The organism is Kitasatospora dryopteridis (assembly GCF_050749075.1).
In the GTDB taxonomy this organism is placed as follows: Bacteria; Actinomycetota; Actinomycetes; order Streptomycetales; family Streptomycetaceae; genus Kitasatospora.
The window spans coordinates 4,678,504-5,133,741 of the sequence record NZ_CP192749.1 but is presented as its reverse complement, the minus strand read 5'-3'; the positions used below and the strand labels follow the sequence as shown (position 1 = coordinate 5,133,741).

Genomic DNA, 455,238 nt, shown 5'->3' with positions numbered 1-455,238 from the left:
TGCTGCAGAAGGCCGACCCGCTGGCCCGCGCCGCCCAGTGCCCGCCGGAGACCGCCTCGGTCGTGCACACCTCCGACTACACCTGGGGCGACGCCGACTGGATGGCCCGGCGGGCCGGCACCGTGCACCACCAGGCACCCATGTCGGTGTACGAGCTCCACCTGGCCTCCTGGCGGCCGGACCTGACGAGTTACCGCGAGATCGCCGAGGTGCTGCCCGGCTACCTGGCCGGCCTGGGCTTCACCCATGTCGAGTTCATGCCGGTGATGGAGCACCCGTTCGGCGGCTCCTGGGGCTACCAGGTCACCGGCTTCTACGCGCCGACCGCCCGGCTCGGCGGCCCGGACGACTTCAAGTACCTGGTCGACGCCCTGCACCGGGCCGGCATCGGCGTGATCGTCGACTGGGTGCCCGCGCACTTCCCCAAGGACGGCTTCGGCCTCGCCCGCTTCGACGGCGAGCCGCTGTACGAGCCCGCCGACCCGCTGCGCGCCGAGCACCCCGACTGGGGCACCCTGGAGTTCGACTACGGCCGCACCGAGGTCCGCAACTTCCTGGTCGCCAACGCGGTGTACTGGTGCGAGGAGTTCCACGTCGACGGCCTGCGGGTGGACGCCGTCGCCTCCATGCTCTACCTCGACTACTCCCGCGAGAGCGGCGCCTGGTCGCCGAACGCATTCGGCGGCCGGGAGAACCTCGACGCCGCCTCCTTCCTTCAGGAGATGAACGCAACGGTCTACCGCCGCTGCCCCGGCGTGCTCACCATCGCGGAGGAGTCCACCGCCTGGGACGGCGTCACCCGGCCCACCGACAGCGGCGGCCTCGGCTTCGGCCTCAAGTGGAACATGGGCTGGATGCACGACTCGCTGGTGTACATGTCCAAGGACCCGGTGCACCGCAAGTACCACCACAACGAGATGACCTTCTCGATGGTGTACGCCTACTCGGAGAACTACATCCTGCCGATCTCGCACGACGAGGTGGTGCACGGCAAGCAGGCGCTGGTCTCCAAGATGCCCGGCGACTGGTGGCAGCAGCGCGCCAACCACCGGGCGTACCTCGGCTTCATGTGGGCCCACCCCGGCAAGCAGCTGCTCTTCATGGGCCAGGAGTTCGCCCAGGGCGCCGAGTGGGACCACGAGCACGGCCCGCAGTGGTGGGTGCTCGGCGACGACTGGCCGGCCGCCGCCGAGCACCTCGGCGTGCAGCGGCTGGTGGGCGACCTCAACCGCACCTACCGGGACACCCCGGCGCTGTGGGAGCAGGACACCACCCCGGACGGCTTCCGCTGGCTGGACGGCGGCGCGGCCGACGACAACGTGCTCTCCTTCGTCCGGTACGCGGCCGACGGCACCCCGCTGGTCGCGGTCTGCAACTTCTCCCCGGTGGTCCGGCACGGCTTCCGGGTCGGCCTGCCGGAGCTGCCCGGCACCGACCAGCTGTGGGAGGAGGCGCTGAACACCGACGCCGAGGAGTACGGCGGCAGCGGCACCGGCAACTCCCACCCGGTCAAGGCCGAGGCCACCGGCTGGAACGGCCAGAACCGCAGCGCCGAACTGGTGCTTCCGCCACTCTCCACCGTGTGGCTCCGCCCCAGCTGAAGGCAGTAGTACCCACCCAGGGCCGCCCCGGACACCTCCGGGGCGGCCCTTCGTACGCCGAGATGCAAGGGCACCCCCGCCCCGAGCCACAGAGCCCGGAGGCGAGCGGGCGACACCCGCCCCGAGCCACAGGGCCCGCCGGTGCCGAAAGTGAGGAGCGCGGGAGCGCAGCGACGGAGCATGGGGGCACCTCCCGGCCGCCAGGCTGGGGGAGACCGTCGGCGCCGGGTCAGGAGGGCCCGGAGGCGAGCGGGCGACAGAACAGCGGCGAGCGGGCGAGTGCGAGCCACCGGATGTGCCCGGGTAAGGTCAACATTGACCGCTTCCCGGACGGCAGGACGGAGTGAGCCGCGTGGCGCGCAGCGTGTACGTGACCGGTATCGGCCGGGGGGACGGCCGGCAGGCCGTCGAACTCGGGGTCATGGAACTGCTCACCCGCCAGGTGGACACCGTCGGTGTGTTCCGCCCGCTGGTGCACACGGGCGCCCCCGGCGAGACCGGCTCCGACCACGTCGTCGAGCTGCTCCGTGCCCGCTACCGGGTCGACCTGCCGGTGGCGGACCTGTACGGCCTCGGCTACGAGGAGGCCGCCGCCCTGCAGGCCGCGCAGGGCCAGGACGAGCTGGTGTCGGTGCTGGTCGACCGGTTCCGGGCGGTGGAGCGGCGCTGCCAGGCGGTGCTGGTGCTCGGCACCGACTTCGCCGGCACCAACATCCCGGACGAGCTGGCCTTCAACGCCCGGCTCGCCAACGAGTTCGGCGCCTGGGTGCTGCCCGTGGTCGGCGGCCAGGACGAGGACGCGCACGCGGTGGTCGCCGAGGTCCGCAACGCGCACCGGGCGTACACCGACCTCGGCTGCTCGACCCTGGCGATGATCGCCAACCGGGTGGCCCCCTCGGCCAAGCAGCAGATCCAGCGCACGCTGACCGAGAAGCTGCCGGTGCCCGTCCACGTGATCCCCGAGGAGCCGGCGCTGTCGGCGCCGACCGTGGCGCAGCTGGTCGAGGCGACCGGTGCGGAGGTGCTGCTGGGCGACGCGGCGGGCCTGGCCCGGGACGTGCGCTCCTTCGTGTTCGGCGGTGCGATGCTGCCGACGTTCCTGGACGCGCTGACCGAGGGCGCCCTGGTGGTCACCCCGGGCGACCGGGCGGACCTGCTGATCGGTTCGCTGGCGGCGCACGCGGCGGGGGCGCCGCCGATCGCCGGCGTGCTGCTCACCCTCGGGCAGCATCCCGGGCCGAACGTGATGGCGCTGGCCTCCCGGCTCGCGCCGGGCACGCCGGTCGCGGTGGTGCCGGAGGGCAGCTGGCTGACCGCGGCGGCGCTCACCCATCTGGAGGGCCGGATCGGGCCGGACAGCCAGCGGAAGGCCGAGATAGCCCTCGGTCTGTTCGAACTCCACGTGGACACCGCCGAGTTGACCAAGCGAATAGAGCTCGGCAGGTCCGAGCGGGTCACTCCGATGATGTTCGAGCACGCGCTGCTGGAGCGGGCCCGCTCGCAGCGCCGGCACATCGTGCTGCCGGAGGGCACCGAGGAGCGGGTGCTGCGGGCCTCCGAGGTGCTGCTGCGCCGCAACATCTGCGATCTCACCCTGCTCGGCGAGCCCGATACGGTGCTCCGCCGGGCGGCCTCGCTCGGCATCGAGCTGCCGCACCCCGAGGAGGCCGCCGACCGGTCCCGGCTGCGGATCGTCGACCCGGCCACCAGCCCGCTGCGGGAGGGCTTCGGCGAGCTGTACGCGAAGCTGCGCGCGCACAAGGGCATGACGGTGGAACGGGCACTGGACGTGGTCACCGACGTCTCGTACTTCGGCACGCTGATGGTGCAGGAGGGGCTGGCCGACGGCATGGTCTCCGGCGCGGTGCACTCCACCGCGGCGACGATCCGCCCGGCGTTCGAGGTGATCAAGACGTCCCCGGGGGCGGCGATCGTCTCCTCGGTGTTCTTCATGTGCCTGGCGGACCGGGTGCTGGTGTACGGCGACTGCGCGGTCAACCCGGACCCGGACGCCCAGCAGCTGGCCGACATCGCGATCCAGTCCGCGGAGACGGCCGCCCAGTTCGGGGTGGAGCCGCGAGTGGCGATGCTCTCCTACTCCACCGGCACCTCCGGTTCGGGCGCGGACGTGGACAAGGTCCGGGAGGCGACGGAGATCGTCCGCCGGGAGCGGCCGGACATCCTGGTGGAGGGCCCGATCCAGTACGACGCCGCGGTCGACCCGCTGGTCGCCGCGACCAAGCTGCCGGGCTCCACGGTGGCGGGCCGGGCCACCGTGCTGGTCTTCCCGGACCTCAACACCGGCAACAACACGTACAAGGCGGTGCAGCGCTCGGCGGGCGCGGTGGCGGTCGGGCCGGTGCTGCAGGGCCTGCGCAAGCCGGTCAACGACCTGTCGCGCGGCGCCCTCGTCGAGGACATCGTCAACACCGTCGCGATCACCGCCATCCAGTCGCAGCGCCCCGCCGAAGGAGCCGAACAGTGACCGAAGGGACTCTGGTCCTCGTCCTGAACGCGGGGTCCTCCTCCGTGAAGTACCAGCTGATCGACATGCTGGACGGCTCCCGCCCGGCGGCCGGGCTGGTCGAGCGGATCGGCGAGGCGAACGGCCGGCTGGTGCACACCCCGGCCGCCGGGGAGCGGCGCGAGCGGCTGGAGGTGTTCGCCGACCACACCGCGGCCCTGGCGGCCGTCGCCGAGGAGCTGGCGGCCGACGGCCTGGGCCTGGACTCGCCCGGGATCGCCGCGATCGGGCACCGGGTCGTCCACGGTGGGCAGCGGTTCACCGCGCCGACGCTGATCACCGACGAGGTGGTCGCCGAGATCCACCGACTGATCCCGGTCGCGCCGCTGCACAACCCGGCCAACATCATCGGCATCGAGGTGGCCCGCGGGCTGCGGCCGGACCTGCCGCAGGTCGCCGTCTTCGACACCGCCTTCCACGCGACCGTCCCGGAGGCCGCGGCCCGCTACGCGATCGACCGGAAGACGGCCGACGAGCACCGGGTGCGCCGGTACGGCTTCCACGGCACCTCGCACCAGTACGTCTCGCGGGCGACCGCCCGGCTGCTCGGCCGCGACCCGGCCGAGCTGAACGTGATCGTGCTGCATCTGGGCAACGGCGCGTCCGCCTCGGCGGTGGCCGGCGGGGTCTGCGTGGAGACGTCCATGGGGCTGACGCCGCTGGAGGGCCTGGTGATGGGCACCCGTTCCGGTGACGCGGACCCCGGGCTGGTCTTCCACCTGCACCGGGTGGGCGGCCTGACGATCGATGAGATCGACGACCTGCTGAACCGCCGCAGCGGCCTGCTCGGCCTGTGCGGGGACAACGACATGCGCGAGGTGCTGCGCCGGGCCGGCGAGGGCGACGAGGAGGCCCGGCTGGCCTTCGACACGTACGTGCACCGGCTGCGCAAGTACATCGGCGCGTACTTCGCGGTGCTGGGCCGGGTGGACGCGATCGCCTTCACCGCGGGGGTGGGCGAGAACGCGGCGCCCGTCCGGGAGGCGGCCTGTGCGGGGCTGTCGGCGCTGGGCATCGAGGTGGACCCGGCGCTGAACGCGGTGCGCTCCGGTGCGGCCCGGGTGATCTCGCCGGCACTCTCCCGGGTGACGGTCGCGGTGGTGCCCACCGACGAGGAGCTGGAGATCGCCAGGCAGGCCTTCGCCCTGGTGCACGACAGCATTTGAGATGACAACCCGTCAGCGTCCCACCCCTCGGGATGGTTCGTTGGCGATTCCTCCCGATTCGGACGCAATGCACCGATAACTCGAACGGATAGACTGACGGATATGCGCCGAGCGAAAATTGTCTGCACCCTGGGTCCGGCCACGGACTCCTACGAACAGCTGAAGGCCATCGTCGAAGCGGGCATGAACGTCGCCCGACTCAACATGAGCCACGGCTCCCACGCGGAGCACGAGGAGCGGTACCGCAAGGTCCGCCAGGTGTCCGAGGACACCGGCCGCACCATCGGTGTGCTGGCCGACCTGCAGGGCCCGAAGATCCGGCTGGCCACCTTCGCCAACGGACCGGTGACCGTCGACAACGGCGACACCTTCACCATCACCACCGAGGATGTGCCCGGGGACCAGCACATCTGCGGCACCACCTACAAGGGCCTGCCCGGCGACGTGAAGCCCGGCGACCCGATCCTGATCAACGACGGCGTCATCGCCCTGGAGGTCGTCAGCGTCGACGGCCCGCGGGTGAAGACCGTGGTGGTCGAGGGCGGCGTGCTCTCGAACAACAAGGGCATCAACCTGCCCGGCGCGGCCGTCAACGTGCCCGCCCTCTCCGAGAAGGACAAGGACGACCTCCGGTTCGCCCTGCAGATGGGCGTCGACATGGTCGCGCTGTCCTTCGTCCGCAACGCCGCCGACATCGACGACGTGCACAAGGTCATGGACGAGGTCGGCATCCGCGTGCCGGTCATCGCCAAGATCGAGAAGCCGCAGGCCGTCGAGGCGATGGAGGAGATCGTCCTCGCCTTCGACGCGATCATGGTGGCCCGTGGCGACCTCGCCGTCGAGTACCCGCTGGAGCGGGTGCCGCTGGTGCAGAAGCAGCTGATCACCCTGGCCCGCCGCAACGCCAAGCCGGTCATCGTCGCCACCCAGATGATGGAGTCGATGATCCACGCCTCGCGCCCGACCCGCGCCGAGGTCTCGGACGTCGCCAACGCCATCCTCGACGGTGCGGACGCGGTCATGCTGTCCGCCGAGTCCAGCGTCGGCAAGTACCCGGTCGAGACGGTCAAGACCATGAGCCGGATCGCCGAGAAGGCCGAGGAGGAGCTGCTCTCGCAGGGCCTCCAGCCGCTGAACCCGGGCCGCAAGCCGCGCACCCAGAGCGGCTCCATCGCCCGCGCCGCGTGCGAGCTGGGCGACTTCCTCAACGGCAAGGCGCTGGTCGCGTTCACCAAGTCCGGCGACACCGCCCGCCGGCTGTCCCGCTACCGCTCGCCGATCCCGGTGATCGCGTTCACCCCGGACGCCTCCACCCGCGCCCAGCTCTCGCTGAGCTGGGGCGTCGAGGCGTACGTGACCGAGCAGGTCGAGACCACCGACGAGATGGTGCAGCAGGTCGACCGCGAGCTGCTGCGGATGAACCGCCTCGCCGAGGGCGACACCGTGATCGTCACCGCCGGCTCGCCCCCCGGCATCCCCGGCAACACCAACATGGTCCAGGTCCACCACCTGGGCAGCCGCGACCGCCACTGACACCCGGCGCACACCGCCCGACGCCCGCGGGGCGGCCCCTCCTCCTCGGAGGAGGGGCCGCCCCGCGGTGTTCCACCGGGAGACCGGCAGGTCCCGGACCGGCGGCACCACCGGTCGGCGGACCCCCGTTCCCGGTTGTCCGGTCCCGCGAAAGCCGGCGGCCCGGCCGGTGCTCCGGCCGGGCCGCCGACTGCGACGGGGTGGGGCTCAGCCCTCGTAGGGCTGGTCGTCGTTGAAGAGGTGCATGCCCGGGATCTTCAGCGTGCCGCCGAACTGGCCGGCCTGGACGGCCTTGGCCTTGTCCAGCGTGATGTCGAGCGGGATGGGCACGGTGCCGATCAGGTCCCACAGCCACTTGGGCAGGGTGTCCGGGGTGAGGGTGATCTCGCCCAGGTCGATCGGGATCGGCAGGCCGTAGATCGCCGAGAGGTGCCCGGAGAGGCTCTCCACGTACATGGTGATCGGGCCGTTGCGCATGGTCGAGGTGGTGCCGGGCGCGGCCTGCACGTGGAAGGTCTTGCCCTTCACCTCGATCGTCGACATGTCCAGGTCGCCGATGTCCACCGAGGCGGTGGTGAACTTCAGGACGCGCTTGGAGCCGGTCGGCGTCTTCACGTCGTACACGCCGTTGAACACCGAGCCGTGCAGGGCCAGCTTGCTGGAGCGCAGCGTCCAGTTCTGCTCCGGCACGACGTGCCCGGTCGGCGCCGCCAGGGCCTTCTCCTTGCTGGTGTCCACCAGGCAGTTGGGGCCGGTGGCGGACGGCGAGGGGGTGGCCGAGGGCTTCGCGGCCGGCGCGGAGGCCGGGGCGGAGGCCGGGGCGGAGGTCTCGGCGCGCGGCGCCACGGCCGTGGCGGACGTGGTCGGGTGAGCGGTCGGCGCCGGCGTGGTGGCCGGCGTGGTGGCCGACGCAGTGGCCGCCGTGGTGGCGGTCGGCGTCGGCGTGGACACCGCGGTCGGCTTCGTCGGGTGGAAGATGCCGTCCAGGATGTCGCCGATCAGGTCGCGGGGGGCCGCGCCGACCGGGGCGGCGGACGTGGCCGTCGCGCTCGGGGCGGGCTGCACCGCGGTGTTCGGCTTGGCCGCGGTGGCCGTGGCCGTCGGCACCGGCAGCTTCACCGTCGACGGCGAGGCCGTGGCGGTGGGCTTCTTGGCCGCGGTGGCCGTGCTCGACGGCGCCGGCAGCACCTTGATCTCGCTCTTGGGGACGGGCGTCTCCTCGAGCACGGTGTCCGGCGCGCTGGCGCAGGCCTTGTCGCTCTGGGTGTCGGCCACGGCGAGCGTGGTCGGGGTGTAGGCGGCACCGACCAGCATGGCGGTGGGCACGGCGGCGATCGCCATGACCCGGCCGCGGATGCGGGTGCGGACACCCACTCTGGGGGCTGCGTGGCGCGGCCCCGGCACGGCTGCGGTGGTGGGCTCGTCCCGCTCGGTCACCGCGGCTCCCCCGGATCGGCGGCGGGTGCCGCACTGTCGGCGGCGTTCTCGGGCGTCTGCTGGGCCGGCAGGAGGGGCTGGGTGGTCTCGGCCGGCGCCTCGGCGGTGTACTCGGCCGTCGCGTCGGCGGCGGGCACGGCCTCGGCGGCAGGCACGGCCTCGGCCGCGGGAACGGGCTTGAGCGGCGCCCAGGCCATCAGCAGACCGCCGGCGACCAGGCCGAGGATCAGGCCGAAGCCGAAGCCGCCCAGGTTGGAGACCGGGATGGAGATCAGCGAGAGCAGCGTGGTCGCCACACCGCAGAAGATCCGCACCAGCGGCTGGAACCACGCGGTGAGGCCGAGGCAGATCATCAGGACGCCGATGATCAGCGAGCCGGCACCCGCGGTGGTGGCCATCGACACCGTCATGCCGCTGAGGTTGAGCTTGGCGTACGGGAAGTACAGGATGGGCAGGCCGGCGATCATGGCCAGCAGGCCGCCCCAGAAGGGCCGAGAGCGGCGCCAGGCACGGAACCGCATCCGAAGGTTGATTCCGCCGTCTTGCTCGGGCCACGCCTGGGCAGTTGCGCTGGACACGATGCAACTCCTCGATGGTTCGCTGCGAGGTGGAGAGAACTCCTGAGCTGCGGCCGGGAGGGGGCGTGGGCCCCGCTCCCGGCCGCGGGAGATCCGTCGTCACGGCGCACCGTGCGGTGCGCCGTCAGACGAGGATCAGTAGCACTCCTTGCCGTTGCCGTCGTTGCCGACGTACAGCTTCAGGTCCAGGCCGTTCAGCTTGAAGGTGCCCGCCGAGGTGGCCCAGGCGGTCTGCTTCACGTTGGTCAGGTGCGCCTTGGGGGCGGCCTGCGCGAAGCCCAGCGGGCCGGACGGCTTGCCGGTGCCCAGCGCGCTCTTCCAGTTGGCGGTCGCCTCGCCCTTCAGGGTGGAGGCGTCCTGGCCGATGTTGATGTCGGTGAACTCGGCGTCGGCAGACAGCTGGTCGAGGTCGATCAGCAGGTTCTTCGCGGAGACCTGCTTGTTGACGTCGTCGCTCTTGCCGGCCTCCAGGCGCAGCGTCACCTTCGGCAGCTTCAGGCCGAGCAGCGAGGGCTCGCTGACCACGGACTGGCACATGCCCTTGATGGTGGCCGAGTCGAAGGCCGAGATGGCGACCGCGTGCGGGGTGCCGTTGGTCTCGACGTCGAAGGAGCCGAACTGGGCGAAGTTCTCGCCCTGGAGGTCCTCGGCGGTGACCTTGAAGCGCTGGCCGGACACGTTGAACGAGGCGGCGAGGGCGTTGTTGGCAAGAGCGACGCCGATCGCAGCGGTCGCGGCGATGCCCGGCACCATGGCGACGCCGAAGCGCTTCCAGCTGGTCTTGCCGAAAGTCTGGGACATGCGTGTCCTCCTTCTAGGACGTACATCTCCGGCCGCGTCCCGCGTGTCGAGCACCGGGCCGCGCCTGGGATGGGAGAGAGCTACGTCCTCGGTAGCGGAGAGCGCCAGGGCGTCGTGGGCCGACGGACATGGCGATCACCCCCGAGCGACAACCGGCGACCACGCGGCTGCGCGGTCGCAGAAAGGACAGGAACCGCGTGTGGGATCTGCGGCTACCCCCCTGCCCTCAACCGCCGACCGGGGCCGGCGGTTACCCGATGGGGATTCCCTCGAAGGGACCGGGCGTGGCCGATCGTGCTGGAATCCCGGGCGAAGCACAAGGGGTCGATTACTGACGGGTAATCCAACAACAGATGCCATTGATCATGGAATCGAAGGTTTGACTACCCTGCGTGACATCAGCTGGGGACAGTGCCGACGCAACCCGCAGGAAACACCGCTGAAACACCGCGGCCGGTCACATGGCGTGACCGGCCGCGAGGCGTTGTCAAGATTTGATTAAGCTCTACGAAATCTCCCGGAATGTCGCCAAATCCCCAGCGACACCGCAGGTCACACAGCGTGCCACCGACGACGCGTCAGAACAGCACCCGGGCCAGCGCACTGCGCGCCGCCATCACCCGCGGATCGTCCGGGCCGATCACCTCGAAGAGCTCCAGCAGCCGCAGCCGGGCGGTGTCCCGGTCCTCGCCGGCCGTCCGCCCGACGGTGTCGACCAGGCGCCCGAAGGCGTCCTCGACGTGGCCGCCGACGAGATCCAGGTCGGCCGCGCGCAGCTGCGCCTCGACGTCCTTCGGATCGGCGGCCGCCGCCGACCGCACCTGCTGCGGGTCGATGCCCTCGACCCGCTGCAGCAGCTGCGCCTGGGCCAGGCCCAGCTTGGCCTCGGTGTTGCCGGGCTGGTCGACCAGCACGTTCTGGTACGCCCGGACGGCACCGCCCAGGTCACCGCGGTCGAGCGCGTCGTGCGCGGCCTCCAGCGCCGGGTCGGACGGCACCCGCGGTGCTGCCGGGGCCTCGCCGCCCGCACCGGCCGCCAGGCCGGTGATGCCGAAGCGCTGCTCGGCGACGGCGATCAGCTGGTCCAGGATCTTGCGGACGTTGGCCTCGTTCTCGGCGCCCTGGAACAGCGGGACGAGCTGGCCCGCCACCACCGCCATCACCGCGGGGATGCCCTGGATGCCGAACTGCTGGGCGATCAGCTGGTTGGCGTCGACATCGATCTTGGCGAGCACGATCCGGCCGGCGTACTCCTCGGCGAGGCGCTCCAGGATCGGACTGAGCTGCTTGCACGGGCCGCACCACTCGGCCCAGAAGTCGACCACCACCGGCACCTCGGCCGAGCGCTGGACGACCTCGGCCTCGAAGGTGTCCTCGGTGACGTCGAGGACGAGCTGGGACGGCGCGGGTGCGGGGTCGCCGCCGGCCGCTGCCTGGCGGGCCCTTTCGGCCCTGGCCTGCTCGGCCTTCTGGGCGGCCTCGCCGGCCGCCTTGACCGCGGCGAGGTCGACCGCTCCACGCAGGGCGGCGCTGTTGAGACGCGAATTCCGTGACTGCATGGCACCATCCTCCCCCGTCCGCGCGGGTGACGGGCGCCAACCGGCCGGAAACCTCGCCGAGCCGTCGCGCCGACGCCACCCGCCCGTGCGACGGGGGCTGCCTCCCGGTGTAGCCGCTGCCGGCGCGAATCCCCATTCGCGCCCCGCACCGGCCCGATCCCATGGGCCCGGCGCGTGGTTGCCGCTCTTTCGCTACGAGTCGTAGCGTATCTGCTTCCCGGGCCGGTCCCGCAAGACCCCCTCCGCACTCCGGGACGTGAGCTGCCCCACTTTCCGGGGGGCGGTAGCTGGTGACCACGGCCTTCGCTCGCTACCGTTACCCGGTCCAACCAAGTTACCCACCGGTAAACCAGCTAGGAGGCTCGGTGGCCCCCACCACCCAGCAGCCTGCTGCCCCGGACGGCACCGCCCTCCCGCGCGGCAAGGGCCGTCCCCGCAGCGCTGCCGCCGACCGGGCGATCCTCGACGCGACCCGTGAAGCCCTCGCCGAACTCGGCTGGGGCGGCCTCACCATGGGCGACGTCGCCACCCGCGCCGGAGTCGCCAAGACCACCCTCTACCGGCGCTGGCCGTCCAAGAACGAACTCGTGGTCGACGCCGTCGCCAGCCTCTTCGACGAACTGGAGATGGCCGACCTCGGCAGCCTGCGGGCCGACATCGCCGCCACCGTCGCCCAGTTCGCCGACCTGCTCGCCCGGCCCGAGTCGCAGGCCGCCCTGATGGCGCTGTTCGCCGAGGGCAGCCGGGACCCGCTGCTGCGGCGGCGCATCCGCGAACGGATCGTCGACCCGCAGAAGCACCTCGTACGGACCGGGCGGGCCAACGCCCAGGCCCGCGGGGAGCTCCGCTCGGACCAGGACGAGGCGGCCGCCTGCGAGGAGATCGACCTCGTCTTCGACATGATCGCGGGCGCCGTCGAGCACCGCCTCCTCGTCGCCGGCGAACCCATCACCCCGCGCTGGCTCGACCGCTTCACCACCCTCATGCTCAGCGCCCTCGTCGGCCTCGACACCTGAACCCGCCCCCCACGGCCGACCACAGGGGGCGCGGGGGCTTCTTCGGCTAGAAAGCCGCAGGTTCGCGGTAGACGCCCCACTCGGTGCGGAGGGTGTTGCAGATCTCGCCCAGGGTGGCTTCGGCACGGACGGCCCGCAGCATCGGCGGAATCATGTTCGCGCCGGACCGCGCGGCGGCCAGCACGGCGGCCAGGCCGGCCCCGACCGCGGCGTCGTCCCGGGCCGCCCTGCGGGCGCGGAGCACGCGCACCTGCTCCCGCTCGACCTCGTGGCCGACCCGGAGGATCTCCAGCTCCGGGGTCACGGACTTCGGGTGGCAGTTGACGCCGACGACCCGCTTGTCGCCCTCCTCCAGGGACTGCTGGTACCGGAAGGCGGCCTCGGCGATCTCGCCGGTGAAGAAGCCCTCCTCGATGCCCCGCAGGATGCCGGAGGTCATCGGGCCGATCGTGTGGTCGGCCGAGCCCCTGTCCAGGATGTGCCGGAAGATCTCCTCGGCCTGCGCCTCGATCCGGTCGGTGAGCGCCTCCACGTACCAGGAGCCGCCGAGCGGGTCGGCGACGTTCGCGACGCCGGTCTCCTCCATCAGGACCTGCTGGGTCCGCAGGGCGATCTCGGCGGCCTGCTCCGAGGGCAGCGCCAGGGTCTCGTCCAGGGCGTTGGTGTGCAGCGAGTTGGTGCCGCCGAGGACGGCGGACAGCGCCTCGACGGCGGTGCGCACCACGTTGTTGTACGGCTGCTGCGCGGTGAGCGAGACGCCGGCGGTCTGGGTGTGGAAGCGCAGCCACTGGGCCCGGTCGGTCCGGGCGCCGTACCGCTCGCGCATCCAGCGGGCCCAGATCCGGCGGGCGGCGCGGAACTTGGCGATCTCCTCGAAGAAGTCGAGGTGGGCGTCGAAGAAGAAGGAGAGGCCGGGCGCGAAGGCGTCGACGTCGAGGCCGCGGGAGAGGCCGAGTTCGACGTAGGCGAAGCCGTCGGCGAGGGTGTAGGCGAGCTCCTGGGCGGCCGTGGCCCCGGCCTCGCGGATGTGGTAGCCGGAGACGGAGAGCGGCTTGTAGGCGGGGACGCCCTGCGCGCAGTACTCCATGAGGTCGCCGATCAGGCGCAGGTGCGGCTCGGGGGCGAAGAGCCACTCCTTCTGCGCGATGTACTCCTTGAAGATGTCGGTCTGCAGGGTGCCGTTGAGGACGGCCGGGTCGACGCCCTGGCGCTCGGCGGCGACGAGGTACATGCAGAAGATCGGGACGGCCGGGCCGCTGATCGTCATGGAGGTGGTGACGCCGCCGAGCGGGATGCCGTCGAAGAGGACGTCCATGTCCGCGGCGGAGTCGACGGCGACGCCGCAGTGGCCGACCTCGCCGAGCGACTTGGCGTCGTCGGAGTCGTAGCCCATGAGGGTGGGCATGTCGAAGGCCACCGAGAGGCCGCCGCCGCCGACCCCCAGGATCATCCGGTAGCGCTCGTTGGTCTGCCGGGCGTTGCCGAAGCCGGCGAACTGCCGGACGGTCCAGGTGCGGCCCCGGTAGCCGGTGGGGTGCAGGCCGCGGGTGTAGGGGTACTCGCCGGGCCACCCGATGCGTTCGAAGCCCTCGTAGGGCTGTCCGGCGGGCGGGCCGTAGACCGGCTCCACCCCGTCGCCGGACAGGGTGGTGAAGTCGGCGTCGCGTTTGCGGGCCCTGTCGTACCGCTGCTGCCAGCGCAGGCGGCCGGCCTCGATCTCCTCGGCGTCCATCGGCTGCGGGCTCCACTCCGTGCGGCCGCCGCGGTCGGGCCGGCGGCTCTGCCAGGGTGCCCACCAATTTACTCGGACGTCCTACTATCCGTCGACGGCGCGCCGCCGGACCCTCCCGGTTCGGCCCCGGGAACGCAGAAAGCCCCTCCCCGGGCGGGGAGGGGCTCGTCGCAGAGGCGGACGGAGGAATCAGGCGGAGACCGGCTCCGGGGTCTCGATCAGCGGGGCGACGTCGCGGGAGACGCGGCGCTCCACGAAGAACACGGCGGTCGGGATCGTGCCGGCCAGCAGCACCCAGGCCAGCTTGCCCATCGGCCACTTCGCCTTGGTGCCCAGGTCGAAGGCGAGCACCAGGTAGACCACGTAGAGCCAGCCGTGCGCGATGCCGACGGCGCTGGTGAAGCCGCTCGCCCCCGAGATGTCCAGCACGTACTTGGCGATCACGCCCACGGTCAGCAGGATCAGCAGGACGCCGGTGATGTAGGCCAGCGCCCGGTATCGGGTCAGCACGCTCTGCTTCATACCGACGAGGGTAACCGCAGGCAACGGCGGCTCCGGCCGCACCCCCGCCGGACGCACCGGCCGGGTCAGGCGCCGCCGCCCTCCGCGGGCGGGGAGAAGTCGCCGGCCGCCACCCGGAGCGGGCGGAGCAGCTCGAAGACCTGGTGGCACTGGTCGGCGTCGTAGCCCTCCAGGCCGAAGTCGACGGCCATCAGTTCGCGGGTGGCCTGCTCGACCACGTCGCGGCCGCGGTCGGTGATCGCGGCGAGGACGCCGCGGCCGTCGGCGGGGTTGGGGCGGCGGGCGACCAGCCCGTCCCGCTCCAGGCGGTCGACGGTGTTGGTGACGCTCGTCGGGTGCACCATGAGCCGCTCGCCGATCTTGGAGAGCGGCAGTTGGCCGGTCCGGCTGAAGGTGAGCAGCACCAGGGCCTCGTAGCGGGCGAAGGTGAGGCCGTACGGCTTCACCACGGCGTCCACCCGGGACAGCAGGATCTGGTGGGCGCGCATCACCGAGGTGATCGCCGCCATGGACGGGACGCCGCCCCAGCGGCGGGTCCAGAGCTCGTCCGCACGGGCGATCGGGTCGAAGTCGAGGGCGAGGGGCTTGGGCACACCCCCACCGTACCGGCGCGCCGGGAACGGGGTAGCAGGTGTCCACGATGGTGGACAAGGGCACCTTCTGGCGGGATCACGCCAAGCGTTTTCTGGTCCGTACCAGGGCTTTCGCGGCCCGAAATGTCGCCGCAACAATCAAGCTGACGGCCGTAGTTGACGCTGAAAGGCCGTCATTTCGGCTTCGTGCGTGCGAAAACGACCGATCGGACGGGCGATTTACACCAATAGCGAGCTTTGAGGTGCGGAGTCCGGATGGCGAGTGGTGGCCAACTCCCGGCACAGACCTGTCATTTCACGATCTCCATTGTCATGCTTCTGGCCAGCTTCGTTCGACCCGCCGAGCCCCCACCCCTCCGGCGGATGTCACAGACCGCACGAAGCAGCACGTCCGCGCCCGTTCCGCCCCAGCAGGCACTAACCCCGGTGCCCCGGGACGCGGCGCCACCGCGCACACGCGGTTGATCGGAAGGAACCCGTACGTGAAGCGAAAGCTGGCACTCGGAGCCGCCCTCTCTGCGTCGGCGGTCCTCGCCGGCGCCATCCAGGTCAGCGCCCAGGCCGCCCCGGCCCCGGCCGCCCAGGCCGCGCCCGGCGAGCAGCGCGCCGCCCTCATCGCACAGGCCGGCACCGAGGCTCCGTCCGCGGCCCGCACCCTCGGCCTCGGCGGCCAGGAGTCCCTGGTCGTCAAGGACGCCGTGGTCGACGCCGACGGCACCCGCCACGTGCGCTACGAGCGCACCTTCGCCGGCCTGCCGGTGCTCGGCGGCGACCTGGTCGTCCACCAGGACGCCAAGGGCTCGGTCAAGTCCGTCGACCGGGCCGTGAAGGGCTCGATCGCCCCCGCCTCGCTCACCCCGAAGCTCTCCGCCGGCCAGGCCGCCGCCAAGGCGCACGGCGCCGTCGCGGCCACCGTCGGCGTCGCCAAGGACGCCGACGAGCCGGCGCTCGCCTCGGTCGCCGCCCCGGCCAACGGCCGGCTGGTCGTCTGGGCCGCCTCGGGCACCCCCCGCCTCGCCTACCAGACCACCGTCGAGGGCATGCGCGCGGACGGCACCCCGTCCCGCCAGCTGCTGGTCACCGACGCCTCCACCGGTGCGGTGCTCTCCACCCACGAGCAGGTGCAGACCGCCAACGCGGCCGGCACCGGCAAGGGCGTGTTCGTCGGCTCCGTGGCGCTGACCACCAACTACACGGGCTCGACGTACCAGCTGAAGGACGCCACCCGCGGCGGCCAGTACACGACCACGCTGAACAACAAGACCAACGGCGCCGGCACCCTGCTGACCGACGCGGACAACGCCTGGGGCACCGGCCTGGTCTCCAGCAGCCAGTCCGCCGCCGTGGACGCCCAGTACGGCGCCGCCGCCACCTGGGACTTCTACAAGAACACCTTCAACCGCCTCGGCATCAAGAACAACGGTGTCGGCGCCTACAGCCGCGTCCACTACGGCCGGAACTACGTCAACGCGTTCTGGGACGACTCCTGCTTCTGCATGACGTACGGCGACGGTGCGAGCAACACCCACCCGCTGACCGAGCTGGACGTGGCCGGCCACGAGATGAGCCACGGCGTCACCGCCAACACCGCCGGCCTGAACTACTCGGGCGAGTCCGGCGGCCTCAACGAGGCCACCAGCGACATCTTCGGCACCGGCGTGGAGTTCTACGCCAACCTCGCCTCCGACAAGCCGGACTACCTCATCGGCGAGCTCATCAACATCAACGGCGACGGCACCCCGCTGCGCTACATGGACAAGCCCTCCAAGGACGGCGGCTCGGCCGACTACTGGTCCTCCTCGGTCGGCTCCCTGGACGTGCACTACTCGTCCGGCGTCGGCAACCACTTCTTCTACCTGCTGGCCGAGGGCAGCGGCGCGAAGACCATCAACGGCGTCAGCTACAACTCGCCGACCTACAACGGCTCCACCGTCACCGGCATCGGCCGCGACAAGGCCCTGCAGGTCTGGTACCGGGCGCTGAGCGTCTACATGACCTCGACCACCAACTACAAGGGCGCGCGCACCGCGACCCTGAACGCGGCCGCGGACCTCTACGGCAGCGCCTCCCCCGAGTACGCCCAGGTTGCCGCTGCCTGGGCCGCGGTGAACGTCAGCTGACGCACCGCGGGCGATGAACGCAGCAGCCGGGCCCTCCGGAGGGGAGGCCCGGCTGCTGTCCGTTCCGGCCGTGCGCCGCCCGGTGCCGGGCGGCGCACGGGGGGCAGGTGCACGGAAGGCGGCAGAAATACGCCAACTCTTGTCGCAGACCTGTCATTTGACGACCGATCTTGTCATGCTTCCTTCCAGCTTCGTACGGCCCGGCCGGCCACCCCAACCGGTCCGGTGCCGCATGACCGCACGGAGCAGCACGTCAGCGCTCGTTCCGCCCCAGTCGGCGCCGGACCCGGTGCCCCGGAGCGAGGCGCGACCGCGCACACGCGGTTGATCCGGAAGGAACCCGTACGTGAAGCGAAAGCTTGCCATCGGCGCCGTCCTCTCCAGCTCTGCCCTGCTGGCCGGCGCGATCCAGGTCGCCGCCGGCACCGCCCAGGCCTCGCCCGCCCCCGTCGCCGCGCAGCAGCGGGCCGCCCTGATCGCCCAGGCCGGCGCCGAGGCCCCCGCCACCGCCCGCGCCCTCGGCCTCGCCGGCCAGGAGCAGCTGGTCGCCACGGACGCGATCGTGGACGCGGACGGCACCCGCCACCTGCGCTTCGACCGCACCTTCGCCGGGCTGCCGGTGATCGGCGGCGACGTCGTCGTCCACCGGGACGCCAAGGGTGCCGTGAAGTCCGTGGACCGCGCGGTGCAGGGCTCGGTCGCACCCGCCTCGCTCGCCCCGAAGCTCTCCGCCGGCCAGGCCGCCGCCAAGGCGCACGACGCCGTCGCGGCCACCGTCGGCACCGCCCCGGACGCCGACGAGCCGGCGCTGACCTCGGTCGGCGCGGCCTCCGGCGCCGAGCTGGTGGTGTGGGCCGCCTCGGGCGCGCCCCGCCTGGCCCACCGGACGACCGTCGAGGGCATGCGCGCGGACGGCACCCCGAGCAGCCGACTGGTCGTCACCGACGCCGCGACCGGTGCGGTGCTCTCCTCGGAGGAGCAGATCCGCACCTCCAACGCGACCGGCAGCGGCAAGGGCGTCTACGTCGGCTCGGTCACGCTGACCACCAACTACACCGGTTCCACGTACCAGTTGAAGGACAACACGCGCGGCGGGCAGTACACCGTCGACAAGAACGGGACGCTCTACACGGACGCCGACAACGTGTGGGGCAACGGCAGCGCCTCCAACGGGCAGTCCGCGGCGGTGGACGCCCAGTACGGCGCGGCGGCCACCTGGGACTTCTACAAGAACACCTTCGGCCGCAACGGCATCAAGAACAACGGCGTCGGCGCCTACAGCAAGGTCCACTACGGCAACAACTACGTCAACGCGTTCTGGAGCGACAGCTGCTTCTGCATGACGTACGGCGACGGCTCCGGCAACACCCACCCGCTGACCGCGATCGACGTGGCCGGCCACGAGATGACCCACGGCGTCACCTCCAACACCGCGCGGCTCAACTACTCGGGCGAGTCCGGCGGCCTCAACGAGGCCACCAGCGACATCTTCGGCACCATGGTCGAGTTCTACGCCAACCTGTCGGTGGACACCCCGGACTACCTGATCGGCGAGCGGCTGAACCTGAACGGCAACGGCACCCCGCTGCGCTACATGGACAAGCCCTCCAAGGACGGCGCCTCGGCGGACTACTGGTCCTCCACGGTCGGCAACAAGGACGTCCACTACTCGTCCGGCGTCGCCAACCACTTCTTCTACCTGCTGGCCGAGGGCAGCGGCGCGAAGACCATCAACGGCGTCAGCTACAACTCGCCGACCTCCAACGGCTCGACGGTCACCGGCATCGGCCGGGCCAAGGCGGCGCAGATCTGGTACCGGGCGCTGACCGTCTACATGACCTCGACCACCAACTACAAGGGCGCCCGCACCGCGACGCTCAACGCGGCCAAGGACCTCTACGGCAGCACCTCCACCGAGTACAGCCGGGTGGCGGCGGCGTGGAGCGCGGTCAACGTCAACTGACCCGCCCCGCACGCGCGACGGCCGGGCTCCCCTCGCGGGGGGCCCGGCCGTCGGGTTTCCGGCCGTGTTCCGGGGAGGTCAGGCCGCGGCGGCGGCCGCCGGCACCTCGCCGCGCTCCTCCTTGGCGAGCATCCGCTCGGCGAAGAAGCCGCCGGTCGGCAGCACCGAGAGGACGAACAGCACGATGCCGCGCTTGGCGTCCCAGCGCTGCTGCTGCCAGGCCAGGGCGAGGAAGACCACGTACAGCACGAACAGGCCGCCGTGGATCGCGCCCATCACCGGCACCGCGTTGAACTCGGTGGTCCGCTTGAGCACCGAGCAGACGAGCAGCAGCAGGAAGGACAGGCCCTCCGGGCCGGACACGAGTCGCAGGCGGTGGACGGCAGGGCTGGTCTTCACGGGTCACCTCGGGGGGAATCGGCGAGTGAGCTCGTGAACGCGATCACAAGCCTCGTTCATTATCACCGACCGAACACCCGCGCCGTGGCCGGGGTGGCCGGTGCCACGGCGGGCGGCCCTATCCTGCTGCGGCACGGCCCGGCGTCCGGGCCGACCGACCACGGGGGTGGACATGTTCCGCATCGACTGGAACCGCCGGACCTGCTCGCGGCGCGGGCACATCACCTACGCGCCCGACGAGACCGACCTGCGCGACCGCCTGCACGCGCACACCGCGCTCGGCGACGCCTGGCGCTGCCTGCGCTGCGGGGACTTCGCGCTCGGCACGCCGCACGGCTCCGGCCCGGCCGACGAGGCTCCGCTGGTGCCCCGCGGCAAGGCCCTGAGGGACCTCTTCATCCTGCGCTTCCTCGCCGTCGAGCGGGCGCTGCGCGGCCTGCTGATCCTGGTGGTCGCCTGGGGCGTGTGGAAGTTCTCGAACAGCCAGGACGCGGTGCGCCGGATCTTCGACGAGAACCTCTCCGTCTTCCGCCCGGTCACCGAGCACTTCCACTGGGACCTGGAGCACTCGCCGATCGTCGACACCATCCGCAGGACCTTCGAGTACAAGCACAGCACGCTGCTGATCGTGGCCGGCGCGCTGGTGCTGTACGCGCTGGTCGAGATCGTCGAGGCGGCCGGCCTGTGGGTGGGCGCCCGCTGGGCCGAGTACCTGACGGTGGTGGCGACGGCGGCCTTCCTGCCGCTGGAGGTGTACGAGCTCACCGAGCACGTCAGCGCCCTGAAGATCGGCACGCTGGTGCTGAACGTCCTCGCGGTGCTGTGGATCATGCTGTCCAAGCGGCTGTTCGGCCTGCGCGGGGGCGTGGCCGCCTTCGAGGCGGAGAAGCACTCGGCCTCGCTGCTGGAGGTGGAGCTCGCCGCGGGCACCGCGCCCGGGCAGCACCCGGCCCCGGCCCTCTGACCCGGCCGTCTGACCCGGTGTGATTTGTCGCAGGTCGGTACCAGAGGCCCGCGCCCTCTCCCGGGTGCGGGCCTCTGCCGCTACATTCGCCCGGTGGCACAGTTTCGACTCCAGGGCTCCAAGGTGCTCGCCGTAGACATGGCGGGCGATTCGGTGAAGGCCCGTAACGGCACCATGGTGGCCTACACGGGCCAGATGAACTTCAAGAAGATGTCCGGCGGCGGTGACGGCCTGCGGGGCATGGTCACGCGTCGGCTGACGGGTGAGCAGATGGAGGTCATGGAGGTGAAGGGGCAGGGCACCTGCTACTTCGCCGACCGGGCCACCGAGGTCAACCTGGTGCGGCTGAACGGCGAGACGCTCTACGTCGAGTCGGAAAACCTGCTCTGCACCGAGGCGACCCTGCACACCGGCACCAGCTTCACCGGCCTCAACGGCATGGCGTCCGGCAACGGCCTGTTCACCACCAAGGTCGAGGGCCACGGCTGGGCCGCGCTCACCTCCAAGGGTCCGGCGATCATCCTGCGGGTCTCCCAGGGCATGCCGCTGCGGGTCGACCCTGGCGCGTACGTGGCGCACACCGGGAACCTCAGCCGCAACCTCAAGTCGGGCGCCGGCTGGACGACGATCATCGGCGAGGGCGGCGGCGAGGCCATGCAGGTCGAGTTCTCCGGCGAGGGCCTGGTCTACGTGCAGCCGTCCGAGAAGATGACCTTCGGGGGCGACGTCTGATGCCGTTCACCAAGATCAACAACAAGATGGTCGAGGCGAAGATCATGCCCGGCCAGCGGGTCTTCAGCCAGCGCGGCTCGATGCTCGCCTACACCGGCGAGGTCAGCTTCACGCCCAACGTGATGGGCGGCCAGGGCGGCGTCATGTCGATGATCGGACGCCGGGTGGCCAACGAGGACACCCCGCTGATGACCGTCGAGGGCCAGGGCAGCGTGATGTTCGGCCACGGCGGCCACAACATCCACGTCATCGAGCTCACCGGCGACGCGCTGTTCGTCGAGGCGGACCGGCTGCTCGCCTTCGACGGCACCCTGCAGCAGTCCACCATGTTCATGGGCCAGCAGGGCGGCGTGATGGGCATGGTCCGCGGTCAGGTGACCGGCCAGGGCCTGTTCACCACCCAGCTGACCGGGCAGGGCTCGGTCGCGGTGATGGCCCACGGCGGCGTCATCGAGCTGCCGATCGGCCCCGGCCAGCCGGTGCACGTCGACCCGCAGGCGTACGTGGCCCACCGCGGCCAGGTGACCAACAAGCTGTCCACCGCCCTGGGCTGGCGCGACATGATCGGCCGCGGCTCCGGCGAGGCCTTCCAGCTGGAGCTGTCCGGGCACGGTGTGGTCTACGTGCAGGCGAGCGAGGAGAAGCTCTGATGTCCTACCCGCCTCAGCAGCCCTACGGGCAGCCGTACGGCCAGCCCCAGCCCGGCCAGCCCTACCAGCAGCCTGGCTACCCGCCGCCCGGCCAGCCCTACCCGCCGCAGGGACAGCCGTACCCGCCGCAGGGGCAGCCGCAGCCCGGCTACCAGCAGGCCTACCAGCCGACCCAGGCCGGCCAGCCGTACCCGCCGCAGGGCCAGCCCTACCCGGCCCCGCCGCAGGGCAACTTCGGCGCACCGCTGCCGCAGAACGGCGGCGAGGGCCCGGTCGTGCACGACGCCATGAGCCTGCCGGCCAACGACAACGTCAACCCCTACGCCTTCTCGGTCGACCTCAACGGCGCCTACTACCTGCAGAAGGGCAAGATGATCGCCTACTACGGCGACATGCGCTTCTCGGGCATCGGACGCGGCGTCATCGACCAGATGCTGGAGCGGAACTTCAACTCCCCGCTGCACGCGTCCGACTGGGTCGTCGCCGAGGGCCGCGGCAAGCTGCTGCTCGCCGACCGGGCCTTCGACCTCAACTCGTACGACCTGGAGGAGGGCAACCTCACCGTCCGCTCCGGCAACCTGCTGGCCTTCGAGCCCACCCTGAAGCTCAAGCAGTCGATCATCCCGGGCTTCCTGACCCTGATCGGCACCGGCAAGTTCGTGGCCGCCTCCAACGGCCCCGTCCACTTCGTCGAGCCGCCCATCCGGGTGGACCCGCAGGCCCTCGTCGGCTGGGCCGACTGCCCTGCGCCCTGCCACCACTACGATCACGGCTACATGCACGGCCTGATCGGCGGCCTGCGGCACCTGACCGGGCTCGGCGGCGCCTCCGGCGAGGAGCACCAGTTCGAGTTCATCGGGGCCGGCCAGGTCCTGCTGCAGTCGACCGAGACCCTGATGGCCGAGCGCTCGGTCGGCGTGGTGCACGCCGAGGCCGGCGTCCCCGGCAGCGGGGTGCCGCACCAGCCGGGCGTGCACGGCGGCGGGCAGCAGCTGCCCAACGTCAACATCCCGGGCCTGGGCAACCTCGGCGACCTCGGCCGGAGGTTCGGCCTCTGAACCGGTGAGCGCCGTGCGGCTGGATTCGTAAACTTGTACAACATTTAACAAGCACGGCTATGCTTGGGGCATGGACACGCACGTCACCGACGCCCCCGCCGTCTCCTCCTCGGCCACCGCGGAGGAGACGCCGTGGCTGAGCACCCGCGAGCAGCAGTTCTGGCGAGCCCACCTGGAGGTGAGCAAGCTGCTCGAGTACCAGCTCAGCCGCGAACTCCAGCCGCACAACCTCGCCATCAACGACTACGAGATCCTCGTGGTCCTCTCCGAGGCGCCCGAGCGCCGGATGCGGATGACCGACCTCGCGACCGCCACCCTGCAGTCGAAGAGCCGGCTCTCGCACCAGATCACCCGCATGGAGGGCGCCGGGCTGGTGCTGCGGCAGGAGTGCCCCGGTGACCGCCGCGGCCTCTTCGCCCACCTCACCGACCAGGGCTGGGAGACGCTCCAGAAGGTCGCGCCGGACCACGTCCGCAGTGTCCGCTCCCACTTCGTCGACCGCTTCACCCCCGAGCAGATCGACGCCCTCTACGAGGCCCTCGCCCCGGTCGCCGACCACCTGAGAGCCCTCCGCGGGCGCGCCTGAACCAGCCCCTCCGGGGCGGAACGGACAGGGCGACTTGCCCGCTACTCGCTGCTCTCGGTGAGGCCGGCGACGAGGCGGTCGGCGGCGCCGTAGGGGTCGAGTTCGCCGGCGGCGACCCGGGCGGCGAGGCCGGCGAGGTGGCGGTCGCCGCGGAGGTCGCCGATCCGGGCGCGGAGGGCGGCGAGTGCGATCGCCTCGATCTCCTCCGCGGCGCGCCGGGTCCGCCGGGCCTGCAGCTCCCCCGTCTCGGCCAGCCAGGTGCGGTGCTTCTCCAGGGCCTCGACGACCTCGTCCACGCCCTCGCCGCGGGCGGCGACGGTCTTGACGATGGGCGGCCGCCAGTCCCCAGGCTCGCGGGCCTCGCCGAGGCCGAGCATGTGGTTGAGCTCGCGGGCGGTGGCGTCGGCGCCGTCCCGGTCGGCCTTGTTGACGACGAAGACGTCGCCGATCTCGAGGATGCCGGCCTTGGCGGCCTGGATGCCGTCGCCCATGCCGGGGGCGAGCAGGACGACGGTGGTGTCGGCCTGGGCGGCGACCTCGACCTCGGACTGGCCGACGCCGACGGTCTCCACGAAGATCACGTCGCAGCCGGCGCCGTCCAGCACCCGCAGGGCCTGCGGTGCGGTCCAGGAGAGCCCGCCGAGGTGGCCCCGGGTGGCCATGGAGCGGATGAACACCTCGGGGTCGGTGGCGTGGTCCTGCATCCGGACGCGGTCGCCGAGCAGGGCGCCGCCGGAGAACGGCGAGGACGGGTCGACCGCGAGCACGCCGACGCGCTTGCCGAGCCGGCGGTACGCGGAGACCAGCGCGGAGGTCGAGGTGGACTTGCCGACGCCGGGCGAGCCGGTGAGGCCGACGGTGTACGCGTTGCCGGTGTGGGGGGCGAGGGCCGCCATGGCCTCACGGAGCTGGGGGGCGGCGTTCTCCACCAGCGAGATCAGCCGGGCCACGGCCCGCGGGCGTCCCGCACGGGCCTGCTCGACCAGCGTCGCCACATCGACCATGAAGGTTCTTCTCCTCGATCCGAAGCGGGGGCGCACCGCGTGGGTTCTCCACGCCGTGCGCCCCCGACGGTCACGCCGAAAGGTCAGCCCTGGGCGGGGACCTTGATGATCAGGGCGTCGCCCTGGCCGCCGCCGCCGCAGAGCGCGGCCGCGCCGGTGCCGCCGCCGCGGCGCTGGAGCTCGAGGGCCAGGTGGAGGACGAGGCGGGCGCCGGACATGCCGATCGGGTGGCCGAGGGCGATGGCGCCGCCGTTGACGTTGACCTTCTCGTCGGTGACGCCGAGGTCCTTCATGGACTGGTGGGCGACGGCGGCGAAGGCCTCGTTGATCTCGATCAGGTCGAGGTCGGCGACGGTCAGGCCGTCCTTGGCGAGGGCGTGGGCGATCGCGTTGGACGGCTGCGACTGCAGCGAGTTGTCCGGGCCGGCCACGTTGCCGTGGGCGCCGATCTCGGCGATCCAGGCGAGGCCCAGCTCCTCGGCCTTGGCCTTGCTCATCACGACGACGGCGGCGGCGCCGTCGGAGATCTGCGAGGCGGAGCCGGCGGTGATGGTGCCGTCCTTGGTGAAGGCCGGGCGCAGCTTGCCGAGGGTCTCGACGGTGGTCTCGCCGCGGATGCCCTCGTCCTGGCTGAAGAGGACGGGCTCGCCGCGGCGCTGCGGGATCTCGACCGGGACGATCTCGGCGTCGAAGATGCCGTTCTTCTGGGCGGCGGCGGCGCGCTGGTGCGAGGCGGCGGCGATCGCGTCCTGCACGTCGCGGGCGATGCCGAGGCGGGTGTTGTGGTTCTCGGTGGACTCGCCCATCGGGATGTTCTCGTACGCGTCGGTGAGGCCGTCGTACGCCATGGCGTCGAGCATCTCGATCGCGCCGTACTTGAAGCCCTCGCGGGACTTCGGCAGCAGGTGCGGGGCGTTGGTCATGGACTCCTGGCCGCCGGCGACGACGACGTCGAACTCGCCGGCGCGGATCAGCTGGTCGGCGAGGGCGATGGCGTCCAGGCCGGAGAGGCAGACCTTGTTGATGGTCAGCGCCGGGACGCTCATCGGGATGCCGGCCTTGACGGCGGCCTGGCGGGCCGGGATCTGGCCTGCGCCGGCCTGCAGCACCTGGCCCATGATCACGTACTGGACCTGGTCGCCGGTGATGCCCGCGCGCTCCACGGCGGCCTTGATGGCGATACCGCCGAGGTCTGCACCGGAGAAGCCCTTGAGCGAGCCGAGCAGGCGGCCCATCGGGGTGCGTGCACCCGCGACGATCACAGAAGTAGTCATGAGACGAGCCCCTTCGCGCGTCAGGCATGAGGGTGGGGGGATGCGGCTCAATGTACTGACACGTAACCCGTGCGTCACCGGCGCAAGGGTGTGATCAGCGGCACTGTCACCCCCCAGTGAACACCGTGCCATCGGGGAGGCGTCGGATTCCGGCCGAAGTACGGCCGTCCCGGGGGCGTGTGAGCAGGCTCGCACCCTCGGTGGTGGCCAAGGCTCGGCCCGATGCGCTGCACTGGTGCCACCCTCGTCGACTCCCACCTTGGAGGCCACCGCCGTGCTGACCCGTATCGACCACATCGGCATCGCCTGCTTCGACCTCGACAAGACCGTCGAGTTCTACCGCGCGACGTACGGCTTCGAGGTCTTCCACAGCGAGGTCAACGAGGAGCAGGGCGTCCGCGAGGCCATGCTGAAGATCAACGACACCGGTGACGGCGGTGCGTCCTACCTGCAGCTGCTGGAGCCGACCCGCGAGGACTCGACGGTCGCCAAGTGGCTCGCCAAGAACGGCGAGGGCGTGCACCACATCGCGTTCGGCACCGCGGACGTGGACGGCGACGCCGCGGACATCCGCGCCAAGGGCGTCCGGGTGCTGTACGACGAGCCGCGGATCGGCTCGATGGGCTCGCGGATCACCTTCCTGCACCCCAAGGACTGCGGCGGTGTGCTGACCGAGCTGGTGACCTCGGCCGGCTCGGAGCACTGAGCCCGGACGGAAGCGGAGGGGGTCGTACCGCAACGGCCCCCTTCCCGACCCGCCGGTAACCTCGGAAAACCTCCACTCGGCCATTCCGCTGCAAGCCGGGCACACTACAATGCCCAAGTGCGCCGGAGCTCCGGGAAGGACCGGTCCGAGGGGCACGGCCGAAGGCGGGAACGGACGGGGCGACCCGACTGCTCCCACCGCAGGGGAGTCCATTGAGCGGGCACGGCTGAACAGTCGCAGGTCGGATCTGTCACCATTCTCCACTAGGCAAGAGTTCGCCCAGGAGTCCACTCGGACGGGGGAACGCGGCACGGCCGCGCACCACCGGCCCGGCGGACTCCGACCGCGGCAGGTGCCGCGGCTGCAAGGACCAGTCGGTCCGGCCCCCAGGACAGGGAGAGGGGCGCCGGCACGGCCGGGTCGAGGACGCGACCAGGAGATGGATGGGACCGCGGAGTGCGGGGCTACGACCGCTACGAGGTTGAGGATCACCTCTCCAAGTTCGAGGCCGAGATGGATCGGACTCGCAAAGAGCGTGACAAGACCATCCAGCATGCCGAGGACCTCGCCTATCAGGTGGAGGTGCTCCGGGCCAAGCTGCACGAGGCCCGGCGGCAGCTGGCTCAGCCGCGTGCCTTCGACTCCGTCTCGGGCCAGGCCGAGCAGCTGCTCCGCACCGCCGAGATGCAGGCCGAGCAGCTCCGCGCCGACGCCGAGCGCCAGCTGCGCGAGTCCCAGGCGGCCACCCAGCGCCTGATGGCCGAGGCCGCCGAGCGCACCGCCCGCCTGGAGTCCGAGTTCGCCGCCCGGCGCCACCAGCTGGAGGAGGAGCTCAACGAGTTCCGCCGCTCCGCCGAGCGCCACGTCAAGGAGAACGTCTCCTGGGCGGAGCAGACCCGGGCCGGCACCGAGCAGGAGGCCCAGCGCCTGCTCCAGGACGCCCGCATCGAGGCCGAGCGGATGATGGCCGCGGCCCGTGCCGAGGCCACCGCCCTCGCCGACCAGGCCCGCGCCCAGACCGCCGCCGACGTCGACGCCGCCCGCGGCGAGGCCCAGGCCGCCGCCGAGGCCGCCCTGCACCGCGCCCAGACCGACGCCGAGCGGCTGCTGCGCGCCGCCTCCGAGCAGGCCCAGCAGGCCAGCGCCCAGGCCGAGGAGCTCCGCGGCAGCGCCGCCAACGAGGCCCAGCAGCAGCTCGCCCAGGCGCACGCCGCCGCCGAGCGCCGCCTCGCCGCCGCCCAGGCCGAGATCGGCGAACTCAAGCGGCAGGCCCTGGAGGACCAGGAGCGCGCCGAGGCCGCCCTCGGCCGCGCCCAGGCCGAGATCGAACGGCTCCGCGCCGAGGCCCTCGCCGAGGCGGAGCGCGCCCGGCAGGAGGCCGCCGACCAGCTGGCCGCCGCCCGCGACGCCGCCGAGCGCCTGCAGACCGAGGCCGCGGCCGCGGCCTCGCAGCGGGTCGCCGACGGCGAGGCCGCCAGCGAGCAGCGCTCGCTCACCGCCAAGGCCGAGATCGCCAAGATGGTGGCAGCCGCCACCAAGGAGGCCGACCTCATCAAGGCCGCCGCCGCGACCGCCCAGGCCGAGGCCGACGCCGCCAAGGCGGCCGCCGCCGAGGAGAGCGAGCGGCTGCGCGCCACCGCCGAGTCCGTCGCCGCCGAGCTGAAGGCCGAGGCCGAGGCCGCCATCGCCGACCTGCGGGCCGAGGCCGAGGGCGAGGTCGCCGCGCTCCGCGCCGAGGCCGAGGCCGCCGCCCAGACGCTGCGCGTGGAGGCCGAGGAGCGCGGCCGCACCGACGGCGCGAAGGACGCCGCCGTCCACCTCGCCAAGGCCGCCCGCCGGGCCGAGGAGGTGCTCGCCCGGGCCACCCGGGACGCCGACACCACCCGCGAGGAGGCCGCCGCCGAGGCCGAGCGCGTCCGCACCGGCGCCGCCGCCGAGGCCGAGCGGCTGCGCGAGCAGGCGATGGCCGCGGTCGAGGAGGCCCAGAACGCCGCCCTCGACGACGCCGCCTCCATCCGCGAGCAGATGGAGCGGATGCACGAGGAGGCCGCCCGGCTGCGCGCCGAGGCGGAGGAGCTGCGCGCCCAGGCCGCGGCCGAGGCCGACCGGGTGCGCAGCGACGCCCGCCGCCAGGCGGTCGTGCAGATAGAGGAGTCGGCCAAGAGCGCCGAGGAACTGCTCACCCGCGCCAAGAAGGACGCGGACGAGCTGCGGGCCAGCGCCGCCAACGACACCGAGCGGCTGCGCGCCGAGGCCAAGGACCAGGCGCTCGCCACCCAGGGCCGCGCCGAGCAGACCCTCGCCCGCGCCCGGACGGAGGCCGAGAAGCTCCTCGACGCCGCCGACCAGCAGGCCCAGGACGCGCTTGCCGCCGCCCGGGCCACCGCGGCCGACCACCGCACCACCGCCGAGCGGGAGACCGCCGAGCTGCGCCGCGAGGCCGCCGAGGACGTCCGCCGGATGCGCGCCGACGCCGAGGAGGCCGCGCAGGCCCGGCAGGCCGAGGCCGAGGAGGCCGCGCAGGCCCGGCAGGCCGAGGCCGAGGAGGCCGCCGGGGCGGTCCGCGCCGAGGCCGCCGCCGACGCCGAGCGCGAGCGGGCGGAGGCCACCGCGGAGGCGGAGTCCGTCCGCGCCGGGGCCGAGGCCGCCGCCGAGGCGCTGCGGGAGGAGAGCCGCCGCGAGCGGGAGGCCGCCTCCGACGGCCTGCGCCGCGAGCAGCAGGAGACCGCCGAGCAGCTGGCCGCCGCCCGTGCCTCCCGGGAGGCCGCCGAGCGCGAGGCCGCCGAGCTCACCATCCGTACCGCGGCCGAGACGGCCGCCGTGCGGGACGCCGCCGAGGCCGAGGCCGGGCAGTTGCGCACCGAGGCCGCGGAGGCCCTCGCCGCCGCCCGCGAGCAGGCCGACACGCTGGCCGCGGACGCCGTCGAGCAGTTGGAGAAGGCCCGTACCGAGGCCGAGGAGACGCTCCGCAAGGCCCGCGACGAGGCCGGTGCGCTGACCGCGGGCGCCGAGGAGGAGGCCGCGGCCGTCCGCCAGTCGGTGGCCGGCCTGCACGAGGCCGCATCGAAGCAGATCGCCGAGCTGAAGGCCGCCGCCGAGCGCGACGCCGCCGAGGTCCGCGAGCTCGCCGACCGGGAGACCGCGGAACTGCGCGAGCGGATCGCCGCCGAGGTCGCCGCCGAGCGGGAGGCCGTCGCCGCGGAGATCGAGCGGCTGCGCGCCGAGGCCGCCGCCTTCGACACCGCCCTGCGCCGGGAGGCGGAGACCGAGCGGGCCGCCGCGAAGGAGTTCGCCGAGCAGCACCGTGCCGAGGCCGAGGCCGAGGTGCGCCGCACCCTCGCCGACGCCGAGGAGCGGGCCGGTGCCGCGGTCGCGGAGGCCGAGGAGTTCGCCGCGGCGCTGCGCACCGAGGCGGAGGAGTACGCCCTCGCCACCCGGAAGCTCGCGGACGACTACGACGCGTCCACCCGCAGCCGGGCCGACGCCTACGACATCGAACTCCGCGAGGCCGCCGAGCACTTCGACCGCGCCACCCGCGAGCAGGCCACCTCCGTGCTGGAGAAGGCCTTCACCGACGCCGAGCAGCTCGGCGAGGAGGCGCAGACCACCGCGCTGGCGACCACCGCGGCCGCCGAGGAGCAGGCCGACGCGATGGTGGCCGCGGCCCGCAAGGAGGCCGAGCGGCTGGTCGCGTCCGGCGAGGCCGCGGGCCAGGCCGAGGTCGAGAAGGCCCGGTCGGACGCGGACGCGCTGCTCTCCGAGGCCCGCCGGGACTCGACGGCGATCCGTGACCGTGCCCAGGAGCTGCGCGAGCGCACCGACGCCGAGATCGAGGCGCTGCACGAGCGGGCCCGCAAGGAGAACGCGCAGGCCATGAAGTCGGCCGGCGAGCGGGTGGACGCGCTGGTGACGGCCGCCCAGGAGCAGCTGACCGAGGCCGAGGACCAGGCGGTGGCCACCGTCGCGGAGGCGGAGGAGCGGGCGGCGAAGCTGGTCGCGGCCGCCGAGGAGCGGGCGTCCGAGCTCACCTCGGAGGCGTCCGCGGAGGCCAGCAAGGTCCGGATCGCGGCCGTCCGCAAGGCCGAGGGCCTGCTCAAGGGCGCCGAGCAGAAGCTCGCCGACTCCACCGACCGCGCCGAGCGGCTGATCGAGAAGGCCGAGGCCAAGCTCGCCTCCACCGAGGAGGAGGCCGACCGCAAGCTGGAGGAGGCCTCCGCCGAGGCCGAGAAGCGGCTGGCGAAGGCCGACGAGTCGGCGTCGGAGCAGCTGCGGCTGGCCGAGGAGGAGGCCGAGCGGGTGCTCGCCGAGGCCCGGGCCGAGGCCAAGCGGATCACCGACGAGGGCCGTCGGGAGCTGGACGAGCTGGTGCGCCGGCGCAAGGACATCAACACCGAGATCTCCAGGGTGCAGGACGTCCTCTCCGCGCTGGAGGCCTTCGAGGCGCCGTCGCCGGTGCAGCAGGCCAACGGGGGAAGCAGTGTCAAGAAGGACGGGCCCCGCGCCGGAGCCGGTGTGGGCGCCCAGCGGTCCGCGGGCAGCCGCCCCGGAAACCCGCCACCCGATTGAGCGGACATTGTCCGCGAAGCATCGGCATTTCGCCGATGACACACCGATAACGTGTCAGGATTCCCTCAACCATCTCAGCGGTCTGACGACAGGAAGCCCAACATCCCATGAGCGACAGTCACTCCCCCCACGGCTTCGACCTGGTGCGCCGTGGGTACGAGCGCGCCCAGGTCGACGAGCGGATCACCAAGCTGGTGGCCGACCGTGACAGCGCGCTGGCCCGCATCGGTGCGCTGGAGAAGCGCATCGAGGAGCTGCACCTGGAGACCCAGACCGCGCAGGCGGCGGTGACCGAGGCGGAGCCCTCGTACGCCGGCCTCGGCGCCCGGGTGGAGAAGATCCTCCGTCTCGCCGAGGAGGAGGCGAAGGACCTCCGCGACGAGGCGCACCGCGCCGCGGAGCAGCACCGCGAGCTGGCCGAGGCCGCCGCCCAGCAGGTCCGCACCGAGGCGGAGAACTACGCCAAGGACCGCAAGGCGAAGGCCGAGGACGAGGGCCTGCGGATCGTCGACAAGGCGAAGAGCGACGCGGCGCAGCTGCGGGCCGAGGCCAACAAGGACGCGCAGAACAAGCGCGAGGAGGCGGACGCCCTCTTCGAGGAGACCCGCACCAAGGCCGCGCAGGCCGCCCTGGAGTTCGAGACCAACCTGGCCAAGCGCCGCGAGCAGTCCGAGCGCGACCTGGCGGCCCGTCAGGCCAAGGCGGAGAAGCGCCTCGCCGAGATCGAGCACCGCGCCGAGCAGCTCCGCCTGGAGGCGGAGAAGCTGCGCACCGACGCCGAGCGCCGGGCCCGCCAGACGGTGGAGACCGCGCAGCGCCAGGCCGAGGACATCGTGGCCGACGCCAACGCCAAGGCCGACCGCGTCCGCAGCGAGTCCGAGCGCGAGCTGGCGGCGCTGACCAACCGCCGCGACTCGATCAACGCGCAGCTGACCAACGTGCGCGAGATGCTCGCCACGCTGACGGGTGCGGCCGTGGCCGCGGCCGGCTCGCCGTCCGACGACATGGGCCTGCCCGTCCAGCAGTCGCGCTGACGCACGTGCCGTGAGCCGGCCCCCGCCCCACCGGGCGGGGGCCGGTTCGCTGTTCACCGGCCGGTCGACGGACCGTCAGTCCGAATCCGAGCGCCCGTCGCCGCGGCCGCGGGAGGCTGATCGGCCATGCGACTCACCCGTACCGCCGTGCTCGCGGCGGCCGCCCTGGCCCTCACCGCCCCCGTCTGTGCCACCGCCACCGCGGCGGAGCCGCCCGTGCCGCGGCACGACGGCGCCTGGACGTACCGCTCCCCCGCCCCGATCGGCGGCGGGTTCGCGCTCGGCGGCTTCAGCGACCTCTTCCCCGCCGACTCCTCGGGCCGCGAGTTCTGGACGGTCACCGACCGCGGACCGAACGCGGACGCCCCGGCGGACACCGACAAGATCTTCCTGAAGCCGGACTTCACCCCGCAGGTCCTGCGCATCCGCCTCGCCCGCGACGGCGGCATCGAGGTCCTGCGCCGCATCCCGCTGCGCGTGCCGCACGGGCAGACCGACCCGGTCACCGGCACCCGTTTCCTGACCGGCCTGCCGCCCGCCGCGCTGACCGCCGAGCGCCCGGTGGACATCGCCGGCAAGGTGCTGCCGAACGACCCGTACGGGCTCGACGGCGAGGGCCTGGTGCGGCTGCCGGACGGCTCGTTCTGGATCAGCAGCGAGTACGGCTCCGGCCTGCTGCACTTCTCCGCGCGGGGCGTGCTGGACACCGTCCTGGTGCCGGCCGGTTCGGCGTACACGGCGCCCGGGGTGCGGGTGCTGCCGATCCTGCCCGCCGTGGAGGCCAAGCAGAAGAACAACAAGGGCCTGGAGGGCCTGACCGTCTCCGCCGACGGCCGCACGCTGTACGCGGCGCAGCAGACGCAGCTGTCCAACCCGGACTCCAGGGCGGCGAAGAAGTCACTGGTGCAGCGGGTGTTCCGGATCGACGTCTCGCGGACCCCGCGGGTGACCGGCGAGTTCGCCTACGCCCGGGAGGCGGACAGTGCGACCGACGGCGGCTGGTCGACCTCGGCGATCGCCTGGCTGGGCCGGGACCGGCTGCTGGTGGAGGAGCGGGACGCGGTACGGCCGACCGTCCACACCCGGCTGTTCGAGGTGGACTTCCGCTCGGCGACCGACCTGCACGGCACCCGCTGGGACGACCCGGCGACCGTGCCGGCGCTGGAGCTCGACCCGTCGGCGGTGGTGCCGGGGACCAAGCGGCTGGTGTTCGACGCGGCTGCGGCGGGCCTGGCCAACGGCAAGATCGAGGGGATCGCGGTGCGGCCGGCGCAGCGCGGTGCGGTGGAGCTGTTCCTGGTCGGGGACAACGACTTCGGCGTGGAGGCGGTGAAGGACGGCGCGGTGGTGCCGAACAACGCACCGGGCCGGGTCGACCGCTACACCCTGCCGGCGGGCACGGTCTCGCTGTCCCGCCGCTGAGCCTCGGCAGACCCCGGGCGGGTCGTCAGAGGCGATCGGGAACCACGTGAGGGGCGCGGGGAACTGTGCGAATCGGGAGAGACGGCGCCGCGCCTCCCGTCCCGCGCAGTTCCCCGCGCCCCCGTGGGGGGCGACCCCGCGCGGCTCAGCGGACGCGCTTGAGCAGGTCGCGGACGGCCGCGTTGAAGGTCTCCGGCGCCTCCAGTGAACTGAGGTGGCCGACTGCGGGGATGACGGTGAGTTCGGCGTCCGGCAGGGCCTCGGCCATCAGCCGGGCCTCGCCGAGCGGGGTGACGGCGTCCGCCTCGCCGACGATGACGGCGGCCGGGACGGTGACCTTGCGCAGCACGTCCAGGGAGTCGCCGCGGGCGGCCATTGCGCGCTGGGCCCAGGCGACGGCGTGCGGCGGGGCCTCGGCGATCATCGCCCGGACGTGGGCGACCAGCGACGGGTCGGTGGCGGGCCCGAGCAGGCCGTCCTCGATCTTCTCGTCGGCGAGGATCCGGACGCTCTCCCGGGCCTCGACGGCGCGGGCGATCCGCTCGCGGTTGGCGCGGGCCTGCTCGGTGTCGGGGGTGGCCTTGGTGTCGGCGAGCACCAGGCCCGAGAGCCGGTCGCGGTGGCGGCGGGCGAAGGCCATCGCCGCGTAGCCGCCCATGGAGAGGCCGCCGACGACGGCCTTCTCCAGCCCGGCGGCGTCCAGCAGCCGGGCGACGTCGTCGGCGACCGCGTCGAGCGAGGGCTCGTCCTCGCCGAGCGGGGCGGCGCCGAAGCCGCGCTGGTCGGGGACGATCACCCGGGCGGATTCGCCGGCCGGGCCGGGCAGCCGCTCCAGCTGGCAGGCCCACATCCGGGCGGAGAGCGGGAAGGCGTGCAGCAGGACGATCGGGGTCCCGGTGCCGTTCTCTTGCGCGGCCGGCGCGCTGGGGAGGCTCATGCAGCCACCGTATTGCGGCTCGCCGAGGGGGCGCAGCCACCGCAACCGTATGTCCTTTTTGTCATAGCCTGGCGAGGACTGAGGGAGCGGGAATGATCGAGCTGCACGATCTGACGAAACGCTACGGCGACACCTTGGCCGTGGACGGACTGAGCTTCCAGGTCCCGCGGGGCGTGGTCACCGGCTTCCTCGGGCCGAACGGCGCCGGCAAGTCCACGACGATGCGGATGATCCTCGACCTCGACCGCCCGACGGCCGGCCGGGTCACCCTGGACGGCCGGCGGTACGGGCAGCTCTCCGAACCGCTCACCTACATCGGCGCACTGCTGGAGGCGAAGGCCGTCCACCCGGGCCGCACCGCCCGCGACCACCTGCTGTGGATGGCCCAGAGCAACCGGCTGCCCCGGCACCGGGTGGACGAGGTGCTCGAACTGGTGGGTCTGAGCGCGGTGGCCCGCAAGCGGGCCCGCGGGTTCTCGCTGGGCATGAGCCAGCGCCTCGGGATCGCCTCGGCGCTGCTGGGCGACCCGGAGATCCTGATGTTCGACGAGCCGGTGAACGGGCTCGACCCGGAGGGCATCGTCTGGATCCGCACCCTGATGAAGGGCATGGCGGCGGAGGGCCGCACGGTGTTCGTCTCCTCCCACCTGATGAGCGAGATGGCGCTGACCGCCGACCACCTGGTGGTGATCGGCCGCGGGCGGCTGCTCGCGGACCTGCCGATGGCCGACTTCATCAAGCAGAACTCCCGCTCGGCGGTGCGGGTCCGCACCCCGCAGCCGGAGATGCTGCTGGACGCGCTGCACCGGGCGGGCGTCGGCGCCGAGCCCGGCCCGGACGGCTCGTGGGAGGTCCCGGACGGCGACCTCGCGTTCCTCGGCGAACTCGCCGCCGAGCACCGGATCACCCTGCACGAGCTGAGTCCGCAACAGGCCTCCCTGGAGGAGGCGTTCATGCAGATGACCGCGGAGTCGGTGGAGTACCGGGTCGGCTCGGGCGAGGGCGGGCGGGACCGCCCCGCGGTCGGCCCGGCGGGCGCGGCACGGGCGGCCGCACCGGCACGGGCCTGGGGCTCCGACTGGCAGGCCCGCAAGCAGAAGGAGAACTGAGATGGCCGCCTTCCCCGCGATCCTGCAGTCCGAGTGGACGAAGCTGCGCAGCGTCCGCTCCACGCTGTGGACGCTCGGCCTGGCCTTCGTGGTGACCCTCGGCCTCGGTGCGCTGATCAGCGTCCTCGCCAACAACAACTTCGAGGACTTCGCGCCCGAGGGCTCGCCGTTCGACGCCACCGGGACGTCCTTCGCGGGGATCATCCTGGGCGAGATCGCCATGGTGGTGTTCGGGGTGCTGGCGGTCGGCAACGAGTACAGCAGCGGCATGATCCGGGTGTCGCTGGCGGCCGTGCCGCAGCGGGCCACCCTGCTGGCCGGGAAGTTCGCGGTGATCGGCGCGGTGGCGTTCGCGGTGGCGCTGGTGACCGTCTTCGTCACCTTCTTCACCGGCCAGGCGCTGCTCGGCGGCCACAGCACCTCGCTGGGCGAACCGCACGTGCTGCGGGCGGTGTTCGGGGCGGCCGGCTACCTGACGATGATCTGCCTGTTCTCGGCCGGGGTCACCGCGATGCTGCACAACCAGACGCTGGCGCTCGGCGTCCTGGTGCCGTTCTTCTTCCTGCTGTCGCCGATCCTGGGCGCCGTGCCCAAGGTGAAGACGGTGGCGCACTACTTCCCGGACTACGCGGGCCAGCGGATGCTGCTGGTCTACCAGGAGTCCGGGCAGCCGTACGGGCCGGGGCAGGGCTTCCTGATCTGCCTCGCCTGGACGCTGGCCGCGTTGGGCGGCGGCGTCCTCGTGCTGCGCAGCCGGGACGCCTGAGGGAGCCTCCGGGCGGCGGTCAGTGCCGGGGGGCGTTGCGGCCGCGCTGGATGCCGGCGCCGCGGCGCTCCCTGGCCCCCCAGCAGGCGCGGTGCCAGTGCCGCCGGTCCTCGACCCCCTGGCCGTAGTCGGGCCAGGCGACCACGTGGCCGACCCCGGGCGGGATCTCCTGGTCGCACCCGGGGCAGCGGTAGAACCGGCCGGGGGCGCCGGCGACCGTCTGCACGACCCAGTCCTCGCCGCGGTAGCTCTCGGTGCGGCGCAGCCCGCCGAACGGGGCCGCCGGGGCGTCCTCGCGGTCGGTGGAGCTCTTCACACGATTGCGACGCGGGGACACGCCGAACCACCTCTCGACAGGGCACGGGGACCCCTCCAGGGTACGGGCCGACGCGCCGCCGAATGTGCCCGTATCACGAGATCGACAGGCTCTCTGGTGTTTTGGGTGAGATACACCCGATCTCCTGGGAAATTGGTGAAACCGCGTGCCTTTGGCACATGACATCGGCTACTCACGAGGTGAGACAGCGGGGTTCGTAGTCCCTGCGGGCCCCCGAGGAGGCACCCGATGACCAAGACCAGCCGACGGCCCGACACCGGCACGCCCCTGGGAGCGGGCGGCGCACCCGAACCGGGCACCGCCCTGCTCCCCCGCCCGGCGGCGACCGACCGGATCGCGGTCGGCGCGTTCCTGCTCTCCGCCCAGTTCCCGGGGCAGGGCCACGCCGAGGTGCTGACGCGCACGGTGGACGCGTCCGTCGCCGCGGAGCGGGCCGGGCTGGACGCGGTCTGGCTCGCGGAGCACCACTTCGTGCCGTACGGCATCTGCCCGGACGCCGCGACGCTGGCCGCGCTGCTGCTCGGGCGCACCCGCCGGATCGGCGTCGGCACGGCGGTCAGCGTGCTCTCCACGGCCCACCCGGTGGCCCTCGGCGAGCGGGCGGCGCTGCTGCACCTGACCTCGGGCGGGCGGTTCACGCTGGGCGTGGGCCGCGGCGGCCCGTGGATCGACCTGGACGTCTTCGGCACCGGCCTGGAGGCCTTCGAGTCCGGCTTCCCGGAGCGCCTCGACCTGCTGCTGCGCTGGCTGAACGGCACCCGGGTCGGCGCCGACGGGCCGCAGTTCTCCTTCCCCGAGGTCGCCGTGGTGCCGCGGGCCGGCGAGCCCGCCCGCCCGGGCCTCGCCGACTGGCTCGGCCTCGGCCGCCCGGGGCCCGACGCCGACCCGCTGCGGAACTTCCCCCGGCAGCGCCAGGAGCTCGGCGAGCAGCCGCAGTCCGGCCCGCCGGTGGTCGTCGCCTGCACCTCGCCGACGGGGGTGCGGACGGCCGCCGAGCGCGGCCTGCCGATGCTGCTCGGCATGCACTCCGGCGACGAGGACAAGCAGCAGATGCTGGCCGCCTACCGGGAGGCCTGGAGAGCCTGCGGGCGCGGCGAGGAGCAGCTGGCCCGGGTGGAGCGGGAGCACGTGGCGGCGGGCGTCGTCCAGGTCGGGGACCGCACCACGGCGGCCCGGGCGAGCCTGCTGAGGGCCATGCCGGGCTGGTTCGAGTACGGGCTCGGGGCGCACCGCACCGTCGACGGCCGGGAGCGCCGGATGCGCGACCCGCACGCCTACACCGAGCTGCTGTGCGACCTGCACGCCGTGGGCACGCCGCGGCTCTGCGCCGACCGGCTGCTGGCCACCGCCGAGCGCACCGGCATCCGCCGCTTCGCCCTGCTCGCCGAGGGCTCCGGCGACCGCGAGGCCACCCTGCACAACATCGAGCGCCTCGGCGCGGAGGTCCTCCCGGAGCTGGAGTAGGACGCGCCGCGGGGCCGGCCGGGGGTGCTCCCCCGGCCGGCCCCGCGGGCGGCGTCAGCAGTCGCGCAGTTCCGGCGACTGGTTGAGCAGCTGGGCCCGCACGGACGTGAAGCGCCGGTAGCGCTCCTCGTTCTCCGCGGACGGGGCGAAGACCGCCACCCGGTGGCAGTTCTGGAACGCCAACTGCACGCCGAAGTGCCGCTGGAGGGCTCCCCGGATCGCGTCGCTGGCCATCGCGCGCAGCAGCTGGCCGCGGGCCTGCTCGCTGGGCGGCGGGACGTGGTTGTCGGCGAAGTCGGTGCCGTCGACCTTCGTCTGGGCGACCAGCGAGCTGATCAGCTCCCAGGCGTACGGGAGGGAGGTACGGACGCAGTCGACGAACTCCCTCTCGTCGACCTCGCCTCTCTCGGCCTTCTCGAGCAGGGCCGGTGAGACGTCGAGCGACATTGGGTTCTCCTCTCGCGGTCCACCGCGGCGCGGCCCGCCGGGGTGGTCTTGCGGTCGTGCTCGGTCGGTGCAGTCGTGCTCGGTTCGTGCGCGCGGACGGACCGCCCCGCCGCCGGTCTGACGGCCGGTCGGCGCGACGGTCGGTCGAGCCGCCCCCGAGATGCCCGGAACGGGCGCCGCGGGGGCGTGGGTGACGGTGGACGGGTGGCACCCGGGCGCACAACCGGCGCGCGGGCGTGCGCCGGCGCGTCAGCGTGCGGTCGCGCAGGGCGACGGACGCTCACACCAGGGTGACAGGCGATTGCTCAGTGCGACTGCGGATTGCGTCGAATACCATCGGAATCGGTGCCGAAGCAGCCAGATTGGCCGGATCGTGTCGGACCGTTCATCGCGAAGTCTCCGTCCCCGTGGGCGGCGACCGGCCGGCGGCGCCGGGCGGAGGCCGCGTGCACGGCGTGTGACCGTGCGGACACCATGGTTCGCCGAATCCGCGATCCCTTCACCCCGTCCCCCCGGAATCGCATCAACTGGCCCCAGTGGGCTAGCGTGGTCGACCGTGCGTCTCGTAATTGCCCGCTGCTCCGTCGACTATGCCGGACGGCTCTCCGCCCACCTCCCGTCCGCCACCCGCCTCATCCTGGTGAAGGCCGACGGGAGCGTCAGCATCCACGCCGACGACCGTGCCTACAAGCCGCTCAACTGGATGTCGCCGCCCTGCACGCTCAAGGAGGCCGACGGCACCTGGACGGTCGTCAACAAGGCCGGCGAGAAGCTGATCATCTCCCTGGAGGAGGTGCTGCACGACTCCTCGCACGACCTCGGCGTCGACCCCGGTCTGGTCAAGGACGGCGTCGAGGCGCACCTCCAGGAGCTCCTCGCCGACCGCATGGAGGTGCTCGGCAGCGGCTGGTCGCTGATCCGCCGCGAGTACCCGACCGCGATCGGCCCGGTCGACATCCTCTGCCGTGACTCGGACGGCGCCACGGTCGCCGTCGAGATCAAGCGGCGCGGCGAGATCGACGGCGTCGAGCAGCTCACCCGCTACCTCGAACTCCTCAACCGGGACCCGCTGCTGGCCCCGGTCAAGGGCGTCTTCGCCGCCCAGGAGATCAAGCCGCAGGCCCGCGTGCTCGCCACCGACCGCGGCATCGGCTGCGTGGTGCTCGACTACGACGAGCTCCGCGGCATCGACGACGACAAGCTCAAGCTCTTCTAGGCACTCCGAACGCGGTACGGGCACCCCTCGGAACGCGAGGGGTGCCCGTACCGCCTCGGCAACACCCCTACGGGACCGACGGGGACTCGCTGCCCGACGGGCTGGAGCTCGGCGAACCGGTCGGGGCCGGGCTCGTGGACGCGCTGGCGCTCGGCTTCGGCGTGGTCGGCGCGGTCGTGGTGCCGGTCGGGGTCGACGGGCGGGTGGGCTGGCCCGGGGTCGCGGTACCGGACTTGGTCGAGGTCGGCTTCCTGCTGCCGCTCGCGCTCGCCGAGGCACTCGCCGAGTCGGAGGCCGAGGCCGAGGGGCTGTCGGACGGGCTCCCGCCGGGTGCGGGCGCAGTGGCGCTGCCGCTGTTGAACGGGAAGTCGGCGCCGGAGGAACCGTCGTCGACCGAGGTGCCGGGCAGCGTCCGACCCGGATCCGCGGAGTCGTCCCCGCCCGTGCCGAGCCCGACCGCGGCGCCGATCACGCCCAGGGCGACCACCGCGGCCGCCGCGGCGACCACCGCACGCCGGGCCTCGCCGGCCCGCGGGGAGCCGGCCAGCCGCCAAGGCGCCCGCGCGATGGCCCGGATGACGGGCCGTCGGCCCACCGGCGCGAGTTCCTGCCCGCCGGCCGGCAGCTGCCGGGCCTCGGACTTGAGCAGGTCGAGCATCCGCCGTCCGGCCGCCCCCGTCCGCGGGTCGCCGAACGCGGCCCGCAGGGCGACCGCCGACTCCAGCTCCGCCAGCGCCCGCTGGTCGGCGCGGGTGCACAGCGCCAGCACCCCGAGCTCGTGGTGGAACCACGCCTCCTCCCCGGTGGCGCGCAGCGCCCTGGCGGCCTCCAGGCCGAGCTTGAGGACGCGCTCCCACGCCCCCCAGCGCAGCGACAGGGCGAGTGCCGGGGCGGCGGCCCTGGCCAGCCGCAGCACGGCCTCCGGGCGGTCCGCGGCGCGGTCGGCCAGCAGGGCGCCGACGACGACCTCGGCCTCGGCGGCGATCTGTTCGGTGGTGACCGAGCCGTGCCCGACCCACCAGGAGAAGTGCTCGGCGGCGCCGTACGCGACGGTGCCCGGCTCGAAGCGGCCGGCGAGGAGTTCCTCGACGCCGGTGGTGAGCCGGTGGTGGCCGCCGACCGAGACGGCGAGTCCGGCGTCGACGAGTTCGCGCAGGGCGCTCTCGCCGAGGCCGACGTCGATCAGGGCGGGCAGGTGCGGGGCGGTGGGGCACTCGCCGCCGAGCGCGAGCGACAGCCGCAGGACGGCCTGCGCGGGCTCGCTGAGCCCCTCGGCGAGCCGGACGGCCGGCGCCGCGCTCTCCGCGACGGTCGGCAGCGGCACGGTGCGCCGCAGTTCGCCCTCGAGGACCGCCGGGTCGTCCGGCTCCTCGATCTCCTTGACCAGGCCGAAGACGTGGTTGCGGTCCTCCTGGGCGGCGACCAGGGTGTCCACCGCGAGGTCGCGCTGACGCAGCAGGGCGGCGGCCTGGACGAAGCGCAGCGGCAGGCCCTCGGACTCGAACCAGAGGTCGACGGCCCAGGCCCGTTCGGCCTCGTCGAGCTGACGGCCCGCCAGGCGGCCCGCGAGGGCGAGGCAGGCGGACTTGGCGAGGCCGGCCACCGGGTGGTCCTCCAGCCGGGTGCCCGGCGGCAGCAGCGGGCTGCCGGGGGGCACGGTCACCAGGAAGGCGCAGTCCGGTGCGGCGTCGAGGAGGTCGTTCAGCTCGTCGGTGTCGACGTCGAGGTCGTCGATGACGACGACGGCGCCGACCTGGGCGAGCAGGGCGGCCGCGGTGCGGCTGTCCGGCCGGTAGTCCGGCGCGTGGTGGGTGGCGGCGAAGAGGTCCTGCAGGATGTCGGCGCCGGTGCGGCGGTGGCCGCTGAGCCGGACGACGCCGTCGGGGGCGATGCCGTCCGCGGCGTCGGCGACGGCGGCGAGCAGGGTGCTGCGGCCGGAGCCGGACTGGCCGACGAGCCGGACGGATCGGCCCTCGGAGAGCATCGCGACGAGTCGCCGGATGTCGTCCTCGCGGTCCAGCAGCGGGAGGTCGGCGGGGGCGCTGCCGAGGGCGAGCGGGCCGACGGCGGGGCTGGGGCCGAGTTCGGGGCGGCCCTGGCGGCGGTCGCGGGCGCGGCGGGGTTCCGGCCGCCAGCCCTCGGGGCACGGGCGCGCCTCGGAGCCGTCCGGGCCCCCGACGGCCAGCAGCAGGTCTCCGGAGACGACCTCGCCGGTGCGGGGGCGTACGCCTTCCTGCCCGAATTCACCGGTCGGCTGTCCCACGTTCCTGCTCCGCCCCATGGTGGGCCGCCGGAATCGGTGCCGGCGGCGCGTCGGACCGGCCGCACTGCGGGCCGTGGGCCCGCGCAGCCGTGCTTGTGAGCGCAGACTTTTCCACACTCGCCGCGCGCAGCACAGACCGGTACCCCGAAGTAGCTTCCGGGGGCGGGCGGGGTCAGGCGGTGGGCAGGGCCAGCGGGCCGGCCGGCAGGGTGCCGAGGGCGGGCAGGCTGGTGCCGTAGGCGTCCGGGACGGTGCCCTCGACGGCGAGGATGCGGTGCAGGCGGGTGGCGACCAGCAGGCGCTGCAGCTGGGCGGGGACGTGCCGCAGGACGAGGCGGCGGCCGATCCGGCCGGCCCGCCGGTGGGTGCCCATGATGACGCCGAGGCCGGTGGCGTCCCAGAACTCCAGGCGGCCGAGGTCGAGCACCAGGTCGCCCTTGCCGCCGTCGACGGCGGCGTGCAGGACGGCCCGCGCGTCGGCGGCGCTGCGCACGTCGAGCCGGCCCTCGATGGCCAGGCCGCTGTGGTCGCCGGTGATGCGCACGCTCTCCTCCTCCGCTCGCCGTTCGGGTGTTCCGGGGCCCGGGCCGGGCGGGCGTCGTGTCGTGGACGCCGCGCGCCGGGGGCCGCGCCGGTCTCCCCCTCGTCTGACGGTCAACCAACTCCGCAGGTTGCTCCCCTTCGGCGGAGTCCGGGCCAACTTCACCCGTCCGAGGGAATATACGCAGGAACTCCCCATACCTACGCTCGATTACCGCCCAAATCACCCGTCTGCGGCAGCATCGTGAGCAAACTCACCCACGCGGGTGCGCCGTTGTGAGGGCCGGGTCACACGGTGGGCCGCACGCTCTCGGGGGCGTGCGGCACACCGGTGTCCGCGGGCGGTTGCGGTCAGCCCTCGTACGGGTAGAAGCCGCGGCCGCTCTTGCGGCCGAGGTCGCCGGCGGTGACCATGCGGGCCATGATCTCCGGGGCGGCGAACTTCTCGTCCTGGGTCTCCGCGTAGATGTTGCGGGCGGCGTGCAGCAGGATGTCGACGCCGGTGAGGTCGGCGGTCTGCAGCGGGCCCATCGGGTGGCCGAAGCCGAGGCGGCAGGCGGTGTCGATGTCCTCGGCGGTGGCGACGCCCGACTCGTAGAGCTTGGCGGCCTCGACGACCAGGGCGGTGATCAGGCGGGTGGTGATGAAGCCGGCCACGTCGCGGTTGACGACCACGACCTCCTTGCCGACGCCCTCGGCGTAGGCACGGGCGGCGGCCAGCGTCTCGTCGCTGGTCTTGTAGCCGCGCACCAGCTCCACCAGGCGCATCAGCGGCACCGGGGAGAAGAAGTGCACGCCGACGACACTCTCCGGGCGGGAGGTGGCGGCGGCGATCCGGGTGATCGGGATGGCGGAGGTGTTGGAGGCGAGCACCGCGCCGTCCTTGGCGATCTTGTCGAGCTCGCGGAAGACACCCTCCTTGACCTCGAGCTTCTCGAAGACCGCCTCGACCACGATGTCCGCGTCGCCGACCGCGCCGAGGTCGGTGGTGGTGGTGATCCGGCCGAGCGCCGCCTCCGCCTCCTCGGCGGTCATCCGGCCCTTGGCGGTGAACTTCTCGTACGAGGCCCGGATGCCGTCGAGGCCGCGCTGCAGCGCCGCCTCGGTGACGTCCCGCAGCACCACCGGGTGCCCGGCCTGCGCCGAGACCTGGGCGATACCGGCGCCCATCAGGCCCGCGCCGATCACGGCGATCCGCTGGGTGGGTGCGTTGCTCATGGCTTGGTCTCCCGAGTGATGGTCCCGCCCTGGCAACCGGGGCCCGGGCGTCTGGCTGAGGGCGGCCCGGGGCAGGGTCACCCCCCGGAGCCGCGCCGCTCACGGCCCGGACTCTAATGCCCTCGGGCCCTCCGTGGTGAGAATGTGAAGTGTGATCTGTACCCGACGGCGGAGGGGTTTGGCCCAATGACCGCGGTGCACCCGCTGCTGGCCCTCCTGATCGGCCTGGGGCTGACCGGAGTGCTGGTGCTGCTGCTGCGCTGGACGTACGGGCGCGGCCACTCGCTGGTGGCCCGCCGCCCGCACACCGGCAACCCGGACGAGTACGGGCTGCTGGTGAGCGTCGCGGCCCCGGCGGACGCCTCCGAGGCGCGGCGGATGTCCGCGCTGCTGACCGCCGAGGGCGTGCGGCACACCCTGGTGGAGACGAGCGCCGGGCCGCGGCTGATGGTGTGGCCGGACGACTCCGCGAAGGCCCGCGAGGCGCTGGACCGCCGCTGACGCGCCGTCATGGTGCCTGCGCACGGCGGCAACGGGCCCATGGCGGGCTTCGGCGGGCCCGTGCGCGGCCTCGGATCAGCCGGCGGGCAGGATGCCGAGCTCCTGGGCCAGAACGGCCGCCTGGACCCGGCTGCGCAGCGCGAGCTTGGCGAGGATCCGGCTGACGTGCGTCTTGGTGGTGCCCTCGGCCATGCCGAGCCGTTCGGCGATCTGGGCGTTGGAGAGCCCGGCGCCGAGGCAGGCCAGCACCTCGTGCTCGCGGGCGGTGAGCTCGGCGACGGCCGCCCTGGCCTCCGCCGTGGCGGAGCGGGCGGGCCGGGCGAAGGCGGAGATCAGCCGCCGGGTGACGGAGGGGGCGAGCATGCCGTCGCCGCGGGCCACCGTGCGGATGCCGTCGATCAGGCCCTCGGCGTCGACGTCCTTGAGCAGGAAGCCGGCCGCGCCGGCGCGCAGCGCGCCGTAGACGTAGTCGTCGAGGTCGAAGGTGGTGAGCACCAGCACGTGGGCGGCGTCGGCGGCGACCACCCGCCGGGTGGCCTCCACGCCGTCCAGCCGGGGCATCTGAATGTCCATCAGGACGACGTCGGGCCTGAGTTCCAGGGCGAGGCGGACGGCCTCCTCGCCGTCCGCGGCCTCGCCGGCCACCTCGATGCCCGGCTCCGCGCGCAGGATCATCACCAGGGCGGCCCGTACCGCCGCCTGGTCCTCCGCGACCAGCACCCGGATGGTCATCCGTCCGTCCCCCTCGTCTCGCGCGGCAGCACCGCCCGTACCCGCCAGCGGCCGCCCTGCGGCCCCGCGTCGAAGTCGCCGCCCAGCAGCTGTGCGCGCTCCCCCATGCCGACCAGCCCGGCCCCGGCGCCCTGCAGCGCCCGGCCGGCGCCCTCACGGTACGGGCTGTCCACCGCGATCACCACGTCCGCCGGACGGTAGTCGACGGTGAGCCGCACGGTGCCGGGCGCGGCGTGCTTCACCGCGTTGGTCAGCGACTCCTGGACGATCCGGTAGGCCGCGAGTTCCAGCGGGGCGGGCAGCTCGCCCGGTTCGCCCGACTGGGCGGCCTCGAAGGCCAGCCCGGCGTCCCGGCCGGCGTCCCTGGCCCGGCCGATCAGCGCGTCCAGTGCGGAGAGCCGCGGCGCGGCGTACGAGCCGTCGGCGTGCTCGCCGCCGGAGAGCGGCCCGGGTGCGGCGCCGCGGCGGAGCAGGCCGATCATGCGGCGCATCTCGGCCAGGCCCTGGACGCTGTTCTCCCGGATCACGGCCAGTGCGGCCACCACCGGGTCGTCCTCGGGGACCTGCCGGCGGCGGGCCACCGACTGCGCGCCGGTGGCGTGGATGGCGACGGCCGACAGGTGGTTGGCGATGACGTCGTGCAGTTCGCGGGCCATCCGGGCGCGTTCGGCGGTGACCGCGGCCCGGCGGTCGAGCTCGGCGAGGAGCGCGGTCTGCTCGGCGCGCAGCCGCTCGGTCTCGGCGCGGTCCTGGTGGCGGCGGAGCAGGTCGGCCGTCCACACCGGGGCGAGGAAGACCAGCCCGCAGAAGCCCGCCACCAGCAGCGCGTCGGGCACGTCGCGGTACACCAGGGTGAGGCCGGAGAGCACCAGGGTGGTGGCGCCGCCGGTGAGGTGCAGGACCTTCGCCATCCGCGGCGGCCCGTAGAGCACCGCCGCGTACAGCAGGTCGGTGTACATCACGACGGTGGCGAGGACGGAGCCGGCGAAGATGCAGGCGGCGAAGACCAGGCCGCCGAGCGAGGCCGTCCAGATGGTGCGGGTGCGCCGGAACAGCTCCAGCACGGCCATCGCCAGCAGTGGCAGCGCCGCCACCCAGCGGGGGATGCTGCTGCTGTTGTCGTAGGCGCCGAAGGCGATCAGCAGCAGGCCGCCGAGCAGCCCGGCGAGGGCGATCGCGGCGTCGTGCCGGCGCGGGGTGAGGGTCACGGCGCCATCCCACCATCCCTCCGCCGCACCCGGGCCTGCCTTCCGGAGGAGCCGCCGGTACATCGAAGGTCTCATGCGGGATCGCCCCCGGCGACGACGAGGCGGGTCCCCGCGCGCGGCAGGCTGGGGACATGGTTTCCCTGATCGTGGCCGGCGAGGTCGGCTTCTGGGTGGTGCTCGCCGCGGCGCTGGCCGCACGGTACGTGCTGCACCTGCGCCGGGTCAGCACCGGCCTGCTGGTGCTGCTGCCGGTGGTGGACCTGGTGATCCTGGCCGCCACCGTGGCGGACCTGCGGGGCGGCGCGACCGCGGACTGGACGCACGGGCTGGCCGCCAGCTACGTCGGCTTCTCGGTGGCGTACGGCCACTACCTGGTGCGGTGGGCGGACGGCCACGCCGCCCACCGGCTGGCCGGCGCCCCGAAACCGGCCGGGCCGCCGAAGTACGGTTCGGCGCGGGCCGCCCACGAGTGGCGGATGTTCGCCCGCACGGTGGTCGCGTCGGCGCTGACCGTGGCCCTGGTCTTCGCCGTGCAGCGGCTGGTCGGTGACGCCCCGCGCACCGAGGGCCTCGACCCGTGGTACCCGCGGATGGCCCTGGTGGTCGGCATCAACCTGCTGATCGCCGGCAGCTACACCGTCTTCCCCAAGCGCGAGCCGGAGCACCGCACGGCACAGTAGCCCCCGTCAAAGGCACATGAGCAAACCGTCAGGGGCGCGGGGAACTGCGCAATTCGGATGCGGGCCGTCACACGTGTCGTGATTGGCCCATGCCTGCCCGTCGTGCTACCCGCACCCGGACTGCGCAGTTCCCCGCGCTTTGTGCGAAGGCCCGCGGCTAGCGGTTCTCGCCGGGTACCCAGAGGACGTCGCCGATCTCCTTGTTGGCCGTCCGGGCGAGGATGAACAGCAGGTCGGAGAGCCGGTTGAGGTACTTCGCGGTGAGCGGGTTGACGGAGTCACCGTGCACGTCGATCGCGGCCCAGGTGGAGCGCTCGGCCCGGCGGACGACGGTGCAGGCGAGGTGCAGGTGGGCGGCGCCGGGGGTGCCGCCGGGGAGGATGAAGCTGCGGAGCTTCTCCAGGGCGGCCAGGTAGTGGTCGCAGTCGGCCTCGAGCTTGTCGATGTAGCCCTGCTCGACCCGCAGCGGCGGGTAGGCGGGGTTCTCCACGACCGGGGTGGCCAGGTCCGCGCCGACGTCGAAGAGGTCGTTCTGGATGCGGGTGAGCACGGCGACCAGGCCGTCCGGCAGGGCGCCTGCGGCGATGGCGACGCCGATCGCGGCGTTGGCCTCGTTGGTGTCGGCGTACGCGATCAGCCGCGGGTCGGTCTTGGTGGTGCGGCTCATGTCGCCGAGGGCGGTCGTGCCGTCGTCGCCGGTGCGGGTGTAGATGCGCGTCAGGTTCACCATGGCCGCAGCCTAGCGCCGACGCGGAGCCGTTGTTAGGCGGTGTTAACCAGCCCACACGGGGTCACGCGACGTTGCCCCTCCCCCACCCCTTCGGGCGGGGGTGCCCCCATCCCGAGGGTCCGTCGCTACGCGACGTTGACCCTCTGGCCGGGCGGGGCGGCCTCGAGCCAGGCGAGGAAGCCGGTGAGGGCGTCCTCGCTCATGGCGAGCTCCAGCGGGGCGCCGTTGTGCAGACATCGCAGCACGACCGAGCCGGAGAGCAGGGCGAGCTCCTCCTGGCCCTCGGGATAGCGGCGGCCGAGCACCTCGATCTCGGTGCGCGGGAGCACCCGGCGCGGGCGGGGAGCATAGGAGAAGACGCGGAACCATTCGATGGAGTCGCCGCTGTACCGCCCGATACCGAAAACCCACCCCTTGCCGTCGGTCGCGTGGACCGGGGCCGGGGTGGGTTGGCCGTTCTCGTCGAGGTCGGGCTGCGTGGAGGCGTCCGCCGGCATTTTGAGCCGGAAACTGCAGTCGAACGTGCCGCCTACTCGCTGGATGACGCGGCGGCGTACCGCGAACGCCATCAGTCCGACCACGGCCGCGGCCACGATCGCCGCGCACACCACAAGGGCGAGGACCATGCTCACCGACCTCCTCGCTCCTGCGTCCCCGTGACGACCGGGTCACGGCCGCCTTTTCCTACCAACTGATACGACAGTCCCGGGGTCACGCTTCCGCGTCCCCGGGACCGTCGGTCGACCCCGCTGTCAGGGTCCGGTGCTCAGGCGTGGGCCTTGAGGCCGCGCGTGGCCGCCAGGCGGACCTCGGCGCGCCGCTCGGCGTGCGCGTCCAGCTCCGACTGCGCGTTCTCCAGCGCGCGCTGGGCACGGGCGACGTCGATCTCGTCCGCCAGCTCGGCCACCTCGGCGAGGATGGAGAGCTTGTTGTCGGCGAAGGAGATGAAGCCGCCGTGCACCGCGGCGAGGACAGTCCCGCCGTCGGTGGTGCGGATGGTGACCGGACCGGTCTCCAGCACGCTCAGCACCGGGGTGTGACCGGGCATGATGCCGGTGTCACCGGAGGCCGTACGGGCGACAACGATGGTGGCCGCACCGGACCACACCTTGCGGTCGGCTGCGACCAGCTCGACGTGCAGCTCAGCCAACGTGGGCTCCTAGGCTCTTGAAACCGCCGATTTCTCGATGGTTTCGGTAAGAATAACGGGCCCGTCCCCCTGTCATGAAACCAGGGACACGGAGATGACCGGAATCACAGCCGCTGTGCGCCGTGAGGGGTGGCCCCCGGAAGACGGGGACCACCCCTCACGGTCACTCGGCCGTCACGTCGGCCTGATTACTTCTTCGCCAGCTCGGCAGCGTTCTTCTCGAGGTCCTCGATGCCACCGCACATGAAGAAGGCCTGCTCCGGGACGGAGTCGTACTTGCCGTCCGCGATCGCGTTGAAGGCCTCGATGGTCTCCGACAGCGGCACGGTCGAGCCGTCGACGCCGGTGAACTGCTTCGCCACGTAGGTGTTCTGCGAGAGGAAGCGCTCGATGCGGCGGGCGCGGTGGACGGTGATCTTGTCCTCCTCGCTCAGCTCGTCGATACCGAGGATCGCGATGATGTCCTGGAGGTCCTTGTACTTCTGCAGGATGCCCTTGACGCGGATGGCCGTGTCGTAGTGGTCCTGCGCGATGTAGCGCGGGTCCAGGATGCGGGACGTCGAGTCCAGCGGGTCGACCGCCGGGTAGATGCCCTTCTCCGAGATCGGGCGCGACAGAACGGTGGTCGCGTCCAGGTGGGCGAAGGTGGTCGCCGGCGCCGGGTCGGTCAGGTCGTCCGCGGGGACGTAGATCGCCTGCATCGAGGTGATCGAGTGACCGCGGGTCGAGGTGATGCGCTCCTGCAGGAGGCCCATCTCGTCGGCCAGGTTCGGCTGGTAACCCACCGCGGAGGGCATACGGCCGAGCAGGGTCGACACCTCGGAACCGGCCTGGGTGAACCGGAAGATGTTGTCGATGAAGAGGAGCACGTCCTGCTTCTCGACGTCGCGGAAGTACTCCGCCATGGTCAGCGCGGAGAGCGCGACGCGCAGACGGGTGCCCGGCGGCTCGTCCATCTGGCCGAAGACCAGCGCGGTCTTGTCCAGAACGCCCGAGTCCACCATCTCGTGGATCAGGTCGTTGCCCTCACGGGTGCGCTCGCCGACGCCGGCGAACACCGACACACCACCGAAGTTCTCGGCGACGCGGTAGATCATCTCCTGGATCAGAACGGTCTTGCCGACACCGGCACCACCGAACAGACCGATCTTGCCACCCGTGACGTACGGGGTGAGCAGGTCGATGACCTTGATGCCGGTCTCGAACATCTCGGTCTTCGACTCGAGGTCCTTGAAGTCCGGAGCCTTGCGGTGGATCGGCCAGCGGGTCGTGACCTGGGCCTCGAACTCCGCCTTGTCGGTGTTCAGCACCTCACCGAGGGCGTTGAACACCTTGCCCTTGGTGATCTGGCCGACCGGCACGGAGATGGCTGCACCGGTGTCGGACACCTCCGCACCGCGGACGAGACCGTCGGTCGGCTGCATCGAGATGCCGCGGACCAGGCCGTCGCCGAGGTGCTGGGCGACCTCGAGGGTCAGGATCTTCTTGCCCGTGCCGTCGGGGTTGTCCACCTCGACGTGCAGGGCGTTGAACATGTCCGGAATCGCGTCGACGGGGAACTCCACGTCGACGACCGGGCCGATGACCCGCGCGACGCGGCCCGTCGCCGTGGTCGGCTCAACAGTGGTGGTCATACTCATTCGCTCCCGCGGCTCGCGTCAGCGAGCGCGTTGGCGCCACCGACGATCTCGCTGATTTCCTGGGTGATCTCGGCCTGACGGGCCGAGTTGGCAAGCCGCGTGAGCGACTTGATGAGCTCTCCCGCGTTGTCGGTCGCGCTCTTCATCGCGCGCCGACGGGCGGCGTGCTCCGAAGCGGCCGACTGCAGCAGCGCGTTGTAGATCCGGCTCTCGACGTACCGCGGCAGCAGCGCGTCCAGTACGCCCTCCGCCGACGGCTCGAAGTCGTACAGCGGGAAGATCTCGTGCTTGGCCTTGGACTCGTCGCTGAGCTCGACCTCGTCCAGCTTCAGCGGCAGCAGTCGGGCGTCGACCGCCGTCTGCGTCAGCATCGACTCGAACTTCGTCGAGACCAGGTGGAGCTCGTCCACGCCGCCGGTCTCCGCGGTGAACGCCTCGATGAGGTCGCCCGCAACGGTCTTGGCGTCACCGTAGGTCGGCTTGTCCGAGAAGCCCGTCCACGACCCCGCAACCTCAAGGCTACGGAAGTTGTAGTACGAGACGCCCTTGCGGCCGACGATGTAGGTCACCACGTCCTTGCCCTCGTCGCGAAGCTTCGCGCTGAGCGCGATGGCCTGCTTGATGGCGTTGGTCGAGTAGCCGCCGGCCAGACCGCGGTCCGCCGTGATCAGCAGGACGGCGGCCCTGGTGGCCTGCGGGTTCTCGGTGGTGAGCGGGTGCTTGGCGTTGGACCGGGTGGCCACCGCCGTCACCGCCCGGGTGAGCTCATCGGCGTACGGAGTGGAGGCTGCCACCGCGCGCTGCGCCTTGACGATGCGCGACGCGGAGATCATCTCCATCGCCTTGGTGATCTTCTTCGTCGCGGTGACAGAGCGGATCCGGCGCTTGTAGACCCGAAGCTGTGCTCCCATTGGGTCGTTACGTCCTTTCCCTCGTTACCGGACTCAGGCCTGCTCGGACAGGAGCTTGCCGTCAGCCGTGGTGTAGCCCTGCTTGAAGCCCTCGATCGCGCTGGTCAGCGCGTCGATGGTGCCGTCCTCGAGCTTCTGGGTCTCGACGATGCCGGCGAGGATGCCCTTGTGCTCCAGGCGCAGGTGGTCCAGGAACTCGCGCTCGAAGCGGCGGATCTCGGCGACCGGGACGTCGTCCAGCTTGCCGGTGGTGCCGGCCCAGATGGAAACGACCTGCTCCTCGACCGGGAACGGCTGGTACTGGCCCTGCTTCAGCAGCTCGACCATGCGCGCACCGCGCTCCAGCTGGGCCTTGGAGGCCGGGTCCAGGTCGGAACCGAAGGCGGCGAACGCCTCCAGCTCGCGGTACTGGGCCAGGTCCAGGCGCAGACGGCCGGCGACCGACTTCATGGCCTTGATCTGGGCGGAGCCACCGACGCGGGAGACCGAGATGCCGACGTTCACGGCCGGGCGGATGCCGGCGTTGAACAGGTCGGACTCCAGGAAGCACTGGCCGTCGGTGATGGAGATGACGTTGGTCGGGATGTACGCCGAGACGTCGTTGGCCTTGGTCTCGATGATCGGCAGACCGGTCATCGAGCCGGCGCCCAGCTCGTCGGAGAGCTTGGCGCAGCGCTCCAGCAGGCGGGAGTGCAGGTAGAAGACGTCACCCGGGTAGGCCTCGCGGCCCGGCGGGCGGCGCAGCAGCAGGGAGACGGAGCGGTAGGCCTCGGCCTGCTTCGACAGGTCGTCGAAGATGATCAGGACGTGCTTGCCGTCGTACATCCACTCCTGGCCGATGGCGGAGCCGGTGTACGGGGCGAGGTACTTGAAGCCGGCCGGGTCGGAGGCGGGAGCAGCCACGATGGTGGTGTACTCCAGCGCGCCGGCCTCCTCCAGGGCGCCGCGGACGGACGCGATGGTGGAGCCCTTCTGGCCGATGGCGACGTAGATGCAGCGGACCTGCTTCTTCGGGTCGCCGGAGCGCCAGTTGTCGCGCTGGTTGATGATCGTGTCGATCGCGACCGCGGTCTTGCCGGTCTGGCGGTCGCCGATGATCAGCTGGCGCTGGCCGCGGCCGATCGGGGTCATCGCGTCGATGGCCTTGATGCCGGTCTGCATCGGCTCGTGGACCGACTTGCGGACCATGACGCCGGGGGCCTGCAGCTCCAGGGCGCGGCGGCCGGTGGAGGCGATCTCGCCCAGGCCGTCGATCGGGTTGCCCAGCGGGTCCACGACGCGGCCGAGGTAGCCCTCGCCGACCGGGACGGAGAGGACCTCGCCGGTGCGCTGCACCGTCTGGCCCTCCTCGATGCCCGAGAACTCACCGAGGATGACGACACCGATCTCGCGGGTGTCGAGGTTCAGCGCGAGGCCGAGGGTGCCGTCCTCGAACTTCAGCAGCTCGTTGGCCATGACCGAGGGGAGACCCTCGACCTTGGCGATACCGTCCATGGCCTCGGTGACCGTGCCGACCTCTTCACGCGAGGCGGCGTCCGGCTGGTACGACTGGACAAAGTCGGCCAGCGCGTCCCGGATCTCCTCCGGACGGATCGTAAGCTCCGCCATCAGGCTTCCCTGCTCTCCTAGTTTGCGATCCTCGGCCCGCCATTGAGGGCCGCAAGTGCTCGACTCTCGGCCGGGTCGGGGTGAACCGGCCGTACGTTTTGCCGGTCCACTCGGTGTGAACCGACGCCCGACCGAGGGTCGGATGATGCTCTTCTTCGGTCAGCCTTCGAGGCCCTGACGAGCGCCCTCGAGGCGGCTCGCCACCGTGCCGTCGATGACCTCGTCGCCGATCTGCACCTTCACGCCGCCGACGACCTCGGGGTCGACGTCGATGTTCAGGTGGACCTGCCTGCCGTACAGGCCGGCCAGGGCGGCGGACAGCCGCTCCTTCTGCCGGTCCGACAGCGGCACGGCGCTGGTGACCAGGGCCACCACGCGGCCGCGCCGGGCGGCAGCGAGCTTGGAGTAGGACTCGAGGCCCTGCTCCAGGCTACGGCCACGCGGGGCGGTGACCAGGGAGACGACCAGGCGGACGGTGCCCGCGTTGGCGCGGCCGCCGAGCAGCTTCTTGACCAGGGCCGCCTTGGCGGCGGCGTCGGCCTTGGGCTCGGTGAGCGCGGCGCGCAGCTCGTGGGAGCCCGCGACGACCCGGCCGAACCGGAACAGCTCGTCCTCGACGTCGTCGAGGGCGCCGGCCTTGTCGGCGGCGATGACCTCGGCGTACGCGGAGAGCTCCTCCACCGCGTCGACCAGGTCGCGCGCACCGGACCAGCGGGACCGGACGAGGCCGGAGACCAGGTCGACCGTCTCACCGGAGACCTGGCCCGACAGCAGCGTGCCGACGAACTGGGCCTTGTCCTGGCCCGACCGCGAGGGGTCGGTCAGCACGCGGCGCAGCGAGACCTCGCGGTCCAGCAGTGCCGTGACGGCGGCGAGCTCCTCGGCGAGCTTGGCCGCGTCCACCGAGGTGTTGTCGGTCAGGCTCTCGAGGTTCTCCCGGCCGGCGGCCAGGGCCTCACGGCTGGCGCCGATCACTTGGCACCCGCCGAGGAGGCGGCCTTGGCCTCGAGCTCGTCGAGGAAGCGGTCGATCACGCCGCTCTGCCGGGCGTGCTCCTCGAGGGACTCACCCACGATGCGGGACGCCAGCTGGGAGGCCAGCGAGCCCACGTCCTGGCGCAGGGCGGCAGTCGCCTGCTTCTTGTCGGCCTCGATCTGGGCGTGACCGGCGGCGACGACGGCCTCGCGCTGACGCTGGCCCTCCTCGCGCATCTCGGCCACCAGGGCAGCGCCCTGCTCACGGGCGTGCTCGGTGATCCGAGCGGCCTCGTGACGCGCCTCGGCGAGCTCGGCGCGGTACTGCTCCAGCAGGGCCTGGGCCTCGGCCTGAGCAGCCTCCGCACGCTCCATGCCGCCCTCGATGGCGTCACGACGCTCCTGCAGCACCTTCTCGATGCTGGGGAGGAGCTTCTTGCCGAGGAAGCCGAAGACGATGAAGAAGCAGAGCAGGCCGATGATGACCTCGGGCCACGCGGGAAGGAGCGGGTTCATCTGCTCCTCTTCCGCGAGGAAGACCACGGGGTTCATATCTGAACCTTTCGTCGAAACGGGCTACCGGTGTGCCGGAAATTACTTGCCGAACACGAACGGCATGACGATGCCGATGAGCGCGAGCGCCTCGGTCAGCGCGAAGCCGATGAACATGTTGGAGCGGATCAGGCCGGCAGCCTCGGGCTGACGGGCCATCGCCTGCACGCCGTTACCGAAGATCAGACCGACACCGATGCCGGGGCCGATCGCGGCGAGGCCGTAGCCGACGGAAGCGATGGAACCGGTGACCTCAGCGAGAGCGGACATCTCAGCTAATCCTTTGCGGGATGGAATACCGGTGGGTGTTGGCCACCGGGAGTTCGGGGGCGCAGCCTGGGGCTGCGGTGCTCAGTGCGCCTCTTCGAGGGCACCGGCGATGTAGCTGCTGGCGAGCATCACGAAGATGTAGGCCTGCAGGAACTGGACCAGCAGCTCGAAGGCGGTGAGGCCGACGGCCACCACGAAGGAGGCGCTGCCGTAGAGGGCGCCGAGGCTCGGGCTGAGCAGGTACCAGGAGGCGACCGAGAACATGACGATCAGCAGGTGGCCGGCGAACATGTTCGCGAAGGCTCGGACCGCCAGGGTGAAGGGGCGGACGAAGATGTTCGAGAAGAACTCGATCGGCACCAGGATGAACATGACCCAGCCGGGGATGCCGGACGGCCAGCAGAGGTTCTTCAGACCGCCGACGAAGCCGTGCTTCTGGAAGGTCAGGCCCATGTAGGTCAGCCACACGACGAGCGCGAGGCCGGCCGGGTACGCGATGCGCGCCGTCACCGGGAACTGGGCGAAGGGGATGATGGACATGATGTTCATCACCCAGACGAAGAAGAACATCGAGACCAGCATCGGGACGTACTTCTCGCCCTTCTTGCCGATCGTCTCCAGCACGATGCTGCGCTTGACGAAGTCGTAGCCGATCTCGCCGACGAGCTGCAGCTTGCCGGGGAGCAGCTTCGGCTTGGCGAAGGCGGCCCAGAAGAAGGCGACCACCAGCAGGGCCACGATGATCGACAGGAGCATCGGCTTGGTGAAGTCGACGCTGCCGATGGTGAAGATCGGCTTGAAGTCGAACTCGTTCAGGCCAGGAGCGGGGAACCCGCAGCCAGCGTCACTGAAGTGGCAACTGCCAGAGGCGAGCAGCGCGGATTCAGTACCCACCACGGACTCCTTCGTCATGACGCATGGTTACGGCAACCTCGGTGTGTCGGCGCGGCGCGGGGCCACGGAGCGGCACTGGAACTTGTTGGATTTCTCGCGGACCCTGCACGGCGCGTATCCCTGCCGCGGGATCTTCGAAGACTTCGGGGAGTCGGGGGGCGATCCGTCCGATGATCGGAGAGACCCGGCCACATCTCGTACTCCGCCGTTGGGACGGACGATAGCAGCCCGTCAGGAGGGCATAAACACCGCCCCCCTCGCGAGGGGGACAGCCCGCCCCACTCACGGTTGACGCCCCGATTTGGGCTTGTCGTCCCGGGATTCGGGGTCGACGTAGTAGATCTTGGCCTTCATCGCACCGCGCACCTGGAAGCCCGTCCAGATCAGCGCGCAGCCGAGCAGCGTGAAGCCGAAGACCTTGGTGTCGAAGAGGGTGGTGTGCTTGAACACCGCCAGGACGACCGCGACCAGCAGGATCTGCGTCGTGTAGACGAGCAGCGCGGCTGCCATCATGATCTGCGGGTTGTTCCTGGTGAGCCGGTCGAGTGCGACCTGGCCGAAGCTGAAGAACGCCATCACCAGCAGCGTTGCGAAGACTGCGCCGATCAGTCCCTTGGCCCCCACGACCGCGAAGGCGATCACAGCGGCAATCAGGCCGGCGACCGCAGTGGGGATTGCGGCGCCTCGGATGATCCGGGCGTCGTGGGACGGCATGTCGGCAACTCCGGCGGCATGTCGGCAACGGGGGACTGGCATTTGGGGGTGTGCGGCGGTGACACCGCACCGGGAACCACAGCCGCAGGCCGGCCGCTGGACGGCGAGCCCGTCGAGGAGACCGACCGGGGGCGGGAGGACTCCACCCGTCAGGTCTTTCGGCGTGCTCTCGGTACTCGTGAACGGTATCACAAACTATTTGATGAGAGCTTTACCATGAACGTGTGGCACCTGTCACACCAATGGCCCAAGGGTGCCGCCGACCGGGTGAGCCCTCCCCGCGGGGATCTTGACGGAACGTCAGCCGTCCGTGGAGGGTGTCAGCCCTTGGCCCGGCTGCGCGGGCCGACCGCGGTGGCACCGCTGCCGATCCGGCTGAGCAGCGCCTTGTCCTTGGCGGAGAGCTCGGCCATCGCGGGGGCCCCGGTCTCCGCCTCCTCGGCGGCGGGTTCCGCGGCCGCGGCGGCCTCCACGGCGGCGGCCGGATCGGCGACGGGCTCCTCCGCCCGGCCCTTGCGGTAGCGGGGCGGCACGATGGCCTGCACGGCCCGCGGGGCGTGCGGGCGGAAGCGCGGCATCAGCAGCACCACCAGGCCGACCAGGCAGAGCCCGGCGAAGGCCAGCACCACGGTGCGGCCGGTGTTGGCGACCGAGAAGGCCACCGTGCCGAAGGCGATCAGCGCGGCCCAGAAGTACATGATCAGCACGGCCCGGCTGTGCGAGTGGCCCACCTGGAGCAGCCGGTGGTGCAGGTGCTGCTTGTCGGCGGCGAACGGCGACTTCCCGGCCCAGGTGCGGCGGACGACGGCGAGCAGCAGGTCGGCCAGCGGCAGTGCGATGACGGTCAGCGGCAGCAGCAGCGGGATGTAGATCGGCACCAGGGCGTGGACGGTGGCGGTCTGCGACCCGGTGACGGCGGTGACCAGGTCGGGGTCCACGCGGCCGGTGATCGAGATGGCGGCGACGGCCAGCATCAGGCCGAGCATCATCGAGCCGGAGTCGCCCATGAAGATCCGGGCGGGGTGCAGGTTGTGCGGCAGGAAGCCCAGGCACATGCCGATGAGGACGGCGCTGAACAGCACGGCGGGCGCGGCGTCGTTGACCCCGTAGCCGATCCACAGCCGGTACGAGTAGAGGAAGAACGCCATCGCGGCGATGCAGACCATGCCGGCCGCGAGGCCGTCCAGGCCGTCGATGAAGTTCACCGCGTTGACCATGACGACGACCAGCGCGACGGAGATGATCATGCCCTGGGTCGGGGTGACGGCGACCGGGCCGACGCCGGGCACCGGGATCGAGATGACCGTCACGCCCTGCCAGACCATGACGCCGGCGGCGATCATCTGGCCGCCCAGCTTCACCAGGGCGTCGACGCCCCACTTGTCGTCCAGCACGCCCAGGATCCACATGATCCCGGCGCCGGCGAGCAGAGCCCGGATGTCCGCGCTCTGGATGAACAGCCGACCGATGTTGGTCAATTGGGAGGCGACCAGCAGGCCCGCGCAGAGCCCGCCGAACATCGCGATGCCGCCGAGCCGGGGGGTGGGCTCGCGGCGGCGAGAGAGAGAGAGAGAGAGAGAGAGAGAGAGAGAGAGAGAGAGGGGGGGAGAGAGAGAGAGAGAGAGAGAGAGAGGGGGGGGGAGAGAGGGGGGGGGGGGGGGGGAGAGGGGGAGAGAGGGGGGGGGGGGGGGGGGGAGAGGGGGAAAAAAAAAAAAAAAAAAAAAAAAAAAAAAAAAAAAAAAAAAAAAAAAAAAAAAAAAAAAAAAAAAAAAAAAAAAAAAAAAAAAAAAAAAAAAAAAAAAAAAAAAAAAAAAAAAAAAAAAAAAAAAAAAAAAAAAAAAAAGAGAGAGAGAGAGAGAGAGAGAGAGAGAGAGAGAGAGAGAGAGAGAGAGAGAGAGAGAGAGAGAGAGAGAGAGAGAGAGAGAGAGAGAGAGAGAGAGAGAGAGAGAGAGAGAGAGAGAGAGAGAGAGAGAGAGAGAGAGAGAGAGAGAGAGAGAGAGAGAGAGAGAGAGAGAGAGAGAGAGAGAGAGAGAGAGAGAGAGAGAGAGAGAGAGAGAGAGAGAGAGAGAGAGAGAGAGAGAGAGAGAGAGAGAGAGAGAGAGAGAGAGAGAGAGAGAGAGAGAGAGAGAGAGAGAGAGAGAGAGAGAGAGAGAGAGAGAGAGAGAGAGAGAGAGAGAGAGAGAGAGAGAGAGAGAGAGAGAGAGAGAGAGAGAGAGAGAGAGAGAGAGAGAGAGAGAGAGAGAGAGAGAGAGAGAGAGAGAGAGAGAGAGAGAGAGAGAGAGAGAGAGAGAGAGAGAGAGAGAGAGAGAGAGAGAGAGAGAGAGAGAGAGAGAGAGAGAGAGAGAGAGAGAGAGAGAGAGAGAGAGAGAGAGAGAGAGAGAGAGAGAGAGAGAGAGAGAGAGAGAGAGAGAGAGAGAGAGAGAGAGAGAGAGAGAGAGAGAGAGAGAGAGAGAGAGAGAGAGAGAGAGAGAGAGAGAGAGAGAGAGAGAGAGAGAGAGAGAGAGAGAGAGAGAGAGAGAGAGAGAGAGAGAGAGAGAGAGAGAGAGAGAGAGAGAGAGAGAGAGAGAGAGAGAGAGAGAGAGAGAGAGAGAGAGAGAGAGAGAGAGAGAGAGAGAGAGAGAGAGAGAGAGAGAGAGAGAGAGAGAGAGAGAGAGAGAGAGAGAGAGAGAGAGAGAGAGAGAGAGAGAGAGAGAGAGAGAGAGAGAGAGAGAGAGAGAGAGAGAGAGAGAGAGAGAGAGAGAGAGAGAGAGAGAGAGAGAGAGAGAGAGAGAGAGAGAGAGAGAGAGAGGGGTGACGGCGACCGGGCCGACGCCGGGCACCGGGATCGAGATGACCGTCACGCCCTGCCAGACCATGACGCCGGCGGCGATCATCTGGCCGCCCAGCTTCACCAGGGCGTCGACGCCCCACTTGTCGTCCAGCACGCCCAGGATCCACATGATCCCGGCGCCGGCGAGCAGAGCCCGGATGTCCGCGCTCTGGATGAACAGCCGACCGATGTTGGTCAATTGGGAGGCGACCAGCAGGCCCGCGCAGAGCCCGCCGAACATCGCGATGCCGCCGAGCCGGGGGGTGGGCTCGCGGTGCACGTCACGCGCCCGCACCGCGGGCATGGCACCCGCCGCGATCGCGAACTTCCGCACCGGGCTGACCAGCAGGTACGTCACCGCCGCCGTGACGAAGAGCACCAGCAGATACTCACGCACCACTGGCCTCCTGCATCACGGTCCGACGGATGAGTACGGAGCGTACTCCCGGGAGAGTTCGGGGTTCGAGGTGCGTCGCCACGGTCACACCTTATTGAGTCGGACGAGAAGTGTGTGCACCGCGGTTCTCCTCCACGGCCCGCCGGCTCCCTGTGCGGCTCAGCGGCGGCCCGCGAACTCCCTGGCCAGCGCGCGCACCCGCTCGGAGATCCGGGGCTGCGGCCCGCTCCGCAGCAGGTCGCCGATCAGCCCCCCGACCTCGGCGAGCTCGGCCGGCCCCATGCCCTGGGCGGCCGCGGCGCCGGTGCCCAGCCGGATGCCGGAGGCCTCGGCGGCCGGTGCGGGGTCGAACGGCAGCGCGCACTTGCCGAGCATCAGCCCGGCCGCCGCACAGCGCCGCTCGGCCTCGATGCCGCTCACACCGAGCGGGCTGACGTCGGCGGTGACCAGATGGGTGTCGGTGCCGCCGGTCATCGGCCGCACACCGTGCTCGGCCAGCGCCCCGGCAAGGGCCCGGGCGCCGTCGACGGCCCGCCGCACGTACGCCGCGAAGCCCTCGCCGGAGGCCTCGGCGAGCGCCACCGCCTTGCCGGCCACCTCGTTCATGGCGGCCCCGCCCTGGGTGAACGGGAAGACCGCGCGGTCCACCCGGTCGGCGAGCTCCACCGTGCACAGCAGCATGCCGCCGCGCGGCCCGCGCAGCAGCTTGTGGGTGGCGGCGACGGTGACGTCCGCGTACGGCACCGGGGAGGGCGCCAGGCCCGCCGCGACCAGCCCGGTGATCTGCGCGGCCGAGGCGATCAGGTAGGCGTCGACGTCGTCGGCGACCGTGCGGAAGCCCTCCCAGTCGACGTGCCGCGGGTAGGAGATGCCGCCGGCGATGATCGCCTTGGGGCGGTGCCGGCGGGCGAGGTCGCGGACCTGCTCCATGTCGATCCGGCCGTCCTCCTCGCGCACGCCGTAGCCGACGAACTCGAACCACCGGCCGGAGAAGTTGGACCGCGAACCGCAGCTGAGGTGGCCGCCGTGCTCCAGCGACATCGCGAGCACCGTGTCGCCGGGCCGCAGCAGCGCCGCGTAGGCCGCGAGCATCGCCGAAGTCGCCGACCTGGGCTGGACGTTGGCGTGCGGGGCGGCGAACAGCTGGCGGGCCCGGTCGACCGCGAGCAGCTCCGCGGTGTCGGCCAGCGCGCAGCCGGTGTGGTGGCGGCGGCCCGGGTAGCCCTCGGCGTACTTGTCGATCAGCGGCCCGCCGAGTGCGGCCAGCACGGCCGGGCTGGTGACGTTCTCGCCCGCCAGCAGCTGGAGGCTCTCCGCCCGCCGCTCGGCCTCGGCGGACAGCAGGTCGGCCAGCAGCGGATCGGCCCTGCGGAGCGCCTCCGAGGCCTCCCAGTGCCGCCCGCCGGCGGGGGGAGCGTCGGTCTCGGTCGGGCCGTGCACGGTGGGGGTGACGGACATGGCGCAGCTCCCGGAAGCGGCGGTCAGATCCCTCCAGCGTAGGTCGGGGCCGTCTGGGCGGCCCGTCCGCGCGCGGCGGCGTGCCGCCGTCAGGGATGCTGCACTCTGCGAGCACCCGGCATGCACGGTTTCTCCACCCTATCCCCCACAATCCCCCACGGCCGCCGCACGCCCCACAGGGCCCGCGGACGCCGCACACGCCCACCCCGTCCCCGTACGCCCCGCAGGACGCCGCTCAGAGGCGTCCGTGCACCCCGGTCAGGGCGGTCACCACGGGGTCGAGGGCGTCGAATATCTCCTCGCCGCAGTTGCGGAACATGCCGATCGGCGCACCGTACGGGTCGTCCACCTCGTCCGACTCCGGCGAGGACGCCAGCAGCCAGCCGCGCAGCGCGGCGGCGGCCCGCACCAGGGCGCGGGCCCGCTCGGGCAGCTGCACGCCGCCGCGCGGGTCGGGCAGGGTGCCGGGGTCGATCCGGCGCACCAGCCGGGTGAACTCCTTGAGCGTGAAGGTGCGCAGGCCCGCCGCGTGGCCCATGGAGATCACCTGGGCGCGGTGGTCGAGGGTCGCGGTGAGCACCAGGTCGGCGTCGATCACGTGCTCGTCCAGCAGCTCGCGGCCGGCGAAGCCGGCGCTGTCCACGCCGTACTCGCCGAGCACGGTGGCGGCGTGCGCCTCCATCGGGGCGCCCTCGTGGCCCCAGGTGCCGGCGCTCTCCACCACGAAGCGGCGGGAGGCGGCGCCGAGCCTGGCGTCCAGCTCGTGCCGGGTGAGCCGCTCGGCGATCGGCGAGCGGCACACGTTCCCGGTGCAGACGAAGAGGATGCGGAAGGTGTCGGCCGGACGCGGCACGGCCGCCCGGTACGGGGCGGCCGCGAACCGGGCCGGGCCGGGGCCCGCGGCGTACAGCGACGCAGCGGTCAACTGCCGGCCTCCAGGTCCGGGACGACCTCCCTCAGCTGCTCGACGCTGATCGCGCCCGCCCGCAGCACGACGGGGGTCTTGCCGGTGACGTCGACGATGGTGGAGGCCGTGGCGTGGTCCGCGCGGCCGCCGTCCAGGTAGACCGAGACGGCGTCGCCGAGCTGGCCCTGCGCCTCGTCGCAGGTCGCGGGCGAGGGGCCGCCGGTCTTGTTGGCGCTGGAGACGGCGAGCGGTCCGGTGGTGTTCAGCAGCTCCAGGGCGACCGGGTGCAGCGGCATCCGCACGGCGACGGTGCCGCGGGTCTCGCCGAGGTCCCAGCGCAGCGAGGGCTGGTGCCGGGCGACCAGGGTCAGCCCGCCCGGCCAGAAGGCGTCGACGAGCTCCCAGGCCTGCTCGGAGAAGTCGGTGACCAGGCCGTGCAGGGTGGTCGGGGAGCCGACGAGGACCGGGGAGGGCATGTTGCGGCCGCGTCCCTTGGCGTCCAGCAGGGCACCCACCGCCTCCGGGGAGAAGGCGTCGGCGCCGATGCCGTACAGGGTGTCGGTCGGCATCACGACCAGCTCGCCGCGGCGGATCGCCGAGGCGGCCTCGCGCAGCCCGGTGGCGCGGTCCCCGGTATCGGCACAGTCGTAGCGGCGGCTCATCGGTGCGGTCCCCTTCCGAAGTTCACGGCGAAGTCACGAAGTCACGAGATCACTGGCCGGCCGGCCCCGCGGCGCCGTTCGGGCCGCGGTGCACCGGGTCGGCCTGCTTCACAGCGACGCCCGGCGGGCGGTCGTGAAGCGCGGACGGTTGTTGAGGTCGCGGTGGTCGGCGGCGTCCGTCCAGCCGCCGTCCTCGTTGAAGATCCACGGCACCTGGCCGCCCTGGGTGTCGGCGTGCTCCACGACGACCGCGCCGCCGGGGCGCAGCAGCCGGGCGGCGACCCGCTCGATGCCGCGGATGGCGTGGAGGCCGTCCTCGCCGGAGAACAGCGACATCTGCGGGTCGTGGTCGCGGGCCTCGGGCGCCACGTACTCCCACTCGGTGAGCGGGATGTAGGGCGGGTTGCTGATGACCAGGTCGAAGCGGCCGTCCCAGGCGTGCTCGCCCTCGAAGGCGCGGGTGGCGTCGCCCTCGTGCAGGACGACCCGGGCGCGGTCGGGGCTGGCGGCCACGTTGCGGCGGGTGTAGGCGAGCGCGCCCTCGTCCAGCTCGAAGGCGTGCACGGTGGAGCGCGGCAGCTCCTGGGCGAGGGCGAGCGCGATGGCGCCCGAGCCGGTGCACAGGTCGACGACCAGCGGCTCGGCGACGTCCATGTCGCGGACGGCGTTTATGGCCCACTCGACGACCGTCTCGGTCTCCGGCCTGGGCACGAAGACGCCGGGGCCGACCTCGAGCTCCAGGTAGCGGAAGAACGCCCGTCCGGTGATGTGCTGGAGCGGCTCACGGGCCTCGCGACGGGAGACGGCCTCCCAGTACCGGGCGTCGAAGTCGGCGTCCGGCACGGTGTGCAGCTGGCTGCGCTTGACGCCGTGGATGTGCGCCGCGAGTTCCTCGGCGTCGAAGCGCGGCGACGGCACACCGGCCGCGGCCAACCGCTGGGTGGCCTGCGCCACCTCGGCGAGCAGCAGGTTCATCCGATCACACCTCTGACTTCTCGGACGACGGGCTCGGTACTCAGTTCTCCTGGGCGGCTGCCAGCTTGGCCGCTGCATCGGCGTCCACGCAGGACTGGATCACCGCGGCCAGGTCGCCGTCCAGCACCTGGTCCAGGTTGTAGGACTTGAAGCCGGTGCGGTGGTCGGAGATGCGGTTCTCCGGGAAGTTGTAGGTGCGGATGCGCTCGGAGCGGTCCACGGTGCGGACCTGGCTGCGGCGGGCGTCGGAGGCCTCCCGCTCGGCCTCCTCCTGGGCCGCCGCCAGCAGGCGCGAGCGCAGGATGCGCATCGCCTGCTCCTTGTTCTGCAGCTGGCTCTTCTCGTTCTGGCAGGAGGCCACGATACCGGTCGGCAGGTGGGTGATCCGGACGGCCGAGTCGGTGGTGTTCACGGACTGGCCGCCGGGGCCGGACGAGCGGTAGACGTCGATCCGCAGGTCGTTGGCGTGGATCTCGACCTCGACCTCCTCGGCCTCGGGGGTGACCAGCACGCCCGCGGCGGAGGTGTGGATGCGGCCCTGCGACTCGGTGGCCGGCACGCGCTGCACGCGGTGCACACCGCCCTCGTACTTCAGCCGGGCCCAGACGCCCTGGCCGGGCTCGGTACCGCCCCTGGTCTTCACGGCGACGGAGACGTCCTTGTAGCCGCCGAGGTCGGACTCGTTGGAGTCGATGACCTCGGTCTTCCAGCCGATCCGCTCGGCGAAGCGCAGGTACATCCGGAGCAGGTCGCCGGCGAAGAGCGCGGACTCCTCGCCGCCCTCGCCCGCCTTGATCTCCAGGATGACGTCCTTGTCGTCGCTCGGGTCCCGCGGGACGAGCAGCAGCCGCAGCTCCTCGGTGAGCTCCTCGCGGCGGGCCTCGGCGGCCTTCGCCTCGGCGAGGAACTCGGGGTCCTCCGCGGCGAGCTCGCGGGCGGCCTCGATGTCCTCGCCGGTCTGCTTCCAGGCGCGGTAGGTGCGGGTGATGGGGGTCAGCTCCGCGTAGCGCTTGGCCAGCTTGCGGGCGTTCGCCTGGTCGGCGTGGACGGACGGATCGGCCAGCCTCGTCTCGAGGTCGGCGTGCTCGACGAGGAGCTCTTCGACTGCCTCGAACATGGGGTGGGCCTACTTCCCGTGGGTACCGGTGGGGCGAGAGGGGTGGTCCGGCCGCCGAGCGGCGGCGCGGACCGGGGAGATGCGAACGGCGCCGGCCCGACGCCCCCGCGGATGCGCGGGGACGCCGAGACCGGCGCCGTGGAAGCGCTAGGCCTTGCCGCCGCTGTGCTTCTTGCCGAAGCGAGCCTCGAAGCGGGCCACGCGGCCACCGGTGTCCATGATCTTCTGCTTACCGGTGTAGAACGGGTGGCACGCCGAGCAGACCTCGGCGCGGATCTCGCCGCTGGTCTCGGTCGAGCGGGTGGTGAACTCGTTACCGCAGGTGCAGGTCACCTTGGTCACGACGTACTCGGGGTGAACGTTGGCCTTCAAGGGTCTCTCCTAGGTTTCGGGAGGGCACCGGGTCGGCGGCAGGCAGCCGCGCGTGAACCGGGACCGACGGACCAGTGTGCCAGCACCGGCCGTGTCTTCCCAAACCGGGAGGCGGCCCCGGCTATTCCCGGCCGGCGACACCGGCCGGGGTGCGGCTCGCGGTGGCGCCCGGGGTGCGGGCCGCGGCGCCGGCCGAGGGGCTGGGCGTGCTGTCGGCCGGGTTGGAGGGCTGGATGCTGACCACCGACTGCGGCACCGAACCGTCGGCCTGCAGGGCCGCCCACAGCTGCGTGGCCTGCGGCGAACGCGGCACGACCCGGTTCGGGTCCGCGGGGGCGGAGACCACGGGCAGCGTCACCATCGTCATCTGCTCCGGCCCGATGCCCTTGAGGGTGTTGGCCAGGCCGACCAGGGCGCTGACCGAGGCGAGGTCGGAGTCCGTGGTCATCGAGCGGGTGAGCTTGTCGGCGATCGACCACAGGTGGGCCGGGTTGGAGGTGAGCCCCAGCGCACCGACCTGCTTCATGATCGACTTAACCATCTGCTGCTGCAGCTCGATCCGGCCGAGGTCGCTGCCGTTGCCGACGCCGTGCCGGGTTCGGACGAAGGCCAGCGCCTGCGCGCCGCTCAGGTGGTGGTCGCCGGCCGCCAGGTACAGACCGCTGTCGCGGTCGGAGATGTCGACGGTGGTGGTGACGTCCACCCCGCCGATCGCGTCGATCAGGCTCGCGAAGCCCGCGAAGTCCACCTCGACGAAGTGGTCCATCCGCAGCCCGGTGAGCTGCTCGGTGGTCTTCACCGCGCAGGCGGGCCCGCCGACCTCGTACGCGGAGTTGAACATGGCGCTGCGCAGGGCCGGGGTGGACCTGCCGTCCGGGCCGGTGCAGGCGGGGCGGGCGACCAGGGTGTCGCGCGGGATGCTGATCACCGAGGCGGCGGTGTGCTCGCGGTTGACGTGGACCACCATCGCGGTGTCCGAGCGGGCGGTGTCGCCGACGGCGCCGCCCGCCAGCGAGCCGTTGGCGCCGGCCCGGGAGTCCGAGCCGAGCACGAGGATGTTGAAGGCGCCGCCGACGGAGGCGGGCGGACGCCCGGGGCCGAGCTGGGTGTCGATGTCGACGCTGCGGATGTTGCCGTTCAGCTTCCAGTAGGCGTAGCCGGCGGCACCCGCACCCGCCAGGAGCAGCCCGACGGCGGTGAAGACCGCGATGTGCAGCACGCGGCGACGCCTGCTGCGGGGTTTGCGCTGGTCGGACATCCCCTCCCCTTTCTGCTCGAACGGGGCTTTTCGAGCATAAGGGAATCGGGGGTCCGCCGATCGGCGGGCGATCCGGGGACGGCCGGACCCGGGGTGCGTCTTCAAAGGTCGTGGGCGACCCGTCAGGGGTCGGCGGGCAGCACCGGCGCAGAAAAAAGGGCGAGGCCCCCACCGCGGATGCGGTGCGGGGCCTCGCCCTGCGGCGCGGGGCCGGATCAGTCGCCGGAACCGGGAGTGGTCTTGGCGATCTGCATCAGGAACTCGGCGTTGCTCTTGGTCTGCTTCATCTTGTCCAGGAGCAGCTCGATGGCCTGCTGCGAGTCGAGCGCGTGCAGCACCCGGCGGAGCTTCCAGACGATCGCCAGCTCCTCGTTGCCGAGCAGGATCTCCTCCTTGCGGGTGGAGGACGCGTCGACGTCCACCGCCGGGAAGATCCGCTTGTCGGAGAGCTTGCGGTCGAGCTTGAGCTCCATGTTGCCGGTGCCCTTGAACTCCTCGAAGACCACCTCGTCGGCGCGGGAGCCGGTCTCCACCAGGGCGGTGGCGAGGATGGTCAGCGAGCCGCCGTTCTCGATGTTGCGCGCGGCGCCGAAGAACTTCTTCGGCGGGTAGAGCGCGGTCGAGTCGACACCGCCGGACAGGATGCGGCCGGAGGCGGGCGCCGCCAGGTTGTAGGCACGGCCCAGGCGGGTGATGGAGTCCAGCAGGATCACCACGTCGTGGCCCAGCTCCACCAGGCGCTTGGCCCGCTCGATGGCGAGCTCGGCGACGGTGGTGTGGTCCTCGGCCGGGCGGTCGAAGGTCGAGGAGATGACCTCGCCCTTCACCGACCGCTGCATGTCGGTGACCTCTTCCGGACGCTCGTCGACCAGGACGACCATCAGGTGGCACTCGGGGTTGTTGTGGGTGATCGCGTTGGCGATCGCCTGCATGATCATCGTCTTGCCGGTCTTCGGCGGGGCGACGATCAGACCGCGCTGGCCCTTGCCGATGGGCGACACCAGGTCGATGATCCGGGTCGTCAGCACGCCCGGGTCGGTCTCCAGGCGCAGCCGCTCCTGCGGGTACAGCGGGGTCAGCTTGCCGAACTCGGGGCGGTTGCGGGCACCGTCCGGGTCCATGCCGTTGACCGAGTCGAGGCGGACCATCGCGTTGAACTTCTCGCGGCGCTCGCCGTCGCGGGGCTGGCGCACCGCACCGGTGATGGCGTCGCCCTTGCGCAGGCCGTGCTTGCGCACCTGGGCGAGCGAGACGTAGACGTCGTTCTGGCCCGGCAGGTAGCCGGAGGTCCGGACGAACGCGTAGTTGTCGAGGATGTCGAGGATGCCCGCGACCGGGATGAGGACGTCGTCCTCGCCGATCTGCGGCTCGGCGGTGCCGCCGCCCTCGAAGCCCTCGCGGCGGCCGCGGCCCCGGCGGTCGCGGTAGCGGCCGCGGCGGCCGCGCCGGCCGTCGCCGAACTCGTCGTCGTCGTAGCCGCCGGCCTGCTGCTGCCCGGCGGGCTGGCCCTGCCGGCCGGCCTGGCTGTCCTGCTGGGTGCCGGCCTGCTGCTGGCCGCCCTGGCGCTCGGCCCGGTCGCGGTCGCGGCGGTTGCGGCGGTCGCGGCGGGACTCGCGGGACTCGCCGTCCTGCGCCTCGGCGGCCTCGGTGCGCTCGCCGACCTCGCGGCGGTCGCGCCGGTCACGGCGGTCGCGGCGCTCGGCGGTGCGGCCCTCGCCCTCGGCGGTGCGGGGCTCGGCCGTCCTGGCCTCGGCCTTGGCCTCGGCGACGACGGTGCCGGCGGGCTCCGCGGCCTCGGCGGTGGGGGCGCCGGCGGCGGAGGTGGCGCGGCGGCGGGTGCGCTCGGCACGGGCCGGGGCGGCCTCCGCGGCGGCCTGGACCGGGATCTCGATCTGGGCCTGCGGCTGCTCCGCGGCCGCAGCCGCAGCGGCGGCGGTGGCGCGGGTGCGGCGGGCCGGCTTCTCCTCGGCGGGGGCGGCGGCGGGCGCCTCCTCGGCCTTGGCGGCGGTCTTGGCAGCGGTGCGCTTGGCGGCCGGGGCGGGCGCGGTGCCGCCGGCGAGCAGCGGGTCCCCGCCGCTCTTCTCCTTGATCGCCTCGATGAGCTGGCTCTTGCGCATGCGTCCGGTACCGCTGATTCCGAGGCCCGTGGCGAGCTTCTGGAGCTCGGCCAGGACCAGGCCGTCGAGGCCTGCGGCGGCGCTGCGACGGCGCCTGGCCGGGGCCGCGGGGGCGGCGGCTGCGTCCGACGCATCTGCGTCCGGGCGCGCGCCCATCAGATCGGTGGTGTCGCTCACTAAGGGTCCTTCCCTGGAGCGGACGTCGGCCTGTCTGGCTCGGCGACCGGTTGTGCTGTCCTGACCAACGCCGAATCACGCTGGTCCGAGGCGGTTGTCCCCCCGAAAGGACGAGCCGATCGGGAGAAGCGATGCGAAGTGCGGTGCACTGTGGTGCGAAGTGGCGCGGTGGGCCGGTCTCGTGCCGGCCTCGCTGCCTGTTTGGTTCCCGGGCCCCCGTCGCGTGGCGGTACCTCGGGCTCCGCCCGCCCGTGCCTCAGTGGGGAGGCCGCGGGTGGGAGTCAGGTGCCGTCACGGCTTCGGGATGCGCCGCAGTCGCGCATGCAGGCTGCGTACGCGCTGTGGTGGGCTCCCGGAAAATCGTGGTCCCGTCCTTCCGGACCCTGCAGGTGCGGACACTGCCAACCTGAAGGGGCGGGATCGGGACGTGGCGCACCGAGCCCCGGAGGACGTCTGGTGCAGCAATGAGGTTAACACTACAGACCCCCTGACACATTCCCCAGCCCTGTTCTTGTCAATCGTGTCCGTTCCCGCGGTTGTGGCCGCGTGCTGCTCCGGCTCACACGTCGAGCGGCAGTACACACGCACCGGTACGGTCCAACTCCAGCCGGTGGGCGGCGAACTCGGGCCCGGCGAGGCCGAGCACCTTGTCGGCGGACGCCTCGTCGGCGAGCGCCAGCACGGTGGGGCCCGCACCGGAGATCACGGCGGGGACGCCCTGCGCACGCAGCACGGCCACCAGGGCGGCGCTGTCGGGCATCGCGGAGGCGCGGTAGTCCTGGTGCAGGCGGTCCTCGGTGGCCGTGAGCAGCAGCTCGGGACGGCGGGTGAGGGCCTCGACGAGCAGCGCGGCGCGGCCGGCGTTGACGGCCGCGTCGGCCAGCGGGACGGTCTTGGGCAGCAGGCCGCGGGCGGTCTCGGTGAGCACCTCGGTGGCGGGCACGAAGACCAGCGGGACGACCTGGTCGGACGGGTCGAGCACGATGGTGCGGGCGCCGTCCTCGGCCGTCCAGGCCACCGTGAAGTTGCCGCGCAGGCAGGCCGCGACGTTGTCCGGGTGGCCCTCCAGTTCGGAGGCGAGGGCGAGCAGGGCGTCGTCGTCCAGGGCGGAGGCCCCGCCGATGGTGACCGCGCGGGCGGCGACGATCCCGGCGCAGATGGCGGCCGAGGAGCTTCCGAGGCCGCGGCCGTGCGGTATCCGGTTGGCGCAGACGACCTCGAGGCCGCGCGGCTGGCCGCCGAGGCGGTCGAAGGCGGCCCGCATGGAGCGGACGACCAGGTGGCGCTCGTCGCGGGGCAGGCTGTCGGAGCCCTCGCCGGCGATGTCCACCGAGAGCCCGGAGTCGGCGACCCGGACGACGATGTCGTCGTAGAGACCCAGGGCGAGTCCGAAGGCGTCGAAGCCGGGGCCGAGGTTGGCGCTGGTCGCGGGGACCCGGACCCGGACGGCGGCGGCACGGAACGCAGGACCGGCCATGCGGTGGACTCTCCTGGGGAATGAGGGCTGCCCGACGGATGGGGCCAGCGGTGGTACGACGGCGGGGCCCTGGACTCCAGAGACCCGGCGGTGCGGGAATTCGCGCATCATGCGCCTCCCGACGGAACCAGCCTATCGAAGACAGGTTCCACAGCGGTACACCCTGCTCGGCACCGATCTGCCGTGTTGCCGTTCGTGGCCGGAAACCGTACGGAAATCAGCCGGGAAATCAGCGCTGAATCAACACGTAAGTGTCATGGCGGGACGGCCGCGGGCCGACCCCCGAAAGGGTCGGCCCGCGGTGCGCGTCGGCTGAGCCGCCGTCAGTCGAGCAGTCCGAGGCGCCGCGCGGCGGACTCGGCGTCGACCGGGACGATCTCGGGGCGCTGCGGGGCGCCGGCCACGGCCCAGTCCGGGTCCTTGAGGCCGTTGCCGGTGACGGTGCAGACGATCCGCTGGCCCGGGTCGACCAGCCCGGCCTCGGCCTTGGCCAGCAGGCCGGCCACGCCGGAGGCCGAGGAGGGCTCCACGAAGACGCCCTCACGCGAGGCCAACAGCCGGTATGCGGACAGGATCTGACGGTCGGTCACCTTGTCGATGAGGCCGCCCGACTCGTCCCGCGCGGCGATGGCGAACTCCCACGAGGCGGGGTTGCCGATCCGGATCGCGGTGGCGATGGTCTGCGGGGAGCGGACGGGGGCGCCGTCCACGATCGGGGCCGAACCGGCCGCCTGGAAGCCCCACATGCGCGGGGTGCGGGTGGCCAGGCCGTCCGCGGCGTACTCCCGGTACCCCTTCCAGTACGCGGTGATGTTGCCCGCGTTGCCGACCGGCAGGACGTGGATGTCGGGGGCGTCACCGAGCATGTCGACGATCTCGAAGGCGGCGGTCTTCTGACCCTCGATCCGCACCGGGTTCACCGAATTGACCAGCGCCACCGGGTACTTCTCGGACAGCTCGCGGGCGAGCGTGAGGCAGTCGTCGAAGTTGCCGTCCACCTGCAGGATCTGGGCGCCGTGGATGATGGCCTGGCCCATCTTGCCGAGCGCGATCTTGCCCTGCGGCACCAGGACGGCCGGCACCATGCCGGCCCGCACCGCGTAGGCGGCGGCGGAGGCCGAGGTGTTGCCGGTGGAGGCGCAGATGACCGCCTGGGCACCCTCCTCCTTCGCCTTGGAGATGGCCATCGTCATGCCGCGGTCCTTGAAGGACCCGGTGGGGTTGGCGCCCTCGACCTTGAGGTAGACGTCGCAGCCGGTGCGCTCGGACAGCACCCGGGCCGGGACGAGCGGCGTGCCACCCTCCAGCAGGGTCACCACCGGGGTGGCGTCGGTGACCGGAAGCCGGTCGCGGTACTCCTCGATGAGGCCGCGCCACTGGTGGGTACGGGCGCCGCTCGCTCTGCTCTCGGCGATCGCGTTCATGATCGGTTACTCCCCTTCGACCCGCATGATGCTGGCCACGTCGCGCACGCTGTCCAGCGCGCGGAGCTTGTCGACCGTCGCCGACAGCGCGGCGTCGGTGGCGCGGTGGGTGACCACGACGAGCGAGGCGTCGCCGTCGCGGCCCTGCTGGCGCACGGTGTCGATGGAGACGCCGTGCTCGGCGAAGACGGACGCGACCTGGGCCAGCACGCCCGCGCGGTCGTCGACGTCCAGGCTGACGTGGTAGCGGGTGACGACCTCGTCCATCGGCTTGGCCGGCAGCTTGGTGTACACCGAGTCGCCCGGACCGGTGGCACCGGCCAGCTTGTTGCGGCAGACCGCGACCAGGTCGCCGAGGACGGCGGAGGCGGTCGGCGAACCGCCGGCGCCCGGGCCGTAGAACATCAGCCGGCCGGCCGCCTCGGACTCCACGAACACCGCGTTGTACGCCTCGCGGACGGAGGCCAGCGGGTGGGTCAGCGGGATCATCGCGGGGTGGACGCGGGCGGTCACCGACTCGCCGTCGGCGGCGCGCTCACAGATCGCCAGCAGCTTGACCACGCAGCCCATCTGCTTGGCGGAGGCGATGTCCGCGGCGGTCACCTCGGTGATGCCCTCGCGGTACACCTCGGCGGCGGTGACCCGGGTGTGGAAGGCGATCCCGGCCAGGATGGCGGCCTTCGCGGCGGCGTCGAAGCCCTCGACGTCCGCGGTGGGGTCGGCCTCGGCGTAGCCCAGCGCGGTGGCCTCCTCCAGCGCCTCGGAGTACCCGGCGCCGGTGGAGTCCATCTTGTCGAGGATGAAGTTGGTGGTGCCGTTGACGATGCCCAGCACCCGGTTGACCTTGTCGCCGGCCAGCGACTCGCGCAGCGGGCGGATCAGCGGGATCGCACCGGCCACGGCGGCCTCGTAGTACAGGTCGACGCCCGCGGCGGCGGCCTTCTCGTGCAGCTCGGCGCCGTCCTGGGCGAGCAGCGCCTTGTTGGCGGAGACCACCGAGGCGCCGTTCGCGAAGGCGGACAGGATGTGCTGTTTGGACGGCTCGATGCCGCCGACCACCTCGACCACCACGTCGATGTCGCCCCGGTTGACCAGGGCCTCCGCGTCGGTGGTGATGAGGTGTTCGGGCACTCCGGGGCGCGGCCCGGCCCGGCGCACGGCGATCCCGGCGAGTTCGACCGGTGCGCCGATCCGCGCGGCGAGGTCGTCGGCCGTCGTCGTCATGATGCGCGCCACCTCGGAGCCCACCACACCACAGCCCAGCAACGCCACCTTCAGCGGGCGCGTACGCATCATCCGACTCCGCTCTGCATTCTCGGTCTCCGTCGGGCAATTCCCCTTGCCCGACGGTATTCGGTCTCTACCAGTCTCCGGGACTTTCCGCACAGATCTACGGCCGGTCCATGATCTGAGACAAGAATTTCGTCAGCCGATATCGAGGCGCAGGAGATCCTCCTCCGTCTCGCGCCTGACGATCACCCGGGCCGCGCCGTCGACGACGGCGACCACGGGAGGCTTGAGTGCGTGGTTGTAGTTGCTGGCCATCGACCGGCAGTACGCGCCGGTGGCCGGCACCGCGATCAGGTCGCCGGGGGCCAGGTCGGCCGGCAGGAAGGCGTCCCGGACCACGATGTCGCCGGACTCGCAGTGCTTGCCCACCACGCGGACCAGCATCGGCTCGGCGTCGCTGCTGCGCGAGACCAGCGCCACGGAGTACTCGGCGTCGTACAGCGCGGTGCGGATGTTGTCGGACATGCCGCCGTCCACGCTGACGTAGGTGCGCAGGCCCTCCAGCGGCTTGACGGTGCCCACCTCGTACAGGGTGAACGCGGTCGGGCCGACGATCGCGCGGCCGGGCTCGACGGAGAGCCGCGGGGTGCTCAGCTGTGCGGCGGCGCACTCGCGGCGGACGATCTCCGCCAGTGCGGCGGCGATCTCGGCCGGCTCGCGCGGGTCGTCCTCGCTGGTGTACGCGATGCCGAGGCCGCCGCCGAGGTCGATCTCGGGCAGCTCGATGCCGTGCTCGTCGCGGATCTGCGCGAGCAGGCCGACCACCCGGCGGGCCGCGACCTCGAAGCCGGCGGTGTCGAAGATCTGCGAGCCGATGTGCGAGTGGATGCCGCGCAGCTCCAGGCTCTCCGGGTGGGCCAGCACCCGGCGCACCGCCTCCGCGGCGGCGCCGCCGTTCAGCGACAGGCCGAACTTCTGGTCCTCGTGCGCTGTGGCGATGAACTCGTGGGTGTGCGCCTCGACGCCCACCGTGATCCGGATCAGCACCGGCTGCCGGACGCCCTGCCGCTCGGCGACCGCCGCGAGCCGCTCGATCTCCTCGTAGGAGTCGACGACGACGTGGCCGACCCCGGCCTTCACCGCCTGCTCCAGCTCGTGCACCGACTTGTTGTTGCCGTGCAGCGCGAGGCGCTCCCCCGGCATGCCCGCGGCCAGCGCGACGGCCAGCTCGCCGCCGCTGCACACGTCGAGGTTCAGGCCCTCCTCGTGCAGCCAGCGGACGACCGCCTTGGAGAGGAAGGCCTTTCCGGCGTAGTAGACGTCCGCGTCGGTCCCGAAGGCGTCCCGCCAGGCGCGGGCGCGGGCCCGGAAGTCCGCCTCGTCCATGACGTACGCCGGGGTGCCGAACTCCGCCGCCAGCGCCTTCACGTCGAGGCCGCCGACGGTGACGGTGCCGTCCTCGGCGCGAGCGACGGTCTTCGACCAGACCTTGGGGTCGAGCGCGTTCAGGTCGGCCGGCGGGGCCTGGTAGTGGCCCTCGGGCAGCACGTCGCCGTGGCGGGGGCCTGCGGGGTGGGCGGAGCGGCTCATCTGTGGCTACTTCCTTGGCTTATGACGAGGGGCGGCGAACGGTCTCCGTCGACCGTCCGCCGCCCCCGCTGTGCGCATGGGGGTCGTGCTTACATCCGCTCGGGGGCGGATACGCCGAGCAGCGTCAGGCCGTTGGCCACCACCGTTCGGGCGGCGTCGGCCAGCCAGAGCCGGGCGCGCGTGAGGTCCGTGACCTCCTCGTCGCCCTTGGGCAGGATCTGGCAGTGGTCGTAGAACCGGTGGTACTTGCGGGCCACGTCGTCCTCCAGGTACCGGGCGACGTGGTGCGGCTCGCGGAGCTCGCCGGCCTTGGCGAGCACCCGCGGGAAGTCCGCGAGGGCGCCGAGCAGGTCGGACTCCCACTCGGTCGTGAGGAGCTCCGGTTTGAAGTCCTCGGCCGAGCCCTTGGTGATGCCCATGGAGTCGGCCTTGCGGGCGACACCGCACATCCGGGTGTGCGCGTACTGGATGTAGTAGACCGGGTTCTCGGCCGTCTGGCTGGTCAGCACGTTGATGTCGAGCGTGATCGTGGAGTCCGTGGAGGACCGCGCCAGGGTGTAGCGGGCCGCGTCCACGCCGATCCAGTCCACCACGTCGTCGATGGTGATGATGTTGCCGGCCCGCTTGGACATGCGGACCTCCTGGCCGTCGCGAAGCATCTTCACGAACTGGCCGATCTTCACCTCGATGTTGCGGTCCTTGTCGTCGCCCGCGCAGGCCGCGATGGCCTTGAGGCGGTTGACGTAGCCGTGGTGGTCGGCGCCCAGCATGTAGACGGAGACCTCGGCACCGCGGTCCCGCTTGCTCAGGTAGTAGGCGGCGTCGGCGGCGAAGTAGGTGGTCTCGCCGTCGGCCTTGATCAGGACGCGGTCCTTGTCGTCGCCGAAGTCCGTGGTGCGCAACCAGATGGCGCCGTCCTGGTCGAAGACGTGGCCCTGCTCGCGCAGCCGGTCGATGGCCTGGCCGACGGCGCCCGAGTCGTGCAGCGACTTCTCGGAGAACCACACGTCGAAGTGCGTGCCGAACTCCTCCATCGACCGCTTGATCTCGGCGACCATGAGCGCGAGGCCCTCGGCGCGGAAGACCTTCAGCTGCTCGTCCTCGGGCAGGTCGAGCACGCCGGGCACGCCGTCGGTGATCGCCTTGGCGATGTCGACGATGTACTCGCCGACGTAGCCGTCGGCCGGCACCGGGCGGCCGTTCGCGGCGGCCTGCAGCGAGGCGGCGAACTTGGAGATCTGCACGCCGGCGTCGTTGAGGTAGTACTCGGTGGTCACGTCCGCGCCGGTCGCGCGCAGGATCCGGGCCAGGGAGTCGCCGACGGCCGCCCAGCGGACGCCGCCGATGTGGATCGGGCCGGTCGGGTTCGCCGAGACGAACTCCAGGTTGATCTTCAGGCCCTTGAGCGCCTCGTTCCGGCCGTACGCCGGGCCGGCCTCCACGATGGTGCGGGCGAGCTCGCCCTGGGAGGCGGCGTCGAGGGTGATGTTCAGGAAACCCGGACCGGCGATGTCGACCTTCGCGACGCCGGTGGTCTCTCGCAGGCGGGCGGCCAGCAGTTCCGCAACGGCTCGCGGCGGCATACCGGCCGGCTTCGCGAGCTGGAGGGCCACGTTGGTGGCGTAGTCGCCGTGGTCCCTGTTCTTGGGCCGCTCGACCGTCACGTGCTCGGGCACGGCGACGGCCAGCTCGCCCGCCTCGACGGCGGCGCTCACTGCGGCCTGGACTGCCTGGGAAAGCTCTGCGGGTGTCACGACGCCAAGCGTAGGCGAGACGGGGTGGCCGTCCGCCACTCGGTTTACCCGTTGAGACGCGTTGCACCAGGGAGCGGGACGGTCAAGCCCGTTCTGTTCGCCCAGAGCGGAATACCACCGGGCGGTCGCCGCCCCCGAAGGCGAACCCGGGCGGGCGGCCCCCGCCCTCCTCCTCGGCGGGCGGGCCGGGCAGCATCAGCCGGCGCACCAGGGCCACCAGATCGGCGGGGTCGAAGGGCTTGGCGAGGTAGCCGTCCACCCCCACCGACTCCCCCCTGTCGAGGTCGGCCGGCGTGCAGGCGCTCACGATCGCGATCGGCAGGGCCCTGGTCTCCGGGGCGGCACGGAGCCGGGCCGCGGTGCGGAGGCCGTCGAGCCGCGGCATCACCACGTCCAGCGTCACCACGTCGGGGCGCACCCGGCGGACGACCTCCAGGCATTCGGCGCCGTCGGCGGCGGTGACCACCTCGAAGCCCTCGAGCTCCAGGTTCACTCTGATCAGCTGGCGGATCACCTCGCTGTCGTCCACCACGAGGACCCGCCCGGACGTTCCCGGCACATCACCGAGGGTAGCCGCGCGCCCACCCTCCCGTCCGGCCTTTGCCGAGTTCCGCCCTCCGGGCACGGCCGCGGCGGCTCCGAAACCCGTGCACGGATCGCCGTCCGGGCCTGGTAGTGTTCTCCACGTCGCAGCAAGTCGCGACGGCCGAAAGGCCCCCGTAGCTCAGGGGATAGAGCACCGCCCTCCGGAGGCGGGTGCGTAGGTTCGAATCCTACCGGGGGCACTTCTGTGTAAGTGCAACAAAGGCCCAGCCCAGCGGATCACTCCGCAAGGCCGGGCCTTCGTCGTTTCCGGGGCGGGATTCCGCCCGTGCCACTCACGTGCCAGATGCGTCCGGCTCTCTCGGCTCGGGAACCCGCCGGCGGCCCCTCCCCCGGGCCTTCTTGATCGCGGAGTCCATCCCGCGGGCGATCAGGAGGTCCCGCTCGCCCCGCATGTGCTGGTAGCGCAGGGCCGCGTCCATGGTCGAGTGCCCCATGCGGTGCATCAGCTCCCGGGTGCTCGCCCCGGTGTCGGCCGCCAGGTTGTTGCCGGTGTGCCGGAGGTCGTGGAAGCGGATGCTGTCCGCCTCGGTCTCGCCGAGGGCCCGGCTCCAGTCCACCTCGGAGTCGGCCAGCGCAGCTGTCCACACGCTGTGGAAATTGCTCCGCCGCAGCAGGCCGCCCCGAGGGCCGACGAAGACCCGCCCGGCAGCCCCGTCCTCTCCGAACCAGCGCAGGTGCTCCGCCAGCTCCGCCACGATCGAGGCATGAAAGGCCACCGGCCGCACGCCCGCGTCGCTCTTGGGCCGCTTGACCTTGAGCTGGCCGGTCTGGAGCTCGGCCTGAGCCCGCCGGACCCGGACGATGCCCTTGTCCAGGTCCACATCCCGCCGGCGGAGTGCGGCGAACTCCCCGAACCGGAGCGCGGAGAAGGCCGCCATCAGCACGAGTGCCCGGTAGCGCGGCTCGATCGAGTCGGCGATCGCGTAGACCTCTGCGATGGTGAGCACCGGCCGCTCGGCGGAGACCTCCTTGTCCGCGCCCTTGATCCGACACGGGTTCCGCTCGATCAGGCCGTCCTCATCTGCGGCCGTGTTCAGGATCGCCCGCAGTACCCGGGTACGACTTGGCGACGGTCGCGGCGCCCACCTCGGCTTCGAGCATCGCGGAGCGCCACGACCGGACACCGGCCGTCGTGATGGCTGCGACCGTCCCGGCCCCGAAGGTCGGCTTGATGTAGAGGCGGAGGACGCCCTCGTACCGCTCCAGGGTCCGATCGGCGAGACCCCGTTCCCGCAGCCAGGTGTCCGCGTAGTCGCCGAAGTTCACCTGCCCGGCGTCCGGGTCTTTCAGCTGGCAGCGCGCCATGTCGGCTTCGATCAGCGTCAGGGCCAGCTCGGCGTCCGTCTTCGTCGGGTAGGTCTGCTCGGCCGAGCGGAGCTGGCCGGTCACCAGGTGCCGATAGGGGGCCTGCCAGCGGCCGGAGGGGAGCCGGCGGACCGAGCCGAAGCGGCGGCGGTTGCCCTTCGTGTTCGCCATCAGGCCACCACCCGCAGGCGGCGCGGCCGGGGCACGGCCCGGACGGTGTTCGACTCGATGAAGTCGGCGAGGACGCTCTCCCTGATGCGGACGTGGCGTCCGACCTTCACGAAGGCGATCCGGCGTTCGGCGATCAGGCGGCGCGGGAAGCGCTCCTTGCTGGTCTCCCAGGTGCCGAGCAGCTTGGCAACCTCCTCCACGGTCAGCAGGCGGTCCATGTGCTGTCTTCCTCCTCATTGGCGAGTTGGGTCATGAGTTCCTGGCGGTCGGTGGTGCGGCGTGCGTGCAGCTCGCGGGCGACGGCGGCGGCGAGCATGGACTCCCCGGGCGAGTTGCCCGCCCCGGCGAAGCTCCAGTGCGCGAGGACGAGGGTCTCGGCATCGGCCAGGTCGTCGAGGTCGGGTAGGCCGGCGGCCAGGAGCCGTTCGCGCAGGGCGGTGCGGGCCTCGGTGGCGCGGTAGTCGGCGCGGACCTGGCGAAGCGCGCCGAGGTGGTCGAGTAGGTCGGGCTCTCGCTGGAGAAGTGGCCGCGGAAGCCGAGCATGTGCGACCAGTGCGCGAGCAGGCGTTCCGGGTAGAGCGGATCGAAGTCCCAGCACGCTTCGATCAGGCGGCGGGTGTGCTCGGGCAGGTCGTGCCGGTCGAGTTCGTGGCGCTCCACGATGCGGCGGTCCACGGTCTGGGTGGCCTCCGCCGACTTGGTGGCGTACTTGGCGACATAGGAGGCGACGGCCTGTTCGGAGATCTCGCCGGAGCCGAAGGCGCCGATCGGCCGGACGTCGACCTGCTGGCCCCACTGGAGAAGGCGGCTCCGGAGGTGGCCGGAGGCGGCGAGCGGGACGCAGGCCCGGCGGGCGGCGGCGCGGATGGCGGCGTCCAGGAGCGCCACGGTGGCCCAGTCCGGGGGCGGGGATCCTGGTCCGGTGGGCCCGTCGATGCGGATGACGGCGTGGAAGTGGACGGCGCCGCGGCGCTGGTACACGGCAACCTTGCCGAAGGACAGCTTGGCCTGTTCCTTGAACTCGTACTGGTAGAGGCCGGCCATCTTGGCCATGGTCCGGAACAGGTAGATGGTGAAGCGGCGCCACAGGTCGGGGGCGTGGTTGTTCCATAGCACGGCGTGCGCGTAGTCGTAGCGGTCCGCATCCAGCGGGGTACCGAGGACGGGTGAGCCCTCGGGGTGGGCAATCCCGCACCGGCAGGTGCCCCGCTCGGGCCGGTTGTGGACCGGGCCGAAGCCGGGGGCGGTGAGGGTGGCGAACACCCGCGGGTGAGAGCGGACCGCGACCGGCACGCCCTTGGTGTCGTCTCCGGCGAGGCCGGCCCGGATCAGGTGGAAGGTGTCGGCGGAGTAGGTGCGGGCGCAGGACGGGCAGCGGGAGGCCCGCCGGTTCCCGCACGCGACCTTGAGGCGGTGGCCGGGCTCGTGCTGCGTCGAGTACCGGTGCCACACCGCGCCGGTCGGGGCGTGCGTGAGGGTGCGGAAGCCCTGCAGGTGGATCGGGTTCGCGCAGCCGCCGGTGCGGCGGATCTGGTCCTGGAGCTTGGGCAGGTCCCCGCGGGCGGTGAGGCGGGCCAGGTCCGCGACCGCGAGCCGGTACGCCTCGGCGGTGGGCCGGTGGGTCACCACGCGGTCCCCGTCCCGCGGCAGGGGTGGCAGTCGGGGCCGGGGGTCGGTTCGGCGTCCTGGTGGCAGAGCCAGGTGAAGCCCCAACCGAAGCACTCCGGGCAGCGGCCCGTCTCGGTGGCCGAGGGCTCGGCCAGCACCAGGACAACCGTGTGGTCAGCGGTGACGGTCTTGGTGGTCATGCGGCCACCGCCAGCACTCCGGCCCGGCGATCGGCTGCCGGGCGAGAACGACCTGATGGAGACCTACGGCGTGGCCCGCATGACGGCCCGCCAGGCACTCGGCGTTCTGCAGAGCGAGGGCATCGCCGAGGCCCGCAAGGGTGCCGGCGTCTTCGTCCGGGACTTCAAGCCCCTCCGCCGACGCGGCATCCAACGCCTGGCCCAGGAGCAGTGGGGGTCGGGCCGCTCGATCTGGTCCGCCGACATCGAGAACCGCACACTGGTGGTCGACCAGGTCGCCGTCACCGAGGAGGGCGCGCCCGAACACGTGGCCCCGGTCCTCGGGGTCGAGCCCGGCGAGGCCACCTGCGTCCGCAGCCGCCGCTTCGTGCTGGACGGCAAGCCGGTCCTGCTCTCCACCTCGTACCTGCCCGCGCAGTTGGTCTCCGGGACGCGCATCACCGAGGAGGACACCGGCCCCGGTGGAACGTACGCCTGGCTGGCCGAGATCGGCGCCAAGCCGGTGCACTTCCGCGAGGAGATTCGCTCCCGGATGCCCACCGCGGACGAGACAGCGAGGCTCGGACTCGGCGCCGGCACCCCGGTCATCCTGGTCTGCCGCACGGCATTCGCCGAGGAGGGCCAGGCGGTCGAGGTCAACGAGATGACCCTCGACGCGGCCTCATACGTGCTGGAGTATGACTTCGACGCGTAACCGTCCGCCCCAGCCCCGACGAGCAGTCAGCGGGAAGGGGTGGGGAGTTGTTACGAGTTTCGCTACTTCATCAAGGCGCGCACAGCGTGCCAGCGCGCGGCCCTGGCCGCTCGCCGACGCTCCTGTCTTCGCCCCGCTCCGGCGGCGCCCCGGCCGCGCCGACGGCTGACGGCAGAAGAGGGCAAAGCCCAGAACCCCGCCGGGGCTGGGGGAGACGCTGTGGAACGCAAGCCCAAGATCGATGACTGGGCAGCAGGTGCGCACCTTCGCGGCTTGGCAATGATCGAGATCCGGGCGATGGCACGCCGCAGCAACCGTTGGCTACGTGGCCAGACGACGACTTCGTTGCATGTATCGCGTGGCTGGCTGACCTGTGCCACAACATGCCGACAGGCCATTCCCAGAGGCGTCGCTGGTGGCATCGGCGGGACAAGCGGCGGCCCATGGACTGGACCTGGAAGACTGCGGGACCGGCAGGCCGTGAGTGGATCCTGACATCGCTGGAGAAGGACGGAATGGACTGGACCCCGCCTTCAGCGGGCTAGGCCCTGTCTTTCACCTGGAGGAAGCCGGTTCCGGCAGATGGCCGGTGAGCGGTTGCCCGCCCGGCACCCGCCTGCCTACTTTCGATTCATCAACCGGCGGCCAGAGCAGAGGTCGAGAGATCCCACCCGCCGCCGAGCCGAGTGCTTGGCTACACTCCGGAAGGTTTGAAATGAGCATTCAGGGACGGAAGGTCGCCGTCATCACTGGCGCCTCGCAGGGCATCGGCGCCGGCCTCGTCGCGGCCTACGCCAAGCTCGACTACGCCGTCGTCGCCACCTCGCGGTCGATCGCCCCGACCGAAGACGCCGGTATCCTGACCGTACCCGGCGACATCGCCGACCCGGCCACCGCCGAGCGCGTCATCTCCGCCGGCATCGAACGGTTCGGCCGGATCGACACCCTCGTCAACAACGCGGGCATCTTCATCCCCAAGCCCTTCACCGACTACACGGCCGAGGACTACGCGGCCATGACCGGCGTGAACCTGTACGGGTTCTTCCGGATCACCCAACTGGCCGTCGGCCAGATGCTCGGTCAGGGCGGCGGCCACATCGTCAACCTCACCACCAGCCTGGTCGACAACGCCGACACCAGGGTCCCTTCCGTGCTCCTCTCACTCACCAAGGGCGGTCTGCAGTCCGCGACCAAATCCCTCGCCATCGAGTACGCCACCCGCGGCATCCGGGTGAACGCCGTCTCCCCCGGCACCACCCGCACCCCGATGCACGCCGGGGAGCCCGAGGACTTCCTGGCCGGCCTGCAGCCCACAGGCCGACTCGGCGAGGTCAGCGACATCGTCGACGCGGTCGTCTACCTGGAGAACGCGCCGTTCGTGACCGGCGCGATCCTCCACGTCGACGGCGGCATGAGCGCTGGCCACTGAACCCGGCCACCCGACAGCGCACCGTCAGCGGCTGGACGCCCCCACGCTGCGGTCGCGCACCGGGATCAGGGTGCCGTCCACGATCCACAGCCGCTCCACACCCGGCTGCGGCCGCGGCGCGGGCTCCAGAGCCGGCAGCGGACCGAGGCGCTGGACCACCCGGCACACCGTCGCTGTCGAGATCCCGAACAGCGGCGCAAGCTGCCGCATGGTGAGGTTGGTCCAGTAATAGACCGCCACCAGCAGCACCCGATCGGCCAGTGGCAGGCACCATGGCCGGCCCCCGCCCGGACCGTTGCCCCGCGTTCCCGCACCACCCGCACCAGGCCCTCGAACTGTCGCACCCGCAGCCCCGTGAACGTCTCCACCCACAACGGCTCAACCCGCAGCACCCCGCCCATCCACGAGAGATGCCCGCCCACAGGCTTCTGGAACAAGCTTTAGCGACCGGGGCCGTCTACGGTGTGATCGCCAAGAACCTGGGCGCATAGTCGCCCATGCCACAGGCGTGCCAGATCGAGCGGTACGCCACGGTCAGCCGGGGTAATCAGCGGTCTGGTTCGCTGGTCGCGGCCGAGGCTGCGACTGCGCAGGTCACGCAGGGTGAGCACCTCCCGCCCTCCGGAGGCGGGTGCGTAGGTTCGAATCCTACCGGGGGCACTTCACAGCAAGTGCAGCAAAGGCCCAGCCCAGCGGATCACACCGCCAGGCCGGGCCTTCGTCGTTTCCGGGGCGGGCCGTCAGGCCGGTTCGCCGGCCGCGGGGCCGGCAGGGGTGCGCCGTCCTCTCCGCGGTGCCACGGACTCCAGGACCAGGCCCGCGGGGGCCATGGCCGAGCCCGTGAAGAACAGCGGGTCGCCGTGCCGGGCGACGCCGCTCCCGATGAGCAGGTAGAGGCCGAGGAGCGCGGCCGCGGCCGCGGCCTCGAGCCACCGGCGTCTGCGCAGCCCGACCGCCGCCTGCGCGGCCCCGAGCAGCAGCAGGAGGGTCGTCACACCCATCCACATGGCGCGGCGGTACGCCGCCACGGGTCGCGGCTCCGGCGGGCGGGGCGGACGCCTGCGGTGCCGGGTCAGGCCGGGCGGGGGTGACGGGTGCGGTGCTTGACGAGGAGGGTGAGGGCGAAGACCTCGGCGGCACCGCAGAGGACCGCGGCCCAGGCGGGGAGCAGCAGGACGGCGGGGACGAGCAGGACCGCGGTGAGTGTGTGTGTGTGTGTGTGTGTGTGTGTGTGTGTGTGTGTGTGTGTGTGTGTGTGTGTGTGTGTGTGTGTGTGTGTGTGTGTGTGTGTGTGTGTGTGTGTGTGTGTGTGTGTGTGTGTGTGTGTGTGTGTGTGTGTGTGTGTGTGTGTGTGTGTGTGTGTGTGTGTGTGTGTGTGTGTGTGTGTGTGTGTGTGTGTGTGTGTGTGTGTGTGTGTGTGTGTGTGTGTGTGTGTGTGTGTGTGTGTGTGTGTGTGTGTGTGTGTGTGTGTGTGTGTGTGTGTGTGTGTGTGTGTGTGTGTGTGTGTGTGTGTGTGTGTGTGTGTGTGTGTGTGTGTGTGTGTGTGTGTGTGTGTGTGTGTGTGTGTGTGTGTGTGTGTGTGTGTGTGTGTGTGTGTGTGTGTGTGTGTGTGTGTGTGTGTGTGTGTGTGTGTGTGTGTGTGTGTGTGTGTGTGTGTGTGTGTGTGTGTGTGTGTGTGTGTGTGTGTGTGTGTGTGTGTGTGTGTGTGTGTGTGTGTGTGTGTGTGTGTGTGTGTGTGTGTGTGTGTGTGTGTGTGTGTGTGTGTGTGTGTGTGTGTGTGTGTGTGTGTGTGTGTGTGTGTGTGTGTGTGTGTGTGTGTGTGTGTGTGTGTGTGTGTGTGTGTGTGTGTGTGTGTGTGTGTGTGTGTGTGTGTGTGTGTGTGTGTGTGTGTGTGTGTGTGTGTGTGTGTGTGTGTGTGTGTGTGTGTGTGTGTGTGTGTGTGTGTGTGTGTGTGTGTGTGTGTGTGTGTGTGTGTGTGTGTGTGTGTGTGTGTGTGTGTGTGTGTGTGTGTGTGTGTGTGTGTGTGTGTGTGTGTGTGTGTGTGTGTGTGTGTGTGTGTGTGTGTGTGTGTGTGTGTGTGTGTGTGTGTGTGTGTGTGTGTGTGTGTGTGTGTGTGTGTGTGTGTGTGTGTGTGTGTGTGTGTGTGTGTGTGTGTGTGTGTGTGTGTGTGTGTGTGTGTGTGTGTGTGTGTGTGTGTGTGTGTGCAGCAGGCAGGGGACGTACCAGGCGAGGACGGACCGGGCGGGGTCGCCGTAGCGCAGGGAGATGGCGGCGTTGGTGGTGTAGAAGCCGAGGATGCCGGCGCACAGTGCCCAGTCCGCGCCGGACGGGAGGTGGTGGGTCGGTTCGGCGACGGCGGTGCCGAGGGCGGCGGCGAGCAGGGTGATCGCGGCGACCAGGAAGTAGGGCAGGTACATCACGGTGTCGCGGATGACGCGGGTGGCCTCGCCGGCCTGGGCCCGGGCGAGGCCGCGGGCCGCCGCGGTGGTGCCCCAGACGAAGAACACCGCAGCCAGTTCGGTCACCAGCAGGAAGGCGGCGAGTGCGGCCGCGCCGGAGGCGGCGGTGAGGTGGTCGGCGAAGGTCGAGACGACGGTGAAGACGGACTCGCCGAGCACGATCACCACGAACAGCGTGATCCGCTCGACCAGGTGCTCGACCGACACCCGGGCGTAGAGCTCGGCGCCGTACTCGCTGCGGACCGCGAGCAGCACCACCTCCAGGGCGACGGCGACGCCCCACAGGACGAACCGCCCGCCGCCCGGGACGGCGGCGGACACCGCCCACAGGACGGCCGGGACGAGGCAGTAGAGGACGGGGCGCCACAGCGGCAGCGCGGTCTCCCGCCGCAGTGCGGGCCGCACCCAGACCAGGAAGCAGACGACCTGCACCCAGGCCGCGCCCAGGGCGTACAGCCAGGCGTGGTCGCCGAGGCCCTCGGGGGCCGCCGCGGCCATCAGGCCGAGTCCGGGCATGGCGGCGACGAGCATCGGCTGGCTGAGGGCCCGGTCGATGTCGCCGCCGGAGATGTTCACGGTGGCGACCAGGTTGGCCCAGGACCACCAGGCCGGGAAGAACAGCACCAGGAACGTGCCGAACTCGGCGCCGCCCGGGTCGCCGTGCAGGCCGCGGGCGAGGATGGCCACGGTCACGACGAAGACCAGGTCGAAGAAGAGCTCGAACCAGTCCGCCCGGCGCTCCTCGGGTGCTGCGGCGGTCGGCCCGCTGTCGGCGGCGGTCACGGTGTGCGGCACCTCCGTTGTCCGGGTGCCGGGAGTGTACGGGGCAAACGGCGCGCAACTGCGGGAATGCGCCCCCGGCGCGCGCGGAAGGCCGACGAATGCCTCCGGTTCAGCGGATGCCGTCACCCTCCGGGGTGATCTCCGCGGGCACTCCGAGCTCGTAGACCAGCCGGCTCCGCTCGGCGGCGAGCACGATGTCGGCGGTCTCGACGGGTCGCCGGCCGGCCCAGTGGGTGCGCTCGATGGAGAGCACGGTGGAGCCCAGCGCCACGCCCAGCGGGCCGGACTCGACCTCCAGCACCGGGCGCGCGGTGACGTCCTCGGTGACCCGGGTGACGGTGACGCCGATCCGGGCCATCCGCTCGACCACGCCCAGGCCGGCCAGCGGGCCGAACTCCGGCAGGACGGCCACCGTGCCCTCGGTCAGCGCCAGCGGCTCCCAGCTGGTGGAGAGCTCCGCGGGCCGGTCGCCGGCCGGGAAGACGTACTGGGTCTGCATCAGCGGATCGCCCTCCGCGACCCGCAGCCGCAGCGCGAGTGCGCTGGTCGCCCAGGTCTTCTGGGAGTCGTGCGTCCAGCGCGGGGCGGCGCCCGTGGCCCGGCTCCCGGCGGCGAACGGGCTGCCCGCGGCGTCGTACCGCCCGCGGGGGATCCGGGCCGGGGCGGGGCGCAGGCGGACGTACGTGCCGGAGCCGGGGCGGCCCTCGGTGAGGCCCTCGGCGTTGAGCACCCGCAGGGCCTGCCGGACGGGCTGCTCGGAGAGCCGGTGCTCCCGGCACAGGTCGGCGATGCTCGGCATCCGCGCGCCGGGCGGATGCTCGCCGGAGGAGATCCGCGAGCGCAGCACGTCGGCCAGTCGCAGATAGGCCGGTCGCCCCAACTCGCCCACGTCAACCCCCATCTCACGGTTTCTCGGATCAGCTTGACAACGCCGTACCCGAGCTTTCAAGCTCGCATTCCAGCCTGACTGTCAGTAGTCACACGGCTGCGGAGAGATTGTCGGAGGGGTGCAACAGCATGAAGTGGATCGCCCGGTTCCCCGGTGTGCCGGAGTCCGTCAAAGCCGCCCGGCGGATGACCCGCGAGGCGCTCGAACCGCTGTCGCAGGCGGAGGACGCGGTGCTGATCGTCTCCGAGCTGGTGACGAATGCGGTGATGCACAGCCGTTCCGGTGCGGGCGGCTCGCTCTGGGTGGAAATCTGGCTGCGGCGCGGCGCCGTCCGCGTCGCGGTCACCGACGAGGGCAGCGCGGACGGCGGCCCGGCCCACCGGCCGCCCGCCGACAGCGGCGACTTCGGCCGGGGTCTGAAGATCGTGAACGCGCTGGCCGAGCACTGGGGCGCCACCAGCGAGGCCGGCGGGCGCCGCACCGTCTGGGCGGAGCTCTCCCCCGCCCGGGAGGACGGCGCGCCCGCCGTCCGGCAGGAGCCCCGCCGCTCCCCCGCCGCGGCTCCCGCCGCCGGGGACGGCCCGCCCGTCCGCCGGACCGTGCAGGCGGCCGTTCCCCCGCCCGCCGCCCGGCGCTGCCGGCTCTGCGGCGGGCCGCTGCCGCCGCGTCAGGGGGCTGCGGCGATCGCCTGCCGGTAGAGGGCCGTCATGGTGTGGTCGAAGTAGGCGCTGTAGGAGATGTCCTCGGTGTCGCCGCCCTCCTGGTAGCCGCCGATGACACCGATGACCTCACCCGTACGAGTGCTGATCCAGGGGCCGCCGCTGGTGCCGCCGGGGTAACCGGGGCAGTCGATGCGGCGCTGGGTGGCGGACTGCCGGGTGACGGTGTCGGTGCACAGCAGCGGGGACTCGGTGCGGGCGGGGTAGCCGTAGAGGCGGACCTTCGAGGTGAACACGTCGTCGAGGCCGAGGGCGTTGCCGCCGACGACGTCCTCGACGTCCCGGCCCCCGCCGGGGGCGACCCGGAGGATGGCGTAGTCGGCGTCCGGGTCGCGGTCCTTCGTCCAGGCGTCGGGGGCGAAGACCGCGGTCACCTGCCAGACCCCGTACGGGGCGGCGCCGTCGCGGTAGCCGGGGACGAAGCTCAGCCCGTCCGGGCCGGCGACGCAGTGGGCGGCGGTGAGGACGAGGTCGCGGGTGGGGCTCCGCAGCACGCTGGCGGAGCAGAAGTGGTGGCCGGGGCCGGTCTCGCCGCCGAACAGGGCGCCGACCCGGGCGGCGGCCCGGTCGGCGGGCGCGGTCCCGGTGGTGCCGGGGGCCCGGCCCGAGTCGGCGACCGCGGCGGTGAGCGCGGAGGCCGCGCCGGACACCCCGAGGACGTGCGACGCGGCCAGGACGCCCACCGCGGCCAGGGCCAGCGCCGGGGTGACCAGCAGCGGGCCGGGCCGGTGCCGGCGGCGGGGCGTGCGGGGGCGGATCATCGGCGAATCCTCCTGGCCGGGGGCGGTCGGCTCCACTCTCGACCGCCGGGCTGTGAGCCAGGTGATCCAGAGGTGGGAACCCCGTGAGAATCCGTACACGATCCCGCCCCGGTCAAGGGCGCGTCCAAGACCGGGGCGGCGTGTCGCCGGGAGTGTGCGCCGTCAATTCGGGTGGTCCCTCCCCACGGGTCGTTCGCGTCCCGGTGCGGGCCGGTCGTGCCTCAGTGGCTCGCTCAGTGCGGATCGGTCGCCGGACGGGCGGTCGCCGAGGCCCCGGCGGGCTCCTGGACGTGCCCCTCGGCCTCGCCGGGGGCGGGGCGGTGGTTGATCATCAGGAAGGCGATGACCGCGGCGAGCAGCAGGATGCCCATCGCGACGACGGTGGCGACCGTGTAGCCGTGCACCGCACCCTCTTTGAGGACCGCCGGGTCGGCTGCGTTGCGGGTGACCAGCCAGGTGGCCGTGGCGCTCGCGGCGATGGTGTTGAGCAGTGCGACGCCGACCGAACCGCCGACCTGCTGGGCACTGTTGATGATGGCGGAGGCCGCGCCGGTCTCCTTCGGGGAGACGCCGAGGGTGGCCAGGCTCATCGAGGGCATGAAGACCAGGCCCATGCCGAGGCCGAGCAGGAGCTCGGCGGGCAGCACCATGGTCGCGTACGGGCTGTCCACGTCCATCTGGGTCAGCCAGGCCATGCCGCCCGCGCCGAGCAGCAGGCCGGGGACGACCAGGTTCCTGGACGGGACCCTCGTCATCAGGTTGGCCGCGATGCCGGTCGCGCTGAGCACGATCGCACCGGTCATCGGGAGGAAGGACACCCCGGCCATGACCGGCGAGTACCCCTTGACCACCTGCATGTAGTAGGTGAGGAACAGGAACAGGCCGAACATGCCGACCATCGCCATGCCGACCGAGATCGCGCCGCCGCCGCGGTTGCGGTCGCGAACGAGGTGCAGCGGCAGCAGCGGGTGGTCGGTGCGGCGCTCGAAGAGCACGAACACGCCGAGCAGGGCGACGCCGCCGAACAGGCAGGTCAGCACCAGCCAGTCGCCCCAGCCGCGGCTGACGGCCTCGGAGGTGCCGTACACGATGGCGAGCAGGCCGCCGCAGCCGAGGAAGGCGCCCGGCAGGTCGAGCTTGACGCGGTGGTGCTTGGCGATGTGGTCGTGCTTGAGGACGTAGAACGCACCGAGGGCCGCACCCACCGCGATCGGGATGTTGACGAACAGGCACCAGCGCCAGTTGAGGTACTCGGTGAGCAGACCGCCCATGATCAGGCCGATCGCGGCGCCGCCGCCGGCGAGGGCGCCGAAGATGCCGAACGCGGTCGCGCGTTCCTTCGCGTCGGTGAAGGTGTTCGACAGCAGGGACAGCGCCGAGGGGGCGAGGACGGCACCGAAGGCGCCCTGGAGGGCGCGGGCGCCGAAGAGCATCCACGGCTCGGTGGCGAATCCGCCGATGGCGGAGGCGAGGGCGAAGCCGAGCAGGCCGACGGTGAAGGTGCGCTTGCGGCCGAAGAGGTCGCCGATCCGGCCGCCGAGCAGGAGCAGGCCGCCGAAGGCCAGGGTGTAGGCGGTGATGACCCACTGCCTGTTGGCGTCGGATATGCCCAGGTCCTCCTGGGCGGAGGGCAGGGCGATGTTCACGATGGTCGCGTCGAGGACGATCATCAGCTGGGCGATGGCGATGACTGCCAGGGCCCACCAGCGACGGGGGTCGACCGCCTGCTCGTCCTGTGCGTGCTGGAGGGACACCGTGGGCCGCCTTCCGGAGGGGATGTGGGAAGGGCGCACGCAGCGCTCCTCCCAAGGGAAACTCCGGCGACCGGCGAGGGGCAAGGTTATTTGTCAGTAAATGTCTGAATTAGGACCAAAGTCCTAAACCTCCGACCGTCCTCCGGCGGAGGTCCCCGGCCGCACCTGCCCGCCGCACCGGGACGGACCGGTGCGGCGGGCAGGCGGCGAACCTTCGATGTGCAGAGGGCCTCAGAGCGCGGAGAGCTCCGCGACCAGGTCGTCCAGGCCGAGCGAGCCCTGGGAGAGGGCCGCCATGTGCCAGGCCTTGAGGTCGAACTCCCCGCCGGCGGACTCCGCGGCGGCCCGGGCGGCGGCCCGGCCGGTCAGCCAGGCGCGCTCGCCGAGCTTGTAGCCGATGGCCTGGCCCGGCATGCCGAGGTAGCGGACGAGCTCGCTGTCCAGGAACTCCGAGGACAGGCCGCAGTACCGGCCGAAGAACTCCCGGGCGTCGTCCGGCAGCATCGCCTCGCCCGGCTTGAACGGCGAGTCCGCCGGGAAGTCCAGGCCCGCGTGCATGCCGATGTCGACGATGACCCGCAGCACGCGCATCATCTGCGCGTTGAGGTAGCCGAGCCGGTGGCCGGGGTCGGTGAGGTAGCCGAGCTCGTCCATCAGGCGCTCGGCGTACAGCGCCCAGCCCTCCACGTTGGCGCTGACGCTGCCGAGGGTGACCTGGTAGGTGGAGAGGCGGTCGGCGAGGTACGTCCACTGGGCGAGCTGCAGGTGGTGGCCGGGAACGCCCTCGTGGTACCAGGTCGAGACGAGGTCCCAGACCGGGAAGGACTCCCGGCCGAGGGTCGGCAGCCAGGTGCGGCCGGGGCGGGAGAAGTCGAGCGAGGGCTGGGTGTAGTAGGGCGCGGCGGCACTGCCGACGGGCGCGAGTTTGGACTCGACGCGCAGCAGCGGCTCGGCCAGGTCGAAGTGGGTGCCCTGCAGGTCGTTGATGGCCTGGTCCATCAGGCCCTGGAGGTACTCGCGGGCGTTCTCCTCGCCCTCGATCGCCGGGCCGTCCGTCTCCAGCCAGTGCATGGCCTCCATCGGGGTCGCGCCCGGCAGCACCTTCTGGGCCTCGGTGCGCATCTGGGCGTCCAGGTCGTGGAACTGCTCCCAGGCCCAGGCGTAGGCCTCGTCGAGGTCGAGGGAAGCGCCCGTCCAGTAGCGGACGAAGCGGGTGTAGCGCTCGCGGCCGACGGTGTCCGGGGCGTCGGCGACCGCCGGGCCGTACACGTCGCGGAGCCAGTCGCGCAGGGCGGCCAGCGCGTCGGAGGCGGCGACCGCGGTGACGGTCAGGCCCTCGCGCAGCGGCTCCGGGGCGTCCTGGACGAAGCTGCCGAACCAGCCGCCGGGGGTGTCGCCCTCCAGCCACTCGCCGATCTGGCCGACCACGGTGGTGACCTGGCGGGGGCCGGAGAGCAGACCGCGCTCGATGCCCTCGGCGAGGGTCGCGCGGTACTGGTCGAGGGCGGCGGGCACCCGGGCGAGGCGGCGGCCGATCAGCTCCCAGTGCTGCTCGGTCTCGGTGGGCATGATGGTGAACACCTCGCGCACGTTGTGCACCGGCGAGCCGAGGTTGCGGACCGCGCGGTACTCCTCGCCCGTGTCGTGCAGCACGAGTTCGGCGGTGAGCCGCTCGCGGAGCAGCCGGGCGCAGCGGCGCTCGGCCTCGTCGTCCGCGGCACCGGCGGCCTCCGCGGCGTCCAGTTCGGCGAGGGTGGTGCGGGCGAGCTCCGCGAGGGCGGCATGACCGGCTGGCGAGAGGTCGGTGATGCGGTCGTCCTCCGGATTGAGGCCGAGGTACACCGCGGTCAGCGGGTCGAGGTCGGCGAGGGCGTGGACGTAGGCGTCGGCGATACGGCGCGGGGTGGGGCCGTCGGCGTCGGGGGTGATCGGTTCTTGGACCATTCGGCCATCCTGTCGTAGCGTCCGGCGATTTCAAGACCCTTTCGGTACGGGCTCGCACGATTGACGGACGGTCCACCGGGCGGGACGTGGGCACGGCGGCGTACTGCGTCACCGGCCGTGTGCGGACCCGTGCCCAGGGTGTGCGGCGGCCGCGCCCGGCACGTCGTGATCAACCCTGGCCGAGGCTGAACTGCGCGTTCTAGGCTGACGCTCATGGCAGCCAGATCAGCGACGTCTCCGACCGGCCCCGCGGATGCCCCGGACGCGACGGCCCCGGACTCCGGTGCGGCGGGCACGGACCGGCCGCGCCGTGCCGGGTACCGCCGACTGTCGGTGGAACAGCGCCGGGAGCAGCTGATCGAGGTGGCGCTGGAGCTGTTCAGCTCGCGTCCGCCGGAGGAGGTCGGGCTGGACGACGTGGCGCAGGCGGCCGGCGCCTCCCGCCCGCTGGTCTACCGCTACTTCGCGGGCGGCAAGCAGCAGTTGTACGAGGCGGCGCTGCGCAGTGCGGCCGAGGAGCTGAGCAGCCGGTTCACGGTGAACGGCACGGGGACGCCGACCGAGCAGCTGGCCGGGGTGCTGGACGGCTACTTCTCCTTCGTGGCCGAACACGCGGCGGGGTACGGCGCTCTGCTGCGCGGCGGTTCGGTGGTGGAGACGGCGCGGACGTCGGCGATCGTCGACGAGGTGCGGCGGGTCGCGCTGAAGCGGACGCTGCGGCACCTGGGTGTGCGGACGGCCGGGCCGCGGCTGACGCTGCTGGTCCGCTCGTGGATCTCGGTGGTCGAGGCGTCGGCCCTGAGCTGGTTGGACGAGGGGCGGCAGATCCCGCCGGAGTCGCTGCGGGACTGGCTGGTGGACGAGTTCGTGGCGATGAGTGCCGCGGCGGCGGTGCACGACCGGCAGGCCGCCCGGATGCTGGCCGGCCTGCTGGCCCTGGAACGCCCGGACGGGCCCGCCGCAGCACTCGTGACCCGTCTGCGGACCCTGCTCCCGGAGGAACTCGGTACCGCCTAGGGGCTCTGGGGGCACCTGAGTGGCTGCCCCCGAGCGCCCTGCGCCTATGCGGCGCCGAGGAGTTGGCGCTGGCGGCCGAGGCCCTGGACTTCCAGTTCGACGATGTCGCCGGGCCGGAGGAAGGGTGTGCCGGGGTGGCCGAGGGTGACGCCGGCGGGGGTGCCGGTGACGACGACGTCGCCGGGGTCCAGCACCATGAAGCGGCTGAGGTAGCGGAGCGTCTCCAGCACCGGGAAGATCATGTCGGCGGTGCTGCCGTCCTGCCGGAGCCCGCCGTTGACCCACAGCCGGAGCGACAGCTGCTGCGGGTCGGCGACCTCGTCCGGGGTGACCAGCCAGGGCCCGAGCGGGGTGAAGGTCTCGGCGGACTTGCCCTTGTCCCACTGGCCGCCGCGCTCCAGCTGGAAGGCCCGCTCGGTGACGTCGTTGGCGGCGGCGTAGCCGGCGACGACGGCGGCGGCCTCGGCGTCGCTCTCCAGGTAGCGGGCGGTGCGGCCGATCACCACGGCGAGTTCGGCCTCGTAGTCGGTCTTCTCGGAGCCGCGCGGCACCAGCACCCGGTCGTCGGGGCCGACGACGGTGTTGCCCGGTTTGAGGAACACCACCGGTTCGGCCGGGATCGCGGCGCCGGCCTCGGCCGCGTGGTCGCGGTAGTTGAGGCCGATGCCGACGACCTTGCCCGGGCGGGCCACCGGCGGGCCGATCCGGACGCCGTCGAGGTCGAGGCGGGGCAGGGCGCCGGCGGCGGCCTCGGCGGCCAGTGCGGCGGCGGCCTCGCGGTCGAGTCCGGCGAGGAAGGCGCCGTCGATGTCGCGGGTGCGACCGGAGAGGTCGTACGCGGCGCCGTCGGGGCCGAGGAGCGCGGGGCGCTCGGCGCCCGCGGGGCCGACACGGAGGAGCTTCACTGGCCGTCACCACCTGGTTCGTCGCATGTCGGCGGAGCTGACACTTTGCTCCACCCTGTGCATCCGAGGTATATCAACGCCTCTGACCTGCGAACCAGTGAGTGACCTTCGGCGAATTCCTATCAATTCGCACAAGCGCCGGGTGCCTGGAATCAGGTGGCCGTACGGTTGACAGCCTGCTCCCCGACCGCCCCGTCAGGTCTCCCGCTGCGGCCGGTACTCCTCCTCGGTCACGCCGAAGGTCCAGGCGACGCCGGCCCGGGCGGTGCGGGTGGACGGGGGGACGCGCAGCCAGTAGGTGCGGAAGCTGCCGTCCGGCTCGGCGGTGGAGTTGACCACCTCGACCATCACCACCGGCTCGTCGTCGGGCAGCACGATCCGCCACAGCACACCGGTCTCGTCACGGTGCAGCGGCTCGGCGCCGGACTCGGCGAGGTAGCGGTCGTAGCCGTAGTGCTCGAGCATGACGCGGCGCAGCTCGGCGTTCTCCTCGTCGCGGATGCGCTCGGGGGTGAGGCCGCCGAGGCCGCCGAGGAAGTCGGCGGGCACCGGCATGCCGCGCCAGGCGTGCAGTTCGAAGCCGTCCGCGAAGGCGAGGGCGGGGCCGTCGGCGCGGTCGAGCCGGCCGGCCTCGTCGCGGTGCAGCACGGTGGGCCGTTCGGCGACCAGCGCGACCTGCTCGTACGGCCACCACCAGCCGGTCTGGCCGGCCACGGCGGCCAGCGGAGCGAGCGTGTCCAGCTCGCCTGCCGCGTCGAAGGCGGCCAGCCAGGGGGCGTCCTGCTGGCCGAGGACGGCGTCGAGCAGGGCGAGCCGGACGTCCGAGCGGGCGGCGCGGGCCGCGTCGCGCACCGCGGTGTCGGCGTCCGGGTCGGCCTCGGGCGCCAGTGCGTCCAGGACGGCGCCGCGGACCCGCCCGGCGAGGGCCTGGGTCTGCGTCCACAGCTCGCCGCCGGTGAGCGCCCACAGCTCGGCCCAGCCGGGGGCGCCGAGCCGCCCGTGCACCCGGGCCCGGGCCTGCTCCCACGGGGCGGTGCGCACCGCCTCGCGGACGCTCTGCGCGCCCTCGGCCCGCAGGGCGAGGGCCGCCCGGGCGGCCGCGAGCGGCGAGTCGTACCAGAGCACCCGGTCGGGCTCGGGCAGGCCGGCGGCGCGGTAGGCGGCGCGCACCGCCTGCCCGGCCGCGGCCCGGTCGGCGGGGCCGGTGGCGGCCGCGGCGGAGCGCCAGCGGGCGGTGGCCGCCTCAGGCTGCAGGGTCTGCGTCATCGTGGTCCCTCTCCCTCTTGTCCCGGCGCTGTTCAGTCGGCGACGACGCGGACGGCGCCCGGCACGTACTCGCGCTGCCGCACCACCCGGTACCAGCCCTTGGGCAGCGGGATCGCGGCATGCTCCTCGTGCACCACGCGGCCGCCCTCGGGCAGGTGCAGCCAGGCGGTGCCGAACGGGCCCGCCTCGCGCCGCAGCGTGCCGGGCCCGACCACCGCGTGGGCGTGGCCGGTGACCTCGCCCAGCGCCAGCACCATCCGGCCGCGGGCGTCCCGCGGCAACGTCGGCAGGTCGGCCACCACCCGCGGCACCGCGGCCTCCGCGACCGGCACGATCAGCACATCACCCTGGCGGTACACGCGGTCCTCCCCCGGCTCCGGGCCGGCGGGGTGCCGGCCTCGACGAGGGGAAAGCTAGGGCCCGGGTCTGACAGCGCGTCGGCGGGCGGCCCCTCGCACCCGGGTGTCGGAGCGGCCTGGTAGACAGAACCCGGCCGACCGATCCCCCAGGAGCAGCGCATGGCGATCAGCAAGCACATCGAGCGGTTCGGCGGGCTGCCCGTCGTCGACTTCCTCGCCGCGGTGGAGGACGGCCGCGAGCTGCCCGACGCCCCCGACGCCGCCTGGAAGGTCGGCCTGGAGTACGACTCCGCGCAGACCTTCGCCGAGGCCTGGGAGCAGTTCCTCGGCGCCGTCGACGCCTCGCGGGTGACCACGGTCGTCATCGGCAGTTGGTCGCAGGAGGAGCCGGAGCTGCTCACCGGCCCGCTCGCGGCCGTGACCGACGCGGCCGGGCAGCTTCCCGCCCTGCGTTCCCTCTTCGTCGGTGACATCACCTTCGAGGAGTGCGAGATCTCCTGGCTGCAGATGTGCGACATCACCCCGGTGTTCGAGGCCTTCCCGCGGCTGGAGGAGCTGGTCGTGCGCGGTGCCGGCGAGGACTGGGACGGCAACGGCGGGCTGGCGCTCACCCCGCTGCGGCACGAGCACCTGCGGCGGCTGCGCCTGGAGGCCGGCGGCCTGCCCGGCAGTGTCGTCCGGGCGGTCGCCGCCTGCGACTTCCCCGCCCTGGAGAGCCTGGAGCTGTGGCTGGGCGTCGCCACCTACGGCGGCGACGCGACGCTGGACGACCTCGCGCCGTTCCTGGCCGGCAACCGACTGCCCGCGCTGCGCGCCCTCGGCCTGCAGAACAGCGAGCAGCAGGACGCGATCGCCGCGGCCGTCGCACAGGCCCCGGTCGTCGCCCGCCTGGACCGCCTCGCGCTGTCCATGGGCGCCTTCACCGACGCGGGCGCCGCCGCCCTGCTGGACGGCCAGCCGCTCACCCACCTGACCACCCTCGACCTTCACCACCACTACCTCACCGAGGGCATGCAGCAGCGGCTGCGCGAGGCGCTGCCCGGCGTCACGATCGACCTCTCCGACGCCCAGAAGTGGGACGACAACTGGCGCTACGTCGCCGTCTCCGAATAGCCGCGCCCACGCGGACGGCGACCGAACCGACACAGCGACAGGAGCCCATGATGAGCACGACCTTCCACGGCCTGCCCGTGCACGACCTGCTGCCCGCGCTCGACCGCGGCGAGGAGCTGCCCGCCGCCGGTGCGGCCGCCTGGCGGATCAGCCTCGGCTACCGGTACGGCGGCAAGACGGAGTTCGCGGAGGCCTGGCAGCGCTTCCTCGACGCGGTCGACACCACGCAGGTGCGCGCCCTGGTCGTCGGCGCCTGGTGGGCAGGCGACTACGACGGGCTGGCCGGCCCGCTCGCCCTGATCGTCGACAGCGCCGACCGGCTGCCCGCCCTGGAGGCGCTCTTCCTCGGCGACGTCAACTACGAGGAGTGCGAGATCTCCTGGCTGCAGATGTGCGACATCACCCCGGTGTTCGAGACCTTCCCGCGGCTGACCGACGTCACCGTGCGCGGCGGCTCCGGCCTGCGCCTGCAGCCCGTCCGGCACGACCGGCTGCGTTCGCTGTGCTTCGAGACCGGCGGTCTGCCCGGCCGGGTGGTGCGGGCCCTCGGCGAGTGCGACTTCCCCCAGCTGGCCGAGCTCGACCTGTGGCTCGGCGTCGACGAGTACGGCGGCGACCACACCCTGGAGGACCTGGCGCCGCTGCTGGCCGGCACCCGGCTGCCCGCGCTGCGCACCCTCGGCCTGCAGAACAGCGAGTACCAGGACGACATCGCCGCGGCCGTCGCACAGGCCCCGGTGGTCGCGCGGCTCGACCACCTGGCCCTCGGCATGGGCGTGCTGACCGACGAGGGCGCCGCCGCCCTGCTGGAGGGCCAGCCGCTCACCCACCTGACCACCCTCGACCTGGAGCACCACTACATCTCCGAGGGCATGCAGCAGCGGCTGACCGAGGCCCTCGCCGGGGTGGCCGTCGACCTGTCCGACGCACAGGACGAGGAGGACGAGGAGGACCGCTACGTCGCGGTCTCCGAGTAAGCCCATGACCGTCCGGCTCACCGTCCTCGGCAACCCCGGCCACCGCCGCGTCTCGCTCTTCGCCGCCGCCGCGCGCGCCGCGGGCCTGCCCGAACCCGCCGTCCTGCCCTGGCTTGACGTGCTGCACGGCAGGTACGAACTGCCGCCCGGCACCCTGCTGCGGATCGACTCGCCCGGCGAGGACGACGCGGTGGACGCGCACCTGCGCGGCGCCGCCCTCGGTGCCGGGTACGCGCCGACCCGGGTGGAGGGCGGCGCCGCCTGGTACGCCGGGGTGTGCGCCGCGCTGCGCGGCCTGGCCGGGCGGCCCGGGGTGCGTCTGCTCGGCGACCCCGAGGAGATCGCGGTGATGTTCGACAAGCGCCGGACGCACCGGCTGCTGGCCGCGGCCGGCGTGCCGGTGCCGCCCGCCCTCGGCGGGCCGCCGCCGGGCGGCTGGGCGGAGCTGAAGGAGCGGCTGGCCGCCGCCGGGATGCGCCGGGTCTTCCTGAAGCCGGTGCACGGGTCCTCCGCCTCCGGCGTGGTCGCGCTGGAGTTCGGTCCGCGCGGGCAGGTGCAGGCGACCTCCTCCGCCGAGCTCGCGCCGGAGGGCCTGCACAACTCCCTCGCGGTGCGCCGCTACCGCACCGAGGCGCAGGCCGCCGAGCTGGTGGACCGCCTCGCCCCGGACGGCCTGCACGTCGAGCAGTGGGTGCCGAAGGCCTCCCAGGACGGCCGCGCGGCCGACCTGCGGGTGGTCGTGGTCGCCGGCCGGGCCACCCACGCCGTGGTACGGACCAGCACCCGGCCGATGACCAACCTTCACCTCGGCGGCGCCCGCGGCGACCTGGCGCTCGCCCGCGAGGCGGCGGGCCCGGCCTGGCCGCGGATGCTGGAGGCCGCCGAGCGCGCCGCCGCCTGCTTCCCGAACTCCCCCGCGGTCGGCGTGGACGTGCTGCCGACCGCCGGCTGGCGGCAGGCCGCGGTCGGCGAGGTCAACGCCTTCGGCGACCTGCTGCCCGGCCTCACCGGCCTGCCCGGCGGCCCCGCCGATGGCCTGGACACCTACGGCGCCCAGATCGCCGCCCTGCTGCACGACGGGCACCACCAGGAGCCCGCTCGCACCACCCGGACGGAACCCACCCGATGAACCACCAGATCCCCGACATGAGGGCGGTGATCGGCAGCCACGACCTGCTGCTGGTCACCCTGGACACGCTGCGCCTGGACGTCGCGCAGGAGCTGGCCGCGGCCGGCCGCATCCCGCACCTGGCCGCGCACCTGCCCGGCGGGCGGTGGGAGGAGCGGCACACCCCCGGCAGCTTCACCTACGCGGCGCACCAGGCGATCCTGGCCGGGTTCCTGCCCACCCCGGCGAGCCCGGACGGCCCGCACCCGCGGCTGTTCGCGGCCCGTTTCGCCGGCTCGGAGACGACCGAGCCGCGCACCTGGGTCTTCGACACCCCGGACCTGCCCTCGGCGCTGGCCGCGGCCGGGTACCGGACGGTCTGCATCGGCGGGGTCGGCTTCTTCAACAAGCAGGGCCCGCTGGGCTCGGTGCTGCCGGGGATGTTCCAGGAGTCGCACTGGGAGCCGGAGATGGGCGTGCCCTCGCCCACCTCCTTCGAGGCGCAGGTCACCCGGGCCGAGCAGGTCTGCGCCGAACAGCACGCCGGGCAGCCGCTGTTCCTCTTCGTCAACGTCTCCGCACTGCACCAGCCGAACTGGTTCCACCTGCCCGGGGCGACCCGCGGGCACGGCGACAGCCGGGAGAGCCACGCCGCCGCCCTGGAGTACGTGGACGCGCACATCGGCCGGCTGTTCGCGGCGATGAGCCGGCGCCGCCCGTGCTTCGCGATCGTCTGCTCCGACCACGGCACCTGCTACGGCGAGGACGGCTACACCGGTCACCGGCTCGGCCACCCGGTGGTCTGGACGGTCCCGTACGCGCACTTCGTGCTGCCCGCCGCACCGACCGCCGCAGCCGGAGCGGAGGCCGGACGGTGACCGCGGTGACCACCACGGCGGCGGCCGGGTCGCCGTACCGGGCGTACGTCTACGCCTACCCGCACAAGACCGCCTACCGGCCGCTGCCCGGGCGGCCGCTGCTGCGCGAGCTGTGGGCGGGCGAGCCGCAGCACGCGCTCTCGCTCTACCTGCACGTGCCGTTCTGCGAGGTGCGCTGCGGGTTCTGCAACCTGTTCACCCGGATCGGCAGCCCCGAGGGGCTGACCACCGCCTACCTGGACGCGCTGGAGCGGCAGGCCGCCGCCGTCCGCGGCGCGCTGGACGACGGCGCCCGGTTCGCGCTGGCGGCCTTCGGCGGCGGCACCCCCACCTACCTCACCGCCGCCGAGCTGACCCGGCTCTGCGACATCGCCGAGCGGACCATGGGCGCCGACCTGCGGGCGATACCCCTGTCGGTGGAGGCCTCCCCCGACACGGCGACCGCCGACCGGCTGGCCGTGCTCGCCGAGCGCGGCACCACCCGGCTCAGCCTCGGCGTGCAGTCCTTCCTCGACGAGGAGGCCCGCTCGGCCGTCCGCCCGCAGAAGCGGGCCTCGGTGGAGGCCGCGCTCGGCCGGGTCCGGGCGGCGGGCATCCCGGTGCTCAACATCGACCTCATCTACGGCATCGACGGCCAGACCCGGGCCAGTTGGCTGGCCTCGCTGGATGCCGCGCTCGCCTGGCGGCCGGAGGAGCTCTACCTCTACCCGCTGTACGTCCGGCCGCTGACCGGCCTCGGCCGGCGCGCCCAGGACGGGCCCTCCCCGGAGTGGGACGCACAGCGGCTGGTCCTCTACCGCGCCGGCCGCGACCACCTGCTGGCCTCCGGGTACGAGCAGGTGTCGATGCGGATGTTCCGCCGGATCGGCGCGGCCACCGCGAGCGCGGGCGAGTACGCCTGCCAGACGGACGGCATGGTCGGGCTCGGCTGCGGCGCCCGCTCGTACACCTCGGGCCTGCACTACTCCTTCGACTACGCGGTGGACGCCCGCGAGGTGCGCGGCATCATCGACGACTACGTCGCCACGGAGGACTTCACCCGCGCCGAGGTCGGCCGGGCGATGGACGGCGAGGAGCCGCGCCGCCGCCACCTGCTGCAGTCGCTGCTGCAGGCCGAGGGCCTCGGGCTGGACGACTACGAGCGGCGTTTCGGCTCGCTCCCGGCCGAGGACTTCGCCGCCGAACTCGCCGTCTTCGAGGCCCGCGGCTGGCTGGCCGAGGCGCCCGGGCGGCTGGTGCTCTCCCCCGAGGGCCTGGCCCACTCGGACGCGGTGGGACCGATGCTGTTCTCGCCCGCGGTGCAGGCCGCGATGGACGCGTACGAGGCGAAGTGACCACCGACCTGGGGCTGCCGGGCCGCCGCCCGGCCGAGACGCCGATGGAGCTCACCCTGCTCTACCGGGGGCCGCTGGCCTCCTGCGACTACGACTGCCCGTACTGCCCGTTCGCCAAGCGGCGCGACAGTCCGGAGCAGCTGCGGGCGGACCGCGCCGCGCTGGAGCGGTTCACCGCCTGGGCGGCCGGGCAGACCGGCGACACCCTCTCGCTGCTGTTCACGCCGTGGGGCGAGGGCCTGGTGCGCTCCTGGTACCGGCAGGCGCTGGTCGAGCTCTCCCGGCTGCCGCACGTGCGCCGGGTGGCGATCCAGACCAACCTCAGCTGCCGCACCGGCTGGCTGGCCGAGGCCGACCTCGACACCCTGGCCCTGTGGATCACCTACCACCCCGGGCAGGTCGACCGCGGGCGCTTCACGGCGAAGATCCGCGAGCTGGCGGCGCTCGGCGTGCGGCACAGCATCGGCATCGTCGGCGAGCCCGAACACCTCGACGCAGCACGGGAGTTGCGCACCGAACTGCCCGCCTCCACATACCTCTGGGTGAACGCTGCGGACGGCCGCAGCTACACCGACGCGGAGGCCGCCGCCTGGGCGGCCGTCGACCCTCTGTTCGGCTGGAGCCGCGAACCGCACCCGAGCGGCGGCCGCCCCTGCCGGACGGGCGAGTCGGTGGTCTCGGTGGACGGCGACGGCACGGTGCGCCGCTGCCACTTCGTCCGACCGCCGCTCGGCAACCTCTACGACGGCTCCTACCGGGCCCAGTTGCTGCCCCGCCCCTGCCCGCTGCCGGTCTGCGACTGCCACATCGGCTACGTCCACCTGGAGAGCCTGCCGCTGTACGACGTGTTCGCGGGCGGCATCCTGGAGCGCATCCCGCACGGCCACTGACCGCAGCCGCGCGGGATGCACCCGCCGGGATCAGGCCGGGCCGAGCATCAGCGCGGTGGCCTGTTCGGCCGTCATCTCCTCGGGCACGGCGGCCAGCCGGCCGGCCAGGCTGCGGTGACCGGTGGCCCGCTCCAACTCGGTGAGATAGGCGTCCGCCTCCCGGTCGGAGTCGAAGTCCCAGACCAGCAGCCGGTGCACCATCGCCACCGCGGCCTCCGGCGGCAGCCCGCCGCCGCCGAACATCCGCCGCCACTGCGGCACCAGCCGGCCCAGCCCGCAGCGGGCCTCGCCGACCAGCGGGTGCCCCGGGCCGAGGTACTGCCGGATCACCGGGATCAGCTCCAGGTGCATGCCGACCGCCGAGACCACGTCGCCGGTGAGCGCGACGGCGTGGGCGAGCCGGGCCTGGGCGGCCAGCGACCGGGCGTCGTACGGGCCGAGCGCCTGCACCATGGCCGGCTGGACCTCGCGCAGCAGGTGCACGGCGCCGTACGGGTCGCCCCCGTCGCCGAGCGCCCGGGCGTGCTCCAGCCGGATCTGCAGGGTGTCCGGGTCGGCCGGGCCGAGGGCCTGCGCGGCGTCCGCGGCGACCTGGCCCAGCAGGTGGACGGCCCCGGCCGGGTCGCCGGCGGCCCCGCGGTGGCTGCCGAGCTGCCGCCAGGCGGCGAGGGTGTCCCGGTCGTACCGGCCGAGCAGGGACGTCATCTCCCGGGCGACCGACTCCAGCAGGTGGACGGCACCGTCGGGCGTGGGGGCCTCCTCGGCGCGCTCGCGCAGCCGGACGAGCAGTTCCCTCACGGCGGGCGGGGTGTCCGCGGACGGCGCCGGCGCAGCCACGGGCGGGGCGGCCGGAGCAGCCACGGGCGGGGCCGCGGCCGGGGCCGGCGGTACAGGTACGGGCGGCACGGCGCCCTGCGGCACCGCATCCCTCGGCACGGCGTCCCGCGGCGGCTCCGGGGCGGCCTTGGACAGCCCGGGCACGGGCGGCGCGGCGGGGGCGGGCAGCGGATAGTCCTGCGCCGCATCTGCGTCCGCGGGCGCCGGCGGCGCGGCCGCCGCGGGTGCCTGCGGCGGGACGGCGGGGGCGGCGGGCTCGATCACCGGGCCGAACCGGCCGGCGGGCTCCTCGATGGGCGGCATCCTCGGACCTCGTTCGCTGCAAGTCGTCGACGGTGGGCGCGGGCCATCCTCCCACTGTCCGGGACCGCCCCGGTCCCCCAGGGCCGCGGCAGTGCAAGGATGGACGAGGGCCGCGGCAACGACGCCCGTGCCCAGGTGGAGGAGGTTCCCGTCATGGCCAAGCAGGCCCCGCAGAGCGATCCGGTGCAGGACGCGCCGCGCGTGTCCGCGCCGCAGCACGCGGCAGCCGGCGTCCCGGCCGTGCTGCACAGCCTGAGGATGGCCGGCGAGCAGATGAGCGCGCGCCGCACGCTGGCCGTGCTGCGCAAGGTGAACCAGCCGGACGGCTTCGACTGCCCCGGCTGCGCCTGGCCCGAGCCCGGGAAGACGCACACCGCCGAGTTCTGCGAGAACGGCGCCAAGGCGGTCGCCGAGGAGGCCACCGAGCGCCGCATCACCGCCGACTTCTTCGCCGCGCACCCGGTCTCCGAGCTGGCGCAGCGCTCCGGCTACTGGCTCGGCCAGCAGGGCCGGCTGACCGAGCCGATGCTGCTCGACGAGGGATCCGACCGGTACGTCCCGGTGTCCTGGGAGCGCGCCTTCGAGATCGTCGCCGAGGAGCTGCGGGCGCTGGACACCCCGGACGGCGCCGCCTTCTACACCTCGGGCCGCACCAGCAACGAGGCGGCGTTCGCGTACCAGTTGTTCGCCCGCCGGCTCGGCACCAACAACCTGCCGGACTGCTCCAACATGTGCCACGAGTCGTCGGGTTCGGCACTCACCGAGACGCTCGGCGTGGGCAAGGGCAGCGTCTCGCTGAAGGACCTGTACCAGGCCGACCTGATCATCGTGGCCGGGCAGAACCCGGGCACCAACCACCCGCGGATGCTGTCCGCGCTGGAGCGGGCCAAGCGGGCCGGAGCGACGATCGTCTCGGTCAACCCGCTGCCGGAGGCGGGCCTGGAGCGGTTCAAGAACCCGCAGAACGCCCGCGGTCTGGCTGCGAACGGCACCAAGCTCACCGACCTCTTCCTGCAGATCAGGCTCGGCGGCGACCTGGCGCTGTTCCGCGCGCTCAACCAGCTGATCCTGGCCGCGGACGGCGGCACGGACGAGGCGTTCATCGCCGAACACTGCTACGGCTTCGAGGAGTTCGCGGCGGAGGCGGCCGCCACCGACCGCGCCGAGGTGCTGGCCGCGACCGGCCTGCCCTGGGAGCAGATCGAGGAACTGGCCCGGCTGGTGCTGGCCTCGGAGAAGGTCATCGTCTGCTGGGCGATGGGCCTCACCCAGCACAGGCACGCCGTGCCGACCATCCGCGAGGTCGTCAACTTCCTTCTGCTGCGCGGCAACGTGGGCCGTCCGGGCGCGGGCGTGTGCCCCGTCCGCGGGCACAGCAATGTGCAGGGCGACCGGACGATGGGCATCTTCGAGCGGCCCGGCGCCGCCTTCCTGGACGCCCTGGGCAAGGAGTTCGACTTCGAGCCGCCGCGCAAGCACGGCCTGGACTCGGTGGACACCATCCGCGGGATGCGCGACGGCCGGGTGAAGGTGTTCTTCGCAATGGGCGGCAACTTCGTCTCCGCGACCCCGGACACCGAGGTCACCGAGGCGGCGATGCGCCGCTGCCGGCTCACCGTGCACGTCTCCACCAAGCTCAACCGCTCGCACGTGGTGACCGGTGCCCGCGCACTGATCCTGCCGACGCTGGGCCGCACCGACCGGGACTGGACGGAGGCCGGCGCACAGTTCGTCTCCGTCGAGGACTCGATGGGCATGGTGCACTCCTCGCGCGGTGGGCTGCGGCCGCCGTCCGACACCCTGCTCTCCGAGGTGGCGATCGTCTGCCGGCTGGCCCGGGCCGCACTCGGCCCCGAGGACCCGACGCCCTGGGAGGAGTTCGCGGTCTCGTACGACGCCGTCCGGGACCGGATCTCCCGCGTGGTGCCCGGCTTCGACGACTTCAACGAGAAGGTCCGGCGCCCCGGCGGGTTCGCCCTGCCGCACGGGCCGCGCGACAGCCGCACCTTCCCGACCGCGACGGGGAAGGCCAACTTCACCGTCAACCCGCTCACCGCCCCCGAGGTCCCCGAGGGCCGGCTGCTGCTGCAGACGCTGCGCTCGCACGACCAGTACAACACCACGATCTACGGCCTGGACGACCGCTACCGCGGCATCACCGGCGGCCGCCGCGTGGTGCTGGTGAACCCGTCCGACGCCGAGCAACTGGGCCTGCCCGACGGTCTGTACGTCGACCTGGTGAGCGAGTGGAAGGACGGCGTGGAGCGGCGCGCCCCGCACTTCCGCGTGGTGCACTACCCGGTGGCCCGGGGCGGCGCGGCCGCGTACTACCCGGAGACCAATGTGCTGGTGCCGCTGGACTCCACCGCCGAGATCAGCAACACCCCGACCTCCAAGGCCGTGGTGATCCGCTTCGAGCCCGACACCGGAGCGCCGGTCGGCTAGCGCCTCAGGGGCGCGTGAGGGCACCTCCCGGCCGAAGGCCGGGGGAGAACCGCGCAATTCGGATGCGGGCCCACCGTACAAATCACGGCTTGGCCCATGCTGCCGTGATACCCACCCCCGGATTGCGCAGTTCCCCGCGCCCCTGAAGTGACCACCCAAGCACCTTTGAAGACAGCTCCTAGCGCCTCGAGGGCGCGTGAGGGCACCTCCCGGCCGAAGGCCGGGGGAGAACCTCGAGCGGCGGGAGGCCACGGTCCGTGGCCTCCCGCCGCTCGCGGTTCCGTTCCCTACTGAGCGCTCGGGGTGGCGGAGGCGGAACGCGAAGCGGCCTCGGTCGCGGACGCGGTGGCGGACGGGGTGCTGCTGCCGCTGGGGGTGCCGGAGCCGCTCGGGGTGCCCGAACCGGTGGGGGTGCCGGAGCCGGTGGGCGTGCCGGAACCCGTGGGCGTGCCGGTGCCGGTGGTCGGTGTGGTGGGCTTGCTCGGGGTGGGCTGGGTGGGCCGCGGCGGGACGGTGGTCGGCTTGGACGGGGCGATCCGCGGCGGGGCGACGGTGACCTGCGGCACCTTCCACTCGCCGCCCTTGTCGTCGGCGCCCGAGTCCGGGTCGGGGCGGACGGCGCCGAGGATCGGCATGGCGCCGACCTTGGAGATCTTGACCACGTCACCGGTCCGCGGGGCCTGCACGACGAGGCCGCCGCCGATGTACATGCCGATGTGGGTCGCGCCGCCGTAGTAGACCACCAGGTCGCCGGGGCGGAGCTGGTTCAGCGGGACGTGCTTGAGCTGGGCCCACTGCTCCTGGCTGGTCCGCGGGATCGGCCGGCCGGCGTGCAGCCAGGCCTGCGAGGTGAGGCCGGAGCAGTCGAAGACGTCCGGGCCGGCGCCGCCCCAGACGTAGTCCTTGCCGAGCTGCTTGAGCGCCCAGGCGACGGCCTTCCGGCCGGCCTCGGACGGGGTGCGCTCGCCCTTGCCGAGGGCACCGGAGGCGAGGAAGGCGAGCTGGGCCTCGTCGGCCTGGCGGCGCTCCAGCTCCTCCAGTTCGCTGCGCTGGGCGCCGGTGAGCGAGCCGACCATGTCCTCGACGGCGGTGAGGCGCTTGGCGACGTCGGTCTTGGCGGTCTCCTGCTGGGTGGCGAGCGCGGTGGCCTGGACGAGCGCCTGCTCGGCCTGGGTCTGCAGCTCGACCAGGGTGGCGCGGTCCGACTTGAGGCGGTCCAGGAAGGCCTTCTGGGAGCGGCCGGCCGCGTCGAGCAGCTGGGCGATCACCACGGCCTGGTAGGGGTTCTCGGCGAGCATCAGGTCGGCGAGGTCGGAGGCCCGGCCGTTGCGGTACTGGGCGGCGGCGAGCTGGGCGGCGATGTCCACGCCGGCGTTCACCGCGGCCTGCTGGGACGCGACCTTGGCGCGGAGGTCGGCGACCTGCTGCTGCTGCGCGGCCTGCCGGGCGACGGCGGCGTTGTACTGCTCGGTGGCGGCCTCGGCCTCCTGGTAGAGCTGGTGCAGCCGGTCGAGCATGGGCCCGAGGGTGATCTTGGCGTCGGCCAGCGGGTCCGCGCCGGCGGCCACCGTGAAGGTCGGCGTCGGCGTCGGCGCGGCGTACGCGGCCGTGGCCATCGGCAGGGAGAGCGCCGCTGCCGCGAGTACCGCGCCGCAGCGCATCGCGGCCCGAACCCACGGCCGGACGCCGTTCTCCGTACGCTGCCCAGCCGTCATCGGCCGCCCTCCCCCAGTCCAGCGCCGTCCGGGCCTGCCACCCGGTGATCTCTCCCCCGAATCCTGCCATGTGACCGTGCGGTAACGGCAGGGGGCCCGTGGTCCGGCCGGTGAATTCTCAGCCAGTCCTCACGAGGGCCCTCACAGCGCAAGCCGACGGAGTGTGAGGCAAGTCTCAACAAACCCCCACCAAGGCGGACCCAACCGGACACAACCGCCGCACAGAGGCGCCGTTTCCACGCTTTCACAACTTCTGCGCAACCCCCTCGCCACCATCGGAACCACGAATCCCGACCCTGTTCATCTTCCGTTCACCCGGGATCCCTACGGTCACGCCTGACAGCAGCGTCAGTCCGACAACTACGACGATTGTTTGGTTATGGAACACATCACGTTCCTGGTGGCCGTTGTGATCATCACGGCGCTCGCCTTCGACTTCACCAACGGCTTCCACGACACCGCCAACGCGATGGCCACCTCCATCGCGACGGGAGCCCTCAAGCCCAAGGTCGCGGTCACCATCGCCGCAGTCCTCAACTTCGCCGGAGCCTTCCTCTCCGTGAAGGTGGCCACCACCATCTCCGGCGGCATCGTCAACGAGAAGGCCGGCCTCCATCCGTCGATCATCTTCGCCGCCCTGGTCGGAGCGATCCTCTGGAACCTGCTCACCTGGCTGCGCGGCCTGCCCTCCAGCTCCTCGCACGCGCTGTACGGCGGCCTGATCGGCGCCACGGTCGTCGGCGTCGGCCTGAACGGCGTCAACTTCGACGTCGTCGCCACCAAGATCCTCATCCCGGCCGTGGCCTCCCCGCTGGTGGCCGGCCTGGCCGCCTGGGGCGCCACCAAGCTCGCCTACATGATCACCCGCGGCGGCCGCGAGGAGACCACCGAGAAGGGCTTCCGGCGCGGCCAGATGTTCACCTCCTCGCTGATCTCCCTGGCGCACGGCACCAACGACGCGCAGAAGACCATGGGCATCATCACCCTGACCCTGGTCTCCGTCGGCGCCCTCAAGCCCGGCGCGCTGCCCCCGACCTGGGTCATCGTCAGCGCCGGTGCGGCGATCGCGCTCGGCACCTACATGGGCGGCTGGCGCATCATCCGCTCGATGGGCAACGGCCTGACCGAGATCCGCCCCCGCCAGGGCCTGGCCACCGAGACAGCCGCCGCCACGGTCATCCTCACCTCGACCCACATGGGCTTCGGCCTCTCCACCACCCAGGTCTGCTCCGGCGGCATCATGGGCGCCGGCCTCGGCGGCCCGAAGCGCGAGCTGCGCTGGAGCCTGGTGCGCCGCATGGTCTACACCTGGGGCCTGACCCTGCCCGCCGCCGCCACGGTGGCCGGCATCGCCGCCTTCGTCGCGGACCAGGGCTCGTGGGGCGTGGCGCTGGTCGGCACCGCGCTGGTCTCCGGCTCCGCCGCCATGTGGTTCATCTCGCGCCGCCAGCCGGTCCACGCCGGCAACGTGAACGACGTCCAGGAGGTCGAGGTGCCGGCCACCGCCGTCCCGACCCCCGCCACCACCACCGTCGCGGCCTGACCGGCCGACCACTCAGAGAGGACGGGAAACCATGCACATCAAGTGGGACGCCCTCGCGCAGACCGCGGGCCTCAGCTTCGCCATCACCGTCGCGGTGGTCGCGGCCTTCTCCCTCGGCATCCTGGCGCTGTCGCGCCGCGAGGCCGCCCAGGAGGCCGTCCGGTCCGGAATCCCGGGTGCCGGCAGCGGCAACCTGGCCCTGGCCGGCGCCGCACTGAGCTTCAGCATCTGCGCCTCGGTGGTCTTCTACGGGATCACCCTGATCGCCGGCCGCTGAGCCGCACGCACGGACGAAGGGCCCGCGAGGTACACACCTCGCGGGCCCTTCCGCATTGCCCGTGCCGGCCGGTTCAGTCCTCGACGAGCTGGAGGGTGCGCCCGGCGGGGGCGTCCATGGTGGTCCGCAGCGGGATCTCGCGGATGAACAGCACCACCAGGAAGGCCAGCAGCGCGAACGGCGCCGCCATCAGGAAGACCACGCCGACGCCGTGCCCGAAGGCGTCCGTGACCAGCGGGACGACCGGTGCGGGCAGCCGGTGCAGGTCGGGGATCTCGCCGCCGCCGAGGGCCGAACCGGTCGGGTGCACGCCGGCCCGGGCGAGGTTCTCCGCGAGGTAGCGGGCCACCCGGTCGGCCATCAGGGCGCCCAGCGCGGCGACACCCACCGCACCGCCCATGGTGCGGAAGAAGGTGACCACCGAGCTGGCCGAGCCCAGTTCCTCCCGCGGCACGGTGTTCTGCACGGCGAGGACGAGGTTCTGCATGGTCAGGCCGAGGCCGACGCCGGCCACCCCCATGTACAGCGCGAGCAGGCCGTACGGGGTGTCGGCGCGCGCCGTGCCGAGCAGGCCGAAGCCGACGGTGAGCAGCAGGGTGCCGGCGACCAGGTAGCCCTTCCAGCGGCCGTAGCGGGTGATCAGCTTGCCGGCGACGGTGGAGGAGACGGCGAGACCGAGGATCATCGGCAGGGTGAGCAGGCCCGCCACCGTCGGCGACTTCTCCTTGGCCAGCTGGAAGTACTGGCTGAGGAAGGTCGTGGCGCCGTACATGCCGACGCCGACCAGGACGCTGGCGATCGCCGAGAGGGTCACCGTACGGTGCCGGAACAGGTGGAGCGGGATGACCGGCTCTGCGGCGCGGCGCTCGGCGGCGACGAACAGCACGGCGAGCGCGGCGGTGCCGGCCAGCATGGCGGCGGTCTGCCAGGAGAACCAGTCGTAGTTCTTGCCCGCCAGGCTGACCCAGATCATCAGCAGGCTGGCCGCGGCGGTGACCAGCAGCGCGCCGAGGTAGTCGATGCGGGCCTTGCGCCGCGGGGCGACCGGCAGCCGCAGGGTGCGCTGCAGCACCGCGATCGCCAGCAGCGAGAACGGGATGCCGACGTAGAAGCACCAGCGCCAGCCGAGCCAGTCGGTGTCGACGATGACGCCGCCGATCAGCGGGCCGCCGATGGTGGCGAGGGCGAAGACCGCGCCGAAGTAGCCGCTGTAGCGGCCGCGCTCGCGCGGGGGGACCATCGCGGCCAGGCAGATCTGGGCGAGCGCGGTGACGCCGCCGGCGCCGATGCCCTGCAGGACGCGGCAGGCGATCAGCTGGCCGGTGTTCTGGGAGAGCCCGGCCAGTGCCGAGGACAGGATGTAGATCACCAGGGCGATCTGGACCAGCAGCTTCTTGCTGACCAGGTCGGAGAGCTTGCCCCAGATCGGCGTGGAGGCGGTGAGCGAGAGCAGGGTGGCGGTGATCACCCAGGTGTAGGCGGACTCGCCGCCGTGCAGGTCGGTGAGGATCGTGGGCAGGGCGTTGGAGACGACGGTCGAGGAGAGCACGGCCACGAACAGGCCCAGGAGCAGGCCTGACAGCGCTTCCAGGACTTGTCGGTGCGTCATGGGTGTCGTCGGTGTCATGGAGGTCCTTCGCCGTGAAATTTCGTTGCCTTCGGCAACCGTAAGGCGAATGGTTGAGTAGGGCAACTTTCTTCAAGCGCAAGTAAAGCCCGGCCCCCTCAAGGGGAGCCGGGCCGGTGCGCATCCGAAGGACCGGTCAGGCCGGGGCGGACTCCGCAGGGCGCATGGACTCCGCCGCCAGATCGTTGAAGCGACCCAGCAACTCGGCGAAGCGCACCACGTCCTCCTCGTCCCAGGCGGCCATCAGCTCGCGGAAGCGGCCCATCCGGGCGTCCCGGGCCCGCAGGTAGCGCGCGGCGCCGTCCCCGGTGAGCGACACCAGCGAGGAACGCCGGTCCAGCGGGTCGACCTCGCGGCGGACCAGCCCCAGCTCCTCCAGGTGCTTCACCTGCCGGCTGATCGAGGCCTTGCCGATGCCGAAGTGCAGCCCGATGTCGGTCAGCCGCACCCGGCCGGACTCCTCCACGTACGCGAGCATCGCGTACGCCGCACCCTCCAGCTCCGGATGCACCCGCCGCGCCATCTCCGCGGAGCGCGCCCGCCCCCGCCGGAAGAGCAGCGCCACCTCCCGCTCGACGGCGCGGAACGCCCGGTCGGCCGACTCCTGGTCACTCATGGCGTCAGTATCCCGCAGCCCGTGCCTCCACTCCCGGACAACTGCTTCATGTTATGAAGCATCTGTTTCGCACCTTTTGCCCCTCGCGCCAAGGAGGCGGTCGATGCCCGGCCCGCGCCCCGGATTCCTCGCCGAGGTCGAGGACGCGGTCACCCCGCGCGCCTTCCTGCTCGTGCTCGGGGTGCTCCTGCTCCAACTCGGCTTCACCGCCGGTTACGTCGGCGCCCTCCACGACCCGACCCCCCATCGGCTCTCCATCGCGGTGGTCGGCCCCGCCCAGTCCGTCCTGGAGGCCACCTCGGCCCTGCATGCCGTCCCGGACGAGGCCGTCCGGTCCGGCACCGCACCGGACCGGGAGAGCGCCGTCCGGCTGATCAAGGACCAGAAGGTGTACGCCGCCTGGCTGGTCGACCCCGCCGGCACCCGGGACACCCTGCTGGTGGCCACCGCCCGCGGGCCCGCCGCGGCGACCGCCGCCGAACGGATCGTCGGCCCGCTGGAGTCCGCCCGGCAGCGGACCCTCGGCACCGAGGACGTCGTCCCGCTCGCCCCCGGCGACGCCGAGGGCCTCTCCTCCTTCTACCTGGTGGTCGGCTGGTGCGTCGGCGGCTATCTGGTGGCCTCGATCCTCGGCATCAGCGCCGGCTCCAAGCCCGCCGACACCGACCGGGCCCTGCTGCGGCTCGGCACGCTCTTCCTCTACTCCGTCGCGGCCGGCCTCGGCGGCGCACTGATCACCGGCCCGGTCCTGGACGCCCTGCCCGGCCCGGTCCTGCCCCTCTGGGGACTCGGCGCCCTGGTGGTCTTCGCGGTCGGGGCCTTCACCATGGCCATGCAGTGCCTGTTCGGGGTGGTCGGGATCGGCATCGCCGTACTGGTCTTCGTGGTCCTCGGAAACCCGAGTGCGGGCGGGGTCCGCCCGCCGCCGCTGCTGCCGCCCTTCTGGCGGGCGATCGGATCCTGGATCCCGAACGGCGCCGGCACCGACGCCGCCCGCTCCATCGCCTACCTCGGCGGCACCGCCCTCACCCCGCCCCTCCTCGTCCTCGCCGCCTGGGCCGTCACCGGCGTCGCCGTCACGCTCCTGGCCACCGACCGCGTCGTCGACGCCCCGACGGGAGCAACCCCCTAGTGCCACGGAAAACCATCAGGTGGAAGCCGCGGCTCCCGGCCCTGCGTCAGGCTTCGGCGGCGGCGAAGCGGCCAGGGTCGGCGACGACCGCGCGGACGACGCCGATGGCGGCGCCGAGCAGGGGGCCGCGGCGGCCCAGGGTGGAGACGGACAGCCAGTCGTCCTGCCAGGTGCGGACGGTGACCCGGCCGGCCAGTTCGGCCCGCATCGCGGGCACCAGCCACTCGGCGAGTTCGGCGTAGCCGCCGCCGAGGACCAGCGCCGCGGGGTCGAGCAGGTTGACCGCCCCGGCCGCGGCGACGCCGAGCGCGGAGCCGGCCGCCGCCAGTGCGGCCCGCACGGCGGGGTCGCCGTCGGCCGCGCGGCGGGCGAGCAGGGCCACCCAGTCGCCGCCGGCGTCGGCGAGGCCGGCGGCCCGCAGTACGGCGGCCTCTCCGGCGTACTGCTCCAGGCAGCCGCGGGCGCCGCAGGGGCAGTGGGGTCCGTCGGGGTGGACGGGGACGTGGCCGAGTTCGCCGGCGTAGCCGCGGGCGCCCCGCAGCAGGCGGCCGTCGATCACGAGGGCGGCGCCGATGCCGGCCTCGGCGGAGAGGTGGAGGAAGTCGTCGGGGCCGTCGCCGAGCCAGAGTTCGGCGAGGCCTCCGAGGTTGGCCTCGTTGTCGACCTCGACGGGCAGGGCGGCGAGGGTGTCGGCGTCGGCCTCGCGCAGGGCGCGCCGGAGTGCGGCGGCGAGCGGCACGTCGGACCAGCCCAGGTTGGGGGCGCGCTCGACGACGCCTTCGGCCGAGCCGACCAGACCGGGCACGGCGACGGCAAGGCCGGCGGGGGTCAGTCCGCAGGAGTCGGCGACCTCCCGCAGCAGGACGGCGAGGTCGCGCAGGACGTCCTCGGCCGGGCGGCCGCGGTTGGCGACGTCCTGGCGCAGCCAGCCGCGGACCTCGCCGCGCAGGTCGACGACGCAGGCCGCCAGGTGTTCGACGCCGATCTCGCCGCCGAGGCCGGCCGGGCCCTCCGGGTCGAGTGCCATGGCGGTGCCGGGCCGGCCGACGCGGCCGCTGGGCACGGCGGGCCCGCATTCGGAGACCAGGCCGGCGGCGGCGAGTTCGTCGACCAGGGAGGAGACCGCCGCCCGGGTGAGGCCGGTGGTGGCGGCGACCTCGGCGCGGGAGCGCGGGCCGGCCGCGAACTCGCCCAGTACGAGGGCCAGGTTGGCCCTCCTCATGCCCTGCTGGCTCGCGGGCCGGGCCCGTCTCGCCTCCGTCTCCCGCATCGCCTCGTCACCTCTCGTTCGACGGCCGAACACCCGGTCGACCGGTTGCAGGGTATCCGCGCCTGCCGACGGCGCCACCGCGGCACTCTCGGACGGACCCGTATGCCGTCCGCAGCCGGGTCAGCCCTGGTGGTCGGCGCCGAGCAGTGGCGCCCCGGCGGCGAGGACGGCGGCGATCCGGGCGGTGGCCGCGCCGTCCCGCTCGACCGGGTCGAGCACCGGTCCCGCGGCAGTGCCCCAGCGGCGGGCGATCCCGGCGGGGTGCTCGCCGGTGAGCAGGGCGGCGGCCTGGGCGGCGGCGCCGAGGGCGACGAGTTCGCCGGCGGCGGGCACCTGGACGGCCCGGCCGGAGAGCCGCCGCACGGTGTCCTGCCAGGCCCGGCCGCGGGCCCCGCCGCCGATCAGCAGCAGCGGTGCGTCGCCCGCGGCCTCGCCGCCGGCGTCGAGCACCAGGTCCAGGGCGGCGAGCAGAGCGTAGGCGGCGCCGTCGTAGGCGGCCTGGAGCAGCTGGCCGGGGGTGGTGTCGTGCCGCAGGCCGTGGACCAGGCCGGAGGCGTGCGGGAGTGCGGGGGTGCGCTCGCCGTCCAGGAAGGGCAGGACGACGGCCTCGCCGCCGGGTTCGACGGCCTGCCGGTCGAGGCCGAGCAGGGTGGCGATCCGGTCGACGGCGAGGGTGCAGTTGAGGGTGCAGGCCAGCGGCAGCCAGTCGCCGTGGGCGGCGGCGAAGCCGGCCACCGTGCCGCTGGGGTCGGCGGGCCGGCCGCGGGTGACGGCGTAGACGGTGCCGGAGGTGCCGAGCGAGAGGGCTGGCTGCCCGTACGCGGCGCCGGTGCCGCCGCCGAGGCCGAGCCCGAGGGCGGCGGCCGCGTTGTCGCCCGCACCGAGGGCGACCGGGATGCCGGGCCGCAGCCCGCCGAAGGAGCCGCGGGTCTCGCCGGCCGCGGTGCCGGGTTCGGCGAGCGGCGGGAGCAGGGCCTCGTCCAGGCCGACGAGGTCGAGGATGTCGCGGTCCCAGCCGTGCTCGCCCCACCAGCCGGTGCCGGAGGCGTCGCTGCGCTCGGCGGCGGGCCGGCCGGTGAGCTGCTCGGTCAGGTACTCGTGCGGCAGGCGGACGGCGGCGACCCGGTCGGTGAGGCCGCGGTCGCGCAGCCAGGCCCACTTGGAGACGGTGAAGGAGGCGTTGGGGACGCTGCCGGTGCGGCGGGCCCAGGCCTCCCGGCCGAGCTTGTCGACGAGGACGGCGGCCTGTCCGGCGGAGCGGGTGTCGTTCCAGAGCAGCGCGGGGTGGACGGGTGCGCCGTCGGCGTCGAGGGCGACCAGGCCGTGCTGCTGGCCGCCGATCGAGACCGCCTCGGCGCGTTCGGCGCAGCCGGTCGCGGCGATCGCGTCCTGCAGCGCCTGCCACCACTGCCGCGGGTCGCTCTCGCGGGCGCCGCCGGTACCGGTGACGGTGTGGGCCGCGCGGCCCTCGCCGAGCACCTCGCCGGTGGCCGTGTCCACCGCGAGGGCCTTGGTGGACTGGGTGGAGCTGTCCACTCCGATGACGATCCCTGCCATGTCTTCCTCTCCGTCCGCCGCGTCGGGCCTTCCCTTCCGTGCCTCGGGATATTAGTTTGTTTTCTGCCCTGACGAATAGACCCCTGGAGCACCGAGATGCCCTCCCCCACCCCCGCGGACAAGTTCACCTTCGGCCTGTGGACCGTCGGCTGGCAGGGCCGCGACCCGTTCGGCGACGCCACCCGCCCGGCCCTCGACCCGGTCGAGACCGTCCACCGGCTGGCCGAGCTCGGCGCCCACGGCGTGACCTTCCACGACGACGACCTGATCCCGTTCGGATCCTCGGACGCCGAGCGCGACGCGATCGTCAAGCGCTTCCGCACCGCCCTGGACGCCACCGGCATGAAGGTCCCGATGGCCACCACCAACCTCTTCACCCACCCGGTCTTCAAGGACGGCGCCTTCACCGCCAACGACCGCGACGTCCGCCGGTACGCGCTGCGCAAGACCGTCCGCAACATCGACCTGGCGGCGGAGCTCGGCGCCACCACCTACGTCGCCTGGGGCGGCCGCGAGGGCTCCGAGCACGGTGCCGCCAAGGACGTCCGGGTCGCGCTGGACCGCCTGAAGGAGGCCTTCGACCTGCTCGGCGAGTACGTCGAGCAGCAGGGCTACGACCTGCGCTTCGCCATCGAGCCCAAGCCGAACGAGCCCCGCGGCGACATCCTGCTGCCGACCGTCGGCCACGCCCTCGCCTTCATCCAGACCCTGGAGCGGCCCGAGCGGGTCGGCCTCAACCCGGAGGTCGGCCACGAGCAGATGGCCGGGCTGAACTTCGCCCACGGCATCGCCCAGGCGCTGTGGCACGGCAAGCTCTTCCACATCGACCTGAACGGCCAGTCCGGCATCAAGTACGACCAGGACCTGCGCTTCGGCGCCGGCGACCTGCGCAGCGCGTTCTGGCTGGTGGACCTGCTGGAGTCGGCGGGCTACGAGGGCCCCAGGCACTTCGACTTCAAGCCGCCGCGCACCGAGGACTTCGCGGGCGTGTGGGCCTCGGCCGCCGCCTGCATGAACAACTACCTGCTGCTCAAGGAGCGGGCGCTGGCGTTCCGGGCCGACCCGGCCGTCCAGGAGGCCCTGCGGGCGGCCCGTCTGGACGAGCTCGCCCGGCCGACCGCCGAGGACGGCCTCGGCGCGCTGCTCGCCGACCGCGCCGCGTTCGAGGACTTCGACGTGGATGCGGCCGCCGCCCGCGGCATGGCCTTCGAGCAGCTCGACCAGCTCGCGATGGAGCACCTGCTCGGCGCCCGCTGAGCGCTGCACCGCACCGGCCGTCCGCCGGGGGCGCTCAGACCCGCTCGGGTTCGAGGTCCTCGGCGGGCGGCTGGAGCCTGCTGCGGGTGAAGACCCAGCGGTTCATCGCCCAGAAGCGGAACAGCATCGCCAGGAAGGTGCCGACGAGCATGCCGCTGACGAAGTCGGCGATCTCCTGGCCCAGTGGGGAGACGTCCGGCTCCCGGAAGTCCAGCACGTAGCGGGAGAACACCAGCGGCAGGTCGTTGACCACCACCGCGAACGCACTGACCACGAAGAAGAGGATCGCCTCGCGCTGCCGGCCGTTCGCCCGGAACGACCACTGGCGGTTGAGCACGTAGGAGACGACGGTGGCGATCACCGTCGCGATGGTGAGCGCCACCACCGGCTTGTGCTGCAGCACGGTGAACTTCAGGCCCAGGTCGATCGCCGTGGTCAGCACGAAGCAGGTCCCACCCACCAGCAGGAACTTCACCAGCTTGCGGTGCTGCACCAGGAACGGCCGGTACCGCTCCGGGACTCGGGACAGGGCCCGTTGCGTAGGGGACGGCATTTCGGCAGTGTCGCACGCCGGGGTTTCCGCCGCGTACTCACCACGTCCGCACGGGGTAACGCCTCGGACGCGCAGGCCCACAGGGGCACGGGGAACTGCGCGCGGCGGGAGGCACCGGCCTGTGCCTTCCGCCGCGCGCAGTTCCCGCGCCCCTGCTGTCGTCGCCCCGACCTGTCGGCTCAGGCAGCCACCAGGACCTCCGCCGGTTCGAGGGCCAGCTTCAGGACCTCGCGGACGTCGGCGACGGCGTGCACGGTGAGCCGATCCAGCACCTCGGCCGGCACGTCGTCCAGGTCGGCCTCGTTGCGCCGCGGGATGATCACCGTGGTGACCCCGGCCCGGTCGGCGGCGAGCAGCTTCTGCTTCACCCCGCCGATGGGCAGCACCCGCCCGGTCAGCGACACCTCCCCGGTCATCGCCACGTCCGTCCGCACCTTGCGCCCGGAGAGCAGCGAGGCGAGCGCGGTGGTCATGGTGATGCCGGCGCTGGGCCCGTCCTTGGGGACGGCGCCCGCCGGGACGTGCAGGTGGATGCCGCGGTCCCGCAGCCCGGTGACGGGCAGTTCGAGCTCGGCGCCGCGCGAGCGGAGGTAGGAGAGCGCGATGTGCGCGGACTCCTTCATCACGTCGCCGAGCTGCCCGGTCAGGGTGAGGCCGGTGGAGCCGGTCTCGGCGTCGGCGAGCGAGGCCTCGATGTAGAGGACGTCGCCGCCCGCGCCGGTGACGGCGAGGCCGGTGGCGACGCCGGGGACGGCGGTGCGCCGCTCGGCGGGCTCCTGGGCGGACTCGGGGGTGTGGTGCGGCCGCCCGATCAGGCCGCGCAGGTCGTCGGCGCCGATCGCGGCGGGCAGCTCGCGCTCGCCGAGCTCGCTCTGGGCGGCGACCTTCCGCAGGATGCGGGCGATCGACCGCTCCAGGTTCCGGACGCCGGCCTCGCGGGTGTACTCACCGGCGAGCAGGCGCAGCGCACCCTCGTCGACGGCCACCTCGTCGGCCTTGAGGCCGGCCTTCTCCAGCTGGCGGGGCAGCAGGTGGTCGCGGGCGATGACGACCTTCTCGTCCTCGGTGTAGCCGTCCAGGCGGACCAGCTCCATCCGGTCGAGCAGCGGCTCGGGGATGGCCTCCAGCACGTTGGCGGTGGCGAGGAAGACCACGTCGGAGAGGTCGAGCTCGACCTCCAGGTAGTGGTCGCGGAAGGTGTGGTTCTGCGCCGGGTCGAGGACTTCGAGCAGGGCGGCCGCCGGGTCGCCGCGGTAGTCGGAGCCGACCTTGTCGATCTCGTCGAGCAGGACGACCGGGTTCATCGAACCGGCCTCCTTGATCGCGCGGACGATGCGGCCGGGCAGCGCGCCGACGTAGGTGCGCCGGTGGCCGCGGATCTCCGCCTCGTCGCGGACGCCGCCGAGCGCGACCCGGACGAAGGAGCGGCCCATCGCGCGGGCCACGGACTCACCGAGCGAGGTCTTGCCGACGCCGGGCGGGCCGACCAGGGCGAGGACGGCACCGCCCCGGCGGCCGCCGATCTGCCCCAGCCCCTGGTCGGCCCGGCGCTTGCGGACGGCCAGGTACTCGACGATGCGGTCCTTCACGTCGGCGAGGCCGGAGTGGTCGGCGTCGAGGACGGCGCGGGCGCCGGCGATGTCGTAGGCGTCCTGGGAGCGCTCGTTCCACGGGAGCTCCAGGACGGTGTCCAGCCAGGTGCGGATCCAGGAGCCCTCGGGCGACTGCTCGGAGGAGCGCTCCAGCTTGTCGACCTCCTTGAGGGCCGCCTCGCGGACCTTCTCGGGCAGGTCGGCGGCCTCCACGCGGGCCCGGTAGTCGTCCTCCTCGGAGGCGGACTCGCCGTTGAGCTCGGCGAGCTCCTTGCGGACGGCCTCCAGCTGGCGGCGGAGCAGGAACTCCTTCTGCTGCTTGGCGACCCCTTCTTCCACGTCCTTGCGGATGGTGTCGTTGACCTCCTCCTCGGCGAGGTGGTCGCGCAGCAGGGTGAGGGCGTACTCCAGGCGGGCGAGCCGGTCGGCCTCCAGCAGGACCTTGAGCTTCTGCTCGGCGGTGGCGAAGGGGGCGTAGCCGATGTTGTCGGCGAGCTCGCCGACGTCGTCGATGGCGGCGACCCGGTCGACGATCTGCCAGGCGCCGCGCTTGCGCAGCCACTGGGTGGAGAGCGCCTTGTACTCCTTGGCCAGCTCGGCGGCGCGGCCGGCCACCGCGGTGCCCTCGGAGGACTCCCGGAAGGGGGTGGTCTCGACCCAGAGGGCGGCGCCGGGGCCGGTGGTGCCGGCGCCGATGCGCACCCGGCGGACGGCGCGGACGAGCGCGGCCGGGTCGCCGTCGGCGAGGCGGCCGACCTGTTCGACGGTGGCCAGGGTGCCGGCGGCGGCGTACGAGCCGTCGAGCCGAGGCACCAGCAGCACCTGCGGCTTGCCCGTGCCGGCCGCCGCAGCCCGGGCGGCCTCGACGGCGGCGCGGACCTCGGCGTCGGACAGGTCGAGCGGGACGACCATGCCCGGGAGCACCACCTCGTCGTCGAGCGGCAGCACGGGCAGGGTGAGCGGAACGGACGTCGATGCCATGATCTCTCCCCAGTCAGTGAAGTTGAGCTGACCTGACTAAGGATTGGCAGGGCGCAGATGTTCCCCGGCAGTCGTTCGCTCTGAGCGATCATCGGCCGGACGTCGGAAGGGGGAGGAAAGGTGCAGGTCAGACGCGGGCGGGCTGCGGCGCGGCGGAGCGGCCGGGGCGGCGCAGCGGGCGACGGGGGCCGCGGCGCAGCGGGCGCCACAGGGCGATGCCGATGAGCAGGGCGGCGGGGTGGCCGATGCCGGTGACGAGGTCGGTGCCGGTGAGGAACTGCTCGGCCACCATCGCGGCGGCGGCGCCCAGGGCGAGGGTGCGGCCGGCGGGCGGCAGGAGCCCGGCGAGGGCGCCGAGGCTGGCGAGGACGCCGTAGCTGACGCCGATGTCCAGGGCGTCGAGTGCGTCGAGCGGCAGCCGGCGGGCGGCGACGGCGGCCAGCACGGCGGCCTGGGAGAGGAGGGTGGCGCCGACGTGGCCGGCGGCGAAGACCCCGGCGGCGCGGCGGGCGCCGATCCGCCGCTCCAGCGGGGCGACGGTGACCGCGAAGGCCCAGAGGTAGGGCGTCCAGACCGGCCCCGCCACCCAGAGGCCGCTGGCCGCGAGGGCGAGCAGGGGGTGGTGCGCGAGGTTGTGAACGTCCGTACTGGAGAGCGCCTGGAGGCGGTGCACCAGCTGCGGGTCGCCGAACCGGGCGAAGAGGGTGGTGCCGAGCAGCAGGGCGAGGTAGCCGAGGGCGAAGGGGTTGCGGCGCGGTGTGGGCAACGCCCGGCGCAGTCTCCGGAGGAGCCCGGCGCCCGGGCCGCGGCGCGCGCCGGTCAGACGCCGACCGTCCGCCGCCATGCCGCCTCCGTCCGCCGGATTCCGTCGCCCGCCCCCGTGCGCAACGTGTCGAGGGCGTGCGGAGTCCGCACGGACGGTGCCCGCGGAGACACCGGTGGCCCTTGTCGTGACCACGATACGTTCCATAGCTGGGAGGCTGCTGGGGAAGAGCTGTGAAGAATGCTTGAGCTTCGGCGCACCACGTCCACGCCTTGGTCCGTACCTGCCCTCCGTTCACGGACGAACGACCCAGTAGTAAGTGGCGAACCCGCAGTGCGGGTGCATACAGATCGTTACAGCTGCGAATTTCGCCGGGTAAGGTATCGCCCCGTGCCCGGTCCCGACGGGGATCGGCATCGATCCGTGGCCCGGATGTGTCCGGGCCACCTGCCGGAATGCCGCCGGTGTCCGTACTCTGCGTGGAGTGCGGGTCGGGTGTGCGGACCACACGGCGCATCCACGCCGCGCAGGGAGCCGACGGCGGAACGGCGCCCCGCGCACGCGGCAGGCCGGGCACAGCCCACGACGGACCAAGACGACTACGACGCGGCGCCGCCACCCCCACAGGTGACCGGCCCGCAGCCCTGGGGGCGGTGGCGTGACCGTGACAGAGATTCAGCAAGACACCGGCAGCAGCCCGGTCGGTACGCAGCGGCGAGTACTGGTGGTGGAGGACGAACCCACCATCGCCGAGTCCATCGCGGCCCGCCTGGGCGCGGAGGGCTTCAAGGTGGCGGTGGCCCACGACGGCCCCGGCGCGGTGGACGGCTTCCACACCTGGCAGCCGGACCTGGTGGTGCTCGACATCATGCTCCCCGGCTTCGACGGCCTGGAGGTGTGCCGCCGCATCCAGGCGCAGCGCCCCGTCCCGGTGCTGATGCTGACCGCCCGCGACGACGAGACGGACCTGCTGGTCGGCCTCGGTGTCGGCGCGGACGACTACATGACCAAGCCGTTCTCCATGCGCGAGCTCGCGGCCCGGGTGAACGTGCTGCTGCGCCGCGTGGAGCGCGCCCAGCAGGCGGCCAGGACGCCGGCGCTCGGCTCGCTGCGCTTCGGCGAGCTGGAGATCGACCACGTGCAGCGCCGGGTGCGGCTCGGCTCGGGCGACGTCCACCTGACGCCCACCGAGTTCGACCTGCTGGCCTGCCTCGCCGCGCAGCCCCGCGCGGTGCTCACCCGCGAGCAGCTGCTCGCGGAGGTCTGGGACTGGACGGACGCCTCGGGCACCCGCACGGTCGACAGCCACGTCAAGGCGCTGCGCCGGAAGATCGGTGCCAGCTGGATCCGCACGGTGCACGGCGTCGGGTACGCCCTGGAGGCACCTCTTTCCTGAGCCGCGCACCGAGGGCTGGGCCGCCGGGGGGCCCAAGCCTTCCCCTGCCGCGCCGCACGACACAGGGGCACGATGACCTTTCCACAGCAACGCAACGGGGACGCCGCCGAGCGTCCCGGCCCCGGCCTGGCCGGCCGGGCCGCCCGCCGGGTGTGGGCCGACATGCGGCCGTTCGACCCGGTGCGGTCCATCAAGGGCAAGCTCGCCCTGCTGGTGATCGTCTCCGTCTGCCTGGCCACCGGGATGGTGGTCGTCGCGATCAGGTCCGAGACGCAGATCCGGATCATCATGATCTTCTCGATGATCGCGTCACTGCTCTTCATGCAGTTCCTCGCGCACGGGCTCACCGCGCCGCTGCGCGAGATGACCGCCGCGGCCCGGGCGATGGCCCGCGGCGACTACAGCGCCCGGGTGGAGACCTCCTCCCGGGACGAGATCGGCGAGCTCGCCGACTCCTTCAACCGCATGGCGGCCGACCTGGAGGCCGCCGACCGGCACCGCCGGGAACTCATCGCCAACGTGTCGCACGAGCTGCGCACGCCGATCGCCGCGCTGCGGGCCGTCCTGGAGAACGTGGTCGACGGCGTCGTCCAGCCCGAGCCGAAGACGCTGGGCGCGGCACTGGAGCAGACCGAGCGCCTGGGCCGGCTGATCACCCACCTGCTGGACCTGTCCAAGCTGGACGACGGCGTCGTCCCGCTCGACGCCCGCCCCTTCGACGTCCGGCCCTTCCTGGACGGCGTGCTGCGCGGGGTCACCGTCGACGGCGCCACCGCCGGCGGCGCGTACGGGCGCCGCGGCGACGTGCTGCTGAGCCTGGACGTGGAGCCGGAGGGGCTGACCGCGGTCGCCGACGAGGAGCGGCTGCACCAGGTGGTGGCCAATCTGGTCGACAACGCCTGCAAGCACTCGCCGGCCGGCGGCACCGTGACGGTGCGGGCCCGCCCGGGCGAGGCGGCCGGCGGGCTGCTGCTGCAGGTCGAGGACCAGGGGCCCGGCATCCCGCTACAGGACCGCGACCGGGTCTTCGAGCGGTTCGGCCGCAGCGGTACCGCGACCGCCCAGGGGCCGGGCAGCGACGGCGGCACCGGCCTCGGCCTCGCCATCGCCCGCTGGGCGGTGGACCTGCACGGCGGCGAGATCCGGGTCGCGGAGACGGACCGGGGCTGCCGCATCGAGGTCACGCTGCCGGGTGACACGCCCGTACCGGCGTAGTTGTCACAGAACTGGGACATACCGGGGTCGACCCTGTTCGGGGTCGGCCCCGCTCCGTACCCAGACGTCCGTATTGTCAGATTTTATGGGGATAATGGAGCGGAGCAAAGGTGTCCGGATACCCGCTCCGGTGGGTTTCTAACGCACACAACCGGCCAATTTCCGGCCGACCACTGTGATCTGGGCGACGCCTGGCCAGGGGGGACTGCGCGATCACTGGTCGGAGGCGTAGCCTTAATCCCCGCTGTCCACCATCCCAAAAGGAAGCGGAAGAGGGCGGTTGCCCCGATGTCGCCACACCCTGAAACCCCCAGCTCGGCAAGCACCACTGGCTTCGGCCCCAATGAGTGGCTCGTCGACGAGATCTACCAGCAGTACCTCCAGGACCCGAACTCGGTAGACCGGGCCTGGTGGGACTTTTTCGCCGACTACAAGCCCGGTACCGAGGTGACTCCAGTGACCCAGGCCGCAACCCAGGTCGGCCCCACGCCGACCCCCGTTGCCGCTGCTGCTCCTGCCGCCCCAGCGGCGCCCGCACCCGCTGCACCGGCCGCGCCGGTCCAGCCGGCGCCTGCGCCGCTCGCCGCGGCCCCTGCCGCGCCGCCCGCGCCGAAGGCCACCGCACCCGCGGCGCCCGCGCCGGCCGCCCAGGGCCCCGAGCTCGTCCCGCTGCGCGGCCCCGCGAAGGCCGTCGCCTCGAACATGGACGCCTCGCTGGAGGTGCCGACCGCGACGTCGGTGCGTGCCGTCCCGGCCAAGCTGCTGATCGACAACCGCATTGTCATCAACAACCACCTGCAGCGCGCCCGCGGCGGCAAGGTCTCCTTCACCCACCTGATCGGTTACGCCCTCGTCCAGGCCATCAAGGCCTCGCCGGGCATGAACCACAGCTACAAGGTGGAGGACGGCAAGGCCTTCCTGGTCAAGCCGGAGCACGTGAACCTCGGTCTGGCCATCGACCTGGTGAAGCCCAACGGCGACCGCCAGCTGGTCGTCGCGGCCATCAAGAAGGCCGAGACGCTGGACTTCTTCGGCTTCTGGCAGGCCTACGAGGACATCGTCCGCCGGGCCCGCGCCAACAAGCTGACCATGGAGGACTTCACCGGGGTCACCGTCTCGCTGACCAACCCCGGCGGCATCGGCACCGTGCACTCCGTGCCCCGCCTGATGCAGAACCAGGGCACCATCGTCGGCGTCGGCGCCATGGAGTACCCGGCCGAGTTCCAGGGCTCCTCCCCCGACACCCTCGCCCGCCTCGGCGTCTCGAAGATCATGACGCTGACCTCGACCTACGACCACCGGGTCATCCAGGGCGCGGCCTCCGGCGAGTTCCTGCGCACCATCCACCAGCTCCTGCTGGGCGAGCACGGCTTCTACGACGAGGTCTTCGAGTCGCTGCGCATCCCCTACGAGCCGGTGCGCTGGGCGACCGACGTCGCCGCCACCCACGACGACGAGGTCAACAAGACCGCGCGCGTCATGGAGCTCATCCACGCGTACCGCGTGCGCGGCCACCTGATGGCCGACACCGACCCGCTGGAGTACAAGCAGCGCAAGCACCCCGACCTGGACGTCGTCCAGCACGGCCTCACCCTGTGGGACCTGGAGCGCGAGTTCGCGGTCGGCGGCTTCGGCGGCCAGAAGATGATGAAGCTCCGCGACATCCTCGGCCTGCTGCGCAACACCTACTGCCGCACCGTCGGCATCGAGTACATGCACATCCAGGACCCGAAGCAGCGCAAGTGGCTGCAGGAGCGCCTGGAGAAGCCGTACACCAAGCCCGAGCGCGAGGAGCAGCTGCGCATCCTGCGCCGGCTGAACTCCGCCGAGGCCTTCGAGACCTTCCTGCAGACCAAGTACGTCGGGCAGAAGCGTTTCTCGCTGGAGGGCGGCGAGTCCCTCATCCCGCTGCTGGACGCGACGATCGACGCCGCCGCCGAGCACCGTCTGGACGAGGCCGTCATCGGCATGGCCCACCGCGGCCGCCTCAACGTGCTGGCCAACATCGTCGGCAAGCCGTACGGCAAGATCTTCGGCGAGTTCGAGGGCAACCTCGACCCGAAGTCGATGCACGGTTCCGGCGACGTGAAGTACCACCTGGGCGCCGAGGGAACCTTCACCGGCCTGGACGGCGAGGAGATCAAGGTCTCGCTCGCGGCCAACCCCTCCCACCTGGAGGCCGTGGACCCGGTCGTCGAGGGCATCGCCCGCGCCAAGCAGGACATCCTGGACCAGGGCGGCACGACCTTCCCGGTGCTGCCGATCCAGATCCACGGCGACGCGGCCTTCGCGGGCCAGGGCGTGGTCGCGGAGACCCTGAACATGTCGCAGCTGCGCGGCTACCGCACCGGCGGCACCGTGCACATCGTGGTCAACAACCAGGTCGGCTTCACCGCCGCCCCGGCGTCCTCGCGCTCGTCGATGTACTGCACCGACGTGGCCCGCATGATCGAGGCGCCGATCTTCCACGTGAACGGCGACGACCCGGAGGCCGTGGTCCGCGTCGCGCGGCTCGCCTTCGAGTTCCGGCAGGAGTTCCACAAGGACGTCGTCATCGACCTCATCTGCTACCGCCGCCGCGGTCACAACGAGGCCGACAACCCGTCCTTCACCCAGCCGCTGATGTACGACCTGATCGACAAGAAGCGCTCGGTGCGCAAGCTCTACACCGAGGGCCTGATCGGTCGCGGCGACATCACCATGGAAGAGGCCGAGCAGGCGCTGCAGGACTTCCAGGGCCAGCTGGAGAAGGTCTTCGCCGAGGTCCGCGAGGCGGCCACCGCGCCGGCCCCGGCCGCCAACGGCAAGCCGGTCGCCGACTTCCCGGTCAACATCCGGACCGGCATCTCCGAGGAGATGGTGAAGCGGATCGCCGCCTCGCAGGTCAACCTGCCGGACTGGCTGACCGTCCACCCGCGCCTGCTGCCGCAGCTGCAGCGCCGCGCCGCCTCGGTCGAGGACAACACCATCGACTGGGCCATGGGCGAGACCCTCGCCATCGGCTCGCTGCTGATGGAGGGCCACCCCGTCCGCCTGGCCGGCCAGGACAGCCGCCGCGGCACCTTCGGCCAGCGCCACGCCGTCCTCATCGACCGCACCACCGGCGAGGACTACACCCCGCTGCTGTACCTGACCGAGGACCAGGCCCGCTTCACCGTCTACGACAGCCTGCTGTCGGAGTACGCGGCGATGGGCTTCGAGTACGGCTACTCGCTGACCCGCCCGAACGCGCTGGTCATGTGGGAGGCGCAGTTCGGCGACTTCGTCAACGGCGCGCAGACCATGGTCGACGAGTACATCGCCTCGGCCGAGCAGAAGTGGGGCCAGCACTCCGGCGTCGTCCTGCTGCTGCCGCACGGCTACGAGGGCCAGGGCCCGGACCACTCGTCCGCCCGCCCGGAGCGCTTCCTCCAGCTGTGCGCGCAGAACAACATGACGGTCGCGATGCCGACCTCGCCGTCGAACTACTTCCACCTGCTGCGCTGGCAGGCGCACAACCCGCACCACAAGCCGCTGGTCGTCTTCACCCCGAAGTCGATGCTGCGTCTGAAGGCCGCGGCGGCCGCCACCGACGAGTTCCTGACGGGCTCGTTCAAGCCGGTCATCGGGGACACCGCGGTGGACCCGTCGCAGGTGCGCAAGGTCGTCATCACCTCCGGCAAGTTCTACTACGACCTGGAGGCGGCCCGCGCCGAGCGCGGCGTCACCGACACCGCCCTCGTCCGCGTCGAGCGGCTCTACCCGCTGCCGGTGGCCGAGCTCCAGGAGGAGCTGGGCCGCTACGGCGACGACGTCCAGTTCATCTGGGCGCAGGAGGAGCCGGCCAACCAGGGTGCATGGCCGTTCATCGCCATGAACCTGGTCGACCACCTGCAGGTCGTCGTCGGCCGCAACGCCAACGGCGCCCGCCTGCGCCGCGTCGCCCGGACGGCCTCCTCGGCCCCCGCGGTCGGCTCGGCCAAGCGCCACGCCGCCGAGCAGCAGGCCCTCGTCGACGAGGTGTTCTCGCTCTGACGCGCTGTCGCTGACACAGCGTCACGGGGCCCGGTCCCGCCGTCCAGGCGGGGCCGGGCCCTTGCGTTCTCCGCGGCCGTTCCCCGTGCCCCGGCCGATCTGCCGGTCCGTCAGGTCGCTACCGTAGGGCCGTCGTATCGCACCTTCGGGGAGCCGCCGCATGTCCAACGATCTGCCGTCCGTGTTCCAGCCGCTGCAGCCGGAGGACCCGAGGGAGGTCGGCGGCTACCGGATCTTCGCGCGGCTCGGTGCGGGCGGCATGGGCCGCGTCTACCTCTCGTACACGCCGGGCGGCCGGCCGGTCGCGCTCAAGGTGGTGCGGGCGGAGTTCGCCGAGGACGGCGAGTTCCGGCGGCGGTTCGCCCAGGAGGTCGCCAACGCCCAGCGCATCCACGGCCTCTACACCGCGCAGGTGATCGACTCCGGCCCGGACGCCGAGGCGCCCTGGCTGGTCACCGCCTACGTGCCCGGCCCCTCGCTGCAGCAGGTGATCCGCGGGCACGGCGCGCTGCCGACCCGCACCGTGCTGCTGCTGATCGGCGGCATCGCCGAGGCCCTGCAGGCGATCCACAGCGTGCAGGTGGTGCACCGGGACCTCAAACCGGCCAACGTGCTGGTCGCCGAGGACGGTCCGCGGGTGATCGACTTCGGCATCGCCCGGGCCGCCGACGCCACCGCGCTCACCGGCACCGGTTACCGGATCGGCTCCCCCGCGTTCATGTCGCCCGAGCAGGCCCAGGGCAGACCGGTCACCGCCGCCACCGACGTCTTCGCGCTGGGCGCCCTCGCGGCGTACGCGGCCGGCGGCACCCCGCCGTTCGGCGAGGGCCCGGACACCGCGGTGCTCTACCGGGTGGTCCACGAGGAACCGGACCTGGCGGGCGTCCCCGCCGACCTGCGGGACCTGCTGGCCCGCTGTCTGGCCAAGGACCCGGCGCAGCGGCCGTCCCCGGCCGAGGTCATCGAGGCTGCCCGCAGCCACCCCGCGGTCGGCGGCCAGCTCCGGTTCGCCGACGACTGGCTGCCCGCCCAGGTGAACACCGAGATCACCCGCCGCTCCGATCTGCCGCGCACACCGGCGGGCCCGCTGCCGGTGCCGCCCGCCGCGCCCCCGATGCCGACCCTGCCGGCCACCACCCCGTCGATCGGGGCTCCGCCGGTGCCGACCGCCCCTCCCACCGCCCCTGCGGCGGGCCCCTCCCTGCCGCCGGCCGGCGGGGTGGCGCCGCCCCTCGGGATGTTCGGGCCCGCCGAGCCGGCCGCGGCCCCCACCGGGCCGATGCCGCCGGTCCACGGCGCGCCGGCCGGGTGGGGCGCTCCGGCGCCCGGTCCGCAGGCCGCCCCGTACCCGGCCGCGCCCCCGCCCGCGCCGACGGGCCGCGGCGGTGTCTCCTGGAAGGTGCTGCTCACCGTGGTCGCGGTCACGGCGGTGGCCGGCACCGCGATCGGGGTGGCGCTCAGCTCCGGCGACGACCGCACCGGGTCCGGGAAGGCACCGGGCACCGCCACAGCCGCCACGGGCGGCCCGGGGACCTCCGGGCCGCCCGGATCCGGGTCCACGACCGCCACCAAGAAGCCCGCGCCGACCGCGGCCGCGTACACCGCGGTCTACCGCGATACCACCCTGACCATCCCGCCGAACGCCCGGTACGAGTACAACCTCACCACCGGCAAGGTGGTGGCGGACGACGAGTCCTCCTGGTCGGTGCGGACCTTCGGCCCGGAGTTCCGGCTGAAGGACAAGTCGGACGCCTTCGTCGCCCAGGGCGGCGGCGAGCTCACCCCGGAAGCCTGCGCGGCCGGGGTGGACAGCTCCCCGCTCACCACGGTCAAGTTCGAGGCGGTGCCGGAGGGCAGTTCCTTCTGTGTCCGCCTGCGGACCTCCGGCGACCTCGTCGTGCTGAAGACGGTCAAGCTGGGCGACAGCGACGGCGCCGCGACCTGCACCCTCACCTACTGGCGCAAGTCCGGCTGAGCCGCCGGGCTCGCGCCCCCGCCGGTCTATCCTGACCGGGTCACACCCCACCGGACCGGAGCACAGCGTGTACTTCACCGACCGAGGCATCGAGGAGCTGGAGAGCCGTCGCGGCGACGAGGAGGTCACCTTCGAGTGGCTGGCCGAGCGGCTGCGCGAGTTCGTCGACCTCAACCCGGACTTCGAGATCCCGGTCGAGCGGCTGGCCACCTGGCTGGCCCGCCTCGACGACGAGGACGAGGACTGATCCGCAGCACCGCACGCGCACTGCACGACCAGGGCCCGGAAGGCATCCGCCTTCCGGGCCCTGGCACGTGTCGGGGTCGGGTGTCGGGGTCGAGTCGGGGTTGACTTCACCTCATCGCGATATATCGTGTTAATCAGTCGACGCGATACATCGCGAACGGGAGGACGGGGAATCATGAGCGAGTGGACGGTCGAAGGACCCGAGAAGATCACCATCGACGAGCCGGTCACCGGCCTGCACGTCCGGATCATCGGGGGTGCCGTCAACGTCGTGGCCGCCGACGGCCCGGCCCGCCTGGAGGTCACCGAGCTGGAGGGCGAGCCGCTGCAGGTGGACCTCAAGGACGGCGTGCTCACCGTGGCCTACAAGGACCTCGGCTGGAGCGACCTCTCCGAGACCGTGAAGTCCCTCCAGTCGGTCAAGGCCTTCCTCGCCTCGCTGCGCCGCAAGCGCCGCGCCGTCGTCTCGCTCGCCGTGCCGGCCGGCACCGAGGTCAGGATCGGCTCCGCCTCCGCGGACACCACCGTCTCCGGCATCGGCGGCCCGGTCACCGTTCACGGCGCGAGCGGCGCCGTCACCCTGGTCGGCCTCTCCGGGCGCACCCAGGCCAACACCGTCTCCGGCGACGTGGACGCCCAGTCGGTCTCCGGCGAGCTGCGCGTCCACACCGTCTCCGGGCAGCTCACCGTGGTCGCCGGCACCGCCGACAAGGTGCAGGCCAAGACCGTGAGCGGCGCCGTCACGCTCGACCTCGACGTGCAGACGCCCACCGACATCACCGTCACCACGGTCAGCGGCCCGGTCGGCGTCCGGCTGCCCTCGGTCGCGGACGCCAAGGTCGAGGCCGGCACCACCACCGGTGACGTCACCTCCACCTTCGCCGAGCTCACCGTCGCCGGCAGCTGGGGCGCCAAGCGGCTCTCCGGCCAGCTCGGCAGCGGCACCGGCCGGCTCCAGGTGACCACCGTCTCCGGCGCGATCACCGTGCTCCACCGCCCCGAGGACGAGGACGCCCCGGCGCCCGCCAAGGAGCTCACCACCGGCCCCGACCACGGCGGCCCCGACCTGACCAAGGAGGCCTGAGCGATGTCGCCCGTCTTCGGCCACGGCCGGCTCCGGCTCTACCTGCTCAAGCTGCTCGACGAGTCGCCCCGGCACGGCTACGAGGTCATCCGCCTCCTGGAGGAGCGCTTCCAGGGGCTGTACGCGCCCTCCGCCGGCACGGTCTACCCGCGGCTCGCCAAGCTGGAGAAGGAGGGCCTGGTCACCCACAGCACCGAAGGCGGCCGCAAGGTCTACCGGCTCACCGACGCGGGCCGCACCGAACTGGCCGCCCGCCAGGACGAGCTGGCCGAGCTGGAGGTCGAGATCCGCGACTCCGTCGCCCAGCTCGCCGGGGCGATCCGCGAGGACGTCCGGGACACCGCGAAGGACCTCCGCGAGGAGCTGTGGGGCGCCGCCAAGAAGGCCCCCCGCCCGGAGGCCGCCCCCGGCGGCGATGCCTGGGCCGGGCCCTGGGGCGACCGCGAGGCCTGGCAGCGCACCAAGGACGAGTACGAGCGCTTCAAGGCCCAGGCCAAGGAGCAGGCCACGCGCGCCAAGGAGCAGGAGCGCGCAGCCAAGGCCAAGGCGAAGGCGGCCGAGGAGGAGGCCCGTCGGCTGCGCGAGCAGTCCAAGGCCGCCCGCAGCGCCACCCAGCAGGAGGCCCTGCGGATCAAGCGGCGGGTCGAGGAGCAGGTCCGCGAACACGCCTCGCGCGGCGACTGGTCGACCGGCCTCACCGAGGGCCTGGCCGAGCTCACCCGCAGCCTGGGCGGGCTCGCCGACGCCGCCCGCTGGGGCCACCAGGCCCCGGCCGAGGAGGTCAGGGTGACCCGGATCGACCTCGACAAGGACACCCCGGACGACACCGCCCCGGCCGATCTGCCCGACTGGGCCCGCACCGATCCGGACGCCGACCCGGCACGCGAGCTGGAGCGCCTGCTCGACCGCTTCCGCGACCGCGTCCGCGACGCCGCCCGCGACAACGGGGTGACCCGTGATCAGCTGACGCAGGCCCAGGCCACGCTGGCCGCAGCGGCCAAGCGGCTGTTCGGCTGAGTACAGAGGCACCCCAGGGCCCTGGCGGACGACCGTCCGCCAGGGCCCTGCCGTGTCAGGGGGTCAGGACGAGCTTGCCGAAGACGTCGCCCTTGGCGAGACGGGCGAAGGCGTCGCGGGCCTCGGTCAGCGGCATGACGGAGTCGATGACCGGCCGCACGCCGGAGTTGGCGCACAGTGCGAGCAGCCCGGCCAGCTCCTCCTTGGTGCCCATGGTGGAGCCGACCACCTTGAGCTCCAGGAAGAAGATCCGGTTCAGCTCGGCGGCCTTCGGGCTCGGGCCCGAGGTGGCGCCGGAGATGACGATCGTTCCGCCCGGACGGAGCGACTTCACCGAGTGCGACCAGGTCGCCGCGCCGACGGTCTCCATCACCGCGTCCACCCGCTCCGGGAGCCGGGCGCCGCTCTCGAAGGCGGCGTCGGCGCCGAGGTCCACGGCGCGGGCGCGCTTGGCCTCGTCCCGGCCGGTGACCCAGACCCGCAGGCCGGCGGCCTTGGCGAGGACGATCAGCGCGGTGGAGACGCCGCCGCCGGCACCCTGCACGAGCACGGTGTCGCCGGGCTTGACCCCGGCGTTGGTGAAGAGCATCCGGTAGGCGGTCAGCCAGGCGGTGGGCAGGCAGGCGGCCTGCTCGAAGGTGAGCTCGGCGGGCTTGGGCAGCAGGTTCCAGGTGGGTACGGCGACCTTGGCGGCGAAGGTGCCCTGGTAGCGCTCGGTGAGGATGGAGCGCGGCTCGTCCGGGCCGACCCCGTGGCCGCTCTGGCCGACGACGGAGTGGATGACGACCTCGTTGCCGTGCTCGTCGACGCCGGCGGCGTCGCAGCCCAGGATCATCGGCAGGCGCTCGGCGGGCAGGCCGACGCCGCGCAGCGACCAGAGGTCGTGGTGGTTGAGGGTGGCGGCCCTGACCGTGACGACGCTCCAGCCCTCGCGGGCCTCGGGCTCCGGGAGTTCGCCCAACTCCAGTGCGCTCAGCGGGTCGTCCGGGTCGATACGGGCGGCGTAGGCAGCGAACATGTGACGGACGATAGCGGCGCGGACACGCGGCCGGTACCACGCAACCGTGTGACCTGCGCTACCGGAGCGCCTGCACCGCCGAGCGGGAAAGGGGCGCGGGGGCCTGCGCGGAGCGGAAGGCCGGCAGCTGCTGCCTTCCGTCTCGCGCGGCCCCCGCGCCCCGGGTTCCGCTCCTGCGGTGTGACCGCTACAGGCGGGCGACGCCCTCGGCGCGGGCGGCCTCGGCGACCGCCCGGGTGACGGCCGGTGCGACCCGCTCGTCGAACGGCGACGGGATGACCTTCTGCGGCGTCAGCTCGTCGGCGACCACGGCGGCGAGCGCCTGGGCGGCGGCCAGCTTCATGCCCTCGGTGATCCGGGTGGCCCGGACCGACAGGGCGCCGGCGAAGATGCCGGGGAAGGCCAGCACGTTGTTGATCTGGTTCGGGAAGTCGCTGCGCCCGGTGGCGACGACCGCCGCGTACCTGTGCGCGACCTCGGGGTGGATCTCCGGGTTCGGGTTGGCCATCGCGAAGACGAAGCAGCCCTCGGCCATGGTGGCCACGACGTCTTCCGGCACGGTGCCGCCGGAGACGCCGATGAAGACGTCGGCGCCGGCCAGCGCGTCGGCCAGCGAGCCCTTGATGCCGGTGCGGTTGGTCAGCGCGGCGATCTCGGCCTTGACGTCGGTGAGGTCCTCGCGGCCCTGGTGCACGACGCCTCGGCGGTCGCAGACGGCCACGTCGCCGATGCCGGCGGCGAGGAGCATCTTGGCGATGGCGATGCCGGCCGCGCCGGCGCCGGAGATGACGGCCCGCAGGCTGCCGATCTCACGGCCGGTCACCTTGGCCGCGTTCCACAGGGCGGCGGTGGTGACGATGGCGGTGCCGTGCTGGTCGTCGTGGAAGACCGGGATGTCCAGGGCGTCCTGCAGCCGGCGCTCGATCTCGAAGCAGCGCGGGGCGGAGATGTCCTCCAGGTTGACGCCGCCGAAGGACGGGGCCAGCCGGACGACGGTCTCGACGATCTCGTCCACCTCGGTGCAGGCCAGCGCGATCGGGACGGCGTCCACGCCGCCGAACTGCTTGAACAGGATCGCCTTGCCCTCCATCACGGGCAGCGACGCCTCCGGGCCGATGTCGCCGAGGCCGAGCACGGCGGTGCCGTCGGTGACGACCGCGACGGTGTTGGCCTTCCAGGTGTAGTCGTTCACCAGCTCGGGCTGCTCGGCGATGGCGGTGCAGACCCGGGCGACGCCGGGAGTGTAGGCGAGGGACAGGTCGTCCGCGTCGCGCACCGGAACAGTGGCCCGGACCTCCATCTTGCCGCCGCGGTGGAGTGCGAAAACGGCGTCGACCGGATCGTCGGTGTCCTGCGTGTTGGGGTGGATGATCTCCGCTGCCACGTTGACCTCTTCGTCAATTGATCAGCGAGGACGCACGGGCCGACGGTCGATCGACGCCGCGGACGCCGCCGCGGGGACGGCAGCGCCGGGTACGCCAGGCGCACCCGGTGTCCGGGGTCGGGGCGCGGCCGCCGGGCTGCGCCCTCGGGTGAGGGTTTTGGGTGTTCTGCGTAGTGCTTCCGGTCGTGCCCAGGCGCATCCGCATCAGTACGGACGGTGAGACGCACCGCTCGAGCCTAGGTCGGACAAAGGCACCGCACCTGTGCCTTTCCGTCCTCGACGTGCACCGTTCACCGCATTGCGGCCCTTGACAGTGCCGGATTCCGGTGGAATCCGGCCGCCGGGGGCGACAGGCGGCGGGCGGGACACGCACCCGCAGGAGTGAACGCAGACACGGAAGGGGAGCTGGTGCCTCGGCTACGGAGTCGGCGTCGTCGACTTCCGGTCCTGCGCACCCCGGATCCACCCGCTCGATTGTGAGCAGCGGAACCGGCGGTCTGCCTTCGTTCGTCGGGGGTCACCCGATACCAGATTCTGACATACCCGCGACCTCGGACAGCAGGGAGGGATGGCAGGATCACATTTCCCACACCGACATCCGGACATCCCTGTCCCGCTCGCGGACGGGCACGGCCCCCGCCGGTAACCCGTCCGGCACCACCCGCTCTCCCAGGAGGACCCCCGCATGCACGCCAACGCGCCCATATCCGCCAGAGCCCTCGCCATCGGTGCGGCGCTCGCCGCGGGGTCCCTCCTGCTGACCGCGTGCGGCAGCTCCGGCCCGGCCAAGCCCAGCGCGGACGACCTGCACGGCCGCCTCCCGGAGCGCATCCGGACCGCGGGCGTGCTGAAGATCGCCTCGGACCTGAACTACGCCCCGGTGGAGTTCAAGGCCTCGGACGGCTCCGCCGTGGGCATCGACCCGGACATCGCGACGGCCGTCGGCAAGCAGCTCGGCGTGAAGGTCGAGATCAGCGACACCGCGTTCGACAAGCTGATCCCCGGTCTGCAGGCCAAGGAGTTCGACGTGGCGATGTCCGCCATGACGGACAACCGGCAGCGCCGCGAGGGCACCGACGACAGCGGCAAGCAGGTCAACCCGGGTGTGGACTTCGTGGACTACTTCATCGCCGGCACCTCGATCCTGGTGCCCCAGGGCAACCCGGACAAGATCGGCAAGCTGGACGACCTGTGCGGGCACACGGTGGCCCTGCAGCGCGGCACCACCCAGGCGGCGATCATCGAGCGCCAGGTCGGCGCCTGCGCCCGGGCCCACAAGCCACTGACGGTGAACCTCTTCGACAACGACAGCGAGGCCCTGGCCGAGCTGGCGGCGGGCCGCGCCGACGCGGACCTGAACGACTACCCGGTGGCCGCGTACGTCGCCGCCAAGGGCGGCCCGAACGGCACCAAGTTCGAGGTGGTCGGCGCCCAGCTGCAGCCCTCCCCGTACGGCATCGCGGTGTCCAAGGAGAACACCGAGCTGCGCGACGTGCTGGCGAAGGCCATCAATCAGCTGATCCGTACCGGCGAGTACGAGAACATCCTGAAGAAGTGGGAGGTCTCCGCCGGCGCCGTGCAGAACGCGGTCGTCAACGGCGGATTCTGAGTGGCGGACGCTCCGGCCGGGTTTCCCGGCCGGACGGCACCAAGTCTGCATACTTATACGCAGGGTGACAGGAGGTCGGAATTCGTCCGGATAGCGGACAACAGGGCCCCTCGTTATCCGATTTTGATCTGAATCGGGGCCCGTTCACCGTCCGTGAGTGGCAGGATTCCACCCAACTCGGATCGAACATGCCTCCCCCTCGGGGGCGCCCTCCCTGTGAGGCGGTCCGACGTGCGCTCACCTCGGCGGAGGGTGGCGACATGCACGACGTGAAGACCCGTACAAGTGAACGACCGGGCCGGCGCAGCACGACGGAGTGCCACCGCCGACCGGGCGACCGCCACCCCCCGGCGTAGCGCTCCGCTCGTCTCTCCCCCAGGAGGAGATCCCCCTCATGACCGCTCGCACCCTGCGCCCCCGCATCGTCGCGGCAGGCGCCGCCCTCGCGGCCGGCACCCTGTTCCTCACCGCCTGCGGCTCCTCGACGAGCAGCACCGGTTCGGGTGCCGCGTCCCCGACGAGCTCCGTCAAGGCCGTCGCCGCCGACCCGTCGCTCGCCGCGCTCGTCCCCGCGGACGTGAAGTCCGGCGGCAAGCTCTCGGTCGCCACCGACGCCTCCTACGCGCCGAACGAGTTCAAGGACGACAAGGGCGCCATCGTCGGCATGGACGTCGACCTCGCCAAGGCCATCGCGGCGAAGCTGGGGCTCTCGGCGGACGTCCAGAACGCGGACTTCACCTCGATCATCCCGGGCATCGCGGCCAAGAAGTACCAGGTCGGCATGAGCTCCTTCACGGACACCAAGGAGCGCGAGCAGACCGTCGACATGGTCACCTACTTCACGGCCGGCTCCGCCATCGCCGTGAAGAAGGGCAACCCGGACAAGATCGACCCGAAGGACCTCTGCGGCAAGAAGGTCGCCGTCCAGACCGGCACCACCCAGGCCGACGAGATCAAGGACGTCCGCAACCCCGAGTGCGTGAAGGCCGGCAAGGCCCCGATCCCGGGCGACGGCGACAAGTTCTCGCTGCAGACGGACGTCACCCAGGCCCTGGTGGCCGGCCGTGACCAGGTCATGATGGCGGACTCCCCGGTCGTCGACTACGCGCTGAAGCAGACCAACGGGCAGCTGGAGAAGATCGGCGACACCTACGACAGCGCCCCCTACGGCATCGTCATCGCCAAGGGCTCGGACCTGAGCAAGGCCGTCCAGGGTGCCGTCCAGTCGCTGATCGCCGACGGCACGTACAAGCAGATCCTCGACAAGTGGGGTGTCTCGGCCGGCGCGATCACCACGTCCGAGATCAACGCGGCCAAGAGCTGACGTTCCGCAACCAACCCCCTGAGGCTACTCAACGTGAACCCTATCGATCAGGGGCCGGTGAAGACGGGACGGCCTGAGGCCATCAAGGCCGTCCCGGTCCGCCACCCCGGACGCTGGGCCGGAGCCGTCGTCGTCGTGGTCCTCGCGGCGATGCTGATCCACGCCCTGGTGACCAACCCCGCCTTCCAGTGGTCGGTGGTCGGCGACACCCTGTTCAACGACCAGATCCTGCACGGCCTGCTCGTCACCCTCGAACTGACCGCCCTGGCGATGGTCATGGGCGTGTTCGGCGGCATCGTCCTCGCGGTGATGCGGCTCTCGCCCAACCCGCTGCTGTCCGGTGTGGCCTGGGTGTACATCTGGATCTTCCGCGGCACCCCGGTGCTGGTGCAGCTGGTGTTCTGGAACTTCCTGGCCGCCATCTGGCCGAAGCTCTCGATCGGCATCCCGTTCGGCCCCGAGTTCGTCTCGGGCTCGACCAACAGCCTGATCCCGGTCTTCGTCGCCGCCCTGCTGGGCCTCGGCCTGAACGAGGCCGCCTACATGGCGGAGATCGTCCGCGGCGGTCTGCAGTCGGTGAGCGAGGGCCAGACCGAGGCCGCGCACGCCCTCGGCATGAGCCGGTTCCAGACGATGAAGCGGATCGTCCTCCCGCAGGCGATGCGGGTGATCATCCCGCCGACCGGCAACGAGACCATCTCGATGCTGAAGACCTCGTCCCTGGCGAGCGTCATCGCCCTGGAGGAGCTCTACCAGGCCGGCCACAACATCTTCTCCCGGACGTTCCAGACCATCCCGGTGCTGATCGCGGTCAGCATCTGGTACCTGTTCCTGACTTCCGTCCTCACGATCGGGCAGTACTACATCGAGCGGCACTACGCCCGCGGCGCCAACCGCACGCTGCCGCCGACGCCGCTGCAGAAGCTGCGCGGTCTGATCAGCGGCCGCCGCAAGCCGTCGAAGGCGCACGACGTGGTACCGGGTCTGGAAGGAGGCGGTCACCTGTGAGCGACCTGGCGAAGACCCCCGCCGACGCGACCCACGCCATGGTCCGCGCGGAGGGCGTCCACAAGTCCTACGGCCTCGTCGAGGTGCTCAAGGGCATCAACCTGGAGGTCAAGCAGGGCGAGGTGTTCGTGCTGGTCGGCCCGTCGGGCTCCGGCAAGTCCACCTTCCTGCGCTGCATCAACCACCTGGAGAAGATCAACGCCGGCCGGCTCTACGTCGACGGCGACCTGGTGGGCTACCGGCAGAAGGGTGACAGGCTCTACGAGCTGAAGGACAGCGAGGTGGCGCGCCAGCGGCGCGACATCGGCATGGTCTTCCAGCACTTCAACCTGTTCCCGCACATGACGGCGCTCGAGAACGTCATCGAGGCGCCGGTGCAGGTCAAGGGCGAGAACAAGTCCGCCGCCAAGGAGCGGGGCATGGCCATGCTGGACCGGGTCGGCCTGGCCGGCAAGGCCGGCAACTACCCGTCCCAGCTCTCCGGCGGCCAGCAGCAGCGTGTCGCGATCGCCCGTGCGCTCGCCATGCAGCCCAAGCTGATGCTCTTCGACGAGCCCACCTCGGCGCTCGACCCCGAGCTGGTCGGCGAGGTCCTCGACGTCATGCGCGGCCTCGCCGAGGAGGGCATGACCATGGTCGTGGTCACCCACGAGATGGGCTTCGCCCGCGAGGTCGGCGACGCGCTGGTCTTCATGGACGGCGGCGTGGTCGTCGAGTCCGGCGACCCGCGCGAGGTGCTCAGCAACCCGCAGCACGAGCGGACCAAGCTGTTCCTGTCCAAGGTGCTCTGACCCTGCGGTCAGCGCGAAGGCGCCCTTCACCCCCCGGGGAGGCGGGCGCCTTCGCGCTGACCGGTTCAGGTAATACCCTTGAGGCAGCTTGCCTGTTACCGGCCCCGGAAGGACCACTCGTGGAGCTCGCCTCGTACGCCGACTACGCCGTTCGGCTGGTCAACACCGAGGAACCGGACCGCGGCCGGGACGCGCTGACCTCGGTGGACTCCGTCCGTGCCCTGTTCGGGACGGCCGGCCGGGCCGCCGCCCTCGCCGACGAGGCCGACCTGCCGCGGCTGCGGGGCGTCCGCACCCGGCTGCGCGGCGTCTTCGAGGCGGCCGCCGAGGGCGAGGAGGTCCGGGCCGTCGACCTGCTCAACAGCCTGATGGTCGAGTACCCGGTCAGCCCGCTGGTCTCCGGCCACGACTACCTGGACGAGGCCGGCCGCCCGCGCTGGCACCTCCACCTGGCCGACAACGCCGCCACCGCCACCGCCAACTTCACCGCGGTCGCCTGCATGGGCCTGGCCATCCACCTCACCGAGCTCGGCGCCGACCGGCTGGGCATCTGCCAGGCCGCCCCCTGCCGCAACGCCTACCTGGACACCTCGACCAACCGCTCGCGCCGCTACTGCTCCGACCGCTGCGCGACCCGGGCCAACGTCGCCGCCTACCGCGCCCGCAAGCGCGAGGAGGCCGCCCGCGCCGCCCTCGCCGCCCGCGACTGAAGCCCTACGGCACCGGGGCGGCCGACAAGGGGCGCGGGGAACTGCGCCCCTACAGCTCCACGTCCAGCGGGCGGAAGGCACCCAGCCGGGCGGCGAGCGCCGGGAGGCGGGCCAGCAGCACGCCGTTCAGGGCGCGTTCCAGGGCGGGTGCCGGGGCCAGCCAGGCCGGGCGGGGCCGCAGCCGCAGCAGGACGCGGCCGAGCACCAGTTCCGCCGGCACCGCCCCGTACTCGCGGCTGTCGGTGGTCACCAGCGGGTTGTCCGACAGCAGCCACCAGCCGCCCGGACGGCGTCCGGCCGCCCGCTTCACCAGCAGCAGGTCCTGCCGCAGCGGGTGCCGCACCAGCACCACGGCCCCCGGCCTGATCCGGGCGCCGTAGCGGACCAGCACCCGGTCCCCGTCGCGCAGCGTGGGCCGCATCGAGGGGCCCGCCACGTCGATCACCCCGAACGGCAGCAGACCACCGCCGCCCGCCGCCCTCTCCTCGGCCATCCGCTCTCCCCTGCCCGTGCGTCGCCGTCCAGTGTCCAGCATGGCGGCGCGCCCGGCGCCCGCCCGATATCGACCGGTTGGGCCTCCTCCTTTTGCCCTAGGCCCCCGGGCCAACCGCGAAACGGCGGGGGCGGCGGGGTAATCTCGCTCGCGGGAAGACGATCTAAGGAAGGACTCCCATGTTCTCTCGTCTGTTTGCTCCGCGAGCCACCGCGCACGCCCACTGCGACCTGCCCTGCGGCGTGTACGACCCGGCCCAGGCCCGTATCGAGGCCGAGTCCGTGAAGGCCACTCAGGAGAAGTACCAGGCCAACGAGGACCCGCACTTCCGTGCGCGCGCCATCGTCATCAAGGAGGAGCGCGCCGAGCTGGTCAAGCACCACCTCTCGGTGCTGCACACCGACTACTTCAAGGCCCCGCACTTCGAGGCCTACCCGCAGCTGCACGACCTGTTCAACAAGGCCGGCAAGGCCGCCTCGGCCGCCAAGGCCTCCACGGACCCGGCCACCGGCCAGGCCCTGCTCGACCTGATCGCCGAGATCGACCGCATCTTCTGGGAGACCAAGAAGGCCGCCTGATCACGCATCAGTAACTCCGAAGGCCCGTCCGCGTCCGTCGCGGCCGGGCCTTCGGCATGTCGGCCGGGTGGCGGCGGCGTAGGCTCGTGTCACGGGTCGGACCGCCCGGCCGGGCCCGCCGTCCGAGCGAGGGAGGCCGCGATGGGCACAGCGGCACCCGGCCGCCGGCCGCCCCGGCGCAGGACGGCCGGATCGCCCCTCGGGCCGCGGTCCGGGCCACGGGCGGGCGGGCCCCTGCCGGCCCCGCCGTCGGAGGTCCGCGGAAATTAACCTTTCCGCCCGGCCGGTGCGTCCGAGTACCCTCGCCGTATGATCCGCACCGCCCTGGCCACCGACGTCCCCGTCATCCACGCCATGATCCGCGAGCTCGCCGAGTACGAGCGGGCCCTGGACGAGGCACGGGCCACCGAGGAGCAGTTGCACGACGCGCTCTTCGGGGAGCACCCGGCGGTGTTCGGGCTGATCGCCGAGGACGACGCCACCGGCGAGCCGGTCGGCTTCGCCCTGTGGTTCCGCAACTTCTCCACCTGGCGCGGCACCCACGGCATCTACCTGGAGGACCTCTACGTGCGCCCGTCCCGGCGCGGCGGCGGCCACGGCAGGGCGCTGCTGGCCGAGCTGGCCCGGATCTGCACGGAGCGCGGGTACGCGCGGCTGGAGTGGTCGGTCCTGGACTGGAACGAGCCGTCGATCGGCTTCTACAAGTCGCTCGGCGCGGTGCCGATGGACGAGTGGACGGTCTTCCGGCTGGCCGACGACGCGCTGGCCGAGCTCGGCGGGTCGGCAGGGCGGTGAGCGGCCGGGTCGCCCGTTCCCGTGATCGTGGCCGGAGATCGCGACATCGGCCCGCCGATCGCGGTAACGTCTCGGGCGGATGCGTGGCGTTCGGGGAGCCCCGGGTGGGTATGAACCGGTTCGTACCGCACCACCCCTCGGACGAGTTGGGGCGAAGCAGTTGAGCGAAGCAAGAGGAAGTGCCGCGGCCGTCCGGCCGCAAGCACCGCGCGTCACCCAGGAGGTGAGGGTGTCCCAGATCGACGGTGAGCCCGACGTGAAGGACTTCGTCGAGGTCCGGCTGCCCGCGGCGGGTGCCTACCTCTCGGTGCTGCGAACAGCGACGGCGGGCCTCGCGGCCCGCTTGGACTTCACCCTGGACGAGATCGAGGATCTCCGTATCGCGGTGGACGAGGCCTGCGCCATCCTGCTCCAGCAGGCGGTGCCGGGCTCCGTGCTCAGCTGCGAGTTCCGGCTGGTCGGAGACTCGCTCAAGGTCACCGTCGCCGCGCCGACGACCGACGGCCGCGCCCCCGAGCGGGACACCTTCGCCTGGACGGTGCTCTCCGCACTGGCCGGCGAGGTGGACTCGTCCGTGGGCGAGGACAACACCGTCAGCATCAGCCTGCACAAGAAGCGCGGCGGGTCTCCTGCCCAGCCGTAGCGCCGTGCGCCCAGGGCCGTACGCGCAGGTGTCGACCTGCGAGGACGACATTCCGCGCGTGCGGCTCCCCCGTACCGCAGTCCGCTGCGGTACACCCAGTGAGAAGTGCTCCCGGAACGGAACGGGTGATCGCCGTGAGTGATCTGGACCGCACAGGTGCCACCGGGGTGCCTGCGGCCACCGCAGACGTGGCCGTACCGCCCCAGGCGAGCGCTGCCCGCATCGCCGACGCCTCCCCGACTGACGACGCGTACCCGAAGGACGCCCGCCCGATGAGCCAGCCGACCGATCCGACACCGGAGCAGCCCGCAGCGGCGGACGCGCCCGCGGACGAGGAGCTGCGGACCGCCGCAGCCGTCGTGCGCGGCGCGGTGCCCGCCCAGGGCCACCGCTCGGCGGCGCCGGACCGCGAGGCCGCCAGGGCGCTCTTCGTGCGGCTGGCCGAGCTGCCGGAGGGCTCGCCGGAACGGGTGGAGATCCGCAACCAGCTGGTGCGGATGCACATCCCGCTGGTCGAGCACCTGGCCCGGCGGTTCCGCAACCGCGGCGAGCCGCTGGACGACCTGACCCAGGTCGCCACCATCGGTCTGATCAAGTCCGTGGACCGCTTCGACCACGAGCGCGGGGTGGAGTTCTCCACCTACGCGACGCCGACGATCGTCGGCGAGATCAAGCGGCACTTCCGGGACAAGGGCTGGGCGGTCCGGGTGCCGCGCCGCCTGCAGGAGCTGCGGCTGTCGCTGACCACGGCGACCAGCGAGCTCTCGCAGCGGCACGGGCGCTCCCCCACCGTGCACGAACTGGCCGAGCACCTCGGGATCTCCGAGGAGGACGTGCTGGAGGGGCTGGAGTCGGCCAACGCCTACTCCACGCTCTCCCTGGACGTGCCGGACAGCGACGACGAGTCGCCCGCCGTGGCCGACACCCTCGGCGCGACGGACGAGGCCCTGGAGGGCGTGGAGTACCGGGAGTCGCTCAAGCCGCTGCTGGCCCAGCTGCCGCCGCGCGAGCAGAAGATCCTGGTGCTGCGCTTCTTCCGCAACATGACGCAGTCGCAGATCGCCGCCGAGGTGGGCATCTCGCAGATGCACGTCTCGCGGCTGCTCGCCCGCACCCTGGCCCAGCTGCGGGAGAAGCTCCTCGTCGAGGAGTGAGGCCGGACGCGAAGGAGCGGCGGGGGCGCGGTGCGGACCGCGCCCCCGCCGCTCCGTCGTTCTCAGCCGCGGTCGCCGTACAGGGCCGCGGTGACCTTGGGGTTGAGCAGCGAGACGATGCCGGCCAGGCCGAGCAGGCCGACGGCCACCGCGGCGACCCGCACGGCGCCGCCGCCCTGCCACATGTAGTAGGCGACCGGCAGGCAGATCGAGTTGGTCAGCACGGCCGGGCTGCGGCCCCAGCGGCGCAGCCGCAGCAGCGCCCGGCCGGCCAGCAGTGGGAAGAGGCCCATCAGCAGCAGGACCGCGGCGCCGGCCTCGCTGCGGCCCAGTGCGGCCTGGTCGCCGACCAGACCGGCGACGACGTCGTAGAGGCCCCAGCCGGCCAGTGCGGCACCCTCCAGCAGGGTGATCACGGCACCCGCCAGCAACGGGGCCGGGCGGTCCCCGGCGGGGCTGTGGGAGCCCTCCTGGCCGGGCGCGGGGGCGGACGGGGGCTGGGCGGTCTCTGCGGTCACTCCAGCAGGGTAACCGTCGCGCCCCGCGTACCGACCCGTAGGCTGGCGTTCATGCGCGCTCTCCTGGTCGTGAACCCGAAGGCGACCACCACCAGTGGCCGCACCCGCGACGTGCTGATCCACGCCCTGCGCAGCGACCTCAAGCTGGAGGTCGCCCAGACGCGCTACCGGGGGCACGCGCGCGACCTGGCGCAGGCAGCGGCCGAGGACGGCGGGGTCGACCTCGTGGTGGCCCTCGGCGGGGACGGCACCGTGAACGAGGTGGTGAACGGGCTGTTGGCGCACGGCCCGTCCGACCGGGTGCCGCGCCTGGCGGTGGTGCCGGGGGGCTCGACCAACGTCTTCGCGCGGGCGCTCGGCCTGCCGAACCACCCGGTGGAGGCGACGGGCGCGCTGCTGGACGCGCTGGACGCGCGCCGCGAGCGGGCGATCGGCCTGGGCAAGGCGCTCTCCGAGGGACATTCGGACCGCTGGTTCACCTTCACCGCGGGGCTGGGCTTCGACGCCGGCGTGGTCGGGCGGGTGGAGGCGCAGCGCAGGGAGGGGCGCAGATCCACGCACGCGCTCTACGTCAACCAGGCGCTCCGGCACTATGTCACCGAGCGTGAGCACCGCCGGAACGGCCCCGTCACCCTGGAGATCAACGGGCAGGAGCCGGTGCCGGGCCTGGTGCTGTCGATAGTCAGCAACACCTCGCCGTGGACGTTCCTGGGGAACCGTCCGGTCTACCCCTCGCCCTCCGCGTCCTTCGAGACGCACCTGGACATCTTCGGCATCACTCGAATGACGGCGTTCGGCACGGCTCGAACGGTCCGTCAGATTCTGCGGTCGCACACCCCTGCGGAAGGCGGCGCCGCGGCTCCGGGACCGTCCGGGAAACACGTCGTCTCCTATCACGACGTTCGGCACTTCACCTTGGTTTCAGAGGAACCGGCCCCGTTTCAGGTCGACGGGGACCACCTTGGAGACAGGAGTCGCGTCAGTTTCACAGGCGTTCGGCGGGCACTGCGTGTGATTGTGTGACCAGAAGAGGGCTCCTCCCTTCTTCTCGAACGCGTTAGCCCCCTTCACCCCATAGAAGTACGGGCTGTGAGCTATGCGACACCGAAGAATCAAAAATTCCTTGCCGAAGGGGGTTGTATCCGGGCCTGAGGTTTGCGAACCTCTACATGGCGATCGGGACGGGCCGCAGCGGGACACGCGGCACTCCCTCGAATCGCCCGAACCCCACCTCAGCACAGACCACCCGGGCCTGATGGGCCTTTGGTCGCTTTTGTTGTTGCGGGATTCGTGAAAGCGTTCACATTCACAAGCCGTCGATTGCGTCGGCCGGGCCACCGCCCGCCGACCGGAGGAGTTGGACGACCATGGACTGGCGCCACCGCGCTGTCTGCCGCGAAGAGGACCCGGAGCTGTTCTTCCCGATCGGGAACACCGGTCCTGCTCTGCTGCAGATCGAGGAAGCCAAGGCCGTGTGCCGCCGCTGTCCCGTCATGGACCAGTGCCTGCAGTGGGCGCTCGAGACCGGTCAGGACGCCGGCGTCTGGGGCGGCATGAGCGAGGACGAGCGCCGTGCGATGAAGCGCCGCGCCGCCCGCAACCGCGCCCGCACCGCCTGACACGCCGTCGGCACCATCTGATCAACCCATGATCAAAGGTCCTGTCTCCCAGTGTTCCCAGGGCCTTCCGCACGATGGGTCGCGCATCACGGCGCGACCCGGACGACGCCGAGCCGCCAGGGGCCTTGATACTGCTCACTGAGAGCAATATTGTGGACCTGGGCCGCTCACCGTGTGCAACACGAGGAGCGCGTCGCACCCACAGAGCCCCCGTTCCGGCCGACTCCCCCCGACGGCCGGAACGGGTTGAGAGGCCCTGCCGACCCACCCCCCCGGTCGGCAGGGCCTCGTGGCGTTCCCGGCCCCCGAGGCCTACCGGACGGGGATCTCCAGGACGACCTTCGTCCCGCCGTCCGGGGCGGCGACCATGTCGAAGGTGCCGCCGAGTTCGCCGGTGACCAGGGTCCTGACGATCTGCAGGCCCAGGTTGCCGGCCTGCTGCGGGTCGAAGCCCTCGGGCATGCCGCGGCCGTCGTCCTGCACCGTGATCAGCAGGTACTCCTCGGGCCTGGCCCCGCCGTTCCAGCTGTCCGACCAGCCCATGCCGGTGGCGGGGGCCCTCCCCCGCAGGGCGCTGACCTCCAGGTTGCCCGCTGCCTTCGGGCCGAAGGCGTGTTCCAGCGCGTTCTGCATCAGCTCGTTGAGGATCATGGCGAGCGGGGTGGCGACCTCGGCCGTCAGGATGCCGAAGCTGCCGGTGCGCTTGGTGCTGACCAGCCCGTCCTGGGAGAGCTCCATCACCATGGCCAGCACCCGGTCGGCGATCTCGTCGAAGGCGACCTGCTCGTCCAGGGTCTGCGAGAGCGTCTCGTGCACGATGGCGATCGAGCCGACCCGGCGGACCGCCTCGTCCAGCGCGGCGCGGCCGGCGTCGGAGTCCATCCGGCGGGACTGCAGCCGCAGCAGGGCGGCGACGGTCTGCAGGTTGTTCTTCACCCGGTGGTGGATCTCCCGGATGGTGGCGTCCTTGGTCATCAGCTCGCGGTCGCGCCGCCGCAGTTCGGTGACGTCGCGGCAGAGCACCAGGGAGCCGGTGAGGGTGCCCTTCGGCTTCAGCGGGATGGAGCGGATGATGACCACACCGCCCTGGGCCTCGACCTCGGTCTGCCGCGGGGCCCAGCCGCTGGCCATCTTGACCAGCGCCTCGTGCACCGCGGTGCGCGAGGGCGGAGCCAACTCGGCGGTGGCACGGCCGAGATGACTGCCGACCAGGTCGGTGGTGAGGCCGATCCGGTGGTAGGCGGAGAGCGCGTTGGGGCTGGCGTAGGTGACGATGCCGTCGGCGTCGAGCCTGATCAGGCCGTCGCCGACCCGCGGCGCCGTGTCCATGTCGGTCTGCTCGGCCGGGTAGGGGAACGTTCCTGCAGCGATCATCTGCGCCAGGTCGGAGGCGCTCTGCAGGTAGGTGAGCTCCAGCCGGCTGGGGGTGCGGACGGTCAGCAGGTTGGTGTTGCGCGCGATCACGCCCAGCACCCGGCCCTCGCGCCGGACGGGGATCGACTCGACCCGGACGGGCACCTCCTCGCGCCACTCCGGGTCGCCCTCGCGCACGATCCGGCCCTCGTCGTAGGCGGCGTCCAGCAGCGGGCGGCGGCCGCGCGGGACGAGGTGGCCGACCATGTCGTCCTGGTAGGAGGTCGGCCCGGTGTTGGGGCGCATCTGGGCGACCGAGACGTACCGGATGCCGTCCCAGGTGGGGATCCACAGGACGAGGTCGGCGAAGGAGAGGTCGGAGAGCAGCTGCCACTCCGAGACCAGCAGGTGCAGCCACTCCACGTCGGCACCGGTGAGGGTGGTGTGGCGGCGGACGAGTTCGTTCAGCGAGGGCACAGGGCGAGCCTAACGAAAACGGCCCGGCGGGACCTGCCGCGATGTTGTCCAGACCAATCCCGGGCGACCTCTGGACAACCGCAATTGGTCTAGTCCACAATGGGAAACGCACCAAGGAGAGGCCCCCGCGCACACTGCCCTGACCGCGCGAGGCCGCTCCTCGGTCGGCGCACCGGCGGTCCGGGAGTCCCGCACAACTCCCGGCCGTACCGGCCGCCGACGACAGCTCCGGGCTGCGGTGCCGCACGGGTTGAGGGTCCTGTGTCGGCGCCGTGGCCCGTAGTGCTTTCCGCCGCCGGGCGGAAACGGCAGAAGGGGCGCGGTGAACCGCGCCCCTTCGTCGTGTGCCCGGCGTCAGTGCGTCTCGGTGACCTTGGCCAGCGCGCGCGGCGCGTCCGGGTCCTGGCCGCGGGCGATGGTGACCTCGTACGCGAGCAGCTGGAGCGGGAGGATCTCCAGGATCGGCTGGACCTCCTCGGGGACGCCGGCCGGCAGCGCGAAACCGGCGGAGGCCGCGTCCACCTGGGACTGCTGGCCGACGACCACCAGGTCGGCGCCGCGGCCCCGGAGGCGGTCCAGCACCGGCTGCAGCGCCTCGCCGCCCTTGCCGTCCGGGACGATCGCGATCACCGGGGAGACGTTGTCCACCATGGCCAGCGGGCCGTGCAGCAGGTCGGCGCCGGAGAACGGCGAGGCCGGGATGTAGGTGGTCTCCATCAGCTTCAGCGCCGCCTCGCGGGCGGTCGGGTAGCCGTAGCCGCGGGAGGTGATGACCAGGCGCTGGGCGAAGCGGTACCGCTCGGCGAGCGCCTTGACCTCCGACTGGCGCTCCAGGATGCCGGCGGCCAGGCCGGGCAGCCCCTTGGCGGCCGAGCCGTCGCCGCCGCGCAGGCCCTCGACGAACAGGTAGAGGGCGAGCAGCTCGGCGGTGTACGTCTTGGTGGCGGGCAGGGCCTTCTCCGGGCCGGCCATCACGTCGATGTGGAACTCGGAGACCTCGGCCAGCGGGGAGCCGGCGTTGTTGGTCACGGCCAGGGTGATGGCGCCGGCCTCGCGGGCGGCCTTGGTGGAGGCCACCAGGTCGGGCGAGCCGCCGGACTGGCTGACGGTGATCACCAGGCAGTCGGTGAGGTCGGGCTTGGCGCCGTACGCGGTGGTGGTGGACATCGAGGTGAGACCGGCCGGCTTGCCGAGCAGGACCTCGATCAGGTACTTCGCGTAGAGCGCCGCGTTGTCGGAGGTGCCGCGGGCGGTCAGCAGGACGAAGCGCGGGTTGCGGGCGGCGATCTCGGCCGCGATCTCGCGGATCTTGGGGGCGCCCTCGTCGAGGATGCGCTGCAGGACGGCCGGCTGCTCGGCCATCTCCGCCGCCATGATCCTGCCGGGGACGGTCTGCGGGTCGGACATCGGGTGTGCCTCCGTTGAGATGGTTCTGCCCCGCGGCGGGCTGCTGCCCGGCAGGGACCTCACGGCGGCGAGTCCGCACACTCGCTGCAAAAAAGGGTGGTGCCGCTCGATCCTACGGTGCGCGGGCCCCGGAACGAATTCCGGAGCCCGCCCGCGCGGCTCAGGACGGGTTGTTGATCAGCTCGTTGATCCTGGCGTCGGCGGCCTTGGTCGCGGCCTCGACCGAGGTGCCCTTGAAGATGTCGTTCAGCATCTCGACCAGGACGTTCTGCTTCTCGATCGCGGCCCAGCCGGGCGCGACCGGGGTGAACCAGGCGTCCGGGACGGCGTTGGCGGCGGCCGCGGTGGCCGGCTTGTTCTTCAGCGGGGCGAGCTGGGTGAGGTTGTTCGGCAGCGTGTCCTTGCCGGCCAGCACCTGCTGCGACTTGGTGCTGGTGAACATCCTGATCCAGTCCTTGGCGAGGTCCTGGACCTGCGACTTCGCGGTCACCGCGAGGTCGGAGCCGCCGATGAAGGAGGGCAGCGGCTTGCCGTTCGGGCCGGGCATGCCGGCGACCTTCACGACGTCCTTGAGCTTGGGGTCGCCGGAGAGCGGCTCGGACGCGGCGGCGGCCTCCCAGCCGTTGCCGTAGAGCATCGCGGTGCGGTGCTTGCCGAGCACGGCGGCCTGGTCGAGCTCGTTCACGGTCAGGTCGCCGTGGTTGTACTTCTTCACCAGGTCGACGAAGTGGGAGATGCCCTGCTGGGCCTCGGACTCGCCGAGCGTGCCGTGCCAGCGGCCGCCGTTGTCGAAGCGGGCGATGGAGCCGCCGTACGCGGCGACGTAGGACATGGCCGCGTACCAGTACGGGCCCGGCAGGTAGAGGGCGGAGAAGCCCTTCTTGTCGCGGTTCTTCGCCTGGACCTTGTCGAGGGCGGCGAGCAGCTCGTCCTCGGTGGCGGGGACGGCGGCGCTGCCGGTGGCCTCCTCGAACATCGCCGAGTTGTAGAGGGCGACGCGGGCACCCGCGTAGTAGGGGACGCAGTAGAGCTTGCCCTGGTAGGTGCAGGTGTCGACCAGGCCGCGGATCCAGGCCTGGTTGTTGTCGAAGGTGGTGCGGTCCACCGGCACGAGCGAGCCGTTGAGGATGTACTTCATCGTCTCGGTGTTGCCGAGTTCGACCACGTCGGGGACGCGCTCGCCCTCCAGGGCGGCGTCCAGGTTGCCGATCTTGTCCTTCCAGGTCTGGTACCTGAGCCGGAGCTCGACCTTGGGGTACTTGGCGGCGAACTCGTCGTTCACCTGCTGCACGAGCTCGGGCCAGCTGGTCTGGGCCTCGCCCATCAGCCAGACGGTCACCGTGCCGGTCGCGGCGGAGGCCGAGGCCGCCCGGTCCTGGCCTGTGGGAGTGCCGCTTCCGCACCCCGCCACGGTGGCCAGCAGCGCCGTCATGCCGATCGCAGCCGTCAACTGCCGCTTCACGCTTCCTCCGGAGGGTCGGGGAAGGTCTGCGCATTGGTACAGACCAGTTCGCAGAGCGTGGACCAGACCAATGACGGAGTCAACGGCGCACGGGAGCGTACGCACCAGTCGTTGCAGAGCCGTTGTCAAGCGCGCACTCAGCGTGAGCACACACTCACCACACGCTCCATTAGGGCTCCCTTAAGGAGCACTTGAGGGCGGGTTAGGCTGCAGACGGATCGTTCGCCATCTATGCCCGTTCGTGGGCCATTCGCCCGATTTCCCGGCCGGGATGGTCCAGTCCAAGCCCCGTCGACCACCAGAAGCGCACGGCTGTGTCAAGCGTTGATAACGGTGCGCCCCGAGGTGTCGAGAACCCTTGACGGTGCTCTTTGGTACGTGCCAATCTCCAGGGCAGTTGGTCTACACCAATGGTCTACTCCACCAAGTCGGTTGCCGCTCCACCCGTGCAGTTCCCCCATCGCAATCACCGGTGACATTCCCCCTGGCACGACGCTTCAGGGCCACGCCCCCACAGCCCGGTGCCACACCTTGCTCATCCCTCTGGAGGATGGTTTGAACCGCAAGATCGCCGCCGTGGCCGCCATTGCCACCGTTCTCGTCGCGTCCGCCTGCTCCTCGTCCGGCTCCTCCGGCGACGCCAAGCAGGCCACCCTCAGCAAGGACGGCAAGGGCAAGAAGATCACGGTCTGGCTGATGGACGACGCCCAGAAGGGCTGGCCGTCGGTCGTCGAGGCTGCCAAGAAGCAGTTCAAGGAGGAGACCGGCGCCGACGTCGACATCCAGTGGCAGACCTGGACCAACTACACCACCAAGCTCGACACCGCCCTCCTCTCCGGCAACGCCCCCGAGGTCATCGAGCTCGGCAACACCCAGACCGCCAAGTACATCGAGGCCGGCTCCTTCGTCGACCTGACCGGTGTGAAGTCCCAGTTCGAGAACTCGGACAAGTACCTGGACTCGCTGGCCGCCTCCGGCCAGACCGCGGACGGCTCCAAGACCTACGCGATCCCCTACTACGCCGGCGCCCGCGTCCTGATCTACCGCAAGGACCTCTTCGCCGCGGCCGGCGTGGCCAACCCGCCGACCACCCTGGCCGAGCTGAAGGACGCCCTCGCCAAGGTGAAGGCCGCCAACGCCTCCACCCCGAACTTCTCCGCCCTCTACCTCCCGGGCCAGAACTGGTACACCGCCGCCTCCTTCGGCGCCGGCACCTTCGGTGTGAAGAACATCGTCGCCAAGAGCGACGGCGACAAGTGGACCGGCACCCTGACCGACCCCAAGTTCGTCGAGGGCGTCAAGGTCTGGAACGACCTGCAGAAGGAGTTCTCGGTCGGCGGCACCACCACCGACGAGGCCACCCAGGACGCCCTGATGGCCAAGGGCAACATCGCCGCCATCGTCGGCAACGGCTGGGAGCTCGGCCAGGTCGCGGACCCGAAGGTCGGCGACCCGGGCCTGAAGGACAAGCTCGCCAGCATCGCCCTCCCGGGCACCGCGGCCGGCCAGCCCACCCCCGCCTTCCTCGGCGGCTCCGACCTGGCCGTCCCGGCCAAGTCCGCCAACCCGGGCCTGGGCGCGACCTTCCTGCAGATCTTCACCAACACCAAGCAGCAGACCGAGCTGGCCAAGTTCGCGATCCCGAACGCCAAGAACCTGGTCGCCGCCTACAAGGCCGCCGCGCCGGCCAACAAGGCGACCGGTGACGCGGCCGAGGGCCAGACCTGGTTCATCCCGAACTCCCCGATGTGGTCCGGTGCCGACGAGACCGCGCTGAAGAACGCCTTCGGTGCGATCGCCGCCGGCGGCGACCCGGCCGCGGAGCTCAAGAAGGTCGAGGAGACCGTCCTCAAGGACCTGAACGGCTGACGAGGCGTGCAGGGGGTGGGCAGTCCGTGCAGCAGCGCGGACTGCCCACCCGCGCACCACGTACCGACCAGTTCCGCGGGCCGGGAAGGACCCTGATGAGCGTGACAACGAACGAAACGCCGGTGGCGGTCGAGGAGACCGCGGCCGCCGTGGCCGCACCGCCGCCGCCCCGGCGCGGCATCCTGGCGGGCGGCCACTACATCCCGTACGCCATGATCCTGCCGGCCGTGGTGGCCCTGGTGGGCGTCCTGGCGTATCCGCTGTACCAGCTGTTCGACCTCTCGTTCCAGAACATCAACCGGTACTCGTACCTGGTCAACCCGGCGCTCGCGAAGTACATCGGGTTCGAGGGCTACACCAAGGTCCTCGGCGACGACCAGTTCTGGGAGGTCGTGCTCCGCTCGATCTACTTCACCGTCGAGCTGGTCGTCCTCTCCATGGTGCTGGGCATGCTCTTCGCCCTGCTGCTCAACCGGGTCTCCGGCTGGGTGAAGGTCGTCTGCATCACCGTGATGATGTTCGTCTGGGCCATCCCGGCGCTCGTCACCGGCACCATCTTCCGCTGGCTGTTCGCCTCCAACGGCGGCGTGGTCGACTACATCGGCTACCTCTTCACCGGCGACGAGAAGACCAAGCACTACGACTGGTTCGCCGACCCCACGGTCGGCCTGTACGTGGTCGGCGCCGCGGTCATCATCTGGGGCGCGCTGCCCTTCCTGGTGCTCGGCCTGAACGCCGCGCTCACCCAGGTGCCCAAGGAGCTGATGGAGGCCGCCAAGCTGGACGGCGCCAGCTCCCTGCAGGCGTTCCGGCACGTCGTCATCCCGGTCATCAAGCCGTTCCTGATGATCAGCGCCGCGCTGAGCTTCATCTGGGACTTCCAGGTCTTCGCGCAGATCTTCTCGCTGCGCAACACCTCGCCCGAGCCCGGCTACTGGACGATCGGCACCTACCTGTTCCAGAAGGGCATCGTCGCCTCGAAGTACAGCGACAGCTCGGTGATCTCGATCGCGATGATCCTCCTCATGCTGGCGGTGCTCGTCTTCTACATCCGCCAGATGCTCAAGATCGGAGCCCAGGACCGATGACCACCACCGTCGACGCACCGGCGGCCACCGCCGGGCCGAAGGTCCGGGCCAAGGTCCGCACCACCGGGCAGCGCCCCGTGATGACCTGGATCTGGAACACCCTCGGCCTCGGCTTCGCCGCGGTGATGGGCTTCCCGATCTACTGGATGCTCATCACGACCTTCAAGACCAACAAGGACCTGATCGCCAAGGACCCGACCTTCTGGCCGCAGGCGTTCTCGTTCGACAGCTACAAGACCATCTTCGACGACAAGGAGTTCCTGCCGGCGCTCCAGAACACGATCGCCATCACCCTGGGCTCGGTCGTGCTCGGCCTGGTCGTCGGCTTCCTCGCCGCCGTCGCCGTCGCCCGGTTCGGCTTCCGCGGCCGCAACTTCTTCATCGTCACCATGCTGGTCGTCCAGATGGTGCCGCTGCTGGCGATCATCGGCCCGCTGTTCGTGGTGATGAACAACGCCGGCATGACCGGCACCCTCTTCGGCGTGATGCTGGCCTACCTGGTCTTCACCGTGCCCTACGTGGTGTGGACGCTGCGCTCGTTCATCGTCAACATCCCGGCCGAGCTCGACGAGGCCGCCATGGTCGACGGCTGCACCCAGTGGGGCGCCTTCTTCCGGGTCATCCTGCCGCTCACCCTGCCCGGCCTGATCACCACCGGTGTGTACAGCTGGATCCAGGCGTGGAACGAGTTCATCGTCGCCAACGTGCTGCTCTCCACCGGCGGCCAGAAGACCTCGATGATCTGGCTGACCTTCTACGCCACCACCCCCACCCGCGGCGCCGACTACGGCTCGCAGATGGCCGGCGCGCTGCTGGTCTCGCTGCCCGTGATCGTGCTCTTCGTGATCTTCCAGAAGAAGGTGTCGGCGGGCCTGACCGCCGGTGCGGTCAAGGGCTGACGCCCCTGGGAGCGTCCCGCTCCCCGCACCCCCTCACCACCCGCACCCCACCCAGGGAAGGAACCATGGCGATTCCCGGTACGGAAAGCGTCGAACTGCTCACGGACGCCGGCGCGGTGCTCCAGCCGGGCTTCGCCGGGCTCACCGCCCCCGAGTGGCTGCGCCGCAGACTGGGCTCCGGCGAGCTGGGCGGCGTCGCGCTGTTCGGCCGCAACATCCGTACCCCGCAGCAGGTCGCCGCGCTGACCGCGGAGATGTACGCGCTCAACCCGGACCTGCTGATCGCCACCGACGAGGAGGGCGGCGACGTCACCCGGCTGGAGGTGACGAGCGGCTCCTCGTACCCCGGCAACCTGGCGCTCGGCGAGGTCGACGACACCGACCTCACCGAGCAGGTCGCCCGGGCGATCGGCCTCGACCTCGCCTCGGTCGGCGTCAACCTCGACTACGCCCCGGACGCGGACGTCAACTCCAACCCGGACAACCCGGTGATCGGCGTCCGCTCCTTCGGCGCCGACGGCGACCTCGCCGCCCGGCACACCGCCGCCTGGGTGCGCGGCCTGCAGTCCGCCGGCGTGGCCGCCTGCGCCAAGCACTTCCCCGGCCACGGCGACACCTCCGGCGACTCCCATCTCGGGCTGCCGCGGATCGACCTCAGCGCCGAGCAGGTGCAGGAGCACCTCAAGCCGTTCCGCGCCGCCATCGCGGCCGGCGTGAAGTCGATCATGACAGCGCACATCCTCTTCCCCGCGTACGACGGGCAGCTGCCCGCCACCATGTCCCGGGAGATCCTCACCGGCCTGCTCCGCGAGGAGCTCGGCTTCCGCGGGCTGATCGTCACCGACGGCATCGAGATGGGCGCCATCTCCGGCACCCACGGCGTCGCCGCCGGCTCGGTGCGGGCCGTCGCGGCCGGCGCCGACACCATCTGCGTCGGCGGCGGCCTGCAGGACGAGGCGGCCTTCCTCTACCTGCGGGACGCCCTGGTGTGGGCCGTCCGCGAGGGCCGGCTCTCCGCCGAGCGGCTGCACGAGGCCGCCGAGCGCAACCGCGCCGTGGCCCGCTGGTCCGCCGCCGAACGGGCCGCCCGGGCCGGTGCGCACGCCGAGGTCGGGATCGGCCTCGCCGCCGCCCGCCGGGCCCTGCGCATCCACGGCGAGCTGCGCCCGCTGGAGGGCGTCCCGCACGTGGTGGAGTTCTCCCCCGGCGCCAACATCGCGGTCGGCGACCAGACCCCGTGGGGCGTCTCCGGCCCGCTCACCGAACTCGTCCCGGGCACCACGCACACCCGGGTCGGCGCCCCCGCCACCCGGATCGAGGGCTCCGGACTGCTGCACGTGGCGGTCGCCGCCGAGGGCGCGGACGTCGACGTCCGGCCGCTGCTCGGCGCCGCGGTCAACCGGCCGCTGGTGATCGTCGTCCGCGACGTGCACCGGCACCCCTGGATGCTGCGCGCCGCGCTGGCCATGACCGCCGTCCGCCCCGACGCGGTGGTGGTGGAGATCGGCACCGCGCACGGCCTCGCCGACACCTTCGGCGGCCGCGGCACGACCGTCCTCGCCACCCACGGCGGCGCCCGGGTCTGCGGCGTCGCCGCGGCCGAGGCGCTGGCCGGGCTGGTCCTGGGCGCGGCGTCCGCCTGACCGGGCGCCCCGGCGCGCCGCCCGGACCGATCGGGAGTTGCAGGAGCTCACACTCGGCGGCCCTCGCGTGCGACCATGTGCTGATACAACGACGGAGGAGCCGGTGACGGCTGCAGGGCGAGGAGTGAGAGCGGCCATGAGCGGCGACAGAGGCACGGCGGCCCTCCCTGAGGGCACCACGGTGCCGGCGCAGTCCACGGCGGCGGCGACCGGTACGGCCGCACGGGTGCCCAAGTACTACGGGCTCAAGCGCCACCTCCTGCAGCTGACCGAGACGCAGCCGGCCGGCACGCCGGTGCCGCCGGAGCGCGCGCTGGCCGCCCAGTTCGACACCTCGCGCACCACCGTCCGGCAGGCGCTGCAGGAGCTGGTCGTCGAGGGCCGGCTGGAGCGCATCCAGGGCAAGGGCACCTTCGTCGCCAAGCCCAAGGTCGCCCAGGCGCTGCAGCTCACCTCGTACACCGAGGACATGCGCGCCCAGGGCCTGGAGCCGACCTCCCGGCTGATCGAGGTCGGCTACATCAGCGCCGACGAGCGGCTCGCCCCGCTGCTGGACATCAAGCCCGGCAGCCGGGTGCTGCGCATCGAGCGCCTGCGCCTGGCCAACGGCGACCCGATGGCGATCGAGGTGGCGCACCTGTCCGCGAAGCGCTTCCCGGCGCTGCGCCGCAACCTGGTCAAGCACAACTCGCTCTACACCGCGCTGCGCGAGGTGTACGGGGTCACCGTGGCCGAGGCCGAGGAGACCATCGAGACCACGCTGGCCAACCCGCGCGAGGCCGGGCTGCTCGGCTCCGACCTCGGCCTGCCGATGCTCCAGCTGTCCCGGCACTCCTTCGACGCGGAGGGCGCCCCGGTGGAGTGGGTGCGCTCGATCTACCGCGGCGACCGGTACAAGTTCATCACCCGGCTGCAGCGGCCCGAGCAACCGCCGGCCTGACCGCTGCGCACACGGCCTGATCCGGCCGGCCCCGGGCCGGCCGGATCAGGCCGTTTCTGCGCGTACTGGTGACACCGGTCACGTCCGTGCCCTACATTTCGCTCCCGTACTGACTGCCGATCACCAAAGGTGCTGCTCGGCGGGCGTGCGGGGCGAGCCCCGCGCGCTGCGGCGCCGACGAGGTGAGCCCTCTTCAGCCGGAGCCGCAACATGTCGTCAGAAGTGCAACCCCCCGCGGGGGACGAGGCCGCCGGGCCCGTCCCCGCCGTCACCCCGGCCCGGGTCCTGGCCGGACTCTGCCTCGCCGTGCCGATCGTGGCCACGCTCTGGGTGTCCTCGTACACCAAGGCCGGGCCGGGGATCGGCGGAATGCCGTTCTTCTACTGGTACCAGCTGCTGTGGGTGCCGGTGTCGGCGCTGTTCACGGTCGGCGCCTACCTGCTGCTGAGCCGGGACGAGAAGGCCCGCAAGGCCGCCCGGGGCGGTGGTGAGTGATGCACACCGGCGTCAACGTCACCGCGCTGACGGTCTTCGTCCTGTTCTTCGTGCTGGTCTCGGTGATGGGCTTCCTGGCCTCCCGGTGGCGGCGCGCCGACGACGCCCAGCACCTGCACGAGTGGGGCCTGGGCGGCCGCAGCTTCGGCACCTGGGTCACCTGGTTCCTGCTGGGCGGCGACCTCTACACCGCGTACACCTTCGTCGCGGTGCCCGCGGCGATCTACGCGACCGGCGCGGCCGGGTTCTTCGCGGTGCCGTACACGATCATCGCCTACCCGCTGGTGTTCCTCTTCCTGCCGCGGCTGTGGTCGGTCTCCCGGGTGCACGGGTACGTCACCCCGGCGGACTTCGTGCGCGGCCGGTACGGCTCCAAGGCGCTCTCGCTGGCGGTGGCGCTCACCGGCATCCTGGCGACCATGCCGTACATCGCGCTGCAGCTGGTCGGCATCCAGGCGGTGCTGGACGTGCTGGGCGTCGGCGGCTCCGGGAACTGGTTCATGAAGGACCTGCCGCTGTTCCTGGCCTTCGCGGTGCTCGCGGCCTACACCTACTCCTCCGGACTGCGGGCCCCGGCGCTGATCGCCTTCGTCAAGGACACCCTGGTCTACGTCGTGATCATCGTCGCGGTGATCTACATCCCGATGCGGCTGGGCGGCTACGGGCACATCTTCGACTCCGCGGCCCAGAAGTTCTCCACCGTCAACCCGGCCACCGGCAAGCCCAGCGGCTCGCTGATCCTCGGGCCGAGCTCGCACTGGACGTACGCCACGCTGGCGCTCGGCTCGGCGCTCGCCCTGTTCATGTACCCGCACTCGGTGACCGGCGTGCTGGCCTCCAAGTCGCGGAACACCGTGCGCCGCAACATGGCGATCATGCCCGCGTACTCGCTGATGCTCGGCCTGCTGGCGCTGCTCGGCTTCATGGCGATCGCGGCCGGCGTGGGCAAGGGCGTCAAGGGCTTCAACCCGCAGCTCTCGGTGCCGCAGCTGTTCGAGAACATGTTCCCGGACTGGTTCACCGGCGTGGCCTTCGCCGCGATCGGCATCGGCGCCCTGGTGCCCGCCGCGATCATGTCGATCGCCGCCGCGAACCTCTTCACCCGCAACATCTACAAGGAGTTCCTCAAGCCGGAGGCCACCCCGGCGGACGAGACCCGGGTCGCCAAGATCGCCTCGCTGCTGGTGAAGGTCGGCGCGCTGGCCTTCGTCCTCGCCATGGACAAGCAGTTCGCGATCAACCTGCAGTTGCTCGGCGGCCTGTGGATCCTGCAGACCTTCGTCACCGTCGTCGGCGGCCTGTTCACCCGGTGGTTCCACCGCTGGGCGCTGCTGGCCGGCTGGGCCGCGGGCATGGCCTACGGCACCTGGAAGGCCTACGGGATCAAGTCCGCCGCCACCAAGCACTTCGGCGGCAACTCGGCGGAGATCCCGTTCATCGGCGAGATCGGCTACATCGGCCTCACCGCCTTCGTGCTCAACCTGGTGGTGGCCGTGGTGCTCACCCTCGTCCTGAAGGCCGCCAAGGCGCCCGAGGGCGCGGACGAGACCCGCACCGGCGACTACACCGCCGACGCCGGCGACGAGGCCGTGGACCGGGCCCCGCAGCCCGCCGCGGCGCACTGACCGGCCCGGTACACGGGCCCCGCGCCCTTTCGGCGCACGCACCACCAGGGGCGCACAGTGCCGCCCCTCGTGCGCCCTGTGCTCGCGCCGCCACCACCGTCAACACTGGAGGTGGCGGCGCGATCATCGTGTCGGGGCGCGGCTCCCCACGGGCGCGTCCACCCCCCACCACCCGGGGCGCCGCCGCGCTCACCGCAGCGCGAGAAGACGAAGACGGGGAGACGGGCGATGGCAGAGGCCGGCACCATCCTGAACGGACACCGCACCGAACGCGAGAGCAGTCGGCCACTGCCCTCCGTCCTGATCGCCACCCGGCACGGCGAGTCCGTCGCCAACGTCGAGTTCCGGCTCGCCGAGGAGGCGGGCGCGCTGACCGTCCCGATCACCAGCCGCGACGCCGACATCCCGCTCTCCCTGCACGGCCAGGCCCAGGCCCAGGCCCTCGGCCGCTGGTGGGCCGCCCTGCCGCCGGCCGACCGGCCCCGCTCCGTCTGGTGCTCCCCGTACGTCCGCACCGCCGAGACCGCCAGGATCGCGGTCGCCCAGGCCACCGGACTCGGCGCCGTCCCGGTGGGGCTGCCCGTGCGCTACGACGAACGCCTGCGGGACAGAGAACTCGGCGTCCTGGAGATGCTCACCCGGGCCGCCATCGAGAAGGAGCACCCCGCGGAGGCCGCCCGCCGCCGGCGGATGGGCGAGCTGTACTACCGGCCGCCCGGCGGGGAGTCCTGGCTGGACGTGGCACTGCGGGTGCGCGGGGTGCTCCGCGACCTCTCCGAGGAGGAGGCCGGCCGGCCGGTGCTGGTGGTCGCGCACGACTGCACCGTCCTGATGCTCCGCCACATCCTGGACCGGCTCACCGAGCCCGAGCTGCTCGACAGCGCCCCCGTCCACAACTGCTCCGCGAGCCTCTGGCGCGCCGCCGACGGCCGGCTCCGCCCCGACCTGTGGAACACCACCGGGCACCTGCCCGGCCCGGCCGACTGAGACCGACCGGCAATAGGGAGCGCGGATCAAGGAGCGGGTCGAGAGCCGAGTCTGGGCGTGCATCGTGAGGAGAGCGCAGCGGCGCTGCGTGCGACGAGGGATGTGCGGCCATGGGCCCCTCCTGCCCGATGGCGGGCAAGGAGGGAGAGAGCTGTCGGCGCGCGACGCCGCGGGCCCTATTGCCGGTCGGTCCAAGACCGGCGGCCCGGGCGGCCCGGCACGCTCAGGTGAGGAGGCGGCGCTCCTTCGCCGCGGCCACCGCGCCCGCGCGGGTGTCCACCCCGAGCTTGTCGTAGATGCGGCTGAGGTGCGTCTTGACCGTCGCCTCGCTGATGAACAGGGCGCGGGCGATCTCCCGGTTGCCGAGCCCCTCGGCGAGCCGGGCGAGGATCTCCTGCTCCCGGTCGGTGAGACGGCGGGCCGGCGCCCGCATCTGCGCCATCACCCGGGAGGCCACCGGCGGCGACAGCACCGTCCGCCCGGCCGCCGCCGCGTGCACCGCGGCGAACAGCTCCTCCGGCCGCTCGGCCTTCAGCAGGTACCCGGTGGCCCCCGCGTCGATCGCCCGGGTGATGTCGGCGTCGGTGTCGTAGGTGGTGAGGACGAGGACGTGCGGAGCCCCCTCGGCCGCGGTGATCCGCCGGGTCGCCTCGACCCCGTCGATGCCCTCGCCGAGCTGGAGGTCCATGAGCACCACCTGCGGCCTCAGCCGGGCGGCGAGCGCAACGGCCTCCTCGCCGCTGCCGGCCTCCCCGACCACCTCGATGTCGCCGGCGCTGGCGAGCAGCGCCAGCAGGCCGGCCCGGACGACGGCGTGGTCGTCGCAGACCAGGAGCCGTACCGACGGCGTCATGCGGACCTCCCGGGGTGCAGGGGGACGGCGGCGGAGAGCACGGTGCCCTCTCCGGGGGTGCTCTCCACGGTGAGCGTGCCGCCGAGCTGCCGCAGCCGGGCCCGCATGGCGGGCAGCCCGTGGCCGCGCGCCGGGGCGGGCGCCGCGGTGTCCGGCGGCAGGCCGCGGCCGTTGTCGGCGACGTCCAGGACGGCCTGGTCGCCCAGGTAGGAGAGGGTGAGGACGGCGCCGGTGGCGCCGGCGTGCTCCCGGACGTTGGCGAGCGCGCCCTGGGCGATCCGCAGCAGCGCGGCCTGCACGGCGGGCGGCAGCGGGACGGGCGCACCGTCCAGGTGGAACCGGACCGGCAGGCCGCTCTCGGCGCTCTCCCGCTCGGCGAGGGCCCTCAGTGCCCGGTCGAGGCCGCCGCCGTCGGCGAGCTCCGCCGGGGCGAGGTCGTGGACGAAGCGGCGCGCCTCGGCGAGATTACGGCCGGCGACCGCGGTGGCGGTGCGGACGTGCCGGCGGGCGGTGTCCGGGTCGCTCTCCCAGGTGCGGTCGGCGGCCTGCAGGAGCATCTGCTGGCTGGAGAGGCCCTGGGCGAGGGTGTCGTGGATCTCCATGGCGAGCCGCTCGCGCTCGGCGAGGGTGCCTTCGCGGCGCTCGGTCGAGGCGAGGTCCCGGCGGGTGCGGACCAGGTCGTCGACCAGGGCCCGCTGCCGGGCGGTCTGCCGCCGCATGGTGAGGAAGACCGCGGTCGCCAGGGCGGCGACGGTGGGCGGCAGGATCAGCAGATTGGCGTCCGCCGGGCCGGGCAGCCGGGCCTGGCCGACGGTCACCAGGGCGGTGAGGGCGGCGACCAGCGGCAGGGCCGCGCGGGTCGGCAGGGTGCGCAGCGCGGTGTAGACGAGCGGCACCGCGCACCAGGCGAAGCTCGGCGCCAGCACGACGAGGACCACCCACAGGGCGGTGACCAGGGTGAGTGCGGCGACGGCCGGCCGGTTGCGGCGGTCGGCCCCGGTCGGGGCGAGCAGCCGGGAGCCGGTGAGCTGGGCGACGGCCAGTGCCGTGGAGAGGCCGATCACCCAGGGGGTGGCGGGGCTGCCGGGGTGGTGGGTGAGGTAGCGGGTGAGGGAGCCGGCGAGGAGCAGCAGGAAGGCACCGTCGAGCACGAGGGCGAGCCGTCGCTCGTCGGCGTCGGCATCGGCACGCTGCGGGGGTCCCACCTGTCCTCCTCCTCTCGGGCAACCACCTGGGGGGTGCTCGCTCGTTCGGATTCTCGCCCGGCCGCGGGTCCCGTGCATCGGCCGATCGGTTGACCCCGGTGTCCTCCATCATGCCTGCGTACGGGGGCCGGACCGGCGACGCGCGGGGGGCCTCGGGGCGCGGAGGATCGGTGTGTGGCCGAGCCGCTGGGGCAGGCCGGGGATTCACCGAGGAGTGCGGGATGATCAAGTCGTCGACGAGGGCGCGGGTGCTGGGCGGTGCGCTGGCGGTGGCCGCGCTGGGTGCGGGCACCTTCGGTGCGGTGTCGGCGAACGCCGACACCGCCGGTGCGGCGGCCGCGCCGGCGGCGGTCAAGGCCGAGGCCGGCGGCAAGGACGTGGCGGAGTCCTCGCACCTGACGGTGGCGGCGGCGACCAGGGCTGCGCTGGCGGCGATGGACGCGGCCGGCAAGGGCGGGTACAAGGTGTCGGTGTCGGTCGTGGACCGCAACGGCAACACCGTCGTGGCGCTGCGCGGGGACGGTGCCGGCCCGCAGTCGCCGGAGTCGGCGGAGCGCAAGGCGTTCACCGCGGTGTCCTGGAACGCGCCGACCTCGGAGCTGGTGAAGCGGCTGGCGCAGACCCCGAACCTGAAGGACATCCCGGGCACGCTGTTCCTGGGCGGCGGCGCTCCGGTGCAGGTCAAGGGTGCGCCGGTGGCGGGCATCGGTGTGGCGGGCGCCCCGAGCGGCGACCTGGACGAGCAGTTCGCACAGGCGGGCGCCGCAGCACTCGCGAAGTAGCGCACGGCCTGCCCCTTGCGGACGGGTGCGGGGCGGGAGGCGCCGGTCGGCGTCTCCCGCCCCGCGCGCTCTTGCGCTCAGACCCCCGCCGGGACGTCCGGGCAGGCGAAGGCGCGGCGGTAGGCCTGCGGGGTGGTGCCGAGGCGGCGGCCGAAGTGGTGGCGGAGGGTGGCCGCGTTGCCGAAGCCGCAGCGGGCGGCGACCGCGTCGATGGACTCGTCGGTGCCCTCCAGGAGCCGCTGGGCGAGCAGTATGCGCTGGCCGGTGAGCCAGCGGTGCGGGGTGGTGCCGGTCTCCTGCTGGAAGCGGCGGGCGAAGGTGCGGGGCGACATGTGGGCGAGGGCGGCGAGCCGTTCGACGCCGGCGTCCTCGTCGAGGTGGTGGCGCATCCAGTCGAGGACGGGGGCGAGCGAGTCGACGCCCGGCTCGGGCAGCGGCCGGTTGACGAACTGGGCCTGTCCGCCCTCCCGGTGGGGGGCGACGACCATGCGGCGGGCGATGCCGCGGGCGACCTCGGCGCCCTGCACCTTGCGGACCAGGTGGAGGCAGGCGTCGATGCCGGCGGCGGTGCCGGCGGAGGTGATGACCGGGTCCGCGTCGACGTAGAGCACGTCGGGCTCGACGGTGGTGAGCGGGAAGCGCCGGGCCATTTCGGCGGCGTGCTTCCAGTGGGTGGTCGAGCGGCGGCCGTCGAGGAGGCCGGCGGCGCCGAGCAGGAAGCTGCCGCTGCAGATGGAGAGGGCGCGGGCGCCGCCCTCGACGGCGGCCCGCAGGGCCGCGATCAGCTCCGGCGGGTACTCGTCGCGCAGGCCGGTGGCGGTGAGCACGATCAGGTCGGCCTCGGCGAGGCGCTCGGGGCCGTACGGGACGTCGACGGTGAAGCCGGCGTGGGTGCGCTTGGGGCCCGGCCGGTCGGAGGCGAGGGCGAAGTCGTAGACCGGCAGGCCCTCGTCGGTGCGGTCGAGGCCGAACACCTCGCAGGCGACGCCGAGTTCGAAGGGGTGCACTTCTTCCAGGACGACGGCGACCACGTTCTTCAGCATGGCCCCAGGATGCCCTTGGCAGGATTTCGATGCAAGAGGTCTTTTCTGCCACTCGTCGGGCCGTGCCCGCCCCGGGACAGTGGAGGCATGACTTCCTCCTCCGTGTTCATGAGCGCCGTGATCCTGTTCGCCGCCGTCGGCGGCTTCGCCCTGATCGGAGCGGTGGTCGGCCGCGAGGTCGACCGCTCCGGCCGCAACGGCCGCGACAACTGGCACCGCCCCGGCGGCTACCCCGCCGACCCGGCCGTCCCGGACCGGCTGCACCGGGCCCCGTCCGGAAGCGGACGGGACGAGGGCAGACTGGGGGGATGGACGTCGTCATCCGCCGAGCCCGCGAACAGGACCTCGACCCGGCCGGGGAGCTCTCGGTCGAAGTCTTCGTCGGCGACGGCTACAGCCTCGCGGACGGCCGGTACGCCGCGCTCCTCCGCGACGCCCGCCGGCGCAGCGAGGAGGCCGAACTCCTCGTCGCGGTCGACGCCGGGGACGGGCGCGTGCTCGGCTGCGTGACCTTCGCGGTCGGCGGCACCGCCTGGGCCGACATCTCGCTGCCGCACGAGGGCGAGATCCGGATGCTGGCGGTGTCCCGGTCGGCCCGCGGCCGGGGCGTCGGCACCGCGCTGGTGCGGGCGTCGATGGAGCGCAGCCGCGAACTCGGCCTGGCCGGGATGGCGTTCTCCACCCGCCCGGACATGACCGAGGCCCACCGGGTGTACGAACGGCTCGGATTCCGCCGCTCCCCCGAGCGGGACTGGGCGCCGCTGCCGGGCATGGATCTGATGGTCTATGCACTGACCTTCTGACAGGGCACGTCGGAGGCTGGCCTAGGCTGTACCGCATGGGGATGCAATGGGCCGGACGGAAACGACTGTTGGTGGCGGTGCTGGCGTTCTTGATATCGCTGGTGGCGACCGTGACGGCGAGCGTCTTCACCCGTGCGTCCTCCTCCGCGGTCGCCGAGACACCGGCGGCGGTGCCGTCCCCGACCGCCCCGCAGAACGGCAAGCAGCTCCGCATCGGCATCGCCTTCGGCGACACCCTCACCTGGAAGTCGGACCAGGAGCTGGCGGTCGCCCTGGACGACTCGGTGGAGCTCGGCGCGAAGTGGATCCGCGTCGACCTGTCCTGGAACAACATCCAGCCGGACAGCCCGAAGAACTACCTGTGGCAGCGCTTCGACCGGGTCGTCAAGGCAGCGCACGCGCGCAAGCTGGAGGTCCTGCCGACCATCGGCTACACGCCGGGCTGGGCCCGTTCGGCCGGGTGCAAGGACGACCCGTCGTGCCCGCCGGCGAAGTTCGACGTCTTCGCCGCGTTCGCGCGGGACGCGGCGCAGCGGTACGCGCCGATGGGCATCCACATCTGGGAGATCTGGAACGAGCCCAACATCCCCTTCTGGGCGCCCAAGCCCGATGCGGCCGCGTACACCCGGCTGCTGACCGTCACGTCCAAGGCGCTGCGCGGTGCCGACCCCAAGGCGTACCTGCTGCTGGGCGGGCTGGCCGCGGTGGGCACCAACCCGGCGGAGGGGCACGTCTCGCACACCGAGTTCCTGGAGCAGGTGTGCCGGCTGGGCGGCAACAAGCTGGTGGACGCGCTCAGCTACCACCCCTACACCTATCCCCATCTGCCCAGTGCGAAGACCGACTTCGGCACGGCGATGGAGGAGATCAGCAGCGCGAAGAACAACCTGGTCGCCGTCCTGGACAAGTACGGCTCGGGCAACATGCCCGTCTGGATCACCGAGACGGGTGCGCCGACCAACGGCCCGGGCAGCGCGGCGGACGGCCGGACGATCCCGCCGAACGCCTCGCACGTGACCGAGGGGTTCCAGGCCGACATCGCCAGTGACACCGTCCCAGCCGCCGCGGCGAATCCGCACGTGACCGCGGTCTTCTGGTTCGCCGAGCAGGACTCGGGCACCACCAAGGACAAGCAGCGCCGGTCGCTGTTCTACGGCCTGCGCCGCTACGACGGCAGCCGCAAGCCGGCGTTCGCCGCCTTCAAGGACTCCGTCGCCGCCTACCAGCGCCGCGCCCAGTCGCAGCAGTAGGCGTCACGCTCCGCGGAACAGGTCGAGGTGGCGGTCGGTCAGCTTCCGCCAGTCGTAGCGCTCCTCGGCGCGGCGGCGGCCGGCGGCGCCGAGGCGGTCCGCCAGCGCTCCGTCGTCGAGGACCCGCCGGCAGGCGTCCGCCAGGGCACCGGGGTCGCCGGGCGGGACGAGCAGCCCGGTCCCGCCGTCCACGACGACCCGGGGGATGCCGCCCACCGCCGAGCCGACCACCGGCGTGCCGCAGGCCATCGCCTCCACCAGGACCATGCCGAAGGACTCGGCCTCCGTGCGGGAGGGCAGGACCACGAGGGCTGCGGTGCGCATCGCCTCGACGAGGTCCTGGCCGGTGAGCTCCCCCGGGGCCTCGACCCGGTCGGCGATGCCCAGCCGGTCGGCGAGTGCCAGGTGGTCGCCGACGGCGTCGCCGCCGCCGACCAGGCGCAGCCGCGCACCGGCCGGCCCGGTGGGTTCGGCGAGGGCGCGGATCAGGACGTCCACGCCCTTCCAGGCGGAGGACCGGTCCATCCGGCCGACGTAGAGGACCGTGCGGGGGCGGGTGGAGGGCGGTGCCCCGGGGGTGAAGCGGCCGAGGTCGGCGCCGGGGCTGATCTCGACGGCGTGCGGCTGCCCGTGCGCCAGCGAGACCGGGGAGACCGCGACGAGCGCGTCCGCGCGGCGGAAGACCCGCGGCAGCACGTGCGTCTCGTACAGGCCGATCAGCCGGTCCGCGGCACCGCTGCCGGTCTCCCCCTTGTGCATCGATCCCGCGTGGTAGGTGAGGACGGACCGCCGCCGGCCGGACACTGCGACCGCCACGTCGGCAAGGCCCGGGACGGGGCTGTGGGCATTGACCACCTCGGCGCCGCTGCGGCGCAGCCAGCGCCGCAGCTGGAACGGCCAGAGCGGGCTGAGCGGGGTGTTGGACAGCCGGAGCCAGGCGCCGAGGCGGACGACCTGCACGCCGTCCTCGGTGGTGACGGTGGTGCGCAGGCCGTCGAGCCGGGTGGTGATGACCACCGGCTGCAGCCCGGGGTCGTCGGCGGCTGCCCGGGCGATGCGTGCCGCGTAGTTCTCCACTCCGCCGATCTTCGGCGGGTAGTAGGGCGTGACGACGGCGACGGTGCGGATTCCGGTGCCGGACGGCTTGCGGCGCGGCATCAGGCGGCGGTCCTCATCGGTAGGGGCCCTCGGGGCGGACGGTCGGGTGGGGATACTGCGGAGCCGCGGGGCGGGGGTGCGGCGGTGCGGCCGGCCGGGGGTACGGCGGAGCGGCGGGGTACGGCTGCGGCGGCGGCACGAAAGGGCGGGGCTGCACCGGGGCGGCGGGTTCCGGGGCGACCGGCGCGTCCTGCCGCCCGGCGCGCGGCCGTGACACGAGCAGGGCCGCCGTCCCGTAGAGCCCGGCCAGCAGGCTGCCGGTGCCCCAGGCCAGGCCGACCCACACCAGCCCGCGCGGTGCCCAGAGCGCGGTGAGGCCGATGGTCGCGGCCGCGAAGAGGACGTTGCCGAAGATCAGGTGGCCCATCCTGCGGGCCGCCTTGAGGCCGAATCCGGCCCAGGTGTTCAGGGCCACGGCGAGCGCGCCGACCGCAAGGGCGACGAGCAGGCCGCGGCCCCGCTCCGCGTACGAGGGGCCGAAGATCTGCAGCAGCAGGGGGCTGGCCGCGGCCACGGCGAGCACGGCGGGAACCTGGACCGCGGCGATGATCCGGGCCGAGCGGCGCAGCAGTTCGCCGAAGCGGGACTCGTCCGAGGAGACCTCCGCGAACAGGGCGTCACCGACGGCACCGGAGACGGCGTGCAGCAGGCTGGCGATCTGGAAGGCGACGTAGTAGTAGCCGGCCGCAGCCGTGCCCAGGCGTTCCAGCACGATGAGCGGGACGACCATCAGCGGCAGCAGGTTCAGCAGGCTGGAGGTGTGGCTGGCCAGCGAGAAGCCGAGCTGTTCGCGCAGGCGGGTGCCGCGGGTGCGGAAGTCGAAGCGGAAGCCGATCCGGCGGTGCATCAGCAGCAGGGACGCCAGGACGGCGACGAGGTAGCCGCCGCCGGTGGAGGAGACGATGCCACCCGGTCCGAGTGCGACGAGCGCGGCCGGCAGTGCGAGCTTGGTCAGCCCCTGGATGATGCCGTCGACCAGCACGTTGAGCTGCGGGAGGCGGGCGCTGACGAAGACGGAGTCGGTGAGGGCGTTGACGGCTGCGCAGACGCAGAACAGGACGAACGCGGCGGCCTGCACCGGGTCGGAGCGGACGAAGAGCAGCTTGGGGCCGTACAGCGGCAGCCCCGCGAGGTAGAGCAGCGCGGCGATGCCGCAGACGGCCGCGACCAGGGCGATCGCCTGGGTGATCTGGGCGTTGCGGGCGGGTTCCGGTGCCGGGAAGCGGACGAGTGTGCTGTTCAGGCCGAACATGCTGAGGTAGGCGAGCAGGGAGATCGCCGAGATCAGCGAGGTGGCCAGGCCCACCTGCTCGGGCGTGTAGAAGCGTGCGACGACCACCCAGAACAGGAAGCCGAGCCCGGCCGTGCTCACCGAGGAGGCCAGCAGGAAGAAGGTGCTGCGGTACATCTGGTCCGGCGGCCGGGCGTGCCTGCCGCGGCGCCTAGCCACGGGTGCGGGCGCCCGGCCGGGGGCACGGGGTGCGGGGTCTCATGCGCGGGCCCCGTAGTGCTCGACCAGGGCGGCGCTGTGCTCGGGCCAGGAGAAGGCGTCGGTGGCGTACCGGCGGGAGTAGGCGGCCATGCGGGCCCGCAGGCCGGGGTCGGCGGCGAGTTCGGCGAGTGCGGTGCGCAGGCCGGCCTCGTCGCGCGGCAGCAGCCGGACGAGCGTGCGGTCGAGGGCGTAGGGCGCGTAGCCGGGGTCGTCGGTGGTGACCACGGGCAGGCCGGAGGCCATGGCCTCCTGGACGGTGAGCGGGAACCCCTCGGCGGTGGACGGGAGGACGAACAGGTCGCAGGCGCGGTAGGCGTCGGCGAGGTCCTCCGGGGCGAGGGCACCCAGGGCGTGCACGCCCCGGCGGCTGGCCAGGGCCTGCGAATCGCCGTCGCCGGCGAACACCAGGTCGTAACCGTCCTCCGGGCGGTGTGCGGCGAGCAGCAGGTCGTAGCCCTTCTTGGGCACCAGGCGGCCGGCGAAGAGGGCGAGGACGCGGTCGGCGGGCAGGCCGAGGCGTTTGCGGGCGTCGGCGCGTTCGGCGGCCGAGGCGGCGGGGCGGAAGAGTGCGGTGTCCACCCCATTGGCGAGGTGGCGGACGCGCTCGGGGCGGGCACCGCCGCGGACGGCGAACTCGGCGACGGCCGCGTTGAGGGTGATCACCCGGCGGGCGCGGCGCAGCAGGCCGCGGCCGGCGACCGCGTACACGGCTCGCTGGACGGCGCGGACCAGCGCGGAGGGGTGCTCGACCAGGGCGACGTGCTGGGTGAGCACGTGCGGGGTGCGGGTGAGCACGGCGGCGAGTCCGGCGGCCCAGGAGGTGAGGTAGAGGCAGTCGTGGATGTGCACCACGTCGGCCCGGCGGGCGTGCCGCAGGGCGGTGGCGAGCACGCGGGGCGACAGCACGGGGAAGGGCACGCCGGCCCGTTCGGCGCCGTTCCAGGCGGCGATCCGGATCACCCGCACGCCGTCCTCCTCGCGGACACGGCTGCGCTCGCCGCTGGTCAGCACGGTCACGTCGGCGCCCCGGGCGGCCAGGTGGACGGCCTCCTGGCGGGCGACGTTCTCGATGCCGCCGAGGTGCGGCGGGTAGTAGTGGCTGACCATCAGGACCCGCGGCGTCCCGGTGGGCGTGCTCATCGGTAGATCACCGCTCCCTCACTGCTGTAGATCCGGTTCTTGGTCGCACCCAGCAGTGCCGTCGGATATTTGTAGGTGATGAGGTCCCCACGGTAGAAGACCGTCACCTCGTCCTTGCGCAGGGAGGTCGTCCCCAGCAGGACGTAGGAGTTGGGGCGGACGAGGACGGGCTGGATGTCGCCCTCGGCGGGGCCGGTGATCAGGGTCTGCAGCCGGCTGAAGGTGAACCGGTCGGTCTGCAGCAGCTGCCGCTTGTCGGCGGCGATCTGCTGCTCCAGCCAGAACACCGCCATCTCCTCCTCGGCGTGCGGGTAGTAGATGTCGTACGCGCGTCCGGCGTTGCTGAGCTGGAGCTGGGCCGGGTAGCCGCCGAGCACCTTGGGAACGACGCCGGTCAGGTCGAGGAAGAGCGCGATCGCCAGGCCGGCGGCCACCGGTACGGTTCGGCGGCCGGCCCAGCGCAGCAGCCACAGGGTGCCGGCGGCGAGGAACGGCGCGAAGAAGAACAGCCCCTGCTGGAAGGCCCGGAGCACGCTGTAGTCCACCGACAGCTGGGGCAGCAGGGTGAAGAGCGCGACCATGGCGAGTGCGCCGACCGTCAGCGTGACCTGGTCCCGCAGCGGCCGGAAGGCGCGGCGGCGGGCCCGCAGGACGGCGGCGAGCCCCACCAGCACCAGCACTTGGAGCAATAGCGCCGCGCCCTGGCGGAGCACACCGTTCAACCCGGTGACGCTGACGCCGGCCGTGTCGAGCGCACGGCCGAGCGCGGTCAGCGGCATGTCCTCCTGGGTGACCGCCGCCATCTTCTGGCCCTCGACGGCCTGCAGCGGGAAGAAGTCGCCGGCCGCCCGCTTCGACCCGGTGGCCTCGACGGCCTCGGCCCGGTAGTCGTCCAGCCGCTGCTGCGGGCTGGCCTTCGTGCCGCCGAACAGGCTGTAGGAGGTGTCGGAGGAGCCGCCCTTGCCCTGGCCGGGGTGGAGGATCTCCTGGACGACGATGCCCAGCGTGCTCTTCAGCTGCACGCTGGTGTGGGTGACCGGCCCGGCCCACACGACGGCCAGGACGGCCGGGACGAGCACCAGCCACCAGGTGACGACCGGCTCCGCCTTGGCCACCCTGCTGCGGCGCCGCTGCCGCCGGCCCCGCTCGGCCAGCCGCCAGAGCAGTTCGACCGCGTAGGCGACGCCGAGGGTGGCCACGACGACGTAGGTCGTCGAGTAGTGCGAGAGCACGCAGCCGACGAGGAGCGCCAGGACGGCGATGCGCCGGGCGCGCAGCGGGCGGGCGGTGTCCGTCAGCACCGCCATGGCGCACCCCAGCAGCAGGAACGCGATCTCCTGCCGGCCGAGGAAGGTCATGTCGGTGAAGAAGGTCGGGAACAGCATGAAGTAGACGGCCGCGAGCAGCGCCGTGAACTGCGGCGCGACGTTGCGCACGGCGCGGTGCACGAGTACCGGCGTCAGGGCGAACAGCAACGGCAGGACGACCTTGAAGACGTAGACGTCCGGGATCGCCGTGAGCCGCGTGAAGGAGAGCGGGAGGAGCGTGACGCTGAGGCAGGCGTTGTACGCGTCGGGGTAGAGCTCGACGTTCCAGTAGGAGCCGCCGAGGGTCAGCCGGAAGTACTCGTACTCCCGCTGGATGTCGTGCCCGGCGATGCCCCAGCCGCGGAGCGAGTTCATGAGCAGGAGGGCCGCCGCGGCGGTGTACAGGCCGGCCGCGAGCAGCGGCGGCGGGTACTTCCGGCGGCGGAGCATCAGCAGGAGCAGCAGGGCGGCGACGGCGACCAGTGCCAGGGTGCTGACGGCGCCGCCGAGCCCGTTGTTGAGCCGGATCGGGCCGGCCACGGAGAGCACCAGGGCGAGCCCGGTGAGGCAGGCCAGGGCGGCCGTCCCGGGCGGGAGGCCGGTGCGGCGGCGGGCGGTGGGGCGCTCCTCCTCGGGGAGGAGGGCGCCGAGGACGGCGGCCGCCATGCCGCTGGCTCCGGCGAGGTTGATCCGGGTGAGCGGCTGGTCCGCGCCGAACAGCGGCAGCAGGGTGTTGACGCCGAGTGCGATCAGGATGTCCGTCACGACGGCCAGGCCGACGGCGACCATCAGGCCCGCCTCGCGGGTGGAGACCACCTTGGCGGCGGTGCCGCGCCAGAGCGCCACCGGGGCGCCGACCAGCAGCCAGAGCCCGGCTGCCGTCGCCACGGCGCCGGGCACGCCCGGCAGCATCTCGACCACGCAGGCCAGGGCACTGCCGAGGACGACGCCGTTGCGTCCGCGGAGGTACGGGAGGAGGGCGCGGGCGGTCACAGGCCGGCCTCGGCGTAGACCTCTTCGACCCGGGCGGCGACCGTCTCCCAGGCGTAGGCCCGGGCGGCGGCGGCGCTCCGTTCGGAGAGCCGGCCGCGCAGCGCCGGGTCGGCGGCGAGCCGGTCGATCGCGGCGGCGAGGGCGGCCGGTTCGGGTGCGGCCAGCAGGCCGGTGCCGGTGAGGAGTTCGCGGTTGCCGGGCACGTCGGTCGCGATCACCGGAAGGGCGGCGGCCATCGCCTCCAGGGCGACCAGCGGCATGCCCTCCCGGTCGGAGGGCAGGACGAAGACGTCGGCCGCGGCGTACGCGGCGACGAGGTCCTCGCCGTGCAGGCCGCCGGCGAACTCGACCGTTTCCGGGCCGAGCTGCCGGGCCCGGGCCTCCAGCCGGGAGCGCAGTTCGCCGTCGCCGACGATCCGCAGCCGGACGGGCCGCTCGGTCAGGGCCATCGCGTCGAGCAGCCGCGCGACGTTCTTCTGGGCGCTGAGCCGGCCGACGTACAGCAGCCGGAGCGGCCCGGGCTCCGGCGTGCGGACGGGCATGAAGTACTGGCGGCCGACGCCGTTGGGCACGGTGAAGACCCGCTCGGCGGGCACCCGGTAGGTGTCCCGGACGAAGGCGCCCTGGGCGTCGGTCAGCACGATGACGGCGGCGGCGGCCCGCATGACCCGGGCCAGGACGTGCTTCTTGTACGCGGGCAGCAGCCGGCCGAGCCGGCCGGAGGCGTCCACGTCCAGGTGGAAGTGCAGGACGAACCGCTGCCGGCGCAGCCGGGCGGTGAGCGCGACGAGTTCGGGCATCAGGGCGTGCGCGCAGTGCAGGTGCAGCACGGCGCCGCGTGGTGCGCGCAGCAGGGAGACCGGCAGCCCGGGGGCGAGCGCGGTGTGCGCCACCTCCACGGCCCGGTGCCGGCGGACGGCGACCGGTCCGCCGGTGCGCCGTCCGGCGCCGCCGGCGCCCAGCGCGGTGGTGACCACCCGCACCTCGTGGCGCTCGGCCAGCTGGACGGAGAGGTTCTCCACCACGCGTTCGAGGCCGCCGAGGTGGGGCGGGTAGTAGGGGGTGACCTGCAGGATCGTACGCATCAGGGTTCCAGGGCGGCGGCTCGTCGGGGGTGCGTCCGGTGCCTCAGCCATGAGGGGTCTGGGACTTCCCGAAGCGGAAGTAGAGGCTCTGCGGGTGGCCGACGAGGGCGACCCGGACGAGGGCGACGTCGGCGTTGGTCTGCAGCTTCGCAACCAAGGGCACCGGTGCGCCGTAGTGGGCCTTCAGGGCGGTCGTCGAACTGGCCAGGACCTGCCCGGACGGGGACTCCAGGGTGACCCGCACCCGGTACCCCTGGGATCCCTCGCCGTGGTCGGTGACGGCGACCGGGACGACGACGGTCGATCCCTCGAACCCGGGTGTGGCGGTGAAGAAGAGCTCGGCGTACGTCCGGGGCCGCTCGGTGAAGGAGTCGAGCAGGATCTCGCGGGTGGTGGGTGCCGTCCACAGGGTGAACCCGACCGCGACCGCCGCGAGGACGCCGGCCAGGACGACCGCCGGCCGCCGGCGGCGCCGTGCCGTGCGCCGCCGCCGTCGGCCGGCGGGCCCCGGGGCGGTCTCCTCCGGCGCGTCCTTCGGCAGCGCGTCCTCGGGCAGGGCGTCCTCGGACTGCGTGCTCATACCGCCTCGATGCGTTCGTTGCGCGGCTTCTGGGCGGGGATCCTGGCCTGCTTGCGGGCGGACACCGGGACCGGCTGCGGTCCGCCGTGGCGCCGGAAGCGGTGGTTGAAGAGCTGGCGGAGGTTGGCCATGCCGTCCGGCAGGGCGTTGAGCTTCACCTCGCCGCCGCGGGTGCGGTACTCGATCGGGACCTCCATGAAACGGTACCCGGCCGAGGTGGCGGCGTTCTTGATCTCCTGGGAGAAGGCCATGCCGCCGGAACGGACGTCCAGACCGTCCCAGATGTACCGTCGGAAGATCCACATGCCGGACTGGGAGTCCCGCAGACCGTTGCGGAAGAGCGTGCGGCTGAGTGCGCTCAGGGCGTGGTTGGCGACGAAGTGCGAGGGCTTCATGGCACGCCGGTTGCTGCGCCGGAGCCGATCGGTCGTCATGAACTCCACGTCGTGCTCGACCAGAGTGTGCAACAGGTCGGGCAGGGCGTCGAACGGATAGGTGCAGTCCGCGTCACCGGTGGCGATCACATCGCCGGTGGCCTCGTCGAAGCCCGCGAGATAGGCGTTCCCGTAACCCCGTTCCGGCTGCGAGACGACCCGGGCGCCCAGCGACCGGGCGACGGCCGCGGTGTCGTCCGTCGAGGCGTTGTCGACGACGACCACCTCGGTGTCCCAACCGGCTGCCGCGAGTTCTGCGACCGGCACCGTGCCCATCACCGCGGGAAGGTTTGACGCCTCGTTGAGCGCGGGAATCACGATGGACAGAGTGTTCACGGCTCTATTCCCCCCGAAAAAAGCAACTGCTCGCCCCGCCCCCTGGTGAGCAGCCGTTCCGGGGCCGGGCATCCGACGACAGGTCGGGACGGCCCGACGGTCGGTCAGGCTGCGGGCCGCTCCGCGGACGACGGCCGTCTGCCGGCCGTCTCCTGCTCGCCTGAACTCGCCGGGGGTTCCGGTCGGCCGCGCGCGGGCACTTCCGAAACCGATGCGCCCCCACTCGGCCTGATGCCGCCATCCCCGTTCGCTCGGCCGCCATCTTTTCACACCCCGAACGCCGGTGACACCGCGGCAGGCGTGAGGGAGGCCACGGCCGGGCCGTGGCCTCCCCCGGCAGCGGATCAGCCGCCGACGAGCCAGGAGTTGACCGGCTTGGCGCTGAGGCCCGTGCCGCCGGTCTTGAGGCTGGCGACCTGCTGGGGGTTCAGCGGCTCCTTCCAGACCAGGATCCGCCCGATCACGCCGGCCCAGTTGTCGCCCCAGATCCCGTGGTGCCGGCTGCGACCGAACTGCAGCGGCCCGGGCCCGGCCCAGATGGGGCCGTTGAGCTTGGCCGTGGCCGCCTGCGCGCCGTTCACGTACAGCGTGATGGTGCGCTGGCCGGCGTCGTAGACCGCGGTGAGCAGGACCCACTGCGTCACCGTCTCCAGGCTCTCGGGAGCCACCGCCTGGACGACCGTGCCGTCGGCGCCGCCGTCCGCGGTCTGCACCCGGAACGCCCACGCCTTCTTGCCGCTGGCGTCGTCGCGGGACAGGTCGAAGGAGTACGAGATGCCGTCGCCCTGGCTGATCGCCGTGCGCGATCCGCCGGGCGCCTCGTTGTAGACCCATGCCGCGATCGAGAAGCTCTTGCCGACGTCGACCAGCTGGTTCGCCGACTGGGCGTAGGAGTTGTTGTTGCTCCGCATGCGCAGCGCATAACCGCCCTCCACCTCGGCCAGCTGCGCGTCCGGGCCGATGGCGAGGTTCGCCTGACCGGACTTGTCGGCCAGCAGGTCGGGCTGGCCGGGCACGGTCGGCGAGTTGGCGGGGGCCGAGCCGGACGGGTGCGCCGAGGCCGAGGCGCTGGACGATGCGCCGGCCTCCGGAGTGCCGCCGTGCACACCCTTCATGACGGCCAGACCGACCGCGCCGCCGAGGACGCAGGCTGTGAGCACGATGCCGCCCGTCCAGATCAGCTTCTTGCGGCGCGACGAGGCCTCGTGCTGCTGGGCCAGCGCCTCCCAGTCCGGGATGGCGGTCTGCGCCTGCTGAGGCAGCGGCCACTGCTGGTGCGACGCCTGCGCGGGGAAGCCGGGCGGCGTGCCGAAGCCTGCCTGCGGCGGGAAGGACTGGGCACCCTGTGCCCCCTGCTCCGCGGGATTCGCCGGTCCCTCCTGGGACCCGGGCTGACCCGTCCAACCGGGCGTGGCCCCCGTACCGTCACTCATGGCCAGAGATCGTAGGCCATGGGGTGCGGCGCAGTCTCGGGTGGTGACCGTTCCGTGAGCACAACGGGTGGGTCAGGGGCGGGTCGGATGTGCGCACTGCGCTCACCGGAGTGTGTCCAGCCACGGACGCGACACGCTGCGTGCACAAGATATGGGGGTACATCACGGAGACACCACTACATGTATGCTCACTCTCGCTGTCGACGCAGGGGAACCCGGTGCAAGTCCGGGACTGCCCCGCAACGGTGAGCAGGCCCGTGAACGTCCGGGCCCGCACAGTCCGAGGGCCTGCCGACGGTGTGCCACCGGCTTCCCCGCAGATGCCATGAAGCACAGCTGTACGTCCGGGCCTCGCGGGTTGGCCGGGTGGCGACGCACGCCTCGACTCGGATCGGGCGTGCCGTTCTGCCCTGCCGCGCGCACGCCCTGACGCACCCCCGGCCCCCGGCCCGCGGGGTACCCGAAGCGTCCGCTGCCGCCACAGGAGAGAGTGCGCCTTGACCGTCGCTGCCTCAGTCACCCTGCCCTCCCAGGGAATCGCCGAGTCCGCCCAGACCGACCCCGGTGCTGCGCTGCTCCGGCTGCTCACCGACCGCAGCACCGACCTCCCCCAGGTGGACCCCGGCCACGTCGCCGCCGCCGCACTGCGCGGCCGCCACGCCGGCTCCGACTTCGCGGAGCTGCGCGGGCTGGCCGTGGAGGCCGCCGCGTCGATGATCGCCGAGGACCCGCAGTACTCGAAGCTCGCGGCCCGCCTGCTGGCGCTGGAGATCCGCGACGAGGCGGTCTCCCAGGGCGCGGTCACCTTCGCCGCCTCGATCGCCGTCGGCCACGCCGAGGGCCTGATCGGCGACACCACCGCGGCCTTCGTGGCCAAGCACGCGGACGCCTTCGACGCCCTGGTCGACCTGCAGGGCGACGACCGCTTCGAGTACTTCGGCCTGCGCACCGTGCAGTCCCGCTACCTGCTGCGCCACCCGATCACCCGCAAGGTGGTCGAGACCCCGCAGTACTTCCTGCTGCGCGTCGCCGCGGGCCTCGCGGTCGGCGACAGCGAGCAGTCGGTGGCCGAGGTGGCGGAGCTGTACCGGCTGATGAGCCGTCTGGAGTACCTGACGTCCTCTCCGACGCTGTTCAACTCCGGTACCAAGCACCCGCAGATGTCCTCCTGCTACCTGCTGGACTCGCCGCTGGACAACCTGGACTCGATCTACAGCCGCTACGCGCAGATCGCCCGGCTGTCCAAGCACGCCGGCGGCATCGGCCTGTCCTACTCGCGCATCCGCTCCCGCGGCAGCCTGATCCGCGGCACCAACGGCCAGTCCAACGGCATCGTGCCGTTCCTGCGCACCCTGGACTCCTCGGTCGCCGCGGTCAACCAGGGCGGCCGCCGCAAGGGCGCCGCCTGCGTGTACCTGGAGACCTGGCACGCCGACATCGAGGAGTTCCTGGAGCTCCGCGACAACACCGGCGAGGAGGCCCGGCGCACCCACAACCTCAACCTGGCGCACTGGATCCCGGACGAGTTCATGCGCCGGGTCAACGCCAACGAGGACTGGTCGCTGTTCTCCCCCGCCGACGTCCCCGAGCTGGTCGACCTGTGGGGCACCGACTTCGACGAGGCGTACCGCAAGGCCGAGCAGGCCGGCAAGGCCGTCCGCACCATCCCGGCGCAGACCCTCTACGCCCGGATGATGCGCACCCTGGCGCAGACCGGCAACGGCTGGATGACCTTCAAGGACGCCTCCAACCGGGCCGCCAACCAGACCGCGCTGCCCGGCCGCACCGTGCACTCGTCCAACCTGTGCACGGAGATCCTGGAGGTCACCGACGACTCCGAGACGGCCGTCTGCAACCTCGGCTCGGTCAACCTGGGCGCCCACGTCGCCGCCGGCGCCACCGCCGCCGACCTCGTGAACGCCATGGACTGGGAGCGCCTGGACGCCACCGTCCGCACCGCGGTGACCTTCCTCGACCGGGTCATCGACATCAACTTCTACCCGACCACCGAGGCGGGCACGTCCAACTCCCGCTGGCGGCCGGTCGGCCTCGGCGTGATGGGCCTGCAGGACGTCTTCTTCCAGCTGCGGATCGACTTCGACTCCGCCGAGGCGAAGACGCTCTCCACCCTGATCTCCGAGCGCATCATGCTCACCGCCTACGAGCGCTCCGCGGACCTCGCCGAGCAGTTCGGCCGCCACGAGGCGTACGGCGAGACCCGCGCCGCCCGCGGCGAACTGCACATCGACCACTTCAACGCCGCCGCCCCGCAGTGGACGGAGCGCTGGGACGCGCTGCGCGCCCGGATCGCCGAGACCGGCCTGCGCAACTCGCTGCTGCTGGCCATCGCGCCGACCGCCACCATCGCCTCGATCGCCGGCGTCTACGAGTGCATCGAGCCGCAGGTGTCCAACCTGTTCAAGCGCGAGACGCTCTCCGGCGAGTTCCTCCAGGTCAACCCGTACCTGGTGCGCGAGCTCAAGGAGCTCGGCGTCTGGGACCAGCAGACCCGGGACGCGCTGCGCGAGACCAACGGCTCCGTCCAGGAGCTCAACTGGCTGCCCGCCGACGTCCGTTCGCTGTACCGCACGGCCTGGGAGCTGCCGCAGCGCGCGCTGATCGACCTGGCCGCGGCCCGCATGCCGTACATCGACCAGAGCCAGTCGCTGAACCTCTTCATGGCCGCGCCCACCATCGGCAAGCTCAGCTCGATGTACGCGTACGCCTGGAAGGTCGGTCTGAAGACCACCTACTACCTGCGGTCGCGCCCTGCCACCCGGATCGCGCAGGCCGCCACGGGCGCCCGCGCCGCCGTGCCGGTGCCCGCGCCGACCATGAGCCAGGAGGAGCAGGACGCCATCGCCTGCTCCCTGGAGAACCCCGAGTCCTGCGAGGCCTGCCAGTGAGCACCGAAGACCGCCAGAAGATGCTGCTCGACCCGGGCTTCGAGCTGACGCTGCGCCCGATGCGCTACCCGTCGTTCTACGACCGGTACCGCGACGCCATCAAGAACACCTGGACGGTGGAGGAGGTGGACCTGCACTCCGACGTCGCCGACCTCGCCAAGCTGAGCGAGGGCGAGCGGCACATGATCGGCCGCCTGGTCGCCTTCTTCGCCACCGGTGACTCGATCGTCGCCAACAACGTGGTGCTGAGCCTCTACAAGCACATCAACTCCCCCGAGGCCCGGCTCTACCTGTCGCGGCAGCTGTTCGAGGAGGCCGTGCACGTCCAGTTCTACCTGACGCTGCTCGACACCTACCTGCCCGACCCGGACGACCGCGCGGCGGCCTTCGCGGCGGTGGAGAACATCCCCTCCATCCACCAGAAGGCGCAGTTCTGCTTCAAGTACATGAACGCGGTCGACCACATCGACTCGCTGCAGACCAAGGAGGACCGCCGCGCGTTCCTCCTGAACCTGATCTGCTTCGCGGCCTGCGTCGAGGGCCTGTTCTTCTACGGAGCCTTCGCGTACGTGTACTGGTTCCGCAGCCGCGGCCTGCTGCACGGCCTGGCCACCGGCACCAACTGGGTGTTCCGCGACGAGTCCATGCACATGGACTTCGCGTTCAGCGTCGTGGACACCGTCCGCGAGGAGGAGCCGGACCTCTTCGACGAGCAGATGGCCGAGCAGGTCACCGAGATGCTGGAGGAGGCCGTCGAGGCCGAGCTCCAGTTCGCCCGCGACCTCTGCGGCGAGGGCCTGCCCGGCATGAACACCGAGTCCATGCGCCAGTACCTGGAGGCCGTCGCCGACCAGCGCCTGGCCCGCCTCGGCCTGCCGATCCGCTACGGCTCCACCAACCCCTTCGGTTTCATGGAGCTGCAGAACGTCCAGGAGCTGACCAACTTCTTCGAGCGCCGGGTCTCCGCCTACCAGGTCGCCGTCGAGGGCTCGGTCTCCTTCGACGACGACTTCTAGGCCGCGGCGCACCGGTCACGCAGGAGGGCCGCACCCGGGTTCCGGGTGCGGCCCTCGCGCGTGCCGTCGGGCGGTCCGTCAGTCGTTCGGGACGGTGGCGTACTTGGGGGTGCCCTCGGCCATCTGCTTCAGGGCGTCCTTGCGGTCGCGCTTGGAGAGCCGGTCGATGTACAGGTAGCCGTACAGGTGGTCGGTCTCGTGCTGGAGGCAGCGGGCGAAGAAGCCGGTGCCCTCGACCCGGATCGGGTTGCCGTCCTTGTCGACTCCGGTGACGGCGGCGTAGTCGGGGCGGGCCAGGTCCATGTAGGCGGTGGGGACGGACAGGCAGCCCTCGGCGGAGTCGTCCAGGGCGCGGCGGCCCGGCGGCAGCTCCTCCAGCACCGGGTTGACGACGTGTCCGACGTGGCGCACGCCCTCGTCGTCGGGGCAGTCGTAGACGAAGACCTTGAGGTCGACGCCGATCTGGTTCGCGGCCAGGCCGACGCCGTCGGCGGCGTACATCGAGACGAACATGTCGTCGATGAGCGAGGCGAGTTCGCCGTCGAATGTGGTCACCGTGGCGACCTCGCGGTGCAGCACCGGGTTGCCGAAGACCGTGATCGGGCGGGCCGTGCCCTTGGAGAGGTCGGGCATCTCGCCGACGACCTTCTGCACCGGGGTCTCGTCCTGCTCGGGGTGGTCGTGCTCGTGCTCGTCGGCCATCGCTGGTTTCCGCTCCGTGGTTCCGTCCAGGTGTACCGCTCAAGGGTACGGCGCCGGGCGAACCCCTTCCTCAACAAACCTCTTCGAGGTCCCGGTACGCCCGGGTGGCGGGGGAGGCGGCGACCCAGCGGTCCAGGAGGGTGCGGACCAGGCCGGCGGGGGCGGCGATGCCGCACTCGCGCTCGGCGAGCCAGGAGGTGCCGATGCTGCCCTGGCTGAGGTGGCTGAGGTGGCCGGGGTGGGTGGGGTCGCCGTCGTCGTGCGGGTCGTGGTGGGCGGTGTGGCCGTCGTCGATGGCCATCCGGCTCTCCGAGCAGGCGCGGCACAGCAGCCGCACCGAGCTCGTCCAGTCCTCGGCGGCGTACCCGGCGTCGGCGACCAGACGCTCCAGCGCGTCCCGGTCACCCGCCGTGGCGGCCTGCAGCAGCACCACGAAGGTCGGCACCGGGGAGGGCGCCCACAGCTCGATCTCGTCGAAGACGGGGTAGGCGACGCCGTCGGCGACCCGCTCGCCGTGCGGGGCGCCGTCGTGCAGCACGACCTCGCCCCAGCGGCGGCCGGAGGACGGCAGCGGGACGGACAGCACCTCGATCCGGGCGGGGTCGAGCCGGCGGCCCCAGACCACCTCGGACTCGCCGTCCGGGGAGAGCCGCACCGGGGTGGTGCCGAGGTCGAGGTCGACGGGCCCGTCCGCGGGGACTCCGGGCCCGCCGGGGAGTCTCAGCCCGTACGCCTCCCAGGCACGGCGGGCGAGCGGCCAGTCCTGCAGGGCGGTGGCGGTGATGCCGAGGTTCCACCAGTCGGGTGCGCCGGTCGCCCGGTCGAGCAGGGCGACGGCGCGCAGCCCGGCGGTGCGGGCCTGCTCCCAGTCGCGGCGGAACTTGTGCAGCAGGGCGAGGTTGAACCAGGAGTCGGAGAGCCACGGCTCCAGGTCGGCGGCCATGACGAGCAGTGCGCCGGCGTCCTCGTAGCGGCCGTCGCCGATGAGCGTGAAGGCGCGGTCGGTCGTCTGCCGCCAGGTGGCCGACGGCCGGTGCCTTGCGCGGTGGAAGATCCTCACGTTCCGTCCCTGCCGTTGTCGTCCGCCAGTTCTCAGCACATGCTCCGAGGCCGGCTGCTGCAACGGGAACGATCCGGTGTGCCGGGTGGCCCCGCATCCGGTGTTCCACGCTACGACCGCATCCAACCACGCCTGTGGCGGCCCGCGCTCCCCGCGCGGCGGTTCATGCCGGTTCGCGGCCTGCGGCGCCCACTCTGGCCAAGGCGTCGACCACGGCAGGGTCGTAACCGCGGCCTCGCTCCAGCCGCAGCCGTTCCAGCGCCGCGAAGGCGGCGGTGGCCTCGGACAGCCCGCGGCCGCGGGCCTCGGTGCGCAGGTCGTCGTGGGCGTTGGCGACCCGGATGATGCGGGCGGACAGCGGCAGGCTGCGGTCGGCGGCGCCGTCCGGCAGCCGGAAGGGGTCGGCGAGCCGGGCGACCTGGTCGCCGACCCGCCGCGGGACGCCGGTGCGCCGGATGACCTCGCTGCCCAGGCGGGCGATCCGCTGCTGTTCGGCGGGCGGCAGCATGGCGGTGGCGCCGCCGGGTACGGGTTCGACCAGCGAGAGCTGGCCGATGTCGTGCATCAGTGCGGCGTACTCCAGAAGGGCGAGGTCCCGGGTCCCGAGCCCGAGTTCGCGCCCCAGCGCGCACGCCGTGTCCGCGACCCGGCGGGCATGCCCCGGTGGGGTGTAGCCGGCGACCTCGGTGGCCCGGGCGAGCGCCTCGATGGTCTGCCCGGTGGTGGCGCGGATCGCCGCGGCCCGCCGGAAGGACGCCTGGGCGAGCAGCAGCGGGGTGCAGAACAGCGGCAGCGCCCACAGCCCGACCTCGCCGGCGAGCAGGCTGACCAGCATGCCGGTGGCGACGATCGCCGATCCGATGCCGAGCAGCGAACGCAGTTCGTCCTCCAGTGCGGCGGCGAACCGCAGGCCGGCGCGGGCGCGGTGCAGCACCGCGGCCAGCACGGTGTCGCAGAGCGCGGTGAGTGCGGCGACGCCGGTCAGCAGGGCGCCGTACGCCGGGCCGGAGAACGGGGCCCGGTCGAGCAGGCCGCTGCCGTAGACCGGCTGGAAGAGCAGGGCGGCGAAGGCCGTGGTGAGCAGCCGCCGGGAGGCGGTGTCGGCGCGGGCGGTGTCCGGCGGGCCGGGGGCGGGCCGGGCGTGTCGACCGGGGGCGGCGCGGCGGGTGCGGACGCCGGGCAGGGCGAGCGGGAGCAGGCCGGCCAGGGTGCCGAGGCCGGTGACGGCGACGACCTGCAGTGTCCCGTGGCCGGTGGGGGTGCCGTGCAGCGGTCCGAGCAGGGCGTAGGCGAGGGCGGCGGCGGTGCCGAGCGGGGCCTGCTCGCGGTCGCCGGGCAAGGTGATCCTGGCCCGTTCGCCGGCCGCGACGACGGCGCCGAATGCGAGGGCCACCTGCGGCTGGACGAGGCCGTGCACGGCGACGTGGAGCAGGGCCGCGCCGAGCAGCAGGGCTGCGGCGGCGTGGACGGCGGACGGCCGGAGGAGGCCGCCGCGCCGGCCGGGTCTCACGGCGACCCGCCCGCGGTGATCCGGCCGCCCGGCCCGGGCACCCGGCGGGCCGGCTCGGGGACGCCGAGCGGGATGTCCGGGACCTCGCCGTCCCAGCCGCCGGGCGGGGGCGGCTCGGGCTGCCAGCCGTGCAGGTCGACGGCGGCGACCAGGGCCTGCACCATGGCCGGGTCGAACTGGCTTCCGGCGCAGCGCTGGAGCTCGGTGACGGCCTCGGTGACGGGGCGGCCGCGCCGGTAGGAGCGGGTGGAGGTCATCGAGTCGAAGGCGTCGGCGACCGAGATGATCCGGGCGAACTCGGGGATCCGGTCGCCGGCCAGGCCGGCGGGGTAGCCGCGGCCGTCGAGCCGTTCGTGGTGGTGCAGGATGCCCGCCCGGGCCTCGCCGAGGAAGGCGAGGTCGCGGACGAGTTCGTGGCCGAAGACCGGGTGGACCTCGACGGCGCGGCGCTCGGCCTCGGTGAGCGGGCCGTTGCGGCGCAGCAGTTCGGTGGCGACGCCGAGTTTGCCGACGTCGTGCAGGGTGCCGGCGAAGTGCAGGGTGCGGATGCGGTCCTCGGCCATGCCGAGCTGCCGGGCCATCAGGACGGCGGCCCGGCCGACGCGTTCGCTGTGGCCGCGGGTGTACGCGTCCTTGATCTCCACGGCCTGGACGAGGGCGCGGACGGTGGCCTGGTGGGCGCCGGCCTCCCGGTGGCCCTGGGCGAACATCCAGGCGGAGATGGAGAGCGGCAGCAGGGCGAGCACCGCCGCGAACGCGCCGTACGGGCCCTGCCAGAGGACCGCGACCATCAGGCCGCCGGCGCCCTGGACGAGTGCGGGCAGCACCACGGCGGCGGTGGCCCGGGCGAGGTCGGCGGGGTGGGCGGCGCGGGCCGGGCGGGCGGTGTCCAGCTGCCGCATGATCCCGACGAGGACGGCGTTGACCAGGCAGAACGCTGCGACGGCGGCCATCGCGCCGAGGGCCGCGGCGGGGAAGTCCGCGCCGAGCAGCAGGTGCGGGCCGCCGAGCAGCCGGTAGACGGCGGCGGCGGCGAATGCGGCGACGGCCAGCTGGGCGGCGTTCCAGAGCCGGCGCAGCCCGCGCGGTTCGGGGATGTGGGCGGTGAGCGCGCCGGGGACGGCGACCAGTGCGGCCGCGGCGGGCGGGAGCAGCAGGACACCGGCGAAGAGCACCGGGAAGAAGCCGCGGCCGGGCAGTGCGCGGGCGGGCTCGCGGGGTTCGCGGGGCGGGCGGCGCAGCAGCCGTCGGCCGACTCTGGCGCAGGGGGTGGGCAGTCCGACGGCGAGGGACTCGGCGCAGGTGTGCAGGAAGGCGAGCAGGGCGAGGCGGGGCCAGTCGACGGTGCCGCCGAGCGGGCCGCGCAGGGTGGTGGCGAGCGGGAGCAGGCAGCAGGCGGCGCCGGCCAGCACCGCGGCGGCGTATCGGGCCGCGGCCCCGGTCAGGGCGTCGCCCTCGCCTTCGCTTGCGATGTCAGCCTCCCCCGCCGTGCCCGCCCGTCCCGTTCGCGGGCCAGTGAGGAGAATAGGCCCGAGTCCGGGCGGCGGGGCGCACGATCGCGCAATGACGCAGTCGATGCAGCGCCAGCTCACCCGAACGAGTGAAAGGGCCCAATCGTCGGAACGGCTTGCCGGGAAGCGTGGCCGGGCACGGCTGTGAGAGCGCTTCCCGAAGGCTTCCTTAAGAGAGGCCCAAGCCTGCCGCACGGCCCTTGACCCTGTCAGTGGTCCAGTCCACCGTGGGGTGACCCCGTCCGGAAGGGGCCCGGCCGACCTGTGCGGCCGGGAGTGCACCACGGCATCGCCGCGCGGATGCCGACGTCCCGTCACCCGACCGCCCCGGCCGCTCGTACGGCCGGCGGTCCGTCCTGCTCTCCCGGAGAGGTCCCCCATGGAACGTGCCCAGCTCCGCTCCCCCGCGCCCGGCCGGCACCGCCGCCGGCGCGGCGCCGCCGCAGCGGCGGCCGTGGCCGCGCTCGGCCTGATCGCAGGCGGCGCGGCCGCCGCACTGGCCGGCGGCGACGCCCTCGCCTCCTCCCCTGCGGCGGCCGGCCTCGGCAGCAACTGGTACGCGTCGGCCCCTTATCTGATGCCGGAGGACAACTCGCCGCCGGACCCGGCCGCGGTGATGGACGCGACCGGCCAGAAGGCCTTCCAGCTGGCCTTCATCCTGGACTCCGGCGGCTGCACGCCCTCCTGGGGCGGCACCTCCTCGATCGAGACGGACACCGTGATGCCGGCGGTGATCCAGAAGATCCGGGCGAAGGGCGGCGACGTCTCGGTCTCGGTCGGCGGCTACGGCGGCAACAAGCTCGGCCAGGGCTGCGGCACCCCGGAGGCCACCGCGGCCGGCTATCAGAAGGTCATCACCAAGTACCAGTTGAAGGCGATCGACTTCGACCTGGAGGAGCCGGAGTACGAGAACGCGGCGGCCATCCACAACGAGATCGGCGCCGCGAAGATCCTCCAGAAGAACAACCCGGGGCTCTACGTCTCCATCACCACGGCAGGCACCAACGCGGGCACCGGCTGGTTCGGGCAGCAGATGCTGAACGAGGCCAAGTCCCAGGGCTTCACGCCGAACAACTTCTCCATCATGCCGTTCGACGGCGGCTTCAACGGCGCCGCGGCGCAGACCGATGCGCTGGTGAAGTTCAACAAGATCCTGCAGACCACCTTCGGCTGGGACGAGGCCACCGCCTACGCCCACGAGGGCGTCTCGCTGATGAACGGCCGCACCGACGTCGCCGAGTACTTCAAGCAGGCCGACTTCCAGGCCGTGCTGGACTTCGCGACCGCGCACAAGCTGGCCCGCTACACCTTCTGGTCCGTCAACCGGGACCGCCAGTGCCCCGGCACCGTCGACCCGGGGCTGTCCGGCTCCTGCTCCAGCGTGGCGCAGAGCGACTGGGACTTCACCAAGTACACGGTGAAGTTCGCCGGGGCGACCCCGCCCACCGCCACGCCGACCGCGACCCCCACCGGCACCCCGACGGGCACGCCCACCGGCACCCCGACCGGCTCGGCCTCGCCGACCGGGAAGCCCGGCACCTGCACGCTGCCGGCCTGGAACGCGTCGACCGTCTACACCAACGGCAACAAGGTCTCGTACCAGGGCCGGAACTACCACGCCAAGTGGTGGACGCAGAACGAGATCCCGACCAACAGCGGGCAGTGGGGCGTCTGGGCGGACGACGGCGCCTGCTGACCCCGGGTGCGGCACGGGCCGGCGCCCGGGGCGACCCCCGGCGCCGGCCCGTGCCGGACACGACCGTCCTGCAGTGCCTACTCGGTCGCCGCCGCGGTGGCCGCGGCGGCGCCGTGCCCGGCACCCTCCTCGGCCGACACCTGGGCGGAGCGCTGGCCGGCCCGGATGGAGTCGATCCTGGCGAGCACCTTGGTGCGCAGGTCGGCCGGGGTGTCGTCACAGCCGCAGGAGCGCTTGATCAGGGCCTTGATGGCCTGCTCCAGCCCGTACTTCTCCAGGCAGGGCGAGCACTCCTCGAAGTGCACCCGCAGCTTGACGCAGTCGCCCTCGGCCATCTCGTTGTCGAGGAATTCGTAGAGGTGGTCGAGCACCTCGCCGCACTCGGTGTCGTGCGGATCGCCGCAGCTCATGAGCCCGCGCCCTTCGCTTCCTGCCCTGCACCGGTGCCCGCCGGCACGAGGCCGCGCTCGCGGGCGTAGTCCTCCAGCATGCCGCGCAACTGGCGGCGGCCACGGTGCAGTCGGGACATCACCGTACCGATGGGTGTACCCATGATGTCCGCGATCTCCTTGTACGCAAAGCCCTCGACGTCCGCCAGGTAGACGGCGATCCGGAATTCCTCCGGGATGGCCTGCAGGGCGTCCTTCACGTCGCTGTCCGGCAGGTGGTCCAGTGCCTGGGCCTCCGCCGACCGCAGCCCGGTCGACATGTGCGACTCGGCCCGGGCGAGCTGCCAGTCCTCGATCTCCTCGGCCGCGGTGCGCTGGGGCTCTCGCTGCTTCTTGCGGTACGAGTTGATGAAGGTGTTGGTGAGGATGCGGTACAGCCACGCCTTGAGGTTCGTGCCCTCGCGGAACTGGTGGAAGGACGCATACGCCTTGGCGAACGCCTCCTGGAGCAGGTCCTCCGCGTCGGCCGGATTGCGGGTCATCCGCAGCGCCGCCGAGTACATCGGGTCCAGGAAGGCCAGCGCGTCGCGCTCGAAGCGCTCCCGGCGCGCGTCCTCGCTCTCGTCGGCGGACACCCGGAAGGTGTCCTCGCCGATGGCCTCGGCCAGCTCGTCCCCGGTGAGTGCCCCGCCCTCGGGCACGCCCTCACCCGGCACGGCACCCGGCACGGCCTCGTCCTCGGTCCCGACGACCGGACCCACCTCCTCGGAACTACGGGCCCGGCCCACCGCGGGCCGACCCGAAATGGAGGATATCCGGCCCACCGGCTTCTCGCCCGCGACAATCCATTCCGACCAGTCGGGCACGAGGGCGCCTTGCGCCGCCCGCTCCTCCGGCCGCTCGGGGCACGCGATCGAACCCATGGACGCTGCCTTTCCACCAGGACTCTGCTGACGGTCCTTGCAACCGCGCCCGGCGCCCGTGCATTCCCGCCGCCGTCACCCGATCGGCAGCACCGATCCCAGCCAGTGCTCAACGGCACCGGTGAGCCCGGCCAGCGCCTCCTCCTGGCCGACCGGCGCACGCTTGGGCACGGCGAAGCCGTGGCTGCCGTGCGCCACCTCGACCAGGCGGTGGGTCTCCGGCAGGCCGGGGAACTCCTCGGGGGTGCCGAAGGTGTCCGCACCGCCCTGCACCACCAGCGTCGGCAGCCCGGTGTGCAGCAGCTCCTCCGCCCGGCTCTTCTCCGGCTTGCCCGGCGGGTGCAGCGGGAAGGCGAGCGCGAGCACCGCAACCGCGCCGGAGGCCGCCCCCGTCCGGCAGGCGACCCGGGCGCCGGCGCTGCGGCCGCCCGCGACCAGCGGCAGCCCCTCCCCGGCGAGCTCCGCCATCACCGGCAGCCACGCCTCGTCCAGGGTCTTCGGCGCCGGGCCGATCCGCTTCCCGGCCACCCGCCAGGGCTGCTCGACCAACGCCACCGAGAAGCCGAGCGGCGGCAGTGCGGCGGCCAGCGCCTGCAGGTCCCGCGCCTCCACCCCGCCGCCGGCCCCGTGCCCGAGGGCGAGCAGCCCCCTGGCCCCGGCCTCCGCGTACACCGTCACCCGCGCATCGCCGACCGGTGTCGGCACCAGCTTCTGCATGGGAGGAGCCTATGCACGCCCGGCCTGCGGCACCGGCACCGGCACCGGCCGGCCTCCGGGGCACTCAGAAGAGAGTGGTGCGGTCGTCCTCGGTGAGTTCGCGGACGAGCTCGGGGCCGTTGTTGCGGATGTTGCCCACGGCCGCGCCCACCGGATGGACCTTCAGGGCGCCGGGCGGCGGCGGCACCAGCAGGCCGCGCAGCTCGTCCGGGTCGCTCAGGCCGGGGTCGAGCCAGGCGTCGAAGGCGCCCGGGTCGAGGAAGAGCGGCATCCGCTCGTGGATCGGGGCGAGCAGCGGCTCGGCCTCCGTGGTGACGACAGTGCAGGTCACCCGCCAGGCGTCCGGGTCGCCGGGCGGGCGGGTGCGGTCGCGCCAGAACTCGTACAGGCCGGCCAGGGCGAGCATGCCGCCGTCGGCGCGGGAGACGAAGTACGGCTGCTTGCGGGGCCGGCCCTTCCCCTCCTTGACCGTCTGCCACTCGTAGTAGCCGTCGATCGGGAGCAGGCAGCGGCGGGAGGCGAAGGCCTGGCGGTAGGCGGGCTTCTCGTGCACCGTGTCGGCCCGGGCGTTGATCATCTTGACGGCGGTGTCCGGCGAGTTCGACCAGGCGGGTATCAGCCCCCAGCGCAGCACCCGCAGCTGCCGCACCGGCCGCTGCTCGCCCTTGGGCGCCCGGTCCAGCACCGCGTACGCCGCCTCGGTGGGCGCCACGTTCCAGCTCGGGGCGACGGTCTCGGTCGGGTCCCACTGCCGGACGCCGAACACCTCGACGATGTCCTCGGGCCTGTTGGTGGAGGCGAAGCGGCCGCACATGGGGCCAGCTTGCCACGGCGCACCCGCCGCCCGGGGCGGGAATCCGGCACCGCCGGGGACGAACCGGACCGAACCGCCCGCTACCGCTGCGGCGTCCTGGCATGGGAGGCTGCCGGACCGGCAGGACCAAGGGAGGCGGGATCGGCATGGACATCGCGGAGGTCTGGGAGCGGGTGGCGGGCGTACAGCCCGACCCGCCGAACTGGCTGGTGATGACCACCGCCGCACTGGCCCTGCTGGCGATCGTGCCGTCCCCGGTGTGGCGGGTCAGCCGCACCGTGGTGACCATCGCGCACGAGGGCGGCCACGGCGTCGCCGCGCTGCTGACCCGGCGGCGGCTGTCCGGCATCCGGCTGCACTCGGACACCTCCGGGCTGACCATCTCCTCCGGCCGCCCGACCGGGCCGGGCATGATCCTCACCGCCGCGGCCGGCTACGTCGCGCCCTCGCTGCTGGGCCTCGGCGGCGCCGCGCTGCTCGCCGACGGCCGGATCACGGCACTGCTGTGGATCTCCATCCTGCTGCTGGCCGGGATGCTGGTGATGATCCGCAACGCCTTCGGGCTGCTGGCCGTGGTGCTCACCGGCGCGCTCTTCCTGGTGGTCTCCTGGTACGGCGGCAGCCAGGTGCAGGCCGCCTTCGCCTACCTGGGCGTGTGGTTCCTGCTGCTGGCCGGCGTGCGGCCGGTGGTCGAGCTGCAGGGCAAGCGGCGCAGCGGCGGGGCCCCGGACTCCGACGCGGACCAGCTGGCCCGGCTCACCGGGGTGAGCGCGGTGCTGTGGGTGGCGCTGTTCCTGGTGGTGGCGCTGTCCTGCCTGCTGGGCGGCGCGAGCTGGCTGCTGCACTGGAAACAGTGAGCCGAGGTCCGTGCGGTGACGGTCGGTGGGCACACCGCCCTCACGGAAACCGCGCAGACCCCCCGTCCGCCATGCGAATGCGCTCCGGGCCGCCGCGTCCGCGCCCCCTAGACTTGGCGGCATGACCGATGCCCTGTGGCCCGCCCCCACCGCCACCGCCGCCGTGGACGCGACCGTCACCATCCCCGGCTCCAAGTCGGCGACCAACCGCGCGCTGATCCTGGCCGCGCTCGCCGACGGCCCCGGTTGGGTCCGCCGGCCGCTGCGCAGCCGCGACTCCCAGCTGATGGCGGACGGCCTGCGGGCGCTCGGCGTCACCGTCGAGGAGACGGTCAACGAGGCGAGCGGCGGCACCGGCGGCGGCGAGGCCTGGCGGGTCATCCCGGCGGCGCAGCTGCGCGGCCCGGCCCAGGTGGACGTGGGCAACGCCGGCACGGTGATGCGCTTCCTGCCCCCGCTCGCGGCGCTCGCCGACGGCGCGGTGCACTTCGACGGCGACCCGCGCTGCTACGAGCGCCCCCAGCACGGCGTGATCGACGCGCTGCGCGCCCTCGGTGCCCGGATCGACGACGGCGGCCGCGGCGGCTTCCCGCTGACCGTGCACGGCACCGGTGCGGTGGACGGCGGCACGGTCGACGTGGACGCCTCCTCGTCCTCGCAGTTCATCTCCGCCCTGCTGCTGTCCGGTGCGCGCTACAACAACGGCGTGGAGATCCGGAACATCGGCGAGACGGTGCCCTCTCTGCCGCACATCCGGATGACGGTGGACATGGTGCGCAAGGCGGGCGGCCAGGTCGACGCGCCGGAGGACGGTGGCGAGAAGGACGTCTGGCGGGTCACCCCGGGCGCGCTGATCGGCCGCGACCTGGTGGTCGAGCCGGACCTCTCCAACGCGGCGCCGTTCTTCGCGGCCGCGCTGGTCACCGGCGGCCGGGTGACCGTCCGCGACTGGCCGAAGCACACGTACCAGCCGGGCGACCAGCTGCGCGAGATCTACACGCAGATGGGCGGCTCCTGCCGGTTCACCGACGAGGGCCTGGAGTTCACCGGCGCCGGCAAGATCCACGGGATCGAGGCCGACCTGCACGACGTCGGAGAGCTGACCCCGGTGATCGCCGCGGTGGCCGCGCTCGCGGACTCCGAGTCCCACCTGTACGGCATCGCCCACCTGCGGATGCACGAGACCGACCGGCTGGCTGCGCTCGCCAAGGAGATCAACGACCTGGGCGGCGACGTGTCGGAGACCGAGGACGGCCTTCGCATCCGGCCGCGCCCGCTGCACGGCGGCGTCTTCCACACCTACGAGGACCACCGGCTGGCGACCGCCGCCGCGGTGATCGGCCTCGCGGTGGAGGGTGTCCGGGTGGAGAACGTGGCGACGACCGCCAAGACCCTGCCGGACTTCCCGCAGATGTGGGCCGACCTCCTCGGCCAGGGCTGACGGGGGCAGAGCAGCATGCGCCGCTACGGCAAGGACGCCGACGAGGACGACATCCGCAATCGCCCGGCCCGCCGGGGCTCCCGGCCCCGCACCCGGATCCGGCCCAAGCACGAGGACGCCGCCGAGGCGATGATCCTCACCATCGACCGCGGGCGGCTGACCTGCCTGGTCGACGCGGGCACGAAGAAGGAGCGCGAGGTCGTCGCCATGAAGGCCCGCGAGCTGGGCCGCAAGGGCGTCGTCGTCGGCGACACGGTGAGCCTGGTCGGCGACCTGTCCGGGGAGCCGGACACGCTGGCCCGGATCGTCCGGGTCGCCGAGCGCACCTCGGTGCTGCGGCGCACCGCGGACGACGACGACCCGTACGAGCGGATCGTGGTCGCCAACGCCGAGCAGTTGGCCATCGTCACCGCGCTGGCCGACCCGGAGCCGCGGCCGCGGCTGATCGACCGCTGCCTGGTGGCGGCGTACGACGCCGGGATGGAGCCGCTGCTGGTGCTCACCAAGTCGGACCTGGCGCCGGCCGAGCCGCTGCTGGAGGCGTACGCGCCGCTGGGCATCTCGTACGTGGTGACCCGGCGGGACGAGCTGGGGACGGCGGGTGCGGAGGCGGTGCGCGAGTACCTGCGCGGGCGTTCGACGGTGTTCATCGGGCACTCCGGCGTCGGCAAGACGACGCTGGTCAACGCGCTGGTGCCGGAGCGGCAGCGGTCGACCGGGCGGGTGAACGCGGTGACCGGCCGCGGCCGGCACACCACCGTCTCGGCGCTGGCGCTGCGGCTGCCGCCGCCGCCCGGCGCCAAGCCCGGTTCGAAGAAGGCGCTGGATCCGGGCTGGGTGATCGACACCCCGGGCTTCCGCTCCTTCGGGCTGTCGCACATCGACCCGTCCCGGGTGATCCTCGCCTTCCCGGACCTGGAGCCGGGCACCGTCGGCTGCCCGCGGGCCTGCAGCCACGACGAGCCGGACTGCGCCCTGGACGCCTGGGTGGAGGAGGGTCGCGCCGAGGCGGCCCGGCTTTACTCGCTGCGCCGGCTGCTGGCCAGCCGCGAGGCCCGCGAGGACGACTGACCGCCGCCGCGGCGGTCCGGGCCGACGATTCCCGCCGGAGGTGTCGGACGGGCCACGGCCGGTGATCATAGGAAAGTCGGACCAAGTCGGCCCGGCGCTCCGAGGGGCAAGGAGTCAGCCCGATGGCATGGGCCATGGTGGTCCTCGCCGGTCTGCTGGAGACCGGCTTCGCGATCAACCTCAAGCTGAGCCACGGCTTCACCCGGCTCTGGCCCACCATCAGCTTCTGCGCCTTCGCCCTGGGCAGCTTCGGCCTGCTCACCCTCTCCCTCAAGTCGCTGCCGGTCGGTTCGGCGTACGCGGTCTGGACGGGCATCGGCGCGGCCGGCACCGCGGCCTACGGCATCCTCTTCTTCAACGAGTCCAGCAGCGTGCTCAAGCTGGTCTCCATCACGCTGGTGATCGCCGGCGTGGTCGGCCTCCAGCTGAGCGGTTCCGGACACTGATCCGCACGTTGGTTCGGTCCGCTGTGCGAGCCGTTCTGACCTGAGCGGCCCCGGGTCGCTAGGGTTTCGGCATGGCCGACTACCACGACGACCTCCGACTCGCCCACGTCCTCGCCGACTCGGCCGACTCGGTCACCCTGGAGCGCTTCAAGGCGCTGGACCTCAAGGTCGAGACCAAGCCGGACCTCACGCCTGTCAGCGACGCCGACAAGGCCGCCGAGGAGCTGGTGCGCAGCGTGCTGCAGCGGGCCCGCCCGCGGGACGCCGTGATGGGCGAGGAGTACGGCCTGCACGGCTCCGGCCCGCGCCGCTGGGTCATCGACCCCATCGACGGCACCAAGAACTACGTCCGCGGCGTGCCGGTCTGGGCGACGCTGATCGCGCTGCTCGAGGAGGGCATCGACGGCGAGCTGCAGCCGGTCGTCGGCATCGTCTCCGCGCCGGCGCTGAACCGCCGCTGGTGGGCGGCGCGCAACCTGGGCGCGTACGCCGGGCGGAGCCTGGCCAAGGCGACGCGCATCCACGTCTCCCAGGTCGGCCGGATCGAGGACGCCTCCTTCTCGTACTCCTCGCTGACCGGCTGGGAGGAGCGCGGCCGCCTCGACCCGTTCCTGGACCTCACCAGGGCCTGCTGGCGCACCCGGGCGTACGGCGACTTCTGGTCGTACATGATGGTCGCCGAGGGCGCGGTGGACATCGCCGCGGAGCCGGAGCTCAGCCTCTGGGACATGGCCGCGCCGTGCATCGTGGTGCAGGAGGCGGGCGGCCGCTTCACCGGCCTGGACGGCCTGGACGGCCCGAACGGTGCCGACGCGGTCGCCTCGAACGGGCTGCTGCACGGCGAGGCGCTGCGCCGGCTCAGCGTCTGAGCTGCGGCTGACGGCCCGTCCGACGGGCGTGTTTCGGCGGGTGGTCGGCGAGGTTGCCGGCCACCCGCAGTACATTCGCCGCAACGCTGAGGGAGCGGCAACTCCCTTGCAACAGAAGGCCCCTAGGCTCGGTGAACCAGTGGCCGGTATCCCCTACCGCGCCTCCGTCTCCCGTGCGCCCACCCCGCCGGGCCGTCTGCCGAGGGGGCCTCCCCACGTGCGTACGCTCCGCAGCATCCGCCACCGGCTCGCCCTGCTGCTCGCCCTTCCGACCGGAGCCCTGGTGGTGCTGGGTGCGGTCGGCACCGCCGGCCAGGCCGGGCGGTACTCCGACGCCGGCCGGACCGGGGACCGGGTGGCCCTGGTGGCCGCCACCGAGGAGTTCGTCCACCAGCTCCAGCGCGAGCGCGGCCTGACCTCCGGCCTGCTCGGCGGCGAGGAGTCCTTCCGGACGCAGCTCGGTCCGCAGCGCGAGGCCGCCGACCAGGCACGGCGGGCGCTCGACCAACGGCTGGCCGCCGATCCGCCCGGCGCGGACAGGGTGCGCACAGCGCTCGGCGGGCTGAGCACCCTGGCCCGGCTGCGCGGCCGGGCCGACACCGGCGCCGCCACCCGGGCCGAGGCCCTGGAGTTCTTCACCGGCTCGATCACCGAGCTGAACGCGGCGGCCTTCGCCGACCGCGACGGCACCGGTGACCGCCGACTGGCCGATGCCCTCGGCACCCTGCAGTCGCTCAGCGAGGCCACCGAGGCCGCCGCCCTGGAACGCGGCACCCTCAACGGCGTGCTGGCCGCCGGCGCCTTCCGCAGCGGTGAGTACCCGGCCTTCGTCCGGATCACCGCGGCGAAGAGTGCCGCACTCGCCGACGCCCCGCGCACCGCCCTGCCGGCCCGCGCCGCCGCCCTGGACGCGGTGCTGCGCAGTCCGGCCGCGGTGACCGTCGCCGGCATGGAGCAGCAGGCCCTGGACGGCTGGGCGGCGACCCGGCTGCCGGTGCGCGCGGACGCCTGGTGGCAGGCGGCGACGGAACTGGTCGACGGCCTGTACTCGGTGCAGTCGCAGGCGGCCGAGGACAGCCGGGCCCGGGCGGAGGAGCTGCGCTCGGACGCCCTGCGGACGCTGCTGGTCGACGCGGGGCTGGCGCTCGCCGCCGTGGCCGGCGCCGTCCTGCTCGGCCTGCTCGCCACCCGGTCGATCACCCGTCCGGTGGCGGCGCTGGCCGCCGAGGCGGAGGAACTGGCCGACCGGGTGCTGCCGGAGGCGGTGGAGCGGGCGCAGGCCGGCCGGGAGGCGGCCTCGCCGGGCTCGTCCGCGGCGGCCGGCACGGCGGAACTGGAGGTGCTGGGCGCGGCACTCGACCAGGTGGCGGGGACGGCGGTGCGGCTGGCCGTCGAGCAGTCGGTGCTGCGCCGCAACACGGCGGAGTCGCTGGCCGGCCTGGGCCGGCGCAACCAGGCACTGGTGACCCGGCAGCTGGGCCTGCTGTCGGCGCTGGAGCGCGGCGAGCACGATCCGGCGGCGCTGGCGAACCTGTTCGAGCTCGACCACCTGGCGACCCGGATGCGGCGGAACGCGGAGAGCCTGCTGGTGCTCGTCGGCGAGGCGAGTCCGCGCAGCTGGCCGCAGCCGGTGGCGCTGGGCGACGTGGTGCGCTCCGCCCTCGGCGAGGTGGAGGACTACCGCCGGGTGGTGCTGCGGCAGGTGGACGAGGCCATGGTGGACGGCGGCGCGGTCGCCGAGGTGGCGCACCTGCTGGCGGAGCTGATCGAGAACGCGCTGGCGGCCTCGCCGCCCGACACCGATGTGGAGGTCTTCGCCCGGGTCGGTGTGGACGGCTTCCTGATCGCGGTCATGGACCACGGACCGGGCCTGGACGACGCGCAGCTCGACCGGGCGAACGCCCGGCTGGCGGGCCGGGAGAGCTTCCTGCTGGGCGGTGGCGGCCGGCTCGGGCACTACGTGGTGGGCCGGCTGGCCGAGCGGCTGGGCGCGGTGGTGCGCCTCGCCCCGGCGCCGGTGCACGGGGTGACGGCGAGCGTGGCGCTGCCGTCGGAGCTGCTGGTGCAGGCACCGCGGCAGGTACCGGCCGGCGGGGTGACGGTATGACGGGCTTCGGGGACCCGGGGGCGGACGAGGTGGTCCGCCCGTTCGTGATCACCTCGGGCCGCACCCGGCCGGTCCGGGACGAGCTGCGGATCGAGACGCTGGTGACCGCCCCGCCGGCCGCACTGGCCGCGCCGCTGGGCTTCGAGCGCCACCGGATCGTCGAACTCTGCCAGTACCCGCGGTCGGTGGCCGAACTGGCCGCGCTGCTGCCGGTCCCGCTGGGAGTGGCCCGGGTGCTGGTCGCCGATCTGGCGGCCGAGCGGTACGTACGGGTGCACGAGCGGGCGGCGGAGGACGTGTCGGTGGCGCTGCTGGAACGCATCCGCGACGGGCTGCTGCGGCTGTAGCTCCGGACGTGGTTCGCGGGCCCCGGGTGCGCGGCTGCGCTCCCGGGGCCCGCGGGCTTCGATCGCTACTTCTGCTTGCGCAGCTCGCGGACGGCGTTCTCCAGCCGCAGGCCGTAGTCGGCGTCGGCCCGGCGGAAGTTCTCGATCGCCCGCTCGACGATGTCGTCGCGGTCGGCCGAGACCTTGGCGATGAACCCGGAGAGGTTCTCGATCAGGCGCTGCTTCTCGCCGTCGTCCATCAGCCGGTAGAGGTTGCCGGCCTGCACGAAGTCGTTGTCCTCGGCGTGCGAGGGCGCCTCGTGGTTGCCGGTGGCGCCGGCGACCGGGACGGCGGACCACAGCGGGCGGCCGGTCTGGACGGGGCCGCCGAAGCTGTTGGGCTCGTAGTTCTTCTGGCGGCCGTGGCGGCCGTCGTAGAGGTAGCCGTCGCGGCTGTTGGTGCGGGCCTCGGTGGCGTGCGGGCGGTTCACCGGCAGGTGGTCGGCGTTGATGCCGACGCGGTAGCGGTGCGCGTCCGCGTAGGCGAACAGGCGGCCCTGCAGCATCTTGTCCGGGGACGGGCCGATGCCGGGCACGAAGTGCGCCGGGGAGAAGATCGACTGCTCGACCTCGGCGAAGATGTTGTCGGGGTTGCGGTTGAGCTCCAGCTTGCCGATCTCGATCGGCGGGTAGTCCTCGTGCGGCCAGACCTTGGTCAGGTCGAACGGGTTGAAGCGGTAGTTCGCGGCGTCGGCGGCGGGCATGATCTGCACCTGCACCGTCCAGGTCGGGAACTCGCCGCGCTCGATGGCCTCGCGCAGGTCGCGCTGGTGGCTGTCCGGGTCCTCGCCGGCGAGGGCGTTGGCCTCGGCCTGGGTGAGGTTCTTGATGCCCTGGTCGGTCTTGAAGTGGTACTTCACCCAGAAGTACTCGCCGGCCTCGTTCTGCCACTGGTAGGTGTGCGAGCCGTAGCCGTTGAGGTGGCGGTAGGTGGCGGGGATGCCGCGGTCGCCGAAGAGCCAGGTGACCTGGTGGGTGGACTCGGGCGACAGGCCCCAGAAGTCCCAGACGTTGTCCGCCTCCTGCGAGCCGCTGTACGGGTCCCGCTTCTGGGTGTGGATGAAGTCGGGGAACTTGATGGCGTCCTTGATGAAGAACACCGGGGTGTTGTTGCCGACCAGGTCGTAGTTGCCGTCCTCGGTGTAGAACTTCAGCGCGAAGCCGCGCGGGTCGCGCACCGCGTCGGCCGCGCCGAGGTTGCCGGCCACCGTGGAGAAGCGGAGGAAGGTCTCGGTCTGCTTGCCGACCTCGGAGAGGAACTTCGCCCGGGTCCAGGCCGTGACGTCGGCCGTGACGGTGAAGGTGCCGTAGGCGCCGGCGCCGCGGGCGTGCACCACACGCTCCGGGATGCGCTCGCGGTTGAAGTGGGCGAGCTTCTCGAACAGCAGCTGGTCCTGGATGAGCGCCGGGCCGCCGATGCCGGCCGTCTCGGTGTTCTGGTTGTCGGCCACCGGAGCGCCGGACTCCGTGGTGAGGGTGGGCCGCAGCTCGTCCTGGGTAGTCATGGTGAGGGTCCTCCGCGTGGTCCGGTCGTAACGGACTCGATCCTAACTTGGACTTTGTCTAAGTCAATACTGGAACCAACTCCGGAACGTCGCTTACCCTGAGCACATGAGTGACCTGCTGGAACGACTTCGCGGACGTGGGTGGCGGCTGACTTCGCAGCGCCGTGTGGTCGCAGAGGTCCTCGACGGTGATCATGTCCACCTCACGGCGGACGAGGTGCACGCGCGCGCCGTGGCGAGACTGCCGGAGATCAGCAGAGCCACGGTCTACAACACCCTGGGTGAGCTGGTCTCCCTCGGCGAGGTGCTGGAGGTCGCCACCGACGGACGCGCCAAGCGGTACGACCCCAACGCGCACCACGCCCACCAGCACCTGGTCTGCTCGGGCTGCGGCGCCATCCGCGACGTCCGCCCCGAGGGCGACCCGGTGGCCGCCCTCCCCGGCACGGAACGCTTCGGTTTCACCGTCACCGGCGCCGAGATCACCTACCGCGGCCTCTGTCCGGACTGTACGAACGCGTAAGCACGTCAGGGGCGCGGCAACCGCGCGACTCGGATGCGGGCCACCGTACGAATCGTGGCCGGCCGGTACTCCCCTGACGCCCGCACCCTGACTGCGCGGTTCCCCGCGCCCCTATCGGTTGCCCCTACGCGCTGAGCTCGGCGTTCAGCGCACCCAGCAGCCGGGCCGCCCGTTCGGCGACCTCGGCCGGGCCCGATTCGGCGGCCCGCCGGCACCAGTTCTCCGCCTGCACCGGCTCCCCGCGCCGCAGCGCCAGCAGGGCGAGGCGCAGCGCCGCCCGCCCGTGACCGGCATCGGCGGCCCGGGTGTACCAGAGCATCGCCTCGCTCTCGCTGTCCTGCCGGGCCAGCAGCAGCCCCAGGTTGAACGCCGCGCTGCGGCTGCCGGCCTCCGCGGCCCGCCGGTACCAGTGCTCCGCGGTCTGCAGTTCGCCGCGCTCGGCGGCCCGCACGCCCATCCGCACCTGGGCGCGGCGGTGGTCGGTCTCGGCCGCGACCGTGTACCAGTGCTCGACCTCCGCGTCGGCGTCGCCGCGCCGCTCCAGCACCGAGGCCAGCCGGAAGGCGCCCTCGGCGGAGCCGCCGACGGCCGCCTGCCGGTAGCGCTCCAGGGCGCCGGTCGGGTTGCCGCGCTGCTCGTGCACCACCGCGAGCTGGAGCGCGGCCTCGCCGTGTCCCTCGGCGGCCGCCCGCGCGTACCACTCGTGGGCCTGCGGCAGTTCGCCGCGGCCCGCGTGCAGCACGCCCAGGTTGAAGGCGCCGTCGACACTGCCGGCCTCGGCGGCCTTGGAGAACCACGGTTCGGCGCCGGACTCGTCGCCGCGCTGCAGCAGCACCACGGCCAGCGCGTTGCAGGCCTCCCGGTGCCCGGCGTACGCGGCCCGGCGGTACCACTGCTCGGCCTGGGCGTCGCGGCCCGTGCCGGCGCAGAGCAGGCCGAGGTTGAAGGCCCCGTTGTGATCGCCGGCGTCGAGGGCGGCGCGGTACCAGCGCTCCGCCTCGGCGGCCTCGCCGCGGCCGGCGTGCAGGGCGCCGAGCGCGTTGGCGGCGTTGCCGTCGCCGGCCTCGGCGGCCTCCTGCCACCACTCGGCGGCGGCCGCGAGGTCGCCGGCGTCGCGCAGCAGGAAGCCGAGGGCGCAGGCCGCCCGCGGCTCGCCGTTCTGCGCGGACTGGCGGTACCAGCGGGCCGCCTCGTCGAGTTCGCCGCGCTCCTCCAGCAGCACGCCGAGCCGCAGCGCCGCGCGGGCGTGGCTGCGGGCGGCGGCGGTGCGGTACCAGGTCTCGGCGGTGTCCTTGTCGCCGGCCGCCTCGCGCATCCGGGCGAGCCGGTACGCGGCCTCGCGGTGCCCGGCGTCGGCGGACACCTTGAACCAGCGTTCGGCGCGCACGTCGCGCCGATGCTCCATCAGATCGCCCAGCGCGTAGGCACCGAGCGGGTGGCCGTGCTCGGCGGCGAAGTGCAGCCAGTACTCGGCGGCCTCCTCCTCGCCCTGGTCGCGCAGCTGAAGGCCGAGCGCGTGCGCGGCCGGTGCGGAGCCGGCCACGGCGGCCTGCCGCCACCACTGGGCGGCCTCGGTGCGGTGGCCGCGCTGGTGCAGCAGCACGCCGAGGTTGTTAGCGGCGGCCCGCAGCCCGGCCGCGGCGGCGGCGCGCAGATACGGTTCGGCGTCCTCCAGGTCGCCGCGGCGCAGCAGCAGGGCGCCGAGCTGGCTGGCGGCGCCCGGGTCGCCGGCGTCCGCGGCGGAGCGGTGGCGGGTCTCCAGGGCGGCCTGTTCGCGGGCGGCGAGGGCGGTTTCGAAGCTGGCGGCGTCCTCCGGTTCGCCGGCGGGCTCGTCGTCGGCCGTGGCCGGGTAGCGGCCGACGGCGTCGACGAGCTGCTGGGCGGAGATCCGCACCAGGCTCTCGGGGCCGTAGCTGCGCTGGGCGGGCAGGCCCTGCTGGGTGTCGTCGGCGGACTGCGCCCAGGTGTCGGTGTCGACCTCGGCGTGCTCGTCCCGTCGGCCGGCCGGTGCCGGCCTCGCCCCCGTGTCGTTCCTACCGATCAGCTTCATGCCGGCTCCCGCTCCCCCAGTGCTGCGGCATCCGCCGGGGGCGCCGGTGTCGACGGCCTCGGCTCCCCCTCCTTCGAACAGGGAGTCAACAGCCGTTCCGCATCCCCCATGTGTTCCATCGTCGCATCACCCGGAACCCGCATACACCTGCCCCGGGCCCACGTCTGGGCGGAGCGGGCCGAAGCCTGCGGGATTGCTTCAGCGCTTTGTCGATTTCCCGACACTCGGGCCGCACAAACCCCGGCAGCGGCGGCGGGGCCGGGCCGGCCCTGCCGATACTACCGGAGCCGGGGCACTCTTGATCGGAAAACGTCAGGGCCCGGAGCGCCAGATTGTCTCTGGCGGGCTCCGGGCCCTGATCTTCAGTAGCGGGGACAGGATTTGAACCTGCGACCTCTGGGTTATGAGCCCAGCGAGCTACCGAGCTGCTCCACCCCGCGTCGGTGGATAAACCATAGCACGGACGCGGAGTGGACCAACAATCGGTTGTCGCAGCTCAGGAGGTGGCCGAGGGCGACGGCGAGGCCGAGGGGGACGGCGAGGGGCTCGCCGATCCGCCCGCCGGCTGCGCCTTGGCGGCCCGGTCCAGTGCCTCCTGAAGTGCCTTCTGCGCCTGCCCGTACGCCGCCCAGTCGCCGTTCTTGAGCGCCGTCTGGCCGTCGGTGAAGGCCTTCTGGGCGTCCTGGAGAGCCTTCTGCAGCTCGGGGTTGGCGCCCGTCCCGGGTGTGGTGGGAGTGGGCGTGGTCGGCGTGGTGGGGGCGGTCGGCGTGCCGGTCGCGCTGCCCGAGGCGCCCGGCAGCACGGCGGCGAGCGCCTTCGCCAGGTTGTCCTCCAGGGCGACCTTGTCCCCGTACACCGCCAGCACCTTCTGCAGCACCGGCGCCTTGGCGCCGCGTCCGAGCAGGTACACCGGCTCGATGTTGAGCAGGCCGCCGCCGACCGGGAGGGTCAGCAGGTTGCCGTACTCGATGTCGGAGTCGCTGCCGGTCTTCAGCAGGGTGAGCTGATTGGCCACGGCCTTCTCGGAGTTGAACTTCGCCTGGGTCAGCTTCGGCCCGAGCGCGCCCGATCCGGCCGGGATCTTCAGGATGCGGATCTTGCCGTACTCCGGCCCGGGGTCGGCGCTGACGGCCATGAACGCCGCCAGGTTGTCGCGGCCGCTCGGCACGAAGCTGCTGGAGAGCGAGAAGCTCGCGGACGGGGCGCCGGGCATCTTCAGCGTCAGGTAGTACGGCGGCTGGACCTCACCGGTGTTGGTGGTGGGGTCGAGCGGGACCTGCCAGATGTCCGTGCCGTTGAAGAACGCGTCGGCGTCGGTCATGTGGTACTGGCCGAGCAGATCGCGCTGCACCTTGAAGAGGTCCTGCGGGTAGCGCAGGTGCGGCAGCAGCGCGGCCGGGATGTCGGCGCGCGGCTTGACCGTGTCGGGGAAGGCCTTCATCCAGGTCTTCAGCACCGGGTCGCTGTCGTCCCACTGGTAGAGCGTCACCGCGCCGGTGTACGCGTCGACCGTGGCCTTCACCGAGTTGCGGATGTAGTTGACCGTGTTGACCGCGGTCAGGGTGCGGCCGCGCTGGTCGGTCAGCGAGTCCTTGGTGGACTCGCCCAGGGTGGTCTTGGAGGAGAACGGGTAGCCGTCCGAGGTGGTGTAGCCGTCCAGCACCCAGACCAGCTTACCGTCCTGCACCACCGGGTACGGGTCGGCGTCGATCGACAGCCACGGCGCGACCTTCTCCACCCGCTCCTTGGGCGTGCGGTCGTAGATCACCCGGGCGCCGTCGGTGATCGCCCCGGAGTAGAGGATCTGCGGCTCGGCGAACTTCACCGCGTACGCGGCGCGGGTCAGCGGGTTGTCCAGCGAGACGCCGCTGCCGCCGTTGTAGGTGAAGGTCTGGTCGGCGCCGGCCTCGGAGGTGTAGTCGATCTCCTGGTTGGTGCCGCCGACGATCGAGTACGTCCGGGTCTTCTCGCCGTAGTACACCCGCTGGCGGTAGTCGCCGAAGGTGCCCTCGGTGGGCAGGCCGGACTGGGTGTAGACCGGGTTGCCGTTGCCGTCGACCTGGTTGCCCTTGGCCGCGACGACGCCGTAGCCGTGGGTGTACTTGAAGTGGTCGTTGATCCAGTTCCGCTGCTGCACACCGCTCAGGTCGAGCTCGCGGACACCGAGCACGGTGTCCTGGTTGCCGTAGCGGTCGACGTCCAGCGTCCGCGGGAAGGCGTAGTACTTGCGCAGCGCCTCGTTCTGCTGGAACGTCGGCGCGACCACGTTCGGGTCCAGGAGGCGGATGTCCGCGACGGTCTGCGCGTCCGGCGCCGGGGCACCCTCCTTGGTGCCCTCCTTCGGGTCGTACTGCTGGGTCTCGGCGCCCGCGATGCCGTAGGCCTTGCGGGTCGCGTCGATGTTCTTCTGGATGTACGGCGTCTCCTTGGCCTGCTCGTTCGGCTTGACCTGGAACTGCTGCACGATCGCCGGGTACACCCCGCCGATCAGCACCGCGGAGAGCGCCATCAGGCCGAAGCCGATCAGCGCCGGCGCCCAGGTGCGGCGGATCGGCGTCAGGAAGAACAGCAGCGCGCAGATGACCGCGACGAAGAACAGGATGGTCTTGGCCGGCAGGAACGCGTTGGCGTCCACGTACCGCAGGCCCGTCCAGCCGTCCACGCCCTTGTACGCGCCGGACTTGACCGCCAGCGCGTACCGGTCGAGCCAGTAGGCGACCGCCTTCAGCAGCACGAAGATGCCGAGCAGCACCGCGAGGTGGCCCTGCGCGCCACGGCTGGCACGGCGGCCCGGGCCCTGCAGGCGCAGGCCGCCGTAGAGGTAGTGGACCAGTACCGAGATCAGCAGCGAGACGATCACCGCGCTGAAGGCGAAGCCGAGCAGGAACTCGTACCAGGGCAGGTCGAAGGCGTAGAAGGCGACGTCCCGGTGGAACTGAGGGTCCTTCACGCCGAACGGCGTCTGGTTGGTCCACAGCAGCCAGGTGCGCCACTGCCCGGACGCGGCCGCGCCGGCCACCAGGCCGGTCAGCAGCGCCACCGCCACGAGCAGCTGCTTCTTGTACGGGGCGACGCCGATCCGGTAGCGGTCCAGGCTCTGCTGCTCGACCGACATCGCGGCCAACGGGGGCCGCAGCCGGTAGGCCAGGGGGGGGGGGGGGGGGGGGGGGGTGGAATGGAATGGAATGGAATGGAATGGAATGGAATGGAATGGAATGGAATGGAATGGAATGGAATGGAATGGAATGGAATGGAATGGAATGGAATGGAATGGAATGGAATGGAATGGAATGGAATGGTAGAGGTAGTGGACCAGTACCGAGATCAGCAGCGAGACGATCACCGCGCTGAAGGCGAAGCCGAGCAGGAACTCGTACCAGGGCAGGTCGAAGGCGTAGAAGGCGACGTCCCGGTGGAACTGAGGGTCCTTCACGCCGAACGGCGTCTGGTTGGTCCACAGCAGCCAGGTGCGCCACTGCCCGGACGCGGCCGCGCCGGCCACCAGGCCGGTCAGCAGCGCCACCGCCACGAGCAGCTGCTTCTTGTACGGGGCGACGCCCATCCGGTAGCGGTCCAGGCTCTGCTGCTCGACCGACATCGCGGCCAACGGGGGCCGCAGCCGGTAGGCCAGCCACAGGTTGAGGCCGACCACGACGGCCATCAGCACGCCGAAGACCGCGAACAGGACGGCCTTCGTCCGCAGCCGGGTGGTGAACACGGTGCCGTAGTCCACCGACCTGAACCACAGCCAGTCCGTCCAGAAGCCGGAGACCAGCACGAACAGCATGAAGAGCGCCGCGAGGACGCCGGCGGTCGCCAGCGTGACCCGGGTGCGCCGTGAGGGCGGGCCGACTCTGGCGCGGAAGCCCGGCTCCGGGCGGTCCGGCATCTGGAAAACCAAGGTGGCACCTCTGCTGTGTCGTCGACGTGGTCGGTTCGGTCCTCAGTGCAACTTAGTCCGTCTTCACCTGAGTTCCCGCCGGGCCTCCCGAGACCCGACCGTTACCGGGAACGGCGGGCCTCCTGGGCGGTCCGGACGTGTGAGGATGGGGGCATGTCCGATGCACCCCTCACGCCCGCCGGCGACGGCCTGCCGCCGGCCGCGTCCCCGCTGACCCGCGCCGCCCTGGAGATCGACGAGTACGCGGCGACGCTCGGCTGGGACCTCCCGGCCCGGCTGTTCGCCCTGGTCGACACCGCCGCGCTGCGCAAGGCCGACCCGAGGCTGGCCCGCCAGCTCGGCCTGGCCGACAACGAGGCGACCGGACTGACCCCGGTCGAGCAGGAGGAGCTGCCGGCCGGCGCCGAGCTGGACAAGTTCCTCGGCACCATCGCCTGGCCCGACCAGGTCGCCGGCTGCGCGCTGGTCGTCGAGCGGCTGATGCTGCCCCCGGGCGCCGAGCAGTCCCGCCCGAAGAACGCCACCGAGAAGGAGCTGGCGGGCTGGGTGGCGAACCACCCGCAGCGCCAGGAGGTGCGGATCACCGCCGCCGTGCTGCGCGACGGCTCCCGGGAGATCGCCCTGCGGCTGCGCGAGAAGGACGTCGCGCGCGAGGTGCTGACCGGCCCCGACCTGGTGCCGGGCCTCACCGACGCCCTGCTCGCCACCTTCTCCTGAGGCTGAGGGCCGCCCTCCCCCGGGACCCGCACCCGGGGGGCGGCCCGGCCGCTACTTCGGGCAGGACGGCAGCGCCGAGGTCTGGCCGGAGCGGATCTGGTCCAGCGCCTTCAGCGCGCCGTCCAGCGAGTCCACCTTGACGAGCCGCAGCCCGCCCGGGGTGCCCTTGGCCGCCTCGGCGCAGTTGTCGGCGGGCGTCATGAAGTACTCGGCGCCCTTGTCCCGGGCGGCGATCAGCTTCATCTGGATGCCGCCGATCGGGCCGACCCGGCCCTCGTCGCTGATGGTGCCGGTGCCGGCCACGAACTTGCCGCCGGTCAGGTCGCCCGGCGTCAGCTTGTCCACGATGCCCAGCGAGAACATCAGGCCGGCGCTCGGGCCGCCGACGTCCTGCAGGCCGATGTCGATGGTGAACGGGTAGGTGTGGTCCGTCCCCGGCAGGATGCCGACGATGGCCCGCCCGTCGGACGCCCTGCCGGTGGTGATCGCCACCTTCTTCTCGGCCGCCGTGCCGCCGCCGCCCGAACTGCCGGCGCCGGCCGAGCCGGCGGTGTGCGGGACGACCGTGAACTCCACGCTCTCGCCCGGCTTGTGCTTGGTGACCAGCGCGGCCACCTGGTCCTTGGCGGTCACCGCGGTGCCGTCCACCGCGACGATCCGGTCGCCGGCGTGCAGCTTGCCCTCGGACGGCCCGCCCGCCACCACCGAGGACACCACGGTCTGCGAGCCGACCGGGATGCCGAGCTGCTTGAGGGCGGCGGTCTTGGCGCTGTCCTCGGAGGACGCGAACTGCTCGGCGTTCTCCTGCTGGGCCTCCTTGTCGGTCTGGCCCTTCGGGTAGACGTTGTCGTGCGGCACCACGAGGACGTCCTTGCGCAGCCAGCCGATCACCGCGGAGACCAGGCTCGGCTCGTACTTGGCGCCGGTCACCTGGACCGTCGTCATGTTGAGGTGCCCGCTCGTCGGGTAGGTCTCGCGCCCCTTGATCTCGATCACCGGCACCGACTCGCCCGACTTCTTCTCCTGCACGCCGAGCGTGTTGTACGTCGGGCCCGGGCTCATCTCGGTGTACGGCACCCGCATCAGCACGGAGGCACAGAGCAGGCCTATGAGCAGCAGGGTGGCGGCGAGCATCGTCGCGGAGCGGCGTGGCATGGCTCGACAGTACGGGACGGCGGCGGCCCGGCGCTGCCCGGCCCGGAGGCTCAGTTGCGGGAGGAGTCGCCGGGACCGGCGGTGGAGCGCTCCATCGCGGCGCGGAACCTCGCGTGCTCGGCGAGCGAGGCCGGGTCACCGGTGGCGCGGGGGGTGCGGGCCGCCCAGCCCGCCCAGACCATGGCGGCCAGTGCGGCGGCGACGGGGATGATCAACCAGGCGAGCGCAGCCATGTCCGTACTCCCAGCTCGTCGTGTCTATCAGCAGATTAACCGTCCGCGCAGACAACGGCGGCAGCACCGTCCGGGTTACGGCCGCGGGTTCACCCGCAACAGGGTCGTGGCACACCTGTGGCGGGCCCGTGGCGGACCGCCGCAGAGCCTCCGGCGGGGTGGGGCGAACGGGCGACGGCGCCCGTCGGCGGGCCCTCAGCAGGTGCCCGCGCCGACCCACTCCTCCTCGCCGTCGATGAACACCTGGTGCTTCCAGATCGGCACCTGGTGCTTCAGGTCGTCGATCAGCCGGCGGGCCGCCTCGAAGGCCTCGCCGCGGTGCGCGCAGGACACGGCGACGACGACCGCCTTGTCGGTGATCTCCAGCCGGCCGACCCGGTGCACCGCCGCCAGCGCCTTCACCGGGAAGTCGGCGACGATCTTCTCGGCGATCCGGCGCATCTCCCGCTCGGCGGTCGGGTGGGCGCTGTACTCGAGCGCGGAGACGGACTTGCCGCCGTCGTGGTCGCGGACCGTCCCCACGAAGACCGTGGTGCCGCCGGCCGCGTCGTCGCCGACCGCCTCGTACACCTCGTCCAGCGAGAGCGGGGTGTCCCGGATGGCGAGCAGGCGGATCGGGTCGTGGTTCTCGGACATGGCCACCATGATTCCCCATGCCGGGTGGCATTCGGCAAGGGCTTCCGCATCACGATTGCACCATTCCGCATACCGGAACGACGGCCCGGCCACCCCGAGCGCCTCAGAACCTCCTGCGCTTGCGGGCGCGGCGGACGAGGGCGGCGGTGCCGACCAGGGCCACGGTCGCTCCGGCGGCGCCGAGGCTGGTGGCGGCCTCCTTGCCGCCGAGGCGGCGGCCGGCGACGGCGTGCTTGCCGGAGACCTGGGAGAGGAGTTCGGCGAGCACCTCCTCGTTGCCGTACGACGGGCGCCAGCCCGCCTCGTGGAGACGGCTGCCGGAGACCACCCACGGGTACATGGTGTAGGCGAGGTCGCCGGCCGGGGCCGGGGTCAGGCCGAGGCGGTGCAGCCGGGCCGCCGTGCCGAGGGCGAGGGAGGCGGGCAGCTCCATGCGGCGGATGCCGGAGAGCTCCTCCACGTCCTCCTGCTCCAGCCAGCCGTCGCAGCCGACGGTGACCTCCCCCTCGACTAGGCCGAGCGCCGCGTACTCCAGCGCGGAGGCGAGGTCGTCGACGTGGCAGAACTGCCAGCACGGCCGCGAGCCGGCCACCACCAGCAGCCGCGGCGCCTCGAAGTGCCGGGTCAGCACGGTGTCGATGCCGGGGCCGACCACCACGGCCGGGCGGAGCACGGTGATCTGCAGGCCCGGGTGGGCGCGCGGGGCGCGCCGGGCGAGGCGCTCGATCTCCAGCAGGTCGCCGACCAGCGTGGCCTCCTCGGTGGCCCGCAGCTCGGAGTCCTCGGCGAGCGGCACCTCGTTGTCGGGCAGCGCGCCGTAGACCATGGCGGAGGTGCACAGCACCACCCGGGAGACGCCGGCGGCCGCGGCGGCGGTCACCACGGTCTGCGCGCCCCGCACGTTGTACGCGCTCCGGGCCCGCGGATCGGTCTCCATACCGAGGTCCATGGCCAGGTGGACGACCACGTCGACCCCGGCCAGCCGTTCCGCCACGGCCGGGTCGCGGACGTCCAGGATGCGCCACTGCACACCGGGCACCTCGCCGCGGCGGTCGTCGATCGCCAGCACCTTGCGGACCCCGGGCGACTCGACCAGGCGGGCCGCGACCCGCTCGCCGAGCACGCCGGCCGCTCCGGTGACGGCCACGGTCAGCGGCCTGCCGCCGTAGGCTGGAGACGGCGAACCCGCGGCGGCCGCGGTGTCGTCCTCACCTCCGGTCAGCCCAGAGCGAACGTCCGAAGGCGGGGAACTCACCGGCCATCCTCCACGGTTAGCTTATGTGCGTACGTACGAGTGTCACGTACCGTCCATCCTGCCCGAGGCAAGGGCCCGGCGGGCGCACCCGGCGCCATCGGGCCGCGAGACCATGGACACGTCCCGCCTTCGCGGGCACACGAATTCCCGCCACATCCCGCGTGACGGCCGAGCAGATCTGAGGACCCCGTGAGCGACCTCCCCTTCGGATTCTCCGTCCCGCCCGAGGAGCCCGAGGACGGCAAGAACAAGAAGGACGACCAGGGCGACGGCGCCGCCGAGGGCAAGGGCGGTCAGGGCGAGCCCCCTCAGCAGCCCTTCGGCTTCGGTGCCGGCAACCCGCTCGGCGCGCTGTTCGGCATGGGCGGCGCGGCGGGCGACAACCCGTTCGGCGCGATGATGGGCAATCTCAACCCCAACGACCTGGGCGCGGCCTTCCAGCAGCTCGGGCAGATGCTCTCCTTCGAGGGCGGCCCGGTGAACTGGGAGCTGGCGCAGAACATCGCCCGGCAGACGGTCGTCGCCGAGCCCGCCGAGGGCCGCAGCAAGGACCGCTCGGTCGGCGCGGCCGAGCGCACCGCCGTCACCGAGGCCGTGCGCCTCGCCGAGCTGTGGCTGGACGCCGCGACCGAGTTCCCGTCCGGCTCGACCACGGCGGTGGCCTGGAGCCGCGCCGAGTGGATCGAGGCGACCCTGCCGGTCTGGAAGGACCTGGTCGACCCGGTCGCCGAGCGGGTCGGCAACGCCATGGGCGGCGTGCTGCCGCCGGAGATGCAGGCCATGGCCGGCCCGCTGATGGGCGTGATGCGCTCGATGGGCGGCGCCATGTTCGGCACCCAGATCGGGCAGGCGCTCGGTGCGCTGGCGGCCGAGGTGGTCGGTTCCACCGACGTCGGCCTGCCGCTCGCCCCGGCAGGCAAGGCCGCGCTGCTGCCGCAGAACATCGCCGAGTTCGGCGAGGGCCTGAGCGTGCCCGCCGACGAGGTCCGGCTGTACCTCGCCCTGCGCGAGGCCGCCCACCAGCGCCTCTTCGCCCACGTGCCGTGGCTGCGGGCGCACCTGTTCGGCGCGGTCGAGGCGTACGCGCGCGGCATCAAGGTCGACACCTCGCGGATGGAGGAGCTGGTCGGCCAGCTCGACCCGACCAACCCGGAGGCCCTCCAGGAGGCGCTGGCCGGCGGCCTGCTGCAGCCCGAGGACACCCCGGAGCAGAAGGCCGCGCTCGCCCGGCTGGAGACCGCCCTCGCGCTGGTCGAGGGCTGGGTGGACGCGGTGGTGCACGCCGCGGCCCAGCCGCACCTGCCGCAGGCCGCGGCGCTCCGTGAGACGCTGCGCCGCCGCCGCGCCACCGGCGGCCCGGCCGAGCAGACCTTCGCCACGCTGGTCGGCCTGGAGCTGCGCCCGCGCCGGCTGCGGGACGCCTCCCGGCTGTGGGCCTCGCTCTCCGACGCCCGCGGCATCGAGGGCCGCGACGCCCTGTGGGAGCACCCCGACATGCTGCCGACCGCCGCGGACCTGGACGACCCGGACGGCTTCGTGCACCGCGCGGAGGAGGGCGGCATCGACTTCGACGCCCTCGACAAGCTGCTCGGCGAGGCCGCCCGCGGCGGGGACACCTCCGGCACCGGGGGCGGCGAGAACACCAAGGACACCGAGTCCGCCGAGGGCAAGGACGGCGACGAGGGCAAGGACGGCGGCAAGTGACCGACGCCCTGCACCGGGACGCCGTGCGCGTCCTCGGCGACTGGAAGCCGTCCGACCCCGCCCAGGACCGGCTGCGGACGGACTACCTCGACCACCTCGCCGACCGTCCCGACGGCATGCTGCGGGCCTGCACGCCCGCCCACATCACCGCCAGCGCGGTGGTCGTCGACCCGTCCGCCGGCCGGGTGCTGCTGACCCTGCACCCCAAGGTCGGCCGGTGGCTGCAGATGGGCGGCCACTGCGAGCCCGGGGACAGCACGCTCGCGGACGCGGCGCTGCGCGAGGCCACCGAGGAGTCCGGCATCGCCGGGCTCGCCCTGCTCACCGAGGGCGGCCTGCCGGTGCCGGTGAAGCTCGACCGGCACCAGGTGCACTGCGCCGGCAAGGACGCTCCGGAGAACACCCACCTGGACGTGCAGTACGTGGCCGTCGCCCCGGCCGGCGCGCAGGAGCTGATCAGCGAGGAGTCGCTGGACCTGCGCTGGTTCTCCTGGGACGAGCTGCCCGAGCTCACCGACGGCTCGGTGCGCACCCTCGTCGGCCTCGCCCGCGCCCTGGTCTGACCCGCGCTCCGCCCCCGGTGCCCGGCCGGCACCGGGGGCGGAGCCGTACGGTCAGCCGCGCGGGACGCGCTGCGGCGGCAGCAGCTCGCTGGGCTGCACGACGACGTAACCGCGGCCGGTGAAGGCCAGCTCCCAGCCCTCGGTGGCGGTGCCGCGGCGGCGCCATGCCTCGGTGTTGCTGCTCTGCGCCTGGAGCTGGACGTCCAGGCCGGACGACCAGCCGACCACCGCGTCCGCGTCGCCGTACACGTAGCTGCCGGGCTCGACCGGCAGCACCAGCGGCCGGCCCGAGGTCATCAGCACCAGGCTGCCGCTGCCGGAGAACTCCAGGCAGCGGCTGCCGACGCCGGCGATCCGGTCGCCGTTCTCGATCGCCACGGTGTGCCAGTCCAGGGTGGTGTCCAGTGCCAGCACATAGCTGTTGGTGACCACCAGGCGTTCCTGGTCCAGCTTCAGCACGTGCAGGTGCTGGGCCAGGTTGGCCAGGTAGACGGTGCCGGTGCCGGAGCAGCGCATCAGGTCGAGCACGCCGGCGTCGCGGCGCCGGTTGTTGTTGGCGCGGCGGCCCCCGGAGGGCGGGGTCCAGCCGGTGAAGTCGAGCCGGCCGACGTGGGCGACCATCGCGCCGCTGCGGGCCAGCACCTCGGACCGGCCGTCCAGGGTGACCCGGAGCAGCTGCGGGTTCTGCAGCGCGAAGCGGTCGGTGCCGGTGCCGGCGGTGTGCGACAGGAGGGGGCTCTGCACGGGAAGGGCTCCTCGAACTCGGTTCTCAGCCGCGGATCTTGAGTCGGTCGGCGGTGTCCTCGCTGGGCTGCACGACCACGAAGCCGGAGCCCCGGAAGCCGAGCTGCATCGCCTCGCCGCTGCCCCGGCCGATCAGCGAGCCGACCTTGACCGTCCGCCGGGTGCGCACCTCCAGGCCGGTGGTCCAGGCGACCAACGCGTCCGGGTCGACGTAGGTCTCGGCCTCGGCGCAGTCCAGCACCACGGGGACGCCGCGGGAGGTGACGGAGACCCAGCCGGTGCCGCTCACCGTGACGTTGTAGAGGCCGGTGCCGGCCAGCAGGGCGGCGCCGCGGACCTTCTCCACGGTGCAGCCGAGGGTGGCGTCCATGGCCAGCAGGTGCGAGCCGTTCACCGACAGCGACTCGTCGGCGAGCTGCAGGTTGAGCACGTCGGCGCCCATGTCGGCGAGGTACAGCGCGCCGTCGCCCGTCCACTGCAGCAGCGGGCTGCGTTCGCCGGACGCCCATTCGCCGAGCGCCCGACGGAAGGACTGCGGGACGGGCTCGTACTGCAGGAAGCCGTCGTAGGCCACCATCGCCCCGGCCTTGGCGTACACGTCCGCCCCGGCTGTCAGCGCGACCCGGCACATCGCCGTGCCGTGGTTGCTCATCCGCGCGCCGGTGTCGGCCGCCCGGTACGCGTCCAGCCCGCTCCCCGCGAGGAACTTCGCCTCCATGAATCCTCCTGGACCTCAGACCTCGAACGGCTGGACGACGACGAAGTTCCCCGGCGCACCGCGGAACTGCAGGCTGTACGATTCCGCGGCGTGCCCGGCGTACGCGGAGCGGCGGATCCGCACCGGCGCCGTGGTGATCACCTGCGAGCCGCGGGACCAGGCCACCAGCGCCTGCACGTCCACGTACGTCTCCGGGGCGGGCGTGACCGGCAGCACCACCGGGATGCCGTTGGTCTTCACCACGACCGTGCCGTGGCCGCTGAACTGCAGGGTGAAGAAGCCGCCGTGCGGCAGGCCCTCGCCCTCGATCCGGCGCACCTCGTGCTCCAGGCCAGCCTCGAAGGCCAGCACCCGGTCCGAGCCGACGCAGAACGAGTCGCCCTCCAGCCGCACCACGTGCAGGTCGCAGGCCTCGTCGGCGAGGAACACCTGGCCCTCGCCGGTGATCCGCATCAGCTTCAGCTGCTGCCCGGTCAGATTGCCGACCAGCTTGCGCAGCATGCCGGAACCCTCGTGCGCGAAGTCGGCCTTGCCCTGGTAGGCGACCATGCTGCCCTGCAGCGCCAGGATGTCCTGGCCCTTCGTCAGGCTGATCCGGACGAGGTGGTCGTTCTGCTTCACCCAGCCGGGGCTCTCCGGCAGCTCGGTGTACTTGGTCAGCGAGATCCGCACCCCGGCGGGGGCGGCGCCCGGGGCGGGCGCCGCGGGCGGGACGGGCACGGCGAGCAGCGTGGCGTCCGGGTACGGCTGCTGGGCGGGGACGGCGGGCGGCACAGGGACGGCGAGCAGGGTCGCGTCCGGGTACGGCTGCTGGACGGGCGGTGCTGCGGGCGCGGCCACCGGCTGGGGGGCGGCCGCCTGCTGCGGCACCGGCGCGGGGGCGGGGGCGGGGGCGGGGGCCGCCTCGGGGGCCGGCTGCTCCTCGTCGAGGACCTCGCCGCCGAAGTTCTCCAGCAGGGCGCGCAGGCCGCCGTCGAAGCCCTGGCCGACCGCGGCGAACCGCCACTCGCCGCCGCGGCGGTAGACGTCCGCCAGCATCACGGCCCGCTCGGTGGAGAACTCCGCGCCGGTGAAGCTGTACCGGCCGACCTCGGTGCCTCCGGCCACGATCCGGACGTGGCCGGAGGCCACCTGGGACATCTGCCCGTCGCCGTCGACGGTCGCGGTGAGCGCCAGCTTGTGGACGGCGTCCGGCACGGCCGGGAGCACCACCGCGAAGGCCTCGGAGTCGCCCTCCTGCGCGCCCAGCAGCCGGATCGACCGCTCGGGGCTGGCGGGCTGGTTGAAGAAGACGAAGTAGCGGTCGTCGCTGAGCCGTTCGTCGGCGTCCAGCCCGAAGCAGCTGATGTCGAAGGTCAGCCCCGGCGCCGCGATGTGCACCCCGAGGTAGAGCTCGGTGCTCGCGGTCAGCTCACTGATCCGGACGCGGGACGCCTTGGCGAGTTCCCTGGACATGGCGCGGACCGGCCCCCTCCTGGTGCGGCTGCTGATCCCCGAGACCATATCCCAGCGGCCCGCCCGCACAGCAGCCCCGACCGGCCCCGAATGTCAGTCGCAGTCGCCCGCCCCGACCGGCTCCCCGCCGTCGGCCCCGGGCAGGCCTGCGCCGGCCGGGGGGTGCGGCAGCCGGGCGGCCGCGGCCACGCCCTCCAGGTAGCCGCGGGCCCGCTCGGTGCGCGGGTAGGCCTCCAGCAGCGCCCAGAACCCCGGCCCGTGGTCGGCCACCAGCAGGTGCGCCAGCTCGTGCAGCAGCACGTAGTCCACGACGTACCCGGGCATGCCCTGCAGCCGGTGGGAGAGCCGGACGGTGCGCTCGGCGGGCGTGCAGGAGCCCCACCGGGTGTTCTGGTTGGTGACCCAGCGGACCTGCCGCGGGACGGCCCGCCCGCCCAGGTACGCCTCGGACAGCTCCCGGGCACGGGCCTCGAGCGCGTCGTCGCCGAGCGTGCGGCGGCTCTCCTGCCGGGCCAGCCGCTCCAGCATCTGGGCCACCCAGCGCTGCTCCTCGGCCTTCGACATCCGGGCCGGGATCAGCACGACGGTGCGGTCGCCCTCGCGGTAGGCGGAGACGGTGCGGCTGCGCCGGGCGCTGCGGCGGACCTCGACGGCGGCGGGGTCGACCGGCGGCGGGGCGGCGGAACCCGGCTGCGGCCCGGGCTCCGCCTGCGGCAGCGGGTCGGGGGGCGGCTCCGGCGTGCGGGCGCGCCCGTGCGCACCGGGCGCCGCGGCGTCGTACCCGGAGGCTGCCCGGGGACGTCGGCGCGGCGACGGGGATCGGGTGTCCGGTTCGGCCGCCATGGCACCCGACGTTACCCGCCGCCTCCGACAGAACGGGGCTGCCCGGCCCGTCGCGGCGTGCAGGGATGGCGCACGTCGCGCGAACGGAAATTGTCCACAGGGTGTACGCACCGATCTTCGGATCATGCGACCGGGCCTGTGGACAACGCCCGGCGGGACCGCCGCCGGATCGGGCATCCTGCCCTCACCGCGGCACCGCCCGCGGCACCGCACCGCCCAGGAGGGACGCCATGCGCCCGATGCTCAAACCCGCCCTCTCCCGCCTCTGGCGGGACGAGCGGACCCTGCAGTTCGGCACCGTCCGCCGGCACGCCCGGCTGGTCGAGCAGGTCGACCGCACCGTCGCCGCCTTCCTGGAGCTGGTCGACGGCAGCCGGGACACCGCCGGGCTGATCGCGGCCGGCGAGGCACTCGGCCTGGACGCCGGCGTCTGCCGGGCCCTGCTCGACTCGCTGGCCCGGGGCGAGCTGCTGGACGACGCCGAGGCCCTCCGCGAGGCCCTGGAGGGCTTCCCGCAGCCGCAGCGGGAGCTCCTCGGGCCGGACGCCGCCGGGCTCTCGCTGGTCCACCCCGAGCCCGGCGAGGCCGCGGAGGTGCTCACCGCCCGCCGGCGCGCCCGGGTGGAGGTGCGGGGCGCCGGCCGGGTCGGCACCGCGCTGGCCGCCGCCCTCGCGGCCGGCGGCATCGGCACCGTCACCGTGGCGGACGGCGGCCGGGTCACCGCCGCGGACTGCTCGCCCGCCGGCCTGCCGCCCGCCGACATCGGACGGCTGCGCGGCACCGCCGCCCGCGAGGCCGTGCAGCGGGCCGCAGGGGTGCCCCCGGCCGCCGGCCGCCGCCCCGCCCCGGTCGCCGCCGGGCCGCCCGCCCTGGTCGTGCTGGCACCGCGGGACGGCTCCGCCGCGCACACCGGCGGGGCGGTGGAGGCGCACGAGCTGGTCCGGGCCGGGGTGCCGCACCTGTACGTCGGGGTGCTGGAGCACCTGGGCGTGGTCGGGCCGCTGGTCGTCCCCGGCGCCTCGGCCTGCGGCGGCTGCGCCGCGCTGACCAGGCACGACGAGGACCCGGGCTGGCCGCGGCTGCTCGCCCAGCTGGAGGGCGCCGGCCCGGGGCGGGCCGGGACGCCCGCCTGTGACAGCGCGCTCGCCACCGCCGTCGCCGGGCTGGCCGCCCTGCACGCCCAGCTCTACCTGGACGGGGTGCTGCCGCCGAGCGTGGACGGCTGGTGCGAGCTGTCCGCCGCCGACGGCACGGTGCGGCGCCTCCGGCTGCGCGCCCACCCGGCCTGCGGCTGCCTCTGGCGCGCATCGGGCCCGCCGCCCCCGGCCCGGGCGGCCGCGCCGGGCGGGCCGGCAGGAGGGGGTGAATCCCTTCGGCAGGCGTTCGGGGTGCCCCGTTGAGGTGAACTTCGCGCGGTACGCCCCACCACCGGGTTGCGCGCCCGAATACCAGTCCGCATTATTCGCCGGACGTGCCCGGTGGAGCGGGCACAATGGCGAGGTGACCACTGCCCGTGGCGGGCCGCGTCCGGTGCCTGCGCGCCGACCGGCCCCGGCGGGCGCGATCCGACTGGGAGGCCCCGGGGTGAGCGATCTTCCGCGCAAGGCCGTGACGCGTACCGCACGGCTGGCGGCGCTGCCGCTCGGCTTCGCGGGCCGTGCCACGCTCGGGCTGGGCAAGCGGCTGGGCGGCCGGCCCGCCGAGGAGGTCACGGCCGAGCTGCAGCAGCGCACCGCCGAGCAGCTGTTCTCGACGCTCGGTCAGCTCAAGGGCGGCGCCATGAAGTTCGGCCAGGCGCTGTCGGTCTTCGAGTCCGCGCTGCCCGAGGACGTCGCCGGCCCCTACCGGGCCGCGCTGACGAAGCTCCAGGACTCGGCCCCGGCGATGCCGGCGGCCACCGTGCACCGGGTGATGGCGGAACAGCTCGGCGCCGACTGGCGGGAGCGGTTCCGCAGCTTCGACGACCGCCCGGCCGCCGCCGCGTCGATCGGGCAGGTGCACCGAGCGGTCTGGCACGACGGCCGCACGGTCGCCGTCAAGGTCCAGTACCCGGGGGCCGGCGACGCGCTGCTGGGCGATCTCGGCCAACTGGCCAGGCTGGCCCGGGTGCTGGGTCCGCTGATCCCCGGGATGGACATGAAGCCGCTGATCGCCGAGTTGCGGGCGCGGGTCGCGGAGGAGCTGGACTACGGCCTGGAGGCGCAGGCCCAGCGCGCCCACGCGGAGGAGTTCGCCGACGACCCGGACATCGCCGTGCCCGGGGTGGTCGACCGGGCCGGGCAGGTGCTGGTCACCGAGTGGATGGACGGCATCCCGCTGGCCCGGGTGATCGCCTCCGGCTCGGCCGCGGAGCGGGACAGGGCCGGGCAGCTGCTGGCCCGCTTCCTGTTCGCCGGACCGACCCGCACCGGGCTGCTGCACGCGGACCCGCACCCGGGCAACTTCCGGCTGCTCGGCGACGGGCCGGCCGGGGAGCGGCGGCTCGGGGTGCTGGACTTCGGCACGGTCGACCGGCTGCCGGGCGGGCTGCCCGAGCCTATCGGCACGGCGCTCCGGCTCGCCCTGGAGGGGGAGGCCGGGGCGGTCTACGACATGCTCCGCCAGGAGGGCTTCGTCCGGCCGACCATCACGCTCGACCCGGACGCGGTGCTGGACTACCTGGTGCCGATCATCGAACCGACCCGGGTGGAGGAGTTCACCTTCACCCGGGACTGGATGCGGGCGCAGGCGGCCCGGATCGCCGACCCCCGCTCGCCCGCGTACAACCTGGGCAAGCAGCTCAACCTGCCGCCGTCCTACCTGCTGATCCACCGGGTGACGCTGAGCACCATCGGTGTGCTCTGCCAGCTGGGTGCGAAGGTGCGGCTGCGCGAGGAACTGGCCGCCTGGCTGCCGGGGTTCGCCGGCCGCTGAGCCGGGGCCCGCGGGCAGCCCCGGACAGGGCCCGCACACGGCGACGGCCGCCCCCTTCCGCAAGGGGGCGGCCGTCGTTCCGTTCTCTGCCTGGTCACTGGACGGGCCGTCCGGCTCCGCCCCGGTCGGGGCGGGACCGGCGGCGGTCCGTCACATCAGGGCGGTGGCAAGCGCCCTGCGGGCGCGCAGCGACGCACGTTCGGCCTTCCGCACGAGGCGGTCGGCCCGTGCGAGGCGCGCGCCGAGTCGTTGGCGCTCCGCCTCGCGGGTTAGTTCCTGCATATGGGCGCGGGCCAGGGATTCCTGGAGGAGATGCATGTCGAAGTTCCTGTTCGGGGCGTGGAGTTCGGGGTGCTGCTCGAAGCGGGCGGGGTGATCGGCGGCGGGGGTCATGTGGTGGTCCTGCTCGTGGTGCGTGCTCGGGAAGGGGTGGCGGGCTGCGGCATCGGCCTTGGCGGCGGCGATGCGTACGGAGCGGCGCAGGGCGCTGTCCTGCGGGGGCTGCTCTCCCCGTCGGACGCCTGCGGTTCCGTGACCGGTGGGCATGTCGGCGGTGATCACGCCATGACCTCGGTCTTGCGCGGACGGCCCCGCGGCCGCTTGCGGGCCACGACCACGCCCTGGACGAAGAGCTCGCCGCCCCAGACGCCCCACGGCTCGCGCCGCTCCAGCGCGCCGGCCAGGCAGGCCTCCTTGACCGGGCAGGTGCCGCAGAGGGACTTGGCGTACTCGACGTCCGCCGGCGTCTCGGCGAAGAAGACCTCCGGGTCGAAGGCCCGGCACGGGACGGTCTGGCCGAGGGCGTCGGCCTCGTCGAGCGAAGAGAGCTGCTGCATCAGGGAAACCTCCGGGGGGTCGGCCTGGTCGGCCTTGGTGAACTTGTCTGTCGGTACGGACGGGAGGGGCGGCGTGATGACCGTGGACACTTCTTCCTCGTCTTTTCTCAGTGGTTCCGGTCCAGCCGGCTGGTGGGGCCGGACCGGAGGCCCCGAGGGGCCTGGGTTTGTCTTGACGTACCGGACAAAACAGAAGGGCCGCGGATCCCGGTGTGACGGGTTCCGCGGCCCTGGAGACCGACCTGAGGCTTCCTCAGGTGCGTTCACTCCAGGGTTCCGGGCCGCGGAAGGCCCTCATCCGGGTGGCCTGGGCGCCCATCTGGGCGGCCTGGGCCAGGTTGATCAGCTGCTCGTCCTGCTTGGTGGCTCCGGCACCGGAGACGCGCACATAGCCGCCATGCATGGCTGCCACTGCCACTGCCTTCGGTGCCTGGGTCGGTCGCTCGTCGCGCAGCCCGAGGCCGCCGCCGAAGATCGCCCAGTCACGGGACAGACCCGTCTCGCGGGAATCGGCGCCGCCGAGGCCAGTGAAGCCGGAGCCACTGACAACGGAGACATCGGTGCCCTGGAGACCCAGACCGTTGTCGGCCAGAACGACCACGCCGCGCAGACGCGAGACGGTGGTCGAGGTGCAACGGGTGCCGAACAGCGAGAGGGCGCCCGCGGGCATGGCGAATACGGTCTGGCCAGTCAGTTTGGTGATGGTCTTCGTGGTTTCCACTGTCTTCGCCTCCTCTCGGCGTCTCGCGGTGCCCAGTTCCCCGGGCCCCGGTGTTCGGATGTCGGTCGGTCCTGCTGGTGGTGCGGTGTTGCTGCTGTACCGGCGCTGTCGGACCCGAAAAGATCCGGTCGCGCCCGAACGGCACGCTGAAGGTGGCCCTCCGAGCGGCCTTGCGATCTCGTCCCCTTGACCGCTCCGGCAGGCTATTGCGCGCGGCGTACGGGGCGCAAACTATTTTTCCGGCGAGTTCCGGAGTGATCTCCGCGAGCGGCTCAGGCCGGCTCGGTCGGCTCCCCCACGAGCCCGTCCGCGATGTCGTCGACAGGCTCTTCCCCCGCGCACAACGACAGCACAGCGGCGCCGTACTTGTCCAGTTTCATGGCGCCGACCCCGGAGATCAGGGCCAGTTCGCGCTCGCTCGACGGGACGTCCTCGGCGATCGCCATCAGGGTCGCGTCGGTGAACACCACGTACGCCGGCGCACCCTGCTTCTTCGCCTGGCGGGCCCGCCACTCGCGCAGCCGCTCGTACAGCGCCTCGTCCATCGAGGAGGGGCAGCCCTCGCAGCGCCGCAGCTTGCGCTCCACCGCCTCGGTGAGGGTGCGGCCGCACACCCGGCAGGTGACCGGGCCGCGCGGGGCGCGGCGGGAGGCCGCGCGGGCCTCGCCGCGCTCGACCCCGCCCCGGCCGCCCCGGCCGCCGCCCTGCGCCGTGCCGGAGCCCGGCCGCAGGCCGTCCAGGAAGCGGGTGGGCCGGCGGCTCGCCCGGCCGCCGGGCGAGCGCGAGAGGGCCCAGGACAGGCTGAGGTGCTGCCGGGCGCGGGTCACGCCGACGTAGAGCAGCCGGCGCTCCTCCTCGATCTGCTCGTCGGTCTTGGCGTAGATGATCGGCAGGGTGCCCTCGCTGAGGCCGACGAGGAAGACTGCGTCCCACTCCAGGCCCTTGGCGGCGTGCAGCGAGGCCAGGGTGACGCCCTCGACGGCGGGTGCGTGCTGGGCCGCGGCGCGGGCATCGAGCTCGGCGACGTACGCGGCCAGCCCGGCGTTCTCCCCGGCAGCGAGGCGGCCGGCCTCGAACTCCTCGGCGAGCCGGACGAGCGCGGCCAGCGACTCCCAGCGCTCGCGGACGGCGCCGGAGCCGGCCGGCGGGACGGCGGTGAAGCCGCGGGTGGCGAGCACCGCGCGGACCTGCCCGGCGAGGTCGGGCGCGTCCGCGGTGAGCGGGTCGTCGGACGCGCGGGCGGCGCCCTTGAGCAGCACGCCGGCCTCGCGCACCTCGGGCCGCTCGAAGAACCGCTCGGCGCCCTTCAGCTGGTAGGGCAGGCCGAGGTCGGCGAGGGCCTGCTCGTACACCTCGGACTGGCCGTTGGTGCGGAACAGCACGGCGATCTCGCTGGCCCGCACGCCGCCGTCCAGCAGCTTGCGGATGCGGTGCGCGGTGGACTCGGCCTCGGTCGGCTCGTCCGGGTACTCGGCGTACTCGGGGTCCGGGCCGGCCTCCCGCTGGGAGACCAGCTCCAGGCGGTGCCGGGCGGCCTGGCCCCGGGCCTGGGCGAGCAGCCCGTTGGCCAGGTGGACGACCTGCGGGCTGGAGCGGTAGTCGCGGACCAGCTTCACCACGGTGGCGTCCGGGTGCCGGGTGCGGAAGTTCAGCAGGTAGTCGGGGGTGGCACCGGTGAAGGAGTAGATGGTCTGGCTGGCGTCGCCGACCACGCAGAGGCTGGCGCCGCCGGCCGTCCACTGCTCCAGCAGCCGCTGCTGGAGCGGGGAGACGTCCTGGTACTCGTCGACGGTGATGTGCCGGTACTGGGCGCGGACCCGCTCGGCGATCTCCGGGCGGTCCTCCAGGACGGCGGCGGTGAGCAGCAGCACGTCCTCGAAGTCGATCAGGCCGCGGTCGCGCTTGGCCTGCTCGTACGTCGCGTAGACGCGGGCGATCTCGGCCGGGTCGCGCGGGGCCTCGCGGCTGCTCTTGGCGACGGCGGCCGGGTAGTCGTCGGGCACGATCTGGGTGACCTTGGCCCACTCGATCTCGCCGGTGAGGTCGCGCAGCTCGGTGCGCTGCACGCGCAGGCCGGTGCGGGAGGCGGCCTCGGCGACCAGCTGGACCTTGCGCTCCAGCAGCCGCGGGACCTCGCCGCCGATCGCCCGCGGCCAGAAGTACTGGAGCTGGCGCAGCGCGGCGGAGTGGAAGGTGCGGGCCTGCACGCCCTCGGCGCCGAGCTGGCGGAGCCGCCCGCGCATCTCGCCGGCCGCACGGGCGGTGAAGGTCACCGCGAGCACCTGCTGGGGCTGGTAGACGCCGCTGCGCACGCCGTAGGCGATCCGGTGGGTGATGGCCCGGGTCTTGCCGGTGCCGGCGCCCGCGAGGACGCAGACGGGGCCGGTGAGGGCGGTGGCGACGGCACGCTGCTCGGGGTCGAGCCCGGCGAGCACCGCGTCGGCACCGGCGGGGGCGCCGCCCCAGGACTCGTACGGGTCGGACGGCATGCCCGAGAGCTCTTCCTGCATGACTACCATCCTCTCAGCCCGGCGGGCGGTGCGGCCGGACGCACATCCTGGCAGTCGGCGGTGACAGCCTGCGGGTTGTCCACAGGCCGGCTGCTGCGGTACGACGATCGGCCCGCCGCCCCGCGTGTGGCGTTCCGCACGCGCCGGGCGTGCGCGGAATGCCGGGTGCACGCCGGGCGTTGGGACCCACGTCCGTACGCCCCCTCTCCGAAGGAGCACGCCGCCATGTCCGGCACCGTCACGATGTACAGCACGACCTGGTGCGGCTACTGCAACCGCCTCAAGAGCCAGCTGGAGCGCGAGGGCATCGCCTACACCGAGGTGAACATCGAGCTGGACCCGGCCTCGGCGAGCTTCGTGGAGTCGGTGAACAACGGCAACCAGACCGTGCCGACCGTGCTGGTGTCGCCGAAGAGCGGCGGCGAGGACGTCGTCATGACCAACCCGAGCCTGCGCCAGGTGCAGGCCGCGCTGGCCGGCTGACCCGGCGTCGGCCCGCAGGACCCGCGGAGGCGGGCGCACGTACGCGTGTGCCCGCCTCCCGCGCTTCCTGAAGACAGCGCTGCCCGAAAGCCGTCAGCGGTTCAGGCGCAGGCTCCAGACGGTGAGCTCGCCGTCCAGCTCCCCGTACGCGCCCCGGTCGTAGTGGGTGGCGGTGACCTTGAGCGCGGCAACCGGCGAACTGCCCTCGGCCAGGCAGACCACGTCGCCCGCGGCCACGTCGACCTCGTCGCGGGACTGCGTCAGCAGAAGGTCCTTGCAGCCCTGGGCGGTGGGCGCGCCGGTGCCCGTCCAGAGCGCCACGGTGCCCTTGACCATCATCCCGTTGCTGCCGCTCCGCGCGGCCGCGGGACGGATGAAGGACGCGCTCCCCTTGCGCGGCGGCGACTGCGTCAGGTCGATGCCTTCGAGGCCGAGCACGATCGACCCCGACCAGCGGACGCCCTCCGCGGCGGCGTTCGTGGCGGAGGCCCCGGCGGCGGGCGGCACCTGCTGGGCGCTGCCGCCGGCGGGCGGCGGCGCGACGGTCACCGTCACCTGGGCCGACGGAGAGCGGTCCGGCACCGAGGAGCCTCCGGTGAACGCGGCGACCGCGCTGGCCACCCCCGCGATGGCGCTGACCACCGCGGCGACGGCGCCCCAGAGCTTGATGTGCGACCGCGGCGGGCCCTGCGGTGCGCCCGTACCCGTCGGAGGGTCGGACGGCGGCCCCTGGGGCGGCGGAAACGACGACGGTTGCTGCACAGGATCCCCCCGACGGGTACCGGCGGCCGCCTGGCGGCGGCGGGCCTCGCTGGACGCCCGGCATGCTAGCCAATCGGAGGCCGCGCCGCGTGCCCTCCGCGTACGGCGGCCCGGCCCCGGCGGACTCCTTCCGCCGGGGCCGGCTGCGTCCGGAGGCCGCTTCCGGACGGATCTGGGGCCGGGCGCCTCGAGGGGCCCGACCGCGGGGGGCGGCCCGTTCAGGAGACCCCGGCCGGCACCCGGAGGCCGGCTCCGGCCTCCGCGGCGAGCGGGCCGAGCCCGTAGAGCAGGCGGCAGCGGTCGGCCGCGTAGCGCGTCTCGACGACCCGTACGGGGCCGCGGGCGTCGCTGGTGACCCGGGTCTGCACCAGCAGCGGCACCCCGGGGCCGACCTCGAACCAGGCGGCCTCCTCGGGGCCCGGCATCCGCGCCACCAGGCGGTCCGCCGCGGCGGACTCGCAGCGGCCGATCGCCGCCAGCACCGTCTCGTCGCCGCCGGGCACCGGTACCGGTTCCATCAGCGGCGTGCCCGCGGCGAGGCCCGCGCGGTAGTGGCTCTCCTCGATCGAGTACGGCTCGCGGTCGGTCAGCCTCAGCTGGCGACGGACGACCACGGCCTCCCCCGGCAGCATGCCGAGCAGTTCGGCGATGTCGGCCCGGGCGCGCACCACGAGCATCTCGAAGTCGCAGGTCAGCCGGCGGCCGGAGGCGACGGCCTCGTCGGCGTAGACCGCGGAGGGGGCGGCCAGGCAGTCCGCCGGGCCGGCTGCGCCGTGCGGCGGGCCGTAGGCCCGGTGGTCGAGCATCGGCTGCTGCTTGAGGTAGGTGCCCTTGCCCTGGAGGCGGACCAGCCGCCCCTCGTTGACCAGGACGTCGACCGCCAGGCGCACGGTGTTGCGGGCGACGCCGTAGTGGTGCTCCAACTCGGTCTCGACGGGCAGCTGCGCGCCGCCCTGCCACTCGCCGGACTCGATTCGGCGGCGCAGGTCGGCCGCGAGGCGCTGGTACTTGGGAGCGGGCACTCCGGCTCGGGGGATCGTCACACCGGTGAATGTAGTCAGACGGCTTCCCGCATTTCAGGAAAACCGGCCAAGAACGCGGGTCAGGAGGTTTGGAACGGGCGCGAACAGCGCATGCGGGCGCACTCAGCCGCAGGTGGGCGCTGGTACGGACGGCTCCGGTCGGGATCGGCCGAACAGCACGGCAAGAACGAAAGCGGTGCGCACGAAATCGAAGGACCGAAGCAAAAGGGGGGCGCGCAGACAATCGCCGCGCGCCCCCTTTTCCGTGATCCGAATGCCCCGCCCGGGTGCTACCAGCGGGCCGCCGCGGGCAGCGGCTCGCCGTACCAGAGCTCGACCAGGTGCCGGGCGATCGAGATCCCCGAAGGCGGCAGGATCTCACCCGCCGCCATGCCCGCCTTCAGCTCCTCGCGGGAGAACCAGCGCGCCTCGGCCAGCTCCTCGCCGTCCACGGTGATCCCGGTGCCGGCCGGGTCGGCCCTGCCGATGAAGCCCAGCATCAGGCTGGACGGGAACGGCCACGGCTGGCTCGCCACGTACTCGACCTCGGAGACCCGCACCCCGGCCTCCTCGTGCACCTCGCGGGCGACCGCCTGCTCGATCGACTCGCCGGGCTCGACGAAGCCGGCCAGGGTCGACCAGCGGCCCTCCGGCCAGATCGCCTGGCGGCCCAGCAGGCAGCGGTCCTCGCCGTCGGTGATCAGCATGATCACCGCCGGGTCGGTCCGCGGGTAGTGCTCGGCGGCGCAGGAGGTGCAGCGGCGCACGTGGCCCGCGCCGGCCTTCTCGGTGCGGTGGCCGCAGCGCGAGCAGAAGCTGTGCAGCCGGTGCCAGTGCTCGAGGGCGACCGCGTGCACCAGCAGCCCCGCGTCCCGGTCGGAGAGCGAGGCGCCGACCTCGCGCAGCCCGGCCGGGCGGGCGTCGCCGTCCAGCCGGCCCGGCAGGCTCTCGCCGGCCAGGGCGAAGTACGAGACGCCGCCCTCGTCCGTGCCCAGGTAGAAGCGGTCACCGCTGTCCGGCGCCTCGAAGGAGGGCAGCAGGACGAGCTCGGTGCCCCGCTCGGTGTCGACCACGAAGGCCTCGCCGCCGGCGATCGGCAGCACCTTGGTGGTCGGGTGGCTCCACGCCGCGGCCAGCCACGGCTCGTCGAACCGGTGGTGCGCGGCACGGTCCACCCCGGCGCGGGCCAGGGCGAGGTGCCCGGTGTCAGACGCGCTGCTCAACTCGGTCCATCCCCGTTCGAAGTCCGCAATTCCCGATTTCCCGCATCGTCGTCATCAGGCCCGCTGCCCGTCCCCGGCCAGCTCGCCCCACAGGTACGCCGAGGTCTCGACGCCCTTGCGCAGGAGGTCCAGCTCCACCTTCTCGTTGACGGAGTGCCAGCCGTCGGAGGGCACCGAGATGCCCAGGAACAGCACCGGCGCGCCCAGCACGTCCTGCAGGTCGGCGGCGGGCCCGGAGCCGCCCTCCCGGGTGAAGAGGATCTTCTGCTCGAACGCCCGGCCCATCGCCCGGACGACCGCCTGCAGCGCCGGGTGGTCCAGCGGCGTCAGGCAGGGGCGGGTCGCGCCGGGGAAGGCGATCTCGTACCGGATGCCCTCCGGCACCTGCTCGGCCACCCAGGAGCGGACGGCCTCGCGGACCTTCTCCACCTCCTGGCCGGCGACCAGCCGGAAGGACAGCTTGAGGTGCGCCTCGGACGGCACGATGGTCTTGCCGCCGGGGCCGGTGTAGCCGCCCCAGACGCCGTTGACCTCGGCCGTCGGACGGGCCCAGACCCGCTCCAGGGTGGAGTAGCCGGTCTCGCCCTGGGTGCCGTACGACTTGGCGACCCGCAGCCACTGGGCCTCGTCGAAGGGCAGTTCGGCGAAGAGCTCGCGCTCCCGCTCGGTCAGCTCGACCACGCCGTCGTAGAAGCCGGGGACGGCGACCCGGCGGTCCGCGTCGTGCAGGGCGGCGGCCAGCGAGGCCGCCACCTCCGCCGGGTTGGGGACGGCGCCGCCGAAGGACCCGGAGTGGATGTCGGTGTCCGGGCCGAAGAAGTCGATCTGGCAGTCGGCCAGGCCGCGCATGCCGGTGCAGACGGTCGGCGTGGTCTCGGACCACATACCGGTGTCCGAGATGATCACGACGTCGGCGGCGAGCCGCTCGGCCTCGCGGCGCACCAGGGCGGCGAAGTTCGGCGAACCGGACTCCTCCTCGCCCTCGACCAGCAGCTTGAGGTTGACCGCCGGCGCGGTGCGCCCGGTGGCGGCGAGGTGGGCGCGCACCCCGAGGGTGTGGAAGAAGACCTGGCCCTTGTCGTCCGCGGCGCCGCGGGCGAACAGCCGGCGCCCGACCACGGTCGGGGTGAAGGGCTCGGTCTCCCAGCCGTCCTCCTTGGCCGCGGGCTGCACGTCGTGGTGCCCGTAGACCAGGACGGTCGGCGCGGAGGCGTCCCCGGACGGCCACTCGGCGAACACCGCCGGCAGGCCGTCGGTCTCCCACACCTCGGCGACCGGGAAGCCCGTGCTGCGCAGCGCGGCGGCCAGCCACTCGGCGGAGCGGCGGACGTCGCCGGCCCGGTCCGGTTCGGCGGAGACGGAGGGGATGCTCAGCCAGTCGGAGAGGTCCTGCAGGAAGGCGGGCTCGTGCTCGTCGATGTAGGAGCGGACGACGCTGTCCGGGGTTTTCGTCATACGGACGACTTTAGTTCGCCCGGACGGGTGCGTGCCGCCCTCCGGCAGCGCGCACCCCCGTAACCTCGATCACCCCGGTGAACCTGCAGGGGGGCGCGGGGATCCACACAGTCCGGGACATCCGAATTGTGCAGTTCTCCCCCGGCCTTCGGCCGGAGGTACCCCCACGCGCCCCTGTGGGTCGGCCCGTGCTCCTGTCCGCCGGTCAGGCCGAGCGGCGGGTGAGCATCAGGCGGGAGCGGGTGAACAGCATCGCCAGCAGGACGGCCACCAGCGGGAGGCCGACCAGGGTGACGGCGAGGTCCGTCCACGGGAAGGCGATGATCGTCTCGGCGGGCCTGACCATGGTGTACGAGGAGTCGTACACGGCGGCCGCCTCCATCTTCCGCAGTGCCACGGCCGGGATCACGCCGCAGACCGTGCCGAGGACGGTGCCCATCGCGGCGATCACCCCGCACTGGAAGCCGGACAGCCTGCGCCGGATGCCTCCGGTCGCGCCGACCGCGGCCAGCGTGGCCAGGTCGCGCTGCGAGTCGGCGGCGGCGAGGCCGGTCGCGATGCCCGCGGCGCCGAGGGCGACCAGGCCGGCGAAGCCGGTCAGGGCGAGGCCGACCAGGGTCTGGTCGGAGCGGTAGCCCCGCTCGACCTGGACGCCGGCGTTGTCGTCCAGCTTGCCGACGGCGGCGGAGGCCTTCTGCTCGGCCCCGTCGGAGGGCGCCGCCGCCGGGCGCCACACGCTGCCGGCCGGCCGGGTGCTCAGTCCGAGCCGCCCGGCGGTCTCCGGGCTGACCAGTGCCTGGGCGGCGACCACCTCGGCCTTGACGACGACGGCGTCGACGGTGGTGTGGTGCACGACCGGCTTGCTGGGCCTGGCGGCGTTGATGTCCTCGGTGGTCTCCGGCTCCGCGACGGTCAGGTCGAGGGTGATCTTCCCGTCCTTGACGTACTTCGGGTCGAAGACCACCGCCTTGCCGGCGGCGAGCGCCTGCTCGGCGGCCGGGTCGTTGACGCCGAACAGGTTGCGCAGCACGGTGGCGTCACCGGCCGGGACGTAGCCGGCCACGCTGCCGTAGATCACGTCCTCGGCGCACCGCGGGTCGGTGCGGTTGATCCGGCGTATCTCGGCGCCTCCCATCGCCGCGGCGTCGACGTCGGGGTCGTTGGTCGGGCAGCGACGCTCCTTGGGGACGCCCACCTCGACCCAGCCGCAGGAGATGCGGGCGCAGTCCTTCCCGTACGCGGTGGTCATCAGGTCGGCGCGCGGGCCGAGGTCCGGGACGGACCGCTCGACGGCGGCACGCAGCGCGGACAGGTCGGCCGGATTCGCCTGCGGTCCCTGGTCGGCCGACAGCCGGACGGCGCCGGCGGGCATTTCGGCGTGGTAGTTCAGCCGCTGTTCCCGGTCGGAGCTGGTGGTGTAGATGCCGACGGCGACGGAGCCGGCGACCGCGGCCATCACGGCGGCGACCGCGGGGGCGGTGCGGCCGCGGTGGCGCACCGCGTCGCGCAGCGCGAGGCGGGGGCTGAGCGGCAGGTGGCGGCCGAGGCGGCCGAACAGGCCGACCAGCATCGGGGTGCAGGCGATCATGCCGAGCTCGGCGAGGGCCGAGCCGCCGAGCACACCGAGGGTGCGGCCGGCGTCACCGGTGAAGGTGCCGAGCAGGGCGAGCGCGGCGCCGGCGCCGACCGCCACCAGGCCGACGACGGCGAGCCGGCGGCTCGGGGGCCTGAGCGAGCCGCGGCCGGTGAGCGCCTCGACGACGTCCGTCCGGGCGGCCTGGAAGGCCGGGACGACCGCTGCCAGCAGGCCGGTGACCAGGCCGATCAGGGCGATGCAGAGGAGGTCGAGCGGCTGCAGGTCGAGGTGGCCGAAGCGCTCGCCGGCGGCCTGCTCGGCCAGCGGGCGGAGCACCGCGACCAGGACGACGGCGAGGACCACGCCGACCACGGCGCCGGCCAGGCCGAGCACCACGCCGCCGCCGAGCACCACGGCCCGGACGTGCGAGCGGTCGCCGCCGCCGGCCGCGAGCAGGCCGAGCTGGCGGCGCGAGCGGCGGGCGCCGACCGCGAAGGCGGGGCCGGCCAGCAGCACGATCTCCAGCAGGGCCATGCCGACGACGGTGCCGAGGACGACCAGGGCCACCGAGTCGATGCCCCCGCCGCCGTACCTGTCCATGTCGGCGTAGTACGGCACCGCGGAGCGGGGCGGCGGGTCCATGAGCACGGTGCGGGAGGTCAGCCCGAAGCCGTACTTGTTGAGCTCCAGGACCTTCGGCCAGTCGAGGACGGCACCCTGCGGCAGCCGGACGAGCCACTTGTCGCCGCCGTAGCGGTCCTCCTTGCTGTTGTTCGCGGCGCGCAGCGGGGCGACGAGTTCGCCGGGCCGTCCGACCAGGGTGACGGCCCTGAGCTCGCCGGGGTACTCGGCGACGGCGGTGATGGTGAACGGGGTGCTGTCCAGGCCGTGCAGCACGGTGCGGTCGCCGAGGTGCAGGCCGGACTTGTCGAGGAAGTACCGGGTGGCGGCGATCTCGTGGGGGGCGCTCGGGGTGCGGCCGTCCACGATGTTCAGCCGGCCGCGCCAGACCGGGTCGGCGAGGTCGGCCTCGGTGGTGTCGACGCCGAGCCGGCCCTCCTTGGTGGTGGCGGAGGCGCGTTCGCCCGTGGGCACCGGCACCAGCACGGTGCCGGCCGGCAGGAGTTCCCTGACGAGCACCGCGGGGTCGGTCTTGGCGCTGCGGACCTGCTCGGCGGTGGGCTGCTTGCCCTGCTCCACGGGGACGCCCCAGCCGCCCTGCTCGGCGTTGGGCGGCTGGAGCACGGTCGTGCCCCGGCCGTACGAGGTGAGCAGCGCGTCGGTCGAGCCCATCAGGCGGACGGCCTGCTCGCGGGGCTCCAGTTCGCCGCTGCGGTACATCACGTCGGCGCCGGCCACGCCGAGCACCGGGAGGGCGATCATGGCGAGGACGAGGGCGCTGCGGCCCTTGGCGCGCAGGGCGTCGCGGCGGGCTATCCGCAGTGCGACCCGCCAGGCTCGGGGGTTCACTCGCCGGGCCCCTTCACGCTGTTGGTGGCGGCGGTGACCAGCAGGCTGGCCGCGTCGTGGCTGACGCTCTGGTCGACCAGGCGGCCGTCGCGCAGGAAGACCACGCGGTCCGCCCAGGCGGCGTGCCGGGCCTCGTGGGTGACCATCATGGCGGCCGCGCCGGCGTCGCAGCGGGCGCGCAGCACCGCGAGGACGGCCTCGCCGGTGGTGGAGTCCAGGGCGCCGGTGGGCTCGTCGGCGAGGACGAGCCGGCGGTCGCCGATCAGGGCGCGGGCGATGGCGACGCGCTGCTGCTGGCCGCCGGACATGTCGTCGGGGAAGCGGTCGGCGAGCTCCGGGATGCCGAGCTCCTCCAGCGCGGCGATCGCCTCGCGGCGGGCCGCGCGGCCGGAGACGCCGTCGAGCTCGCGCGGCAGGGAGATGTTCTCGGCGGCGGTGAGCGCCGGGATGAGGTTGTAGTCCTGGAAGACGTAGCCGATGGAGCGGCGGCGGACCTGGGCCTGCTGCTTGCGGGAGAGCTCGCCGAGGACGGTGCCCTCGACCAGCACCCGGCCGGAGCTGGGGCTGTCCAGGCCGCCGGCCAGGGTCAGCAGGGTGGACTTGCCGGAGCCGGACGGGCCCATGACGGCGACCAGCTCGCCGGGGTGGACGACGAGTTCGACGCCGCGCAGGGCGTGCACCTCGGCGGCGCCCTGGCCGTGCACCCGGCTGACCTGGTCGAGGTGCAGCACGGGTGGCCGCGATTCGGTGTGGGTGGTGCTCATGCTTCCCCCTGCTGTCGGTTGATCAGATGCGGCTGCGGCGGCGCGTGCGCGCGGTGCCGGTGGCCGGTGCGGATTCGGTGGCGGGCGCGGGAGCCTGCGCGGGACGCGAGGCGTGCTGGGCGAGACGGGTCTCGCAGTGGTCGAGCCAGCGGATCTCGGCCTCGGTCTGGAAGATCAGCTGCTCGAGGACGAGCAGCCAGGCGAGGTCGCTCTGCTGCTCGGCGGCGGTCAGCGCCTGGGCCTTGAGCCGGGTGTAGTCCTGCAGTGCCTTCATGCTGTGCCGGCGCTGGGACTGCACCACCGCCTGCACGTCGACCCCGGGGACGCCGACGGCCATCGCCAGCTTGATCGCCAGCTCGTCGCGCGGCGGATTGGTCCGGGGCACCGGGGTGTCGAACCATTGGCGCAGTTCCGTGCGTCCTGCCTCGGTGACGGCGTAGAAGAGGTGGCCCTCGTCGTCCTCGCCGGCGGGCTCCACGAGCCCGTCGCGCTCCAGCCGCCCGAGGGTGGTGTAGACCTGGCCGACGTTCAGCGGCCAGGTGGCACCGGTGCGGGCCTCGAACTCGGAGCGCAGCTGGTAGCCGTACCGGGGGCCCTGGTCGAGGAGGGCGAGGAGACCATGACGGATCGACATACCGAGTATGTATACCCGGTATGCCCGGGGGCCTCAAGCCCGGCACCGGGTACGGTCGGGGATGTGACCCAGCTGCGCATCGCCACCTTCAACCTGCTGCACGGTCAACCGCTCGCCGCCGACGGCGCTCCGCTGCCCCTCCCGGCCGACCCCGCCGCCCCGCTCGGTGACGCGATCGCCGAACTTGACGCCGACGTGCTCGCCCTCCAGGAGGTCGACCGCCACCAGGAGCGCTCCGGCCTGGCCGACCAGGCCGCCGTCGCCGCCAAGGCCATGGGCGCGGCCGACTGGCGGTTCGCCGCGGCCCTGCACGGCCGGCCCGCCCCGCTCGCCGGCTGGGTGCACGACCCGACCATGACGAAACTGCAGGTCTACGGACCCGCCGAGGTCGATTCCGCCACCGACCGGCCCGCCTACGGCACCGCCCTGCTGACCCGGCTTCCGGTGCACCACTGGCGGGCCCGGCGGTTCGCCCCCGCGCCCTTCGGGCTCCCCCTGCGGGTCGCCGGGCGGCGCGGGCTGACCCCCGTCCCGGACGAGCCGCGGGCCGCGCTGGCCGCCGTGCTCGAGGGCCGGCACGGCCCGTTCACCGTGGTCGCCGCCCACCTGTCCTTCGTGCCGGGATGGAACGTGGCGCAGCTCACCGCGATCCGGCGCTGGATCGCCGACCTGCCGCAGCCCTACCTGGTGCTGGGCGACTTCAACCTGATCGGCGCGGTCCCGCGGACCGTGCTCGGCAGCGCCACCGCCCTCGACCGCAGCACCTCACGCGAACGGATCAGGGCCGCCCGGGCCGCCCGCCGCACCCGCCTCGCCCAGGACGGCGGACGGCGGCGGCGGGTGCGGGAGCCGCGCCCCCGCCTCCAGGGCTGGTACGACCTGGCCCGCACCCCCACCTACCCCTCCCACAAGCCCGCCGTCCAGTTCGACCACGTCCTGGCGGTCGGCGTCCCCCGCACCGCGGTCGGCCCCGCCGCCGCTCCCCGCACTCCCGTCTCCGACCACCGCCCCCTCCTCGTCGAGGTCGACCTCTGAAGGCAGACGGCCGGGCCGCCGTACGAACCACGGACCGGCCCTAGCGTGTCTTCAAAGGTCATGGGTGTGCCACAAGGGGCGCGGGGGGGCACCCCCAGCCGAAGGCTGGGGGTGCCCCCACGCGTCTCCGAAGTGACCACCCAAGTACCTTTGAAGACGGCTCCTAGCCGATCCGGCCGGTGCCCTTGGCGAGCATGGGGCGGCCGCCCTGGGCGGGGAGGTGGGGGCCGACCGGTTCGTACTGGAGGAGCAGCATCGCCGCGTCGTCGCCCAGCTTGTGGCCGACGTGCCGCACCACGTCCTGGTGCAGGTTCCGCAGCACCTCCACCGGGCACCCCGTGGCGCAGTGCGGCAGCCGGTCGGTGAGCGGGTAGAAGGCCCCGCCGCCGTCCCGGGCCTCGATCACGCCGTCGGTGTAGAGCAGCACCCGGTCGCCGGGCCGCAGCGGCAGCCGCTGCACCGGCGGCCGGACGTCGGCCGGGTCGAGCACGCCGAGCGGCGGCACCGGCTCGGCCGGTTCCAGCAGCGCGACCGGTTCGCCGGTGCGCAGCAGGACGGGTGCGGGGTGGCCGCAGTTGACGATCTCCGCGGTGCCGTCCGAGCGGAGCCCGATCAGCACCAGGGTGACGAACTCCTCCTCGATGCCGGGGTGGTCGTTCTCGTGCAGGGCCCGGTCGAGGCTGACGGCCAGCCAGCCGGCCACCCGGTCGAGCGAGGCCTCCTGGTGGGCGGCCTCGCGGAAGGCGCCGAGCACGGCGGCGGCGGTCTCCACGGCGGCCAGGCCCTTGCCGCGGACGTCGCCGACCACGGCCCGTACGCCGTGCCGGGTGTTGACCACCTCGTAGAGGTCGCCGCCGATGGAGGCGTGTGCGTGCGCGGCCGCGTAGTGGACGGCGGCGCGGACGCTGCCGACCCGGTCGGGGACGGGCCGCAGCAGCACCCGGCGGGCGATCTCGGCGACCAGCTGGGCCTCGGCCAGTGCGAGCTCCTGGCGGAGCCTCAGGGTGGTGGAGACCCAGCCGATGCCGGCGACCAGGGCGATGGCGAGGACGGTGGCGCTGTGCACCGACTCGCCGAGCACCTGGTTGTAGCCGGCCATCAGGAAGGCGGCCAGTTCGGTCAGTACGCCGATGAGCAGCGGGTACCAGGTGCGCCGGCTGACCACGGCGGCCAGCGCCGGGACGGCGGTGAGCGCGGGCTCGACCGTCACCTCGGTGTTGCTGAAGAAGTCAAGGGAGACCACCAGCGCCATGCCGATGAACGGCAGCGCCAGTGCGGTTCTCGGCCAGGTGCCCGTCACCTTGCCCGGGTCGGCCCCCGGGGCGGGCCCCGCGAGCCGGTCTCTGATCCATCCGGTCGCGCTCAACGTCGGTCTCTCCAGCAGAAGGTCGCCGGCGCCGGGGGCACCTGCGATGATGACGGAAAGTCAGGGGCGTGCAGCCCCCGCATGCGGCCGGAGTACGGGGTGACCGGTTACCGACCCCACAATAGGCGCGAAAAGTGCACAGTGCACAGGTTTCGCACGATCCCGTGACGGCTTGGATGCTCTGCGTGACTCATTCTTCACTATTCCCGATCAGGAGCCTGGTCAACTCTTTTCGGTCAGGAAGTCCTGCGGGTCTGACGACCCGGCCGCTGCGCACGTACAGGAACGCCGCACTGACCTGCTCCGGCCCGACGCCCATCCGCTCGGCCCAGGCCAGCCGGTAGATGGCGAGTTGCAGCGGGTCGGCGGTCTCCTCCCGGTGGGTCTTCCAGTCGACCACCTCGTAGCGCCACGGGTGCGGTGACCCTGAGCCACCGTCACGCTCCCGGTAGACCGCGTCGATCCGGCCGCGCACCACGCGCCCCGCCAGCAGCAGCTGGAACGGCGCCTCGACCCGGTACGGCACCCGGTCCCCGTACGGGCTGCGCAGGAAGGCCTCCTTGAGCCGGGCCAGGTCGCGCTCGTCCTCGATGCCGTCGTCGTCCGCGCCGGGCAGCGCGTCCGGCTCCAGGAGCAGCAGCTCCTCCGTCTCGAAGCGGGACTGCACCCAGCTGTGGAAGCGCGTGCCGCGGCGGGCCGCAGGCTGCGGCGGGCGCGGCATCGGGCGGGCCAGGTCCCGGGCGAAGCCGTCCGGGTCTGCGGCCAGCCGCATCACCTGCGAGGCGGACAGCGAGGCGGGCAGGGGCACTTCGCGCACGGAGCGCCGGGAGCGCTCCAGCTCGCCGAGCAGCGCGTCCAAATCGCGGTCCCAGGAGGCGACCAGCCGGGCGTCCTCCGGGACGAGCTCCTCCTCGGGCGCGGGCGGCGCCCCGGCGAGCCTGCGCCGCACCACCTCGGCCACCCGGCGGCGGGCGAGCTGGGCGGGCGCGTCCAGCGGCATCGGCCAGGGCGTCTCCGCGGACCGCGCCAGCGCCGGGTTCTCCGCGTCCGGCAGCGGCTCCCCGGCCCACAGCTCGACCTCGCCGTTGCCGGGCAGGCCGCAGTGCTCGCGCAGCCCGAGCAGGAAGTCGGACGGGCCGCGGCGCCGCTTCTGGCTCGGCCCCCACCAGTGCCCGGAGGCCAGCAGCAGCTCCCGCGGGCGGGTGAAGGCGACGTAGCCGAGCCGGAGCTCCTCCACCTGGGAGTGCCGGGCCATCTCCTTCTTGAACAGGCCCATGCCCTTGGCCGTCCACGGCGGATCGCCGGGCAGGGTGTCGGCGTCGCCGCGCAGCGCGTGCGGCAGCACCCGGCGGGTGCTCGTCCAGCGCTCGCGGCCCTGGCCGGACGGGAAGCCGCCCTTCACCAGGCCCGGCACCGCAACCACGTCCCACTCCAGGCCCTTGGACTTGTGCGCGGTCAGCACCTTCACCGTGTCCTCGCCGCCGGGCAGCCCGGCGTCCAGGCCCCGCTCGTACTCCTGTGCCGCCCGCAGGAAGGCCAGGAAGGCGGACAGGCCCGGGTCGCCGTCCAGGTCGGCGAAGCCCGCCGCGATGTCCAGGAAGCCGTGCAGCGTCTCCCGGCGGCGCGCGGCCAGCGCGTTCGGCGAGGCCGACAGCTCGACCTCCAGACCGGTCACCGCGAGCACCCGGTGCAGCACGTCCATCAGCGGCTCGGCCAGCGCCCGGCGCAGCTCGCGGACCTCCCGCGCCAGCCGGGCGAACCGCACCCGCGCCTCCGGCGAGAACGGCAGCTCGTCCGGCTGCTCCGCCTCCAGGAAGGTCTCCAGCGCATCGGCCAGCGACACCACCTCGGTCGGGTCGGTGCCCGCCACCGCGGCCGCCAGCGCATCGCCCTGCAACCGCTCGGTGCGCACCAGCTCGGCGGCCCGGCGGCCCAGCAGGGCGAGGTCGCGCGGACCGATCCGCCAGCGCGGACCGATCAGCAGCCGCACCAGGGCGGCATTGGCCGTCGGGTCCTGCAGCACCTCGCAGACCGCCACCAGGTCCGCCACCTCGGGCAGCTGCAGCAGGCCGCCGAGGCCCACCACCTCGACCGGCACCTCGCGGGCCACCAGCGCCGCGTGCACGTCCGGGAAGGCGGCGCCGCCGCGGCAGAGCACCGCGATCCGGCCGGGCGCCGTCCCGGTGCGGACCAGGTGCGCGATCCGGTCGGCCAGCCAGTCGATCTCCTCGGCGTGCGTCGGCAGCAGTGCGCAGCGCACGAAGCCGTCCGCCTCCGCGTCCGGCGCCGGGCGCAGCGCCTCCACCCCCTCGTGCATGGCGCGCAGGGGTGCCGCCAGCTGGTTGGCGAAGGCCAGCAGCCGACCGCCGCTGCGGCGGTTCTCGCTCAGCGCGAAGCGCGCCGCCGGGGTGCCGTCCGCCCGCGGGAAGTGCACCGGGAAGTCGTCCAGGTTCGCCACCGAGGCGCCGCGCCAGCCGTAGATCGCCTGGCACGGGTCGCCGACCGCCGTCACCGGGTGGCCGCCGCCGTCGCCGCCGTCCGCCCCGAACAGGCCGGCCAGCATCAGCCGCTGCGCCACCGAGGTGTCCTGGTACTCGTCCAGCAGCACCACCCGGTACTGCTCGCGCAGCAGCCGGCCCACCTCGGGGCGCTCCTGCGCCAGCCGCGCCGAAGCCGCTATCTGGTCGCCGAAGTCCATCAGGCCGCCGGCCTGCTTGCGCCGGCGGTAGTCCTCCACCAGGCGCAGCAGCTCCTGCCGGGCCCGGGCCGCGTTCGGCACCGCCCGCAGGTCGTCGTTGGTCAGCTTCGCCGTCGCCAGCACGTCCAGCAGGTCGCCGTCCCACGCGCGGAGCCGCTCGGGCTCCACCAGGTGCTCGGCGAGCTCGGAGTCCAGACCGATCAGGTCGGCGACCAGCGCCGAGAAGGTGCCGGTCAGCGCGGGGTACGGGCCGCGGGCCGACCGCAGCACCTTGGCCGCCAGCTGGAACCGGGTGGCGTCCGCCAGCAGCCGGACGTCCGGCTCTATCCCCAGGCGCAGGCCGTGCTCCTTCAGCAGCCGGCCGGCGAAGGCGTGGTAGGTCGAGATCTCCGGCTCGCCCAGCGACTCGGCGTCGTCGGGCTCCAGGACGCGGGCGCGGACGAGGGCCGTGCGGACGCGCTCCGCGAGCTCGCCCGCCGCCTTGTTGGTGAAGGTCAGACCCAGCACCTGCTCCGGCGCCACCGCCCCCGAACCGACCAGCCACACCACCCGGGCGGCCATCACCGTGGTCTTGCCGGAACCCGCACCGGCCACGATCACGGCAGGCTCCAACGGGGCACCGATGGCCTGCATCTGCTCGGCGTTGAACGGTATGCCGAGCAGCTCCTTCAACTGACCGGGATCGTCGAGCACGGAACGCACCCCCCAACGCTAACCGGCTCCGCCGACAGCCCGTACCAGCGCCCGGGGTGAGCACATGGGGGCGCTGGGGGTCGGCCCGCGCCCCTGAGTGCCCCTCCCCTACTCGATCAGCTGGCGGCCGTCGCGTTGGGCGGTGCAGCTGCTGCGGAAGGTGCAGCGGGTGCAGCCGTCGCCCTGGGTGGGGACGAAGCGTTCGGCGAGGACGCGGCCCGCGGCGTCGGCGAGCAGGTTCTCGATCCAGGGTTCGCCCTCGGGCGGGGCCTGCTGCTGGACCTTGGGGGCCTCCTTGTCGGTCTTGCCGGGCTCGCGGAGGTGGACGAGTTCGGCCCCGCCGGAGGCGATCCCCTCGGGGATGCCGGGCAGCCCGTCGAGGGCGCCGTTGCGGACGGCGAGCTGGTAGACGGCGAGCTGCTTGTGCTCGGGGAGGGACTTCTCGGTGGGGATCTGCTTGCCGGTCTTGAAGTCGACGACGTAGGCGCGGCCGACGGCGTCCTGCTCGATCCGGTCCATGGAGCCGCGGATGCGGACGGCGACGCCGCCGACGGTGAGGGTGAGGTCGAAGCCGTGCTCGGTGGCGACGGTGGTGCGGCCGCGTTCGAGGACGTGCCAGTGCAGGAAGCGTTCGAGGGCGGCGCGGGCCTCGGTCTTCTCCTGGTGGGACTTCCAGGGGGCGTCGAAGGCGAGGGCGTCCCAGACGGTGTCGAGGCGCTCCATGAGGACGGCGAGGTCGGCGGGGGCGCGGCCGGAGCCGACCTCGTCGGCGAGGGCGTGCAGGACGTTGCCGAAGCCCTGGGCGGAGCTGGTGGTGCCGGCGGCGCGGACGTCCTTGTCGAGGAACCACTGGAGGGCGCAGCTGTCGAGCTGTTCGAGGCCGCTGCCGGAGAGCCGGACGGGGGTGTCCGGGGAGCGCAGCGGTTCGGGGGCGGCGGTCTGGTCGAGCAGGCCCCACCAGCGGTCGGGGTGGGCGGCGGGGACGAGCGGGGCGCCGTCGTCGTCGGCGGCCGCGGCGAGCCGGCCGAGGCGTTCGGCGGCGGCGCGGCGCAGGGCGGGCGAGCGGTCGGGGTCGACGGTGACGGCGCGGAGTTCGGCGACCAGGGCGGCGACGGAGAGCGGCCGGCGCGGGCGGTGGGTGATGTCGGCGACGGTGACCTGGGGGGTGCGGGTGCGGACCTTGCCGGTGCGCGGGTCGAGTTCCTCGCGGTAGAGCTCGCGCAGGAAGCGGGAGGGTTCGTCGCCGTCCTCGGCGGGTGCCTTGACGGCGGTGACGATCAGCCGGTCCTTGGCGCGGGTGGCGGCGGTGTAGAAGAGGCGGCGTTCCTCGCCGAGGAGGGCGGCCGGGGAGAGCGGTTCGGCGAGGCCGTCGCGGCCGATCCGGTCGGCCTCCAGCAGGGAGCCGCGGCGGCGGAGGTCGGGCCAGAGGCCTTCCTGGACGCCGGCGACGACGACGAGCCGCCACTCCAGCCCCTTGGAGCGGTGGGCGGTCATCAGCCGGACGGCCTCGGGGCGGACGGTGCGCACGGTGAGGGTGTCGGCGGCGATGTCCTGGGCCTCGAGTTCGGCCAGGAAGTCGGGGGCGCTGCGGTGGCCGGCGACCTGTTCCTCGGCGCGGGCGGCGGTCTCGAAGAGGGCGCAGAGCGCGTCGAGGTCGCGGTCGGCGTTGCGGGCGGCGGCGCCGCCGCGCAGGGCCGCGCGCTCCAGGCGTTCGCGCCAGCGGCGGCTGCCGTCCCAGAGCATCCACAGGGCGTCCTCGGCGCTGCCGCCGCCGGTGAGCAGTTCGCGGACCTTGCGCAGCAGGGTGCCGAGGTCGCGGGCGCGGCGGGCGGCGGCCGGTTCCATGGCGACGAGCCGCTCGGGTTCGACGAGGGCCTCGCGGATCAGTTCCTCGGCGGGCCGGACGGCGGTCTGCCCGCCGCTGTCCCGGAGGGCGGTGCGCTCCTCCTCGCGCAGGGCGCGGCCGAGCCTGCGCAGGTCGGAGCCGTCGAGACCGCCGAGCGGGCCGGTGAGCAGGGTGTGGGCGGTGTCGGGGGTGAAGCGGTCGACCGGTTCGGCGCAGACGCGCAGGGCGAGCAGCAGCGGGGTGACGGCGGGCTCCTCGCGCAGCGGCAGGTCGTCGCCGTCGATCTCCAGCGGGACGCCGGCCGCGGACAGCGCCCGCCGGACGCCGGGGATGGAGCGGGCGCCGGCCCGGACGAGGACGGCCATCTCGCCCCAGGGCACGCCGTCCTCCAGGTGGGCGCGGCGCAGCAGGTCGGCGATCGAGTCGAGTTCGGTGCCGGGCGTGGGGTAGGTGTACACCTCGACCCGGCCGCCCTCGCGGGAGGGCCGCAGGGCACGGTGCTGGGCGAGTTTGTCGGCGGGCAGCCGGCCCATCGGCATCCGGCGGGCGAGTTCGCGGGTGGCGGCGAGCAGGACGGCGCCGGAGCGGCGGGAGACCCGCAGCACCTTGACCTCGGCGGGCCGGCCGTCGGCCTGCCGGAAGGTCTGCGGGAAGTCGAGGATGCCGTTGATGTCGGCGCCGCGGAAGGCGTAGATCGACTGGTCGGGGTCGCCGACCGCGACGAGGTCGCGGCCGCCGCCGGCGAGCCGGCGCAGCAGCCGCACCTGGGAGGGGTCGGTGTCCTGGTACTCGTCGACGAAGACCACGTCGTAGCGGGCGGCGAGCCGCATCGCGGCGTCGGGGCGTTCGGCGAGCAGCACGGCGCGGTGGACGAGTTCGGCGTAGTCGAGGACGCCGCGCAGGTCGAGGACGTCGAGGTAGTCGGCGAGGAAGTGGGCGGCGGCGGCCCAGTCGGGGCGCTGGACGCCCTCGGCGAAGCGGGCCAGTTCGGCCTCGCCGAGGCCGAGCTCCCGGCTGCGGGCGAGCACGGCGCGGACCTCGTCGGCGAAGCCGCGGGTGGTCAGGCAGGCGCGCAGGTCCAGCGGCCAGGAGATCCGGCCGGTGCCGTCCCGGGCGTCCTCGGCGCCGCCGGCGAGCAGCTCGCGGACCATGACGTCCTGCTCGGGGCCGGAGAGCAGCCGCAGCGGCTCGGCGGCCTCCTCGGGCTCCTGCTGCTCGCGGAGCAGGGCGTAGCAGAAGGAGTGGAAGGTAGTGGCCTGCGGCGCCGCCCCGGCGGCGCCGATCCGGGCGGTCATCCGGTCGCGCAGCTCCATGGCCGCCTTGCGGCTGAAGGTGAGGACGAGGATGCGCTCCGGGTCGGTGCCGTGCTCGATCCGCCGGGCGACCGCCTCGACCAGGGTGGTGGTCTTGCCGGTGCCGGGGCCGGCGAGGACCAGCAGCGGCCCGCCGGCATGCTCGGCCACCGCGCGCTGGAACTCGTCCAGGACGGGCGGGGCCGGTCGTGCGAGCGGGCTGCGCACCAGGCGAAAGGGGGAGGTCACTGCGGTCCAGGCTGGTCGTGCGGCGGTCGTGCGGTTCGTACGGGCCGGCGGGCTGCGGTGGGCCGCGCGGGCGGGGCGTCCGGGCAAGGGATGTCGGGCAGGGGTGTCGGGCGGGCGCACCGGGGGTGGAGGCGTCCGCACCGAGCCTACGATCCTGCACCGACAGCCCCGTCCCGCGCACCCCTTCCGGGAATCCGGTCCGGCGGGCGGTCAGCTGCCGTCCCAGCGGGCCCGCCTCAGGTCGACGCGGGGTTCGCCGCCGACGGTGCGCAGCGGGGTGCCCTCGGCGCGGTACTCGGGGAGGGCGCGGTGCTCGTGGCCCGGCAGCGGGCGGCCGTCCGAGCGGATGACCCGCCACCAGGGCACTCCGCCGCCGTACAGTGACATGACCCGGCCCACTTGGCGCGGGCCGCCCTGCCCGAGGTACTCGGCGATGTCCCCGTACGTCATGACCCGGCCGGGCGGGATGCGCTCGGTGAGGTCGAGCACGGCTTCGGCGAAGGGCGGCAGGACGTCCCCGCCGGGTCCGTCGGTCTGGTGCGGCATTTCTCCCCATCCGGTCGATTCCTGGGCCCCGTGCGGGCGATCCGCCGCGCCCGATCAGGCCCCTGTCCCACACGAGGAGCCGCGGCATGGCAGCATCTTCGGGGCAGAACGTGGGTGATACGAGGACAAGACCAGATGACCGGGACGGCAGACGTGAACGTGGACAAGGGCTCCGACGAGTCCGCCACCGACCGGTCTGCGGGCCCCGAACCCGAACCGCCGACAGTCTCCCCGCAGCGGCACGCGCCGGGCAAGGACGGGCACGCGCAGGACGGGCACCCGCAGCACGGGCACCTGCAGCACGGCCATGACGCGATGGGCGACCTGCCGGCCGAGGAGCCGACCGGCGAGCACCTGGCCGTGGACGAGCCGCTGCTCGCCGCCCGCGCCCACCGGCCGTCGGACCTGCTGCGCTTCCTGGCGGGCGTGCTCGGGATCATCGCGGTGTTCGTGCTGGCGCAGGTCGCCGTGTCGACCACCACCGGTATCGAGACCGACATCTCCTCCAACGCCGACAAGGTGCCCGGCGTGTTCAGCACCATCGCCGCGCTGGCCTCCAGCGTGGCGGTGCTGGCGGTGCCGCTGGCCTTCGCGGTGGAGCGGCTGATCAAGCGGGACGGCCTGCGGGTCGCCGACGGCGTGCTCGCCTCGGTGCTCGCCTACGGAGTCTCACTGGGCGTCGACTGGTGGGTGGCGGCCGGGGCGCCGCCGGCCGTCCGGGACGCGCTGACCCAGTTCCCGCCGGGCGGCAGTGACACGCTCACCGACCCGGTGCACGGCTATCTGGCCCCGGTGATCGCCTACATGACGGCGGTCGGCATGTCGAGCCGCCCGCGCTGGCGGGTGGCGCTGTGGGTGGTGGTCTTCCTCAGCGGTGCCACCGAGCTGATCAGCGGCTACACCACGCCGCTGTCGCTGCTGCTCACCGTGCTGATCGGCTGGTCGGTGGCGTACGGCACGCTGTACGCGATCGGCTCGCCCAACATCCGGCCGACCGGCAAGCACCTGTTGATCGGGCTGCGCAAGGTGGGCTTCACCCCCTCCGGCGCGCACCGCGCGCCCGACGCCCCCGGCGAGACCCGCCGCTACCTGGTGACCCAGCAGGACGGCCCGCTGCTGGACGTCCACATCATCGACCGCGAGCAGCAGGCCTCCGGCTTCTTCTACCGGGCGTGGCGGCGGATAAGGCTGCGCTCGGTGGCCGTACGGCGCAGCCCGCAGTCGCTGCGCCAGGCGCTGGAGCAGGAGGCGCTGATCGCGTACGCGGCGGCCGCTTCGGGGGCACTCGCCCCGCAGCTGGTGGCCACCTCCGAGCTGGGCCCGGACGCCGCGATCCTGGTGTACGAGAACGTCGCCGGCCGGATCCTCGACGAGCTGGCCGACGACGAGATCACCGACGACGTGATGGTCTCGCTGTGGGAGTCGGTCGCCGCCCTGCACGAGCGCCGGATCGCACACCGCCGGCTGACCGGCGAGTCGCTGCTGGTGGTCGACGAGAAGACCGGCTGCCTGGTGAACCTCTCCGGCGGCGACATCGCGGCCGGCGACCTGACCCTGCGCATCGACGTCGCCCAGCTGCTCACCACCTTCGCGCTGCGGGTCGGCCCGGAGCGGTCGGTGACGGTCGCCAACCGGGTGCTGGGCGCCGACCGGGTCGCCTCCGCGCTGCCGCTGCTGCAGCCGGTCGGCCTGAGCCGGTCGACCCGGATCGACCTGCAGCGGATGACCAAGGAGCGGAAGGCCGCCGCGCAGGCGCTGGCGCTGGAGCAGGTCGCCGCGGGCGAGCGCACCCAGGAGCAGGCCGAGGAGGACATCGCCGCGGCCGGCGAGGACCTGCTGAGCCGCATCCGGCGGCAGATCCTGCAGATCGCCCCGGAGGCGCCGATCGCCCCGGCCAAGCTGGAGCGGCTCAAGCCGAAGACGCTGATCATGGTCATTGCGCTGACCTTCGCGGCGTACCTGGCACTGACCACCATCCAGCCCGGCCAGCTCAAGCTCTCCCAGATGGACTGGGGCTGGGCCGCCCTCGCGCTGGCGGCCGCGGCCGCCACCTACGGCGCCGCGGCGATGAGCCTCACCGGCTTCGTCCCGGAGAGGCTGCCGTTCGGCCGGACGGTCGCCGCGCAGCTCGCCGGCTCCTTCGTGAAGCTGGTCGCGCCCGCCGCGATCGGCGGCATCGCGCTGAACACCCGCTACCTGCAGAAGGCGGGCATCCGTTCCGGCCAGGCCGTCGCCAGCGTCGGCGCCTCGCAGCTGGCCGGCCTCGGCGGGCACCTGCTGCTGCTGTTCAGCTTCGGCCTGATCACCGGGTCGCAGAAGAACGGCGACCTCGGCGCCTCCCGCGCGGTGATCATCGGCGTGCTGTCGGCGGCGGTGCTCGCCCTGGTGGTGGCGGCCGTGGCGCCGCTGCGCCGCTTCGTGGTGACCCGGGTGCGCTCGCTGTTCTTCGGCGTGGTGCCGCGGATGCTCGACCTGATGCAGACGCCGTCCAAACTGATCACCGGCTTCGGCGGCATCCTGCTGCTGACGCTCTCCTTCACCGCCTGCCTGTACGCCTCGGTGCGGGCCTTCGGCGGCGAGATGAGCTACTCGGCGGTGGCCGTGGTCTTCCTGACCGCGAACGCGGCCGGTTCGGCGATCCCCACCCCGGGCGGCATCGGCCCGGTCGAGATCGCCCTGATCGGTGCACTGACGGTCGGCAACGTGCCGCCGTCCGCCGCGACCCCGGCGGTCTTCCTCTACCGCCTGCTGACCTTCTGGCTGCCGGTGCTGCCGGGCTGGATCTCCTACAACGTGCTGCAGCGCAAGGGCGCCCTCTGAACCCCGCCCCCATGCGGAAGGGCCCGCCCGGCTGCTGCCGGGCGGGCCCTTCGTCGTTCGCGGCCGTTCGCCGTCGTCCGCGACTAGTAGACCGGCTTCTCGGGCTCGATCTGGTTGACCCAGCCGATCACGCCGCCGCCCAGGTGGACGGCGTCGGCGAAGCCCGCCGACTTGAGGACGGCCAGCACCTCGGCCGAGCGGACGCCCGTCTTGCAGTGCAGCACGATCTTCTTGTCCTGCGGCATCTTCTCCAGCGCGCTGCCCATCAGGAACTCGCCCTTGGGGATGAGCGTGGCACCGGGGATGCTGACGATCTCGTACTCGTTCGGCTCGCGGACGTCGACCAGGAAGATGTCCTCCTCGTCGTCCAGCCACTGCTTGAGCTGCTTGGAGGTGATGGTGGAGCCCGCGGCGGCGGCCTGGGCCTCCTCCGACACGACGCCGCAGAAGGCCTCGTAGTCGATCAGCTCGGTGACGGTCGGGTTGTCGCCGCAGAGCGCGCAGTTCGGGTCCTTGCGGACCTTGACCGAGCGGTACTGCATCTCCAGGGCGTCGTAGATCATCAGTCGGCCGACCAGCGGCTCGCCGACGCCGGCCAGCAGCTTGATGGCCTCGGTGACCTGGATCGAGCCGATCGAGGCGCACAGCACGCCCAGCACGCCGCCCTCGGCGCAGGAGGGGACCATGCCCGGCGGCGGGGCCTCCGGGTAGAGGCAGCGGTAGCAGGGGCCGTGCTCGGCCCAGAACACGCTGGCCTGGCCGTCGAAGCGGTAGATGGAGCCCCAGACGTACGGCTTGCCGAGCAGCACCGCGGCGTCGTTCACCAGGTAGCGGGTGGCGAAGTTGTCGGTGCCGTCCACGATCAGGTCGTAGCCGGAGAAGATCTCCATGACGTTGGAGTTGTCGAGCCGGTCCTCGTGGAGGACCACGTCGACGTACGGGTTGATCTCCTTCACCGAGTCGCGCGCGGACTCGGCCTTGGAGCGGCCCACGTCGGACTGGCCGTGGATGATCTGACGCTGCAGGTTCGACTCGTCCACCGTGTCGAACTCGACGATGCCGAGCGTGCCGACGCCCGCCGCGGCCAGGTACATCAGCGCAGGTGAACCCAGGCCTCCGGCGCCGACACAGAGCACCTTCGCGTTCTTCAGCCGCTTCTGCCCGGCCATCCCCACGTCGGGGATGATCAGGTGGCGGGAGTACCGGCGGACCTCGTCGACGGTGAGCTCGGCGGCCGGCTCGACCAGGGGTGGCAGCGACACGGGGACTCCGATGGTCGTCAGTTCGGTAGGTCTTTTGCTAGGCCAACAGTGTCACGTGCCGCCGGTATTCCGAGACAGCGGGTCCGATATGTGAGATGGCCGACATCGGATACCGAGATGTCGGCCATTCCCGCGATGCCGCTGGTCACGGGCGTACGGGGGCTCAGCAGCGGGGTCACACCCGGCAGGCGGTTTCCAGCCAGACATCGCCCAGGGACTCCTCCAGCGGCACCTGCGTCCGCCATCCGAGACGGTCGCGCGCGGTCCGGACGTCCGCCTGGCGCCACGGGACGGGCTCGGGCAGCGGCCGCGGCTCGCCCGCCCGGTGGTGCTCGCCGCCCTGGCTCGGCAGCAGTGCCGGGCGCCCGTCCTCCGCCACGATCCCCTCGAAACCCGAGGCCCGGACCAGGAGGTGGGCCGCGTCCCGGGCGCGCACCGCGTGCCCGCTGCCGATGTTGATCACCCCGGTGGCCGCCGAGACCGCGGCCGCCTGGACGGCCCGGGCGACGTCCCGGACGTCGACGAAATCCCGGTATCCGGACAGGTCCGGCATCCGCACCTGCAGCTCGTCGTGGACCAGCGCCCGGCGCAGGCCGTCCGCCAGCCTGCCGAACAGCGAGGCCGGCGGCGCGCCCGGCCCGACCACGTCGAAGACCCGCAGCACCGCGGCGTCCAGCCCGGAGGCCAGCACCAGCTCGGTGCCGGCCAGCTTGGACACCCCGTACGGGCCGACCGGCCGCGGCTCGGTGCCCTCGCCGATCGGCGCACCGGGCTGCATGGGCCCGTACTCGGCGGCGGAGCCGATGTGCACCAGCCGGGCGGGCTCCCTGCTGCGCCGGATCGCCTCGCAGACGGTGGCCACGGCCAGGGTGTTGGAACGGATCAGCGTCCGCGAGCTGCCGTAGGTGGCGCCCGCGCAATTGATCACCACCTGCGGAGCCACCGCGTCCAGGAACCGGGACAGCGCGCCGGGGCTGCCCGCCGTCAGGTCGAAGCGGATGTCGGCCGAGTCCCGCCGGCCGAGCACGGTGACCTGGAGGTCGGGCTCGGCGAGCAGACGGTCGGCGACCCGGCGGCCGATGAAGCCGTCGGCGCCCAGCAGCAGCACCCTCATCGGGGGTGTCCTTCCACGAGGCCCGGCCGCATGCGGCCGGGCGTGACTACGGATGCGGTACGGAATGCGGAGCCGGCCCGGGCCGGTCAGTCCTCCGGCGGGCCGCCGGCGAGCCAGGCCCGGTAGGAGCGCGGGCTGCCCAGGGCGAGCCAGGTGTGCGGCGCCACCGCGGCGACCGCCGCGGCGCAGGCCCAGGGCGCCGCCCCGGCCGGCAGCAGCGCCAGCGCGGCCCCGGCCGCGGCGGGCCCGGCCAGCGCGGCCGCCGTCCGGCCGCAGCGCAGCAGCACCGCGGCGAGCAGCAGCAGCACCGCGAGCAGGGCCGGCACCGCCCCGGCCGCCGCACCCGTGCCCGCATCGGCGGGCAGCAGTACGGAGGCCGCGCCGGCCGCGGCGAGCTGGGCGGCGGCCGCACACGGCAGCAGCGCCCTCATCCGGGAGCGGAACTCGGCCTCGGTCTTCGCCGAGGCCAGGTGCCTGCGGCCGGCGGCGCGCAGCCGCCGGGAGGCGAAGTCCGCGGCGCCGGCGGCCAGCGCGAGCACGGCGGCGGGCCCGGGACCGCCCGTCGCCGCGGCGGCCATCAGCAGGCCTGCGCCGAAACCGTAGCCCGCCCGGGCGGACGGGCCGCGGGCCGGTGCGGCCAGGCTGAGCCAGCCCACCGCGAGCAGCGCCACCGGGACGGCCGCGACCGGGCCGACCACCTCGGCCAGCCACGGGACGGCGGCCAGCAGGCCGGCCGCCGGGAGGTGCAGGGCCGCGGTGGCGAGCGCACGGCAGGCCTCGGCGGGCCAGGGCGCGGCGGGGACCGCCGGAGCCGGCGCGGACGGGCGGCGGTCCACCCGGGCGTACAGCTCCTCGGCCAGGGCGAAGACGTCGGCGTGCCGGTAGCGGGCCGCGGTGGCGTCGGAGAAGCCGGCGTCCTCCAGCCCGGCGGCGATGTCGAGCGGGTCGACGGCCTGTTCGCACAGCCGCCTGTGGTCCGCCATCAGGGCGCGGACCGGGTCCCCGGAGGGCGTGTCCGGCGGTGCGGGCGGGCGGCCGGTGCGGGCCATCAGAGCGCCTCCGCCAGCGCCCCGGGCGCGGCCCGGCCGCCGTCCGGCGACGGGTCGGCCTCCGTGGCGGCCTCCGACGCGGGGGCGCTGCCGGGGGCCGGGGTGCGCGGCGCTTCGACGGTGACCGGCGCTCCGGCCACCCAGTACTCGGCGGGGCGGGCGAAGGGCTGCATCCGCGCGGCCGCCGCGGGGAAGGCCGGCCAGCGGGAGACCAGTTCCAGGTAGACCTCGCGGAAGGCGGCGGCCTCCGGCTCCAGGGCGAAGCGCTCCTGGGCGCGCAGCCGTCCGGCCAGCCCGAGCCGGGCGCGCCGCTCCTCGTCGGTGAGCAGGGCGAGGCAGGCGTCGGCGAGGGCCCGCGGGCTGCGCGGCGGGACGAGCAGCCCGGCCGGGCCGAGCACCTCGGGGGCGACCCCGACCTCGGTGGCGATCACGGCGCGGCCGCTGAGCATCGCGTCGGCGAGCAGCCGGGGGCTGCGCTGGGCGAGGGCGGTGAAGACCACGGCGGTGCCCGCCGCCCAGGCGTCCGCGGTGGCGGGCGGGCGGCCGGCGAAGTCCACGGCCGGTTCGATGCCGAGCTTGCGGGCGATGGCCCGGCAGTGCGCGAGGTACCCGGGGGCGGCCTCCTCGCCGTACATCCGGAGCCGGGCGGTGGGCAGCTCGGTGCGCACCCGGGCGAAGGCGTGCAGCATCAGCTCCGGGTCGCGGCCGGGCTCCAGCGCGCCGGCCCAGACCAGGGTGGGGCGCTCGGGCTCGGGCCCGGCGGGCTCCCGGGACGCCGCCGGGGTGGACTCGTGCACGACCCGGATCCGCGCCGGGTCGGCCCCGCAGCGCTCCTGCCAGCGGCGGTCGTACGCGCTGCCGGGGGTGAGCACCGCGGCCTGCCGGTAGGTCTCGGCGGTGAGCTGCCGGAAGAAGGCCAGCAGCAGGGCGCGGACCGGCCAGCGGTAGGGCGCGGTGCGGTAGCCGCGGTACTGCTCGCGCAGGTGCAGGCCGTGCTCGGTGAGGACGAAGGGCACGCCGTGCAGGTGCTTGGCGACCAGGGCCGGCAGCGCGGCGGGCCCGCCCCCGGCGACGTGGCAGAGGTCCGCGGAGCCGAGGCCGGTGGGGCCGGTGCCGTACCAGGGGGCGGAGAGCGGTCGGAGCAGTTGCTCCAGCAGGTCGCCGGCGACCAGGACGTCCCGGACGAGCGGCTGGCCGGCGGCGGTCTCGGCACCGGGTGCGCGCCAGACGCGCTCCAGGGTGCGGTGGGCCTGGCCGGAGGCCAGGAAGGCGGGCAGCGCGCCGTCCTCGGCGGCGAGCTCGGCCAGGCGGTACAGCGCGGGGCCGAAGCCGGCCCGGTCGGCGGGGCGGACGAGGGAGCGGACGAGCTCCTCGTACGCGGCGGCGTAGGAACGGCGGCGGTGTGCGGCGGGACGTCTGCCGGCCGGACGGCGGCCCCATATCGGGAGCTCGTGGACGGCGGCGAGCCCGCGCGGCGGCGGCCCGGCGTACTCGGGGCCGCCGCCGGTGCCGAGCAGGTAGAGCTGGAACTCGTGCTCGGCCAGCGCGCCGGCGAGTCGGCCGCACCAGCCGCCCCCTGCACGCTGTGCGACGGTATGGGTGCCCTCGGTGAGCAGAGCAATGCGCACGACGACCTCCGGAGCAGTGCGACGGATCGGGATTCGACGACGGCGAGACAGGGAGCCTGATCACCCAGTGACACCAATGCTCGGAGAGTCGGCGGCACCCGGCCGCGGCCGCTCTCCCCGCGGCCGCGGTGCACGGCTCCGCGGTGCAGCCGTCGCCCGGGCCGCTTCGGGCCCGGTGCCGGCTGCCGCTCTCCCACACCTGTTCGGTCTGACAGCACGAAGGTAGAGCGGATCGCCGAGAACTCTTCGGCCGCCCGCCGCCATGCCACCTGATCGAGTGAAAGGGCGTGACCTACCGCCGCCCGGCGCGTTGTACGGGGCGTTCCGTCGATTCGCGCGCGCCCGCATGGGCCGCGCCCGGGGCACGCTCGGGTCAGGCCTCGGCGAGCAGCTCGCGGACGGCCCGGGCCACCTGCCGGGGGTGCTCCATCATCGCCACGTGCCCGGACTCCGGCAGCACCAGCAGGCGGGCGTCGGGGAAGGCCGCACAGGCGCGCCGCGCGGAGCGGTACGAGACCAGCTTGTCCTTCAGCCCGTACACCAGCAGGACGGGCGCCCGGACGTGCGCGGCCTGCCGCCACAGCGCCTGGTCGCCGCGCTCGGTGTAGGCGGAGACGATGCCGCGGGCCGAGCCGATGCTGGCCTGCAGCGCGTACGGCAGGCCGAGCCGCCGCCGGTACTCGGCCACCGCGCGCTCGCGGCGCTCGGCGGGGATGCCCGAGATGTCGCCGTAGACCAGCCGCAGCAGCTCCTCGGTGGCCTGCTCGGCGCTCTTGCCGCCGGCCGCGGCGCGGCGGCGCAGCAGGGCGGGCACGCCGGGGAGGGCGAGGGCGGCGGTCGGCCAGGCGCTGACCTGCGGGGGCAGCTCGGGCAGGGCGGGCGAGATAAGGGTGAGGCTGCGCACCAGGTCGGGGCGGAGCGCGGCGAGCCGCACGGAGACCGCGCCGCCCAGCGAGTTGCCGAACAGGTGGACGGGCCCGCGGCCGGACTTCTCCAGGTAGCCGATGACCGCGCGGACGTGCCCGGAGAGTGAGAGGTTGCCGTCCTGCGGCGGGGCGGACCAGCCGAAGCCGGGCAGGTCGACCGCCTCGCCGGACACCTCGCCGGCGAGCTCGGCCATGAGGTCGGTCCAGTTGTCGGCGGAGCCGCCGAGGCCGTGGACGAAGAGCGCGGGCGGCAGGCCGTCCGCCTCGGCGGGCACGCTCGGTCCGACGGCGAGCACCGCGCCCGGCACCTCGACCGTGCGGTACGGCCCGGACTCGCTCTGCACCTGCTGATCAGCGCTCATGGAGCACGATCGTAGTGATCCGGGGGGTCGTTTCCCCAGCCCCCGGCGGGGTCTCACCCTGTGGACGGGGCGTACGCGGGTCGTATTGTGGGCTCCCGACAAGCCCGTTTCTACGCTTTACTCGGCTTTCCCAGGCGCAGATCGGGTTACCGAAAAGTAGACTCGGGCCCTGTCGGCTACGCCCAGATCGTGAAGTGAGGACCGCCGTGACGGCCATCCAGGAGGCGCAGGAGCGTCCGCGCGGTGCCCGCCTGCCGCGAAGCGCTCGCCGTGAACAGCTGCTCGGAGCGGCGCAGGAGGTGTTCGTCGCCCAGGGTTACCACGCCGCCGCGATGGACGACATCGCCGACCGCGCGGGCGTGAGCAAGCCCGTGCTCTACCAGCACTTCCCCGGCAAGCTCGAGCTCTACCTGGCGCTGCTGGACAAGCACTGCGACGCGCTCGTCGAGGCGACCCGCACCGCGCTGGAGGCGACCACCGACAACAAGCACCGCGTGGCCGCCACCATGGAGGCGTACTTCCACTACGTCTCCAGCGAGTCGGGCGCGTTCCGGCTGGTCTTCGAGTCGGACCTGACCAACGAGCCGGCCGTCCGCGAGCGGGTGGAGCGCGCCTCGGACATGAGCGCGACGCTGGTCAGCAAGGTCATCCAGGAGGACACCGACCTCCCCGAGGCCGAGTCCATGCTGCTGGCCGCCGGCGTCTGCGGCCTGGCCCAGATCACCGCGCGCTACTGGCTCTCGCAGGGCCGGGAGATCCCGCGCGAGGAGGCCGTCCGACTGGTGGCGAGCCTGGCCTGGCGCGGCCTCAAGGGCTTCCCGATGCACCCCGGCGAGGGCGAGAAGCCGGCTTCCGGCGAGTAGCGGCGGCCCGGCGGCGATCGGCCGACCTTCGCCGCACCGACCGGCCCGTGCTCTAAGGTGAAGCCGTACGGCGCGGCAATCTCGGACACCCGTTCGAACAACGCGCGTGAATGGCTGCAACCCCGGAGGGACGGAAGCCGTGGAGGTCAAGATCGGCGTGCAGAACGCGCCCCGAGAGATCGTTCTCGAGAGCCCGCAGACTGCCGACGAGGTCGAGGGTGCGATCGCCAAGGCGCTGGAGGGCACCACCAAGCTGCTGGTGCTGGCCGACGAGCACGGCCGCCGCATCATCGTCCCGGCGGAGCGCCTGGCGTACGTGGAGATCGGCGAGCAGGCCATCCGCAAGGTCGGTTTCGGCACGCTCTGAGACAACAAGGCCCGCAACCGCCCGGCCCGCAGGGCCCGACGGCAGGACCACCGGCGCCCCGCCCTCTTCCCGAGGGCGGGGCGCCGCCGTTCGTGCAGGCCGCCCCGGGTCCGAGCGGGGGAGTTCGCCGGCGGAGCGCGTACGACCCGGCGGCCCGGGGTATGGCCGGAGGCGAGGCACTGCACGACCCCGGGAGGTTGCCCGTGCTGGTGGAGACGATCGCCTACACGCTCATCGGCCTGTCCGTCGGCGCCGGCGTACTGCTGGCGCTGCCCGAGTACTTCCCGGCCTCCCGCACCCTGACGGCCTCCACCGCGGTGATCGCGGCCCTGCTCTCCGGGCTGGTCTCCCGCTACGTGCTGGCCGAACAGGAGCCCGGCGCCTCCCTCGCGGTCAGCGCGGTCTGCTCGGCCCTGCTGGTCTCCGTCCTGGCCCGCCCCGACCTCGTCGACCGCACCGCCCCCCGCCGCGCCCGCCACCACCGCCACGCCTGAAGGCGGCGCACGCCGGGCGCCCCGGGCAACCGGGTCACCCGGGGGCGCGATCGCTTCGACGGCGCCCCTCAGGACGCCAGGCCGAGGGCCGCCATCCGCTTGGTGTGGGCCTCGGTGATGCGGGTGAACATCTTGCCGACCTCGACCAGGTCGAAGCCCTCCACGCGGGCACCGCCGACCAGCAGGTTGGACAGCGCGTCGCGCTCGGCCACCACCCGCTGGGCCTGGCTGAGCGCCTCGCCCATCAGCCGTCGGCCCCACAGCGCCAGCCGTCCGCCGACCCGCGGGTCCTCCTCGATCGCCTGCCGCACGCGCTCCACCGCGAACTCCGCGTGCCCGGTGTCGGCCATCACCCGCAGCACCAGCTCCCGGGTGTCGTCGTCCAGCCGGACGGCCACCTCGCGGTAGAAGTCGGTGGCGATGGCGTCGCCGACGTACGCCTTGACCAGGCCCTCCAGCCAGTCCGAGGGGGCGGTCAGCCGGTGGAAGGCCTCCAGCGGCTCGACGAAGGGGGTCATCACCTCGGTCGGGTCCGCCCCGACCTCGGCCAGCCGGTCGTGCAGCTGCTGGTAGTGCTGGAACTCCGCGGACGCCATCCGGGCCAGCGCGGCCTTGTCGACCAGGCCGGGCGCGAACTTCGCGTCCTCCGCCAGCCGCTCGAACGCGCTCAGCTCGCCGTACGCCAGCGCACCGAGCAGGTCGAGCACCGCGGCCCGGTAGCCCGGGTCCGCCGCGCAGGACGCCCAGTCGCCGATCGAGGTGACATCGCCAGATTCCTGTGACTCCATGGCTCGCCACCCTAGCCGGGCCCACCGGGAACGGAGTAAGGCGCGTCACGTGTTCGAGTGGTCGCGCCCCTGTATGGTGGTAGTGAGGCCTGGTGTGATCGCGCGGCCCGCCAACGGTGGCAGGCCGCGCAGACGTGCTCAGCACGGACACCTCACCGGGCGCTCACGTACGCGGATGCCCGGTCGGAGAGCCGATCGGCTCCGACCTTGGCCCGGGCTTCGGGCCCAGGCACCGCACCAGTGGCCGAGCGAGGGCCGCCGCGGACCGCGCCGCACGGCGCAGGTCCCGCGCAAGCCCCTCGCGGGATTCCTCCCCAACGCCGCCGACGACGACGCCCCGAGACGGGGCGCCCACCCGGCAGGCGACCAGGGGCGGGCGCGGTTGTGCGTCCCGAGCTGTGACGGGGCATTCCTCCCCTGACCGCGGCGGGTCGCCCGCTGCTCCTCCCTCGCTCTCGGCCCCCCACATGGAAGAGGCAGCACCCTGTCCACCACCGAGACCCCCAAGACCACCTTCCGGGACCTGGGAATCCTTCCGGAGACCGCCGAGGCCCTCGAGTCCGTCGGCATCGTCCACCCCTTCCCGATCCAGGAGATGACCCTGCCGGTCGCGCTGACCGGCCACGACGTCATCGGCCAGGCCAAGACCGGCACCGGCAAGACCCTCGGCTTCGGCCTCCCGCTCATCGAGCGGGTCGTCGTGCGCGCCGACGTGGACGCCGGCCGCGCCACCGAGGCCGACCTCTCCGACAGCCCGCAGGCGCTCATCGTGGTGCCGACCCGCGAGCTGTGCACCCAGGTCACCAACGACCTGCAGACGGCCGGCAAGGTCCGCAACGTCCGCGTCCTCGCGGTCTACGGCGGCCGCGCGTACGAGCCGCAGGTCGAGGCGCTGAAGAAGGGCGTCGACATCGTCGTCGGCACCCCGGGCCGCCTGCTCGACCTGGCCGGCCAGCGCAAGCTCGACCTGTCCAAGGTCCGCTCGCTGGTCCTCGACGAGGCCGACGAGATGCTCGACCTGGGCTTCCTGCCGGACGTCGAGAAGATCATCACCATGCTGCCCGCCAAGCGGCAGACCCTGCTCTTCTCGGCCACCATGCCGGGCCAGGTCATCAGCCTCGCCCGCCGGTACATGAGCCAGCCGACGCACATCCGCGCCGCCGCGCCGGACGACACCGGCACCACCGTCGCCAACATCGAGCAGCACATCTTCCGCGCCCACTCGCTGGACAAGGTCGAGATGGTCTCGCGCATCCTGCAGGCCGAGGGCCGCGGGCTGGCGATGATCTTCTGCCGCACCAAGCGCACCGCCGCCGACGTCTCCGAGCAGCTGACCAAGCGCGGCTTCGCGGCCGGCGCCGTCCACGGCGACCTCGGCCAGGGCGCCCGCGAGCAGGCCCTGCGGGCCTTCCGCAACGGCAAGGTCGACGTGCTGGTCTGCACCGACGTCGCCGCCCGCGGCATCGACGTCGAGGGCGTCACCCACGTCATCAACTACCAGTGCCCCGAGGACGAGAAGACCTACCTGCACCGGATCGGCCGCACCGGCCGCGCCGGCGCCTCCGGCACCGCGGTGACCCTGGTCGACTGGGACGACATCCCGCGCTGGCAGCTGATCAACAAGGCGCTGGACCTGCCGTTCAACGAGCCGGAGGAGACCTACTCCACCTCGGCCCACCTGTACGAGCTGCTGCGCATCGCCCCCGGCACCAAGGGCGTCCTGCCGCGCTCCGAGCGCACCCGCGCCGGCCTGGACGCGGAGGAGGTCGAGGACCTCGGCGAGACCGGCGGACGCGGCGCCCGCACCCGCGGCGGGCGTGGCGGACGCGGCCAGGCCGCCGAGTCCGAGCCGGCCGAGCGCCCGCGCCGCACCCGTGAGCGCCGCCGCACCCGCGGCGGGGCGAGCGCCGAGGCCGAGGCCGCCACCGCGGACACCGCTGCCGAGGCCCCCGCGGCCCCGGCCGAGGGCGACGGCGAGGCCGCCACGCGGCGCCGTCGCCGCCGCACCCGCAGCAGTGCCGGCGCCGCCGAGGCCGCCACCGCGGTGGTCGAGACCACGGAGGCACCGGCCGCGGCCGAGCCGGCCGCCGAGACCATCCCGGCGCCGCGCCGCCGCACCCGCTCCACCGCGGCCGCCAAGCCCGCGGCGGAGACCGAGGGCACCGAGGCCAGGGCGACCACCCCGGCCCCGCGCCGGCGCACCCGCGCCAAGGCCGCGGCCGAGGGCACCGAGGCCGCCGCCACCGCCCCCGAGGCGGCGGCGGACGCCGAGGCCGCCCCGCGCCGCCGGACCCGCACCCGCCGCTCCACCGCGACCGCCGAGGTCGTCCAGGAGGGCTGAGCACCCGCGGAGGGCGGGCCCGGTCGCAACGACCCGGGCCCGCCCTCCGGCGTTTCCGGGCCCGGGCACGCACCCGGACGCCGCGGCACGGTCCGACAAGATCCGCAAGGCACGGCCTAAGCTCGGGAGCACGATCCCCTCGCGCCGCCTGGAGCCCCCCGCGATGAGCACCCCGCCGTTCCTGACCCTGCCCGGCTGCGCCCGTGCGCTGCACCTGGCCACCGCGCGCGGCGGGTTCGCCGCCCTGCTGGCCGAGCCGGACGGGCCGGTGCGGGGCACGGCCCTGCTCGTCCCCGGGTTCACCGGCAGCAAGGAGGACTTCATCGGGCTGCTCGCGCCGCTGGCCGCGGCCGGGTACCGGGTGGCCGCCGTCGACCAGCGCGGCCAGTACGAGACCGGCGGTCCGGCGGACCCGGAGGCGTACCGGATCGGCGAGCTGGCCGAGGACGTCCTGGCGATGTCGGCGGCGCTCGTCGACCGGGGGCCGCTGCACCTGCTCGGTCACTCGTTCGGCGGACAGGTGGCGCGCGAGGCCGTGCTGGCCGTCCGCGGGCCGCTGCCGTGGCGCTCGCTGACCCTGCTGGCCACCGGCCCGGGGGCGATCGACCCGGCCGAGGCGGCCCGGACCAAGCTACTGCTGGACGCCCTCCCGGCGATGGACCTGGAGGCGATCTGGCAGGTCATGAAGCAGATGGAGGAGGGCAGCGGGGCGGGCCCGGCGCCGCTGCCGGAGATCGCGGAGTTCCTGCACCGCCGGTGGGTGGCGAACGTGCCGCAGGCGCTCACCGCGATGGGCGAGCACCTGGTGGCCGCCCCGGACCGGGTCGCCGAGCTGGCCTCCGTACGGCTGCCGGTACAGGTGGTCTCGGGGGTGCGCGACTACGCGTGGCCGGTGGAGGAGCAGGCCGCGATGGCCCGCCGGCTGGAGGCCCCGCACGTGGTGGTGCCGGACGCCGGGCACTCCCCCAACGCCGAGCAGCCCGCCGTGACGGCCGCCGCCCTGGCCGCCTTCTGGGGCTGATCCCGCCGCGCCCGGAGGGCCCGTCCCGCTGCCGGGACGGGGCCCTCGCGCTTCGCCGGCCCGGCCTGCTGCCCTGCCCGCGCCCGGCCCTGCCCGGCAAAATCGCGGGACAGATTTCTTTAGGTCGGGTAATATTTGAGTCTGTCCGGGAATCATCACCCCTGCACCCCTGTTTCCCCCGTCGGCGGTATGCGACGAAACCGGGACTTTACGGACGGGCAACCGCCAGGAATCAGCACTCCGGCACTGTGGATCCATGAGGCGCTGTCGCCTCTCGGCAGCACAGGCCGCCCGACGCGCGAGGGGGGACGATGCGGGTAGCAGCAGCCGCCGGACGACAGACCCAGCAGGAGCCGGTCGCCGACCCCGTGGTCGGCGGCCCGCCACAGCCGCCCCGGCGGCCGGGAAGGGAGAGGCCCATGCGTTTCGAGATCCTCCGACTGGACGACGCCTCCGGTGTCGCCACCGACCGACTGATCGTCGACGCCGACACCGTCGGCCAGTACGTGAAGGATGCCGCCGCGACCGGCGAGCGCCTGTACATCCGGCCGTGCAAGAACGTGTGAGCGGCGGCGGGCCGGCCCCGGCCGCGCCCGGCGTTCCGGAACCCCGCTGACGCCCCGTCACCCCGCGAGAGGACGACGGGGCGTCAGTGCGTCCGGGTGGCACCCGGTGCGACCAGCGTGACGTTTGCCGCCGCCCGGGACGGGACATTTCCCAACGGGGCCGCGCGCCCCGACGCGAGGCACCCCGTACGGGTGATCGTCCTTGACGCGGCGGTCCGGAGGGAGGAGCGTTGTCGGCTATGAGGGGCGAGCCTAGCTGCCCGAGGTGCGCCGGTCGGGTCCGCGCCCCCGGTCTCTTCTCCGACACCTGGCAGTGCGACCAGCACGGTGCGGTCCACCCGATGCAGCCGGTGCTGCCGCCCAGTGTCGAGGCCCTGAACGTCGCCGTGGCCCGCTCCCAGGTGCCGGTCTGGCTGCCGTGGCCGCTGCCGGTCGGCTGGCTCTTCACCGGTATCGCACACGTCGGTGACGACCTCTCGGGCGCCCGCGCAACGGCCGTCGCCTGCGCCGGCCCGGCCCCGCTGGGCGGTTTCGGCGAGCTGGTGCTCGTCGCGGAGGAGCTCGGCGTCGGCCTCGGCGCCCGCTACGCCGGCCTGGACGGGCCCGACCCGGGCGAGACGGTCTCCCTCTACAAGCCGGCCGACGCCAAGCTGATGGCGGCCGGCCGCCCCACCCCGATGTTCCACGTGCCGGACGCCCCGGTGGACCGCGCGGTGTACGTCGGCGAGGCCCGCGGGCTCTGGCTGTGGGCGATCGCCTGGCCCGAGCAGTCGGCGCTGCTGATGCACGACGAGCTGGTGCTCACCGACCTCCGGGACGCCGGGGCGGAGCTGGGCCTGCTGCCCTGCGGTGCGCTGACCCCCCGCCTGCTGGGCTGAGCCGCCGGGCCGACCGCCGAGGCCGTACCGCCGCAGCCGGTTTCCGGCCCGGGCCCCGGCACCGGCCGTGCCCGCACTAGGCTGGGTCGGGCCAGCAGCAGCCCCCACCGGCCCCTGGAGCCCCTCCCGTGCGCATCGACCTGCACGCCCACAGCAACGCCTCCGACGGCACCGACAGCCCGGCCGAGCTGGTCGCGGCGGCCGTCGCGGCCGGCCTGGACGTCGTCGCGCTGACCGACCACGACACGGTCTCCGGGCACGCCGAGGCGGCGGAGGCCGTGCACGGCACCGGCCTGACCCTGGTCCCGGGGGCCGAACTCTCCTGCCACGTCGACGGCATCAGCATGCACCTGCTGGCGTACCTCTTCGACCCGGCCGAGCCCGCCTTCGCCGCCGAGCGGGAGCTGGTCCGCACCGACCGCTTCCGGCGCGGCCGGGCGATCGTCGAGCGCTGCCGCGAGCTGGGTGCGCCGATCAGCTGGGAGCAGGTGGAGCGGATCGCGGGGGCCGGCTCGGTGGGCCGCCCGCACATCGCCAGCGCCCTGGTCGAGGCGGGCGTGGTGGAGACCGTCTCCGACGCGTTCACCGCCGAGTGGCTGGCGAACGGCGGCCGGGCGGACGTCCGCAAGCACGAGACCGACCCGGTCACCGCCGTGCGGCTGGTCCGCGCGGCGGGCGGGGTGCCGGTGTTCGCGCACCCGGGCGCGGTCAAGCGCGGCCGCACGGTCTCCGACCGGGTGATCGCCGACCTGGCCGCGGCGGGGCTGGGCGGCCTGGAGGTCGACCACACCGACCACGACGAGGCGGCCCGGGCCCACCTGCGCGGCCTGGCGGGCGAACTCGGGCTGTTCACCACCGGGTCCAGCGACTACCACGGGCACCGCAAGACCGTCCGGCTCGGCGAGTACACCACCGACCCGGCCGCGTACGAGCAGCTGGTCGGCCAGGCGACCGGCGCGGTGCCGATCAAGGGCTGACGCAGCACCGGCCGGGGGCCGATTCCACGATCGGGGATCCGGCCCGGACGCAGGACACGCCCAAGGGCGGCGGTGTGGTTCTCATCACACGCCGGCCGGGCCCGCTGCTGTCGGCGAACGGCGTCCTCGCGTTCGTCGGGTCCTGCACCTGACCGCCCGTCGGCCGGGCCCCGGTCAGTCGAGCGGGACGGCCCGGCGGTTCGGGTCGCGCAGGTCGGTGCCGTGCCGCAGCCACCGCTCCTGGAGCTCGGCGGCGCCGTGCACGCGCTTGTGCCCGGCCTCGTTCGGGGTCATCGGCAGCAGCGGCAGGAAGCGGACCGGCTCGGCCGGTTCGGCGAGTTCCACGTCCTCGACCAGGCCGCCCGGTTCGGCCACCAGGACGGAGGTGAAGGGCGCGCCCTCCCACAGCGGCGAGCCCAGGTCGAGCGAGCCGCCGGGGGCCACCACCAGGCCCTCGACCTGCGGCGTCGCGGCGAAGGTGGCCAGCGTGCGGAGCACGTCGTCGCGCCCTCCGCGGACGGTGAGCACCAGTTCGGCACGCGGTCCGCGGACCGGGTCGGCGACCGCCGCGGTGGGGTCCGCCATCGGGCTCGCGGCCATGCCGAGGGTGGCGTAGCGGACGAGTCCTTCGGCGTCCGGGCCGAAGCGCAGCACCTCGATCCGCTCGGTGCCGAGGAAGGTGACCGAGGCCCGGCCGGTGCTCTCGCCGAAGGTGGTGAGCAGCCGCGCCTCGACGGCCGCCAGCACGGCCGTGCGGGAGAGTTCCGCGGAGCCGCCGGAGTGGTCGGAGAAGTCGCCGAACATCGGGAATTCATGGGCCATGCACGCGACCTTAGCGCCCGGGGCGTCGTCGCTTCGCGCACACCCCAGCGGCGGCACACCGATAACTGTTAGTGTGGGCGGCTGGCTACCGGGGATGCTAAGCCCCGGGGCCGCGGCATGAAGGAGGTGGTTGCGGTGGATACCAGCCGACCATGCAGTACCGGCAGCTCTGCCCGGCCTGTCCTTCTCCGCCGCACCCACCCCTGACGAGGTAGTTGAGGCGGCGTCACACCCGGCCGGGAGAGCACCTTCCCGGGAGCCGAGGCGCCCAAACCGAAGTCTTTCCCGTTTCTTGGCGGGTTCTTGGTGAGCGCCTGTTGCAGCCCGGCACGTCCATCGGTGTTCCTCGCCGTCGCACCACGGCCGCCACCGCCTGCCGTGCGGCGGTTCCTGCCTCAGGAGCCTGCCATGTCGATGATCAACAACCTGCGTGCGGCCGTCCGCCCGCACCGCCGTCGCGACACCTCCTTCGACTCCCTCCGCCCGGGCCACGCCCCGTCGGCCGTGGTCGACTGCGCGGTCTACCAGGACGGCAAGCGGGTCGGCGAGAGCTGCAGCCCGCGCGAGGCCGTCGCCCGGGTCAAGCTGTGCCGCCAGCAGGACGCCGGCTCGTTCAGCTGGATCGGCCTGCACGAGCCCACCGAGGCCGAGTTCGAGGGCATCGCCCAGCGCTTCGGCCTGCACCCGCTGGCCGTCGAGGACGCGGTGCACGCGCACCAGCGGCCCAAGGTCGAGCGGTACGACGACGTGCTGTTCGCGGTCTTCAAGACCATCCGCTACGTGGAGCACGACCAGCTCACCCCGACCAGCGAGGTCGTGGAGACGGGCGAGCTCATGGTCTTCGTCGGCCAGGACTTCGTCATCACCGTCCGGCACGGCGGCCACAGCTCGCTGAAGGAGCTGCGGCACCGGCTGGAGGCCGACGCGGACGGCTCCGGCCTGCTCGCCAAGGGCCCGTCCGCGGTGCTGCACGCCATCGCCGACCACGTGGTGGACAACTACCTGCTGGTCGCCGAGCGGCTGCAGACCGACGTGGACGAGGTCGAGTTCGACGTCTTCGCGGGCAAGGCCGGCCGCGGCGCCGACGTCGGCCGGGTGTACCAGCTCAAGCGCGAGGTGCTGGAGTTCAAGCGCGCGGTGGCGCCGCTGCTGCGTCCGATGCAGCTGCTCTCCGAGCCGATCCAGCGGCTGATCGACCCGGACATCCAGAAGTACTTCCGGGACGTCGCCGACCACCTGGCCCGGGTCACCGAGCAGGTGCACGGCTTCGACGAGCTGCTGAACTCGCTGCTCCAGGCCAACCTGGCGCAGGTGTCGGTCGCGCAGAACGAGGACATGCGCAAGATCACCGCCTGGGCGGCGATCTTCGCGGTGCCGACCATGATCACCGGCATCTACGGCATGAACTTCGACTACATGCCGGAGCTGCACCACAAGTACGGCTACCCGCTGGTGCTGGGCAGCGTCGTGGTGATCTGCGTCGCCATGTACCGGGGCTTCCGGCGCAACGGGTGGCTCTGACGCCCGGTCAGCCGCGGTCGTCCCGGCCGCCCCGGGCGACCAGCACCAGCCCCAGCAGGATCAGGCCGACCGCCGGGTACGCGGCCGCCGGCGGCCACTGGCCGAGCCAGACGGCCGCGATCAGTGCCGCACCCGGGGTCTCCAGCAGGATCGCCGTCGAGGTGACCGAGGGGCCCAGGGTGCGGACCACCCGGTTGCTCAGCGAGTGCCCGAGCAGCTGGGCGGCCACCATCAGCAGCACGATCTGCCACCACACCCCGGTCGGCCAGCCGGACAGCGGTGTGCCGGCCGCCAGGCAGACGCCCAGCAGGGCGACCGCCGTCGTGGTGTAGCAGACCAGGGTGTAGGCGGTGGTGCTGACGGTCCGCCGGACCTCTGCGCCGAGCAGCACGTACCCGGCGGCCGCCGCGCCCGCGCCGAGCGCCAGCGCGTCCCCGAGCAGTGCCCGCGGGGAGAGCGACAGGTCGACGCCGGTGAGCACCAGTACCCCCGCGAAGGCGACCGCCACGCCGATCCGCACCAGCCGCGGCGCCCGCTCCCCCATCAGCCGCAGCAGCAGGATCGTCCACAGCGGGGTGGTGGTGACCAGTGCGGTCGCCGAGGCCACCGAGGTCATCCGCAGGCTGGGCATCCACAGCGCGAAGTGCACCGCGAGCAGCAGGCCGGCCGCCACCGCCAGCAGCAGCGCCCGCCGGCCGATGCCGCGCAGCTCCGCCCGGTGCCGCAGCAGCGCGTACGGGCCGAGCACGCCCACCGACATGGCGTTCCGCCAGAAGGCGATGGCCAGCGGCGGGGCGGCGGTGGCGCTGATCAGCGGGGCGGAGAGCGAGATGCCCGCGATGGAGACGGCGAGCAGGAACAGGTCCGTCCGGGGCAGGGCGGGCCGGCCCGGTGCGGGAGCGGGGTGCAGCTCCGTGGGGGCGGTGGCGGCGGGCCGGGCGGGCACGGTTCTCCTTCGGGGCGGTGAGGGTCCGGACCGCACTACCGTAAGGCCTCAAATGCCACCATGGCACTGTCGTCCCGGGCTGTGGGACGAAGGACGGACAGCCCTCCGGCCGACGGGCCGCCAGGCCGTACGCTGTGGGCCATGGAGCGTACGACGACCACCGCCGAGGACTTCCTGGACCGCGCCCTGCTGGAGGAGGCGGCAAAGAAGTCCGGCCTGCTCTGGGTCCGGGCGGACGGCAGCCCGCACGGCCGGGCGCTGTGGCACGCCTGGCACGACGGCGCGGTGGTGGTGATCGGCGACGGCGCCGAGCAGCCGCTGCACGGCCTGGTGGCCGGCTCGACCGCGGTGGTCACCGTCCGCAGCAAGGACAAGGGCGGCCGGCTCACCGGCTGGACGGCCTCCGTGACCGAGCTCCCCCCGCACAGCGAGGCCTGGCAGGGCGCCGTCGAGGAGCTCAAGGGCAAGCGTCTGAACGCCCCCGACACCGACACCATCGGCGACCGCTGGGCCCGCGAGTGCCGCGTCCTGCGGCTGGAGCCGACCGGCCCGCTCGCCGAACGCCCCGGCGCCATGCCGGACGGCTCGCACGCCGCCGAGCCGATGCCCACCGCCGCCACCACCCGCCGCCCGATCCCGGCCGGCCTCCCCAAGCTCCTCCTGAAGCGCCGCAAGGGCTGACCCGCCCGGTCGGCGGGTGGTCGGGGCAGGGGCACGTGGGGCACCTCCCGGCCGAAGGCCGGGGGAGAACCGCGCGATTCGGATGCGGGTTGCCGTCCGGATCACGGCTCGGGCCGCACACTCGGCCGGACGCGCCGGGCCCGCAGGCCGGGCCACCGGCGGGCTGCGGCCCACTGCCGCAGGTAGCCTTGGCGCCGGAGGACGCGCCGGACGTACCCGCGCACGCGGGGCGTGCCCGTGCAGGCGACGGCGCGAACGGCCGCCGGAACCACCGCGGCCCCGCGCGAACGCCGGCCCGGCACCCAGCGGGCCGCCCGGAGAGAGAAGGGGAGCCCGATGGCAGGCGCAGGCAGCCGGGTCTTCATCTCGCACCTCTCCGGCCTCGCCGTCTTCGACCCCAACGGCGACCAGGTGGGCCGCGTCCGCGACGTGGTCGTCTCACTGCGCATCGGCGGCCGCCCGCCCCGCGTGCTCGGCCTGGTCGTCGAGGTGATCGGCCGCCGCCGGACCTTCCTGCCGATGACCCGGGTCACCAGCCTGGAGTCCGGCCAGGTGCTCACCACCGGCGTGATCAACCTGCGCCGCTTCGAGCAGCGTCCTTCCGAGACCCTCGTCCTCGCCGAGCTCCTCGACCGCACCGTCGTCCGGACGAAGACCGCCGAGGAGGTCACCGTCCTCGACGTCGCCATGGTGCAGACCCGGGTCCGCGAGTGGGAGGTCCGCAAGGTCTTCGTCCAGACCGGCCGGGTCTCGCGGCTGCGCAAGGCCCGCGGCGAGACGCTCACCCTCGACTGGTCCGAGCTCACCGGCTTCTCGCTCACCGAGGAGGGGCAGGGCGCCGCCAACCTGCTCGCCACCTTCGAGCAGCTCCGCCCCGCCGACCTCGCCAACGTCATGCACCACCTCTCCGCCAAGCGCCGCGCCGAGGTCGCCGCCGCCCTCGACGACGACCGGCTCGCCGACGTGCTGGAGGAGCTCCCCGAGGACGACCAGGTCGAGATCATCGGCAAGCTCAAGGAGGAGCGCGCCGCCGACGTCCTGGAGGCGATGGACCCGGACGACGCCGCCGACCTGCTCTCCGACCTGCCCGAGGAGGACGCCGAGCGGCTGCTGCGCCTGATGGAGCCCGAGGACGCCGCCTCGGTGCGCCGCCTGCTCTCCTACGAGGAGGACACCGCCGGCGGCCTGATGACCACCGAGCCGATCGTGCTGGAGCCGGACGCCACCGTCGCCGAGGCGCTGGCCCGCGTCCGGATCGCCGAGAACAAGCCCGCCCTCGCCGCCCAGGTCTACGTCTGCCGCCCGCCCAACGAGACCCCGACCGGCAAGTACCTGGGCACCGTGCACTTCCAGCGGCTGCTGCGCGAGCCCCCGTTCACGCTCGTGGGCTCGCTGGTCGACGACGACCTCGACCCGCTGCCGCCGGACACCCCGCTGCCGCTGGTCACCAGCTACCTGGCCGCCTACAACCTGGTGGCCGCCCCGGTCGTCGACGAGGCCGACCACCTGCTGGGCGCCGTCACCGTCGACGACGTCCTCGACCACCTGCTGCCGGAGGACTGGCGCGAGGCATCCCTGCTGGGCGCCGAGAGCGAGACCGTCCATGGATGACCGCAAGAGCCGCCGCGACGACATCCCGCGCCTGCGCATCCAGGGCGAACTGCGGGAACTGCGGCAGCTGCGCGAGCTGCGCGCCCGCGAGGGCGTCCGCCCGCAGCGGCCCGAGGGCACCGCCGGACGCAGCCGGCTCGACCAGCCGCGCACCGGCCGCCGCGCCCTCATCCCGATGCCGACCTACGACCCGGAGGCCTTCGGCAAGCTCTCCGAGCGGATCGCCCGCTTCCTCGGCACCGGCCGGTTCATCGTCTGGATGTCCGTCGTCATCGTCGCCTGGGTGGTGTGGAACACCCTGCTGCCCGCGACCGTCCGCTTCGACGAGTACCCCTTCATCTTCCTCACCCTGATGCTCTCCCTGCAGGCCTCGTACGCGGCGCCGCTGATCCTGCTCGCCCAGAACCGGCAGGACGACCGGGACCGCGTCAACATGGAGCAGGACCGCGCCCGCAGCGACCGCAACATCGCCGACACCGAGTACCTGACCCGCGAGGTCGCCGCGCTCCGGCAGGGCCTCGGCGAGGTCGCCACCCGCGACTTCGTGCGCTCCGAGCTCGTCGCGCTGCTCAAGGAGCTGGACGACCGGCGGGAGAGCCGCGACCTGGTGTGACTGCGGGCCCGCGGGGCGCCGGACCGGCCGCGGCCCCGTGTGACCGGCGGCACGCTACCGGCGAGTCGGGGGCCGCCCCCGGCGCCGTACCATCAAGGCATGGCCAACGAGACCGAGATTGCCGCCGGGGTGACGGAGGAGTCCGTCCGCAAGGCGCTGGCGACCGTCCACGACCCGGAGATCAACCGCCCGATCACCGAGATCGGCATGGTGAAATCCGTCGAGATCGCCGAGGGCGGCGCGGTGAGGGTCGGCGTGTACCTCACCGTCTCCGGCTGTCCCATGCGCGAGACGATCACCCAGCGGGTCGTCGGCGCCGTCTCCAAGGTCCCCGGCGTGACCGGTGTCGAGGTCGAGCTCGACGTCATGAGCGACGAGCAGCGCAAGGAGCTCTCCCAGCTGCTGCGCGGCGGCGCCCCCGAGCGCGAGATCCCGTTCGCCAAGCCCGGCACGCTGACCCGCGTCTACGCGGTCGCCTCCGGCAAGGGCGGCGTCGGCAAGTCCTCGGTCACCGTCAACCTGGCGGCCGCGATGGCCGCGGACGGCCTCAAGGTCGCCGTCGTCGACGCCGACATCTACGGCCACAGCGTGCCGCGGATGCTGGGCGTCGAGGGCCGGCCCACCCAGGTCCAGGACATGATCATGCCGCCGTCGGCGAACGGCGTGAAGGTCATCTCCATCGGCATGTTCACCCCCGGCAACGCACCGGTCGTCTGGCGCGGGCCCATGCTGCACCGTGCCCTGCAGCAGTTCCTCGCGGACGTCTACTGGGGCGACCTCGACGTCCTGCTGCTGGACCTGCCGCCGGGCACCGGCGACATCGCCATCTCGGTCGCGCAGCTCGTCCCCAACGCCGAGATCCTCATCGTCACCACCCCGCAGATGGCGGCCGCCGAGGTCGCCGAGCGGGCCGGCACCATCGCGCTGCAGACCCACCAGAAGATCGTCGGCGTCATCGAGAACATGTCGGGCATGCCCTGCCCGCACTGCGACGAGATGATCGACGTCTTCGGCACCGGCGGCGGCCAGACCGTCGCGGACGCCCTCACCCGGACCGTCGGCGCCACCGTGCCGGTGCTCGGCTCGATCCCGATCGACGTCCGGCTCCGCGAGGGCGGCGACGACGGCCGCCCGGTCGTCCTGGCCGCACCCGAGTCCCCCGCGGGCGTCGCACTCCGCTCCGTCGCCGGCAAGCTCGGCGGCCGCCAGCGCGGCCTCTCCGGCCTCTCCCTGGGCCTCACCCCGAAGAACAAGTTCTAGCGAACCGCAAGCCACAGAGGGGCGCGGGGAACTGCGCGAAACGGATGGGCACGGCGCGTGCTCTCCCGCTGCGCGCGGTTCCTTGCGCCCCTTCTGTGGCTTGCCGGGCCGGCTTCAGCGGCCGTTGTAGGCGGTGAGGTCGGGGAGGGCGGTGAAGCCGACGCCGTAGGCGCTCACGCCGCGGCCGTAGGCGCCGAGGAGGACGCCGGGGGCCTCGCCGGCCAGGACCCAGCCGTACTCGGACTCGCGGTAGCGGAAGGGCTGCGGGAGGCCGTTCACCGGGAGGGTGAGCGGGGACCAGCCGGGGCCCTCCAGGTCGTCGGCGAGGTCCCAGGCGAGCGCCGTCTGCTGGTCCAGCCAGTCCTGGCGGAGCGAGCGGTCGAGCTGGCCCGGGGGCACGGTGGCGATCAGGCCGGAGCCGGCCAGCCAGGCGGCGGAGGAGGCCGAGGTGGCCTCCAGCATGCCGGTGTTGTCGGCGCTGCGGCGGCCGGGGCGGCGGGCGACGGTCACCACCACGGCGAAGCGGCCGGCCTCGCGGGACTCGTACGGCCTGGCCGGCTCGTCGCCGTGGCCGAGCGAGCCGTAGTCGGTGCCTGCGCCCTGGCCTGCGCGGCCGGCGCTGGCCGGGGAGAGCCAGCGGCGGCCCGTCCAGCCCTCGTCGAGGCCGTACCAGGGGAAGTCCGCCTCCAGGTAGGGCGCCAGCGGGTCGGCGGGGCCGGCCTGGGCGCCCACCACGGGCGCCGCGCGGCCGCCCGGGGCGACCGTCTCACCCGCTCGGCTCGTCACGTCCATCGCCGGCCTCCTCCGTTCACCTGTGTCCTGCGGCGGCGTTCCATGGTGGCGCACCGGGCGCGTCGGCCGGGTGCGGTCGGGCCCCCGACACGTCGCGGCGTGACCGACGGCACAACGGAACTGCCGTGCGGTCAACCTGAACACCATAGCGGCGGACGCGGCTGCGCCCCGCCCGGTGAGCAGACCGGGCGGGGCGCAGGGGGGTCGCGGCGGCGCTCGGCCGCCTCAGGTGGCGTCCAGGTCGAACGGAGGGCGCTCGTCGGCGGCGAGCGGCGCACCGGCCTCGGCGGGCGCGGTCTTGGTGAGGTTCGCGGCACCGGCCACCCGGGCCGGGGGCTCGTCGTTGAGGACGGACTTGATGTCGAGGCCGTCCTTGAGCTCCTTGAAGCCCAGCGGGTCCTCGTCGCCGCCCATCAGCTGCTTGCGGACGAACGTCTTCGGGTGCAGGTCGGTGAACTCGAAGTCCTTGAACTCCGGGCCGAGCTCGCTGCGGATGTCCTCCTTGGCGCTGTCCGCGAACGACCGGACCTTGCGGACGAAGCCCATGGTGTCCTGGATGAGCTTCGGAAGCTTGTCCGGCCCGAAGATCACGATGGCCATGACGGCCAGCGCGACGACCTCCAGTGGGCCTATGTCACTGAACACGTACGCTCCCAGCTCCTGATGGACCAACCCGACGAGCTCGGCGGCAGCCGTCGCCACCAGGGTAATGGCCGCCGGCCGGTCTGTGACCCCGCCACCTGCGGAATGCGGTCCAGACCACCCGGCGGCCGGGCGCTTGCGTCCTAACGGAGCAGGTTGTGCGGGCCGAGCGGGGTCACCCCGTGGGCGGAGGCGTCCGGCCGGGGCACGGTGTCGGGCGGGGCCGAGGCCACCATCGGGACCATCGGGAAGTCCGCGGGGAGCTGGGCGTTGACCGGGACGGCGCCGCCGCCGGGGCCGCTGACCGGGCTGACCCGGGTGCCGTGCTGCTCCTCGCCGCCGACGGCCGAGGGGCTGCCCACACCGGCCAGGGTGACGGCGGCCACCGAGAAGGCGCCGGCTGCGGCGAACACGAAGCGGCGGCCGAACGGTGCGGCCGCGCGGGCCGCGGCGGCGACCGGCTCGGGCATGGCGGCCGGGCGGCCCCGGAAGGGCGCCGCAGGGCGGCGGCCGCGGGGCTCGGTGAGGCTGCGCAGTGCGGCGGCGGGGCGTGCCGCGGACGGCACCAGGGACAGCCTGTTGCCGGGGGTGGGCAGCGACGGGCGCCCGGCCCGCGGGTCGACGCCGGGGATCGGGGAGTCGGCGCCGAGTGCGCCGGTGCCGAACAGGGAGCCTGCGCCGCGGCCGAAGGAGCCGCCGGTGAGCCGGCTGCCGCCGAAGGTGCCCGGCGCGGCCTGCACGGCCGGGCCGGTGCCGGGGCCGCCGTCCTGCTCGTCGTCGGGGTGGGCGGCGACCGCGAGCAGCCGCGCCATCAGCATCGAGGACGGTCCGGGGGTGTCGGTGCGGGTCAGCAGGTGCTTGACCGCGCGGCCCTCGTCGGCCTCGGCGAGGCAGTCGGCGCAGGTGGCGAGGTGGGCCTGGACGCGTTCGCGCGAGTCGTGGCCGAGCTCGCCGTCGAGGTAGGCGGAGAGGCGGTCGCCGAGATGGTGCTCGTCCGCGGGCTCGGCGGGGCGGACGGCGACGGCGCGCATCTCGGGCGCCTCGGCGGCGGCCCGCTCCACCGGCCTGTCCTGGCCCTGGGTGTGGTCGCCGCGCCGGCCGAGCTGTGCCCAGGAGGGCCCGCGCCGGGAGCGGCCTTCGTCGAAGTGCCCGCCCACGGGCCCGCCGCCGGTCATGAGCCCCTCCGGTCGAGGCCGCCGGCCGGGCCGGGGTCGGCGCCGACCACGACGGGCTCCGCGGAGCCGCCGCGGCGCAGCCGCCCGGGGGCGGCATTGGGCGCGCGGTGCTTGAGGGCGGCGCGCAGGTGCGAGCGGCCGCGGTGGATGCGGCTGCGCACGGTGCCGAGCTTGACCCCGAGGGTGGCCGCGATCTCCTCGTAGGAGAGGCCCTCGATGTCGCACAGCACCACGGCGGCGCGGAACTCGGGGGCGAGGGTGTCGAGCGCCTGCTGGACGTCGGCGTCGAAGTGGGTGTCGCTGAAGTGCTGGGCGGGGCTGGGCTCGCGGCTGGGCAGGCGCTCGGCGGCGTCCTCGGCGAGGGCGTCGAAGCGGATCCGCTGGCGCCGGCGCACCATGTCCAGGAAGAGGTTGGTGGTGATGCGGTGCAGCCAGCCCTCGAAGGTGCCGGGGGTGTAGGTGGAGAGCGAGCGGAAGACCCGGACGAAGACCTCCTGCGTGAGGTCCTCGGCGTCGTGCTGATTGCCCGTCAGCCGGTAGGCCAGGCGGTAGACGCGGGCGCTGTGCGCCTCGACGATCTCCTCCCAGGTCGGCGGCGTCCAGCTCTGCGCGTCGGGGCCCTCGGCGAAGGTGGCGAGCGCGGCCGGCTCGGCCGTCTCGTCCGCCGCGGTGTTTGCGTCCAGGGGGGAGTGCGCGGGCTGGTTCATCACGGGCTTCGGCGTACGGGCCGACGAGGTGCCGCGGGGATCGCGGGGATCGCGCTGCACGGGGACGTCGCCCTCGGCCACACCTCCTCGGTCGGCTCTTCTGCCCAGCAGGGCCACCACCATATCCACCTCGCCCGTCAGATCCGGATAAAGTGCACTCCCCCCTCCGCCCGCTGCCCGGCCGGGCCGCTGCGGGGGCGTCGTGCGTACCCCGATCGCCAAGTCCTGTTCCCAACAACGGCCCGCCGCCGAACGCGGTTCCCGGTCGGCCAGTAATCTGTGGCTGAAAAATGTCGACATCGGGTCGGCATCAGGCGCTCCGGAGAGGCAGCCATCACCGAGTTCGGGCCCGAGCGGGCGGCTCTCGCCGACACCTATGTCGGCGAGGACGCGGTGCTGACCTACGCCCGGGCGCAGTCGGCGCGCGCCGGGATACGCGCGATCGGGCCGAGCGGCGGCGCCTTCCTGCGGCTGCTCGCGGCGGCTCTGGACGCCAAGTCGGTGGCCGAGATCGGCACCGGCACCGGCGTCTCGGGGGTCTACCTGCTGCGCGGGATGCGGCCGGACGGCGTACTGACGACCGTCGACACCGAGCCGGTCCGCCAGCAGTGCGCGCGGGAGGCGTACCTGGCCGCGGGGTTCGCGCCCAACCGGGCCCGGTTCATCCCGGGCCGGGCGCTGGACGTGCTGCCGCGGCTCGCGGACGGCCAGTACGACCTGGTGTTCTGCGACGGCGATCCGGCCGAGTCCCGCGCCTACCTCGCAGAATCGTTGCGGCTGCTGCGGCCGGGCGGCATCGTCTGCTTCGAGGGCGTCTTCCAGGAGGGCCGGCTGGCCGAGCCCGACCTGGACGACCCGCAGACCCATGCGGTGCGCGAGCTCGTCCGGGACGTCCGGGAGAGCGACCGGCTGCTGCCCGCGCTGCTGCCGGTCAGCGACGGCCTGCTCTGCGCCGTCAAGCGCTGAGCAGGGCACTGACGGGCCGTCCGGGTGCGCAGCGCCGTCCGGGCACGGCACAGGGCCCGGATTCTCGCTCGAATCCGGGCCCTGTCGGCATCTCCAGGAGATGAGGGGAGCACCCGCTGCGTCAGCCGCAGGCCTTCTTCAGGGCCTCGCCCAGGGCATCCGCCTCATCGGGCGTCAGCTCCACCACCAGGCGACCGCCGCCCTCGAGCGGAACTCGCATGATGATGCCCCGCCCCTCTTTGGTGACCTCGAGCGGGCCGTCACCCGTCCGCGGCTTCATGGCCGCCATGCTCGTTCCCCTTCCTGCAACCGCTCAGCTACGTACCGGGGGTCCGTCCACCACCGGTATCGAACGCATTGATCGGAAGCCATTATCCCGCATCCCGCACCCCGATGACCAACATCACTCTCCGCGCAACCGTGGCCGCACCCGCCCAAACCGACCGATCACCTGCCCAAAACCCCATTTCGACGGCGTTCGGCGCAACATTCGAAGGTGCGGTACCTCACACTCCCCAGCCGGCCCCGTGCTCCGTCATGCTGAGTCCACCGCCGCGGCCGCGGGCTGCGGCACCCCGCCACCCACCACGACCAGGGAGCCCTCACCCGATGTCCGACTCCGTGCTGTACGAGCTCGACGGCGGCCTGGCCGTCATCACCATCAACCGTCCGGAGGCGATGAACGCCCTCGACGTGGCCACCAAGGTGGCGCTGCGGGACACCGTCGTGCAGGCGGCCGAGGACCCGGCGGTGCGGGCGGTGCTGCTCACCGGCGCGGGTGACAAGGCGTTCTGCGTCGGGCAGGACCTCAAGGAGCACCTGGGCCTGCTCAAGCGGGCCGAGGAGACCGGCGAGGGCGCGCTGAAGACCGTCTCCGAGCACTACAACCCGCTGCTGCGGGCGCTCGCCGGGATGGCCAAGCCGACGGTGGCCGCGGTGAACGGCGTGGCGGCCGGCGCGGGCGCCGGGCTGGCCTTCGCCTGCGACTTCCGGATCGTCGCCGACACCGCCGGCTTCAACACCTCCTTCGTCGGCGTCGCGCTGACCGCCGACTCGGGCGTCTCCTGGACGCTGCCGCGGCTGGTCGGCCACGCCCGCGCCACCGAACTGCTGATGCTGCCCCGCACGGTGAAGTCGGACGAGGCGCTCGGCCTCGGCCTGGCCACCCGGGTCGTGCCCACCGCCGAACTCGCCGCCACCGCGCGGGCCTTCGCCGCCGAGCTGGCGGCCGGCCCGACCGTGGCCTACGCCGCCGTCAAGGAGTCGCTGGCGTACGGCGCCTCGCACTCCTTCACCGAGCTGCTGGAGAAGGAGGACGAGCTGCAGACCCGGGCCGGCGAGAGCGAGGACCACCGGATCGCGGTGCGCGCCTTCGTCGCCAAGGAGAAGCCGGACTACGTCGGGCGCTGACCGGCGGCCGCGCCGCGCGCGTGACAGTCCGCCAGGTGGTCGTCGACCAGGCCGCAGGCCTGCATCAGCGCATAGGCGGTGGTCGGGCCGACGAAGCGGAAGCCCCGCTTCTTGAGCTCCTTGGCGAGCGCGGTGGATTCAGTGGTCACGGCCGGCACCTCGGCCAGTGTGCGGGGGGCCGGCCCCCGGCTCGGGCGCGAACCGCCAGATCAGCTCGTCCAGCGAGCCGTCCAGTTCGAGGGCGGCGCGGGCGTTGGCGACGGTCGCCTCGATCTTGGCCCGGTTGCGGATGATGCCGGTGTCCTGCAGCAGCCGCTCGGTGTCGGCCGGGCCGAACGCGGCCACCGCCTCGATCCCGAAGCCGGCGAACGCCGCCCGGAAGCCCTCCCGGCGGCGCAGGATGGTGATCCAGGACAGGCCGGACTGGAAGGCCTCCAGGCTGACCCGCTCGAACAGCGCGTCGTCGCCGTGGACCGGGCGGCCCCACTCGGTGTCGTGGTAGACCCGGTAGTCGTCCGCGGAGTCGCCCCAGCCGCAGCGCAGCAGCCCGTCCGGGCCGAGGACGGCGCCGCTCACGACTGCTCCTTGCCGGGCTTCTTGAACAGGTCGGCGCGCGGGTCCGCGGGCCTCTCGTCCGGGGCCTGCTCGCCGGCGGGCCGCTCCTCCGCGGCCGGCGCAGCGGTGTCCGGCCCGACCACGGCGGCGAACTCCTCCAGGCCGGGCAGCGGCTCGTCGTGCGGCTGCACCGGGCCCGCCTCGACGGCGCCCTGCACCACGGCGGCCGCCTCCAGCTCGGCGATCCGGGCGTCGCGCAGGGCGAGCTCCACGCCGAGCCGGTCGAGCACGTTGTCGACCTCGTCCATCCGGTAGCCGCGCAGCGCCATCGGCAGCCGCAGCTCGTCCACGTCGTGCCGGCCGAGCGGCCGGTCCTGCGGGAGCCGGGCGGCGATCCGGTCGGGCAGCGCCTCGGGGAGCGTGCCGCCACCGCCGAGCGCCACCAGCGCCGCACCGCCGACCACCACGGCCATCGCCGCCACGATCACCCAGAACACGAGCCGCCTCCGTCAGTCCCCGGCCCGCCTCCGGCAATGGTGGGATCATGGTCCCCGGACAGGCCGGGGCCCATCATTGCACCCGGGCGAGCTGTGGAGGAGATTGCGGTGGCACTGCGCCTTGGCCCGCGTGAGTTCGGCGACGACGAGCTGGTGATCATGGCGATCGTCAACCGCACTCCGGACTCCTTCTTCGACCGCGGCGCCACCTTCGCCGACGAGGCCGCCTTCGCCGCGGCGGACCGCGCGATGGCCGACGGCGCGGCGATCCTCGACATCGGCGGGGTCAAGGCCGGCCCGGGCGAGGAGGTCACCGTCGAGGAGGAGCTGCGCCGCACGGTGCCGTTCGTGGCGGAGCTGCGCAAGCGCCACCCGGACGCGGTGATCAGCGTGGACACCTGGCGGCACGAGGTCGGCGAGGCGGTCTGCGAGGCCGGCGCCGACCTGCTGAACGACGCCTGGGGCGGGGTGGACCCGAAGCTCGCCGAGGTGGCCGCCCGGTACGACGCGGGGCTGGTCTGCACCCACGCGGGCGGCGCCCAGCCGCGCACCCGCCCGCACCGGGTCGGGTACGAGGACGTGATGGCCGACATCCTGCGGGTCACCCTCGGCCTCGCCGAGCGGGCGGTGGCGCTGGGGGTGCGGCGGGACGCGGTGGTCATCGACCCGGGCCACGACTTCGGCAAGAACACCCGGCACTCGCTGGAGGCCACCCGGCGGCTGCCGGAGATGACCGCGACCGGCTTCCCGGTGCTGGTCTCGCTCTCCAACAAGGACTTCGTCGGCGAGACGCTGGACCGCCCGGTCGACGAGCGGCTGCTCGGCACCCTGGCCACCACCGCGGTGTCCGCCTGGCTCGGTGCGCAGGTGTACCGGGTGCACCAGGTCGCCGAGACCCGCCAGGTGCTGGACATGGTCGCCTCGATCCGCGGCGTCCGGCCCCCGGCGGTCGCCCGCCGGGGGCTCGCCTGACGGCCCCGGATCAGATCCGGTTGCCGTTCGGCCGGCGGGTCTCCGCGAGGATCTTCAGCACCTCGTCCACCTCGTCCACCACGTGGAAGAGGTCGAGGTCCTGCGGGGAGGCCTTGCCCTCGGCGATCAGGGTGCTCTTCAGCCACTCCACCAGGCCGCCCCAGTAGGCGGAGCCGAAGAGGATCACCGGGAACCTGGTGACCTTGCGGGTCTGCACCAGGGTGAGCGCCTCGAACAGCTCGTCCAGGGTGCCGAGGCCGCCGGGGAGGACCACGAAGCCCTGCGCGTACTTCACGAACATCGTCTTGCGGACGAAGAAGTAGCGGAAGTTCAGGCCCAGGTCGACGAACTCGTTGAGGCCCTGTTCGAAGGGCAGCTCGATGCCGAGCCCGACCGAGAGGCCGCCGGCCTCGGAGGCGCCCCGGTTGGCGGCCTCCATGGCGCCGGGGCCGCCGCCGGTGATGACCGCGTAGCCGGCCTCGGCCAGCGCCCGGCCGATGGCCACGCCGGTCGCGTACTCGGTGGAGTCGACCGGTGTCCGGGCGGAACCGAAGACGCTGATGGCGGCCGGGAGTTCGGCGAGTGCGCCGAAGCCCTCGACGAACTCCGAGGTGATCCGCAGGACCCGCCACGGGTCGGTGTGCAGCCAGTCGGTCGGGCCGGTGGTGTCCAGCAGACGCTGGTCGGTGGTGCTCGTGCCGACCTGGTCGCGGCGGAGCAGGACCGGGCCCTTCTGCTTCTCGGGCCAGGGCTTCTTGGGTGCGGGCGCGTCGACCTCTTCGGGACCGTGCCCGTAGTGCTTTACGTCTCCAGTGCCTGTCATGACGAAACCCTACGCCCGCCGTCCACCGAATCCGGCGAACGGCGGGTGACTGCAGGGTGGACGTCAGGCGCCGGTCAGCCAGGCGCGCAGCCGCTCCTCGACCTCGGCGATCGCGCTCAGCGAGCAGTGCTCGTCGCGCTTGTGGGCGAGGTTGGGGTCGCCCGGCCCGTAGTTGACGGCGGGCACGCCGAGCGCGCTGAAGCGGGCGACGTCCGTCCAGCCGAACTTGGCCCGCGGCTCGCCGCCGACCGCCGTCAGGAAGGCCCGGGCGGCGGGCCGGTCGAGGCCGGGCAGCGCGCCGGGTGCGGTGTCGGTGACGCGGATCTCGAAGCCCTCGAACACCTCGCGGACGTGGTCGGCGGCCTGCTGCTCGCTGCGGTCCGGCGCGTAGCGGAAGTTGACCTGGACGGTGCACTCGTCGGGGATGACGTTGCCCGCGACGCCGCCGTCGATCCGGGTGGCGTTCAGGCCCTCGCGGTACTCCAGACCGTCGATCAGCACCCGCCGCGGCTCGTAGGCGGAGAGCCGGCCCAGCACCTCGACGGCCTTGTGGATGGCGTTGTCGCCGAGCCAGCTGCGGGCGGAGTGGGCGCGGGTGCCGGTGAGCACGATCTCGGCGCGCAGGGTGCCCTGGCAGCCGCCCTCGACGACCGCGCCGCTGGGCTCCATGAGCACCGCGAAGTCGGCGGCCAGCCAGTCGGGGCGCTCCTTGGCGAGGTGGCCGAGGCCGTTGCGGGAGGCCTCGATCTCCTCGCAGTCGTAGAAGACGAAGGTCAGGTCGCGGTTGGGCTCGGCGAGGGTGGCGGCGAGCCGCAGCTGGACGGCGACGCCGGCCTTCATGTCGGAGGTGCCGCAGCCGTAGAGCAGGTCGCCCTCGACGTAGGACGGGACGTTGTCGGCGATCGGCACGGTGTCCAGGTGGCCGGCGAGCAGCACCCGCTCGGCGCGGCCGAGGTTCGTCCGGGCGACGACGTTGTTCCCGTACCGGTCGACGGCGAGGTGGGGCAGGGCCCGCAGCGCGGTCTCGACGGCGTCCGCGAGGGCCTGCTCGTCTCCGCTGACGGACGGGATGTCGACCAGCCGGGCGGTCAGTGCGCCGCCGTCGAGGGCAAGGTCGAGGGACGTGTTCGGGCTGCTCATGGTGGTTTAGCGTATCGGTGCGGCGCCCCGCTCCTGCGGGTGACGCAACCACCGGTGCCGCACGGCCGTCCGAGTGGGTACGGTGTGCGCGAACGCGAGCGAGAGGGGCGGCGGTGGCCGGGATGGCGGAGGGCGGACCGGTCGGCTCCGCGGTGTCGGCGCGCCGGCGGCGGCCGCGGCTGCTGCGCCGGATGCTGATCGGCCTGGTGGCCCTGGCGCTGGTCGCCGGGCTGGTGCTGTACCTGAACCGGGAGAAGCTGGTCGTGCCGCCGGAGGGCTGCCGGATCACCACGGCGGCCGGCACCGGCACGCTGGACCTCGCGCAGGCCGCCAACGCCTCGACGATCACCGCGGTGGCGATGTCCCGCGGCCTGCCCGAGCGGGCGGTGACGATCGCGCTGGCGACGGCCATGCAGGAGTCCAAGATCCACAACCTGGACGGCGGCGACCGCGACTCGGTGGGCCTGTTCCAGCAGCGCCCGTCGCAGGGCTGGGGCACGGTCGAGCAGATCAAGGACCCGGTGTACGCCACCAACAAGTTCCTGGACGGCCTGGTGAAGGTGCAGGGGTACGCCCGGATGCCGCTGACGGACGCCGCCCAGCAGGTGCAGAAGAGCGGCTACCCGCAGGCGTACGCCAAGCACGAGTCGAACGCGACCCTGGTCTCCTCCGCGCTGACCGGCCGCGAGCCGGCCGCGCTGAACTGCGTGGTGCACGACCTCGCGGAGCCTGCGGCGGCGGCCGCCGCCTCCGGTTCGGCCTCGCCGTCGCCGTCCGCCTCGCCCTCGGGTGCCGCACAGCGCCCGGTGGACGTCGCGGAGCGGGTCCGCCGGGAGTTCGGCCGGATGGTGTCGGTGACCCCGGCGGCGAAGGCGCCCGAGGACGAGCGCACGGTGCTGGCGCTGGGCCCGCAGGCGTCCGCGTCGACCGACTCCGGCTCGGAGGGGCAGCGGCAGTCCGGCTGGGCGGTGGCCCAGTGGGCGGTGGCGCACGCGCAGGAGCTCGGTATCGGCGCGGTGGCGTACGACGGCCGGGTGTGGCGCTTCGACCGGCCCTCGGACGGCTGGCAGGCGAAGGCGGAGGGCTCCTCCTCGGCGCAGGTGATGGTCACCCTCGGCGCCCGCCGCGCGAAGTGACGGTACGTTGACGAACCCGTGAGCGGGCGTCGACCCGGCGGGTGACACCGGTCAACCCCGGGTGGACTCCGCACACATCCGGGCGGACGCGCCGCCCGCACCGGCCGGAGTGCGGCCGCGGCCCGGCGCGGCAAGGGGAGTGACGGTTCCCGGGTCACCCCGGCGAGGGACGCGATGTCCGGAATGCCAGAAAGAGGATCGTCCGATCTTTGCCTGCCCTTTACCTTCGCAGGGCGAAACCTTCCCGGCTCCCGAGCGGTATTCACGTCGTCCGCCCGCCGGACGGCCATGTCCTCTCGCCTTAGGAGCACCATGTCTCACCCCCTCACGCGCCGGATCGCCCAGGCCGCACTGCTCGTCGCGGCCGGCGCGACCCCCCTGATCGCGGCCGGCTCCGCCTCGGCCGCCGACCTGGTGCCGCAGGGGACCGACCTGGGATCCGGCCTGACCCAGCTCGACTCCCCCTCCGACACCGTGCAGGGCGCCGCCCACGAGCTCGGCCAGTCCGCCGGCGCCACCGGTGCCGCCACCGTCGCCACCGGCGTCCCGGCCGCGAGCGACGCCGCCGGCCACACCGTGGCCTCCGCCCTGCCCGACGCCGACAAGGCCCTCGGCCCGGTCAGCAACACGGCCGGCAAGACCGCCGCCGTCACCGGTGCCCTCACCACCGTGGCCGGCCGGGTGGCGCCCGCCGTGGTCGACAAGGCGGGCCCGGCGGTGGCCGAGAAGGTGCTGCCCGCGGTACCCGGCACCCGCAGCACGCGCGCCGGCTCCTCCCCGCTCTCCACCGTCACCGGCGCCCTGCCCACCAGCGGCCTGCCCACGAGCACCCTGACCAGTGCCCTGCCCACCGGCGGCATCCCGCAGGCGCTGCCCGGCGCGGACACCCTGGGCACCCTGACCGGCTCCCCGGCCGCGGCCAACCGCCTCGGCGGCGTGCCCTCGCTGGGCTCCAACCCGGCCGACCTGCTCGGCAGCACTCCGCTCGGCGGCGTCCTCGGCGGCACCCCGCTCGGCGGCCTGCTCGGCGGCATCGGCGGCGGCGGCATCGGCTGACCGCGGCCCCGCCGCACGCAAAAGGGCCGACCCCCGCTCGGGGGCCGGCCCTTCGTACGTCGCAGGGGAGTCAGCCGCCGAGGCGCTCCACGGCGGCGGCGACCCGCTCGTCGGTGGCGGTGAACGCCACCCGCACGTGCTGCTCGCCGGCCGGCCCGTAGAAGTCCCCGGGCGCCACCAGGATGCCCAGCTCCGCGAGCTCGGCCACCGTCTCCCAGCACGGCCGGCCCCGGGTCGCCCACAGGTAGAGGCTGGCCTCGGAGTGCTCGATGGTGAAGCCGTACGCCTCCAGGGCGCCGCGCAGTGCGGCGCGCCGGGCCGCGTACCGGGCCCGCTGCTCGGCCACGTGCGCGTCGTCGGCGAGCGCGGCCGCGGTGGCCGCCTGCACCGGCGCGGGCACGATCATGCCGCCGTGCTTGCGGATCTCCAGCAGCTCCCGGACGACCACCTCGTCGCCCGCCACGAAGGAGGCGCGGTAGCCGGCCAGGTTGGACCGCTTGGAGAGCGAGTGGACGGCCAGCAGGCCCTCGTGCGAGCCGCCGCACACCTCGGGGTGCAGCACCGACACCGGCTCGGCCTCCCAGCCGAGCTCCAGGTAGCACTCGTCGCTGACCAGCAGCGCGCCGTGCTCGCGGGCCCAGGCGACCGCGCGGCGCAGCGCGTCCGCACCGAGCACCCGGCCGGTCGGGTTGGACGGCGAGTTCAGCCAGAGCAGCCGCACCCGGGAGCCGTCGAGCTCGGCGACGTCGTCGTAGGCCACCGGCTCGGCGCCGCAGAGCCGCGCCCCCACCTCGTACGTCGGATACGCCAGGCGCGGGTAGGCGACCTGGTCGCCGGGGCCGAGGCCGAGCTGGCCGGGCAGCCAGGCCACCAGTTCCTTGGAGCCGACGGTCGGCAGCACCGCCTGCGGGCCGATCTGCGCGCCGCAGCGGCGGTTCAGCCAGCCGGCGATCGCCTCGCGCAGCTCCAGCGGGCCCCAGACGGTCGGATAGCCCGGGGTGTCGGTGCTGGCGGCCAGCGCCTTCTGGATCAGCTCGGGCACCGGGTCGACCGGGGTGCCGACCGAGAAGTCGCACAGCCCGCCGGGGTGCGCGAGGGCGGTCCGCTTGTACGGCTCCAGCCGGTCCCACGGGAAGACCGGCAGCAGCTCGGATACGCGGCGCGCCGCCCCCGGGTGTCCCGGGAACGGCGCGCGCGCGGTGTGATGGGTGCTCACGACTCAGTTGTCACCGATCAGTGTCGTCAGTGGTCGGCGTTCTGCGGCGGCAGGGCCGCGATGAACGGGTGGTCCTTCTCGATCAGGCCGAGCTTCGAGGCACCACCGGGCGAACCGAGGTCGTCGAAGAACTCGACGTTCGCCTTGTAGTAGTCCTTCCACTCCTCCGGAGTGTCGTCCTCGTAGAAGATCGCCTCGACCGGGCAGACCGGCTCGCACGCGCCGCAGTCGACACACTCATCCGGGTGGATGTAGAGGGAGCGCTCCCCCTCGTAGATGCAGTCAACCGGGCACTCTTCGATGCACGCCTTGTCCTTGACGTCGACACAAGGCTGCGCGATGACGTAGGTCACGCTGTCGTTCCTCCTCGGAAGGGCTGGCGGCCCAAACTGTTTGCTTGCGTGCGCGGGTGAGCGCGGCGTCGTCGATGCCCGCCCCTAGTATCGCGGGTCGGAGACCGCAAATGCACAGGAGGTGCCCTCGATGGCGGACAGAGCCCCCGCGACGGACCGTCCGGAGGTCCGGCTCGACCGCTCTGACGTGGGACGACGCGTGTCCGTGCGACGCGTGTCGGAGCTGGTCGAGGGCCGTCCGGTGTTCCGCGATGTGATCGGCGTGCTCGCATCCTGGGACGACGAGGGCATCGCCGTGGTGCCGCGCAGCGGCGAGCCCGTGGTGTTCGCCGAGGACCTGCTGGTCGCGGGCAAGCCGGTGCCGCCCTTCCCGGCCCGGCGAGTCCCGATGCCGGAGACCGACCCGGTCTCGCTCCAGCGGATCGCCGCCCGCAGCTGGCCCGCCGTCGAACAGGAGCCGATGGGCGAGTGGGTGCTCCGCGCCTCCGCGGGCTTCACCCGGCGGGCCAACTCCGTCCAGGCGCTCGGCGACCCCGGACGCCCGCTGCCGCAGGCCCTGGAGGAGATCCGCGACTGGTACGCGGCGCGCGGGCTGCCCGCCTACGTCGAGGTGGTCCGGCCGGGCTCGCCGGCCGACCTCGCCGCCGAGCTCGACCGGCTCGGCGCCGGGTACGCCGAGACCCTGGTGCGCACCGCGCCGCTGGCCCCGCTCGCCCGGGCCGCCGCCGGCCACGAGCGCGTCCGGCTGTCGCGCACCGCGGACGCCCGCTGGATGTCCCGCTACCGCCGGGTGAGCGCCGACACCGCGGTCGAGCGCGCCGCCGCCCGGGTGCTGCACGGCGGCCCCTCGGTCTGGTTCGCCACCGTGCCCGGCCCGGCGGGCGGCGCCCCGCTGGCGATCGGCCGGCTGGCCGTCGACGGGCCGTGGGCCTGCTTCGGCGCCATAGAGGTCGACCCGGAGGCCCGCCGCTCGGGGCTGGCCACCACGGTGATGGCCGTCCTGGCCGCACGGGCCGCCGAGGAGGGGGCGACCGGCGCGTACCTGCAGGTCGAGGCGGAGAACGGCGGCGCCATCGCCCTCTACGACCGGCTGGGCTTCACCACAAGTCACACTTACCACTACGCCCGGCTTCCCGAGCGGTAGCGTTCACCTCGCCACTTCTGTACCGACGAAGGCTGCTGTGACCGAGCAGAGCAGAACCCGCTTCCGCACCGAGGCCCGGGCCGAGCGCCCCGATCCAGTGCTGCTGTGCCTGCTCGCGGCCGCCGAGCACCCGCTCGGCAGCACACCCGGCGACCCGGCGCCGCCGCCCACCCTGGACGAGCTGCTCACCGGCTGCCAGGCCGCCCTGGACCGGCATGCGGCCGCCGTCCGCAAGGCGGTGGCCGAGCGCCGGCCGGCCGGGCCGGAGGAGACGGCGGCGCTGCTGGCAGCGGTGCTCGGCGGCCGGGAACGCTTCCACGGCCGCAAGGCGGACTACCGGCGGCTGGAGTCCTCGCTGCTGCCCGAGGTGCTGCGCCGGCGCCGCGGCCTGCCGATCATGCTCTCGCTGGTCTGGATCGGCGTCGCCGCGCGGGCCGGCATCACGGTGCACGGGATCGCGCTGCCGGGCCACTTCATCGTCGCGGTCGGCGGCCCGGCCGGCGGGAACGACTACGTGCTCGCCGACCCGTTCCACGGCGGGCGGCTGCTCGACCTCGACGACACGGCCGCGCTGGTCACCGCCGCCGGGCACACCTTTACGCCCGAACTCCTCACCCCCGCACAGCCGCTGGACATCGTGCTGCGGGTGCTCGGCAACATCCGCAGCTGGGCCGCGGACCGGCCCGAGCACGCCCGCACCCAGCTGTGGGCCACCGAACTCGCCCTGCTGCTCCCCCGGCACCCGGCGCAGCTGCGCCTGGAGCGCGCCGAACTCCTCGTCCGCACCGGTGACTTCCTGGCCGGCGCACGGGAGATGGAGGAGTACGCGCGGATTCTGGACGCCTTCGACCCGGAGTCCGCGGCGAAGGCCAGGCAGGACGCGAGGGCGGCCCGGCACCGGCTCAACTGAGGCCGGGCCACCGCTCGTTCACAGCCAGCCCTTCTCCCTGGCGACCCGCACGGCCTCGGCCCGGTTGCGGGCGCCGGTCTTCTGGATCGCCATCGACAGGTAGTTGCGGACGGTGCCCTCGGACAGGTGCAGCCGCTTGGCGATGTCCGCGTTGACCGAGCCGTCGGCCGCGGCGGCCAGCACGTCGAGCTCCCGCCCGGTCAGCGGGTTGGCGCCCTCGGCGAGGGCGGCGGCGGCCAGCGTCGGGTCGATGACCCGCTCGCCGCGCAGCACCCGGCGGATCGCCTCGGCCAGTTCGGCGGCCGGGGCGTCCTTCACCAGGAAGGCGTCCGCGCCGAGTTCCATGGCCCGCCGCAGGTAGCCCGGCCGGCCGAAGGTGGTGGCGATCACCACCTTGGTGTCCGGGCGGCGTCTGCGCAGCTCCCCGGCGGCCTCGATGCCGGTCATCCCGGGCATCTCGATGTCCAGCACGGCGACGTCCACCTCGTGGGCGGCGGCCGCGTCCACGACCTCGTCGCCCCGCCCGACCTGGGCGACCACCTCGATGTCCCCTTCGAGGCCCAGCAGGGCGGCGAGCGCCTCCCGCACCATCCCCTGGTCCTCGGCCAGCAGCACGCGAATCATTCGCGCACACTATCGGCCCCGGCCGCCGCGGGGACGGCCCGCAGCGGGACGGACGCCCGGAGCCGGAAGCCGCGGCCGCGCGGGCCGGGACCGGTCTCCAGCCGGCCGCCGACCAGGGCGAGCCGCTCGGCGAGGCCGGAGAGCCCGTTGCCGGGGCCGGACTTGCCGGGGCCGCGGCCGTCGTCGGCGACCTCCAGGACGGCGTACCGCCGGCCGTCGTCCTCCCAGGCCTCGTCCATGGTCACGGTGCAGGCGGTGGCGTCGGTGCCGTGCCGGACGATGTTGGTGACGGCCTCGCGCAGCGCCCAGGCGAGCGCACCGGCCTCCTCGCCGTCCAGGCCGGGGCGGGCGTCGGTCAGGCCGGGGGCGGCCTCCAGGGTGATCCTCGCGGTGGTCAGCGCCGTGCGGGCGGCGGCGAGTTCGACCGGCAGGGTGGGTCGGCGGAAGCCGCTGACCGCCTCCCGGACGTCGATCAGCGACTGCCGGGCGACGCTCTCGATGTCGGCGACCTGGCCGCGCGCCTCGTCCTGCTTGCCGGCGTCCATGAACCGTCCGGCGAGCTCGCTCTTGATGGTGATCAGGGACAGCGAGTGGCCGAGCAGGTCGTGCAGGTCGCGGGCGAGCCGCAGCCGCTCCTCGGAGGCGGCCAGGTGGGCCACCGCGGCCCTGGCCTCGCGCAGTTCCTGCATGGTGGAGATCAGCCGCTGCAGGCCGGTCATCGCGAGCCCGGAGAGGAAGCACGGCACCACGATCGCGACCAGCGTGTCGTGGTCGGCGTGCACCAGCAGGCCGACCACCAGGGCCAGCACGGTGGCCGCGGCCACGCCGGCCACGCTGAACCGGGCGGGCAGCACCACCGCGATGCACACCGAGGCGTAGGTGAACAGGGTCAGCCAGGCCTCGCCGAGCGCGAAGGAGGTGGTGACCGCGAGCACCACCATCACCGCGGCGATCACGTAGTGGCCCTGCCAGCCGGCCGGCCTGGTCGAGCGGAGGGCCACCAGCGACAGGTAGCAGGTCAGGTAGACGGCGAGCGCCGCCCAGCCGAGCGCGGTCGCGGCGGTGCCGTGGTGCCCGTCCAGCAGGTCCTTGACCGGATAGACCAGGTAGATCGCCCAGAGCGACATCCAGCAGAGCTTCACCAGCAGCTGCCGCCGGCTCTCCACCTTCGCCCCGGGGATGTTCCGGAAGGAGACGCCGGGCTCCGCCGGCCTGCCGTGCACGTCCTGGTCGACCATGTCGGCCATCATGCCGCGCGGGTGTCGCGGCGGTACAGGACGGCCGCCGCGGCCACGAAGAGGACCAGGAAGGCTGCCAGCCCGCCGACCGCCGCGGTGTCCACCCCGTGCCCGGGCTGCACGAAGGAGGCCAGCCGGTTGTACAGGTAGACCGGGTCGAAGCGGGCGACGGCCTCCAGCGAGTCGCCGACCGGGAACCAGGTGCCGCCGAGCAGCGCCATCAGCATGTAGACGATCATGACCACGGGCTGGACGGCGTCCGGCGGGGCCGCGCAGCCGAGCGCCACCCCGAGCGCCGCGAAGACGAAGCTGCCCAGCCACAGCACCGCCGCCAGGCCGAGCCACTGCCCGGCCGACAGCCGGACGCCCTCGACCGCGCCGATCGCGAAGACCACCAGGATCGCCGGCAGCGTGGTCACCGCGCACGCGGCGATCTTGCCGAGGGTGTAGGCCCGGCCGGGCAGCGCGGTCAGCCGCAGCTGCCGCACCCAGCCGCTGCGGCGCTCCAGCGAGATCCGCTGCGCCGAACCGGTCAGCACCGCGCCGACCGCCCCGAAGGTGGCCATCGACACCATGAAGTACGCCTTCGCCGGGACCCCGCCGGCCACGTCGCCGCCGCCGTACGCGCTGATGAAGAAGACGTACAGCAGCGCCGGGTAGAGCACGGTGAACAGCACGTACCGCTTGTTGCGCAGGGTGCGCAGGATCTCCAGCCGGATCAGGGTGGTCATCGCGCGTTCTCCTTCGCGGGGGCGGGTGCCTCGTCCAGGGCGGCCCGCTCGGTGATGGTCAGGAAGGCCTGCTCCAGGCCGAGGCCGGTGACCTCCAGACCGCGCGGGTGCAGCCCGGCGCGGTAGACGGCGGCCACGCAGGCGTCGGCGTCGGTGGCGCGGATGCGCACGGTGCGCACCCCGCCCGTCCGGCCGCCGAGCTCCAGGGCGGCGACGCCGGGCAGGGCGCGCAGCAGGGACTCGTCGGCGGGGCCGTCCTCCGGGTGCAGCTCGAAGCCGATCCGGCGGGCGCCGGCCCGGGCCTTGATCTCGGCGGAGGTGCCGTCGGCGATCAGCCGGCCCTTGTGCAGCACCAGCACCCGGTCGGCGACCGAGTCGGCCTCCTCCAGGTAGTGGGTGGCGAAGAGCACGGTGCGGCCGGCCGCGGCCTGGGCCCGCATCGTCGACCAGAAGGCCTGCCGGACGGAGACGTCCATGCCGGTGGTGGGCTCGTCCAGGACGATCAGGTCGTTGGCGCCGGCCACCGCGAGCGCGAAGCGGACCCGCTGCTCCTGGCCGCCGGAGAGCCTGTCGACCCGGCGGTCGGCGATCTCCTCGATGCCGGCCTCGGCCAGCACGGCGTCCGCGGCGTGGCCGCGCGGGTGGATGCGGCAGGCGAGGGCGACCAGTTCGCGGACCTTCACCTCGGTCATCAGGCCGCCGCTCTGCAGCATCGCGCCGACCCGGCCGGCCTCGATCGCGGCGCGCGGCGGGCCGCCGAAGAGCTCGACGCTGCCGCTGTCGGGCTCGCGCAGGCCGAGCAGCAGGTCGAGGCTGCTGGACTTGCCCGCGCCGTTCGGCCCGAGCAGTGCGACCGTCTCGCCCGGCCGCAGGACGAGGTCCAGCCCGTCCACCGCCCTGACCCGGCCGTAGCTCTTGCTCGCGTTCCGGAAGGCCGCGACCTCCCCCGTGCCCGTACCCATCGCCTGCCGTCCTCTCGACGCCTCGCTCCGACGTCCCCAGGCTCGCGCGGGCGGGGGTGCGGGCGGCAGTGCGGGCCGTCGTGTCCTCGGCATGACGGATGTCATGCCGAGGACACGAGTGCAGGTCAGAGCCCGAGCGAACGCTTCAGGAAGTCGACCTGGAGCAGCAGCAGGTTCTCCGCGACCTGCTCCTGCGGGGTCATGTGGGTGACCCCGGAGAGCGGCAGCACGGTGTGCGGCCGGCCGGCGGCCAGCAGCGCGGAGGACAGCCGCAGGGTGTGCGCGGCCACCACGTTGTCGTCGGCCAGGCCGTGGACGACCATCAGCGGCCGCTCCAGCTCGGGCGCGTCCTCGATCAGCGAGTTGGCGTCGTACACCTCCGGGTGCTCCTCGGGGTGGCCGAGGTAGCGCTCGGTGTAGTGGGTGTCGTACAGCCGCCAGTCGGTGACCGGGGCGCCGGCGACGGCTGCGTGGAAGACGTCCGGGCGGCGCAGCACCGCGAGGGCGGACAGGTAGCCGCCGTACGACCAGCCGCGGATCGCGACCCGGGCGAGGTCGAGCGGGAACTCCTCGGCGAGTGCGTGCAGCGCGTGCACCTGGTCGTCCAGGGTGATCCCGGCGAAGTCGTGGCGGATCGCCTTCTCCCAGGCGGGGCTGCGCCCGGGGGTGCCGCGGCCGTCCGCGACGACCACGGCGAAGCCCTGGTCGGCGAACCACTGCGAGGTGAGGAACGGGTTGTGCGCCTGCACGACGCGCTGCCCGTGCGGGCCGCCGTACGGGTCCATCAGCACGGGCAGCAGCCCGTCGCGGGCGCGGTCGTAGCCGGTGGGCAGCAGGACGGCGGCCGGGATGCGCCGCTCGCCGGCGAACCGGAAGGCGGGGGTGGCGGTGAGCAGCGGTGTCTCGGCGTGCGAGCCGACGGTGGCGACGGCCTTGCCGTCCACCAGCACCTGGACGAGGGTGCCCGGGCGGTCCGGGGAGGCGGTGGAGAGCACGGTGGTGCCGCCGGCGTGGACGGCCGCCGAGGCGCCGTCGCCGTCCGGGCCGAACGGGGCGGTGCCGTCCGCACCGACCCGGAACAGGCCGGTCCAGCCCGGCGGGCGGCCGCTGCCGGCGGCGCCCTCGGAGGCGGTGAACAACACCGCGTCGGCGGTGACGGCGAAGACCGAGCGGACGTGCAGCGCGGCGTCGGTGACGGGCTGTTCGCCGATCAGCAGGGTGCGGGCGCCGCCGGCGTCGGAGATCCGCACCAGCCGGCCGTCCGGGGTCCAGGCGGGCACGCCGTCGTGGAGCTCCAGCCAGGCGTCGTCCTCCTCGGCGACCAGCAGAGCGGTGCTGCCGTCGGCGGTGTCGACGGTGCGGATCTGCTGGCTGCGCTGGTCGCGGGCCTGGACGAGCAGCAGCGGCGGGCCGCCGGCCGACCAGTGCACCCGGGCGAGGTACGGGAAGGCCTCGCGGTCCCAGACCACCTCGGTGCGGGTGCCGTCCAGGTCGACCAGCCACAGGCCGACCTCGGCGTTGGGGGTGCCGGCGGCCGGGTAGGCGACCTCGGCGGGGGCGGTGGCGGGGTTGGCCGGGTCGGCGATCCACCAGCGGCGGACGGGGGTGTCGTCGACCCGGGCGGCGAGCAGCCGGCGGCTGTCGGGCGACCACCAGAAGCCGCGGTCGCGGCCCATCTCCTCCTGGGCGGCGAACTCGGCCTGACCCCAGGTCACCCCGTCGGCCCCGGGCTCGGCGAGGGCGCGGTCGCCGCCGCCGTCGGTGCGGGTGACCCGCAGGGCCCCGGCGGTGGTGGCGTACGCGACGAGGGTGCCGTCCGGTGCCGGGCGGGGGTCCAGCAGCGGGCCCTCGGCGGGCAGTTCGCGGGCGGTGCCGGCGGCGAGGTCGGCGGCGAACAGCCGGCCGGAGAGCGCGAAGGCGGCGAGTGCGCCGGAGGCGTCCAGGGCGTAGCCGACGATCCCGGCGGAGCCCTCGCGGCTGCGCTCGCGGCGGGCCCGCTCGGCCGCGGAGAGGTGCTCCTCGCCACCGCCGAGCAGCTCGGCGGGGTCGGCGGCGACCTGCTCGGCACCGGTGGCGGGGTCGAGGGTCCAGAGCCGGTTGGCGCGGTCGCGGCCGGAGCCGGAGCGGAGGAAGACGACCCGTTCGCCGTCGGGTGCGACGGCGAACGAGCGGGGGGCGCCGACGGTGTAGCGCTGGGTGCGCGCGTACTGCCTCGGGAAGGTGTCCGCAGGGGTCTCGGTGGTCATGGCACCCGACCCTACGGCCTGCCCGGAGTGGTGATCACTCGTTCGGAGCAGCGTCCACCGATCGCTCCGGAAAGCCCGGAACACCCCGTCCCACCGGCCGTTCGGCCGTCCGGAGCACCCTCGCGCCGCCGTTCGAGACCTCACGGTACGTAATACCGGCATCACCGATCGGGTATGTGTTGCTCATCGCGATACGGAGCCGGACCGTCCTGTTCCCTCCCGGCCCCGGATCGAGAGCCCGTCCCGCACGACCCGCCGCCCGCCCCGGGCGGCGCACCCGAGAAGGGGTGTGAGCCGTCATGGCTTTGTCCGTCTCCGCAGCCGTGCTGATGCTGGTCATCGTGGTGGTCCTGGTCCGCCGGTCCGGCCTGAAACTGGCCCATGCGATCATCTGTGCGCTCCTCGGCTTCTACCTGGCCTCCACCTCGATCGCACCGTCGATCCAGGAGGTCACCAGCAACGTGGCAGGGATGATCAATGGCCTGAAGCTCTGACGGACCTCCGGCCGCCAGTGCCGCGTCAGGCAACCTTCGCCTGATGCGGCACTAGGCTGGCGGCCATGACCGCAGCCTCCGACCGACCGCCCCGCCGCCTGCTCCTGGTGCACGCGCACCCCGACGACGAGTCGATCGTCAACGGAGCCACCATGGCGCGGTACGCCGCCGAGGGCGTCCTGGTCACGCTGGTGACCTGCACCCTCGGCGAGGGCGGTGAGGTGATCCCGCCCGGGCTGGCCCGCCTGACGGCCGATCGGGACGACACCCTGGGCGAACACCGGATCGGCGAGCTGACCGCGGCGATGCGCGCGGTCGGCGTCGCCGACTTCCGCTTCCTCGGCGGCCCCGGCCGCTACCGCGACTCCGGGATGATGGGCGTCGCCGACAACGAGCACCCCGGCTGCTTCTGGCAGGCCGACGTGGACGAGGCGGCCGGCCACCTGGTCGCGGTGGTCCGCGAGGTGCGGCCGCAGGTTCTGGTCGCCTACGACGAGCGCGGCGGCTACGGGCACCCGGACCACATCCAGGCGCACCGGGTGGCGCTGCGCGCCTACGAGCTGGCGGCCGACCCGGCGTACCGGCCGGAGCTGGGCGGGGCCTGGCGGATCGCCAAGGTGTACTACAACCGGATGCCGCGCTCGGTGATCGAGCGGGCCCTGAAGGAGACGGCGCAGGCCGCGGCCTTCCCCGGCACCGCCGCGGTCGGCGACATTCCGGGCGTGGTGGACGACGGGGCGGTGACCGCGGTGGTCGACGGCACCGCGTACGCCGGCGCGAAGGCGGCCGCGATGCGGGCGCACGAGACCCAGATCACCGTGGCGGGCAACCACTTCGCACTCAGCAACGACCTGGGGCAGCCGCTGCTGGCGACCGAGTACTACCAGCTGGTGCACGGCGAGCCCGGCGGGCCGCTGCCGGAGACGGACCTCTTCGCCGGGGTGGCCGGGTGAAGCCGCAGCAGGTCCTCCTCGGGACGCGGTCGCAGCGGCTGGCCGAGCCGCTGCCGCCGCGCGGCTTCCGGGTGGCCGCCTACGTGGTGCTGTTCCTGCTGGGGGCGGCGGTGGCATTGTGCGGAACCTTCGTGCAGGCCCTGTGGCCGCCCTTCGGCGTGCTGCTGGCCCTCGCCGGGACGCTCGGCGTCTTCTACGGCGGGCTCCGGCTGACCGGGACGAAGCTCGGCGCGGGCATCCCGCTGGCGGGCTGGTTCGCCGTGCTGATGGTCATGATGGCCCCGCGGCCGGAGGGCGACTTCGTGCTCGCGGCCGGGCTGACCTCGTACCTCTACATCTTCGCGGGCGCGGTGGCCGGGGTGGTCTGCGCGACGCTGCCGACCCGGACGGGCTTCGGCCTCGGGGCCCCGGCGGACGATCGGAAACGGCCTGTCAGGGACCCTCGCACATAAGTCGCATAGCGGAATAATCGGACAGATCGGGTTCTTCTGATCCAGGCCACCGCTCTGCGCTTCCCAGTAAGGTGGTGCCGGTGCGGGTGCCTCCGGTCGTGCGACCGGGGAACGACGGCCCCCGGACGCCGCGGATGCCGGGCGGAAGAGTACCTTCGGCCCAATCGCGTGGCGGCGGCGCCGTCTCAGCCAACACGTGAAGAAGCTGGTGTCGGAGGGTTCGTCCGGCCCGCAGCGCGGTGGCTTCCGTGCGCGCGGCGGGACGCCCCACAACCCGCGGCCCCGCCCACGGCGAGGCCGCGAACCCGGAGCAGAGCAGCATTGAGCAGCCGCGAATCTGACAGCGCGTACCCGCAGTCCCGTGGGGGCAACCCCGGCCGCCGTCCGGCGGACGGGGCGGACGCCTACCCTTCGGGCACCCCGCCGTACGGCACCGGCCTGCCGGGCGCCGCCGCCTTCGCGCACGGCCGCAGCGACGACCCCTTCGGCACGGCTTCCCAGGCCGCCGCGGTCGGCGGCCAGGAGGCCCCGGCCGACGACGTCCCGAAGACCGAGACCACCCTCACCACCCGGATGCGGATCAACATCCCCGGCTCCCGGCCGATCCCGCCGATCGTGGTGCGCAGCCCCGTCAAGAACGAGGAGCCCCCGGCGGCCCCGGCGGACGCGGGCGCGCCCCGGCACCGCTCGGAGGGCGGCGGCAGTTCGCCCGTCCTCGGCGTGATGGAGGCCGGCACCGCCTCGGCCCCGCCGAAGCTCCCGCCGGAGTGGCAGGAGGGCGCACCCGGCGGCCCGGGCGGTCAGGGCGGCGGCCAGGGGCCGCAGGGCGGCCCGAGCGAGTCCGAGTCGACCGGCGCCTGGTTCCGGCCCCGGCAGAGGGGCCGTCAGGACGCCGGGCCCGCCCCGGCACCCACGGGCGCTCCGGCCGGCGCACCGGCAGGCCGTCCGAACCCGGCCTCCCAGCCCGGCCCGGGCGCGGCCCCGCAGCCCGGCCCGCAGACCGCCCCGCAGCCCGCGGCGGCGTCCGGTGCCCCGCAGGCCGCCCCGCGCGCCGCCGCCCCCGGCCCGCGCGCGCCGCAGCCGGGCGAGCAGCGGCCGGCGCCGCGGCCGACCGGCGCTCCGGCCTCGCCGTTCGCCGGCGGGCCCGACGGTGCCCCGCAGGACCCGTTCGCGGCTCCCCAGGACCCGTTCGCAGCCCCGCAGCAGGGCCGCCCGGAGGGTGCCGCGGGCCCGCGCCCGACAGGCCGCTTCGCGCCGGACCCGTTCGCCGCGCCCGCCCCCGGCCCCGCCGCCGGTGCACCGCGCAGCGCCCCGGCGGACCCGTTCGCCGGCCCGACGCCGGAGAACCCGTTCCGCTCCGGCCCGGCCGACCCGTTCGCGGCCGGCCGCGCGGCCGGCGCCGCCGCGCAGGAGCCCGAGGACACCCAGATCGGCGGTTTCGAGCCGATCCGCGACGACGCGCGTCCGGGCGGCTCGATACCGGGCCTGCCGACCGCCAACCTGTTCGGTTCCGCCCCGCCGGCCACCGGCCCGGCGGCGGACCCGTTCGCCACCTCCCCCGCGGCCGATCCGTTCGCCACCTCCCCGGCCGCGGACCCGTTCGGCACCGCCCCGGCCGGCGACCCGTTCGCCGGCAACCCGGCCGCCGCGGCCGCCGACCCGTTCGGCGGGGCGCCGCAGCAGGGCGATCCGTTCGCCGCCGGCGGGCCGGGCAGCGGATTCGGCAGCGGATTCGACGGCACCGAGGGCTTCCCGGGCGCCGCCCGGAACCGCCCGGCACCCGCGGCCGAGCGGGCGCCCGAGCCCGCCCCCGAGCCGGCCCCGAAGGCCTCCTCCGAGCCGGCGCCCAAGCGGCGCGGCCGCGGCGGCAAGCTGGCCGGCTACGCGGTCGGCGGCCTGCTGTTCGCCGGCGCCGCCGCGTACGGCACCGGGCTGATGCTCAACCAGGCCGACATCCCCAAGGGCACCACGGTCCTCGGCACCGACATCGGCGGCAACACCCGCGACCAGGCGGTGAGCGCCCTCGACGAGTCGGTGGCCAAGACCGGCAAGGAGCCGATCAAGCTGAAGCTCGGCGGGCAGTCGCTGAGCCTGGACCCGGCCACCGCCGGACTGAGCTTCGACACCACGGCGACGGTCGACGGCCTGACCAAGCACAGCTACAACCCGGTCGACGTGATCGGCTCGCTGGCCGGCGGCACCAAGGCGGTCGCGCCGGAGGTCAAGGTCGACCGGGCGAAGCTCAAGGCCGCGCTGGACGAGCTGGCCGCCAAGTCCGGGCAGGGCCTGAAGGAGGGCTACGTCCGGTTCACCGAGACGGGCCAGACCGAGGTCGTGCCGGGCAAGGCCGGGCAGGCCCTGGACTCCGCCGCCGCGGCCGAGGCGGTCGAGGCCGCGTACCGCAACCGCGCCGCCGGGCAGGACGGCGGCGAGGTCGCCCTGGCCCTGACCGCGGCCCAGCCCAAGGTCGGCGAGGACGTCCTCAAGGCGGCCGCGGCCGAGCTCGGCAAGCAGGTCCTGGCCGGCAATGTGACGCTGAAGGCCGGCGCCAAGAAGTGGGACTTCGGCAAGGTGACGGCCAGCAAGGCGCTGACCCTCGCCCCGGACGCCTCCGGCAAGGTCGTCCTCACCTGGGACCTGGACAAGCTGGACGCCGCGCTCGGCGGCGTCTTCGACAAGTCCAAGACCCGCAAGAACGGCGCCCTGGTCCCGATCACCCCGCAGGACGTCGCGGACGGCATCGCCGCCGTGATCGGCAAGAGCGGCAGGGACCGGGTCTTCACCTTCCCGGCCTGACCACCGACCCGACCGCCGGCCCGAATCCGGGCCGGCCGCCGGCCCCGTGGGCCGGACCCAGCACAGCACGGCCGCGGAGGCCGGGCCCGCCGGCACCCGCCGGTCCGGGCCCGGCCTCCGCGGCGTTCCCTGGCGGTTACTCGCCAGTGGCGGGGCAAAACGGGGCAAGCTCCGCACCACGACCCCCTGCCGCCCCGCGTTACCAATCCTTGATCGGGACCAGGTCGACAATCCGCGCGCCCGGTCAGCAGGATGTCGCCCCAGCCGAGCCGCCCCATCCCGCGCAGACGGCCACCCCCGCCGCACCGCCCAGCTGGGAGACCCTCGTGACCAGACCCCGGTTCCCGCTCGCCCTGACCGCGTCGGCGGCCGCCCTGGCGCTCGCACTGTGCGCGTGCTCGGGCAGCGGCGATCCGGACCCGTCCGCGCTCGACGCCGGCACCGCCCGCGTGGCGGACGGCGGCGTCCAGCGGATGACGCAGGCCTCGGTCAACCCCAGGCCGCGCTCCGCGCTCCGCCAGGGCGGCACCCTGCAGTGGGCCGTCGACCGGCTGCCCACCCAGTGGAACCCGCTGCACGTCGACGGCACCGAGCCGGCCACCACCGCGGTCATGAAGGCGCTGCTGCCGACCTTCTGGCGCTCCGACGCCGGCGGCACCCAGACCCCCAACCAGGCCTACCTGCTGAGCGCCGTCAGCGAGATGCGCGACGGCCGCCAGACGGTCACCTGGACGCTCAACCCCAAGGCGCACTGGTCCGACGGCACCCCGATCACCTGGCGCGACCTGGCGGCCACCTGGCGGGCCCTGAACGGCACCGACCCGGACTACCGGACGGCCTCCACGACCGGCTTCGACCGGGTCGAGTCGGTCGTCCGCGGCCGTGACGACCACCAGGCGGTGATGGTCTTCCGGACCCGCTTCTCCGAGTGGCAGGCGATGTTCAACAACGCCGCGGACTGCCCGCTGCTGCCGGCGAAGTACACCGGCACCGCCGAGGAGTTCAACACCGCCTACACCGACCGCATCCCGGCCACCGCGGGCCCCTTCCGGCCGGTCGGGATCGACCGCGCCAAGGGGACGGTCACCCTGGAGGCCGACCCCGGCTGGTGGGGCCAGAAGCCGATGCTGGACCGGATCGTCTTCCGGGTGACCGACCCGGCCGCCACGGCCGACGCCTTCACCCGGGGCAGCGTCGACTACGCCGACATCGGGCCGGACGCCGCCGCCTACAAGCAGGTCTCGGCCGTCGCCGAGGGGGAGATCCGCCAGGCCGGCGGCCCCAACGTCCGCGCCCTGGTGCTGAACGGGCGCAGCGGGAAGCTGTCCGACCCGGCCGTGCGGCGGGCGGTGCTGCAGGCGATCGACCGGGAGGCGATCGCCCGCTCCGGACTCAAGGGCATCAACTGGCCCTACACGCCGATGAACAACCACTTCCTGGTGCCCGGCCAGAACGGCTACCGGGACAACTCGGGCGGGCTGAGCCAGTACGACGTGGACGCGGCCGACGACGCCCTGGAGCAGGCGGGCTGGCCCCGGCCGGGCTTCGCGATGCGCAGCCGGGGCGGCGAGCCGCTGACGCTCCGTCTTGTCGTGCCGGACGCGAGCCCGGTGGCCGCGGCGGAGAGCACGCAGGTCCTGGAGATGCTGGCGCTGGCCGGGATCCAGGTGGACGTGCAGAAGGTGCCCAACGCGGAGTTCCTCGACCGGTACGTGAACCGGCACGACTTCGACCTGACACTGATCAGCATCGCCGGTACCCCCTTCCCGGCGACGTCGTTGGCCAGTACCTTCCAGCAGGGGGCCGGTGGGAACGTCTCCCAGGTGGGGAGCGAGGCACTGGACCGGGCCATCGCTGACGCAGCGTCGAGCGCGACGGCGAAGGAGGGCTACGAGGCGATCAACCGTGCCGATGCGGAGGCGTGGCGGGTCGCCGGCCTGATACCGCTGTACCAGCGGCCCGCGATCCTCGCGGCCCGGCGGACGGTCGCCAACCTGGGCGCGCCCGGACTGTCCGATCCGGTGTACGAGGACATCGGCTTCCAGAAGTAGCGCAGAAGAATGCACGGCGAATACTCGCCAGTGGCGTGAATTTGCCATCCAAGAGCGGGGGCGAATTGCTCTGCGGCACACCCCGGACATGCCCAAAAATTCGAGCCGGCTACCGTAAAACGGTAGTGTCCGATTATCGGACGGTTCAACGCGGGCCACATTTCGCCAAAGAATGCCCAAAACGGACAGCATGTCTACGCGCATCGACAACTGGCCGGCGCCGCCGCTGCGTCCACATAGCGGATGCCCATCCAGCACGTTACGGACGCGTGAACAGATTTTGATGGCGTATGTCCGAATATGACCGTCTCATCCGAGCCATGTCAAGGCATTTCGCACTACGAAGTGGTTGATATTGCAGCACGAAGCAAGAAATGGGCATCCGCAGAGTGAGGAACTCTTGACGTTCGATTAACGACTTGCAAGAGTCCGTGCATCCAACTTTTTCTCCTTGCTGCACACAGACCACGGTCGGGAGCTTTAGCACCATGACGACGCCTACCGGGGCCACGACGGACGACGACAGCGTTCTGGTCGGGTCCACATCGGACCTCGCCGCCAACACCTCGGCCGACGCTCCGTCAGATCCGGGCTTCCGGGGGCTCTCCCCGGGCAAGCTGATGTGGCGTCGTTTCATGCGTGACCGCACCGGTGTGGTGAGCGGCGTCGTGGTGGTCGCCTTCGTCCTGGTCGCGCTGCTCGCCCCGCTGATCTCGATGGTCTACGGCAAGGACCCGGTCACCCACTACGGCCAGAACGCCCCCGACCTGCTGACCGACTCCGGTCTGCCGATGGGCCCCAACGGCGGTATGAGCGGCGACTTCTGGTTCGGCCTCGAGCCGGGCCTGGGCCGCGACGTGTTCATCCTGCTGATCTACGGCATCCGCACCTCGCTGCTGATCGCCGTCGCGGTCTCCCTGCTCACCACCGTGATCGGTGTGGCGCTGGGCATCGCGGCCGGCTACCTCGGCGGCAAGACGGACTACTTCATCGGCCGGATCATCGACATCCTGATGTCGTTCCCGTCGCAGATCTTCCTGATCGCCACCATGCCGGTGGTCACCAGCCTGCTGGTCGCCAACAACGAGGCGCAGCCCACCTGGCTGTCCTTCACCGCGGTGACCATCGTCCTGTCGCTCCTCGGCTGGATGTCGCTGGCCCGCATCCTGCGCGCGACCACCCTGTCGCTGCGCGAGCGGGAGTTCATCGAGGCCGCCAAGGTCACCGGTGCCTCGCCGGCGCGGATCATCTTCAAGGAGCTGCTCCCCAACCTGTGGACGCCGATCCTGGTGCAGTCGACGCTGGCGCTCCCCGCCTTCGTCACCGCCGAGGCCGGCCTGTCCTACCTGGGTGTCGGTGTCACCGAGCCCACCCCCGACTGGGGTCGCATGATCGCCGATGCGGCCCAGTACCTGCGAACCGACATCACCTTCCTGCTCTTCCCGGGCCTGGCCATGGTGCTGTTCGTCCTCGCGTTCAACCTGCTCGGCGACTCCGTCCGGGACGCATTCGACCCGAAGGCCAACCGCTGACCCCACCGGCGGCGCCGAGCAGCCCCACAGACTCCGGGGGGATGGGCACCCCAGCCCCGGGCACCCAACTGAAATCGCAGACACCTTCCAAGGCAGGATGAAGATGAACGCTCGCAAGTCGCGGCGGCTCGCCGCCGCCATCATGGTGGCCGGGGCCCTGACCGTCACCACCGCCTGCTCCAGCGGCCACAGCAACGGCGACGGCGCCGCCAACGGCGCCTCGAAGGCTCCGGTCAAGGCCACCACGATCTCCGTGGGCACCGCCGAGGACTCCAAGGGCCCCGCCGCTGCCGAGCCGAACGCGAAGAAGGGCGGCACGGTCAACATGATCGACCGCGACGACTTCTCGCACCTGGACCCGGCCCAGATCTACATGAACTACAACAGCGAGGTCTCGCTGCTGCTCACCCGTCAGCTGACGGGTTACAAGTACCTGCCGGACGGCACCCAGAAGCTGGTCGGCGACCTCGCCACCGACACCGGCACCACCACCGACGGCGGCAAGACCTGGAAGTTCACGCTGAAGGACGGCGTGAAGTGGCAGGACGGCACCCCGATCACCTCGGCCGACGTCAAGTACTCGATCGAGCGCACCTTCGCGCCGTTCGTGAAGTCGGGCCCGATCTACATCCAGCAGTGGCTGGCCGGCGACAAGTACCGCGACGCCTACCCCGGCCCGTACGAGGGCAAGAGCCTGGACGGTGTGCAGGCGCCCGACGCCAAGACCGTCGTCTTCACCTTCAAGGACGCCCACCCGGACGCCAACTTCACCCTGGCGATGACCGGTTACGGCGTCGTGCCGAAGGCCCAGGACACCAAGGAGGCGTACGACAAGAAGCCGTTCTCCTCCGGCCCGTACCAGATCGCCGAGCACGTCACCGACAAGTCGCTCGACCTGGTCCGCAACCCCAACTGGGACCCGGCCACCGACCCGATCCGGAACGCCTACCCGGACAAGTGGCACATGGAGTTCGGCGTCCAGGCCCAGCAGTCCACCGAGCGCTTCATCGCGGACAACGGCGCGGACAAGACGGCCTTCAGCTTCCACAACCAGGTCCACACCAGCTTCATCGACCAGGTCAAGGCCGACGAGAAGCTCAAGCCCCGCACGCTCGAGGGCCTGACGCCTTACGTGGACTACTACTACATCAACAACACCCGCATCAAGGACCAGAAGGTCCGCGAGGCGCTGCTCCGGGCGTTCCCGCACCAGCAGACCCGCCAGCTCCAGGGCGGCACCAGCTACGGCGACTACGCCACCACCTACATGAGCCCGACCGTCCTCGGCTACGAGAAGAGCGACGTCTTCGACACGCTCAAGAAGCCGCAGGGCGACCCGGAGGCGGCCAAGAAGCTGCTCACCGAGGCCAACGCCGTGGGCCAGACCATCGTCTACGCCTACAACAACACCCCGGTCCAGCAGAAGGTCACCGAGGCGATCCGCGTCGCCCTGGAGGCGGCCGGCTTCAAGTTCGTCCCGAAGCCGCTCGACGCCAAGACCTACTACGACGCCATCGGCCTCGTGAACAACGAGTACGACCTGTACTGGGGTGGCTGGGGCGCCGACTGGCCGACCGGCTACACCTCGCTGCAGCCGGTGTGGGACGGCCGCGCGATCGCGGACGGTGCCTCCAACTACGCGCACCTGAACGACCCGGAGGTCAACGCCGCGATCGACGCCGCGGTCAAGATCGCCGACCCGGTCGAGCAGGGCAAGGCCTGGGCGGCCCTGGACAAGAAGCTGCAGGAGAAGGCCGTGTCCATCCCGGACGTGTACCAGCGCTCCCTGAGCCTGTACGGCTCGGGCCTGGGCGGCGTGAAGTTCGACACGCTGTTCGGTCTGCAGTCGCCGCTGAACATCTACGTCAAGTAGTCCTCGGCACAGTGCAGTAGCCCAAGGTGGGGCATCGGCCGGAACCACCCGCCGGTGCCCCACCGCCCTGGCCCCCTAAAGCCCCACTCGCCCTCTGCTCGCCACCGCACCCGCAGCCGGCGCCCCGATCAGGAGAGCCCGACCCCATGCTCCGTTTCCTAGTCCGCCGATCCATCGGCGCCCTCGTCATCCTGCTGATCATCAGCATGGTCACCTTCGCGCTCTTCTTCGCCATCCCGGCGGACCCGGCGCGGCTCTCCTGCGGCAAGGTCTGCACCCCCGAGAACCTTGCGCTGATCCGGCACAGCATGGGGCTCGACGAGTCGGTGCCCATGCAGTACTGGCACTGGCTCACCGGCATCTTCGTCGGCCGTGACCTGCCCGGCTCGCTCCCGCACTGCGACGCACCCTGCTTCGGCTACTCCTTCGTCAAGCAGGAGATGGTGCTCGACACCCTGCTGGACCGCTTCCCGACCACGCTGTCGCTGACCGTCGGCTCGGCCATCGTCTTCCTGATCTTCGGTATCGGCACCGGCATGCTGGCCGCCCACAAGCAGGGCAAGGCGCTGGACAAGGTCGCGAGCGCCGCCTCGCTGGTCGCCACCTCGATGCAGATCTACGTCGCCGGCCCGCTGGCCCTGTGGGCGCTGGTGTACAGCACCGACCTGATGAAGCAGCCGACCTACGTGCCGTTCACCGAGGACCCGCTCGGCTGGTTCACCGGCCTGCTCGTGCCGTGGATCGTGCTCTCGCTGATCTGGACGGCCAACTACACCCGTATGACGCGCTCCTCGATGGTCGAGCAGCTCACCGAGGACTACGTCCGCACCGCCCGCGCCAAGGGCATGTCGGGCACCTCGGTCTTCATGCGCTACGCGTGGCGCGGCGCGATGGGCACCATCGTCACCGTCTTCGGCATCGACCTGGGCGTGCTGCTCGGCGGTGCGATCATCACCGAGACCACCTTCGGCCTGCACGGTCTGGGCCAGCTCGCGATCGGCGCGTTCATCGACTCCGACCTGTCGATGCTGATCGGTGTGACCCTGGTGGCCGCGACCCTGATCGTGTTCTTCAACATCATCGTCGACGCCGCCTACGCCCTGATCGACCCGCGCATCCGCCTGGCCTGACCGGCCGCACCCCTGGCCGAACCAGCCGTTCCCGACCTCACGTACCGCACCGAGGAGCCCAGTCCATGACCACCCAGGCCAAGCCCGAGGAGGCGGCCGCCGGCAGCGGCGGCAGCACCGCCTTCCTCTCAGTCCGCGACCTCTCGGTCCGATTCAGCACCGAGGACGGCGTGGTCCGGGCCGTGGACAACCTCTCCTTCGAGGTGGAGCCGGGCACCACGCTCGGCATCGTCGGCGAGTCCGGGTCCGGCAAGTCCGTCACCAACCTGGCGATCCTCGGCCTCCACAACCCGGAGAAGACCGACATCACCGGCTCGATCAAGCTGGCCGGACAGGAGCTGGTCGGCGCGCCGACCAAGGAGCTGGAGAAGCTCCGCGGCAAGACGATGTCGATGATCTTCCAGGACCCGCTGACCGCGCTGTCGCCGTTCCACACCATCGGCAAGCAGATCGGCGAGACCTTCCGCAAGCACACCGGCGCTTCCAAGAAGGAGGCCCGGGACCGCGCCATCGAGATGCTGACCAAGGTCGGCATCCCGCAGCCGACCGTGCGCGTGGACGACTACCCGCACCAGTTCTCCGGCGGCATGCGCCAGCGCGCGATGATCGCGATGTCGCTGGTCTGCAACCCCAAGCTGGTCATCGCGGACGAGCCGACCACCGCGCTGGACGTCACCGTGCAGGCGCAGATCCTCGACCTGCTCAAGGACCTGCAGCAGGAGATGGGCACCGCCATCATCCTGATCACCCACGACCTCGGCGTGGTCGCCAACACCGCGCAGAACATCATGGTGATGTACGCGGGCCGTGCGGTGGAGCGGGGCACGGTGCGCGAGGTGCTCAAGACCCCGCAGCACCCGTACACCTGGGGCTTGCTCTCCTCCATGCCGAACCTGACCGGCCCGGTCGACGTCCCGCTGCGGCCGGTGCGCGGCACGCCGCCGAGCCTGATCCACCTGCCGTCCGGCTGCCCGTTCAACCCGCGCTGCGACCACCGCGAGAAGGTCGTCGGCGGAGGCTGCACCACCGAGCGCCCGGCCCTCCTGCCGGAGGCCGGCCACGCCACCGCCTGCCACCTGACGGCGGCCCAGAAGCAGGACATCTTCATCGATCAGATCCAGCCGCGGCTCGGCTGACAGGGACGGGCAGAACACCATGAGCAACGAGCTGACCCTCGACAAGTCCGCGCCGGCCGCACCGGCCTCCGCCGACCCGCTGCTGAGCATCTCCGGCCTGCAGAAGCACTTCCCGGTGATGGACGGCTTCCTGTTCAAGCGCAAGGTCGGCGCCGTCCACGCCGTCGACGGCATCGATCTGACCGTGCACTCCGGCGAGTCGGTCGGCCTGGTCGGCGAGTCCGGCTGCGGCAAGTCGACCACCGGCCGCCTGGTCACCCGCCTGCTGGAGCCCACCGCCGGTTCCATCAGCTACGCGGGCCGCGACATCACGCACGCCTCCCGCAAGGAGCTCGCGCCGATCCGGTCCGAGATCCAGATGATCTTCCAGGACCCGTACTCCTCGCTGAACCCGCGGCACACCGTCGGCTCGATCATCAGCGCGCCGATGGAGATCAACGGGATCAACCCGCCCGGCGGCATCCAGCGGCGGGTCCAGGAGCTGCTGGAGACCGTCGGCCTCAACCCGGAGCACTACAACCGCTTCCCGCACGAGTTCTCCGGCGGCCAGCGCCAGCGCATCGGCGTGGCCCGGGCGCTGTCGCTCAACCCGAAGCTGATCGTCGCCGACGAGCCGGTCTCCGCCCTGGACGTCTCCATCCAGGCGCAGGTCGTCAACCTCCTGCAGCAGCTGCAGAAGGACCTCGGCATCGCGTTCCTCTTCATCGCGCACGACCTCGCGGTCGTCCGGCACTTCTCGCAGCGGGTCGCGGTCATGTACCTCGGCAAGATCGTGGAGATCGCCGACCGCCAGTCGCTGTACGAGAGCCCGCGGCACCCGTACACCCACGCGCTGCTGTCCGCCGTCCCCGAGCCGGACCCGGACGACGCCCGCGAGCGCATCCGCCTCACCGGTGACGTTCCGTCGCCGATCAACCCGCCGTCCGGCTGCCGGTTCCGCACCCGGTGCTGGAAGGCGCAGGAGAAGTGCGCGACCGAGGAGCCGCCGCTGGTGCAGCTCTCCGGCAACCGCGAGGGCCACCTGACCGCCTGCCACTTCCCCGAGGACGCGCCCGAGGCCCCGGCCAAGGCCGCCGTCCCGGAGCAGCGGGACACCAAGCAGCTCTGACGGCCGCAGGGCCGGTACAACGGCGGCGGGCCCCTTCCCACCTGTGGTGGAGGGGGCCCGCCGCCGTTTCCGTGCCCGGCCGGGCTAGGGCGTGCCGCCCGGGTTCTCATCGGTCTTCCGCTCCGCCGCGCTCTGCTCGATGTCGCGCTCCGCCGCGCTCTGCTCGATGTCGCGCTCCGCCGCGCTCCGTTCGATGTCGCGCTCCGCCGCGAAGTGACAGGCTGACTCGTGCGCGGCCCACCCCTCCAGCCACGGGCGGACGGTGAGCAGCGGGATCTCCATGGCGCACTTCTCCTGTGCCTTCCAGCAGCGGGTGCGGAAGCGGCAGCCGGACGGCGGGTTGGCCGGGGAGGGGATGTCACCCGAGAGAATGATCCGCTCGCGGCGCTCGCGGCCGGCCGGGTCGGGGACGGGGACGGCGGAGAGCAGCGCCTGGGTGTAGGGGTGGGTGGCGTGCTCGTAGATCTCCTCGTCGGAGCCGATCTCGACCATCTTGCCGAGGTACATCACGCCGACCCGGTCGGAGATGTGCCGGACGATCGAGAGGTCGTGGGCGATGAACATGTACGACAGGTTGAAGTCGTTCTGCAGCTGCTCCAGCAGGTTGATCACCTGGGCCTGGACGGAGACGTCGAGGGCGGAGACCGGCTCGTCGCAGATGATGACCTCGGGCTTGAGCGCGAGGCCGCGGGCGATGCCGATGCGCTGGCGCTGGCCGCCGGAGAACTGGTGCGGGTACCGGTTGATGTACTCCGGGTTGAGTCCCACCACGTCCAGCAGGTCCTGCACCGCCTTGCGGCGGTCCCCCTTCGGCGCCACCTGGGGGTGGATCTCGAAGGGCTCGCCGATGATGTCGCCGACCGTCATCCGGGGGTTCAGCGAGGTGTACGGGTCCTGGAACACCATCTGGATGTTGCGCCGCACGCGATGGAGTGCGGCGCCCGTGAGGTGGGAGATCTCCTCGCCCTTGAACCGGACCGAGCCGCTGGTGGCGGGCTCCAGGTTCATCAGGACCTTGGCGAGGGTCGACTTGCCGCAGCCGGACTCACCGACGATGCCCAGCGTCTCGCCCTGCATCAGGTCGAAGGAGACGCCGTCGACGGCCTTGACCGCACCGACCTGCTTCTTGAAGAAGATGCCCTGTGTCAGCGGGAAGTACTTGACCAGGTCCCGGACCTGCAGGATCGGCTCACCGCGGGGCACGTCCTTCTCGAAGGCGGCCTCCTGCGGCACCGCGGCGTCCACCGCGCCGGCCCCGTCAGACGTCATGGAGGGTCTCCTTCCAGAAGAAGCAGGCGCTGCCCCGCCCCGGCAGGCGGGTGCCGTCGTCGGCGGTGACCTCGAACAGGTCGGGCACCTCCTGCCGGCAGATGGCCTGGGCCCGGGGGCAGCGCGGGTTGAAGGCGCAGCCCGGGGGGATCCTCAGCAGGTTGGGCGGGAGCCCCTTGATCGCGTACAGCTCCTGGCCCTTCTGGTCCAGGCGCGGGATGGAGTCGAGCAGGCCGCGGCTGTAGGGGTGTGCCGGGCTCTTGTACAGCTGATCGACCGGGGCGGTCTCGACGATCCGGCCCGCGTACATCACGGCGATCTTGTCGGCCACGTCGGCGACCACGCCGAGGTCGTGGGTGATCAGGATCAGGCCCATGTTGTACTCGGCCTGCAGCTCCGCGAGGAGGTCCATCACCTGGGCCTGGACGGTGACGTCCAGGGCGGTGGTGGGCTCGTCCGCGATGATCAGGTCGGGTTCCAGGGCGAGCGCCATGGCGATCATGATGCGCTGGCGCATGCCGCCGGAGAACTGGTGCGGGTAGTCGTTCACCCGCTGCTTGGCGGCCGGGATGCGGACGCGGTCCATCAGCTCGACGGCCTTGTCCTTGGCCTCCTTGCGGGAGACGCCGCGGTGCACCCGGTACATCTCGCCGAGCTGGGTGCCGACGCTGTGGACGGGGTTCAGGGCGGACAGCGCGTCCTGGAAGATCATGGCCATCTGCTCGCCGCGGATCTTCCGCCGTTCCTCGGCGCCGAGCTTGAGCAGGTCGCGGCCCTTGAAGACGATCTCGCCGCCGGTGACGAAGCCGGGCGGGCTGTCCAGGATGCCCATGATCGCCTGGGCGGTGACGGACTTGCCGGAGCCCGACTCGCCCAGCACGGCGAGGGTCTCCCCCGCGCGGACGGAGTAGTCGACGCCGTTGACCGCCTTGGCGACGCCGTCGCGGGTGCGGAACTCGACCTGCAGGCCGCGGACGTCGAGCAGCTCGCCCCCGGGCGTGGCGGTGACGGCCGCACGGGTGTCGATCCGGATGGCGCCGCCGCCGGCGTCGCTGTTGCCGCTGTTCATGGTTGGTGGGGGCCCCTCTCAGCGCAGCTTCGGGTCGAGAGCGTCGCGGACGGCGTCGCCGAGCATGATGAACGCCAGGACGGTGAGGCTCAGCGCCCCGGCCGGGTAGAGCAGCATGTGCGGAGCGTTGCGGAAGGTCGCCGAGGCCGAGGAGATGTCGATGCCCCAGGAGACCGTCGGCGGCTTGAGGCCCACGCCGAGGAAGCTCAGGGTGGCCTCCAGGGCGATGTAGGTGCCGAGCGCGATGGTGGCGACCACGATGATCGGCGCGACCGCGTTGGGCAGGATGTGCCGCAGCATCAGCCGGCTGTTGCTCGCGCCGAGGGCCCTGGCCGCGGTCACGTAGTCCTGCTGTTTGGCGGTGATCACGGCGCCGCGGCCGATGCGGGCGATCTGCGGCCAGCCGAGCACCACGATGAAGGCGACCACGATCCAGATCGACCGGCTGGGGATGACCGACAGGAAGACCAGGCCGCCGAGCAGGATCGGGATGCCGAAGAAGATGTCGGCGACCCGGGAGATGACCGAGTCGGACCAGCCGCCGAGGAAGCCGGCCAGGCCGCCGAGCACGGTGCCGAGCAGGGCGGCGCCGACGGTGGCGCAGACGCCGACCGTGATGGAGGCGCGCGCTCCGTGGACGGTGCGGGAGTAGACGTCGCAGCCCTGCCCGTCGTAGCCGAAGGGATGGCCGGACTCGGCGCCCTGCTGGGCCTTCGACAGGTCGCACTTCAGCGGGTCGGTGGAGGTGAACAGACCGGGCCAGATCGCCATCACCACCAGGAAGATGATCAGCAGTCCGGAGATGATGAAGATCGGGTTGCGGCGCAGGTCGCGCCAGGCGTCCTGCCAGAGGCTGCGCGGCTTGACCCGGTCGTCGGCCGCTGGGATCTCCGGTTCGTCGTCGAGTCGCTCGTTCTTGATTAAAGTCTGCGCTTCCATGGTGCCGAGGTCGAAGGTGCGGCTCTCGATGGCACTCTGGATTTCCTCTTCCTCGGTGCCGGCGTCCGCGAGCGGGTCCGCCTTGTTGTACTTCTCCTGGTCAGGCATAACGGATCCTCGGGTCCAGGACCGCGTAGAGCAGGTCGACGAGCAGGTTGGCCGCCAGGTAGATGATGATCAGGATGGTCACGAAGCCGACGACCGTGGCGGTGTTCTGACGGACGATGCCCTGGTAGAGGTAGAAGCCCACGCCGTGGATGTTGAAGATCCGCTCGGTGACCAGCGCGCCGCCCATGAGGGCGCCTAGGTCGGCGCCGAGGAAGGTGACGACCGGGATCAGCGAGTTGCGCAGCAGGTGGTTGAGCACCACCCGGCGGCGCGGGAGGCCCTTGGCCACCGCGGTGCGCACGTAGTCGGCCCGGGAGTTCTCGGCGACGGTGGTGCGGGTGAGCCGGGCGACGTAGGCGAGCGAGACGGACGCGAGCACGATGCCTGGCAGCAGCAGGGACTCGAAGGTGAGGTCCTCGCCGGCCGTGGCGGGCAGGACGCCCCACTTCACACCGACCAGGTACTGGAGCACGAAGCCGGTGACGAAGGTGGGGATGGAGATGACGATCAGGGTGAAGATCAGCACCGTGTTGTCCGACCAGCCGCCGCGGCGCAGGCCGCTGATCAGGCCGAAGCCGACACCGAAGATGACCTCGATGGAGAAGGCCACGGCGGTGAGCTTGATCGTCGCCGGGTAGGCGGTGGCGAGCAGCGAGGTGACCGACTGCCCGTTGAAGGTGGTGCCGAAGTCCCAGCGGAACAGGTTGCCCATGTAGATCAGGTACTGGAGCCACAGGGGCTCGTCCAGGTTGTACTGCTCGCGGATCTGCTGGGCGACGACCGGGTCGGGGGCCCGGTCGCCGAAGAGCGCGTTCACCGGGTCGCCGAGCGCGTGGACCATCACGAAGATGAGGAAGGTGCTCCCGAGGAACACCGGGATCATCTGCAGCAGGCGTCTGATGACGTAGCGTCCCATGCGAACCTCCAGGGGGCCGCCGGAAGGGCGGCCGCCGGGGCCCGGGGCCCCGGCGGCCGCTGCCGACTACTTGACGGTGATCTGGTCGTAGACCGGGACGCTGAACGGGTTGAGCAGGACGTTGTCGACGCGGGAGGACCAGCCGACGGTGCCGTTCTGGTACCAGAGCGGGATGGCGGGCAGGTCGGTGGCGAGCAGCTTCTCGCCGTCCTGGAACTGGCTGATCGCGGCGGACTTGTCCGCGTTGGCGTTGGCCTGGTTGACCAGGGAGTCGAACTGCGGGTTGCTGTAGCCGGAGTCGTTCGACGAGGCACCGGTGGTGTAGACGGGCTGCAGGAAGTTCTGGATCAGCGGGTAGTCCATCTGCCAGCCGGTGCGGAACGGCCCGGTCATCTTCTTGGTGGTGACCTGGTTGCGGAAGTCCGCGAAGGTGCCGATCGGGTTGCCGACGCAGGCGCTGGTGTTGCCGAGGGCGTTGTTGATGCTGTTGCAGACGGCGTCGACCCACTCCTTGTGGGGGCCGTCGGCGTTGTAGGAGATGGTGAGCTGGCCGCCGGGGATGCCGCCGCCCTCCTGGACGAGCTGCTTGGCCTGGGTCGGGTTGTAGGTGCAGGCCTGGCCGCAGATGCCTTCCTTGAAGCCGCCCGCCTCGCCGAGCACCGGCGAGGTCCAGTCGCTGGCGGGGGTGCGGGTGTCGTTGAAGACGACCTTGGTGATGGTGGGCCGGTCGATCGCCATGGCGAGGCCGAGGCGGACCTTCTGGGCGTTCGCGGTGTTCCAGTTCGGGTCGTAGAGCGGGAAGGAGACCGTCTGGATGATGCCGGCCGGAGTGTTGAGGAAGCGGCCGTTGAGGTCGGTTTCGACGGTCTTCAGGGCGCTGTTGGGCAGGCCGTTGTCGACGTCGAGGTTGCCGGCCTGGAGGTCGGCGTAGGCGGCGTTGGTGTCGGTGTAGACCCGGAGGTCGATGCCGCCGTTCTTGGGCTTGTCCGCGCCGCTGTAGCCGGAGAACGGCCGCAGCTCCATCTTCGCGCTCTTGGTCCACGAGCTGATCTCGTACGGGCCGTTGCCGATCGGCTTGTTGAGGTAGGCCGCGTGGTCGGAGAAGAAGGCCGCCGGGAGCGGGACGAACGCCGAGTAGCCGAGGGTGGCGGGCCAGGTGGAGAACTTCTGGGTGAGCGCCACGGTGAAGGTGTTGTCGTCGACGACCTTGAGACCGGACAGGGTCTGGGCCGTCGGGTTGCCGGAGGCCGGCGCGACCGCGTCGTAGCCCTGGATGTACGAGAAGAAGCTGCTGTTCAGCTGCTTGTTCGTGGAGAGGGCGCCGTAGTTCCAGGCGTCGACGTAGGACTTGGCGGTCACCGTGGTGCCGTCGCTGAACTTCCAGCCGGGCTTGATCTTGACGGTCCAGTTCTGCTGGTCGTCCGAGGTGATCGACTCCGCGTTGGCGTTGCTCGGCTCGCTGGTCTTGGGGTCGTACTGGACCAGACCGGTGAAGATCATGTCGATGACGGCGCCGCCGTTGACCTCGTTGGTGTTCGCCGGCTCGAGCGGGTTCTGTGGGTCGCCCCACCAGGCGGTGACGATGCCGCCGGTGCCCCCGCTGGCTCCGCTGCTGCCACCGCCACCGTCGCTGCTGCAGCCGGTGGCCACCAGGGCCACGCTGGTTGCGAGAACCAAGGCCCAGCGCACTCTGGTCGCTGCAGGCATGGGGCTTCCTCCTCTGGGTGTATGACGCATCACACCCCATCGAAGGAGCGGGGCCACGGCGGCGCGACCTGGATACCGCCGGATGGGTGCCGAAACGCCGCGGGCCCGCGGTGCGGTCGCACCACGGGCCCGCAAAGGGCGTCCGGACGGGTCAGGAGGCGGCGGCGACGGCCTCGCGGACCTCGGCGAAGTGGCAGGCCGAGGCGTGCTTGGCCGGGCCCTCGCCGATCTCCGGGACGGCGAGCAGCGGCAGCTCGGTGCTGCAGCGCTCCTCGGCCTTCCAGCAGCGGGTGCGGAAGCGGCAGCCGGACGGCGGGTTGGCCGGGGAGGGGATGTCACCCGAGAGAATGATCCGCTCGCGGCGCTCGCGGCCGGCCGGGTCGGGGACGGGGACGGCGGAGAGCAGCGCCTGGGTGTAGGGGTGGGTGGCGTTCTCGTAGATCTCCTCGTCCGTGCCGATCTCGACCATCTTGCCGAGGTACATCACGCCGACCCGGTCGGAGATGTGCCGGACGATCGAGAGGTCGTGGGCGATGAACATGTAGGAGAGCTCGAAGTCCTGCTGGAGCTGCTCCAGCAGGTTGATCACCTGGGCCTGGACGGAGACGTCGAGGGCGGAGACCGGCTCGTCGCAGATGATGACCTCGGGCTTGAGCGCGAGGCCGCGGGCGATGCCGATGCGCTGGCGCTGGCCGCCGGAGAACTGGTGCGGGTACCGGTTGATGTACTCCGGGTTGAGGCCCACCACGTCCAGCAGGTCCTGCACCGCCTTGCGGCGGTCCCCCTTGGGGGCGACGTCCGGGTGGATCTCGAAGGGCTCGCCGATGATGTCGCCGACCGTCATGCGGGGGTTCAGCGAGGTGTACGGGTCCTGGAACACCATCTGGATGTTCCGGCGGACGGCCTTGAGCGCCGCGCCGGACAGCCGGGAGATGTCCTCGCCCTTGTAGAGCACCTGGCCGGAGGTGGCCCGCTCCAGGTTCATCAGGACCTTGGCGAGGGTCGACTTGCCGCAGCCGGACTCGCCGACGATGCCCAGCGTCTCGCCCTTGTGCAGCTGGAAGGAGATGCCGTCGACCGCCTTGACCGCACCGACCTGCTTCTTGAAGAGGATGCCCTGGTGCAGCGGGTAGTGCTTGACCAGGTCCTTGACCTCCAGGATGGGCTCAGCCATGGAGGGTCTCCTTCCAGAGGTGGCAGGCGCTGCGGCGGCCCGCGAGCTCGGCGCCGTCCTTGTCGAGCACCTGGTGCAGCACCGGAGTCTCGGTGCGGCAGAGGTCGGTGGCCGCGTCGCAGCGCGGGTTGAACGCGCAGCCGGACGGCACCCGGAAGAGGTTGGGCGGCAGGCCCTTGATCGCGTACAGCTCCTCGCCCTTCTGGTCCAGTCGCGGGATCGACCGGAGCAGGCCCTTGGTGTAGGGGTGGGCGGGGTTGGCGTACAGCTCGTGGACGGGGGCGGTCTCGACGATCCGGCCCGCGTACATCACGGCGATCTTGTCGGCCACGTCGGCGACCACGCCGAGGTCGTGGGTGATCAGGATCAGGCCCATGTTGTACTCGGCCTGCAGCTCCGCGAGGAGGTCCATCACCTGGGCCTGGACGGTGACGTCCAGGGCGGTGGTGGGCTCGTCCGCGATGATCAGGTCGGGCTGCAGGGCGAGCGCCATGGCGATCATGATGCGCTGGCGCATGCCGCCGGAGAACTGGTGCGGGTAGTCGTCGACGCGCTGGGCGGCGGCCGGGATGCGGACGCGGTCCATCAGCTCGATCGCCTTGGCCCGGGCCTCCTTGCGGGAGGCGCCCTCGTGCACCCGGAACATCTCGCCGAGCTGGTAGCCGACGGACAGCACCGGGTTCAGCGAGGAGAGCGCGTCCTGGAAGATCATCGCGATCTTCCGCCCGCGGATCCTCCGGCGCTGCTCCTCCTTCATGGCGAGCATGTCCTCGCCGCGGAAGAGGATCCGGCCCTGGGTGATCCGGCCGGGCGGCATGTCGAGGATGCCCATGATGGTCTGGGCGGTCACCGACTTGCCGGAGCCCGACTCGCCGAGCACGGCGAGGGTCTCGCCGGCGGCCACGGAGTAGTTCACGCCGTTGACGGCCTTGGCGACGCCGTCGCGGGTGCGGAACTCCACGTGGAGGTCGCGGACCTCCAGCAGCGGCGTGCCCACGGCGAGCCGCTCGGTCTTCTTGGTCTCGATGGCGGTGGTCATCCGATCGTCACCTCTTCTCTCAGCGCAGCTTCGGGTCGAGGGCGTCGCGGACCGCGTCGCCGACCATGATGAAGGCCAGCACGGTGACGCTCAGGGCCGCGGCCGGGAAGAGCAGCACGTGCGGCGCCTCCAGGAAGCGGTTGGACGCGTCGCTGATCATCAGGCCCCAGGAGATCTGCGGGGGCTGGACACCGATGCCGAGGTAGGAGAGCGCGGCCTCGGCGCCGATGTAGACGCCCAGGCTGATCGCGGAGACCACGATCACCGGCGCGATGGCGTTCGGCATGATGTGCCGGAAGGTGATCCGCAGGTTGCCCGCGCCGAGCGCCCGGGCGGCCACCACGTAGTCGTTGTGCTTGTTGGCGATCACCGAGGCGCGCATGATCCGGAAGATCTGCGGCCAGCCGAGCGCGGCCAGCACCAGCGACACCGACATGACGTTGCCGGAGCCCCAGAACGACATGATCAGCATGCCGCCGAGCAGCGACGGGACGGCGAAGAAGATCTCGGTGAAGCGGGACAGCACGCTGTCCAGGACACCGCCGACCCAGCCGGCCAGCAGGCCGAGCAGGCAGCCGACCACGGTCACCAGGGTGGTGGTCAGCACGCCGACGACGATGGAGTTGCGGGCCGACCACACCGTGCGGGTGTAGACGTCGCAGCCCTGGATGTCGAAGCCGAACCAGTGGTCGGCGCTGGGCCGCTTCAGCGAGTCGGCGAGGTCGCAGGCGTCGTTGGCGAACGGGCTGCCGCTGGTGAACAGCTGCGGCACCGCGGAGACGACCAGCAGCAGGAGCACCAGGGTCGCACCGATCACGAAGACCGGGTTGCGGCGCAGGTCGCGCAGGGCGTCGCTCCACAGGCTCGCGACGCGCTCGGGCTTCTGCTTCTTCTCCGGCTCGCCCTCGGGGCCGGTGCCCCCGGCGGCCGGGACCGCGGGGTCGACGACGATCGTGTCACTCATAGCGGATCCTCGGGTCGAGCACGGCGTACAGCATGTCCACGAGCAGGTTGGCGACCAGGTAGACCAGCACCAGCAAGGTCACCACGCCGACGATGACCACGCCCTGCTTGTTGTAGATGGACTGCGCGAGCAGACCGCCCACACCGTGGATGTTGAAGAGCTTCTCGGTGATGACCGCACCGCCCATGAGCGCGCCGAGGTCGGCGCCGAGGAAGGTGACGATCGGGATCAGGGCGTTGCGCAGCGCGTGACGACCGATCACCCGGCGGCGGCTGAGGCCCTTGGCGACGGCGGTGCGCACGTAGTCGGCGCGCATGGTCTCCATCAGGCTGGTGCGGGTCAGCCGGGCGACGTACGCCAGCGAGGTGGAGGCCAGCACGAACGCCGGCAGCAGGTAGGCCCGCAGGCCGTCCTCGTCCTTGAAGGAGACCGGGAAGAAGTCGATGCCGTAGTCGTTGCGCAGCTTCACGCCGAGCACCAGCTGGAGGGCGGAGCCGAGCACGAACACCGGAATGGAGATGACCAGCAGCGTGGTGATGAGCACCAGCTGGTCGAGGAACTTGCCCCGGCGCAGGGCCGCCAGCACACCCGCCGACACACCGATCAGGGCCTCGATCGCGAAGGCGACCAGGGCCAGGTTGACGGTGTACGGGAGCGCCTCGCTGATCATGTCGATGACCGCGCGACCCCTCATGTCCTCACCGAGGTTGCCGGTGAAGACCCCGCTGATGTAGTGCCAGTACTGCACCAGGAACGGGTCGTTGAGGTGGTACTTCTCGCGGATCAGCGCGGCGACCAGCGGGTCGGGGCGCTTCTCGCCGGAGAGCGCCTGCACCGGGTCGCCGGGCAGTGCGTTCACCAGGTAGTAGATCAGAAGCGTCGCGCCGAGCAGTACAGGGATCGCCTGTATCAGTCGGCGGATGACATAGCGGCCCATCAGACCTCCACACTTTCGGGCAAGGAAGGAGGCGGGCGGCCGGGTCCAGGAGCCCGGCCGACCGCCCCCGATCGTCTGCTACCGGGTCAGCCGGCGAGCTCGACGTTGGCCAGGTCCATGCGGCCGAAGGCGTCGGTGTCGACGTTCTTCACGGACTTGGTGTAAGCGGCGGAGGACATGTTGGTGTACACCGGGATGTACGGCAGGTCCTGGACGAGGATGTCGTCGGCCTGCTGGTACAGCTTCAGGCCCTCCTCCTGGGTCTTCGCCTGGTCGGCCTGCGAGAGCAGCGCCTCGAACTTGTCGTTGACGTAACCGCCGTAGTTCGAGCCCTGGTCGATGGCGACCTTGGAGAAGATCGGGCGCAGGTAGTTCTCGGCCGACGGGTAGTCCATCGACCAGCCCATGCGGAAGGCGCCCGAGTACTGCTTCTCGCCGAGCGCGTCCAGCATCTTGCCGAACTTCTCGAACGGCTTGGCGGTGACCTCGACGCCCAGGTTCTTCTTGAGCTGGTTGGCGACGGCCTCGATCCACTCCTTGTGGCCGCCGTCGGCGTTGTAGCCGAGCTCGATGGTGTTGCCCGGGACGCCGCCGGCCTGGGTGAAGAGCTCCTTGGCCTTGGCCGGGTCGTACTTGGCGGCCTCGCCGAGGGCGCCCTTGCGGTAGCCGGCGACCAGCGGGCTGATGAAGTCGTCGGCCGGGACGCGGCTGCCGTTGAAGATGGTCTTGCTGATGGCCTCGCGGTCGATGGCCATCGAGATCGCCTTGCGGATCTCGGGCTTGCCGTAGGTGGCCGGGTTGGTGGCGATCGGGAAGCCGATGTAGCCGACGCCGGACTCCGGCTTGTAGATGTAGCGGTCGCCGAACTCCGCCTTCACCGAGGACATCGCCGAGGTGGGCAGCTTGTCGGTGATCTGGATCGCGTCGGTGCGCAGGTCGTTGTAGGCGGTGTCCAGGCTGTCGTAGATCTTGAAGGTGACGCCCTGGAGCTTGGCCTTGCCGTCCGCAGCGGGGAAGGCGTCGTAGCGCTTCACCTTGATCTGCTTGTTGTGCTCCCAGGCGCCGTCCATCTGGAACGGGCCGTTGCCGATCGGCTTGTCGCCGAAGGTCTTCGGGTCGGTGAAGAACGCCTTGGGCAGCGGGTAGAAGGCCGTGTAGCCCAGCATGGTCTTGAACTGGGAGAACGGGGCGGTGAGGGAGACGGTGAAGGTCTTCTCGTCGACGACCTTCAGGCCCTTGAGCTCCTTGGCGGTGGGCTTCTTGTCCTTGCCCGGAGCGAGCTCCTCGGAGCCCTCGATCTTGGCGAAGAAGGGCAGGGCCTCCTGCGCGTTGTCCTGGTTGGCGCCGTAGTTCCAGGCGTCGACGAAGGACTGGGCGGTGACCTTCTCGCCGTTGTGGAAGGTGTAGCCGTCCTTCAGCTTGATCGTCCAGACCTTGCTGTCGGGGGACTCGATCGACTCGGCGACGCGGAGCTTGGGCTCGCTGGTCTTGACGTCGTAGTCGACCAGACCGGCGAAGAGGGAGTTGAGGACCTCGGCGCCCTCGGACTCGGCCGTGTTGGTCGGGACCAGACCGTGCTGCGGCTCGCCGAGCTGAACGGCGATGGAGCCGCCGCCCGCGGCGGCCGCCTTGTCGCTGCTCTTGCTGCCCGTGCTGCAGGCCGTCGCAGCGAGAGCGACAGCAGTGGCGGCCACGATCCACTTGGCCGGGGTTGCACCGCGCATGGGGGATGCCTCCTGATGTGGTTTCAACGTGGAGGCACCGCATGGGGGATGGCCGGCGGGGTCGCCTTGGCCTGTGGTGCCTCCTCGCCCGAGGTTCGGCGCGCACCCCTGCGCGTGACCCGTGACCCGAGCTCGACTGTCCCACTATCGGACACTCGGAGATACGGAACCGACCATTACGGATCTCAATTTGGTCACATGCGCGACCAATTGGTTTCGCAAAATGGACATTGAGGGCATACCTAACCGGCACTAAACGGACAGTCGTGGCTGACAACCGTCAGTCATGTCCGATTACCGACTCTCAGGCGCCCCGAGGATGGTGGCGCACCTCACCCCGGCGGGCGGGCCGCCCTCCGGATATCGGACGCCCGGCCCCACGGGCACGCAAAAGCCGGCCCGCACCCCGAGGGGTGCGGGCCGGCTTGCGGTACTGCCCCGTGTCAGGACTTCTTGGCGCGCGAGGCGGTGCGGCCGCGCTCCTTCTGGTCCAGGACGACCTTGCGGATGCGCACGGTCTCCGGGGTCACCTCGATGCACTCGTCCTCGCGGCAGAACTCCAGCGACTGCTCCAGGGAGAGCTTGCGCGGCGGGACGATCGACTCGGTCACATCGGCGGTCGAGGACCGCATGTTGGTGAGCTTCTTCTCCTTGGTGATGTTCACGTCCATGTCGTCGGAGCGGGAGTTCTCGCCGACGATCATGCCCTCGTACACCTCGGTGCCGGGGTCGGTGAAGAGCACGCCGCGCTCCTGCAGGTTGGTCATCGCGAAGGCGGTGACCACACCGGCCCGGTCGGCGACCAGGGAGCCGTTGTTGCGGGTCGTCAGGGCGCCGAACCACGGCTCGTAGCCCTCGTGGATCGAGTGCGCGATGCCGGTGCCGCGGGTGTTGGTGAGGAACTCCGTCCGGAAGCCGATCAGGCCGCGGGACGGGACGACGAACTCCATGCGGACCCAGCCGGAGCCGTGGTTGGACATGTTGTCCATCCGGCCCTTGCGGATGCCCATGAGCTGGGTGACGGCACCCATGTGCTCCTCGGGGACGTCCACGGTGAGGCGCTCGACCGGCTCGTGGGTCTTGCCGTTGACCTCGCGGGTGACCACCTGCGGCTTGCCGACGGTCAGCTCGAAGCCCTCGCGACGCATGGTCTCGATGAGGATGGCCAGCGCCAGCTCACCGCGGCCCTGCACCTCCCAGGCGTCCGGACGCTCGGTGTCCAGCACGCGCAGCGAGACGTTGCCGATCAGCTCGCGGTCCAGGCGGTCCTTCACCTGGCGGGCGGTGACCTTGCGGTCGACCTTGGCACCGGACTTGGCGTCCGCGCCCTTGCCGGAGCCGCCCTTGCCGACCAGCGGCGAGGTGTTGGTGCCGATGGTCATCGAGATGGCCGGCTCGTCCACCGTGATCAGCGGCAGGGCGATCGGGTTCTCGGTGTCGGCCAGGGTCTCGCCGATCATGATGTCGGAGATGCCGGCGACCGCGCAGATGTCACCCGGGCCCGCCACCTCGGCCGGCTTGCGGGTGAGCGCCTCGGTCATCAGCAGCTCGGAGATGCGGACGTTCTGGATCGAGCCGTCGCGCTTGATCCAGGCCACCGTCTGGCCCTTGCGCAGCTCGCCCTGCTCGACGCGGAGCAGCGCGATGCGGCCGAGGAAGTTGTCGGCGTCCAGGTTGGTGACGTGCGCCTGCAGCGGGGCGGTCTCGTCGTAGGTCGGGGCCGGGACGTGCTCCAGGATGGTGGAGAAGAACGGCTCCAGGCTGGTGGAGTCCGCCGGGACGGTGCCGTTCTCCGGCTTGGTCAGCGAGGCGACGCCGTCACGGGCGCAGGCGTAGACGATCGGGAACTCGATCTGGTCCTCGTCCGCGTCCAGGTCCAGGAACAGGTCGTAGGTCTCGTTGATGACCTCGTCGATCCGGGCGTCCGGACGGTCGGTCTTGTTGATGCAGAGGATGACGGGCAGCCGCGCGGTGAGCGCCTTGCGGAGCACGAAGCGGGTCTGCGGCAGCGGGCCCTCGGAGGCGTCGACCAGCAGGACGACCGCGTCCACCATCGACAGGCCGCGCTCGACCTCGCCACCGAAGTCGGCGTGGCCCGGGGTGTCGATGATGTTGATGGTGATCGGCGCGCCACCGTCCTTGGGGTGGTACTTGACCGCGGTGTTCTTCGCGAGAATGGTGATGCCCTTCTCGCGCTCCAGGTCGTTTGAGTCCATCATGCGGTCGTCGAGCTGCTGGTGGGCGGCGAAGGCGCCGGCCTGCTTCAGCATGGCGTCGACCAGGGTGGTCTTGCCGTGGTCGACGTGGGCGACGATGGCGACGTTACGGATGTCGTTGCGCGTGGGCATGCGGAGCGGAATCTCCCGGTTTCGTGGGTTTCGGCGCCCGGCTGCGTGACGCCGACTTGCGATCCCTGTCGATCGCGGCCGCCCGTTCCGCCTGCTACTACCGGTCCACCCGCCGGGCACACCATGCCACGGCTCCTCCTATGGTACGGGGATTCGTGTCAAGGGCCGAAACGGCCGGTGGCACCGGGTGCAAGATCACATCGCCCGCCGGACGGGCCGTACCCGTCCGGATCGGGGCTCCGGTCAGTCCTGCCGGAAGCCGACGTCCTGGTAGCGCGGGGTGGTGAAGCCGTACGCGCCGGCGGCGGCGACCCCGTTGCGGACGGCGACCAGGTCGGGCCGGCGGTAGAGCGGGACGACGTCGGCGAGCTGCCAGAGCCGGGCGTCGGCCTGCTGCAGCAGGCGCTGCCGGGCCGCGGGGTCGAGCTCGGCGTCGGCGCGGTCGAGCAGCCCGTCGATCTCCGCGGTGCCGGCCCGGGCGTAGTTGCGGCCGACGACCGGGACGCCGTCCGGGCCGGGCTGCGGCTTGGCGTACAGCGGCCGGGCGTCGGAGGGGAAGGCGCTGGCCGGCCAGGAGAACAGGGCGAGCTCGAAGTCGCCCTTGTCCAGGTGGTCGGCGACGAAGGTGTCCGGGGCGGCGGCCTTCACGGTGAGCGCGATGCCGGCGGCGGCCAGGTCGGCAAAGAGCGCGTCGGCGGTGCGGCGGGCGGTGGTGGAGCCGTCCGGGACGAGCAGGGTGAGCGCGAGCTTCTTGCCGTCCTTGCTGCGGGTGCCGTCGGAGGACGTCCAGCCGGCCTTGTCGAGCAGGGCGCCGGCCGCGGCGGAGCCCAGGGCGCCGCTGTTGTCGCGGTAGCCGTCCTGGCCGGCCACCAGCAGGTGGTTGCCGAGCGGGACGGTGCCCAGGCCGAGCGGGCCGAGGGCGGCCGCCGCGGTCTTCTGCCGGTCGACGGCCCGGGCGACGGCCTGGCGGACGGCCGGGTCGGTGAGCGGGCCCTTCTCCGCGTTCAGGGTGAGCTGGGTGTAGGCGGCGGCGGGCGCCCGGTGCAGGGTGAGCCCGGGCAGCGTCTCGGCCCGGCGCAGCGCCTGCGCGGACGCCTCGACCATGGCGGCCGCGTCCGGCGGTGCGGCGGCGGTCGAGCCGCCGGGCACGGCCCGGTCGACGGAGGCGGTCACGGCGGCGATGTCGAGTTCGCCCTTGGCCAGGGTGTCCAGCCGGTCGGGCGCCGGGACGGCCAGGAAGTCGATCTCCTGGGCCTTGGCCGGATCGCCCCACCAGCGCGGGTTACGGGTCAGCGCGGCGCGGCCGGCGTCCTTGTCCCAGGCGCTCAGCGCGAACGGCCCGGCCGAGGTGCGGAAGCCGCCGTCGAGCGGCTGGTTGAAGGCGTCCGCGGTGGCGGTGCGGGCGGCCGGGTAGAGCGGCGAGAACAGCGAGCGCCAGTCCGCGTACGGGTGCTTGAAGACGACCTTGACCTCGTGCGGGTCGTTGCCCTGGGCGACCGAGGCGATGTCGTCGTAGCCGGCCGGGCGGTCGCTGCGGAAGGCCGGGTCCGCGCCGGACAGGGCCTTCCACTGGGCGGTGAAGTCGGCGGCGGAGAGCGGCGAGCCGTCGCTCCACACCGCGGCGGGGTTGAGCCGGTAGGTGACGGTCTGCGGGGTGCGGCCGGCCGGGGTGGAGTCGGCACCGGCGAGGTAGTCCGGGTCGGCGGCGGCGCGGCCGCGGTCGTCCAGCCGGAACAGGCTCGGCAGCAGGGCGCGGGCGATCAGCTCGGAGTCGGCGGTGGCCTCGGGCTGGTAGACGTTCAGGGTCGCCGGGACGGTGTCGACCGCCCAGCGCACGGTGCCGCCGTCGCGGGTGCGGGCGCGGTCGGCGGCGGTGACGTCGGAGCCGGACGGCCCCTCGGAGGAACCCCCGGTGCAGCCGGCGAGGCCGGCGGCCAGGCAGAGGGCGGTGGCCGCGGCGGCGGCTCGGCTGGCGCGCATGCGCTCCTCCGTCGGGGTGTGGGCCGGCCCGAGGAATCCGGGACTCTCCCCCACTGAAGGGCATCCGCGCACCGCCCCGCCCGCTGACACGGCGCCCGGGCGGACAGATCCACCCGGGCGGCGTAGGGCGTGCCTTCCCGGGTGCTCGCGCCCCTGGGCGGCTCCGGCCCCGGGCGGCTCCGGCCGGGGCCGGTGTCAGAGGGTCAGCTCGAACCAGACGATCTTGCCGTTGGGGGTGCGGCGGCTGCCCCAGCGCTCCGCGAGGAGGCTGACCAGCTGCAGGCCGCGGCCGCCCTCGTCGGTCTCCTGGGCGCGCCGCTGCCGCGGCTGGGCGTAGCCGTCGTCCCAGACCTCGCAGACCATGGTGCGGTCGCGCATCAGCCGCAGCCGGATCTCGCCGCGGCCGTGCCGCAGCGCATTGGTCACCAGCTCGCTGACCAGGAGCTCGGTGGTGTCGACCAGCTCGTCGAGGCCGCGGTTGATCAGCCAGTCGCAGGACCGCTCGCGGGCCCGGCCGACGGACGTGGGCTCCGAGGGCAGCTTCCAGTCGCCCACCGAGTCGGCGGGCAGCGCCTGGACCTTGGCCATCAGCAGGGCGATGTCGTCCTCGCCGTGGTGCGGGATGAGCTCGTCCAGCACCTCGTCGCAGAGCTGCTCCAGTTGCTTGGAGCCGTGCGTGAGGGCGGCGCGGAAGGCGCGCAGGCCCTCGTCCAGCTGGTGCTTGCGGGACTCCACCAGGCCGTCGGTGTAGAGGCCGAGCACCGCGCCGTCGGGCAGGGTGAGGGTGACCTCCTCGAAGGGCTCGCCGCCGACGCCGAGCGGCAGGCCGGGCGGTACGTCGAGCATCCGGGCCGGCTCGCCGGGGCTGAGCAGCGCGGGCGGCAGGTGTCCGGCGCTGGCGAAGGTGCAGCGCTGGGTGACGGCGTCGTACACGGCGTAGACGCAGGTCGCCAGGTACACCTCGGCGGCGCCCTCGCCGGAGGGGCCGCCGGACGGGTCGCCGTCGCCGAGGCCGCGGGCGATCTCGTCCAGGGCGCCGAGCACCTCGGCCGGGTCGAGGTCGAGCATGGCGAGGGTGCGGACGGCGGTGCGCAGCTGGCCCATGGCGACGGCGGCGCGCAGGCCGCGGCCCATGACGTCGCCGATGACCAGGGCGGTGCGGCTGCCGGGCAGCGGGATCACGTCGAACCAGTCGCCGCCGACCTCGGTGTTGTTGTTGCTCGGCAGGTAGCGGCGGGCGATCTCCAGGCCGGTGGCGGCCGGGTTGCCGGGGGGCAGCAGGCTGCGCTGCAGGATCAGGGCGCGCTCGTGCTCGCGGCGGTAGAGGCGGGCGTTGTCGACGCAGACGGCGGCGCGGGCCACCAGTTCCTCGGCGATGGCGACGTCCCTGGCGTCGAAGGGCTCGGAGCCGATCGCGCGGGAGAGCTGGACGAGGCCGAGCACCTGGTCGCGGGCGACCAGCGGGACGACCAGGGTGGAGCGCAGCAGCGGGTCGGGGCCCGGCTGCGGGACGACGCTGCGGCCGGTGCGCAGGGCGCGGGCGTGCGGGGAGCGCGGCGGGTAGCAGAGGATGCCGCCGGCCTCGGCGACCGGGACGGCGGCCAGGCCCTCGCCGCCGAGCACGGAGGCGGCGCCGCCGACGACGCTGGAGACGGCGACCCGGCGGAGTTCGCCGGAGCCGTCGAGCAGGCCGGGACCGCCGGAGATCGGGCCGGAGTCGCCGGAGAGCAGGGCGGTGTACAGGTCGACGGTGGCGACGTCGCAGAACTGCGGGACGATCACGTCCAGCAGCTCCTTGGCGGTGGTCTCCAGGTCGAGGGTGGAGCCGATGTGGGTGCTGGCCTCGTTGAGCAGGGCGAGGCTGCGGCGGACGCCGGCGGCCTCGCGCTCGGCGACGTGCCGGCTGGTGACGTCCTGCACCTGGCCGGCCACGCCCATGGGGGCGCCGCCGGGGCCGTTCAGCCGGAAGAGCGCGATGGACCAGCGGCGGCGGCCGTCGCGGGCGCCGGCGGCGGGGGTGCCGCTGCTGAACCGCAGGTCGAGGATCGGGTCGCCGCCGGTCAGCACCTTGCGCAGGGCGACGAGCAGCCGGTCGGCCTCGCCGGGCGGGAAGAGCTCGGCGGGCTGCAGGCCGGGGAGCTCCTCGGCGGGCCGGTCGACGCAGGCGGCGAAGGCCTCGTTGACGCGTTGCAGGCGCAGGTCGAGGTCGAAGAGGAAGAAGCCGGTGGGCGTCTGCCCGAAGACCGCCTCGGAGGCGGCCAGCTCGGTCTCCAGGGTGCGCAGCCGGCCGACGTCCACGGCGAGACAGGTGGCGCCGGTGGCGGGCGGGGCGTCGGCGGGCATCAGGTAGAGCTCGGCGAGGCCCTCGCCGCCGTCGGCGTCGCGGTACGGGGTGGTGCCGATCCACTCCTCGCCGGCCAGCACGCGCTCGAGCTTGGCGCGGCCGCGCTGCCAGAGTCCGCGCGGGACGAGGGTGGTGATCGGGTCGGCGCCCAGGGCGTCGCCGGCGGGCATGCCGAAGAACTCGGCGGCCCGCGCGCTCCACTGGCTGATCCGGCCGTCGGGGCCGATCGCGAAGGTGGCCACCCGCAGGTGGTCGTAGATCGACCCGGGCCTGAGCCGGCCGCGGCCGGCCGCGCCGTCGCGCGGGACGACGCCGTCGTCGTCTGGTGCGCCCGGCTGTCCGGGCACGGCGGCATGACCGCTGCTGCTCGGCGCCTGCGGCGCCGGAATGCTGTTCAACGGACCGACCCCTCCAACCAGTGCCCATCCGGATGTCGAGAAGACCGAGTATTCATCATCCGGGTGCGAGCGCACACGCCCCCGAGCATCACAACATCGAATCGGGGAGGCCCGCCCGGTGCTCCTTACCCGGCCGCCGCTGTTCGAACCGGCTCGGCCTGCACGGATCGGGAGGATCAGTCAAGAGTCGTGAAGGACACGGCTCCGCTGTGCCCGGATTCGGCAGGATCGGTGCGCTGCCTGTCTCGAAACCGCCTGCAGATTCGGGCATTTCATCACATGACACATTATCAGCGCCAGCCCTCCCCGAGCCGCCGCGGCCGTCGCCACGGCCTCCCGCCCGGGGGCCGCCCGCGGCCGGCCCGGGCACCCCGAGGGTGGGCGCCCGTGCCCGCTAAATCGTAAAAGTCGCACTTTTTCGGTCCGGCTGCCGGACGCCTCCGCCACCGTCCGCGCCCGCCCGCGCGCGTTCCGCTCGGCCACTGCAGGTGACGCTGCTACTGCTCCGAGTAGTCGCCCTCGGGGTCGTCCGGGGAGAGCTCGAACCAGACGACCTTGCCCATGCCCTCGGCCCGGGCGCCCCACCGCAGGGCGAGGCGGCGGACGAGCTCCAGGCCGCGGCCGCCCTCGTCGGCCTCGGCGGCGTGGCGCTCGCGCGGCGGGTCGGGCAGCGGGTCGCTGATCTCCACCAGCAGGGTCTCGCCCAGGGTCAGCCGGACCCCGATCGGGGCGCTGGCGTACCGGACGGAATTGGTGACCAGCTCGCTCACCAGCAGCTCGGCGGTGTCGGTGAGGTGCTCGACGGCCCATTCGGCGAGGGTGCCGCGGACCAGCCGACGGGCCCGGGAGACGGCGGTCGGCTCGGCCGGCAGCGTCCAGCCCGCGGTGGGGGTGCCCGCCTCGCCGTGGCTGAGCCGGGCCAGCAGCAGGGCGACGTCGTCCGGCTCGCGGCCCTGCTCCATGGTGTCGAGCACCGCCTCGCAGGCCTGCTCGATGGAGGCGTAGGGCTGTTCCAGCACGCTGATCAGCCGGCCGAGGCCGACGTCGAGGTCCTTGTCCCGGGACTCCACCAGCCCGTCGGTGCACAGGGCGAGCAGGGTGCCCTCGGCGACGTCCAGCTCGACGGACTCGAAGGGGACACCGCCGACGCCGAGCGGGGCGCCCGAGGGCAGGTCCAGCACCTGGCCGACGCCTCCCGGCAGCGGGCCGCCCGCCGCGGGGGCGGGCCCGTCGCCGTCCTTGGGCACCACCAGCACCGGCGGGATGTGGCCGGCCTTGGTCACCGTCAGCCGCCGCCGGACGGGGTCGAAGACCGCGTACACGCAGGTCGCCAGCAGCGCCTCGTCGGGGCCCTGGGCGAGGTCGTCGGCCAGCTCGTGGACGTGCCGCAGCAGGATCTCCGGCGGCAGGTCGAGGGCGGCGAGCACCCGGACGGCGGTGCGCAGCCGGCCCATGGTGGCGGCGGCGCGCAGGCCGTGGCCCATGACGTCGCCGACCACCAGGGCGGTGCGGTCGCCGGGCAGCGGGATCACGTCGAACCAGTCGCCGCCGACCTCGGTGCCGCTGCTGCCGGGGACGTAGCGGTAGGCGACCTCGACGCCGGTGGGCTGCGGCACCTGCTGCGGCAGCAGGGTGCGCTGCAGGGTGAGGGCGGCGGTGCGCTCGCGGGCGTAGAGGCGGGCGTTGTCCAGCGAGCTGCCGGCCCGGTCGGCGAGCTCCACGGCGAAGGCCAGGTCGTCGCGGTCGAAGCCCTCCCGGTAGCCGGCCCGGCTGACCACCAGCAGGCCGATGACGATGCCGCGGGCCCGCAGCGGGACGACCAGCCGGGAGTGCACACCGAGCTCGTGGGCGGCCTGCGCCTTGGGGTCGCCGGGGTAGCTGAGGTCCTCGGACTCCTCCTTGCCGGTGAGGAGCTCGGGGATGCCGGTGCGCAGCACCCGGCCGAAGGCGGACTCCTCGGTGAAGGTGATCCGGGCGCCGCGGCGGAGCATCACCTCGACCTCGGGGCCGTCCTGGACGGAGGCGGTGCCGAGCTGCAGCAGCGAGGTGCGGCGGTCGTGGCCGTGCCGGGGCAGGTCGTCGCCGTGCGCGACGGCCTGCAGCAGGATCACCGCGGAGTAGTCGGCGAGCCGCGGCACCACGGCCCCGGCGAGCTCCTGGGCGATCCGCGAGGCGTCCAGCAGGTCGCCGATCCGGGAACCGAACTCGTTGAGCAGGGAGAGCCGGCGGCGGGCGTGCTCGACCTTGGAGACCGCCCGGTAGCGCTCGGTCACGTCCATGACGGTGCCGGAGATGCCGAGGACGCGGCCGGCCCGGTCGGTCATCCGGCTGTAGGAGATCGAGCGGAAGCCGGTGCGGGCGGTGACCGGCGCGGCGAGGGTGACGTCGATGACCGGCTCGCCGGTGGCGAGGACCTGCCGCTGGATGGCGGTGATCTCGTCGGCGGCCCTTTCCGGGAGGGTCTCGCCGGTGGTGCGGCCGACGTGCTCCTCGGCCGGGACGCCGTTCATGTCGGCGAGGGTGCGGTTGACGGCGGTGTAGCGCAGTTCGGTGTCGAGGACGGCGATGCCGAGCGGGGACTGCTCGAAGAGGGCGTCGCGGACGGCGAGGTCGCGCTCGACGGCGGCGACCGTCCGGGCGTCGGCGAGCGCGACCTGCAGGAAGGGCGTGCCGTCGCCGTCGACGAGCAGTGAGATCCGGACCTCCACGGGGACGTTGGCCCCCTCCCGGTCGCTGAGCCGGGTGATGCCGTGCCAGCTGCCGACCCGCAGGGTCTCCTGGATGGCGATCCGGGCCTGGCCGACGAGCTCCTCGTCGGCGATCAGCTGGTCGATCCGGCGGCCCACCAGCAGTTCGCTGGGCCAGCCGAGCATGTCCTCGGCGGCCGGGCTCCAGAGCACCACCCGGCCGGAGGTGTCGAGGATGGCGATGGCGACCTTGACGATGTCGAACAGGCTGCCGCGGGTCGGCTCGGCGACCTTGGCGCCGGCCGCCGGGGTGCCGGGGAAAGGGAGGATCGGGCGGCCGCGCGGCGAGGCGGCAGGCGGGATGTCCCGCGCCTGCGGCCGCTGCCCGGGCTGCTCGGCCGGACGGGAGCGCCCGCCGCGGCGGAGCCGGGCGCGGGCGGCCGCGCTGCCCGCCGCGGTACCCGCGGGGCGGCCGGGCACGCCGGGAGCGGCCGCGCGCTGCGATCCGCGCCGGGGGAGGCGCCGGGCCCGCCGCTCTCCCCCGCCGTTTCCCGTGCTCGACACCGACGGCGCCTCCGGCTCGTGGGCTGGTCACCACGGCCCGGGGCCGGGGTGCGAGTGGGGTCGGCGGGGCGCCGGTGCGCCCCGCCGATCCTGAAGAATTCTGCCGAACTGTGACATACCCCACGCAATGGGTTGATATCCCGGTAAGCGGGTCGTCTTTTGCGATTCGGCTGCGTGGAGCAACCGGCCGCACACGGGGTGCGTACCCGCTGCGGGGGCGGCTCAGCCGTACTCGGGCCCGGGGGCGCGGCGGCGGCCGGCCGGGCAGGCCGGCTCAGCCCTCGGCGAGCAGGGCGGCGACGTGCGGGAGGACCTCGCGGTCGTGCGCCAGCCACTCGACGTCGCCGAGTTCGGCGGGGCCGAGCCAGCGCAGCTCGGAGTGGTCCTCCAGCGCCCGGGGCTCGCCGGAGAGCAGCTCGGCGGCCCAGATCCGCAGCTCAAGACCGGCCCGGACGGTCCAGCTGCCGGGCAGCGGGCGCAGCGCGCGGGCCCGGACGCCGAGCTCCTCGGCGAGCTCGCGCTCCAGGGCCTGCTCCTGGGTCTCGCCGGGTTCGGCCTTGCCGCCGGGGAACTCCCAGAAGCCGGCCACCTCGGCGGGGGCGCTGCGGCGGGCGGCGAGCACCCGCCCGCGGTGGACGAGCGCGGCACCGACGACGTACCGGACCTGCTCGGCGGCGGGCGCCTCGGCGCGGGGTGCGCGGGGCTCGACGGCCTCGACCCAGTACAGCTGCTTGTGTCCGCGGGCCTCGAACTCGGCGGCCAGCGCCTCGGCTTCGGCACGGCCCAGCCCGGTGGCGACGAGGAAGCGGTTGCCGTTGTCGTCCTGCCGCATCACCCGGTGATCGTCCATGCGGCCACCGTAACGGGCCCGGCCCGGTGGGGGACAGGCCGGACCCGTGCCGCCGAGGGTAGGGGCAGTTTGTTACTAGCCGGTACGTCGCCCGTTTACGCGAGGTAAGAGGGTGGACGCACCAGGGCGCCGACGCCGGGCGGTCAGCACCGGGCCAGCAGTTCGCCGTGCAGCACCGCGAACCAGCCGTCCGGGTCGGCCGCCCAGCGGCGCCAGCCGTCCGCGATCCGCGCCAGGTCGTCGGCGGTGGCCAGGCCCTCGGCGAGGGCGGTGGCGGCGGTGGCCGACTTCTCGGTGCGCTCGGCCCAGCTCTCGCCCCACCACCCGCGCCGCTCGGGGTCGGCGAAGGTCCAGCTGCTGGAGGTCGCGGTGAGGTCGGTGAACCCGGCGGCACGGGCCCAGGCGGCCAGCCTGCGGCCGGCGTCGGGCTCGCCGCCGTTGGCCCGGGCGATCCGGCGGTAGAGCGACGACCACTCGGCCAGCTCGGGGAGTTCCGGGTACCAGGCCATCGCCGCATAGTCGGCGTCGCGGACGGCGACCAGGCCGCCGGGCGCGGTGACCCGGCGCATCTCGCGCAGGGCGGCCACCGGGTCGGCGACGTGCTGGAGCACCTGGTGGGCGTGCACCACGTCGAACGCGCCGTCGGCGTACGGCAGCCGGTGGACGTCGGCCACCTCGAAGGCCACCGTGCCGATCCCCCGTTCCGCGGCGTGCGCGGCGGCCTGGGCCAGCACCTCCGCGGAGGTGTCGACGGCGACCGTGCGGCCCTCGGGGCCGAGCCGTTCGGCGAGGTCGGCGGTGATCGTGCCGGGCCCGCAGCCGACGTCCAGGAGCCGCTGCCCCGGCCGGAGTTCGGGGAGCAGGTAGGCGGCGGAGTCGGCCGCGGTGCGGCTGCGGTGCGAGCGCAGCACCGACTCCTGGTGCCCGTGGGTGTAGACCGTCCGACGGTTCGTCATGCTCGGCTCCTCTCGGTGCCGCCGAGCGTAGATCCTGTCTCGCTTTCCGAGAAATATCGTCCCAATATTCAAGATGATGACCCGTCGGCATGGTCATCGGAAGGACCGTGCGACGACAATCTGAGCATGGGAAAGACGTACGAACGCATTGACGGCAGACTGCGCGCGTTCATCGAGCGCCAGCCGGTCTTCTTCACCGCCACGGCGCCGCTGGCCGGCGACGGGCACGTCAACCTGTCCCCCAAGGGCCGCGCCGGCACGCTCGTGGTGCTGGACGAACTGACCCTGGCCTACCTGGACTTCGGCGGCAGCACCGCCGAGACCATCGCCCACCTGCGGGAGAACGGCCGGATCACGCTGATGTGGTGCGCCTTCGACGGTCCGCCGACCGTGGTGCGGGTGCACGGGCAGGGCGAGGCGGTGTTCCGCGACGACCCGCGGTTCGCCGGGCTGATCGGGCGCTTCCCCCCGGAGGCGGACGGCTCCGGTCTGCGCGCCGTCGTCCTGGTACGCGCCGAACGGGTCAGCGACTCCTGCGGCTTCGCCGTGCCCTTCATGGACTACCGGGGCGACCGCGACCTGCACACCCAGTACTTCGACCGCAAGACCGACGAGGAGTTCGCGGCCTACTGCGAGGGCAAGGACCACGTCGGCCGGAGCATCGACGGCCTGCCCGCACTGCCGCTGCCGCTGCCGCCGCGGACGGGCTGAGGCCCCGCGGCGGCAGCGGCGGTGGATCAGTCCAGGGTGAACCAGGTGGAGCGGGACTTCTTCCACTCCGGGTGGGTGAGGTCCTTGGCCTCGATGCCGTCGCTGTAGAGGTCCGCGGTGCCGTCGTCGGTGATCAGCTGGGCGCGGCCGCCCGGCACGGTCAGGTCCGGCACGTCCACCACGGCCTCCCAGGCACCGGCGTCGGTGGTCGGCAGGTCGCGCAGCTTCACCGGGGCGTCGGTCGCCACGCCCGTCCAGCCGTAGAGCGCGTACGGGTCGGAGTTGTCGTCCGCGGCCCAGGAGCCGACCACGATCAGGTACTGGTCGGCGGCGTTCTTGCGGATGTCGCGGACGGACAGCCCGCCCAGGTCCAGAGTGATCGGGGTGCCGAACGCGGCGTGCACCGAACCGCCCGGCAGCCGGTCGAAGTTGGTGACCGGCACCGGTAGCGCCCTGCCGCCGTTCGCCGGCGGCACCAGCGGCGCGCGGAAGGCGACGTACGCGGTGGTGGTGCTGCCCGGCGCGAACTCCAGGCCCTCCACGTTGAAGCCGTCGATCTGCTTCGGCACCGGGCCGAACGGCGAACGGCACCGCTCGAAAACCGTACGCGGGATGCCGTGGACACGACCGGAAACCGTCCCGACCCGGCGGTGACCGTACGGTGGAGCGGTAGCCGACAGATCGGAGACCCCGTGCCCCGCCGCCCGTACGTCCTGCTGAGTGCCGCCGTCTCCGTCGACGGCTACCTCGACGACGCGTCACCGGAGCGGCTGCTGCTGTCCAACCCGGCCGACTTCGACCGGGTGGACGAGGTCCGGGCCGGCTGCGACGCCCTGCTCGTCGGCGGCAACACCCTGCGCCGCGACAACCCCCGGCTGCTCGTCAACTCGCCCGAGCGGCGGGCGCAGCGGGTCGCGGACGGCCGCCCGGCCTTCCCGCTCAAGGTCACCCTCACCGCGGGCGGCGGCCTCTCCCCCGGCCTGAACTTCTGGCACACCGGCGGCGCCAAGGTCGCCTACACCACCGACGCCGCGGCCCCCGCGCTGCGCGCCTCGCTGGACGGCCTCGCCGAGGTCGTCGGCCTCGGCCCGTCGGTCGGCCTCGGTGCCGTCCTGGACGACCTCGGTGCGCGCGGCGTCGAGCGGCTGATGGTGGAGGGCGGCGGCAGCGTCCACACCCAGTTCCTCGCCGAGGGCCTGACCGACGAACTCCAGCTCGCCCTGGCACCGCTGCTCGTCGGCCAGCCCGCGGCGCCCCGCTTCCTCGGCCCCGCCGCGTACCCGGGCGGACCCGCCCGGCGGATGCGGCTGCTGGAGGCACGTACGGTGGGCGACGTCGTCCTGCTCCGCTACGCCCCCAAGGAGTCCGCCCCGTGACCAGCCACGACCTGCCCGGCCAGGAGCCGGAGCCCGGCAGCGACCTGTACTGGCTGGCGCGCGCCGTCGGGCTCTCCCGGCGCTGCCCGCCCTCGGAGACGGCCTTCTCGGTCGGCGCGGTGATCGTCGGCGCGGACGGGGAGGTGCTCGCCGAGGGCTTCAGCCGCGAGGCGGACGCGCACGACCACGCCGAGGAGTCCGCGCTCGCCAAGCTGCCGGCCGGCGACCCGCGGCTGCGCACGGCGACCGTCTACAGCTCGCTGGAGCCCTGCGGGCAGCGCGCCTCGCGGCCGCGGACCTGCGCCCAGCTGATCATTGCGGCGGGGGTGCCGCGGGTGGTGGTCGCCTGGCGCGAGCCGGACCTCTTCGTGCAGGCCTGCCAGGGGACGGCGCTGCTGGAGGCGGCCGGCGTCGAGGTCGTCGAACTTCCGGAGCTCGCCAGGCCTGCGCGCGCGGTCAACGCCCATCTGCTCGGGGCGGGTTGAGCACTCCCCCGGCGTCTGCGGGGCACCCGGGGCGTCCGGTGCGGCTCCCCTTTCCGCGGCACTTTTGTATCCTGGAGAGACAAACGCACCCTTCCGAGGAGCCCGACGCATGACCGCCACCACGATCACCGCCCGTGCCCTGCTCCTCGACATGGACGGCACCCTGGTCAACTCCGACGCCGTCGTCGAACGCTGCTGGCGCCGCTGGGCGGCCCGGCACGGCCTCGACGGCGACGGCGTGATGCAGGTCGTGCACGGCCGCCAGGGCCACCTGACCATGGCCCTGCTGCTCCCCGAGCGCCCGGTCGAGATCAACCTCGCCGAGAACCGGCAGCTGCTCGCCGAGGAGACCGCCGACACCTACGGCGTCGTGCCCGTCGCAGGTGCGCCCGCCTTCATGGCCGCCCTGCGCGGGCTGCCGCACGCCCTGGTCACCTCCGCCGACGAGCCGCTCGCCCGCGCCCGGATGGGCGCCGCGGGCCTGCCGCTGCCGGAGACCCTGATCACCGCCGGCTCGGTCGGCGCCAGCAAGCCCGACCCGGAGGGCTTCCTCAAGGGCGCCGCGGCGCTGGGCTTCGCCCCGTCCGACTGCCTCGCCTTCGAGGACTCCGAGGCCGGCATCACCGCCGCCCTGGACGCCGGCATGCCGGTGGTCGGCATCGGCCCGCGGGCCCTGCGCCACCCGGCCACCGTGCACGCCGAGAGCCTGGAGCAGGTCGCCGTCGAGGCGGCGCCGGACGGCGCGCTGCGGATCACCGTCGGCTGACGGCCCGCAGCCGGAAGGCGGCCGGCCCCGGGGCGCGGTGCGCTCAGTCCTCGCCGGCCAGGCAGAACGGGTGGCCCGCCGGGTCGATCATCACCAGCCACGCGCCGCCGCCCGGCTGCTCCTCGGCCCGCACCGCACCCAGCGCGGCCAGCTCGGCGGCCGCCTTCTCCGGGTCGTCCACGGTGAAGTCCAGGTGCGCCTGCGCCCCGCCGGACGGCCAGCCCGGCGCCCGGTACCCGGCCACCCGCTGGAAGCCCAGCCGCACCGGCCCGCTGCCGATGAACACGAAGGTGTCGTCCCGGTACGTCACCTCCCACCCCGTCACCGCGCCGTAGAAGGCGGCCAGTTCCTCGGGATCGGTGCAGTCCAGCACCGTGGCACTCGGCCGGGCGATCGGCGGCACGGCAACTCCTCCTGGCGGACGACGATGTCGCCCGGCACCCTACCCGCCCGGCCCCGCGCGCGGCGTCTCCCCGCCGGGTGGGGTGCCCCGGCGCGGCGTACCGTGGAGAAAGGCCGATCACGGATCGCCGGCTCCCTGCCCCATGACCCGGGCCGGCCGAGGGGGTCGAAACGGTCAGGAGCGGCTGTCATGGGCATACAGACGATCGAGGAGCTGGCGGGCGCCGTCCACGGGAGCGTGGTCAAGCCCGGTGACGAGGACTACGACGAGGCCCGCAGGGTCTACAACGCGATGATCGACCGCAGGCCGGCGGTGGTGGTGCGGTGCGCCAACGCCGGCGACGTCATGGCGGCGGTCGACTTCGCCCGGCAGAGCGGGATGCCGCTCGCCGTCCGCGGCGGCTCGCACAGCGTCCCCGGCTACGGCACCTGCGACGGCGGCGTGGTCGCGGACCTCACCGGAATGCGCAGCGTCCGGGTCGACCCGGTGCGGCGGACGGCCCGGGTCGAGGGCGGCGCCACCCTCGGCGACCTCAACGCGGCCACCTACCCCTTCGGGCTCGCCGTCACCGGCGGCATCGTCTCCACCACCGGCGTCGGCGGCCTCACCCTCGGCGGCGGAATCGGCTACCTGGCCCGCAAGTTGGGGCTGACCTGCGACAACCTGCTGTCCGCGGACGTGGTGACGGCCGACGGGCGGATGCGGGTCGTCAACGAGAAGGAGGAGCCGGACCTCTTCTGGGCGCTGCGCGGCGGCAGCGGCAACTTCGGCGTGGTCACCTCCTTCGAGTTCGGGCTCGGCCCGGTGAAGGACATCTACGGCGGGCCGATGCTCTTCGAACTGGAGCACGCCGAGGCCATCCTGAAGCGCTACCGCGAGTACATCGAGGAGGCCCCGGAGGAGCTCGGCGCCTTCCCCGGCTTCCAGATCGCCCCGCCGCTGCCGTTCATCCCGGAGGACCGGCACGGCGACACCTTCGCCATCGTCGTCGCCTGCTGGGCCGGACCGATGGACGAGGCGGAGGCCGCGATCCGGCCGCTGCGCGAGGTCGCGCCGCGGGTCGCCGAGATGGTCGGCCCGATGCCGTACCCGGCTCTCAACAGCGCCTTCGACCCACTGGTGCCGCCGGGCCTGCAGCACTACTGGAAGGGCGTCTTCTCCACCGAACTCACCGACGACGCGATCGCCGCCCACCTGGAGCACGGGCCCAAGGTGCCGAGCATGAGCTCCACCATGCACATCTACTCGATCAACGGGGCCTGCCACCGGATGCCGCCGGGGTCGACCGCCTTCGCCCACCGCGAGGCCACCTTCGCCACCGTGATCGCCGGCATGTGGCCCGACCCGGCCGAGAACGAGGCCAACACCGCCTGGGTGCGCGACTACTACGGCGCCGTCGCCCCGCACTCCGAGGCCGGCGGCTACGTCAACTTCATGGCCGAGGACGACCAGCACCGCGCCGCCGACAACTACGGCGACAACTACGCCCGCCTGGTCGAGGTCAAGCGCGCCTACGACCCCGGCAACCTCTTCCGCGTCAACCACAACATCAAGCCGTAGCCGGAAGCGAAGCCGCGGCCGCCGCCGCAGCCGTCAGCCGAAGACGGCGCCGGCCAGCTGCATGATGACCGGGGCCTCGGCGCCGTCCAGGCCGGTCGGGTTGAGCGAGTAGACCACCGTCCGGGAGAGGTCCCGGGTGGCGAACACGCCGTTCGTCCAGCCCGGCCGGGAGCCGGTCTTGCCCCAGATCTCCACGCCGCCGACCTTCGTCCGCTCCAGGCCCATGCTCATGCAGGCCCGGCCGGCGTCCGGCCCGGTCTCGCAGTGGCTGCTGTGGTGGGTCGGCACGTCGGGGACGGTGAACAGCGCCTCCTGCTGGGCGGGCGGCAACAGGCGGCCGCGGAACAGTGCGGTGATGAAGCGGTCCAGGTCGGCGGCGCTGGAGATCAGCCCGCCCTCCGCCCACGGCCAGGGGCTCTGCTCGGTCACGTCCACCTGCCGCGGGGCGCCGTCCGGGCCGGGCACGGTCAGCCGGGGGCGGGCGGCCGGGTGCCGGAGCGCCGGGTCGTCCGCGTCCGGCACCGAGGTGTCGCGCAGTCCGAGCGGGCGGACGATCCGCTGCTGCACCTCGTGGGCGTAGCCGTGCCCGGTGACCTTCTCGACGAGCAGGCCGGCCACGAAGGTGTTCATGCCGTTGTACTGCTGCGCGGTGCCGGGTGCGAAGGCCATCTCCTGGCCGTTCGTCGTGGCCACCACGCGCTCCGGCGACCAGGACTCGAAGCGGTGGTCGACGAACCACGCGGCCGTGCCGTCGCCCCACGGGCCGTTGCCGCCGTTCGGGAGTCCGCTGGTGTGGTTCAGCAGTCGGCCGACCGCGATCGGCGGGAAGGAGGCCGGCAGCAGGTCGGGCAGGTAGTGCTGGACGGGGGTGTCGAGGTCGAGGCGGTGCTCGGCGGCCAGTTGGAGCACCACGGTCGCGGTGAACACCTTGGAGATCGAGCCGATCCGGAACCGCCCGTCGGCGTCCGGGGCCCGACCGGTGGCCGGGTCGCCGATGCCGCCCACCGCGTCCAGCCGGCCGGCCCGGCCGGAGACGTGCACCAGCGCCCCGGACACCTCGGCGGTCGGCAGTCCGGCGAGCACCCGGCGGACTGCCGACCGGTCCAGCGGCGGCAGCGGGGCGGCCTGCTGCACCGCTGCGCCCTGCATCACGGCCACCGGCCCGGATCCGGCGGACGCGGGCCCGGCCGCCGTCCCCACCGCCAGCGCGGCGAGCACCGCTCCGGCGGCGGCAACGGCGGTCCAGCGGGTGCGGCGCACAGCAGTAGCCACGACAACATCTCCTGACGGTCGGTCATCACGGGCCGGTCCGCCCGGCCCCGCACAGGAGTCTGGCGAAACCGGCCCGCCGAACCATCCGGGACGGCCCCCCACCCGCCCCCGATCCCGCCCCCGATCCGCCCCCGGAACAACCCCGAGGCCGACCGCGGCGCCCGTCCGGGCCGGACGCCGCCGCAGGCGGCCGAACCTCTGACCTTCAGGGGGTCGTTCTCAGGGCGCACGGAAGAGCGGCCCGGCCTGCGCGGTGCAGGCCGGGCCGCTCTTCGTGGAGGGGGCGTCAGACGTTGAAGCGGAACTCCACGACGTCGCCGTCCTGCATGACGTACTCCTTGCCCTCGATGCGGGCCTTGCCCTTGCTGCGGGCCTCGGCGATGGAGCCGGTCTCGACCAGGTCGTCGAAGGAGATGACCTCGGCCTTGATGAAGCCCTTCTGGAAGTCGGTGTGGATGACACCGGCGGCCTCGGGGGCGGTGGCGCCCTTCTTGATCGTCCAGGCCCGGGTCTCCTTGGGGCCGGCGGTCAGGTAGGTCTGCAGGCCAAGGGTCTCGAAGCCGACCCGGGCGAGGGTGGCGAGGCCGGGCTCGTCCTGGCCCATGGACTGGAGCAGCTCCAGCGCCTCCTCGTCGTCGAGCTCGATCAGCTCGGACTCGATCTTGGCGTTGAGGAAGATCGCCTCGGCGGGGGCCACCAGCGCGCGCTGGGCGTTCTTGAAGTCCTCGTCTGCGAGCTCGTCCTCGTCCACGTTGAAGACGTAAAGGAACGGCTTGGCGGTGAGCAGGTGCAGCTCGCGGATCGGGTGGGTGTCGAAGCGGGCCTCGAAGAGGGTCTTGCCGGTCTCGAGGATCGCCTTGGCGGCCTCGGCGGCGGCCAGCACCGGCGCGGTGTCCTTCTTGAGGCGCGCCTCCTTCTGCAGGCGCGGCAGGGCCTTCTCGACGGTCTGCAGGTCGGCGAGGATCAGCTCGGTGTGGATGGTCTCGATGTCGTCCTTCGGCGAGACCTTGCCGTCGACGTGCACCACGTCGGGGTCGGTGAAGGCGCGGACGACCTGGCAGATCGCGTCCGACTCGCGGATGTTGGCGAGGAACTTGTTGCCCAGGCCCTCGCCCTCGCTGGCGCCGCGGACGATGCCCGCGATGTCGACGAAGTCGACGGTGGCCGGGAGGATGCGCTGCGAGCCGAAGATCCCGGCGAGCTTCGCCAGCCGCGTGTCCGGGACGCCGACGACGCCCACGTTGGGCTCGATGGTGGCGAACGGGTAGTTGGCCGCCAGCACGTCGTTCTTGGTCAGGGCGTTGAACAGGGTCGACTTGCCGACGTTCGGCAGGCCGACGATTCCGATCGTGAGCGACATGAAGCGATGTCCCGTGGGCTTGGAGGGCGTGGAGCGGCCGGAGGCGGCCGATCCCCCAGTCTACGGGGCGCGCTCAGCCCGTCCGGTCGGGCTCCAGGAACTCCAGCCGGTTGCCGATCGCATCGGCACTGTGGAAGCGGCGGCGCCCGGGGACGGAGTCGTCCCACAGGACGGGGTGGCCGTGCTCCTCGAGCCGGGCGGCGAGCGCGTCCAGGTTGTGCACCAGGATGCCGGGGTGGGCCTTGGGCGAGGGCGCGAAGGCGGGGACGACGCCGAGGTGCACCTCCACTCCCCCGCCGCGGAACCAGCAGCCGCCGCGCGCGGCCAGCACCGGCGGCTTGGCCAGCTCGGTCATCCCGAGCACCCCGGCCCAGAACGCCCGGCAGGCGGGCTCCGCACCGGCCGGGATGTCGAGCTGCACGTGGTGCACCCGCTCGAAGGAGAAGCCCGTCATCACTCCCCCCTCCACTGGTGATCACATCCGGTCACGTCCGCTCACGGTTCGGCCCCGTCCGATCCCTGCCGGGCCGGGCTGCGAGCCGCCTCGGTCGTGGACGACGCTACCCCTCTCCGGACACGCCCGGGCAGGAATTCCGGCATTACACACTGTGGCGATGATCGGACCGTACGTTGGGCGGGTGGAGCAGCAGAGCATCCGTACCCAGCCCCCCGGGCCCCGTCGGCGGCCGTCGGCCGGCGGCGCCGACCGGGCCGCCGTTCCGGGCCCCGCCGCGCCCGTCGACTCCCGGCTGCGGACGGCCTCCGGCCAGGCCCCCGTCCGCCGCCCGCGCCTGCCGTGGGCGGGCCGCGGCCGGGAGCGGTCCGGTCGGCCGGCCCGGCTGACCGCGGTGGGCACCGGGGTGGCCGCCGCCGCCGGGACGCTGCTGGTCGCCGGGGTCGACCGGGCGCTGTTCGGCGGGCTGGGCGTGCTCTTCGGCCTGGGCTACCTGGTGGTCTGCTTCCAGCTGGCCGTCCGGGTGCGGTATCCGGACCTGCCGGCGGCGCCGATCAGCGGGCCGATCGCGTTCGCGCTGGCGCTGGCGCTGCTCCAGCCGGTCGCCTCGCCCGGGGTGACCGGGCGGGTGGTGGGGCTGGCGAGCGGGCTCGCGGTGCGGGCCGGCTGGCTGTTCACCGGTACGGGCCTGGCCACCGTGATCGTGGCGGCGCGTTTCGTGGCCCAGCGCCGGGTCCGCCGCGCACGGTGACGCGGCCGGCCCGGCGCCGGTCCGGTGGGCAGGGCGCTACCCGGCCCTGGCGGCGGCCATCGCCGCGCCCACGATGCCCGCGTCGTTGCGCAGCTCGGCCGGGACGACCTCGGCGTCGCGCTTGCGGAGCAGCGGCAGGAACTTCTCGTGCTTGCGGCTGACCCCGCCGCCGACGATCACCAGCTGCGGCGAGAAGAGCATCTCGACCAGGTCGAGGTACTCGTCGACCCGCCCGGCCCACTCGGCCCAGGACAGCCCATGCCGCTCCCTGGCGGCCGAGGAGGCCCGCCGCTCGGCGTCCTTGCCGCGCAGCTCCAGGTGGCCGAGCTCGGTGTTGGGCACCAGGGCGCCGTCGACGAAGAGCGCGCTGCCGATGCCGGTGCCGAAGGTGAGCAGCAGGACGACGCCGCCGTGGCCGCGGCCCGCGCCGTACGCGACCTCGGCGATGCCGGCCGCGTCGGCGTCGTTGACGACGGTGGCGGGCAGGTCGAGGGCCTCGCGGAAGAGCCCCTCGGCGTCCATGCCGATCCAGTCCTTGTCGACGTTGGCGGCGGTGCGGGTGCGGCCGTCGACCACCACGCCGGGGAAGGTCAGGCCGACCGGCCCCTGGTGGCCGAAGTGCCGGACGACCTCGACGACCGCCTCGACCACCGCGTTCGGCGAGGACGGCTGCGGGGTGAGCACCTTGAACCGCTCCTCGGCGAGCCCGCCCGCGGCCAGGTCGACCGGTGCGCCCTTGATCCCCGAGCCGCCGATGTCCACGCCGAATACCGTCGCCATTGCCGCCGTTCCTCCATCGAATCGTTGTCCACAGCCTGTGCACAGCCACGGGCTGTGCACCAACCTACGGGCGGGCGGCCGGGGCCGCCCGCCGTACCGTCCGCTGTGGTACCCGGTGGCGGACAGCGCGAAGCCCGGGCCCCCGTCGGTCGGGGCCCGGGCTTCGCGGTGCAGGTCAGAGCTTGCCGGCGGCCTCGGCTCGCAGGTCGCGGCGGAGCTCCTTGGGCAGCGAGAACTGCAGGTGCTCCTCGGCGGTCTTGACGGCCTCGACGTCGGCGTAGCCGCGCTCGGCGAGGAACTCCAGGACGCCGTCGACCAGGATCTCGGGCACCGAGGCGCCGCTGGTCAGGCCGACCGTGGTGACGCCCTCCAGCCAGGCCTCGTCGATCTCGTCGGCGAAGTCGACCAGGTGGGCGGCCTTGGCGCCGTACTCCAGGCCGACCTCGACCAGGCGGACGGAGTTGGAGGAGTTCTTGGAGCCGACCACGATCAGCAGGTCGGTCTCGGGGGCGAGCTTCTTCACCGCCACCTGGCGGTTCTGGGTCGCGTAGCAGATGTCGTCGCTGGGCGGGCTGACCAGCAGCGGGAAGCGCTTCTGCAGCTCGCCGACGGTGGCCATGGTCTCGTCCACGGAGAGGGTGGTCTGGGAGAGCCAGACGACCTTGGACTCGTCCCGGACCTGCACGTTCGCCACGTCCTCGGCGCCGTCCACCAGGTGGATGCGGTCCGGGGCCTCGCCCATCGTGCCGATGACCTCCTCGTGGCCCTCGTGGCCGACGAGCAGGATGTCGTAGTCCTCCTCGGCGAAGCGCACGGCCTCCTTGTGCACCTTGGTCACCAGGGGGCAGGTGGCGTCGATCGTGGCGAGCTTGCCGGCCTTCGCCTCGTCGTGCACGGACGGGGCGACGCCGTGCGCCGAGAAGACCACGATGGAGCCCTCGGGCACCTCCTCCGTCTCGTCGACGAAGACGGCGCCCTTCTTCTCCAGGGTCTGCACGACGTACTTGTTGTGGACGATCTGCTTGCGGACGTAGATCGGCGCCCCGTACTGCTCCAGGGCCTTCTCCACGGCGATGACGGCGCGGTCGACACCCGCGCAGTAGCCCCGGGGGGCGGCGAGCAGGACGCGGCGCTGTGCAGTGGTGGACATGGCTCCATCGTACGGGCGGCCCGCCGCCCCGCCCGACGGGCCGGGCCCCGGCGGGGCGGCCGCACCGTCGGCGGGCGGCGCTAGCCTCGTACGCATGGCGAACAGCAGCTCTCCCGAGGCACCCGTCCCGGTCGGCAAGGTCTCGGCGATGATCGGGAGTTGGATCGACCGGCTGGGCGAGGTCTGGGTGGAGGGGCAGATCGCGCAGCTGAGCCGGCGGCCCGGCGCGGGGATGGTGTTCCTGACGCTGCGCGACTCGGAACGGGACGTCTCGCTCACGGTGACGTGCTTCCGCTCGGTGTTCGAACAGGTGGCGGAGGCCGTCCAGGAGGGTTCCCGGATCATCGTCCGGGCGAAGCCCGAGTGGTACACCGCCCGCGGCACGCTGTCGCTGCGGGTCTCGGAGATCCGGCTGGTGGGGCTGGGCGAGCTGCTGGCGCGGCTGGAGCAGCTGAAGCGCAAGCTGGGTGCGGAGGGGCTGTTCGACGCGGACCGCAAGCGGCCGCTGCCGTTCCTGCCGCGCTGCGTGGGGCTGGTGACCGGCCGGGGTTCGGCGGCGGAGCGTGACGTCCTGGAGAACGCCCGGCGGCGCTGGCCCGCGGTCCGGTTCGAGGTGCGCAACGTCCTGGTGCAGGGCCCGAGCGCGGCCGCGCAGGTCGCGGCGGCCGTCCGGGAGCTGGACGAGCACCCGGAGGTCGACGTCGTCGTGGTGGCCCGCGGCGGCGGCAGTGTGGAGGACCTGCTGCCGTTCTCCTCGGAGGACCTGGTGCGCACCGTGGCGGCGGCCCGCACCCCGGTGGTCAGTGCGATCGGGCACGAGCCGGACCAGCCGCTGCTGGACTTCGTGGCCGACTTCCGGGCGTCGACGCCGACCGACGCGGCGAAGCGGGTGGTGCCGGACGTCGGCGAGGAGCTCGCCCGGGTGCACCAGCTGCGGGACCGCGCCCGGCGGTACGTGGTCGGCCGGGTCGAGCGGGAGCTGCAGGGCCTGGAGGGCGTGCGCAGCCGCCCGGTGCTGGCGGCGCCGCACCGGCTGGTGGATGGCCGGGCCGAGGAGCTGACGGCGCTGGTGGAGCGGTCCCGGCGGGTGCTGGGGCACCGGCTGGACCACGCCCAGACGGACCTCGGGCATGCGCTGGCCCGGGTGGTGGCGCTGTCCCCGCTGGCGACGCTGCAGCGCGGGTACGCGGTGCTGCAACGGGCGGACGGCACGGTGGTGACCGATCCGGCGCAGGTCGCGGCGGGCGACGGGCTGCACGCGCGGGTCGCCGGGGGCGGCTTCGAGGTGACGGTCGACGGGGCCTGAGACCGGCCGGCGTCACTCGGTCGGTATCCGGGCGTGCGGGGGCCGGCTCATGCTCTCCTGGACGAGGCTGTTCCACTCCCGGCTGAGGTCGGCGAGTTCGGCCTGGGCCCGGTCGGCGGCCTCGTGGGCGTGCCGCAGTTCGCGGTGGACGGCCTCCAGCAGGCGCAGCAGGGCGTCGGCGCCGAGCTGCCGGCCGTCGCCCACGGGCGGTGCACCGGGCGGCGGGGCGACGGCGTGGCCGGTGACCGCGGGCGGCGCGGCCGCGGGTACGGCGACGGCGGAGGGCCCGGCCGCGGTCGGCACGGCGGCCGGCGGCGCGACGGCGGGCCTGGCGGCCGGGAGCGGTGGAGCGGGAAGGGCCCGGCGGGCTGCGACGAGCTCGGCCTGACGGTCCGTCCTGGCCTCGGTCTCGCGCATCCAGCGCCGCATCCGGGCGAGGGCGTACTCGGTGGTGGAGAGCGCAACCACGGCCAGGCAGCCGAGGAGCGGAATCCAGCGCGTGTTGTAGGTGCCGGCGACGATCAGTGCTACTCCGCCGACCGCGCCCACTGCTCTGAGCGCGTCGGCCGCCACCGGAGAGATTCTCGGCATTCCTGGCCTCACCTCTGCATGTGCACTGCCCCTCCCCCGCGGCCCTCGTCCGGTGGAAAAGGGGCACGCTCGCTTTCCCGCTGCAGGCCGATCGCCTGGGCGATGGAGGCGAGAAGGAATTTCCGGATCATGGGGTGGGTGACACCCCAGGCATCCAACGCTTCCTCAGGGGTGATGGGTGAGCGTACTCCCTGGGAGAGATCGTTTGCGGATTCCTCGGAAATCACTCCGCCGCGCACTAGCAGCTCGTGCAGGTCGACGTGCACGACCTGCGCGATTCTCTGGAATTGGGACGGCCTCGGAAGTGTCTCGCCGCGCAGCATGCGCCCGACAGCGGAGGCGCTCATGCCGGTGTCCCGGGCCAGGGCGAGCCTGCCGCCCGCGCCGGGGGTGAGGTCGTATCCCGCGCGCCGGGCGGCCTCGTGCACGACGGCGCCGAAACGTTGGGCGGGGGTGGTCTCCGAGGTGGTGTCCTCAGTCGGCTGCATGGCGGCCAAGGCTATCGCGTGTCATGTCCCAGATGCATCGACTTGCATGAGTGCAAGCCAGTGACGATCCGTCAGGTCCCGCAAATTCGGGCCTCCGGTCGGAATAACTGACGGAATGTCGGAATCGCTTGCACGCATGCATGCCCACTCGTATCGTTGCGGCACCTGCTCTCCGGGAGGTCCGGTATGGATGGGACGCTGCGTGGAACGCCGCGTGCAACACCGCACCTGATCGAGGCCGCCAAGGCCGGCGACCGGGACGCCTGGGCTGAGTTGTACCGCCGCTACCGGGGACCGGTACTGGCGTTCCTCACCCGCCGAACCGGGAATCGCGCACTGGCCGAGGACCTGACACAAGACACGTTCGTCCGCGCAATGGCCTGCATTGACGGCTACCGCTGGACGGGCAAGGACATGGGCGCATGGATTTTCACCATCGCCCGGAACATCATGTTCGACCACGACAAACGCCGCGCCACCCGCAGCGAGTCCACCGTGGCGGCCGTCGCGGATTCGGACGCGGGAATCTGCGTCGAGGACGACGTCCTCGCCCACGTGGAGGCCGAGCGGGTATTCGCCGCCCTCGCGGTATTGACCGAGCACCAGCGCACCGCACTCACCCTGCGCTACTGGGACGACCTCAGCTCGCGCGAGGTCGCCGACGCCATCGGCATCCGGGTCGGCGCCGTGAAGACCCTCACCTACCGGGCGCGCACCACGCTCCGCCGCACGCTGGAGCCGGCGGGCTAGGTCTGCCGTCCGGCCCCTGCCGGAGTCAGTCCGCGACGAGCCGCTGCCGGGAGAGCGCCCGGGAGTGCTCGGCGAAGCCGAGGCTGCGGTACAGCTCCTCGCCGGAGTCGGTGGCGTGCAGGTCGACCCGCGTCGCCCGGCGCCCGTCGAACCAGGCGATCAGCGCCTCGGTGCAGCTGCGGGCGTAGCCGCGCCGGCGGTGGCCGGGGTCGGTGCAGATGTTGAAGACGAAGCCGAACCGGCCGTCGGGGTGGCCGGGTGCGGGCAGCCGCTCCTCGAGCGTGCCGACCGCGCAGGAGGCGAGCCGGCCCGGGTGCTCCGGGTCGTCGACCACGTACGCCTGGAGGGTGCGCCGGGCGTCGGGCTCGGCCAGGCGCTCGCGCAGCACCTGCTCGGCGGTGGCCTGCCAGGGGCCGGCGCAGTCGCCGCCGGCGTCGGACATCGCCGAGAACATCAGGGCGCGCAGCCGGACCAGCTCGGGCGCGTCCCCGGCCTCGGCGGGGCGCACGCCCGCCCGCTGCATGGTGGTCATGGCCGGAGGCTAGCCGCGGCGGCGCCCCGGGCACATCCGATTTGTCGGCCGGAGCCCCTACGCTGGCCGCATGGCAGATCAGCAGCAGACCGGCGCTCGGCCGGCGGGCGGGGAGCAGACGGGCCTCGGCGGGGGCGCCGCCGACGAGTCTCTGGGGTACGAGCAGGCCAGGGACGCCCTGCTGGAGGTCGTGCGGCAGCTGGAGACCGGCGGCACCTCGCTGGAGGAGTCGCTGGCGCTGTGGGAGCGGGGCGAGCAGCTGGCCAAGGTCTGCCAGCGCTGGCTGGACGGCGCCCGGGCACGGCTGGACGCGGCGCTGGCCGCCGAGGAGTCCGCCGACGGGCAGTGAACACGGGCGGGCACCCGGGAGAAGTGACCGGCGTCACTCTTCCTTGCGGAATAGTTTAAGTTTCACCTAACGTTGGAGCCCGTGAACGGTCCTCCCGGGCCGTCCCGCCCGCTTTCCCGTCTTCCGTACGAGGTGGATTCCGCAATGACCCTGGCACTCGACGCCGCCGCACAGGACCTGCTCTTCCGCGAGGCCCGTACCGCCAACACCTTCACCGACGAGCCGGTCAGCGACGAGCAGGTCCGGGCGATCTACGAGCTCGTCAAGTTCGGCCCCACCGCCTTCAACCAGCAGCCTCTGCGCATCGTCCTGGTCCGCACCGACGAGGGCCGCGAGCGCCTGCTGCAGCACATGGCCGAGGGCAACCGCGCCAAGACCGCCACCGCGCCGCTGGTCGCCATCCTCGCCCAGGACAACGAGTTCCACGAGGAGCTGCCGTCCCAGCTGCCGCACTTCCCGCAGGCGAAGGACATGTTCTTCTCCGAGCGCCCCGTCCGCGAGGCGTCCGCCACGCTGAACGGCGCCCTGCAGGCGGCCTACTTCATCATCGGCGTGCGCGCCGCCGGCCTGGCCGCCGGCCCGATGACCGGCTTCGACGCCGCGGGCCTGAACAAGGAGTTCTTCGGCGACGGCGAGCACTCGGTGCTGGCCGTGGTCAACATCGGCAAGCCCGGCGAGGACGCCTGGTTCCCGCGCTCCCCGCGCCTGGAGTACGACCAGGTCGTCACCACCGTCTGATCCGGCACCGGGCCCTGCCCGTACGGCACGGCACGAACACGGCGAAGGCCCCCGCGGTTCACCGCGGGGGCCTTCGTCATGCACGGGGGAGGTGGCGCTACTTCAGCGCGCCGGCCAGCTGCGCGAGCTCCTCGTAGGAGGCGGAGCCGGTGACCACGGTCGTCGCGGTGCCGCCCGGCTGGGCCAGGCCGCGGTACTTGGTGCCCTGGAAGCGCTGCCAGTCCTGCCCGGCCACCGGTGCGCTGCCGTCCGCCTTCGCGCCCGGCACCACACCCGCGATCACCTCGTCGCGGCCGCCGCTGGACTGCTCCAGGGCCGCGTACTGGCCGGACGGGGTGACGAACCCGAGGTGCCACACCGCGTTGCCCTTGGCGTCCTTGCGGTACTCCACCGAGGTCGCCCGCCACTGGTCGGAGAGGCCCTGCGGGCCGAGCACCGGGTAGGGGGCGGCGCGCTTCGCCGAGGCCAGCGCGACCCGGTAGTCGACCACGTGCACCCCGTCCCCGCCCGAGTGCGGGATGAAGAGGTAGCCGAAGAAGACCACGACACCGACCGCCAGCATCGACAGGATCATGTCCCGTACGGTCTGCCGGCCTCTCTTGCTGCTGCTGCCTGCCACCCGTCCATGGTGGACCATCGCCCCCCGGCCCCCGACCACCGGGTACCCCCCGGCGCGTGAAGCGGGACGAACCACCGCATACCCGCTGGTCGCGCCGGGTGCGGCACAGACACCCGTCCGGTCGGCGGATACGATCGCAGCAACCCTCACCACGGCGTTCGACCTGGCAGTAGTCGGGCGCTCACTGGCCGTCGCGTACAGAGAGGTAACGACGATGACCACGCAGTACCCGCACAACCTCCCCAGCTCGCTGGAGGTCGCCCCGGAGGCCCCGGACCGCAACCTCGCCCTGGAACTCGTCCGCGTCACCGAGGCCGCCGCGCTGGCGGCCGGCCGCTGGGTCGGCCGCGGTGACAAGAACGGCGCCGACGGCGCGGCCGTGAAGGCCATGCGCACCCTCGTCTCCACCGTCTCGATGAACGGCGTCGTCGTCATCGGAGAGGGGGAGAAGGACGAGGCCCCGATGCTGTACAACGGCGAGCGGGTCGGCGACGGCACCGGCGCCGAGTGCGACGTCGCCGTGGACCCGGTGGACGGCACCACGCTGACCGCCAAGGGCATGCACAACGCGGTTGCCGTCCTCGCGGTCGCCGACCGCGGCACCATGTTCGACCCCAGCGCGGTCTTCTACATGGACAAGCTGGTCTGCGGCCCGGAGGCCGCCGACTTCGTCGACATCACCGCCCCGACGGCCGTCAACATCCGCCGGGTGGCCAAGGCCAAGGGCAGCGCCGTCGAGGACATCACCGTCGTCGTCCTGGACCGCCCCCGCCACGACGGCCTGGTCAAGGAGATCCGCGAGGCCGGCGCCCGGATCAAGTTCATCTCCGACGGCGACGTGGCCGGCGCCATCATGGCCGCCCGCGAGGGCACCGGCGTCGACCTGCTGATGGGCATCGGCGGTACCCCGGAGGGCATCATCGCGGCCTGCGCCATGAAGTGCATGGGCGGTGTCATCCAGGGCCGGCTGTGGCCCAAGGACGAGGCCGAGCGCCAGAAGGCGCTGGACGCCGGGCACGACCTCGACCGGGTCCTCAGCACCGACGACCTGGTCAGCGGCGAGAACGTCTTCTTCGTCGCCACCGGCATCACCGACGGCGAACTGCTGCGCGGCGTGCACTACCGCCAGGAGACCGCCACCACCAGCTCGCTGGTGATGCGTTCCAAGAGCGGCACGATCCGGCGCATCGACTCCACCCACAAGCTGTCCAAGCTGCGGGCCTACAGCGCGATCGACTTCGACCGCGCCAACTGACGCACCGTCCGCACCGCGGCCCCGGGCAGGCGCCCGGGGCCGCGGTGCGTCTCAGCCCGCTATGCGGCCCGCCACCGTGCGGCGCGCCTCGCGCAGCTCCGCCTCCCGGCGCCGCCGCCGGGCCAGCACCACCCGCCGCTCGGCCGCGGTCAGCCCGCCCCACACCCCGTACGGCTCCGGCTGGGCCAGCGCGTGCTCCCGGCACTCCAGCAGCACCGGGCACCGGGCGCAGACCTGCTTGGCGCGCTCCTCACGGGAGAGCCTGGCCGCCGTCGGCTCCTTGGACGGCGCGAAGAACAGCCCGGCCTCGTCGCGGCGGCAGGCCGCCCCGGTGTGCCACGGATTGTCCTCCAGCGGGTCCGTGGGCGCGGCCACCGCCACCGGGCTGCGGCGGACGGCGGCAGTACCGGTGGCGCTGGACTCGATCGGATGTAGCACGGCAACTCCTGACGCGGTTCGAGACTCGGGGAAGCTCGCATCCCTGCCCGACTGCCCCGTGCCCGCCCGTCGCGGCACCGCCGCCCTCCGGGTCACAGCCGTAACAAGAACCGATGTGCGGGGGAACTACCCCCTCGCCCTCCGATTCATGCACACCGCACGCAACCGACTACTCGCTGCACTCGACGCAACGCCGAGTGCCCGCAGCCGAGTTGGCCCGCCCGCCGGTGCACACGGCACCGCACGGCCGGGCCCTGCTCAGAGTTCCAGCTGCTTACGTGCCCACTCCAGGAGCTTCTTGCCGCGGCGCGGCTTGGCGTCGCAGCCGCCGAAGATCGCGGCACCCTTCACCCGCACCACCGGCGCGTACGGATCGGCCGCGGTCTGCTCGCGCACCGAGAAGCCGCCGAAGATGCCCACGCCGCCGCCGTGCAGGCTGACGTTCTCCGGCACCTTGATGTCGACCCCGCCGAAGATCGCGGTGACCTCGATGACCACCTCGGGCGACTCGAACACCGCGTCCGTCAGGTCGATCTCGATCCCGCCGAACACCGCGACCGCCTTCAGGTGGGAGCCCACCCGCCAGCGCCCCTTGCGCTCCGCCCCGCCGAACACCGCCAGCATCGTCGGCGACTCCTGCCGGGCCGGCGGCATCGGCGGGCGCTCCCGGCGCAGCGGCGGCTTCTCCATCGACAGCGGCGCGTCCGTGGGGGCCGGCAGATCCCGGGTCAGCGGGACGAGGTCGCCGAAGGTCTTCGCGGCGTACGCGGCCTCGATCCGCTCCGAGTGCTCCTCCACCGTCAGCCGGCCCTCGGCGTACGCGTCGCGCAGCAGGTCGGCGACCCGCTCGCGGTCCGCGTCCGAGCAGCGCAGATCGGCCTCCGCGACCGGCGCGGAGAGCACCGGCGCCGCCTTCGGGACGGGGGCGGGCTCGGCCTTCGTCATGGGTACGGGCTGCTGCCCCTGGTCGTCGTGCGAGTCGTCGTGCGACGGCGAAGTGTCCACGGGGAAAGCCTAGCCACCGGGGCCCTGCCGAACGAGAGTTCGGCGCAGAAAGGCGTGAGCCCCGTCACGCAGGCTCACCTGCGCTCCTTCGCCGCGCCGCCTGCACCTACCCTGGAGGGTGCTTCGCAGACGCAGCCGACCTCGCTAAGGATCTCCCCCCATGGCCACCCCGGAATTCGAGTACCGCGACCTCCTCCCGATCGGTGCCGACCCCACGCCGTACCGGAAGCTCACCTCCGAGGGCGTCTCCACCTTCGAGGCGGACGGCCGCACCTTCCTCAAGGTCGAGCCCGAGGCGCTGCGGCTGCTCACCGCCGAGGCGATGCACGACATCTCCCACTACCTGCGCCCGGCCCACCTCGCCCAGCTGCGCCGCATCCTGGACGACCCGGAGGCCAGCCCCAACGACCGCTTCGTCGCGCTCGACCTGCTGAAGAACGTCAACATCTCGGCCGGCGGCATCCTCCCGATGTGCCAGGACACCGGCACCGCCATCGTCATGGGCAAGCGCGGCCAGAACGTCCTCACCTCCGGCCAGGACGAGGCCGCCATCGCGCGCGGCGTCTACGACGCGTACACCAAGCTGAACCTGCGCTACTCGCAGATGGCGCCGGTCACCATGTGGGACGAGAAGAACACCGGCAACAACCTGCCGGCCCAGATCGAGCTCTACGCCACCGACGGCGACGCCTACAAGTTCCTCTTCATGGCCAAGGGCGGCGGCTCCGCCAACAAGTCGTACCTGTACCAGGAGACCAAGGCGATCCTCAACGAGTCGTCGATGCTCTCCTTCCTGGAGCAGAAGATCCGCTCGCTGGGCACCGCCGCCTGCCCGCCGTACCACCTGGCGATCGTGGTCGGCGGCACCAGCGCCGAGTTCGCGCTCAAGACCGCCAAGTACGCCTCCGCGCACTACCTCGACAACCTGCCGACCTCCGGCGACGCGAAGACCGGCCACGGCTTCCGCGACCTGGAGCTGGAGCAGAAGGTCTTCGAGCTCACCCAGAAGATCGGCATCGGCGCGCAGTTCGGCGGCAAGTACTTCTGCCACGACGTCCGCGTGATCCGCCTGCCGCGGCACGGCGCCTCGCTGCCCGTCGCGATGGCCGTCTCCTGCTCCGCCGACCGCCAGGCGCTCGGCAAGATCACCGCCGAGGGCGTCTTCCTGGAGCAGTTGGAGACCGACCCGGCCAAGTACCTGCCGGACACCACCGACGCCCACCTGGACGACGAGGTCGTCAAGGTCGACCTGAACCAGCCGATGTCCGACATCCGGGCGCAGCTGTCCAAGTACCCGGTCAAGACCCGGCTGTCGCTCAGCGGCACCCTGGTCGTCGCCCGCGACATCGCCCACGCCAAGATCAAGGAGCGGCTGGACGCCGGCGAGGGCATGCCCCAGTACATGAAGGACCACCCGGTCTACTACGCCGGCCCGGCCAAGACCCCCGAGGGCTACGCCTCCGGCTCCTTCGGCCCCACCACCGCAGGCCGGATGGACTCCTACGTCGACCAGTTCCAGGCGGCCGGCGGCTCCATGGTCATGCTCGCCAAGGGCAACCGCTCCAAGCAGGTCACCAAGGCCTGCAACGAGCACGGCGGCTTCTACCTCGGCTCGATCGGCGGCCCCGCCGCCCGCCTCGCCCAGGACTGCATCAAGAAGGTCGAGGTGCTGGAGTACCCCGAGCTCGGCATGGAGGCCGTCTGGCGCATCGAGGTCGAGGACTTCCCGGCGTTCATCGTCGTCGACGACAAGGGCAACGACTTCTTCGCCGAGGTCACGGACGGCCCGTTGATCACCAGCCTGCGGGTCCGCTCCGCGGAGTAGGCGCACAACGGCGCGCGCCCCGGTCCTCGTGGACCGGGGCGCGCTCACTGCCGTGTCACGGGCGGTTGATCACGTTGCCGAGCGGTTCGAAGACCTCGTCCGACTTCGGCTGGTCGCCGGCCGGCGCAGGGTCGGCCGCGGGCTCGTCGGCGGACAGGTCCTCGATGATGTCCTGCAGCGACTGCGGGTCCACCGTGGCGTCGCTGAACTCGACTGCTGCCGGGGTGGTGTCGGTGGCGGGCGCCGCGGTCTCGTTGTCGGCCATGAAGGGGCCGCCTTTCACATCGTCAGGTTTGTGCGTACCGGTCGGTTCGGTCCGACCACGCGGCCAGTATCGTAGGGGTCGTTAAATGTCCTATAAACACCGCGCCGCCTGTGCACTTCTCCAACGTTTGCGTGCTTGGCCCTAAGCTGGCGCCTCGCCGCAGACCGGCGGACGGCACAAATCGGGAATCGCCACACCGGCCATCGGGGGGACCACGTGGAACAACGGGAGACGCGGCACGCAGACTCGCTGCGTTTCCAGGTACTCGGCCCTGTCCAGGCCTGGCGCGGCGACCAGCAGCTCACCCTGGGATCACCGCAGCAGCAGGCCGTACTGGTGGCACTCCTGTTGAACCACGGCCGACCGGTCAGCACTCAGGACCTGGTCGACGGCCTCTGGGGCGACAGACCTCCACCCCAGGCCGTGGCCGCACTGCGCACATACATCTCACGACTGCGATCGGTCATCGAACCGAATCGCGAACTCCGCGCCCCTGCAGAGCTGCTGGTATCCGTCAGCGACGGCTACGCGTTGCGCATCGCCCCGGAGTCGCTGGACCTGGCGGTCTTCGACTCCCGCACCACCCGGGCCGGCGCCGCCAAGACCTCGGCCGACAGCCGCAGCGCCCATGAACTCCTGGTCGACGCACTCTCCTTGTGGCGCGGCAGGCCCCTCTCAGGCATCCCCGGCCCGTACGCCGAGGCACAGCGATCACGGCTGGCCGAGCGTCAGATCACGACGCAGGAGGAGCGGTGCGCCGCAGCCCTCGACGTGGGGCTGCACGCCGACACGGTGGCCGAACTCAGCGCCCTCGCTGCAGAGCACCCGCTCCGCGAACGGCTGCGCGAGCTCCTGATGCTGGCCCTCTACCGGTGCGGGCGCCAGGCCGAATCCCTGGGCGTCTACGCGGACACCCGCAAGCTGCTCATCGACGAACTGGGCGTCGAGCCGGGGTCGGCACTGTCCTCCATGCACACACGCATCCTGGCTGCCGATCCGGACCTGATGCCGGTGCAGGCGCAGGCGGACCGCAGGGCCTCCGAAGAGGCACCGACCTTCATCCCTCCCGCCCAGCTCCCTGCCGACGTCTCCGACTTCAGCGGTCGCACGAAGATGGTCGGAGAACTCCAGGACGTGCTGCGCAGCGGCACCGGGCAGGCTGTGGTGGTCACTTCGCTCGCCGGCATCGGCGGTGTCGGCAAGACCACGCTGGCCGTGCACGTCGCGCACAGCATCCGGTCGTCCTTCCCGGACGGTCAGCTGTACGTCGATCTGCGCGGAGCCGGTGGCACGCCCGCCGACCCGGCGGTCGTCCTGGGCGACTTCCTCTACACACTCGGGGCGACCGAGGTCCCGGACTCGGTGGAACAGCGCGCCGCCCTGTACCGGTCGATCCTGGCCGAACGCCGCGTGCTGATCCTCCTGGACAACGCGAGGGACGCCCGCCAACTCCTGCCGCTCATCCCCGGAGTATCGGGCAGTGCGGTCCTGGTGACGAGCAGGTCCCGCCTCGCCGAGATCCCCGGCGCCCACCTCGTCGACGTCGAGGAACTGACGCCTGAGGAGGCGCTCGTCCTGTTCTCGGCCATCGTCGGCCACGAGCGGGTCGCCGCCGAGCCGGAGGCCGCACTCGCCGTCGTCACGTCGTGCGGGTTCCTCCCGCTTGCCGTGCGGATCGCTGCCGCGCGACTGGCCAGCCGTCCCCGCTGGAGCGTCTCGGACCTGGCCCGGCGGTTAGCGGACCAGCGGCGGCGGCTGCAGGAGCTCCAGCTCGGCAACCTGGCCGTGGAGACGACGCTCGGCCTCGGCTACGGCCAGCTGCGCCCGGCGGAGGCGCGTGCCTTCCGGCTGCTGTCGCTCGTCGACTCGCCCGACCTGCCGCTGTCCGCCGTGACGGCGCTGCTCGGCTGCGGGGAGGACGAGGCGGAGGAGCTCGCCGAGGCGCTCGTCGAGGCGAACATGCTGGAGTGCTTCACCCCCGGCCGCTACCGCTTCCACGACCTGTTGCGGCTCTACGCCCAGCGGCAGAACGAGAAGCTGCAGGACCTGGCAGAACAGCGGGCCGCAGTCCTACGGCTCCTCGACCTGCTGCTGGCGACCATGCGCAATGCGGCGCAGGTGATCGAGCCCGACGACGTACTGCCCGAGCCGCTGCACCACCCGACGTCCGCAGGCTTTCACCACCGGGACAGCAGCTCGGCCCAGACATGGCTCAGGTCCGAGATGGCCGTGGTGCTCGCAAGCCTCGAACGAGCGGTGAGGGACCCCCGCGAGCTCCTGCGGCCGGCCGTCGAACTCTTCATCGTGCTGCGCTTCCTGGTCGAGGACCCGATGCACGGCCGGAGGATCAGGGAGGTGCTGCAGACCGCGGACCAGCACGCCGAGTCCTTCGGGGACACTGCGGCACTGGCACGCATCCGATTTGCCCGGGGGTACCTGCAACACGTGGCGGGCGAGTTCTCGCAGGCGGAGGTCTCCCTCCGCCAGAGCATGGAGCTGCAGGACCACGGCGAGCGGACCCACCTGCGAATCTCCGTCGCGAACGCGCTGGCGATCGTGCTGAGCCTGGCCGACCGTTCTGCGGAGGCACTGGAGTTCTTCGAGGAGGCCCACTCGATCAGCCGCAGCCTCGGCGCCTCGGTGAGCGAGGCCCGGCTGCTGGGGAACATCGCCCGTGCCCACCTCGACCTGGGCCAGCACGAGGATGCGGCGCGCACCGCGCAGGAGGCCGTGGCGGCGGCCCGGTCGTCCGGCAATGTGCCGTGTCTGGCCGACACGCTGTACCAGCTCGGCGTGGTCCTGCGGTCGACGGGCTCGCCGGGCGAGGCGGCCGGGCACCTGCGTGAGGCGCACCGGCTGTACGAGCTGCAGCAGCACCGCATCTGGGAGGGCTACTCGCTGGCCCGGCTCGCGGCGTGCCTGCTGGCGGACGGCCTGGCCGGCGGAGGCCGCGGAGTCGGCGGACGAGTCACTCGCCATCGCGCAGGAACTGGACGCCGCCTACTGCCAGGGTCTGGCCAATGCCGCGCTGGGCGAGGCGCTCCTGGAGCTGGGGCAGCCCGCGCGTGGGCTGGCCTGTCTCCAGGAGGCGCACTCGGTGTTCAGCCGGCTCGGTGTGCCCGAGGCCCTCCCCGTTCGGGACCTCATCGCGGTGCAGCAGCACACCGAGCCCTTCTCTCCCCCCGCGCCGTAGGCCGTCCGTCCCCCCGACGGGCGGCCTTCCCCCCTGGGGCGCCGGCGCTCCCGCAGCCCCCCGGCTGCGGGAACGCTTTGACGCTTCCCCGGCGCTGAGAAGACTCTGGCAGTTGCCGATTGACGTTCGATAAACGCCCGCGTTGATGACGTTTGCGCAGGTCACAGTAGTTGACCGGCGCACGCCGACAAGTGCACCACCCTGCTCCGCTCCGGTCTGCCCCCGGCCCGGCGGCCCGTTTCGTCCGAAACCCGGCCAACTGCGGCCGACTGCGGTGAGTTGGCCGGAAAGGTGCCCCACGGCGAAGTGATCACGCTTATCCTCGAAGGCCAGCAGACACATCGACAAACCGACGCGGGGGCGGAGACTGTGGCGGGTCGGTCCCGCCGGGAGCCAGGTGGAGAGGTGCCCAAGGCGTGACAACCGGACAGATCTCGGACCCGTCCCACGTCGGCCGTCGGCGCCGCTCCGAACGGGCCCTGCAGGCGGTCGCCTTCGACGCGATCGGCCCGCGCTACGACGAGGTCTTCCCCGACCGCACCGGCCAGACCGCCTGCGGCGACTGGCTGCTGAACGAGCTGGCCTCCGGCGCACGGGTGCTGGACGTCGGATGCGGTACCGGTGACCCGACGGCACGCCAACTGTCCGCCGGCGGGCTGCGGGTGACCGGCATCGACCTCTCGGACGGGATGCTGGCCGCGGCCGCCCGGGCGGTGCCCGGCGCCGAGCTGCACCGGATGGACATGTACGACCTGGCGACCCCGCGGGCCGCCACCGCCTGGGGCGTCCCCGGGCTCGGGCCGGACGCGGCAGGGGAGTTCGCCGCGGCCACCGCCTTCTTCTCGCTCGTCCTGCTGCCCAGGGCGGAGATCGCCGTGGTGCTGCGGCGCATCCGCACCCTGCTCCGGCCGGGCGGGCTGCTGGCGCTCGGCATGGTCGAGGCCGACCTGGACGACGCGCCGCTGCCGTTCCTCGGCCGCGAACTGCGGATCAGCGGCTACCTTCGGGAGGAGCTCGTGCAGACGCTGGCAGCGGCCGGCTTCGAGGTGGAGGCGTGCACCGGCCACCCGTACGCGCCCGCGTCTACCGCCCTGCCGCCGGAGGAACAGCTCTTCCTGCGCTGTCGGCGCACCACCTGACCGACCAGGCCCGACCACCCTCGACAGCTCAAGAACGGGCAGCCCGTGCGCGACCACTCCACGCCCCAGGCGGGGCGGCCGACCGCCGCCGCGCCACTGGTCGGCGCCCAGCGCTCCGCGCCGGAGCAGGACGACCGGCCCGGCCTGACCGAACGGCTGGGGTACCTGGAGGCCGCCACCCGGCGGATCAACGGCTCACTGGACCTCCGCACCACCCTGCGCGACCTCGGCCGCTCGGTCGTCCCGGCGCTCGCCGACGCCGCCGTGGTGCACCTGCGCGACCCGCTGCCGCCGGTGGAACGCGACCCCGGGCCGCCCACCGCACTGAAGCTGCACCACGGCCACGGCACCCGGCTGGGCCGCCGCTCCCGGCTGTGCAGGCCTTCCGCCGACGGCCCGCTCGCCCGGCTGCTGGCCGGCCCGGCACCGTACGGGCCCGCGGTGCTCGGCACGCCCGCCGCGGACCGGCTCCGCCCGCTGCTCACCGAGCTGTACGGCGCCCGTACCCTGGGCCGCCTCGCCGCGGGCACCGCACTGCTGCTCCTGCCGCTGCGCGGCCGGAAGGCCGTGCTCGGACTCCTGCTGCTGATCCGCCGTCCCGGCAAGGCGGGCCCGGCCCGGTTCGAGCCCGCCGACACCGCGATGGCCCGCCACCTGGCCACCCAGACCGGCCTCGCGGTGGACACCGCCCTGCGCTACGCCCGCGAGTTCGAGACCGCCCGCGAACTGCAGCGCCGGATGCTGCCCGCGCACCTGCCGCAGCCGCACGGGGTGCGGCTCGCCCACCGCTACCTGCCCGGCGAGCGCGGCGCCCAGGTCGGCGGCGACTGGTACGACTCGGTCGAACTCCCCGGCAACCGGGTGGCGCTGATCGTCGGCGACGTGATGGGCCACTCGCTGACCTCGGCCGCCGTCATGGGCCAACTCCGCACCAGCGCCCAGACCCTGGCCGGCCTCGACCTGCCGCCGCACGAGGTGCTCTACCACCTGGACGAACAGGCCCAGCACCTCGGCGCCGAACAGCACCTGGCGACCTGCGTGTACGCGGTGTACGACCCGATCGCCAACCGGGTCGTGCTGGCCAACGCCGGCCATGTGCCGCCCGTCCTGATCGGCCCCGACGGCACCGCCGAGCTGCTGGACCTGCCGCCCGGCGCCCCGATCGGCGTCGGCGGGGTCGACTTCACCTCCACCGAACTCCCCGCTCCCCCCGGCTCGGCGCTGCTGCTGTTCACCGACGGCCTGGTGGAGAGCCGCCGGCGGTCGCTGGCGACCGGCCTGGAACAGCTGCGCAACCGCCTCGCCTCCGCGCACCGGCACTCGCCCGAGCACGTCTGCCAGGAGGCCCTGCGGGTGCTGCCGTCCGGCGAACGGGCCGACGACATCGCCCTGCTCGCGGCCGCCTTCGACGGCATCCCGGCCGAGGACGTCTCCTACTGGTACCTCCAGCCGCGGCACGAGACCCCCGGCCGGGCACGGCGGCTGGCCGCCCACGCACTGCGCCGCTGGGGCCTGGAGGAGCTGTCGGAGACCACCGAGCTGATGGTCTCCGAACTGGTCACCAATGCGATCCGGCACGCCACCCGGCCGGTGACGCTGCGGCTGGTGCGGACCTCCCGGCTGCGCTGCGAGGTCGGCGACGACAGCCCGGCGCTGCCGCGCGCCCGCCGGGCCGGACCGGACGACGAGCACGGCCGCGGCCTGCAGATAGTCGCCCGCTGCGCGGACGACTGGGGGGCGACCCGGCTCGGCGCGGGCAAGGTGGTCTGGTTCGAGCAGCGCCTGCCCGCCCGCGGCCGGGCGGTGCCCGCCTCCGCGGGGCCGCAGCGCCCCTGACGGGCATCCCTAGCGGCGGTCGAATTCGGGTTCGGTGGTGACGAGTTCCTGCACCACGGCGGCGAGTCCGGGACCGAGGACGGCCTCGGCGAGGGGTGGGGTGCGGCGCAGGACGAGGACGGTGCGGAGCACGTCCGCGTGGTGCAGCAGGCGCAGGGCGTCCAGGAATTCGCGCTGCTCGCGGGTGCGGCCGGCGGCCCCGGCCGTGTGCCAGGCGCCGAGGAGCGACTTGACGACGGTGAACATCATCCGGCGGCCGCGGACGAGTTCGGCGCGGGAGTTGAGGCCGAAGACGTCGATGGTGGCCTCGCCCTTGGCGGTGAGCGGGTCGTAGGCGCCGGACTCCAGGTAGAGCACCAGGTGGTCGGCCGGGTCCTCGCGGGACGGGTCGACCAGCAGGTGTTCGCCGGTGGCCGGGTCGCAGGGGAAGCGGTCGCGTTTCTGGTTGCTGTTGCAGTGGGCGCAGGCGAGCAGGTGGTTCTGCCAGTCGAAGGTGCGCAGCGGGTCGCGGGCGATCGGCTCGAAGTGGTCGATGTCGGTGCCGAGGTTGTCGCCGCAGTACATGCAGCGTTCCAGGCCGGGGGCCATCCGCCGGAGCATCAGGCGCAGTTGGGCCTTGGGCTGGCGGGCGGTGCGCCAGGCGGCCCGGCCGGCGGCGGTGCTGGGCCCGGCGGCGCGTATGGCGGCGGTGCGGCGGGCGAGGTCGGCGGTGAGCGAGGGCGTGAGCGGCGGCCTCCGGAGCGGGATCACGGCTGGTCGCCCAGCAGCCGGGCGGCGAGTTCGTCGGCGCGGGCGCCGAGGGAGCTGTTGAGCTTGGCGCCGAGCCGGCGGTAGGCGTCGCGTTCGGCGCTGGTGGCGCGGCCGGCGTAGAGCTTGCGCTCCAGCCGGACGAGCAGTCGGCGTTCGGCCTCGGCGGCGGCGGAGTAGGCACTGGGCAGGCCGAACAGTTCGGACAGGGCGGTGTCGTCGCCGCTGCCGTACAGGACGCGCTGGTGGACGTCCTCGTCGAGGACGCGGGGCGGGGCGGCCTCGCCGGGGGCGGCGAGGCGCACGAGCGTGCCGGGGTCGGCGGCCTGGCAGACGTACGGGCTGTGCGTGGCGACCAGGAACTGCACGTTGGGGAAGCGGGTGGTCAGCCAGCCGCCGATCGACTGCTGCCGGACGGGGTGCAGGTGCAGGTCGATGTCGTCGATCAGGGCGACGGCGGCCCGCGGCACGGTGGTGGCGCCGTCGACGGGTTCGGTGCGGGCGTCCCCGGCGAGGGCGGCGGTGATCGCAACGAGGGCGGCGGTGCCGCTGCCGAGGGCGGCGAGCGGCACGGTGCGGCCGTCGGGGCCGGCGGCGAGCGCGCGGTCGGGGTCGGCGATCCGCCACCCGTCGGGCAGCAGGCCCTCCTCCAGCAGGGCGGCGGCGGCCGGGGTGAGTGCGGTGGGCGGGGTGCGGTCGGCGCCGAGGTGGCAGGTGCGGGTGCGGCCGGTGCGTTCGGCGCCGTCGGTGCTGCTCCAGCGGGCGAGGCCGGGCAGTTCGACCGCTCCCGGTGCGCCGCCGGCGGGCGGGCCGGCGCTGTCCGTCCCGGGTGCGCCGAGGGCGAGGGCCAGGGCGTGCAGCAGGGTGGTCTTGCCGGAGCCGTTCGGCCCGGCGAGGACCGTCCAGCCGGGGCCTGGGTCGACGGCGAGGTCGGCGGCGCGCGGGCCGTCGAAGCACCCGAGGCCGGCCACCTTGATCCGCGAGACGTACACGCGCCCACCCCCTTCGATCGGATCTTCGGTGGAGGTATGCCCAGCGGGCCGGGCCGCGATGCGGGCCGCGCGGGTGCGGTGGGGGCTACTCGACGATGCGGACGGGCAGCTCGCGGAGCACGCCCTTGAGGGCGGCGGCGAAGCGGTCGTACTCCTCGCTGCGGGCCGAGCCGGGGCGGGTGGCGAGGCCGATCCGGCGGCCGGGGGCGGGGGCGGTGAAGCGGACGGCGGCGAGCCGGTCGGAGCGCCCGGCCTCGACGTCGAGGGCGGTGGCCGGCAGCAGGGTGGTGCCGAGACCGCCGGCGACCAGCTGGACGAGGGTGGAGAGCCCGGCGATCCGGGTGGTGCCGGCAGCCGCGTCGGCGCCGACCTCGCGGCAGATGTCGAGGGCCTGGTCGCGCAGGCAGTGGCCCTCCTCGAGGAGCAGCACGTCGAGGTCGAGCAGGACGTCCCGGGGGACGTCGGTGCGGCCGGCCAGCGGGTGGCCGGGCGGGGCGACCAGGACGAAGTCCTCGTCGAAGAGCGGGATGTCCCGGGTGGGTGCGGCGCCGCCGGCGGGCAGGGCGAGGAGCAGCACGTCGAGCCGGCCGGAGGCCAGCCCGTCCAGCAGCGAGGGGGTGCGCTCCTCGTGGACGTGCAGCTCCAGCTCGGGGTAGCTGTCGCGGACCAGCCGCAGCACGGTTGGCAGCAGGTACGGTGCGACCGTCGGGATCAGGCCGAGGTGCAGCGGGCCGGTGAACGGCCGGCGGGCGGCCTCGACGGCCTCGGTGAGGGAGTGCAGCGAGCCGAGGACGCGGCGCGCGTGCTCGGCGACGCGCTCGCCCAGCGGGGTGATGATGACGCGGCGGGTCGTACGCTCGACGAGCTGGGCGCCGAGGGCCTCCTCCAGCGCCGCGACGGCTCCGGAGAGGGCCGGCTGACTGGTGCCGGTGGCCGCGGCGGCCTCCCGGAAGTGCCGGTGCTCGGCGACGGCGACGAAGGCGCGCAGCTGGGCGACGCTGGGGGTGCGGGGCTTGCCGTGGTGCAGGGCAGTACTGATAGCTCTCTCCGATCAGATGCGACGAGTCTAGCTATTTCCCCGATCAGTCCGTGGTGTGCGAGGGTGGGTGGCGTCCGGATACGTCGAACCATAGGCAATTCGGGCACTTTCCCTCATATCTCAAACCAGGAGAAGCGAACGTGCTCACGATCGGTGACAAGTTCCCCGAGTTCGAACTCAACGCCTGTGTCGACCTCGACGCCGCGAACGCCTTCGCCGAGATCAACCACAAGACCTACGAGGGCAAGTGGAAGATCGTCTTCTTCTGGCCGATGGACTTCACCTTCGTCTGCCCGACCGAGATCGCCGCGTTCGGCAAGCTGAACGAGGAGTTCGCCGACCGCGACGCCCAGATCCTCGGCGTCTCCGGTGACTCCGAGTACGTCCACCACGCCTGGCGCAAGGACCACAAGGACCTGCGCGACCTGCCGTTCCCGATGCTGGCCGACGTCAAGCACGACCTGATGCGCGCCTGCGGCGTCGAGGCCGCCGACGGCACCGCCCAGCGCGCGGTGTTCATCGTCGACCCCAACAACGAGATCCAGTTCGTCATGGTGACCGCCGGCTCCGTCGGCCGTAACCCCAAGGAGGTCCTGCGGGTGCTCGACGCCCTGCAGACCGACGAGCTGTGCCCGTGCAACTGGACCAAGGGCGAGGACACCCTCGACGCCCAGGCCCTCCTGGCGGGCTGACCCATGGCCCTCGACGACCTGAAGGCCGCCCTCCCCGGCTACGCCAAGGACCTCAAGCTCAACCTGAGCGCGGTCATCGGCAACTCCGACCTCCCGGCGCAGCAGCTCTGGGGCACGGTGCTGGCCTGCGCGATGGCCACCCGCTCCCCCGCCGTGCTGCGCGAGCTGGAGCCGGAGGCGAAGGCGAACCTCAAGCCGGAGGCGTACGACGCCGCCAAGGGCGCCGCCGCCGTCATGGGGATGAACAACGTCTACTACCGGACGCTGCACCTGCTCTCCGACAAGGAGTACAGCAGCATGCGGGCCGGCCTGCGGATGAACATCATCGGCACCCCGGGCGTCGAGAAGGCCGACTTCGAGCTGTGGTGCTTCGCGGTCTCCGCGATCAACGGCTGCGGCCAGTGCCTGGACTCGCACGAGGCCGTCCTGAAGAAGGCCGGCGTCGAGCGCGAGGTCATCCAGGCCTCCATCAAGATCGCCTCGGTGATCCAGGCCGTCGCCGCCACCCTCGACTCCGAGGCCGCCATCGCCTCGATCTGAGGTACCGGGCACACCGCAAGGGGCGCGGGGAACTGCGCGAGACGGAAGACGGCTGAGCTCAGCTTCTCCCGCCGCGCGCAGTTCCCCGCGCCCCTGTTGGTGTTCCCCGGGCGTTGGGTCCGCTACTTCTGGCGGGCGTTCTCCAAGGCCTCGAAGACCTCCAGGCCGGCAGCGTTGCGGCGGCGGAGGTGGGAGACGACCGTGTTGGTCACGGCGATCAGCGGGACGGCCACGATGGCGCCACCGATGCCGCCGACGATCGAGCCCGCGGCCACGCCGAGCACCACACCCAGCGGGTGCACCGCGACCGCACGGCCGAGGATCAGCGGCTGCAGCAGGTGCCCCTCGATCTGCTGGACGGCGACCAGCACGACCAGCACCATCAGCGCGGTGAACGGCCCCACGGTGACCAGCGCGATCAGGACCGCGATGGTGCCGGTGACCAGTGCGCCGACCAGCGGCACGAACGCACCCAGGAAGATGATCACTGCGAGCGGCAGCGCCATCGGCACGCCGAGCAGCTGGATGCCGATGCCGATGCAGAGCGCGTCGATGAAGGCCACGAAGACGGTGCCGCGCACGTACGCGGTGAGGGTGGTCCAGGCCTTGGGGCCGGCGCCGGCCATCGCGTAGCGGGAGTGCCGCGGCAGGCACCGCAGCGCCCAGGACCAGATCCGGGCTCCGTCGTAGAGCAGGAAGAACGTGGTGAAGGCGGCGAGCACCACGCCGGTGAGGACCTCGACGGCGATGGTGACGCCGGTGAAGCCGGCCGAGGTGATCTGCTCGGAGTTGCTGCCGATGGCGGTGGAGATCTGCTTGGCGAAGTCGTTGATCTGCTGCTGCGTCAGGTGCAGCGGGCCGGTCACCAGCCACTCGCGGAGCTGGTTGACACCGGCCTGGACCTTGCCGGTCACCGACTCGAGGTTGGTGGTCACCTGCCACACCACGAACCAGCCGACCAGGCCGATGCCGGCGATGCCGCTCAGGAAGGTGCCGGCAGCGGCCAGCGAGCGCGGTACGCCGAGCCGCTTCAGCCAGGAGACGGTGGGCTCCAGCAGGGCGGAGATCAGCAGCGCCGCGAGGACGGCGAAGGCGACCAGCCGCAGCATGTCGACGACCTGGAAGACCACGTAGAGGGCGACGCCGAGCAGCAGCAGCCGCCAGGTCGACTCGGCGGCGACCCGCAGGCCCCACGGCACGGCCTCGGCCGGGGTGGCCGGCCGCCCGGGGTGGTGGACCTCGCGGCCGGGGTGGGTCAGGCGCTCGGGCTCGGCCCGGCGGGGCTGCGGGATGTGTTCGGCCGACTCGCCGTCGGCTGCGGTGTCGGTGTCGGCCTGGGCCGCGGCCCGGCGGCGCCGCTCGACGGCGGCCCACACCCCGGCGGCGACGGCACCGGTCTTGGCGAGCGCCTTGAGGACCTTCCGGTCCCGCGCCCCGTCGGCTCTCTCGGCTGCCACGTCCTCGCCCCTCCCCGTCGGTTCCCGTCCGTTCGGCGCCGCCCGTCGGGCCGTCCGCCGCGGACGTCAGGGCGACGCTACCCGGCCGGGGTGTCCGCGGTCCCGTGCACCCCGGGGCCCACTGCGGAGCAAAAGGTGTGAATCAACGTAAACATGATGGTTTCGGACTCCCCCGAGGGGGGAGGACCCCCAGTACAACGGACCAACTGCCGGCGGACCGGCCGGTGCCGGAGGTCCAGGACCCGCTCCGGCGCCCCGCGTCCGCATCGAGCCGCACCGCCCGTGAGCGCCCTGGTCAGCGCCGCCCGGGCGGCGCGGCCCGCCTTTCGCCCCCGGCACGTCGAAGGCCCCCGACCTGAGCGGTCGGGGGCCTTCGGGGCACGTGTGGGTGCGGCAGGATCAGTACCAGTGGTGGGACTGCCAGAACGACCAGGCGCCGCAGGGGCTGCCGTAGCGGCTGTTCATGTAGTTGAGACCCCACTTGATCTGGGTCGCCGGGTTGGTGCGCCAGTCGTCGGCGACGGATGCCATCTTCGAGCCGGGCAGGGCCTGCACCAGGCCGTACGCGCCGGAGGACGCGTTGGTGGCGGTGTAGTTCCAGCCGCTCTCGCGCTTCACGATCTCGCTGAAGCAGGAGAACTGGGTGGCGTCGCCGATGATCTGGGCGGCCATCGCCTGCACCGAGCCGGCCGGAATGGCGGCCAGGGCGCTGCGCGCGGCGGCGCGGTTGGCGGCCTCCTGGTCGGCCTTCCGCTTCGCCTCTTCGGCGGCCTTGGCGGCCTTCTCCGCATCCGCCTTGGCCTGCGCGTCGGCGGCGGCCTTCTGGCGCGCGGCCTCCTCGGCGGCCTTCTTGGCGGCCGCGTCGGCGGACACCTGCTGGGCGCTCGCCTGGCGGGCGAAGTTGTCGCTGACGGTCTGTGCCTGGGCACCCGAGGGGACGTCGGCGAGCAGCGTCGCGCTCGCGACATCGACCGTCTGCGCGGTCTTGCCCTCGCTGCCAGAGGCCGCGCCCACGACGGCACCGACAGCGGTGACGGCGGTGGCGGAGGCGACAGCAACTCCCCGGACCGAGATCCGAGTCACATGGTTTCCTTCCGGCGGCGCCCATGCGTGACCGTACAGGCGCAACATGCCCCTTGCCGCTCGCCTCCGTCGGTGCTGGTCACGGGAGACACTGGCCCGGCTGCCGGGCCGAGCTGGCTCGGAACGGCTTGGTGAACGGGCGGCGTACGGCTCATCGGTGTTCAGTTGTGTGCCCGCCGACCGGAGTTGCCGGGCGTGATTCAGCCGTACGCGGGGCCTGACAGAACCCTCACCATGCCGCACGGGGACGTGTCTACGCAATTCCCGGTTGCGTGGCGGATCTCACAATCTTTGCGAGCTGGGCTTTTGTCCGAAAGGTCGTCGGCGACCCGTCCGATCCGATGACAGGACGAGGGGCCTGCCGCTATGCGACAGGCCCCTTGACGGTCATTCATGCGGTTTTGTCCGCTTTTGACCGCTACGTCATCACGGCTGCACGTCCTCCAGCATCTCGGTGACGAGGGCCGCGATGGGCGACCGCTCGGAACGGGTCAGCGTGATGTGGGCGAACAGCGGGTGCCCCTTCAGCTTCTCCACCACCGCGACCACGCCGTCGTACCGGCCGACCCTCAGGTTGTCCCGCTGGGCGACGTCGTGGGTGAGCACCACCCGCGAGCCCTGGCCGATCCGGGAGAGGACGGTCAGCAGGACGTTCCGCTCCAGCGACTGGGCCTCGTCCACGATCACGAAGGCGTCGTGCAGCGACCGGCCGCGGATGTGGGTGAGCGGCAGGACCTCCAGCATCCCGCGGGAGATGACCTCCTCGATCACGTCCGGGGTGGTGACCGCCGAGAGGGTGTCGAAGACCGCCTGCGCCCAGGGGCCCATCTTCTCGGCCTCGCTGCCCGGGAGGTAGCCGAGCTCCTGGCCGCCGACCGCGTACAGCGGACGGAACACCATCACCTTGCGGTGCTGCCGGCGCTCGAGCACGGCCTCCAGGCCGGCACACAGCGCCAGCGCGGACTTGCCCGTGCCGGCCCGGCCGCCCATGGAGACGATGCCGACCTCCGGGTCGAGCAGCAGGTCGAGCGCGACCCGCTGCTCGGCGCTGCGGCCGCGCAGGCCGAACACCTCGCGGTCGCCGCGGACCAGCCGCACCCGCCCGTCGTGGGTGACCCGGCCGAGCGCCCGGCCGCGCTCCGACTGCAGGACGAGACCGGTGTGCACCGGGAGTTCGGCGGCACCGTCGACGTCCACCGCGGCGTCGTGCGGGGCGCCGAAGAGCGCGTCGACCTGGTCGCCGGGGATGTGCAGCTCCGTCATGCCCGTCCACCCGGAGGTGATCGCCAGCTCGGCCCGGTACTCCTCGGCGAGCAGCCCGACCGAGCTGGCCTTGATCCGCAGCGGGAGGTCCTTGGAGACGACGGTGACGTCGTACCCCTCGGCCTGCAGGTTGCGGGCGACCGCGAGGATGCGGGTGTCCGCCTCGCCGCCGCCGACGCGGTAGCCGGCCGGCAGTATCGACGGGTCGGAGTGGTTCAGCTCGACCCGGATGGTGCCGCCGAGCTCGCCGACCGGGATCGGCTCGTCGAGCCGGCCGTGGCGGATGCGGTAGTCGTCGAGGAGGCGGAGCGCCTGGCGGGCGAAGTAGCCCAGCTCCGGGTGGTGCCGCTTGGCCTCCAGTTCGGTGACCACGACCACCGGCAGGACGACCTCGTGCTCCTCGAAGCGGGTCATGGCGAGCGGGTCCGCCAGGAGCACGCTGGTGTCGAGAACGTACGTGCGCCGGTCTGGTGTCCGGCGGCTCTTGGAACTGACCACTAGGCCTCCAGAGCGGATGACCCAGCGTCACCCGCGGCTCACCGGTCCCCGCGACCCCGGTGGCCGGGGTACCGGTCTGACCGGTATATGCCCCGGTGACGGCCCGTGCATACCCCCGGGCGCGAACTGTCGGATCACAACAGGAGCACGTTTTGGGCTCGTGGCCTGCGGGTATTTCGTTTGACCCGGCGTCAGTGCCGCCCGGTCGGAGGGCTCAGAGCCCCATCCGCCGGTTCCGCAGCTGGTAGTCGCGCAGCGCCCGCAGGAAGTCGACCTTGCGGAAGGCCGGCCAGTACGCCTCGCAGAAGTAGAACTCGCTGTGCGCGCTCTGCCAGAGCAGGAAGCCGGAGAGCCGCTGCTCGCCCGAGGTGCGGATAACCAGGTCCGGGTCGGGCTGGCCCTTGGTGTAGAGGTGCTCGGCGATGTGCTCGACGTCGAGGATCTCGGCGAGCTGCTCGATCGGGGTGCCGCGGTCGGCGTGCTCCTGGAGCAGCGAGCGGACGGCGTCGGCGATCTCCCGGCGGCCGCCGTAGCCGATCGCGACGTTGACGGTGATGCCCTCGATGTGGGCGGTGTCGTGCGCCGCTTCCTTCAGCACCTGGGAGGTGCGCGGGGGCAGCAGGTCGAGTGCGCCGACCGGGTTGATCCGCCAGCGGCGGGCCTCGGCCAGGCCGCGGACGGCGTCCTCGATGATGCCGAGCAGCGGGACGAGCTCCTCGGCGGGCCGGGAGAGGTTGTCGGTGGAGAGCATCCACAGGGTGACGACCTTGACGTGCGTCTCGTCGCACCAGCCGAGGAATTCGCTGATCTTGTCGGCGCCGCGCTGGTGGCCCTGGGCGGTGGTGCCGCCGGTGGCCTTCGCCCAGCGGCGGTTGCCGTCGAGGATCACGCCGATGTGGCGGGGGGTGTTGTCGAGGTGGACCTCGACCCGCCGGCCGTAGAGGCGGTAGGCGTTGTCCAGCAGGGTGCGCAGACCCGGCGTGCGCTCGACCACATCGCGCAGACCCATGTTCCTCGGCCCCTCCGTGCTCGTCGCCGATCGCCGGCCCTGGTGCGAAAAATCCCTGCGCAGCCTACTCCGGCCCGGTGCGCGGAGGTAAAGCCGCAGGTACCGATGGGGTCACGGCTTCGTTCCCGAACCGTCCCGGGCCGCCCCGCGCCCGCGAGGACACGGTCCGGTCTCCGCTTCCTTAAATCGGCCGTAAGCCGGGCGTAAAGCGGCAGCGGGGTCCTTGACGCCCGGCATTGGTCTAGTCCAGCTTGTGAGCGAGGGCACACCGGAGCCCTTCCCGACACTTCTGCGGACCCCTTCGTCCCTCCCCCACGGAGCCGCCGCGACCCCCACCGCGGCGGCTCCCCTCCCTCCTCACAGGAGACCGCCCATGGCCCGTCCCGTCGCGCAGCCGTCCCACCGGCGGCGCCGCACCTCGCTCCCGGTCGCCGTCGCGGCCGGCACCACCGCCCTCGCCCTGGCCGGGGCCGGCCTGGCGCTGACCGCCGGCGGGGCCGGCGCAGCCGTCGGCAACCTGGTCACCAACGGCGGCTTCGAAGCCGGCAACCTGTCCGGCTGGACCTGCACCGGCACCGCGAGCGCCGCCTCTTCCCCGGTGCACGCCGGCTCGTACGCGCTGAGCGCCGCGCCGAGCAGCTCCGACACCGCCGAGTGCACCCAGACCGTCAGCGTGCTGCCGAACACCAGCTACACGCTGGCCGGCTTCGTGCAGGGCCCGTACGTCTACCTCGGCGCCCGCGGCACCGGCTCGACCGACCCGTCGACCTGGTCCAGCCAGAGCAGCTGGAACCAGCTGTCGACCACCTTCACCACCGGCGCGTCGACCAACAGCATCACCCTGTACGTGCACGGCTGGTACGGCCAGGGCGCCTACGGCGCGGACGACATCACGCTGACCGGCCCGGGCGGCACCGCCACCCCGACCAGCAGCGCCACCTCGCCGAAGCCGACCGCGTCGACGTCGCCGACCACCTCGGCCTCGCCGACCACCTCCCCCACCTCGTCGCCGACCTCCTCGCCGACCTCCAGCCCCACCTCGACCACCACCACGACGCCGCCCAACGGCAACCTGCCCAAGCACGTGCTGACCAGCTACTGGCAGAACTTCGACAACGGCGCCCCGGTGCAGCGGCTGCGCGACGTGCAGAGCGCGTACGACATCATCGCGGTCTCCTTCGCCGACGCCACCGGCACGCCCGGCGCGATCAGCTTCACCCTGGACCCGGCGCTGAGCAGCAAGCTCGGCGGCTACACCGACGCGGACTTCAAGGCGGACATCGCCGCCAAGCACGCCGCCGGCAAGCGCGTGGTGCTCTCCGTCGGCGGCCAGAACGGCGCCATCAGCGTGGCCAACTCGGCCGCGGCGACGAACTTCGCCAACACCGCCTACGCGCTGATCCAGCAGTACGGCTTCGACGGCGTGGACATCGACCTGGAGAACGGCGTCGACCCGACGTACATGTCGCAGTCGCTGCACACCCTGCAGTCCAAGGTCGGCTCGAAGTTCATCCTGACCATGGCCCCCGAGACCATCGGGATGTACAGCACCGCCGGCGCCTACTTCCAGCTGGCGCTCAACACCAAGGACATCCTGACCGTCGTCAACACCCAGTTCTACAACTCGGGCGGCATGAACGGCTGCGACGGCAAGGTCTACACCCAGGGCACGATCGACTTCATCACCGCCCAGGTCTGCACCCACATCCAGGGCGGCCTGCGGCCGGACCAGGTCGGCATCGGCGTCCCGGCCTCCAGCCAGGCGGCCGGCGGCGGCTACGTGAACTCGACCGTCGTCAACAACGCGCTGGACTGCCTGGCCACCGGCACCCACTGCGGCAGCTTCGTCCCGCCGGCGAAGTGGCCGACCATCCGCGGCGCGATGACCTGGTCCACCAACTGGGACCAGAAGAACGGCAACGACTTCTCCACCAACGTGGGCGCCCACGCCCACGCGATGCCGTAACCCGCACGGGGCGCGCCGCCTCCTGAGGGTGGGGGCCGGTGCGTCGCTCAGGAGCCCGCCGTACTGCTGGGGTACGGCGGGCTCCGCCCATGTCCGGGGCGGGTCGCCGGCCCGTGCCCGGCGGACGGCGGCTCAGGCCGCGGCCAGCACCGCGAGCAGCGCGCCGAGCAGCAGCGGCGGGCCGAACGGCAGCGCATCGCCGCGCCCGGCCCGGCGGGTCACCAGCAGGACGGCGCCCCACACCCCGCCCAGCAGGAACGCCGCGAACACCCCGCCGACCACCGCGCTCCAGCCGTACAGGCCGAGGACAGCACCGAGGCTGGGCGCCAGCTTGGCGTCGCCGAGGCCGATCGGCAGCAGCAGCGCCAGCCCCCCGTAGAGCAGGCCGAGCGCGGCCGCGGCCAGCAGGCAGCGGAGCAGCACCTGCGGCCGGTGGTCGGCCAGCGGCAGCAGCACGGCGGTGCCGGCGGCCAGCCGCAGGGTGAGGGCGTCGGGCAGCCGCAGCACCGCGGCGTCGACGAAGCCGAGCACCACCCCGAACAGGCCGACCCAGCAGAACAGCAGGGCGCTGCCGCCGTCGGCCGCCCACCCCAGTGCGGCGCCCACCGCGACCGCGGCGGCCTCCACCGCGCCCGGGCGCAGCTGCGCGGACGCGTCCCCGCAGCCCGTGCAGCGGCCGGTCGGCAGCCGCCCCCACCGCCCGGCCGGACAGCAGTGGCGCAGCGGCTCCCCGTACGGCACGGCGTGGCGCACCGCGGCGGCCCGCAGCAGCGGTGCGGCGGCCAGGCCCAGCAGTGCGCCCACCCATGGCCCGATCATCACGTCCCCCTTTCTCCTCGTGATTCCCGGCGATCTTCGCGCAGTGTGCGGAGCCTGTGGTGTGGAACACGTGATGATCCGCGTTACGGCGCCGTAAAGTAGTCAGGCATGCAGGTCATCCAGTCCAGCAAGCTCGCCAATGTCTGTTACGACATCCGCGGCCCGGTGCTCGACGAGGCGATGCGGCTGGAGGACCAGGGCCATCGCATCCTCAAGCTGAACACCGGCAACCCTGCCGCCTTCGGCTTCGAGGCGCCGCCGGAGATCCTCCAGGACATTCTGAAGAACCTCTCCTCCGCGCACGGCTACGGCGACTCCAAGGGCCTCCTGTCCGCCCGCCGCGCCGTGGTGATGCACTACGAGGAGCGCGGCCTGCACGGCCTGACGGTCGAGGACGTCTTCCTCGGCAACGGCGTCTCCGAGCTCATCCAGCTGGCGATGACCGCGCTGCTCGACGACGGCGACGAGGTGCTCGTCCCCGCCCCGGACTACCCGCTGTGGACGGCCTCCGTCTCGCTGGCCGGCGGCACCGCCGTGCACTACCGCTGCGACGAGCAGTCCGAGTGGTACCCGGACCTCGCCGACATCGAGGCCAAGGTCACCGACCGCACCCGGGCCATCGTGGTGATCAACCCCAACAACCCCACCGGCGCGGTCTATCCGCGCGAGGTGCTGGAGGGCATCGTCGAGATCGCCCGCCGGCACAAGCTGGTGGTCTACGCGGACGAGATCTACGACAAGATCCTCTACGACGACGCCGAGCACGTGCCGCTGGCCACGCTCGCCCCGGACCTCTTCTGCGTCACCTTCAACGGCATGTCCAAGGCTTACCGGGTCGCGGGCTTCCGCTCCGGCTGGATGGTGCTCTCCGGTGACCGGCACCGGGCCGCCAGCTACATCGAGGGGCTCACCGTGCTGGCCTCGATGCGGCTGTGCGCCAACATGCCGGCGCAGCACGCGGTGGCGGCGGCGCTGGGCGGCCGGCAGTCGATCAAGGACCTGGTGCTGCCGGGCGGCCGGCTGCTGGAGTCCCGCGACACCGCGTACCGGCTGCTGAACGACATCCCCGGCATCACCTGCGTGAAGCCGAAGGGCGCGCTGTACGCGTTCCCGCGGCTGGACCCGCAGGTGTACAAGATCAAGGACGATGCGCAGATGGTGCTGGACCTGCTGCGGTCCCAGCGCATCCTGGTCGTCCAGGGCACCGGCTTCAACTGGCCCGACCCGGACCACTTCCGGCTGGTCACGCTGCCCCGCCCCGAGGACATCTCCGACGCCGTCACCCGCATCGGCGAGTTCCTGAGCGGCTACGCGCAGCCCTGACGGTCCGCCGGCTGATCGGTACACCTATGATTCCCGCGTGAGTCGGCCTTCCGGCACGTGTCCGGACGACCGGGGGGCGGGTGTGCCGGATGCCGGCGGGCCCGGTGCCGGCTCCGTTCCGGCACCGCCGTGGACATCCCCTGCCCCGATCACTCGTGCAAGGGAGCACCACTGTGCCCGTCCACGGAGCACTCCGGCGGCTGCGTCCGGCCGCCGCGGCCGTCGGTCTGTCGTTCGCGCTGGCTGCCGCGCTGCCGGCCACCCCGGCGAGCGCCAGGACCGGCGGATTCGTCGTCCCCAAGGCCAGTACGGTCGTGAACGTGCATTCCGGCAAGTGCCTGGAGATCGCCGACTGGCGGAGCGACAACGGCGCCCCGGCCCGGCAGTGGGCCTGCACCGGCGGTGCGAACCAGATGTGGGACTTCGTCCCGCTCGACGGCGGGATCATGCTCGTCAACCGGCACTCCCACAAGTGCCTGGAGATCGCCGACTGGCGCACCGACAACGGCGCCCCGGCCCGCCAGTGGACCTGCACCCGCGGTGCGAACCAGCACTGGAACTACTCGGGCGACATCGGCCCCCGCAAGGACCTCGGCCTGCAGAACCTCAACTCGGCCAAGCTGCTGGAGATCGCCGACTGGCGGAGCGACAACGGCGCCCCGGCCCGGCAGTGGGCCGGCCAGTACCCGAACCACGACGGGAACAAGCGCTGGATCACCGCGATCCGGCTGACCTGACGGCAACGCCGAGGGGCGCGCGAGGAATGTCCTCGCGCGCCCCTCGGCGTCGGTCCTTGCACGGCGGTTCGAGCAGCGCCGCCCCCCGGTGAGGAGGAGGGGCGGCGCTCCCTCAAACCCGGGCCGTCAGCCCAGGCGCTTCACCAGTGCGCGGTACTCGTCCCAGAGCTCGGTCGGCGTGTGCTCGCCGAACATCTCCAGGTGGGAGGGGACCAGCGCGGCCTCCTGGCGCCAGATGTCGGCGTCCACGGAGAACAGCAGGTCGATGTCGGCCTGCGGGATGTCGAGGCCGGTGAGGTCGAAGCCGTCGACCTCGGGCAGCACGCCGATCGGGGTCTCGACGCCCTTGCCGGTGCCCTCGAGGCGCTCCACGATCCACTTCAGCACGCGGCTGTTCTCGCCGAAGCCCGGCCAGACGAACTTGCCGTCGCTGTTCTTGCGGAACCAGTTGACGTAGTAGATCTTGGGGAGCTTCTCGGCGTCGGCCTGGGCGCCGATCTTCAGCCAGTGCGCGAAGTAGTCGCCCATGTTGTAGCCGCAGAACGGCAGCATCGCGAACGGGTCGCGGCGCAGCTCGCCGACGGTGCCCTCCTGGGCGGCGGTCTTCTCGGAGGCGATGTTGGCGCCGAGGAAGACGCCGTGCTGCCAGTCGAAGGACTCGGTGACCAGCGGGACGGCGGTGGCGCGGCGGCCGCCGAAGAGGATGGCCGAGATCGGGACGCCGGCCTGGTCCTCCCACTCGGGGGCGATGGTCGGGCACTGCGCGGCCGGGACGGCGAACCGCGCGTTCGGGTGGGCGGCGGGGGTGCCGGACTCCGGGGTCCAGTCGTTGCCGCGCCAGTCGGTGAGGTGTGCCGGGGGCTCCTCGGTGAGGCCCTCCCACCACACGTCGCCGTCGTCGGTGAGGGCGACGTTGGTGAAGACGGTGTTGCCCCAGAGGGTGTCGATCGCGTTGGCGTTGGTGTCCACGCCGGTGCCGGGGGCGACGCCGAAGAAGCCGGCCTCCGGGTTGATGGCGTAGAGGCGGCCGTCCGCGCCGAAGCGCATCCAGGCGATGTCGTCGCCGATCGTCTCGACCTTCCAGCCCGGGATGGTGGGCTGGAGCATGGCGAGGTTGGTCTTGCCGCAGGCGGACGGGAAGGCGGCCGCGATGTACTTGGCCTCGCCGCTCGGCGGGGTGAGCTTGAGGACGAGCATGTGCTCGGCCAGCCAGCCCTCGTCGCGGGCCATGGTGGAGGCGATGCGCAGCGCGTAGCACTTCTTGCCGAGCAGGGCGTTGCCGCCGTAGCCGGAGCCGAAGGACCAGATCTCGCGGGTCTCCGGGAAGTGCGAGATGTACTTGGTGGTGTTGCAGGGCCACGGCACGTCGGCCTCGCCCTCGGCCAGCGGCGCGCCGACGGTGTGCACGGCCTTGACGAACTCGCCGTCCTCGCCGAGCTGGTCGATCACGGCCTGGCCCATGCGGGTCATCACGCGCATGGAGACGGCAACGTAGGCGGAGTCGGTGATCTCGACGCCGTACGCGGCCAGCGGGGAGCCGACCGGGCCCATGGAGAAGGGCACGACGTACATGGTGCGGCCCTTCATGGAGCCGCGGAAGAGGCCGTTCTCGCCCGCGAAGACCTCCCGCATCTCGGCCGGGGCCTTCCAGTTGTTGGTCGGGCCCGCGTCCTCCTCCTTCTCGGAGCAGATGTAGGTGCGGTCCTCGACCCGGGCGACGTCGGTCGGGTCGGACGCGGCGTAGAAGGAGTTGGGGCGCTTCTCGTCGTTGAGCTTCTTGAAGGTGCCCTGGGCGACCAGCAGCTCGGCGAGGCGGTGGTACTCCTCCTCCGAGCCGTCGCACCACTCGACGCGGTCGGGCTGGGTCAGCTCGGCGATCTCGGCGACCCAGTCCAGCAGCTGCTGGTGGCGGGTGGGCGCGGACTCGGCGAGCGCAGACTTCAGAGGCGACACGTTCGCTCCGTTTCACACCATCTCGGCCAGGAGACGGCATCGCGGGGGTTTGAGGGTGGTTACACCGTAGCCCCGAACACCACCTCCTTTTGATGCAATTCGTAGTACGTTCTCGTTTTCTTACTCCATACTGTCGAATTTCTGGCAGGGCATGGGCACCTTTCGGCCGCCCCGAAGACGCCATTGAGACCTGGCTAACACTCCAGAACGTCTAAAAGTGACGATCGCCACTTACTACCTGGCAGTAACCTACGGTTCCGTAAGATGTCGCGCATGACTGCTGCGGACCTCACTGTGGACCTCGTCGCCTCCGTCGAGTCCCTGAAGCCCAAGTGGCGCGGCTGGCTGCACGCCGGCATGTTCCCCGCCTCGCTGGCCGCCGGGATCGTCCTGATCTGCCTGGCCGACTCGCCCGCCGCCACGGCCGCCTGCGCGGTCTACTCGGTCAGCGCCTGGCTGCTGTTCGGGGTGAGCGCGGTCTACCACCGCTTCACCTGGGGGCCGCGCGGCGAGGCGATCCTGCGCCGCCTCGACCACGCCAACATCTTCCTGATCATCGCGGGCACCTACACCCCGTTCACCATCCTGCTGCTGGACGGCGCCCGGCAGCAGTTGCTGCTCTGGGCGGTGTGGGGCGGAGCACTGCTCGGTATCGCGTTCCGGGTGTTCTGGGTCGGCGCACCGCGCTGGCTCTACACCCCGGTCTACCTGGCTCTCGGCTGGGCCGCGGCCTTCTTCCTGCCGGACTTCCTGCACGCCGGCGGCGCCGCCGTACTCACCCTGATGATCGTCGGCGGCGGCCTCTACAGCCTGGGCGGCGTGGTCTACGGCCTGAAGCGGCCCAACCCCTCACCGCGCTGGTTCGGCTTCCACGAGGTCTTCCACGCCTTCACCCTCGGCGCGTTCATCGTCCAGTACGTCGGCGTCTCACTGGTCGCGTACAGCACGGCCGGCTGAGGCCGCCCGCATCTCCAGTCGCTCCTGGGCCCGGCGGCAGCGCTCACAGTGCGCCGCGCCGGGCCCTTCGCCGACCGGGCGGGGGTGCGCCTTCGCCCGGAAGCGCCGGGCCACCCAGGCCATCACCAGCAGCGTCTCCACCGCGGCGACCGTCCAGACCGCCCTGGGGCCGCCCACCAGGTAGGCCGTGATCACCGCGAGGGCGGCCGACACCGCCACCACCGCACCCCAGAACTGCGCGCTCCGCGCCATCGGCTCGCCTCCCGCCAGGTGACAGGTCGTCAGACAGTCGTCCCCACCTACGGTGACATGCCCAGCACCCTCCGAGGAGAACGGGGGATCAACTCTGCGGCAACACCTCGTGCAGACCGGATGCTCCGCCTCCGAATCGGCTACCGTGCCGGACCGAACGGGCGAGCGGACATCGATCAGGGGCGCGGGGACTGTGCAGCCCCCGCGCCCCTCGGTGGCGCCCGTGTGCCTAGGAAGGCCGGGCGCTCCGGCGGCGGGCGGCCAGCCCCGCCCCCGCCAGTGCGGTGACCGCGAGCGCCACGCCCGCCGCCACCGCCGGGCCGCGCCGCGACGGTTCCTCGGCTGCGCCGTCCGCCCGGTAGCCGCCGCCGGCGCCCGCGCGGTCGTACGCCGATCCGGGCAGCCGGTCGCCGTACCGCTGCTGCACCAGCGTCCGGTAGGCGGCCAGGGTCACCCCGTCCGGGCCGACCGAGCGCCGGGCGTCCTCGTCGAGAGGCAGCACCCTGCCGCCCCGCAGCACGTACCAGGCGTCGATCTGCGGCTCGCGGAAGGCGGTGCCGCCGCCGGTGGCGGCGGCCTGCGCCGGGTAGTCGGTCTCGTCGCCGCCGGAGGCGATGTTCACCACCCGCCAGCCGGCGCCGTCGCGGACCGTCCACACCGAGGCGGTGCGGCCGTCGGCGGCGACCGCCTTGCTGGCCACGAACTCCACCCGGGCCACCGGGGCCCCGGCCGTGCCCGCGACGAAGCCCGCGTTCAGGCTGTACACCGCGGCCGTCCCGCCCGTGAGCGCGGGGGCGGCCCCGGCGGCGCCGCGGGATCCGGCCGCCGGGGAGAGGCCGGGCGGCCCCGCCTCCCCGGCGAAGAACCGGCCCACCTTGTCGAGGGCGGCCGGCGACTGCGCGGCGGCCCGGGCGGCGGCGAGCTCGGCCGGGGCGACCGGCGCCGGGGCGCCGGGGCCGTCCGCCGCGAAGGCGGGCGGTACGGCGGCGGCACCGAGGGCGGCACCGAGGACGAGCGCGGCGAGGTATCTGGGGTATGCGGTCACGGCTGTCTCCTCACGCGCCGATCCGGTACAGGGAGTGGGTCCAGGCGAACTCGCCGTTGCTCACGTAGTAGCGGTAGTCCGCCCAGTTGTAGCGGTAGTTGGAGGGCCAGGGGTCGCCCCAGTAGACCCAGTCGCTCGCGGTGTCGTAGCCGTACAGGACGTGCATGTGGCCGCCGCCGGAGGACCACTGGATGCGGGTCTCCACCGGCCGTCCGGCGTTGATCTCGCCCTGGACGGTGGCGTATCCGAGGTACCCGCCGACGTAGGAACCGCGGCTGATGCCGATCCGCCCGAGGGCGTTCTGGACGTCGCCGAGGGTGGCCTGGCTGTTCGGGCAGGCGGAGTTGACGGACCGGTTGAAGGCCAGGTTGCAGAACTGGTTCTGGCTGTAGCCGTAGCCGTAGAAGGTCGCGATGGTGTTGCCGCTCGCCGCCCAGCACCAATTGCTCTGCTGCTGTTGCTGCATGGTGATGCCGAGGGTGCGGGCGCCCAGCAGGGCGGGGGCGGCGGGTGCCGCCGGTGCTGCGGCCGGCGGCCGGACGGGGGCGGCCTGGGCCGGTGTGCCGGCGGCCGCGGTGACGGCCGGCGCCAGGACGCCGAGCGCGAGTGCGCACAGCGCACGGCGCAGGCGAACAGGGGGATGTGGCATGGGAGTTCCTCCTGCGGTGGGGCGTAGGAAGAGGGTGTGGGGGGGCGCGTCCGGACGCGGTGCGAAGAGCATCGGGCGCCGCCCGGAGGCCGTCAACGCACCGCGCGGCGGCCCGGCGGACGGTGTGAACACCGGCCTCCCGGTGTGAACGGCGTCCGCCCCAACCCGCCTGTCACGGCCGTTCCTGATGACACGGCGGACACCAGGTGTGAATATTCACCCAGCCTCGGAGGTGCAGATGCAGCCGACCGTCCGGCCCGACCTCGCGGCGGTGCTCCGCACCGGACCGTTCCATCTCGCCCTGCGCACCGCGATCGCCGCCCGCGGTCTGGCCCTGCAGCGGGTGCAGGAGCGCCTGGCGCGGCGGGGTGTCCGGGTCGGCGTCACCAGCCTCAGCTACTGGCAGCAGGGCCGCCGCCGCCCGGAGCGCCCGGAGTCGCTGCGCGCGGTGACGGCCCTGGAGGAGGTGCTCGACCTGCCGGAGCACTCGCTCACCCGGCTGCTCGGCCCCCGCCGGGCACCGGCCGGGCCGACCGGGCCCGCCTCGCTGCCGTACCGCGACCTGATCCGGCCGCCGAGCGCCGTCGACGGGCTGATCGAGGCGATCTCCGGGCCGCCCGACTCCGGGCTGCACACCGTGGTGCACATCGAGCGGATCAGGATCGACGCGCAGCGGCGGCTGGCCCGGCGGGACTCCCAGCACGCCCTGCGCGCCCACCGGGACGGCGTCGACCGCTACCTCGCCATCCACCAGGGCGATCCGGGCGCGGACCCCGGCCGGGTGGTGGTCCGCGCCGAGGAGAACTGCCGGCCCGGCCGGATACGCCGCGACCGGGCCGCCGACCTGCTGGTCGCCGAACTGCTGCTGGACCGCCGCCTGCGCGCCGGGGAGACCCATCTGCTGCGGTACGGCTTCGACGACGCCCCGACCGCGACGCCGAGCTGCGAGTACGTGCGCGGCTTCAACGCGGGGGCCGGGCAGTACGTCCTCCAGGTCACCTTCGACCCGGCCGCACTGCCCGTCCGCTGCTACCGCTTCGCCGTCCGCGCGCCGGGCGAACCCCCTTACGAGACGGAGGAGTTGACCCTGGACGGGCACCACAGCGCCCACCACGTGGCGACCGGCCTGCCGCCCGGCCTGCTCGGCATCGGCTGGGCCTGGGACTAGCGCGGGTCACCCTTCACAGGGCTCGTTCACAGGGCTCGGGCTTCCGCGAAGTCCATCGTCACGTGGTCGGCCAGCGGGCGGTAGCCGAGCTTCTGGTAGATCGAGTTGCTGGTCGGGTTGGCGAGGTCGGTGTACAGCAGCACCTCGTCCGCCCCGGCCGCCGAGGCGTGCGCGGAGGCCGCGGCGACGACCCCGCTCGCGTAGCCGCGGCCGCGCAGCGCGGCCGGGGTGTAGACCGGGCCGATCCTGGACATCCCGGCGATCACCGGGCTGGCCCCGGCGAAGGCCACCGGGCGGCCGCCGTCCTCCCAGACGTGCAGGCTGCCCTCGGCGAGCCGGGCGTCCACATAGGCCTCCTGGTCGATCGCCCGGCTCTCGCCGATCTCCACCATGAAGGCGGTGCACCACTCGACGAGTTGCTCGCGGTCGGCGGGGCCGGCGGGCCTGGCCAGGCCGGCCGGCTCCGGCGAGGGTCGCCGGAGGCCGTCGAGGCGGTACAGCCGTTCGTCGATCGCGACCTCGGCCCGGACACTGCCCGCGGCGGCGGGCGGCCAGGCCGCGGCGAACGCCAGGGTGGCCTCCCGGTCGCCGCCCACGCCGGTCGCCTCGCTGCCGCGGGCGTGCAGCAGCGGGGCGAGTTCGGCCGCCGCGGCGACGGGCATCCGGCCGAGCCGCACCGGGAAGGGCGGGGTCAGCACGAAGACGCCCGCCACCGGGGCGCCCGGCCCGGCCCGCCAGTGGCCGAAGAGCGGGTCGGCCTCGCCGTAGGCGTGCAGGCCGCTCTTCGCCAGCCGGTCGAGCAGGGTGAGCAGGACGGTGTTCTCCGCCGGGTGGGCGGCGAGGAAGCCGTCGGCCGCGGCCCGGAAGGCGGCGAGGTCGTGGGTCAGGGTCCAGGTCATGCCCCATCCTGGCGCCGCGGACGACCCGTACGCACCCGGATTACCGCAGCCGCTCCGCGAGTTCGGCGGCGTCGGCGGTCGGCGCGTCGCAGCTGAAGTGGCGGCAGACGTAGGCGGCGGGCCGCCCGTCGAGCAGCGGGCGGTCGGCCAGCAGCGGGACGTGCTTGCCGCCGGGCTCGCCGACGGCGACGACCGCGCCGGGGGCGGTGGCGAGCAGTGCGGTGCGGTGCAGTTCGGCAGTGGCCGGGTCGTCGGCCGGGCCGACGACGGCGATCTCGCGCGGGCCGTCGAGCAGTGCCTCGGCGACGGCCAGGCCCCAGCCGACGAACCGCGGGGCGCGCGAGCCGAGCGCGCCGACCACGCCCAGCGCCCGCTCGGCGGCGGTGCGGTGGCGCTCCGAGCCGGTGTAGGCGGCGTACCCGATCAGGGCGCCGGCGGCGGCCGTCCAGCCGGAGGGGGTGGCGTTGTCGGTCGGGTCCTGCGGGCGCCGGATCAGTTCCTCGGCGTCGTCGGCGGTGTCGTAGAGGGCGCCCGACGCGGTGTCGGTGAAGTGCGCGAGCACGGTGTCGAGGAGCCCGCCGGCGAGGTCGAGCCATTCGGCCTCGCCGGTGACGGCGTACAGCGCGAGGAAGCCCTCGGCGGTGTCGGCGTAGTCCTCCAGGACGCCGGCGTTCTGCCCGGCCCGGCCGTCGCGGGAGGTGCGCAGCAGGCGTCCGTCGGCGGTGAGGTGGACGGCGAGCAGCAGGTCGGCGGCGCGTTCGGCGGCGTCGACCAGGTCGGGGCGGTCCAGCAGGGCGCCGGTCTCGGCGAGGGCGGCGATCGCGAGGCCGTTCCAGGCGGCGACGACCTTGTCGTCCCGGGCCGGGGCGGGCCGCTCGGCGCGGGCCTCGAACAGGCGGCCGCGGATGCGCTCGTACGCCTCGGGGTCGGCCGGGTCGCGGAGCAGCTGGAGGACGGAGCTGCCGTGCTCGAAGGTGCCGGTGACCTCGAAGAGTTCGACGGCGAGGGCGCCGTCCTCGGGGCCGAGGACGGCGGTGAGCTGCTCGGGCGTCCAGGCGTAGAAGGCGCCCTCGGCGGGCTTCCCGGTGGCCGGGTCGAGCGAGTCGGCGTCCAGGGCGGAGGCGAAGCCGCCCTCGGGGGTGCGCAGTTCGCGCAGCAGGAAGTCGGCGGTCTCCAGGGCGACGCGGCGGGCCTGCGCGCTGCCGGTGCTGCGCCACAGGTGCAGGTAGGCGCGGATCAGCAGGGCGTTGTCGTAGAGCATCTTCTCGAAGTGGGGCACGACCCACTCCGCGTCGACGGAGTAGCGGGCGAAGCCGCCGCCGAGCTGGTCGTAGACGCCGCCGCGGGCCATCGCCTCGCAGGTGCGCCCGGCCATCTCCAGCGCGGCCTCGGAGCCGGTGCGGGCGTGGTGGCGCAGCAGCCACTCGACGACCATGGACGGCGGGAACTTGGGGGCGCCGCCGAAGCCGCCGCGGCGCTCGTCGAAGCCGCGGCCGATCTCGACGAGGGCGGCGTGCAGTTCGGCCTCGCCGGGGGCGGGCAGCACGCCGGCGCCGGCGCCGTAGACCCGGGCGCGTTCGGCGAGGTCGGCGCGGATGCGGCCGGCGACCTCGCCCACCTCCTCGCGGCGGTCCCGCCAGGCCGCGGTGACGCCCTCCAGGACCTGCCGGAAGCCGGGCATGCCGTGCCGGGGCTCGGGCGGGAAGTAGGTGCCGAAGTAGAACGGCTCCTTGTCGGGCGTGAGGAACACCGTCATCGGCCAGCCGCCCTGGCCGGTGGCGGCCTGGACGGCCTCCATGTAGACGGCGTCGACGTCGGGCCGCTCCTCGCGGTCGACCTTCACGGCGACGAAGTGCTCGTTGGCGTACGCGGCGACCGACTCGTCCTCGAAGGACTCGTGCGCCATCACATGGCACCAGTGGCACGCTGCGTACCCGACCGACAGCAGAACGGGGACCTGGCGGCGGGCGGCCTCGGCGAACGCCTCGGGGCCCCACGGCCACCAGTCGACCGGGTTGTCGGCGTGCTGGAGCAGGTAGGGCGAGGTCGCGTCCGCGAGACGGTTCGGCATGGCCCCCATCCTTGCGCATCCCCGCCCCGGACGTGGGCCGTGCCGCCTGGCGCGGCGGCTACTCCTTCGGAGCCTCCGGCTCCTCGGCGAAGTCGATCTTCTTGAAGCGGCTGTTCATGGACTTCAGCAGGAACCAGGTGGCGATGCCGAGGGCCGCGAAGACGACGAAGCCGAGCAGGCCGGGGGTGACCTTGCTCTCGTCGAGGGCGAGGTCGGCGGCGAGGTGGGTGAGGTTCACGGGGGTGCTCATCTCTCCATGGTGGCCCGGCCCTACAACGGCCGGGCCACCGGGGTGGTGCGGGGGGTGCGTGCTACTTGCGCAGGCCCGCGAACAGGTCGTCCTCGGGCAGGTCGGTGTCGACGTGGGAGCGGGCCAGCTCGTAGTCCTCGGTGGGCCACACCTCGCGCTGGACGTCCAGCGGGACGCGGAACCAGGGGCCGTCCGGGTCGATCTGGGTGGCGTGCGCGATCAGCGCCTTGTCGCGGATCTCGAACCAGTCGTCGCACTTCACCCGGGTGGTGATCTCGCGCTCCTTGCGGCCGCTCTTCTCCCAGCCCTCGATCCACTCGCCGTACGGGGAGTCGTGCCCGTTGTCGGTGAGGTAGGCGTGCAGGGCGCGGATGCGCCCCATCGGGAAGCCGTGGTTGTAGTACAGCTTCTGCGGCTGCCAGGGCTCGCCGGCCTCCGGGTAGGCGTCCGGGTCGCCGGCGGCGTCGAAGGCCACCATGGTGATCTTGTGGGTCATGATGTGGTCCGGGTGCGGGTACCCGCCGTTCTCGTCGTACGTGGTGATCACGTGCGGGCGGAACTCGCGGATCAGCCTGACCAGTGAGCCGGCCGCCGCATCCACGTCCTCCAGGGCGAAGCAGCCCTCGGGGAGCGGCGGCAGCGGGTCGCCCTCCGGCAGCCCGGAGTCGACGTAGCCCAGCCAGGCCTGCTGCACGCCGAGGATCTCCCGGGCGGCGTCCATCTCCTTGCGGCGCACCTCGTGGATGTTCTCCTCGACCCACGGGTCGCCCTGCAGCTTGGGGTTGAGGATCGACCCCCGCTCGCCGCCGGTGCAGGTCGCCACCAGCACGTCCACCCCCTGGGCGACGTACATCGCCGTGGTGGCGGCGCCCTTGCTGGACTCGTCGTCCGGGTGCGCGTGTACCGCCATCAGTCGCAACTGCTCGCTCAACGCCTGGTTCCCTTCCAGGTATGTCCGGTTCGTCGGGTCGGCTCCCCCGCCGCCTCCGGCGCGGACGTGCCCCTTCTATAGTGACGGACTGAGGAGCCGCTCCATTCCCTCTCCCGCCCGAGCGCGCCTCGTCGAAAGGACCGAGCCGGACATGGACTCCAGCCGTACGACCGCCGCCGTTCCGGACGGGCGGTACAGCCGCCGCTCCGATGCCGAGGCGGACCGTCGGCTGCGGATCGCCGCGGTGGTCTGCGGCGTGCTGTTCCTGGGTGTGGTGGCCTGGCTCGGCGGGTCGTACATCATGCGCGAGAGCGCGATGAACGGCAGCGTGCCGACCTTCGAGGCGGTGTCGGACCACGAGATGCAGCTGCAGCTGTCGGTGCGCAAGGAGGCGGGCACCGCCGGCGTCTGCACCGTACGCTCGATGGCGGCGGACAAGGCCGTGGTCGGCCAGTTCGACTTCCCCGTCCCTGCGGAGGGCAGCAGCTGGTCACAGGTCGTGACCCTGCGGACCACCGCACGCGGCGTGACCGCCGAACTCCTGGGCTGCGTCCCGCGCCGCTAGAGCGGCTGCCCCGGGTCGTCGCCCCCGACTCGTTCACCCTCGGGTGTTTGCCTCCAGGGGTTGCCCCGGGGGTGAATCCCCTTTGCAGATCTCGCCCCTCCGGGCGCATATTCGAGCGTACGGGCGGGCATCCGTACCGAGTGCCGCACGCCCTGCGGCAGTCGGCCGGCGCCGACGCCCGCGAGCGCCCCTCCCGCCGGGAGGCGGAAATTGTTACGCTCGTGGTTTCGCCCCTTCCGAGCCCCTCAGCCCGGGAGCGGGCGTTGCTTTGTAGTTACGACCGATACCCAGCTGACGATCAACCCTCAGCACAGCCCAGTACCGACGAGGAGCACCTGTGACCCAGACCAGCGAAGACGTGACCTGGCTCACTCAGTCCGGCTACGACCAGCTCAAGGCCGAGCTGGAGCACCTGACCGGCCCCTGGCGCATCGAGATCGCCCAGAAGATCGAGGCGGCGCGCGAGGAGGGTGACCTCAAGGAGAACGCCGGCTACCACGCGGCCAAGGAGGAGCAGGGCAAGTACGAGGCCCGCATCCGCCAGCTCACCCAGCTGCTGGAGCGCGCCAAGGTCGGCGAGGCCCCCGCGGACTCCGGCATCGTCGCCCCGGGCATGGTGGTGACCGTCGCCTTCGACGGCGACGAGGACGACACCATGCGCTTCCTGCTCGGCTCCCGCGAGGTCGCCGGCGACGACCTGGACATCTACTCGCCGCAGTCGCCGCTCGGCCGCGCCATCAACGGCAAGAAGGTCGGCGAGGACGCCACCTACGAGCTGCCGAACGGCAAGCAGGCCAGCGTGACGATCATCGAGGCCAAGCCGCACGCCGGCTGAGTCCACGCGCACCACGAGGGGCGGCCCCGGCGCGATGCCGGGGCCGCCCCTCGTGCCGTACCGGCCGCCGGTCAGCCGGCGGCGGAGCGGTACTTGCGCACCGACAGCCAGGAGAAGACGGCCGTGATCACCAGCGACCAGACGATCGAGACCGGCACCGCGTGCTGCATCGGCCAGGAGTCGTCCACCGGGCCGACCTGGTTGCCGAACAGGTCGCGGCAGGCCTGGACGGTCGCCGAGAACGGGTTCCAGTAGGCGATCGGCTGCAGCCAGCCCGGCATCGAGCTGATCGGCACGAACGCGTTGGAGATGAAGGTCAGCGGGAACAGCCAGATCAGGCCGGCCGAGGTGGCCGCCTCGGGGCTGCGCACCGAGAGGCCGATCAGCGCGCCGATCCACGAGAAGGCGTAGCCCAGCAGGAGCAGCAGTCCGAAGGCCGCCATCGCCTCCCAGAAGCCCTCGTGGATGCGCCAGCCGACCAGCAGGGCGACGAGTGCGAGCACCAGCAGGATGAAGGCGGTCTGCACCAGGTCGGCCATGGTGCGGCCGACCAGGACGGCCGAGCGGGTCATCGGCAGCGAGCGGAACCGGTCGACCAGGCCCTTGGTCATGTCCTCCGCGATGCCGGCCGAGGCGCCCGCCACCGCGAAGGTGACGGTCTGCGCGAAGATGCCGGCCATCAGGAACTGGATGTACGCGTCCTGGCTGGCCTGCGTCCCCGGGATCTGGATCGCGCCGCCCATCACGTACGAGAACAGCAGCACGAACATGACGGGCTGCATCAGGCCGAAGACGACGATCTCGGGGATGCGCAGCATCCGCCGCAGGTTGCGGCGGGCGACCACCCAGGAGTCGTGCAGGATCGCGGCGACGCCGGTGCGCTGGCGGGGGACGGCGTGGCCGATGGCGTGCTCGGTGGCGGTGGTCGCCATCTCAGGACTCCTTTCCGTGGCCGTGGCGGCCCCTGGCCTGCTTCTGCTGCCCGTTCCCGCCGTTCTCCTCGGCCTCGGTGACGTGGCCGGTCAGGGACAGGAACACGTCGTCGAGGGTGGGGCGGCGCAGGCCGATGTCGTCGATCTCGATGGAGCGGGCGTCGAGCTCGCGGATGACGTCGGCGAGGACCTTGGAGCCGCCGCTGACCGGGACGGTGATCCGCCGGGTGTTGCGCTCCACGGCCGGGTCGCCCTTGGCGTAGGGGGTGAGCGCGGAGACGGCCTCGGCGACCTCGTCCGGGCGGTGCACCACCAGTTCGATGCGTTCGCCGCCGATCTGCGCCTTGAGCTCGTCGGCGGTGCCGCGGGCGATCACCCGGCCGTGGTCGACCACCGCGATGTCGTGGGCGAGGCGGTCGGCCTCCTCCAGGTACTGGGTGGTGAGCAGCAGGGTGGTGCCCTGGTCGACGAGGTTCTCGATGACCTCCCACAGGGCGAGGCGGTTGCGAGGGTCGAGGCCGGTGGTCGGCTCGTCCATGAACATCACCGGGGGTCGGACGACCAGGGCGGCGGCGAGGTCGAGGCGGCGGCGCATGCCGCCGGAGTACGTCTTGGCGGTGCGGTCGGCGGCCTCGGCGAGGTTGAACCACTCCAGCAGCTCCAGGGCGCGGGCCTTCGCGTCGCGGGTGCTCATCTGGTAGAGCTCGCCGACCATCTGGAGGTTCTCGCGGCCGGTGAGGTACTCGTCGACGGCGGCGTACTGGCCGGAGAGGCCGATCAGGCTGCGCACCTTGTTGGGGTGCGCGAGCACGTCCAGGCCGGCCACCGTGGCTCGGCCGGAGTCGGGGCGGAGCAGCGTGGTGAGTACCCGCACGGTGGTGGTCTTGCCGGCGCCGTTCGGGCCCAGCAGGCCCAGGACGGTGCCCTCGGGGACGTCGAGGCTGACCCCGTCGAGGGCGCGGACGTCGCCGAAGGTCTTGACCAGGTTCTCGGCTTGGATGGCTGGCGCCATGGCCTGCCTCATCTCCTATATGTCCGGATGTCGTCTGATCGTCACACAGGTGCCCGGCCGGGCGAGTCCCGAATCTCGCGATGTATCGCGAGAGGATGGCAGCTTGCGATATATCGCGTCAAGGGGTGCGGCGGTGCGCCACCCGCACGGCGGAACGGTCCTACTGGGTGACCACGTACCCCGCGGCGCGAAGTTCACCGGCCACCACGGCACAGTGCTCCGGGCCCTTGGTCTCCAGGTGCAGGTCCACCTCGACCTCGGTCAGCCCGAGCCGCGGGTCGACCCGCACGTGGGCGACGTCCAGCACGTTGGCGTCCACCCTGGTGAGCACGCCCAGCAGGTCGGCCAGCGCCCCCGGCTTGTCCGCGAGCCGTACCCGCAGCGACAGGTAGCGGCCGGCCGCCGCCAGGCCGTGCCGCAGCACCCGCATCATCAGCTGCGGGTCGATGTTGCCGCCGGAGAGCACCGCCACCACCGGGCCCTCGAACTCCTCCGGGTGCTCCAGCAGGGCCGCGATCGGGCTCGCCCCCGCCGGCTCCACGACCAGCTTCAGCCGCTCCAGGCCGACCAGCAGCGCCCGCGACAGCGCGTCCTCGGAGACTGTGCGGACGCCGTCGGCGAGCGTGTTCACCACGTCGAACGGGATGTCCCCCGGGCGGCCCACCATGATCCCGTCCGCCATGGTGGCGATCCGCGGCAGCGTCACGGGGTGCCCGGCCGCCAGCGACGGCGGGTAGGCGGCCGCGCCCGCGGCCTGCACCCCGACCACCCGGACGTCCGGCCGCAGCGGCTTCACCGCCGCCGCGATCCCGGCGATCAGCCCGCCGCCGCCGACGCCCACCAGGATCGTCCGCACCTCCGGGCACTGCTCCAGGATCTCCAGACCCACGGTGGCCTGGCCGGTGACCACGTCCCAGTGGTCGAAGGGGTGGATGAACACCGCCCCGGTCGCCTCCGACCAGCGCTGCGCGGCCTGCAGCGCCTCGTCCACGGTGGCGCCGTGCAGCCGCACCTCGGCGCCGTACTCGCGGGTCGCCGCGACCTTGGGCAGCGGCGCGCCGGTCGGCATGAAGACGGTCGACGGCACGCCGAGCAGCGAGGCGGCGAGCGCCACCCCCTGGGCGTGGTTGCCGGCGCTGGCGGCGACCACCCCGCCGGCCTTCTGCACCGGCGTCAGCCCGGCGATCCGCACGTATGCGCCGCGCAGCTTGAACGACCCGGTGCGCTGCAGGTTCTCGCACTTGAGGTGGACGGGCGCGCCCACCAGCGCGGACAGGTACCGGCTGCTCTCCATCGGGGTGACCCGGGCGACCCCGGCCAGCATCTTGTGGGCACCGCGGACGTCGTCGATGGTGATCGGCCAGCTCTGCATGCCGTCAGCGTACGGCCGTCGGACGCTCCGGACGGGCAGCACCGGGCCTGTTCCCGGGCCGGGCCCGCGCGCGTACGCTGCTGGCTCCGAGCACCCCGCACCGCCCTCTGGAACGTGAGCCGCGATGACGACGCCCTCGCCCCCGGCCGCCCCCGGCACCGACCCCCTCCACACCCAACTCCAGTACCAGGTCGCGGTGTTCGCCCGCCGACTGGAGCAGGCCCGGCACGAGGCTACCGGCTCGCTGGACCGCGCCGCCTACCTGCTCCTGGACGAACTGCGCCGGCACGGGCCGGCCAGCGTCAAGACGCTGGCCGCGGCACTCGGCGTCGACTCCTCCACCGTCACCAGGCAGGCCGCGCCGCTCGTCGAGGCGGACCTGGTCGGCAGGGTCCCGTACCCGGCCGACCGGCGTGCCGTACACCTCTCGCTGACCCCGCTCGGCGGCCGGAGGCTCGCCGAAGTCCAGGCAGGGCGCGAGGAGTTGATGCGCCGCCTGACGGCGGACTGGCCCGCCGACGAGCAGCGGGCCTTCCTGGTGCTGCTGGCCCGCTTCAACGACTCGCTGGAGTCGTACTCGGCGGGCCGGCAGCCCTGACGGCCGGCGGGCCCGGAATCAGCCGAGCGCGCGGCGGAGGTCCGCCAGCAGGTCGTCGACCGACTCGATGCCGACCGAGACCCGCACCAGGTCGCCCGGCACCTCCAGCGCCGAACCGGCCACCGAGGCGTGCGTCATCCGGCCCGGGTGCTCGATCAGCGACTCCACGCCGCCCAGCGACTCGCCGAGGGTGAACAGCTCGGTGCGGTTGCACACCTCCACCGCCGCCTCCTCGCCGCCGTTCACCCGGAACGACACCATGCCGCCGAACGCCTTCATCTGCTTGGCGGCGATGTCGTGCCCCGGGTGCGAGGGCAGGCCCGGGTACAGCACCTGGTGCACCTTGGGGTGGCCGGCCAGCAGCTCGGCGACCTTCTCGGCGTTGGCGCTGTGCCGGTCCATCCGGACACCCAGCGTCTTGATGCCGCGCAGCACCAGCCAGGAGTCGAACGGGCCGGCCACCGCACCCATCGCGTTCTGGTGGTAGGCCACCTCCTCGCCGAGACCGGCGTCCGCCAGTACCAGCGCGCCGCCGACCACGTCCGAGTGGCCGCCCATGTACTTGGTGGTCGAGTGCACGACCGCGTCGGCGCCCAGCGCGATCGGCTGCTGCAGGTACGGGCTGGCGAAGGTGTTGTCCACCACCAGCAGCGCACCCGCGCCGTGCGCCACCTCGGCGAGCGCGGCCAGGTCGGTGATGCCCAGCAGCGGGTTGGACGGGGTCTCCACCCACACCGCGCGGGTGTTGGGGCGCAGCTGGGCGCGGACGTCCGCCAGGTCCTGGGTGTTGGCGACGGAGAACTCCACGCCCCACCGGGTCAGGACCTTCGCGAACAGCCGGAACGTGCCGCCGTAGGCGTCGTTCGGGATCACGATGTGGTCGCCCGGCTTGAGGATCGTGCGCAGCAGGGTGTCCTCGGCCGCGAGGCCGGAGGCGAAGGCGAGGCCGCGGGCGCCGCCCTCGAGCGCCGCGAGGCACTCCTCCAGCGCGGTTCTGGTCGGGTTGGCGGAACGGCTGTACTCGTACCCGCCCCGGAGGCCGCCCACCCCGTCCTGCTTGTACGTGGACACCTGGTAGATCGGCGTGACGACGGCCCCGGTCTGGGGGTCTGCTTCCTGACCCGCGTGGATGGCGAGAGTCTCGAAGCCCTGGGGAAGCTGGTGCTCGGTCATGCCTTGAGCCTAGTCCGCAGGAGCCCGGGCGCACGGGGTGAGCGCGTACCCCCGGGCGCCGCGCCCCCTGTCGTGGGAAATCCCTTCGCACGCGACACTCCCGACCGCTACCATCACGCGTCCGCACACATGATCGACACATCGATCGCCCGTCCCGGGGAGAACCGAAACCGTGGGCACGACCCCGCCGCCCGCCGCCGCCAGCACCGCAGGACGCGCCGTCCTCGCCGTCTCGCTGCTCGCCGGCTTCTACCTGCTCGCCGCCGCCATCGTGCTCGGCCTGCTCGGCCTCGACATCGCGCTGTACGCCGGCCTCGGGCACGTCAGCGCCGGCCTGCTGAAGATCTACGCCCTCACCGCCGTGGTCGCCTACCCGGTGCTGCGGGTGGTCTTCCTGACCCGCCGTCCGCGCCAGGACTCCGACGGCGGACTGCTCGTCACCCGCGAGCAGCAGCCCGAGCTGTGGGCCCGGGTCGACCGGATCGCCGAACTCACCGGTGTCCGCGGCCCGGCCGAGATCCGGCTCGTCCCCGACGTCAACGCCGGCGTCCGCGAGGACACCCGGCTGCTCGGCCTGGTCCCCGGCAAGCGCCACCTGGTGATCGGCGCCCCGCTGCTGATCGGCCTCACCGAGGACGAGCTGGACTCCGTCCTCGCCCACGAGTTCGGGCACTACAGCAACCGCGACGTCCGCCTCGCCGGCGTCACCGTGGCCGGCCGCAGCGCGATCGTGCACACCATCGGCACCCTCCACCGGCGGGCCGACCGGCGCCAGGCCGAGCAGGCCGCCGAGATCGCCGCCAAGGACGCCAAGCGCCTCGCCAAGGGCAGGAAGGCCACCGGCGAGGAGGCCGGCGGCGGCGTCCAGCGCGCCCTCGCCCTGGTCTTCACCCAGTACGCCAAGCTCTACTTCCGGGTCTCCGAGGCCGTGAGCCGCCGTCAGGAGTACGCCGCGGACCGCTCCGCCGCCGCGATCGCCGGCCGCGCCGCGACCGCCTCCGCACTGCGTCGGATACCCGCCCTCGACGCCGCCCAGGGCTTCTACCTCGACCGCTACGCCACCCTCGGCTGGGACGCCGGCGTGCTGCCGCCGCCCGGCCAGTTCTACGGCGGCCTCGCCCACCTCCTCGCCGACCCGAAGCGCCGCAGCGAGCTCGAGGCACTCGGCCTGCCCGAGGGCGACGCCGACCCGTACGACTCGCACCCGCCGATCGCGCAGCGGATCGCCGCCGTCGAGGCCCTGCCCGAGGACGGCCGCACCGCCGGCACCGGCGGCTCCGCCCTCGCCCTGCTGCGCGACGCCGAGCGCACCCTCGCCGCCCTGGAGGCCGCAACCCTGGTGCCCGAGGCCGCCGCCAAGCAGCGCCTCGACTGGCCCGACCTGCTCCAGGCCGCCGGGCTGGCCGGCTCCCGCGAGGCCGCGCAGCCCGTCCGGGCGGCGCTCGCCGGCAGCGGCCTGCCCGACACCCTGCCCGCCCTGCTGGACGCCGTCGACGCCGGCCGCGGCTTCGAGATCGCCGGGCGGCTGCCCCGCAGCGAGGAGTCCGCCGCCGCGACCGGCCGCGCCCTCCGCGAGTTCCTCCGGCCCGTGCTGCGCGCCGCGCTGTCCCGGATGGCCGTCCTCACCCTCGCCGAGGCCGGTCTCGCGCACTGGGAGTTCTCCTGGGCCGTCCCCGCCGAGCTGCGGCTGCCCGGCGGCCTGGAGGACGAGCTCCCCGCCGCCCTGGACGCCGCCGTCGGCGACACCCCGGACACCGGGCCGCTGCGCGCCCTGCTCGCCGGGGCCGGTCTCACCGCCGCCGCCCCCGCGGACCCGCTCCGGAAGTAGACCCGCCGGCGGGCGCGGGGAGGGCAGCCCTCCTCGCGCCTGCCGCACCCGTCCTGCCCCGCCCACCACCGAGGACCGCCCCCGCCCATGGCCCGCCTGATCCTGCTGATCCCGGTACTGATCTTCGTCGCCGCCAAGCTGGTCACCTGGTACGCCAACCGGCGCACCGCCGAGCTGAAACGGAAGATCGCCGACGCCCGCAGCGGCGCCGACCACCTCGACCCGACCGCCTTCGGGCTGCCCGCCCGCACCGAGCTCGACGCCTCCCGGAGCACCGCCCCCGACGCGGCGGACGAGGCCGCCGCCCGGGCCGCGGCCGCCGCCGACGGCGGGGACTGGCGCCCGTTCGCCGCCCACCTCGCCGAGGCCGGCGACGACCACGAGCTGCGGCACGTCCGCATCCGCGACCTCGCCGAACACGCCGCCGAGGAGGACGGCTGGCTGCGCGCCTGGCGCACCGAGCAGCCCGACTCCCCGGACGCCGCGATCGTGCACGCCACCGCCCTGGTCGCGCTCGCCTGGAACGTCCGCAGCTCGCTGCGGGCCTCGGAGGTCAGCCGCGAGCAGTTCGCCGCCTTCCACCGGATCCTGGCCGAGGCCGAGGAGGCCTTCGACCGGGCCGCCGAGCTCGCCCCCGAGGACCCGGCCCCGTGGGCCGAGCGGATCCCGGTCGCGATGGGCCTCGGCTGGAGCCACGAGCGGTTCGAGCAGATCTGGCAGGAGGTCGTCCGGCGCTCGCCGCACCTGTTCACCGCACACCTCAACGCCCTGCAGTACTGGTGCGCCAAGTGGCGCGGCTCCCACGAGCTGATGGCGGACTTCGCCGAGCGCGCCGCCGCCGCGGCGCCCCCGGAGAGCCTGCTCGCCGGCCTGCCGCTGCTCTCCGTGCACGAGCTGGAACTCACCCAGGACACCTACGCGGCCTGGCGCACCCCCACGGCCCGGGCGGCGGCGGACCGCCTGCTCGCGGCCCTGGAGACGGTGCCCGCGGACGACCGCCGCGTCCCGAAGATGCGGCACCTCCTGGCGTACGCGCTCACCTTCGACGAGCGGTACGCCGAGGCCGTCGAGCAGTTCCGGCTGGCCGGCCGGTACATCGGCTGCCAGCCGTGGTCCTACAGCGGCGACCCGGTCGCCCGGTTCTGCGAGGTCCGCAACCGTGCCCTGGCCGGCTGGGAGAAGGCCGGCCGCCCGGCGGCGCCCGCCGCCGCCGAGGCCCGCGGCGGCACCGTCGGAGCCGCCTGACAGGATGCGCGGGTGCCCGACACCCGTACACCGGTGCGCCCCGAGTTCCGGGGCGACTTCGAGATCCACCTGACCGTCGCCCCGCAGCAGGGCCGGGCGCTCGCCGCCTGGGCTGCGGGGCGCGGCCTCAAGGTCGTCGACATCGAGCTCGCCCGGGGGGCCGTCCCCCGGCAGCCGATGCTCACCCTGACCGTCTCCGGCACGCTCGCCGAGGCCGAGGCACTCGCCGTACGGACGGGTGCGGAGGCTGGCTCCGCCGGCTTCACCGTGCTCCGCACGAAGATCGAGGCGGCGCCCTGGACGGCGGGCGTCCCCGCCACCGACGGGCAGGCGCAGGCCCTCGGCCCCGCGTACTACTTCGAACACCACGTCAAACTGCTGCTGGACGCACCGCCCGGGCCCGAACTGGCCGCCGCCGCCGAGCGCCACGACGCCCACCTGTCCCGCAACGCCCGCCGCACCCGGCCGGACGGGCAGATCGAACACTTCGTCACCCAGCGCTGCCGCCTGGTCGGCGCCGACACCGCCGGCCGGCGGCTCGACGGCCTGCTCGACGCCCTCGCCGGCCACCGGATCACCTCCGTCGAGCGGGAGTTCGCCGTCCTGGACACCGCCGAGGCCCTGGACGACGGCTGGATCACCGAGACCGCCACCACCCCGGCCACCACGGCCACCCGCGAAAGGCTCCCCCGATGACGGACTCCTGGCAGGACCTCGGTTACGGCCCCTGGAGCGGGCAGCTCCGGCTGCCGCACACCCGCCCCACCGACACCGAACTCGCCGAGCTCGAACTCCCCCGCTCGATCTGGTCGGTGGCCGGCGCGGGGGTCGTCCAGCGGCCGGTCTTCGACCCCTCGCTGCTCGGCTACGTCAAGGCGATGCGGGCCGGCGACCCGGAGTTCGCCGACGCGGCCACCGGCGCCCGCTGGTACGCCGCCCGGCGCGAGGCCCTGGACACCGTGCTCGCCGCCGTCGCCGCCTCCCGGTGGGCGGACCACCTGGTGCTGCGCGGATCGGTGCTGCTCACCGCCTGGTTCGGCGAGGACGCCCGCGAACCCGGCGACCTCGACTTCGTCGTCACCCCGGCCGACTGGGCGCTCGACGACCCGCGCACCGACGCCCTGTTCACCGACCTCGCGGCCGCCGCCGAGCGGCTCTCCGGCGGAGTCCGGCTGCACGCCGACCGGGCCGTCCGCGACGAGATCTGGACGTACGACCGCGTCCCGGGCCGCCGCCTCGTCCTGCCGTGGAGCGCCGACGGCCTGCCCGAGGGCACCGTCCAGCTCGACTTCGTCTTCACCGAGCCGCTGCCCGCCGAGCCCGTCCGCACCGCCTTGCCCCGCCTCGCCGGCCCCGGCGCACCCGCCGAACTGCGCACCGCCGACCGCGGGCTCTCGCTCGCCTGGAAGATCCTCTGGCTGGTCAGCGACGGCTTCGCCCAGGGCAAGGACCTGTACGACGCGGTGCTGCTCGCCGAGTCCGTCCCGCTCCGCTACGAGCTGCTGCGGGACGTCTTCCGCGGTGCCGGCGACACCTGGTGGGACACCAGGGCGGTCGTCGCCGAGGACATCGCCGAGCCGCTGGAGTGCATCGAGTGGGACGAGTTCCGCAAGGAGCACCCGCAGGCCGGCACCGCCGAGGAGTACGCCGCGCGGCTGCTCGCCGCCCTCGCCCCGGCCTTCGGCGGGCGCACCGAGGAGGAGCTGCTCGAGGTCTGGACCCGGACGGAATCCGGCGGCCCCGACGCGCGTTGAACCCCCTGCCACCCGACCCGCCGGACACCTGGAGCATGCCTTGCTGTTCAACCGCCACAAGAGCGCTCTCGTCACCGCCGACCAGGCGCTGCCCGGCCGCACCGCCCCCGCCTTCGCCGTGACCGACCTGCACACCGTGCTCGGCACCCCGCTCACCGGCCCCTACCCGGAGGGCCTGGAGACCGCCGACTTCGGCCTCGGCTGTTTCTGGGGCGCCGAGCGCGCCTTCTGGCAGCTCCCCGGCGTGTGGACGACGCTGGTCGGCTACCAGGGCGGCCACACCGAGAACCCGACGTACGAGGAGGTGTGCAGCGGCCTCACCGGCCACACCGAGGCCGTCCGCGTCGTCTTCGACCCGACCCGGATCTCGTACGAGACCCTGCTGAAGACCTTCTGGGAGGCCCACGACCCCACCCAGGGCTTCCGCCAGGGCAACGACGTGGGCACCCAGTACCGCTCCGCGGTCTACACCCACTCCCCGGCCCAGCAGGCCGCCGCCGAAGCCTCCCGCGACGCCTTCCAGCCCGGTACTGATTACTCAACTTCTTTCCGTGTTTCGTATTTGAGTATTTCAGCGGAACCTTTCGCGTCCGGTTGGTCATCTGTGACCGGTGTGGGGCGCCGCTAGCTCAGTTGGCAGAGCAGCTGACTTTTAATCAGCGGGTCCGGGGTTCGAGCCCCCGGCGGCGTACCGCGTCCCCGTCCGGCCACCCACTGGCCGGACGGGAGCGCCCACTCTCGTCCCGGCTCATGGCAGGCCGGGCGGTTGCCGGATCGACGTTGTTCGTTGGGAGGTTGCGGATCATGGTTCGTCGGGTTCTGCGGGTGGATGTCGTGCACGAGGACGGGAGTGTGTGCGAGCACCGCATCGCCTCCCAAGGAGCGTTCCGGGAGGCCGACTGCACCGGGCGGGCCGGGTGGACGGCCACCTGCTCCTGCGGCTGGCGCGCCTCGGCCGCATCGCGGGCCGGGGCCGAGGAGGAACGCTCCCTCCACGCCCTCGCCCACACCACCGCGGCCGTCCCGGTCCGCACCCTTACCGTCGTCCCGACACCGACGCCAGCGCCCTGCACGGCGGATGCGCCCCTGGCCGGATAGACCGGGCAACCACCACAGGCGAGTTCCGTACCGACCAGCCGACAGCCCGGCACGCCGCCGTCCTGCCGAACGAACACTTCCGAATCGGGAGATCAGATGAGCGTGGAGAGCGAGGCCACCCTCGCCGACCTTGTGGTGTTCGAGCGGGTGTGCCACCTGCTGCACTGCGCAGGCTTCGACATCGCCCACACCCGACCCACCGGCCTGCAGATCGGGCTGCGCCCGCACGGTGTGCTGGTGGGCTGGCTGCCCGACGAGGACGAGGACCCGTACCCGGCAGGTCCCCCCGGCCCCCGATGGTGGGCAGGTGCCGCGGCCGGGTCCGGACGCCTGGCGGTGGACCGTGCGGGAGTCGATGGTCCGGGCCCTGGCCGTCATCCTGCGGCAGGCGGGCTGCCAGGTGGTGCAGGACGGCCCGGATCTGCTGGTCACCGGGGTTGCGGTGCCCGCCGTGTGTGGAAGAGCCGCCGGTGTCCGTGTCGCCGCTGGCGCCTGCCGGCCGGTCCCGGCGGGGCCCGGTCAGGCGCAGGCGGGTGGCGGCGGCGCGCCGGGCGAACTGGGCGGTGGTGGCCGGTACCCGGTAGCGGCGGGCGATGATGTCCGTGCTGGGCAGCAGTCGGGCCATGGACCGTCCCGCTGCGGGTTCCTGGCCGCGGGAGCGCCAGAGTGCCGCGGCGCGGGCGATCAGGTCGTCGGCGATGATCTGGTAGCGCGGCCGCTGTTCGCTTTCATCTGTCGTCGTGCTTCGCTGGCCGTGCCGGTCGGCCGCGCCGGGGATGTGAGGGCGGGTGGTGTCGTGGGCCGGGCCGGTGCTGTGCTGCATGCGTGTGCCTTCGGCGGATCGGGACGTGCGGAGTCCGCTCAGTGCAGCGCCTGCCCCGACCTGGGCACGGGTACGAGGGGACGGCACGGGGCCGTCCAGTCCTCGGGGAACTGGGGCGGGTGCAGGGTCAGCAGGACCGTGTAGGCGTGGTCGGCGGTGCGCTGGCACCAGGCGATGCGCTCGGGAAAGCCCGTGGGGTAGTCGCCGACGTCCTGGGCGATGAGGGCGGTGCAGCCGCCGGGGACCCGGGAGCAGGCGGTCAGTTGTTCCACGATCGCCTGGCACACGGTGTGCGGGGTCGGCCGGTCCGAGGGGCGTAGGGGTGAGCAGTACAGGGCCTGGGTCCAGATCCGCACGGTGTGTTCGCGCAGGCCGTGGCAGGCCTCGTGCACCGGGGTGCCGGCCGACGCAGTGAGAGAGGGTCGGGCTGTTGTTGTGGCGATCATGGCCGCCTCCTGCCGGGCGAACGGAACGGGTTGTCGTGGACGCCGCCGCGTCGGGCGGTGGCCTTTAGTCGGTGAGGTCGGGCGGTGGCCTTTAGTCGGTGAGGTCGGGCGGTGGCCTTTAGTCGGTGAGCGGGAAGCCGGTGTCGATGTCGCCCGCCCACTGCGCCAGGCGATCCAGGACGGCCTGCACTTCTCGGCGCATACACACCCAGGCCACTCGCCCGCTCTTGAGGAAGGCAGAGACGATCGGCAGGACGGCTGCCGCCCCGGTTTGCTTGATGTCCACGAGTTTTCCCGCTCGTTCGGTCGGCAGCCATCGTGAAAGCCCGGGCGGCCAGGGCCAGAGCATCAGCGCCGGCTCTTTCGACCGCCCGGTCACGCCCGGCCGGTTTGCCGTTCCGCCGACTGCATCGATTGGTGGCGACAACGCATCCTCCAGCGACAGATCGGCGCTTGCTCAGGAACCGCCCCACGGGGCAATCGCCACGCTTTGCCGCCTACGACCTCCGAGTAGAGAGTGGAGCTTCACCATCACCGTGCGCCGCCGCTTCAGCAATCGCGTGAGCATGCACTGCTCACTTCGGTGGCGAACGTTCGACAAGTTGGCAGGTGCTGCGTGGAGGCCGCGCGACCGCAGGCGCGGCTGTCCGAGGCATCTCATACTGGGCATAAGGGCCGCTACAAGGGGCCGCCAAGGGGATGTGGCGGCCCCTCCTTGCGCGGCGCGTTGGCCGGAGCTGGGGGCGGGGCACTCCTGGCCGGCGGTGCGGATGGAGTGCAGTGGTCAGTGCTCCGCAGCGTTGAATGCGGCGATGACTTCCGGGAGTTCGGCGAGGCTGTCGATGCGGAACGTGGACCAGTCGGCCGCCGGGTCGTGCTGCTGAATCCACCCCCACGGACCCCGGCGGATCAGTGCCGTGCGCATCCCGGCCGCAAGCGCGGGGAACACGTCGTTGTCGAGACGGTCGCCGACGTGGAGGATTTCCCGCGGCGCGAACGGCGCGGCCTCGGCGACCCGGCGGAAGAATTCGGGGTCAGGCTTGCTCGCACCCCAGTCGTCGGAGGTGCCGATCATGTCGACGTCGCCGGTGAACAATTCCCGCAGGATGCCGCCCGCGCGGACGGTCTGGTTGCCGGCGACGGCAAGCCATAGGCCTTCGGCCCGGAGGCGGAGAAAGGTGCGGCGGACGTCGGGGTAGAGGTCCGCCTCGCCGAACCACTCCGGTCGGCCGGCCTCGGCCCGTTTCTCGCGCTCCTCGTACAGGTCTAACCCGGGCCGGAACACCTGGAACGTCTCCCGGTAATCACGGCCCTCGGCGATGATCGCGCCGAACTGGGCGGCGAACGTCTGCCGCGGTACGCCGAGCCAGTCCGCCCATGTGCCGTACTCCCTGGTCTCGTCCACCAGGCACTCGCCGACGTCGAACACCACTGCCTTGATCGTCATGGGCGGCAGCGTAGTCAGATCAGCACTCAATGTCAGCGGCGCCCCGGAGGCCGAACACCCAAATCGTCCTGCCCTCCGAAGAGGATGGGCAGTTCATTGGAAACCGTCGGCCCTACGATGACCGGCCTCGCGAGGCCAGGGGTAAGCGATATGTCTCAGCTGTCTGCATCTGTGGATATTCCTGTGGGCAATTCGATCGGGCGTTCATTACCCAGTTGGTGCGGGCCCGGCGGCCGAGGACACAGTTGCCGGACCCGCGAGGGGTCATGGTGACATCCGTGACGATGGGCAGACAAGACGGCCTCCACGGAATGGAGGGCTTATGCGCGTCCTCCTGCGATCCTCCACGGGCCGGAGTAGCGTGGTGATCAGCAGTCGTGGTTCCGAGTCTTCGCCCGCGGTCACAGGCCGCGGGCGTTTTGCTGCCCCGGGGCACGGCGATCACCTCCGCACGGATCCGCACGGAGCGGGTCCGGCATCCATTACGACAGGACACCAGCATGGCCAAGGGCACCGTGAAGTGGTTCAACGCCGAGAAGGGCTTCGGTTTCATCGAGCAGGACGGCGGCGGCCCGGACGTATTCGCCCACTTCTCCAACATCGCCGGCCAGGGCTTCCGTGAGCTGCAGGAAGGCCAGAAGGTCGAGTTCGACATCACCCAGGGCCAAAAGGGCCCTCAGGCCGAGCAGATCCGCGTGATCTGACCCAGCCTGCAGAGCCCGTGGTGGACGCCGCCCGTCTGCCGCGGGCTCTCTCGCGCCCCAAGGCGGGTGAGCTGCGTCGAGGTGCGCCCGGACCGGCATGTCCTTATGGTCGGCAACCGGGGGCCGACGCGGGTGCTCCGTCGCCGACATCGGCGTCGGCGCCCGCCAGACCAGCAGGAGTTGGCCAGCATGACGACTTCATCCGAGACGCCCGTTCTCGACACCCTCGCCGCCATGACCATGGACTCGATCGAGCGGTGCGGACTGACCCAGGACACGCTCATCCTCACGCGCATCGCCGCACTCGTCGCCATGGACGCACCCCCGCTCTCCTACCTCGCCCACCTCGAGCCCGGGATGAAGGCCGGCCTGACCGCCGACAAGCTGCAGGACGTCCTGATCGCGATCGCGCCGATCGTGGGCACCGCCCGGGTCATGTCGGCGGCCGGCCACATCGCCGAGGCCCTCGGCATCGCCATCGCGGTGACCGAGAACGAGACTGCGTAACTGGCGCGGCCAGCAGGTCCGGGAGGGGATGGTCGGCAACGGGGTGAACCCGTCGCGACTCGCCCCGCCCCTGCTCCGGCAGCGGCGCCCGGACGGTAGGCTCACTGACCGTGCCCTTCCGCTCACCCCCCGATGGGGCGGACTGGCTGACGCGGGTTGCCCCAGGGGTTGCAACCGGGGCGACCCGCACTCCTGTGCGGCGCTCGGGCGGCACGGCCCTCAAAAGGCGTCTGGCCTGGCAATCTACCGGGCGGTCCCTGCCGGCTCGAGGCGGTGGCTTTCGTCGTGGATCTTCGTGCTCCAGCGTGCCAGGGCCTCTCGGTGCTTGCGGCCGTGGTGGGCGCAGAAGAGCAGCTCGCGGCCGTGGTCGAACTCTGCGAGGACGTATGCCTGTGCGCCGCAACGGTCGCAACGGTCCTGGGAGGACAGCGAGGGGGGCGTAGAAGACATGGCGAGATTCCGTTCTGCGTCTGCCGGCCGGGCCGCCAATACCTTTGTGTCGGGGATGAGGGGCGGCCGGGCTGGGCCGCCGAGGCGGTCTGGCTTGCCGCCGCGACCTGGCGGGTTGGGGTCGTGGTGCAGGCGCCCGGGGCGGGGGCACGTCCGGGATTCGGGCCACGACGGCGCATCCGGTGCCGTCCGGGAGCGGAAGCACCTCGAGTTCGGCGGCAAGCTCCGCCGCCAGGTTCAGCCCGCGGCCGTCAGCGCAGGAGCCGGAGGTCCCGGCCCACCCACTGTCGGCCCGCTGGCGGACGGCCACCGCCACGTGGCCGGGCCGGCGGGCAAGCTCCAGGAAGAGGGGGCCGGCACCGGAGCGGACGGCACTGTCCACGAGCTCCGCAGCCACCCGCCCGGCCACAGCAGCAACGTGCTCGGATACGCCCCAGATCCGGAACTGCCGCCGCAGGACCTCACCGGCGGCCATCGCGGCGCCCTCCACGCCAGGCAGGTGCCAGACGAGGGCGGCGCCGAGAGCCCCGCACATCGGCGGCATCGGCCATGCGAGCCCGTCCGGGACTGGTGACTCCGCCATCTACCTGGGCCTCCTCCCATCCGCGGATGGCCTCACTGTCAAGGAGAACGGAACCCGTGGGCCTGCCGGTTGAGTAGCCGGTGCCTGACCTTCGGCGGAGAGCTCTGCCGTGTTTCCAGGCCCAGGAACATCACTCGAGCCGGGCGCCGGCACATGGGACTCCACCACCGCGCGGGACACGGCGGCCGTTGCGGTTCATCGGTCGATGGGCCGCCGCAAGTCCGACGAAATATGAGTGTTGATCACTCATGCGCATCCGATTTCTCCGATTGATCATGGTGATGCGGATGTGAGTGGATCCCCCTCTGCTCGCGCGTGGGCGGTGCGACCCATGCGGCTCTCCCCGGGCCTGCGTCGCACCGCCCCTTCCGAGCTGTCCGGATCCGGCGAGCTGGGAGCGCCTTGCAGCGGTTCGCTGTGAGAGCGTCGGGTGCGGATGTGTCGTTGCCGACAAGGTGGTTGCGTAGGGGCATGGTCTTGTCGGGGACGGCGGCTGTGGGCAGCGGGTCCATCCTGATGTCACTGGGCCCGCGCCCACAGGCCCCTTGGCCAGAGGAGTCCATCGCTGCGGAACGGCGTGGGCAGACCCGGGTGAGGTCATGCATCAGGTCGTGCCGTGATTTCTCGGGCGCGGGCCGCTCGGCCGAAGGATTGTCCCGGCCTCGCGGAGGAGAGTGTGGACGAAGGTGTGGGAACGCTGGCACAGCAGGGACAGCTCCCAGATCGTCGCCCCGTCCTCGTAGCGTGCGCGGAGACGGCCCGCGAGCCGGTGGCGATCCGCCCCGGTGATGTGGCCTGCGAAGCGGTAGGACCGCCTCGGCTCGGGCATCAGCAGGACTTCGTCCTGGCATACCGGGCAGGGCTGGATGGTCGCAGCCGGGGGCAGGATTACCGCACCCCAGCCCTGACACATCGGGCATCCGTCCGCGGTATCCAGGTTGGGCCGGAACAGGGTGGACGCCGGCGTAGCTGCCTCGAAGTGCTCGCTGTTGTACATGGGCTGATCTTTCTGCGGTCAGTCAGTGCAATAGCAGGCGCGCAGAGGCCGGCTGGGGACAGGCGCCTCGAGGGCGCATGTCGAAAACGTAAGAACGTCCGCCGCCCGGATGGTTCGTCGCGGACATTCGTCAGGGGGTCTGTCCGCGGTCTGCCGTGGGTCAGTAGGGCAGGGGGCGGCCGGACGGAGTCCGAAGGTCGAGCGGCGGCCGTGGGGCCGGCGTCGGGGGCTGCCGAAGGATCACCTGTCGCATCGCTATCACCGCCTGAAGGGGGACCGGGTCCTCCCCACCCTGGGCCGACGCGCCGACTGCTTGAGCGAGTAGGGACTACTTAGATTCAGAGCGTGAATTCGCGGTCACGTGGCTTGCCCGCGGGGTGAGATCACGGAGTGCCGCGGTCCAGGGGTGAGTGGCCGGGTTGCCCCGGCCGGGTTCGTTCAGCAGGCGGTAGCCATCGCCGAGCAGTACCCGGATGCCGGCGCCGCGCAGCGTCTCCACCGATTTGTCGAACTGCGGGTGTCTCAATCTCCGGCCGCCACACCCCCTTGATCTCCTCATCAAGATCCAGCTCGAAGATCATGCATCGCAGTCGCGCGGCCGACCTTGATGGCGCGGGTGAACATCTCCAGTGGAGCCGGAATCGGGTCGCTCACCATCCCCAATCGCGGGCCGTCTTGCGCCTCGGTTCCACGCCGGCTGGGCTCAGGGCGCTGCCTCCCAGTGGATGACACCGCCGGGACGACGCACCGGACGCATGCCGCAGATCGGATCCACTGGGTTGAACCCGCCCGAGGACGACGGCACCCGACCCGGCTGGGTCTGCACGATTCCCTGTGCCGCCGCGTTCCGGAGTGCCTCATCCAGGCTCGTGGCACCGAGTTTACGGCGGATATTGCGCAGCATGCTGCCCACCGCCTGCTCGGTCATACCGAGCCTGTTGCCGGTCTGCGCTGCGTCCAGTCCCTGGGCGGCCAGCCGGTGCGGCAGCTGGCCGAGGTGGAGGGGGTGCTGGAGCGGATCACCTACGCGAACGAGGAGACCGGTTACACCGTCGCCCGGATGGACACCGGTCGCGGCGCGAACGACCTGCTGACGGTGGTGGGTGCGCTGTTGGGCGCCCAGGTGGGGGAGTCGCTGCGGTTGTGTGGCCGGTGGGGCTCGCATCCGCGGTACGGCAAGCAGTTCACGGTGGAGAACTACACCACCGTGCTGCCCGCGACGGTGCAGGGCATCCGCCGCTACCTCGGCTCCGGTCTGATCAAGGGCATTGGGCCGCGGATCGCCGAGCGGATCGTTGAGGTCTTCGGCACCGACACCCTGGAGGTGATCGAGACCGAACCGAAGCGGCTGATCGAGGTCCCCGGCCTGGGCCCCAAGCGCACCCGGAAGATCGCGGACGCGTGGGAGGAGCAGAAGGCCATCAAGGAGGTCATGGTCTTCCTGCAAGGCGTCGGCGTCTCCACCTCGCTGGCGGTGCGGATCTACAAGAAGTACGGCGACGCATCGATCGGCGTGGTGAAGAACCAGCCCTACCGGCTGGCCTCCGACGTGTGGGGCATCGGCTTCCTCACCGCCGACAAGATCGCCCAGGCCGTCGGCATCCCCCACGACTCCCCGGAGCGGGTGAAGGCCGGCCTGCAGTACGCCCTGTCCCAGAGCACCGACCAGGGCCACTGCTACCTGCCCGAGGAGCGCCTGATCGCCGACGGCGTCAAACTCCTCCAGGTCGATGTCGGCCTGGTCATCGACAGTCTGGCCGAATTGGTCGCCGAGGACGGCGTGGTCCGCGAACAGCTCCCCGGCGAGACGGGTGAGCCCATCACCGCCGTGTACCTGGTGCCGTTCCACCGCGCCGAGATCTCGCTGGCCAACCAGCTGCTACGCCTGCTGCACGCCGACGGCGACCGGATGCCCGCCTTCGCCGACACCGCGGGCATCGATTGGGAGGCGGCCATAGGCTGGCTGGCCCGCCGAACGGGTGCGGACCTGGCCCCCGAGCAGCGCCAGGCCGTCCAACTGGCGCTCACCCAGAGGGTGGCGGTGCTGACCGGCGGCCCGGGCTGCGGCAAGTCCTTCACCGTCAAGTCGATCGTCACCATGGCACTGGCCAAGAACGCCAAGGTGGTCCTCGCCGCGCCGACCGGCCGGGCCGCCAAACGCCTCGCGGAGCTGACCGGCGCCGAGGCCTCCACCGTGCACCGGCTGCTGGAGCTCCGCCCGGGCGGGGCTGCGGCGTTCGACCGGGACCGGCCCTTGGATGCGGACCTGGTCGTCGTGGACGAGGCCTCCATGCTCGATCTGATCCTGGCCAACAAGCTCGCCAAGGCCGTCGCCCCCGGCACCCACCTGCTGTTCGTCGGGGACGTGGACCAGCTGCCCTCGGTCGGCGCTGGCGAGGTGCTGCGCGACCTGCTCGCCGACCACAGCCCGATCCCGGCGGTGCGCCTGACCCAGGTGTTCCGGCAGGCGCAGCAGTCCGGCGTGGTCAGCAACGCGCACCGAATCAACCGGGGCCTGCCGCCGGTCACCGACGGCCTGGCGGACTTCTTCCTGTTCGTCGAGGAGGACACCGAACGCGCCGCCGGCCTGACCGTCGACGTCGCCGCCCGCCGCGTCCCGCAGAAGTTTGGTCTCGATCCGCGCCGCGATGTGCAGGTGCTGGCGCCGATGCACCGCGGCCCGGCCGGGGCGGGCAACCTGAACACCCTGCTGCAGGCCGCGATCACTCCCGCGAACGAGGGCGTGCCGGAGCGCAGGTTCGGCGGGCGTACCTTCCGGGTCGGCGACAAGGTCACCCAGATCCGCAACAACTACGAGAAGGGCGCCAACGGCGTCTTCAACGGCACCGTCGGCGTCGTCACCGCCCTCGACACCGTCGAGCAGCAGCTCACCGTCCGCACCGACGAGGACGAGGACATCACCTACGGCTTCGACGAACTGGACGAACTCGCCCACGCCTACGCCGTCACCATCCACCGCTCGCAGGGCAGCGAATACCCGGCGGTGGTGATCCCGGTGACCACCTCGGCCTGGACCATGCTGCAGCGCAACCTGCTCTACACCGCTGTCACCCGCGCGAAGAAGCTCGTCGTCCTGGTCGGCTCCCGCCGCGCCCTGGCCCAGGCCGTGCGGGCGGTCAGCGCGGGGCGCCGGCACACCGCCCTCGACCACCGCCTCACCACCAGCTGACGCAACCACCGGGCACCGCCTCCGGGCTGTCTGCAGGCGCGGTGGGAAGACGGAGCAGGATGCCGCAAGCGTCGTGTCCTCGCGGGTCTCGCTGTTTCGGCTCTGGCTGTCAGTGGGATGTGCCAGACTCAGGGCATGCGCAACGATCTTCCATTGACGGTGATCGGGAACCTGGTCGAGGACCCGGAGCTGCGGTTCACCCCGAACGGGGTGTCGGTGGCCCGGTTCACCGTCGCCTTCACACCGCGCAGCTTCGATCGCGAGACCAACACCTGGCGCGACGGCGAACCCACGTTCCTGGACTGCACCGCCTGGCGTCAGCTCGCCGAAAACCTTGCCGCCTCCCTCACCAAGGGCGCCCGCGTCGTCGTCGCCGGCCGGCTGCGCACCGACCGCTGGGAAACCCCGGAAGGGGAGAAGCGCTCCCGCATGGTGCTGGAGGTCGACGACGCCGGCGCGTCCATGACCTTCGCTACCGTCGCGATCACACGCACCGCCCGCGGCACTGCGCCGCGTGAGGCGGCACCGGACGACGTGTGGGACACCGCCACCCCCACCCGGCCCACGGCACCCCGAGATCTTCATTGCGCGAGGCGCCAGTCTCGTAGGAGAGCCCACCGACGCGGAGGAAGCCGCCCGAATCGAATGGATCCCACTCGATGAGATCCCCGGGCTGATCGCCCGTAATGAACTGCTCGGGTCGGGCACGCTGGTCGCCCTACTTCACATCCTGGCGACACGCCAGCTACGCGCTACATCCGCCCAGTAAGACGCTCAATTCGCCTCCTGTGCCGAACGGATCCAGTCCGATTGGCCAGGAGGCGAGCTTGTTGCAGGTGCTTCCTCGCCTGGTCGAACTCTCCGCGCACCAGGTGGGCCTGGGCCAAGTCACAGCGCAGTCCAGCCGTTGCCCGCGCAAATGCAGGATCTATCCGTTCAAGTGCACCGTACAGTTCCGCCAGGGCATCGTCCTCACCAAGCATGGCCAGAGCATTACCGCGCCAGCGGGCCAGATGGTTGGCGTTCAGGAAGATGCTGAGCATGTCCGGATCCCGCGTTTCATCACCAGTCGGTAGAACCGTCGCCGCGCGGTCGAGAGCGCGTCGGCAGTCTTCTGCCAGACCTGCCTTCGCACACAACTCACCTTCAGCCGCGAAGAGCCACGCGGCAAGCCGCGGTGACACCTTCGTGCCGCCCGTACGCTGTGCGTCGCGTACCAGTTCCACCGCCATCTCGGCACGTCCAGCGTCGGAGAGCACGTACGCCTGTTCCGCCATGGCGTGCGCCAGGTACATCGGCTCTTCTGCCTCGGCCGCGGCCCTTTTCCCGAGTTCGTAGTGGCGCCACGCTCGCTCAACGGCGCCTACATCAAGCGCCTGCCATGCCGCGAGCGTGGCCGCGCCCGCCAGCGCCTTGGCCACGGGTCGCCGAGCATCGGGGAGGACCGCGAAGGTTAGTGCGTCTTCGAGTGAGTCGAGGTGAGCCCTCATCTGATCCACGAGAGACGCAGCCCCCATCTGCCGATCGAAGCTGCGAAGCAATTCCGTCTGCTGCAGGAAGGTGTCCACCATCCCAAGGCTGAGACTCCTTGCGGAGTCGATGCGGCCAAGGAGCTCGTCGTACCCATCGGCGAGCAGTGGCGCACTCCCCCCAGCGGAGCCGAACAGCTCGTCGTCTGTCTTGCCGAGCAGAGCACGCAGGATCGCCGCATAGGTCTCGGAGACTGTTCGCCGGTCGTTCTCCCACTCCGACACGTAGACCTTGAGGCTTGCCGGCGAAGCCACGTCGACGAGGTGCTGTCGCGCGTACTGGCAGATCTCCCTGACCAGACGGTCCTGGGACCAGCCGCGGGCTTTCCGAGCTTGTCGTAGACGCTGAGTCATGTCCCCACCTTGATAGTGGTGTTGCGCTGTCCACACAGCATGCAGCATGTCGGCCCAGGTCACCGGGGGTTAACAAAACTGGGTTAACCCCTGCTGGCTACTGGCTCGTCGGCATACGCCGTTTCATAGAAGCGGGGCTAGAACTGACGGCCCAACACCGAATCACTTGACACTGGTGCGCACCAGTTGCAGACTACTGGTGCGCACCAGTTAAGGGCGGCGCCAGAGGCACCGCCACGCGCAAGACGCTCGCCTGACGGCCGAGCGAGATCAACCCCCAGCGCCCCTATGCCTTCTTTGGGTTGCTCGGACGCAGGGGGCACCGCTTCACAACTCAAGAGAGTGATCCACCACCGCAGTCCTTCCGTGACCACGCCGGTCGGGGTGAGTGGAGACCAGTCGGCAGAGAAGGGGCGCACGCCCTGACACCTCGGTCGCCCTTAAGACGGCGGCCGTACATGGGACACGCAGCCGACTCTGGAAGGCGGCGGCCACCTCGGTGCACGGCCGACTTGCAGAAAGAACGACGTGGCAGACATTTCGCCGGCGACGACCTCCGGGAGCGATCTCCCCGGAGCGAGCCCGGTCCGCGTCCAGCTGAGATCGAACCTCTTGCTTCACCAGTGATCTCGGGCCCCGGCACCCCCGCGCACGGCACGACGGGTGTCGGGGCCCGTGGCTGCTCGTGACCTAGCGAGTGGTCTGGGCCCACGAAAGCGGGCCGCCGCGCTCCGGGCAAGGAGCGCGCGGCGGCCCTCGGGTCCACTCCCCGACGGACGAAGAGGTAGACCCGTGAAGTCGATTGTTGCAGGCCAGCACGCCGCGGACCCGGAGGAGTTCGCGGAGCTGGCGTTGGGCGTGGATGAGGAGCTGTTCGCCGGGGTGCCCGGCGAGTCGGCGATCGAGCGCGCCGCCCGGATGGACGCCGCCGCCGCGGTGCTGGCGGACCTGCGCCGGGAGGCCCCGGAGCTGGCCGCCTACGCCGAGCGCCTGCTGGACACCGCGCCGGTTCCGCTCACGAACCGCCGTGCGGCCGCCCGCCGGGCCGCCGGTCTGGGGGTGGCGGCGTGATCGGCCGGGGGATCGGGCGGTTCCTCGCTGGGGCCGTCGCGCCGGCCGGGATGGTGGTGACGGCGCCGCCGCTCACGGTGCTCACGGCCGCGCTCACCGCGCTCACGGTGTGCTCGTGGCGGCGGGGACGGTGGTCGCGGTGAGGACGTCGATCAGTGCCGAGCAGGTCCGCTCGGCGGAACGCGCGCTGGGCGCGGGGACGTGGACGATCACGTTCGGTGCGGTGCTCTACAGCGTGCTCACGGTGACCCCGCTGATGGCCGGCCACACCCCGCCCGGGTGGCGGTGGACGGCGCCGATCCTGCCGCTGGTGGTCGATGCGGCGGTGGTGATCGTGGTCCGGATGGACAGCACGCTGGCCCGCCTCGGCGGGGACGGCGGACGCTGGCCGACGGTGCTGCGGTGGATGACCGGCCTGATGACGGTGCTGCTCAACGTGGGTCTGTCCGCGTTGGACGGGGACCTGGTCGGGGTGGCGGTGCACGCGGTGGCGCCGCTGCTGCTGATCGTCACCGCGGAGACTTCCCTCGCCTACCGCAAGGCCATCGCCGCCGCCCTGACCGCCCGCGAGATGGCCGAGCGGCAGGAGCGGGCCGAGCGGGACCGCCGGGCGGAGGAGCGCCGCCGGCAGGAGCGGGAGGAGCGTCTCGCACAGTTCGAGGCCACCGAGCGGCGCGAGCGTGAGCGCCGTGAGCACGACGCCCAACTCCTTCGCGAGCAGCGCGAGCACGAGGCCCGCCTGCTGCGCGAGGACCGTGAGGAGGCCGCCCGCAAGGAGGCTGCCGAGCGGGCCGAACGCGAGTGCCGTGAGCGCGAGGTGAGCGAGCGTGAGCACCGCGCCCGTGCTGAGCGCCTCGCCCAGGTGGAGCGTGAGCGGGAGGCCGCCGAGCGAGCCCGCGCGGAGCTGCTGGCCGGTGGCCCGGCAGTCGAGCGGCTGCCGGAGGACCGCGCCCGGGAGATCGCCAGGGCCGCCTATGGGGCGGGGCTGCCGCAGCGCGCGGCGGCGGAGCTGACCGGCTGGTCGGCCGGCTGGATCGCCGCCCGCTACCAGGAAGCCCGCGACAACCGCACCCTCCACGCCGTCCCTGCCCTGATTGCCGACCACGGTAAGGAGCACGTCTCGTGACCACCACGACGTCCGACCAGATCCGCGCGGCCGGCGCGCTGATGTCCCTGCTCACCGCCCTGCCGCACCTGCCCGCCCCGAACGTCCAGCTGGAGCACCTGAAGGTGCCCGGCACCCCCGAGTACGCGTGGGGGATCAACGTCTCCCTGCACCACGGTCTCGACCACTTCGAACAGTGGCGACAGGCCCTCGGCCTCGACCCCGCGGACGTCGACCACCAGCACCACGCCACGACCGCCTGGCTGACCGTCACCGGCACCCACAGCGGCGTCCCGCTCGTGCTCCACGGCTACTACCGGCACAACCCCGACCAGACGGGCGACGAGCGGTGAGCCGCCCCCGGTTCTGGGACCCGCATGGGGAGCGGTTCGGCCTGCCGACCTACCCGTGGCGGATGGCCCCGGACGGCTACTTGACCCGCCGCCAGCTCCGCAGGCGGGGGCTGCGGCCGGGCGGTCAGCCGGTCGCCGCACAGATCCTCTGGCGCTCGCGCCGCACCAACGGTATGCGCGCCGCCCACCTGTACCGCACCTGCCTGGCTAAGCCGGTCCGGCCGATGACCCCCGCGAGGGCCGCTGCCCTCGCGGCGGCGAACCGGGCCCGCCGCACCTGCCCCGTCTGCGGGCGGGACGCCGGTTACGTGCTGCCCACCCACCTCGGCACCTGTCTTGCCTGCGCCGACGATCTCCCGGCCGTGGCGTGATCCATGCCCTGGTTCCCGGGCCTCTCGGCTGGCCGTCGGTGCACTCCGTGCGGGGGTGTTCCGACGGCCGGCGAAGGCGCCCGGCGCCGAGAACCACCCACGCATTTTCCCCGCTCAAGGACCCGGGAGGGCCACTGCCATGACCGATCGCGATTCGGTCTACAACGACGACGCGTACGACATCACCTCGGTGCCGGCCTGGAAGACGGCCCCGGCACCGCCGCTGCACGGCAAGTTCTCCCCGAACGCGAAGCTGTCCCCCCAGGCGATGGCCGGGATCGGCGCCGGTGCGGTGGTCCTGGCCGCCGTCGGCATGGTCGCCTGGTCGAACTACGCCGCCTCGGAGGCCGACGCCGAGGTCCGCAAGGCACAGATCGCCCTGGACGCCTCCAAGTTGGACCTTCAGCGGCAGCAGCAGGCCGCCGAGCTGGCGAAGGTCGGCGAGCAGGAGACCCCAGCGCAGAAGGCCCGCCGGGAGGCCGTCCAGGCGTGCGTGAACAAGGCCGGCGGCGGCTTCGGCGCTATCGCTGACTGCGGGAAGGCGTACCCGGCCGTGGACGCCTCCGGCATGGTCAACACCTCCCAGTCGGTGGCCACCGACAAGGACGGCGACGGCCCCGGCAACGGTGTCGGCCTGCTGGTCCTCGGCTCCGTCGGGGCCATCGTCGGCGTCGGCTGGGCGAAGAAGAAGTTCGCCCGCCTGTAACCACCCGTGACCTCCCACCCACCCCCCACCCACCCCGGAAAAGGGGCCCCACGCCTCCCCCCGGCCGGTTAGAGGACCGGTCCGGTCTCTTTCCGGCTGGGTGGGGGGTGGGTGGGAAGTCACCCAACGTGAGGAATCCAGTCGATGGCAACGCCCCCTGACGCCAGCCGCACACCACCTCCCGACCCGGCGAGCGAGGCCGCCGGCACCCCCGCAGGGCCGCCGGATCCGGGCACTCCGCCGGCTCCGTCCGGGCCGCTCGCCCAGATCTTCGCCCCCGTCGAGCCCGCGCGCACCGCCACCCCGATCGGCACCACCGCCACCCTCTCCCCGGACACCGCACCCAACCGGGCTGGTGGTGCCAAGCGGGCCGACGGGCCCGGCGGGAACCCCCAGGACGGCCCGGTCGGCGCCCTGGTCCGCGCGCTCGCCGACCGCCTCCGCCGGACCGGGACAACAACCCACATCAAGCGCCAGCACACCGTCACCGAGAACCGGGTCTCGGGTAACCAGGCCACCACCACCAACGCCAACAAGACCGACCGCGCCGCCAAGAACGCCCACAGCACCCAGCACCGCTCCAGCCGGGACGCCAAGCTGGCCGACCTGAACAACAAGGCCAGCCAGAGTCAGGACCGCGACAACCGGGACGTGAAGAAGGCCGACGCAACCGACGCGAAGACCTCCCACGCGAAGAGCACCAAGGCCGACACCTCCGCGAAGACCGGCAAGGACAGCCGCGACAGTCGCGACGTGAAGACGTCCGTTGCCAAGGCGTCGAAGGACGGCACCTCGGCCAAGCGCGCCGCGGACGACAAGAACCACGATGCGCGGTCGATCCGAACGTCCGACGCCAAGGGCCCTGACGGGCCGTCCGGCGCGAAGGCACCGAAACCGGACCGCCCGGGCCCGCCCGGCAAGGCGAAGAACCGCGACAGCAAGGCCAGCGAGCCGAAAACCGGTACCGGGAAGGACACGAGCCCGCAGAAGGGCCCGCACGGGCCCGGGAAGCCGGTCGTTTCGGCGCCGGACGCGAAGGGCCTGGGCAGCAAGTTCCCCGACACGAAGCCAGGGCCGGGGGAGCAGGCGAAGGCCCGCGCGGCCCGGATCCTGCCGGACACCTTGGTCAAGCGGCCCACCGCCCCGGCCGACGGCCCAGCCTCCCCCGCCCCCGTCCCCTCCACCGGGAAGGACAGCACGGCACCCATGGCAACCCGCCCCACCCCGTCGGCCAGTCCGTCGATGGCACCGGCCAGCGGTTCGACGGCCGGCCTGGCCAAGACCCCCACCCCGCCCGCCCAGCCGGCCCCGCCCGGCACTACCGCGGCGATTCCGGCGCAGGTCAACGCCGTTGGCGCGAAGGCCGTCCAGTTCACCGCCGACGGCGCCCAGCACAGCATGAGCCGCGGTGAGGTCCGCACGCTCAAGCAGTTCGAGCGGCGCCTGGGCGCCAAGCAGACCAGCCTCGCCCGGATCGCCGACGGTTCCAAGAACACCCGCGCCACCGCTGCCGAGCACGCCAAAGAGGCCCAACGTCTGGCCGAGCAGGCCCGGGACGTGGAGGGCGGCGAGCGGCTCGTGGGCGCCCTGCTGCGGCTGGCCGAGCACGCCCAGGCACTGCTCGGCAAGGCCGAGGAGATCGAGAAGAACGCGCACCGCGGCACGGACGCGGTGCGGGCGCTGGCCGCCAACGCCGAGAGCAGGCACGGCGTCATCTACCAGGCCGTCGTGGACAGCCCGCTCACCAAGCCGGCCGAGCGGACCTTCTACCAGGACACCCAGGGGAGCTGACGATGGCTGCTGGACTCACCTACCGCGAACTGCGCCGCCAGACCCGGGCCCTGGCCAAGAGCATCCGGGCGGCGACCGAGGCGCACCAGACGATGGCCAAGGCCCTCGGCGACGAGGCCAAGGACACCGGCCGCATCGCCGAGCAGATCGCCGCGCTCAAGGTCGACGCCGCGACCATCGCCGAGACTCGCGAGGTCTCCCAGATCATGCAGGGCCTGTCCACCACCGCCCTCGCCTACGCCACCACCGCGGACGAGGCCGCCCGCACCGCCACCGCCGCCGAGCAGGAGGCCGTGCGCCTCCACAACGGCATCCAGGAAGCTGCCGACACCTCCCCCGTCCGGATGGCCACGTCCGGCTGGTACGCCCAGGAATAGGAGAACGCGATCATGTCCACCCAGCAGACCAGCCCCACCGCCCCCGCAGGGGCCATAGGGAGCCCGTCCGCCGAGAAGACGTTCGCGATCGCGCAGATCGCCGCGCCGCTGGTGTGCGCGGGCATGATGCCGTTCCTGGACGCGCAGGCCGCCACCACCGTCTCCACGTTCCTCGCCGCCCCGGCGATGGTGGCGGGTGCGAACGCGGTCGGCCTGCTGTCCGAGCGGACGCTGGCCGTGGTGCCCGGCGGGGACATCCTCGCCGCGCACCGCCGCCCGTTCCTCGTCTCCACGATCGCCACCGCGACCGCCGCGGCGACCGCAACCCTGCACGGCCTGCCTGGCATCGATGCCCTGGTCGCCGGATGGATGACCATGCCGTCCCTGTCCGGCCTGGTCTCCGTCGCCTGGTGGGGCGCCGCCGGGTTCGTCGGCTTCTCCCTGCGGAAGGTCCTCGGCAACACCCGGCCCCGGCCCGCCCCGGCCGCTGCCCCGACGCCTGCGGTGCCGGTCAGCGACATCCTCGTGCGCTGGCACGCCTACATCTCCGGCGAACGGGGCGCGCACCCCGGCCAGCACCTGATCCTCACCGGACAGGGACCCGAGGCGTGGGAGGGCATCATCGAGGCCCCGCCCGGCCGGCCGGTCGCGGTCACCGCGGAGACCGTGTCCGGGGTGTACCGGATCCCGGCCGGATGGGTGGACATCACCGACGGCCCGCACACCAGCTCCAAGCACATCCACGTGCGCCTGGCCGCCGCGCCCGTCCAGGAGCGGCAGTACAGCGCGCTGGAGGAGCTGTGGCGCAAGCGCGTGGCCCGCCCGGGCGGCTGCATGCCCGGCACCCACCTGGAGAGCATCACCCCGGACCCGGCCACCGGCGGTGTCGCCGCGTGGGTCGTGGCGGACGAGGACACCGACACCGTCCCCGCGCCGGAGCCGCACCGCATCGCCGGCGCCCTGCGCACCACGACCCTGCTGGTCTCCATCGAGCCGACCCAGAACCCGCGCCGTGCCAAGCTGCGGCTGATGGACCGTTCCCCGCTGGAGGACGGCAAGCCCCTGCCCGGTGCGCTGGCCCTGCTCGCCAACCCCAACGGGTTCGTGCAGCTGGGCACCGGCGTGTCCGGCCGCCCCGCCCGCGTGCAGCTGTACGACAAGAAGGGCGGCGCCCGGCACGTCCTCATCGCGGGTGTCACCGGCTCCGGCAAGGGCGGCGTCCTCCAGCTGATCTGCCTCAGCTACCACGTCAACAAGGTCGCGATCATCTACGCCGACCCCAAGGGCAGCTCCAACCCGGACGTGGAGGACATGGCCGCCTACGCCGGCACCGGCCGCGACGGGGCGACGGGCGCTCTGCGGCTGGCCTACGCGATCCTCCAGCACCGCATCCGCCAGTCCCAGAGCCTGCGGATGAAGAACTTCCAGGCCACCGACGACATGCCGTTCATCGCCGTCGTCCTCGACGAGATGGCGCAGCTGCTCAGCGACAAGTCCCCGCACCTGGCGGAGGCCGCGATGATCGTGGCGGCGCTCGCCGAGCAGGGCCGTTCGCTGGGCATGTGCCTGGTGCTGTGCGGCCAGATCATCAACCTCGACAAGATGGGCGGCGACACGTCCATCCGGGACAACGTGTTCTACGGCGGCGCGCTCGTTCTCCTGCGCTCCGACGGGGCGCAGAAGCACCGCCTGGACCTGCCGGATGCGTTCGACGCGATCGACCCGTCGAAGATCCCCGCCTTCTGGCGGGGCGGCGACGACGACACGCTGATCTATGACCCGAACATCCCCGAGGACGACCCGTCCAGGACGTTCGGCGTCGGCTACGTCGTCGGCCCGGATGAGCGGGCGGAGATGATGCGGGCCTGGATCCTGGAGTCCGCCGCCGGCCTGTTCGACCCGGACCGGATCCTCCACCCCGCCGACTTCCCCGACTGGGGGGAGCGGGACCTGATCGCCGCGACCCCCGCCGACGCGGTCGGCACCGGCCAGAACAGCACGGCGTGGGTGCCGGGCCAGGCCACCGGCACCGCCGTGAAGGAGCCCACCGCCGAGGAGAAGATCCTCACGGTCCTCGGCGAGTGCCGCGACCCGCTCGGTGAAGAGGTCATGTACCTCCACCTCGACCAGATCACCGCCATGACCGGCGTCACCCGCAAGACCATCGAGAACACCTGCTCGCGCATGGCGAAGGCCCAGACCCTCGTCCGCGGCACCGCGGGCGAATACGGCCTCCCCCTCACGTAGGGCAACGGCCGTGGCCGCCCTCGACTGGCGCGATGCCCGGCACTACGACCGCACCCGCACCCTGCCGTGTCGCTGGTGCGGCCGTCCCACACCGCTGCGGGACGACGAGCGCAGACCGTCGCACAAGGTCTGCGCCGAGAGCAGGACGAACGACGACGGCGGCCCCCTTCCGCCAAGAACCGGGGCCGCCGCCTATCCAGCACGCTCGTAGAGAACTGGAGACACCCAGCATGACCCAACCGACCATGATCCGGGGAGAGCACCTGCCCGTGGCGCTCTCCCTGGCGCCGTTCGGCGTGCCCGTGCTGCCGTTGCGCGCCGGGAAGGTGCCGTTCGGAAACTGCCCGGCCTGCACCGGCAACGCGTGCGGCGGCCGGCCGAACATGAAGACCCCTGGCCCCTGCACCTGCCCGGCCCCGTGCCACGGCTGGGCCGCCGCCACCACCGACCCCCAGGTCATCAACGCGCCCGCGTGGGCGCGAGCCTGGCGCGAGGCCGCGGCGGTCGCCTACCACCCCGGCGCCGCGGGCCTGACCGTCGTGGACCTCGACAACGCGCAGGCCATCGAGTGGGCGCGCGCGAACCTGCCCGCCACCCGGACCGTCCGGACCACCCGCGGTGAGCACTGGCTGTACCGGGGCGCCATGCCCTCTGCCAACGCCGTCCGGCCCGGCGTGGACGTCAAGTCGCTGATGTCCTACACGCGGTGGCTCGGCCCCGGCACCGGCCCCCTCACCGACCTCCCGGACGCCGTCCGCGCCCTCGTGGTGAGGCAGCCCGCCCCGGTCCGGCCGACGGCCGTCACCGTGCCCGCCCCGGCCGGGAGCGGCAGGTGCCCGCACCGCACGCCGACCTACCTGGAGCGGGGCATCGCCATGGCCGAGCAGCGCATCACCGACGCGTCCGGGGGCGTGCACGCCACGGTGTTCGGGGCGTTCCTCGCCGTCTTGTCGACGCACGGCCGGTGCGGGTGCCTCACCTCGGCGCACACCGCCCGGCTGTTCGCCGCCGCGCAGGCCAAGGGCGAGACGGCCCGGCACTGCGCGGACGCGTGGGCCAACGCCCTGACCAGGTTGGGGCTGTGACCGTGGCCGACGAGGAGAAGACCCCGGCCCGCGAGATCATCGCCGACTACGCCCAAGCCCACTTCCGGTACTTCCGCACCGCCGACGGCACCGTGTACGCGCAGCGCAACGGCCACCCGGTGGCCCGCCCGATCCGTTCCCAGGGCACGACCGGCAGCCACCGCCAGGAACTCATGGTCAACCTGTACCGGGACGGGGTCGGGGTGTTCAACGGCACCGCCATGAAGGAGGCGTTGGACCTGATCGAGGCGCTCGCCCTCTCGGAGGAGGTGCGGGCCGTGCACATCCGGGTGGCCCCCGGGTCCGGCGGGGCGACGTGGCTGGACCTGGGCCGCGCCGACGGCCTGTCGGTGCGGATCCACCCCACCGGCTGGGACCTCGCCGTCCCGGACCCGCGGGAGGTGTGCTGGCGGCGCACCCAGCTCACCGGCGAACTCCCGGTGCCCGAGAAGGACACCGACGGCAAGGGCATCGATCTGCTGTTCCGGCTGTGCAACTTCGCGAACGCCAGCTCCGAGTGCCTGGCCATGGCGTGGCTGATCGGCTGCCTCGGTCCGTCCGTGCCGGTCCCGGCCCCGTTCCTCACCGGCCCGCAGGGTGCGGGCAAGTCCACCGCCGGCCGGATGCTGGTCCGGATCGTCGAGGGCATGAGCGGCGACCTGCGCCGCGCGCCGAAGGACGAGGAGAACCTGATCGCGGCGGTCGCGGCGGGATGGGTCACCGCCCTGGACAACCTCTCCCACATGACCCCCGACCTGTCGGATGCCATGTGCTGCATCGTGACCGGGGCCGAAAGCGTCAAGCGCGCCCTGTTCACCGACGGCGACGTGTTCCGGGTCGGCTACCGCCGCCCGATGCTGCTGACCGGCATCGACGTCGGCGTCATCCGCCCCGACCTCGCCGAACGCCTCCTGCCCCTGCGGCTGGAGCGGCCCGCCGTCCGCCGCACCGAGGCCGAGCTGTGGGCGGAGTACGCCGAGGTGCTGCCCGTCGTCCTCGGGTCGCTGCTCGACCTGACGGTGAAGGTCCGGGCGGTGGAGGCGGAGACCCCGACCGACCTGCGGATGGCGGACTTCGCCCACCTGTGCGCGCAGCTCGACGCCGCGACCGGCCTGGGGGCGCTGGCCGCCTACCGGGCCAGCCTGGACGACCTGAACGACGACGTGATCGAGGGCGACCTCCTCGCGCAGACCGTCCTGCAGCACGCCGAGACCATCGAACCCGGCACCGCGCAGCGCATGACCTCCACCGAGTGGCTGGCGAGCCTGGGCCGCGTCTACGCGGGCGACGAACTGCGAGCCCTGCCCAAGGGCTGGCCGACCACCGGCAAAGTCCTCTCCGACCGGCTCAAACGCCTCCAACCCACCCTGGCCGCCCGCCAGGTGCTCATCGAGTCGGGCCGGACGAAAGAGGGGCGCTACCTCGAAATGACCCGACCGGCCCCCACGCCCCCGCACGATCAGCCGCCGCTGCACTGACCGGGCCGCCGCCTGAACAGCAAGAAGAGCACCGTCGGCCGAGCGGGGTGCTCCTCTTGCTGTTCGGCGAAGCCGCCCAAAGGTCGCGCCGCGCAGCGGCTCCTCATTTCGCTCTGAGCGGCGCCCAAGTACCTACAGACACCCCCTCTTTTTCCCTAAGTAGGAAGACGCTGCGTCACCTGCGTCACCCGCACCGAAAAACGGCCCCTGAACTGCGGCTTTGGGGGGTGACGCAGACGGCAGGCTCTGCGTCATCCTGCGTCACCTGCGTCACCGGCTGCGTCACGGTGACGCAGCCGGTGACGCACCGGTGACGCAGACCCCGGCCGCTGCGACACCCAAAACCGCAGGTCAGAAGCCCGGATGACGCTGATGACGCGGTGACGCAGAAATCCGCGCCTAGGACACACACGTACGGCGAGAAAGCCACCACCCCACGCCGTAGAAGCCCAGTGCCCGGCACCCAGCAAGACGCCAGACCCACCGTTCCCCGACCACAGGAGTGCGATTGGTCCCGAGCGAGCTTCAGCAGAGAGTCGCCGCATCACGAGCAGCTCAAGGGCTGCCGCCCACGATCCAAGACCCCACCGTGATCGAACGGGTTGCGCGGATCTTCGAGGCAGCCGAGGAGGCGTCAGCCAACCGCCATCCGCGGAGTGCGGCGCTAGACCACCCAGTCGAAGACGAAGCGGTCCGGGTCCCACTTCTTGCGGGGGCTGGCCGGTAGGACGTCGATCCGATGAACGGTGGCAGCGACAATCGCTCGACGTTGCGAGTCGTTGAGCTTGTGCTGCCACCGTTCTTGCATGTCCTCGTAGCTGCCCAGGAACCCGGCCAGCGCCGATCGGGGCGAGATCCTCGCCAGCCGTGCGCGGTTGGCCGTCAGCCGCTCCTCGAAGGGCGTCCGCGCTGCCATCCACTCGGCCCTGCTGATCCTCCGGGCGCCGAAGTCAGCAGCCAGCTCCTCCAGTTCCTCCTCATCAGCCCGGATCTCAGCCAGCAATTCCTCGTCCATTGACGGCTCTTGCTTACTGAGCCGGGCCAAGAACTGCTCGGACGCGAGCGCAGCCAGCACCATGTCACGGACATGGTTGTCCGTCCGCTCCGCATTGGTCGCCGTCCCGCCACAACTCGCGACGCCCGGGGTGTTAGGGCACACGTACCGCCGCACACCCGACCTGGGCCTCCCTACCATCCGCCAACCGCAAGCACGATGGTTCTCTGCGGGTTTGGCGCAGTGCAGGATGCCAGTCAGGAGGTAGGAGCGCGCACCGTTGCCGTCGAACGTGCGCCGGCCGGGCTCAGTGAGAAGGGTGCGGAGCCTGTCAGAGTCTTCAGCCGTGATGATCCCCGGCCACACCGCGTCGGCCACGATCTCGCCAACCAGCGGCCGCGTGGTCTCCCAGGAACTCCGGGGGCGGTGCTCTCGTCGGCCGCTGATCCGAGCTGATGCCAGGAGGCGCCGCAGGCTGCTGGCCGTGTACGGCCTGCCTCCTGTAGTCACCACGCCCCGCTTGTGGAAGTCCCGGCAGATGCTCGCCAGAGACTCCAGTGCGAGCGCCCGGCGGGCCGCTTCTCGTACGACTTCCGCCTCGTCCTCGCGGATCGTCATCCGGTCGTCCTCGTAGCCAAACGGCCGCGTGCCGCCACCAGCCACCTTCCCTGCCTCTGCGGCTTGCCGCCGCTGGCGCCGCTGCCGTTCGGCCTTGTGCTCGGCCTCGTGGCGCGCGGCGGCACCCAGCATCCGGGCGATCAGTCGACCGGTCGGCGTCGCAAGGTCAATCTCGCCGGTGACCGTGGCCAGCTCGACCCCGTGCCGGTCGGCAAGGTCAATCACATCTTCCAGTTCGCGCGGCGAGCGGGTGAGGCGATCCACATGCCAGCAGACGATCGCATCCACCACGCCCGCCCGAACATCTTCAAGCAGTTCTTGCCACTTCGGGCGCGGAGCACCGCTGTAAGCGCTCACGTCGTTGTCCGGGTAGACCGCCACGACCTGCCAGCCCTTACGCTCACAGAGCGCTCGACAGTCGGCCTCCTGGCGGGCGACGCCGAGCCCCGCCCCGTCGCGGTCCTGACTGATTCGACAGTAGATCGCTGCTCGCCTCGACATGCCTCAGATCATGTCCGTCGGAAGGGTCACATAGCAACAGTCTCGGCGGCACCGGCGCCTCCTGCCCGATCGGCGTCGCCAAGGCCGAGGGCTGACCCTCCGGTGACGACGGCCCAGGAGCTGTACCGGGCGATGCTGCGCGACAGCATCGCCCCGCGGCTCCGGGCCCTCGGCTGGAAAGGATCCGGGCAGCGCTTCGAGCTGCCGGACCCGGCGGCCTGGGTGCAGCTGGGCTTCCAGGGCTCCCGCTTCAACTCCGCGGACTCCCTGGACTTCACGGTCAACATCTCGGTGATCGGCCGACGGGCGTGGGACTCGTACCGGGAGGAGCACCCCGGACTGCCGGCCCGACCGAACCCGTCCACCTACTACAGCCGGCAGCTCTCACCGGTACGGATCGGCTACCTGCTCGCGGCCGGCCGCGACACCTGGTGGAACATCTCCACCGACCGCCCCCGCGACCGCATCGCCCGGACCGCCGACGGCGTCGTCGCCGCAGTGACCGACCACGCCATGCCCGAGATCCACCGCCGCCTTGCGATGCACGCACCCTGACGCCGCGGTCCGGTCCGACAAGATCCGTAAGGCGCACCCTAGGTCTCGGTCCTCGCCTCGGCGATGCTCCGTTCCAGCAGCTCGATCAGGTCTGCCGCGTCCATCTCCGCGACGGGCATGGGTTCGGGGGCGGTCACGATCTCCCCGCGGGCCGCCTTCGCGCCGACCAGTCCCTTCACCGCCTCCTCGTAGGGGTCGCGGTACTGCTCCGGCTGCCAGTCCGTCTCCGTCAGGGTGAGGAACTCCTCGGCGACGGTGAGCTCCTGCGGCGAGAGTTCGACGCCCTGCGGGAGGTGGTCGACCGTCGTGAGGGGGTCCCGGAGTTCCGCGGCGTAGTGCAGGGTGTGCACGACCAGGACGTCGGGCCGCGCCCGGACGACGGCGAGGTGGAGCCGGCCCCGCATGGTGAACCGGGCGATCGCCACCCGGTCGGACTGCGCGAGCGCCTGGTGCAGCAGTTCGTAGATGCGCCCGTGCTCCGCCGAGCGGGGCCCCATGTAGTAGCTGCGGTCGTAGTGCACCGGGTCGATCCGGTCGAGGGGGACGAATCCGGCGACCTCGATGGTCTTGGACGGCTCGGGGAGGCTCTGCTCCAGCTCGGCGGGCTCGATGGTCACGTACTGGCGGCCCGTGCCGTCGGGCAGCTGGACGCCCTTGACGATCTCCTCGTACGGCACCGGCTCCCCGGTGGCCGAGCTCACCCGCCGGTAGCGGATGCGGGCGCCGGTCGCCCGTTCCAGCTCGTGGAAGTGCTGCCGGCCCTGCTGCGTCGAGGCGTAGAGGCTGACGGGCAGGCTGACGAGGCCGAACGTCAGCGTCCCGGACCAGGTGCTGCGAGTCATGGCGTGGCCTCCTCCGCCCCCCGCACCCCATCGTGCCCCAGCGGCCCGCGGAGTTCGAGCGGCCGCGGACCCGGCCGGTTGCGGCCGGAGTTGTGCGGGGCACTGTCGGCACGGGCTGGGATGCTGCCCGCATGACAGGGACGGCGGGGACGGCGCGGGAGCTGTACCGGGTGCTGCTGCGGGACGAGGTCGCGCCGCGGTTGCGGGCGCTCGGCTGGAAGGGGTCGGGGCTGCGGTTCCGACTGCCGGACGCCGGGGCCTGGGTGCAGTTGGGCTTCCGGTCCTCGCGCCACGGCGCCGGCGCGCCGGTGCGGTTCACCTTCCACGTCTCGGTGGTCGGCCGCGCGGCGTGGGAGGAGTACCGGGCGGCACACCCCGAGGCCCCGGCCCGGCCGGGCCCGACGATCGCCTACGGCCCTGCGTTCCGGCCGGTGCGGATCGGCCACCTGATGGCGGTCGCCCGGGATTCGTGGTGGCTGGTGCGGGAGGGTGACACCCCGGAGCAGACGGCCGCCACGGCGGACAGCGTGTGCGCCGCGGTGACGGGCACCGCCGTCCCGGAGATCCGCCGCCGCCTGGCGCAGCTCGCGGCGCCCGCCGCGGACGGGATCCCGGGATGACCGGGAGCGCCGCCGGTGGTGGGCGCCGCTCCCGTTGAGGGTGGGTGTCAGACGGCGCTGCCGGCCTTCCAGGCGGCCCAGCTCATGTTCCAGCCGTTGAGGCCGTTGGCCGGGTTGACGGTCTTGTCGCCGGAGTTCACCACCTCGACGACGTCGCCGACCATGGAGCCCTTGAAGAAGACGGCGCCGTCGGTGCCCGGGTCGCCGGCGCCCTTGACGTCGCGCAGGGCGATGCAGCCGTGGCTGAGGTTCTCGGCGCCAAAGGCCGGGCCCGGCGACCAGTAGTTGCCGTGGATGAACGTCCCGGAGCTGGTGAGCCGCTGGGCGTGCGGCACGTCGGGGATGTTGTACTCGTCGCCGAGGCCGACGGTCTGGGAGTCCATCTTGGTCTGCAGGTACTGCTCGGAGATGACGAGCGTGCCGCCCCAGGTCCGGTTCTCGGGGGAGCCGCCGATGATCGGGTAGGTGGCGGTGACCTCGCCGTCGGTGGTGACGGTGAGGGTGTGGGCGGCGAGGTCGGCGACGCTGGTGCGGCTGCGGCCGACGGTGAAGCGCACGTCCTTGGACTGGGTGCCGTAGACGCCCTTGGCGCCCTCGACGTCCTTGAGCCGCAGGCCGAGTGTCACGACCGTGCCCTTGGCCCAGTACTGCTCGGGGCGGAAGTCGAGGCGGGTGCTGGAGAGCCAGTGGCCGACGATCTCGACGCCGGGTTCGGCGGTGACGGTGATGGCGTCCTGGACGGCCTTGCGGTTGGTGATCGGCCGGCTGAAGTTGATCGAGACGGGCATGCCGACACCGACGGTGGCGCCGTTCTCGGGGGTGAAGTGCCCGACGAAGGTGTTGGCGGGTGCGGCGGTGGCGAACTCGGCGTGTGCGGCGGCTTCCAGGGCGTCCGCGTCGGTGGCGACGGCGGCGACGGCGTAGTTGGTGCCGCTGCTGAGCGGGGCGGTGGAGGACCAGGTGAGGCCGTCGGCGGCGAGGGTGCCGGCGACCGGGCGGCCCTTGGCGTCGGTGGCGTTGACGGAGGAGAGCGTGCCCCCGGTGACGGCGACCCGGATCGGCCGGGTGAAGGGCGCGGTGGCGCTGCCGTCGGCGGGGGTGATGGTTATTCGGGCGGCCGAGGTCTTGGGTGTGCCGACGCCCTCGGTCGTGCCGGCACCGCCGGACGGCCCATCGGACGGCCCGCCGGAGCCGGCCGCGCCGGAGGCGCCCTTGCCGCCGGAGTCGCCGTCGCAGGCAGCGACCAGCAAGGCGGGTGCGGCGAGCAGGCCGGCGAGGACACCGCGCCGGCTCCAGCTGCTGCTGCGCCCGGACTGCTGGTTCTGGGGTGCCGTCACGTGGTTCTCCCTGCTGCTAGGCCGGCGCGGTCGGGGCGCCCGGTACGGATCGTGAGCACGGCACAACGGGGCGAATACACCCGTTCGGCGCACATACTCCAGACCGTACGAGAGTACTTGCCATACCTCCATATCGGACAAAAGGCCCGGTCCGGAGGGGTCCGGACCGGGCCTGGGCAGCGCAGCAGCGCACCGGCGGGCGGTCGGCACCGGGATGCCCGGCGCCGACTCGTCGAGCGAGGGCTAGTCGACGGTGTACTCGTCCCAGCTCTCGTCCTCGGGATCGAACTCGGTCTGCGCGGACTCCCAGGTGGCGGAGGTCAGCTCGATGCCCGGGACGTCGCCGAGCAGCGCCACCGGGTCGATGAAGTGGGCGAGCGAGCCGGACGGGTCCACCTCGATGGCCTCGACGGACTGGGTGCGCTCCTCGTCGTCGAGGTACTCGTCGTTCTCGACCCGGGCGAGGGCGGCGGCCTTGAGGGCCTGCTCGTCGGTGATCTCGGCGATGAGTTCGATCTTCAGTCGTACGTAGCGCGGTGCGTCCTGCGCGGGCAGGTCAGTGCTGGTCATGGCGGCGAGCCTAGGTCAGCCGGCGATCGGACCCAAACCGTGCCGGGGCAGCCGGGCCGGGACAGCGGGAAGGGCCGGCCCCCAGGAGCTGGGGACCGGCCCTCCCGCCTCCGCCGGGGCTCCCCCACCCGGGAGCCCGCGGAGACGCGCCTTTCGGCGCGATGGGTGCCGCGGGGGCCGCCGCACCCTGTTGATCGGTCGAGACCGAACAGGGGCGGGACGACGGCAACCCCCGCGGGCGGGACACGGAGGGCCGGGTCAGGGCCGACCGACGTGTCCGTGGTGACTGCGGTACCGGGGAGCCGCTCCCGGTCTCCGCTGCCACCATGCTCGGCGTCTTGCCGTTGACCAATACGATGCAGGACCGTTGTTAACGGGCCGATGCGCCGATGTGACGTCGGTGTACCAACTGGTGGGACGACGCCCTTTCACTCCTTCGGCCGGTGCACCCGGCCGGGCCGCCGACTGCGGGTCAGTGGCCGACCCGGCTGGCGAGGAAGGCCAGCAGGTCCTGGCGGGTGACGATGCCCTGGGGCTTGCCCTCGACCAGCACCACCACGGCGTCGGCCTTCTCCAGAACGGTCATCAGGTTGGTCACCGACTCGCCGGAGCCGACCACCGGCAGCGGCTTGGACATCACCTTGTCGAGGGTGTCGGAGAGCTTGATCTTCTGCGCGAAGAGGCCCTCCAGCAGCTCCCGCTCGACGATCGAGCCGATGACCTCGCCGGCCATGACGTCCGGGTGGCCGGCGCCGGGCGAGACGATCGGCATCTGCGAGACGCCGAAGTCGCGCAGCACCTGGACGGCCTCGGCGACGGTCTCGTTGGGGTGCATGTGGACGAACTGCGGGATGCCCTCGTGCTCGATGGCGTCCTTGCGGGCGAGCACCTCGCCGATGTGCGCCTCGTCGGTGGCGGTCGGCAGGAAGCCGTAGTCGGCCATCCAGTCGTCGTTGAAGATCTTGGAGAGGTAGCCGCGGCCGCCGTCCGGCAGCAGCACGACCACGACGTCGTCCGGGCCGAGCCGCTTGGCGACCTCCAGGGCGGCGACCACGGCCATGCCGCAGGAGCCGCCGACCAGCAGGCCCTCCTCCTTGGCGAGGCGGCGGGTCATCTGGAAGGAGTCCTTGTCCGAGACGGCCACGATCTCGTCCGCGACGGTGCGGTCGTAGGCGGTCGGCCAGAAGTCCTCGCCGACGCCCTCGACCAGGTACGGGCGGCCGGTGCCGCCGGAGTACACCGAGCCCTCCGGGTCGGCGCCGACGACCTGCACCTTGCCGCCGGAGACGTCCTTGAGGTAGCGGCCGGTGCCGGAGATGGTGCCGCCGGTGCCCACGCCCGCGACGAAGTGGGTGATCTTCCCGTCGGTCTGCTCCCACAGCTCCGGGCCGGTCGAGTGGTAGTGCGAGGCGGGGTTGTCCGGGTTGGAGTACTGGTCCGGCTTCCAGGCGTTCGGGGTCTCGCGCACCAGGCGGTCGGAGACGTTGTAGTAGGAGTCCGGGTGCTCCGGGGCGACCGCGGTCGGGCAGACGACCACCTCGGCGCCGTACGCGCGCAGCGTGTTGATCTTGTCGGTGGACACCTTGTCCGGGCAGACGAAGATGCACTTGTAGCCCTTCTGCTGGGCCACGATCGCCAGGCCGACACCGGTGTTGCCGGAGGTCGGCTCCACGATGGTGCCGCCGGGCTTGAGCGCGCCCGAGGCCTCCGCGGCCTCGACCATGCGCAGCGCGATCCGGTCCTTCACACTGCCGCCGGGGTTGAAGTACTCGACCTTCGCCAGAACGGTGGCGCTGATGCCCTCGGTGACCTTGGTGAGCTTCACCAGGGGCGTGTTGCCGACCAGCTCGATGATCGAATTGCTGTACCGCACGGGGATCCTCCCGATAGTGGCGCGTGTGACTGTGGGTGTCTAAAGGGTATGGCCACGGATGGCCGACGGCCGCCGATAGCGGCACCGCCGGGAGGGGTAGTACGGGTACAACGACTCTGGAGACCGCACAAGGGGGTGCAGGATGCCAGGGGCACAGGCGTCGAGGGCCCGGGTGGCCCGCCGGATCGCCACGGCGGCCGCGTACGGCGGTGGCGGGATCGGCTTGCTGGGCGTGGGACTGGCCGGGCTGCTGCTGACCGAGAGCCGGCTGGCCATCCGGGCGATCGGCCTGCTGGACGGCGATCCGCCGCGCTCGGACGGGGTGTACGGCGATGCCTTCACCGATGCGGGGACGATCGCCGCCGCCTCGGACGAGCCGCCGCTGGTGCTGGCCTTCCTGGGCGACTCGACGGCGGCGGGGCTGGGGGTGCACCGGGGCCGCGAGACCCCGGGGGCGCTGCTGGCCTCGGGGCTGGCGTCGGTGGCCGAGCGCCGGGTGCGGCTGGTGAACGTGGCGAAGTCGGGCGCCCGCTCGGCGGACCTGGTGGACCAGGCGGCGCTGGCGCTGCCGCACCGCCCCTCGCTGGCCGTGATCATGATCGGCGCCAACGACGTGACCCGGCACAGCCCGGCGGCGCAGTGCGTCCGTCAGCTGGGTGACGCGGTGCGGATCCTGCGGTCCACCGGCTGCGAGGTGGTGGTCGGCACCTGCCCGGATCTCGGCACGATCAAGCCGGTGCGGCCGCCGCTGCGCTGGGTGGCCCGGCGGCTGAGCCGGCAGCTGGCCGCGGCGCAGACCATCGCGGTGGTGGAGGCGGGCGGCCGGACGGTGTCGCTGGGCTCGCTGCTGGGGCCGGAGTTCGCCGCCCGGCCGGAGATGTTCGCGGCCGACCGCTACCACCCCTCGGCCCAGGGGTACGCGACCGCGGCGATGGCGATGCTGCCCTCGCTGTGCGCGGCGATGGACCTGTGGCCGCAGGAGGAGGACACCGCGGCCGAGCCGCCGGCCCAGGCGGTGCTGCCGGTCGAGGTGGCCGCGGCGGCCGCGGCGGGCCGTTCCGGCACCGAGGTGGCGGCGGCCGGGCCGGAGGCGGCGGCCAGGCGCTGGGCGCTGCTGCGGCACCGGCTGCGGCTGGGGCTGCCCGGCACGCCCGAGCCGGAGGCAGCGTCGGCCAGCTCACACCCGGGACCGGGTGACGCCGGGACTACCAAGCGGTAATTTTCCTCCCGAGTGTCATTGGGGGCAGATACGCGCCCTCAAGTGAATACTCGCTAGCCGGTCACTCAGCGAGGAGCCCACCATGCCCGAAGCCGTCATCGTCAGCGCCGCCCGTTCGCCGATCGGCCGGGCCTTCAAGGGCTCGCTGAAGGACGTCCGCCCGGACGACCTCACGTCGCAGATCATCGCGGCCGCCCTCGCCAAGGTGCCCGAGCTCGACCCGCGCCAGATCGACGACCTGATGCTCGGCTGCGGCCTGCCCGGCGGCGAGCAGGGCCACAACCTCGGCCGGATCGTCGCGGTGCAGATGGGCATGGACTACCTGCCCGGCACCACCATCACCCGCTACTGCGCCTCCTCGCTGCAGACCACCCGCATGGCGCTGCACGCGATCAAGGCCGGCGAGGGCGACATCTTCGTCTCGGCCGGCGTCGAGACCGTCTCCCGCAGCATCAACGGCACCTCGGACGGCATGCCGAACACCCCCAACCCGCTCTTCGACGACGCGCAGGCCCGCACCGCCAAGCGCGCCGCCGAGGGCGGCGGCGAGTGGCACGACCCGCGCGAGGACGGCCTGGTCCCCGACGCGTACATCGCCATGGGCCAGACCGCGGAGAACCTCGCCGCGCTCAAGGGCATCACCCGCGCCGACCAGGACGAGTTCGGCGTCCGCTCGCAGAACCTCGCCGAGAAGGCCATCGCGGCGGGCTTCTGGCAGCGCGAGATCACCCCGGTCACCACCCCGGACGGCACCGTCGTCTCCCAGGACGACGGCCCGCGCGCCGGCGTCACCCTGGACGCCGTCTCCGGCCTCAAGCCGGTCTTCCGCCCCGACGGCACCGTGACCGCCGGCAACTGCTGCCCGCTGAACGACGGCGCCGCCGCCCTGGTGATCATGTCCGACACCAAGGCCCGCGAGCTCGGCATCACCCCGCTCGCCCGGGTCGTCTCCACCGGCGTCAGCGGCCTCTCCCCCGAGATCATGGGCTACGGCCCGGTCGAGGCCACCAGGCAGGCCCTCGCCCGCGCCGGCATGACCATCGGCGACATCGACCTGGTCGAGATCAACGAGGCGTTCGCCGCCCAGGTGATCCCGTCCTACCGCGACCTCGGCATCGACATCGACCGCCTCAACGTCAACGGCGGCGCCATCGCGATCGGCCACCCCTTCGGCATGACCGGCGCCCGCATCACCACCACCCTGATCAACTCCCTGCAGTGGCACGACAAGCAGTTCGGCCTGGAGACCATGTGCGTCGGCGGCGGCCAGGGCATGGCGATGGTCATCGAGCGGCTGAGCTGAGCCGCAGCGAAGGGTGGAGGTCGCCGACCGAGGCACGAGGGAGGCGGCATCCGCCCGCAGCGCAGGCGAAGCTCGGCGCGACCACGGACACGAGCGGCTGAGCTGAGCCGCAGCGAAGGGTGGAGGTCGCCGACCGAGGCACGAGGGAGGCGGCATCCGCCCGCAGCGCAGGCGAAGCTCGGCGCGACCACGGACACGAGCGGCTGAGCCGAGTCGCAGCGGGGCCTGAGCGCGTGCGCGACACGCCGTACGGGGCGCCCGGAACCACCCGTTCGGAGTGACACTCCGTAATTGAGGGCCGGATCACACTCGAAACGTGATCCGGCCCTCGATTTTTCATTTCCGGGCCGTTTCGTCGACGGAGCGGAATGGCCTGACTGCGCTGCGTAGACGGGTTGTACCTAACAATTTGGGGACAAGTGAGGAAGTTCGCGATAAATGGGACATCCACCACTGCAGTAACCGGCCCGCATACGGCAATGTGGACGTGCAACCCCGTTCCACTCCTCGCAAGGAGTACATTCCGTGAGCGTCGTCTACATCTCCCTGCTGCTGATCCTGATCGTCGTCGCCGCCACCGTGCTGGTCCAGATCCGGGCGCTCGCGCGCCGTTTGGACGACCGGCACGCCAACTCCGCCCAGGCCGTTCTCGACGAGGCGTCGATACGACGGGCGGTCACCGAGGCACTTGCGGCGGACCGGGAACGGGAGATCACCGAGGCCCGGGCGTTCTGGGCCGAGCAGGAGGCGCGCGCCGCGGAGGACGCCCCGCTGTTCGACGGACCGTTCCTGAGCGTCGGCGAGGAGTGGCCGCTGTTCTTCCCCCGGCCGACCGGCCCGGAGACCGCCGCCGACAATGCCGGGACGATGGACCCGGGATTCGGCGAGGCGCTGCGCCATGCGCTCGAGGACATCATCAAGGACGGCGGCCCGGAGGGCGGCGTCCGCCCCGGACACCCCTCGCAGGGCGGTATCCCGCTGCCGGCCGAGGCCACCGGTGACGCCCGCGCCCGCCGCGAGGCGGACCTGATCGCGACCGGCCTGGAGGCCGGACTGCTGGACGCCGAGCCCGAGCCCGCCCCCGCCCCGGACCCGCGCCGCCACCCCTCGCACCCGGACTTCGTGCCGAGCCAGACCCCGTCCCGGGAGTGGACCGATACCCGGCTCGCCGTCCTGGCCGACGAGAAGATCGCCCTCACCGACGTCCGCCCCGGCCCGCTGGGCACCCTGGACGTGTACGCCTTCGCCGACGGCACCACCCTCTGCGTGGCCCCGGGCGACCGCGAGGCGGCCTACCGGCTGATCGACGCCGTCCAGGCCGGCGAGGACGTCCGCCTGCTCGGCGGCTCGTGCTTCTCCGGCTCCTACTCGCTGACCTTCTCCACCGACGACGAAGCGGTCTACGTGCTCGCCGACCGCGTGGTCGCGAGCATCTGAACCACCTGCAGACGTGAACACCGGCCGAGGGCCGGTCGGGCGGCCCCGGGGTTGCGCGCCCGACCGGCCCTCGGCGTGTGGCGCCTCAGGCGGTGAGCCGCTCGGCCTCCAGGACGGCGGCCAGGGCCTCGGCGAGTGCCTCCGGGCGGTCCTGCGCGGCGATCACCAGGTCGTGCCCGGTGACCGAGAGCTGGTCCCCCACGGCGAAGGCGCCAGCGTCCGGGACCTCGCGCGGCGGCTCGCCCTCCAGCTCCAGTGCCGTCGAGGCGAGGGTGCGGACCAGCGCCAGCGCGGCCCCGGCACGGGACGGGTGGCCGGGCACCGCGCCGAGCAGCCGGCTCTGCGACATCGAACGGAACCGGTCCGCGAGGCGGTCGACGGCTTCGACCAGGGCGGCGGCGGACGGCGGGTGCGCTTCGGACATGCAGCGAGGGTATCGGCCCGCACCCTCCGCCCCGAGCCGAAGGGTCCGCCGGTGCCGAAAGGGTGGGCCCCTCCTGCCCGTCGGCGGGCAGGAGGGCGAGCGAGGGAGCGCAGCGACGGAGCATACGGGCACCTCCCGGCCGTCAGGCCGGGGGAGACCGTCGGCGCCGGGTCCAGAGGGCCCGGAGGCGGGCGGGCGACAGAACAGAACAGCCCCCGGCATTGCCGGGGGCTGTTCTGTGGTGCGGCTCGGTCAGTCGTCGCCGCGGAGGATCGCGATGAGGCGCAGCATCTCGAGGTAGGTCCAGACCAGCGAGAGGGTGAGGCCGAAGGCGGCGCGCCAGGCCTCCTGCTGCGGGGCGCCGCAGCGGATCGCGTTCTCGATCTCGGCGAAGTCCAGCGAGAGGAAGAAGGCGCCCAGGGCGATGCCGACCAGGCCGACGGCGATGCCGAGCGGGCCGGAGCGCAGGCCGAAGTCCGCGCCGAACATCGAGGCGATCATGTTGACCAGGAGCAGGCCGAGGAAGCCCATGGCGATGGCCAGGCCGATCCGGGTGTACCGGGGGGTGACCCTGATCCGGCCGCTCTTGTAGGCGATCAGCATGGCGCCGAAGACCACGGCGGTGCCGAGCACGGCCTGGACGGCGATGCCGGGCAGGATCGTGTTGAAGACCTTGGTGACCGCGCCGAGGAAGAAGCCCTCCAGGCCGGCGTAGACCAGGATCAGCGGGGCGCTGACGCTCCGCTTGAAGGTGATGACGAGACCGACGACGAAGGCGGCCAGGGCGGCACCGGCGGCGAAGGCGTAGCCCTCGTCGGGGAGCGCGAACCAGGCGAGCGCACCGGCGGCGACCAGGGTGAGCAGGGTGAGCGTCGTCCGGGCGACCACGTCGTCCATGGTCATCCGGCCGGTCTGCAGCGGGCCCGCGGACGGGGCCTGGTACATCTCGACCAGCTGGTCGTCCGTCAGCTGGGTGCCGTCGGGCCGCGCGTAGGGGTTGGCACCGTAGGGGTTGGCGGCGTACGGGTTGTTGGCGTACGGGTCGCCGGCGTGGGGCTGCCGGGCGGTGTCGAACCCCGCGTATCCGGTGTCGCGGGTGAAGGAGCCCTCCCGCGAGAAGACCGGGTTGCTGCTTCTCATCTCATTCCCTCCGGGGCGGCACGGCGCCACCCACGGGAACAGGGTAATGGTTTGGCAAAAGAATTCGCGTACGCCGTGAGGAGGATCTCCTGCGGCGCCACAGTGGCGCTGGTGCCCGGGGCCGGACTCGAACCGGCACGGCCTCGCGGCCAAGCAGTTTTAAGCTGCCCGTGTCTGCGTTCCACCACCCGGGCGTGAACCGCGCGCCCGTGTCGGGCTCCCCTGAGCCTAGTCGCCCCGATGCCCGTTTCGCATGTTCGGGCCATCGGAAGTTGTCATGTTTCCTTGCCATCTGACGAACAGTCCGCGATTCGGCCACCCTTGCGATGAGATCCGGCCAGCGGCGCTTCTCAGGGTCGGTGTCATACCGCAGGAGGAGGGGACACGTTCCGGATACGCCTGGTGGCGGTCGCGGGAACCGTTCGCCGGAGCGACGAAGTCCATGATCACGCAGGAGACGATCGAGTAGACAGCCCGCACCCTCCCGACAGGAGCCCTCGTGACCACGACGACCGCATCCGCCGTCCGCACCGGCCAGGCGGCCGCCCGAGCCGACGGCCTGAGCAAGGTCTACGGGGCGGGCGAGACCCGTGTGGTCGCGCTGGACGACGTGAGCGTGGCCTTCGCCCAGGGCGAGTTCACCGCCATCATGGGGCCCTCCGGCTCCGGCAAGTCGACCCTGATGCACTGCATGGCGGGCCTCGACACGGTGAGCTCCGGCTCCGCGACCATCGGCGGGACGGAGCTGGTCGGCCTGAAGGACAAGCAGCTCACCCGGCTCCGCCGGGACAAGATCGGCTTCATCTTCCAGGCCTTCAACCTGCTGCCCACGCTGACCGCGCTGGAGAACATCACCCTGCCCATGGACATCGCGGGCACCCGGGTGGACAAGCAGTGGCTGGACCGCGTGGTCGACACGGTCGGCCTCTCCGGCCGGCTCTCGCACCGCCCCTCCCAGCTCTCCGGCGGGCAGCAGCAGCGTGTCGCCTGCGCCCGCGCGCTGGCCTCCAAGCCGGAGATCATCTTCGCCGACGAGCCGACCGGCAACCTCGACTCCCGCTCCGGCGCGGAGATCCTCTCCTTCCTGCGCAACTCGGTGCGCGAACTCGGCCAGACCGTCGTGATGGTGACGCACGACCCGGTCGCCGCCTCGTACGCCGACCGTGTCGTCTTCCTCGCCGACGGCCGGATCGTCGACGAGCTGATCGCCCCGACCGCCGACACCGTCCTGGACCGCATGCGCCGCTTCGACGCCAAGGGCCGCACCAGCTGACGCGCCCTCCGCAGCCCGCCCGCACCGACTCCTCCAGGACACCCATCCATGTACCGCACCGCACTGCGCAACGTGCTGGCCCACAAGGGCCGACTGCTGATGACGGCGCTCGCCGTCATGCTGGGCACGGCCTTCGTGGCCGGCACCATGGTCTTCTCCGACACGCTCGGCGAGGCCATGAAGAACAGCCTCTCCAAGAGCTACTCGGACGTCTCCGTCCAGGTCACCGACCCGGTCGCCGACTCGATCTTCCGCGCCCGTGAGAAGAGCGGGAAGAACCAGGCGAAGCTCACCGACGACACCGTGGCGAAGATCGCCGCGCTGCCCGGCACCGAGCGCGCCCGCGGCAGTGTCGGCGGCTTCGTCGGCGTCGCCGACCGCAAGGGCGACCTGATCGGCCAGGGCTGGAGCTCCCGCGGCGGCAACTTCCTGCCGGACGCCTCCGGCAAGGACTCCCGCTACCCGATGGCCGAGGGCCGCGGCCCGAAGACCTCCCAGGAGATCGCCCTCGACCGCCGCACCGCCGAGAAGGGCGGCTACCGGCTCGGCGACCGCGTCCGGACGGCCTCCGACGGCCCGGCCGTGGAGCGGACGCTGGTCGGCGTCTTCACCACCGACGACCCGCAGGTCGAGTCCGGCGGCACGCTGACCCTCTTCGACAACGCCACCGCCCAGCAGCTGCTGCTGGCGCCCGGCCAGTACAGCACCATCACGGTGACGGCGAAGCCGGGCACCTCGCAGTCCGCCCTGCTGCAGCAGATCACCCCGGTCCTGCCGGGTGACGGCCAGATGCAGGCCGAGACCGGCCAGGAGCTGACCGACAGCCAGACGAAGATGATCGCCGACGGCACCTCCGGCATGAAGACCGCGCTGCTCGCCTTCGCCGGTATCTCGCTCTTCGTCGGCATCTTCATCATCGCCAACACCTTCACCATGCTGGTCGCCCAGCGCACCCGCGAGCTGGCCCTGCTGCGCGCGGTCGGCGCCGGCCGCGGCCAGGTCACCCGCTCGGTGCTGATCGAGGCGCTGCTGATCGGCATCATCGCCTCGGTTGCCGGCCTGGTCACCGGCATCGGCATCGGCGCCGGAATGCGTGCCGTGCTCGACGCCCTGGACGCGGGCCTGCCGGCCGGCAGCCTGGTGGTGGCCCCCGCGACGATCGTGGTCTCCCTGGTGGTCGGCGTCGTGGTCACCACGCTCTCCGCACTGCTGCCCGCCGTCCGCGCCTCGCGGATCGCCCCGGTCGCCGCCATGAGCAGCGGCGACCAGCCCGCCCCGCAGAAGAGCCTGATCGTCCGCAACGTGATCGGCGGTCTGATCGCGGCCGGCGGCCTGGGCCTGGTCGCCCTCGGCGCCGCGTCCGGCGACTCCTCGGGCCGGATGCCGGTGGCCGCCGGTGCGGGCCTGGCCATGATCGGCATCTTCATCCTGCTGCCGCTGCTGTCCCGCCCGGTGATCGCCCTGGTCGGCCCGCTGCTGCGCCCGGCGGGCACCGCCGGCCGGCTGGCCCGGCAGAACGCGGTGCGCAACCCGCGCCGCACCGCCGCCACCGCTGCCGCGCTCACCATCGGCCTGGCCCTGGTCAGCTCGCTGACGGTGCTCGGCGCCTCGGTCGGCGAGGCCGTCGACCGCTCGGTGACCAGCAGCATGAAGGCGGACTACAGCATCAAGACCGCCAACGGCATCTCCCCCGACCCGAAGCTGGCCGCCTCGGTCGCCAAGGTGCCGGGCGTGGCCGCGGTGAGCCCGATGACCGACGTGTACTGGATGCTGGACGGTCAGGACCGCGCGATCAGCGGTGTGGACGCCGACGCGGTCGACCGGCTGGTCTCGCTGACGCTCGACAGCGGCTCGGTCGGCGCGCTGAAGCAGGGCGGCATCCTGGTCGAGGCGGACACCGCGAAGAGCCACAACCTGTCGGTCGGCTCCACCCTGTCGGTGGAGTACCCGGACGGCAGCAAGGGCCAGGTCACGGTCGGCGGCGTCTTCCAGAAGAACGAGCTGCTCTCGCCGGTGGTGATCGCCAACACCGAGGTGTTCAAGCACGCCGAGGACCCGTACGTCACCCAGATCCTGGTGAAGGCCTCCGACGGTCCGAGTGACGGCCTGCGCAAGGCGATCAAGGACGCCACCGGCAGCAACCCGGTGATCGAGGTCCGGACCAAGCAGGACATCCGGGACGAGTTCAACAAGATCATCACCTTCATGCTGAACCTGATGTACGGCCTGCTGGCGATGTCGGTGCTGGTCGCCGTGCTCGGCGTGATCAACACGCTGGCGATGTCCGTCTTCGAGCGGAAGCGGGAGATCGGCATGCTCCGCGCGATCGGCCTCGACCGGCGCGGCATCAAGCGGATGGTCCGGCTGGAGTCCGTGGTGATCTCGATGTTCGGCGCGGTGATCGGCGTCCTGCTCGGCTGCTTCCTGGCCTGGGCGGTCAACGGCACCCTGGAGTCCAGCATGCCGGGCCTGGGCACCGTCCTCCCGTACGGCAAGCTGCTGGTCTTCCTGGCGCTGGCCGGGCTGGTGGGCATGGTGGCCGCGATCTGGCCGGCCCGCCGCGCCTCCCGGCTGGACATCCTCTCCGCCATCAAGACGGACTGACCCTCCGGCTCCGCACAGGGCCCCGGCACCGACCAGGTGTCGGGGCCCTGTGCCGTCCCGTAGCGGGCCCGGTACGGCCCCGGGACGCAGCCCCGGGCATCCCCGGACGTGCCGTCAGCCGGATGCGCCCCTGCGGGTGCCCGGGCGCCCCCGGACGGCACGCCCCGGGCACGCCGAAGGCCCCCGCCCGGTTACGGCGGGGGCCTTCGGTCACTTCTGTACTCCGCCCGGCTCGCACGGCCGGCTGAGCACCACGGAGGTCGTGGTCCGGCGGCGTTGCCGGGCGGAGGGCCTCCGACTCATCCCCGGCCTGCACGGCCGGGGTCACAGTCGCTTACTTGCTGGTGGCGAGCTCCTTCTCGGCGACAGCCGGCTTCGCCTGGGCCGGAATGGCCTTGGCGGGGCCTGCGGCCTCCTGGAACGCCTCGAACGGCTTCTCCATCTCGGCGAGGCCGACGGTCTCGCGCTTGAGGAACATCGCCAGCGTCCAGTCGGTGAACACGCGGATCTTGCGGTTCATGGTGGGCACCCGGCTGCCGTGGTACAGGCGGTGGAACCACCAGGCCGGACGGCCCTTCAGCTTGTACTTGCCGAAGAGGATCGCCACACCCTTGTGCAGGCCGAGGCCGGCGACCGCACCGAGGTTCTTGTGCTTGTACTCCTTCTGCGGGAAGCCACGCATGCCGGAGACCACGTTGTCGGCGAGGACCAGGGCCTGACGCACCGCGTGCTGGGCGTTCGGCGGGCACCAGGCGCCCTCGCCGACGGCGAGGTCCGGGACCTGGGCGTTGTCGCCGGCGGACCAGACGTAGTCGAAGCCCTGCACCTGGAGGGTGGGAGCGGTGTCGACGTGGCCGCGCGGGCCGAGCGGGAGGCCGAAGTTGGCCAGCACCGGGTTCGGCTTGACGCCGGCCGTCCAGACGATGGTGGAGGCGTCGGCCTCGACACCGTTCTTCAGGACGACGTGCTGGTCGACGCAGGAGTCCATCGAGGTCTCGATGTAGATCTCGATGTTGCGCTCTTCGAGCTTCTCCTTGGTCCACAGACCGAGGTCCGGGCCCATCTCCGGGAGGATGCGGTTGGCCGCCTCGACCAGGATGAAGCGCATGTCGTCGCGGCTGACGGTCTTGTAGATCTTGGCCGCGTCGCGGGCCATGTCCTCGATCTCGGCGATCGTCTCGACACCGGCGAAGCCGCCGCCGACGACCACGAAGGTCAGCGCCTTGCGGCGGACGTCCGCGTCGGTGGTGGACTCGGCCTTGTCGAGCTGCGCCATGACGTGGTTGCGGAGGCTGATCGCCTCCTCGACCGTCTTCATGCCGATGCCGTGCTCGGCGAGACCCGGGATCGGGAAGGTGCGCGAGACCGAGCCGGTGGCGACGACCAGGTAGTCGAAGGGCAGCTCGTACGAGTCGCCGGCCGCGGGCTGGATGGTGGCGACCTTGCGGGCGTGGTCCACACCGGTGACCGCACCGGTGAGCACCTCCGCCTTCTTGAGGGCGCTGCGCAGCGGCGCGACGAGGTTGCGGGGCGCGACGTTGCCGCCGGCCGCCTCGGGAAGGAAGGGCAGGTACGTCATGTACGACCGCGGGTCGACGACCGTGACGGTCGCTTCGCCGTAACGCATCTTCTTGAGGATGCGCATCGCGGCATACAGGCCGACGTAACCACCGCCGACAATGAGGATGCGAGGACGCTCCGTGGTGCTCATATCCGAAAGTATCCACCCCCATCTGACGGGCACTTCGTGAGGCCCGTCACAAGCCTCTGGACACCCTCTGCTACACTGCGCGGCCGCATTTCGGGGGTGTAGCGGCCCGCTCACTGCGCGGGGCGGTGCCGGGTGAGCCCGGGGGCGGTCATGGCCGCGCTGAGCAGCAACGATCCCGGTCACGCCGGAGTTCCCGAGCGGAATTTCGAATCCATCGCCGACAGGCGAGCTCAGCCTGCGATCCGCTGGCTGGACACGGAGGGCGACCTTCGGTCCCACATATCGGACGGACCGGACACCGGAGTGCGCCGAAAGGCCGGTCGGCCATGTGAAGAAATTCACGAAGGTTCTTGCGACACGCGGTACAGGCGGCGGCCCCGGGCGCCGCGGGGGCGCTCCGGGGCCGCTCGGGTAAGGCCCTCAGCAGGTCAGGGGGCGATACTCCAGGCGATGCCGTCGAGGATGTCGTGCTCGCTGACGACCACCTCGGAGGCGCCGGTGCGCTCCATGATCTCCAGCAGGACGAGCGCGCCGGCGCCGATCACGTCGGCCCGGCCGGGGTGCATCACCGGGATGGCCATCCGCTCGGCGTGGGTGGAGTGCAGCAGCTTCAGCGCGGTCTCGCGGACCTGCTCCACGGAGAGCCTGGCGTGGTGGATCTTCTCGGAGTCGTACGCGGGCAGGCCGAGCACGATGCCGGCCACCGTGGTGACGGTGCCGGCGAGGCCCACCAGGGTGGCCGCCTCGGTGAGCGGGACGGCCTCGGCGGCGGTGTCGAGCGCGGCGCCGATGTCGGCCCGGGCGCGGGCGATCTGCTCCTCGGAGGGCAGTTCGGTGCCGGCGAAGTGGCGCTCGGTCAGCCGCACGCAGCCGATGTCCACCGAGCGGGCGGCCTGCACGTCCTCGCCGCCGAGCACGAACTCGGTGGAGCCGCCGCCGAGGTCGAAGACCAGGAAGGGCGGCTTGAACGAGCCGCCGGTGAGCTCCTTGGTGGCGCCGGTGAAGGAGAGGTGGGCCTCCTCCTCGCCGCTGACCACCTGGGGGGTGACGCCGAGAACGGCGTGCACGCCCTCGGTGAACTCGGCGGCGTTCTCGGCGTCCCGGGAGGCGCTGGTGGCGACGAAGCGGATCCGCTCCGGGCCCACGCCGTGCGCGGTGATGATCTCCGCGTACTCACGGCAGGCCGCGAAGGTGCGCTCCAGGGCGTCGGGGTGGAGGCGGCCGGTGGAGTCCACGCCCTGGCCGAGCCGGTTGATGACCATCCGGCGGTCGAGGTCGGTGATCGCGCCGGTGGCCGGGTCGAGGTCGGCGATCAGCAGCCGGATGGAGTTGGTGCCGCAGTCGATCGCGGCGACCCGGGTTGCGGTCACTGGCCCTCCTCCTCGGCGCGGGCGCGCTTGGCCGCGCGCTCGGCGGTCTTCTGCTCCTTGGCCGCGATGACGGCGGCGTGGTCCTGGTCCTTGGCGCGGTTGCGGAGGACGCGCTCGCCGGCGGCCTCCACCTCCTCCGCGGAGACGCAGGGGCCCTTGGCCCACCAGTCCTCCAGCATGCCGAGCGCCTCGTCGCCGAGCGGGTTGACGCCCGGTCCGGCGGCCAGCGAGTGGCCGACCAGGACGTGCAGGCACTTCACCCGGTCCGGCATGCCGCCGGCGCTCGGGAAGCCCTCCAGCACCTCGATGGCGTCGCGGCGGGCGATGTAGTCCTCGTGGGCCGCGCGGTAGGCGGCGGCGAGCTCCGGATCCTCGGCGAGCCGGGCGCTCTGATCCTTCATCACACCGTCGGCCTCCAGGGTGCCGATCAGCGAGGCGGCCTTGGGGCAGGTCAGGTAGTAGAGCGTGGGGAACGGCGTGCCGTCGGGCAGCCGGGGGGCCGTCTCGACCACGTCGGGGTTGCCGCAGGGGCAGCGGTGGGCCACGCCGCGCAGCCCTCGCGGGACCCGGCCGAGCTGGGCGGCGATGGCGGCGACGTCGGCGTCCGGCACGGCGGGGCCGGAGGGGGTGCCGGGGTGCTGTTCAGAAGTCATGGGGTGCTGTCTTCGTGAGGGGCGGTGGTCGAGTCGGCCAGGTCGACCGAGTCGAGGACGGTGGTGTACCAGGGCTTGGCGGCCCTGACCGGGCCGGTGGGCAGGGCGTCGGCGGAGGCCGGCCCGGCGGTGGCCGACGGGTCGACCGAGACGAACGGGGTCTCACCGGGCATCGCGAAGTGCAGCCGCTCGCGGGCCTGCGCCTTCACGTACTCCGGGTCCTGCCAGCGGGCCTTCGCCCGGCGGAGTTCGTCGACCTGCTGCCGGGCGTGCTCCGCCCTCGCCCGCTGGTCGGCGATCTCCGAGCGCTGCGTCAGGAACTGCCTTGCGGGGTAGGCGAGTATCGCCACCAGCGAGCACAGGACGAGCACGAGCACGGTCGCGCGGCTGGTGAAGCGCGGTCGCCCCGCCAGTCCCGGGATCTTCCACATCGCTCGTACCCCTCCTGCTCACGCCGGTGCCCCGGCCCCCACCCTACGGGGTGGTTGCCGGGGCACCGGTCCAGCGGCCGTGTGTCAGCCGCGGGGTGTCAGCCTTCGAACTTGAACCGCGGGAACGCGCCGCGGCCCGCGTACTCGGCGGCGTCGTCGAGGATCTCCTCGATGCGCAGCAGCTGGTTGTACTTGGCGACGCGCTCGGAGCGGGCCGGGGCGCCGGTCTTGATCTGGCCGCAGTTGGTGGCGACGGCGAGGTCGGCGATGGTGACGTCCTCGGTCTCGCCGGAGCGGTGCGACATCATGCAGCGGTAGCCGTTGCGCTGGGCCAGCTCGACGGCGTCCAGGGTCTCGGTGAGCGAGCCGATCTGGTTGACCTTCACCAGCAGCGCGTTGGCGGTGCCGGTCTCGATGCCGCGGCGCAGGCGCTCCGGGTTGGTGACGAACAGGTCGTCGCCGACCAGCTGGACCTTGTCGCCCAGCTTGTCGGTCATGGCCTTCCAGCCGTCCCAGTCCGACTCGTCCAGCGGGTCCTCGATGGAGACCAGCGGGTACGCGGCGACCAGCTCGGCGTAGTAGTCGATGAGCTCGGCGGAGGAGATCGCCTTGCCCTCGAAGGTGTAGGCGCCGTCGTTGTGGAACTCGGAGGACGCGACGTCCAGGGCGAGCGCGACGTCCTTGCCCGGGGTGTAACCGGCCTTCTTGATGGCCTCGACGATCAGGTCGAGGGCCTCGCGGTTGGAGTCCAGGTTCGGCGCGAAGCCGCCCTCGTCGCCGAGGCCGGTGGACAGGCCGCGCTCCTTCAGCACGCCCTTGAGGGTGTGGTAGACCTCGACGCCCCAGCGGACGGCCTCGGAGAAGGACTCCGCGCCGATCGGGGCGATCATGAACTCCTGGATGTCGACGTTGGAGTCCGCGTGCGAGCCGCCGTTGAGGATGTTCATCATCGGCACCGGCAGGACGTGCGCGTTGGGGCCGCCCAGGTAGCGGAACAGCGGCAGGTCGCTGGCCTCGGAGGCGGCGTGCGCCACGGCGAGGGAGACGCCGAGGATGGCGTTGGCGCCGAGCGAGGACTTGTCGGGGGTGGCGTCCAGGTCGAGCATGGCCTGGTCGATCAGGCGCTGCTCGGTGGCGTCGTAGCCGACCAGCTCCGGGCCGATCTGCTCGATGACGGCGAGGACGGCCTTCTCCACGCCCTTGCCGAAGTAGCGGTTCTTGTCGCCGTCGCGAAGCTCCAGGGCCTCGAAGGCACCGGTGGAGGCACCGGACGGGACAGCGGCACGACCGGTGCTGCCGTCGTCGAGGCCGACCTCGACCTCGACCGTGGGGTTACCGCGGGAGTCGAGGATTTCGCGGGCTACGACGACATCAATGGACGGCACGAGGCATCTCCTAGCGGAAGCGGATGAGGGTCGTTACGACCAGAGCCTAACCGCACGGGCCCACGGGGCCACGCCGCGCATGGCCCTGTCTCACCGTGTGACCTGGCTACTCGCCGGTAGTTCACCTGAAGGACCACAAAACCGGCCGTCCGCCCCCGGGTGCCGCCCCGCGGGCGGACGGGCCGTTCGTACAGTGCCGGTCCGTCAGTCCAGCTGCAGCTGCTGGCCGGGCAGGATCAGGTCGGGGTCGGCGCCGACGACCTCCCTGTTGTTCGCGTACAGCTGCTCCCAGCCGCCGGCCTGGCCGCGGTCGGCGGCGATGCCGGAGAGCGTGTCGCCGGGCTGCACGGTGTACGTCGCGCGGCCGACCGCGGGGACGGGGACGGCCTGGAGCGTCCGCCCGGAGTCCTCCGCCGCGGCGTCCCCGTCGTCGCCGCCGGCCGGCCCGGCCGGGGTCGGCGGCAGGTACCGCTCGTAGATCTCGCGGTGCGCCGTCCAGTACCAGCGGTCGTCCTTCTGGTACCAGTACACGCCGCCGGACGCGTCCCACCCGCCGTGGCCGGGGAACCGCGGCGAGCCCGAGCGCTGCCCGCTGCCGGACTGCCCGCTACCGGACTGGGCGGTGCCGGACTGGGCGGTGCCGGCCGCCCCGGTACTCGAGGCGGAGGCGCGGGTCAGGCCGGCGCGTTTGGAACAGACCGGCCACGCATTGGGCCCCTGGGAGGCCAGCACCTTCTCGGCGACGGCGATCTGCTGGCTCTTGCTCGCCTGGTGGGCGAGCGGCGCGTACCGGGCGCCGCCGAACCCCTTCCAGGTGCGTGCGCTGAACTGCAGCCCGCCGTAGTAGCCGTTGCCGGTGTTGATCTTCCAGTTCCCGCCGCTCTCGCACTGGGCGACCTTGTCCCAGATCGAGACGGGGGCGGCATGCGCGCCCGCCGCGGTGAGCAGCGGCATGGCGAGGCCGACACCGGCGACACCCGCGACGGCGACCGCCTTCTCGGCGGAGGTCCTGCGGCGGTGGCGGCCAGGTCCGGTGAAGAGCATGGGTTGTCCCTCTCCGAACGCCTGCGAGGTGAGCTGTCGGGTTCGGACCGGGAGGCTTGGCCCGGCCGCGGCCGCAGGAGGGGTCCTGCTGACGCGGCTTCACCCCTAGCCGTGGGGACGGCGACGAACGTGGTTCCCCCGCCCCTGTCCTTCGTCTTCGGTCGTCAGGCCCGGGATGCGGCGGACAGGATTCGGCGTTTCCGCAGCCGGGGTCCGCTGCTGCGGACTGATCCGGAGAGTAGGCAGAGCCGACGACCGATCACAAGCTCATATCGCTCATATCACGCAAGAATTACGGCGAACTGATTATCGCCCACGAACGATACTGGTTTGTCCTGATTGATGAGTGTTCAGTCCCGGTCTCCCGGCGGCGACACGACACACCGTCAGGCGGTGTCGTCCCGCCCGGGCGGCGGTGGAACGTCCGCCTTCGGGGTGAAGGCGACCGGCAGCTCGCGCAGCCCCCGCATGATGAGGCCGCCGCGCCAGCGCAGGTCGGCCGGGTCGGCGGCCAGCGCGAGGTCGGGCAGCCTGGTCAGCAGCGTCGCCAGCGCCGCCCGGCCCTCCAGCCGGGCCAACGGCGCACCGATGCAGTAGTGGATGCCGTGGCCGAAGCCCAGGTGCGGGTTGTCGGTGCGGGCGAGGTCCAGGGTGTTCTCGTCGGCGAACCTGGCCGGGTCGCGGTCGGCCGCCGCCAGCACGACCAGCACCGGGTCGCCGACCGGGATCTCCACCCCGCCGATCGCCAGCGGCCGGGTCGCGAACCGCCAGGTGGCCAGCTCCACCGGCCCGTCGTAGCGGAGCAGCTCCTCGATCCCGGTCTCCAGCAGGCCGCTCTCGCCGCGGGCCAGCGACTCCTGGAGCAGCGCCCGCTGGCCGGGGTTGCGCAGCAGCGCGTACAGGCCGTTGCCGATCAGGTTGACGGTGGTCTCGAAGCCGGCGAACAGCAGGATGAAGGCCATCGCCGCGGCCTCGTTCTCGGTCAGGTGCTCGCCGTGGTCGCTGGCCCTGATCAGCCCGGAGATCAGGTCGTCGCCGGGGTCGGCCCGCTTGCGGTGGATCAGCTCCGCTAGGTAGCCGCGCATCCGCTTCACGGCCCGGCCGACGCCGCCGCGCTGCCCTCCGTGGTGTCGGATCATCATTCCGGCCCAGTCCCGGAAGTCGTCCTGGTCCTCGGGCGGCACGCCCAGCAGGTCGCAGATCGCGTAGATCGGCAGCGGGAAGGCGAACTCGTGGATCAGGTCGGCGGTGCCGCGCCCGGCGAAGGAGTCGATCAGCCGGTCGGTGAGCTGCTGCACCCGCGGCTCGAACTCCGCGACCCGCCGCGGGGTGAACGCCTTGGACACCAGCCGGCGCAGCCGGGTGTGGTCCGGCGGGTCGATGTTCAGCAGGTGCGTCATCAGGTCGGCCTGCCGCTCACCCGGGATGCCGACCCGGCCGGAGCGGTGCGCCTGCTCGCTGTGGTGCACCGGGTTCTTCGACAGCCTGCTGTCCGCGAGGGCCTGCCGGGCGTCCGCGTACCGGGTCACCAGCCAGGCCTCCACTCCGCTGGGCAGCGTGGTGCGGTGCACCGGCGCGTGCTCGCGCAGCCAGGCGTAGGCGGGGTACGGGTCGGCGGCGAACTCCCAGGTGAAGAGTTCGGGCTGGTCGGTTCGGGACGTCTCCGGCATGCCCCGACGGTATCCGCTGGACGGCGGCCCGCCCGACGCCAGGCACCGTCCGCCGTGCACCCGTGGGACACGCCCCGGACCGTCCGCCCGGACGGGCGTGAGTCTGGTCACCTGGGGGGTAATCCCTGTTGCGGAGGGTCGCGGGGTGCCTACGATCCTCCGATAACCGATGACGGGCGGCCGTGCGGTGCCGTCCACGGGGAAGCGTGCTCAGAGAGGAGCAGGCCGTGCGAGTAGCCGGGGCAGTGGTGGTCATCGCCGTACTCAGCGGGGGCGAGGGGGCGGACCTCGCCCGCCGCTTCGCCGCCGCAGGGGCCGCGGGCATGCTCGTCGCCGACCTGCGCCCCGGCGTGGCGGAGGACCTGGCCACCGAGCTCGACCGCCCGGGCTGCCCGGTGGTCGGCGTCAGCGGCGACGCCCACCAGCCGAGCGACATCGCCGCCCTGGTGGAGACCGCCACCAAGCACCTCGGCCCGATCGACCTCTTCGCGGTCGCCGGCCCGCACGGCGAGCGGATCGTCTCCTTCGCCGACCTGCCCGACAGCCTCGCCCCGCTCGCCGAGCTGCTCGCCCTGGTCGGCGAGGCGATCAGCGAGGTCGTGCCCCCGCAGCGTCAGTCCGACAGCCCCTCGGCCGTCCGCACGGCCGTCCGGTAGCGGCGCGCGGCACCGCGCAGCGCCGCATCGACGTCCACCCCGGCGTCGTACGCCCGCTGCGCCACGGCCAGCAGCAGCTCGCCGGCGCTCTCCGCGGTCAGCTCGCCGGGCAGCTCGTACGGCGCGTCCGGCACCGCCGTGAAGCCGGCCCGGCGCACCCTCGACACCAGCTTGGCCGCGTACGCCAGTGCGGGCAGGCCCGACGGCACGCCGTCGAGCACCGACTCGCGCTGCTTCTCCGCGGCCTTCAGCTGCTCCCAGTTGGCCTCGACCTGGTCGGAGCCGGTCGCCTCGACGTCGCCGAAGACGTGCGGGTGCCGGTACATCAGCTTCTCCACGATGTCGCCGGCCACGTCGTCCACGGAGAACGGGTCCTCGGGGTGCTCCTCGGCGATCCGGGAGTGGAAGAAGACCTGCAGCAGCACGTCCCCGAGCTCCTCGCGCAGCGTCTCGCGGTCGCCCTCCTCGATCGCCTCGACGAGCTCGTACGCCTCCTCGACCAGGTACTTCACCAGCGACTCGTGGGTCTGCTCGGCGTCCCACGGGCAGCCGCCGGGCGAGCGGAGCCGGTCCATCACCGAGGCCAGGTCGAGCAGCCGCGCCCCCGGCAGGTCGTACGAGCCCGGCAGCAGCTCGATCTCCGGCACCGAGCCGGCCTCCTCGACCGCCAGCCGGGCGAGCGCGTCGGTCAGGCCCGGGTCGCCGTCCGGGCTGCCCAGCCAGAGCACGGGCGCGGCCCCGGCCAGCAGGCGGGCCAGTGCCGGCGCGGACGTCCGCTCGACGATCTCCACCTCCACCCCGGCCTGCCGGACGGCGGGCAGCTGCGGGTGCGCCGGGTCGGCGGCCAGCACCCGGCCGGCCGAGCGCAGGGCCTCCCAGGCCGGCCAGGACAGCAGGCCGGGGGCGACCCGGTGGGTGGTGGTCAGCAGGATCAGCTTCGGAGTCTCCACACCCCCGAACCTACCGTTCCCGGCCTGCTGCCCGGCCGCGCTCGGGGAGCGGGGTGCGGGCCGGCGGCGGTGCGGGCGGTCAGCCGGCGGCGGGGCGCCGGGGCAGCCAGTCGGTGGTGGCGTCGACCAGGGCGATCTGCTCCGGGTCCCAGCGGCCGTAGCGCGGGTTGACCTCGACGCCGAGGGCGGTGCCGGCCTCGGCGAGGGCCTTGCGGACGACCGCGTCGCCCTGCTCGGTGCGCGGGTCCTGGCCGGCCGCCGCGGCGATCTTGCGGATGCCGATCTGCTGCCGGTAGAAGACCGGGACGTCGGCCGCGGCCACGCCCTGGCGGAGCAGCAGCTGCCGCTCCAGCGCGGCGTCCCCGCCGAGCATCTTCGCGTCGGCCTGCCGGGCCTCGGCGATCTCCCCCTCGGAGACGGACAGTCCGCGGTCGGCGAGGGCGCGGGCGATCACCCGGTCCAGGACGAGTTCGGCGACCGTCCGGCGGACCAGGCCGGCCTGCTCCGGCCGGGCGTTCTCGGGTGCGGCGGCCGCCGTTGCGTCCCGCAGCGCGGTCACCTTGGCCTGCACCTCGGCGATCGGGATCCGTTCGCCGCCCACCACCGCCGCCGCGCCCTGGTGCACCGGGGCGCCGCCGCACGCGGACAGCACGGCGGCCGCGAGCAGGACGCCGGCGGCCGTGCGGGCCGGGCGGAGGGCGGAGCGGATGCGGATCACGTGGGGCCTCCCGGGGCGGTGGGTGCGGCGTATGGCGTCCGATGGTTCTCCTGACTGGAGTGAACAATAGGGAGCCGTCCGCGCCTTGCCCAGACCCCGCACGCGGGCCCGTGTGCGCCGTGCCTCAGCCGCCGGTGGCGTACGGGTTGCCGGGCACCGGGGTCGGCGGCGGGCCGGCCTGGCCGAACAGCCGCGGGTCGGGCCGGGACGTCCCGGACGGCGGTGTGCCGGCCGCGGGCGCCGACGGGGTGGCGCCGGGCAGCGGGGTCGCGGTGCGCAGGGCGCCGATCCGGTCGAGCAGTGCGCGCAGCCGCCGGACGTCGGCGTGGTGCGGGCCGCGGCGGCGCTCGGTGTCCAGCAGGAGTTCGAGCAGGGTGTGCCAGGCCGCGTCGTGGTCGCCGGCGGAGGTCAGCAGCCGCCCGGTGCGCTCGCGGACCTCCAGGGCCTGGTCCGAGTCGGGCGGCAGTGCGGCGGTCAGCGCCCGGTACTCGGCCAGGGCCTCCGCAGAACGGCCGAGCCGCTCCAGACAGCCCGCCGCCCGGTAGCGGTGGTCGAGCGCCGCCGGATCGTACGGGCCGCGCTCGGCCGCGGTGGCGGAGGCCAGCAGCCGGTACTCGGCGAGCGCGTCCTGGGCGCGGCCCTCCTCCAGCAGCGTCCGGGCGTAGATCGTCCGGACGGTGTGCAGCAGCGGGGCGCCCTCGCCGAGTTCGGCGGCGGCCCTGGGCAGCAGCCGGGCGGCCAGGCCGATCACCTCGGTGTGGCGGCGGGCGGCCACCAGGTCGGAGAGCCGGGCGCAGGCGGCGGTCAGGTCCTCGGCCGGCTCGGGTGCGCGGGCCGGCTCCGGGGTGCGGTTCGGCTCCGGGGTGTGCGGCGGCCCGGCGGCGGCCGGGACGGCGGCCATCAGCACGGGGGCGTGGTCGGCCGCGGCGGGGTCGCCCGCCGGTGCCGGGGCGGGCAGCCGCACCCGCAGCGGGGCCGGCGCCGCCGTGCGGGCGGGCTGCGGCTGGTGCGGGTGGCGGTACGGGCGGGCGGGGTCGGGCAGCGCGCCGTACGGGGGCTGCGGCCCGGCGGTCGGGGCGGGCAGCAGCGGAAGCAGCGAGGCGTACACCTGCTGGGCGTCGGCGGGGCGGTCGGCGGGCTGCTTGGCGAGCAGGTCGAGGACGAGCCGCTCCAGCGCCGCCGGGACCTCCGGACGCAGCTCGCGCAGTGGCGGCGGCGGCTCGTCGACGTGCCGGCGCAGCACACCGAGGGCGGTCGGGGCTGTGAACGGCGCGTCGCCGGTGAGCATCTCGTGCAGCAGGCAGCCGAGCGCGTAGAGGTCGCTGCGCGGGTCGACGCCGGCGGCGAGGGCCTGTTCGGGCGCCATGTAGGCGGGGCTGCCGATCGGGGTGCCGGTCAGGGTGAGCCGGGTGGCGTCGGGGTCGAGGGCGGTGGCGATGCCGAGGTCGAGCAGCACGGTCCGGCCGTCCGGACGGACCATCACATTGCTGGGCTTCAGATCGCGGTGGACGACCGGGACGGCGTGCACGGCGGCGAGCGCGGAGCAGATCTGGGCCGCGGCGGCCGCCGCCCGGTCGACGGTGAGCGGGCCGTCCTCGGCGAGCAGGTCGGCGAGGCTGACGCCGGGCACCCGCTGCATGACGAGGTAGAGCTCGGCGCCGTCGGCGCCCGCGTCGAAGACCGTGACCAGGCCGGGGTGGTCGAGCGCGGCGCTGATACGGCTCTCGCGCAGGAAGCGGCGGCGCAGTTCGTCGGCGCGGCTGCGGGTGGTGTCCTCGGGGCCGAGCAGGTCGGTGCGGAGCAGCTTGACGGCGACCCGGCGGTCGAGGCGCTGGTCGTGCCCGGCCCAGACCTGGCCCATGCCGCCGTGCCCGATCTTCTCGGTCAGCCGGTAGCGGCCGTCGACCACCCTGGCGGCGGTCACGGGCGGCCGTCCCCGGCCTGACGGCGCAGCAGTTCACCGAGCTGCTGGAGGTCGTCGGCGCCGGGCGCGGACTGCACGGTGGGGGCGCCGGGGCTCGGCGCCGGGGGCTGGGCCGGGGCGGGCGTGTAGGCGTGCGGATACGGCTGCGCCGGGTACCCGGCGGGCACCGGGCCGGGGTGGACCCGGCCGGAGGGCATCGGGACGGCGGGCATGGGCGCGGGGGGCGTGGGGGCCGCGGGCGGGTACTGCGTCGGCAGGATCAGGCCCTGCGGGGGCCAGTGGGCCTGGACGGGCTCCGCGGGGGTGCCCCAGATCGACCGGCTGTCCATGACCAGGAAGTGCGCGGGCGCCCCCAGCCAGAGCAGGATCGCGGTCAGCCCGGTGACGTCGGCGTACCAGGTGCCGGTGGTGTCCTTCGGCGAGAGGCCGAGCACGACGTACATGGTCAGCTGGACGAGCCCGAACACCACCGCGCCGAGCACGTCCACCGCCCGGCGGCGGCGGGCCGCGAGCAGCACCGAGGGCAGCATGCCGAGCAGACCGAAGGTCAGGAGCGGCACCAGGCAGACGAGAATCCTGTGCAGCAGGCTGAACGGGCCTCCGGCGGTGCGGCCGGACTGCGCGTACAGGGGGCCGGACATGCGCGCTCCTGTGCGTGATCGAGGGTGTGTCGCACACCGTACCGCCACACCGCCCGGCGGAGCAGAGCCTTTCCGCCCGGACGCCGCCCGGACGCCGCCGGGACGGTTCGCCGGGGCACGACCGGGGCCGCCCCGGGCGTCCGGGTCCGCTCTAACGCTCCGTCACCGCGCCTGCTGCCAGGCCGTCGGTGAGGCCCTGGGCGAGGGCGCGGCCGAGGGCGGCGGCCTGGTCCAGGGCGGCCTCGAAGTCGGCGATCCGCCGGAAGGCCGCGCCGAGTTCGTGCTGGCGGCCGGGCGGGACGCGGGGCAGCTCCACCCGGCGGACGTCCAGCCGGGTGGTGGTGGAGGCGTAGCTGCTGGCGCGGCGGGCGCTGCCGGTGGCGCGCAGCACGCCGGCCAGGAAGTCGGGGTCGAGCTGGGCCGGGTCCGGGCGCAGCAGGTGCAGGCGGGGGCCGAGGGCGACGCCGTCGAGCGGGCCGCCGGCCCGGACGACGCGGGCGGTGCCGCCGCCGAGGGCGGGGGCGAGGACGTCGCCGGGGCGGGTGGTGAGGGCGGTGTCGCCGGCCGCCGCGGCGGCGCTCGGCGCGGTGCCGGCCAGCAGGTCCTGGTCGGTGAGGACGGGGATGCCGGACGGGCCGTCACCGCCGGCCGCAGGGCGGGCCCCTGGCCGCTGGAGTGCACCTCCAGGGCGCCGGCGCGGGCGAGTTCGCCGACCGTCACCGTCGGCGGGCCGGCCGGCGCGGGGGCGTCGGCGACGGCGGGCAGGGCGGCGGCCGGGTCGGCCGGGCCGGCGAGCAGCTCGGCGAGCCGGGCCTGCAGGTGCAGCAGGGCGGCGGCGCCGCCGTCCGGGGCGGCGGCGGGCAGGTGGCGGGCCGGGGAGAGGTCGGTCTCGTCGTCGAGCAGGTCGAGGGCGGGTACGGCGCGGTGCACGCCGGGACGGTCGGCGGGCAGCGGGCCGCCGTCCCGGGCGGCGGTGTCGAAGGCCCGCCAGGTGTCGAGGACGGTGCGGTGCAGGGCCGGCCAGTCGACCCGGTCGCGGCCGCCCTCGGCGGCGGGGTGGGCCGCGGCGGCGTCCAGCAGCAGCACCCGGCGGAAGTCGTCGCCGGGCCGGGGCCCGCGCAGCAGCCACAGGTGCAGCGGGACGCCGTACGGCGGGGCGGCGCCCGCAGGCAGTGCCACGACGGCGCGCAGCGTGCCGGAGCGGACGAGTTCGGCCCGGATGCGGCGGCCGGCGCGGCGTGCGGCGACGGTGGGCGGCAGCAGCAGGGCGGCGAGGCCGCCGGGGCGGGTGTGCGCCAGGCAGTGCAGCACCCAGGCGAGTTCGGACTCGCCGCGCGCAGGGACGAGGCCGCTCGGCCACCGCGAGTCGTACTGCAGCTCGTCGTGGCCCCAGTCGCGCTCGTTGTACGGCGGCTGGCAGAGCACGGCGTCGGCGGCCAGGCCGGGGTGGGCGTCGGCGCGCAGCGAGTCGCCGGGGCGGAGGGCGAGGGCGAGCGGGGCCGGTGCGGTGGGCGGGGTGTGCAGGGCCAGCCGGAGCAGGGCGAGGGCGGTGTGCACGGGGTCGAGGTCCTGGCCGTGGCGGGCGGCGGACGGGCCGGCGGCGAGCAGCAGGGCGCCGAGGCCGCAGGCCGGGTCGAGGACGCTCCCGCAGGGGCCGGCCAGGTCGGCGAGGAGTGCGGCGGCCTCCGGCGGGGTGGTGGCGAGCTGCCGGGGCCCGCCCTCGGCGTGCCGGGCGAGCAGTTGCTCGTACGCACCGGCCGGGCCGTGCTCGTCGGCGAGGCGGACGAGCAGCCGGACGAGGTCGAGGAAGGTGGCGCCGGCGAGGGCGGGCAGGCCGAGGAGGGCGGCGCCCTCGGGGCCGAGGACGCCGTGCGCGGTGCGGTGCAGCAGCCGGGGCAGCGCGCCGGCGAGCCGGGTGTCGGGTTCGTCGCGCAGGTCGGTCCGGGCGGACGGCTCGCGGTGGAGCAGCAGCAGGACGGCGCCGGCGGCGACGAGCGGGGCGGCGGGGTGGCCGTCCGGTTCGCGCAGGGTCTCCAGCTGGCGGTGGGCACGCTCCAGCACCGGCAGTTCGGCGATCTTGCCCTGGGCACGCAGCCAGCCCTCGACCTGGTCGAGCCGGAAGGCCGGGCTGCTGTCGGTGCCGCCGGAGGGCTGGGGGAAGTCGGCGTGCCGGCGGCGCCAGTTGCTGACGGCGGCCCGGCCGACGCCGGCCAGTCGGGCGATCTCGACGGCGGTCACCTCGGGACGGTCCGGCATCGGGGCTCCTCGGTCGGTGACGGCGGCGCGCGGGTCGGCCGCGGGTGGCCGCGGCCCGGCGGCCCGTGTGACCGCCCAGCATAGCCATGCGCCACCCGCCTTCGTTCACATGTGAACAGAGAGGTTTCTTGAATCACTGTTGACATGGTTCACAGCCACATGGTCTGATCGGGTCATCGCCGAAACGGCCGGATGCCGAGGCGAATCCACCCGACTCACTTGGGAGTTCACGTCATGGCCAGCACCGCCGCCCGCAGCACCGTCCGCCGCTCCGCCGCCGCCCTGCTCGCCGCCTCGCTGGTCGCGCTCGGCGCCACCGCCTGCAACACCGGCGACTCCTCGGTCTCCACCGAGGCGAAGAAGCCCGCTTCCAGCGCGCCGGCCGCCTCCGGCGGCGCCAAGCAGGGCGCCCCGGCCCCCGCCAAGGTCGGCGACACCATCGCGCTCAAGGGCTACGAGAAGAACGGCACCGCCGACGTCACCGTGGTCAAGATCGTCGACAACGCCGAGGGCGAGGACGAGTTCAGCAAGCCGGCCGACGGCAAGCGCTTCGTCGCCGTCCAGTTCCGGATCAAGGCCACCGGCAAGGCCTACAGCGACGCCCCGTCCAACAGCGCCAAGCTGCTGGACAACCAGGGCCAGTCGTACGGCACCGGCCTCTACGACACCAAGGCCGGCCAGGGCTTCTCCGGCTCGGTGAACATCGCCCCCGGCGAGAGCGGCCTCGGCTTCCTGACCTTCGAGGTCCCCAAGGACGCCGTCCTCGACAAGGTCCAGTTCACCCTCGACAGCGGCATGGCCGACCAGACCGGCCAGTGGAAGCTCGCCTGACCGGTGCTGCTCCCGCGGCGCACCGGTCGCGGAGCACTCGCACGGAGACCAAAAAGGGCGGCCTCGGGCACCTGACCCGAGACCGCCGGACGGAGCCGGGGGCGCTACCTGCGCGCCCCCGCCAGGTCGTCGAACATGGTGGTGAGGAACTCGGTGCTCCAGGCGAGGAGTTCGCGTCCGAGCAGCGGCTTGCCGCCGATCCGGCCGCCGCTCACCGGGCGGGGCACCAGCAGCTGGGAGGTGGCCGCCTTCACCTGGGTGCGCGGGTAGAGGCGGCCCAGCCGCAGCTGCTGCGACTCGCGGAGCTCCACCGGGCCGAAGCGGACGAAGTTGCCCTGCAGGGTGATGTCGCCGACGCCGCAGCGCCGCGCGTACAGCCGCAGGCCCGCCACCATCAGCAGGTTCTCCACCGGCTCGGGCAGCTTGCCGTAGCGGTCCGTGAGCTCCTCCCGGACGTGGACGATGTCCTCCTCCGAGTTGACCGCCGCGATCGAGCGGTACGCCTGGAGGCGCAGCCGCTCGCCCGGCGCGTAGTCGTGCGGCACATGGGCGTCGACCGGCAGCTCGATCTTCACCTCCAGCGGCTCCTCCTCCGGCTCGCCGCCGCCCTCCAGCGACTCCCGGAACTCGGCCACGGCCTCGCCGACCATCCGCATGTAGAGGTCGAAGCCGACGCCCGCGATGTGGCCGGACTGCTCGCCGCCGAGCAGGTTGCCGGCGCCGCGGATCTCCAGGTCCTTCATGGCGACGTACATGCCGGCGCCCATCTCGGTGTGCTGGGCGATGGTGGCGAGGCGCTCGTGGGCGGTCTCGGTGAGCGGCTTCTCCGGCGGGTACAGCATGTAGGCGTAGCCGCGCTCGCGGCCGCGGCCGACGCGTCCGCGCAGCTGGTGCAGCTGGGAGAGGCCGAAGGTGTCGCCGCGCTCCACGATCAGGGTGTTGGCGTTGGAGATGTCGATGCCGGACTCGACGATCGTCGTCGACACCAGGACGTCGAACTCCTTCTCCCAGAAGTCGACGACGACCTTCTCCAGCTGGGTCTCGCCCATCTGGCCGTGCGCGGTGGCGACCCGCGCCTCGGGGACGAGGTCCTTCAGCCGGGCGGCCGCCTTGTCGATCGACTCGACCCGGTTGTGGATGTAGAACACCTGGCCCTCGCGCAGGAGTTCACGCCGGACGGCGGCCGCGATCTGCTTCTCGTCGTACGGGCCGACGAAGGTCAGCACCGGGTGCCGCTCCTCCGGCGGGGTGGTGATGGTGGACATCTCGCGGATGCCGGTGACCGCCATCTCCAGGGTGCGCGGGATCGGCGTCGCCGACATGGTCAGCACGTCGACGTTGGCGCGCAGCTTCTTCAGCTGCTCCTTGTGCTCGACGCCGAAGCGCTGCTCCTCGTCGACGATGACCAGGCCGAGGTCCTTGAAGCGGGTCTCCGAGGAGAACAGCCGGTGGGTGCCGATGACCACGTCCACCGAGCCCTCGAAGAGCCCCTCCAGCACGGCCTTCGCCTCGGCGTCGGTCTGGAACCGGGAGAGCGCCTTCACCACGACCGGGAAGTTGGCGTACCGCTCGGCGAAGGTCGAGAAGTGCTGCTGGACGAGCAGCGTGGTCGGCACCAGCACCGCGACCTGCTTGCCGTCCTGCACCGCCTTGAAGGCCGCCCGCACCGCGATCTCGGTCTTGCCGTAGCCGACGTCGCCGCAGATCAGCCTGTCCATCGGGACGGACTTCTCCATGTCCGCCTTGACCTCGCCGATGGTGGTCAGCTGGTCGGGCGTCTCCGCGTACGGGAAGGCGTCCTCCAGCTCGCGCTGCCACGGGGAGTCCGGGCCGAAGGCGTGGCCGGGGGCGGCCATCCGCGCCGAGTACAGCTTGATCAGGTCGGCGGCGATCTCCTTGACCGCCTTCTTGGCCCGCTGCTTGGTCTTCGCCCAGTCCGCGCCGCCGAGCCGGTGCAGGGTGGGCGCCTCGCCGCCGACGTACTTGGTGACCTGGTCGAGCTGGTCGCTCGGCACGAACAGCCGGTCGCCGGGGTGGCCGCGCTTGGCCGGCGCGTACTCCAGCACCAGGTACTCGCGGGTGGCGCCCTGCACGGTGCGCTGCACCATCTCCACGTACTTGCCGACGCCGTGCTGCTCGTGCACCACGTAGTCGCCGGCCACCAGCGCCAGCGGGTCGATGGCGTTGCGGCGGCGGGACGGCATCCGCCGCATGTCCTTGGTGGAGGACTTCTGGCCGGACAGGTCGGTCTCGGTGACGACGGTCAGCTTCAGCGCCTCGTCGACGAAGCCGTGCTCGATCGAGCCGCAGGAGACGTACACGACGTCCCGGGTCGGCGCCTCGGCGAGGTCGGCGACCAGCCGGGCGGGAATGCCCTCGCCGGAGAGCACCTCGGCCAGCCGGGCGGCCGGGCCGTGGCCCTCCGTCACCATGACGACCCGCCAGTCGGCGTTCAGCCGCTCCTTGGCGTCGGCGATGGCGCGGGCGGTGTCGCCGCGGTACGCCTCGACGGCGTGCATGCCCAGCGTCAGGGTGTCCGCGTCGAACTCCAGAATCTCGCTCACCGTGGAGTCGCTGGTGGCGAACGGGCTGACCGACCACCAGGGCAGCCCGACCTCCGCCGCGTGCTCGCGCACGTCCGCGAGCGACCACAGCGAGGCCGCCGAGACGTCGATCTCCTCGACGTCGATCGGCCGGTCGCCGCCCGCCGCCGCGGCCACCCAGGACGCCTGCAGGAACTCCTGGCTGGTCGCCACCAGGTCGGCCGCCCGGGTGCGGACCCGCTCCGGGTCGCAGACCACCGCGATCGAGCCCTGCGGCAGCACGTCCAGCAGCAGCTCCATGTCGTCGACCAGCACGGGGGCCAGCGACTCCATGCCCTCGACCGCGATCCCCTCGGCGATCCTGTCCAGGATCTCGGCGAGGCCGGGGTGCTGCGCGGCGAGCTCCGCGGCCCGCGCCCGCACCTCGTCGGTGAGCAGCAGCTCCCGGCAGGGCGGCGCCCACAGGCCGTGCTGGGCGATCTCCAGCGAACGCTGGTCGGCGACCTTGAAGTAGCGGATCTCCTCGACGTCGTCGCCCCAGAACTCCACCCGCAGCGGGTGCTCCTCGGTCGGCGGGAAGACGTCCAGGATGCCGCCGCGCACGGCGAACTCGCCGCGCTTCTCGACCAGTTCGACCCGGGCGTAGGCGGCCGCGGCCAGCCGGTGCGCGACGGCGTCCAGGTCGTGCTGCTCGCCGCGCTGCAGCGCCACCGGCTCCAGCTCGGCCAGCCCCTTCACCTGCGGCTGCAGCACCGAGCGGACGGGCGCCACGATCACCTGCACCGGCCCGGCCGCCGCGTCGTCCGCCCGCGGGTGGACGATCCGGCGCAGCACCGCCAGACGGCGGCCGACGGTGTCGGAGCGCGGCGACAGCCGCTCGTGCGGCAGGGTCTCCCAGGCCGGGAACTCGGCGACCGCGTCGGCGGGCAGCAGCGAACGCAGGCTCGCCGCAAGGTCCTCCGCCTCCCGGCCGGTGGCGGTCACGGCCAGGACGGGACGGCCGCGCTCGCCGGCCTTCGCCGCCAGCGACCGGGCAAGCGCCGCGATCGCGAACGGCCGGGCCGCCGGCGGGCCGACCAGGTCGAGGTGCTGCCTGTGCCCCGTGGCCGCCGCCTCGATCGCCTCGGCGAGGGCGGCATCCCGTACGACGACATCGAGCAGTCCGGACAGGCTCATGCTTCTTGGCTCCACGGCTGGAGTGGCCCGGCGAGCGGTCGTCCGGGCAACGCGAACGGCCCGGTGCGCGAAACGCCCCGGGGGTGTCCAGCCTACGCCGCGGCGCCCTCCCGTACCCCCGTGCACGCCTGCGTCGCACCCGGTGCGGGCGGCACACAGCAGGGCAGAACGTCAAGAACTCGACATACTCCTGTCACTGCCCGTCCATGGACACCGCGCAGGATGGTTGCCGTGCCCGCCGCACCCAACCGTGGGGGATGGCTGCAGCGGCGCCGTCGCAGCCCGATGGGGGTCGGGAGTGCGAAGGCCGGACGGCCCTGGGTGGGGGCGGCCGGCAGTTGTGGAGGCCCGGGCAGCCTGTGAGGGGCGGCCCGGGCCTCGCCCTTCCTGCGGTGTACGGACCGTGGACGGCCCGCCCGTACCGGACCGCACGCGTTTGCGCGAAGCCGCCCGCACGCGGGTCCGGTCTCCGTACCCTCGTGTGAAGAAGGTGTGGGCCCGCCCCGCAGGGGGTGTGCGCACCGCCGCGATGGAGGGGGTACTTCGTCATGCGCGTGGTCATCGCAGGGCAGGGCTACGTCGGCCTGCCGCTGGCCGTCCGGGCCGCCGAGGTCGGGCACTCGGTGGTCGGGTACGACGTCGACGAGCGGCGCATCAAGCGGCTCGCGGTCGGCGAGTCGTACGTGGAGGACATCCCCGGCGGGCGGCTGCAGCCCCTGCTCGACAGCGGCGCCTACCTGCCCTCGGCCGACCCGGCGGACGTCGCCGGCTTCGACATCGCCGTGATCACCGTGCCCACCCCGCTGCGCGACGGCGTCCCCGACCTCTCCTACATCGAGGCCTCCGCCCGGCTGCTCGCGAGCCACCTGCGGCCCGGCGCCACCGTCGTCCTGGAGTCCACCACCTACCCCGGCACCACCGAGGAGCTGCTCGCCCCGCTGCTGGAGCAGGGCTCCGGGCTGCGGGCCGGCGCCGACTTCCACCTCGGCTACTCCCCCGAGCGGATCGACCCCGGCAACCCGCAGTGGAAGCTGGAGAACACCCCGAAGGTGGTCTCCGGCACCACGCCCGAGGGCCTGGCGGCGGTCGACGCCTTCTACGGGCAGCTGGTGGAGCGCACCGTGCCGGTCTCCTCCTGCAAGGAGGCCGAGCTGACCAAGCTGCTGGAGAACACCTTCCGGCACGTGAACATCGCGCTGGTCAACGAGCTGGCGATGTTCGCCCACGACCTCGGCATCGACGTCTGGGAGGCCATCGACGCGGCCTCCACCAAGCCCTTCGGCTACCTGCGGTTCACCCCGGGCCCGGGCGTCGGCGGGCACTGCCTGCCGATCGACCCCTCCTACCTGTCCTGGCGGGTGGAGCGCGCCCTCGGCCGGTCGTTCCGCTTCGTCGAGCTGGCCAACGACGTCAACAGCCACATGCCCGACTACGTGGTGCGGCGGCTCACCGAGGCGCTCAACGACCGGCAGCGCTCGGTCAACGGCTCCCGGGTCCTCGTCCTCGGCCTCGCCTACAAGGCGAACACCGGCGACGCCCGCGAGACCCCCGCCGCCCGGGTCGTCGAACTGCTGACCAGGATGGGTGCCGAGGTCCGCGCCGCCGACCCGCACGTGGTCGCCGGCGTCCACGTCGCCGAACCCACCGTCCCCGGCCAGCGCGTCGCCGCCCCCGACCACGAGGGCGACCCGCTGGCCACCGTCCACCGCGTCGAGGCCACCCCCGAAGAACTGGCCGCGGCCGACGCCGTGGTCCTGCTGGCCGACCATGACGAGTTCGACTACGAGGACATCACCGCCCACGCGCGGTACGTCCTGGACTGCCGCCGCCGACTGACGGGGGCGGCCGTCGAGGTGCTGTAGCCCCGAACGACGCGGGGGCGGTCAGCCGCGGCGGGTGACGCGGTTGGGGCGGGTGTCGTGGTCGATGCCGTCGTCCACGATGACGATCTTGGGGACGATCTTCGGCTCGGCCCCGGCCTCGGGTTCGGTCTCCGCATCGGCGGCCGGGGCCGCCTCGGCGGGGGCGGCCTCCTCGGCGGCCGGGGCGGCGGGCTCGGCCGAGGGCTTCTTCAGCAGCAGGTCGAGGGTGAGCTCGGGCTCGTTGGCGTCCTTGGCCGCGGCCTCCAGGGCGGCGGGGCGGCTGCCGGGCTCGATGCTGCCGAGGGCCGTGCCGGTGAGCTCGGCCAGCGTCTTCTTGACGGTGTCGAGGCGCTCCTGCATCTCGGCGTGCCGGTCGGCGAAGTCGGCCTGGTCGCTCTCGCTGTTCGAGCGGATGTTCTCGGCCTTGCGCCGGGCGGCGGAGAGCACCTCCTCGGCCCGCTTCTGGGCGTTGCCCTCGATGGTGCGGATCTCGGCGAGGACGGCCTCGCGGTGCTGCTCGGCCTCCCGCAGCCGGCGCTCGGCACCGGCGGTGATCTTCGCCTCCGCGGCGTCCGCCTCCGCCTCGGCCTCGGCGAACATCTCGTCGGAGCGGCGGCGCAGCTCGGCCAGCTTGGCCTCGGCGCGCTCCTCGGCCTCCGCGGCGGCGACCCGGGTGCGGGCGGCGTCGGCGGTGGCGGTGTCGCGGGTGGTCCGGGCGTCCTGCTCCGCGTGGGCGATCAGCGACTCGGCCTCGGCGCGGCTGCGGTCCTCGGTCTCGCGGGCGGCCTGCTCGGCCTCGCCGCGGACGGTGGCGGAGTACGTCTCGGCGGAGCGGGCGGCGGCCCGGCCGGCCTGCTCGGCGTCCGCCTTGGCCTGCTCGGCGTCGCGGGCGGCGTTGTCCCGGACGGCGGCGGTCTCGTTCTCGGCGATCAGCATGAGGGCACCGGCCTGGGCGCTGAGCCGGCCGTAGTCGGGCTCGGGGGCGTCCTCCTTGGCCTGGCGGATGTCGGCGAGCCGCTTCTCCATCTCGCGCAGGCCCGACCCGAGCACGCTGAGCCGCTCCCATGCCTCGTCGCGGTCGGCGGTCAGCGCCTGGAGGGTCGCGTCGACCTGCTCCATGGCGTAACCGCGGCGGGCAACCGTGAAGCCGTGCTGGGAGACGGCATCGCTCATCGGCTCTTCCCCTCGTGCTTGGGTGTGTGTCCGTTCGAGGGCGTCCCAGTGGGAGCCCACTTGACCTATTTTGCGCAGATACGGTCGAAAGCCCAACAAGGCGAGGCCGGGGGCGGGCCCCGCGGCCCGCCCCCGGTCCGCTACATCAGACCGTCCCAGAACTGCTCCAGGAGCACCGCCCACCAGCCCTCGGGGGTGTGCAGCGCCGCCGGATCGACCGCCAGCAGCTGGGCCTGCAGGTCGGTCGTCCAGCGACCGGCCTGCTCCGGCGTCAGGCCGTACCTGAGCCGCCACATCCGGCCGAGGACGGCGAGGCTGCGGACGAACTCCGGCACGCCGGTGTTGACGAAGCGCGGCGGCTCGCCGGTTCCCTCCAGGTCGACCGCGACCACCGCGGCGGTGCCGTACTGCACGCACAGCTGCCGGCCGTAGTCGTTGCCGAGCACCAGGTAGCCGCCGAAGTCCGGGGCGGCCGGGCGGCCGCGCTCGGCCGCGAGCTCGGCGAGCGTCGGGATCGGCCGGCCCTCCTGCGCCTGTGCCCAGAAGAACGGCGGGAACTCGCGCGGCAGGCCGGCCCACATCAGCGTCTGGGCGACCGCCTCGGGCACGCCCTGGCGGGAGACCGCGCGCTGCTCGAAGCGGAACACCGCGGGCCCGAAGGCCTGGCCGAGCTCGCCCGCCAGCTGCTGGGGCGGGAGCGGCGGCAGCTGCGGGACGGTGCCCGGCGGCGGCAGCGGCGCCTGCACCGGCCGGGGCCGCTTGGGGGCCGCGGCCAGCTGGTGCAGCTGGTCCAGATGGTCGAGCAGCATCGCCATGCCGCCCTGCCGGGCCTGCCGGTCGCGGCCGTACGGGACGGTGTGGGTGATCCGCACGTTCGGCCAGGAGGACTTCACCATCCGGGCGCAGTAGCCGCCCGGCAGGTCGCACAGCTCCAGCTCGGTGTGGAACTCCAGGACCTGGTCCGGCGGCACGCCGAGGCGGCGCATCTCCTGCAGGGCCTTCCACTCCGGGTGCGGGGTGCCGGGCTCGCTGGCCATGACCAGCGACTGCTCGGAGCCGTCGGGGCGGCGGTAGCTGATCACGGCCTGGGTGCCCGGGCCGATGGTGGGGACGCCGCCGGCGGGCGGCGGCGGTGCCACGGGCGCGGCCTGCGGCGCCGGGGCGGGAATCGCCGGCGGGGCATTGACCGGACCGGCCCCCGGGTAGCCGTATCCGGGCGGCGGCGGGCCCGGGACGGGGGCCATGCCGACCGGCGGCGGGGGCATCGCCGGGCCGGGCGCCGGTGCCGCGGGCGCACCCGGGCCGCCGGGCAGGTCGACGGCGTGCGCCAGCTGGGTGGCGGCGTACGCCACACCTGCCGCGTCGGGTGCGGCCGGGGACGGCGACGGGGCCGCCGGGCCGCCCTGGGCGAGGGAGGCCGGGGCGGGCGGGGGCGGCGTGCCCGGCGCGGATCGGCCGGCGGCGCCCGCGGCCGGGCCGGCGTCTCCGCGCAGCTCGGCGGGCGGGGGCGGCGGCGGGGCCGACTGCGCCGAGCGGCCGGTGCCCGCGGCCGAGCCCGGACCGCCCGCGCCGCCGCGCAGCTCCGCGGGCGGGGGCGGCGGCGGGGCGGACGGGCCGGAACGGCCGAGCTGCACCCCGGGCGCGGCGGGGCCGGGCGCACCGGGGGCACCGGGGGCACCGGGCAGGCCCATCAGTCCGGGCGGGCCGTCGGAGGCCAGCATGGTCGGGGCGTACTCGATGGCCGGGCCGGGCGCACCGGGGCCGGGCGGTGGCGGGGGCACCTGGCCGGGGGTGGCCAGCATGGTCGGGGCGTGCTCGACGGCCGGCGGCGGGACGGGTGTGCCGGCCGAGGGCGTGCCCGGGCCGGGGAACGGCGGCGATGCGGGCGGCGGCGACGGCGGCATCGGGGGCGCCGCGGCGGGCGGCGCGTCGAAGGCGAAGCCCTCGGGCATCGCCACGGTGGCGGCCGGCGGGGCGCCGACCGGCATCGGCACGGTGAGCCCCTCCGAGCCGGCCGGGGCCGGGACGGGCATCGGCACGGTCAGGCCCTCCGACCCGGGCGGGGCCTGCGGCGCGGCGGCCCGGTCGCCGGGGAAGGCGTCCGCCCGGGAGGGCGGGGCCAGCATGGTGGGCGCGTCGCCGGCCGGCCGGTCGGAGACGGGCGGCATGGTCTGCAGCGCCGGGGCGGCCGCGGGTTCGGCGGCGGGCGCCCCGCCCCCGGACGTCCCGCCGTCGGGCGGGCCGAGCCTGGCGTTCTCGGCGGCGATCGCCGCGGCACCCGCCTCCTGCAGCCACTGCGGGGGGCTGAGCAGGAAGGAGGTCGCCTCGACGGCGCCGGGCACCGGGCGGGCCGCGCCCGCCGGGTTGGGCTCCGCGCGGCCCCCGTAGGCCTCCTCGTACTGACGGACCACCTCGTTGACGGGCAGCGGCGGCCAGAGCGTGCTCGCCCCGCTGTCCCGGGCGATCACCAGCCGCACCTCGCTGCCGTCCGACGGCTCGTCGTCGGCCTTCTCCACCGCCCAGCAGACGAAGCCCAGGTCGAACTCCCGCACCCGTACCTCGCGCTGCCCGGAGCGCGGCACGCCGGCGTTGATCCAGTCCTCGGCGATCTCCTGCGCCTGCGCGTACGTCACCACGCCCGGCTCACCCCTCCGTTGCTCAGTTCACCGGGACGGCCCGGGCGAACCCGCCGTCCACCATCAGCTCCGCGACCGTCTCCAGCTCGGGCGGGCTGCCCGCCAGCCGGAGCAGGAACGCGTCGAAGCTCTCCCCGCAGGGCAGCAGCAGCCGCGCCACCCTCTCCTCCGGCGGCTCGGCGCCGCCGCTGTCGCGCGCGTCGTCGTACGGGCAGAACCAGACCGAACCCGTCCGCTCGCCGCGCACCTTGATCGCGAGCACGCCGCCCTGGACGTACGCGATGCCCAGGTAGTCCTTGGTGAGGTGGTCGCGCAGGCACTTGTTGGCGTACACCAGGTCGTGCACGCCGTACTCCTCACTCAGCGTCAGGAACGGCTGGTCGAGGAGCATGCCGCAGTCGACGTCCAGGGCGACGCCCGCCGGGCCGCGGCCGCCGGCGACCTTGAGGAAGCTGCGGTAGGCGCCGGGCAGCGGGTGGCCGAGGCGCTGTTCGGCCCGCTGCACCAGGTCCTCGGAGACGGTCACCGGGTCGCCGCCGTCCATGGCCAGCGGGAAGTGCACCGGCCGGCGCTCCTGGAGCGGGCGGGTGCCGCGGCGGGCGTGGTCGGCGGAGGAGCGGGCGAGGCCGCCGTGGTGCCGCAGCAGCGCCTTGACCTCGACGGGGACGAGTTCCATCCGCCGCCAGCCGGGCGCGGCCTTCCCGACCGCGTGGTGCCACGTCCAGCCGGGCGGGGTCGCCACGGCGGTGGGCAGGTCGGCCCAGAGTTCGTGGCCCTGGGTGTAGAGGGCGGCGTTGGCGGAGACGTAGTCGGTCAGTCTCAGTTCGTCCACGCCGAAGCCCTCGGGCGGGTCGGCGACCTCGGCGGCCGCAACGGCGTACGGCCCGAAGTCCGGGAAACCGTATTCGTCCACGCGGACACCGGCCGGGTGCTTCTCGGCCCGGATCGGGTCCGGGAACTGCACCACCTGGCCCGCGTACGCCGAGTTAGGCGCGGCGGCGGCGCCGGGCCGACCTGTCGTCATCAGGGCTCCCCCACTGGCTGCTGCACTGTTGCGGGCACCAGCGTAGGGGAAGGGACACCCCTGGAGACCAGGGGCGTCACTCCCGTACCGGCAGGGCCGCCGCGGAGGGCCGCCGCCGGACCGTCAGCGGCGGACGGCCTTGGCCAGGACCTCCGCCACCCGGGTCTGCTGGCCCTCGGTGATCTGCGGGAAGAGCGGCAGGGTGAGCAGCTGTTCCGCGGCCTTCTCGGCGACCGGGAAGGCGCCCTCGGCATGCCCGAGGCCGCGGAAGGCGGGCTGCAGGTGGACGGGCACCGGGTAGTGCACCCCGGCGCCGATCCCGGCCGCGTGCAGGTCGGCGAGGACGGCGTCGCGCCCGCGCTCCACCCGGACGGCGTACAGGTGCCAGACGTGCTCGTTGCCGGGCAGGGTGCGCGGCAGGACGACGCCGTCGAGGCCGCCGAGCAGCTCGTCGTAGCGGGCGGCGGCGGCGCGGCGGGCCTCGTTCCAGGCGGGCAGCCGGCGCAGCTTGGCGCGCAGCACGACGGCCTGCAGGGTGTCCATCCGGGAGTTGAAGCCGAACCGCTCGTGGACGTACTTGCGGCCGGAGCCGTGGTCGCCGATCAGCCGGACGGCGGCGGCGAGTTCGTCGTCGTCGGTGGTGACGGCGCCGGCGTCGCCGTAGGCGCCGAGGTTCTTGCCGGGGTAGAAGCTGGTTGCGGCGATCCGGCCCCAGGAGCCGGAGGCGCGGCCGTCCTGCCGGGCCCCCTGGGACTGTGCGGCGTCCTCGACCACCGGGAGGCCGTCGGCGATCTCCAGCAGCGGTGCCATGGGGGCGAGTTGGCCGTTGAGGTGGACGGGCACCAGCACGGCTGCACCGGGCAGCGCGTCGGCGGCCGCGGCCGGGTCGATGAGCAGGTGCTCGGGGTCGACGTCGACCAGGACGGGCCGCAGTCCGGCGCGGACGACGGCCTCGGCGGTGGCGACGAAGGTGTTGGCGGGCAGCACGGCGCCGCCGCCGGGCGGCAGGCCGAGGGCGCGCAGGGCGAGTTCGAGGGCGTCGGTGCCGTTGGCGGTGCCGACCGTGTGCCTCACGCCGGAGAAGGCGGCGTACTCGGCCTCGAAGGCGGCCACGTCGGGGCCCTTGATGTAGGCGCCGCTCGCGAGCACGGCGTCGAAGCCCGTGCGGACCTCCTCGGCGACCTCGGCGTGGGCGGCGTGCAGGTCGACGAGCGGGATGTCGGTCATGGGATACGCCCCTCGGCGGGTTCGGTGGACAGTGCGGGCACGGGCCCGGTCGGCGGTGCGGGCCCGGATGCGGCGGGCTCGGGTCCGACGCGCAGCGGGAGGCTGCCGCCGGAGAGGCAGGCGCCGGTCTCGGTGCTCCAGCGCCAGTGGTGGCGGGGGCACTCGACGACTCCGTCGGCGATCAGGGCGTGGCTCAGGTCCTCGCCGGCGTGCGGGCACCAGCGCTGCAGGACGAGGCCGTCGCGCCGGACGGTCTCGCCGAAGGCCCCGCGTTCGCGGACCAGCCGGCGGGTCTGGGCGGGCTGGTGGCCGTAGCGCAGCAGGGAGAGCAGGGTGAGGTCGAAGACGTCCGGGTCGCGGTGCAGGGCGAGGCGCATGGAGAGCAGGGCCTCCTCCCAGCCGGCCCGGCCGTCGAGGACGGCCCGCAGGGCGCGCGGCGGGACGCGGATGGTGTAGGCCGGGTCGACCGGGTCGTCCTCCAGGTCGACCCGGGCGGCGAGGTCGCCCAGGGGTATTCGCCAGGCCTCGCCGCCGGCCTCCAGGGCGAGTCCTGCGCGGTAGTCGGCGAGCAGCGGGCGGTTGAGCCGGCGGAGGCGGTCGAAGTGGGCGTCGACCTCGGCGGCGGTGGGCGGTTCGGCGGCGCCGTGGTGGTAGGCCTGCCATTCACCGCGGCGGCGTTCGCGGTAGTCGGCGAGGTAGCCGGCCGGGTCGGTGAGCCAGCGGCCGGGCGGGGCGGGGCCGTCGACGGTGTCGCCGGGGACGGTGTCGCCGGGGGCGGTGCGGACGACGGCGGTGCCGGGGCAGGCGGCGGCGAAGCCGGCGGCGACGTCCTCCCAGTGCGGGAAGATCGTCCGCTCGCGGTCGTTGAAGCGGTCGAGCTCGGGGTCGAGGAAGCAGGCGGGCCCGGCGGAGGGCAGGTAGCTGCGGGCGCCGGTGAGGCGGACCTTGCGGACCAGGCTGTCCATCAGACCGGCGCGGACGGCGGCGGTCTTCTCGGCCATCACCGCCGGCGGGTAGTCGTAGGCGTTGGGGTACCACATGGCACCGGAGTACTGGGCGGCCAGCAGGTCGACGCCGTCGGGCAGGTCGGACAGCGGCGGGTTGCAGTCGTTGAGGTCGAGGAAGCGCAGATCCCCGAGGTCGAGCAGCAGGCCGCTGTCCTCCTTGTGGCTGGTGTCGAGCAGCATGGTGGCGGTGGCGTCGGGGCCGAGCCGGTGGATCTCCCGGTGGCCGAGCAGCACCTGCCGGGTGAAGCCGAGCGCGGCGAGCCGGCGCTGCAGCGAGCGGGTGCGGTAGCGCGGGACGAGCACGGTGGTGTCCCGCGGGAGCTGCACCAGCAGCCGCTCGTCGAAGTGGTCCTCGTGGGTGTGCGAGACGTAGAGGAAGTCCCAGCGGCCGGCGAGGACCTCGGGCAGCAGGTGCCGGTTGTCCGGGTACGGGAACCAGGCGTCCAGGAACGCCGGGTGGAACCACGGGTCGATCAGCAGCCGCAGGCCGGCGTGCTCGACCGCGAAGCCGGCGTGCCCGAGGTGCCGGATCGACGTCACCCGACGGCCTCCCGGAGGGCCGCGG

General features: G+C 72.9%; 388 protein-coding genes, 4 tRNA genes, 11 pseudogenes and 2 riboswitches (2 of these 405 cut by a window edge). Of the genes and pseudogenes, 171 read left to right on the top strand and 232 right to left on the bottom strand.

Translation table 11 applies throughout. From position 1 onward, the window contains the following. From glgB to pyk, 4 genes are all read left to right on the top strand, one after another. Positions 1-1,601, top strand: the 3' portion of a protein-coding gene (gene glgB, locus ACQ614_RS23355; RefSeq protein ID WP_431684002.1) for a 1,4-alpha-glucan branching protein GlgB. 835 nt of this gene lie to the left of the window's left edge; 1,601 of the gene's 2,436 nt are visible here — the last part of the coding sequence; the start codon falls outside the window, past its left edge; its stop codon occupies positions 1,599-1,601. Positions 1,602-1,953: 352 nt separating this feature from the next. Beyond that, positions 1,954-4,086: a phosphate acetyltransferase gene (gene pta, locus ACQ614_RS23350; RefSeq protein ID WP_431680594.1), complete on the top strand. Its 2,133-nt coding sequence runs from the start codon at positions 1,954-1,956 to the stop codon at positions 4,084-4,086. After that, positions 4,083-5,291, top strand: a complete 1,209-nt coding sequence (locus ACQ614_RS23345) for an acetate kinase (protein WP_431680593.1) — start codon at positions 4,083-4,085, stop codon at positions 5,289-5,291. The genes pta and ACQ614_RS23345 overlap by 4 nt, the downstream gene beginning before the upstream one ends. A gap of 102 nt (positions 5,292-5,393) precedes the next feature. Further along, positions 5,394-6,824, top strand: a complete 1,431-nt coding sequence (pyk, locus tag ACQ614_RS23340) for a pyruvate kinase (RefSeq protein ID WP_431680591.1) — start codon at positions 5,394-5,396, stop codon at positions 6,822-6,824. Positions 6,825-7,031: 207 nt separating this feature from the next. Here the strand turns inward: pyk and ACQ614_RS23335 are convergent, their stop codons facing one another. The 4 genes from ACQ614_RS23335 to trxA form a co-directional block, all read right to left on the bottom strand. Next, on the bottom strand, positions 7,032-8,261 hold the full coding sequence (locus ACQ614_RS23335) for a hypothetical protein (RefSeq protein WP_431680590.1): 1,230 nt from the start codon (positions 8,259-8,261) through the stop codon (positions 7,032-7,034). Then, complete coding sequence (locus ACQ614_RS23330) at positions 8,258-8,839, bottom strand: DUF6114 domain-containing protein (protein WP_431680589.1); 582 nt, start codon at positions 8,837-8,839, stop codon at positions 8,258-8,260. Before ACQ614_RS23330 ends, ACQ614_RS23335 begins: the two co-directional genes overlap by 4 nt. Before the next feature lie 135 nt (positions 8,840-8,974). Continuing rightward, positions 8,975-9,640 (bottom strand): DUF6230 family protein, encoded by a 666-nt coding sequence (locus tag ACQ614_RS23325; RefSeq protein ID WP_431680588.1) that lies wholly within the window; start codon positions 9,638-9,640, stop codon positions 8,975-8,977. Between the two features lie 578 nt (positions 9,641-10,218). Next, a complete protein-coding gene (trxA, locus tag ACQ614_RS23320; RefSeq protein WP_431680587.1) occupies positions 10,219-11,199 on the bottom strand; it encodes a thioredoxin in 981 nt (326 codons plus the stop codon). A 365-nt stretch (positions 11,200-11,564) separates the two neighbouring features. Between trxA and ACQ614_RS23315 the strand changes: the two genes are divergently transcribed. Continuing rightward, complete coding sequence (locus ACQ614_RS23315) at positions 11,565-12,215, top strand: TetR/AcrR family transcriptional regulator (protein ID WP_431680586.1); 651 nt, start codon at positions 11,565-11,567, stop codon at positions 12,213-12,215. A gap of 46 nt (positions 12,216-12,261) precedes the next feature. Here the strand turns inward: ACQ614_RS23315 and ACQ614_RS23310 are convergent, their stop codons facing one another. The 3 genes from ACQ614_RS23310 to ACQ614_RS23300 form a co-directional block, all read right to left on the bottom strand. Beyond that, positions 12,262-13,947 (bottom strand): acyl-CoA mutase large subunit family protein, encoded by a 1,686-nt coding sequence (locus ACQ614_RS23310; RefSeq protein ID WP_431680584.1) that lies wholly within the window; start codon positions 13,945-13,947, stop codon positions 12,262-12,264. Between the two features lie 189 nt (positions 13,948-14,136). Next, positions 14,137-14,469: a DUF3817 domain-containing protein gene (locus ACQ614_RS23305; RefSeq protein WP_363495209.1), complete on the bottom strand. Its 333-nt coding sequence runs from the start codon at positions 14,467-14,469 to the stop codon at positions 14,137-14,139. A gap of 65 nt (positions 14,470-14,534) precedes the next feature. Next, positions 14,535-15,062 carry a MarR family winged helix-turn-helix transcriptional regulator gene (locus tag ACQ614_RS23300; RefSeq protein WP_431680583.1) on the bottom strand — a complete coding sequence of 176 codons (528 nt, stop codon included), beginning with the start codon at positions 15,060-15,062 and terminating at the stop codon, positions 14,535-14,537. 482 nt (positions 15,063-15,544) lie between these two features. Between ACQ614_RS23300 and ACQ614_RS23295 the strand changes: the two genes are divergently transcribed. Next, positions 15,545-17,182 carry a M4 family metallopeptidase gene (locus tag ACQ614_RS23295; protein WP_431680581.1) on the top strand — a complete coding sequence of 546 codons (1,638 nt, stop codon included), beginning with the start codon at positions 15,545-15,547 and terminating at the stop codon, positions 17,180-17,182. Positions 17,183-17,528: 346 nt separating this feature from the next. After that, positions 17,529-19,145 (top strand): M4 family metallopeptidase, encoded by a 1,617-nt coding sequence (locus tag ACQ614_RS23290; RefSeq protein WP_431680580.1) that lies wholly within the window; start codon positions 17,529-17,531, stop codon positions 19,143-19,145. A gap of 78 nt (positions 19,146-19,223) precedes the next feature. On the opposite strand, the gene ACQ614_RS23285 is transcribed toward ACQ614_RS23290, so the two are convergent. Continuing rightward, the gene (locus ACQ614_RS23285) at positions 19,224-19,544 is read right to left on the bottom strand and encodes a DUF3817 domain-containing protein (RefSeq protein WP_363495197.1); all 321 of its coding nucleotides are present in this window, start codon (positions 19,542-19,544) and stop codon (positions 19,224-19,226) included. 172 nt (positions 19,545-19,716) lie between these two features. Between ACQ614_RS23285 and ACQ614_RS23280 the strand changes: the two genes are divergently transcribed. From ACQ614_RS23280 to ACQ614_RS23260, 5 genes are all read left to right on the top strand, one after another. Continuing rightward, on the top strand, positions 19,717-20,508 hold the full coding sequence (locus ACQ614_RS23280; RefSeq protein ID WP_431680578.1) for a DUF2127 domain-containing protein: 792 nt from the start codon (positions 19,717-19,719) through the stop codon (positions 20,506-20,508). 93 nt (positions 20,509-20,601) lie between these two features. Next, positions 20,602-21,240, top strand: coding sequence for an AIM24 family protein (locus ACQ614_RS23275; protein WP_431680577.1), 639 nt, complete (start codon positions 20,602-20,604; stop codon positions 21,238-21,240). Then, a complete protein-coding gene (locus ACQ614_RS23270) occupies positions 21,240-21,890 on the top strand; it encodes an AIM24 family protein (protein WP_363495188.1) in 651 nt (216 codons plus the stop codon). The genes ACQ614_RS23275 and ACQ614_RS23270 overlap by 1 nt, the downstream gene beginning before the upstream one ends. Before the next feature lie 287 nt (positions 21,891-22,177). Beyond that, entirely contained in the window at positions 22,178-22,948 is a 771-nt protein-coding gene (locus ACQ614_RS23265) for an AIM24 family protein (protein ID WP_431684001.1), read from the top strand. Positions 22,949-23,018: 70 nt separating this feature from the next. Next, positions 23,019-23,534, top strand: coding sequence for a MarR family winged helix-turn-helix transcriptional regulator (locus ACQ614_RS23260; protein WP_431680576.1), 516 nt, complete (start codon positions 23,019-23,021; stop codon positions 23,532-23,534). A 41-nt stretch (positions 23,535-23,575) separates the two neighbouring features. Here the strand turns inward: ACQ614_RS23260 and meaB are convergent, their stop codons facing one another. Beyond that, positions 23,576-24,538, bottom strand: a complete 963-nt coding sequence (meaB, locus tag ACQ614_RS23255) for a methylmalonyl Co-A mutase-associated GTPase MeaB (protein ID WP_431680575.1) — start codon at positions 24,536-24,538, stop codon at positions 23,576-23,578. An 83-nt stretch (positions 24,539-24,621) separates the two neighbouring features. After that, on the bottom strand, positions 24,622-25,800 hold the full coding sequence (locus ACQ614_RS23250; protein WP_431684000.1) for an acetyl-CoA C-acetyltransferase: 1,179 nt from the start codon (positions 25,798-25,800) through the stop codon (positions 24,622-24,624). Between the two features lie 286 nt (positions 25,801-26,086). Between ACQ614_RS23250 and mce the strand changes: the two genes are divergently transcribed. The 4 genes from mce (at position 26,087) to ACQ614_RS23230 (ending at position 33,540) form a co-directional block, all read left to right on the top strand. Continuing rightward, the gene (gene mce / locus ACQ614_RS23245; RefSeq protein WP_363495235.1) at positions 26,087-26,518 is read left to right on the top strand and encodes a methylmalonyl-CoA epimerase; all 432 of its coding nucleotides are present in this window, start codon (positions 26,087-26,089) and stop codon (positions 26,516-26,518) included. A gap of 456 nt (positions 26,519-26,974) precedes the next feature. Further along, positions 26,975-31,084 (top strand): hypothetical protein, encoded by a 4,110-nt coding sequence (locus ACQ614_RS23240; RefSeq protein WP_431680574.1) that lies wholly within the window; start codon positions 26,975-26,977, stop codon positions 31,082-31,084. A 107-nt stretch (positions 31,085-31,191) separates the two neighbouring features. Then, the gene (locus ACQ614_RS23235) at positions 31,192-32,118 is read left to right on the top strand and encodes a cellulose-binding protein (protein WP_363495173.1); all 927 of its coding nucleotides are present in this window, start codon (positions 31,192-31,194) and stop codon (positions 32,116-32,118) included. 126 nt (positions 32,119-32,244) lie between these two features. Continuing rightward, positions 32,245-33,540: an esterase-like activity of phytase family protein gene (locus ACQ614_RS23230; protein ID WP_431680573.1), complete on the top strand. Its 1,296-nt coding sequence runs from the start codon at positions 32,245-32,247 to the stop codon at positions 33,538-33,540. Between the two features lie 145 nt (positions 33,541-33,685). On the opposite strand, the gene ACQ614_RS23225 is transcribed toward ACQ614_RS23230, so the two are convergent. Beyond that, complete coding sequence (locus ACQ614_RS23225) at positions 33,686-34,477, bottom strand: alpha/beta fold hydrolase (protein WP_431680572.1); 792 nt, start codon at positions 34,475-34,477, stop codon at positions 33,686-33,688. 92 nt (positions 34,478-34,569) lie between these two features. Here ACQ614_RS23225 and ACQ614_RS23220 point away from each other — a divergent pair, with 92 nt between their 5' ends. Continuing rightward, the gene (locus ACQ614_RS23220) at positions 34,570-35,586 is read left to right on the top strand and encodes an ABC transporter ATP-binding protein (protein WP_431680571.1); all 1,017 of its coding nucleotides are present in this window, start codon (positions 34,570-34,572) and stop codon (positions 35,584-35,586) included. Position 35,587: 1 nt separating this feature from the next. Next, positions 35,588-36,352, top strand: a complete 765-nt coding sequence (locus ACQ614_RS23215) for an ABC transporter permease (RefSeq protein ID WP_431680570.1) — start codon at positions 35,588-35,590, stop codon at positions 36,350-36,352. A 19-nt stretch (positions 36,353-36,371) separates the two neighbouring features. Here ACQ614_RS23215 and ACQ614_RS23210 read toward each other — a convergent pair whose 3' ends face one another. Then, positions 36,372-36,689, bottom strand: coding sequence for an ATP/GTP-binding protein (locus ACQ614_RS23210; RefSeq protein ID WP_431680569.1), 318 nt, complete (start codon positions 36,687-36,689; stop codon positions 36,372-36,374). 333 nt (positions 36,690-37,022) lie between these two features. Here ACQ614_RS23210 and ACQ614_RS23205 point away from each other — a divergent pair, with 333 nt between their 5' ends. Further along, positions 37,023-38,153, top strand: coding sequence for an LLM class flavin-dependent oxidoreductase (locus ACQ614_RS23205; RefSeq protein ID WP_431683999.1), 1,131 nt, complete (start codon positions 37,023-37,025; stop codon positions 38,151-38,153). 54 nt (positions 38,154-38,207) lie between these two features. Here the strand turns inward: ACQ614_RS23205 and ACQ614_RS23200 are convergent, their stop codons facing one another. Next, complete coding sequence (locus tag ACQ614_RS23200) at positions 38,208-38,600, bottom strand: SCO5389 family protein (RefSeq protein WP_431680567.1); 393 nt, start codon at positions 38,598-38,600, stop codon at positions 38,208-38,210. A gap of 556 nt (positions 38,601-39,156) precedes the next feature. Here ACQ614_RS23200 and nucS point away from each other — a divergent pair. Continuing rightward, positions 39,157-39,816, top strand: a complete 660-nt coding sequence (gene nucS / locus ACQ614_RS23195) for an endonuclease NucS (RefSeq protein WP_363495152.1) — start codon at positions 39,157-39,159, stop codon at positions 39,814-39,816. A 67-nt stretch (positions 39,817-39,883) separates the two neighbouring features. Here the strand turns inward: nucS and ACQ614_RS23190 are convergent, their stop codons facing one another. The 3 genes from ACQ614_RS23190 to ACQ614_RS23180 all read right to left on the bottom strand — a co-directional run bounded on the left by ACQ614_RS23190 (position 39,884) and on the right by ACQ614_RS23180 (position 43,837). Next, positions 39,884-42,079: an ATP-binding protein gene (locus ACQ614_RS23190; RefSeq protein WP_431680566.1), complete on the bottom strand. Its 2,196-nt coding sequence runs from the start codon at positions 42,077-42,079 to the stop codon at positions 39,884-39,886. A 172-nt stretch (positions 42,080-42,251) separates the two neighbouring features. Further along, a complete protein-coding gene (locus ACQ614_RS23185; protein WP_363495146.1) occupies positions 42,252-42,623 on the bottom strand; it encodes an STAS domain-containing protein in 372 nt (123 codons plus the stop codon). 347 nt (positions 42,624-42,970) lie between these two features. Then, the gene (locus ACQ614_RS23180) at positions 42,971-43,837 is read right to left on the bottom strand and encodes a 3-hydroxyacyl-CoA dehydrogenase family protein (RefSeq protein ID WP_363495143.1); all 867 of its coding nucleotides are present in this window, start codon (positions 43,835-43,837) and stop codon (positions 42,971-42,973) included. Positions 43,838-44,023: 186 nt separating this feature from the next. Here ACQ614_RS23180 and ACQ614_RS23175 point away from each other — a divergent pair, with 186 nt between their 5' ends. Beyond that, entirely contained in the window at positions 44,024-44,338 is a 315-nt protein-coding gene (locus ACQ614_RS23175) for a hypothetical protein (protein ID WP_431680565.1), read from the top strand. Positions 44,339-44,413: 75 nt separating this feature from the next. Here the strand turns inward: ACQ614_RS23175 and ACQ614_RS23170 are convergent, their stop codons facing one another. Then, positions 44,414-45,070, bottom strand: a complete 657-nt coding sequence (locus ACQ614_RS23170) for a response regulator (protein WP_431680564.1) — start codon at positions 45,068-45,070, stop codon at positions 44,414-44,416. Further along, positions 45,067-46,278, bottom strand: coding sequence for a sensor histidine kinase (locus ACQ614_RS23165; protein ID WP_431680563.1), 1,212 nt, complete (start codon positions 46,276-46,278; stop codon positions 45,067-45,069). Before ACQ614_RS23165 ends, ACQ614_RS23170 begins: the two co-directional genes overlap by 4 nt. Before the next feature lie 131 nt (positions 46,279-46,409). On the opposite strand from ACQ614_RS23165, the gene ACQ614_RS23160 reads away from it, so the two are divergent. Continuing rightward, positions 46,410-46,958: a hypothetical protein gene (locus ACQ614_RS23160; RefSeq protein WP_431680561.1), complete on the top strand. Its 549-nt coding sequence runs from the start codon at positions 46,410-46,412 to the stop codon at positions 46,956-46,958. Positions 46,959-47,115: 157 nt separating this feature from the next. On the opposite strand, the gene ACQ614_RS23155 is transcribed toward ACQ614_RS23160, so the two are convergent. The 27 genes and pseudogenes from ACQ614_RS23155 to ACQ614_RS23025 form a co-directional block, all read right to left on the bottom strand. Further along, entirely contained in the window at positions 47,116-47,688 is a 573-nt protein-coding gene (locus tag ACQ614_RS23155) for a cob(I)yrinic acid a,c-diamide adenosyltransferase (protein WP_431680559.1), read from the bottom strand. A 125-nt stretch (positions 47,689-47,813) separates the two neighbouring features. After that, positions 47,814-48,314, bottom strand: a complete 501-nt coding sequence (locus ACQ614_RS23150; protein WP_431680557.1) for a DUF2550 domain-containing protein — start codon at positions 48,312-48,314, stop codon at positions 47,814-47,816. A 140-nt stretch (positions 48,315-48,454) separates the two neighbouring features. Further along, positions 48,455-48,838, bottom strand: coding sequence for a F0F1 ATP synthase subunit epsilon (locus tag ACQ614_RS23145; RefSeq protein WP_431680554.1), 384 nt, complete (start codon positions 48,836-48,838; stop codon positions 48,455-48,457). Positions 48,839-49,026: 188 nt separating this feature from the next. Then, positions 49,027-50,472, bottom strand: a complete 1,446-nt coding sequence (gene atpD / locus ACQ614_RS23140) for a F0F1 ATP synthase subunit beta (RefSeq protein WP_431680552.1) — start codon at positions 50,470-50,472, stop codon at positions 49,027-49,029. A gap of 2 nt (positions 50,473-50,474) precedes the next feature. After that, positions 50,475-51,389 (bottom strand): F0F1 ATP synthase subunit gamma, encoded by a 915-nt coding sequence (locus ACQ614_RS23135; RefSeq protein WP_431680549.1) that lies wholly within the window; start codon positions 51,387-51,389, stop codon positions 50,475-50,477. 33 nt (positions 51,390-51,422) lie between these two features. After that, positions 51,423-52,997: a F0F1 ATP synthase subunit alpha gene (atpA, locus tag ACQ614_RS23130; RefSeq protein ID WP_431680547.1), complete on the bottom strand. Its 1,575-nt coding sequence runs from the start codon at positions 52,995-52,997 to the stop codon at positions 51,423-51,425. A 159-nt stretch (positions 52,998-53,156) separates the two neighbouring features. Then, on the bottom strand, positions 53,157-53,972 hold the full coding sequence (locus ACQ614_RS23125) for a F0F1 ATP synthase subunit delta (protein ID WP_431680545.1): 816 nt from the start codon (positions 53,970-53,972) through the stop codon (positions 53,157-53,159). Further along, positions 53,969-54,523, bottom strand: coding sequence for a F0F1 ATP synthase subunit B (locus ACQ614_RS23120; RefSeq protein WP_431680543.1), 555 nt, complete (start codon positions 54,521-54,523; stop codon positions 53,969-53,971). Before ACQ614_RS23120 ends, ACQ614_RS23125 begins: the two co-directional genes overlap by 4 nt. A 42-nt stretch (positions 54,524-54,565) precedes the next feature. Continuing rightward, complete coding sequence (atpE, locus tag ACQ614_RS23115; protein ID WP_095873146.1) at positions 54,566-54,793, bottom strand: ATP synthase F0 subunit C; 228 nt, start codon at positions 54,791-54,793, stop codon at positions 54,566-54,568. Positions 54,794-54,874: 81 nt separating this feature from the next. Continuing rightward, positions 54,875-55,705: a F0F1 ATP synthase subunit A gene (gene atpB, locus ACQ614_RS23110; RefSeq protein WP_363495116.1), complete on the bottom strand. Its 831-nt coding sequence runs from the start codon at positions 55,703-55,705 to the stop codon at positions 54,875-54,877. Positions 55,706-55,969: 264 nt separating this feature from the next. Beyond that, complete coding sequence (locus ACQ614_RS23105) at positions 55,970-56,401, bottom strand: hypothetical protein (protein WP_431680541.1); 432 nt, start codon at positions 56,399-56,401, stop codon at positions 55,970-55,972. A 320-nt stretch (positions 56,402-56,721) separates the two neighbouring features. Next, positions 56,722-57,954, bottom strand: a pseudogene (locus ACQ614_RS23100) (MraY family glycosyltransferase); the annotation flags it as partial. A 1,218-nt stretch (positions 57,955-59,172) separates the two neighbouring features. Further along, a pseudogene (locus ACQ614_RS23095) lies at positions 59,173-59,607 on the bottom strand (undecaprenyl/decaprenyl-phosphate alpha-N-acetylglucosaminyl 1-phosphate transferase); the annotation flags it as partial. Between the two features lie 159 nt (positions 59,608-59,766). Next, positions 59,767-61,065, bottom strand: coding sequence for a serine hydroxymethyltransferase (glyA, locus tag ACQ614_RS23090; protein WP_431680539.1), 1,299 nt, complete (start codon positions 61,063-61,065; stop codon positions 59,767-59,769). A gap of 235 nt (positions 61,066-61,300) precedes the next feature. Continuing rightward, on the bottom strand, positions 61,301-61,918 hold the full coding sequence (locus tag ACQ614_RS23085) for a protein-tyrosine-phosphatase (protein ID WP_363495229.1): 618 nt from the start codon (positions 61,916-61,918) through the stop codon (positions 61,301-61,303). 68 nt (positions 61,919-61,986) lie between these two features. After that, positions 61,987-62,634: an L-threonylcarbamoyladenylate synthase gene (locus ACQ614_RS23080; protein ID WP_363495109.1), complete on the bottom strand. Its 648-nt coding sequence runs from the start codon at positions 62,632-62,634 to the stop codon at positions 61,987-61,989. Between the two features lie 108 nt (positions 62,635-62,742). Continuing rightward, positions 62,743-63,609: a peptide chain release factor N(5)-glutamine methyltransferase gene (prmC, locus tag ACQ614_RS23075; RefSeq protein WP_363495107.1), complete on the bottom strand. Its 867-nt coding sequence runs from the start codon at positions 63,607-63,609 to the stop codon at positions 62,743-62,745. Positions 63,610-63,649: 40 nt separating this feature from the next. After that, positions 63,650-64,726, bottom strand: a complete 1,077-nt coding sequence (prfA, locus tag ACQ614_RS23070) for a peptide chain release factor 1 (protein WP_431680535.1) — start codon at positions 64,724-64,726, stop codon at positions 63,650-63,652. Positions 64,727-64,873: 147 nt separating this feature from the next. Then, complete coding sequence (gene rpmE / locus ACQ614_RS23065) at positions 64,874-65,098, bottom strand: 50S ribosomal protein L31 (protein ID WP_263103648.1); 225 nt, start codon at positions 65,096-65,098, stop codon at positions 64,874-64,876. Between the two features lie 121 nt (positions 65,099-65,219). Beyond that, positions 65,220-66,356, bottom strand: coding sequence for an LCP family protein (locus ACQ614_RS23060; protein WP_431680533.1), 1,137 nt, complete (start codon positions 66,354-66,356; stop codon positions 65,220-65,222). A gap of 215 nt (positions 66,357-66,571) precedes the next feature. Next, a complete protein-coding gene (gene rho / locus ACQ614_RS23055) occupies positions 66,572-68,650 on the bottom strand; it encodes a transcription termination factor Rho (RefSeq protein ID WP_431680530.1) in 2,079 nt (692 codons plus the stop codon). A gap of 559 nt (positions 68,651-69,209) precedes the next feature. After that, positions 69,210-70,127 (bottom strand): homoserine kinase, encoded by a 918-nt coding sequence (gene thrB, locus ACQ614_RS23050; RefSeq protein ID WP_363495100.1) that lies wholly within the window; start codon positions 70,125-70,127, stop codon positions 69,210-69,212. Between the two features lie 323 nt (positions 70,128-70,450). Continuing rightward, positions 70,451-71,551 carry a threonine synthase gene (thrC, locus tag ACQ614_RS23045; protein ID WP_431680528.1) on the bottom strand — a complete coding sequence of 367 codons (1,101 nt, stop codon included), beginning with the start codon at positions 71,549-71,551 and terminating at the stop codon, positions 70,451-70,453. 6 nt (positions 71,552-71,557) lie between these two features. Continuing rightward, the gene (locus ACQ614_RS23040) at positions 71,558-72,847 is read right to left on the bottom strand and encodes a homoserine dehydrogenase (RefSeq protein WP_431680526.1); all 1,290 of its coding nucleotides are present in this window, start codon (positions 72,845-72,847) and stop codon (positions 71,558-71,560) included. 129 nt (positions 72,848-72,976) lie between these two features. Next, positions 72,977-74,371, bottom strand: coding sequence for a diaminopimelate decarboxylase (lysA, locus tag ACQ614_RS23035; protein WP_431680524.1), 1,395 nt, complete (start codon positions 74,369-74,371; stop codon positions 72,977-72,979). Between the two features lie 89 nt (positions 74,372-74,460). Then, on the bottom strand, positions 74,461-76,125 hold the full coding sequence (argS, locus tag ACQ614_RS23030; RefSeq protein ID WP_431680522.1) for an arginine--tRNA ligase: 1,665 nt from the start codon (positions 76,123-76,125) through the stop codon (positions 74,461-74,463). 82 nt (positions 76,126-76,207) lie between these two features. After that, entirely contained in the window at positions 76,208-76,684 is a 477-nt protein-coding gene (locus ACQ614_RS23025; protein WP_431680520.1) for a response regulator, read from the bottom strand. Between the two features lie 154 nt (positions 76,685-76,838). Here ACQ614_RS23025 and ACQ614_RS23020 point away from each other — a divergent pair. Further along, positions 76,839-76,910 (top strand) — tRNA-Arg (locus ACQ614_RS23020). Between the two features lie 93 nt (positions 76,911-77,003). Here ACQ614_RS23020 and ACQ614_RS23015 read toward each other — a convergent pair. The 5 genes and pseudogenes from ACQ614_RS23015 to ACQ614_RS22995 form a co-directional block, all read right to left on the bottom strand. Then, positions 77,004-77,678: a tyrosine-type recombinase/integrase gene (locus tag ACQ614_RS23015; protein WP_431680518.1), complete on the bottom strand. Its 675-nt coding sequence runs from the start codon at positions 77,676-77,678 to the stop codon at positions 77,004-77,006. Positions 77,679-77,748: 70 nt separating this feature from the next. Then, positions 77,749-78,207 (bottom strand): hypothetical protein, encoded by a 459-nt coding sequence (locus ACQ614_RS23010; RefSeq protein WP_431680516.1) that lies wholly within the window; start codon positions 78,205-78,207, stop codon positions 77,749-77,751. Next, positions 78,207-78,425, bottom strand: coding sequence for a helix-turn-helix domain-containing protein (locus tag ACQ614_RS23005; RefSeq protein WP_431680515.1), 219 nt, complete (start codon positions 78,423-78,425; stop codon positions 78,207-78,209). Before ACQ614_RS23005 ends, ACQ614_RS23010 begins: the two co-directional genes overlap by 1 nt. Continuing rightward, positions 78,410-79,833: pseudogene (locus ACQ614_RS23000) on the bottom strand (replication initiator). The gene ACQ614_RS23005 and the pseudogene ACQ614_RS23000 overlap by 16 nt, the downstream one beginning before the upstream one ends. Continuing rightward, positions 79,830-80,015 (bottom strand): hypothetical protein, encoded by a 186-nt coding sequence (locus tag ACQ614_RS22995; protein ID WP_431680513.1) that lies wholly within the window; start codon positions 80,013-80,015, stop codon positions 79,830-79,832. The pseudogene ACQ614_RS23000 and the gene ACQ614_RS22995 overlap by 4 nt, the downstream one beginning before the upstream one ends. Before the next feature lie 22 nt (positions 80,016-80,037). On the opposite strand from ACQ614_RS22995, the pseudogene ACQ614_RS22990 reads away from it, so the two are divergent. Together ACQ614_RS22990 and ACQ614_RS22985 are read left to right on the top strand one after the other, a co-directional pair. Further along, a pseudogene (locus ACQ614_RS22990) lies at positions 80,038-80,709 on the top strand (GntR family transcriptional regulator); the annotation flags it as partial. 715 nt (positions 80,710-81,424) lie between these two features. Continuing rightward, positions 81,425-82,138 (top strand): SDR family NAD(P)-dependent oxidoreductase, encoded by a 714-nt coding sequence (locus ACQ614_RS22985; protein ID WP_095878400.1) that lies wholly within the window; start codon positions 81,425-81,427, stop codon positions 82,136-82,138. 27 nt (positions 82,139-82,165) lie between these two features. Here the strand turns inward: ACQ614_RS22985 and ACQ614_RS22980 are convergent. The 4 genes and pseudogenes from ACQ614_RS22980 to ACQ614_RS22965 form a co-directional block, all read right to left on the bottom strand. Further along, positions 82,166-82,539, bottom strand: a pseudogene (locus ACQ614_RS22980) (helix-turn-helix domain-containing protein); the annotation flags it as partial. Between the two features lie 339 nt (positions 82,540-82,878). After that, a complete protein-coding gene (locus tag ACQ614_RS22975; protein WP_431684133.1) occupies positions 82,879-83,166 on the bottom strand; it encodes a hypothetical protein in 288 nt (95 codons plus the stop codon). A gap of 1,257 nt (positions 83,167-84,423) precedes the next feature. Then, positions 84,424-85,284, bottom strand: a pseudogene (locus ACQ614_RS22970) (low temperature requirement protein A); the annotation flags it as partial. Positions 85,285-85,489: 205 nt separating this feature from the next. Beyond that, complete coding sequence (locus tag ACQ614_RS22965) at positions 85,490-86,281, bottom strand: GntR family transcriptional regulator (protein WP_431680510.1); 792 nt, start codon at positions 86,279-86,281, stop codon at positions 85,490-85,492. A gap of 116 nt (positions 86,282-86,397) precedes the next feature. Here ACQ614_RS22965 and ACQ614_RS22960 point away from each other — a divergent pair, with 116 nt between their 5' ends. Next, positions 86,398-86,967, top strand: coding sequence for an ATP-binding protein (locus ACQ614_RS22960; protein ID WP_431680507.1), 570 nt, complete (start codon positions 86,398-86,400; stop codon positions 86,965-86,967). Here ACQ614_RS22960 and ACQ614_RS22955 read toward each other — a convergent pair. The 3 genes from ACQ614_RS22955 to ACQ614_RS22945 form a co-directional block, all read right to left on the bottom strand. Continuing rightward, positions 86,937-87,749: a trypsin-like serine peptidase gene (locus ACQ614_RS22955; protein WP_431680505.1), complete on the bottom strand. Its 813-nt coding sequence runs from the start codon at positions 87,747-87,749 to the stop codon at positions 86,937-86,939. The genes ACQ614_RS22960 and ACQ614_RS22955 overlap by 31 nt on opposite strands. A gap of 233 nt (positions 87,750-87,982) precedes the next feature. Continuing rightward, entirely contained in the window at positions 87,983-89,419 is a 1,437-nt protein-coding gene (locus tag ACQ614_RS22950) for an MFS transporter (protein WP_431683998.1), read from the bottom strand. A gap of 315 nt (positions 89,420-89,734) precedes the next feature. Beyond that, on the bottom strand, positions 89,735-91,447 hold the full coding sequence (locus tag ACQ614_RS22945) for a DUF885 domain-containing protein (RefSeq protein ID WP_431680503.1): 1,713 nt from the start codon (positions 91,445-91,447) through the stop codon (positions 89,735-89,737). A gap of 213 nt (positions 91,448-91,660) precedes the next feature. Here ACQ614_RS22945 and ACQ614_RS22940 point away from each other — a divergent pair, with 213 nt between their 5' ends. Then, positions 91,661-92,464, top strand: coding sequence for a TetR/AcrR family transcriptional regulator (locus ACQ614_RS22940; protein ID WP_431680502.1), 804 nt, complete (start codon positions 91,661-91,663; stop codon positions 92,462-92,464). A gap of 44 nt (positions 92,465-92,508) precedes the next feature. On the opposite strand, the gene ACQ614_RS22935 is transcribed toward ACQ614_RS22940, so the two are convergent. From ACQ614_RS22935 to ACQ614_RS22925, 3 genes are all read right to left on the bottom strand, one after another. Beyond that, positions 92,509-93,369: a fumarylacetoacetate hydrolase family protein gene (locus ACQ614_RS22935; protein WP_431680499.1), complete on the bottom strand. Its 861-nt coding sequence runs from the start codon at positions 93,367-93,369 to the stop codon at positions 92,509-92,511. A gap of 195 nt (positions 93,370-93,564) precedes the next feature. Beyond that, positions 93,565-94,635 carry a DUF6745 domain-containing protein gene (locus ACQ614_RS22930; protein ID WP_431680497.1) on the bottom strand — a complete coding sequence of 357 codons (1,071 nt, stop codon included), beginning with the start codon at positions 94,633-94,635 and terminating at the stop codon, positions 93,565-93,567. Between the two features lie 32 nt (positions 94,636-94,667). Then, positions 94,668-94,994: a hypothetical protein gene (locus ACQ614_RS22925; protein ID WP_431680494.1), complete on the bottom strand. Its 327-nt coding sequence runs from the start codon at positions 94,992-94,994 to the stop codon at positions 94,668-94,670. Positions 94,995-95,153: 159 nt separating this feature from the next. On the opposite strand from ACQ614_RS22925, the gene ACQ614_RS22920 reads away from it, so the two are divergent. From ACQ614_RS22920 to ACQ614_RS22895, 6 genes are read left to right on the top strand one after another with little or no spacing between them, the layout of a single operon-like run. Next, on the top strand, positions 95,154-96,107 hold the full coding sequence (locus ACQ614_RS22920; protein WP_431680492.1) for an STM4015 family protein: 954 nt from the start codon (positions 95,154-95,156) through the stop codon (positions 96,105-96,107). 50 nt (positions 96,108-96,157) lie between these two features. Beyond that, positions 96,158-97,084, top strand: coding sequence for an STM4015 family protein (locus tag ACQ614_RS22915; protein WP_431680490.1), 927 nt, complete (start codon positions 96,158-96,160; stop codon positions 97,082-97,084). Positions 97,085-97,088: 4 nt separating this feature from the next. Further along, on the top strand, positions 97,089-98,213 hold the full coding sequence (locus ACQ614_RS22910) for an STM4014 family protein (RefSeq protein WP_431680488.1): 1,125 nt from the start codon (positions 97,089-97,091) through the stop codon (positions 98,211-98,213). 17 nt (positions 98,214-98,230) lie between these two features. Next, complete coding sequence (locus ACQ614_RS22905; RefSeq protein WP_431683997.1) at positions 98,231-99,070, top strand: STM4013/SEN3800 family hydrolase; 840 nt, start codon at positions 98,231-98,233, stop codon at positions 99,068-99,070. Continuing rightward, positions 99,067-100,404 carry an STM4012 family radical SAM protein gene (locus ACQ614_RS22900; RefSeq protein ID WP_431680486.1) on the top strand — a complete coding sequence of 446 codons (1,338 nt, stop codon included), beginning with the start codon at positions 99,067-99,069 and terminating at the stop codon, positions 100,402-100,404. The genes ACQ614_RS22905 and ACQ614_RS22900 overlap by 4 nt, the downstream gene beginning before the upstream one ends. Positions 100,405-100,448: 44 nt before the next feature. Continuing rightward, positions 100,449-101,294: an STM4011 family radical SAM protein gene (locus tag ACQ614_RS22895; RefSeq protein ID WP_431683996.1), complete on the top strand. Its 846-nt coding sequence runs from the start codon at positions 100,449-100,451 to the stop codon at positions 101,292-101,294. Between the two features lie 30 nt (positions 101,295-101,324). On the opposite strand, the gene ACQ614_RS22890 is transcribed toward ACQ614_RS22895, so the two are convergent. After that, complete coding sequence (locus tag ACQ614_RS22890) at positions 101,325-102,434, bottom strand: hypothetical protein (protein ID WP_431680484.1); 1,110 nt, start codon at positions 102,432-102,434, stop codon at positions 101,325-101,327. Positions 102,435-102,587: 153 nt separating this feature from the next. Here ACQ614_RS22890 and ACQ614_RS22885 point away from each other — a divergent pair, with 153 nt between their 5' ends. Then, a complete protein-coding gene (locus ACQ614_RS22885; protein ID WP_431683995.1) occupies positions 102,588-104,879 on the top strand; it encodes an FdhF/YdeP family oxidoreductase in 2,292 nt (763 codons plus the stop codon). A gap of 287 nt (positions 104,880-105,166) precedes the next feature. Here ACQ614_RS22885 and ACQ614_RS22880 read toward each other — a convergent pair whose 3' ends face one another. After that, a complete protein-coding gene (locus ACQ614_RS22880) occupies positions 105,167-106,594 on the bottom strand; it encodes a C40 family peptidase (RefSeq protein WP_431680482.1) in 1,428 nt (475 codons plus the stop codon). A 379-nt stretch (positions 106,595-106,973) separates the two neighbouring features. Between ACQ614_RS22880 and ACQ614_RS22875 the strand changes: the two genes are divergently transcribed. Together ACQ614_RS22875 and ACQ614_RS22870 are read left to right on the top strand one after the other, a co-directional pair. Beyond that, positions 106,974-108,137: an inorganic phosphate transporter gene (locus tag ACQ614_RS22875; RefSeq protein WP_431680480.1), complete on the top strand. Its 1,164-nt coding sequence runs from the start codon at positions 106,974-106,976 to the stop codon at positions 108,135-108,137. Positions 108,138-108,168: 31 nt separating this feature from the next. Beyond that, positions 108,169-108,414 carry a hypothetical protein gene (locus tag ACQ614_RS22870; RefSeq protein WP_030267985.1) on the top strand — a complete coding sequence of 82 codons (246 nt, stop codon included), beginning with the start codon at positions 108,169-108,171 and terminating at the stop codon, positions 108,412-108,414. A 73-nt stretch (positions 108,415-108,487) separates the two neighbouring features. Here the strand turns inward: ACQ614_RS22870 and ACQ614_RS22865 are convergent, their stop codons facing one another. Together ACQ614_RS22865 and ACQ614_RS22860 are read right to left on the bottom strand one after the other, a co-directional pair. Beyond that, positions 108,488-110,023: an MDR family MFS transporter gene (locus ACQ614_RS22865; RefSeq protein WP_431680478.1), complete on the bottom strand. Its 1,536-nt coding sequence runs from the start codon at positions 110,021-110,023 to the stop codon at positions 108,488-108,490. Between the two features lie 154 nt (positions 110,024-110,177). Beyond that, complete coding sequence (locus ACQ614_RS22860) at positions 110,178-110,657, bottom strand: MarR family winged helix-turn-helix transcriptional regulator (RefSeq protein WP_363490783.1); 480 nt, start codon at positions 110,655-110,657, stop codon at positions 110,178-110,180. A 103-nt stretch (positions 110,658-110,760) separates the two neighbouring features. Here ACQ614_RS22860 and ACQ614_RS22855 point away from each other — a divergent pair, with 103 nt between their 5' ends. Further along, the gene (locus ACQ614_RS22855) at positions 110,761-111,789 is read left to right on the top strand and encodes a DUF3533 domain-containing protein (RefSeq protein WP_431680475.1); all 1,029 of its coding nucleotides are present in this window, start codon (positions 110,761-110,763) and stop codon (positions 111,787-111,789) included. A gap of 46 nt (positions 111,790-111,835) precedes the next feature. Here ACQ614_RS22855 and ACQ614_RS22850 read toward each other — a convergent pair whose 3' ends face one another. After that, positions 111,836-113,011, bottom strand: a complete 1,176-nt coding sequence (locus ACQ614_RS22850) for an ROK family transcriptional regulator (RefSeq protein ID WP_431680472.1) — start codon at positions 113,009-113,011, stop codon at positions 111,836-111,838. Positions 113,012-113,179: 168 nt separating this feature from the next. Beyond that, positions 113,180-114,616: a xylulokinase gene (gene xylB / locus ACQ614_RS22845; protein WP_431680470.1), complete on the bottom strand. Its 1,437-nt coding sequence runs from the start codon at positions 114,614-114,616 to the stop codon at positions 113,180-113,182. A gap of 96 nt (positions 114,617-114,712) precedes the next feature. On the opposite strand from xylB, the gene xylA reads away from it, so the two are divergent. Next, the gene (gene xylA, locus ACQ614_RS22840; protein ID WP_431680467.1) at positions 114,713-115,873 is read left to right on the top strand and encodes a xylose isomerase; all 1,161 of its coding nucleotides are present in this window, start codon (positions 114,713-114,715) and stop codon (positions 115,871-115,873) included. A 34-nt stretch (positions 115,874-115,907) separates the two neighbouring features. Here the strand turns inward: xylA and ACQ614_RS22835 are convergent, their stop codons facing one another. The 3 genes from ACQ614_RS22835 to ACQ614_RS22825 all read right to left on the bottom strand — a co-directional run bounded on the left by ACQ614_RS22835 (position 115,908) and on the right by ACQ614_RS22825 (position 119,843). After that, a complete protein-coding gene (locus ACQ614_RS22835; RefSeq protein ID WP_431680464.1) occupies positions 115,908-116,426 on the bottom strand; it encodes a GtrA family protein in 519 nt (172 codons plus the stop codon). A gap of 179 nt (positions 116,427-116,605) precedes the next feature. Then, positions 116,606-118,999 (bottom strand): endopeptidase La, encoded by a 2,394-nt coding sequence (gene lon, locus ACQ614_RS22830; RefSeq protein ID WP_431680461.1) that lies wholly within the window; start codon positions 118,997-118,999, stop codon positions 116,606-116,608. A 127-nt stretch (positions 119,000-119,126) separates the two neighbouring features. Further along, a complete protein-coding gene (locus tag ACQ614_RS22825; RefSeq protein WP_431680459.1) occupies positions 119,127-119,843 on the bottom strand; it encodes a rhomboid-like protein in 717 nt (238 codons plus the stop codon). 583 nt (positions 119,844-120,426) lie between these two features. On the opposite strand from ACQ614_RS22825, the gene ACQ614_RS22820 reads away from it, so the two are divergent. The 7 genes from ACQ614_RS22820 (at position 120,427) to ACQ614_RS22790 (ending at position 130,709) form a co-directional block, all read left to right on the top strand. Beyond that, positions 120,427-121,158 (top strand): response regulator transcription factor, encoded by a 732-nt coding sequence (locus tag ACQ614_RS22820; RefSeq protein WP_363490767.1) that lies wholly within the window; start codon positions 120,427-120,429, stop codon positions 121,156-121,158. A 72-nt stretch (positions 121,159-121,230) separates the two neighbouring features. Beyond that, positions 121,231-122,373 (top strand): HAMP domain-containing sensor histidine kinase, encoded by a 1,143-nt coding sequence (locus tag ACQ614_RS22815; protein ID WP_431680457.1) that lies wholly within the window; start codon positions 121,231-121,233, stop codon positions 122,371-122,373. Positions 122,374-122,661: 288 nt separating this feature from the next. Further along, entirely contained in the window at positions 122,662-126,387 is a 3,726-nt protein-coding gene (locus tag ACQ614_RS22810; protein WP_431680455.1) for a multifunctional oxoglutarate decarboxylase/oxoglutarate dehydrogenase thiamine pyrophosphate-binding subunit/dihydrolipoyllysine-residue succinyltransferase subunit, read from the top strand. A gap of 160 nt (positions 126,388-126,547) precedes the next feature. Beyond that, entirely contained in the window at positions 126,548-128,362 is a 1,815-nt protein-coding gene (locus tag ACQ614_RS22805; RefSeq protein ID WP_431680452.1) for a serine/threonine-protein kinase, read from the top strand. Between the two features lie 67 nt (positions 128,363-128,429). Continuing rightward, positions 128,430-128,609 (top strand): DUF6104 family protein, encoded by a 180-nt coding sequence (locus tag ACQ614_RS22800; protein ID WP_030267971.1) that lies wholly within the window; start codon positions 128,430-128,432, stop codon positions 128,607-128,609. Positions 128,610-128,783: 174 nt separating this feature from the next. Beyond that, positions 128,784-129,692, top strand: coding sequence for a DUF4097 family beta strand repeat-containing protein (locus tag ACQ614_RS22795; protein WP_363490759.1), 909 nt, complete (start codon positions 128,784-128,786; stop codon positions 129,690-129,692). A 3-nt stretch (positions 129,693-129,695) separates the two neighbouring features. Continuing rightward, positions 129,696-130,709, top strand: coding sequence for a PadR family transcriptional regulator (locus ACQ614_RS22790; protein WP_431680450.1), 1,014 nt, complete (start codon positions 129,696-129,698; stop codon positions 130,707-130,709). 55 nt (positions 130,710-130,764) lie between these two features. Here ACQ614_RS22790 and ACQ614_RS22785 read toward each other — a convergent pair whose 3' ends face one another. Together ACQ614_RS22785 and ACQ614_RS22780 are read right to left on the bottom strand one after the other, a co-directional pair. Beyond that, complete coding sequence (locus ACQ614_RS22785; protein WP_431680449.1) at positions 130,765-131,727, bottom strand: zinc-binding dehydrogenase; 963 nt, start codon at positions 131,725-131,727, stop codon at positions 130,765-130,767. Positions 131,728-131,914: 187 nt separating this feature from the next. Further along, on the bottom strand, positions 131,915-133,111 hold the full coding sequence (locus tag ACQ614_RS22780) for an NAD(P)-dependent malic enzyme (protein WP_431680447.1): 1,197 nt from the start codon (positions 133,109-133,111) through the stop codon (positions 131,915-131,917). Positions 133,112-133,796: 685 nt separating this feature from the next. On the opposite strand from ACQ614_RS22780, the gene ACQ614_RS22775 reads away from it, so the two are divergent. The 5 genes from ACQ614_RS22775 (at position 133,797) to ACQ614_RS22755 (ending at position 138,553) form a co-directional block, all read left to right on the top strand. Then, positions 133,797-134,720, top strand: a complete 924-nt coding sequence (locus tag ACQ614_RS22775; protein ID WP_431680445.1) for an ABC transporter substrate-binding protein — start codon at positions 133,797-133,799, stop codon at positions 134,718-134,720. Between the two features lie 394 nt (positions 134,721-135,114). Then, on the top strand, positions 135,115-136,044 hold the full coding sequence (locus ACQ614_RS22770) for an ABC transporter substrate-binding protein (RefSeq protein ID WP_431680444.1): 930 nt from the start codon (positions 135,115-135,117) through the stop codon (positions 136,042-136,044). 33 nt (positions 136,045-136,077) lie between these two features. After that, positions 136,078-137,052, top strand: a complete 975-nt coding sequence (locus ACQ614_RS22765; RefSeq protein WP_431680442.1) for an amino acid ABC transporter permease — start codon at positions 136,078-136,080, stop codon at positions 137,050-137,052. A gap of 38 nt (positions 137,053-137,090) precedes the next feature. Further along, positions 137,091-137,843, top strand: a complete 753-nt coding sequence (locus ACQ614_RS22760; RefSeq protein ID WP_431683994.1) for an amino acid ABC transporter ATP-binding protein — start codon at positions 137,091-137,093, stop codon at positions 137,841-137,843. Positions 137,844-137,962: 119 nt separating this feature from the next. After that, positions 137,963-138,553, top strand: coding sequence for a CGNR zinc finger domain-containing protein (locus ACQ614_RS22755; RefSeq protein WP_431680440.1), 591 nt, complete (start codon positions 137,963-137,965; stop codon positions 138,551-138,553). 49 nt (positions 138,554-138,602) lie between these two features. Here ACQ614_RS22755 and sodX read toward each other — a convergent pair whose 3' ends face one another. Beyond that, positions 138,603-139,046: a nickel-type superoxide dismutase maturation protease gene (sodX, locus tag ACQ614_RS22750; RefSeq protein WP_431680438.1), complete on the bottom strand. Its 444-nt coding sequence runs from the start codon at positions 139,044-139,046 to the stop codon at positions 138,603-138,605. A 179-nt stretch (positions 139,047-139,225) separates the two neighbouring features. Here sodX and sodN point away from each other — a divergent pair, with 179 nt between their 5' ends. The 4 genes from sodN to ACQ614_RS22730 all read left to right on the top strand — a co-directional run bounded on the left by sodN (position 139,226) and on the right by ACQ614_RS22730 (position 142,216). Next, positions 139,226-139,624, top strand: coding sequence for a superoxide dismutase, Ni (gene sodN, locus ACQ614_RS22745; RefSeq protein ID WP_030267960.1), 399 nt, complete (start codon positions 139,226-139,228; stop codon positions 139,622-139,624). A 309-nt stretch (positions 139,625-139,933) separates the two neighbouring features. Continuing rightward, positions 139,934-140,419 (top strand): N-acetyltransferase family protein, encoded by a 486-nt coding sequence (locus ACQ614_RS22740; RefSeq protein WP_431680435.1) that lies wholly within the window; start codon positions 139,934-139,936, stop codon positions 140,417-140,419. Positions 140,420-140,648: 229 nt separating this feature from the next. Further along, positions 140,649-141,062 (top strand): anti-sigma regulatory factor, encoded by a 414-nt coding sequence (locus tag ACQ614_RS22735; protein ID WP_363490737.1) that lies wholly within the window; start codon positions 140,649-140,651, stop codon positions 141,060-141,062. A 134-nt stretch (positions 141,063-141,196) separates the two neighbouring features. Beyond that, on the top strand, positions 141,197-142,216 hold the full coding sequence (locus ACQ614_RS22730; RefSeq protein ID WP_431680433.1) for an RNA polymerase sigma factor SigF: 1,020 nt from the start codon (positions 141,197-141,199) through the stop codon (positions 142,214-142,216). A 62-nt stretch (positions 142,217-142,278) separates the two neighbouring features. On the opposite strand, the gene ACQ614_RS22725 is transcribed toward ACQ614_RS22730, so the two are convergent. Continuing rightward, the gene (locus tag ACQ614_RS22725) at positions 142,279-142,734 is read right to left on the bottom strand and encodes a hypothetical protein (protein ID WP_431680432.1); all 456 of its coding nucleotides are present in this window, start codon (positions 142,732-142,734) and stop codon (positions 142,279-142,281) included. Positions 142,735-142,785: 51 nt separating this feature from the next. Between ACQ614_RS22725 and ACQ614_RS22720 the strand changes: the two genes are divergently transcribed. Together ACQ614_RS22720 and ACQ614_RS22715 are read left to right on the top strand one after the other, a co-directional pair. Beyond that, positions 142,786-143,757 carry a diacylglycerol/lipid kinase family protein gene (locus tag ACQ614_RS22720; protein WP_431680429.1) on the top strand — a complete coding sequence of 324 codons (972 nt, stop codon included), beginning with the start codon at positions 142,786-142,788 and terminating at the stop codon, positions 143,755-143,757. A gap of 344 nt (positions 143,758-144,101) precedes the next feature. Then, positions 144,102-144,353 (top strand): WhiB family transcriptional regulator, encoded by a 252-nt coding sequence (locus ACQ614_RS22715; RefSeq protein ID WP_030267905.1) that lies wholly within the window; start codon positions 144,102-144,104, stop codon positions 144,351-144,353. A 312-nt stretch (positions 144,354-144,665) separates the two neighbouring features. Here the strand turns inward: ACQ614_RS22715 and ACQ614_RS22710 are convergent, their stop codons facing one another. The 3 genes from ACQ614_RS22710 to ACQ614_RS22700 form a co-directional block, all read right to left on the bottom strand. Beyond that, a complete protein-coding gene (locus ACQ614_RS22710) occupies positions 144,666-146,183 on the bottom strand; it encodes a sensor histidine kinase (RefSeq protein WP_363490729.1) in 1,518 nt (505 codons plus the stop codon). Between the two features lie 354 nt (positions 146,184-146,537). Further along, entirely contained in the window at positions 146,538-147,590 is a 1,053-nt protein-coding gene (locus ACQ614_RS22705; RefSeq protein WP_431680427.1) for an SIS domain-containing protein, read from the bottom strand. A gap of 160 nt (positions 147,591-147,750) precedes the next feature. Continuing rightward, positions 147,751-149,052 carry an extracellular solute-binding protein gene (locus ACQ614_RS22700; protein WP_431680425.1) on the bottom strand — a complete coding sequence of 434 codons (1,302 nt, stop codon included), beginning with the start codon at positions 149,050-149,052 and terminating at the stop codon, positions 147,751-147,753. Between the two features lie 555 nt (positions 149,053-149,607). On the opposite strand from ACQ614_RS22700, the gene ACQ614_RS22695 reads away from it, so the two are divergent. The 8 genes from ACQ614_RS22695 to ACQ614_RS22660 all read left to right on the top strand — a co-directional run bounded on the left by ACQ614_RS22695 (position 149,608) and on the right by ACQ614_RS22660 (position 158,598). Continuing rightward, on the top strand, positions 149,608-150,921 hold the full coding sequence (locus tag ACQ614_RS22695) for an extracellular solute-binding protein (RefSeq protein ID WP_431680423.1): 1,314 nt from the start codon (positions 149,608-149,610) through the stop codon (positions 150,919-150,921). Positions 150,922-151,022: 101 nt separating this feature from the next. After that, positions 151,023-152,009, top strand: a complete 987-nt coding sequence (locus ACQ614_RS22690) for a carbohydrate ABC transporter permease (protein ID WP_431680421.1) — start codon at positions 151,023-151,025, stop codon at positions 152,007-152,009. Continuing rightward, entirely contained in the window at positions 152,006-152,908 is a 903-nt protein-coding gene (locus tag ACQ614_RS22685) for a carbohydrate ABC transporter permease (protein ID WP_431680419.1), read from the top strand. The genes ACQ614_RS22690 and ACQ614_RS22685 overlap by 4 nt, the downstream gene beginning before the upstream one ends. 65 nt (positions 152,909-152,973) lie before the next feature. After that, positions 152,974-154,551, top strand: a complete 1,578-nt coding sequence (locus tag ACQ614_RS22680) for a glycoside hydrolase family 3 protein (RefSeq protein WP_431680417.1) — start codon at positions 152,974-152,976, stop codon at positions 154,549-154,551. 136 nt (positions 154,552-154,687) lie between these two features. Continuing rightward, positions 154,688-155,491: a GntR family transcriptional regulator gene (locus tag ACQ614_RS22675; RefSeq protein ID WP_363490715.1), complete on the top strand. Its 804-nt coding sequence runs from the start codon at positions 154,688-154,690 to the stop codon at positions 155,489-155,491. Positions 155,492-155,701: 210 nt separating this feature from the next. Further along, a complete protein-coding gene (locus ACQ614_RS22670) occupies positions 155,702-155,986 on the top strand; it encodes a DUF3311 domain-containing protein (protein WP_431680414.1) in 285 nt (94 codons plus the stop codon). Further along, positions 155,986-157,611 carry a monocarboxylate uptake permease MctP gene (gene mctP / locus ACQ614_RS22665; RefSeq protein WP_431680411.1) on the top strand — a complete coding sequence of 542 codons (1,626 nt, stop codon included), beginning with the start codon at positions 155,986-155,988 and terminating at the stop codon, positions 157,609-157,611. Before ACQ614_RS22670 ends, mctP begins: the two co-directional genes overlap by 1 nt. Before the next feature lie 228 nt (positions 157,612-157,839). Beyond that, positions 157,840-158,598, top strand: a complete 759-nt coding sequence (locus ACQ614_RS22660; RefSeq protein WP_431680408.1) for a histidine phosphatase family protein — start codon at positions 157,840-157,842, stop codon at positions 158,596-158,598. A 223-nt stretch (positions 158,599-158,821) separates the two neighbouring features. On the opposite strand, the gene ACQ614_RS22655 is transcribed toward ACQ614_RS22660, so the two are convergent. Further along, complete coding sequence (locus ACQ614_RS22655; protein WP_431680407.1) at positions 158,822-159,451, bottom strand: response regulator; 630 nt, start codon at positions 159,449-159,451, stop codon at positions 158,822-158,824. Next, complete coding sequence (locus ACQ614_RS22650; protein ID WP_431680405.1) at positions 159,448-160,656, bottom strand: sensor histidine kinase; 1,209 nt, start codon at positions 160,654-160,656, stop codon at positions 159,448-159,450. The genes ACQ614_RS22655 and ACQ614_RS22650 overlap by 4 nt, the downstream gene beginning before the upstream one ends. 221 nt (positions 160,657-160,877) lie before the next feature. On the opposite strand from ACQ614_RS22650, the gene ACQ614_RS22645 reads away from it, so the two are divergent. Then, on the top strand, positions 160,878-161,438 hold the full coding sequence (locus ACQ614_RS22645; protein ID WP_431680404.1) for a heme-binding protein: 561 nt from the start codon (positions 160,878-160,880) through the stop codon (positions 161,436-161,438). A 77-nt stretch (positions 161,439-161,515) separates the two neighbouring features. Here ACQ614_RS22645 and ACQ614_RS22640 read toward each other — a convergent pair whose 3' ends face one another. After that, on the bottom strand, positions 161,516-162,481 hold the full coding sequence (locus ACQ614_RS22640; RefSeq protein WP_431680402.1) for a helix-turn-helix domain-containing protein: 966 nt from the start codon (positions 162,479-162,481) through the stop codon (positions 161,516-161,518). Positions 162,482-162,789: 308 nt separating this feature from the next. On the opposite strand from ACQ614_RS22640, the gene ACQ614_RS22635 reads away from it, so the two are divergent. Next, a complete protein-coding gene (locus tag ACQ614_RS22635) occupies positions 162,790-163,284 on the top strand; it encodes a GNAT family N-acetyltransferase (RefSeq protein WP_363490699.1) in 495 nt (164 codons plus the stop codon). A gap of 35 nt (positions 163,285-163,319) precedes the next feature. Next, the gene (locus ACQ614_RS22630; RefSeq protein ID WP_431680399.1) at positions 163,320-164,534 is read left to right on the top strand and encodes a cellulase family glycosylhydrolase; all 1,215 of its coding nucleotides are present in this window, start codon (positions 163,320-163,322) and stop codon (positions 164,532-164,534) included. Positions 164,535-164,537: 3 nt separating this feature from the next. Here the strand turns inward: ACQ614_RS22630 and ACQ614_RS22625 are convergent, their stop codons facing one another. The 8 genes from ACQ614_RS22625 to ACQ614_RS22590 form a co-directional block, all read right to left on the bottom strand. Beyond that, the gene (locus ACQ614_RS22625; RefSeq protein WP_431680398.1) at positions 164,538-165,692 is read right to left on the bottom strand and encodes a glycosyltransferase family 4 protein; all 1,155 of its coding nucleotides are present in this window, start codon (positions 165,690-165,692) and stop codon (positions 164,538-164,540) included. 13 nt (positions 165,693-165,705) lie between these two features. After that, positions 165,706-167,100 carry a lipopolysaccharide biosynthesis protein gene (locus ACQ614_RS22620; RefSeq protein ID WP_431680396.1) on the bottom strand — a complete coding sequence of 465 codons (1,395 nt, stop codon included), beginning with the start codon at positions 167,098-167,100 and terminating at the stop codon, positions 165,706-165,708. Positions 167,101-167,181: 81 nt separating this feature from the next. Beyond that, on the bottom strand, positions 167,182-168,324 hold the full coding sequence (locus ACQ614_RS22615) for a glycosyltransferase family 4 protein (protein ID WP_431680394.1): 1,143 nt from the start codon (positions 168,322-168,324) through the stop codon (positions 167,182-167,184). Then, a complete protein-coding gene (locus ACQ614_RS22610; protein ID WP_431680391.1) occupies positions 168,321-170,624 on the bottom strand; it encodes a hypothetical protein in 2,304 nt (767 codons plus the stop codon). The genes ACQ614_RS22615 and ACQ614_RS22610 overlap by 4 nt, the downstream gene beginning before the upstream one ends. Continuing rightward, positions 170,621-171,709: a glycosyltransferase family 4 protein gene (locus ACQ614_RS22605; RefSeq protein WP_431680389.1), complete on the bottom strand. Its 1,089-nt coding sequence runs from the start codon at positions 171,707-171,709 to the stop codon at positions 170,621-170,623. Before ACQ614_RS22605 ends, ACQ614_RS22610 begins: the two co-directional genes overlap by 4 nt. 43 nt (positions 171,710-171,752) lie before the next feature. Continuing rightward, positions 171,753-172,289 (bottom strand): hypothetical protein, encoded by a 537-nt coding sequence (locus ACQ614_RS22600; protein ID WP_431680387.1) that lies wholly within the window; start codon positions 172,287-172,289, stop codon positions 171,753-171,755. Then, positions 172,286-173,059 (bottom strand): glycosyltransferase family 2 protein, encoded by a 774-nt coding sequence (locus ACQ614_RS22595; RefSeq protein ID WP_431680385.1) that lies wholly within the window; start codon positions 173,057-173,059, stop codon positions 172,286-172,288. The genes ACQ614_RS22600 and ACQ614_RS22595 overlap by 4 nt, the downstream gene beginning before the upstream one ends. Positions 173,060-173,403: 344 nt before the next feature. Next, on the bottom strand, positions 173,404-174,492 hold the full coding sequence (locus tag ACQ614_RS22590; RefSeq protein ID WP_431680382.1) for a LamG domain-containing protein: 1,089 nt from the start codon (positions 174,490-174,492) through the stop codon (positions 173,404-173,406). Between the two features lie 197 nt (positions 174,493-174,689). Further along, a riboswitch (adenosylcobalamin-variant (AdoCbl-variant) riboswitch) is annotated at positions 174,690-174,790 on the top strand. 223 nt (positions 174,791-175,013) lie between these two features. Here ACQ614_RS22590 and ACQ614_RS22585 point away from each other — a divergent pair. After that, on the top strand, positions 175,014-177,398 hold the full coding sequence (locus tag ACQ614_RS22585) for a ribonucleoside-diphosphate reductase subunit alpha (protein WP_431683993.1): 2,385 nt from the start codon (positions 175,014-175,016) through the stop codon (positions 177,396-177,398). 20 nt (positions 177,399-177,418) lie between these two features. Continuing rightward, positions 177,419-178,414 carry a ribonucleotide-diphosphate reductase subunit beta gene (locus tag ACQ614_RS22580; protein WP_431683992.1) on the top strand — a complete coding sequence of 332 codons (996 nt, stop codon included), beginning with the start codon at positions 177,419-177,421 and terminating at the stop codon, positions 178,412-178,414. 78 nt (positions 178,415-178,492) lie between these two features. Here ACQ614_RS22580 and def read toward each other — a convergent pair whose 3' ends face one another. The 4 genes from def to ACQ614_RS22560 all read right to left on the bottom strand — a co-directional run bounded on the left by def (position 178,493) and on the right by ACQ614_RS22560 (position 183,098). Further along, a complete protein-coding gene (gene def, locus ACQ614_RS22575) occupies positions 178,493-179,047 on the bottom strand; it encodes a peptide deformylase (RefSeq protein WP_431683991.1) in 555 nt (184 codons plus the stop codon). A 139-nt stretch (positions 179,048-179,186) separates the two neighbouring features. Continuing rightward, entirely contained in the window at positions 179,187-180,176 is a 990-nt protein-coding gene (locus ACQ614_RS22570) for a tetratricopeptide repeat protein (RefSeq protein WP_431680380.1), read from the bottom strand. 163 nt (positions 180,177-180,339) lie between these two features. Continuing rightward, positions 180,340-181,686: an HD-GYP domain-containing protein gene (locus ACQ614_RS22565; protein WP_431680378.1), complete on the bottom strand. Its 1,347-nt coding sequence runs from the start codon at positions 181,684-181,686 to the stop codon at positions 180,340-180,342. Next, the gene (locus tag ACQ614_RS22560) at positions 181,683-183,098 is read right to left on the bottom strand and encodes an HD-GYP domain-containing protein (protein ID WP_431680376.1); all 1,416 of its coding nucleotides are present in this window, start codon (positions 183,096-183,098) and stop codon (positions 181,683-181,685) included. Before ACQ614_RS22560 ends, ACQ614_RS22565 begins: the two co-directional genes overlap by 4 nt. A 478-nt stretch (positions 183,099-183,576) precedes the next feature. Between ACQ614_RS22560 and ACQ614_RS22555 the strand changes: the two genes are divergently transcribed. After that, positions 183,577-184,893 carry a chitinase gene (locus tag ACQ614_RS22555; RefSeq protein ID WP_431680375.1) on the top strand — a complete coding sequence of 439 codons (1,317 nt, stop codon included), beginning with the start codon at positions 183,577-183,579 and terminating at the stop codon, positions 184,891-184,893. 77 nt (positions 184,894-184,970) lie between these two features. Here ACQ614_RS22555 and rsrA read toward each other — a convergent pair whose 3' ends face one another. The 4 genes from rsrA to ACQ614_RS22535 form a co-directional block, all read right to left on the bottom strand. Further along, positions 184,971-185,303 (bottom strand): mycothiol system anti-sigma-R factor, encoded by a 333-nt coding sequence (gene rsrA, locus ACQ614_RS22550; RefSeq protein ID WP_363490667.1) that lies wholly within the window; start codon positions 185,301-185,303, stop codon positions 184,971-184,973. Then, a complete protein-coding gene (locus tag ACQ614_RS22545; protein ID WP_431680373.1) occupies positions 185,300-186,043 on the bottom strand; it encodes a sigma-70 family RNA polymerase sigma factor in 744 nt (247 codons plus the stop codon). The genes rsrA and ACQ614_RS22545 overlap by 4 nt, the downstream gene beginning before the upstream one ends. Positions 186,044-186,280: 237 nt before the next feature. Next, positions 186,281-186,922, bottom strand: coding sequence for an alpha/beta hydrolase family protein (locus ACQ614_RS22540; RefSeq protein WP_431680372.1), 642 nt, complete (start codon positions 186,920-186,922; stop codon positions 186,281-186,283). Between the two features lie 64 nt (positions 186,923-186,986). Continuing rightward, on the bottom strand, positions 186,987-187,736 hold the full coding sequence (locus ACQ614_RS22535) for an SOS response-associated peptidase (protein WP_431680370.1): 750 nt from the start codon (positions 187,734-187,736) through the stop codon (positions 186,987-186,989). 146 nt (positions 187,737-187,882) lie between these two features. On the opposite strand from ACQ614_RS22535, the gene ACQ614_RS22530 reads away from it, so the two are divergent. The 7 genes from ACQ614_RS22530 to ACQ614_RS22500 all read left to right on the top strand — a co-directional run bounded on the left by ACQ614_RS22530 (position 187,883) and on the right by ACQ614_RS22500 (position 194,874). Next, the gene (locus ACQ614_RS22530) at positions 187,883-188,593 is read left to right on the top strand and encodes a M50 family metallopeptidase (RefSeq protein ID WP_363490659.1); all 711 of its coding nucleotides are present in this window, start codon (positions 187,883-187,885) and stop codon (positions 188,591-188,593) included. Between the two features lie 121 nt (positions 188,594-188,714). After that, positions 188,715-190,034, top strand: coding sequence for a 3-phosphoshikimate 1-carboxyvinyltransferase (gene aroA, locus ACQ614_RS22525; protein ID WP_431680369.1), 1,320 nt, complete (start codon positions 188,715-188,717; stop codon positions 190,032-190,034). Positions 190,035-190,049: 15 nt separating this feature from the next. Further along, positions 190,050-191,105 (top strand): ribosome small subunit-dependent GTPase A, encoded by a 1,056-nt coding sequence (gene rsgA, locus ACQ614_RS22520; protein ID WP_431680368.1) that lies wholly within the window; start codon positions 190,050-190,052, stop codon positions 191,103-191,105. A gap of 122 nt (positions 191,106-191,227) precedes the next feature. Beyond that, positions 191,228-191,551: a DMT family transporter gene (locus ACQ614_RS22515; protein ID WP_363490653.1), complete on the top strand. Its 324-nt coding sequence runs from the start codon at positions 191,228-191,230 to the stop codon at positions 191,549-191,551. A 71-nt stretch (positions 191,552-191,622) separates the two neighbouring features. Next, positions 191,623-192,420: a histidinol-phosphatase gene (gene hisN, locus ACQ614_RS22510; RefSeq protein WP_431680367.1), complete on the top strand. Its 798-nt coding sequence runs from the start codon at positions 191,623-191,625 to the stop codon at positions 192,418-192,420. 217 nt (positions 192,421-192,637) lie between these two features. After that, positions 192,638-194,527, top strand: a complete 1,890-nt coding sequence (locus tag ACQ614_RS22505; RefSeq protein WP_431680366.1) for a sensor histidine kinase — start codon at positions 192,638-192,640, stop codon at positions 194,525-194,527. Then, positions 194,524-194,874, top strand: coding sequence for a DUF742 domain-containing protein (locus tag ACQ614_RS22500; protein WP_363490647.1), 351 nt, complete (start codon positions 194,524-194,526; stop codon positions 194,872-194,874). Before ACQ614_RS22505 ends, ACQ614_RS22500 begins: the two co-directional genes overlap by 4 nt. Before the next feature lie 65 nt (positions 194,875-194,939). On the opposite strand, the gene ACQ614_RS22495 is transcribed toward ACQ614_RS22500, so the two are convergent. Next, the gene (locus ACQ614_RS22495) at positions 194,940-196,418 is read right to left on the bottom strand and encodes a catalase (protein ID WP_431680365.1); all 1,479 of its coding nucleotides are present in this window, start codon (positions 196,416-196,418) and stop codon (positions 194,940-194,942) included. A gap of 106 nt (positions 196,419-196,524) precedes the next feature. Between ACQ614_RS22495 and ACQ614_RS22490 the strand changes: the two genes are divergently transcribed. Beyond that, positions 196,525-196,941 carry a Fur family transcriptional regulator gene (locus tag ACQ614_RS22490; protein WP_431680364.1) on the top strand — a complete coding sequence of 139 codons (417 nt, stop codon included), beginning with the start codon at positions 196,525-196,527 and terminating at the stop codon, positions 196,939-196,941. Positions 196,942-197,065: 124 nt separating this feature from the next. On the opposite strand, the gene ACQ614_RS22485 is transcribed toward ACQ614_RS22490, so the two are convergent. From ACQ614_RS22485 to ACQ614_RS22470, 4 genes and pseudogenes are all read right to left on the bottom strand, one after another. After that, positions 197,066-198,991: a tetratricopeptide repeat protein gene (locus tag ACQ614_RS22485; protein ID WP_431680363.1), complete on the bottom strand. Its 1,926-nt coding sequence runs from the start codon at positions 198,989-198,991 to the stop codon at positions 197,066-197,068. Between the two features lie 366 nt (positions 198,992-199,357). After that, positions 199,358-199,431 (bottom strand) — tRNA-Met (locus tag ACQ614_RS22480). Positions 199,432-199,487: 56 nt separating this feature from the next. After that, the gene (locus ACQ614_RS22475; protein WP_431683990.1) at positions 199,488-202,238 is read right to left on the bottom strand and encodes a UPF0182 family membrane protein; all 2,751 of its coding nucleotides are present in this window, start codon (positions 202,236-202,238) and stop codon (positions 199,488-199,490) included. A 51-nt stretch (positions 202,239-202,289) separates the two neighbouring features. After that, positions 202,290-202,880, bottom strand: a pseudogene (locus ACQ614_RS22470) (UPF0182 family protein); the annotation flags it as partial. Between the two features lie 165 nt (positions 202,881-203,045). On the opposite strand from ACQ614_RS22470, the gene ACQ614_RS22465 reads away from it, so the two are divergent. After that, positions 203,046-203,609 carry a PPA1309 family protein gene (locus ACQ614_RS22465; protein WP_431680362.1) on the top strand — a complete coding sequence of 188 codons (564 nt, stop codon included), beginning with the start codon at positions 203,046-203,048 and terminating at the stop codon, positions 203,607-203,609. 51 nt (positions 203,610-203,660) lie between these two features. Here ACQ614_RS22465 and ACQ614_RS22460 read toward each other — a convergent pair whose 3' ends face one another. The 4 genes from ACQ614_RS22460 to ACQ614_RS22445 form a co-directional block, all read right to left on the bottom strand. Beyond that, on the bottom strand, positions 203,661-204,764 hold the full coding sequence (locus ACQ614_RS22460; RefSeq protein ID WP_431680361.1) for a YlbL family protein: 1,104 nt from the start codon (positions 204,762-204,764) through the stop codon (positions 203,661-203,663). Between the two features lie 50 nt (positions 204,765-204,814). Next, the gene (locus ACQ614_RS22455; protein ID WP_431680359.1) at positions 204,815-204,997 is read right to left on the bottom strand and encodes a hypothetical protein; all 183 of its coding nucleotides are present in this window, start codon (positions 204,995-204,997) and stop codon (positions 204,815-204,817) included. Positions 204,998-205,192: 195 nt separating this feature from the next. Continuing rightward, complete coding sequence (locus ACQ614_RS22450; RefSeq protein WP_431680357.1) at positions 205,193-205,633, bottom strand: molybdenum cofactor biosynthesis protein MoaE; 441 nt, start codon at positions 205,631-205,633, stop codon at positions 205,193-205,195. 103 nt (positions 205,634-205,736) lie between these two features. Further along, a complete protein-coding gene (locus tag ACQ614_RS22445) occupies positions 205,737-206,888 on the bottom strand; it encodes an NAD-dependent epimerase/dehydratase family protein (RefSeq protein ID WP_431680355.1) in 1,152 nt (383 codons plus the stop codon). Between the two features lie 189 nt (positions 206,889-207,077). Here ACQ614_RS22445 and ACQ614_RS22440 point away from each other — a divergent pair, with 189 nt between their 5' ends. Further along, positions 207,078-208,592, top strand: a complete 1,515-nt coding sequence (locus tag ACQ614_RS22440; protein ID WP_431680353.1) for a zinc-dependent metalloprotease — start codon at positions 207,078-207,080, stop codon at positions 208,590-208,592. Then, positions 208,589-209,155: an NUDIX hydrolase gene (locus tag ACQ614_RS22435; protein WP_431680352.1), complete on the top strand. Its 567-nt coding sequence runs from the start codon at positions 208,589-208,591 to the stop codon at positions 209,153-209,155. The genes ACQ614_RS22440 and ACQ614_RS22435 overlap by 4 nt, the downstream gene beginning before the upstream one ends. A 51-nt stretch (positions 209,156-209,206) precedes the next feature. Here the strand turns inward: ACQ614_RS22435 and ACQ614_RS22430 are convergent, their stop codons facing one another. From ACQ614_RS22430 to ACQ614_RS22415, 4 genes are all read right to left on the bottom strand, one after another. Beyond that, positions 209,207-209,899, bottom strand: a complete 693-nt coding sequence (locus ACQ614_RS22430; protein WP_431680350.1) for an AIM24 family protein — start codon at positions 209,897-209,899, stop codon at positions 209,207-209,209. Positions 209,900-209,924: 25 nt separating this feature from the next. Continuing rightward, positions 209,925-210,617: an AIM24 family protein gene (locus ACQ614_RS22425; protein ID WP_431680349.1), complete on the bottom strand. Its 693-nt coding sequence runs from the start codon at positions 210,615-210,617 to the stop codon at positions 209,925-209,927. 15 nt (positions 210,618-210,632) lie between these two features. Further along, a complete protein-coding gene (locus tag ACQ614_RS22420) occupies positions 210,633-212,072 on the bottom strand; it encodes a TerD family protein (RefSeq protein WP_431680347.1) in 1,440 nt (479 codons plus the stop codon). Between the two features lie 93 nt (positions 212,073-212,165). Continuing rightward, positions 212,166-212,915: a M48 metallopeptidase family protein gene (locus ACQ614_RS22415; RefSeq protein WP_431680345.1), complete on the bottom strand. Its 750-nt coding sequence runs from the start codon at positions 212,913-212,915 to the stop codon at positions 212,166-212,168. Positions 212,916-213,145: 230 nt separating this feature from the next. On the opposite strand from ACQ614_RS22415, the gene ACQ614_RS22410 reads away from it, so the two are divergent. Further along, complete coding sequence (locus ACQ614_RS22410) at positions 213,146-214,315, top strand: ThiF family adenylyltransferase (protein WP_431680344.1); 1,170 nt, start codon at positions 213,146-213,148, stop codon at positions 214,313-214,315. A gap of 184 nt (positions 214,316-214,499) precedes the next feature. Next, complete coding sequence (locus tag ACQ614_RS22405; protein ID WP_431680342.1) at positions 214,500-215,828, top strand: ABC1 kinase family protein; 1,329 nt, start codon at positions 214,500-214,502, stop codon at positions 215,826-215,828. A 150-nt stretch (positions 215,829-215,978) separates the two neighbouring features. On the opposite strand, the gene ACQ614_RS22400 is transcribed toward ACQ614_RS22405, so the two are convergent. From ACQ614_RS22400 to ACQ614_RS22385, 4 genes are all read right to left on the bottom strand, one after another. Then, positions 215,979-216,389, bottom strand: a complete 411-nt coding sequence (locus ACQ614_RS22400; protein WP_431680340.1) for a hypothetical protein — start codon at positions 216,387-216,389, stop codon at positions 215,979-215,981. Next, on the bottom strand, positions 216,386-216,742 hold the full coding sequence (locus ACQ614_RS22395) for a WhiB family transcriptional regulator (protein WP_363490795.1): 357 nt from the start codon (positions 216,740-216,742) through the stop codon (positions 216,386-216,388). The genes ACQ614_RS22400 and ACQ614_RS22395 overlap by 4 nt, the downstream gene beginning before the upstream one ends. 175 nt (positions 216,743-216,917) lie before the next feature. Further along, positions 216,918-217,385 carry a hypothetical protein gene (locus tag ACQ614_RS22390; protein ID WP_431680339.1) on the bottom strand — a complete coding sequence of 156 codons (468 nt, stop codon included), beginning with the start codon at positions 217,383-217,385 and terminating at the stop codon, positions 216,918-216,920. A 272-nt stretch (positions 217,386-217,657) separates the two neighbouring features. Continuing rightward, complete coding sequence (locus tag ACQ614_RS22385) at positions 217,658-219,874, bottom strand: ATP-dependent DNA helicase UvrD2 (protein WP_431683989.1); 2,217 nt, start codon at positions 219,872-219,874, stop codon at positions 217,658-217,660. A 246-nt stretch (positions 219,875-220,120) separates the two neighbouring features. On the opposite strand from ACQ614_RS22385, the gene ACQ614_RS22380 reads away from it, so the two are divergent. Then, on the top strand, positions 220,121-220,378 hold the full coding sequence (locus ACQ614_RS22380) for a mycoredoxin (RefSeq protein ID WP_363490611.1): 258 nt from the start codon (positions 220,121-220,123) through the stop codon (positions 220,376-220,378). 93 nt (positions 220,379-220,471) lie between these two features. Here ACQ614_RS22380 and ACQ614_RS22375 read toward each other — a convergent pair whose 3' ends face one another. The 7 genes from ACQ614_RS22375 to ACQ614_RS22345 form a co-directional block, all read right to left on the bottom strand. After that, positions 220,472-221,140 carry a hypothetical protein gene (locus tag ACQ614_RS22375; protein ID WP_431680337.1) on the bottom strand — a complete coding sequence of 223 codons (669 nt, stop codon included), beginning with the start codon at positions 221,138-221,140 and terminating at the stop codon, positions 220,472-220,474. Positions 221,141-221,358: 218 nt separating this feature from the next. Further along, positions 221,359-222,183 (bottom strand): GntR family transcriptional regulator, encoded by an 825-nt coding sequence (locus ACQ614_RS22370; RefSeq protein WP_363490607.1) that lies wholly within the window; start codon positions 222,181-222,183, stop codon positions 221,359-221,361. Positions 222,184-222,452: 269 nt separating this feature from the next. Next, positions 222,453-223,385: an NAD(+) diphosphatase gene (gene nudC / locus ACQ614_RS22365; protein ID WP_431680336.1), complete on the bottom strand. Its 933-nt coding sequence runs from the start codon at positions 223,383-223,385 to the stop codon at positions 222,453-222,455. 54 nt (positions 223,386-223,439) lie between these two features. Beyond that, positions 223,440-224,840: a dipeptidase gene (locus tag ACQ614_RS22360; protein ID WP_431680335.1), complete on the bottom strand. Its 1,401-nt coding sequence runs from the start codon at positions 224,838-224,840 to the stop codon at positions 223,440-223,442. A gap of 205 nt (positions 224,841-225,045) precedes the next feature. Beyond that, complete coding sequence (locus tag ACQ614_RS22355; protein WP_431680334.1) at positions 225,046-227,886, bottom strand: FtsX-like permease family protein; 2,841 nt, start codon at positions 227,884-227,886, stop codon at positions 225,046-225,048. After that, the gene (locus ACQ614_RS22350; protein WP_363490599.1) at positions 227,883-228,650 is read right to left on the bottom strand and encodes an ABC transporter ATP-binding protein; all 768 of its coding nucleotides are present in this window, start codon (positions 228,648-228,650) and stop codon (positions 227,883-227,885) included. The genes ACQ614_RS22355 and ACQ614_RS22350 overlap by 4 nt, the downstream gene beginning before the upstream one ends. A 22-nt stretch (positions 228,651-228,672) precedes the next feature. Beyond that, positions 228,673-229,284, bottom strand: a complete 612-nt coding sequence (locus ACQ614_RS22345; protein WP_431680333.1) for a PadR family transcriptional regulator — start codon at positions 229,282-229,284, stop codon at positions 228,673-228,675. A gap of 63 nt (positions 229,285-229,347) precedes the next feature. Between ACQ614_RS22345 and ACQ614_RS22340 the strand changes: the two genes are divergently transcribed. Then, on the top strand, positions 229,348-230,319 hold the full coding sequence (locus ACQ614_RS22340; RefSeq protein ID WP_431680332.1) for an endonuclease/exonuclease/phosphatase family protein: 972 nt from the start codon (positions 229,348-229,350) through the stop codon (positions 230,317-230,319). Between the two features lie 163 nt (positions 230,320-230,482). On the opposite strand, the gene ACQ614_RS22335 is transcribed toward ACQ614_RS22340, so the two are convergent. The 4 genes from ACQ614_RS22335 to ACQ614_RS22320 form a co-directional block, all read right to left on the bottom strand. After that, positions 230,483-231,619 carry a PP2C family protein-serine/threonine phosphatase gene (locus ACQ614_RS22335; protein ID WP_431680331.1) on the bottom strand — a complete coding sequence of 379 codons (1,137 nt, stop codon included), beginning with the start codon at positions 231,617-231,619 and terminating at the stop codon, positions 230,483-230,485. Between the two features lie 256 nt (positions 231,620-231,875). After that, entirely contained in the window at positions 231,876-235,085 is a 3,210-nt protein-coding gene (locus ACQ614_RS22330) for a UvrD-helicase domain-containing protein (protein WP_431680330.1), read from the bottom strand. A 99-nt stretch (positions 235,086-235,184) separates the two neighbouring features. Further along, positions 235,185-238,463 carry an ATP-dependent helicase gene (locus ACQ614_RS22325; protein ID WP_431680329.1) on the bottom strand — a complete coding sequence of 1,093 codons (3,279 nt, stop codon included), beginning with the start codon at positions 238,461-238,463 and terminating at the stop codon, positions 235,185-235,187. 210 nt (positions 238,464-238,673) lie between these two features. After that, the gene (locus tag ACQ614_RS22320; protein ID WP_431680328.1) at positions 238,674-239,009 is read right to left on the bottom strand and encodes an MGMT family protein; all 336 of its coding nucleotides are present in this window, start codon (positions 239,007-239,009) and stop codon (positions 238,674-238,676) included. A gap of 135 nt (positions 239,010-239,144) precedes the next feature. Here ACQ614_RS22320 and ACQ614_RS22315 point away from each other — a divergent pair, with 135 nt between their 5' ends. After that, positions 239,145-241,829 carry a flippase-like domain-containing protein gene (locus tag ACQ614_RS22315; RefSeq protein WP_431680326.1) on the top strand — a complete coding sequence of 895 codons (2,685 nt, stop codon included), beginning with the start codon at positions 239,145-239,147 and terminating at the stop codon, positions 241,827-241,829. A gap of 83 nt (positions 241,830-241,912) precedes the next feature. Here the strand turns inward: ACQ614_RS22315 and moeZ are convergent, their stop codons facing one another. From moeZ to ACQ614_RS22290, 5 genes are all read right to left on the bottom strand, one after another. Next, positions 241,913-243,091 (bottom strand): adenylyltransferase/sulfurtransferase MoeZ, encoded by a 1,179-nt coding sequence (gene moeZ / locus ACQ614_RS22310; RefSeq protein ID WP_431680324.1) that lies wholly within the window; start codon positions 243,089-243,091, stop codon positions 241,913-241,915. 175 nt (positions 243,092-243,266) lie between these two features. Continuing rightward, on the bottom strand, positions 243,267-244,205 hold the full coding sequence (locus ACQ614_RS22305) for an NAD-dependent epimerase/dehydratase family protein (protein WP_431680323.1): 939 nt from the start codon (positions 244,203-244,205) through the stop codon (positions 243,267-243,269). 86 nt (positions 244,206-244,291) lie between these two features. Then, entirely contained in the window at positions 244,292-245,254 is a 963-nt protein-coding gene (locus tag ACQ614_RS22300; protein ID WP_431680321.1) for a hypothetical protein, read from the bottom strand. Then, positions 245,254-246,882 (bottom strand): DUF3492 domain-containing protein, encoded by a 1,629-nt coding sequence (locus tag ACQ614_RS22295; RefSeq protein ID WP_431680320.1) that lies wholly within the window; start codon positions 246,880-246,882, stop codon positions 245,254-245,256. The genes ACQ614_RS22300 and ACQ614_RS22295 overlap by 1 nt, the downstream gene beginning before the upstream one ends. A gap of 373 nt (positions 246,883-247,255) precedes the next feature. Further along, a complete protein-coding gene (locus ACQ614_RS22290; RefSeq protein ID WP_431680318.1) occupies positions 247,256-248,170 on the bottom strand; it encodes an alpha/beta fold hydrolase in 915 nt (304 codons plus the stop codon). Positions 248,171-248,376: 206 nt separating this feature from the next. Here ACQ614_RS22290 and ACQ614_RS22285 point away from each other — a divergent pair, with 206 nt between their 5' ends. From ACQ614_RS22285 to ACQ614_RS22275, 3 genes are all read left to right on the top strand, one after another. Next, positions 248,377-249,033: a TetR/AcrR family transcriptional regulator gene (locus ACQ614_RS22285; RefSeq protein ID WP_363490573.1), complete on the top strand. Its 657-nt coding sequence runs from the start codon at positions 248,377-248,379 to the stop codon at positions 249,031-249,033. Positions 249,034-249,172: 139 nt separating this feature from the next. Next, on the top strand, positions 249,173-249,400 hold the full coding sequence (locus tag ACQ614_RS22280; RefSeq protein ID WP_431680317.1) for a DUF3107 domain-containing protein: 228 nt from the start codon (positions 249,173-249,175) through the stop codon (positions 249,398-249,400). A 203-nt stretch (positions 249,401-249,603) separates the two neighbouring features. Continuing rightward, positions 249,604-249,894, top strand: coding sequence for a hypothetical protein (locus ACQ614_RS22275; RefSeq protein WP_431680315.1), 291 nt, complete (start codon positions 249,604-249,606; stop codon positions 249,892-249,894). 68 nt (positions 249,895-249,962) lie between these two features. Here ACQ614_RS22275 and ACQ614_RS22270 read toward each other — a convergent pair whose 3' ends face one another. Next, the gene (locus ACQ614_RS22270; RefSeq protein ID WP_363490567.1) at positions 249,963-250,682 is read right to left on the bottom strand and encodes a ferritin-like fold-containing protein; all 720 of its coding nucleotides are present in this window, start codon (positions 250,680-250,682) and stop codon (positions 249,963-249,965) included. A gap of 595 nt (positions 250,683-251,277) precedes the next feature. On the opposite strand from ACQ614_RS22270, the gene ACQ614_RS22265 reads away from it, so the two are divergent. From ACQ614_RS22265 to ACQ614_RS22245, 5 genes are all read left to right on the top strand, one after another. Continuing rightward, positions 251,278-253,023, top strand: a complete 1,746-nt coding sequence (locus ACQ614_RS22265; RefSeq protein ID WP_431680314.1) for a DEAD/DEAH box helicase — start codon at positions 251,278-251,280, stop codon at positions 253,021-253,023. Between the two features lie 163 nt (positions 253,024-253,186). Beyond that, entirely contained in the window at positions 253,187-254,044 is an 858-nt protein-coding gene (locus ACQ614_RS22260) for an alpha/beta fold hydrolase (RefSeq protein WP_431680312.1), read from the top strand. A gap of 419 nt (positions 254,045-254,463) precedes the next feature. Beyond that, positions 254,464-254,610: a hypothetical protein gene (locus ACQ614_RS22255; protein WP_095873289.1), complete on the top strand. Its 147-nt coding sequence runs from the start codon at positions 254,464-254,466 to the stop codon at positions 254,608-254,610. 239 nt (positions 254,611-254,849) lie between these two features. Next, positions 254,850-255,488 (top strand): DUF6758 family protein, encoded by a 639-nt coding sequence (locus ACQ614_RS22250; RefSeq protein WP_263103775.1) that lies wholly within the window; start codon positions 254,850-254,852, stop codon positions 255,486-255,488. A gap of 128 nt (positions 255,489-255,616) precedes the next feature. Beyond that, on the top strand, positions 255,617-256,465 hold the full coding sequence (locus tag ACQ614_RS22245) for a PHP domain-containing protein (RefSeq protein ID WP_431680310.1): 849 nt from the start codon (positions 255,617-255,619) through the stop codon (positions 256,463-256,465). A 174-nt stretch (positions 256,466-256,639) separates the two neighbouring features. On the opposite strand, the gene ACQ614_RS22240 is transcribed toward ACQ614_RS22245, so the two are convergent. Beyond that, on the bottom strand, positions 256,640-257,269 hold the full coding sequence (locus tag ACQ614_RS22240; RefSeq protein ID WP_431683988.1) for a suppressor of fused domain protein: 630 nt from the start codon (positions 257,267-257,269) through the stop codon (positions 256,640-256,642). 426 nt (positions 257,270-257,695) lie between these two features. On the opposite strand from ACQ614_RS22240, the gene corA reads away from it, so the two are divergent. Beyond that, the gene (gene corA, locus ACQ614_RS22235; protein ID WP_363498002.1) at positions 257,696-258,808 is read left to right on the top strand and encodes a magnesium/cobalt transporter CorA; all 1,113 of its coding nucleotides are present in this window, start codon (positions 257,696-257,698) and stop codon (positions 258,806-258,808) included. A 7-nt stretch (positions 258,809-258,815) separates the two neighbouring features. Here the strand turns inward: corA and ACQ614_RS22230 are convergent, their stop codons facing one another. Further along, complete coding sequence (locus ACQ614_RS22230) at positions 258,816-259,754, bottom strand: DMT family transporter (RefSeq protein ID WP_431680308.1); 939 nt, start codon at positions 259,752-259,754, stop codon at positions 258,816-258,818. 141 nt (positions 259,755-259,895) lie between these two features. Here ACQ614_RS22230 and ACQ614_RS22225 point away from each other — a divergent pair, with 141 nt between their 5' ends. From ACQ614_RS22225 to ACQ614_RS22210, 4 genes are all read left to right on the top strand, one after another. Then, positions 259,896-260,435 (top strand): hypothetical protein, encoded by a 540-nt coding sequence (locus ACQ614_RS22225; protein WP_431680306.1) that lies wholly within the window; start codon positions 259,896-259,898, stop codon positions 260,433-260,435. 336 nt (positions 260,436-260,771) lie between these two features. Then, on the top strand, positions 260,772-262,046 hold the full coding sequence (locus ACQ614_RS22220) for a magnesium transporter MgtE N-terminal domain-containing protein (RefSeq protein ID WP_431680304.1): 1,275 nt from the start codon (positions 260,772-260,774) through the stop codon (positions 262,044-262,046). Beyond that, positions 262,039-262,659: a DUF1003 domain-containing protein gene (locus ACQ614_RS22215; protein WP_431680303.1), complete on the top strand. Its 621-nt coding sequence runs from the start codon at positions 262,039-262,041 to the stop codon at positions 262,657-262,659. The genes ACQ614_RS22220 and ACQ614_RS22215 overlap by 8 nt, the downstream gene beginning before the upstream one ends. Before the next feature lie 99 nt (positions 262,660-262,758). Continuing rightward, positions 262,759-263,919, top strand: a complete 1,161-nt coding sequence (locus tag ACQ614_RS22210) for an Mrp/NBP35 family ATP-binding protein (protein ID WP_431680301.1) — start codon at positions 262,759-262,761, stop codon at positions 263,917-263,919. 114 nt (positions 263,920-264,033) lie between these two features. On the opposite strand, the gene ACQ614_RS22205 is transcribed toward ACQ614_RS22210, so the two are convergent. From ACQ614_RS22205 to sigE, 4 genes are all read right to left on the bottom strand, one after another. After that, the gene (locus tag ACQ614_RS22205; protein WP_431680300.1) at positions 264,034-264,711 is read right to left on the bottom strand and encodes a hypothetical protein; all 678 of its coding nucleotides are present in this window, start codon (positions 264,709-264,711) and stop codon (positions 264,034-264,036) included. A 225-nt stretch (positions 264,712-264,936) separates the two neighbouring features. After that, a complete protein-coding gene (locus tag ACQ614_RS22200; protein ID WP_431680298.1) occupies positions 264,937-265,356 on the bottom strand; it encodes a sec-independent translocase in 420 nt (139 codons plus the stop codon). Positions 265,357-265,496: 140 nt separating this feature from the next. Next, a complete protein-coding gene (locus tag ACQ614_RS22195; RefSeq protein WP_431680296.1) occupies positions 265,497-266,528 on the bottom strand; it encodes a zf-HC2 domain-containing protein in 1,032 nt (343 codons plus the stop codon). After that, positions 266,525-267,358 (bottom strand): RNA polymerase sigma factor SigE, encoded by an 834-nt coding sequence (gene sigE / locus ACQ614_RS22190; RefSeq protein WP_363498025.1) that lies wholly within the window; start codon positions 267,356-267,358, stop codon positions 266,525-266,527. The genes ACQ614_RS22195 and sigE overlap by 4 nt, the downstream gene beginning before the upstream one ends. A gap of 186 nt (positions 267,359-267,544) precedes the next feature. Between sigE and ACQ614_RS22185 the strand changes: the two genes are divergently transcribed. Continuing rightward, positions 267,545-268,201 carry an O-methyltransferase gene (locus tag ACQ614_RS22185; protein WP_263107973.1) on the top strand — a complete coding sequence of 219 codons (657 nt, stop codon included), beginning with the start codon at positions 267,545-267,547 and terminating at the stop codon, positions 268,199-268,201. 121 nt (positions 268,202-268,322) lie between these two features. Here the strand turns inward: ACQ614_RS22185 and ACQ614_RS22180 are convergent, their stop codons facing one another. Further along, entirely contained in the window at positions 268,323-268,490 is a 168-nt protein-coding gene (locus ACQ614_RS22180) for a DUF3117 domain-containing protein (RefSeq protein WP_014137929.1), read from the bottom strand. 320 nt (positions 268,491-268,810) lie between these two features. Here ACQ614_RS22180 and ACQ614_RS22175 point away from each other — a divergent pair, with 320 nt between their 5' ends. Next, a complete protein-coding gene (locus ACQ614_RS22175) occupies positions 268,811-269,611 on the top strand; it encodes an enoyl-CoA hydratase-related protein (RefSeq protein WP_431680294.1) in 801 nt (266 codons plus the stop codon). Here ACQ614_RS22175 and ACQ614_RS22170 read toward each other — a convergent pair. Together ACQ614_RS22170 and ACQ614_RS22165 are read right to left on the bottom strand one after the other, a co-directional pair. Further along, positions 269,596-270,187 (bottom strand): annotated as a pseudogene (locus ACQ614_RS22170) (DNA-3-methyladenine glycosylase I). The gene ACQ614_RS22175 and the pseudogene ACQ614_RS22170 sit on opposite strands and share 16 nt — an antisense overlap. Then, positions 270,184-270,663 (bottom strand): DivIVA domain-containing protein, encoded by a 480-nt coding sequence (locus ACQ614_RS22165; RefSeq protein ID WP_431680293.1) that lies wholly within the window; start codon positions 270,661-270,663, stop codon positions 270,184-270,186. Before ACQ614_RS22165 ends, ACQ614_RS22170 begins: the two are co-directional and overlap by 4 nt. A 159-nt stretch (positions 270,664-270,822) precedes the next feature. On the opposite strand from ACQ614_RS22165, the gene folP reads away from it, so the two are divergent. Continuing rightward, entirely contained in the window at positions 270,823-271,635 is an 813-nt protein-coding gene (gene folP / locus ACQ614_RS22160; protein WP_431683987.1) for a dihydropteroate synthase, read from the top strand. 10 nt (positions 271,636-271,645) lie between these two features. Here folP and ACQ614_RS22155 read toward each other — a convergent pair whose 3' ends face one another. Together ACQ614_RS22155 and dapE are read right to left on the bottom strand one after the other, a co-directional pair. Further along, entirely contained in the window at positions 271,646-272,458 is an 813-nt protein-coding gene (locus ACQ614_RS22155) for a TIGR00730 family Rossman fold protein (RefSeq protein WP_431680292.1), read from the bottom strand. A gap of 63 nt (positions 272,459-272,521) precedes the next feature. Further along, positions 272,522-273,598, bottom strand: coding sequence for a succinyl-diaminopimelate desuccinylase (gene dapE, locus ACQ614_RS22150; protein ID WP_431680291.1), 1,077 nt, complete (start codon positions 273,596-273,598; stop codon positions 272,522-272,524). A 122-nt stretch (positions 273,599-273,720) separates the two neighbouring features. Here dapE and ACQ614_RS22145 point away from each other — a divergent pair, with 122 nt between their 5' ends. Further along, positions 273,721-274,734, top strand: a complete 1,014-nt coding sequence (locus ACQ614_RS22145) for a hypothetical protein (protein ID WP_431680290.1) — start codon at positions 273,721-273,723, stop codon at positions 274,732-274,734. A 312-nt stretch (positions 274,735-275,046) separates the two neighbouring features. Beyond that, a complete protein-coding gene (locus ACQ614_RS22140) occupies positions 275,047-275,790 on the top strand; it encodes a hypothetical protein (protein WP_431680289.1) in 744 nt (247 codons plus the stop codon). Between the two features lie 70 nt (positions 275,791-275,860). Here ACQ614_RS22140 and dapC read toward each other — a convergent pair whose 3' ends face one another. Together dapC and fdxA are read right to left on the bottom strand one after the other, a co-directional pair. After that, positions 275,861-277,006, bottom strand: coding sequence for a succinyldiaminopimelate transaminase (gene dapC / locus ACQ614_RS22135; protein WP_431680288.1), 1,146 nt, complete (start codon positions 277,004-277,006; stop codon positions 275,861-275,863). A gap of 26 nt (positions 277,007-277,032) precedes the next feature. Beyond that, positions 277,033-277,359 carry a ferredoxin gene (gene fdxA, locus ACQ614_RS22130; protein WP_030275917.1) on the bottom strand — a complete coding sequence of 109 codons (327 nt, stop codon included), beginning with the start codon at positions 277,357-277,359 and terminating at the stop codon, positions 277,033-277,035. A gap of 130 nt (positions 277,360-277,489) precedes the next feature. On the opposite strand from fdxA, the gene ACQ614_RS22125 reads away from it, so the two are divergent. Both ACQ614_RS22125 and ACQ614_RS22120 read left to right on the top strand, forming a co-directional pair. Continuing rightward, positions 277,490-278,503 carry a GNAT family N-acetyltransferase gene (locus tag ACQ614_RS22125; RefSeq protein ID WP_431680287.1) on the top strand — a complete coding sequence of 338 codons (1,014 nt, stop codon included), beginning with the start codon at positions 277,490-277,492 and terminating at the stop codon, positions 278,501-278,503. Positions 278,504-278,540: 37 nt separating this feature from the next. Beyond that, positions 278,541-279,413: a transglutaminase family protein gene (locus tag ACQ614_RS22120; RefSeq protein WP_431680286.1), complete on the top strand. Its 873-nt coding sequence runs from the start codon at positions 278,541-278,543 to the stop codon at positions 279,411-279,413. An 18-nt stretch (positions 279,414-279,431) separates the two neighbouring features. Here ACQ614_RS22120 and ACQ614_RS22115 read toward each other — a convergent pair whose 3' ends face one another. The 5 genes from ACQ614_RS22115 to ACQ614_RS22095 all read right to left on the bottom strand — a co-directional run bounded on the left by ACQ614_RS22115 (position 279,432) and on the right by ACQ614_RS22095 (position 285,214). Further along, a complete protein-coding gene (locus ACQ614_RS22115; RefSeq protein ID WP_431680285.1) occupies positions 279,432-280,037 on the bottom strand; it encodes a response regulator in 606 nt (201 codons plus the stop codon). Next, positions 280,034-281,275, bottom strand: coding sequence for a sensor histidine kinase (locus tag ACQ614_RS22110; protein WP_431680284.1), 1,242 nt, complete (start codon positions 281,273-281,275; stop codon positions 280,034-280,036). Before ACQ614_RS22110 ends, ACQ614_RS22115 begins: the two co-directional genes overlap by 4 nt. An 8-nt stretch (positions 281,276-281,283) precedes the next feature. Beyond that, a complete protein-coding gene (locus ACQ614_RS22105; protein WP_431680283.1) occupies positions 281,284-282,006 on the bottom strand; it encodes an ABC transporter permease in 723 nt (240 codons plus the stop codon). Then, positions 282,003-282,968, bottom strand: a complete 966-nt coding sequence (locus ACQ614_RS22100) for an ABC transporter ATP-binding protein (protein ID WP_431680282.1) — start codon at positions 282,966-282,968, stop codon at positions 282,003-282,005. Before ACQ614_RS22100 ends, ACQ614_RS22105 begins: the two co-directional genes overlap by 4 nt. A gap of 125 nt (positions 282,969-283,093) precedes the next feature. Continuing rightward, positions 283,094-285,214 carry a prolyl oligopeptidase family serine peptidase gene (locus ACQ614_RS22095; protein WP_431680281.1) on the bottom strand — a complete coding sequence of 707 codons (2,121 nt, stop codon included), beginning with the start codon at positions 285,212-285,214 and terminating at the stop codon, positions 283,094-283,096. A 299-nt stretch (positions 285,215-285,513) separates the two neighbouring features. Between ACQ614_RS22095 and ACQ614_RS22090 the strand changes: the two genes are divergently transcribed. From ACQ614_RS22090 to ACQ614_RS22045, 10 genes are all read left to right on the top strand, one after another. Then, positions 285,514-285,708: a DUF2304 family protein gene (locus ACQ614_RS22090; RefSeq protein ID WP_030275935.1), complete on the top strand. Its 195-nt coding sequence runs from the start codon at positions 285,514-285,516 to the stop codon at positions 285,706-285,708. A 65-nt stretch (positions 285,709-285,773) separates the two neighbouring features. Continuing rightward, complete coding sequence (mshB, locus tag ACQ614_RS22085; protein WP_431680280.1) at positions 285,774-286,661, top strand: N-acetyl-1-D-myo-inositol-2-amino-2-deoxy-alpha-D-glucopyranoside deacetylase; 888 nt, start codon at positions 285,774-285,776, stop codon at positions 286,659-286,661. Further along, positions 286,658-287,113, top strand: coding sequence for a DUF6113 family protein (locus ACQ614_RS22080; protein ID WP_431680279.1), 456 nt, complete (start codon positions 286,658-286,660; stop codon positions 287,111-287,113). Before mshB ends, ACQ614_RS22080 begins: the two co-directional genes overlap by 4 nt. Positions 287,114-287,434: 321 nt before the next feature. Then, positions 287,435-289,909, top strand: a complete 2,475-nt coding sequence (locus ACQ614_RS22075; protein ID WP_431680278.1) for a peptidoglycan binding domain-containing protein — start codon at positions 287,435-287,437, stop codon at positions 289,907-289,909. Positions 289,910-290,235: 326 nt separating this feature from the next. Continuing rightward, on the top strand, positions 290,236-291,960 hold the full coding sequence (locus tag ACQ614_RS22070) for an ABC transporter family substrate-binding protein (RefSeq protein ID WP_431680276.1): 1,725 nt from the start codon (positions 290,236-290,238) through the stop codon (positions 291,958-291,960). 488 nt (positions 291,961-292,448) lie between these two features. After that, positions 292,449-293,492 carry an ABC transporter permease gene (locus ACQ614_RS22065; protein WP_431680275.1) on the top strand — a complete coding sequence of 348 codons (1,044 nt, stop codon included), beginning with the start codon at positions 292,449-292,451 and terminating at the stop codon, positions 293,490-293,492. 103 nt (positions 293,493-293,595) lie between these two features. Beyond that, positions 293,596-295,365, top strand: a complete 1,770-nt coding sequence (locus ACQ614_RS22060; protein WP_431680274.1) for an ABC transporter substrate-binding protein — start codon at positions 293,596-293,598, stop codon at positions 295,363-295,365. A gap of 146 nt (positions 295,366-295,511) precedes the next feature. After that, positions 295,512-296,495, top strand: coding sequence for an ABC transporter permease (locus tag ACQ614_RS22055; RefSeq protein WP_431680273.1), 984 nt, complete (start codon positions 295,512-295,514; stop codon positions 296,493-296,495). 65 nt (positions 296,496-296,560) lie between these two features. Further along, positions 296,561-297,631 carry an ABC transporter ATP-binding protein gene (locus ACQ614_RS22050; protein ID WP_431680272.1) on the top strand — a complete coding sequence of 357 codons (1,071 nt, stop codon included), beginning with the start codon at positions 296,561-296,563 and terminating at the stop codon, positions 297,629-297,631. A 19-nt stretch (positions 297,632-297,650) separates the two neighbouring features. Then, positions 297,651-298,739 (top strand): ABC transporter ATP-binding protein, encoded by a 1,089-nt coding sequence (locus ACQ614_RS22045; RefSeq protein WP_431680271.1) that lies wholly within the window; start codon positions 297,651-297,653, stop codon positions 298,737-298,739. Between the two features lie 84 nt (positions 298,740-298,823). On the opposite strand, the gene ACQ614_RS22040 is transcribed toward ACQ614_RS22045, so the two are convergent. The 16 genes from ACQ614_RS22040 to ACQ614_RS21965 form a co-directional block, all read right to left on the bottom strand. Continuing rightward, on the bottom strand, positions 298,824-300,008 hold the full coding sequence (locus tag ACQ614_RS22040; protein WP_431680270.1) for an ABC transporter ATP-binding protein: 1,185 nt from the start codon (positions 300,006-300,008) through the stop codon (positions 298,824-298,826). Next, a complete protein-coding gene (locus ACQ614_RS22035; RefSeq protein ID WP_431680269.1) occupies positions 299,998-301,077 on the bottom strand; it encodes an ABC transporter ATP-binding protein in 1,080 nt (359 codons plus the stop codon). Before ACQ614_RS22035 ends, ACQ614_RS22040 begins: the two co-directional genes overlap by 11 nt. An 18-nt stretch (positions 301,078-301,095) precedes the next feature. Continuing rightward, entirely contained in the window at positions 301,096-302,124 is a 1,029-nt protein-coding gene (locus tag ACQ614_RS22030; RefSeq protein ID WP_431680268.1) for an ABC transporter permease, read from the bottom strand. Then, on the bottom strand, positions 302,117-303,040 hold the full coding sequence (locus ACQ614_RS22025) for an ABC transporter permease (protein ID WP_431680266.1): 924 nt from the start codon (positions 303,038-303,040) through the stop codon (positions 302,117-302,119). The genes ACQ614_RS22030 and ACQ614_RS22025 overlap by 8 nt, the downstream gene beginning before the upstream one ends. Before the next feature lie 66 nt (positions 303,041-303,106). Then, on the bottom strand, positions 303,107-304,747 hold the full coding sequence (locus tag ACQ614_RS22020; protein WP_431680264.1) for a peptide ABC transporter substrate-binding protein: 1,641 nt from the start codon (positions 304,745-304,747) through the stop codon (positions 303,107-303,109). A 151-nt stretch (positions 304,748-304,898) separates the two neighbouring features. Further along, positions 304,899-305,921 (bottom strand): ABC transporter ATP-binding protein, encoded by a 1,023-nt coding sequence (locus ACQ614_RS22015; protein WP_431680263.1) that lies wholly within the window; start codon positions 305,919-305,921, stop codon positions 304,899-304,901. Next, positions 305,914-306,960, bottom strand: a complete 1,047-nt coding sequence (locus ACQ614_RS22010; RefSeq protein ID WP_431680261.1) for an ABC transporter ATP-binding protein — start codon at positions 306,958-306,960, stop codon at positions 305,914-305,916. Before ACQ614_RS22010 ends, ACQ614_RS22015 begins: the two co-directional genes overlap by 8 nt. A 19-nt stretch (positions 306,961-306,979) precedes the next feature. Next, positions 306,980-307,924 (bottom strand): ABC transporter permease, encoded by a 945-nt coding sequence (locus ACQ614_RS22005; RefSeq protein WP_431680259.1) that lies wholly within the window; start codon positions 307,922-307,924, stop codon positions 306,980-306,982. After that, positions 307,917-308,861: an ABC transporter permease gene (locus ACQ614_RS22000; RefSeq protein ID WP_431680257.1), complete on the bottom strand. Its 945-nt coding sequence runs from the start codon at positions 308,859-308,861 to the stop codon at positions 307,917-307,919. Before ACQ614_RS22000 ends, ACQ614_RS22005 begins: the two co-directional genes overlap by 8 nt. Before the next feature lie 86 nt (positions 308,862-308,947). Continuing rightward, positions 308,948-310,585: a peptide ABC transporter substrate-binding protein gene (locus ACQ614_RS21995; RefSeq protein WP_431680256.1), complete on the bottom strand. Its 1,638-nt coding sequence runs from the start codon at positions 310,583-310,585 to the stop codon at positions 308,948-308,950. Positions 310,586-311,028: 443 nt separating this feature from the next. Continuing rightward, a complete protein-coding gene (gene typA, locus ACQ614_RS21990) occupies positions 311,029-312,933 on the bottom strand; it encodes a translational GTPase TypA (RefSeq protein ID WP_431680254.1) in 1,905 nt (634 codons plus the stop codon). A 243-nt stretch (positions 312,934-313,176) separates the two neighbouring features. Beyond that, positions 313,177-314,913, bottom strand: coding sequence for an ABC transporter family substrate-binding protein (locus tag ACQ614_RS21985; RefSeq protein ID WP_431680253.1), 1,737 nt, complete (start codon positions 314,911-314,913; stop codon positions 313,177-313,179). A 195-nt stretch (positions 314,914-315,108) separates the two neighbouring features. Next, entirely contained in the window at positions 315,109-317,655 is a 2,547-nt protein-coding gene (locus ACQ614_RS21980) for a SpoIIE family protein phosphatase (protein WP_431680251.1), read from the bottom strand. 497 nt (positions 317,656-318,152) lie between these two features. Continuing rightward, entirely contained in the window at positions 318,153-320,822 is a 2,670-nt protein-coding gene (locus ACQ614_RS21975; protein WP_431680249.1) for a SpoIIE family protein phosphatase, read from the bottom strand. 358 nt (positions 320,823-321,180) lie between these two features. Continuing rightward, positions 321,181-321,756 (bottom strand): (deoxy)nucleoside triphosphate pyrophosphohydrolase, encoded by a 576-nt coding sequence (locus ACQ614_RS21970; protein WP_431680247.1) that lies wholly within the window; start codon positions 321,754-321,756, stop codon positions 321,181-321,183. Between the two features lie 143 nt (positions 321,757-321,899). Next, positions 321,900-322,712 (bottom strand): methyltransferase domain-containing protein, encoded by an 813-nt coding sequence (locus ACQ614_RS21965; RefSeq protein WP_431680246.1) that lies wholly within the window; start codon positions 322,710-322,712, stop codon positions 321,900-321,902. Positions 322,713-322,838: 126 nt separating this feature from the next. Here ACQ614_RS21965 and ACQ614_RS21960 point away from each other — a divergent pair, with 126 nt between their 5' ends. Beyond that, on the top strand, positions 322,839-323,423 hold the full coding sequence (locus ACQ614_RS21960) for a pyridoxamine 5'-phosphate oxidase family protein (protein WP_431680244.1): 585 nt from the start codon (positions 322,839-322,841) through the stop codon (positions 323,421-323,423). Positions 323,424-323,449: 26 nt separating this feature from the next. Here ACQ614_RS21960 and ACQ614_RS21955 read toward each other — a convergent pair. Next, positions 323,450-323,998, bottom strand: a pseudogene (locus ACQ614_RS21955) (hypothetical protein); the annotation flags it as partial. 117 nt (positions 323,999-324,115) lie between these two features. Here ACQ614_RS21955 and ACQ614_RS21950 point away from each other — a divergent pair. Both ACQ614_RS21950 and ACQ614_RS21945 read left to right on the top strand, forming a co-directional pair. Continuing rightward, positions 324,116-325,284, top strand: a pseudogene (locus ACQ614_RS21950) (dihydrofolate reductase family protein). Positions 325,285-325,393: 109 nt separating this feature from the next. Next, positions 325,394-326,050, top strand: a complete 657-nt coding sequence (locus ACQ614_RS21945; RefSeq protein WP_431680243.1) for an HAD-IA family hydrolase — start codon at positions 325,394-325,396, stop codon at positions 326,048-326,050. Positions 326,051-326,093: 43 nt separating this feature from the next. Here ACQ614_RS21945 and ACQ614_RS21940 read toward each other — a convergent pair whose 3' ends face one another. Beyond that, positions 326,094-326,453, bottom strand: coding sequence for a VOC family protein (locus tag ACQ614_RS21940; RefSeq protein ID WP_431680241.1), 360 nt, complete (start codon positions 326,451-326,453; stop codon positions 326,094-326,096). A 189-nt stretch (positions 326,454-326,642) separates the two neighbouring features. On the opposite strand from ACQ614_RS21940, the gene ACQ614_RS21935 reads away from it, so the two are divergent. After that, positions 326,643-328,013 carry an FAD-binding oxidoreductase gene (locus tag ACQ614_RS21935; RefSeq protein WP_431680240.1) on the top strand — a complete coding sequence of 457 codons (1,371 nt, stop codon included), beginning with the start codon at positions 326,643-326,645 and terminating at the stop codon, positions 328,011-328,013. 33 nt (positions 328,014-328,046) lie between these two features. On the opposite strand, the gene ACQ614_RS21930 is transcribed toward ACQ614_RS21935, so the two are convergent. From ACQ614_RS21930 to ACQ614_RS21920, 3 genes are all read right to left on the bottom strand, one after another. Next, positions 328,047-329,285, bottom strand: coding sequence for a serine hydrolase domain-containing protein (locus ACQ614_RS21930; RefSeq protein WP_431680238.1), 1,239 nt, complete (start codon positions 329,283-329,285; stop codon positions 328,047-328,049). Positions 329,286-329,571: 286 nt separating this feature from the next. Next, positions 329,572-330,645, bottom strand: coding sequence for a redox-regulated ATPase YchF (ychF, locus tag ACQ614_RS21925; protein WP_363496329.1), 1,074 nt, complete (start codon positions 330,643-330,645; stop codon positions 329,572-329,574). A gap of 73 nt (positions 330,646-330,718) precedes the next feature. After that, positions 330,719-331,099 (bottom strand): glyoxalase, encoded by a 381-nt coding sequence (locus ACQ614_RS21920; protein ID WP_431680236.1) that lies wholly within the window; start codon positions 331,097-331,099, stop codon positions 330,719-330,721. 160 nt (positions 331,100-331,259) lie between these two features. On the opposite strand from ACQ614_RS21920, the gene ACQ614_RS21915 reads away from it, so the two are divergent. After that, positions 331,260-331,850, top strand: coding sequence for a DUF6542 domain-containing protein (locus tag ACQ614_RS21915; RefSeq protein ID WP_431680234.1), 591 nt, complete (start codon positions 331,260-331,262; stop codon positions 331,848-331,850). A gap of 36 nt (positions 331,851-331,886) precedes the next feature. Here the strand turns inward: ACQ614_RS21915 and ppgK are convergent, their stop codons facing one another. Together ppgK and ACQ614_RS21905 are read right to left on the bottom strand one after the other, a co-directional pair. Next, positions 331,887-332,630: a polyphosphate--glucose phosphotransferase gene (gene ppgK / locus ACQ614_RS21910; RefSeq protein WP_431680233.1), complete on the bottom strand. Its 744-nt coding sequence runs from the start codon at positions 332,628-332,630 to the stop codon at positions 331,887-331,889. Positions 332,631-332,805: 175 nt separating this feature from the next. After that, positions 332,806-333,780, bottom strand: a complete 975-nt coding sequence (locus ACQ614_RS21905; protein ID WP_431680231.1) for a 4-hydroxy-3-methylbut-2-enyl diphosphate reductase — start codon at positions 333,778-333,780, stop codon at positions 332,806-332,808. Positions 333,781-333,874: 94 nt separating this feature from the next. On the opposite strand from ACQ614_RS21905, the gene xseA reads away from it, so the two are divergent. Further along, positions 333,875-335,086 carry an exodeoxyribonuclease VII large subunit gene (gene xseA, locus ACQ614_RS21900; RefSeq protein ID WP_431680229.1) on the top strand — a complete coding sequence of 404 codons (1,212 nt, stop codon included), beginning with the start codon at positions 333,875-333,877 and terminating at the stop codon, positions 335,084-335,086. Between the two features lie 12 nt (positions 335,087-335,098). Here xseA and ACQ614_RS21895 read toward each other — a convergent pair whose 3' ends face one another. Together ACQ614_RS21895 and ACQ614_RS21890 are read right to left on the bottom strand one after the other, a co-directional pair. Beyond that, positions 335,099-335,677 carry a hypothetical protein gene (locus ACQ614_RS21895; protein WP_431680228.1) on the bottom strand — a complete coding sequence of 193 codons (579 nt, stop codon included), beginning with the start codon at positions 335,675-335,677 and terminating at the stop codon, positions 335,099-335,101. Between the two features lie 8 nt (positions 335,678-335,685). Then, positions 335,686-336,165 carry a helix-turn-helix domain-containing protein gene (locus tag ACQ614_RS21890; protein ID WP_431680226.1) on the bottom strand — a complete coding sequence of 160 codons (480 nt, stop codon included), beginning with the start codon at positions 336,163-336,165 and terminating at the stop codon, positions 335,686-335,688. Between the two features lie 186 nt (positions 336,166-336,351). Between ACQ614_RS21890 and ACQ614_RS21885 the strand changes: the two genes are divergently transcribed. Next, complete coding sequence (locus tag ACQ614_RS21885; protein ID WP_363496353.1) at positions 336,352-336,915, top strand: RNA polymerase sigma factor; 564 nt, start codon at positions 336,352-336,354, stop codon at positions 336,913-336,915. Between the two features lie 25 nt (positions 336,916-336,940). Here the strand turns inward: ACQ614_RS21885 and ACQ614_RS21880 are convergent, their stop codons facing one another. Beyond that, complete coding sequence (locus ACQ614_RS21880) at positions 336,941-337,447, bottom strand: GNAT family N-acetyltransferase (RefSeq protein ID WP_431680225.1); 507 nt, start codon at positions 337,445-337,447, stop codon at positions 336,941-336,943. A gap of 70 nt (positions 337,448-337,517) precedes the next feature. Here ACQ614_RS21880 and ACQ614_RS21875 point away from each other — a divergent pair, with 70 nt between their 5' ends. Further along, positions 337,518-337,796, top strand: coding sequence for an exodeoxyribonuclease VII small subunit (locus ACQ614_RS21875; RefSeq protein WP_431680223.1), 279 nt, complete (start codon positions 337,518-337,520; stop codon positions 337,794-337,796). A gap of 144 nt (positions 337,797-337,940) precedes the next feature. Continuing rightward, positions 337,941-338,534 carry a malonic semialdehyde reductase gene (locus ACQ614_RS21870; protein WP_363496362.1) on the top strand — a complete coding sequence of 198 codons (594 nt, stop codon included), beginning with the start codon at positions 337,941-337,943 and terminating at the stop codon, positions 338,532-338,534. Between the two features lie 97 nt (positions 338,535-338,631). Here ACQ614_RS21870 and ACQ614_RS21865 read toward each other — a convergent pair whose 3' ends face one another. Continuing rightward, positions 338,632-339,171: a DUF4245 domain-containing protein gene (locus ACQ614_RS21865; RefSeq protein WP_431680222.1), complete on the bottom strand. Its 540-nt coding sequence runs from the start codon at positions 339,169-339,171 to the stop codon at positions 338,632-338,634. Positions 339,172-339,367: 196 nt separating this feature from the next. Here ACQ614_RS21865 and glpX point away from each other — a divergent pair, with 196 nt between their 5' ends. Continuing rightward, complete coding sequence (glpX, locus tag ACQ614_RS21860; RefSeq protein ID WP_431680220.1) at positions 339,368-340,408, top strand: class II fructose-bisphosphatase; 1,041 nt, start codon at positions 339,368-339,370, stop codon at positions 340,406-340,408. 51 nt (positions 340,409-340,459) lie between these two features. On the opposite strand, the gene ACQ614_RS21855 is transcribed toward glpX, so the two are convergent. Together ACQ614_RS21855 and ACQ614_RS21850 are read right to left on the bottom strand one after the other, a co-directional pair. After that, the gene (locus ACQ614_RS21855) at positions 340,460-340,846 is read right to left on the bottom strand and encodes a WhiB family transcriptional regulator (RefSeq protein WP_431680218.1); all 387 of its coding nucleotides are present in this window, start codon (positions 340,844-340,846) and stop codon (positions 340,460-340,462) included. Positions 340,847-341,104: 258 nt separating this feature from the next. Further along, positions 341,105-341,791 (bottom strand): DUF1707 SHOCT-like domain-containing protein, encoded by a 687-nt coding sequence (locus ACQ614_RS21850; RefSeq protein ID WP_363496451.1) that lies wholly within the window; start codon positions 341,789-341,791, stop codon positions 341,105-341,107. Positions 341,792-342,011: 220 nt separating this feature from the next. Between ACQ614_RS21850 and ACQ614_RS21845 the strand changes: the two genes are divergently transcribed. Then, complete coding sequence (locus ACQ614_RS21845) at positions 342,012-343,676, top strand: fumarate hydratase (protein WP_363496371.1); 1,665 nt, start codon at positions 342,012-342,014, stop codon at positions 343,674-343,676. Positions 343,677-343,731: 55 nt separating this feature from the next. On the opposite strand, the gene ACQ614_RS21840 is transcribed toward ACQ614_RS21845, so the two are convergent. Next, positions 343,732-343,941, bottom strand: coding sequence for a hypothetical protein (locus ACQ614_RS21840; protein WP_431680216.1), 210 nt, complete (start codon positions 343,939-343,941; stop codon positions 343,732-343,734). 216 nt (positions 343,942-344,157) lie between these two features. Here ACQ614_RS21840 and ACQ614_RS21835 point away from each other — a divergent pair, with 216 nt between their 5' ends. The 3 genes from ACQ614_RS21835 (at position 344,158) to ACQ614_RS21825 (ending at position 350,109) form a co-directional block, all read left to right on the top strand. Next, positions 344,158-347,232 (top strand): BTAD domain-containing putative transcriptional regulator, encoded by a 3,075-nt coding sequence (locus tag ACQ614_RS21835; protein WP_431680214.1) that lies wholly within the window; start codon positions 344,158-344,160, stop codon positions 347,230-347,232. A 318-nt stretch (positions 347,233-347,550) separates the two neighbouring features. Then, the gene (locus tag ACQ614_RS21830; RefSeq protein WP_431680212.1) at positions 347,551-348,273 is read left to right on the top strand and encodes a class I SAM-dependent DNA methyltransferase; all 723 of its coding nucleotides are present in this window, start codon (positions 347,551-347,553) and stop codon (positions 348,271-348,273) included. Between the two features lie 45 nt (positions 348,274-348,318). Beyond that, positions 348,319-350,109 (top strand): ATP-binding SpoIIE family protein phosphatase, encoded by a 1,791-nt coding sequence (locus tag ACQ614_RS21825; protein ID WP_431680211.1) that lies wholly within the window; start codon positions 348,319-348,321, stop codon positions 350,107-350,109. A 9-nt stretch (positions 350,110-350,118) separates the two neighbouring features. On the opposite strand, the gene ACQ614_RS21820 is transcribed toward ACQ614_RS21825, so the two are convergent. The 4 genes and pseudogenes from ACQ614_RS21820 to ACQ614_RS21805 form a co-directional block, all read right to left on the bottom strand. Continuing rightward, positions 350,119-350,859, bottom strand: a complete 741-nt coding sequence (locus tag ACQ614_RS21820; protein WP_431680210.1) for an HNH endonuclease — start codon at positions 350,857-350,859, stop codon at positions 350,119-350,121. Next, positions 350,856-351,848, bottom strand: coding sequence for an AAA family ATPase (locus tag ACQ614_RS21815; protein WP_431680208.1), 993 nt, complete (start codon positions 351,846-351,848; stop codon positions 350,856-350,858). Before ACQ614_RS21815 ends, ACQ614_RS21820 begins: the two co-directional genes overlap by 4 nt. A gap of 85 nt (positions 351,849-351,933) precedes the next feature. Beyond that, the gene (locus tag ACQ614_RS21810) at positions 351,934-352,527 is read right to left on the bottom strand and encodes a LysR substrate-binding domain-containing protein (RefSeq protein WP_431680207.1); all 594 of its coding nucleotides are present in this window, start codon (positions 352,525-352,527) and stop codon (positions 351,934-351,936) included. 198 nt (positions 352,528-352,725) lie between these two features. Then, positions 352,726-352,836 (bottom strand): annotated as a pseudogene (locus tag ACQ614_RS21805) (LysR family transcriptional regulator); the annotation flags it as partial. 191 nt (positions 352,837-353,027) lie between these two features. Between ACQ614_RS21805 and ACQ614_RS21800 the strand changes: the two are divergent. Together ACQ614_RS21800 and ACQ614_RS21795 are read left to right on the top strand one after the other, a co-directional pair. Further along, positions 353,028-353,579: a peroxiredoxin gene (locus tag ACQ614_RS21800; RefSeq protein ID WP_263103847.1), complete on the top strand. Its 552-nt coding sequence runs from the start codon at positions 353,028-353,030 to the stop codon at positions 353,577-353,579. A gap of 3 nt (positions 353,580-353,582) precedes the next feature. Further along, positions 353,583-354,119 (top strand): alkyl hydroperoxide reductase, encoded by a 537-nt coding sequence (locus ACQ614_RS21795; RefSeq protein WP_431680205.1) that lies wholly within the window; start codon positions 353,583-353,585, stop codon positions 354,117-354,119. 122 nt (positions 354,120-354,241) lie between these two features. On the opposite strand, the gene ACQ614_RS21790 is transcribed toward ACQ614_RS21795, so the two are convergent. The 4 genes from ACQ614_RS21790 to ACQ614_RS21775 form a co-directional block, all read right to left on the bottom strand. Next, entirely contained in the window at positions 354,242-355,576 is a 1,335-nt protein-coding gene (locus ACQ614_RS21790; RefSeq protein ID WP_431680203.1) for an AI-2E family transporter, read from the bottom strand. A 399-nt stretch (positions 355,577-355,975) separates the two neighbouring features. Further along, the gene (locus tag ACQ614_RS21785) at positions 355,976-356,659 is read right to left on the bottom strand and encodes a transglycosylase SLT domain-containing protein (protein ID WP_363496398.1); all 684 of its coding nucleotides are present in this window, start codon (positions 356,657-356,659) and stop codon (positions 355,976-355,978) included. 426 nt (positions 356,660-357,085) lie between these two features. Beyond that, positions 357,086-358,420, bottom strand: coding sequence for a PhoH family protein (locus ACQ614_RS21780; RefSeq protein ID WP_431680201.1), 1,335 nt, complete (start codon positions 358,418-358,420; stop codon positions 357,086-357,088). A 214-nt stretch (positions 358,421-358,634) separates the two neighbouring features. Beyond that, the gene (locus ACQ614_RS21775) at positions 358,635-359,429 is read right to left on the bottom strand and encodes an isoprenyl transferase (protein WP_363496403.1); all 795 of its coding nucleotides are present in this window, start codon (positions 359,427-359,429) and stop codon (positions 358,635-358,637) included. Between the two features lie 373 nt (positions 359,430-359,802). On the opposite strand from ACQ614_RS21775, the gene ACQ614_RS21770 reads away from it, so the two are divergent. Continuing rightward, entirely contained in the window at positions 359,803-361,395 is a 1,593-nt protein-coding gene (locus ACQ614_RS21770; RefSeq protein ID WP_431680199.1) for a chitinase, read from the top strand. A gap of 132 nt (positions 361,396-361,527) precedes the next feature. Here ACQ614_RS21770 and ACQ614_RS21765 read toward each other — a convergent pair whose 3' ends face one another. Next, positions 361,528-362,214 carry a prepilin peptidase gene (locus tag ACQ614_RS21765; protein ID WP_431680198.1) on the bottom strand — a complete coding sequence of 229 codons (687 nt, stop codon included), beginning with the start codon at positions 362,212-362,214 and terminating at the stop codon, positions 361,528-361,530. Between the two features lie 108 nt (positions 362,215-362,322). On the opposite strand from ACQ614_RS21765, the gene ACQ614_RS21760 reads away from it, so the two are divergent. Together ACQ614_RS21760 and ACQ614_RS21755 are read left to right on the top strand one after the other, a co-directional pair. Then, on the top strand, positions 362,323-363,537 hold the full coding sequence (locus ACQ614_RS21760) for a pyridoxal phosphate-dependent aminotransferase (protein WP_431680196.1): 1,215 nt from the start codon (positions 362,323-362,325) through the stop codon (positions 363,535-363,537). A gap of 173 nt (positions 363,538-363,710) precedes the next feature. After that, positions 363,711-364,274 (top strand): RICIN domain-containing protein, encoded by a 564-nt coding sequence (locus ACQ614_RS21755; RefSeq protein ID WP_431680194.1) that lies wholly within the window; start codon positions 363,711-363,713, stop codon positions 364,272-364,274. A gap of 126 nt (positions 364,275-364,400) precedes the next feature. On the opposite strand, the gene ACQ614_RS21750 is transcribed toward ACQ614_RS21755, so the two are convergent. Beyond that, entirely contained in the window at positions 364,401-366,227 is a 1,827-nt protein-coding gene (locus ACQ614_RS21750; RefSeq protein WP_363496412.1) for a phosphoenolpyruvate carboxykinase (GTP), read from the bottom strand. A 273-nt stretch (positions 366,228-366,500) separates the two neighbouring features. Here ACQ614_RS21750 and trhA point away from each other — a divergent pair, with 273 nt between their 5' ends. Further along, the gene (gene trhA, locus ACQ614_RS21745) at positions 366,501-367,184 is read left to right on the top strand and encodes a PAQR family membrane homeostasis protein TrhA (protein ID WP_431680192.1); all 684 of its coding nucleotides are present in this window, start codon (positions 366,501-366,503) and stop codon (positions 367,182-367,184) included. On the opposite strand, the gene ACQ614_RS21740 is transcribed toward trhA, so the two are convergent. From ACQ614_RS21740 to ACQ614_RS21730, 3 genes are all read right to left on the bottom strand, one after another. Next, positions 367,155-367,436 (bottom strand): hypothetical protein, encoded by a 282-nt coding sequence (locus tag ACQ614_RS21740; protein WP_431680191.1) that lies wholly within the window; start codon positions 367,434-367,436, stop codon positions 367,155-367,157. The genes trhA and ACQ614_RS21740 overlap by 30 nt on opposite strands. A 229-nt stretch (positions 367,437-367,665) precedes the next feature. Further along, on the bottom strand, positions 367,666-368,481 hold the full coding sequence (locus ACQ614_RS21735; protein WP_431680189.1) for a hypothetical protein: 816 nt from the start codon (positions 368,479-368,481) through the stop codon (positions 367,666-367,668). 10 nt (positions 368,482-368,491) lie between these two features. Next, positions 368,492-369,130 carry a papain-like cysteine protease family protein gene (locus tag ACQ614_RS21730; protein ID WP_431680187.1) on the bottom strand — a complete coding sequence of 213 codons (639 nt, stop codon included), beginning with the start codon at positions 369,128-369,130 and terminating at the stop codon, positions 368,492-368,494. Between the two features lie 238 nt (positions 369,131-369,368). Here ACQ614_RS21730 and ACQ614_RS21725 point away from each other — a divergent pair, with 238 nt between their 5' ends. Further along, positions 369,369-370,298: a hypothetical protein gene (locus tag ACQ614_RS21725; RefSeq protein WP_431680185.1), complete on the top strand. Its 930-nt coding sequence runs from the start codon at positions 369,369-369,371 to the stop codon at positions 370,296-370,298. A gap of 26 nt (positions 370,299-370,324) precedes the next feature. On the opposite strand, the gene ACQ614_RS21720 is transcribed toward ACQ614_RS21725, so the two are convergent. From ACQ614_RS21720 to mca, 4 genes are all read right to left on the bottom strand, one after another. Further along, entirely contained in the window at positions 370,325-371,197 is an 873-nt protein-coding gene (locus ACQ614_RS21720) for a GNAT family N-acetyltransferase (protein ID WP_431680184.1), read from the bottom strand. Positions 371,198-371,237: 40 nt separating this feature from the next. After that, positions 371,238-373,268 (bottom strand): thioredoxin domain-containing protein, encoded by a 2,031-nt coding sequence (locus ACQ614_RS21715; protein WP_431680183.1) that lies wholly within the window; start codon positions 373,266-373,268, stop codon positions 371,238-371,240. A gap of 58 nt (positions 373,269-373,326) precedes the next feature. Then, positions 373,327-373,518, bottom strand: a complete 192-nt coding sequence (locus ACQ614_RS21710; RefSeq protein WP_363496433.1) for a hypothetical protein — start codon at positions 373,516-373,518, stop codon at positions 373,327-373,329. Between the two features lie 61 nt (positions 373,519-373,579). Further along, positions 373,580-374,449 carry a mycothiol conjugate amidase Mca gene (mca, locus tag ACQ614_RS21705; RefSeq protein WP_431680182.1) on the bottom strand — a complete coding sequence of 290 codons (870 nt, stop codon included), beginning with the start codon at positions 374,447-374,449 and terminating at the stop codon, positions 373,580-373,582. A 151-nt stretch (positions 374,450-374,600) separates the two neighbouring features. Between mca and ACQ614_RS21700 the strand changes: the two genes are divergently transcribed. Together ACQ614_RS21700 and greA are read left to right on the top strand one after the other, a co-directional pair. Continuing rightward, a complete protein-coding gene (locus tag ACQ614_RS21700; protein ID WP_431680180.1) occupies positions 374,601-375,014 on the top strand; it encodes a DUF4307 domain-containing protein in 414 nt (137 codons plus the stop codon). Positions 375,015-375,351: 337 nt separating this feature from the next. Then, entirely contained in the window at positions 375,352-375,849 is a 498-nt protein-coding gene (gene greA, locus ACQ614_RS21695) for a transcription elongation factor GreA (RefSeq protein WP_363496442.1), read from the top strand. Positions 375,850-375,920: 71 nt separating this feature from the next. On the opposite strand, the gene ACQ614_RS21690 is transcribed toward greA, so the two are convergent. From ACQ614_RS21690 to ilvA, 3 genes are all read right to left on the bottom strand, one after another. Then, positions 375,921-376,781 carry an ABC transporter permease gene (locus tag ACQ614_RS21690; protein ID WP_431680178.1) on the bottom strand — a complete coding sequence of 287 codons (861 nt, stop codon included), beginning with the start codon at positions 376,779-376,781 and terminating at the stop codon, positions 375,921-375,923. 1 nt (position 376,782) lies between these two features. Beyond that, positions 376,783-377,793, bottom strand: coding sequence for an ATP-binding cassette domain-containing protein (locus ACQ614_RS21685; protein WP_431680176.1), 1,011 nt, complete (start codon positions 377,791-377,793; stop codon positions 376,783-376,785). Positions 377,794-377,953: 160 nt separating this feature from the next. Continuing rightward, positions 377,954-379,165, bottom strand: a complete 1,212-nt coding sequence (ilvA, locus tag ACQ614_RS21680) for a threonine ammonia-lyase (protein WP_431680175.1) — start codon at positions 379,163-379,165, stop codon at positions 377,954-377,956. A 124-nt stretch (positions 379,166-379,289) separates the two neighbouring features. On the opposite strand from ilvA, the gene ACQ614_RS21675 reads away from it, so the two are divergent. Next, a complete protein-coding gene (locus ACQ614_RS21675) occupies positions 379,290-379,763 on the top strand; it encodes a MarR family winged helix-turn-helix transcriptional regulator (protein WP_431680173.1) in 474 nt (157 codons plus the stop codon). Positions 379,764-379,781: 18 nt separating this feature from the next. On the opposite strand, the gene ACQ614_RS21670 is transcribed toward ACQ614_RS21675, so the two are convergent. After that, complete coding sequence (locus tag ACQ614_RS21670) at positions 379,782-380,936, bottom strand: cystathionine gamma-synthase (protein WP_431680171.1); 1,155 nt, start codon at positions 380,934-380,936, stop codon at positions 379,782-379,784. A 172-nt stretch (positions 380,937-381,108) separates the two neighbouring features. On the opposite strand from ACQ614_RS21670, the gene ACQ614_RS21665 reads away from it, so the two are divergent. From ACQ614_RS21665 to ACQ614_RS21635, 7 genes are all read left to right on the top strand, one after another. Beyond that, positions 381,109-382,764 (top strand): M48 family metalloprotease, encoded by a 1,656-nt coding sequence (locus ACQ614_RS21665; protein WP_431680170.1) that lies wholly within the window; start codon positions 381,109-381,111, stop codon positions 382,762-382,764. A gap of 87 nt (positions 382,765-382,851) precedes the next feature. Further along, complete coding sequence (locus ACQ614_RS21660; protein WP_431680168.1) at positions 382,852-384,009, top strand: hypothetical protein; 1,158 nt, start codon at positions 382,852-382,854, stop codon at positions 384,007-384,009. 12 nt (positions 384,010-384,021) lie between these two features. After that, positions 384,022-384,705: a hypothetical protein gene (locus ACQ614_RS21655; protein WP_431680166.1), complete on the top strand. Its 684-nt coding sequence runs from the start codon at positions 384,022-384,024 to the stop codon at positions 384,703-384,705. Next, positions 384,702-385,763, top strand: coding sequence for a nucleotidyl transferase AbiEii/AbiGii toxin family protein (locus ACQ614_RS21650; RefSeq protein WP_431680164.1), 1,062 nt, complete (start codon positions 384,702-384,704; stop codon positions 385,761-385,763). Before ACQ614_RS21655 ends, ACQ614_RS21650 begins: the two co-directional genes overlap by 4 nt. Before the next feature lie 40 nt (positions 385,764-385,803). After that, positions 385,804-386,391, top strand: coding sequence for a peptide-methionine (S)-S-oxide reductase MsrA (gene msrA, locus ACQ614_RS21645; protein ID WP_431680162.1), 588 nt, complete (start codon positions 385,804-385,806; stop codon positions 386,389-386,391). Continuing rightward, positions 386,382-386,454, top strand: a tRNA-Lys gene (locus tag ACQ614_RS21640). The genes msrA and ACQ614_RS21640 overlap by 10 nt, the downstream gene beginning before the upstream one ends. Positions 386,455-386,567: 113 nt before the next feature. Then, on the top strand, positions 386,568-386,861 hold the full coding sequence (locus tag ACQ614_RS21635) for a hypothetical protein (protein ID WP_431680161.1): 294 nt from the start codon (positions 386,568-386,570) through the stop codon (positions 386,859-386,861). Positions 386,862-387,722: 861 nt separating this feature from the next. On the opposite strand, the gene ACQ614_RS21630 is transcribed toward ACQ614_RS21635, so the two are convergent. From ACQ614_RS21630 to ACQ614_RS21620, 3 genes are all read right to left on the bottom strand, one after another. Beyond that, on the bottom strand, positions 387,723-388,130 hold the full coding sequence (locus ACQ614_RS21630; RefSeq protein WP_431680159.1) for a hypothetical protein: 408 nt from the start codon (positions 388,128-388,130) through the stop codon (positions 387,723-387,725). 118 nt (positions 388,131-388,248) lie between these two features. Beyond that, positions 388,249-388,416 carry a hypothetical protein gene (locus ACQ614_RS21625; protein ID WP_431680158.1) on the bottom strand — a complete coding sequence of 56 codons (168 nt, stop codon included), beginning with the start codon at positions 388,414-388,416 and terminating at the stop codon, positions 388,249-388,251. A 498-nt stretch (positions 388,417-388,914) separates the two neighbouring features. Continuing rightward, positions 388,915-389,577: an HAD family hydrolase gene (locus ACQ614_RS21620; protein ID WP_431683986.1), complete on the bottom strand. Its 663-nt coding sequence runs from the start codon at positions 389,575-389,577 to the stop codon at positions 388,915-388,917. Positions 389,578-390,077: 500 nt separating this feature from the next. Here ACQ614_RS21620 and ACQ614_RS21615 point away from each other — a divergent pair, with 500 nt between their 5' ends. Further along, positions 390,078-390,281 (top strand): cold-shock protein, encoded by a 204-nt coding sequence (locus ACQ614_RS21615; protein ID WP_431680156.1) that lies wholly within the window; start codon positions 390,078-390,080, stop codon positions 390,279-390,281. 189 nt (positions 390,282-390,470) lie between these two features. Next, entirely contained in the window at positions 390,471-390,788 is a 318-nt protein-coding gene (locus tag ACQ614_RS21610; protein ID WP_431680154.1) for a carboxymuconolactone decarboxylase family protein, read from the top strand. Positions 390,789-391,031: 243 nt separating this feature from the next. On the opposite strand, the gene ACQ614_RS21605 is transcribed toward ACQ614_RS21610, so the two are convergent. The 3 genes from ACQ614_RS21605 to ACQ614_RS21595 form a co-directional block, all read right to left on the bottom strand. Next, positions 391,032-391,238, bottom strand: coding sequence for a DUF7455 domain-containing protein (locus ACQ614_RS21605; RefSeq protein ID WP_431680152.1), 207 nt, complete (start codon positions 391,236-391,238; stop codon positions 391,032-391,034). A 1,187-nt stretch (positions 391,239-392,425) separates the two neighbouring features. After that, complete coding sequence (locus ACQ614_RS21600; RefSeq protein ID WP_431680151.1) at positions 392,426-392,818, bottom strand: helix-turn-helix domain-containing protein; 393 nt, start codon at positions 392,816-392,818, stop codon at positions 392,426-392,428. Positions 392,819-393,521: 703 nt separating this feature from the next. Next, positions 393,522-393,746 (bottom strand): hypothetical protein, encoded by a 225-nt coding sequence (locus ACQ614_RS21595; protein ID WP_431680149.1) that lies wholly within the window; start codon positions 393,744-393,746, stop codon positions 393,522-393,524. Positions 393,747-393,797: 51 nt separating this feature from the next. Between ACQ614_RS21595 and recD2 the strand changes: the two genes are divergently transcribed. Continuing rightward, positions 393,798-396,008 (top strand): SF1B family DNA helicase RecD2, encoded by a 2,211-nt coding sequence (recD2, locus tag ACQ614_RS21590; RefSeq protein ID WP_431680147.1) that lies wholly within the window; start codon positions 393,798-393,800, stop codon positions 396,006-396,008. A 135-nt stretch (positions 396,009-396,143) separates the two neighbouring features. Beyond that, on the top strand, positions 396,144-396,671 hold the full coding sequence (gene ssb / locus ACQ614_RS21585) for a single-stranded DNA-binding protein (protein WP_431680145.1): 528 nt from the start codon (positions 396,144-396,146) through the stop codon (positions 396,669-396,671). An 89-nt stretch (positions 396,672-396,760) separates the two neighbouring features. Here the strand turns inward: ssb and ACQ614_RS21580 are convergent, their stop codons facing one another. Beyond that, the gene (locus ACQ614_RS21580) at positions 396,761-397,891 is read right to left on the bottom strand and encodes an XRE family transcriptional regulator (RefSeq protein WP_431680144.1); all 1,131 of its coding nucleotides are present in this window, start codon (positions 397,889-397,891) and stop codon (positions 396,761-396,763) included. Between the two features lie 792 nt (positions 397,892-398,683). On the opposite strand from ACQ614_RS21580, the gene ACQ614_RS21575 reads away from it, so the two are divergent. From ACQ614_RS21575 to ACQ614_RS21530, 10 genes are all read left to right on the top strand, one after another. Next, positions 398,684-398,962, top strand: coding sequence for a hypothetical protein (locus ACQ614_RS21575; protein ID WP_431680142.1), 279 nt, complete (start codon positions 398,684-398,686; stop codon positions 398,960-398,962). 151 nt (positions 398,963-399,113) lie between these two features. Next, positions 399,114-400,088 carry a DUF2637 domain-containing protein gene (locus ACQ614_RS21570; protein ID WP_431683985.1) on the top strand — a complete coding sequence of 325 codons (975 nt, stop codon included), beginning with the start codon at positions 399,114-399,116 and terminating at the stop codon, positions 400,086-400,088. Next, on the top strand, positions 400,085-400,420 hold the full coding sequence (locus ACQ614_RS21565; RefSeq protein WP_431680140.1) for a hypothetical protein: 336 nt from the start codon (positions 400,085-400,087) through the stop codon (positions 400,418-400,420). The genes ACQ614_RS21570 and ACQ614_RS21565 overlap by 4 nt, the downstream gene beginning before the upstream one ends. After that, the gene (locus ACQ614_RS21560; RefSeq protein WP_431680139.1) at positions 400,417-400,791 is read left to right on the top strand and encodes an RRQRL motif-containing zinc-binding protein; all 375 of its coding nucleotides are present in this window, start codon (positions 400,417-400,419) and stop codon (positions 400,789-400,791) included. Before ACQ614_RS21565 ends, ACQ614_RS21560 begins: the two co-directional genes overlap by 4 nt. A 139-nt stretch (positions 400,792-400,930) precedes the next feature. Further along, on the top strand, positions 400,931-401,497 hold the full coding sequence (locus tag ACQ614_RS21555; RefSeq protein ID WP_431680138.1) for a hypothetical protein: 567 nt from the start codon (positions 400,931-400,933) through the stop codon (positions 401,495-401,497). Positions 401,498-401,641: 144 nt separating this feature from the next. After that, the gene (locus tag ACQ614_RS21550) at positions 401,642-403,288 is read left to right on the top strand and encodes a hypothetical protein (RefSeq protein ID WP_431680136.1); all 1,647 of its coding nucleotides are present in this window, start codon (positions 401,642-401,644) and stop codon (positions 403,286-403,288) included. 2 nt (positions 403,289-403,290) lie between these two features. Next, entirely contained in the window at positions 403,291-403,665 is a 375-nt protein-coding gene (locus tag ACQ614_RS21545) for a hypothetical protein (RefSeq protein WP_431680135.1), read from the top strand. 12 nt (positions 403,666-403,677) lie between these two features. Further along, a complete protein-coding gene (locus ACQ614_RS21540; protein WP_431680134.1) occupies positions 403,678-405,912 on the top strand; it encodes an FtsK/SpoIIIE domain-containing protein in 2,235 nt (744 codons plus the stop codon). Positions 405,913-406,142: 230 nt separating this feature from the next. Further along, the gene (locus tag ACQ614_RS21535; RefSeq protein WP_431680132.1) at positions 406,143-406,997 is read left to right on the top strand and encodes a bifunctional DNA primase/polymerase; all 855 of its coding nucleotides are present in this window, start codon (positions 406,143-406,145) and stop codon (positions 406,995-406,997) included. Positions 406,998-406,999: 2 nt separating this feature from the next. Further along, positions 407,000-408,475, top strand: coding sequence for an ATP-binding protein (locus tag ACQ614_RS21530; RefSeq protein ID WP_431683984.1), 1,476 nt, complete (start codon positions 407,000-407,002; stop codon positions 408,473-408,475). Positions 408,476-409,139: 664 nt separating this feature from the next. On the opposite strand, the gene ACQ614_RS21525 is transcribed toward ACQ614_RS21530, so the two are convergent. Then, positions 409,140-410,588 carry a recombinase family protein gene (locus tag ACQ614_RS21525; protein ID WP_431680131.1) on the bottom strand — a complete coding sequence of 483 codons (1,449 nt, stop codon included), beginning with the start codon at positions 410,586-410,588 and terminating at the stop codon, positions 409,140-409,142. A gap of 102 nt (positions 410,589-410,690) precedes the next feature. Here ACQ614_RS21525 and ACQ614_RS21520 point away from each other — a divergent pair, with 102 nt between their 5' ends. Then, positions 410,691-411,143, top strand: a complete 453-nt coding sequence (locus tag ACQ614_RS21520; RefSeq protein WP_431680130.1) for a DUF4304 domain-containing protein — start codon at positions 410,691-410,693, stop codon at positions 411,141-411,143. Between the two features lie 38 nt (positions 411,144-411,181). On the opposite strand, the gene ACQ614_RS21515 is transcribed toward ACQ614_RS21520, so the two are convergent. After that, positions 411,182-411,985: a Ku protein gene (locus tag ACQ614_RS21515; RefSeq protein ID WP_431680128.1), complete on the bottom strand. Its 804-nt coding sequence runs from the start codon at positions 411,983-411,985 to the stop codon at positions 411,182-411,184. Between the two features lie 131 nt (positions 411,986-412,116). Between ACQ614_RS21515 and ACQ614_RS21510 the strand changes: the two genes are divergently transcribed. Next, on the top strand, positions 412,117-412,605 hold the full coding sequence (locus ACQ614_RS21510) for a DUF4304 domain-containing protein (protein ID WP_431680127.1): 489 nt from the start codon (positions 412,117-412,119) through the stop codon (positions 412,603-412,605). 47 nt (positions 412,606-412,652) lie between these two features. On the opposite strand, the gene ACQ614_RS21505 is transcribed toward ACQ614_RS21510, so the two are convergent. From ACQ614_RS21505 to ACQ614_RS21495, 3 genes are all read right to left on the bottom strand, one after another. After that, positions 412,653-413,942, bottom strand: a complete 1,290-nt coding sequence (locus ACQ614_RS21505; protein ID WP_431680125.1) for an Ig-like domain-containing protein — start codon at positions 413,940-413,942, stop codon at positions 412,653-412,655. 243 nt (positions 413,943-414,185) lie between these two features. Then, entirely contained in the window at positions 414,186-414,512 is a 327-nt protein-coding gene (locus ACQ614_RS21500) for a hypothetical protein (protein ID WP_363495920.1), read from the bottom strand. Positions 414,513-414,984: 472 nt separating this feature from the next. Continuing rightward, positions 414,985-416,385 (bottom strand): cystathionine beta-synthase, encoded by a 1,401-nt coding sequence (locus ACQ614_RS21495; RefSeq protein WP_363495917.1) that lies wholly within the window; start codon positions 416,383-416,385, stop codon positions 414,985-414,987. A gap of 142 nt (positions 416,386-416,527) precedes the next feature. Between ACQ614_RS21495 and ACQ614_RS21490 the strand changes: the two genes are divergently transcribed. The 3 genes from ACQ614_RS21490 (at position 416,528) to ACQ614_RS21480 (ending at position 420,344) form a co-directional block, all read left to right on the top strand. Further along, a complete protein-coding gene (locus ACQ614_RS21490) occupies positions 416,528-417,604 on the top strand; it encodes an SGNH/GDSL hydrolase family protein (RefSeq protein ID WP_431680123.1) in 1,077 nt (358 codons plus the stop codon). 82 nt (positions 417,605-417,686) lie between these two features. After that, on the top strand, positions 417,687-418,907 hold the full coding sequence (locus ACQ614_RS21485) for an acetyl-CoA C-acetyltransferase (protein WP_431680122.1): 1,221 nt from the start codon (positions 417,687-417,689) through the stop codon (positions 418,905-418,907). Positions 418,908-419,432: 525 nt separating this feature from the next. Further along, positions 419,433-420,344, top strand: coding sequence for a hypothetical protein (locus ACQ614_RS21480; RefSeq protein ID WP_431680121.1), 912 nt, complete (start codon positions 419,433-419,435; stop codon positions 420,342-420,344). Positions 420,345-420,429: 85 nt separating this feature from the next. Here ACQ614_RS21480 and ACQ614_RS21475 read toward each other — a convergent pair whose 3' ends face one another. The 3 genes from ACQ614_RS21475 to ACQ614_RS21465 all read right to left on the bottom strand — a co-directional run bounded on the left by ACQ614_RS21475 (position 420,430) and on the right by ACQ614_RS21465 (position 422,102). Then, positions 420,430-420,768: a hypothetical protein gene (locus ACQ614_RS21475; RefSeq protein ID WP_431680120.1), complete on the bottom strand. Its 339-nt coding sequence runs from the start codon at positions 420,766-420,768 to the stop codon at positions 420,430-420,432. 252 nt (positions 420,769-421,020) lie between these two features. Beyond that, positions 421,021-421,908, bottom strand: coding sequence for a Bax inhibitor-1/YccA family protein (locus tag ACQ614_RS21470; protein ID WP_431680119.1), 888 nt, complete (start codon positions 421,906-421,908; stop codon positions 421,021-421,023). A gap of 109 nt (positions 421,909-422,017) precedes the next feature. Further along, positions 422,018-422,102, bottom strand: a tRNA-Leu gene (locus tag ACQ614_RS21465). A 305-nt stretch (positions 422,103-422,407) separates the two neighbouring features. Here ACQ614_RS21465 and ACQ614_RS21460 point away from each other — a divergent pair. Continuing rightward, positions 422,408-423,181, top strand: coding sequence for an ABC transporter ATP-binding protein (locus ACQ614_RS21460; RefSeq protein ID WP_363495901.1), 774 nt, complete (start codon positions 422,408-422,410; stop codon positions 423,179-423,181). Between the two features lie 48 nt (positions 423,182-423,229). Further along, complete coding sequence (locus tag ACQ614_RS21455; protein WP_431680117.1) at positions 423,230-425,785, top strand: ABC transporter permease; 2,556 nt, start codon at positions 423,230-423,232, stop codon at positions 425,783-425,785. 334 nt (positions 425,786-426,119) lie between these two features. Here the strand turns inward: ACQ614_RS21455 and ACQ614_RS21450 are convergent, their stop codons facing one another. The 7 genes from ACQ614_RS21450 to ACQ614_RS21420 all read right to left on the bottom strand — a co-directional run bounded on the left by ACQ614_RS21450 (position 426,120) and on the right by ACQ614_RS21420 (position 434,049). Then, entirely contained in the window at positions 426,120-427,496 is a 1,377-nt protein-coding gene (locus ACQ614_RS21450) for an NAD(P)/FAD-dependent oxidoreductase (RefSeq protein ID WP_431680115.1), read from the bottom strand. 428 nt (positions 427,497-427,924) lie between these two features. Continuing rightward, a complete protein-coding gene (locus ACQ614_RS21445; protein WP_431680114.1) occupies positions 427,925-428,866 on the bottom strand; it encodes an exopolyphosphatase in 942 nt (313 codons plus the stop codon). Then, positions 428,863-429,519, bottom strand: coding sequence for a DUF501 domain-containing protein (locus ACQ614_RS21440; RefSeq protein WP_363495889.1), 657 nt, complete (start codon positions 429,517-429,519; stop codon positions 428,863-428,865). Before ACQ614_RS21440 ends, ACQ614_RS21445 begins: the two co-directional genes overlap by 4 nt. Then, positions 429,516-429,950, bottom strand: coding sequence for an FtsB family cell division protein (locus ACQ614_RS21435; RefSeq protein ID WP_363495886.1), 435 nt, complete (start codon positions 429,948-429,950; stop codon positions 429,516-429,518). Before ACQ614_RS21435 ends, ACQ614_RS21440 begins: the two co-directional genes overlap by 4 nt. Positions 429,951-430,048: 98 nt before the next feature. Next, entirely contained in the window at positions 430,049-431,335 is a 1,287-nt protein-coding gene (gene eno / locus ACQ614_RS21430; protein ID WP_363495883.1) for a phosphopyruvate hydratase, read from the bottom strand. Positions 431,336-431,539: 204 nt separating this feature from the next. Continuing rightward, entirely contained in the window at positions 431,540-432,379 is an 840-nt protein-coding gene (locus tag ACQ614_RS21425) for a transglycosylase family protein (RefSeq protein ID WP_431680112.1), read from the bottom strand. A gap of 4 nt (positions 432,380-432,383) precedes the next feature. Continuing rightward, positions 432,384-432,572: riboswitch (cyclic di-AMP (ydaO/yuaA leader) on the bottom strand. A 193-nt stretch (positions 432,573-432,765) separates the two neighbouring features. Continuing rightward, the gene (locus ACQ614_RS21420) at positions 432,766-434,049 is read right to left on the bottom strand and encodes a cytochrome P450 family protein (RefSeq protein ID WP_431680110.1); all 1,284 of its coding nucleotides are present in this window, start codon (positions 434,047-434,049) and stop codon (positions 432,766-432,768) included. A gap of 227 nt (positions 434,050-434,276) precedes the next feature. On the opposite strand from ACQ614_RS21420, the gene ACQ614_RS21415 reads away from it, so the two are divergent. After that, entirely contained in the window at positions 434,277-434,705 is a 429-nt protein-coding gene (locus ACQ614_RS21415; protein WP_431680109.1) for an SDR family NAD(P)-dependent oxidoreductase, read from the top strand. Here ACQ614_RS21415 and ACQ614_RS21410 read toward each other — a convergent pair. From ACQ614_RS21410 to ACQ614_RS21390, 5 genes are all read right to left on the bottom strand, one after another. Next, positions 434,663-435,655 (bottom strand): MazG family protein, encoded by a 993-nt coding sequence (locus ACQ614_RS21410; RefSeq protein ID WP_431680108.1) that lies wholly within the window; start codon positions 435,653-435,655, stop codon positions 434,663-434,665. The two genes, ACQ614_RS21415 and ACQ614_RS21410, sit on opposite strands and share 43 nt — an antisense overlap. A 79-nt stretch (positions 435,656-435,734) precedes the next feature. Then, positions 435,735-436,373 carry a SurA N-terminal domain-containing protein gene (locus tag ACQ614_RS21405; protein ID WP_431680107.1) on the bottom strand — a complete coding sequence of 213 codons (639 nt, stop codon included), beginning with the start codon at positions 436,371-436,373 and terminating at the stop codon, positions 435,735-435,737. A gap of 124 nt (positions 436,374-436,497) precedes the next feature. Continuing rightward, on the bottom strand, positions 436,498-438,297 hold the full coding sequence (locus tag ACQ614_RS21400; RefSeq protein WP_431680106.1) for a protein kinase domain-containing protein: 1,800 nt from the start codon (positions 438,295-438,297) through the stop codon (positions 436,498-436,500). Beyond that, positions 438,294-438,938, bottom strand: coding sequence for a hypothetical protein (locus tag ACQ614_RS21395; RefSeq protein WP_431680105.1), 645 nt, complete (start codon positions 438,936-438,938; stop codon positions 438,294-438,296). Before ACQ614_RS21395 ends, ACQ614_RS21400 begins: the two co-directional genes overlap by 4 nt. A 162-nt stretch (positions 438,939-439,100) precedes the next feature. Continuing rightward, entirely contained in the window at positions 439,101-441,194 is a 2,094-nt protein-coding gene (locus ACQ614_RS21390; protein WP_431680104.1) for an N-6 DNA methylase, read from the bottom strand. A gap of 234 nt (positions 441,195-441,428) precedes the next feature. Between ACQ614_RS21390 and ACQ614_RS21385 the strand changes: the two genes are divergently transcribed. Beyond that, a complete protein-coding gene (locus ACQ614_RS21385) occupies positions 441,429-442,025 on the top strand; it encodes a DUF4352 domain-containing protein (RefSeq protein ID WP_431680102.1) in 597 nt (198 codons plus the stop codon). A 104-nt stretch (positions 442,026-442,129) separates the two neighbouring features. On the opposite strand, the gene mfd is transcribed toward ACQ614_RS21385, so the two are convergent. Further along, the gene (gene mfd, locus ACQ614_RS21380) at positions 442,130-445,744 is read right to left on the bottom strand and encodes a transcription-repair coupling factor (RefSeq protein ID WP_431680101.1); all 3,615 of its coding nucleotides are present in this window, start codon (positions 445,742-445,744) and stop codon (positions 442,130-442,132) included. 548 nt (positions 445,745-446,292) lie between these two features. Here mfd and ACQ614_RS21375 point away from each other — a divergent pair. Next, complete coding sequence (locus ACQ614_RS21375; protein ID WP_431680100.1) at positions 446,293-447,606, top strand: nucleotide sugar dehydrogenase; 1,314 nt, start codon at positions 446,293-446,295, stop codon at positions 447,604-447,606. 21 nt (positions 447,607-447,627) lie between these two features. Here the strand turns inward: ACQ614_RS21375 and ACQ614_RS21370 are convergent, their stop codons facing one another. The 6 genes from ACQ614_RS21370 to ACQ614_RS21345 form a co-directional block, all read right to left on the bottom strand. Further along, positions 447,628-448,779, bottom strand: a complete 1,152-nt coding sequence (locus ACQ614_RS21370) for a hypothetical protein (protein WP_431680099.1) — start codon at positions 448,777-448,779, stop codon at positions 447,628-447,630. Positions 448,780-448,919: 140 nt separating this feature from the next. Then, entirely contained in the window at positions 448,920-451,412 is a 2,493-nt protein-coding gene (locus tag ACQ614_RS21365) for an SUKH-4 family immunity protein (protein ID WP_431680098.1), read from the bottom strand. Between the two features lie 25 nt (positions 451,413-451,437). Beyond that, positions 451,438-452,439, bottom strand: coding sequence for an SMI1/KNR4 family protein (locus ACQ614_RS21360; RefSeq protein ID WP_431680097.1), 1,002 nt, complete (start codon positions 452,437-452,439; stop codon positions 451,438-451,440). A 123-nt stretch (positions 452,440-452,562) separates the two neighbouring features. Beyond that, positions 452,563-453,666, bottom strand: a complete 1,104-nt coding sequence (locus ACQ614_RS21355; protein WP_431680096.1) for a DegT/DnrJ/EryC1/StrS family aminotransferase — start codon at positions 453,664-453,666, stop codon at positions 452,563-452,565. Then, a complete protein-coding gene (locus ACQ614_RS21350; RefSeq protein WP_431680095.1) occupies positions 453,663-455,213 on the bottom strand; it encodes a Rieske 2Fe-2S domain-containing protein in 1,551 nt (516 codons plus the stop codon). Before ACQ614_RS21350 ends, ACQ614_RS21355 begins: the two co-directional genes overlap by 4 nt. Then, positions 455,210-455,238 carry the 3' end of a DegT/DnrJ/EryC1/StrS family aminotransferase gene (locus ACQ614_RS21345; protein ID WP_431680094.1) on the bottom strand. 1,117 nt of this gene lie beyond the right edge of the window, so 29 of the gene's 1,146 nt are visible here — the last part of the coding sequence; its start codon lies beyond the right edge, outside the window; its stop codon occupies positions 455,210-455,212. Before ACQ614_RS21345 ends, ACQ614_RS21350 begins: the two co-directional genes overlap by 4 nt.

Excerpts from the sequence above, each read along its gene's own strand:
- ACQ614_RS21500 (WP_363495920.1), bottom strand. The coding sequence starts at position 414,512 with ATGACCAGCACTGACCTGCCCGCGCAGGACGCACCGCGCTACGTACGA.
- ACQ614_RS22065 (WP_431680275.1), top strand. The coding sequence starts at position 292,449 with ATGACGACGCCTACCGGGGCCACGACGGACGACGACAGCGTTCTGGTC.
- aroA (WP_431680369.1), top strand. The coding sequence starts at position 188,715 with ATGACCGATGCCCTGTGGCCCGCCCCCACCGCCACCGCCGCCGTGGAC.
- rsgA (WP_431680368.1), top strand. The coding sequence starts at position 190,050 with ATGCGCCGCTACGGCAAGGACGCCGACGAGGACGACATCCGCAATCGC.
- ACQ614_RS23260 (WP_431680576.1), top strand. The coding sequence starts at position 23,019 with ATGGACACGCACGTCACCGACGCCCCCGCCGTCTCCTCCTCGGCCACC.
- ACQ614_RS22875 (WP_431680480.1), top strand. The coding sequence starts at position 106,974 with ATGGAACACATCACGTTCCTGGTGGCCGTTGTGATCATCACGGCGCTC.
- ACQ614_RS21605 (WP_431680152.1), bottom strand. The coding sequence starts at position 391,238 with ATGTCTTCTACGCCCCCCTCGCTGTCCTCCCAGGACCGTTGCGACCGT.
- ACQ614_RS22305 (WP_431680323.1), bottom strand. The coding sequence starts at position 244,205 with ATGAGGGTGCTGCTGCTGGGCGCCGACGGCTTCATCGGCCGCCGGGTC.
- ACQ614_RS22590 (WP_431680382.1), bottom strand. The coding sequence starts at position 174,492 with ATGAGTGACGGTACGGGGGCCACGCCCGGTTGGACGGGTCAGCCCGGG.
- sodX (WP_431680438.1), bottom strand. The coding sequence starts at position 139,046 with ATGGCCGAGGAGAGGGCGGCGGGCGGCGGTGGTCTGCTGCCGTTCGGG.
- ACQ614_RS22630 (WP_431680399.1), top strand. The coding sequence starts at position 163,320 with ATGGGGATGCAATGGGCCGGACGGAAACGACTGTTGGTGGCGGTGCTG.
- lon (WP_431680461.1), bottom strand. The coding sequence starts at position 118,999 with ATGGCATCGACGTCCGTTCCGCTCACCCTGCCCGTGCTGCCGCTCGAC.
- ACQ614_RS22895 (WP_431683996.1), top strand. The coding sequence starts at position 100,449 with ATGGAGCTCACCCTGCTCTACCGGGGGCCGCTGGCCTCCTGCGACTAC.
- ACQ614_RS21795 (WP_431680205.1), top strand. The coding sequence starts at position 353,583 with ATGGCCCTCGACGACCTGAAGGCCGCCCTCCCCGGCTACGCCAAGGAC.
- def (WP_431683991.1), bottom strand. The coding sequence starts at position 179,047 with ATGCCCGACCTCTCCAAGGGCACGGCCCGCCCGATCACGGTCTTCGGC.
- ACQ614_RS22105 (WP_431680283.1), bottom strand. The coding sequence starts at position 282,006 with ATGACCACCCTGATCCGGCTGGAGATCCTGCGCACCCTGCGCAACAAG.
- ACQ614_RS22920 (WP_431680492.1), top strand. The coding sequence starts at position 95,154 with ATGGCGATCAGCAAGCACATCGAGCGGTTCGGCGGGCTGCCCGTCGTC.
- ACQ614_RS21725 (WP_431680185.1), top strand. The coding sequence starts at position 369,369 with ATGCAGCCGACCGTCCGGCCCGACCTCGCGGCGGTGCTCCGCACCGGA.
- ACQ614_RS21440 (WP_363495889.1), bottom strand. The coding sequence starts at position 429,519 with ATGACTTCTGAACAGCACCCCGGCACCCCCTCCGGCCCCGCCGTGCCG.
- prmC (WP_363495107.1), bottom strand. The coding sequence starts at position 63,609 with ATGAACCTGCTGCTCGCCGAGGTGGCGCAGGCCACCCAGCGGTTGGCC.
- sigE (WP_363498025.1), bottom strand. The coding sequence starts at position 267,358 with ATGGTGGTGGCCCTGCTGGGCAGAAGAGCCGACCGAGGAGGTGTGGCC.
- ACQ614_RS22415 (WP_431680345.1), bottom strand. The coding sequence starts at position 212,915 with ATGGCGGCCGAACCGGACACCCGATCCCCGTCGCCGCGCCGACGTCCC.
- ACQ614_RS21765 (WP_431680198.1), bottom strand. The coding sequence starts at position 362,214 with ATGATCGGGCCATGGGTGGGCGCACTGCTGGGCCTGGCCGCCGCACCG.
- atpE (WP_095873146.1), bottom strand. The coding sequence starts at position 54,793 with ATGTCCGCTCTCGCTGAGGTCACCGGTTCCATCGCTTCCGTCGGCTAC.
- ACQ614_RS22050 (WP_431680272.1), top strand. The coding sequence starts at position 296,561 with ATGACCACCCAGGCCAAGCCCGAGGAGGCGGCCGCCGGCAGCGGCGGC.
- ACQ614_RS21965 (WP_431680246.1), bottom strand. The coding sequence starts at position 322,712 with ATGACGAACCGTCGGACGGTCTACACCCACGGGCACCAGGAGTCGGTG.
- ACQ614_RS21455 (WP_431680117.1), top strand. The coding sequence starts at position 423,230 with ATGTACCGCACCGCACTGCGCAACGTGCTGGCCCACAAGGGCCGACTG.
- ychF (WP_363496329.1), bottom strand. The coding sequence starts at position 330,645 with ATGTCGCTCACGATCGGAATCGTCGGCCTGCCGAACGTCGGCAAGTCG.
- ACQ614_RS22455 (WP_431680359.1), bottom strand. The coding sequence starts at position 204,997 with ATGGCTGCGCTCGCCTGGTTGATCATCCCCGTCGCCGCCGCACTGGCC.
- rsrA (WP_363490667.1), bottom strand. The coding sequence starts at position 185,303 with ATGAGCTGCGGCGATCCGCACGACACCGAGTGCGGCGAGGTGCTCGAC.
- ACQ614_RS23310 (WP_431680584.1), bottom strand. The coding sequence starts at position 13,947 with ATGGACGCCGAGGAGATCGAGGCCGGCCGCCTGCGCTGGCAGCAGCGG.
- thrB (WP_363495100.1), bottom strand. The coding sequence starts at position 70,127 with ATGGCCGGTCCTGCGTTCCGTGCCGCCGCCGTCCGGGTCCGGGTCCCC.
- ACQ614_RS22385 (WP_431683989.1), bottom strand. The coding sequence starts at position 219,874 with ATGCCGTCCGACCCGTACGAGTCCTGGGGCGGCGCCCCCGCCGGTGCC.
- ACQ614_RS22115 (WP_431680285.1), bottom strand. The coding sequence starts at position 280,037 with ATGATTCGCGTGCTGCTGGCCGAGGACCAGGGGATGGTGCGGGAGGCG.
- prfA (WP_431680535.1), bottom strand. The coding sequence starts at position 64,726 with ATGTTCGAGGCAGTCGAAGAGCTCCTCGTCGAGCACGCCGACCTCGAG.
- ACQ614_RS21550 (WP_431680136.1), top strand. The coding sequence starts at position 401,642 with ATGGCAACGCCCCCTGACGCCAGCCGCACACCACCTCCCGACCCGGCG.
- ACQ614_RS21610 (WP_431680154.1), top strand. The coding sequence starts at position 390,471 with ATGACGACTTCATCCGAGACGCCCGTTCTCGACACCCTCGCCGCCATG.
- ACQ614_RS21985 (WP_431680253.1), bottom strand. The coding sequence starts at position 314,913 with ATGCGCGCCAGCCGAGCCGCCGCCGCGGCCACCGCCCTCTGCCTGGCC.
- lysA (WP_431680524.1), bottom strand. The coding sequence starts at position 74,371 with ATGAGCCGCTCCGCCCACCCCGCAGGCCCCCGCCACGGCGACGTGCTG.
- ACQ614_RS22955 (WP_431680505.1), bottom strand. The coding sequence starts at position 87,749 with ATGATCCGCCCCCGCACGCCCCGCCGCCGGCACCGGCCCGGCCCGCTG.
- ACQ614_RS23280 (WP_431680578.1), top strand. The coding sequence starts at position 19,717 with ATGTTCCGCATCGACTGGAACCGCCGGACCTGCTCGCGGCGCGGGCAC.
- ACQ614_RS21420 (WP_431680110.1), bottom strand. The coding sequence starts at position 434,049 with ATGCCGGAGACGTCCCGAACCGACCAGCCCGAACTCTTCACCTGGGAG.
- ACQ614_RS21485 (WP_431680122.1), top strand. The coding sequence starts at position 417,687 with ATGCCCGAAGCCGTCATCGTCAGCGCCGCCCGTTCGCCGATCGGCCGG.
- ACQ614_RS23080 (WP_363495109.1), bottom strand. The coding sequence starts at position 62,634 with ATGAGCCGCCGCTACGACTGTGCCGATACCGGGGACCGCGCCACCGGG.
- ACQ614_RS21395 (WP_431680105.1), bottom strand. The coding sequence starts at position 438,938 with ATGTCCGGCCCCCTGTACGCGCAGTCCGGCCGCACCGCCGGAGGCCCG.
- ACQ614_RS22930 (WP_431680497.1), bottom strand. The coding sequence starts at position 94,635 with ATGACGCAGACCCTGCAGCCTGAGGCGGCCACCGCCCGCTGGCGCTCC.
- ACQ614_RS21710 (WP_363496433.1), bottom strand. The coding sequence starts at position 373,518 with ATGAGCACCCCCGTGAACCTCACCCACCTCGCCGCCGACCTCGCCCTC.
- ACQ614_RS22215 (WP_431680303.1), top strand. The coding sequence starts at position 262,039 with ATGGATGACCGCAAGAGCCGCCGCGACGACATCCCGCGCCTGCGCATC.
- ACQ614_RS22540 (WP_431680372.1), bottom strand. The coding sequence starts at position 186,922 with ATGCAGAAGCTGGTGCCGACACCGGTCGGCGATGCGCGGGTGACGGTG.
- ilvA (WP_431680175.1), bottom strand. The coding sequence starts at position 379,165 with ATGCAGAGCTGGCCGATCACCATCGACGACGTCCGCGGTGCCCACAAG.
- ACQ614_RS22030 (WP_431680268.1), bottom strand. The coding sequence starts at position 302,124 with ATGCCTGACCAGGAGAAGTACAACAAGGCGGACCCGCTCGCGGACGCC.
- ACQ614_RS21525 (WP_431680131.1), bottom strand. The coding sequence starts at position 410,588 with ATGTCGAGGCGAGCAGCGATCTACTGTCGAATCAGTCAGGACCGCGAC.
- sodN (WP_030267960.1), top strand. The coding sequence starts at position 139,226 with ATGTTCTCTCGTCTGTTTGCTCCGCGAGCCACCGCGCACGCCCACTGC.
- ACQ614_RS22850 (WP_431680472.1), bottom strand. The coding sequence starts at position 113,011 with ATGAGGAGGGCCAACCTGGCCCTCGTACTGGGCGAGTTCGCGGCCGGC.
- ACQ614_RS22015 (WP_431680263.1), bottom strand. The coding sequence starts at position 305,921 with ATGGCTGAGCCCATCCTGGAGGTCAAGGACCTGGTCAAGCACTACCCG.
- xseA (WP_431680229.1), top strand. The coding sequence starts at position 333,875 with ATGGCGAACAGCAGCTCTCCCGAGGCACCCGTCCCGGTCGGCAAGGTC.
- ACQ614_RS22035 (WP_431680269.1), bottom strand. The coding sequence starts at position 301,077 with ATGAACAGCGGCAACAGCGACGCCGGCGGCGGCGCCATCCGGATCGAC.
- ACQ614_RS22795 (WP_363490759.1), top strand. The coding sequence starts at position 128,784 with ATGAGCGAGTGGACGGTCGAAGGACCCGAGAAGATCACCATCGACGAG.
- ACQ614_RS21905 (WP_431680231.1), bottom strand. The coding sequence starts at position 333,780 with ATGTCCACCACTGCACAGCGCCGCGTCCTGCTCGCCGCCCCCCGGGGC.
- ACQ614_RS22020 (WP_431680264.1), bottom strand. The coding sequence starts at position 304,747 with ATGCCTGCAGCGACCAGAGTGCGCTGGGCCTTGGTTCTCGCAACCAGC.
- ACQ614_RS22615 (WP_431680394.1), bottom strand. The coding sequence starts at position 168,324 with ATGAGCACGCCCACCGGGACGCCGCGGGTCCTGATGGTCAGCCACTAC.
- ACQ614_RS22180 (WP_014137929.1), bottom strand. The coding sequence starts at position 268,490 with ATGGCGGCCATGAAGCCGCGGACGGGTGACGGCCCGCTCGAGGTCACC.
- ACQ614_RS23225 (WP_431680572.1), bottom strand. The coding sequence starts at position 34,477 with ATGAGCCTCCCCAGCGCGCCGGCCGCGCAAGAGAACGGCACCGGGACC.
- ACQ614_RS22670 (WP_431680414.1), top strand. The coding sequence starts at position 155,702 with ATGTCGTCAGAAGTGCAACCCCCCGCGGGGGACGAGGCCGCCGGGCCC.
- ACQ614_RS22910 (WP_431680488.1), top strand. The coding sequence starts at position 97,089 with ATGACCGTCCGGCTCACCGTCCTCGGCAACCCCGGCCACCGCCGCGTC.
- ACQ614_RS21510 (WP_431680127.1), top strand. The coding sequence starts at position 412,117 with ATGACAGGGACGGCGGGGACGGCGCGGGAGCTGTACCGGGTGCTGCTG.
- ACQ614_RS21895 (WP_431680228.1), bottom strand. The coding sequence starts at position 335,677 with ATGCCGAGAATCTCTCCGGTGGCGGCCGACGCGCTCAGAGCAGTGGGC.
- ACQ614_RS22655 (WP_431680407.1), bottom strand. The coding sequence starts at position 159,451 with ATGACGCCGTCGGTACGGCTCCTGGTCTGCGACGACCACGCCGTCGTC.
- ACQ614_RS22705 (WP_431680427.1), bottom strand. The coding sequence starts at position 147,590 with ATGTCCGACCCGCAGACCGTCCCCGGCAGGATCATGGCGGCGGAGATG.
- ACQ614_RS22040 (WP_431680270.1), bottom strand. The coding sequence starts at position 300,008 with ATGACGTCTGACGGGGCCGGCGCGGTGGACGCCGCGGTGCCGCAGGAG.
- ACQ614_RS22555 (WP_431680375.1), top strand. The coding sequence starts at position 183,577 with ATGGAACGTGCCCAGCTCCGCTCCCCCGCGCCCGGCCGGCACCGCCGC.
- ACQ614_RS23135 (WP_431680549.1), bottom strand. The coding sequence starts at position 51,389 with ATGGGAGCACAGCTTCGGGTCTACAAGCGCCGGATCCGCTCTGTCACC.
- ACQ614_RS22495 (WP_431680365.1), bottom strand. The coding sequence starts at position 196,418 with ATGACTACCCAGGACGAGCTGCGGCCCACCCTCACCACGGAGTCCGGC.
- ACQ614_RS22790 (WP_431680450.1), top strand. The coding sequence starts at position 129,696 with ATGTCGCCCGTCTTCGGCCACGGCCGGCTCCGGCTCTACCTGCTCAAG.
- ACQ614_RS21580 (WP_431680144.1), bottom strand. The coding sequence starts at position 397,891 with ATGACTCAGCGTCTACGACAAGCTCGGAAAGCCCGCGGCTGGTCCCAG.
- ACQ614_RS22885 (WP_431683995.1), top strand. The coding sequence starts at position 102,588 with ATGGCCAAGCAGGCCCCGCAGAGCGATCCGGTGCAGGACGCGCCGCGC.
- ACQ614_RS23180 (WP_363495143.1), bottom strand. The coding sequence starts at position 43,837 with ATGAGCAACGCACCCACCCAGCGGATCGCCGTGATCGGCGCGGGCCTG.
- ACQ614_RS21615 (WP_431680156.1), top strand. The coding sequence starts at position 390,078 with ATGGCCAAGGGCACCGTGAAGTGGTTCAACGCCGAGAAGGGCTTCGGT.
- ACQ614_RS22300 (WP_431680321.1), bottom strand. The coding sequence starts at position 245,254 with ATGGCCCGCACCGGCCGCCCGCCCGCACCGCCGGACACGCCCTCCGGG.
- thrC (WP_431680528.1), bottom strand. The coding sequence starts at position 71,551 with ATGAACGCGATCGCCGAGAGCAGAGCGAGCGGCGCCCGTACCCACCAG.
- ACQ614_RS22815 (WP_431680457.1), top strand. The coding sequence starts at position 121,231 with ATGACCTTTCCACAGCAACGCAACGGGGACGCCGCCGAGCGTCCCGGC.
- ACQ614_RS22010 (WP_431680261.1), bottom strand. The coding sequence starts at position 306,960 with ATGACCACCGCCATCGAGACCAAGAAGACCGAGCGGCTCGCCGTGGGC.
- ACQ614_RS21475 (WP_431680120.1), bottom strand. The coding sequence starts at position 420,768 with ATGTCCGAAGCGCACCCGCCGTCCGCCGCCGCCCTGGTCGAAGCCGTC.
- ACQ614_RS22000 (WP_431680257.1), bottom strand. The coding sequence starts at position 308,861 with ATGGGCCGCTATGTCATCCGCCGACTGATACAGGCGATCCCTGTACTG.
- ACQ614_RS22195 (WP_431680296.1), bottom strand. The coding sequence starts at position 266,528 with ATGACCGGCGGCGGGCCCGTGGGCGGGCACTTCGACGAAGGCCGCTCC.
- ACQ614_RS21650 (WP_431680164.1), top strand. The coding sequence starts at position 384,702 with ATGACGGACTCCTGGCAGGACCTCGGTTACGGCCCCTGGAGCGGGCAG.
- ACQ614_RS22220 (WP_431680304.1), top strand. The coding sequence starts at position 260,772 with ATGGCAGGCGCAGGCAGCCGGGTCTTCATCTCGCACCTCTCCGGCCTC.
- ACQ614_RS21515 (WP_431680128.1), bottom strand. The coding sequence starts at position 411,985 with ATGACTCGCAGCACCTGGTCCGGGACGCTGACGTTCGGCCTCGTCAGC.
- ACQ614_RS21660 (WP_431680168.1), top strand. The coding sequence starts at position 382,852 with ATGGCCCGCCTGATCCTGCTGATCCCGGTACTGATCTTCGTCGCCGCC.
- ACQ614_RS21915 (WP_431680234.1), top strand. The coding sequence starts at position 331,260 with ATGATCGGACCGTACGTTGGGCGGGTGGAGCAGCAGAGCATCCGTACC.
- ACQ614_RS21685 (WP_431680176.1), bottom strand. The coding sequence starts at position 377,793 with ATGGCGCCAGCCATCCAAGCCGAGAACCTGGTCAAGACCTTCGGCGAC.
- ACQ614_RS21425 (WP_431680112.1), bottom strand. The coding sequence starts at position 432,379 with ATGCTCTTCACCGGACCTGGCCGCCACCGCCGCAGGACCTCCGCCGAG.
- pyk (WP_431680591.1), top strand. The coding sequence starts at position 5,394 with ATGCGCCGAGCGAAAATTGTCTGCACCCTGGGTCCGGCCACGGACTCC.
- ACQ614_RS22855 (WP_431680475.1), top strand. The coding sequence starts at position 110,761 with ATGCCCGGCCCGCGCCCCGGATTCCTCGCCGAGGTCGAGGACGCGGTC.
- ACQ614_RS23200 (WP_431680567.1), bottom strand. The coding sequence starts at position 38,600 with ATGTCGCTCGACGTCTCACCGGCCCTGCTCGAGAAGGCCGAGAGAGGC.
- ACQ614_RS22995 (WP_431680513.1), bottom strand. The coding sequence starts at position 80,015 with ATGACCACCAAGACCGTCACCGCTGACCACACGGTTGTCCTGGTGCTG.
- ACQ614_RS21690 (WP_431680178.1), bottom strand. The coding sequence starts at position 376,781 with ATGGCGACCACCGCCACCGAGCACGCCATCGGCCACGCCGTCCCCCGC.
- ACQ614_RS22125 (WP_431680287.1), top strand. The coding sequence starts at position 277,490 with ATGGCGGACAGAGCCCCCGCGACGGACCGTCCGGAGGTCCGGCTCGAC.
- ACQ614_RS21470 (WP_431680119.1), bottom strand. The coding sequence starts at position 421,908 with ATGAGAAGCAGCAACCCGGTCTTCTCGCGGGAGGGCTCCTTCACCCGC.
- ACQ614_RS22600 (WP_431680387.1), bottom strand. The coding sequence starts at position 172,289 with ATGAGCACGCAGTCCGAGGACGCCCTGCCCGAGGACGCGCTGCCGAAG.
- ACQ614_RS23270 (WP_363495188.1), top strand. The coding sequence starts at position 21,240 with ATGCCGTTCACCAAGATCAACAACAAGATGGTCGAGGCGAAGATCATG.
- ACQ614_RS23120 (WP_431680543.1), bottom strand. The coding sequence starts at position 54,523 with ATGAACCCCGTGGTCTTCCTCGCGGAAGAGGAGCAGATGAACCCGCTC.
- ACQ614_RS22090 (WP_030275935.1), top strand. The coding sequence starts at position 285,514 with ATGGCTTTGTCCGTCTCCGCAGCCGTGCTGATGCTGGTCATCGTGGTG.
- ACQ614_RS22410 (WP_431680344.1), top strand. The coding sequence starts at position 213,146 with ATGCGCCCGATGCTCAAACCCGCCCTCTCCCGCCTCTGGCGGGACGAG.
- ACQ614_RS22485 (WP_431680363.1), bottom strand. The coding sequence starts at position 198,991 with ATGAAGCTGATCGGTAGGAACGACACGGGGGCGAGGCCGGCACCGGCC.
- trhA (WP_431680192.1), top strand. The coding sequence starts at position 366,501 with ATGACTGCTGCGGACCTCACTGTGGACCTCGTCGCCTCCGTCGAGTCC.
- ACQ614_RS21870 (WP_363496362.1), top strand. The coding sequence starts at position 337,941 with ATGACCCTGGCACTCGACGCCGCCGCACAGGACCTGCTCTTCCGCGAG.
- ACQ614_RS22320 (WP_431680328.1), bottom strand. The coding sequence starts at position 239,009 with ATGCCGCACCAGACCGACGGACCCGGCGGGGACGTCCTGCCGCCCTTC.
- ACQ614_RS21370 (WP_431680099.1), bottom strand. The coding sequence starts at position 448,779 with ATGAGCGATGCCGTCTCCCAGCACGGCTTCACGGTTGCCCGCCGCGGT.
- ACQ614_RS21730 (WP_431680187.1), bottom strand. The coding sequence starts at position 369,130 with ATGCCACATCCCCCTGTTCGCCTGCGCCGTGCGCTGTGCGCACTCGCG.
- ACQ614_RS22810 (WP_431680455.1), top strand. The coding sequence starts at position 122,662 with ATGTCGCCACACCCTGAAACCCCCAGCTCGGCAAGCACCACTGGCTTC.
- ACQ614_RS22715 (WP_030267905.1), top strand. The coding sequence starts at position 144,102 with ATGGACTGGCGCCACCGCGCTGTCTGCCGCGAAGAGGACCCGGAGCTG.
- ACQ614_RS21545 (WP_431680135.1), top strand. The coding sequence starts at position 403,291 with ATGGCTGCTGGACTCACCTACCGCGAACTGCGCCGCCAGACCCGGGCC.
- xylA (WP_431680467.1), top strand. The coding sequence starts at position 114,713 with ATGCCCTCCCCCACCCCCGCGGACAAGTTCACCTTCGGCCTGTGGACC.
- ACQ614_RS21595 (WP_431680149.1), bottom strand. The coding sequence starts at position 393,746 with ATGACCGAGCAGGCGGTGGGCAGCATGCTGCGCAATATCCGCCGTAAA.
- ACQ614_RS22965 (WP_431680510.1), bottom strand. The coding sequence starts at position 86,281 with ATGGGGGTTGACGTGGGCGAGTTGGGGCGACCGGCCTATCTGCGACTG.
- ACQ614_RS22685 (WP_431680419.1), top strand. The coding sequence starts at position 152,006 with ATGACCACCACCGTCGACGCACCGGCGGCCACCGCCGGGCCGAAGGTC.
- ACQ614_RS22205 (WP_431680300.1), bottom strand. The coding sequence starts at position 264,711 with ATGGACGTGACGAGCCGAGCGGGTGAGACGGTCGCCCCGGGCGGCCGC.
- atpB (WP_363495116.1), bottom strand. The coding sequence starts at position 55,705 with ATGACGAAGGAGTCCGTGGTGGGTACTGAATCCGCGCTGCTCGCCTCT.
- ACQ614_RS21935 (WP_431680240.1), top strand. The coding sequence starts at position 326,643 with ATGGGCATACAGACGATCGAGGAGCTGGCGGGCGCCGTCCACGGGAGC.
- ACQ614_RS22250 (WP_263103775.1), top strand. The coding sequence starts at position 254,850 with ATGAGGGGCGAGCCTAGCTGCCCGAGGTGCGCCGGTCGGGTCCGCGCC.
- ACQ614_RS22645 (WP_431680404.1), top strand. The coding sequence starts at position 160,878 with ATGATCAAGTCGTCGACGAGGGCGCGGGTGCTGGGCGGTGCGCTGGCG.
- glpX (WP_431680220.1), top strand. The coding sequence starts at position 339,368 with ATGACCACGCAGTACCCGCACAACCTCCCCAGCTCGCTGGAGGTCGCC.
- folP (WP_431683987.1), top strand. The coding sequence starts at position 270,823 with ATGGCGATCGTCAACCGCACTCCGGACTCCTTCTTCGACCGCGGCGCC.
- ACQ614_RS21535 (WP_431680132.1), top strand. The coding sequence starts at position 406,143 with ATGACCCAACCGACCATGATCCGGGGAGAGCACCTGCCCGTGGCGCTC.
- ACQ614_RS22535 (WP_431680370.1), bottom strand. The coding sequence starts at position 187,736 with ATGTGCGGCCGCTTCGCCTCCACCAACAGGCCCGAGGACATCGTCGAG.
- ACQ614_RS23220 (WP_431680571.1), top strand. The coding sequence starts at position 34,570 with ATGATCGAGCTGCACGATCTGACGAAACGCTACGGCGACACCTTGGCC.
- ACQ614_RS21775 (WP_363496403.1), bottom strand. The coding sequence starts at position 359,429 with ATGGGTCTGCGCGATGTGGTCGAGCGCACGCCGGGTCTGCGCACCCTG.
- ACQ614_RS21435 (WP_363495886.1), bottom strand. The coding sequence starts at position 429,950 with ATGTGGAAGATCCCGGGACTGGCGGGGCGACCGCGCTTCACCAGCCGC.
- ACQ614_RS22870 (WP_030267985.1), top strand. The coding sequence starts at position 108,169 with ATGCACATCAAGTGGGACGCCCTCGCGCAGACCGCGGGCCTCAGCTTC.
- ACQ614_RS22345 (WP_431680333.1), bottom strand. The coding sequence starts at position 229,284 with ATGTCGATCCGTCATGGTCTCCTCGCCCTCCTCGACCAGGGCCCCCGG.
- ACQ614_RS22880 (WP_431680482.1), bottom strand. The coding sequence starts at position 106,594 with ATGACGGCTGGGCAGCGTACGGAGAACGGCGTCCGGCCGTGGGTTCGG.
- glyA (WP_431680539.1), bottom strand. The coding sequence starts at position 61,065 with ATGTCCGTCACCCCCACCGTGCACGGCCCGACCGAGACCGACGCTCCC.
- ACQ614_RS22025 (WP_431680266.1), bottom strand. The coding sequence starts at position 303,040 with ATGGGACGCTACGTCATCAGACGCCTGCTGCAGATGATCCCGGTGTTC.
- ACQ614_RS23170 (WP_431680564.1), bottom strand. The coding sequence starts at position 45,070 with ATGACCATCCGGGTGCTGGTCGCGGAGGACCAGGCGGCGGTACGGGCC.
- ACQ614_RS22290 (WP_431680318.1), bottom strand. The coding sequence starts at position 248,170 with ATGAGCGCTGATCAGCAGGTGCAGAGCGAGTCCGGGCCGTACCGCACG.
- ACQ614_RS21850 (WP_363496451.1), bottom strand. The coding sequence starts at position 341,791 with ATGACGAAGGCCGAGCCCGCCCCCGTCCCGAAGGCGGCGCCGGTGCTC.
- ACQ614_RS22770 (WP_431680444.1), top strand. The coding sequence starts at position 135,115 with ATGACCGCTCGCACCCTGCGCCCCCGCATCGTCGCGGCAGGCGCCGCC.
- ACQ614_RS22055 (WP_431680273.1), top strand. The coding sequence starts at position 295,512 with ATGCTCCGTTTCCTAGTCCGCCGATCCATCGGCGCCCTCGTCATCCTG.
- ACQ614_RS21600 (WP_431680151.1), bottom strand. The coding sequence starts at position 392,818 with ATGTACAACAGCGAGCACTTCGAGGCAGCTACGCCGGCGTCCACCCTG.
- ACQ614_RS23215 (WP_431680570.1), top strand. The coding sequence starts at position 35,588 with ATGGCCGCCTTCCCCGCGATCCTGCAGTCCGAGTGGACGAAGCTGCGC.
- ACQ614_RS22740 (WP_431680435.1), top strand. The coding sequence starts at position 139,934 with ATGATCCGCACCGCCCTGGCCACCGACGTCCCCGTCATCCACGCCATG.
- ACQ614_RS22905 (WP_431683997.1), top strand. The coding sequence starts at position 98,231 with ATGAGGGCGGTGATCGGCAGCCACGACCTGCTGCTGGTCACCCTGGAC.
- ssb (WP_431680145.1), top strand. The coding sequence starts at position 396,144 with ATGCGCAACGATCTTCCATTGACGGTGATCGGGAACCTGGTCGAGGAC.
- ACQ614_RS22145 (WP_431680290.1), top strand. The coding sequence starts at position 273,721 with ATGGCGGAGGGCGGACCGGTCGGCTCCGCGGTGTCGGCGCGCCGGCGG.
- ACQ614_RS21880 (WP_431680225.1), bottom strand. The coding sequence starts at position 337,447 with ATGACCACCATGCAGCGGGCGGGCGTGCGCCCCGCCGAGGCCGGGGAC.
- ACQ614_RS22210 (WP_431680301.1), top strand. The coding sequence starts at position 262,759 with ATGGCCAACGAGACCGAGATTGCCGCCGGGGTGACGGAGGAGTCCGTC.
- ACQ614_RS22625 (WP_431680398.1), bottom strand. The coding sequence starts at position 165,692 with ATGCCGCGCCGCAAGCCGTCCGGCACCGGAATCCGCACCGTCGCCGTC.
- ACQ614_RS23155 (WP_431680559.1), bottom strand. The coding sequence starts at position 47,688 with ATGGTGAACCTGACGCGCATCTACACCCGCACCGGCGACGACGGCACG.
- ACQ614_RS23265 (WP_431684001.1), top strand. The coding sequence starts at position 22,178 with ATGAGCCTGCCGGCCAACGACAACGTCAACCCCTACGCCTTCTCGGTC.
- ACQ614_RS22360 (WP_431680335.1), bottom strand. The coding sequence starts at position 224,840 with ATGACGAAAACCCCGGACAGCGTCGTCCGCTCCTACATCGACGAGCAC.
- typA (WP_431680254.1), bottom strand. The coding sequence starts at position 312,933 with ATGCCCACGCGCAACGACATCCGTAACGTCGCCATCGTCGCCCACGTC.
- ACQ614_RS23150 (WP_431680557.1), bottom strand. The coding sequence starts at position 48,314 with ATGGTCCTCGCCCTTGTGGTGTGCGCGGCGATCGTGGCCGCGGCCGTG.
- ACQ614_RS23305 (WP_363495209.1), bottom strand. The coding sequence starts at position 14,469 with ATGAAGCAGAGCGTGCTGACCCGATACCGGGCGCTGGCCTACATCACC.
- ACQ614_RS22680 (WP_431680417.1), top strand. The coding sequence starts at position 152,974 with ATGGCGATTCCCGGTACGGAAAGCGTCGAACTGCTCACGGACGCCGGC.
- ACQ614_RS22825 (WP_431680459.1), bottom strand. The coding sequence starts at position 119,843 with ATGGCGGCGGACGGTCGGCGTCTGACCGGCGCGCGCCGCGGCCCGGGC.
- ACQ614_RS22985 (WP_095878400.1), top strand. The coding sequence starts at position 81,425 with ATGAGCATTCAGGGACGGAAGGTCGCCGTCATCACTGGCGCCTCGCAG.
- ACQ614_RS22240 (WP_431683988.1), bottom strand. The coding sequence starts at position 257,269 with ATGTTCGGCGACTTCTCCGACCACTCCGGCGGCTCCGCGGAACTCTCC.
- ACQ614_RS21490 (WP_431680123.1), top strand. The coding sequence starts at position 416,528 with ATGCCAGGGGCACAGGCGTCGAGGGCCCGGGTGGCCCGCCGGATCGCC.
- ACQ614_RS22175 (WP_431680294.1), top strand. The coding sequence starts at position 268,811 with ATGTCCGACTCCGTGCTGTACGAGCTCGACGGCGGCCTGGCCGTCATC.
- ACQ614_RS21555 (WP_431680138.1), top strand. The coding sequence starts at position 400,931 with ATGACCGATCGCGATTCGGTCTACAACGACGACGCGTACGACATCACC.
- ACQ614_RS22835 (WP_431680464.1), bottom strand. The coding sequence starts at position 116,426 with ATGCCGTCCCCTACGCAACGGGCCCTGTCCCGAGTCCCGGAGCGGTAC.
- mshB (WP_431680280.1), top strand. The coding sequence starts at position 285,774 with ATGACCGCAGCCTCCGACCGACCGCCCCGCCGCCTGCTCCTGGTGCAC.
- ACQ614_RS22265 (WP_431680314.1), top strand. The coding sequence starts at position 251,278 with ATGACCCTGCCGGTCGCGCTGACCGGCCACGACGTCATCGGCCAGGCC.
- ACQ614_RS21845 (WP_363496371.1), top strand. The coding sequence starts at position 342,012 with ATGGCCACCCCGGAATTCGAGTACCGCGACCTCCTCCCGATCGGTGCC.
- ACQ614_RS21865 (WP_431680222.1), bottom strand. The coding sequence starts at position 339,171 with ATGGTCCACCATGGACGGGTGGCAGGCAGCAGCAGCAAGAGAGGCCGG.
- ACQ614_RS21360 (WP_431680097.1), bottom strand. The coding sequence starts at position 452,439 with ATGACGACAGGTCGGCCCGGCGCCGCCGCCGCGCCTAACTCGGCGTAC.
- ACQ614_RS22945 (WP_431680503.1), bottom strand. The coding sequence starts at position 91,447 with ATGGTCCAAGAACCGATCACCCCCGACGCCGACGGCCCCACCCCGCGC.
- ACQ614_RS23230 (WP_431680573.1), top strand. The coding sequence starts at position 32,245 with ATGCGACTCACCCGTACCGCCGTGCTCGCGGCGGCCGCCCTGGCCCTC.
- ACQ614_RS21740 (WP_431680191.1), bottom strand. The coding sequence starts at position 367,436 with ATGGCGCGGAGCGCGCAGTTCTGGGGTGCGGTGGTGGCGGTGTCGGCC.
- hisN (WP_431680367.1), top strand. The coding sequence starts at position 191,623 with ATGGCCGACTACCACGACGACCTCCGACTCGCCCACGTCCTCGCCGAC.
- ACQ614_RS22580 (WP_431683992.1), top strand. The coding sequence starts at position 177,419 with ATGCTGCTCGACCCGGGCTTCGAGCTGACGCTGCGCCCGATGCGCTAC.
- ACQ614_RS22110 (WP_431680284.1), bottom strand. The coding sequence starts at position 281,275 with ATGGTCGACCAGGACGTGCACGGCAGGCCGGCGGAGCCCGGCGTCTCC.
- ACQ614_RS22915 (WP_431680490.1), top strand. The coding sequence starts at position 96,158 with ATGAGCACGACCTTCCACGGCCTGCCCGTGCACGACCTGCTGCCCGCG.
- ACQ614_RS22860 (WP_363490783.1), bottom strand. The coding sequence starts at position 110,657 with ATGAGTGACCAGGAGTCGGCCGACCGGGCGTTCCGCGCCGTCGAGCGG.
- ACQ614_RS21355 (WP_431680096.1), bottom strand. The coding sequence starts at position 453,666 with ATGACCGACATCCCGCTCGTCGACCTGCACGCCGCCCACGCCGAGGTC.
- ACQ614_RS22350 (WP_363490599.1), bottom strand. The coding sequence starts at position 228,650 with ATGAGCACCACCCACACCGAATCGCGGCCACCCGTGCTGCACCTCGAC.
- ACQ614_RS22420 (WP_431680347.1), bottom strand. The coding sequence starts at position 212,072 with ATGTCCAGGGAACTCGCCAAGGCGTCCCGCGTCCGGATCAGTGAGCTG.
- ACQ614_RS21920 (WP_431680236.1), bottom strand. The coding sequence starts at position 331,099 with ATGACGGGCTTCTCCTTCGAGCGGGTGCACCACGTGCAGCTCGACATC.
- ACQ614_RS23325 (WP_431680588.1), bottom strand. The coding sequence starts at position 9,640 with ATGTCCCAGACTTTCGGCAAGACCAGCTGGAAGCGCTTCGGCGTCGCC.
- ACQ614_RS21945 (WP_431680243.1), top strand. The coding sequence starts at position 325,394 with ATGACCGCCACCACGATCACCGCCCGTGCCCTGCTCCTCGACATGGAC.
- ACQ614_RS21635 (WP_431680161.1), top strand. The coding sequence starts at position 386,568 with ATGGTTCGTCGGGTTCTGCGGGTGGATGTCGTGCACGAGGACGGGAGT.
- atpA (WP_431680547.1), bottom strand. The coding sequence starts at position 52,997 with ATGGCGGAGCTTACGATCCGTCCGGAGGAGATCCGGGACGCGCTGGCC.
- meaB (WP_431680575.1), bottom strand. The coding sequence starts at position 24,538 with ATGGTCGATGTGGCGACGCTGGTCGAGCAGGCCCGTGCGGGACGCCCG.
- ACQ614_RS22465 (WP_431680362.1), top strand. The coding sequence starts at position 203,046 with ATGTCCGATGCACCCCTCACGCCCGCCGGCGACGGCCTGCCGCCGGCC.
- ACQ614_RS22890 (WP_431680484.1), bottom strand. The coding sequence starts at position 102,434 with ATGCCGCCCATCGAGGAGCCCGCCGGCCGGTTCGGCCCGGTGATCGAG.
- ACQ614_RS21675 (WP_431680173.1), top strand. The coding sequence starts at position 379,290 with ATGACGACGCCCTCGCCCCCGGCCGCCCCCGGCACCGACCCCCTCCAC.
- ACQ614_RS22805 (WP_431680452.1), top strand. The coding sequence starts at position 126,548 with ATGTCCAACGATCTGCCGTCCGTGTTCCAGCCGCTGCAGCCGGAGGAC.
- ACQ614_RS21620 (WP_431683986.1), bottom strand. The coding sequence starts at position 389,577 with ATGACGATCAAGGCAGTGGTGTTCGACGTCGGCGAGTGCCTGGTGGAC.
- ACQ614_RS22005 (WP_431680259.1), bottom strand. The coding sequence starts at position 307,924 with ATGAGTGACACGATCGTCGTCGACCCCGCGGTCCCGGCCGCCGGGGGC.
- ppgK (WP_431680233.1), bottom strand. The coding sequence starts at position 332,630 with ATGGCGACGGTATTCGGCGTGGACATCGGCGGCTCGGGGATCAAGGGC.
- ACQ614_RS22865 (WP_431680478.1), bottom strand. The coding sequence starts at position 110,023 with ATGACGCACCGACAAGTCCTGGAAGCGCTGTCAGGCCTGCTCCTGGGC.
- trxA (WP_431680587.1), bottom strand. The coding sequence starts at position 11,199 with ATGCAGTCACGGAATTCGCGTCTCAACAGCGCCGCCCTGCGTGGAGCG.
- ACQ614_RS22660 (WP_431680408.1), top strand. The coding sequence starts at position 157,840 with ATGGCAGAGGCCGGCACCATCCTGAACGGACACCGCACCGAACGCGAG.
- ACQ614_RS22060 (WP_431680274.1), top strand. The coding sequence starts at position 293,596 with ATGAACGCTCGCAAGTCGCGGCGGCTCGCCGCCGCCATCATGGTGGCC.
- ACQ614_RS22095 (WP_431680281.1), bottom strand. The coding sequence starts at position 285,214 with ATGACCACCGAGACCCCTGCGGACACCTTCCCGAGGCAGTACGCGCGC.
- ACQ614_RS23105 (WP_431680541.1), bottom strand. The coding sequence starts at position 56,401 with ATGCCGTCCCACGACGCCCGGATCATCCGAGGCGCCGCAATCCCCACT.
- ACQ614_RS22450 (WP_431680357.1), bottom strand. The coding sequence starts at position 205,633 with ATGTCCGAGAACCACGACCCGATCCGCCTGCTCGCCATCCGGGACACC.
- ACQ614_RS21770 (WP_431680199.1), top strand. The coding sequence starts at position 359,803 with ATGGCCCGTCCCGTCGCGCAGCCGTCCCACCGGCGGCGCCGCACCTCG.
- ACQ614_RS22140 (WP_431680289.1), top strand. The coding sequence starts at position 275,047 with ATGTCTCACCCCCTCACGCGCCGGATCGCCCAGGCCGCACTGCTCGTC.
- ACQ614_RS21840 (WP_431680216.1), bottom strand. The coding sequence starts at position 343,941 with ATGGCCGACAACGAGACCGCGGCGCCCGCCACCGACACCACCCCGGCA.
- ACQ614_RS22100 (WP_431680282.1), bottom strand. The coding sequence starts at position 282,968 with ATGGGTACGGGCACGGGGGAGGTCGCGGCCTTCCGGAACGCGAGCAAG.
- ACQ614_RS21670 (WP_431680171.1), bottom strand. The coding sequence starts at position 380,936 with ATGACCGAGCACCAGCTTCCCCAGGGCTTCGAGACTCTCGCCATCCAC.
- ACQ614_RS22620 (WP_431680396.1), bottom strand. The coding sequence starts at position 167,100 with ATGTACCGCAGCACCTTCTTCCTGCTGGCCTCCTCGGTGAGCACGGCC.
- ACQ614_RS21700 (WP_431680180.1), top strand. The coding sequence starts at position 374,601 with ATGGACTCCAGCCGTACGACCGCCGCCGTTCCGGACGGGCGGTACAGC.
- ACQ614_RS22720 (WP_431680429.1), top strand. The coding sequence starts at position 142,786 with ATGCGCGCTCTCCTGGTCGTGAACCCGAAGGCGACCACCACCAGTGGC.
- ACQ614_RS22530 (WP_363490659.1), top strand. The coding sequence starts at position 187,883 with ATGGACATCGCGGAGGTCTGGGAGCGGGTGGCGGGCGTACAGCCCGAC.
- ACQ614_RS22605 (WP_431680389.1), bottom strand. The coding sequence starts at position 171,709 with ATGCGTACGATCCTGCAGGTCACCCCCTACTACCCGCCCCACCTCGGC.
- ACQ614_RS21450 (WP_431680115.1), bottom strand. The coding sequence starts at position 427,496 with ATGAGCACCACGGAGCGTCCTCGCATCCTCATTGTCGGCGGTGGTTAC.
- ACQ614_RS22635 (WP_363490699.1), top strand. The coding sequence starts at position 162,790 with ATGGACGTCGTCATCCGCCGAGCCCGCGAACAGGACCTCGACCCGGCC.
- ACQ614_RS22255 (WP_095873289.1), top strand. The coding sequence starts at position 254,464 with ATGCGTTTCGAGATCCTCCGACTGGACGACGCCTCCGGTGTCGCCACC.
- ACQ614_RS21715 (WP_431680183.1), bottom strand. The coding sequence starts at position 373,268 with ATGCCGAACCGTCTCGCGGACGCGACCTCGCCCTACCTGCTCCAGCAC.
- ACQ614_RS21375 (WP_431680100.1), top strand. The coding sequence starts at position 446,293 with ATGCGCGTGGTCATCGCAGGGCAGGGCTACGTCGGCCTGCCGCTGGCC.
- ACQ614_RS22775 (WP_431680445.1), top strand. The coding sequence starts at position 133,797 with ATGCACGCCAACGCGCCCATATCCGCCAGAGCCCTCGCCATCGGTGCG.
- ACQ614_RS22515 (WP_363490653.1), top strand. The coding sequence starts at position 191,228 with ATGGCATGGGCCATGGTGGTCCTCGCCGGTCTGCTGGAGACCGGCTTC.
- ACQ614_RS22490 (WP_431680364.1), top strand. The coding sequence starts at position 196,525 with ATGAGTGACCTGCTGGAACGACTTCGCGGACGTGGGTGGCGGCTGACT.
- atpD (WP_431680552.1), bottom strand. The coding sequence starts at position 50,472 with ATGACCACCACTGTTGAGCCGACCACGGCGACGGGCCGCGTCGCGCGG.
- ACQ614_RS22950 (WP_431683998.1), bottom strand. The coding sequence starts at position 89,419 with ATGATCGTCCTCGACGCGACCATCGTGAACATCGCCCTGCCCTCCGCC.
- ACQ614_RS22315 (WP_431680326.1), top strand. The coding sequence starts at position 239,145 with ATGACCGGGACGGCAGACGTGAACGTGGACAAGGGCTCCGACGAGTCC.
- ACQ614_RS21540 (WP_431680134.1), top strand. The coding sequence starts at position 403,678 with ATGTCCACCCAGCAGACCAGCCCCACCGCCCCCGCAGGGGCCATAGGG.
- ACQ614_RS22940 (WP_431680502.1), top strand. The coding sequence starts at position 91,661 with ATGGCAGCCAGATCAGCGACGTCTCCGACCGGCCCCGCGGATGCCCCG.
- ACQ614_RS21720 (WP_431680184.1), bottom strand. The coding sequence starts at position 371,197 with ATGACCTGGACCCTGACCCACGACCTCGCCGCCTTCCGGGCCGCGGCC.
- ACQ614_RS22640 (WP_431680402.1), bottom strand. The coding sequence starts at position 162,481 with ATGCTGAAGAACGTGGTCGCCGTCGTCCTGGAAGAAGTGCACCCCTTC.
- ACQ614_RS23160 (WP_431680561.1), top strand. The coding sequence starts at position 46,410 with ATGGTTTCCCTGATCGTGGCCGGCGAGGTCGGCTTCTGGGTGGTGCTC.
- ACQ614_RS23005 (WP_431680515.1), bottom strand. The coding sequence starts at position 78,425 with ATGGACCGCCTGCTGACCGTGGAGGAGGTTGCCAAGCTGCTCGGCACC.
- ACQ614_RS22500 (WP_363490647.1), top strand. The coding sequence starts at position 194,524 with ATGACGGGCTTCGGGGACCCGGGGGCGGACGAGGTGGTCCGCCCGTTC.
- ACQ614_RS22260 (WP_431680312.1), top strand. The coding sequence starts at position 253,187 with ATGAGCACCCCGCCGTTCCTGACCCTGCCCGGCTGCGCCCGTGCGCTG.
- ACQ614_RS22270 (WP_363490567.1), bottom strand. The coding sequence starts at position 250,682 with ATGGAGTCACAGGAATCTGGCGATGTCACCTCGATCGGCGACTGGGCG.
- ACQ614_RS21890 (WP_431680226.1), bottom strand. The coding sequence starts at position 336,165 with ATGCAGCCGACTGAGGACACCACCTCGGAGACCACCCCCGCCCAACGT.
- ACQ614_RS21995 (WP_431680256.1), bottom strand. The coding sequence starts at position 310,585 with ATGCGCGGTGCAACCCCGGCCAAGTGGATCGTGGCCGCCACTGCTGTC.
- mfd (WP_431680101.1), bottom strand. The coding sequence starts at position 445,744 with ATGAGCCTGTCCGGACTGCTCGATGTCGTCGTACGGGATGCCGCCCTC.
- ACQ614_RS23010 (WP_431680516.1), bottom strand. The coding sequence starts at position 78,207 with ATGGCGAACACGAAGGGCAACCGCCGCCGCTTCGGCTCGGTCCGCCGG.
- ACQ614_RS21630 (WP_431680159.1), bottom strand. The coding sequence starts at position 388,130 with ATGATCGCCACAACAACAGCCCGACCCTCTCTCACTGCGTCGGCCGGC.
- ACQ614_RS21875 (WP_431680223.1), top strand. The coding sequence starts at position 337,518 with ATGGCAGATCAGCAGCAGACCGGCGCTCGGCCGGCGGGCGGGGAGCAG.
- ACQ614_RS22785 (WP_431680449.1), bottom strand. The coding sequence starts at position 131,727 with ATGTTCGCTGCCTACGCCGCCCGTATCGACCCGGACGACCCGCTGAGC.
- ACQ614_RS22425 (WP_431680349.1), bottom strand. The coding sequence starts at position 210,617 with ATGGAGGCGAAGTTCCTCGCGGGGAGCGGGCTGGACGCGTACCGGGCG.
- ACQ614_RS23060 (WP_431680533.1), bottom strand. The coding sequence starts at position 66,356 with ATGTCCGACCAGCGCAAACCCCGCAGCAGGCGTCGCCGCGTGCTGCAC.
- ACQ614_RS22760 (WP_431683994.1), top strand. The coding sequence starts at position 137,091 with ATGGTCCGCGCGGAGGGCGTCCACAAGTCCTACGGCCTCGTCGAGGTG.
- ACQ614_RS22045 (WP_431680271.1), top strand. The coding sequence starts at position 297,651 with ATGAGCAACGAGCTGACCCTCGACAAGTCCGCGCCGGCCGCACCGGCC.
- ACQ614_RS21970 (WP_431680247.1), bottom strand. The coding sequence starts at position 321,756 with ATGGACGATCACCGGGTGATGCGGCAGGACGACAACGGCAACCGCTTC.
- mctP (WP_431680411.1), top strand. The coding sequence starts at position 155,986 with ATGCACACCGGCGTCAACGTCACCGCGCTGACGGTCTTCGTCCTGTTC.
- corA (WP_363498002.1), top strand. The coding sequence starts at position 257,696 with ATGTCGATGATCAACAACCTGCGTGCGGCCGTCCGCCCGCACCGCCGT.
- ACQ614_RS21385 (WP_431680102.1), top strand. The coding sequence starts at position 441,429 with ATGGCCAGCACCGCCGCCCGCAGCACCGTCCGCCGCTCCGCCGCCGCC.
- ACQ614_RS21960 (WP_431680244.1), top strand. The coding sequence starts at position 322,839 with ATGGGAAAGACGTACGAACGCATTGACGGCAGACTGCGCGCGTTCATC.
- dapE (WP_431680291.1), bottom strand. The coding sequence starts at position 273,598 with ATGAGCAGCCCGAACACGTCCCTCGACCTTGCCCTCGACGGCGGCGCA.
- ACQ614_RS22960 (WP_431680507.1), top strand. The coding sequence starts at position 86,398 with ATGAAGTGGATCGCCCGGTTCCCCGGTGTGCCGGAGTCCGTCAAAGCC.
- ACQ614_RS21390 (WP_431680104.1), bottom strand. The coding sequence starts at position 441,194 with ATGCCGGACCGTCCCGAGGTGACCGCCGTCGAGATCGCCCGACTGGCC.
- ACQ614_RS23040 (WP_431680526.1), bottom strand. The coding sequence starts at position 72,847 with ATGATGCGTACGCGCCCGCTGAAGGTGGCGTTGCTGGGCTGTGGTGTG.
- ACQ614_RS23175 (WP_431680565.1), top strand. The coding sequence starts at position 44,024 with ATGACCGCGGTGCACCCGCTGCTGGCCCTCCTGATCGGCCTGGGGCTG.
- ACQ614_RS22675 (WP_363490715.1), top strand. The coding sequence starts at position 154,688 with ATGAGCGGCGACAGAGGCACGGCGGCCCTCCCTGAGGGCACCACGGTG.
- ACQ614_RS22155 (WP_431680292.1), bottom strand. The coding sequence starts at position 272,458 with ATGACAGGCACTGGAGACGTAAAGCACTACGGGCACGGTCCCGAAGAG.
- ACQ614_RS23235 (WP_363495173.1), top strand. The coding sequence starts at position 31,192 with ATGAGCGACAGTCACTCCCCCCACGGCTTCGACCTGGTGCGCCGTGGG.
- ACQ614_RS22225 (WP_431680306.1), top strand. The coding sequence starts at position 259,896 with ATGGAGCGTACGACGACCACCGCCGAGGACTTCCTGGACCGCGCCCTG.
- xylB (WP_431680470.1), bottom strand. The coding sequence starts at position 114,616 with ATGGCAGGGATCGTCATCGGAGTGGACAGCTCCACCCAGTCCACCAAG.
- ACQ614_RS21885 (WP_363496353.1), top strand. The coding sequence starts at position 336,352 with ATGGATGGGACGCTGCGTGGAACGCCGCGTGCAACACCGCACCTGATC.
- ACQ614_RS22460 (WP_431680361.1), bottom strand. The coding sequence starts at position 204,764 with ATGCCACGCCGCTCCGCGACGATGCTCGCCGCCACCCTGCTGCTCATA.
- ACQ614_RS22380 (WP_363490611.1), top strand. The coding sequence starts at position 220,121 with ATGTCCGGCACCGTCACGATGTACAGCACGACCTGGTGCGGCTACTGC.
- ACQ614_RS21760 (WP_431680196.1), top strand. The coding sequence starts at position 362,323 with ATGCAGGTCATCCAGTCCAGCAAGCTCGCCAATGTCTGTTACGACATC.